The 461,373-nt window shown below is 58.8% G+C and carries 380 protein-coding genes, 1 tRNA gene and 1 pseudogene (1 of these 382 running past the window's edge); 159 read left to right on the top strand and 223 right to left on the bottom strand.

Features of this window, described 5'->3' with window-relative positions:
* Positions 1–28 precede the first annotated feature (28 nt).
* The 5 genes from RDA78_RS14795 (at position 29) to pcp (ending at position 3,844) form a co-directional block, all read left to right on the top strand.
* A complete protein-coding gene (locus RDA78_RS14795; RefSeq protein WP_434056060.1) occupies positions 29–670 on the top strand; it encodes a 50S ribosomal protein L25/general stress protein Ctc in 642 nt (213 codons plus the stop codon).
* Between the two features lie 103 nt (positions 671–773).
* A complete protein-coding gene (gene pth, locus RDA78_RS14790) occupies positions 774–1,514 on the top strand; it encodes an aminoacyl-tRNA hydrolase (RefSeq protein ID WP_434056059.1) in 741 nt (246 codons plus the stop codon).
* A gap of 136 nt (positions 1,515–1,650) precedes the next feature.
* Positions 1,651–1,866 (top strand): hypothetical protein, encoded by a 216-nt coding sequence (locus RDA78_RS14785; RefSeq protein ID WP_434056058.1) that lies wholly within the window; start codon positions 1,651–1,653, stop codon positions 1,864–1,866.
* A 140-nt stretch (positions 1,867–2,006) separates the two neighbouring features.
* On the top strand, positions 2,007–3,107 hold the full coding sequence (gene ychF, locus RDA78_RS14780) for a redox-regulated ATPase YchF (RefSeq protein ID WP_434056057.1): 1,101 nt from the start codon (positions 2,007–2,009) through the stop codon (positions 3,105–3,107).
* A gap of 68 nt (positions 3,108–3,175) precedes the next feature.
* On the top strand, positions 3,176–3,844 hold the full coding sequence (gene pcp / locus RDA78_RS14775; RefSeq protein WP_434056056.1) for a pyroglutamyl-peptidase I: 669 nt from the start codon (positions 3,176–3,178) through the stop codon (positions 3,842–3,844).
* A 266-nt stretch (positions 3,845–4,110) separates the two neighbouring features.
* On the opposite strand, the gene RDA78_RS14770 is transcribed toward pcp, so the two are convergent.
* Positions 4,111–4,275, bottom strand: coding sequence for a hypothetical protein (locus RDA78_RS14770; protein WP_434056055.1), 165 nt, complete (start codon positions 4,273–4,275; stop codon positions 4,111–4,113).
* A gap of 239 nt (positions 4,276–4,514) precedes the next feature.
* On the bottom strand, positions 4,515–4,682 hold the full coding sequence (locus RDA78_RS14765) for a hypothetical protein (RefSeq protein ID WP_434056054.1): 168 nt from the start codon (positions 4,680–4,682) through the stop codon (positions 4,515–4,517).
* Between the two features lie 151 nt (positions 4,683–4,833).
* On the opposite strand from RDA78_RS14765, the gene RDA78_RS14760 reads away from it, so the two are divergent.
* Complete coding sequence (locus RDA78_RS14760; RefSeq protein WP_434056053.1) at positions 4,834–6,615, top strand: SLC13 family permease; 1,782 nt, start codon at positions 4,834–4,836, stop codon at positions 6,613–6,615.
* A gap of 4 nt (positions 6,616–6,619) precedes the next feature.
* On the opposite strand, the gene RDA78_RS14755 is transcribed toward RDA78_RS14760, so the two are convergent.
* A complete protein-coding gene (locus RDA78_RS14755) occupies positions 6,620–7,519 on the bottom strand; it encodes an AraC family transcriptional regulator (RefSeq protein WP_434056052.1) in 900 nt (299 codons plus the stop codon).
* A gap of 245 nt (positions 7,520–7,764) precedes the next feature.
* On the opposite strand from RDA78_RS14755, the gene RDA78_RS14750 reads away from it, so the two are divergent.
* Positions 7,765–8,223: a MaoC family dehydratase gene (locus tag RDA78_RS14750; protein WP_434056051.1), complete on the top strand. Its 459-nt coding sequence runs from the start codon at positions 7,765–7,767 to the stop codon at positions 8,221–8,223.
* A complete protein-coding gene (locus RDA78_RS14745) occupies positions 8,220–8,708 on the top strand; it encodes a MaoC family dehydratase (RefSeq protein WP_434056050.1) in 489 nt (162 codons plus the stop codon). The genes RDA78_RS14750 and RDA78_RS14745 overlap by 4 nt, the downstream gene beginning before the upstream one ends.
* Positions 8,709–8,724: 16 nt before the next feature.
* Here RDA78_RS14745 and RDA78_RS14740 read toward each other — a convergent pair whose 3' ends face one another.
* The 13 genes from RDA78_RS14740 to RDA78_RS14680 all read right to left on the bottom strand — a co-directional run bounded on the left by RDA78_RS14740 (position 8,725) and on the right by RDA78_RS14680 (position 22,492).
* Positions 8,725–9,111 (bottom strand): hypothetical protein, encoded by a 387-nt coding sequence (locus RDA78_RS14740; protein WP_434056049.1) that lies wholly within the window; start codon positions 9,109–9,111, stop codon positions 8,725–8,727.
* Between the two features lie 123 nt (positions 9,112–9,234).
* Positions 9,235–9,714, bottom strand: a complete 480-nt coding sequence (locus RDA78_RS14735; protein WP_434056048.1) for a GNAT family N-acetyltransferase — start codon at positions 9,712–9,714, stop codon at positions 9,235–9,237.
* 10 nt (positions 9,715–9,724) lie between these two features.
* Complete coding sequence (bluB, locus tag RDA78_RS14730) at positions 9,725–10,420, bottom strand: 5,6-dimethylbenzimidazole synthase (RefSeq protein ID WP_434056047.1); 696 nt, start codon at positions 10,418–10,420, stop codon at positions 9,725–9,727.
* A complete protein-coding gene (locus tag RDA78_RS14725; RefSeq protein WP_434056046.1) occupies positions 10,380–10,928 on the bottom strand; it encodes an adenine phosphoribosyltransferase in 549 nt (182 codons plus the stop codon). Before RDA78_RS14725 ends, bluB begins: the two co-directional genes overlap by 41 nt.
* A 124-nt stretch (positions 10,929–11,052) precedes the next feature.
* Complete coding sequence (locus RDA78_RS14720; protein ID WP_434056045.1) at positions 11,053–11,934, bottom strand: S-methyl-5'-thioadenosine phosphorylase; 882 nt, start codon at positions 11,932–11,934, stop codon at positions 11,053–11,055.
* 461 nt (positions 11,935–12,395) lie between these two features.
* Positions 12,396–13,235, bottom strand: a complete 840-nt coding sequence (locus RDA78_RS14715) for a cytochrome c1 (protein WP_434056044.1) — start codon at positions 13,233–13,235, stop codon at positions 12,396–12,398.
* Positions 13,236–13,265: 30 nt separating this feature from the next.
* A complete protein-coding gene (locus tag RDA78_RS14710) occupies positions 13,266–14,531 on the bottom strand; it encodes a cytochrome b (protein WP_434056043.1) in 1,266 nt (421 codons plus the stop codon).
* Positions 14,532–14,556: 25 nt separating this feature from the next.
* Positions 14,557–15,120, bottom strand: a complete 564-nt coding sequence (gene petA, locus RDA78_RS14705; RefSeq protein WP_434056042.1) for a ubiquinol-cytochrome c reductase iron-sulfur subunit — start codon at positions 15,118–15,120, stop codon at positions 14,557–14,559.
* 304 nt (positions 15,121–15,424) lie between these two features.
* Positions 15,425–17,263, bottom strand: a complete 1,839-nt coding sequence (locus tag RDA78_RS14700; RefSeq protein WP_434056041.1) for an ABC transporter ATP-binding protein — start codon at positions 17,261–17,263, stop codon at positions 15,425–15,427.
* Between the two features lie 2 nt (positions 17,264–17,265).
* Positions 17,266–17,694: a hypothetical protein gene (locus RDA78_RS14695; protein ID WP_434056040.1), complete on the bottom strand. Its 429-nt coding sequence runs from the start codon at positions 17,692–17,694 to the stop codon at positions 17,266–17,268.
* Positions 17,695–18,085: 391 nt separating this feature from the next.
* On the bottom strand, positions 18,086–19,879 hold the full coding sequence (locus RDA78_RS14690; RefSeq protein WP_434056039.1) for a putative bifunctional diguanylate cyclase/phosphodiesterase: 1,794 nt from the start codon (positions 19,877–19,879) through the stop codon (positions 18,086–18,088).
* 284 nt (positions 19,880–20,163) lie between these two features.
* The gene (locus RDA78_RS14685) at positions 20,164–20,565 is read right to left on the bottom strand and encodes a DUF2177 family protein (RefSeq protein WP_434056038.1); all 402 of its coding nucleotides are present in this window, start codon (positions 20,563–20,565) and stop codon (positions 20,164–20,166) included.
* Positions 20,566–20,656: 91 nt separating this feature from the next.
* The gene (locus tag RDA78_RS14680) at positions 20,657–22,492 is read right to left on the bottom strand and encodes an ABC transporter ATP-binding protein (protein ID WP_434056147.1); all 1,836 of its coding nucleotides are present in this window, start codon (positions 22,490–22,492) and stop codon (positions 20,657–20,659) included.
* Between the two features lie 184 nt (positions 22,493–22,676).
* On the opposite strand from RDA78_RS14680, the gene RDA78_RS14675 reads away from it, so the two are divergent.
* Positions 22,677–23,147, top strand: a complete 471-nt coding sequence (locus tag RDA78_RS14675) for a tRNA (cytidine(34)-2'-O)-methyltransferase (protein ID WP_434056037.1) — start codon at positions 22,677–22,679, stop codon at positions 23,145–23,147.
* A 40-nt stretch (positions 23,148–23,187) separates the two neighbouring features.
* A complete protein-coding gene (gene hemF, locus RDA78_RS14670) occupies positions 23,188–24,117 on the top strand; it encodes an oxygen-dependent coproporphyrinogen oxidase (RefSeq protein WP_434056036.1) in 930 nt (309 codons plus the stop codon).
* A 15-nt stretch (positions 24,118–24,132) separates the two neighbouring features.
* On the opposite strand, the gene RDA78_RS14665 is transcribed toward hemF, so the two are convergent.
* The 5 genes from RDA78_RS14665 to RDA78_RS14645 all read right to left on the bottom strand — a co-directional run bounded on the left by RDA78_RS14665 (position 24,133) and on the right by RDA78_RS14645 (position 28,146).
* Complete coding sequence (locus RDA78_RS14665) at positions 24,133–25,227, bottom strand: HD-GYP domain-containing protein (protein ID WP_434056035.1); 1,095 nt, start codon at positions 25,225–25,227, stop codon at positions 24,133–24,135.
* 105 nt (positions 25,228–25,332) lie between these two features.
* Positions 25,333–26,577: a CCA tRNA nucleotidyltransferase gene (locus tag RDA78_RS14660; protein ID WP_434056034.1), complete on the bottom strand. Its 1,245-nt coding sequence runs from the start codon at positions 26,575–26,577 to the stop codon at positions 25,333–25,335.
* Between the two features lie 4 nt (positions 26,578–26,581).
* Positions 26,582–26,842: a DUF6111 family protein gene (locus tag RDA78_RS14655; protein ID WP_434056033.1), complete on the bottom strand. Its 261-nt coding sequence runs from the start codon at positions 26,840–26,842 to the stop codon at positions 26,582–26,584.
* Positions 26,842–27,477 carry a CoA pyrophosphatase gene (locus tag RDA78_RS14650; RefSeq protein WP_434056032.1) on the bottom strand — a complete coding sequence of 212 codons (636 nt, stop codon included), beginning with the start codon at positions 27,475–27,477 and terminating at the stop codon, positions 26,842–26,844. Before RDA78_RS14650 ends, RDA78_RS14655 begins: the two co-directional genes overlap by 1 nt.
* 69 nt (positions 27,478–27,546) lie before the next feature.
* A complete protein-coding gene (locus tag RDA78_RS14645) occupies positions 27,547–28,146 on the bottom strand; it encodes a DUF1285 domain-containing protein (protein WP_434056031.1) in 600 nt (199 codons plus the stop codon).
* Positions 28,147–28,419: 273 nt separating this feature from the next.
* Here RDA78_RS14645 and RDA78_RS14640 point away from each other — a divergent pair, with 273 nt between their 5' ends.
* Genes RDA78_RS14640 through RDA78_RS14625 form a run of 4 tightly spaced genes read left to right on the top strand, consistent with a single transcriptional unit; the run spans position 28,420 to position 35,302 of the window.
* Positions 28,420–29,439, top strand: coding sequence for an AAA family ATPase (locus tag RDA78_RS14640; RefSeq protein ID WP_434056030.1), 1,020 nt, complete (start codon positions 28,420–28,422; stop codon positions 29,437–29,439).
* 31 nt (positions 29,440–29,470) lie between these two features.
* The gene (locus tag RDA78_RS14635; RefSeq protein ID WP_434056029.1) at positions 29,471–30,394 is read left to right on the top strand and encodes a DUF58 domain-containing protein; all 924 of its coding nucleotides are present in this window, start codon (positions 29,471–29,473) and stop codon (positions 30,392–30,394) included.
* A 4-nt stretch (positions 30,395–30,398) separates the two neighbouring features.
* Positions 30,399–33,218: a DUF4159 domain-containing protein gene (locus RDA78_RS14630; RefSeq protein ID WP_434056028.1), complete on the top strand. Its 2,820-nt coding sequence runs from the start codon at positions 30,399–30,401 to the stop codon at positions 33,216–33,218.
* 8 nt (positions 33,219–33,226) lie between these two features.
* Positions 33,227–35,302 carry a hypothetical protein gene (locus tag RDA78_RS14625; RefSeq protein ID WP_434056027.1) on the top strand — a complete coding sequence of 692 codons (2,076 nt, stop codon included), beginning with the start codon at positions 33,227–33,229 and terminating at the stop codon, positions 35,300–35,302.
* 168 nt (positions 35,303–35,470) lie between these two features.
* Here RDA78_RS14625 and RDA78_RS14620 read toward each other — a convergent pair whose 3' ends face one another.
* From RDA78_RS14620 to RDA78_RS14610, 3 genes are all read right to left on the bottom strand, one after another.
* Positions 35,471–35,992, bottom strand: a complete 522-nt coding sequence (locus RDA78_RS14620; protein WP_434056026.1) for a hypothetical protein — start codon at positions 35,990–35,992, stop codon at positions 35,471–35,473.
* A 204-nt stretch (positions 35,993–36,196) separates the two neighbouring features.
* Positions 36,197–38,599 carry a putative bifunctional diguanylate cyclase/phosphodiesterase gene (locus RDA78_RS14615; protein ID WP_434056025.1) on the bottom strand — a complete coding sequence of 801 codons (2,403 nt, stop codon included), beginning with the start codon at positions 38,597–38,599 and terminating at the stop codon, positions 36,197–36,199.
* A gap of 243 nt (positions 38,600–38,842) precedes the next feature.
* The gene (locus RDA78_RS14610) at positions 38,843–39,343 is read right to left on the bottom strand and encodes a GNAT family N-acetyltransferase (protein ID WP_434056024.1); all 501 of its coding nucleotides are present in this window, start codon (positions 39,341–39,343) and stop codon (positions 38,843–38,845) included.
* A gap of 370 nt (positions 39,344–39,713) precedes the next feature.
* On the opposite strand from RDA78_RS14610, the gene RDA78_RS14605 reads away from it, so the two are divergent.
* Positions 39,714–40,688, top strand: a complete 975-nt coding sequence (locus RDA78_RS14605; RefSeq protein WP_434056023.1) for a glutathione S-transferase family protein — start codon at positions 39,714–39,716, stop codon at positions 40,686–40,688.
* 24 nt (positions 40,689–40,712) lie between these two features.
* Here RDA78_RS14605 and RDA78_RS14600 read toward each other — a convergent pair whose 3' ends face one another.
* Entirely contained in the window at positions 40,713–41,213 is a 501-nt protein-coding gene (locus tag RDA78_RS14600; protein ID WP_434056022.1) for an NUDIX domain-containing protein, read from the bottom strand.
* Positions 41,214–41,733: 520 nt separating this feature from the next.
* Here RDA78_RS14600 and RDA78_RS14595 point away from each other — a divergent pair.
* Positions 41,734–42,681, top strand: a complete 948-nt coding sequence (locus RDA78_RS14595; RefSeq protein WP_434056021.1) for a metallophosphoesterase family protein — start codon at positions 41,734–41,736, stop codon at positions 42,679–42,681.
* Positions 42,682–42,954: 273 nt separating this feature from the next.
* Here RDA78_RS14595 and RDA78_RS14590 read toward each other — a convergent pair whose 3' ends face one another.
* Positions 42,955–43,536: a hypothetical protein gene (locus tag RDA78_RS14590; protein ID WP_306141457.1), complete on the bottom strand. Its 582-nt coding sequence runs from the start codon at positions 43,534–43,536 to the stop codon at positions 42,955–42,957.
* Positions 43,537–43,777: 241 nt separating this feature from the next.
* Between RDA78_RS14590 and mtnA the strand changes: the two genes are divergently transcribed.
* Positions 43,778–44,884, top strand: a complete 1,107-nt coding sequence (mtnA, locus tag RDA78_RS14585; protein WP_434056020.1) for an S-methyl-5-thioribose-1-phosphate isomerase — start codon at positions 43,778–43,780, stop codon at positions 44,882–44,884.
* Positions 44,885–45,533: 649 nt separating this feature from the next.
* On the opposite strand, the gene RDA78_RS14580 is transcribed toward mtnA, so the two are convergent.
* A complete protein-coding gene (locus RDA78_RS14580) occupies positions 45,534–46,148 on the bottom strand; it encodes a GNAT family N-acetyltransferase (RefSeq protein ID WP_434056019.1) in 615 nt (204 codons plus the stop codon).
* A gap of 152 nt (positions 46,149–46,300) precedes the next feature.
* Here RDA78_RS14580 and RDA78_RS14575 point away from each other — a divergent pair, with 152 nt between their 5' ends.
* Positions 46,301–46,576 carry a flagellar biosynthesis protein gene (locus RDA78_RS14575; protein ID WP_434056018.1) on the top strand — a complete coding sequence of 92 codons (276 nt, stop codon included), beginning with the start codon at positions 46,301–46,303 and terminating at the stop codon, positions 46,574–46,576.
* Positions 46,577–46,585: 9 nt separating this feature from the next.
* Here RDA78_RS14575 and flhA read toward each other — a convergent pair whose 3' ends face one another.
* The 9 genes from flhA to RDA78_RS14530 form a co-directional block, all read right to left on the bottom strand.
* On the bottom strand, positions 46,586–48,766 hold the full coding sequence (flhA, locus tag RDA78_RS14570; protein ID WP_434056017.1) for a flagellar biosynthesis protein FlhA: 2,181 nt from the start codon (positions 48,764–48,766) through the stop codon (positions 46,586–46,588).
* An 83-nt stretch (positions 48,767–48,849) separates the two neighbouring features.
* The gene (gene flbD, locus RDA78_RS14565) at positions 48,850–50,202 is read right to left on the bottom strand and encodes a sigma-54-dependent transcriptional regulator FlbD (RefSeq protein ID WP_434056016.1); all 1,353 of its coding nucleotides are present in this window, start codon (positions 50,200–50,202) and stop codon (positions 48,850–48,852) included.
* A 10-nt stretch (positions 50,203–50,212) separates the two neighbouring features.
* Positions 50,213–50,548 carry a flagellar motor switch protein FliN gene (gene fliN, locus RDA78_RS14560; RefSeq protein WP_434056015.1) on the bottom strand — a complete coding sequence of 112 codons (336 nt, stop codon included), beginning with the start codon at positions 50,546–50,548 and terminating at the stop codon, positions 50,213–50,215.
* A complete protein-coding gene (locus RDA78_RS14555) occupies positions 50,545–51,237 on the bottom strand; it encodes a FliH/SctL family protein (protein WP_434056014.1) in 693 nt (230 codons plus the stop codon). The genes fliN and RDA78_RS14555 overlap by 4 nt, the downstream gene beginning before the upstream one ends.
* A gap of 44 nt (positions 51,238–51,281) precedes the next feature.
* Positions 51,282–52,331, bottom strand: coding sequence for a flagellar motor switch protein FliG (fliG, locus tag RDA78_RS14550; RefSeq protein ID WP_434056013.1), 1,050 nt, complete (start codon positions 52,329–52,331; stop codon positions 51,282–51,284).
* Positions 52,331–53,944 (bottom strand): flagellar basal-body MS-ring/collar protein FliF, encoded by a 1,614-nt coding sequence (gene fliF / locus RDA78_RS14545; RefSeq protein ID WP_434056012.1) that lies wholly within the window; start codon positions 53,942–53,944, stop codon positions 52,331–52,333. Before fliF ends, fliG begins: the two co-directional genes overlap by 1 nt.
* A 312-nt stretch (positions 53,945–54,256) precedes the next feature.
* A complete protein-coding gene (locus RDA78_RS14540) occupies positions 54,257–54,532 on the bottom strand; it encodes a DUF1153 domain-containing protein (protein ID WP_029065927.1) in 276 nt (91 codons plus the stop codon).
* 377 nt (positions 54,533–54,909) lie between these two features.
* Positions 54,910–55,569, bottom strand: coding sequence for a flagellar hook assembly protein FlgD (locus RDA78_RS14535; RefSeq protein ID WP_434056011.1), 660 nt, complete (start codon positions 55,567–55,569; stop codon positions 54,910–54,912).
* 34 nt (positions 55,570–55,603) lie between these two features.
* A complete protein-coding gene (locus RDA78_RS14530) occupies positions 55,604–57,784 on the bottom strand; it encodes a flagellar hook-length control protein FliK (protein ID WP_434056010.1) in 2,181 nt (726 codons plus the stop codon).
* A 359-nt stretch (positions 57,785–58,143) separates the two neighbouring features.
* Here RDA78_RS14530 and mnmA point away from each other — a divergent pair, with 359 nt between their 5' ends.
* Both mnmA and RDA78_RS14520 read left to right on the top strand, forming a co-directional pair.
* A complete protein-coding gene (mnmA, locus tag RDA78_RS14525) occupies positions 58,144–59,322 on the top strand; it encodes a tRNA 2-thiouridine(34) synthase MnmA (RefSeq protein ID WP_434056009.1) in 1,179 nt (392 codons plus the stop codon).
* A gap of 114 nt (positions 59,323–59,436) precedes the next feature.
* Positions 59,437–59,513 (top strand) — tRNA-Met (locus tag RDA78_RS14520).
* Positions 59,514–59,560: 47 nt separating this feature from the next.
* Here the strand turns inward: RDA78_RS14520 and RDA78_RS14515 are convergent.
* From RDA78_RS14515 to RDA78_RS14485, 7 genes are all read right to left on the bottom strand, one after another.
* Positions 59,561–60,871, bottom strand: a complete 1,311-nt coding sequence (locus tag RDA78_RS14515; protein ID WP_434056008.1) for a protoporphyrinogen/coproporphyrinogen oxidase — start codon at positions 60,869–60,871, stop codon at positions 59,561–59,563.
* A 94-nt stretch (positions 60,872–60,965) separates the two neighbouring features.
* A complete protein-coding gene (locus RDA78_RS14510) occupies positions 60,966–62,222 on the bottom strand; it encodes a capsular biosynthesis protein (RefSeq protein WP_434056007.1) in 1,257 nt (418 codons plus the stop codon).
* Positions 62,223–62,269: 47 nt separating this feature from the next.
* Positions 62,270–63,568, bottom strand: coding sequence for a capsule biosynthesis protein (locus RDA78_RS14505; protein ID WP_434056006.1), 1,299 nt, complete (start codon positions 63,566–63,568; stop codon positions 62,270–62,272).
* Positions 63,569–63,613: 45 nt separating this feature from the next.
* Complete coding sequence (locus RDA78_RS14500; RefSeq protein ID WP_434056146.1) at positions 63,614–64,270, bottom strand: ABC transporter ATP-binding protein; 657 nt, start codon at positions 64,268–64,270, stop codon at positions 63,614–63,616.
* Entirely contained in the window at positions 64,267–65,037 is a 771-nt protein-coding gene (locus RDA78_RS14495; protein ID WP_434056005.1) for an ABC transporter permease, read from the bottom strand. The genes RDA78_RS14500 and RDA78_RS14495 overlap by 4 nt, the downstream gene beginning before the upstream one ends.
* A gap of 46 nt (positions 65,038–65,083) precedes the next feature.
* Complete coding sequence (locus tag RDA78_RS14490) at positions 65,084–66,535, bottom strand: lipopolysaccharide biosynthesis protein (RefSeq protein ID WP_434056004.1); 1,452 nt, start codon at positions 66,533–66,535, stop codon at positions 65,084–65,086.
* Positions 66,536–66,741: 206 nt separating this feature from the next.
* Positions 66,742–67,893: a polysaccharide biosynthesis/export family protein gene (locus RDA78_RS14485; protein WP_434056003.1), complete on the bottom strand. Its 1,152-nt coding sequence runs from the start codon at positions 67,891–67,893 to the stop codon at positions 66,742–66,744.
* A gap of 63 nt (positions 67,894–67,956) precedes the next feature.
* Here RDA78_RS14485 and RDA78_RS14480 point away from each other — a divergent pair, with 63 nt between their 5' ends.
* A complete protein-coding gene (locus RDA78_RS14480) occupies positions 67,957–68,940 on the top strand; it encodes an SDR family NAD(P)-dependent oxidoreductase (protein WP_434056002.1) in 984 nt (327 codons plus the stop codon).
* 40 nt (positions 68,941–68,980) lie between these two features.
* Here RDA78_RS14480 and RDA78_RS14475 read toward each other — a convergent pair whose 3' ends face one another.
* Together RDA78_RS14475 and RDA78_RS14470 are read right to left on the bottom strand one after the other, a co-directional pair.
* Positions 68,981–70,318: an aminotransferase class I/II-fold pyridoxal phosphate-dependent enzyme gene (locus tag RDA78_RS14475; protein WP_434056001.1), complete on the bottom strand. Its 1,338-nt coding sequence runs from the start codon at positions 70,316–70,318 to the stop codon at positions 68,981–68,983.
* 23 nt (positions 70,319–70,341) lie between these two features.
* Entirely contained in the window at positions 70,342–77,958 is a 7,617-nt protein-coding gene (locus tag RDA78_RS14470) for an SDR family NAD(P)-dependent oxidoreductase (protein ID WP_434056000.1), read from the bottom strand.
* 920 nt (positions 77,959–78,878) lie between these two features.
* On the opposite strand from RDA78_RS14470, the gene RDA78_RS14465 reads away from it, so the two are divergent.
* The gene (locus RDA78_RS14465) at positions 78,879–79,961 is read left to right on the top strand and encodes a hypothetical protein (RefSeq protein WP_434055999.1); all 1,083 of its coding nucleotides are present in this window, start codon (positions 78,879–78,881) and stop codon (positions 79,959–79,961) included.
* An 11-nt stretch (positions 79,962–79,972) separates the two neighbouring features.
* Here the strand turns inward: RDA78_RS14465 and RDA78_RS14460 are convergent, their stop codons facing one another.
* The gene (locus RDA78_RS14460; RefSeq protein WP_434055998.1) at positions 79,973–80,926 is read right to left on the bottom strand and encodes a sulfotransferase family 2 domain-containing protein; all 954 of its coding nucleotides are present in this window, start codon (positions 80,924–80,926) and stop codon (positions 79,973–79,975) included.
* A 706-nt stretch (positions 80,927–81,632) separates the two neighbouring features.
* Between RDA78_RS14460 and RDA78_RS14455 the strand changes: the two genes are divergently transcribed.
* Entirely contained in the window at positions 81,633–83,846 is a 2,214-nt protein-coding gene (locus RDA78_RS14455; protein WP_434055997.1) for a glycosyltransferase family 2 protein, read from the top strand.
* A gap of 74 nt (positions 83,847–83,920) precedes the next feature.
* Here RDA78_RS14455 and RDA78_RS14450 read toward each other — a convergent pair whose 3' ends face one another.
* The 4 genes from RDA78_RS14450 to RDA78_RS14435 all read right to left on the bottom strand — a co-directional run bounded on the left by RDA78_RS14450 (position 83,921) and on the right by RDA78_RS14435 (position 91,549).
* Positions 83,921–87,058: a rhamnan synthesis F family protein gene (locus tag RDA78_RS14450; protein WP_434055996.1), complete on the bottom strand. Its 3,138-nt coding sequence runs from the start codon at positions 87,056–87,058 to the stop codon at positions 83,921–83,923.
* Between the two features lie 41 nt (positions 87,059–87,099).
* Positions 87,100–87,945, bottom strand: coding sequence for a glycosyltransferase (locus RDA78_RS14445; RefSeq protein ID WP_434055995.1), 846 nt, complete (start codon positions 87,943–87,945; stop codon positions 87,100–87,102).
* A 607-nt stretch (positions 87,946–88,552) separates the two neighbouring features.
* The gene (locus RDA78_RS14440; protein WP_434055994.1) at positions 88,553–89,323 is read right to left on the bottom strand and encodes an FkbM family methyltransferase; all 771 of its coding nucleotides are present in this window, start codon (positions 89,321–89,323) and stop codon (positions 88,553–88,555) included.
* Between the two features lie 354 nt (positions 89,324–89,677).
* Complete coding sequence (locus RDA78_RS14435; protein ID WP_434055993.1) at positions 89,678–91,549, bottom strand: class I SAM-dependent methyltransferase; 1,872 nt, start codon at positions 91,547–91,549, stop codon at positions 89,678–89,680.
* Between the two features lie 192 nt (positions 91,550–91,741).
* Between RDA78_RS14435 and RDA78_RS14430 the strand changes: the two genes are divergently transcribed.
* The gene (locus tag RDA78_RS14430; RefSeq protein ID WP_434055992.1) at positions 91,742–92,416 is read left to right on the top strand and encodes a class I SAM-dependent methyltransferase; all 675 of its coding nucleotides are present in this window, start codon (positions 91,742–91,744) and stop codon (positions 92,414–92,416) included.
* A gap of 138 nt (positions 92,417–92,554) precedes the next feature.
* Complete coding sequence (locus tag RDA78_RS14425; RefSeq protein WP_434055991.1) at positions 92,555–93,307, top strand: class I SAM-dependent methyltransferase; 753 nt, start codon at positions 92,555–92,557, stop codon at positions 93,305–93,307.
* Between the two features lie 50 nt (positions 93,308–93,357).
* Here RDA78_RS14425 and RDA78_RS14420 read toward each other — a convergent pair whose 3' ends face one another.
* Complete coding sequence (locus tag RDA78_RS14420; protein ID WP_434055990.1) at positions 93,358–95,844, bottom strand: M10 family metallopeptidase C-terminal domain-containing protein; 2,487 nt, start codon at positions 95,842–95,844, stop codon at positions 93,358–93,360.
* Positions 95,845–96,025: 181 nt separating this feature from the next.
* Here RDA78_RS14420 and RDA78_RS14415 point away from each other — a divergent pair, with 181 nt between their 5' ends.
* Positions 96,026–96,187: a hypothetical protein gene (locus tag RDA78_RS14415; protein ID WP_434055989.1), complete on the top strand. Its 162-nt coding sequence runs from the start codon at positions 96,026–96,028 to the stop codon at positions 96,185–96,187.
* 591 nt (positions 96,188–96,778) lie between these two features.
* Here the strand turns inward: RDA78_RS14415 and RDA78_RS14410 are convergent.
* The 3 genes from RDA78_RS14410 to RDA78_RS14400 all read right to left on the bottom strand — a co-directional run bounded on the left by RDA78_RS14410 (position 96,779) and on the right by RDA78_RS14400 (position 103,157).
* Entirely contained in the window at positions 96,779–99,661 is a 2,883-nt protein-coding gene (locus RDA78_RS14410) for a hypothetical protein (RefSeq protein WP_434055988.1), read from the bottom strand.
* Between the two features lie 80 nt (positions 99,662–99,741).
* Positions 99,742–100,239 (bottom strand): integrase core domain-containing protein, encoded by a 498-nt coding sequence (locus RDA78_RS14405; protein WP_434055987.1) that lies wholly within the window; start codon positions 100,237–100,239, stop codon positions 99,742–99,744.
* Positions 100,240–100,796: 557 nt separating this feature from the next.
* Positions 100,797–103,157, bottom strand: coding sequence for a M10 family metallopeptidase (locus RDA78_RS14400; RefSeq protein ID WP_434055986.1), 2,361 nt, complete (start codon positions 103,155–103,157; stop codon positions 100,797–100,799).
* A gap of 592 nt (positions 103,158–103,749) precedes the next feature.
* Between RDA78_RS14400 and ggt the strand changes: the two genes are divergently transcribed.
* The 3 genes from ggt to RDA78_RS14385 all read left to right on the top strand — a co-directional run bounded on the left by ggt (position 103,750) and on the right by RDA78_RS14385 (position 107,947).
* Positions 103,750–105,450: a gamma-glutamyltransferase gene (gene ggt, locus RDA78_RS14395; RefSeq protein ID WP_434055985.1), complete on the top strand. Its 1,701-nt coding sequence runs from the start codon at positions 103,750–103,752 to the stop codon at positions 105,448–105,450.
* Positions 105,447–106,406, top strand: coding sequence for a 2-hydroxyacid dehydrogenase (locus tag RDA78_RS14390; protein ID WP_434055984.1), 960 nt, complete (start codon positions 105,447–105,449; stop codon positions 106,404–106,406). Before ggt ends, RDA78_RS14390 begins: the two co-directional genes overlap by 4 nt.
* Positions 106,407–106,927: 521 nt before the next feature.
* Complete coding sequence (locus RDA78_RS14385) at positions 106,928–107,947, top strand: VPLPA-CTERM sorting domain-containing protein (RefSeq protein WP_434055983.1); 1,020 nt, start codon at positions 106,928–106,930, stop codon at positions 107,945–107,947.
* Positions 107,948–108,551: 604 nt separating this feature from the next.
* On the opposite strand, the gene RDA78_RS14380 is transcribed toward RDA78_RS14385, so the two are convergent.
* Both RDA78_RS14380 and RDA78_RS14375 read right to left on the bottom strand, forming a co-directional pair.
* A complete protein-coding gene (locus tag RDA78_RS14380) occupies positions 108,552–108,938 on the bottom strand; it encodes a hypothetical protein (RefSeq protein WP_434055982.1) in 387 nt (128 codons plus the stop codon).
* Positions 108,939–110,263: 1,325 nt separating this feature from the next.
* Positions 110,264–111,340: pseudogene (locus RDA78_RS14375) on the bottom strand (porin).
* On the opposite strand from RDA78_RS14375, the gene RDA78_RS14370 reads away from it, so the two are divergent.
* A complete protein-coding gene (locus RDA78_RS14370) occupies positions 111,318–111,791 on the top strand; it encodes an extracellular solute-binding protein (protein WP_434055981.1) in 474 nt (157 codons plus the stop codon). The pseudogene RDA78_RS14375 and the gene RDA78_RS14370 overlap by 23 nt on opposite strands.
* A 201-nt stretch (positions 111,792–111,992) precedes the next feature.
* Positions 111,993–113,999: an alkaline phosphatase family protein gene (locus tag RDA78_RS14365; protein WP_434055980.1), complete on the top strand. Its 2,007-nt coding sequence runs from the start codon at positions 111,993–111,995 to the stop codon at positions 113,997–113,999.
* A gap of 6 nt (positions 114,000–114,005) precedes the next feature.
* On the opposite strand, the gene RDA78_RS14360 is transcribed toward RDA78_RS14365, so the two are convergent.
* Both RDA78_RS14360 and RDA78_RS14355 read right to left on the bottom strand, forming a co-directional pair.
* The gene (locus RDA78_RS14360; RefSeq protein WP_434055979.1) at positions 114,006–116,387 is read right to left on the bottom strand and encodes a putative bifunctional diguanylate cyclase/phosphodiesterase; all 2,382 of its coding nucleotides are present in this window, start codon (positions 116,385–116,387) and stop codon (positions 114,006–114,008) included.
* Between the two features lie 728 nt (positions 116,388–117,115).
* Positions 117,116–117,517, bottom strand: a complete 402-nt coding sequence (locus RDA78_RS14355; RefSeq protein ID WP_434055978.1) for a rhodanese-like domain-containing protein — start codon at positions 117,515–117,517, stop codon at positions 117,116–117,118.
* A 116-nt stretch (positions 117,518–117,633) separates the two neighbouring features.
* On the opposite strand from RDA78_RS14355, the gene RDA78_RS14350 reads away from it, so the two are divergent.
* Positions 117,634–118,908 carry an NAD(P)/FAD-dependent oxidoreductase gene (locus RDA78_RS14350; protein WP_434055977.1) on the top strand — a complete coding sequence of 425 codons (1,275 nt, stop codon included), beginning with the start codon at positions 117,634–117,636 and terminating at the stop codon, positions 118,906–118,908.
* Between the two features lie 41 nt (positions 118,909–118,949).
* Here the strand turns inward: RDA78_RS14350 and RDA78_RS14345 are convergent, their stop codons facing one another.
* The 7 genes from RDA78_RS14345 to RDA78_RS14315 form a co-directional block, all read right to left on the bottom strand.
* Positions 118,950–120,338, bottom strand: coding sequence for an FGGY-family carbohydrate kinase (locus RDA78_RS14345; RefSeq protein ID WP_434055976.1), 1,389 nt, complete (start codon positions 120,336–120,338; stop codon positions 118,950–118,952).
* 3 nt (positions 120,339–120,341) lie between these two features.
* On the bottom strand, positions 120,342–120,656 hold the full coding sequence (gene rhaM / locus RDA78_RS14340; protein ID WP_434055975.1) for an L-rhamnose mutarotase: 315 nt from the start codon (positions 120,654–120,656) through the stop codon (positions 120,342–120,344).
* 4 nt (positions 120,657–120,660) lie between these two features.
* The gene (locus RDA78_RS14335; RefSeq protein ID WP_434055974.1) at positions 120,661–121,677 is read right to left on the bottom strand and encodes an ABC transporter permease; all 1,017 of its coding nucleotides are present in this window, start codon (positions 121,675–121,677) and stop codon (positions 120,661–120,663) included.
* Positions 121,674–122,657, bottom strand: coding sequence for an ABC transporter permease (locus tag RDA78_RS14330; protein WP_434055973.1), 984 nt, complete (start codon positions 122,655–122,657; stop codon positions 121,674–121,676). The genes RDA78_RS14335 and RDA78_RS14330 overlap by 4 nt, the downstream gene beginning before the upstream one ends.
* On the bottom strand, positions 122,654–124,207 hold the full coding sequence (locus tag RDA78_RS14325; RefSeq protein WP_434055972.1) for a sugar ABC transporter ATP-binding protein: 1,554 nt from the start codon (positions 124,205–124,207) through the stop codon (positions 122,654–122,656). Before RDA78_RS14325 ends, RDA78_RS14330 begins: the two co-directional genes overlap by 4 nt.
* An 84-nt stretch (positions 124,208–124,291) precedes the next feature.
* Positions 124,292–125,284 (bottom strand): rhamnose ABC transporter substrate-binding protein, encoded by a 993-nt coding sequence (gene rhaS, locus RDA78_RS14320; protein ID WP_434055971.1) that lies wholly within the window; start codon positions 125,282–125,284, stop codon positions 124,292–124,294.
* A gap of 53 nt (positions 125,285–125,337) precedes the next feature.
* Positions 125,338–126,144 (bottom strand): DeoR/GlpR family DNA-binding transcription regulator, encoded by an 807-nt coding sequence (locus RDA78_RS14315; RefSeq protein ID WP_434055970.1) that lies wholly within the window; start codon positions 126,142–126,144, stop codon positions 125,338–125,340.
* Between the two features lie 186 nt (positions 126,145–126,330).
* Between RDA78_RS14315 and RDA78_RS14310 the strand changes: the two genes are divergently transcribed.
* Both RDA78_RS14310 and rhaI read left to right on the top strand, forming a co-directional pair.
* The gene (locus tag RDA78_RS14310) at positions 126,331–128,433 is read left to right on the top strand and encodes a bifunctional rhamnulose-1-phosphate aldolase/short-chain dehydrogenase (RefSeq protein WP_434055969.1); all 2,103 of its coding nucleotides are present in this window, start codon (positions 126,331–126,333) and stop codon (positions 128,431–128,433) included.
* A 278-nt stretch (positions 128,434–128,711) separates the two neighbouring features.
* A complete protein-coding gene (rhaI, locus tag RDA78_RS14305) occupies positions 128,712–129,998 on the top strand; it encodes an L-rhamnose catabolism isomerase (RefSeq protein WP_434055968.1) in 1,287 nt (428 codons plus the stop codon).
* Between the two features lie 32 nt (positions 129,999–130,030).
* Here the strand turns inward: rhaI and RDA78_RS14300 are convergent, their stop codons facing one another.
* The 9 genes from RDA78_RS14300 to RDA78_RS14260 all read right to left on the bottom strand — a co-directional run bounded on the left by RDA78_RS14300 (position 130,031) and on the right by RDA78_RS14260 (position 138,862).
* Positions 130,031–130,414: a hypothetical protein gene (locus RDA78_RS14300; protein ID WP_434055967.1), complete on the bottom strand. Its 384-nt coding sequence runs from the start codon at positions 130,412–130,414 to the stop codon at positions 130,031–130,033.
* Between the two features lie 134 nt (positions 130,415–130,548).
* Entirely contained in the window at positions 130,549–131,664 is a 1,116-nt protein-coding gene (locus RDA78_RS14295; protein WP_434055966.1) for an ABC transporter ATP-binding protein, read from the bottom strand.
* 14 nt (positions 131,665–131,678) lie between these two features.
* Positions 131,679–132,404 (bottom strand): SDR family oxidoreductase, encoded by a 726-nt coding sequence (locus tag RDA78_RS14290; protein WP_434055965.1) that lies wholly within the window; start codon positions 132,402–132,404, stop codon positions 131,679–131,681.
* A gap of 71 nt (positions 132,405–132,475) precedes the next feature.
* Positions 132,476–133,981, bottom strand: coding sequence for an ABC transporter substrate-binding protein (locus tag RDA78_RS14285; protein ID WP_434055964.1), 1,506 nt, complete (start codon positions 133,979–133,981; stop codon positions 132,476–132,478).
* Between the two features lie 54 nt (positions 133,982–134,035).
* Entirely contained in the window at positions 134,036–134,878 is an 843-nt protein-coding gene (locus tag RDA78_RS14280; protein ID WP_319387701.1) for a carbohydrate ABC transporter permease, read from the bottom strand.
* Between the two features lie 32 nt (positions 134,879–134,910).
* Positions 134,911–135,807, bottom strand: a complete 897-nt coding sequence (locus RDA78_RS14275) for a carbohydrate ABC transporter permease (protein ID WP_434055963.1) — start codon at positions 135,805–135,807, stop codon at positions 134,911–134,913.
* A 27-nt stretch (positions 135,808–135,834) separates the two neighbouring features.
* Entirely contained in the window at positions 135,835–136,728 is an 894-nt protein-coding gene (locus RDA78_RS14270; protein WP_434055962.1) for a class II aldolase/adducin family protein, read from the bottom strand.
* On the bottom strand, positions 136,725–137,546 hold the full coding sequence (locus RDA78_RS14265; protein WP_434055961.1) for an HAD-IIB family hydrolase: 822 nt from the start codon (positions 137,544–137,546) through the stop codon (positions 136,725–136,727). The genes RDA78_RS14270 and RDA78_RS14265 overlap by 4 nt, the downstream gene beginning before the upstream one ends.
* Before the next feature lie 5 nt (positions 137,547–137,551).
* Positions 137,552–138,862 (bottom strand): sn-glycerol-1-phosphate dehydrogenase, encoded by a 1,311-nt coding sequence (locus RDA78_RS14260; protein ID WP_434055960.1) that lies wholly within the window; start codon positions 138,860–138,862, stop codon positions 137,552–137,554.
* A 156-nt stretch (positions 138,863–139,018) separates the two neighbouring features.
* On the opposite strand from RDA78_RS14260, the gene RDA78_RS14255 reads away from it, so the two are divergent.
* Together RDA78_RS14255 and RDA78_RS14250 are read left to right on the top strand one after the other, a co-directional pair.
* The gene (locus tag RDA78_RS14255; protein WP_434055959.1) at positions 139,019–140,008 is read left to right on the top strand and encodes a sugar-binding transcriptional regulator; all 990 of its coding nucleotides are present in this window, start codon (positions 139,019–139,021) and stop codon (positions 140,006–140,008) included.
* Positions 140,005–141,486 carry a xylulokinase gene (locus tag RDA78_RS14250; protein ID WP_434055958.1) on the top strand — a complete coding sequence of 494 codons (1,482 nt, stop codon included), beginning with the start codon at positions 140,005–140,007 and terminating at the stop codon, positions 141,484–141,486. Before RDA78_RS14255 ends, RDA78_RS14250 begins: the two co-directional genes overlap by 4 nt.
* A gap of 8 nt (positions 141,487–141,494) precedes the next feature.
* Here RDA78_RS14250 and RDA78_RS14245 read toward each other — a convergent pair whose 3' ends face one another.
* The 21 genes from RDA78_RS14245 to RDA78_RS14145 form a co-directional block, all read right to left on the bottom strand.
* Positions 141,495–142,313: a TIGR01459 family HAD-type hydrolase gene (locus RDA78_RS14245; RefSeq protein WP_434055957.1), complete on the bottom strand. Its 819-nt coding sequence runs from the start codon at positions 142,311–142,313 to the stop codon at positions 141,495–141,497.
* The gene (locus tag RDA78_RS14240; protein ID WP_434055956.1) at positions 142,310–143,569 is read right to left on the bottom strand and encodes an FGGY-family carbohydrate kinase; all 1,260 of its coding nucleotides are present in this window, start codon (positions 143,567–143,569) and stop codon (positions 142,310–142,312) included. The genes RDA78_RS14245 and RDA78_RS14240 overlap by 4 nt, the downstream gene beginning before the upstream one ends.
* A complete protein-coding gene (locus tag RDA78_RS14235; RefSeq protein WP_434055955.1) occupies positions 143,566–144,636 on the bottom strand; it encodes a class II aldolase/adducin family protein in 1,071 nt (356 codons plus the stop codon). Before RDA78_RS14235 ends, RDA78_RS14240 begins: the two co-directional genes overlap by 4 nt.
* Positions 144,608–146,200 (bottom strand): glycerol-3-phosphate dehydrogenase, encoded by a 1,593-nt coding sequence (locus tag RDA78_RS14230; RefSeq protein ID WP_434055954.1) that lies wholly within the window; start codon positions 146,198–146,200, stop codon positions 144,608–144,610. The genes RDA78_RS14235 and RDA78_RS14230 overlap by 29 nt, the downstream gene beginning before the upstream one ends.
* Positions 146,201–146,207: 7 nt before the next feature.
* Positions 146,208–147,245: a 2-hydroxyacid dehydrogenase gene (locus RDA78_RS14225; RefSeq protein ID WP_434055953.1), complete on the bottom strand. Its 1,038-nt coding sequence runs from the start codon at positions 147,243–147,245 to the stop codon at positions 146,208–146,210.
* Positions 147,242–148,807, bottom strand: coding sequence for an FGGY family carbohydrate kinase (locus RDA78_RS14220; protein ID WP_434055952.1), 1,566 nt, complete (start codon positions 148,805–148,807; stop codon positions 147,242–147,244). Before RDA78_RS14220 ends, RDA78_RS14225 begins: the two co-directional genes overlap by 4 nt.
* A complete protein-coding gene (locus tag RDA78_RS14215; RefSeq protein WP_434055951.1) occupies positions 148,804–149,928 on the bottom strand; it encodes an ABC transporter ATP-binding protein in 1,125 nt (374 codons plus the stop codon). Before RDA78_RS14215 ends, RDA78_RS14220 begins: the two co-directional genes overlap by 4 nt.
* A complete protein-coding gene (locus RDA78_RS14210; RefSeq protein ID WP_434055950.1) occupies positions 149,925–151,031 on the bottom strand; it encodes an ABC transporter ATP-binding protein in 1,107 nt (368 codons plus the stop codon). The genes RDA78_RS14215 and RDA78_RS14210 overlap by 4 nt, the downstream gene beginning before the upstream one ends.
* Before the next feature lie 5 nt (positions 151,032–151,036).
* Positions 151,037–151,894: a carbohydrate ABC transporter permease gene (locus RDA78_RS14205; protein WP_434055949.1), complete on the bottom strand. Its 858-nt coding sequence runs from the start codon at positions 151,892–151,894 to the stop codon at positions 151,037–151,039.
* A gap of 1 nt (position 151,895) precedes the next feature.
* Complete coding sequence (locus RDA78_RS14200) at positions 151,896–152,810, bottom strand: carbohydrate ABC transporter permease (protein ID WP_306141583.1); 915 nt, start codon at positions 152,808–152,810, stop codon at positions 151,896–151,898.
* 88 nt (positions 152,811–152,898) lie between these two features.
* Positions 152,899–154,338 (bottom strand): extracellular solute-binding protein, encoded by a 1,440-nt coding sequence (locus RDA78_RS14195; protein WP_434055948.1) that lies wholly within the window; start codon positions 154,336–154,338, stop codon positions 152,899–152,901.
* A gap of 36 nt (positions 154,339–154,374) precedes the next feature.
* Positions 154,375–155,334: a sugar-binding transcriptional regulator gene (locus RDA78_RS14190; protein ID WP_434055947.1), complete on the bottom strand. Its 960-nt coding sequence runs from the start codon at positions 155,332–155,334 to the stop codon at positions 154,375–154,377.
* A gap of 297 nt (positions 155,335–155,631) precedes the next feature.
* Positions 155,632–156,087, bottom strand: a complete 456-nt coding sequence (locus RDA78_RS14185) for a deoxycytidylate deaminase (protein WP_434055946.1) — start codon at positions 156,085–156,087, stop codon at positions 155,632–155,634.
* Between the two features lie 4 nt (positions 156,088–156,091).
* Positions 156,092–156,961: a dihydrodipicolinate synthase family protein gene (locus RDA78_RS14180; protein ID WP_434055945.1), complete on the bottom strand. Its 870-nt coding sequence runs from the start codon at positions 156,959–156,961 to the stop codon at positions 156,092–156,094.
* Positions 156,961–157,308, bottom strand: coding sequence for a 4Fe-4S dicluster domain-containing protein (locus RDA78_RS14175; RefSeq protein WP_434055944.1), 348 nt, complete (start codon positions 157,306–157,308; stop codon positions 156,961–156,963). The genes RDA78_RS14180 and RDA78_RS14175 overlap by 1 nt, the downstream gene beginning before the upstream one ends.
* Positions 157,309–157,312: 4 nt before the next feature.
* Positions 157,313–158,086: an enoyl-CoA hydratase-related protein gene (locus RDA78_RS14170; RefSeq protein WP_434055943.1), complete on the bottom strand. Its 774-nt coding sequence runs from the start codon at positions 158,084–158,086 to the stop codon at positions 157,313–157,315.
* Positions 158,083–159,249, bottom strand: coding sequence for a CaiB/BaiF CoA transferase family protein (locus tag RDA78_RS14165; RefSeq protein WP_434055942.1), 1,167 nt, complete (start codon positions 159,247–159,249; stop codon positions 158,083–158,085). Before RDA78_RS14165 ends, RDA78_RS14170 begins: the two co-directional genes overlap by 4 nt.
* Positions 159,250–159,260: 11 nt before the next feature.
* The gene (locus tag RDA78_RS14160; RefSeq protein ID WP_434055941.1) at positions 159,261–160,628 is read right to left on the bottom strand and encodes an FAD-dependent oxidoreductase; all 1,368 of its coding nucleotides are present in this window, start codon (positions 160,626–160,628) and stop codon (positions 159,261–159,263) included.
* A gap of 43 nt (positions 160,629–160,671) precedes the next feature.
* A complete protein-coding gene (locus tag RDA78_RS14155) occupies positions 160,672–161,475 on the bottom strand; it encodes an ABC transporter permease (RefSeq protein ID WP_434055940.1) in 804 nt (267 codons plus the stop codon).
* Positions 161,475–162,296: an ABC transporter ATP-binding protein gene (locus RDA78_RS14150; protein ID WP_434055939.1), complete on the bottom strand. Its 822-nt coding sequence runs from the start codon at positions 162,294–162,296 to the stop codon at positions 161,475–161,477. Before RDA78_RS14150 ends, RDA78_RS14155 begins: the two co-directional genes overlap by 1 nt.
* Positions 162,274–163,305 (bottom strand): ABC transporter substrate-binding protein, encoded by a 1,032-nt coding sequence (locus RDA78_RS14145; protein ID WP_434055938.1) that lies wholly within the window; start codon positions 163,303–163,305, stop codon positions 162,274–162,276. The genes RDA78_RS14150 and RDA78_RS14145 overlap by 23 nt, the downstream gene beginning before the upstream one ends.
* Before the next feature lie 135 nt (positions 163,306–163,440).
* Here RDA78_RS14145 and RDA78_RS14140 point away from each other — a divergent pair, with 135 nt between their 5' ends.
* Entirely contained in the window at positions 163,441–164,346 is a 906-nt protein-coding gene (locus tag RDA78_RS14140) for a LysR family transcriptional regulator (protein ID WP_434055937.1), read from the top strand.
* 29 nt (positions 164,347–164,375) lie between these two features.
* Here the strand turns inward: RDA78_RS14140 and RDA78_RS14135 are convergent, their stop codons facing one another.
* The gene (locus RDA78_RS14135; RefSeq protein WP_434055936.1) at positions 164,376–165,113 is read right to left on the bottom strand and encodes an SDR family NAD(P)-dependent oxidoreductase; all 738 of its coding nucleotides are present in this window, start codon (positions 165,111–165,113) and stop codon (positions 164,376–164,378) included.
* A gap of 337 nt (positions 165,114–165,450) precedes the next feature.
* Here RDA78_RS14135 and RDA78_RS14130 point away from each other — a divergent pair, with 337 nt between their 5' ends.
* From RDA78_RS14130 to RDA78_RS14115, 4 genes are read left to right on the top strand one after another with little or no spacing between them, the layout of a single operon-like run.
* Positions 165,451–167,061, top strand: coding sequence for an AMP-binding protein (locus tag RDA78_RS14130; protein WP_434055935.1), 1,611 nt, complete (start codon positions 165,451–165,453; stop codon positions 167,059–167,061).
* On the top strand, positions 167,058–168,233 hold the full coding sequence (locus RDA78_RS14125; RefSeq protein ID WP_434055934.1) for a thiolase family protein: 1,176 nt from the start codon (positions 167,058–167,060) through the stop codon (positions 168,231–168,233). Before RDA78_RS14130 ends, RDA78_RS14125 begins: the two co-directional genes overlap by 4 nt.
* A complete protein-coding gene (locus tag RDA78_RS14120) occupies positions 168,230–169,480 on the top strand; it encodes an SDR family oxidoreductase (RefSeq protein ID WP_434055933.1) in 1,251 nt (416 codons plus the stop codon). Before RDA78_RS14125 ends, RDA78_RS14120 begins: the two co-directional genes overlap by 4 nt.
* Positions 169,477–170,250, top strand: a complete 774-nt coding sequence (locus RDA78_RS14115; protein WP_434055932.1) for a cyclase family protein — start codon at positions 169,477–169,479, stop codon at positions 170,248–170,250. Before RDA78_RS14120 ends, RDA78_RS14115 begins: the two co-directional genes overlap by 4 nt.
* A 78-nt stretch (positions 170,251–170,328) precedes the next feature.
* On the opposite strand, the gene RDA78_RS14110 is transcribed toward RDA78_RS14115, so the two are convergent.
* Genes RDA78_RS14110 through RDA78_RS14095 form a run of 4 tightly spaced genes read right to left on the bottom strand, consistent with a single transcriptional unit; the run spans position 170,329 to position 176,269 of the window.
* Complete coding sequence (locus RDA78_RS14110; RefSeq protein WP_434055931.1) at positions 170,329–171,288, bottom strand: glycine betaine ABC transporter substrate-binding protein; 960 nt, start codon at positions 171,286–171,288, stop codon at positions 170,329–170,331.
* Positions 171,289–171,338: 50 nt separating this feature from the next.
* A complete protein-coding gene (locus tag RDA78_RS14105; RefSeq protein ID WP_434055930.1) occupies positions 171,339–172,883 on the bottom strand; it encodes an ABC transporter permease in 1,545 nt (514 codons plus the stop codon).
* Positions 172,884–172,889: 6 nt separating this feature from the next.
* Positions 172,890–173,951 carry a quaternary amine ABC transporter ATP-binding protein gene (locus RDA78_RS14100; protein WP_434055929.1) on the bottom strand — a complete coding sequence of 354 codons (1,062 nt, stop codon included), beginning with the start codon at positions 173,949–173,951 and terminating at the stop codon, positions 172,890–172,892.
* Positions 173,948–176,269: a DUF1989 domain-containing protein gene (locus tag RDA78_RS14095; protein ID WP_434055928.1), complete on the bottom strand. Its 2,322-nt coding sequence runs from the start codon at positions 176,267–176,269 to the stop codon at positions 173,948–173,950. The genes RDA78_RS14100 and RDA78_RS14095 overlap by 4 nt, the downstream gene beginning before the upstream one ends.
* Before the next feature lie 182 nt (positions 176,270–176,451).
* Here RDA78_RS14095 and RDA78_RS14090 point away from each other — a divergent pair, with 182 nt between their 5' ends.
* From RDA78_RS14090 to RDA78_RS14060, 7 genes are all read left to right on the top strand, one after another.
* The gene (locus tag RDA78_RS14090; RefSeq protein ID WP_434055927.1) at positions 176,452–177,450 is read left to right on the top strand and encodes a LacI family DNA-binding transcriptional regulator; all 999 of its coding nucleotides are present in this window, start codon (positions 176,452–176,454) and stop codon (positions 177,448–177,450) included.
* 312 nt (positions 177,451–177,762) lie between these two features.
* On the top strand, positions 177,763–178,305 hold the full coding sequence (locus tag RDA78_RS14085) for an arsinothricin resistance N-acetyltransferase ArsN1 family B (RefSeq protein ID WP_434055926.1): 543 nt from the start codon (positions 177,763–177,765) through the stop codon (positions 178,303–178,305).
* 513 nt (positions 178,306–178,818) lie between these two features.
* On the top strand, positions 178,819–180,405 hold the full coding sequence (locus RDA78_RS14080) for an ABC transporter substrate-binding protein (RefSeq protein WP_434055925.1): 1,587 nt from the start codon (positions 178,819–178,821) through the stop codon (positions 180,403–180,405).
* A 228-nt stretch (positions 180,406–180,633) separates the two neighbouring features.
* A complete protein-coding gene (locus RDA78_RS14075) occupies positions 180,634–181,605 on the top strand; it encodes an ABC transporter permease (protein WP_434055924.1) in 972 nt (323 codons plus the stop codon).
* Between the two features lie 13 nt (positions 181,606–181,618).
* Positions 181,619–182,593, top strand: coding sequence for an ABC transporter permease (locus RDA78_RS14070; RefSeq protein ID WP_421979333.1), 975 nt, complete (start codon positions 181,619–181,621; stop codon positions 182,591–182,593).
* 4 nt (positions 182,594–182,597) lie between these two features.
* Positions 182,598–183,608 carry an ABC transporter ATP-binding protein gene (locus tag RDA78_RS14065; protein WP_434055923.1) on the top strand — a complete coding sequence of 337 codons (1,011 nt, stop codon included), beginning with the start codon at positions 182,598–182,600 and terminating at the stop codon, positions 183,606–183,608.
* Positions 183,605–184,600, top strand: a complete 996-nt coding sequence (locus RDA78_RS14060) for an ABC transporter ATP-binding protein (protein WP_434055922.1) — start codon at positions 183,605–183,607, stop codon at positions 184,598–184,600. Before RDA78_RS14065 ends, RDA78_RS14060 begins: the two co-directional genes overlap by 4 nt.
* A gap of 86 nt (positions 184,601–184,686) precedes the next feature.
* On the opposite strand, the gene RDA78_RS14055 is transcribed toward RDA78_RS14060, so the two are convergent.
* The 4 genes from RDA78_RS14055 to RDA78_RS14040 all read right to left on the bottom strand — a co-directional run bounded on the left by RDA78_RS14055 (position 184,687) and on the right by RDA78_RS14040 (position 188,517).
* A complete protein-coding gene (locus RDA78_RS14055; protein WP_434055921.1) occupies positions 184,687–185,967 on the bottom strand; it encodes a TRAP transporter large permease in 1,281 nt (426 codons plus the stop codon).
* 1 nt (position 185,968) lies between these two features.
* A complete protein-coding gene (locus tag RDA78_RS14050) occupies positions 185,969–186,499 on the bottom strand; it encodes a TRAP transporter small permease (RefSeq protein ID WP_434055920.1) in 531 nt (176 codons plus the stop codon).
* Between the two features lie 58 nt (positions 186,500–186,557).
* Positions 186,558–187,556, bottom strand: coding sequence for a TRAP transporter substrate-binding protein (locus RDA78_RS14045; RefSeq protein ID WP_434055919.1), 999 nt, complete (start codon positions 187,554–187,556; stop codon positions 186,558–186,560).
* 214 nt (positions 187,557–187,770) lie between these two features.
* Positions 187,771–188,517: an SDR family NAD(P)-dependent oxidoreductase gene (locus RDA78_RS14040; RefSeq protein WP_434055918.1), complete on the bottom strand. Its 747-nt coding sequence runs from the start codon at positions 188,515–188,517 to the stop codon at positions 187,771–187,773.
* A 752-nt stretch (positions 188,518–189,269) separates the two neighbouring features.
* On the opposite strand from RDA78_RS14040, the gene RDA78_RS14035 reads away from it, so the two are divergent.
* The 3 genes from RDA78_RS14035 (at position 189,270) to RDA78_RS14025 (ending at position 191,619) form a co-directional block, all read left to right on the top strand.
* Positions 189,270–189,986, top strand: coding sequence for a ribonuclease activity regulator RraA (locus RDA78_RS14035; protein ID WP_434055917.1), 717 nt, complete (start codon positions 189,270–189,272; stop codon positions 189,984–189,986).
* A complete protein-coding gene (locus RDA78_RS14030; protein WP_434055916.1) occupies positions 189,962–190,696 on the top strand; it encodes a FadR/GntR family transcriptional regulator in 735 nt (244 codons plus the stop codon). Before RDA78_RS14035 ends, RDA78_RS14030 begins: the two co-directional genes overlap by 25 nt.
* A 140-nt stretch (positions 190,697–190,836) precedes the next feature.
* Positions 190,837–191,619, top strand: coding sequence for a DUF3750 domain-containing protein (locus RDA78_RS14025; RefSeq protein ID WP_434055915.1), 783 nt, complete (start codon positions 190,837–190,839; stop codon positions 191,617–191,619).
* A 12-nt stretch (positions 191,620–191,631) separates the two neighbouring features.
* Here the strand turns inward: RDA78_RS14025 and RDA78_RS14020 are convergent, their stop codons facing one another.
* From RDA78_RS14020 to RDA78_RS13940, 17 genes are all read right to left on the bottom strand, one after another.
* Complete coding sequence (locus RDA78_RS14020) at positions 191,632–192,759, bottom strand: siroheme synthase (RefSeq protein ID WP_434055914.1); 1,128 nt, start codon at positions 192,757–192,759, stop codon at positions 191,632–191,634.
* Positions 192,731–195,418 carry a nitrate reductase gene (locus RDA78_RS14015; protein ID WP_434055913.1) on the bottom strand — a complete coding sequence of 896 codons (2,688 nt, stop codon included), beginning with the start codon at positions 195,416–195,418 and terminating at the stop codon, positions 192,731–192,733. Before RDA78_RS14015 ends, RDA78_RS14020 begins: the two co-directional genes overlap by 29 nt.
* Positions 195,419–195,495: 77 nt before the next feature.
* Entirely contained in the window at positions 195,496–195,840 is a 345-nt protein-coding gene (gene nirD / locus RDA78_RS14010; protein ID WP_306141623.1) for a nitrite reductase small subunit NirD, read from the bottom strand.
* Positions 195,837–198,290, bottom strand: coding sequence for a nitrite reductase large subunit NirB (nirB, locus tag RDA78_RS14005; protein ID WP_434055912.1), 2,454 nt, complete (start codon positions 198,288–198,290; stop codon positions 195,837–195,839). The genes nirD and nirB overlap by 4 nt, the downstream gene beginning before the upstream one ends.
* A gap of 4 nt (positions 198,291–198,294) precedes the next feature.
* The gene (locus RDA78_RS14000) at positions 198,295–198,720 is read right to left on the bottom strand and encodes a globin family protein (protein WP_434055911.1); all 426 of its coding nucleotides are present in this window, start codon (positions 198,718–198,720) and stop codon (positions 198,295–198,297) included.
* 20 nt (positions 198,721–198,740) lie between these two features.
* A complete protein-coding gene (locus RDA78_RS13995; protein ID WP_434055910.1) occupies positions 198,741–200,501 on the bottom strand; it encodes an ABC transporter ATP-binding protein in 1,761 nt (586 codons plus the stop codon).
* A 10-nt stretch (positions 200,502–200,511) separates the two neighbouring features.
* Positions 200,512–201,594, bottom strand: a complete 1,083-nt coding sequence (locus RDA78_RS13990) for an ABC transporter permease (RefSeq protein WP_434055909.1) — start codon at positions 201,592–201,594, stop codon at positions 200,512–200,514.
* A gap of 77 nt (positions 201,595–201,671) precedes the next feature.
* Positions 201,672–203,024 (bottom strand): CmpA/NrtA family ABC transporter substrate-binding protein, encoded by a 1,353-nt coding sequence (locus RDA78_RS13985; RefSeq protein WP_434056145.1) that lies wholly within the window; start codon positions 203,022–203,024, stop codon positions 201,672–201,674.
* A 417-nt stretch (positions 203,025–203,441) separates the two neighbouring features.
* The gene (locus RDA78_RS13980) at positions 203,442–204,548 is read right to left on the bottom strand and encodes a CmpA/NrtA family ABC transporter substrate-binding protein (RefSeq protein WP_434055908.1); all 1,107 of its coding nucleotides are present in this window, start codon (positions 204,546–204,548) and stop codon (positions 203,442–203,444) included.
* Between the two features lie 61 nt (positions 204,549–204,609).
* Positions 204,610–205,197: an ANTAR domain-containing response regulator gene (locus RDA78_RS13975; protein WP_434055907.1), complete on the bottom strand. Its 588-nt coding sequence runs from the start codon at positions 205,195–205,197 to the stop codon at positions 204,610–204,612.
* A 157-nt stretch (positions 205,198–205,354) separates the two neighbouring features.
* Positions 205,355–206,983, bottom strand: a complete 1,629-nt coding sequence (locus RDA78_RS13970) for an alpha-D-glucose phosphate-specific phosphoglucomutase (protein ID WP_434055906.1) — start codon at positions 206,981–206,983, stop codon at positions 205,355–205,357.
* A 1-nt stretch (position 206,984) separates the two neighbouring features.
* Positions 206,985–208,991 carry a 4-alpha-glucanotransferase gene (gene malQ, locus RDA78_RS13965; RefSeq protein WP_434055905.1) on the bottom strand — a complete coding sequence of 669 codons (2,007 nt, stop codon included), beginning with the start codon at positions 208,989–208,991 and terminating at the stop codon, positions 206,985–206,987.
* Positions 208,988–211,087 (bottom strand): glycogen debranching protein GlgX, encoded by a 2,100-nt coding sequence (gene glgX, locus RDA78_RS13960; RefSeq protein ID WP_434055904.1) that lies wholly within the window; start codon positions 211,085–211,087, stop codon positions 208,988–208,990. The genes malQ and glgX overlap by 4 nt, the downstream gene beginning before the upstream one ends.
* On the bottom strand, positions 211,084–212,538 hold the full coding sequence (glgA, locus tag RDA78_RS13955; RefSeq protein ID WP_434055903.1) for a glycogen synthase GlgA: 1,455 nt from the start codon (positions 212,536–212,538) through the stop codon (positions 211,084–211,086). Before glgA ends, glgX begins: the two co-directional genes overlap by 4 nt.
* A 2-nt stretch (positions 212,539–212,540) precedes the next feature.
* A complete protein-coding gene (glgC, locus tag RDA78_RS13950) occupies positions 212,541–213,803 on the bottom strand; it encodes a glucose-1-phosphate adenylyltransferase (RefSeq protein ID WP_434055902.1) in 1,263 nt (420 codons plus the stop codon).
* A 28-nt stretch (positions 213,804–213,831) separates the two neighbouring features.
* Positions 213,832–216,030, bottom strand: coding sequence for a 1,4-alpha-glucan branching protein GlgB (gene glgB / locus RDA78_RS13945; protein ID WP_434055901.1), 2,199 nt, complete (start codon positions 216,028–216,030; stop codon positions 213,832–213,834).
* An 8-nt stretch (positions 216,031–216,038) separates the two neighbouring features.
* The gene (locus RDA78_RS13940) at positions 216,039–218,414 is read right to left on the bottom strand and encodes a glycogen/starch/alpha-glucan phosphorylase (RefSeq protein ID WP_434055900.1); all 2,376 of its coding nucleotides are present in this window, start codon (positions 218,412–218,414) and stop codon (positions 216,039–216,041) included.
* A 357-nt stretch (positions 218,415–218,771) separates the two neighbouring features.
* Between RDA78_RS13940 and RDA78_RS13935 the strand changes: the two genes are divergently transcribed.
* Both RDA78_RS13935 and RDA78_RS13930 read left to right on the top strand, forming a co-directional pair.
* Positions 218,772–219,827 carry a hypothetical protein gene (locus RDA78_RS13935; protein ID WP_434055899.1) on the top strand — a complete coding sequence of 352 codons (1,056 nt, stop codon included), beginning with the start codon at positions 218,772–218,774 and terminating at the stop codon, positions 219,825–219,827.
* Between the two features lies 1 nt (position 219,828).
* Positions 219,829–221,367 (top strand): hypothetical protein, encoded by a 1,539-nt coding sequence (locus RDA78_RS13930; protein WP_434055898.1) that lies wholly within the window; start codon positions 219,829–219,831, stop codon positions 221,365–221,367.
* A 63-nt stretch (positions 221,368–221,430) separates the two neighbouring features.
* On the opposite strand, the gene RDA78_RS13925 is transcribed toward RDA78_RS13930, so the two are convergent.
* Positions 221,431–222,858: a S8 family serine peptidase gene (locus RDA78_RS13925; RefSeq protein WP_434055897.1), complete on the bottom strand. Its 1,428-nt coding sequence runs from the start codon at positions 222,856–222,858 to the stop codon at positions 221,431–221,433.
* Positions 222,859–222,982: 124 nt separating this feature from the next.
* Between RDA78_RS13925 and RDA78_RS13920 the strand changes: the two genes are divergently transcribed.
* Together RDA78_RS13920 and RDA78_RS13915 are read left to right on the top strand one after the other, a co-directional pair.
* The gene (locus RDA78_RS13920) at positions 222,983–223,471 is read left to right on the top strand and encodes an RNA polymerase sigma factor (protein ID WP_434055896.1); all 489 of its coding nucleotides are present in this window, start codon (positions 222,983–222,985) and stop codon (positions 223,469–223,471) included.
* A gap of 33 nt (positions 223,472–223,504) precedes the next feature.
* Positions 223,505–224,266 (top strand): anti-sigma factor family protein, encoded by a 762-nt coding sequence (locus tag RDA78_RS13915; RefSeq protein ID WP_434055895.1) that lies wholly within the window; start codon positions 223,505–223,507, stop codon positions 224,264–224,266.
* Here the strand turns inward: RDA78_RS13915 and RDA78_RS13910 are convergent, their stop codons facing one another.
* Positions 224,267–225,274 (bottom strand): helix-turn-helix domain-containing protein, encoded by a 1,008-nt coding sequence (locus RDA78_RS13910; protein WP_434055894.1) that lies wholly within the window; start codon positions 225,272–225,274, stop codon positions 224,267–224,269.
* Between the two features lie 193 nt (positions 225,275–225,467).
* On the opposite strand from RDA78_RS13910, the gene RDA78_RS13905 reads away from it, so the two are divergent.
* The 4 genes from RDA78_RS13905 to RDA78_RS13890 all read left to right on the top strand — a co-directional run bounded on the left by RDA78_RS13905 (position 225,468) and on the right by RDA78_RS13890 (position 228,020).
* Positions 225,468–225,860 carry a hypothetical protein gene (locus tag RDA78_RS13905; protein ID WP_434055893.1) on the top strand — a complete coding sequence of 131 codons (393 nt, stop codon included), beginning with the start codon at positions 225,468–225,470 and terminating at the stop codon, positions 225,858–225,860.
* Positions 225,857–227,071: an HlyD family secretion protein gene (locus RDA78_RS13900; protein WP_434055892.1), complete on the top strand. Its 1,215-nt coding sequence runs from the start codon at positions 225,857–225,859 to the stop codon at positions 227,069–227,071. Before RDA78_RS13905 ends, RDA78_RS13900 begins: the two co-directional genes overlap by 4 nt.
* Positions 227,072–227,399: 328 nt before the next feature.
* Positions 227,400–227,624 carry a hypothetical protein gene (locus tag RDA78_RS13895; protein ID WP_434055891.1) on the top strand — a complete coding sequence of 75 codons (225 nt, stop codon included), beginning with the start codon at positions 227,400–227,402 and terminating at the stop codon, positions 227,622–227,624.
* 96 nt (positions 227,625–227,720) lie between these two features.
* Positions 227,721–228,020, top strand: coding sequence for a hypothetical protein (locus tag RDA78_RS13890; RefSeq protein WP_434055890.1), 300 nt, complete (start codon positions 227,721–227,723; stop codon positions 228,018–228,020).
* 131 nt (positions 228,021–228,151) lie between these two features.
* Here the strand turns inward: RDA78_RS13890 and RDA78_RS13885 are convergent, their stop codons facing one another.
* Positions 228,152–229,018, bottom strand: a complete 867-nt coding sequence (locus RDA78_RS13885; RefSeq protein ID WP_434055889.1) for a HalD/BesD family halogenase — start codon at positions 229,016–229,018, stop codon at positions 228,152–228,154.
* A gap of 96 nt (positions 229,019–229,114) precedes the next feature.
* On the opposite strand from RDA78_RS13885, the gene RDA78_RS13880 reads away from it, so the two are divergent.
* From RDA78_RS13880 to RDA78_RS13870, 3 genes are all read left to right on the top strand, one after another.
* Entirely contained in the window at positions 229,115–230,020 is a 906-nt protein-coding gene (locus RDA78_RS13880) for a LysR family transcriptional regulator (protein ID WP_434055888.1), read from the top strand.
* Positions 230,021–230,266: 246 nt separating this feature from the next.
* The gene (gene galE / locus RDA78_RS13875; RefSeq protein WP_434055887.1) at positions 230,267–231,298 is read left to right on the top strand and encodes a UDP-glucose 4-epimerase GalE; all 1,032 of its coding nucleotides are present in this window, start codon (positions 230,267–230,269) and stop codon (positions 231,296–231,298) included.
* Positions 231,247–232,572: a right-handed parallel beta-helix repeat-containing protein gene (locus RDA78_RS13870; RefSeq protein ID WP_434055886.1), complete on the top strand. Its 1,326-nt coding sequence runs from the start codon at positions 231,247–231,249 to the stop codon at positions 232,570–232,572. Before galE ends, RDA78_RS13870 begins: the two co-directional genes overlap by 52 nt.
* A 77-nt stretch (positions 232,573–232,649) precedes the next feature.
* Here the strand turns inward: RDA78_RS13870 and RDA78_RS13865 are convergent, their stop codons facing one another.
* From RDA78_RS13865 to RDA78_RS13805, 13 genes are all read right to left on the bottom strand, one after another.
* The gene (locus RDA78_RS13865) at positions 232,650–233,462 is read right to left on the bottom strand and encodes a glycoside hydrolase family 16 protein (RefSeq protein ID WP_434055885.1); all 813 of its coding nucleotides are present in this window, start codon (positions 233,460–233,462) and stop codon (positions 232,650–232,652) included.
* 8 nt (positions 233,463–233,470) lie between these two features.
* Entirely contained in the window at positions 233,471–234,814 is a 1,344-nt protein-coding gene (locus tag RDA78_RS13860) for a polysaccharide pyruvyl transferase family protein (RefSeq protein ID WP_434055884.1), read from the bottom strand.
* A gap of 43 nt (positions 234,815–234,857) precedes the next feature.
* On the bottom strand, positions 234,858–237,659 hold the full coding sequence (locus RDA78_RS13855; RefSeq protein WP_434055883.1) for a glycosyltransferase: 2,802 nt from the start codon (positions 237,657–237,659) through the stop codon (positions 234,858–234,860).
* A 4-nt stretch (positions 237,660–237,663) separates the two neighbouring features.
* On the bottom strand, positions 237,664–239,193 hold the full coding sequence (locus RDA78_RS13850) for a DUF6212 domain-containing protein (RefSeq protein WP_434055882.1): 1,530 nt from the start codon (positions 239,191–239,193) through the stop codon (positions 237,664–237,666).
* 444 nt (positions 239,194–239,637) lie between these two features.
* Positions 239,638–240,990, bottom strand: a complete 1,353-nt coding sequence (locus RDA78_RS13845) for a glycosyltransferase family 4 protein (protein WP_434055881.1) — start codon at positions 240,988–240,990, stop codon at positions 239,638–239,640.
* Complete coding sequence (locus RDA78_RS13840; protein WP_434055880.1) at positions 240,987–243,251, bottom strand: glycosyltransferase family 2 protein; 2,265 nt, start codon at positions 243,249–243,251, stop codon at positions 240,987–240,989. The genes RDA78_RS13845 and RDA78_RS13840 overlap by 4 nt, the downstream gene beginning before the upstream one ends.
* A gap of 5 nt (positions 243,252–243,256) precedes the next feature.
* Positions 243,257–244,021 carry a hypothetical protein gene (locus RDA78_RS13835; protein WP_434055879.1) on the bottom strand — a complete coding sequence of 255 codons (765 nt, stop codon included), beginning with the start codon at positions 244,019–244,021 and terminating at the stop codon, positions 243,257–243,259.
* A 10-nt stretch (positions 244,022–244,031) separates the two neighbouring features.
* Complete coding sequence (locus tag RDA78_RS13830; RefSeq protein ID WP_434055878.1) at positions 244,032–245,288, bottom strand: glycosyltransferase family 4 protein; 1,257 nt, start codon at positions 245,286–245,288, stop codon at positions 244,032–244,034.
* A complete protein-coding gene (locus RDA78_RS13825) occupies positions 245,285–246,136 on the bottom strand; it encodes a class I SAM-dependent methyltransferase (RefSeq protein WP_434055877.1) in 852 nt (283 codons plus the stop codon). Before RDA78_RS13825 ends, RDA78_RS13830 begins: the two co-directional genes overlap by 4 nt.
* Entirely contained in the window at positions 246,133–248,343 is a 2,211-nt protein-coding gene (locus RDA78_RS13820) for a glycosyltransferase family 2 protein (RefSeq protein WP_434055876.1), read from the bottom strand. The genes RDA78_RS13825 and RDA78_RS13820 overlap by 4 nt, the downstream gene beginning before the upstream one ends.
* A gap of 93 nt (positions 248,344–248,436) precedes the next feature.
* Complete coding sequence (locus RDA78_RS13815) at positions 248,437–249,039, bottom strand: calcium-binding protein (protein ID WP_434055875.1); 603 nt, start codon at positions 249,037–249,039, stop codon at positions 248,437–248,439.
* A 486-nt stretch (positions 249,040–249,525) separates the two neighbouring features.
* Positions 249,526–250,911, bottom strand: coding sequence for an HlyD family type I secretion periplasmic adaptor subunit (locus RDA78_RS13810; protein ID WP_434055874.1), 1,386 nt, complete (start codon positions 250,909–250,911; stop codon positions 249,526–249,528).
* Positions 250,908–252,656 carry a type I secretion system permease/ATPase gene (locus tag RDA78_RS13805; RefSeq protein ID WP_434055873.1) on the bottom strand — a complete coding sequence of 583 codons (1,749 nt, stop codon included), beginning with the start codon at positions 252,654–252,656 and terminating at the stop codon, positions 250,908–250,910. Before RDA78_RS13805 ends, RDA78_RS13810 begins: the two co-directional genes overlap by 4 nt.
* Before the next feature lie 375 nt (positions 252,657–253,031).
* Here RDA78_RS13805 and RDA78_RS13800 point away from each other — a divergent pair, with 375 nt between their 5' ends.
* Both RDA78_RS13800 and RDA78_RS13795 read left to right on the top strand, forming a co-directional pair.
* On the top strand, positions 253,032–253,532 hold the full coding sequence (locus tag RDA78_RS13800) for a MarR family winged helix-turn-helix transcriptional regulator (protein WP_434055872.1): 501 nt from the start codon (positions 253,032–253,034) through the stop codon (positions 253,530–253,532).
* A 15-nt stretch (positions 253,533–253,547) separates the two neighbouring features.
* Positions 253,548–254,807, top strand: a complete 1,260-nt coding sequence (locus RDA78_RS13795) for a glycosyltransferase (RefSeq protein WP_434055871.1) — start codon at positions 253,548–253,550, stop codon at positions 254,805–254,807.
* 55 nt (positions 254,808–254,862) lie between these two features.
* Here RDA78_RS13795 and RDA78_RS13790 read toward each other — a convergent pair whose 3' ends face one another.
* On the bottom strand, positions 254,863–256,341 hold the full coding sequence (locus RDA78_RS13790; protein WP_434055870.1) for a methyl-accepting chemotaxis protein: 1,479 nt from the start codon (positions 256,339–256,341) through the stop codon (positions 254,863–254,865).
* A 331-nt stretch (positions 256,342–256,672) separates the two neighbouring features.
* Positions 256,673–257,809, bottom strand: a complete 1,137-nt coding sequence (locus RDA78_RS13785) for an aromatic ring-hydroxylating oxygenase subunit alpha (protein ID WP_434055869.1) — start codon at positions 257,807–257,809, stop codon at positions 256,673–256,675.
* A gap of 90 nt (positions 257,810–257,899) precedes the next feature.
* On the opposite strand from RDA78_RS13785, the gene RDA78_RS13780 reads away from it, so the two are divergent.
* On the top strand, positions 257,900–258,484 hold the full coding sequence (locus RDA78_RS13780; protein WP_434055868.1) for a TetR/AcrR family transcriptional regulator: 585 nt from the start codon (positions 257,900–257,902) through the stop codon (positions 258,482–258,484).
* 57 nt (positions 258,485–258,541) lie between these two features.
* On the opposite strand, the gene RDA78_RS13775 is transcribed toward RDA78_RS13780, so the two are convergent.
* From RDA78_RS13775 to RDA78_RS13765, 3 genes are all read right to left on the bottom strand, one after another.
* Positions 258,542–260,518 (bottom strand): tyramine oxidase, encoded by a 1,977-nt coding sequence (locus tag RDA78_RS13775; RefSeq protein ID WP_434055867.1) that lies wholly within the window; start codon positions 260,516–260,518, stop codon positions 258,542–258,544.
* A 180-nt stretch (positions 260,519–260,698) separates the two neighbouring features.
* A complete protein-coding gene (locus RDA78_RS13770; RefSeq protein WP_434055866.1) occupies positions 260,699–261,670 on the bottom strand; it encodes a helix-turn-helix domain-containing protein in 972 nt (323 codons plus the stop codon).
* The gene (locus RDA78_RS13765; protein WP_434055865.1) at positions 261,667–261,864 is read right to left on the bottom strand and encodes a hypothetical protein; all 198 of its coding nucleotides are present in this window, start codon (positions 261,862–261,864) and stop codon (positions 261,667–261,669) included. Before RDA78_RS13765 ends, RDA78_RS13770 begins: the two co-directional genes overlap by 4 nt.
* A gap of 204 nt (positions 261,865–262,068) precedes the next feature.
* Here RDA78_RS13765 and paaG point away from each other — a divergent pair, with 204 nt between their 5' ends.
* The 5 genes from paaG (at position 262,069) to RDA78_RS13740 (ending at position 267,489) form a co-directional block, all read left to right on the top strand.
* On the top strand, positions 262,069–262,863 hold the full coding sequence (gene paaG / locus RDA78_RS13760) for a 2-(1,2-epoxy-1,2-dihydrophenyl)acetyl-CoA isomerase PaaG (RefSeq protein WP_434055864.1): 795 nt from the start codon (positions 262,069–262,071) through the stop codon (positions 262,861–262,863).
* A 1-nt stretch (position 262,864) separates the two neighbouring features.
* A complete protein-coding gene (gene paaI, locus RDA78_RS13755; RefSeq protein WP_434055863.1) occupies positions 262,865–263,308 on the top strand; it encodes a hydroxyphenylacetyl-CoA thioesterase PaaI in 444 nt (147 codons plus the stop codon).
* Between the two features lie 38 nt (positions 263,309–263,346).
* Positions 263,347–264,657 (top strand): phenylacetate--CoA ligase PaaK, encoded by a 1,311-nt coding sequence (gene paaK / locus RDA78_RS13750; protein ID WP_434055862.1) that lies wholly within the window; start codon positions 263,347–263,349, stop codon positions 264,655–264,657.
* Between the two features lie 200 nt (positions 264,658–264,857).
* Complete coding sequence (locus RDA78_RS13745; RefSeq protein ID WP_434055861.1) at positions 264,858–265,457, top strand: TetR/AcrR family transcriptional regulator; 600 nt, start codon at positions 264,858–264,860, stop codon at positions 265,455–265,457.
* Positions 265,458–265,683: 226 nt separating this feature from the next.
* Positions 265,684–267,489 carry a caspase family protein gene (locus RDA78_RS13740; protein WP_434055860.1) on the top strand — a complete coding sequence of 602 codons (1,806 nt, stop codon included), beginning with the start codon at positions 265,684–265,686 and terminating at the stop codon, positions 267,487–267,489.
* Between the two features lie 34 nt (positions 267,490–267,523).
* Here the strand turns inward: RDA78_RS13740 and RDA78_RS13735 are convergent, their stop codons facing one another.
* A complete protein-coding gene (locus RDA78_RS13735) occupies positions 267,524–269,086 on the bottom strand; it encodes a cation:proton antiporter domain-containing protein (RefSeq protein WP_434055859.1) in 1,563 nt (520 codons plus the stop codon).
* A gap of 439 nt (positions 269,087–269,525) precedes the next feature.
* Here RDA78_RS13735 and RDA78_RS13730 point away from each other — a divergent pair, with 439 nt between their 5' ends.
* Positions 269,526–271,373 (top strand): dihydroxy-acid dehydratase domain-containing protein, encoded by a 1,848-nt coding sequence (locus RDA78_RS13730; RefSeq protein WP_434055858.1) that lies wholly within the window; start codon positions 269,526–269,528, stop codon positions 271,371–271,373.
* Between the two features lie 82 nt (positions 271,374–271,455).
* Here the strand turns inward: RDA78_RS13730 and RDA78_RS13725 are convergent, their stop codons facing one another.
* The 4 genes from RDA78_RS13725 to RDA78_RS13710 all read right to left on the bottom strand — a co-directional run bounded on the left by RDA78_RS13725 (position 271,456) and on the right by RDA78_RS13710 (position 276,341).
* Positions 271,456–272,754: an amidase gene (locus tag RDA78_RS13725; protein ID WP_434055857.1), complete on the bottom strand. Its 1,299-nt coding sequence runs from the start codon at positions 272,752–272,754 to the stop codon at positions 271,456–271,458.
* Positions 272,755–272,904: 150 nt separating this feature from the next.
* On the bottom strand, positions 272,905–274,347 hold the full coding sequence (locus tag RDA78_RS13720) for a TRAP transporter large permease (protein WP_434055856.1): 1,443 nt from the start codon (positions 274,345–274,347) through the stop codon (positions 272,905–272,907).
* 9 nt (positions 274,348–274,356) lie between these two features.
* Positions 274,357–275,172 carry a TRAP transporter small permease subunit gene (locus RDA78_RS13715; RefSeq protein WP_434055855.1) on the bottom strand — a complete coding sequence of 272 codons (816 nt, stop codon included), beginning with the start codon at positions 275,170–275,172 and terminating at the stop codon, positions 274,357–274,359.
* A 119-nt stretch (positions 275,173–275,291) separates the two neighbouring features.
* On the bottom strand, positions 275,292–276,341 hold the full coding sequence (locus RDA78_RS13710; protein ID WP_434055854.1) for a TRAP transporter substrate-binding protein: 1,050 nt from the start codon (positions 276,339–276,341) through the stop codon (positions 275,292–275,294).
* A gap of 250 nt (positions 276,342–276,591) precedes the next feature.
* Between RDA78_RS13710 and RDA78_RS13705 the strand changes: the two genes are divergently transcribed.
* Complete coding sequence (locus tag RDA78_RS13705; protein ID WP_434055853.1) at positions 276,592–277,743, top strand: adenylate/guanylate cyclase domain-containing protein; 1,152 nt, start codon at positions 276,592–276,594, stop codon at positions 277,741–277,743.
* A gap of 23 nt (positions 277,744–277,766) precedes the next feature.
* Here the strand turns inward: RDA78_RS13705 and RDA78_RS13700 are convergent, their stop codons facing one another.
* The gene (locus tag RDA78_RS13700; RefSeq protein ID WP_434055852.1) at positions 277,767–278,222 is read right to left on the bottom strand and encodes a hypothetical protein; all 456 of its coding nucleotides are present in this window, start codon (positions 278,220–278,222) and stop codon (positions 277,767–277,769) included.
* 166 nt (positions 278,223–278,388) lie between these two features.
* Between RDA78_RS13700 and RDA78_RS13695 the strand changes: the two genes are divergently transcribed.
* From RDA78_RS13695 to RDA78_RS13685, 3 genes are all read left to right on the top strand, one after another.
* A complete protein-coding gene (locus RDA78_RS13695; protein ID WP_434055851.1) occupies positions 278,389–278,952 on the top strand; it encodes a GbsR/MarR family transcriptional regulator in 564 nt (187 codons plus the stop codon).
* Positions 278,953–279,018: 66 nt separating this feature from the next.
* Positions 279,019–279,672, top strand: a complete 654-nt coding sequence (locus RDA78_RS13690; protein WP_434055850.1) for a DUF4166 domain-containing protein — start codon at positions 279,019–279,021, stop codon at positions 279,670–279,672.
* Positions 279,669–281,168, top strand: coding sequence for a TIGR01777 family oxidoreductase (locus tag RDA78_RS13685; protein WP_434055849.1), 1,500 nt, complete (start codon positions 279,669–279,671; stop codon positions 281,166–281,168). The genes RDA78_RS13690 and RDA78_RS13685 overlap by 4 nt, the downstream gene beginning before the upstream one ends.
* A 60-nt stretch (positions 281,169–281,228) precedes the next feature.
* Here the strand turns inward: RDA78_RS13685 and RDA78_RS13680 are convergent, their stop codons facing one another.
* Positions 281,229–281,786 carry a hypothetical protein gene (locus tag RDA78_RS13680; RefSeq protein WP_434055848.1) on the bottom strand — a complete coding sequence of 186 codons (558 nt, stop codon included), beginning with the start codon at positions 281,784–281,786 and terminating at the stop codon, positions 281,229–281,231.
* 468 nt (positions 281,787–282,254) lie between these two features.
* Here RDA78_RS13680 and RDA78_RS13675 point away from each other — a divergent pair, with 468 nt between their 5' ends.
* Entirely contained in the window at positions 282,255–284,153 is a 1,899-nt protein-coding gene (locus tag RDA78_RS13675; protein WP_434055847.1) for a PhoX family protein, read from the top strand.
* A 111-nt stretch (positions 284,154–284,264) separates the two neighbouring features.
* Here the strand turns inward: RDA78_RS13675 and RDA78_RS13670 are convergent, their stop codons facing one another.
* The 11 genes from RDA78_RS13670 to RDA78_RS13620 form a co-directional block, all read right to left on the bottom strand.
* Positions 284,265–284,633 carry a VOC family protein gene (locus RDA78_RS13670; protein WP_434055846.1) on the bottom strand — a complete coding sequence of 123 codons (369 nt, stop codon included), beginning with the start codon at positions 284,631–284,633 and terminating at the stop codon, positions 284,265–284,267.
* 136 nt (positions 284,634–284,769) lie between these two features.
* Positions 284,770–286,833 (bottom strand): phenylacetic acid degradation bifunctional protein PaaZ, encoded by a 2,064-nt coding sequence (gene paaZ / locus RDA78_RS13665; protein WP_434055845.1) that lies wholly within the window; start codon positions 286,831–286,833, stop codon positions 284,770–284,772.
* 21 nt (positions 286,834–286,854) lie between these two features.
* On the bottom strand, positions 286,855–287,634 hold the full coding sequence (locus RDA78_RS13660) for a Phenylacetic acid catabolic protein (RefSeq protein WP_434055844.1): 780 nt from the start codon (positions 287,632–287,634) through the stop codon (positions 286,855–286,857).
* Complete coding sequence (gene paaE / locus RDA78_RS13655) at positions 287,624–288,700, bottom strand: 1,2-phenylacetyl-CoA epoxidase subunit PaaE (protein WP_434055843.1); 1,077 nt, start codon at positions 288,698–288,700, stop codon at positions 287,624–287,626. Before paaE ends, RDA78_RS13660 begins: the two co-directional genes overlap by 11 nt.
* A gap of 22 nt (positions 288,701–288,722) precedes the next feature.
* Positions 288,723–289,244, bottom strand: a complete 522-nt coding sequence (paaD, locus tag RDA78_RS13650; protein ID WP_434055842.1) for a 1,2-phenylacetyl-CoA epoxidase subunit PaaD — start codon at positions 289,242–289,244, stop codon at positions 288,723–288,725.
* 9 nt (positions 289,245–289,253) lie between these two features.
* Positions 289,254–290,075 (bottom strand): 1,2-phenylacetyl-CoA epoxidase subunit PaaC, encoded by an 822-nt coding sequence (gene paaC / locus RDA78_RS13645; protein ID WP_434055841.1) that lies wholly within the window; start codon positions 290,073–290,075, stop codon positions 289,254–289,256.
* On the bottom strand, positions 290,075–290,362 hold the full coding sequence (paaB, locus tag RDA78_RS13640; RefSeq protein WP_319383748.1) for a 1,2-phenylacetyl-CoA epoxidase subunit PaaB: 288 nt from the start codon (positions 290,360–290,362) through the stop codon (positions 290,075–290,077). The genes paaC and paaB overlap by 1 nt, the downstream gene beginning before the upstream one ends.
* A 27-nt stretch (positions 290,363–290,389) precedes the next feature.
* Entirely contained in the window at positions 290,390–291,388 is a 999-nt protein-coding gene (paaA, locus tag RDA78_RS13635; protein ID WP_434055840.1) for a 1,2-phenylacetyl-CoA epoxidase subunit PaaA, read from the bottom strand.
* A gap of 46 nt (positions 291,389–291,434) precedes the next feature.
* The gene (gene pcaF / locus RDA78_RS13630; protein WP_434055839.1) at positions 291,435–292,640 is read right to left on the bottom strand and encodes a 3-oxoadipyl-CoA thiolase; all 1,206 of its coding nucleotides are present in this window, start codon (positions 292,638–292,640) and stop codon (positions 291,435–291,437) included.
* Between the two features lie 142 nt (positions 292,641–292,782).
* Positions 292,783–293,658, bottom strand: a complete 876-nt coding sequence (locus RDA78_RS13625; RefSeq protein ID WP_434055838.1) for a PaaX family transcriptional regulator C-terminal domain-containing protein — start codon at positions 293,656–293,658, stop codon at positions 292,783–292,785.
* 7 nt (positions 293,659–293,665) lie between these two features.
* Positions 293,666–293,851 (bottom strand): hypothetical protein, encoded by a 186-nt coding sequence (locus tag RDA78_RS13620; protein ID WP_434055837.1) that lies wholly within the window; start codon positions 293,849–293,851, stop codon positions 293,666–293,668.
* 28 nt (positions 293,852–293,879) lie between these two features.
* Between RDA78_RS13620 and RDA78_RS13615 the strand changes: the two genes are divergently transcribed.
* Entirely contained in the window at positions 293,880–294,695 is an 816-nt protein-coding gene (locus tag RDA78_RS13615) for a metallophosphoesterase (RefSeq protein ID WP_434055836.1), read from the top strand.
* A gap of 63 nt (positions 294,696–294,758) precedes the next feature.
* On the opposite strand, the gene RDA78_RS13610 is transcribed toward RDA78_RS13615, so the two are convergent.
* From RDA78_RS13610 to RDA78_RS13580, 7 genes are all read right to left on the bottom strand, one after another.
* Positions 294,759–295,808, bottom strand: coding sequence for a 2-oxoacid:ferredoxin oxidoreductase subunit beta (locus tag RDA78_RS13610; RefSeq protein WP_434055835.1), 1,050 nt, complete (start codon positions 295,806–295,808; stop codon positions 294,759–294,761).
* Positions 295,808–297,688: a 2-oxoacid:acceptor oxidoreductase subunit alpha gene (locus tag RDA78_RS13605; RefSeq protein WP_434055834.1), complete on the bottom strand. Its 1,881-nt coding sequence runs from the start codon at positions 297,686–297,688 to the stop codon at positions 295,808–295,810. The genes RDA78_RS13610 and RDA78_RS13605 overlap by 1 nt, the downstream gene beginning before the upstream one ends.
* Positions 297,685–299,478 (bottom strand): FAD-dependent oxidoreductase, encoded by a 1,794-nt coding sequence (locus RDA78_RS13600; RefSeq protein WP_434055833.1) that lies wholly within the window; start codon positions 299,476–299,478, stop codon positions 297,685–297,687. The genes RDA78_RS13605 and RDA78_RS13600 overlap by 4 nt, the downstream gene beginning before the upstream one ends.
* Before the next feature lie 223 nt (positions 299,479–299,701).
* Positions 299,702–300,085 (bottom strand): hypothetical protein, encoded by a 384-nt coding sequence (locus RDA78_RS13595; RefSeq protein ID WP_434055832.1) that lies wholly within the window; start codon positions 300,083–300,085, stop codon positions 299,702–299,704.
* Positions 300,086–300,158: 73 nt separating this feature from the next.
* On the bottom strand, positions 300,159–301,007 hold the full coding sequence (locus tag RDA78_RS13590) for an MBL fold metallo-hydrolase (protein ID WP_434055831.1): 849 nt from the start codon (positions 301,005–301,007) through the stop codon (positions 300,159–300,161).
* On the bottom strand, positions 301,004–302,437 hold the full coding sequence (locus RDA78_RS13585; RefSeq protein WP_434055830.1) for a sulfatase-like hydrolase/transferase: 1,434 nt from the start codon (positions 302,435–302,437) through the stop codon (positions 301,004–301,006). Before RDA78_RS13585 ends, RDA78_RS13590 begins: the two co-directional genes overlap by 4 nt.
* Complete coding sequence (locus RDA78_RS13580) at positions 302,434–302,925, bottom strand: MarR family winged helix-turn-helix transcriptional regulator (RefSeq protein WP_434055829.1); 492 nt, start codon at positions 302,923–302,925, stop codon at positions 302,434–302,436. Before RDA78_RS13580 ends, RDA78_RS13585 begins: the two co-directional genes overlap by 4 nt.
* A gap of 93 nt (positions 302,926–303,018) precedes the next feature.
* Between RDA78_RS13580 and RDA78_RS13575 the strand changes: the two genes are divergently transcribed.
* From RDA78_RS13575 to RDA78_RS13540, 8 genes are all read left to right on the top strand, one after another.
* Positions 303,019–303,966, top strand: coding sequence for a Bug family tripartite tricarboxylate transporter substrate binding protein (locus RDA78_RS13575; protein ID WP_434055828.1), 948 nt, complete (start codon positions 303,019–303,021; stop codon positions 303,964–303,966).
* Positions 303,967–304,032: 66 nt separating this feature from the next.
* Entirely contained in the window at positions 304,033–304,578 is a 546-nt protein-coding gene (locus tag RDA78_RS13570) for a hypothetical protein (RefSeq protein ID WP_434055827.1), read from the top strand.
* A complete protein-coding gene (locus tag RDA78_RS13565; protein WP_434055826.1) occupies positions 304,578–306,176 on the top strand; it encodes a tripartite tricarboxylate transporter permease in 1,599 nt (532 codons plus the stop codon). The genes RDA78_RS13570 and RDA78_RS13565 overlap by 1 nt, the downstream gene beginning before the upstream one ends.
* Positions 306,173–307,699 carry a sulfatase-like hydrolase/transferase gene (locus RDA78_RS13560; RefSeq protein ID WP_434055825.1) on the top strand — a complete coding sequence of 509 codons (1,527 nt, stop codon included), beginning with the start codon at positions 306,173–306,175 and terminating at the stop codon, positions 307,697–307,699. The genes RDA78_RS13565 and RDA78_RS13560 overlap by 4 nt, the downstream gene beginning before the upstream one ends.
* 192 nt (positions 307,700–307,891) lie before the next feature.
* A complete protein-coding gene (locus RDA78_RS13555) occupies positions 307,892–309,295 on the top strand; it encodes an amidohydrolase family protein (protein WP_434055824.1) in 1,404 nt (467 codons plus the stop codon).
* A gap of 97 nt (positions 309,296–309,392) precedes the next feature.
* Positions 309,393–310,079: a DUF3299 domain-containing protein gene (locus RDA78_RS13550; RefSeq protein ID WP_434055823.1), complete on the top strand. Its 687-nt coding sequence runs from the start codon at positions 309,393–309,395 to the stop codon at positions 310,077–310,079.
* Positions 310,076–311,299 carry a carbohydrate porin gene (locus RDA78_RS13545; protein ID WP_434055822.1) on the top strand — a complete coding sequence of 408 codons (1,224 nt, stop codon included), beginning with the start codon at positions 310,076–310,078 and terminating at the stop codon, positions 311,297–311,299. Before RDA78_RS13550 ends, RDA78_RS13545 begins: the two co-directional genes overlap by 4 nt.
* Positions 311,296–312,384 (top strand): DUF389 domain-containing protein, encoded by a 1,089-nt coding sequence (locus tag RDA78_RS13540; protein WP_434055821.1) that lies wholly within the window; start codon positions 311,296–311,298, stop codon positions 312,382–312,384. Before RDA78_RS13545 ends, RDA78_RS13540 begins: the two co-directional genes overlap by 4 nt.
* Positions 312,385–312,395: 11 nt before the next feature.
* Here RDA78_RS13540 and RDA78_RS13535 read toward each other — a convergent pair whose 3' ends face one another.
* Positions 312,396–313,286 carry a LysR family transcriptional regulator gene (locus RDA78_RS13535; RefSeq protein WP_434055820.1) on the bottom strand — a complete coding sequence of 297 codons (891 nt, stop codon included), beginning with the start codon at positions 313,284–313,286 and terminating at the stop codon, positions 312,396–312,398.
* 197 nt (positions 313,287–313,483) lie between these two features.
* Between RDA78_RS13535 and pdxA the strand changes: the two genes are divergently transcribed.
* The 7 genes from pdxA to RDA78_RS13500 all read left to right on the top strand — a co-directional run bounded on the left by pdxA (position 313,484) and on the right by RDA78_RS13500 (position 320,167).
* Positions 313,484–314,455, top strand: a complete 972-nt coding sequence (gene pdxA, locus RDA78_RS13530; protein WP_434056144.1) for a 4-hydroxythreonine-4-phosphate dehydrogenase PdxA — start codon at positions 313,484–313,486, stop codon at positions 314,453–314,455.
* The gene (locus RDA78_RS13525; RefSeq protein WP_434055819.1) at positions 314,455–315,513 is read left to right on the top strand and encodes a cupin domain-containing protein; all 1,059 of its coding nucleotides are present in this window, start codon (positions 314,455–314,457) and stop codon (positions 315,511–315,513) included. Before pdxA ends, RDA78_RS13525 begins: the two co-directional genes overlap by 1 nt.
* A gap of 71 nt (positions 315,514–315,584) precedes the next feature.
* Positions 315,585–315,818, top strand: coding sequence for a hypothetical protein (locus RDA78_RS13520; RefSeq protein ID WP_434055818.1), 234 nt, complete (start codon positions 315,585–315,587; stop codon positions 315,816–315,818).
* 188 nt (positions 315,819–316,006) lie between these two features.
* A complete protein-coding gene (locus tag RDA78_RS13515) occupies positions 316,007–317,206 on the top strand; it encodes a winged helix-turn-helix domain-containing protein (protein ID WP_434055817.1) in 1,200 nt (399 codons plus the stop codon).
* A 112-nt stretch (positions 317,207–317,318) separates the two neighbouring features.
* Positions 317,319–317,978, top strand: a complete 660-nt coding sequence (locus RDA78_RS13510; protein ID WP_434055816.1) for a peroxiredoxin — start codon at positions 317,319–317,321, stop codon at positions 317,976–317,978.
* Between the two features lie 23 nt (positions 317,979–318,001).
* Positions 318,002–318,874: a sulfurtransferase gene (locus tag RDA78_RS13505; protein ID WP_434055815.1), complete on the top strand. Its 873-nt coding sequence runs from the start codon at positions 318,002–318,004 to the stop codon at positions 318,872–318,874.
* A gap of 246 nt (positions 318,875–319,120) precedes the next feature.
* Positions 319,121–320,167 carry a hypothetical protein gene (locus tag RDA78_RS13500; RefSeq protein WP_434055814.1) on the top strand — a complete coding sequence of 349 codons (1,047 nt, stop codon included), beginning with the start codon at positions 319,121–319,123 and terminating at the stop codon, positions 320,165–320,167.
* 75 nt (positions 320,168–320,242) lie between these two features.
* Here RDA78_RS13500 and RDA78_RS13495 read toward each other — a convergent pair whose 3' ends face one another.
* Together RDA78_RS13495 and RDA78_RS13490 are read right to left on the bottom strand one after the other, a co-directional pair.
* Positions 320,243–322,354 (bottom strand): putative bifunctional diguanylate cyclase/phosphodiesterase, encoded by a 2,112-nt coding sequence (locus RDA78_RS13495; RefSeq protein WP_434055813.1) that lies wholly within the window; start codon positions 322,352–322,354, stop codon positions 320,243–320,245.
* Positions 322,355–322,820: 466 nt separating this feature from the next.
* Positions 322,821–323,249, bottom strand: coding sequence for a MarR family winged helix-turn-helix transcriptional regulator (locus RDA78_RS13490; protein ID WP_434055812.1), 429 nt, complete (start codon positions 323,247–323,249; stop codon positions 322,821–322,823).
* Between the two features lie 105 nt (positions 323,250–323,354).
* On the opposite strand from RDA78_RS13490, the gene RDA78_RS13485 reads away from it, so the two are divergent.
* Positions 323,355–323,810 carry a hypothetical protein gene (locus RDA78_RS13485; protein ID WP_434055811.1) on the top strand — a complete coding sequence of 152 codons (456 nt, stop codon included), beginning with the start codon at positions 323,355–323,357 and terminating at the stop codon, positions 323,808–323,810.
* Between the two features lie 78 nt (positions 323,811–323,888).
* Here RDA78_RS13485 and RDA78_RS13480 read toward each other — a convergent pair whose 3' ends face one another.
* Positions 323,889–324,710, bottom strand: a complete 822-nt coding sequence (locus tag RDA78_RS13480; RefSeq protein ID WP_434055810.1) for a spondin domain-containing protein — start codon at positions 324,708–324,710, stop codon at positions 323,889–323,891.
* 384 nt (positions 324,711–325,094) lie between these two features.
* Between RDA78_RS13480 and RDA78_RS13475 the strand changes: the two genes are divergently transcribed.
* Together RDA78_RS13475 and RDA78_RS13470 are read left to right on the top strand one after the other, a co-directional pair.
* Positions 325,095–326,174, top strand: coding sequence for a tartrate dehydrogenase (locus RDA78_RS13475; RefSeq protein ID WP_434055809.1), 1,080 nt, complete (start codon positions 325,095–325,097; stop codon positions 326,172–326,174).
* On the top strand, positions 326,175–327,080 hold the full coding sequence (locus RDA78_RS13470; RefSeq protein ID WP_434055808.1) for an alpha/beta fold hydrolase: 906 nt from the start codon (positions 326,175–326,177) through the stop codon (positions 327,078–327,080).
* A gap of 217 nt (positions 327,081–327,297) precedes the next feature.
* Here RDA78_RS13470 and RDA78_RS13465 read toward each other — a convergent pair whose 3' ends face one another.
* Positions 327,298–328,197, bottom strand: coding sequence for a LysR family transcriptional regulator (locus RDA78_RS13465; RefSeq protein ID WP_434055807.1), 900 nt, complete (start codon positions 328,195–328,197; stop codon positions 327,298–327,300).
* A 144-nt stretch (positions 328,198–328,341) separates the two neighbouring features.
* On the opposite strand from RDA78_RS13465, the gene RDA78_RS13460 reads away from it, so the two are divergent.
* Complete coding sequence (locus tag RDA78_RS13460) at positions 328,342–329,190, top strand: TauD/TfdA dioxygenase family protein (protein WP_434055806.1); 849 nt, start codon at positions 328,342–328,344, stop codon at positions 329,188–329,190.
* Between the two features lie 150 nt (positions 329,191–329,340).
* Here RDA78_RS13460 and RDA78_RS13455 read toward each other — a convergent pair whose 3' ends face one another.
* Entirely contained in the window at positions 329,341–330,408 is a 1,068-nt protein-coding gene (locus tag RDA78_RS13455; RefSeq protein ID WP_434055805.1) for a metal-dependent hydrolase, read from the bottom strand.
* A 421-nt stretch (positions 330,409–330,829) separates the two neighbouring features.
* On the opposite strand from RDA78_RS13455, the gene RDA78_RS13450 reads away from it, so the two are divergent.
* The 6 genes from RDA78_RS13450 to RDA78_RS13425 all read left to right on the top strand — a co-directional run bounded on the left by RDA78_RS13450 (position 330,830) and on the right by RDA78_RS13425 (position 335,714).
* Positions 330,830–331,048, top strand: a complete 219-nt coding sequence (locus RDA78_RS13450) for a hypothetical protein (protein ID WP_434055804.1) — start codon at positions 330,830–330,832, stop codon at positions 331,046–331,048.
* A gap of 130 nt (positions 331,049–331,178) precedes the next feature.
* Positions 331,179–332,063 carry a hypothetical protein gene (locus tag RDA78_RS13445; protein ID WP_434055803.1) on the top strand — a complete coding sequence of 295 codons (885 nt, stop codon included), beginning with the start codon at positions 331,179–331,181 and terminating at the stop codon, positions 332,061–332,063.
* A gap of 254 nt (positions 332,064–332,317) precedes the next feature.
* Positions 332,318–332,626: an ArsR/SmtB family transcription factor gene (locus RDA78_RS13440; RefSeq protein ID WP_434052612.1), complete on the top strand. Its 309-nt coding sequence runs from the start codon at positions 332,318–332,320 to the stop codon at positions 332,624–332,626.
* Entirely contained in the window at positions 332,623–333,030 is a 408-nt protein-coding gene (locus RDA78_RS13435; RefSeq protein ID WP_434052611.1) for a VOC family protein, read from the top strand. Before RDA78_RS13440 ends, RDA78_RS13435 begins: the two co-directional genes overlap by 4 nt.
* Positions 333,031–333,126: 96 nt before the next feature.
* Positions 333,127–334,569 carry a D-alanyl-D-alanine carboxypeptidase/D-alanyl-D-alanine-endopeptidase gene (locus tag RDA78_RS13430; protein ID WP_434055802.1) on the top strand — a complete coding sequence of 481 codons (1,443 nt, stop codon included), beginning with the start codon at positions 333,127–333,129 and terminating at the stop codon, positions 334,567–334,569.
* Positions 334,570–334,796: 227 nt separating this feature from the next.
* Positions 334,797–335,714, top strand: coding sequence for a DMT family transporter (locus RDA78_RS13425; RefSeq protein WP_434055801.1), 918 nt, complete (start codon positions 334,797–334,799; stop codon positions 335,712–335,714).
* A gap of 63 nt (positions 335,715–335,777) precedes the next feature.
* Here the strand turns inward: RDA78_RS13425 and RDA78_RS13420 are convergent, their stop codons facing one another.
* From RDA78_RS13420 to RDA78_RS13405, 4 genes are all read right to left on the bottom strand, one after another.
* Positions 335,778–336,590 (bottom strand): 2-keto-4-pentenoate hydratase, encoded by an 813-nt coding sequence (locus RDA78_RS13420; RefSeq protein WP_434055800.1) that lies wholly within the window; start codon positions 336,588–336,590, stop codon positions 335,778–335,780.
* Positions 336,591–337,031: 441 nt separating this feature from the next.
* Positions 337,032–338,603, bottom strand: coding sequence for a sulfatase family protein (locus RDA78_RS13415; RefSeq protein WP_434055799.1), 1,572 nt, complete (start codon positions 338,601–338,603; stop codon positions 337,032–337,034).
* A complete protein-coding gene (locus RDA78_RS13410; RefSeq protein WP_434055798.1) occupies positions 338,600–340,507 on the bottom strand; it encodes a TRAP transporter permease in 1,908 nt (635 codons plus the stop codon). The genes RDA78_RS13415 and RDA78_RS13410 overlap by 4 nt, the downstream gene beginning before the upstream one ends.
* A 78-nt stretch (positions 340,508–340,585) precedes the next feature.
* Positions 340,586–341,593 carry a TAXI family TRAP transporter solute-binding subunit gene (locus RDA78_RS13405; RefSeq protein WP_434055797.1) on the bottom strand — a complete coding sequence of 336 codons (1,008 nt, stop codon included), beginning with the start codon at positions 341,591–341,593 and terminating at the stop codon, positions 340,586–340,588.
* An 89-nt stretch (positions 341,594–341,682) separates the two neighbouring features.
* Here RDA78_RS13405 and RDA78_RS13400 point away from each other — a divergent pair, with 89 nt between their 5' ends.
* The gene (locus RDA78_RS13400) at positions 341,683–342,594 is read left to right on the top strand and encodes a LysR family transcriptional regulator (protein WP_434055796.1); all 912 of its coding nucleotides are present in this window, start codon (positions 341,683–341,685) and stop codon (positions 342,592–342,594) included.
* Positions 342,595–343,022: 428 nt separating this feature from the next.
* Here the strand turns inward: RDA78_RS13400 and RDA78_RS13395 are convergent, their stop codons facing one another.
* The 8 genes from RDA78_RS13395 to RDA78_RS13360 form a co-directional block, all read right to left on the bottom strand.
* Positions 343,023–343,967 (bottom strand): aldo/keto reductase, encoded by a 945-nt coding sequence (locus RDA78_RS13395; RefSeq protein WP_434055795.1) that lies wholly within the window; start codon positions 343,965–343,967, stop codon positions 343,023–343,025.
* Between the two features lie 142 nt (positions 343,968–344,109).
* On the bottom strand, positions 344,110–344,739 hold the full coding sequence (locus RDA78_RS13390; protein ID WP_434055794.1) for a glutathione S-transferase family protein: 630 nt from the start codon (positions 344,737–344,739) through the stop codon (positions 344,110–344,112).
* A gap of 14 nt (positions 344,740–344,753) precedes the next feature.
* A complete protein-coding gene (locus RDA78_RS13385) occupies positions 344,754–345,104 on the bottom strand; it encodes an NIPSNAP family protein (RefSeq protein WP_434055793.1) in 351 nt (116 codons plus the stop codon).
* A 6-nt stretch (positions 345,105–345,110) separates the two neighbouring features.
* Entirely contained in the window at positions 345,111–346,823 is a 1,713-nt protein-coding gene (locus tag RDA78_RS13380) for a thiamine pyrophosphate-binding protein (protein ID WP_434055792.1), read from the bottom strand.
* Between the two features lie 3 nt (positions 346,824–346,826).
* A complete protein-coding gene (locus tag RDA78_RS13375; protein WP_434055791.1) occupies positions 346,827–347,612 on the bottom strand; it encodes an SDR family oxidoreductase in 786 nt (261 codons plus the stop codon).
* Positions 347,613–347,619: 7 nt separating this feature from the next.
* Positions 347,620–349,272: a tripartite tricarboxylate transporter permease gene (locus RDA78_RS13370; RefSeq protein WP_434055790.1), complete on the bottom strand. Its 1,653-nt coding sequence runs from the start codon at positions 349,270–349,272 to the stop codon at positions 347,620–347,622.
* Between the two features lie 2 nt (positions 349,273–349,274).
* Positions 349,275–349,754, bottom strand: coding sequence for a tripartite tricarboxylate transporter TctB family protein (locus RDA78_RS13365; protein WP_434055789.1), 480 nt, complete (start codon positions 349,752–349,754; stop codon positions 349,275–349,277).
* 59 nt (positions 349,755–349,813) lie between these two features.
* Positions 349,814–350,794, bottom strand: coding sequence for a Bug family tripartite tricarboxylate transporter substrate binding protein (locus tag RDA78_RS13360; RefSeq protein WP_434055788.1), 981 nt, complete (start codon positions 350,792–350,794; stop codon positions 349,814–349,816).
* A gap of 477 nt (positions 350,795–351,271) precedes the next feature.
* Here RDA78_RS13360 and RDA78_RS13355 point away from each other — a divergent pair, with 477 nt between their 5' ends.
* Positions 351,272–352,177, top strand: coding sequence for a tyrosine-type recombinase/integrase (locus tag RDA78_RS13355; RefSeq protein WP_434053053.1), 906 nt, complete (start codon positions 351,272–351,274; stop codon positions 352,175–352,177).
* 4 nt (positions 352,178–352,181) lie between these two features.
* Positions 352,182–353,372 (top strand): IS91 family transposase, encoded by a 1,191-nt coding sequence (locus tag RDA78_RS13350; protein WP_434053052.1) that lies wholly within the window; start codon positions 352,182–352,184, stop codon positions 353,370–353,372.
* A 746-nt stretch (positions 353,373–354,118) separates the two neighbouring features.
* On the opposite strand, the gene RDA78_RS13345 is transcribed toward RDA78_RS13350, so the two are convergent.
* The 5 genes from RDA78_RS13345 to RDA78_RS13325 form a co-directional block, all read right to left on the bottom strand.
* Positions 354,119–354,832 (bottom strand): N-acyl homoserine lactonase family protein, encoded by a 714-nt coding sequence (locus tag RDA78_RS13345; RefSeq protein ID WP_434055787.1) that lies wholly within the window; start codon positions 354,830–354,832, stop codon positions 354,119–354,121.
* 80 nt (positions 354,833–354,912) lie between these two features.
* A complete protein-coding gene (locus tag RDA78_RS13340; RefSeq protein WP_434055786.1) occupies positions 354,913–355,728 on the bottom strand; it encodes a helix-turn-helix domain-containing protein in 816 nt (271 codons plus the stop codon).
* 83 nt (positions 355,729–355,811) lie between these two features.
* Complete coding sequence (locus RDA78_RS13335; RefSeq protein WP_434055785.1) at positions 355,812–355,958, bottom strand: hypothetical protein; 147 nt, start codon at positions 355,956–355,958, stop codon at positions 355,812–355,814.
* 153 nt (positions 355,959–356,111) lie between these two features.
* On the bottom strand, positions 356,112–357,350 hold the full coding sequence (locus RDA78_RS13330; protein WP_434055784.1) for an adenylate/guanylate cyclase domain-containing protein: 1,239 nt from the start codon (positions 357,348–357,350) through the stop codon (positions 356,112–356,114).
* A gap of 831 nt (positions 357,351–358,181) precedes the next feature.
* Entirely contained in the window at positions 358,182–358,625 is a 444-nt protein-coding gene (locus tag RDA78_RS13325) for a hypothetical protein (protein WP_434055783.1), read from the bottom strand.
* Positions 358,626–358,823: 198 nt separating this feature from the next.
* On the opposite strand from RDA78_RS13325, the gene RDA78_RS13320 reads away from it, so the two are divergent.
* Positions 358,824–359,660: a transglutaminase-like domain-containing protein gene (locus RDA78_RS13320; RefSeq protein WP_434055782.1), complete on the top strand. Its 837-nt coding sequence runs from the start codon at positions 358,824–358,826 to the stop codon at positions 359,658–359,660.
* Positions 359,661–359,938: 278 nt separating this feature from the next.
* Positions 359,939–361,053, top strand: a protein-coding gene (locus tag RDA78_RS13315; RefSeq protein ID WP_434052603.1) for an IS3 family transposase whose coding sequence is annotated in 2 segments (ribosomal slippage) — positions 359,939–360,194 and positions 360,194–361,053 — 1,116 coding nt in all. Because the reading frame shifts where the segments join, the coding sequence is not laid out codon by codon here.
* Here the strand turns inward: RDA78_RS13315 and RDA78_RS13310 are convergent.
* The 5 genes from RDA78_RS13310 to RDA78_RS13290 all read right to left on the bottom strand — a co-directional run bounded on the left by RDA78_RS13310 (position 361,048) and on the right by RDA78_RS13290 (position 365,103).
* Positions 361,048–361,269 (bottom strand): DUF1488 family protein, encoded by a 222-nt coding sequence (locus RDA78_RS13310; protein ID WP_434055781.1) that lies wholly within the window; start codon positions 361,267–361,269, stop codon positions 361,048–361,050. The two genes, RDA78_RS13315 and RDA78_RS13310, sit on opposite strands and share 6 nt — an antisense overlap.
* 322 nt (positions 361,270–361,591) lie before the next feature.
* Positions 361,592–361,840 carry a 30S ribosomal protein S21 gene (gene rpsU / locus RDA78_RS13305; RefSeq protein WP_319386414.1) on the bottom strand — a complete coding sequence of 83 codons (249 nt, stop codon included), beginning with the start codon at positions 361,838–361,840 and terminating at the stop codon, positions 361,592–361,594.
* Between the two features lie 396 nt (positions 361,841–362,236).
* Complete coding sequence (locus RDA78_RS13300; protein ID WP_434055780.1) at positions 362,237–362,503, bottom strand: hypothetical protein; 267 nt, start codon at positions 362,501–362,503, stop codon at positions 362,237–362,239.
* A 1,498-nt stretch (positions 362,504–364,001) separates the two neighbouring features.
* Positions 364,002–364,436, bottom strand: coding sequence for a DUF805 domain-containing protein (locus RDA78_RS13295; RefSeq protein WP_434055779.1), 435 nt, complete (start codon positions 364,434–364,436; stop codon positions 364,002–364,004).
* A 13-nt stretch (positions 364,437–364,449) separates the two neighbouring features.
* Entirely contained in the window at positions 364,450–365,103 is a 654-nt protein-coding gene (locus tag RDA78_RS13290; RefSeq protein WP_434055778.1) for a hypothetical protein, read from the bottom strand.
* Positions 365,104–365,496: 393 nt separating this feature from the next.
* On the opposite strand from RDA78_RS13290, the gene RDA78_RS13285 reads away from it, so the two are divergent.
* Together RDA78_RS13285 and RDA78_RS13280 are read left to right on the top strand one after the other, a co-directional pair.
* Positions 365,497–366,402, top strand: coding sequence for a tyrosine-type recombinase/integrase (locus RDA78_RS13285; protein WP_434053053.1), 906 nt, complete (start codon positions 365,497–365,499; stop codon positions 366,400–366,402).
* Between the two features lie 4 nt (positions 366,403–366,406).
* Positions 366,407–367,597, top strand: coding sequence for an IS91 family transposase (locus RDA78_RS13280; RefSeq protein ID WP_434053052.1), 1,191 nt, complete (start codon positions 366,407–366,409; stop codon positions 367,595–367,597).
* Positions 367,598–368,044: 447 nt separating this feature from the next.
* On the opposite strand, the gene RDA78_RS13275 is transcribed toward RDA78_RS13280, so the two are convergent.
* The 6 genes from RDA78_RS13275 to RDA78_RS13250 all read right to left on the bottom strand — a co-directional run bounded on the left by RDA78_RS13275 (position 368,045) and on the right by RDA78_RS13250 (position 378,487).
* Positions 368,045–369,568: an argonaute/piwi family protein gene (locus tag RDA78_RS13275; RefSeq protein ID WP_434055777.1), complete on the bottom strand. Its 1,524-nt coding sequence runs from the start codon at positions 369,566–369,568 to the stop codon at positions 368,045–368,047.
* The gene (locus RDA78_RS13270) at positions 369,555–371,033 is read right to left on the bottom strand and encodes a toll/interleukin-1 receptor domain-containing protein (RefSeq protein WP_434055776.1); all 1,479 of its coding nucleotides are present in this window, start codon (positions 371,031–371,033) and stop codon (positions 369,555–369,557) included. The genes RDA78_RS13275 and RDA78_RS13270 overlap by 14 nt, the downstream gene beginning before the upstream one ends.
* 339 nt (positions 371,034–371,372) lie before the next feature.
* On the bottom strand, positions 371,373–372,806 hold the full coding sequence (locus tag RDA78_RS13265; RefSeq protein ID WP_434055775.1) for a glyceraldehyde-3-phosphate dehydrogenase: 1,434 nt from the start codon (positions 372,804–372,806) through the stop codon (positions 371,373–371,375).
* 623 nt (positions 372,807–373,429) lie between these two features.
* Positions 373,430–374,653, bottom strand: coding sequence for an FAD-dependent oxidoreductase (locus tag RDA78_RS13260; protein ID WP_434055774.1), 1,224 nt, complete (start codon positions 374,651–374,653; stop codon positions 373,430–373,432).
* Positions 374,654–374,801: 148 nt separating this feature from the next.
* Complete coding sequence (locus tag RDA78_RS13255) at positions 374,802–378,044, bottom strand: 2Fe-2S iron-sulfur cluster-binding protein (protein ID WP_434055773.1); 3,243 nt, start codon at positions 378,042–378,044, stop codon at positions 374,802–374,804.
* On the bottom strand, positions 378,041–378,487 hold the full coding sequence (locus RDA78_RS13250; RefSeq protein WP_434055772.1) for a MarR family winged helix-turn-helix transcriptional regulator: 447 nt from the start codon (positions 378,485–378,487) through the stop codon (positions 378,041–378,043). The genes RDA78_RS13255 and RDA78_RS13250 overlap by 4 nt, the downstream gene beginning before the upstream one ends.
* A gap of 264 nt (positions 378,488–378,751) precedes the next feature.
* Here RDA78_RS13250 and RDA78_RS13245 point away from each other — a divergent pair, with 264 nt between their 5' ends.
* Positions 378,752–379,867: an efflux RND transporter periplasmic adaptor subunit gene (locus RDA78_RS13245; protein ID WP_434055771.1), complete on the top strand. Its 1,116-nt coding sequence runs from the start codon at positions 378,752–378,754 to the stop codon at positions 379,865–379,867.
* Positions 379,868–382,924 (top strand): efflux RND transporter permease subunit, encoded by a 3,057-nt coding sequence (locus RDA78_RS13240; protein WP_434055770.1) that lies wholly within the window; start codon positions 379,868–379,870, stop codon positions 382,922–382,924. It abuts the gene before it with no gap.
* A gap of 20 nt (positions 382,925–382,944) precedes the next feature.
* Here the strand turns inward: RDA78_RS13240 and RDA78_RS13235 are convergent, their stop codons facing one another.
* Positions 382,945–383,826: a LysR family transcriptional regulator gene (locus RDA78_RS13235; RefSeq protein ID WP_434055769.1), complete on the bottom strand. Its 882-nt coding sequence runs from the start codon at positions 383,824–383,826 to the stop codon at positions 382,945–382,947.
* 226 nt (positions 383,827–384,052) lie between these two features.
* Here RDA78_RS13235 and RDA78_RS13230 point away from each other — a divergent pair, with 226 nt between their 5' ends.
* Positions 384,053–385,159, top strand: coding sequence for an alpha/beta hydrolase (locus RDA78_RS13230; RefSeq protein ID WP_434055768.1), 1,107 nt, complete (start codon positions 384,053–384,055; stop codon positions 385,157–385,159).
* 10 nt (positions 385,160–385,169) lie between these two features.
* On the opposite strand, the gene RDA78_RS13225 is transcribed toward RDA78_RS13230, so the two are convergent.
* Positions 385,170–385,376 carry a hypothetical protein gene (locus tag RDA78_RS13225; RefSeq protein ID WP_434055767.1) on the bottom strand — a complete coding sequence of 69 codons (207 nt, stop codon included), beginning with the start codon at positions 385,374–385,376 and terminating at the stop codon, positions 385,170–385,172.
* Between the two features lie 41 nt (positions 385,377–385,417).
* Here RDA78_RS13225 and RDA78_RS13220 point away from each other — a divergent pair, with 41 nt between their 5' ends.
* Positions 385,418–385,768, top strand: coding sequence for a hypothetical protein (locus RDA78_RS13220; RefSeq protein WP_434055766.1), 351 nt, complete (start codon positions 385,418–385,420; stop codon positions 385,766–385,768).
* 15 nt (positions 385,769–385,783) lie between these two features.
* On the opposite strand, the gene RDA78_RS13215 is transcribed toward RDA78_RS13220, so the two are convergent.
* The 3 genes from RDA78_RS13215 to RDA78_RS13205 all read right to left on the bottom strand — a co-directional run bounded on the left by RDA78_RS13215 (position 385,784) and on the right by RDA78_RS13205 (position 389,064).
* A complete protein-coding gene (locus tag RDA78_RS13215) occupies positions 385,784–386,638 on the bottom strand; it encodes a fumarylacetoacetate hydrolase family protein (RefSeq protein WP_434055765.1) in 855 nt (284 codons plus the stop codon).
* 165 nt (positions 386,639–386,803) lie between these two features.
* Positions 386,804–387,493 (bottom strand): SDR family oxidoreductase, encoded by a 690-nt coding sequence (locus RDA78_RS13210; protein ID WP_434056143.1) that lies wholly within the window; start codon positions 387,491–387,493, stop codon positions 386,804–386,806.
* 47 nt (positions 387,494–387,540) lie between these two features.
* Positions 387,541–389,064, bottom strand: coding sequence for a UxaA family hydrolase (locus tag RDA78_RS13205; protein WP_434055764.1), 1,524 nt, complete (start codon positions 389,062–389,064; stop codon positions 387,541–387,543).
* A gap of 112 nt (positions 389,065–389,176) precedes the next feature.
* Between RDA78_RS13205 and RDA78_RS13200 the strand changes: the two genes are divergently transcribed.
* Both RDA78_RS13200 and RDA78_RS13195 read left to right on the top strand, forming a co-directional pair.
* Complete coding sequence (locus tag RDA78_RS13200) at positions 389,177–389,887, top strand: GntR family transcriptional regulator (protein ID WP_434055763.1); 711 nt, start codon at positions 389,177–389,179, stop codon at positions 389,885–389,887.
* A 14-nt stretch (positions 389,888–389,901) separates the two neighbouring features.
* On the top strand, positions 389,902–390,942 hold the full coding sequence (locus RDA78_RS13195) for an aldo/keto reductase (protein ID WP_434055762.1): 1,041 nt from the start codon (positions 389,902–389,904) through the stop codon (positions 390,940–390,942).
* Positions 390,943–390,959: 17 nt separating this feature from the next.
* On the opposite strand, the gene RDA78_RS13190 is transcribed toward RDA78_RS13195, so the two are convergent.
* On the bottom strand, positions 390,960–391,655 hold the full coding sequence (locus RDA78_RS13190) for a winged helix-turn-helix transcriptional regulator (RefSeq protein ID WP_434055761.1): 696 nt from the start codon (positions 391,653–391,655) through the stop codon (positions 390,960–390,962).
* 162 nt (positions 391,656–391,817) lie between these two features.
* Here RDA78_RS13190 and mddA point away from each other — a divergent pair, with 162 nt between their 5' ends.
* Both mddA and RDA78_RS13180 read left to right on the top strand, forming a co-directional pair.
* The gene (gene mddA, locus RDA78_RS13185; RefSeq protein ID WP_434055760.1) at positions 391,818–392,570 is read left to right on the top strand and encodes a methanethiol S-methyltransferase; all 753 of its coding nucleotides are present in this window, start codon (positions 391,818–391,820) and stop codon (positions 392,568–392,570) included.
* A gap of 87 nt (positions 392,571–392,657) precedes the next feature.
* Positions 392,658–393,554 (top strand): class I SAM-dependent methyltransferase, encoded by an 897-nt coding sequence (locus tag RDA78_RS13180; protein WP_434055759.1) that lies wholly within the window; start codon positions 392,658–392,660, stop codon positions 393,552–393,554.
* A gap of 71 nt (positions 393,555–393,625) precedes the next feature.
* Here RDA78_RS13180 and RDA78_RS13175 read toward each other — a convergent pair whose 3' ends face one another.
* Positions 393,626–395,983 (bottom strand): transketolase-like TK C-terminal-containing protein, encoded by a 2,358-nt coding sequence (locus tag RDA78_RS13175; protein ID WP_434055758.1) that lies wholly within the window; start codon positions 395,981–395,983, stop codon positions 393,626–393,628.
* A gap of 122 nt (positions 395,984–396,105) precedes the next feature.
* On the opposite strand from RDA78_RS13175, the gene RDA78_RS13170 reads away from it, so the two are divergent.
* Positions 396,106–396,576, top strand: coding sequence for an Lrp/AsnC family transcriptional regulator (locus RDA78_RS13170; protein ID WP_434055757.1), 471 nt, complete (start codon positions 396,106–396,108; stop codon positions 396,574–396,576).
* Between the two features lie 457 nt (positions 396,577–397,033).
* Here the strand turns inward: RDA78_RS13170 and RDA78_RS13165 are convergent, their stop codons facing one another.
* Both RDA78_RS13165 and RDA78_RS13160 read right to left on the bottom strand, forming a co-directional pair.
* Positions 397,034–398,527: an aldehyde dehydrogenase family protein gene (locus RDA78_RS13165; RefSeq protein WP_434055756.1), complete on the bottom strand. Its 1,494-nt coding sequence runs from the start codon at positions 398,525–398,527 to the stop codon at positions 397,034–397,036.
* A 1-nt stretch (position 398,528) separates the two neighbouring features.
* On the bottom strand, positions 398,529–399,635 hold the full coding sequence (locus RDA78_RS13160) for a mandelate racemase/muconate lactonizing enzyme family protein (protein ID WP_434055755.1): 1,107 nt from the start codon (positions 399,633–399,635) through the stop codon (positions 398,529–398,531).
* Between the two features lie 130 nt (positions 399,636–399,765).
* Between RDA78_RS13160 and RDA78_RS13155 the strand changes: the two genes are divergently transcribed.
* The 9 genes from RDA78_RS13155 to RDA78_RS13115 all read left to right on the top strand — a co-directional run bounded on the left by RDA78_RS13155 (position 399,766) and on the right by RDA78_RS13115 (position 409,426).
* Entirely contained in the window at positions 399,766–401,265 is a 1,500-nt protein-coding gene (locus tag RDA78_RS13155; protein ID WP_434055754.1) for a PLP-dependent aminotransferase family protein, read from the top strand.
* A 104-nt stretch (positions 401,266–401,369) separates the two neighbouring features.
* On the top strand, positions 401,370–402,446 hold the full coding sequence (locus tag RDA78_RS13150) for an extracellular solute-binding protein (protein ID WP_434055753.1): 1,077 nt from the start codon (positions 401,370–401,372) through the stop codon (positions 402,444–402,446).
* A gap of 387 nt (positions 402,447–402,833) precedes the next feature.
* On the top strand, positions 402,834–403,955 hold the full coding sequence (locus RDA78_RS13145) for an ABC transporter ATP-binding protein (RefSeq protein ID WP_434055752.1): 1,122 nt from the start codon (positions 402,834–402,836) through the stop codon (positions 403,953–403,955).
* The gene (locus RDA78_RS13140) at positions 403,952–404,824 is read left to right on the top strand and encodes an ABC transporter permease (protein ID WP_434055751.1); all 873 of its coding nucleotides are present in this window, start codon (positions 403,952–403,954) and stop codon (positions 404,822–404,824) included. The genes RDA78_RS13145 and RDA78_RS13140 overlap by 4 nt, the downstream gene beginning before the upstream one ends.
* 11 nt (positions 404,825–404,835) lie before the next feature.
* Positions 404,836–405,696 carry an ABC transporter permease gene (locus tag RDA78_RS13135; RefSeq protein WP_422037023.1) on the top strand — a complete coding sequence of 287 codons (861 nt, stop codon included), beginning with the start codon at positions 404,836–404,838 and terminating at the stop codon, positions 405,694–405,696.
* Positions 405,697–405,723: 27 nt separating this feature from the next.
* The gene (locus tag RDA78_RS13130) at positions 405,724–407,346 is read left to right on the top strand and encodes a GMC family oxidoreductase (RefSeq protein ID WP_434055750.1); all 1,623 of its coding nucleotides are present in this window, start codon (positions 405,724–405,726) and stop codon (positions 407,344–407,346) included.
* Positions 407,347–407,355: 9 nt separating this feature from the next.
* On the top strand, positions 407,356–408,654 hold the full coding sequence (locus RDA78_RS13125; RefSeq protein WP_434055749.1) for an NAD(P)/FAD-dependent oxidoreductase: 1,299 nt from the start codon (positions 407,356–407,358) through the stop codon (positions 408,652–408,654).
* Positions 408,655–408,902: 248 nt separating this feature from the next.
* Positions 408,903–409,112 carry a cold-shock protein gene (locus RDA78_RS13120; protein ID WP_434055748.1) on the top strand — a complete coding sequence of 70 codons (210 nt, stop codon included), beginning with the start codon at positions 408,903–408,905 and terminating at the stop codon, positions 409,110–409,112.
* A 116-nt stretch (positions 409,113–409,228) separates the two neighbouring features.
* Entirely contained in the window at positions 409,229–409,426 is a 198-nt protein-coding gene (locus tag RDA78_RS13115; RefSeq protein WP_434055747.1) for a hypothetical protein, read from the top strand.
* A gap of 253 nt (positions 409,427–409,679) precedes the next feature.
* Here the strand turns inward: RDA78_RS13115 and RDA78_RS13110 are convergent, their stop codons facing one another.
* The 4 genes from RDA78_RS13110 to RDA78_RS13095 all read right to left on the bottom strand — a co-directional run bounded on the left by RDA78_RS13110 (position 409,680) and on the right by RDA78_RS13095 (position 415,400).
* Positions 409,680–410,624, bottom strand: a complete 945-nt coding sequence (locus RDA78_RS13110; protein WP_434055746.1) for a hypothetical protein — start codon at positions 410,622–410,624, stop codon at positions 409,680–409,682.
* A gap of 187 nt (positions 410,625–410,811) precedes the next feature.
* Positions 410,812–411,777 carry a GlxA family transcriptional regulator gene (locus tag RDA78_RS13105; RefSeq protein ID WP_434055745.1) on the bottom strand — a complete coding sequence of 322 codons (966 nt, stop codon included), beginning with the start codon at positions 411,775–411,777 and terminating at the stop codon, positions 410,812–410,814.
* Positions 411,778–411,805: 28 nt separating this feature from the next.
* Complete coding sequence (locus RDA78_RS13100) at positions 411,806–413,839, bottom strand: FAD-dependent oxidoreductase (protein ID WP_434055744.1); 2,034 nt, start codon at positions 413,837–413,839, stop codon at positions 411,806–411,808.
* Positions 413,840–413,846: 7 nt separating this feature from the next.
* Positions 413,847–415,400, bottom strand: coding sequence for a trimethylamine methyltransferase family protein (locus RDA78_RS13095; protein ID WP_434055743.1), 1,554 nt, complete (start codon positions 415,398–415,400; stop codon positions 413,847–413,849).
* Positions 415,401–416,003: 603 nt separating this feature from the next.
* On the opposite strand from RDA78_RS13095, the gene RDA78_RS13090 reads away from it, so the two are divergent.
* From RDA78_RS13090 to RDA78_RS13065, 6 genes are all read left to right on the top strand, one after another.
* On the top strand, positions 416,004–419,153 hold the full coding sequence (locus RDA78_RS13090) for an AAA family ATPase (RefSeq protein WP_434055742.1): 3,150 nt from the start codon (positions 416,004–416,006) through the stop codon (positions 419,151–419,153).
* Entirely contained in the window at positions 419,150–420,328 is a 1,179-nt protein-coding gene (locus tag RDA78_RS13085) for a YcaO-like family protein (RefSeq protein WP_434055741.1), read from the top strand. Before RDA78_RS13090 ends, RDA78_RS13085 begins: the two co-directional genes overlap by 4 nt.
* Positions 420,325–421,086 carry a TfuA-like protein gene (locus RDA78_RS13080; RefSeq protein WP_434055740.1) on the top strand — a complete coding sequence of 254 codons (762 nt, stop codon included), beginning with the start codon at positions 420,325–420,327 and terminating at the stop codon, positions 421,084–421,086. Before RDA78_RS13085 ends, RDA78_RS13080 begins: the two co-directional genes overlap by 4 nt.
* 157 nt (positions 421,087–421,243) lie before the next feature.
* On the top strand, positions 421,244–422,449 hold the full coding sequence (locus RDA78_RS13075; RefSeq protein ID WP_434055739.1) for a hypothetical protein: 1,206 nt from the start codon (positions 421,244–421,246) through the stop codon (positions 422,447–422,449).
* A gap of 36 nt (positions 422,450–422,485) precedes the next feature.
* The gene (locus RDA78_RS13070; protein ID WP_434055738.1) at positions 422,486–423,019 is read left to right on the top strand and encodes a hypothetical protein; all 534 of its coding nucleotides are present in this window, start codon (positions 422,486–422,488) and stop codon (positions 423,017–423,019) included.
* Between the two features lie 100 nt (positions 423,020–423,119).
* A complete protein-coding gene (locus tag RDA78_RS13065; RefSeq protein ID WP_434055737.1) occupies positions 423,120–423,542 on the top strand; it encodes a hypothetical protein in 423 nt (140 codons plus the stop codon).
* Between the two features lie 81 nt (positions 423,543–423,623).
* Here RDA78_RS13065 and amaB read toward each other — a convergent pair whose 3' ends face one another.
* Positions 423,624–425,123: an L-piperidine-6-carboxylate dehydrogenase gene (gene amaB / locus RDA78_RS13060; RefSeq protein WP_434055736.1), complete on the bottom strand. Its 1,500-nt coding sequence runs from the start codon at positions 425,121–425,123 to the stop codon at positions 423,624–423,626.
* Between the two features lie 21 nt (positions 425,124–425,144).
* Entirely contained in the window at positions 425,145–426,206 is a 1,062-nt protein-coding gene (locus RDA78_RS13055; protein ID WP_434055735.1) for a saccharopine dehydrogenase C-terminal domain-containing protein, read from the bottom strand.
* Between the two features lie 104 nt (positions 426,207–426,310).
* On the opposite strand from RDA78_RS13055, the gene RDA78_RS13050 reads away from it, so the two are divergent.
* The 14 genes from RDA78_RS13050 (at position 426,311) to RDA78_RS12985 (ending at position 440,101) form a co-directional block, all read left to right on the top strand.
* Positions 426,311–427,216 (top strand): LysR substrate-binding domain-containing protein, encoded by a 906-nt coding sequence (locus RDA78_RS13050; protein ID WP_434055734.1) that lies wholly within the window; start codon positions 426,311–426,313, stop codon positions 427,214–427,216.
* 139 nt (positions 427,217–427,355) lie between these two features.
* Positions 427,356–429,653: a bifunctional salicylyl-CoA 5-hydroxylase/oxidoreductase gene (locus RDA78_RS13045; protein WP_434055733.1), complete on the top strand. Its 2,298-nt coding sequence runs from the start codon at positions 427,356–427,358 to the stop codon at positions 429,651–429,653.
* Complete coding sequence (locus tag RDA78_RS13040; protein ID WP_434055732.1) at positions 429,650–430,393, top strand: SDR family NAD(P)-dependent oxidoreductase; 744 nt, start codon at positions 429,650–429,652, stop codon at positions 430,391–430,393. The genes RDA78_RS13045 and RDA78_RS13040 overlap by 4 nt, the downstream gene beginning before the upstream one ends.
* Positions 430,390–430,860: a MarR family winged helix-turn-helix transcriptional regulator gene (locus tag RDA78_RS13035; RefSeq protein ID WP_434055731.1), complete on the top strand. Its 471-nt coding sequence runs from the start codon at positions 430,390–430,392 to the stop codon at positions 430,858–430,860. Before RDA78_RS13040 ends, RDA78_RS13035 begins: the two co-directional genes overlap by 4 nt.
* Positions 430,853–431,653: an enoyl-CoA hydratase family protein gene (locus tag RDA78_RS13030; protein WP_434055730.1), complete on the top strand. Its 801-nt coding sequence runs from the start codon at positions 430,853–430,855 to the stop codon at positions 431,651–431,653. Before RDA78_RS13035 ends, RDA78_RS13030 begins: the two co-directional genes overlap by 8 nt.
* Positions 431,653–432,798, top strand: a complete 1,146-nt coding sequence (locus RDA78_RS13025) for an acyl-CoA dehydrogenase family protein (RefSeq protein WP_434055729.1) — start codon at positions 431,653–431,655, stop codon at positions 432,796–432,798. Before RDA78_RS13030 ends, RDA78_RS13025 begins: the two co-directional genes overlap by 1 nt.
* Positions 432,799–432,825: 27 nt before the next feature.
* Entirely contained in the window at positions 432,826–433,278 is a 453-nt protein-coding gene (locus RDA78_RS13020; RefSeq protein WP_434056142.1) for a cupin domain-containing protein, read from the top strand.
* 111 nt (positions 433,279–433,389) lie between these two features.
* Positions 433,390–435,018, top strand: a complete 1,629-nt coding sequence (locus RDA78_RS13015) for an AMP-binding protein (RefSeq protein WP_434055728.1) — start codon at positions 433,390–433,392, stop codon at positions 435,016–435,018.
* A gap of 141 nt (positions 435,019–435,159) precedes the next feature.
* A complete protein-coding gene (locus RDA78_RS13010; protein WP_434055727.1) occupies positions 435,160–436,296 on the top strand; it encodes an ABC transporter substrate-binding protein in 1,137 nt (378 codons plus the stop codon).
* 59 nt (positions 436,297–436,355) lie between these two features.
* Positions 436,356–437,276: a branched-chain amino acid ABC transporter permease gene (locus RDA78_RS13005; RefSeq protein ID WP_422037000.1), complete on the top strand. Its 921-nt coding sequence runs from the start codon at positions 436,356–436,358 to the stop codon at positions 437,274–437,276.
* On the top strand, positions 437,273–438,256 hold the full coding sequence (locus RDA78_RS13000) for a branched-chain amino acid ABC transporter permease (protein WP_434055726.1): 984 nt from the start codon (positions 437,273–437,275) through the stop codon (positions 438,254–438,256). The genes RDA78_RS13005 and RDA78_RS13000 overlap by 4 nt, the downstream gene beginning before the upstream one ends.
* Positions 438,249–438,998 carry an ABC transporter ATP-binding protein gene (locus RDA78_RS12995; protein WP_434055725.1) on the top strand — a complete coding sequence of 250 codons (750 nt, stop codon included), beginning with the start codon at positions 438,249–438,251 and terminating at the stop codon, positions 438,996–438,998. Before RDA78_RS13000 ends, RDA78_RS12995 begins: the two co-directional genes overlap by 8 nt.
* The gene (locus tag RDA78_RS12990) at positions 438,995–439,681 is read left to right on the top strand and encodes an ABC transporter ATP-binding protein (protein WP_434055724.1); all 687 of its coding nucleotides are present in this window, start codon (positions 438,995–438,997) and stop codon (positions 439,679–439,681) included. Before RDA78_RS12995 ends, RDA78_RS12990 begins: the two co-directional genes overlap by 4 nt.
* A gap of 24 nt (positions 439,682–439,705) precedes the next feature.
* The gene (locus RDA78_RS12985) at positions 439,706–440,101 is read left to right on the top strand and encodes a RidA family protein (RefSeq protein ID WP_434055723.1); all 396 of its coding nucleotides are present in this window, start codon (positions 439,706–439,708) and stop codon (positions 440,099–440,101) included.
* Positions 440,102–440,114: 13 nt separating this feature from the next.
* Here RDA78_RS12985 and RDA78_RS12980 read toward each other — a convergent pair whose 3' ends face one another.
* From RDA78_RS12980 to iolD, 4 genes are read right to left on the bottom strand one after another with little or no spacing between them, the layout of a single operon-like run.
* Positions 440,115–440,948 carry a class II fructose-bisphosphate aldolase gene (locus tag RDA78_RS12980; protein WP_434055722.1) on the bottom strand — a complete coding sequence of 278 codons (834 nt, stop codon included), beginning with the start codon at positions 440,946–440,948 and terminating at the stop codon, positions 440,115–440,117.
* On the bottom strand, positions 440,945–441,787 hold the full coding sequence (locus tag RDA78_RS12975) for a 5-deoxy-glucuronate isomerase (protein WP_434055721.1): 843 nt from the start codon (positions 441,785–441,787) through the stop codon (positions 440,945–440,947). Before RDA78_RS12975 ends, RDA78_RS12980 begins: the two co-directional genes overlap by 4 nt.
* Positions 441,788–441,799: 12 nt before the next feature.
* Complete coding sequence (gene iolC / locus RDA78_RS12970) at positions 441,800–442,720, bottom strand: 5-dehydro-2-deoxygluconokinase (RefSeq protein WP_434055720.1); 921 nt, start codon at positions 442,718–442,720, stop codon at positions 441,800–441,802.
* 56 nt (positions 442,721–442,776) lie between these two features.
* Positions 442,777–444,657, bottom strand: coding sequence for a 3D-(3,5/4)-trihydroxycyclohexane-1,2-dione acylhydrolase (decyclizing) (gene iolD, locus RDA78_RS12965; protein WP_434055719.1), 1,881 nt, complete (start codon positions 444,655–444,657; stop codon positions 442,777–442,779).
* 103 nt (positions 444,658–444,760) lie between these two features.
* Here iolD and RDA78_RS12960 point away from each other — a divergent pair, with 103 nt between their 5' ends.
* From RDA78_RS12960 to RDA78_RS12950, 3 genes are read left to right on the top strand one after another with little or no spacing between them, the layout of a single operon-like run.
* Positions 444,761–445,897, top strand: coding sequence for a Gfo/Idh/MocA family protein (locus RDA78_RS12960; protein WP_434055718.1), 1,137 nt, complete (start codon positions 444,761–444,763; stop codon positions 445,895–445,897).
* Positions 445,898–445,933: 36 nt separating this feature from the next.
* Positions 445,934–446,836 carry a TIM barrel protein gene (locus RDA78_RS12955; protein ID WP_434055717.1) on the top strand — a complete coding sequence of 301 codons (903 nt, stop codon included), beginning with the start codon at positions 445,934–445,936 and terminating at the stop codon, positions 446,834–446,836.
* On the top strand, positions 446,833–447,972 hold the full coding sequence (locus RDA78_RS12950) for a Gfo/Idh/MocA family protein (protein WP_434055716.1): 1,140 nt from the start codon (positions 446,833–446,835) through the stop codon (positions 447,970–447,972). Before RDA78_RS12955 ends, RDA78_RS12950 begins: the two co-directional genes overlap by 4 nt.
* A gap of 19 nt (positions 447,973–447,991) precedes the next feature.
* Here the strand turns inward: RDA78_RS12950 and RDA78_RS12945 are convergent, their stop codons facing one another.
* Positions 447,992–448,999: a LacI family DNA-binding transcriptional regulator gene (locus RDA78_RS12945; RefSeq protein ID WP_434055715.1), complete on the bottom strand. Its 1,008-nt coding sequence runs from the start codon at positions 448,997–448,999 to the stop codon at positions 447,992–447,994.
* A 172-nt stretch (positions 449,000–449,171) separates the two neighbouring features.
* Between RDA78_RS12945 and RDA78_RS12940 the strand changes: the two genes are divergently transcribed.
* The 3 genes from RDA78_RS12940 to RDA78_RS12930 all read left to right on the top strand — a co-directional run bounded on the left by RDA78_RS12940 (position 449,172) and on the right by RDA78_RS12930 (position 452,101).
* On the top strand, positions 449,172–450,092 hold the full coding sequence (locus RDA78_RS12940; protein ID WP_434055714.1) for a sugar ABC transporter substrate-binding protein: 921 nt from the start codon (positions 449,172–449,174) through the stop codon (positions 450,090–450,092).
* Between the two features lie 82 nt (positions 450,093–450,174).
* A complete protein-coding gene (locus tag RDA78_RS12935) occupies positions 450,175–451,281 on the top strand; it encodes an ABC transporter permease (protein ID WP_434055571.1) in 1,107 nt (368 codons plus the stop codon).
* A gap of 61 nt (positions 451,282–451,342) precedes the next feature.
* Positions 451,343–452,101 (top strand): ATP-binding cassette domain-containing protein, encoded by a 759-nt coding sequence (locus tag RDA78_RS12930; RefSeq protein ID WP_434056141.1) that lies wholly within the window; start codon positions 451,343–451,345, stop codon positions 452,099–452,101.
* A gap of 80 nt (positions 452,102–452,181) precedes the next feature.
* On the opposite strand, the gene RDA78_RS12925 is transcribed toward RDA78_RS12930, so the two are convergent.
* Positions 452,182–454,203, bottom strand: coding sequence for an ATP-binding protein (locus RDA78_RS12925; protein ID WP_434055713.1), 2,022 nt, complete (start codon positions 454,201–454,203; stop codon positions 452,182–452,184).
* Between the two features lie 60 nt (positions 454,204–454,263).
* Between RDA78_RS12925 and RDA78_RS12920 the strand changes: the two genes are divergently transcribed.
* From RDA78_RS12920 to RDA78_RS12910, 3 genes are all read left to right on the top strand, one after another.
* Positions 454,264–454,917 carry a response regulator gene (locus RDA78_RS12920; protein ID WP_434055712.1) on the top strand — a complete coding sequence of 218 codons (654 nt, stop codon included), beginning with the start codon at positions 454,264–454,266 and terminating at the stop codon, positions 454,915–454,917.
* A gap of 73 nt (positions 454,918–454,990) precedes the next feature.
* Positions 454,991–455,659: an SH3 domain-containing protein gene (locus RDA78_RS12915; protein WP_434055711.1), complete on the top strand. Its 669-nt coding sequence runs from the start codon at positions 454,991–454,993 to the stop codon at positions 455,657–455,659.
* A gap of 58 nt (positions 455,660–455,717) precedes the next feature.
* A complete protein-coding gene (locus RDA78_RS12910; protein ID WP_434055710.1) occupies positions 455,718–456,620 on the top strand; it encodes a hypothetical protein in 903 nt (300 codons plus the stop codon).
* A gap of 60 nt (positions 456,621–456,680) precedes the next feature.
* On the opposite strand, the gene RDA78_RS12905 is transcribed toward RDA78_RS12910, so the two are convergent.
* Positions 456,681–458,519 (bottom strand): vWA domain-containing protein, encoded by a 1,839-nt coding sequence (locus RDA78_RS12905; RefSeq protein ID WP_434055709.1) that lies wholly within the window; start codon positions 458,517–458,519, stop codon positions 456,681–456,683.
* Positions 458,520–459,072: 553 nt separating this feature from the next.
* Between RDA78_RS12905 and RDA78_RS12900 the strand changes: the two genes are divergently transcribed.
* The 3 genes in view from RDA78_RS12900 to RDA78_RS12890 are tightly spaced (at most 10 nt apart) and all read left to right on the top strand, a layout consistent with a single transcriptional unit that may run on beyond the window.
* Positions 459,073–460,149 carry a hypothetical protein gene (locus tag RDA78_RS12900; protein WP_434055708.1) on the top strand — a complete coding sequence of 359 codons (1,077 nt, stop codon included), beginning with the start codon at positions 459,073–459,075 and terminating at the stop codon, positions 460,147–460,149.
* A gap of 10 nt (positions 460,150–460,159) precedes the next feature.
* Positions 460,160–461,293: a hypothetical protein gene (locus tag RDA78_RS12895; RefSeq protein WP_434055707.1), complete on the top strand. Its 1,134-nt coding sequence runs from the start codon at positions 460,160–460,162 to the stop codon at positions 461,291–461,293.
* Between the two features lie 9 nt (positions 461,294–461,302).
* Positions 461,303–461,373 carry the start of an ATP-binding protein gene (locus tag RDA78_RS12890; protein WP_434055706.1) on the top strand. 1,879 nt of this gene lie beyond the right edge of the window, so only the first 71 of its 1,950 coding nucleotides appear in the window; the start codon lies at positions 461,303–461,305; its stop codon lies beyond the right edge, outside the window.

The following is a 461,373-nucleotide window of genomic DNA, read 5'->3' as shown; positions in this document are numbered from 1 at the left end:
CCGCTACCATACACTCAAGGAGTTTGCCATGGCTGCCAGCTATGAGCTGAAGGCGTCGGCACGGGACCGGGTGGGCAAGGGGGCCGCACGGGCGCTGCGTCGCGAAGGCCTTCTACCTGCCGTAATCTACGGCGACAAGAAACCTGCAATGCCGATCACCATTGCGGTGAAAGAAACCACCATCACCCTTCATAAGGGCGGTTTCACCGCACAGATCGGTATCATCAACGTCGACGGTGAAAAGCACCAGGTCATCGCAAAGGACTATCAGTTGCACCCGGTGCGCGACGATGTCCTCCACGTCGATTTCCTGCGCGTCGCAAAAGGTGCGACACTCACGGTCGAAATTCCGGTTCAGTTCCTCAATGAAGAAATCTGCCCGGGCCTCAAGAAGGGCGGCGTTCTGAACGTTGTCCGTCACACCGTTGAAATGACGGTTCCGGCTGACTCCATTCCGGAAGCGCTCGAACTTGACCTGGCCAATGCAGAGCCGGGTGACAGCCTGCACATTTCCGCGGTTACTCTCCCCGAGGGCTGCCAGCCGACAATCACCGATCGCGACTTCACCATCGCGACGATTGCTGCACCGGCAGGCATAAAGGAAGAAGAAGAAACCGACGGCGAAGCTTCGGAAGAAGAAGCCGCAACGGAAGAAGAAGCAAGCGAGTAATCCTCCGCTTCGATCGGATACGACGGGAGGCGGCCTCCGCCTCCCTGCCCGGCAGCCGTCTTCGGCTGCCTTTTCGTTTCAGCCATGATGGTGCAGGTGCGAGATGAAACTGATCGTCGGACTTGGAAATCCGGGAGCCAAATATGCCGGACACCGGCACAATATCGGTTTCATGGCCGTTGACGAGATCCATCGCCGCCATTCCGGCTTCCAGCCCTGGCGCGCGCGGTTTCAAGGCCAGATTTCCGAGGGCCGCCTTGGCTCGGAAAAGGTCCTGCTGCTGAAGCCGTCGACATACATGAATGAGTCCGGCCGCTCGATCGGCGAAGCCATGCGCTTCTACAAGATCGAGCCGGAAGACATTGTCGTCCTCTATGACGAACTCGACCTGCCACCTTCCAAATTCCGGATGAAGAAAGGCGGCGGCCATGGAGGCCACAACGGTCTGAGGTCCCTCACCGCTCATATTGGCGCGGACTATCGCAGGCTTCGGCTCGGCATTGGCCACCCGGGCGACAAGAAGCTCGTTTCGAACTACGTGCTCGGCGATTTCGCGAAGGCGGACAAGGATTGGCTCGAACCGCTCCTGTCAAACATCGCCGACCACGCGGACCTTCTTGCCGAAGGCAAGGACAGCCAGTTCGCCAACAAGCTCACTCTGGCGCTGGAGCCGGCAAAAGCCCAGCGGAAGGACAAGTCCGGCAAATCCTCGGCGGCGCCCACAAAGTCCGCGAAGCCCAAGGGACAAAGCCATATCAGACAGGCCCGCCAGGGAAAGCAGGTTGAACTCCCGAAATCGGGACCGATGGCTGAAATGCTCAAGAAGCTGCTTGGCGGCAGCTGATGTCCGCTTCAAAGAGCCGAATTCAGCACTTCAATACACAACTTTAACAAGAACAAAAAATGTGACTCGCGTCACAAAATAGGCACGACAGTCGTTCAAAGTCAGTGAGTTAACTGGCGCGACTCGGGGAGATGCCATGCTGAGAATGTTGATTTTCTCCTTGCTGTCACTTGCTTGTCTGAACCCCGCGCTGGCATTCGTGCAACTCGACGGGTGCTTCCTCGCCGAGAAAACTTGCGAAGCCTTTCAGAGCAAGAACAGGAAGACCAACCCCGGCGAAGTGATGCACGCGGCGGAACCGATGCGCATGGGCTGCAGGAGAGGCATTGTCGATCCTGCCGGACTGCAATAGGCGAAGGGCTGGTTCTGCCGCGTCAACTCCTGGCAATGCCTGGAAAAAGAGCCGTCCCGGGCGGCAAGTCTTGACCTGCCCGGTCCGCTCGGGCATGTAGCGCGGCGACAGTTTCACAAACGAACCGAAAGCGATCTCCCATGGGATTCCAGTGCGGCATTGTCGGACTGCCGAATGTCGGCAAGTCCACGCTTTTCAACGCGCTCACAAAAACCGCCGCGGCGCAGGCCGCCAACTATCCATTCTGCACCATCGAGCCGAACACTGGCGAGGTCGCCGTGCCGGACACGCGGCTCGATGCGATCCGTGAGATCGCCCAGTCGAAAGAAGTCATTCCGACGCGAATTACCTTCGTCGATATTGCCGGCCTGGTGCGCGGCGCGTCGAAGGGGGAAGGTCTGGGCAACCAGTTCCTGGCCAATATCCGGGAAGTCGACGCCATCGCGCATGTGTTGCGGTGTTTCGAAGATGACGACATCACCCATGTCGACGGTACGATTGATCCGCTTGCGGATGCCGAAACGGTTGAAACCGAACTCATGGTCGCCGACATGGAAAGCCTGGAACGCCGCATCGCGCCGCTGAAGAAAAAGGCAACCGGTGGCGACAAGGAAGCAAAGGCGGTCCTTCCAATCATGGAAGCCGCTCTTGCCCTTCTTCAGGAGGGCAAACCGGCCCGCGTGCTTGAAACTGCGGACGCGGAAGAAGCGAAGATGCTGAAGGGATTGAATCTCCTGTCATCGAAACCCGTTCTTTATGTCTGCAACGTCGACGAGGCTTCGGCTGCCGAAGGCAACGCGCTTTCGCAGAAGGTTGCCGAAAGAGCCGAACAGGAAGGCGCTGTTGCCGTTGTCATCTCTGCGGCGATCGAAGCGGAGATATCTCAGCTCGACAAGGAAGAACAAGACGAGTTCCTGGAGACCATCGGCCTGGAAGAACCCGGTCTCGACCGCATGATCCGCGCCGGCTACGACCTGCTCGGCCTGATCACCTATTTCACCGCCGGTCCGAAGGAAACACGCGCCTGGACAATCACCGAAGGCACGAAGGCGCCCGGGGCTGCAGGCGTGATACACACGGACTTCGAACGGGGCTTCATCCGCGCGCAGACAATCGCCTATGATGATTACGTGTCGCTTGGCGGAGAAAACGCGGCGAAGGAGGCCGGCAAGGCTCGCGACGAAGGCAAGGAATACATCGTCAAGGATGGCGACATTCTGCTCTTCAAGTTCAATACGTGATCGCGGACTCGCCCCCGCGATTTCGTTGGTGGCGTGAACGGCAAAACACGGGGGAGAGCGAGACCCGCATGAAAACGATCCTGCTAACCGGTTTCGAAGCCTTCGGGACGACACCGGTAAATCCGGCCGAGATGGTCGCCCGGCGCCTCGACGGAGAAACCGTCGAAGGCGCGCGGATCGTTTCCAGGGTCATCCCCAACACGTTCTTCGTCTGCATTGACGCAGTGAAGCAGGCAATGGTGGAAACCCGGGCCGACGCTGTCGTCATGATGGGTGAGTTTGGCGGCCGGGCCACGATCACGGTTGAACGGATCGCGCTGAATTTCAACGATTCATCGCGCTACGGACTGAGGGACAACGCAGGTGTCTCGCTGCAGGGCGAACCGACAGCGCCGGACGGACCGCTGGCGTATCAAAGTACTTTGCCTCTGCGGGCCATGGTCAAGGCCATGCGCGAAGGCGGTGTTCCCGCAGACATTTCGGATGCCGCGGGCACGTTCTGCTGCAACCATCTCTTTTACGGAATCCTACACCACCTTGCGCGGGCTGGCAGCGCTGTAGCGGCCGGCTGGGTTCACCTCCCTCACCTTCCCGAGGTCGCGGCAATGGAAAACAATCTTGGCGCGCCCAGCATGTCGGTTGAAACCGCGGCCGAAGGCCTGCGCCTTGCACTTGCCGCGCTTGTCACGCATCCAAAGGATACCGACGACCCGATCTCGGGCCGCCTGCAGGTCTAGGTGATAGACCCAATTCAGCCTATATCCAGGGCGAGGGGCACAGCGCGATGCGGTCAATCGAATAAGCTCCGCAACGCTGTAAGTGCGTTGAACTGGCCGCATGAGACGTCATCCTTAGCGGGACGCCACCCGGTGTCGGTACGGTACAACGCAGTTACGGGGTGGAAGTCACGGCCGATGCTTTTCCGGCCCTGTCGATCACGGTCGGTCGAAACGGGCCAATGCAGCAAAGAAAAACCCCGTTGGTTTGACAACGGGGTTTTTTCTCAGCTTCGGTCAAGTCCCATCATCATCAGCGGGTTCGGACCCTGCTGGTCCTGCCATTTGCGCCGCCTGTGATGGCCGGACCGTGAACTCCAGCCTGTTTTCGGTGCACCGTATTCCTGTGTCAGGCGGTGCGTTTGGTAGTTGGAACGAATGTTGTATTCCATGGTTTCACTCCCTTCCCGGTGCAAGAACCCTTTGTTCTTGCGTCTGTCAGAGATATGGGGAGCGTAAATGTCCAATATGTGAAGCACACATTACAGATAAAACACAAGATGCTAAATTATTGATTTAAAGAAGAAAATTTAGATAAAACACACTGTTGCAAGGCCAGCGCGCCGTCAAATGTTGGCAAAACCGGGGCCCGGACAACAAAACCCCCGCCGGTCATCCAGCGGGGGTTTTGTCAGCTGCGGTCCAGCCCCTGCATGGTCAGCGGGTTCGGACCTTTTTTGTCATGCCATTTGCCCTTGTTTTTTCCAAACCCGAAAAAGGATCCGAAAAACGCCTGCTGGCTCTGCGCCGCGCGGGCCATGACATCGACACTGTCGTAAGATTGACCTCTGTATTTCATTTTCCTCACTCCCTTCCTTGCAAGTGCACCATTGCCTTGCGTCTGAAAGAGATATGGCCATGGCAGATGTCCGATGAGTGGCCTTGAGATTAACATTCGGCCATGTTCAGCTTGGCCCCGTTGTCACTGTTTTTCTCCGGAGTCGTTTTTCGTGACCTTTGACCAAATCGCTTTGTTTGTGCTTTTCGGAATTGTGTTTGCGCTGCTTGTCTGGGGACGGATCAGGTTTGATCTCGTTGCCTTTGCGGCGCTGATCGTCGGCGCGTTTCTCGGGCTTGTTCCCTCAGATCAGATCTTCACCGGCTTCGGACATTCCGCAGTCATCATCATTGCGCTGGTCCTGATCGTCTCCAAGGGGCTGATGAATTCGGGTGCGGTCGAGCTCATTGCGAACCATCTTTTGTCGGCATCGAGGGGTCTTGCCCGCCACATCACGCTGATGTCGGTGGTCGGCGCGGGCCTCTCCGGCATCATCAACAACGTGGCGGCGCTTGCCTTGCTGATGCCTCTCGATCTGGAAGCTGCGAAAAAGGCAGGGCGTTCGCCCGGCCTGTCGCTGATGCCGCTGTCTTTCGCGACCATTCTCGGCGGCATGATCACACTGATCGGAACACCGCCCAATATCGTCATCGCAGAATACCGGTCCGATGCGCTCGGCAGCCCTTTCGCCATGTTCGATTTCGCACCGGTCGGGCTTACAGTGGCCGTATTCGGCATCGCGTTCGTCGCCCTGTTCGGCTGGCGCTTCCTGCCCGCTCATTTCAGGGAGAAGCCAAAGGACGAGGATTTCGCCGAAAGTCTCTACTCAGCCGAGTTGAAGATAAGCAAGGTCTCGGAGGACAAGCCGGTCGCGGTTGGCGATCTCTATCCGGTCGCGGAAGAAAAGGATGTCGTCATAATCGGCCTGATCCGGAACGGCCGGCGGATCAGGGGCTTTGCGCGCCGCGAACCGATCAAGAGCGGAGACTTTCTCGTGGTCGAGGGCGACCCGAAAGCAATCGAAGGCTTCATGGGAGCCGCCAAGCTGGACTTTGCAGGGTCGGAACAGCACAAGGGCGGCCTTGGCGGTTCCTCGCTGTCGCTCACCGAGGCAATAGCGCCCGACAGCGCGCGCATCACGGGCACGACCGCCTTCAAACTGCGGCTTCTTTACGGTCACGGCGTCACCCTGCTCGGTATTTCCCGGGAGGGACGCCGTATTCAGAAACGCGTCCGTCACGAGATCATCCGTCCTGGAGATGTGCTTTTGATGATCGGGACCCAGGAGAGGCTTGAAAACGCGTTTGGCTGGCTGGGCGTACTGCCTCTGGAAGGCCGCAGGACAGACATGATCCAGCGCAACAAGGCCTGGCTGGCGATTGCCGGCTTCATACTGGCCATCGCGGTGGCCGTGGCCGGTTTTGCCTATCTTCCGGTAGCGCTCGCTGCCTGTGTCGTCCTCTATGCCGCGACGGGCCTTGTCAGCGGCTCTGAAGTCTACAACGCTGTCGAATGGAAAGTGATCGTGCTGCTCGGGTCACTGATACCGCTTGGGCAGGCGTTCGAGAACTCGGGCAATGCACAGCTAATCGCCGACGGTATTGTCGCTCTGACGGCGGGCGCGCCGGCCTGGGTCACGCTCACGGTGCTGATGATCGTGACCATGACCCTGTCCGACTTTCTGAACAATGTCGCAACCTGCCTGATCGCGGCGCCCATTTCGGTGCAGATCGCCGGAAGCCTCGGCGTCAATCCCGATCCGTTTCTGATGGCCGTTGCGGTTGCCGCATCCTGCGCTTTCCTCACGCCGATAGGCCACAAGAACAACACCATCATCATGGGGCCGGGCGGCTACCGCTTCGGAGACTACTGGCGCATCGGCCTGCCTCTGGAGCTCCTTGTGCTTGCGATAGCGATCCCGGCAATCCTGGTCTTCTGGCCCCTGTCTGCCTGACCGCTCAGGCGTCCGGTTTCAGAGGCAGGCAGATATCGGTCAGAAGATCCGCCGGCGCAGTATCTCGCGGATTATTCAGGTAGACCTCCATGCAGGGTGCATCCGCAGGCTCGCGGCCCGACTGGGTAAGCCACTCGCCATAGAGCCATTCATAGGCCCACTTCATGTCCGCGTAAGGCCCCTTGTAGTGCAGGATGGCATAGTCACCGCCATAAGTTTCAACCGCTTCGAATGGCGCTTCAACGTCGAACCCGTCGGACACTGCCACTCCGGCGGCTGACCGCAATTCGTCTTCCGGGACATATGTCGGGTCGGAATAGTAGAGCCCTTTCATCGCGCCCACCTGTCCAAGCTGGTTACGGCTGGCAAGAACCCCGACGGCTTTTTCAAATGCCTTTCCGATCTCCATATAGGCGCCCTTGTGCGGAATGACGGCGAGCGTTTCGGTGGCAATGGACTTGATTTCGACCTGATGCATGAGAAGAGATCCTCTTGTTTTTGGAATGGGAGCGCCGCCATTGGCGGGCTGGAGACGGCCTTCGACACCGGCCTCCCGATAAGTCGAGGGAGACTGGCCGTAGACTTTCTTGAAACTGCGGCTGAACGCTTCCAGGCTGCTGTAGCCGGCGCGTGCAGCGATATCCGCAATTGGCATCTTGGAATAGGTCAGGTCCGCCGAGGCCCGGTGCAGCCTCAGCCGCTTGACGGTCGCGACGATGGATTCGCCATAGGCCGACTGCCACACCCGGTGCCAATGCCACGGAGACAGGGCTGCGACTTCGGCAAGCATGGCCAGGTCCGGATCTTCATCGAGATGCGCATAGATGTATTCGATGACCCGCGTGAAGCGCCTGAGATAGCCATCATCCTTCGGCGATATCTTTGGTTTTTCGTGCTGTGTCATTGGAAACGGCCTTTGCTTGATTTCGGAGACCCTAGCACCGGGCGATCTGACAAATCTTGCTGACTTGGTCAGAAGGAACGTCAGCTTTGGGCCATGGCCTTTTTTGAGCACGTACTCTTCTGTGAGCGCGTCTTTGTGTCCTGCCTATCGAAATTGCCTCCGCTCATGTGCTACGACAGAAAACATCAACGCCCTCCCGCCGCCTCCGTGACCGGCTCCGGTTCCAGACAACACAGCCCAACCAGATGACACATCCGCAATTTTTTGAAGACTTCGCACCCGGACAGGAAATCCCGCTGGGGTCGATCGAGGTCACCCGGGACGACATCATCGAGTTCGCCACCGAGTTCGACCCCCAGGACTTTCACATAAGCGAGGAAGGCGGCAAGGCGTCGATGCTCGGAGGACTGGCAGCGTCCGGCTGGCACACGGCCAGCATCGTCATGCGCCTCCTGGCGCTGAACCTCTTCAACAAGAGCACGGGCCGCGGATCACCAGGGGTGAGCAAGCTGAGATGGAAACACCCTGTCTTTGCCGGCGACATCCTGTCAGCGCATGCCGAAATCCTGGGAACGAAAGCCCTGCGGTCCAAACCCGGCCTCGGTCTCGTTTTCATCCGCATCCGCGCTGCCAATCAGAACGGCAAGGATGTGATCGACTGGGAGAACCCCGTCCTGTTTGAAAGGCGGGAGCCTGCCCGATGATCGATTTCTTTGAAGATATCCGTGAGGGCGACAGGCTGGAGCTCGGACGTCACACATTCCGGAAGGACGACATCATCCGCTTTGCGGAGAAATACGATCCTCAGCCCTTTCACCTGAGCGAGGAAGGGGCGGCAAAAACCCATTTCGGACGCCTGTGCGCGTCGGGCTGGCACACGGCTTCCGTCTTCATGAAGCTGTTCGTCGCAAAAATGAAGGCGATGCAGGCGGAGGCCCGCGAAGCCGGTACCCCGTTCGCCCGGATCGGCCCCTCGCCCGGTTTCGAGGATCTGAAATGGATCAAGCCGGTGTTCGTCGGCGACACCCTGACCTATACCCGGATCGTGACCGGCAGGACCGAAAGCCGAAGCAGGCCCGAATGGGGCCTCCTTCACTCCGACATGCTGGCGCACAATCAGGACGGAACGCTCGTATTCTCCTTCAAGGCAACCGTCTTTGTCGAACGGCTGGGTGCCCGGTCAGACTGACCATGACTATGGCCGCCTAAACATCGCGCGACGTGTCTTCCCGTTTCTCTCCGGAGACCGCCAGGGCACGCTGATGAAAGTAGCCGGAGGGCGGCGGGGGCACTTGAAAAAGAAAGAACACGAGGATCGCGACCAGCACCTTGTCCAATGCGCCTTTGGTTCGCACGGGCGAGAAACCGTCCAGGAGCGCGGAGGCTGTATCGGCCTGCGATGCCGGTACGCGTATTGAAACGCCACCCCAGGCGATCATCTTGTCCCAGGCGACCGACGCAATGGCCTGATCGAAGGTCCAGACGCGGATATTGGCACTCTCCAGAAACGATGCCGCCAGCGCCCACTCCATCGGACCGTACGCGCGCGCCACGGTGACCAGGTTTTCTTGCCGTCTCAACTGCTGGGCCATGCGCGTTCGATCCTCCGCAAATGGCATCGTCTGCCCTGAAGCATACAGGATTTGGCGTGACAAATCTCATCAGAGCGCAGGACACGAAATACGTCGCCTGCAAAGGATCGAAGTCGAATGCGCCTAAAGGGTCCGCGCGAACAGGATTTCGTCGCGGATCTCGATCCCGTAGTCTCCCCGCAGCGGAATGCCGGGCTTCTGTTCGCGCTCTTCGTCAATGACCCCCTGCCCGATCCGCTCGAAGCGGAAGCCGCGCCTTTGATAGAACCGGAAGGCATCCAGATTGTCATTGGATGTCCTGACGGTCAGCCGCGGTACGGACTGCGAGCGCGCCTCCGTGACGACGGCATCCAGCAACTGACTGCCGACACCGCCCCAGCGATTGATCGAATCCAGCGTCAGGATCTCCCACTCCCCGTCCCGCTTGATCAGCGTGACCAGACCCACCAGATCGTTTCCGTCGAAGGCGACATAGCCAGGCAGCCGTGACGCATCGACCATCTCGTTGTCCAGCATGATCTCCGGTGCGGTCCAGCGATCGGTCAGGAGCTGACGCACCGCGGGATAATCCCCCTCCTCCGTTTGGCGAATGACTACAGGCATTTGAACGCTCCTACCGCTGGGAAACCCTGCTTGAAAGTGGACTGCGCGCCTGCCATCGCGCTCGTTCCAGTTCCGGGTCAACATGTTCTTCTTCGGGATAACCAACACATAGATAAGCCACGAGCTGCCAGTTCTCGTCAACCTGAAGGATTTCGCAGACGGATGCCGGATCGAGGATCGAGACCCAGCCGACGCCTATTCCTTCGCATCTGGCGGCCAGCCAGAGAGTATGCACCATGCCGACCGTGGAATAGGCCAGCATTTCCGGCATGGTCGCGCGGCCAAGACCATGCCCCTGCTCCGGATCCTTGTCGCTGAAAACCGCCAGGTGAACCGGCGCCTCCTCCAGCCCGGCCAGCTTGAGCTGCCTGTACCGGCTTGCCTGGTCATCTTCGTACCCGGCAGCTGCGGCATTGTTTTCCGTTTCGAAACAGGCCGTTATCCCGTTACGTCTTTCCTGGTTCTCAACGACGACAATGCGCCAGGGCTGACTGTTGCCGACAGACGGCGCAAGATCTGCGAGGCGTAGCAGATGGTCGAGCATGCCGTCCGGCAACGGATCGGCGCGAAAACGGCGGACGTCCCGCCGCCATTTCAGCAGGGTTTCGAAATCTTGCCGGAACTGGTGGGAGAACTGCGGCACATCCGCTGGAGGAGGCATGAGGTCAGTGCCCGGGAAATTCCACCAGCGTGCGAACAGGCACATTCAGCGCTTCAAGCTTTGCGCGTCCACCGAGGTCCGGCAGATCGACGATAAAGCAGGCGGCCTCGATGTTGGCGCCCATCGACTTGAGCAGCTTGCAGGCCGCTTCCGCAGTTCCGCCGGTCGCGATCAGGTCGTCAACCAGGATCACCCGGTCACCTGGCTGGATGGCATCCTTGTGCATTTCCATTTCATCGAGACCGTATTCCAGCGAATAGGCGATCCGGACGGTCTCGTGCGGCAGCTTTCCCTTCTTGCGGATCGGAACGAAGCCCGCCGACAACTGGTGCGCCACCGCCCCTCCGAGAATGAAGCCGCGGGCCTCGATCCCGGCAATCTGGTCGACTTTCGAGCCGGCCCACGGCTGTACAAGCGCGTCGACGGCGCGCCGGAACGCCCGCGCGTTGCCCAGAAGCGTCGTGATGTCGCGAAACAGAATTCCTTCTTTCGGATAGTCCTTGATCGTGCGGATCGAGTCGACCAGTTCATCATGGATCGTCTGTTCGGTCATCGAGCTCTCTTTCTTCGGCTGATCGTTCCGGCACATGCCCCGACGGACGCTTATAACAAGTTTGCGTGATTTATCGAAGCGATTTCATCGGGTTGCATTGATTGCTGCAGTGGCTGCCTTGGATCTACCGGGCCTTGTTCAGGACACGTCCGGCCACCGCGTCGAGTTTCGCCACAAGCGCGGGGTCCCGTTTTTCGGGAGCCGTCATGAACGCGAACTCGAGCGCCGTGTCTGAGCCCGCCGGGCAGGATTGATGTTCCTTCGGCAGATCCCGCGCGACCCGGGCGACGAGACGCTGTGCGTTTTCGGCATTGTCGTGCAGAACCTTGATGATCGACTGGATGTCCACTTCGCCGTGATCGGGATGCCAGCTGTCGTAGTCGGTGACCATTGCAACTGTCGCGTAACAGATCTCCGCTTCGCGCGCGAGCTTGGCTTCCGGCATGTTGGTCATGCCGATAACATCGCATTCCCAGGACCGGTAGAGATGGCTCTCGGCGAGAGAGGAAAACTGCGGCCCTTCCATCGCCAGATAGGTTCCGCCCTTCGCATAGGCGAGGCCTTCGGCTTCCGCTGCCGCGGCAACAGCTTCGATCAGCTTCGGGCTGACCGGTGTTGCCATGGACACATGCGCGACACACCCGGTTCCGAAAAAGCTTTTCTCGCGCGCAATCGTCCGGTCTATGAACTGGTCCACCAGAACAAAGGTGCCCGGTGCATGTTCTTCCTTCAGCGATCCGCAGGCAGACACGGAGAGCAGATCCGTGACCCCGCAGCGTTTCATCACATCGATGTTCGCGTGGTAGTTGATCGTCGTCGGCGAATAGACGTGCCCCCTGCCATGGCGGGGAACAAACACGATTTTCAAGCCGTCGATCTCGCCGATCCGGACCTGATCGGAGGGCGTTCCCCAGGGGCTTTCAACGGTAATCCATTCGGCATTTTCCAACCCGGGGAGATCGTAAATGCCCGAACCGCCGATAATCCCAAGAACCGCATCAGCCATTGCCAAGTCTCCAGTTGAAACGAGAATCCAGTCCTGTCAGCTGATTAACAAGCGGCAGGAGACTTGAATAGGTCAAAATGCAAAAAAGCCGGACCGAATGCCTGTCGCGCTGCAACAACCCGAGCCTCGTCCTGGCGAGAACCGCAAGGGCTGTCTCAGAATCTGCCGCCCATCTTTCGAGGCTCCGCTACGCTCCGCACCTCAAGATGAGGGAGTAGTGGCGGAGCGTCTGAACCGGCAAATGCCGAGCCTAATGCTCTTCAGCGCCGCATCAAAAACGGCCTCATCCTGAGGAGGATCGCCAGATCCGTCTCGAAGGATGGCACAGCCGCACTGACCTCACTGCCCATTTTTCGAAGCTCCGTGCCTCAAGAACAAGTGGGCAGCGGGCTCAGGAGGCAAGTCGACGAAAAAGGCGGGCTCAAGGCCCGCCTTCCAGGTTCTGCCGGAGTTGTCCCGGATCAGTGTTCCGCGTTGCGCCAGAGCTGCTTCTTCGTGAAGTACAGCAGACCTGCAAACACGATCAGGAACACCATCACGCGAAAGCCGATCTTCTTGCGGTCTTCCAGATGCGGCTCTGCGGCCCACATCATGAATGCGGAAACGTCTTTCGCATACTGCTCGACCGTCATCGGCGTGCCGTCGGTGTATTCGACAGCCTCTTCGAACAGCGGCGGTGCCATCGAGATGAACTCGCCGGCCAGGAACGAGTGGTTGTAGTACTGGCCATCCGGCACGACGACACCCTCCGGCGCATCCACATACCCGGTCAGAAGCGAGTAGATGTAGTCAGGGCCGTTTTCCTGGTACTGCGTGAAGATGTCGAACACGAAGCCCGGGAAACCGCGCTGTGCTGCTCGTGCCTTCGCCAGCAGCGAGAAATCGGGCGGGTAAGCGCCGTTGTTCGCCGCACGGGCTGCCTGCTCATTCGGGAACGGCGACGGGAAACGGTCGGCCAGGATAGCCGGTCGGTCGTACATGTCGCCAAAATCGTCCGGACCGTCGACAACGGTGTATTCGGAAGCGATTGCCTTGGCCTGGTCTTCGCTGAAGCTCGGCCCGCCGTTTTCCGCCAGGTTTCTGAAGGCGACAAGCCTCAGGCCGTGACAGGCGGAACAGTTCTCGCGATAGACCTTGAAGCCGCGCTGCAACTGACCCCGGTCATAAAAGCCGAACGGACCTGCAAAGGACCAGTTCTGGTAGTCGATTTCCACATTGGCGCCCGCGCCAAGGGCGGGTGTCGCGATGGCAAGCGATGCCACCGCCACAAGGGAACGAACCATTTTGATCATGGTGCTCATTGTCTCAAATAACTCCTGATCCGGTTCGCGTCATTTCGTTTCCGGCGCGGCGGCTGCGCCGGCAGGTTGCCCTGATCCACCCTTCAGCACCGATTCAGAAATCGATGCAGGCAACGGACGCGGCTTCTCCAGGAAACCAAGCATCGGCAGGACGATCAGGAAGTGGGCGAAGTAGTAGGCGGTGAAGATGCGCGACAGCGTCACGTAAATTCCTTCAGCCGGCATCGCGCCCAGGTATCCGAGAGCAACGCATGTCAACGCGAAGATCCAGAAGAACTGCTTGAACAGCGGACGGTAGGTTCCGGAACGGACCTTCGACGTGTCAAGCCAGGGCAGGATGAACAGGACCGCGATGGCACCGAACATCAGCACGACACCGCCAAGCTTGTCGGGAACGGCACGCAGGATCGCATAGAACGGCAGGAAGTACCATTCGGGAACGATATGTGCCGGTGTGACAAGCGGGTTTGCCTCGATGTAGTTGTCCGCATGACCCAGATAGTTCGGCAGATAGAAAGCGAACCAGGAGAAGAAGATCATGAAAACGACAATCGCGAAAAGGTCCTTCACCGTGTAGTACGGGTGGAACGGCAGCGTGTCCTGCTTGGTCTTCGGCTGCACCCCTGTCGGGTTGTTGTTGCCCGTGGTGTGGAAGGCCCACACGTGCAGGATGACAACACCGAAAATCATGAACGGCAGCAGGTAGTGAAGCGAGAAGAACCGGTTCAGCGTCGGGTTATCGACGGCAAATCCGCCCCAGAGCCAGGTGACGATCGCTTCGCCCACGAGCGGGATCGCCGAGAACAGGTTGGTGATAACGGTCGCGCCCCAGAAGGACATCTGGCCCCAAGGCAGAACGTAACCCATGAAGGCCGTTCCCATCATGATCAGGAAGATGATCACGCCGAGGATCCACGAAATCTCGCGCGGAGCCTTGTAGGAACCGTAGTAGAGGCCGCGGAAAATATGGATATAGACCGCGATGAAGAACATCGACGCGCCGTTCGAATGGAGATACCGCAGCAGCCAGCCGAAATTCACGTCGCGCATGATGTGCTCGACACTGTCGAATGCGGCGTCGGTGCTGGGTGTGTAGTGCATGACCAGAACGATCCCGGTGAGGATCTGCGCGATCAGCACGAAGAACAGGATCCCGCCGAAGGTCCACCAGTAGTTCAGGTTTTTCGGCGTCGGGAAGTCCACGAAGGAACCGCGCATGAGCGAAATGACCGGCAGGCGGCTTTCCAGCCACTTGGCCGCAGCGCTCTGCGGTACGTAGTTTGAATGTCCAGCCATGGCTGTCTCCTAAAAATTTCTGCCGTTAACCGATCTTGATTGTCGTATCGCCGACAAACTCGAGCGGTGGGATGAGCAAATTCTCGGGAGCCGGGCCCTTACGAATGCGGCCGGCCGTATCATAGTGCGAACCGTGGCAGGGGCAGAACCACCCGCCGAACTCTCCGGCATCACCGATCGGCACACACCCAAGGTGCGTACAGATGCCGATCTGAACGAGCCAGTTTTCCTTGTCCTTTACGCCGCGGTTCGGATCGGTTGCCTCGGCGTCGACCGGAAGGTTTGCATTTCGGGCCAGCTTGTCAGGCAGATCCGCGATCGGCACATCCGTGGCCTCGGTCACTTCGGTTTCCGTGCGGTTTCGGATGAACACCGGCTTACCGCGCCATTTGACCGTGATTGACTGGCCTTCCTCCACGGCGGACACGTCCACCTCGATCGATGCCAGCGCGAGCGCTGACGCATCCGGGTTCATCTGATCAATAAACGGCCATACCAGCGCACCGGCGCCTACAACGCCCATTGCACCGGTCGCGATGTAGAGAAAATCACGGCGGTTCGGTTCTTCCGCATCCGTGTTGTGTGCCAAGGTCGCGTCCCCTCAAAAGTTCTACCTGTACCGATAGCCCGCATCATGTTCCACCGCTATCTTGGGAAGAAGGATAGTGGGAACCATGCCGGGCTCAACGGTGGACAGGTGCGGCAGTTTTCCGCACCGGCCAAGCGGCTTGTCTTTTTGCACCCTTCGATACGCTTGTCCAGACAAACAAACGCCTCAAAACGCATATGTCGCAGGCAAAAACACAGCCATGCCGCTTTTCTGCCCTTTTTTACCGAAAAAGCGCAAGACCGGAATTCGTATGAATCCCGATCTTGCTGTCTCATGCTGTGAATTATGCTGCCTGAACCGGCGCCAGGAAGCCACCCGACTGATGCTGCCAGAGCTGAGCATAAAGGCCGTTGGCATCGAGCAGTTCCTGGTGCGAGCCCTGCTCGATGATTCGGCCCTGATCCATGACGATCAATCGGTCGAGAGCCGCGATTGTCGACAGCCTGTGTGCGATCGCGATCACCGTCTTGCCCTTCATCAGCTCGAAGAGGCTCTCCTGGATGGCAAGCTCGACTTCTGAATCCAGCGCGGACGTCGCCTCGTCCAGAACCAGGATGGGGGCATCCTTGAGCAGAACCCGGGCAATCGCAATTCTCTGGCGCTGGCCGCCCGAGAGCTTGACCCCGCGTTCGCCGACATGGGCATCAAGACCGGTGCGGCCATTGAGATCGGTCAGGCCGCTGACGAACTCCATCGCGTGAGCCTTTTCCAGCGCTGCCTCGACTTCGTCCCGTTCGACATCCGGTTTGCCATAGGCGACGTTCTCGAAGATCGACCGGTGCAGAAGCGATGTATCCTGCGAAACGACGCCGACATTCGCCCTGATATCGTCCTGGTGCACACCTGCAATGTCCTGTCCATCAATCACGATGCGCCCGCGTTCCAGGTCATAAAAGCGAAGCAGCAGGTTGACGATGGTCGACTTGCCGGCGCCAGAACGGCCGATCAGTCCGATTTTCTCTCCCGGCGCTATTGTCAGGTCCAGGTCCTCGATCACACCGGATTTCTTGCCGTAGTGAAAGCCGATACCGTCGAAACGGATCTCGCCCTTCGGCACGGAAAGCGCCCGGGCATTGGGGACGTCCACCACATCCCGCTCACGCGAGATCGTGTTGATACCGTCCTGCACGGTGCCGATGTTTTCAAACAGGCCCGACACTTCCCACAGGATCCATTGCGACATGCCCTGGAACCGCAGGACGAGCGCAACCGCAACGGCGATCTCGCCGGTCGTCACCGTGCCCGCCTGCCAGAGCAAGATGGACATGGCTGCAACGGCGAACAGCAGCACCATGTTGAGGGTCGTCAGCGTGATGTTCATGCCGGTCACAAGGCGCATCTGCAGGAACACCGTCTTCAGGAACGACGTCATGGAAGACCTGGCATAGTCTTCTTCGCGCTCCGCGTGGGAAAACAGCTTTACCGTCGATATGTTGGTATAGGCATCCACCACGTGACCCGTCATGACGGAACGCGCATCGGCCTGCTCCCGTGACACGTCCTTGAGCCGCGGAATGAAAATGCGCATTGTGATCAGGTAACAGCCGAGCCAGGCCATGAACGGGATCGCGAAATAAATGCTGGCCTCCGCAACGACGAACAGCGCCGCGACGAAGTACACCACCACATAGACAAGGATATCCGCGATCCGCGTCACCACCTCACGCACCGCCAGAGCGGTCTGCATCAGCTTGTTGGCGATGCGGCCTGCGAAGTCGTTCTGGTAGAACGAAATACTCTGCCGCAGAAGGTAGCGGTGGACGCGCCACCGCACCGACATCGGGTATGTGCCCATCAGGCCCTGGTGAAACAGCATCTCCCAAATGGCGGCAATACCGGGCAGCAGAACCAGCACGACGAGCCCCATCCAGACAAGCTGCCCCCAGTTGTCCTGGAAGAACGTCTCCGAGTTTTCTGTGCTCAGCCAGGTAACCAGCTCGCCGAGAAACGTGAAGATGGTGACTTCCAGGACAGCGATAAGCGCTCCCAGGATTGAGACAACGAGCAGGATCGGCCAGACGGGCTTGGTGTAATACCAGCAGAACGCCCAGAACCCGCTTGGCGGAACGTCGAGCTCGGTCTTCTCGAAAGGATCCACGAGCTTTTCGAAACGGTCAAACATGACTACCTCTCAGAGCGGCTCAAACGTAACACGGTCAGATGCGCCATGGCATCCTGACTGTTCATCGTTTGGGACCGCGGACGAATGATTGTCATGGCCGTCATGAAGAACAGGCCGGACATTAAACTTGTAAAGGAGAGCGCAATGATCGCCGTGCCCCAGAAAAGGGCGCCCAGATCGTCAATGAAGACGGAAACGGGGATGTGTTGCCCGGAAACCTCCAGAGCCTCGATACGGCTCAGGTTGTAGGCAAGCACGGGCACGAACAAGACCACGGCGACAACGATCGTAACGCCCGCAAACGCGGCAGCGCGCAGCAATCCACGCACCAGCCGGCGTTTCGCACCTCTTTGAGCGGGAGGCGGCGGCGGCACTTCGACATCCGGACGGACCGTCAGCAAGGACGGGTCCTGTGGGTAGAACGAATTCATCGGAACGGCTCCGAAAACGGAAAAATGATCAATGGTGACGGCAGACACGTGAAGACAAACGCGCAGCACACTGACGGCTTAAGCCGGTCACCGCAGAACTAGGATGTGAGAAAGGAAGTGTTGGCGCCTATAGCTGCCTGACGACCACCTTGGTGCAGCCAGTGGGGACTGGAAATGCCTGGATCATATGACGATCTATCATGTAAGCCCTCCTGGTTGCGCGGCCAACGGCCACAAGGAAAATCAAGAGCCAACGACGTAAGGTTGACTGATCGTGTTGGTAACCGTTTTGAGCGAAAATGGAAAGGGGTAACTTGTCCATTCCTTGAGGAAACTGACACCTGTTGCCAATCGGACACATTGCGCGCGCCCACCGGGCGGGGTTGCAACATCAGTGCCCCTGAAAGACAAAGTCTCGTACGTGGATTTCAGCTTCCCGGGGCGGAACCCATGGTGAAATCAACCCGCCCTGAATGTGCCCGCACCTCATGTCCCGCAGAATTTTGGCCTGTTCGGGACGGTCAACACCAAGCGCAACAACCTGATAATCGAATTTCCGTGCAAGGTTGACGATGGCTTCGACGAGGTGCCTCCTGTCGATGCTTGTTTCAAGGTCAGCGATAAGCGAGGGGCTGATTTTCAAGAGGTTCGCCCCGCTTTCGATGAGTTGTCCCAATCCGCTCTGAAGGCTGCCGAAACTGTCGAGCGCAATACGGCAACCGTGTTTCTTGAGGGTCTCAAGGGTCTCTTTCAACCGGGCGCATTCCCCGAAGCGGATGATCTCCGGATCGAGTTCGATGGTCAGGTCGGACGGCGCAAACCCCGCGTCTTCGCAAAGCTGCACAAGAAGCACCCCGAATTCCGGGTCGCTCAGGCTTGCAGCGGTCAGGTCGACCGTAAGCCTTAGTTCTGTCCCGGACGCCTCGAGAAGTCGGCTCATTTCTGCAAGTCCTTGCTCCAGCGCAAATCTCTCGACCTGTGAAATGCGTTTCACGTCATCCTGATTGCTCAACAGCGTCCTCGGGTCGACAAGTCCTTCGGAAGGATGCAGCCATTGGGCGGATACCTCGTACCCGGTGATACGCCGTGCATTGAGATCGAACTGCGGTTGCATCAGCAGCGTCAGATTGCCGTTCTCCAGATCGTGATCGAGCTGCGCCATGCTCATGCGCCGGTGCCGGTGTGCCGTTCCGAGCGCTTCGGTATACCAGGAGAACCGTCCACGTCCCGACTTTTTCGCCGCGTAAAGGGCGATGTCGCCGCAGTTGATGAGTTCCTCGAGACCCACCTTTGCGCAATCGGCGAGCACGAGGCCGACGCTTCCTCCGATCTTGTGCCTCTGCTGCTCGATCAGGACCGGCTTGAGAAGTTCGTCAAGCAGGCGGCGGGTCAGCTGTTCAATGAAGACCCGTTCAACCGGCCGATAAAAGGCAACCATGAATTCATCGCCGCCGATTCTCGCGGCCAGTCCCTGATCCCCCAACACGGTTTTGAGGACGCTTGCGACATGCCGCAACACGGCATCGCCCGTGCTGTGACCGTGGCTGTCGTTGATATCCTTGAAATGATCCAGGTCCAGCAGCACCAGGCCGATCTGGTGCGCGTCTTCGCGGCCGGCCGACAGACGCTCCTGCAGGAATTCCGTGATCTTCTCCCGGGTCGCCAAACCGGTCAACTCGTCATGCTCCGCCTGGAACTTGAGCCGCTTTCGGGTTTCCTCCAGTTCCGCGAAACGTTCGACTTCGCGCGTCACATCCTGGCACAGGATGATCATGCGGGTATCGTCTTCGGTCTCGGCTTCGATCCGTGCAAATGTCAGCTGATTCCAGAAAAGTTCGCCGTTCTTTCGGCGGTTCTGGATCAGTTCCTTAAAGCCCGAAGAAAACTTATCCAGATCGAACTTGAAGTTTTCCAGTTCATCCTGCGGAAGCTGTTTGTTGGACGGAAGCACGAATTCCTGAGGGCGTCGCCCCCGGATTTCCTCCGCAGTGTAGCCGGTTATCCTGGTATAGGCGGGATTGGACCATTCGATCCGGCCGTAAACGTCCTGCAGGACGAGGCCTTCATGCGCATGCTCAACCACCGTTTTGAGGATTGCGGCATCATTGCCGAATTCCGAATTTCCCGGAGTGTGCGGACGAGCCGTGCGCTGCCGGCCGAAAACATATCCCGCGGAGAAGAACAAGGCTCCCGCTCCGGCACAAACAAACAGCAATATTGCAGGCCAATCGGCCGGAAGCGTTTCCATGCCAGTTCGTCGATAGCTCCACCCGTTGAAGACTATCCTGACAGAATAATTTGAAGGAAACGCTAAGCAGACGGCGCCTACGCAGTCGTATTATTGACAATAGACGCAACGAAGGATTGTAGAAGACGTGCGGAAATCAGCTGTAACTGGCCCCGATGCAAGCATACCTTACCGCAAGGCCTCGAAGTCACCGTATATCGGGTTGAAAATTTGAGCGAAGGCTACGAGACCATCCGTGTCAGCACGTAACCCATCCCCGCCGAAAATGCCGAAAGAACCGTTCCCCAGGCAACATCGACAACGGTGACGATCACCGGCCAGTTTCGCAGCGTTGCATAGTTCGTCACGTCATAGGTCGCATAGGTGAAGAATCCGAACATGGCTCCGTATATGATCGCAATTGCGAGACTTTCGGACTTCAGGGCCGGTGCAACCGCGAATATCACGATACCGACGACATAGATGATGTAGAAAGCGCCGGCCGCACCCATATTCGGTTTGTCCATGAGCAGATGTCCGATGCGGTCGAAATAGAACCGCGTTGCAATCTGCGACAGCCAGACATAGTCGACCGCGAGAAACACCAGTGCAGTCGCGAAATAGGCAGTGATGTATTGAACCATGAGACCCTCGGAAACAAGATAGGGCTGATACGTGTCCCGGTTTGGGTCGGATCATGTTTTTGCAACCCGGCTTTCCGCTTTGTTGGCTCGCTCAAGCCGTTTGAACGTCCGGCTTCAGGAAACCTCCCGACTGCCTTTGCCAGAGTTGCGCATAAAGCCCGCGACCATCTGCCAGAAGCGCATCGTGTGTTCCCTGTTGCACGATCTGCCCCTTGTCCATCACGATCAGCCGGTCCATGGCCGCGATCGTTGACAGCCGGTGCGCGATTGCGATCACGGTCTTTCCGGCCATCAGACTTTGCAGATTGTCCTGGATCGCGGCCTCGACTTCCGAATCGAGCGCCGACGTCGCCTCGTCGAGCACAAGGATCGGCGCGTCTTTCAGCAGGACGCGTGCAATCGCGATACGCTGCCGCTGGCCGCCTGAAAGCTTGACGCCGCGTTCGCCGACGAAGGCATCGAACCCGCTCCGCCCCTTTTTGTCTGCAAGCTGTTCGATAAACTCCAGCGCGTGTGCCTTGCGGGCGGCCTCGACAAGGTCTTCTTCGCTGGCACGCGTGCGTCCGTAGAGAATGTTTTCGCGGATCGATCTGTGCAGCAGAGAGGTGTCCTGCGTCACCATGCCGATCGATCGGCGCAGTGTTTCCTGGGCAACAAGCCGCACATCCTGACCGTCAATGAGAATGCGCCCGGTCTCCAGATCGAAGAAGCGGAGCAGCAGGCTGACCAGCGTCGTCTTCCCGGCTCCCGACGGTCCGACGAGGCCGACCCGTTCACCCGGCCGGATGGCAAGATTCAGATGGTCGATCACACCGCCATCCTTGCCGTAGTGGAAGCGGATGTTCTCGAACGCGATCGCGCCTGCATCGACCTTGAGGGCCGCTGCGCCTGGCGCGTCGGTGAGTGTTATGGGCCTCACGACCGTCTCCATGCTGTCCTGAAGCGATCCGAAGTGCCTGAACAGGCCATTGAGCTGATTGAACAGCCGGTTGAGGAGAATGTTGAGCCGCAGGATGAGGCTCAGCGCAAAGGCAACGTGGCCCGTGCTGATGCCGCCGTCCTGCCAGACAAGCAGCGATACGGCCGTGATCGATACGATCATCACGCCATTGATCAGCGACATGATCATCCTGATGGAGGTCAGGTAACGCGTGAAGCGCCTCAGTTTGAAAATGAAGCGTTCCACCGCTTCGCGCGCGCCGCTGTTTTCCTCCTCGGTAGACCCGAACAGCTTTACCGACTGAATGTTTGTGTAGGTGTCGACGAGGCGACCGGTCACGCCGGAATAGGTATTAGCAGTGTCCTTTGCCGCCAGCCGAATGCGCGGCACAAAGTAAGTCGCGGTAACGGTGAAACAGAGCAGCCACACGGCAACGATCGCCCCAAGCCGCAGATCGAGTTGCGTGACCAGAACGAGGGTCGTAACCGCGTAGACGATGATGAACCAGGCAACCTGCAACAGATTGACCATGAAATCGCCTGCGGACAGTCCCGATTGCAGAACCTTTTGCGCAAGACGCCCGGCAAGATCGTCCTGGAAATAGCTTAGGCTCTGTTTCATCACGCGCTGATGGCATTGCCACCTGACCAGGTTGAAGAAACCCGGAACGACTGTCTGCTCTTCAACGAGCGCCATGAGGGAATTGACGATCAGCCGCAAGACCAGAACCACGAACGCCATGCCTGCAAGCGTCCAGGCGTGGTCGGTGAAGAAACTGTCCTTTTTGCCTGTCTCCAGCAGGTCCACGATTCTGCCAAGGAAGTTGAAAATCGTGACTTCAACGAATGCCGAGAGGCCTCCAAGCACCAGCATGGCCACGAACGGCCAGCGGACCTGCCTCACGAAAAAGGCCAGGAAAGCGACCCCGTTCCGCGGCATGTCCTTTTTCGGCGGTTCTCCGAACGGATCGATCCATGTTTCAAACATGCGGAAGATTGGGGACACGTGCCGCCTCCGGAACTGGTGCGATTCTGATGACCATTCTACGCGTGGCAGGTGTCACCGGGCCAACAAATAAACTTTTGGGTCTTGCGAACGGGAATGACATTGACCGGCCAAGCTGATATCCAGCCCAGCCTGAAAGAACGTATTGAAAAGTGTTCCCCAAGCAATGCCCGACCTAGCTCTCTATCAACCCGACATTCCGCAGAACGCGGGAACGATCCTGCGTCTGTGCGCCTGCATGAATGTGACGGTACACCTGATCGAGCCGGCAGGCTTCCCGATTTCCGATAGTGCTCTCAAACGGGCAGGCATGGACTATCTGGAACGCGCTTCGATGCGCCGTCACCGGAGCTTCGCCGACTTCGAGCTGTTCAGGCTGACGCAGAACCGCCGCTTGATCCTGCTGACGACCAAATCGGATCAGGTCTACGCCGATTTTGAGTTTCGGACGGACGACATTCTGGTTATGGGCCGCGAGAGCACCGGCGTCCCGGAGAGCGTGCACAATCTGGTGGATGCGCGGCTGAAAATTCCGATGGCGGAGGGCCTGCGCTCGATCAATGTTGCCGTATCCGCCGGCATGGCGCTTGGTGAAGCCTTGCGGCAGACCGACACTTTTCCTAAGACTCCGGATTGAAAGCCACTCCGGCGCTCCTGTTGACTTCAAGGCTCATCACATGAATGCACCTGCTCCTGAAAATCGCGGTGGTCCGATCCCCGGCAATATCGAGGAAAAGAAGGAGGCGGCGCCCGTCTGGTTCGAGAGTCTGCGTGACAGGATCTGCAAGGCGTTCGAAGACCTTGAAGACGAGATCGGCACACGTGCCGGCCCCATGTCCGACCAGCCGGCGGGCCGGTTCGAGCGGACGCCCTGGGAACGCACCGACAGCAGCGGCGAAAAAGGCGGCGGCGGCGGCGTCATGTCCATGATGCACGGGCGTGTCTTCGAGAAAGTCGGCGTTCACGTCTCCACGGTGCACGGAGAATTTTCCCCCGAGTTCCGGGGACAGATCCCGGGCGCATCGGAGGATCCGCGGTTCTGGGCATCCGGGATCAGCCTGATCGCGCATTTGCACAATCCCCACGTGCCCGCAGTTCACATGAACACGCGCATGGTCGTAACGACCCGCCAGTGGTTCGGCGGCGGCGCGGATCTGACACCGGTGCTGGACGCCCGCCGGACGCAGGACGATCCGGACACGATCGCCTTCCACGAAGCCATGCGGGCGGCCTGCGCAGACCACACCGTCGCCGACTATGACGCCTACAAGGCATGGTGCGACGACTACTTTTTTCTCAAGCACCGGAATGAGGCACGCGGTATTGGCGGCATCTTCTACGACTATCTGCATAGTGGCGACTGGGATGCCGACTTCGCGTTCACAAAAGCTGTCGGCGAGGCTTTCCTGGGAATTTATCCCGAGCTCGTGAGGAAGAACTTCCAGAAGAGTTGGACCGATGGCGAGCGCGAAGAGCAACTGGTCAGGCGCGGCAGGTATGTGGAATACAATCTGCTGTACGATCGTGGAACCATCTTCGGACTGAAGACAGGCGGCAACGTCGCCTCGATCCTGTCTTCAATGCCGCCGGTCGTGAAATGGCCCTGAGACGGGACCAGCCGGTCAGGCCGCAGGCGCTTCCCGGGTGACAGCACCGAAGGCCCGGCCAAAGAGCATTTGCGACAGACTGGTCACGATCTTCTGATCCAGCTTCGGCCCCATGTCCTTGAGCATCTCCACGGCTGTGCGTGATGGCACACTTTCGCGATACGACCTCTGCTCCGTAAGCGCCACGAATATGTCGCAGACCGTAATCAGGCGAACCTTGGGGACCAGCTGCTCACCGCGCAATCCTTTCGGATAGCCGGATCCGTCCAGCAACTCATGGTGCTGAATCGCCATGCGCTTCACATCCGGCGACACCTCCAGCCTGGACTTCAGAATGTCCCTGCCGAAGACTGGATGCTTGTCAATGATGTCGCGCTCTTTTGGCGTGAGCTTTCCCGGCTTGTCGAGGATTGTCAGCGGAATGCGCATCTTGCCGATATCGTGCACGAGCCCGCCGGCAATGACTTGCTTGCAGTCTTCCTCGCTCCAGCCAATGTGTTTGGCAAGCATGCCGGCCAGGCCGGCCACCTGCAGGGAATGGCTGTATGTGGCGCTGTGATGGGATTCAACCGCGTTCAGCCAGCACGACAAACCATCCTTCTTGAGCGCGGTCAGCATTTCCTCGGCGCTCTCGTTCATCAGGCCTATGCGGATCTTGGCGCCCTCGACCGTGGACAGGCAAAGGCTTTCAAGGAACGTGTTGCTCGATTTATAGGCTCTTGCGGTGGTTTCCGGTGTCTTTTTCGGAAGCGCTTCAAGGATGTCGCTCTCCATGAGCGTCTTCAGCCGCTTCAAAAGAAGCGCAAACGGTGCGTCACGCTCAAGCGTCTCCGTCTTGCCGAGAGCGCCCGCCTGCATCACTTCCCTCCGGTTTTTCAATGACACGAGGCAGATGACAGGAATGGCGGCGATGCTGTCCCAGGAAGATTTCAGAGCGGTCAGCCCGGCATCGGTTGCACCGAGCAGCTCGACAACAGCGACCTTGCCTTCACCGACAGTATGCGGTGACACCATATCCATGTTTATGAGGCGGGCCGGAAAGAAAAACGGAAGTTTCCTGACCGGGGAATCCATCGGCAGTTGCCCGTCTGAGATGAGAACTATTTCCATCGATCGTCTCGTTCGCGCCCTCACAACATGTGAGACATGAAATACAGCTGTTTTCCCGAAGGGAAGTGCAACGATTATCTTGCAGAGATTACTTTTAAAATTTCGCTAAGACGCAGGGCCGCACCGTTTGAGAAGCTGTTCTTTTGTCAGCGTGAACTCGCTGTCAATCCACTCGACTTCCAGCCGCTTGAGCAGCGCACCGAGTTCGGGCCCGGCCTTGTGACCTAAGGTCATCAGATCGGCTCCCTTGAGCGGGAACTCGGCAATGACCTGTGATCCGATATCGGCCAGCATCTGCGTGAAACGCTGGTCGTCGCCCGTTTTCCCCGCGATTTGAGCAGACCGGACCGCCAGCAAACCGTCGGTCGCGCCTTCCCGCCCGAATGCATAAGTCATCGCTGCGGCGCTCGGGCGTGCTTCCGGGTTCAGCAGCATTTTCTTCGCAGCCCAGGCTGTTTCCATGCGCTTGCGTTCGCTGTTCGAAAGCCGGAACCTTTCGGAGATTCTGGCAAGGTCCTCGCGGACGAAACCCGCGAGCACCACAAGCCCGAGTTCCGGGTCGCGCGTGTTCGGGGCGAGTTCATCAAGCGAGCGCAGCGCCTCATAATCGTCAACACGCGCAAGACCGCCGGTCGCGATTTCCCAAAGACCGCAGTCATTCATCATCCGCAGTGCATAGGCTGCGCGCGGTGCGCGCATCAGCCGGCGCATTTCGTGCCCGATACGTTCCGCGGACAGCTGCCGCAATCCGTTTCTTTGCCGAAGGCACGCCGCGAGGCCCTCAGGATCCAGGTCGCCCTGCCCATAGGCCGCGTAGATCCGGAAAAACCTCAGAATGCGCAGATAATCTTCCTTGATGCGGCCATCCGCATCGCCAATGAAACGCACCCGGCGTGCCAGGCAGTCATCAAGGCCGCCAAGAGGATCGTGAAGATGCCCTTTCCGATCCACGTAAAGCGCATTCATGGTGAAGTCCCGGCGCCGCGCGTCCTTTTCCCAGTCGCGGCCGAAGACGACGCGGGCCTGGCGGCCGAATGTTTCGACGTCTTCTCTCAGGGTTGTGACTTCGTAAGGGAAATCATCGGCGACAACCGTCACCGTCCCATGCTCTAGGCCGGTTCCGATTGCTTTCAGGCCGGCGTCTTGCGCACGCGACATCACGACGTCCGGGCTTGCGGTTGTTGCAATATCGACGTCAGGCACCGGATGACCGAGCAAGGTATTGCGCACGGCCCCGCCGACGACCCGTGCCTCGTCTCCGTCGCGCTCGACAGCCGAGAACACGGCCTGGATGCCGCGCGCAGCAAGCCAGTCCGCTTTTGCAAGCTTTTCGTCCACGTCGAGGGTCATGCCTCTATTCGAAACCACCAGGCACGAAAACGCCATCTTTCATTTGCGTCGGGCGGTAGTCCGTCCCGTCTGGCCCGCGGTTCAATGTGGACATCACAACGAACCCCACGATCACCAGGACCAGACCCGATACGGTCAGCCATGCCAGCGGTCCCCGCGCCCAGCGGTCTGGATCTTTGCTTCTCTTCGTGAGCCATAGCCAGATCGCATAGCAGAGGAAAGGCAGCAGGAAGAGGAGCAGGTGGGTCAGTGCAACACGCAGCATCAGCGATAAACCGTCTCGTACAAGGATCTTATGATTCCGGCAGTCACGCCCCAGATATAGCGTTCGCCGAATGGCATGGCATAGAAGTAACGCCGTTTGCCCTGCCAGTCCCGGCTTTGTTTCTGGTGGTTCACCGGATCCATCAGGAAGTTGAGCGGAACTTCGAATACGTCATCGACTTCATCCGGATTGGGCTGAAACGGCCCAACGGTCTGCAGTCTGCCGACAACCGGAATGATCTTGTAACCCGAACCGGTAAGATAGGGAGCAAGTGTGCCGAGAGGTTCGACCTTGTCCGGCACAAGCCCGATTTCCTCGTCTGCTTCGCGCAGCGCTGCATCGACCGGCCCGGCATCGGTAGGGTCGATCTTGCCCCCGGGAAACGCGACCTGACCCGCATGTGAATTCAGATGTCCCGTGCGTTGGGTCAGGACCACGCTCAGCCCGCTGTCGCGCTCCAGAATGCCGATTAGCACCGCAGCATCTCTTGGCGGGCCCTGCCACCGCGCATAAGGCGGAAGATCTGGATTGAGAACATGATCGCCCGTTTCCAGCTGCGCGCCCCGTCGGGCGGCAACATCCAGGCGGTCCCGCAGGTCCTGCGACCACCGGTTCAATTCTAGTCTGGTTTCCACGACTGGAGCGCTCATCCGGCAAGGGGCTCTGATTTGGCTGTTGTCCGCACACTCAAATGGTTGTTCCGTTCATTTCAACAAGTGTTCACCGATGGCAAAAAAACGTCCGCCGCTCCATATCCCTGTGTGCTTGATCCCGTCTTCCGGCTGTTCCTCGATCAGATCGGCCAACTGATACATGAGCGCACGCGTAAAGAGGGCTTCGAGGCGCCCACGTACGAGAACATAGGGTTTCAGACCGCCGCTGTCCGTTTCTTTTTCAAATCGCAGCGGGTGTTCGGCATCCACTTTTACCAGTTCACCGAGATTTGTCCTGAGCGTCAGCTGCTGTTCCACACCGGCTCCCGTTGTGGCCATTTCGACAGCCAGAAACGGGGCGTCATCGACCGTGATACCAATTTTCTCAACAGGAGTGACGAGGTAATGCCTGCCGTCTTCGTCACGTCTCAGGACCGATGCGAACAACTTCACCAGTGGCTGGCGTCCGATGGGCGACCCCAGGTAAAACCATGTCCCGTCCCGGGCAATTCTGATGTCGAGATCCCCGCAAAACGGAGGATTCCAGTTCTCGACAGGAGGAAGCGACTTGTCTTTTCCATCCGCTCTGCTCATCAGGGCTTTCAACCCCTCCGGCATGCCTGCTGCGGCTAGATTGTCATTTTCTCGCATGTGTTTTTCAGCCCTAAAAGTGAAATTCCGGTCCCTACGGAAAATTGCCGAGACAGTAACTTACCTATCGATTGCAGGCCCATGATTGCCCCCGTTAGGCACAGCCTTTTCCCCAACACCTGTAAAGATTCTTGGTCCTTTCCACTGTATGGCGCACAATTGCGCCTTATCTACGCATTTATATGGTGTCAGACTGCATGAGTCGCAGCAACCGAAGACAATGCCCCGCGCCGTGCCATGGTCCGGGAAAAGACAAGACGGGAAAGGTGATTCATGAGCGTTGTTTCCCCCTCGAACCCCAGCGATGAAGATCTCGCCGCCGTAGCGGAAAACGCGGAGCGGGCCGTTTCGCGCATCACGGATGCGAAAACTGACATCGCCCGGATCATCTTCGGTCAGGAAACCGTCGTCGAGCAATCGCTCGTGACCATTCTGGCGGGAGGACACGGTCTGCTCGTGGGCGTTCCCGGGCTTGCGAAAACGAAGCTGGTTGAAACTCTCGGAACCGTTCTTGGCCTGGACGCGCGCAGGATCCAGTTCACACCGGACCTGATGCCCTCCGACATTCTCGGGGCCGAGGTCATGGAGCAATCGGCCGACGGCGGCCGTTCCTTCCGCTTCATCCCGGGACCCGTTTTTTCGCAGCTGCTGATGGCCGACGAAATCAACCGGGCCAGCCCGCGCACGCAGTCTGCGCTGCTGCAGGCTATGCAGGAGTATCATGTGACGGTTGCCGGGCATCCGCATGATGTGCCAAGACCTTTCCACGTTCTGGCGACGCAGAACCCGCTTGAGCAGGAAGGCACCTATCCGCTGCCTGAGGCACAGCTCGACCGGTTCCTTATGCAGATTGACGTTCATTATCCCGACCTCGATGCAGAGCGCCGGATCCTGCTGGAGACAACTGGCGCGGACCAGGCGGAAGCCCAGGTTGCCATGAACGCTGAAGAACTGATGGACTATCAGCAACTCGTGCGCCGGATGCCGGTCGGGGAATCGGTTGTCGAAGCCATACTGAAGCTGGTTCGCTCGGCGCGACCGGACGAGAGTTCGGCCGAAAGCGACGTGACCAAGCTGATTGCGTGGGGACCCGGTCCGCGGGCAAGCCAGGCGCTGATGCTGACCGTGCGTGCAAGAGCCCTGGTCGATGGACGTCTGGCCCCTTCCGTGGACGATGTGCTCGCTCTGGCAGAGCCCGTTCTTCAACACCGGATGGCGCTGACCTTTGCAGCCAGAGCCGATGGTCATACTGTGAGAGACGTCATACAGCGCGTCAAAGAGACAATCGCCTGAGACCCCGTCTTTCGCAGGAGCCCGAGACCATATGGACCCCCGGACAAACAAGGCAGGCATTGATCAGGACAAATGGCCCAGCGTTATTGGCGAGGCAAGATCCGTCGCCGATGCGCTGCCGGATCTTCTGGTCGAGGCGAGCCATGTCGCCAGCTCGATCATCGCCGGCTGGCACGGCCGGCGCAGAGCGGGACCGGGTGAAAGCTTCTGGCAGTTCAGGCCGTTCAACATGGGTGAACCGGCCAAGCGCATAGACTGGCGCCGCTCCGCGCGTGACGATCATCTCTACGTGCGCGAGCGGGAGTGGGAAGCTGCCCATACGGTCTGGCTGTGGTCCGACCTGTCGTCTTCGATGGTGTTCCAGTCACGCCTGTCGGAGGTCAGCAAAAGGGATCGGGCCATCGTCCTGATGCTGGCACTTGCCGATATGCTTGCCGAAACCGGTGAACGGATCGGACTTCCGGGCCTGACCCGGCCCTTCTCCGACCGACGCGCGGCAGAGCGGCTCGCCGATGCCCTCGCTCACCTTTCAAAGCCTGTCGCCTTTCCCGATACCACCTCGGTAAAACGCTTTGCCGACGTTGTTCTGGTCTCCGACTTTCTCGACCCGCTGGACGACATTGCCGAGTGGGTGGCGCGGGTTGCCAGCACAGGCGCAAAGGGCCATCTGGTGCAGGTTCTCGATCCGATCGAGGAAACGTTTCCCTTTGATGGCCGGATCGAATTCACCGATCCGGAGCGGGGGACCCGGCTTACGGCCGGCCGCGCGGAAAACTGGCGTGAAGACTACCACAACAAGCTGGAGGCGCACCGGGCCGAAGTCCGCGACATGGCCCGCCGCGCCGGCTGGACATATGTGCTCCACCATACCGACCGGCCGGCAGCAGAACCGCTTCTGGTCCTTCACAGCGCGCTTTCCGGTGCGCTTGATGTGATGAACAGGGGAGGTATCTGAGCCGATGTTTGCCGGTCTTCCCCTTACCTTCACTGCGCCCTGGATCCTCGCCGCGCTCGCGCTCCTGCCGGTCATCTGGTGGCTGCTGCGCCTGACACCGCCGCGTCCGCGGGAAATCGCGTTTCCGCCCACGCGCCTGCTCCTCGATATCGACCAGCACGAGGAAACGCCTCAGCGCAGCCCTTGGTGGCTTACGCTGCTGCGCCTGCTGCTGGCCGCGATCCTGATCATTGCCCTTGCCGGACCGGTCTGGCGCACGTCCGAACCTGTTGCGACGGGAGACGGTGTTCTCTGGTTGCTGGTCGACAATGGCTGGACCTCCGCAAAGAGTTGGGACGCACAGTTGAGCGCTGCCGAACAGATCCTCACGACAGCCGAACAGTCAGGACAGCCGGTTGTCTTCGTCGCGACTGCAGAAGGCCCGAACCAGAGTTTCACCCCGGAAGCTGCGAGCGCCGCCTTGGAAAAGCTGCGCGCACTGGAGCCGCGCCCCTATCCGCCGCAACGCAGTGACCTGAACATTGGCCTGCGCAAGGCTGTACAGGACGCCCTGCCCGGAGCGATTGTCTGGCTTTCCGACGACACGGAACTGGAAGGCCCGTTCATGACCGACCTTGCCGCGATGACCGGGAATGTGCCGGTGACGGTCTTGACTGGTCTCGACACGCCAATGGGCCTGAAAGACCTGCAAAATGATACCGATGCGCTGTCCGTGACCGTGGTCCGCCACGACGAACAGACCCTTGGGACGGCCAACGTCAGAGCCCTGGATCTGAAGGGACTGGTCCTTGGCGAGGTGCAAGCCAGTTTTGACTCCGGAAATACCGAAACGACCGCACGGTTTGAATTGCCAAGCGAATTGCGCAACGACATCGCCCGCGTTGAAATCTCCGGGGAAGCAGCTGCCGGCGCCGTCCAACTGGTCGATGACAGCTGGCGCCGCCGCACGATCGGCCTCATTTCCGGTCAGTCCGGAGACCTCGATCAGCCCCTGTTGTCGCCGGTCTACTACCTTGAGCGCGCGTTGTTGCCATTTTCGGACATCCGCCGTTCGAAGGACAGCGACATCGCCTCGGCGGTTCCCGAGTTGATCGACCAGGGGATCTCGGTTCTCGTTCTTGCCGATGTCGGACGTCTGCCGGACACCACGGCTGCCGAGTTGAGAGAATGGATCGAGAATGGCGGCACCCTCGTACGTTTCGCCGGCCCGCGCACGGCCGGCGGCAGCGACGACCTGATCCCTGTGCGCCTGCGCGCCGGAGATCGGTCGCTCGGCGGGTCTCTTTCCTGGAAGCAGCCGCAACACCTTGCCGACTTTCCCGACGATTCTCCCTTTTTCGGCCTGAAAGTGCCCGAAGAAGTGACGGTCAACCGGCAAGTGCTGGCGGAGCCGACCTCGGACCTGCCGGACAGGACCTGGGCGATGCTCGAGGATGGCACTCCCCTCGTCACCGCAGCGCCGATTGGCGCAGGCAGCGTGGTGCTCTTTCACGTGACGGCGGATTCGGCCTGGTCCAACCTGCCGCTTTCCGGTGTCTTCCTGAACATGCTGCGCAGGATCCTGGCTGTTTCAAATGTTGCCGCCGCTTCGGAGACGACGGATGACAGCACATCCGCGTCCAGCGTCCTTCCTCCCCTGCGTCTGCTGGACGGTTATGGGCGCTTCGGCGCGCCCCCGGTCGAGGTGACGCCCGTCAGCGCGGCGGACTTCAGGGAGGCGACTGCCAGCCGCCGCACGCCGCCGGGCCTTTACGGAACCGAAGACGGTTTCCGTGCGCTGAACCTCATGGGTGCGGATGACACATTGTCGACGCTCGACCTGACCCTTCTGGGGGACCGAGCGACAAGAACCGCTTACCCGGCTTCGGATCCGATCGATCTCAGGGCCCTTTTCTTCACGCTGGCCTTTCTGTTGCTCATGGCCGACGCAATCGCCGTGTTTCTGCTGGCCGGCGGTCTCAGCCGTATCGGTCTGCGCAGCCGTACTGCCGGGCTCGCAGGCCTGCTGGCCGTGTCTCTCGCAAGCGCAGCCTACCACGCCCCGTCGCCTGCCCTTGCGCAATCAACGTCCGACGAATTGCAGGCACTCGAGTCAACACTGGACACCCGCCTTGCCTATGTCATCACGGGCAACCCGGAGATTGACGACGCAAGTGCCGCCGGGCTCGCAGGCCTGACCCGTTTTCTTGCCGAAAGAACCGCGTTGGAGCCGGGCGCACCTGTTGCGATCGACATAGCAAGTGACGAACTCGCCTTTTATTCCTTGCTGTACTGGCCGATCGACCCGGTCGCAGACAAGCCGAATGACCAGACGATCGCCCGGATCGACACCTTCATGCGGAACGGGGGCACCATCCTTTTCGACACGCGCGATCATATCAATGCGTCCGCGACAGGCTTTTCGTCGACACCGGCAACCCTGAAGCTCCGGGAAATCCTTGAGGATCTGGACGTGCCCCCCTTGCAGCCGGTCCCGCCCGACCATGTCCTGACCAAGGCGTTCTATCTGCTCGACGCGTTCCCGGGACGGTATGCCGGAAGCCCGCTCTGGGTGGAAAGTCTTGAGGAAATCGCCGCGCGCGGCGACCGCCCGGTGCGGGCAGGCGACGGCGTCTCGCCGATCATGATCACAGGCAACGATTTCGCGTCGGCCTGGGCGATTACGGAAGAAGGTGAGTTCATGTATCCGACGGTGCCAAACAGCCCCGTGCAACGCGACTACGCCTTCAGATCAGGCGTCAACATCGTCATGTACAGCCTGACGGGCAACTACAAGGCCGATCAGGTTCACATACCCGCCCTGCTTGAGCGGCTTGGACAATAGGAGCGCTGATGGTCTGGTCACTTTCCTTCGACCCGCTGCTACCCCTCTGGGCCCTCACCGCCGGGGGCGTGATCGCCCTGTTTCTTGCGGCCGTGTCCGGTTACCTGAGTTTGCGCGGCTGGGTTTTGCGCTCCCTCACGATGGCCCTTTTGCTGTTTGCACTCGCCAACCCGGCGGTCGAGCGCGAGGACCGGGAACCGCTTTCCAGCGTGGTGGCACTTGTCGTCGACAAGAGCCAGAGCCAGCGGCTTGCCGACCGCGAGACGACCACCGACGAAACGGCCACGGAAATCCAGCGACGCGTGGCCGCGCTCAAGGGTTTCGATCTTCGTGTTCTGGAATCGCGCAATGCCGGAACAGGCAACGGCACCGAACTTTTCCAGACACTCTCCAACGGTTTGGCGGACGTACCGCCGGAACGCGTGGGCGGTGCCATCATCATATCCGATGGACAGATTCATGATGTCCCTGAAAACGCCGGCGCTCTTGGTTTTGATGCGCCCGTCCATGGCGTGATCACGGGCGCTCCGGAGGAGCGTGACCGACGCATCGTTCTCGACAAGGCCCCGAGATTCGGTCTTGTCGGCTCCGAACAGACCGTCAGCCTGACGGTGGTTGACCAGGGTCAGGGCACCGGGCCGGGAGATCTGGTTCAGCTAACTGTGAAACGCGATGGGAGCGTCGTCAGCGAGCGCACGGCGCGCACCGGCGAGAAGGTCGACATTCCGGTCGAAATCGCACACGGAGGCGACAATATCTTCGAGTTCGAGGCCGCGCCGCTTGAAGATGAACTGACGACTTTGAACAACCGCGCCGTCGTCACGATCGACGGCATCCGCGAGAACCTTCGGGTTCTCCTTGTCTCCGGTTCGCCGCACTCGGGCGAACGCACCTGGCGCAATCTGCTCAAGTCCGACGCCTCCGTCGACCTTGTCCACTTCACCATCCTGCGCCCGCCGGAAAAGCAGGACGGCACACCGATCAACCAGCTTTCGCTGATCGCCTTCCCGACGCGGGAACTCTTCTCCGTAAAGATCGATGAATTCGACCTGATCATCTTCGACCGCTACGTGCGCCGCGGCGTCTTGCCGATGCTCTATTTCGACAATATCGCCCGCTACGTTCAGGATGGCGGCGCGGTTCTGCTTGCAGGCGGTCCGGACTACGCCGAGGCGGGAAGCCTTTACCGGACCCCGCTCGCGCCGATCCTTCCGGCAAGCCCCACCGGCGGCATTCTGGAAGAACCGTTTCACGCAACGCTTGCGAGCCTCGGAGAACGGCATCCGGTCACCAGGGGCCTGCCTGGTTCTGAACAGGATCCCCCGGCCTGGAGCCGCTGGTTCCGTGCGGTCGATACCCAGCTTGACGCGGGACAGCAGCTGATGTCCGGCCCGAGCGACACACCGCTCCTGGTGCTCAATCGCGAAGGCGAAGGCCGGGTCGCGATGCTCCTGTCCGATCACGTGTGGCTTTGGGCACGCGGTTTTGAAGGCGGTGGACCCCATGTCCCCCTGCTTCGGCGGCTGGCACACTGGCTGATGCAGGAACCTGATCTTGAAGAAGAAGCGCTCAACGTATCAATCAGGGGATCCGACCTTGTCGTGGAGCGCCAGACCCTGGGAGACAGCGTTGGCGAAGTGACCGTTACCGCACCTGCGGGCGACACGACTCTGGTTGAAATGAGTGAGCGCGAACCCGGCCTCTGGCGCGGCGACATGGCGGCCGACCAGACCGGACTGTTCTCCGTGACGGACGGCACATTGAGCGCGCTCATCCATGTCGGCCCGCAAAATCCGAAGGAATACACGGACGTTCTGTCGACGACCGAAGTGTTGTCTGCGATCAGCGAGGCGACGGGCGGCAGCACGCAGAGGCTGAGAGACATTGGCGGCGATATCGACATCCCGCGCGTGGTTTCCATGCAGCCCTCTGCAAGCTATGCCGGCAATGGCTGGATCGGCCTGAAAGCAACGGAAGCCAGTGTCCTGAACGGCGTCGACCGGTATCCGTTGATGATCGGGCTTCTTGGCCTTGCATTGCTGCTCGGCATGCTGTCGCTGACGTGGTACCGCGAAGGGCGGTAGCCGACCGGCTGCCCGCACCAGACGAATTGCAAGGTTCTCGCCCGGATCGCAGTTCCACTTAGCAGCGATCCGGTATGATTGGGCACAACTTCAAAACTGAAAGGTCATTGCCCTGCCAAAGGGCGATGACGTTGTGCGCGCACAGGTTCCGGCAGGATCAACGCGGCACTATTCAAAACAGAAGTACCGGGTGTTCTCCGGATATTGAATGATGGTCTGCGAACGCCCGCGAATCTCTGCGACCACATCCTTCGCCTCTGCGATTGTCACCGGCTCCAAAGCGCTGCTGGAACTGTGACCGACCAGGGTTCCGGATCCCTGCATGACTTCTACCAGTCTCTTGTCTTCGGTGCTTTCCCCCGGCCTCGGCGCTCGACGTTTGACGGTTCTCCTTCGCGCGCTGTTTTCGGCCCCGAAGGTCTCGCAAAGCGCCTCGGCATATTTTTGTGCACCAACCTCATCGTAACCGTATTCTTCGCCAATTCTGTCCTGGATTGCGAGGATCGTGTCTTCATCGACATTGGCGAAGAAATAATGTGGTCGGGGAGAATGGTATCCGAGGTTGTTCGGATTCGAATAAATCTGCGTGAAGCGCGCTCCATTGGCAAAATAGACTGTCCAGCGTGGACGGCCTTTCGTCACCCCGATCACGTCGGAATATGTCAGGAAAGTCGGTAAGCTAAGTCGCATTCTTTGCCTCCAAGCCCGCGCAGAACACACCAGTGCCCGCACTGCACCCAAGGCTATACGATTTCAGATAGAACGCACGCCGGATGTCTTTGAATCTGGAAAACAAACCTTTAACGCGTCGGAAGCGTTGCCCTTGTCATGTTGCTGCCGGGCAAAATCGATCCCGGTTCAAATCCGTCCGTTTTTGAGCGAAGCAGTCCGCAGCTATGATCCGGATTCAAGCACCGGGGTCGACAAGGTTTCCATTTTGAGGAATGCGGACAGATCTTCCACGTTCATTGGTTCGGCAAGCGCAAATCCCTGGGCGAAATCGCAATTCAATTTGGCCAGGCGTTCGACAAGGTCCAGTGTGTCGGCCCCTTCCGCAATAACCGGAATATTCAATGAATGGCCCATCTCGACAATCGACCGCACCAACCGCTCGAATGCGTTGTCCGGTTCGATGCCGGAAACCAGGTTGCGATCGATCTTGATATGGGACGGTTCGATATTCATCAGACCCAGAACGGATGCATTGGCAATACCGAAATCATCGAGGTCCAGCCGGCACCCGGCCGCCCGGATCTGGTCAAGAACACCGGCTGTATACGCATCGAGATTGTCGAGCGCCATGGTCTCCACAAGTTCGAACCTCAGTTCAAACGGCAGGTCACGCACAAGCCGAAGCGCGTCCGGGAAATCTGGTGACATCAGCCTTTCTTCGGAAAGGTTGACGGCGAGCGCGGGAACATTGATGCCTTGAGTGTTGAGTTCTTTCAAAAGACCCACGGACTGTTCCAGCATCAACGCATCGATATCGCCGAGAAGGTTGAGGTCCTTTGCAGCACCCAGAAAATCATGCGGTGACAGGAGCCCGCGCTCAGGATGCTCCCATCTGACAAGCGCTTCGACGCCGGCGACGGTCCGCTCCGGTAACCGGAACTGGGGCTGGAAAAACGGCAGCAACTCGCCATTCTCCAGCCCGCTGAGAATTTCGGCCGTCAGTTTGCGCTCATTCTGAATCGCCGTCCTGAGCGCCGGCGAATACAGAACGAACCGGTCCTTGCCCGCTTTCTTGGCATCATACATCGCAAGGTCTGCAGCCTTCATCAGATCAGAGCGGTTCCCGGCGTGCTCGGGATAGCAGGCAAAACCGACGCTCACACCGATGCGTATTTGCGCGTCGTCCAGCACGATTGGTTCCTTGATGCACTCAACGATCTCACCGGCGTATTCCTCGATACGATTGGCGTGTTCGGACGGGATCCAGATCGCAAATTCATCACCGCCCAGCCGCGTCACCAGCGGGCCGCGGTATGCCTCCGGTGAGATCTGGCGTGTCTCCTCCGGCTCCAGGTCACGCAACCTCATGACACCCAGTACCCTGCACAAACGCGATCCGACGACTTCAAGGACCTTGTCGCCCACGTCGTGTCCATGCACGTCGTTCACGGCCTTGAACCCGTCGAGATCAATCAGCATGAGCGCCCCGGCGTGCTCGTCCGCGATGGCATTGTCCAACTGCTGATGAAGGTAGGTCCTGTTGCCCAGGCCAGTGACAAGATCCTGGTAGGCAAGCGCATTGATGGTCGACAGGTTTTCGCGCAGGCGCAGCACCATGTCCCGGAACCGCCGGCTCAGTTCATTGAACTCGACCGGCAAAAGACGGCTGGAGGCCTGAAGGTCCGGCAGGCCGAATTCCCCTCCCGCGATCTTGGAGGACGCCCGCGAGATCTGCTCGATCGGACGAACCACCCGCAGAGACACGACAAGCGCGAGTGCCAGGGCGGAGACGACCCCGATTGCAAGCACTATGACCCCGGATCGCCGCGCGATGTCGGCCTTCTGCTGCAATTCTGCGATCGGCTGCGGGATCATCACGCCCCACCCGACAGGATGAACGAAGGTGAACCCGGCAATCATGTCGCCCTTGAGCGCCGGGGAGTAGAACTTTTCGACGCCTGTCTGCCGGGCCAGCATGCGCTGCACCGCCGAGATCTTCGACATGTCCTTGCGCGCGGCAACCCAATCGGGAAGCGGATGCGACAAGGCCCGGCCCGTGTGATCGACAATCGCCGCGTGGCCGCGAACGCCGAAGGAAATCGCTTCGCCGAGTTCGCGGAAATAGGTCGTCCGCACGGCGCCGACGGCAATCCCGTCCTCCAGCGGGCGGACCATGTGAAGCACGTTTTCCCCGTCTGCTGTTTGCACGACAGGACCGAAGGTAACTTCACCCGGGATCGCGAGCGCCTTGAGCCGTTCAAGTTCAGTTTCGGGGATCACGTCGGGACAGGGTGCTGAGGCCGATGCAAGCGTCAATGTCACCTTTCCGGTGTCCCAGTCGGCTATACAGACGTGACGAAAGCTCAGATTGTCGAGCACACGGACCATTGACTTCGTCTCGGTCCAGACCTCGGGCGTGTCAAGCAGGAGGTCGAACGTTGTCACGAGGTCGCGGTAGTACCGTTCCAGGGCCGCTGCGAGGTTCCGAGCGAGCAGCAAGTGTCGCTCATGCACTTCGTCCAGTTCACCTTCCAATACGTCCGAATGCGGCCACGCCTGAAAAAGCAACAGCGGTGTCATCGACAGGAAAAGAAACAGCGTCAGCAGAAAATATCTGAGTTTCATGTTCCGGAATGCCTTGGCCAGGTGCTGTCGCAAGGCAGTTTATATGTCGAAACTCTTAACCCGAAACAAAAACAACAATAGGAAATATAATCAATGGCGCGATAAGGAGGACTTTCCGCTGCGTTCGCATGAGTGCGATCGGATCAATGGACACCGGCCACAAATTCGAGCAGCACGGACAGGCAGCCAGTCACGGAGACGGACTGCTTGAAACCCGGGCGCAGAAGCATCGCATTGGCTCGCTCACGCCTGGTGTCCGCCCTGAACGGCCCCTTCAGGCATGTCTGCCTCATTCAACAGCGCAACAAGAAGCCTTGCCGGATCGACCGGGCCCGGCAGGGTGATCCGCCCGAGCGGCACTTGCTGAAAACCGAAGGGACTGTAATAGGGTGCGTCGCCGACGAGGAGAACGACCTTGTCACCGGCCTGCGCGGCCGCATTCATGGCGGTCCGCATCAGCGCCTTGCCAAGGCCCCTGTTCTTGAAGTCCGGCGACACGGTCAGCGGCCCGAGCAGCAAGGCCTCGGTGTCACCGATAAGGATCGGCGACAGCCGGATCGACCCGGCGATCTGCGATCCCACGAGACCGACAAAGGAAAGATCTGCCCGAGGGCCCACATTTTCCCGGATACGGAACGCGGTCCGCGCGAACCGGCCCGGTCCGAACGCGTTTGCCTGAAGGTCTTCGATTGCTGTGGTGTCGGCGGAGTCTTCCGGCCGGATAACCCAGGTGGTCTGTTTCATGAGAGAGGTCCTGAACAAGCGATCTTAAAGCAAGCGCGCCTGCCATGAACCCGAAATGAAAAGATTGGTGGTCCGGGATGAGGTCAGCCGCGACGGAACGGACGAGACATGTCTCGTCGGTCGGTTCGTCGTCGGAGTGTCAGACCTGCGGTCATGGATCCCAGTCTCTTGATAGACCCCGTCAGTGAAAATGTGCACCGGCGGTTTTTTCGTGAGGGAAAGCGGTTATCACGCAACATCCTCCCGGTCCAGCGTTTTTTGGAAATCGTTCCGTGTGCGATTGTTCATGGATCTCGAACACAGCATTCAGTTGATTGATTTCCGGCAAAGGCGCACAACCTATTTCACGAGGAAAACGAAGGAGCGCGCAATGGGTTTGCTGGTGAACGGGGTCTGGACGGATCAATGGTACGACACGAAGTCGAGCGGCGGCCGTTTCGTCCGCAAGGACGCGGCGTTCCACAACTGGATTACGGCTGACGGATCGCCCGGAGCAAGCGGCCAGGGTGGTTTCAAGGCGGAAGCTGGGCGCTATCACCTGTTTGTTTCCTATGCCTGCCCCTGGGCGCACCGCACGATGATCTTCCGCAAGCTGAAGGGTCTCGAAGACGCGATTACGCTGTCTGCCGTCCAGCCGCTTATGCTGGAAAACGGCTGGGAATTTGCCGAAACGGAACCGCTTACCGGTGCCAAATACGCCTGGAACATCTATGCCAAAGCCGATCCGGAGTATACCGGGCGGGCGACGGTGCCGATCCTGTGGGACAAGAAGCAGCAAACCATTGTCAGCAACGAGTCGTCTGAAATCATCCGGATGTTCAATTCCGAGTTTGACGGATTGACCGGCTCCAACCTCGATTTCTACCCGCAGGACCTGCGCGGAAAGATCGATGCCATCAACGAGCGCATCTACCACACACTCAACAACGGCGTTTACAAGTCCGGCTTCGCGACCAGCCAGGAAGCCTATGAAGAAGCCGTCGCGGCGCTGTTTGAAACGCTGGATTTCCTGGAAGGCGTGCTCGGTGAAAACCGCTATCTGACGGGAGACCGGCTGACGGAGGCCGACTGGCGCCTGTTCACCACGCTCGTGCGCTTCGACGCGGTCTATGTCGGTCATTTCAAGTGCAACATCAGGCGGATCATCGATTATCCGAACCTGTCCAACTACCTTCTGGAACTCTACCAGGTACCCGGAGTGGCCGGGACCGTCGACATGACTACGATCAAGGAGCACTATTACGGCTCGCACGAAAGCGTCAATCCGACCAGGATCGTGCCGGTCGGACCGGCACTCGACTTCCTGAAGCCGCACGACAGGGACCGGCTTCCGGCAGCAGCTTGAACGGGTCGCGAACAGAAAGACGGCTCACCAGTAGGCGCCTGACGGAAAGGCCCTGTCCCTGAATTCGGAGAGACGCCGCGCCGTTGCCGGGCTCAGATTGTCCGGCAACATGTCGATCGGAAAGAAGCGCGCTTCCGCGATCTCCGAATTCGGCGCAAGGTAGGCCGGGGCCTCTTTCCACGCGCTCAGGTGAAACAGTCCGACATGATCCCGGCCGGTTGCCTCGCGGTTGAGATACATGCCGAGAAGGCGTGGAGCGCCTTCCGCCTCAATGCCGGCCTCCTCCAGCACTTCCCGGCTTGCCGCCTGTTCCAGCGTTTCGCCGCGATCGACGGCGCCACCGGGCAGATACCATCCTTCGAGATATGTGTGCCGCACCAGCAGCACCTGTCTGCTTGCGTCTTCGACGATCACCCTTACGCCGAGAATGTAGGGGTTTCTGATAAGGACAGCACTCTGGACGATGCGCTTGGTCACACCGCTCGGCAGGAAGGACAACAGCTTCAACATTCCGGCAGCTTGCACCCCCGTCCTCCAAAGGTAAACACAATTGACCCATGCAACCGCTGCAGGGCTGGTACGCGGGAATAGCTCTCCTCCCGGGTGAGCGGAATGCCTATATACCGTGCACAGTGATGAATTCGAAGGCAGGTGAGACTGCCGTGACCTTACGAAGGAACAGACAATGTTGAACGCAATCTTCGGCAAACGCCGCGCACGCCAGAACCACTACCAGTGGAAACCGGCTCTCGACCTCAGCAACCCGCGTGTTGTTGCTGCCCTGACCACGTTCCCGAGCAACTAAGCTTCGGACGAGCCTGCGGAGGCAGCAAAAATGCTCGGTTTTGTAAATGTCGTGAACGCGACGCTGCGCGAGACGACGCGCACCGCAAACACGTCCACCGGCAAGACTGCGAGGCCCGCTGCGGCCAAGTAGGCAGCAGCCTCGGGGTGGAATGCCCTTTTTTAAAAAACTGATGCTCAGCAACCGGAGCGCCGCGTTATTTTCTTGACGCGGCGCTTTTTGCTTTGAAGATGCGCCCCCATGTTCACGCTTGCGCATATCTCCGATCCTCATCTTGGTCCCCTGCCCGATCCCAAGCTTATCCAGCTGGTTTCAAAACGTATTCTGGGATACCTCAACTGGCAGCGAAACCGCTCCAAGATCATGGGTACGAGCTATCTCGACCAGCTCGTCGAGGACATGAAGGCAAAGTCTCCCGACCACATCGCCGTCACGGGAGATCTTGTGAACATCGCCCTTCCGCTTGAAATCACCGGTGCCCGAGATTGGCTCGGAGAGATCGGAGAACCCGGCAACGTGTCCGTCGTCCCGGGCAATCACGACGCGTATGTTCCCGGTGCCGTCTACAAGGCACGGGCTGCGTGGTGGCCCTACATGTGTCCTGACGACGCGGCTGCCAAACCGCCCGAAGGCACGCGCGTGGAGGCGACCTTTCCCTACGTCCGAATACGCAACGGCATCGCCCTGGTGGGTGTGACAACCGGGCGTGCCACCGCCCCCTGGTTCGCAACCGGCAGGGTCGGAGCCGAACAGGCGCGACGTTTGCGGGACGTATTGGAAGAACTCGGAAAGGAAGGCTACTTCCGCGTCGTGATGCTGCATCACCCGCCTTTCAGACACGCCACGAAATGGCACAAGCGGCTGTCGGATGCTTCGCGCGTGCGCGCTGCCATCAAACAGGCGGGTGCGGAACTCATCCTCCACGGACACACGCATATCGACAGTTTCGAGGATATCGAAGGCCCCTTTGGCCCCGTTCCCGTTGTCGGCGTGCCGTCGGCAACCAGCGCACCGGGCGGGCGGCACCCGGCTGCGCGCTACAACCTGTTCAGGATCGAAAACACCAATGACGGCTGGACCTGCCGCATGGAAGAACGCGGCTTCGACGCCCCGGATACACCGGTTAAGCTGCTTGCGCAGAGAGACGTCGACATTCCACAAACTGGTCTAAGCATCGAGGCTTCATAGTGTCAGACCGCGCATGTTGCGCAGGGGTCATTGCGAGGCTTGACGGAAAAGAGTGAAAGGCAAAGACCACCTCCCGTGCGAACGCGGAGAGCTGATGCGCACAATCCGAAGCGAGTTTTCCCTCTCCCGCTGGGAGAGGTGACCGGTGCCGCGCGACCAGATGGTCCGCTCGACCCCAGGCGAAAGCCTTCCGGTTATTTTCAACTCAGCGAACAAAGAATACTGGCGCCCGATCTTGCGGCTTGCACGTCACACCTGAACGACATCAGAGCGTCAAATCGGGTTGGCAAACCAGGCAAAGGCGATGAGGCCGACAACGCCCGCAGCGATGCCGATGCCGAACGCGCCGGCAACCGCCAGCCAGGAGGTTCTGCTCTCCCTCACTCTGACAACCTTGGAATCCTGCGCAACCTCTTTCAGACGGTTGTTCAGCCAGTCGCCTTCAAGCGCTTTTTCGCGTTCGATCACGCGTTCCGCGATGTATTCGGTCAAACAGTCGGCCATGTCGTCGATATTCGCCGTCTCCAGGATGACGACCCGGCCGAGGCGCGTGTCCTTGAGGAATCGATAGGTCTTGCGATCCCCTCCTACGGCGACGTGGCTGGTCGCATCGATCCACAGACGCGGCGTGGACCCGGAAATGATCTGCAGGGAAAACTGGTCGTCATCCTCCGGTATCTCCTTGAAGACGTCCTTCAGTTCGTCGGCCAGCATGTCGAGCCGCGCCCGTTCCGTGTCCTGCAATTCGACAACCACGTCCGATCTTTCGACTTCGCCCAGCTGCACCTTGCGGATGGCATCGCGCAAGGAGCGAATACGCGTGTGTGGGACAACGTTATCCTGCATTTCAGACATAAGGCGCCTGGCTCCGTTCTTCTGCCGTCTCTGACACCGAGTCTTAACCGACTCGCGCAGGGGCAGAACGGCGCTCCGCCGTCACCTGCCGCCTATCCACCGGCAATGATCTCAAAATGGTTAACAAAGCTTAGGGGAAAATTAACTGTAACGCCAGCAAGGCGGCGCTGGCTTCACTCCAAATCATGGGTTATGCAAAGTTAGAATGTTTGTCGTCCACCAGCCACGGGGAGACTGCGTCATGAATGTTGATGGCAAGAAATACCGCACGATCTGGCTCGCTCAGGACGGAGGCAGCGTCGAGATCATCGACCAGAGCAAGTTTCCCTACGCTTTTGAAATCATCAAGCTGCACACGATGGAAGACGCAGCCCATGCCATCCGGGTGATGCAGGTTCGCGGGGCACCGCTGATCGGAGCGACAGCCGCCTACGGCGTGGCCCTGGCGATGCGGGCAGACTCCTCCGATGAAGCTCTGCACGACGCCTGCTCCGCTCTATTGCAAACGCGTCCGACGGCCGTGAACCTTCACTGGGCACTGGATCGCGCCCGCAAGAGCCTCATCCAGGTGGCTCCCGCCCTGCGCGCCGCGGCCGCCTTCACGCTTGCCAACGAAATCTGCGACGAGGACATCGGCATCAACATGGCCATCGGCATGCATGGCATGGAACTGATCGCCGCCATTTCCGAAACCAAGCGCAAGGGTGAGCCGGTCAACATCCTCACTCATTGCAACGCCGGCTGGCTCGCCACGGTCGACTGGGGAACGGCGACTGCTCCGGTCTACATGTCCCACGACGGCGGCATCCCGGTTCACGTCTGGGTGGATGAAACCCGCCCCAGGAACCAGGGCGCATTCCTGACAGCATGGGAACTCGGCCATCACGGTGTGCCGCATACGGTTATCGTCGACAACGCCGGCGGGCACCTGATGCAGCATGGCCAGGTCGACATGGTGATCACCGGAACCGACCGGACGACGGCGACCGGCGATGTCTGCAACAAGATCGGGACCTACCTGAAGGCACTCGCCGCCAAGGACAATGGCGTCCCCTTCTATGTCGCCCTGCCCTCGCCGACAATCGACTTTGCCCTGTCCGACGGTGTCCGCGAAATTCCGATCGAGGAAAGGGCGGGAAGCGAAGTCAGCAAGATGACGGGACGGACAGATCGCGGCGATATCCAGACGATCAACATCGTCGCCGAGGGTTCCGATGTCGGCAACCCGGCGTTCGATGTCACCCCGGCCCGGCTCGTGACGGGCCTGATCACTGAGCGTGGCGTTCTGAAACCCAACCGCCAGGCGATCGCCGAAGCCTTCCCTGAACGGGTCAAGATGAGCGCCTGAGGCCGAAATCCGCTTAATCTTTTGCCTCAACGTCATCCTCGCCAGTCAGTCAGGACGAGTGAGGCACCGCCGAATGCTGATCCGGAAAAAAGTGGTCAACGTGAGCGCCGCGAACCCATGTCGTAGCTGCGCTTGTCTGGAAGGACGGTGTTTCCTTTGTTTTGGTCTTTCTGCACAAAGCTTGCGTGAATTGTTTCAAAAGAAAGCGCTCTGACAGCGCCGTCAAACATTGGTCAAGCCCTCACCCTCCGGCACCGCCGCTCTCCGTCGGTCATTCCGGACAAGTGAGGCACTGCCGAACGCCGATCCGGAAACCAGAGATCAGCGTGAGCGCAGCGAACCCAGGTCGTAGCTGGAATGGTTCAAACCGCGCCATCGGCACAATTTCTCACACCAAGGTCATCCCCGACTTGATCGGGGATCCAATCCAGATCTCGATAGCGACCGGCTTGATAGATTGGTGAATCGATTGCAGAGCCTTGCTGGCGCGCATCTTCGGCTCTGGATACGAGTGGATCCCCGATCAAGTCGGGGATGACCGCGGAAATTGCTCTGAAATGGACGATGCGAACTTATCCCGCTTCATCCCGAGGAGGGCCGACAGGCCGGTCTCGAAGGCTGGGCACTTTGCGCCATTGCCGCGTACCGCCTACCCCTTGATCACAGGTACATGCGGAGCCGTCTCGTGCGGGTAGAGCCCGAGAAGTCTCGGGTCGTCGTCGATCTCGATGGACCGCTTGTAGGGCTTGAAGCCGCAGGACGTATAGAACCTCATCGCCTGCGGGCTGTCACCAGTGCAGGTATGCAGCCAAAGGCGCTTGGTTTCCGGCCGCGACCAGGCGATGTCGACAGCCTGCGCCATCAGCCAGCGCCCGAGACCGCCGCCGATCGCGTCCGGAACAAGACCGAAATAGGAAAGCTCGGGTTCTTCAGGGTTGCCAAACTCCAGTTCCAGCGTTCCGATTGGCGTATCGCCTTGCATGGGCAGGTAGTTTTCGCGCACCGGGTCGGCCAGCATTTGACGAAGTTCTTCGTCCGTATGGGTCAACCTGCCGAACCAGATCCAGTCCTCGCCCACCTGCCGGAACAGGCGCCGATAGGCCTCAAGATCCGGCTCGTGCCACCTGACCAGTTCGAGATCATCACGCGCCGTCGCAAGCGGTTTCGCCGGCGCTTGCAGCATTTCCAGAAAGGTGACGACAAAGGCGATCTTGCCGTCAGGCACGTCCGTGTATCCGGTCAGGTTGAGCGTTTGGTCAGGCATGAGACGATCCTGGATCAGAAAAGAAAAAGCGCCCGATCGGCTTATCAGCTGGTCCGGTTTTGACCAAGTGCGCCAGTTGCGGTTTGCACGCCTTTAACGCTTCATTAACCACGTCCTGAGAGATTGAAACCGTATCCAGGAAAGATGCGCTGATGCCCAAGGTCGGAAATTACGTCCAGAGAGACTATCACAGCAAATTCCGGTCGCAGGGAAAGTCAACCTGGTCCGACTACAACCAGGCATGGTCCAAGCGACGCCAGGCATCCGCGCAGAAGATGCAGGAACTGCGCGCCCTCGCCAGCAACTTCAATGTCATCGGCACCCAGGCCTCCCAGGCCAACACCGCCTTCGTATTCCAGAACCGGAATCAGGCCGGCCCATACGCCAACGCGACAGCGGTCGCCGCGCGTGTGAACGTACTGGTTTAACTACTTCAGTCAGATCGACCCGACCGTCTTCAGCTTGATGCGTGGATGAACCTCGGCCTGGCTCATGATTGTCGTGTGCGCGCGGAAGCGCTCAACGATGGAGCGAACGAACGGCCGGGTTTGGGGCGACGTCAGGAGCACGGGAACTTCGCCCTGCTGGGCGGCTTCCTCGAATGCATCGCGGACCTTGCCGACGAAGTCCTGCAGCTTGCTCGGCTGCATGGCCAGCTGGCGGTCGTCGCCTTCGCCGACAATCGATTCCAGGAACGCCTGCTCCCACTGAGGCGACAGCGCGATCAGCGGCAGATAGCCGCCCGGAGACAGGTTGGAGGCGCAGATCTGCCGGCCGAGCCTGGAGCGCACATGTTCCGCGATCGTGTCGGTGTTCCGCGTCATCCCCGTCGCCTCGGAAACACCCTCCAGAATGGTGCCGAGATCGCGAATGGAGATCCGCTCGTCCAGAAGCGCCTGCAGGACACGCTGGAGACCGGAAACGGTGATCTGGGAGGGAACCAGGTCCTCCACCAGCTTGGCTTGCTCGCCTTTCAGTTCCTTGAGCAGCTTCTGGACATCGCCGTAGGTCAGGAGTTCGCTGACATTGGTCTTGATCGTCTCGGTCAGATGGGTCGAAAGCACGGTTGCCGGGTCGACGACCGTGTAACCGCGCAAGGACGCATCCTCGCGGTATTGCGCTTCCACCCAGGTTGCCGGAAGGCCGAAGGTCGGTTCCGTCGTGTGCGTGCCGGGCAGTTTTACCTGACCGCCCGCCGGGTCCATGACCATGTAGTGGTTCGGGTAGAGGATACCCCGGCCCGCCTCGACTTCCTTAACCTTGATAACGTAGTCGTTGGCGCCGAGCTGGATATTGTCGAGGATACGAACGGGCGGCATGATGACGCCCATGTCGCCGGCAACCTGGCGGCGCAGCGCCTTGATCTGCTCGGTCAATATGTCTCCGTCGCCCTGGGCCTTGCCGTTGATCAGCGGCAGCAGTGCATAGCCGAGTTCGATCCTGAGTTCGTCCATCTTGAGAGCGTCGGTGATCGGCGGTTCGGGGGGCGGCTTCGGCGCGGCCTCGATCGCCTTCTCCTGGGCAACCTTGACCTCCTCCTTCTTCTTGTTCGCACCGACCCGATAGGCGAGGTAGCCGGCAATCCCGGCAAGCCCCAGAAACGGCACCATCGGCATGCCCGGCAGAAGCGCCAGGATGACCATGACGGCCGCCGACATGCCGAGGGCTTTCGGATAGCCGGTGAACTGGCTGGACAGCGCCTTGTCGGCCGCACCATGTACGCCGGCCTTGGAGACAAGAAGACCCGCGGCGGTCGACACGATCAGTGCAGGGATCTGCGACACCAGACCGTCACCGATGGTCAGAAGCGTATAGTTGTTGGCGGCTTCGGAAAAGGTGAGCCCCATCTGGGCGACACCGATGAAGATCCCGCCGAGAATGTTGATGAACGTTATCAGAAGACCGGCGATGGCATCGCCGCGAACGAATTTCGAGGCACCGTCCATGGCACCGAAGAAGGAGCTTTCGTCCTCCAGCGCTTTCCGGCGCGCCTTCGCCTCGCCCTCATCGATCAGCCCTGCCGAAAGGTCGGCATCGATGGCCATCTGCTTGCCGGGCATGGCATCCAGGGTGAAGCGCGCGGCAACCTCCGCGATGCGGCCCGAACCTTTGGTGATGACGACGAAGTTGACGATCACCAGAATAGCGAAAACGATGATCCCGATGACGAAATTGCCGCCCATCACCAGGTTGCCGAAGGACTGGATGACGTTACCGGCCGCCGCGGTACCTTCGTGACCGTTCGACAGGATAAGCCGGGTCGAGGCGATGTTCAGACCCAGGCGGAGCATGGTCGCGATCAGGAGCACCGTCGGGAAGGACGAAAATTCGAGCGGCTTCTGGATGAACAGCCCCGTCATCAGGATCATGACGGAAAAGATGATCGACACGGCAAGAAACGTGTCGAGCATCATCGGTGGCATCGGCAGGATGAGCAGGGTCAGGATGACCAGGATGCCGGTCGCAAGGCCGACATCGCCCTTGCGCAGCGTATCGATCACTTCCTGAACGCCCGGCAGACCCGATACGCCACCACCCGGTTGCTTTGGTGCCGCCGCCGGTTGTTCGGGTGCGGGTTCAGGTGCCCCGCTCTGTCCGCCTGCTGCCGTATCCGACATTCTTGTTTCCGGTTCCTGACAGGCGATCGACTAGAAAACAACCACGCCGTAAAATGCTTGAACTACTGCTTGAACTGCTGCTTTCAGGGCCGCGCTTCGCCCGGAGCGGGCACGCTAATCCCTTCATCGGTATACTGATTCAGCTTGTTGCGCAGCGTGCGAATGGAGATTCCCAGAATTTTCGCCGCATGCGTCCGGTTGCCCAGGCAATGATCAAGCGTATCGAGAATGAGGTCGCGTTCCACATCTGCCACCGTGCGTCCGACGAAGGATCTGGTAACGGCTTCGGCTGTCTCGGCCGCCCGCTGCGCCGGTCCCCTTGAAACAGACAGGGGCGATCCGTCCGGCATGCGGATCGCCTCGACGCCGATCTCCGGGCCGGACGCCAGCAGAATGGCCCTGTGCATGGTGTTTTCAAGTTCGCGCACGTTGCCCTGCCAGGGATTGGACATCAGGGCCTGGCGCGCCTCCACGGAAAGCGGACGCGGCGGCACACCGTTGGCTTCGGCATAGTGCTTGATGAAGAACTGGGCGAGTTCCATGATATCCGCCGGGCGTTCACGCAGGGCCGGAAGCTTGAGATTGACGACATTCAGCCGGAACAGGAGATCCTCGCGGAACTGTCCCTGTCGGACGCTTTCGGCAAGATCCCGGTTCGAGGTCGCCAGGATCCTGATATTGACTGGCACCGGACGCGTGCCGCCGACACGGTCGATGACACGCTCCTGGAGTGCTCGCAGAAGCTTGGCCTGAAGACGGACATCCATCTCCGAGATTTCATCTAGAAGCAGTGTACCGCCGTCCGCTTCCTCGAACTTGCCGATGCGCCGTGCGACCGCGCCGGTAAAAGCGCCCTTCTCATGACCGAACAGTTCCGATTCAAGCAGATGCTCGGGGATGGCGGCGCAGTTGATTGAAATGAAGGGCTTCGAGGCACGGTTGGAGCACTTGTGCACGTGCCGCGCGATCACTTCCTTGCCCGTACCCGACTCGCCCGTGATCAGGACCGATGCTTCCGACGGCGCGACCTGCTCGGCCAGCTTGACGACATTTGCCATCGCCTCGTCGCGGTAGATGAGGTCGCCCCGCTCCTGCGCCACGGCATGAAGCACGGCGGCGATCATCTCCGGATCGGGTGGCAGAGGAATATACTCCTTGGCCCCGGCCCTGATTGCCGAAACCGCTGCCTGTGCATCGGTTTCCACGCCACAGGCCACCACGGGCACGTGGACCCGTTCGTCCTGAAGCTTGCCGATCAGCCCGGCAATATCGAGATGCACTTCGACCATCAGCAGGTCGGCGCCGCGGCCGGACCTGAGTACCTTGAGCGCGCCTTCCACGTCATCGGCGTGGGTAACCTGCGCGCCCCCCTGCATGGCGATCTTCGATGCCGTTGTGAGCTGACCGCCAAGTGTTCCGACAATGAGCAGACGCATCTGAGTTTTCCTATCGGTCGGTCTTGATGATTTCCGTCATGGTCACGCCCAGCTTGTCTTCAACAAGAACAACTTCACCGCGCGCGACCAGACGGTCATTGACGTAGATATCGATTGCCTCCCCGACCTTCCGGTCAAGTTCCAGAACGGTTCCGGAGGCGAGTTTCAAGAGTTCCGACACATGCATGCGCGAATGTCCGAGAACGGCCGATATCCTGACAGGAACATCGAAGACGGCTTCCAGATCCGCAGCGGATTCCGGTGACGGTACGTCTTCGTCCTCAAGACTGCGTTGCGGAGCTTCCAGTTCGTCAAGCGGGATATTGGTATCTTGCTCGTCGCTCATGCGTCAGTTTCCTTTTCCGCCGAAGGTGCGGATGAAATGCCTTTCGTGCCCGCGCCGCGCGCACGCAGATAGCCTCGAATGCTTGTGTCGATCTCGTTTTCGAGCGCCTTCCGGTCACGCTTGATCCCGCCGTCGGCCCACTCGATATGGCAGTCGCCCCGCCCGATTTCCGGTTCACCGAGGATCACGAGGCGGCCGTCGAAGCCTTTCTCGTGCACGATCGGATCCACTTCGGACTTGAGCCCTTCAACATCTTTCTCCGCGATCCGGATGACCAGGTGCGGTGCTTTCCTGAGCGGACCAAGACATTCTGACACCAGCGCAACGGTTTCCGCCAGCGGCTGGCGCGCAATGAGGTGTGCACAAAGACGCCTGGCCACAAGAAATGCGAGGCCAACGGCATCTTTTTCCTGCACTGCAAGGCCTTCATCGATCTGCTCGATCGCCTGACCGACAGCATCAACCAGCCGATTGACTTCCGCCGTCAGCAGCGTTTCCTGCTTGGTCTGAAGATCGCTGAGTGCCTGTACGCGCCCTTCCTCAAAAGCCCGGGCCTTCGCATCGGCAAGCAGCTTCTCATGGTCCGCAAGCGGTATGGACGGAATTTCCGGTTCGGGCGGCGCAACAACCTCCGGCTCCTCCGGCTCGGAGAAGTCCATGTTGAACAGAAATTTAGACGGGTTGGTCATGCTGCCCATTCTGTTTTCAGTGCCTGCCGGTCGCCCAAGTGCCATCAGTAGATAATTTCCTCATCGCCCTTCGACTTGGAAATCATGATTTCGCCTTTCGCGGCCAGATCCTTTGCCTTGTTCACCATGCCGGTCTGCGCCTCGTCGACGTCGCGCAGCCGCACGGGACCAAGCGCATCCATGTCGTCTTCGAGCAGCTTCGCCGCGCGCGAAGACATGTTTCCGAAGAAGAATTCGCGCGCCGTGTCGGTGGAACCCTTCAGGGCGATCGCCAGTTGGTCCTTCTCCACGTGGCGCAGCAGCGTCTGACAGCTCGCCGCATCCAGCTTGAGCAGGTCGTCGAAGGTGAACATCAGCGTCTTGATCCGGTCCGCCGCCTCGCGATTGTCCTCTTCGAGCGCCGCAAGGAACCGTGCCTCGGTCTGCCTGTCGAAATTGTTGAAGATGTCCGCCATCATCTCATGGCTGTCCCGGCGCGACGTGTTCGTCAGATTGGACATGAATTCCACCCGGAGCGTCTGCTCCACCTTTTCAAGAACTTCCTTCTGGACCGCGTCCATCCGAAGCATGCGGCTGACCACCTCAAGCGCGAGCTCTTCCGGCAGGATGCCCAGCACGCGCGCAGCGTGGTCGGAATTGATCTTGGATAGAACCACCGCGACGGTCTGCGGGTATTCGTTCTTCAGATAGTTCGCGAGGACATTCTCCTGAACGTTGGAGAGCTTTTCCCACATGTTACGTCCGGCCGGTCCGCGGATTTCCTCCATGATGACGGACACTTTTTCTCCGGGAAGAAAGTTGGCCAGAAGGCGTTCGGTTGCATCCACGTTGCCCGTCAATGAGCCTCTTGAGCTGACCCGGCGAACAAAATCCTTGAAAAGGTTCTCAAGCATGTTCGGCGTCACCGGCCCAAGATTTGCCATCGCGGCCGAGACCTGCCGCACTTCGATTTCGTCGAGCTTTTCCCAGATTGGCGAACCGTGCGATTCCCCCAGCGCAAGCAGCAGAACCGCCGCCCGCTCCGCACCTTTCAGTTCACGGTCTTCCTCGTCCGCGCTGATCGTGAGGTGTTGTTGAAGTTGATCGCTTACCATCAGGCCGCCTGCTCATCCAGCCAGCCGCGTACGATTGTGACGGCTTCGGTCGGATGATCCTTGATCATGTCACCCACTTTCGCGATCGAACTCGCCTGCATCGCCCCTTCCTGCTTTGCCTGCTCGAGCCATTCAATCACGAACTCGTCTTCCATATCCTCGTCCTGTGGCACGTCCGTCTCGACGACAAGCGTTCCGTCAGGGCCGATCATGAGTTCTTGCGGCTGTTTTTCTTCCGGCGTGACGATGCGGCGGAGCAGCGGCCGCACCACGAACAGCAGCAGCAGGATCGTGATAAGGAACAGAACTCCGAGTTCGGCGAACCGGATGATGTCGTCCCGCGTGAACTCGAACAATCCGTCGCCTTCAGCCAGAAGGTCGTCCTGGGGCGGGAGTGCGAACTGCAAATTGACGACTTCGACCAGATCACCGCGGTTTTCGTCGAAACCGACTGCCGAGCGCACCAGCACCGAGATACGGTCGAGGGTTTCCTGCGGGCGCGGGGTGTAAACCGAGTTGCCGTTCCCGTCCGGCTCATAGGTGCCGTCGACAAGAACAGCCACGGAAAGTCGCCTGACCTGCCCGGCCTCCACCACCTCTGTCCGCGTCGAGCGCGAAATCTCGTAATTGACGACTTCCTCCGTCAAGGAGGCTGTATCCCGCCCGCCTTCTTCCTGCTGCGCCTGCGCGTTCGGCAGCTCGTTTCCGACGGTAACCTGACCGTTGCGGCTGACCGAAGAGGTTGCCTCTTCCTTGGTCTGCGTAGACCGCACGACCTGCCCTTCCGGGTCGAAAGTCTCCGTGGTCTCCGTCAAGCGGTTGAAGTCCACTTCCGCGTTGACGCGCACACGCGCCCGTCCGGGCCCGACGATCGAGTTCAGAATTTCCTCGACCTGATTACGCAAGCGGCCCTCGATCGCGACGGTCCGCTCCTGAAGCGATGTGGACACCATGTCTTCGTCGCTGGCACCGGCACCGGATGCGAGCAGCCGGCCGCTTTCATCGACAATCGACACCCTGTCAGGGTCCAGACCATCGACAGCCGTTGCGACGAGATGCTGAACGGCGCGGATCTCGCCGGGGCCAAGTGCGCCGCGCACATTCAGAACGATTGACGCGGATGGCGGGCGGCGGTCCCGCTGAAACAGCTGGCGCTCGGGGATCACCAGGTGAACGCGCGCGGCCTTGATCCGGTCCAGCGAGCCGATCGTCCGCGAGAGCTCGCCTTCCATCGCTCTTAAGTGATTGATGTTCTGCACGAAGCTCGTCGCACCGAGCGTGTCGCTCCGGTCAAAGATCTCATATCCGATGGAACCACCGGTCGGCAGGCCCTCGGCGGCAAGCTGCATCCGCAGCCGTGCAACCTGATCTTTCGCAACGAGAATGGTCGCACCCTGGCGGGTGAGTTGAAACTGGATGTCCTGGCTTTCAAGCTGACTGACGATTGCGGCGGAATCCTCGAGAGTCAGCTCGTTGTAAAGGGTCGTCATCTGCGGAGCGGTGACCCGGAGAATGATAAAGGCGAACACACCCACAAGGATCGCCGCGACCGCCCCCATGGCAGCAATCCGCGCAGGACCCAAAGTCTTTATGAATTCAATTATACTGTTCACGAATGCCCGCCCGCATCTGAAACATGTCCAAGCCGTTATTGTTGGAGCCGGCTCGACACGCCACACCCTCGATGGGCAAAATTTGCCGCCCAGACGGTTAACAACTGGTTAACAGCTTCGGGCTCAATTTGGCGAAACGCCGGTTTTCCGGGATTTCGGGAATTGCAAATCGCGAGCGAGGTGGGGAAAAAATGCCCACTTCATTAACCTTTGGATAAAACCGGGATGAAACAGGGCAAATAAAAAAGGCCGGGAAACCCGACCTCTTCATTCGAGCCGTAACACGGCCCGTAATACGCTGATTGCGGAGGATCAGCCTCTGTATTGCTGGATGCGCGTGGCGCGCAAACCTGCAAGCCCGTGCTTTTCGATGGAACTCTGCCAGGAGAGGAATTCCTCCACTGTCAGGGTATATCTCTGGCACGCCTCTTCGAGCGACAGGAGACCCCCGCGAACTGCGGCGACAACTTCGGCCTTACGACGAATAACCCAACGCTTCGTCGATGTTGGTGGCAGATCCGCAATTGTGAGCGGGCTACCATCGGGGCCGATGACATATTTTACACGCGAACGAATTTGTTCGGTCATTGTACTCTCACACTAACCATGACCAAGGTGAGATGAGACTACAAGACGACGCTTAACAAACGCCTAAAGCAAAATTCTGTTTTTATTAACTATAAAATCTAAATTTAGTGAATGATATTTAGGAAGTGATAAAGAAAATACCTAAAGTTATTAACTGTATTGCATGGTTCTGTTAACCATGAATTTCTGCGCGTGCATTTTGCGAGGCATATCGAAGGAAACGGATAACCGGAGGTCGGCGTGGAAAATCGGCAGCCCGGAAAAAATCTGCCCGCCTTTCCGGTTTGCCGGCCGGACGGCGGCTCAAACCGGATATTTTCGCCGACTTTCCAGAAAAAGAGGCTCAGCCCGGCGAAAAACCGCACTGAACCCGCGCATCAGGAGGGAGCCGAGACGGACGTCACCGAAGAAATGGGAACGCTCTGCCCGCCGATATTCAGGACGACTTCCGACCCGGAAAGATCAACACTGTCGACGATGCCTTTCGTCTCCGTTCTGACCGTTTCACGGTTGCTGGCGGCGTCCCGCACATCGAAGGCGATGGTGTAAAGACCATCGGCAGCTTCGCCGCCTGCGGACAACTGGCCATTCCAGGTTACGGTCCCCGAACCGGCTCTGAGATCCGCGTCTCCGGTATAAACCACAACCCCGCTGGAATTGCGGACTTCATAGGTTCCGGTCGCGTCCTCGCCGATATCGTAGCTCCATGTTGCCTGGCCACCGGACAGCGTCGTGGTGGACGCGTCGGCCGTGACTTCGTTTCCGATATAGCCGACATAGCTCATGCTCATGTTGCTGCCGAGCATGGCGATGATTTCTTCCAGGTTCTTGTTCTGCTGGATCGACTGTTCGACACTCGAGTATTGCACCAGTTGGCTTGTGTATTCCGCGGAATCCATCGGATCGAGCGGGTCCTGGTTCTGGATCTGGGTCGTAAGAATACTCAGGAACAGCTCGTAGTTGGCCATGAGGCCCGATTGGCTGGCCGAGCTGGTGTCCTGCGAAGTGGTACTCGTACTGGAAGAAACGGTTGTCACGCTATGCTCCTTGGATGACCCGTCATCCCGTTCGTCAAATCTTCACGTCGAGGCCGCCGCGGCTCTCGGCAAGTGTCAGCCGGATGACCGCTTCGGCCTCCGGATCCATGTCGTCGCTCTCCGGCGTGCCCGCATCTTCCGTCAGCTGTGCGGCCTGGTCGTCCCCACCCTCACCTGACGCGAAATCACGTCCGCCATCCTGCCTCAGCGAAAACTGCAGGTTCTCGGAATTCGTGCTGAGCCCCGCAGCTTCCAGGGCCCGTTCCAGCCCGCGTTGATCGCGCAGGAACATGTCCAGGGTCTCCGGACGCTCCACGATAAGATGCGCATGCACACCGCCGTCAGCGCCGACGCGCATGTTGACATCAACGCGGCCGAGTTCCGGCGGATCGAACCGCATCTGGAAGCGGGTCTGACCGTTCTTGAGGTTTCTGGCGATCTCCGCGGCAACTTGCGTCGCAACCTGCCCGGACTGGGCCTGACTGGGTGCCTGCAGGCTTTCGGTTCTGACAGCCCCCTGCGTTTCGCCGCCGCGTATGGTCGCCGTGAAATCGCCGGTCGCAGACAGTTCAAACGGTATGATCACGCCCTCCGGATCCGCAAGCGGAAGCTGTGCCGCCGGCACAGCAGCAGCCAACGGCCCGCTTCGAGGACGCGCGTCAGCAGGGCTCTCCACCGTCGCCGGGGCGGAACTCGCACCGGTTTGAGGACTGCTGCTCGAAGCCGGGGTTTCCGAGATACCTCCCGGCGCCGGGGTCTTGGTCTCCTTCACCCCGGCCTCCGGTCTCAGGGAGACCGGCTCAAAGCCATCGGGCGCAGTTTCGGCGGAAGGCGCATTGGCGACTTGCGTTGTCAAAGGCTCAGCACCGGCACGTTGCGGCGCCGGCCCTGTTACCTGTGTCGGCGAAGCATTTTCCGATTGCGTGGCCACATTTGCGGGCCTTGCGGCAGGCGGCAGATCGGGCACATCCGCAATGTCATCCGCGAAAGGCTGCCTCACCCCCGCCGCGTTCTCGGGCAGGACAATTGGATTAGCCGCGCCTGTTGCCGGTACGCCCAGGGTTTGCGCCCCGGGTCCAGCCAGTGAACCTGCAGGTGCTGGCACCGGAACCTGGTCTCCGGCCGACACCGGAACGGCAGGCGCTTGCCTCGGCAGAACGATTTCCGCAGTCCTTTGGAATGCCGGAACCGGCGCGCGCAGTTCGCTCGGAAGCTCACTCTGCCAGCGGCGTCCGTTGGAAAGCGGAGATGCAGCCTGCGTCTCGGGTGCGAGCGGTATCACGCCCTGAGGCCGCTGCCGGGGCTCGGCAAGCACCGGCCTGCTGGTCGCCTGCGCTGGATCGGGCACTTCCGCGTTCGGCAGCGGAGACGCCTCCGTCTTCAGAGGAACCGGCTGAGTTGCCGGAGCTGTGCTCTGCAATGGCGCAGGTGCAGGCGAAGGAGCAGTTGCTTTCAAGGATGCCGCTGGCGCGGGAGCCGTGACCTGCAAGGGTGCTGCAGGCGTGGAAACTGTGGTTTGCAAGGGCGCCAGAGGCGCGGGCACCACGGTTTGCAAAGGTGCCGCAGCCGCGTTTGGCAAGCTGACCGCCTGGGCAGTGCGGCCGGCCTCTGATGATTGTGCAGGCAGGGGCTGCACGGCGGTGTCCGCGGGCCGTGCCTCTGGTCCACGAGGCAGAACACCGGGCGGCACAACCGGCAGCGGCACCCGGGCTGTCTCGCTGGCTGATGACGGCAAAACATCCGGCAGAACCGGCAAATCCTGCAGGTCCGGCGCGTCCGGCAAACCAGTTTCAGGCTGGCCCGCAGGCTGACCTGCCGCTTGGCCGGCAGAAGGAACAAAAGGCCGAGGCGAGGGAGCGGCCGCACCTGTCGGCAGCGGCGCTTCAGCAGCACTTTGATTGCCCCCGGGGGCCGGAGCGGGGGCCGGAGCAGGCACCGAACCGTCCGGCACGGCCACCTCGGGCACCGCACCGTCTGCCGCCGGGGCCGGCCCGGCTTCATCCGGATTGAAAAGGGCGGCAAAGACGAGCGGCAAGTCACCACCGGCGAACTCGGTACCGTCCTGCGGCGCGGGCACACCGTTCGTGGTGATGTCCGCGAACGCGCTCAGCTCTGTTTCGAAATCAGATTTCCCGATCGGTCCGCCAGCCGGTTTTGCCAAACCAGGAAGCGCACCCGTACCGGCAGCCAGAGCTCCGGCAGATACATCGGTCATCAGTCCAAATGGCAGCAAATTCGCCCCCGAAGTCTTCGCCCTGCACGCAAGGCACATTTCGTCGGCAAAAACAAAGCAAGCGGCAGGCCAAGTCATTGAACGAGGTAACGCATTGTTTAAAAATAATAATTTTTGGAGTCGAAGCTTTGCGGCGTTGTGGCAGGGCGGCAAGAGTTGCCGATCCGGCAAAGCATGCCTGCTGTGCTCTGCCTGCAATTGGCATCGCCTGATCCTATCTGTATAGTGCCGCCAACGATGAAATGGCCCTGGGTTGGCGCGCACAGATCGTCATTGAATGATCGGCGACCTGGTTGAACGGTCCGCCGCCGCCAAGGCCGACGCTTCTGGAAGTATGGAAAATGGGAAACAGTCTTGATCTGCCCGGTCGCCCGGAGGATACGCGGGTTGTCGTCGCCATGTCCGGCGGTGTTGACAGCTCGGTTGTCGCGGCGCTCATGAAGGCGGAAGGGTACGACGTCATCGGCGTCACCCTGCAACTCTACGATCACGGCGCAGCTGTCGCCAAGGCCAAGTCGTGCTGCGCTGGCGTCGACATTCATGACGCGCGCCGCGCGGCGGAAAAAATCGGCATTCCGCATTACGTGCTCGACTATGAAAGCCGTTTCAAGGAGCAGGTCATGGACCGGTTCGCCGACAGCTACATCGCCGGCGAGACCCCGATCCCCTGTGTGTCCTGCAACCAGACCGTCAAGTTCACCGACCTGCTGAAGACCGCACGCGACCTCGGTGCGGATGCCCTGGCAACGGGTCACTACGTGCGGTCGGCACAGAACGGCAACAAGCGCGCGCTCTTCAGGCCGGCGGACCTTGACCGGGACCAGAGTTACTTCCTGTTTGCGACCACGCAGGAGCAGCTGGATTTCATCCGGTTCCCGCTCGGAGGCATGCCCAAGTCGAAGGTTCGCGAACTTGCCACCGAGTTCGGCCTGTCGGTCGCGAGCAAGCCCGACAGCCAGGACATCTGCTTCGTTCCCAATGGCGACTATGCCGAGGTGATCCGCAAGCTGCGGCCCAATGCGGCCGAACCGGGCGAGATCGTCCACATGGACGGGCGTGTGCTCGGCACCCATGACGGCATCATTCATTTCACCATCGGCCAGCGCCGCGGCATCGGCGTTGCGACGGGCGAACCGCTTTACGTTGTCCGACTGGATGCCGACAGCCGCCAGGTGATTGTCGGCCCGCGCGAAGCGCTCGCAACCCGAACGATCCTCTTGCGCGAAATGAACTGGATCGGCGACCAGCCGCTCGATGAAGGTGATGAAGTCGAACTCTTCGCCAAGGTCCGCTCCACGCGCCCGCCTGCTCCGGCAACACTGCGCCTGCTTGGCGGCAAGGGCTTTGTCGAGCTCGCAAACGGGGAAACCGGCGTCGCGCCGGGCCAGGCCTGCGTCTTCTTCGACAGCGACAACGACACCGCCCGCGTGCTCGGCGGCGGATGGATCCACAAGACCGAGCGTTCGGTGTCCGCACCGGTCGATTTTCCACAAGCCGAGGCCCCGGTTTCGGCGGCCTGAAGCGTGAAAAAAGTGTTTGCGGTGAGGCACTCATTCTGCGCTTGACGCCTGCCCGCAGCCTCACTATAAGCACCCCACATCGCGCCGGCCTCGATTGACGCCGCGCGCCCGGTTGGCGGAGTAGCTCAGGTGGTTAGAGCAGCGGAATCATAATCCGCGTGTCGGGGGTTCAAGTCCCTCCTCCGCTACCAAATATTTCCCGTGCGATCCGGAGACGCTGGCCACAACCCCCGCTCCATCACGGCCCGGCGTTTCGTGACGATAGCACGTTCTTCACGGCTCTTTCTGCGCTCCAGAGCGCACATTCCATGTATCCGCCGGAAAGGTAGTCTCCGCAAAATTCAATGCCGCGCCGGCGATCCACCTGATCCAGAAAGTCCCGCGCCCTTGCGTTATGGCCCAAACCCATCTGGGGAATCGCGTGGGGAACCTTGTTGACATGGGTATGCAAAATGTCGCCGTCCAGGCGGCCGAACGTGTGCGTGAGTTCCCCGGTCACCATCTCCACGATTTCGGCTGCTGACAACGAGATCAGGTCCGCGCTCGCGGGATGGCAGATCCAGGCCTGCAACACGCCGCCGCCGCTCTTGGTCATAACCGGATTTTTTTGCGAAGCATCGACACAGAAGCTCACGAGCCGCCCGGGTTCCGGCCGGAAAACATAAGACCAGATCCGCTCTTCGAGTGGCCGGTCAAGAAAGAGCGTCACGACGATTGCCGGCGGCTGCCAAATTGCGGAAAGAAAGGCGCGTTCATGCTCCCACTCTTGCGGCAAGAGGATTGCGCTGGCGGCAGGCGGTGTCGCCAGAATGACATGGTCGGCATCCACTTCGGTCCCGTCTTCCAGCATCATCCCGCAAATGCCGGACCCGTCCTCCAGAACGCGCGCCGCAGCGGTTTGAAGTCGAACGGTCAGATCCTCGGCAAGCCTTTCATGAAGGGAGGCAATGCCGCCATCAAGGGTCAGGTAGTCGGTCAGCACGATGATGCGCATGAGGCGGACCACATGGAGAAGAGACTCCCGCCGGTCCTCCGGTTCAACCAGTGCTCCGGCCATGATGAGCGCGCGCGCGTTGTACTCCCATTCAAAAGGATCGCTGAAGGCATCGCGCGCCGATACGTCGTCAATCGAAACGCCCTGCAGGACCGCGAACGGATCTATCCAGTTCCGAAGCAAGCGCCAGGCACCGGCGAGGTTCATGCGCACGTTGGCGGCAACCGACCCGGACGCGATGTAGGGAAACCGGTGACCCGTGACGAAGGACCCTTGTTTTACACGATCATCGAAGAAGCGCGTCTTTCCTCTGATTTTGCGCAGGTTCTGCGCCAGACCGACGGAATCCATCAGTGCATGCGCACGCCGGTAATTGCTGTGAAAATACTGGGTTCCAACATCAACAAGTTCGTCCGTACCGGGCCGGCGGATCGTTTTCGCCCGTCCGCCTACGCGTGCGGACGCTTCGAATACCTCGACCTGATGGCCCGATCGCTTCAACCAGGTTCCGGCCGCAAGCCCGGCCAGACCTGCGCCGACGACGACAACTTTCAATCTTCCGAAACTCCCCGAATTCATTGTCGGTTCACGTACCCATTACCAGGCGCTTTCCATAGCAGAAACGTCTCCCGGGCGCTCGCGGAACCTTTCAGCCATGAGCGGTGGCATAGGTAACGCCCATGCGGGCCGCCTTTGCCAGTCTCGGCGGCTCGGAAACGAAAGCGCCATTGGCATTCAGGGTCCTGTCGGCAAGGTGTTCGGCCATCGCTCTTGCCGCGAATTTCAGGCCATCAGGATTGTAGAGCGATCCGCGCACCTGGATTGCACCGGCCAGGGCGCGGCGGAGATCCTCGAACAAGTGCGCATCCGGTGCCCGGGCATTGACCCAGAAGTCGTCGAGGTCCCCCTGGAAGGTCAGTCCAGCGATGTCGTAGATCGTCGGCATGACGGAGATAGACGGGCAGCCTGCAGCAAGAGCGTCAAACCCGGCGGAACTGTTGACCGTGACAAAGCCCAGGGCGCTCTTCGACAATTCGGTGAGATTGCCGGCGTCGATGAGAACAATTCGTCCGTCGAGATCAAATTCCTTTTCAACCGCTCTCACGCATTGTCGCAGTTGCCGATGCCGGTATTCGAGCGGATGGGACTTGAGCACCAACAGGCTTTTCCGGTCCGCATTGCGCGAAAAAGAGCGCGCCATGAAGCGCAGCGCATCGCCCGTGTCCGTGAAGGGGGAGTGTTCGCGAAGCTGAAAATCACCCGCCAACTGCAATGCCACAAGGTAGTAGGCAGCACCGCTGCGCCTCACTTCATCGATGAGACGCGCCGAACGGCGTTCCCGTTTTTTCTGGGTCAGCCTTGCCCATAGCCACCCGCAATAGACTTCAGCACGGCTTTCCGGCCGGTGATTGCGATAATGGGGAAACAGCGGCCACATCAGTGCGTTGAAGAGGGTGAAACGGAGCTCCTGCGCGACGAGGCGCCAGCCTTCACTCGGGAACCTGACACCTAGATCCGGGGGACCGTAATGTGCTGCGACCGCCCTGATCCGGTCCGGTTCGATCGGAAAATGCGAAAGCGTGGAGCATGCGCCCCGCTCCAGCGTCATCCAGTCCGGCCGGAGGTAACCCAGTTCGGTGGCGGCGACATCGACCCCGTGTGCTCGAGCAACCCGTGCGGCCACAACGTGGTAGTATCGGCGGTCGCCATGGAAGATGATGTCGGTTACGCCCCTTGTCTCTATCAGCCGCTGAAGGAAGGGTTCCCATCGGTCCGGCCGTTCGCGAAAATTGATTGCTTCGGAGTGTTTCCAGTCGACGGCGTCATTTCCGCAGAAATTGACCCGCAGGACCTGGTAACCAAGCGACTTCAGTTGAGCGGCAATTTCGGAATAGAAAGAAGACAACGGGCCTTGCAGGAACAAAAAACATCTTTCCCGCTTCGAGGCCGAGGTCATGACGCCCGGTGCCAATAGCTGTCTTCGGGGATCGATATGCCGACCCGCCTAGCCTTTTCAAGGCGCGGCGGCTCGTTGAGAAATGCGCCACATCCGTTCACGTCACCTTCGACAAGACGGCGAACGAATTCCGGGATCGCCACTTTCCGGCCTTTGCGAGAAAAGAAGTTGCCCTTCACCTGGATGCTGGCAGCAAGAAGCTTCACGAAGGCGTCGACCAGCGCACGGTCGGGTTTTGAGGGCGCTGCCCAGAACTCATCGAGTGATTTCTGACAGGTCATCTGTACAACGTCGTAAATGGAAACGCCGAGAACTTTTACGGGGATGCCCATCCTGAGAGCCGTCAGTCCCGCGGTGCTGTTCAGGACGACGACACCGGCCGCGTGCTTGAACAATTTCCCAAGGTCGCCGCCATCAATCACCACCACCTTGTCCGGGCACTGGAACGCCTGTGCCGTTTCGCGAATGACCTTGGGCCAGTTTTCGATGTTGTTGTCCAACGGATGGATCTTGAAAACCAGCATCTGATCCGGTTTGCATGAGCGCACAAACGACCCGATCACTTCGGTGACCATTTCGCTCAGGTGCCCGTAACCGGCATGGTTGCGAACCTGATAATCGTTTTGCATCTGCATCGGCACGACGAAATAGGGTCTCGTGCCTGCCGTCAGTGTCTCGACCGTGGCTTGCGCCTTGGTCTCACTGAATCGCCGCCTCAACAGCCGCGGCACGTAACTGGGATAATCGATAAACGGGTGGTAGTACCGGTCTCGTTGGTAGTGCCGGAAAAAGAACGGGAAACAGGCCGGAATAAAGTTATATGCGACTTCATTGGTCGCCTCGGCCAGAAACGTGTAGGGGTAATGTCCACCGGGCATGGCGCCCTTGAGTTGCGCAGCCAGTTCCCGAATGACAACGGGATCGTCCGGGAAATGGGAATAGGGACCCATTGCGCCGCGTTCCAGGGTGATCCAGTCCGGCCTGATATAGCCGAATTCGTAGGCGTAGGCGTTGATCTTCAGTTCCCGCGAAATGCTGTAGGCAATCCGGTTGTAGGGACGCTGATCGGAATAATAGACGATGTCGGTGATCTGTTCTTTTTCGACATAGGACCTCAGGTATTGAGGCCAGTCGGAAAGCTTCCCGCGGTAGTTGTCGGCGCCGAGGCCGAGACGATACCCCCAGTCTGCGAGAGAAAGATTGATTATCTTGCAGTCAATGCCCTGCGCCCGCATGTACCGGATGACTTGTCGCCCAAACAATGAGGGGTGGGACTGAAGGAAAAGAAATTTCATGCGGCCTTAGTTTCAAATTCTCACGTCGGTTTCGCCATTACACACTCAGACAGCCTGATTTTCTTCGTGTTGGCGTATAGCGTCTTCAACGTCGTCATACAAGGTCAACCTTCCGTTGTCTAAGACACATCCTGCATCACAGAATTTTCTGATGGTTCCAATTCCATGTGAAATCATGATGACTCTCGAGTGCACCAGCTTGTTTTCAAAAACTTCATCGCATTTCCGGCGAAACCGTGTGTCGCCCACAGCGGTGATCTCGTCGATAAGGTAGTAGGTGAAATCAATCGCCATGCTGACGCCGAACGCAAGCCTTGCCTTCATGCCGCTGGAATAAGTGCTCACCGGAAGCTTGAGGGATGCACCTAACTCGGAAAAGTCTTGCACGAAGTCGATGATTTCCTCCGTGTCCTCACCATACATTCGGGCAACGAACCGAATGTTCTCCATGCCGGTCATCTGTCCATTGAAACCACCGGAAAAACCCAACGGCCAGGATACTTTGGCATTGCGCTTTATGCGTCCCCGGTCCGGGAGTTCAGCACCCGCGATCAGCCTCATGACCGTCGATTTGCCCGCACCGTTCTGACCAAGTATCGCGACATTCTTGTCGGGCGGCAGTTTCAGGGACAGGCCGTCCAGGATGACCTTTCTGACGCCGCGCAAACGATACGCCTTGTGAACATCCATGAATTCGATCATCCGATGCGCTTCTTTCGATAGAGCCGCTCGCCCGCGAATCCGATCAGAAGCAACACGAACGCCACGGAAAGCACATATGGTTTGCTCAAGACACTGCTGTTGTAGTTCGGGTAGTATCCCTCCCGCATCCATTCAACCAGATGCAGCACAGGGTTCCACGAAAGCACCGAAACGATCTCGGTCGGAAAATTATCCGGTATGTAAAAAATTGCCGACATGAAGAACAGCGGACGGCTGTAGATTTCCTCGATCTGCTTCCAGGTTTTGAAAACGCTGTATATCACTGCGTTTGTCGTTCCCATACCGATCCCCAGCAATGACGTCGCGACAATAGCCTGGAACACCTGGTCCGGATGTGCGGGCAGACTTGCCAGATCCAGAATAATCAAGCCCGTGTAAAACAACACCATGACGAGGATGTAAGTTGCCACTATCAGCAAAGCACGCGCGATCAGAACGTCGGTGGCTTGCACAAGGGGAAACAACATCAAGGGCTTGTTGGCATCGAAAGACAGCATCAGCGACCCGGAGAGCTTCTTGTATAGCTCGAATGTCAGGAAGCCCGTTGCGAAGAAGAGCGCGAGGCTGGATCCGAAAGGAGGCGGGTGGCCAATCGTGGTGAAAATAGCCGTGAGAACCGCGATCCCGATCGCCGGGTTCAGAATCGCCCAAAGGTAACCAAGCTGCGATGCACCAAAAGTCGTTCGTGTCTCGCGCAAAATCAGAGCGCCAATAACGCGCCCCTGGGTTATCAGAACGTGCTCCATTTTAGCACCAAGTCGCTCTTCAGCCATCGTATCCAAACGGCCAGCTTTACCTAAGGTGATCGCGGACAGAATAAACGATCAGTGTTCCTATACTCCAAGCTACAAGCAGAGCGATGAAAAACAGGAAGATATTGAGAATTCGCCGCGGATAAATTGCGTCCTCAGGATAAGATGGTGTGCTGAAAACGGCAAGATAGCGTTGTTGACGATCCGCTTCCGCTCTTGCGCGTTCCAACGAGGCCAACGCCGTTACATACGCTTGCTGCGCGAATTCTGTTTCGACTTGGAGCGCTTCGTAGTCCGCCAGCAGCGACGACAAGGGAGTGCCAGCATTTACGCCAGCTGTCGCAGCCTGCGCTGCAGAGCCCCCAGCATCTGCCTCTGGTCCGCCGATTTCGCTTTGTTTTGCCACGATCTGTTCCAACAGCGCCGCTTCTTGCCGCTTGAGCTGCTGAACCGCTGGCGAATTGTCATCAATCGTTCCCTTCAGAACAGACAAGCGTGACCTGACCTCGATCAACTGTCGTTCCAGTCCAGCCATCAGCTCGATCTGAACTTCGGCGTTCTTGGACGGATCGATCGCGCTTTCCACTTCACGGAACTTTCTCAGCTGATCCCTGACGACCCGGAGACGAACTTCTGCCTTCGACACCTCTTGCGTTGAAAACTTCACCGCATCTCGTCTGGCTTCTTCGGACAGCCTGTTAATCAGCTCTGCGGCGTATTTCAATATCAGAGCGGCTATTCGCTGCGCGTCGTCCGGATCAAACGCCTCGACTTCAAACGTGACTATGCCGGAAGTGCTGTCGAAGCTCGGAGTAATCATCCATTCCCAATAGTCGACGACATCTTCAATCGGTGCATCAACATCCAGCCGATAGAGGAAATCTACCGAATCGCTGCCGTAGGCCGACCTGAATTCGTAATCGTCAATCAAGCGCTCGACCAATTCCCGGCTCTGCAAAAACTCCAGCAGAATATAGGCATCCGTAGTGGTGCTTCCGGTGCTGGCGAGACCGGTCAAGGCGCCAAGGAAATCCCCCCCGACCGACGCCACACCATCTACACCACGAACCGCAAACCCGGCACCGGCGACATACCGGTCGGACGCGATGAACGCGAAGTACAACCCCCCGAGGAAGCCAGGCAACAGAACAGCGAGAAAGAGTGAAGCAAATAGCAGTCTCCGTCGGACCTGTTGCGGACGGAGTATTCTGACGTTCGCTGCCGGGTTCGAAAGCGTGGCGCCCTTCACCGGCAAAGGAATAACCGGGGCGACCTTACCTACTTTCTCAGCAAGCTTTTTGGCACCCTGTTTCACGATTTCCGTCTGTTTGACAGCCGGCAGCTTTTCAGTGTGTTGACCAGGCGCAACCGGCAAGTTGTCTGCTGCCGTCCTGTCGGACTGCGGGTTTTCAGCGGCCGCGTCACCAGCAATTTCAGCATTTGCCGGTTTTTTGGCACTGTTTCCGGAATTTTCCTGAACACTACCTGCCACGCAACTCGCCACCTTCAAAAACCGGCACGCTCGTGCCAGACATACACTGCGCCCGCAGACACCGGGAACCCAGTTTCAGTCGAAAAACTAAAAACGGATTTAATTCACACATCACGCCGCACTTTTGATCTTTTCAGACCGATAGCACAATCTGAAGTCGATCCAAACGCCATTTCTATACGGTTACCCCTCTCAGGTAATCACGATCAAAATGTGACAACGCTCGTGGAAGATCGTCCGACGGCAAGGACATTGATCAGGATTCGAGTGAATTTGTTTAGCTCTGCGCCGTAAGCGTTTGAAACATAGATAACATCTTTGTCACGAACGTTGAACGACTGCGCATAAAAATAGGATGGCGCTGCTCGCATGTTAATCTGATAGATAACCGGAACCGGGCCTGATGACGCGATCTTGGCATCGGGCTTCATGCTACGGACAAGACTGGGACTCTCGTATCGGAAAACATACAACCCGACGGAATTCGCCCGTCCGTCCGCAAGGCCGCCAACCCGGCCAAGCGCCTCAATCAGCGAGACTTCACCGGCTTGAAGCGGATACTCACCAACCTTTGGAACTGCACCGAACGCGGTGAATGTCTGAGGCGTGTGTGCCAGATAGACCTGATCACCAGGTTGAACGTAGATGTTCTCTCCCTGGTTCTCGAACACTGTCTTCAGCAACTGACGGCCCTGTTTAGACCCCCTGATGAAGGTCACATAGGTCTCACTGGCCTTTTTCGCGTTTCCGCCTGCCTTGGCTATCACGTCAAGAAGCCGCTCGCCGCGCAGGGCCAGGGGATATTGACCAGGACTGTTCACGGCCCCGCTTACCAACACGAGACTGCTTGCATTGTCCGCGAGCGTAACGACGACCTGAGGATCAACGGCCTTGCCTCCAAGTGCAATCTGAATGGCCTCCTGGAGACGCTCTACCGACTTGCCTGCAGCGTGAACCTTCCCGACATAAGGCACGGTAATTGTTCCGCTCTGGTTGACCACAAACGGTCCCAATTCGGCCCGGCCACCGTTTTCAGCCCTCGAAAACAATCCTTCTTCGCCCGGTTCCCAGACAACCACCGAGACAGTGTCACCAATCCCGATGATGTGGCTCGGCGCCCATCGTTTGCCCGGAAAATACTTGCTGAACCCGGTTGGGTGATACCCTCTGAGCGCAGCGATTGACGAACCGTCAAGTGTTATGAGTTCAAAGCTCAGACCGCTCGACCTGGGACCCGACTGGGCCTCTATCTCCGCAGACGTCGGCCCGGATGCAGGAATAATCGAGCAAGCCGCCAATCCCGACATCACGCAAATCGTCAGAACCAGGTAAGCGCAGGCAGCAACTACGCGCTGCATCGCATTTTTTTGCCCGTGGGGTTTCGCCATCAATGAGTACCAGAACAAGCCGCTGTAGTTGCTGTGTTTTCACATTCCGATAGCTTATCGAACATCCGTTTACAATATCCGAACCCCAACCTATCGAACAAAAAAAACTGGCCCGTGACTGACAATTTTGACGATTTTCCTAGGTGCCGCATGGTAATGGGTTTGCCGTCGTCCTGGTGCAATTTTCATTCGGTGCCGATAATAGTTCAGACATCCCCCGCGATGGTGGTAAAAAAGAAACAAATGCAAAGAAATTCCGGCTCGAACATTCTCATCACGGGAGCAAGCTCCGGCATTGGTCGCGCACTCGCCATTCGGTTCGCTGAGCCGGGTGTCAGTTTGTATTTGTGCGCACGGAATCTGTCCGCACTTCAGAACACCAGCGATGCGTGCCGGAATGAGGGCGCAAACGTGGAAATCGCGCAGGTTGACGTGAGACAGAATGAGGCAGTCAAGGCTTGGATTGACCAGATTGCAGAGAAAACCCGTATTGATCTGGTGATCGCGAATGCAGGCGTTCTGGGCTCGCATGGCGAAGAACGGTGCTTTGAAGATACGGAAACGGCACAACTGCAGATTGCCACCAACCTTGGAGGAAGCGTCAACGTCGTGACGAGCGTTGTTCCCCACATGCAGAAGCAGAAAGGCGGACAGATTGCACTCATCAGTTCGCTTTCCAGCCTGCAACCGATTGCCGACATGCCAGCATATGCCGCCTCAAAGGCCGGCCTGAACGCATACGGCGAAGCGATCAGTTTCTTCCTTCATGCAGACGGGATCGACGTGAGCGTCATTTGTCCGGGCTTCATAAAATCGCCGATGGCGGAGAAATACGCCAGTTGGCGGCCACTTGAAATGACAGCCGACAAGGCGGCAGCCAGGATCAAGCGGGCAATCGCCAGGAAACGCGCGTTCTATGCATTCCCACTTGCTCTATACGCGGTTATTCTGCTCGGGAGACTGGTCCCCTGGCGTTTACGGCGCCTCACCACAAAGGGATTCAACTACCAGCGTTAACGCGGACGCGGGCCGCTCCGGTTTACCGATGAACACGCTCTCACAACGGAATCTGATCGAGCAAGACCGGGTCGCTGTCATATTCCCTGGACACCTTCGCCAGAGCTTCTATTGCAAGATCAAATTGCTCTTCGGTGTGCTCCGAGGTGATGAAGTAGCGCAGTCGTGCCGCTTTTTCAGGTACCGCTGGAAATATGATCGGGAGGACATTGACGCCTTCCCGTTCAAGACGGGCTGCCATAACGGTCGCCTTGATCGAATCTCCGATCATCGCGGGCACGATCGCATGGCCCTGGCTCACGCCTGTGTCGATCCCGGCCCGCTTTGCTGCATCTAGAAAATACCGGCCATTTCCTTGCACGCGACGGACACGTTCGGGATCCTGTGCCATAACATCCAGCGCTGCACTCGCTGAGGCGGCCAATACCGGCGAAAGCCCCACGCTGTAGACAAAACCGGATGCCGTGAACTTGAGGTAGTCGACAAGATCGCGTTTTCCCGCGATGTACCCCCCGCAGCTTGCGAGCGTTTTGGACAATGTGCCCATCCAGATATCGACCCTTTGCGGATCAATTCCAAAATGTTCCGCAATTCCGCCGCCGGTTTCACCCAGTATTCCGATGGAATGGGCTTCGTCCACCATCAGCCACGCGCCATATTTTTCTTTCAGGGCGATGATGGCGGGCAAATTGGCCGTATCGCCGTCCATCGAGTAAACACCTTCGACAACGATCAGCGTTTTCGCATGCCGATCTGCACGCTTTTTCAAGATGGTTTCGAGTGCATCGAGATCGTTGTGCGGGAAGACCTGGCGAACGGCTCCCGACAACTTCGCACCGGTGACGACGCTGTTGTGTATGTAGGCGTCGTGAACGATCAGGTCGTCGGACTGGAGGAGATGGCCTATGGTCGAAACATTTGTTGCATGCCCGCTCACGAAGGCCACAGCGTCCTGAGCACCATGAAGCGCTGCCAGTTTTTGTTCCAGTTCGCGATGAATGACCCGCTCGCCGGACACGACCCTGCTGGCGCTGGCCGACAGGCCGTAACGATCGATGGAGTCCCGTGCGGCGTTCAAGACATTCGGATGTCCATTCAACCCCAGGTAATCGTAGGATGCGAAGTTCAGCAGCTCTCGTCCATCGATGACCGCCTTGGCACCGGCACGTTTCTCATGGGCCCGGAAGAAAGGATTTTCGATCTGTAGGAGATCCGCAGCAGCTTTCTGAACCCGCATTTGCTGAAAGCCGGGCAGCGATGTGAAGGAGGGCGCTGCAGTTTTTGGCGGGGACGGATCAGCCTGGTTCGGAAACTCATCCGTTCGCTGCTTCGAGCGGCGCGCCCACTGAAGGGCGGTCTGCCGATCATGAGCACCCAAATGCCCCTTTCCCCCGGACGATGTCATTGTAGCAGTCCGCCGATCTTTTTCTGTTCGCTGTCGATAAGTCGACTAACAACCTTTTTCTGGTCTTCCGTCAAGTCGGTTCCAAGGTGTTGCGTTGCCAGATCATCTCTCAGGAGATCCGTCCCTGAAAGCTGATCGGCGTCTTCCATCTCCGGACCGAGCCTTTTCAGAATCTGTTCCGCGAAGTCTTCTATGCAGGTGCCTCCGGACAACGATACCAGTGGAATTTCCAGGTTGAACCTCTTCTGAATTCCCATGCGCAGCTCCAGTCCCATGAGCGAATCCATGCCAAATTCCGCCAGGGGGCGCTTGAACCCGATTTCCTCGGCGGGAAGCCGCAGAATTTCACCGAGCTCCCGGGCGAGCAATCCGCAGATGACCTGTTTTGCTTCGGCCTCGCTCTTTCCGGCTATCAACGCGGCGATGTCAAGAACACCTTGAGGTGCGGCGGAACCAGAAGACGCTTTGGCGAGATGCCCAAATGTGTCCTGCTTCAGCAGCGGCAATGTCTGGCTCATCGTCATCCAGTCGATGCGCCCGATAAAAAGGACCGCGTCCTCGACATCGCCCTGATCCCTCCTCAGGGCTTCGGCAAGAATGTCGAGACCTTCCCTTCCCTCGATCATGGCACTTCCGAGAACCTTGGAAATCTTGTCGGAGACCTCCGTATTGCGCGCAAGGAACCCGACGTCTTTGATGGCGCCCCAGCCGACCGCCAGGCCCGGCAGTCCTCTTTGCCTGCGCTCGCGCGCCAGACCCTCGAGAAAACCGTTTGCTGCGACGTAGTTCGCCTGGCCCGGGTTCCCGACAAGTGTCGCTATCGACGAAAACAGGATGAAGTGGTCAAGCGCGTCATTCGCGGTCAACTCATCCAGCAGGACTGCACCGGCAATCTTGGGTTCGAGCACCTTTTTGAAGCTGCCTGCATCCTGCGAAGTGATCCGTCCATCGGCCAGAACCATCGCGGCATGGATAATCCCCTTCAGGGGCGCTTCTGCACGAAGATCCTTCAGGATTGTCTCCAGGCTGTTGCGCTCCGTCACATCACAAGCGAACGCGCGAACCTCAACACCCCGTCCGGCCAGTTCATCTATCAATTCGGCGTGCTGGTCGCTCACAAGGCCGGAACGGCTTGTCAGAGCGATCCTTTGAGCTCCGTGGTCTGCAAGCCATCGCGCGACTTCGGCGCCAAAGCCGCCGAGACCGCCGACGACCACGTGAAATCCTTCTTTGTCGAAGGCAAGCGGCTCGGGACTGACAGGCTCCAGAACCTCCTTTGGCGAAGGAGGCGCAACCAGAATTTTTCCAATGTGACCGGAACGCTGCATCAATCGAAATGCATCGCGAACGTTCTGTCCCTTGTAAAGTCTGAAGGGCAGTAGCGAAAACTCGCCGCTGCGCAGGTGCTCGAACACCTGCCTGATCAGGTCGTTCGCACCTGCAAGATCGTGGGAAAGAAGCTGATCCACGTCGATGCCGAAATAGGAGACGTTTTTTCTGAACGGCCGAAGGCCAATCTTGGTGTTCTCGTAGAAGTCGCGTTTGCCCAATTCAAGAAAACGCCCGAACGGCCGCACGACTTCTATGCTTCGCTCCATAGCCTCCCCGGCAAGCGAATTGAGCACGGCGTCGACACCCTCGCCACCTGTCAGTGACAACACCTCTACAGAGAATTCGAGAGATCTGGAATCAAGCACATGATCAGCGCCAAGCAGGCCGAGAAGATCCCGCTTTTCCTTAGACCCTGCGGTCGCAATGACGCGGGCCCCGACACTCTTGGCAATCTGAAGCGCAGCGAGGCCGACACCACCGGCGCCACCGTGGATCAAAAGCCACTGATCCTGCTTCAATTCACCCAGTTTGATGAGGGAATAGTATGCCGTGAGAAAAGCAACAGGCACACTGGCTGCTCCAACCAGATCCTGGTTTTCATCGAGCTTTGCCACCGCGTAGCCGGGAACAGTGACGTGAGACGAGAACCCGCCCCGGGAGAAAGCGACAACCGGATCACCCGCCTTCAGATGTTCGACGTTCGCTCCGGCGCGGACAACCCGTCCAGAACACTCCAAACCAAGTGAAGGCCCACCATATCCGTCTTCCAGCGCCTCTTCCGGAAGCATACCGAGAGACCACATGACATCTCGGAAATTGAGACCCGTGGCGACGACCTCAATTTCAACCTGATCCGGTTCCGGGTCTCGCCGTTGTGTGCTCCGCCAGGTGAGGGCACTCAGTGATCCGGGCTGCTCGAAACCGAGGGTTACGGCAGACGGCGTTTCGGTGGCCGTCTTGCGGAAACCACGCACGACCCGCATGTTTCTCGTCGCTTCGTTTTCCCCGACGACATCGTTTTCCCCGGGATGACCGGAAAGTGCCTCCAGAACCGCTTCCGCAAAGGCTGAGGGTCCTTCATCCAGCGAGACATCCAGCCGGCGGACATCAAGATCCGGGAATTCGTTTTGCAGCACCCGGGAAAAGGACCACAATGCGCTCTGTTCGGCATGGTCTGGTGAAAGAAGGTCCCGCGCGCCGGAGCCGGACGGTGCGACAAGTGCAAGGGCGAAATTGCCTGCGTCGGCCGCCTTGGCGATGGAAACTGCGTTCAAACACTGGAGGGAAACCGCTCCAACGCTTGTTTGTGCCTTATCCCGTTGGCGGGGCAGGGAAACAATGATGCGCTGTGCCGCTTCAGAGAACTCACTCTTTTTGCACAAGCGGGCGAACGCTTCCGAAAAGCCCGCTTCCTCAATGTTGGAACCCGCAAACAGAGTCTCCGCATAATTCCCATTTTCGGAGATCTTCGTTGCCAGCGCCTCCGCATTCTCCCTTTCCTGCTGTCCTTCGCCAAACGCGATAACCCATGCGGTCGTCTTGTCTTGTTCTTTGGACGGTGCATCGAATTGGGGTGCGCTTCCCGCAAGATAACCAAGAACGAGACTTGCAGGGTGGCCGCGAACAACGGCGCGTTCGGCATCAACCTTGTCGAAACCCGCATCAATCTTGATCGCGGATACCCATTCTGCCCCTGATCTGAGATTGGAGATCGGAAACTGTTCACCGATCGCCGCTACGAGATTTCCTTCGTGCAGGCCCAATATCGCTTCGGCCAGCATTGACCGTTCAGGTTCGATCGCGGCAAACACCATGCTGCCCTGCCGCGCTTCCGCGAGATCCCTGAGCATCCCCCCGACACCTGAAAACTCGTGCAGACGGCCGGATGACAAAACAAGGTCAAAGGGCTTCGATCGAAGTATTTCCCGGTCACTCGATGCGTCCAGGACTTCAATGTAACTCGGCGCGTCGTTTTCGGTCACAAGCCTCGAAGCACTCGAAGGGTCGGGGTCCAGAACCGTGACGAATGCGGCACCGAACGGCCGCGCGCCGACAACGTGCCTGGCTATGTCCAGTCCCGATCCGGCCAGGTCCAAAACACGCAAAGGTCTGTCGTTTGGCCAGTTTTCAACGAAAGGAGCCAGCCAGTCCTTCAAGAGTTCAAGTCGTGCGAGCGCATCGGGAGAGGCAAACCTGAACTGATCGAGCATCGCGCTTGGCGGCTCATAGACCTCTTCACCACCGGACGCGATCGACATCGCTACGCTGCGGCACCGCGCAAGAAAAGCCACCGCGGCGATCTCCACCGGGCTCTCTCTCAATACGGTATTGATCAGAATATCAAACTCCGGAAAACTCTCCAGGTCCGTGAGTTCGTATGTGCCAGGATGCGTTTCGACGACGGCTTCCACATGCACCAGCCAATTGAGCAGCGCATTGAGATAGAGCCTCAGTCTTTCCGGAAAGTCTGTTTCCCGGATCGCACCATGCCTGGTCTTCAGAACACTCAGCACATCTATTGCCAGGCGTTGAGCAGCGGCTTCGAGCAACAAGCGGCTTTCGATCTCTTCGCTCGCGACAAGATCCCTGAAGTCGCCCGCTGCGAGATCCGGAAGGTATCGATCCGGCGCCGCAAGGTCCGCCGAGGTCTCGTCACTCAAGCATGCGTGCCCATCGAGCGGCTCGCTCCTGAAATGAAACACGAGATCCGAGGACCGTTCCCGCGCACCGAAACTGACCGCTCGAAAACGTCCGCCGCTGATCGTCGCGATGACTTCGCCGGATGTGTCAAACAGCACGAAGTCCGCCAGCACGGACCACTCGGAAACCCGGCGCACAGAAATTTCCGCGAAGGCAGGCGTTTGCCCGGGCGCAATCAACTGCAGCTTGTCGAAGTGCACCGGAACGTATGCCTTGGCATGGGCGAGCAATTCGGTCTTGTCTGCGAGGACGGCGAATATCCCGTGAAAACAGGCATCCAGTTCCGCAGGGTGCAGCCTGTAGACGTGGTTTGAATTTCCAGACACGAAATGGATGCGGTAGGAATTGGTCCCGGTCTTGTCGATGTGCGTTGCGCGTCGGAACTCTGCCCCGTAATTCAGACCAAACGATCGCGCCGCCCTGTATATGTCTGATGCGACATATCCGTGGCCAACGTTTTCTTTCGCGCCATTGGCAACTGGGAGATCCCTGTAAACCGCCTTGAAAACGCGCCCCCGCGCATTCAGCGCGAAATCGTCATCACTCAATCGACGCCTGCTCGATATTTCGAATGTTCCGGTTTCGGCAAAGAAACGCGTCTGTATTTCCGTCAGATAGCTGTCGCTCAGGAATATCGCTTGAACGATATCCAGATCGCGTATTTCAACCTTGTCGGCACCCAGCACCGTCTGAGCGGCGGCAAGGGCGATCTCTATGTATGCCGACCCGGGGAAAATAATCTGACCGTCAATCTCATGATCCGCAAGAAACGGAAGAACCTGGGTATCCACATGCGCGGTCCACTGGTTCAACGTGTCCTCTGAGCGCCACCCCAGGAGTGGATGTTCGTTTCCGCGCAGCAAGCCGGAGTTGCTCTCGGAGGTATTCTGGAACCGGAAGGCCTGGTTCTGCCAGGGATAGGATGGCAACTTGAGCGCAACTGCCGGATTGAGACCGAAAACCGCGGCCTCATCCACACGAACGCCGTGCACAAGCGCATCGGCGACGATTTCGACAATCGGGTCCGCATCCATTTCCTGCTTGGTCAGCAGCGACCCCAGGATCGCGACGTCCGTATCCTGCCCAAGAGCACATTGCCGGATGTAGCTTTGCAATATGGGTTTGGGTCCGATTTCGATGAAGCTTCGCACGCCTTGTGCTATCGCGCTGCCGATGGCGGCATCAAACTGCACAGGTTCGCGCAGATTGCGCCACCAGTATCCTGTATCCAGATCGGAACCGCGCATCTCCTCGCCCGACACGGTGGAGATGAAGACCGTTTCACTGTCCCTGCCCTCAATCTCTCCGAGTGCTTCCTTAAACGGGCGTTCCACGGTTTCCACCATTGAACTGTGAAACGGGTAGTTCAGGTCGATTTTCCGAAAGGCAAGATGGGATTGGCGCGCGAATTTGCCGAATTCCGACAGGTCCTCTTTGCGTCCCGACAAGGTAACCGACTTCGGGCTGTTCACCGCAGCAAGTTCGATTTGGCCGCAATCCGCCTTCTGAATAACCTCCAGGGCTTCGTCCCGCGGAAGGACAAGTGCCGCCATGGACCCTGCACCGGCGACCGCTTCCTGCTCTCTGGACCGGTGGTAGACCAGCTTCACTCCTTCAGCCAGTGTCATTTTTCCGCTGACAACGGCGGCAGCCGCCTCGCCGATGCTGTGCCCTATGACAACGTCCGGACGCAGGCCAAGCTCCGCCAAAGCGACACACAAGGACACCTGGATCGCAAAGAGGAGCGGCTGTGCGGTGCTGGTCAGATGCAGATCGTCTGCAAGCGCATCCGAAAACAGAAGTGTCGTCAGAGAGACGCCGCTCAGCGCTGCGAATTCGCGGTCTATCTCCTCGAATTTGTCCCTGAATTGAGCGTTGTTCAGGTGCGCGGCTCGACCCATTCCCGGCCATTGCGCTCCGTTGCCGGAGAAAACGAACGCGCACCGTCCATCGACCTGGGACTGTTTGCCGGCGACAACAGCTTCGGGTTTCTCTCCTCCGGCAAATGCCTCGAGTGCCTCGGCGACTGCGACCGGATCGTGGCCTTTGACAACCAGCTTCTCGTCGAAAAGGTTCTTGCGATACCAAGCGGCAGACTGGACAACTTTGAGATCGTCGGCATCAAGGCCCTCAAGTGTCAGTGAATATGTGCGCGCCAGTTCTGCAAGCGCTTCTTTCGATTTCGCAGAGAGAACGAGAAGACCGGCGGTCTCATGTTTCGCCTGAGCATCGTCCATGCTCGCACGAGAGCCACTTGGGTCACTCAAGAGCACATGCGCATTTGTGCCGCCAAAACCAAATGAATTGACGCCCGCATATCTTGGCGCACCGGTTCTTTCCAGTGGCACGGCATCATTCGCGAGTTTCAGATTGAGGCCGTCGAAATCTATGTCCGGATTTGGTTCTTCGCAGTGCAGGCTTGCAGGCAAGAGGTCGTGCTTCAACGCAAGGCATGCCTTCGCAATGCCGGCGAGGCCGGACGCCGGTTCGAGATGGCCGATGTTGGTCTTGACGGATCCGATCGGCAACGCGCTGTTGCGTGACTTCGCAAGCGTCAGTCCCACCGATCGCGCTTCCGCAGGATCACCGACGCGGGTGCCGGTCCCATGTGCTTCAATGAAGGCGAGATCATCCAGATCGATGCCGGCGCGCTCGTAAATCTCACCCAGCAGGCGGGCCTGATGCGTTTGCGATGGGAGCGACATGCCAACCGTTTTTCCATCGGCGTTGATGCCGATGTCGACAATGTCGGCAATCGCCTCCTGCCCGGGCCATGCGGCGGCTTCCTTTCGGCGCAACACAAATGCAAGGCAGCCTTCCGAGCGGACATAGCCAAGTCCGCGGGCATCGAACGCCCGGCACAGGCCCTCCGGCGAGAGCATCGTCGCTTGGGCAAATCCTATGAAGGGAAAAGGGCTTATGAGCGCATTCACGCCAGCGACGATTGCGGTATCGATCTCGCCGGACCTTAGTGCCCTTACGGCTTCATTCATGGCAACGAGCGATGAAGAGCAGGCGGTGTCGACCGTGAAACTCGGACCGTTCAGATCAAAAATGTAGGAAAGCCGATTTGAGATCACCGAAAGCGTGTTGCCGGTCATGAAGTGGCCGGTGACAATGCCTGGGTCAAAGAAACTTTCTATCGAATAGTCGAGGGTCGAGGCTCCCACATAGACGCCGACTGCTTGCCCGGCAAGCGACGAAGGAGCAATACCTGCGTCCTCGATCGCTTCCCATGTGACCTGCAGAAGCAAGCGTTGCTGTGGATCGAGCTGCTCCGCTTCGCGCGGGGAAATCCCGAATGCAGCCGGGTCAAACCCCCAAAGATCGTCCAGAACACCAGCCGCAAACGTATAACTTTTCCCGGGCTCCGTAACGCGCGGATGCCAGAACCGCGAACGAGACCAACGTTCCTCGGGAATTTGGGATACAGTGCACCTCTTCTGACGAAGAACCGACCAAAACTCTTCCTGAGTTGATGCCCCGGGGACGCGTATTCCCAATCCAACCAATTCAATCAATGATTTGTTCCGTAATTCTCCGGACAAGATCCCCCACGCCTCACTAGAGTTTATATGCATGGAGTACAACCCCTCACAAGCAATTCATTTCCGGCAGATGCCAGCTTTCAACAAGTCGAACAACAAGAATGTACCGGCATCAATCAGCTCCAGGGCCCCAATCAGCATAGAGAAAACGTTTTTTCGATAAGTAGATCATCCCAAAAACTTACAATCGTTGTTCACGCCCGCAGAAAATCCAAACAATTCAGTTCGCCGTGCCGAAAATGTACCACATTGAAAAAACTCATTGTTTTTTGTTAGTGTTAACATCCGGCCAGCTTTACAGTTTACACCATCTTCACGGGCTTCCTTGTGAAAAATCCAAACCTTCGACGCGACAAATGAAGACAGTCTACCTCCACATCGGATACGGGAAGACCGGCACGACAGCTCAACAGCATGCTTTGAATCTGGGCCGGCAGATCCTGGACAAAAACGGAGTGCATTATCTTCACGCCGACGACGAAGGCCGGGGGATTGGACACCAGGATCTGGCCAAGAGCTTCATTGTCGACCGGCCTGTCTATATGCGGCCGCAAAGCGCAAGCGACGTAAGACACTCTCGCTTCGGTCGATTGACATAAAGAACCTCAGTGATGAGCGGGCAATCGCGGCAGGAGGCGAGATCCCGTATCGCGGCTAGAGTATCCGTTTTGGTCAAGCAGGAATTTGTCTCCATTTTCTATCCTGCTTGACCAAAACGGATACTCTAGGTGTCTGGCTTCAACGTTCATGAAGACCAGATGATCGCTCTAACTCGAGTTTCTACATGCAGTGCCCGACTTTGCCGGAGTATATCCAGCATTTGTCAAAACCGGAAAATGTGCAAAAGAAGTGGTCTTGGAACACTGCTTCGCTAATCGTAGCACGCCGACTGCGCCGTGCTTACATCCGCTTGACTTGCATAGTTGCGGTAATTCTGAAATCAAGATTTCCAAATGGCACATCACGTCATTGGATTAGTCACCTTCAGGTCCTGCGCTGCCAACAAAATGATGCGGTTGAGAGAGTTTTCCATTCACGACTGGTTGGGACCGGCTTCGCGAACGCTTCCGACAACCGACCTCTATTTCCTGAATGCATGCCATCACTGGCTCGACAACTCCCCCTTCAAATCCGGGCCGATAAGAAGGATTGGAGCGAATTCGTTCGTCAGCGGTGACGTGACCATTGTCAGCCGCAAAGAAAGGAAAGCCATTGTTGATAAATTGCTGCGGAGAAAGGACAGGCGCCTCTTTTACATTATTGACGACAATCTTTGGGCAGCGGAAGAAGACGCGACACTTCCCGAAGACTATCGACGCCGTTTGATCGAGTTGCGCGACGGTCAACACCGGGCGCTTTGCAAACGAGCCGATACAATTATTGTCTCGACCAAACCGTTGGCTGATATCTACACCGCTCAGGGTCACAAGGTCGTGCAGCTAAGCCCCTACTGGTCAGACCCAATCGCTGACCACAGCCATTTCGAAGACTTGAACACAGGCGCACGCCTTGAAATCGGCTACCTTGGCAGCGGCACCCATGCAGCAGATCGAGCCTTCGTTGTCAGTGTATTTGAGAAGCTTTCGGCCCAAGGGTTAGACGCCCGGCTGACCATGATTGGAACAAGGGGTGTTCCGGACCGGATCGTGAACGACGCGCGTTTTAGATCGCTCAAAAACCTGCGTTGGCCCCTTTACCGCAAGCGTCTAGCAAAACTTCGCTTCCACTTCTTGCTCTATCCGATACTTCCCTCGATGTTCAACCAGTCACGTTCGATCAACAAGGTCATCGAGCACGCAATTGTCGGAGGCGTCGGTATCTACAGCGATTCCTGGTTCTGCGCGGAGGAAATCAGGGATAATGCGGCAGGAGTTGTACGAACGAATGATGCCGATTTGTGGACAGATACGATCATGGAACACAAAAACCTGATTGAAACCGGATTTCTAAGATCGGTTTCGGACTTTGCAAAATCGCAAAATCAACAAAACATGGAGAAGCAACTGCGGTTTTGGCAATCCGTGCTGAAGCTCTGATTGGTCCGGAGTCAGCCGGATTTTTCCCAAAGGACCTGACCTGTCTTCGCAACAACGCATTCCAGCAAATCACCGGACACCAGATGGGGCGTCCTGAACTGAAAACCAACAAAGCCGGCCCGAGGCGAATTGAAAGCAGCCAAGATAGGCCTGAAATCCTGCGCCTCCTTCGCATCGGTTATGACTGTTCCATTGACCCGAAGGATTACGGAAACCGGAGCTTCCGAGCCCTCGTAGAAGGCAAATCCACTCAACAGATTCTCGTCATTGTTCAAAATTGTGCCGTGAACAAATGGAAGCGATTTGTTGCGAATCGCAATTCTCGAATTGAGCAACTGCAGGGCTCGATCGTAGACAATCTGGTCTTCCACAGTACATTTTTTTGCAAGCTCAGTCATTTCAGTCGTTACGATGGTGTCTTCATTTTCCTGCTGCTCTGCCACGTTCATTCTGGTTGAATTTACCGATGTACTGTAAGTCGAGTTGAACAACTCAATACTTGCGTCATATCTCTCAGTAATTCCAACAAGCCCATAAGCCTCAAGTGGCACACAGCGCAACATGCGAGACTGCATCGAGTTGAAGACACTATTTGTTGCGAAGGATTCGAACGTTCCCGTAAAACCATACTCACGCTTGAAGTGACGAAAGTGCGAAATCAGCTGCTCAGACGGGTCACGCACAAAGGTTACAGTATGGCGGAGTCCAAACACAGGCAGGAACTTTGAGGAATTGACGTGACCGCCAAAGAACCTGACATCTGTATTCGAAATATGTTTCTTAAAATCGAAAATGCTATTTTTTTGATAGATTAGTTTTTTTACAATTTTCGAGGTCTCAACAGAGTTAGCTTCGTAATCATAAATAGTCTTTTTACTTGAGTAATATTTCTCTGCAGCTTTTCGAAAACTCGTCCCGCCAGTTTTGGGGATATGAACAAAAAATATTGGAGGCTTTTTTTTCATTGAACGTGCGATGCTACAGACAACTGCGAAAACATAGACTTCTGAGCTGTCTTTTGAAGAATTGACCTTGCTCTCGGAGACACCGCATACACATTTCAACACAGCCTGACAAGATACTGGCTTCTGCGCGCTCGGTCGGTCAACCCGCATACAATCATTGGGGCTCAAAAGGAAAACAGCGCGCGAGTTCGTGCTCACCTCACCGACTGTCCAAGACTGGAAGCGTTCGGACCCAAAAATCCCTGCCAGCGTTTAGAGGCCCTATCGCGTGGTCCGGGGCATCTGGCCCGGACTACGGGTTTGTTTCTTGTCTGCGTTCTGCGCGGTAGTCCGAGAACAACGCGCAACGGTGTCCGGAGCACCCGAAAACCGGGTATTTGGTCGACCAATTCAGCCCGACCAGGGCCTTGCGAATCCTAACCGATACATACCATCGCTCCATGCTTTGGATATGAGCTGGATTGGTTCCAGCAAATGCCTCCGTATCATTCAAACCGGCGCCGGCATTTGTCAAACCGCACATTTCTTTCCACCAACAACTGAATTGGTGCGTTTCAATAGTAAGTCACATGAGTCGATCAATTGGCTTGAACCATCACGCCAAAAAACGGCCGAAAGGCATCGACTGTTTGCATTTCAAAACCCATCGCATAGAACTTGCAAAACTTCCGGGAAACGATCGACTAACCAAAATCTGGAGAATGCAATGGAGCAACTTTCTGTATTGGGCAATGCTGATTGCATTCCCGTCGGATTAGGCCCCACAACACACGATGGTTTCTCTAGGCTTCAAACGTGGGAAATGAAGGGCGAAGACCCTCAAATTATCATTCGGTTTCCATTTGTCCGGCCTCGGTTCGTGTCGGTGGAGATAAAGTCCTTGGGAGCCCCCCTGGATCCAACGATCTACTTCCCTGTTCTTGGTAAGTTTCACGAAGATCACACATTGCAACTCGAAACGGCAAAAGCGCATTTTATTGCTCTCGACCTGCGGAACATTCGATTTGAACGCAAAATCCGGATTGATCCCGCGGAGCAACAAGGCGCGCTGACAACGCGGTTCAGCTTCTTCGACAGCATCGAAGACGTCGAAGCTCATCTCAAGAAATTCAGCCAGGAAAACGATTCCGGGTTGCCAAACGTCGTGAAAGTACCGCGAACAAATCTGTTTTCACTGGGTTTTTTGCTGGAAAAATTCAATCCCAGCTTAAAACTGTCTCGTCGCCTAGAGCGTGTTTACAGCTTGGCTTCAAATGCAGAACCAGTCCGCTCGCGAAATTCTCAGGATGAGGTCTGGTTGAGTCTCGTAACACCGGTCTACAATACTTTGCCTCGCTACCTGGACGACCTTTTGACCTCGTTTCGCGAACAAAACACCGCTGGCGTAGAGTTGATTTTCAGCGATGATGCTTCCGATTCAAAACAGACCGTTGATTGGTTACGAAACCATGTCGACGTACCAAATGTGAAAGTGGTTTGGAATGAGAACAATCGCGGAATATCAGCGGCCACAAACTCCGCGATCAGGGCAGCCGTGGGAACATGGATTGCACCCTTAGACCACGATGATGTCATTGCACCTCACACGCTGAAGATAATTCACAACACGCTGCTGCAAAATCCGCAAACACAATTCCTGTATACCGACGAAGTTGTTGTCTCAGAGAGCTTGAAGCCTCTTTGGCACATGGCTAAGCCTGCCTACGATCCGATCCTCCTGTCCGGCGTAAACTACATTAATCATTTTTCAGTTTACCGGCGTGCCCGACTTGATGAATTTGGCTTGTTCAATAGCAACTACGACGGCTCGCAAGATTACGAGCTTCTTCTGAGATATCTGAACGGATTGTCCGATGCCGAAGTGCTGCACCTTCCATATCCCGGCTATTGGTGGCGCAATACAAAAGGCAGCTATTCGAAATCGCAACTCGAAAGGGCTACCACAAGCGCCCGAAAAGCTCTCGGTATTCGATATGGTACGGATGTTGTTGAGGGACTGCACAAAGACCTGCATCGCGTGGACTTCAAACCGGGGGATGAAAATCTCCCGTTCATTTCGATGATAATCCCAAGTCGGGACTCCTATCAGTTGATCAGCAGGATCCTGAGTGACATTTACACAAAGACAGACTACCCAAACTTTGAAGTGATTGTGGTTGACAACGGAACAACGGATCCGAAGGTACTGTCTCTCTACGAAGCATATGGAGCTCGGTACCCGAATTTCGTCGCCAATATCGAAAATGAACCCTTCAACTTTTCCCGCGCCGTCAATCGCGGTTTCAAGCTCGCGAAAGGAGCGCACTACTTGCTTTTGAACAACGACATCGAAGTGATCGCCGAGGATTGGCTCAAAGAGATGGTGTCGTGCCTCAACTACCAGAACGCGGGGATCGTTGGAGCAAAACTCTTATACCCCGATGATACCATCCAGCACGCAGGCGTAATCGTCGGAGCGTCCGGTCTTGCAGGCCATTGGTACTACAAGAAACCGTCTATGTTCAAAGGCCCTTTGAAACGCCTTCTTGTGCGCAACGGTATGGTTTGTGTTACTGGCGCAGTTATGCTGATTAGCAAGGAATGCAAAGAAAAAGTAGGAGACTTCGACGAAGCAAATTTCGCGATTGCCTATAACGACGTCGACTTTTGCATTCGAGCCCACGCGGCCAATTTTCGAATCGTCTGGACCCCATTCGCGTGCCTCTATCATCACGAATCCGTCTCGCGGGGATCTGACAAACTCGCAAAAAACCAGGTACGTTTTCAAAGAGAGAAGCAGAACCTTAGACAGCTGCACTCGACACAGAACTTTGTCGACCCTGCCACTAATCCGTTTGAACGGCTCTACGGGAATGAGGCAAACGTATTTGGTGGCAAGAATCTGGCCTCCGGCAGAAGGTGGTTCGCGAGCAAAACCTAAGCTGGCTTGCAGCAATTTAGCCGGCCAGGGTGCGGACTAACCTCAAAACGAGGAACTTTCAGGGGAGCAGGTCACTATCCTGGAAGACCTGCCTGCAACCCTTTGGTGAAGATCTCATCCAACGAATCATCCGACGCTTGAGGGGAAAGAGTGACACTCGCGTCGCTCTCCTGCCCTATTGCGGCAAGACCGGTGTTGCTTCCACTTCCCAATTCGCCAAAGAGCCTTTCGACCAGATGCGCAACCTCACCGTGGCTCGCCCCGGTTTCAGGAGGGAACGCTTCCAACGAAGAAATTCTCCCCTGGACAAGAGGGGCCAAACAACTTGGGTTTGCCCAAAACATTGAGCCGGCGAAAAAGACCTTCTCGGTCACGTCCCTTTGGTCGCCAATCACAAATTCAGCCAACTGTCCGTGATCATGGTACGGATAACGATCTTGAGACGCCAACAGGGGTGTAGGCCCGATCATCAGCGGCCCGTCGGCACAATCCAGCGCCTTAATGATTTTTTCGATCTTGTCTCCATTTCCCAGAAGGCAATCGAACGCGATCTTTCGCCACAGATCTCCGTATTCAGGGAGGAACCGGCCAGACCTGAAGTAGCCCTTCTTTGACTGGATTTTCAGAAGGGATTTGTAGCCCTTTTGCATAACGATAGGTAAGAGGCCGACGAACGGGCCGATGTCCCTCCCTCTGTTTGGCGCACGGTAGAACTGAGCACTCGGGAACCTGGCAATCACCAGCTTCTCAATTGGACCGGCACCCCAAGTCGGCAAGGTGACCAACAAATCGAAATCTCTTGGTATCTCTTCCAACCTCTCAAGCATTTCTGGGACGAGATCTACATAAAACATATGCGCGACTACCGCGATCTCAGCTTTGCTATCCGCAAGCGATCTTCGAATATTTTCGAGCTGTTCTTCGCGTTGTTGTCGTTCAGCTTCGTCCAGGGGATAACGTCCCTCCAGGTCGAGCGGCGACATCTGCTCGGCTTCTGTAAGCAAGCTGTTTTGCAATTCTCCAGCGCTCATTCCGGGTATCCGGGCCGACGGTTGCCGCCCTTCGTGAAGGCCATGAAACGCAAAATGCCGATTAAAGTCCGTCCCTGAAGCCACGACGTCAGGGTTATTGCGAGCATAGAATGTCCGATCCACGACACGGCCTGCGACGACAAAACTCAGTAAGTTTTCCTTGTTCGACCAGTCTTTTCTCAGGAACTCGAGCAACTTCAGCTTCTCGTTCGTATTCAGATGTTTCATTATGTTCCGAAAAACGAACTTGAAGTCCTCAGATATGGGGGCCTCACAGACCGGATTCTCAATTCTCGGTTTTTCCTGCTTGGGTTCTTCGGGTTGTGGCACGCCTCGAATGCCTTGTGGCGTTCGTAGGGAACTAAACACGCCCGGAATAAACAGTTTCTTGCCTGGATGCTCCTCCCAACACCAGTTGACAGCAGAGATCCTCAGTTCGTCTACCTGCTCTTTGATTCTTGACCGGAGTTCTGTAGTTTCTGCAGTCGACTTGGCGAGAGAGCCCTTTTCAACAAACGCGAGAAACTCTTTGTCTTCTAAGCAGACCAAGAGTTTTCTGAAAAACTCGTGTGCAGAAAAAGAGCCAAAATCTCTTGATGGCTTGCGGTTTTCATTCAAGCCAAAATAGGTGAAATGACGAATTGGGTTAAAGTTTACCGCAGCAACATCGGGATACTCTTTGAGATAGAATTCGCTGTCCACGACATTTCCGGCGATCATTATTTCAAGTGCACCCTTTTGTGTGGGCCACAGGTTTTTCAACCAGCCGCGGAAAGCACTTACATCAGCGCAACCCGAATACAAATAAAGCTCTTTCGCCACGTCAATTGGGAACGCTTCAGTCGGCGGTTGCATCTTAAGGTTTTCGAGAGATCGGGACGCCTTTGTTGGCCGCTCAAAAACCGCCACCTCTTGTAGCTTGCCATCGCTAAAGCCTCGCATCGCCCGATACTGCGAGTTTTCACTATTGCGCTTGAAATATTCCTTCCAGAATGAGCAAGCATCTTCTGGATAGTTCTTCCACAAAACTTCAAAAGTATCACAGATCCTGGTGAATCTTGAAAAACTGCTTAGTGTATCGCGTGGAAATAGCAAAGATGAAAAGAAAAATCTCCTTAAGTACGAAATGTTCTCAAGGTATTCTTCTCTGTCAAACTGATCTGATGTTATTTCATCGAGCGTTGGGAACAAGTTCTTGGGTTTGTATATGGCGTCGCCCAACACACATACAACCTTGTCCTGGTACAGCGCTTCAAAACCAACCGAACTGTTCACGGTTACAACGAATTCAGATAGCGATATGAGTTGGCTGTTACCAACGTTGTTTGCTTCGTCTTCAAGCCAAACGACATCCTCGGACCACTGCCGAATTGCGTGCCGTGCCTTCGCGTTTTCCGAGATGCCGTTCTGTCTGTACTTGGCCGCCGGATGCGGCTTTATTATCGGACAAAACCCGTGTTCCACCAGTCTCGGCACAACTTCCAGCAAGAGTTCGCTGATGGAATCGTAGCTCGAGAATCTGATCAGATTTGCATCATCATACAACTGCAACGGAAAGAACACATATTTTCGATCCGAGCGCAGTTTGAGCAAATTGTCGGCGGAAATATTCTCGAAATAAAATTCAGCCGCTTCTGAATCAAAGTCTTTGGCAAACAGCAACGATGCAACGCTTGCCGGCATACCGTTGCCATCAACGATTTCCCTAATGTCTTCAACCGACATTCTCGGAACCGACGCTGCGCCGTTTGTGCCAAATGGATCCAAAACCAGGCTGCTCAGGAACGGAGGTCTTGTAGGGCCAAGCTCCATTGAAATCTTCGTCAAGTTACGATCTCTGGCAAACCTCGTGACCGCCCCGTTTTCACCCCAATGGACAATTAAATCAAACGGGTATTCGGCATAGATTCTAGCAAGAATTCGCTCGTAGCCCGCAGCTATCGGGCCACCTTCCATGAGCTCTTTCCATTTCGACAAGCTGTCGGCATCCCAATCGACAAAATGGCTCCTTATGAAAAGCGCTTCGTTGTCGGTCGGCAGGATTATCCTCCTGCGGATCCGAGGCTCCTGGATCTGCGCAGCCTGGGCAGCTTCCTGGGTAAGGAACATTCTGACATCGTATTCGTCATTTCCAGCCAATAACGGAAAATACTCCTTCGCCACGTCCACGAAGTGGGTCATCGTCCTCCGTATGGGATGGGGCTCGACGTAAATGAGAATTCTCATGCTAGATTTCCCAAAATCTCAAATCCCGAAACATCCTGACCCATCGCAATTCTATCAAAGTTCGTTTTCGCTTGAGGCCGAAAAGCTGCAAAAACCGGAGGCTCGGAAAGCGCCGAATACCAGTCATCGTGCGTGTCCGCTAAAATCAGGTGCGGTTCGCCAATCGCTTGCATATCCGGAATGGGACTGGAGACCAGTCGAACGCCCGTGAGTGCCGCCTCCAAAAACTTGACCCTCGACTTGCATCTGTTGAATGTCGAATTCTCAAGGGGCGCGATTGCTGTCGAGCACGCAGCCATCAAGCCCGGCAATTGCTGAAACGGCCTGACGCCGGTCACCGTCACGTTGGGTAGCGCGGACAGCGAGCGCGGCAACTTTACGGGTCCAACGACAATCAGATTCAATTCGGGATTTTCCATCAAAATTCGATGCAGAACAGGTTCCACAATCGGGAAATCGCGGTTGTGGCTGAGGGTTCCAGCAAAATACCCAATCGTATTGTTGTACCGAAACCTCTCGTGAAAGGAGAGTTCCTTGTGCAATGCAATCATCGAATTCGGCAAGAAATTCGGTGACACCTGCACGTCGGCATCCGGATTAAACAGACGCACCATGGATGCCAAAGGCTCTGTGGAAACCACAACCCGATCGAAAAGTTGCAACGCTTCCAGATTCGACTGGAACGCCTTAATTGCTTCATCAACCATCATCGTTTTGTTTTTGACGGCGGAAGACTCCATCGCGATTTCGGTGTTTCCGAAGATTAGGTCGTCATAATTTGCTATAATTATTTTGCGGTGTTGCTTTAAGAAGTCCAAATGATCCTTGAACATGGAACGCATTGTGTTGGGTCTGTGAAACACATACAAATCAAATTCGAAATTTGGATTTTCGTGAAATTCAGCGGCCGAAGTGACTGAACAAAAATGTCCCTTTGCAGACAGCTGTTCGGCTGGGTGAAAGCACCTGTATCGCACCGACGGGTCAAGGATAGGCCTCTCGACTCGTCGTGTTTCAGAAATAAAACAAATCCTCTTTCGATGAGTCGCCATTTTGTTTATCCAGAGTGAGGTGAATTCAGCAGAGCTACTGATTTCAGGTATTCACGTGATTTTTTTTCTTGATTCTCTTGATGCATTTTGGCCTTCATGCGCATAATTGAAAGTGTTTTAATTTGAAGGAAAATATAACTGCCATAATTTTATTTTGAATATGCCTCTTATTCTTATAGTCCATCAGAAGCTCAACTTTCAAATATCTTGGTAGCGTGACTTAGTTGCATATGCCGTCACCAAAAGGCAGCAATACAAGCAAGCCGGTGTCTTCCCACAACAGGATTTGGCACACAGTTTGTCTGCGCTCCGCACTTTGACCCTGGCTAAGTGTTGGGAAGCGTTGTCGCGCGCCGCACATAGCCATCTCCACAATTCCGCGAAAAAAGATCTGGTTCTAGCGCCTCTTCCAGACCAGGTTCGCATGCGAAGACGGCAGCGTTTCTATTGCCTCAAATGTTTTGTTCTTGGCATCGACTCTGTGCGGCTTAAGTCCAAGATGATCCATCATCTGCAAGAACTTCTCCAAGCCGTATAGTCTTTCGATGTCATGACCAACAAACTCGGCAATTATCGCGCAATTAGACTTGGTGATCGTCTCCTTGAGCCCCTCTATCACATACGGCTCTCGTCCTTCTACATCAATTTTTATAAGGCATACCCGTTCTTTGTCCTTGATTACATCGTCAATCCTTCTTCCCTTTACGGGGAACGACGTCGTTCCAGAAGAATTTCCGGCTGGGCTTTGTGAGCCTTGGAGTTTTATTGCGCCAACTCTATGAGCGTCGCTTGGGAAAGACAGCTCCAACTCGACATCCTGGTTCCAGGCCGCGATATTGTGGGTTGAGATGCGCTGCTGATAACCGTTGATGATAATCGATTTGGTCATCAAGCCGAAAAGTTCGGGGTTCGGCTCCACGGCTATCACGCATTCGGGCTTAGCAAGTTTCATAGCGGCCGAAAGCGAATGGATGCCCAGGTTTGCGCCCACATCAACGAAGACACCATCCTTTTCAAGGAGCGCCTCGATTGCGAACGACACGTCGGGTTCATAAACATCGGTTGAGACGAAATTTATGATCCCTATGTCTTCAACATCGAGCAGGATCCTTAATCCAGAACTCCGAACATGAAGCGCCTTCTTGTCGCCTAAGTAAAAGTATGCCAAGAAATCACCTCTTTCTTCTGTTTCCGGTCTCTTGTCTATCAGCTGATTGGTAATTTTCAACAAAAATCATCAGTAACGGCACTCAGAAAACCGAACCTGATGACCGATCGTTTATTTCACGGTCCAGTAACACGCCAATCAGTTCACGACATCCACAGTATTGAGCAAATCCGCCCTTGATACCTACAACTAAGGCAAGAAGTATGCGCATATGCAATTTCAAAAAGAGAGATCGTTTGCTTTCCTGCGTTGGTTCTCGCGAGGTCTATCCAGACTTTTGGCGGTGAAGGTCGGGTATCGATAAGGTGCAAGGGAACGGAGTGTTGTCGTTTTCGCTCTCAGGTGCGGGTAAATTCAGACGAGTTCGTGCCGTGCCCAACCGAATAGACTTCTTCTAACCAGCCCCGGTTCCGACGGTTCTGATCTGCGATGTATACCCCCGGTATCGGCAATAACGAGTGTCAGTTCGGGAACGTCAAATGCCCTGGGTGCTCCGGCTTCAAGGAAATCAAGGTCCGTATCCTCAATCCGCGGTGAGAGCGCAACATCTCCCATTTTCACGTTCATGGACTTGTGAAAAGCGTAGAGACTCAGCCAAAGCAATTTCTTCGCGGTCAAGACGTTGCTTCCCGGGTAATACATAAAGGGACCAAGCTCTTTTTTCACGCCCTTGAAAAAACTCCACCACTTGAACGTTGGATGAAACGTATCCATGTGCCAGAGCTTGTTTGAGTCCGTCGCGTTCGGATCGCCCCCGCCTTGGTGAACAAACTCAGCATAGGCTGGAATTGGTTTTATGGGATGACCACAAATGAGGGAAAACAGCGGCAGGAACTTTCGGCTGTTCAATATCGAGATTGCCTCTGGCGTTTCCTTGCTGTTCAGACCCTTTCGATACAGAAGCGTATCTCCATCCACTTTTGCCAGGTGTTCCTTTGTCATAAGCATGGAGTCAGACAATTCGTGAAAAAGGGCGTCTTTCGACGTTTTGGGTTCAACCGAAAGAGCAACAAACCCGTTTTGTTCAAAACTTTCGAGGTTGTCGAAGAATCGTTTCGTATCTGCCGAGGTTTGAGGACCCAAGCCGGTGTTCAAAATCTGCGAAACGGACTTGCGGCGATTTTCCCTAATTTGCCCATCAATGTAGTCCGCCCGAAAAGCAGACAACCCGATCGCGTTCAGAAGCTGGTCGTTCAGCACACTCATAACATTGTAGGACTGGCACGTTGAAAACACTTCGCGTTGTGCTTTTTCGTCCAGAGACCTGATCATTGAGCCGAAATCGGCAAAATAAAACTGCCGCAGGCTTGGCGTACTAAGTATTTCGGCAAGCTTTATTCTGGACGGAACGCCGCCTTCATACCAGCGCGTTAAGAATTGCCGGATATGTGGGTTAGGAATCTCCAAGCCACCAAAGTAGTTCTGAAGTGCAATGTCGAACGCTGAAGCGTCAGTTAGCAAATAGTCGGCCCAGTTCATATTTTCCAAAGGAAGCGGCGCGCGTGTTGCATGCACGGTCGACGGTCGGTGTGACGTGTCGGCGTCGTCTCCTCCGATCGCAACTTGAACATCCTTCGAACTAAACAGAACACCCTCGGTCCCATTCTCGGCAAAGTAGTCTCCACCCGCGTTGGGTTCGGACTTGGGACCGATCTGAATGCCAATTCGTTGAAGAGGATCAACCTGACCGAATTCATCATGAATCGCGCGGTCAACTGCGATGTTGCTTCTCTCCGGAGCTGTACCGCGCAGACTATAGTCATGAAATGCCCAGTAGCGCGTTTCGGGATTGCAGAGTTTCGCAGCCTGGATATCTTCGCGAACCGCACGGTAGGAGTGATCTGCGTCTATGAAGATGAGCAACGGCGGTTCGGCAAGATCATTCCCCGAGAAAAAATCCCGGGCTGTTCCCCGGAAGTAGGTCGTCGGGTCGACACGACAAACGCGACCAATGTTTCGCTTCGTGATTTGCAAAAACTCTTCTGAAATATCTACAACGAATAGTTTTCTGCCACTCAGCTCACATGCTTTTGCCAAGAATATCGAACTGCCGCCGGTGTAGCAGCCCACTTCGACAACGGGCCCGTTCTCGGGCGAAGTTGCGACCAGTTCGAAAAGGCTTCGCCTAAACCCCGAACTTGTCGCGAACGTCACAGTTTCGCTGGATTTTGCCGCAGTTTCGATTTCATCGAATTTTCTGTTGAGATCAAGTTCGATCGCCGTCATTGTGTCGTCCCTAGTGACTGCTGCCTCGTGTTAGCGATTAAGCCACTGTTGCTTGCTGTGCAAGCGGAGAATGTGCAGTTGTAAGCACCCTATCAACGCGTTACTTGTACGATGAGAATCAAGGGTTTATCCTTGACCACCACATGTTACTCTAATACCTGCCTTTTCGCTCATCCCGGGATAATAAAGTCGTTGGAAACCCGAAACACAGAAACTGCTCCAGAACATGACTTTTCATTCCGATCTGGTGAACGTCAAACGTCCGGCACTCTTTGTGGTATCAGGGCAGATCATCGCAACCGCTATGAATTTGGCATTAACGCACTGGCCCAAACCGGCTTTGGGCTGGACGTTTTTTGCGGCAATGGTTATGGCACATACATGATTGCCGAACAAGGTAACCAGGTCCTTGGAATCGACGGCTCCGCTGAAGCGATCACGTTTGCGAATCAGACCTATGCGACGGATGCGACTTTCTTTTCGCACAAGGTTTGGCCCTTCGCCTTTCCAGAGAATGCATTCGATTTTGTGTTCTGCCTGGAGAGCATTGAGCACATCGCCAATTATACTGATTTTTTGGAGTGCATCCGCAAGGCCTTGAAGAAGGGTGGGACGTTAGTTCTCTCAACGCCAAATGAAGAACTATTCCCTTTCCAACCGGATTTGCACCGGCACCACGTTAAGCACTTCACGCATTCAGAAGTACGGTCTCTCGTCGCCGAATTTCGCCTGGACCTTCTGGATTGGGGCGGACAAGACGTTTATGATTTTGTGGATGGTGCACAGAAGCAGCGAGCGGACGCAGACCAGTGCGTTCAGAGACGAAAAAATGGTCAATTTAATACGTTCATTTGCGAAGCAAAGTAATATACCAATGTCGCTCTAACGATCAGGTATGAAGGAACGTAGATTGCGCCTTACGATGTGTAGTCAACAACTTCTGCTTCGTGAAACTCGACAAAGTGTGCTTTGCATAAGCAATGCAAATGTTAGGAAAATTTGACCGTGACCACAAGGAATCAAGAGTTGCGCCGATTTGCGCACGACGCAAATCGTGCTTTGGAGATAGGCGCGCTTGCGTCTCCCGTGCTGCGCGATCTCGGGGCCCGCGTCAGATACATTGACCATTGTACAACTGAAGAACTAAGAAAAAAGTACGCTGGAGTTAGTAAAAATATTTGCGAAAACTTGGTAGATGTTGACTACGTTTGGGTGAGTGGCCCGATCGACCAAGTACTGACCGACTGGTCAGACGTCGACCTAATTGCAGCTTCACATGTGATCGAACACGTGCCAGACATCGTCGGGTGGTTGCGAGAACTCGGAAAAATCATGTCGGAAACGGGTCGTATTTCACTCGCAATTCCGGAAAAAACAAGAATATTCGATCTTGCCCGTGCGCCGTCGACCCTTGGAGACGTACTGGAGGCCTTTTACGCAAAGCGAAAAGAACCGTCGCTCAGACAGGTCATCGATCATCGTCGGTACGGCGGAAGGATAAACGGTCTGAATTTCTGGCAGCACGAAGCAAAACCGGAAGAGCTTGAACCGTTGATTTCGGATGTCAATCAGCTCTCAACCTTCATTGAACGTTACCATACCGGCGAATACATCGATACGCATTGCTGGGTTTTCACCATTGAGTCATTCAGATCAATCATCGAAGATTTAAACCGGCTCAAATATCTCGATTACAAAATCGAGGGAGTGCCACAAGTGTTTGGGCATGAGTTTATCGTTCACCTCAAAAGGCATTGAACTGCAATCACTCAAAGTGTGCGCTCAATCTACATTCAGTCTTCTTGCGTTTAACCAAACAAGTCTACTATCGAAATTCCGCTAAGGTCCGAAAGAACGATTGTATCACCGCTGTTCAAAGTCAGGATCGTATCGAGCTCAGAGCCGCCAAATACATTCGCTTCGTGAGAGCTCACCACGGAAAGGCCGGACGCGAAATACAGTTCGTCCTCTCCAACGCTGAAGTCACTTATCACGTCGTCGCCGTCGCCGAACCGAAACTCGAATGTGTCGGCGCCTGCACCGCCTGACAACAGATCGTTTCCTTCGCCGCCAACAATGTGATCGTCGCCGGCAGCTCCCCAGAGCCAGTTCCGACCGGAATCTCCCCTCAGGCTGTCGGAGTAGTTGCTGCCGTACAGATGTTCGATGCTGTCGTATGTGTCACCGGCTGCTTCACCCGTGTTGTTTGCCGAGTGGGCCAGATCCGCAGTCACCCCGGACGTTGCATCCGAATACTGGGCGCGGTCGTCTCCCGCGCCGCCGATCAGCGTGTCCGCGCCTTCCCCGCCAATCAGGACATCCGCACCTTCGCCGCCCTCCAGCCGGTCGTTTCCGCCCCAGCCCCGCAGCGTGTCGTTGCCAGAACCACCCCAGATCGAGTTCTCGACCGAGTTTCCCCGCAGGCTGTCGGAGTAGTTGCTGCCGTACAGATTTTCAATGCTGTCGTATGTGTCGCCGGCTGCTTCACCGGTATTGTTGGCCGAGTTTGACAGATCCGCGGTCACCCAGGACGTCGCGTCCGAATACTCAGCGCGGTCGTCTCCCGCGCCGCCGATCAGCGTGTCCGCGCCTTCACCGCCATTCAGGACATCCGCGCCTGCACCGCCGTCCAGCCGATCGTTTCCTTCGCGGCCATAAATGTGATCGTTGCCTGAATCACCCCAGATCCAGTTCCGACCGGAATCTCCCCGCAGGCTGTCAGAGTAACGGGTGCCGTACAGATGCTCAATGCTGTCGTATGTGTCGCCGGCTGCTTCACCCGTATTGTTGGCCGAGTTTGCCAGATCCGCAGTCACCCCGGACGTTGCGTCGGAGTACTGGGCGCGGTCGTCTCCCGCGCCGCCGATCAGAGTGTCGGCACCTTCCCCGCCAATCAGGACATCCGCGCCCTCGCCACCGTCCAGACGGTCGTTTCCGCCCCAGCCCCGCAGCGTGTCGTTGCCAAAAGCACCCCAGATCCAGTTTCCGACCGAGTTTCCCCGCAGGCTGTCGGAGTAGTTGCTGCCGTACAGATGTTCGATGCTGTCGTATGTGTCACCGGCTGCTTCACCGGTATTGTTGGCCGAGTTTGTCAGATCCGCGGTCACCCAGGACGTCGCGTCGGAGTACTGAGCTCGATCGTCTCCCGCGCCGCCGATCAGCGTGTCCGCACCCTCTCCGCCAAACAGAACGTCGGCACCCTCACCTCCGTTGATTACATCAGCGCCATCACCGCCACGCATGGTATTGGCGAGGGCATTCCCGATCAGCGTATCGTTCCCGCTGCCGGCAATCGCATTTTCGATCCAGGTATCGATCGCGATCCCGATATTGAAGGTCATCGTGCTGGTGGTACCGCCGGCCGATGAATAGTTTCCGGGTGTGAGATCAATGATCGACCGCAGTGCAAAGCCTGATAGGTTGAGCGTATCCATGCCGCCGGCATCGTAGATTGTAAGCACCGGATACCGGTTCAGGCTGAAATCAAACAGATCGTTTCCGGCATTGGAATTGAAACCGTAGACGGTGTTACCGGTCCGGGTCGTGGTATCGGCGCCATAGATGGACTGAATGGCGAGGATGTCGTGCACCATCGGCGTCTGCGAATACCGCCAGCCGGCTCCGCCGTCCCAGTCCGCGCCTGTGTAAGAAGCGTCGAAATAGGACATGACCGTCCATTGCTCGGTATCCCGTGCATATTCGGCGTGGGTTTCATAAGTGATCTTTTCGTCACCGTCGCCGGCATTGTAGGCACCGGGATGACTGAGGCCGAGCGCGTGACCTATCTCGTGCAGGTAGGTTGTCCGGTCATATTCGCCGGGATCGGGATCATAAAGTTCCGGATCATTTTCGGCGTTGTACCAGGTTTCTCCAGCATAAGGAAATGTCCCGGGATAGTAGGCGTGGGCATAGCCGATATTGCTCGTCGTGTTACCGAAGTTGATGTCGGCATATTCCGGATCCTCGGTGTCTTCGACCAGGGACGGGGCAATCAGATCATCCCAGAGCGCAAGGGTCAGCCTTGCGACGGCCTTCTGGGTATCCGTGAATTCCGAGAACCCTTCTGTCTCGTAGCCAATGTCCCAATCTGGGCCCGACAGTAAGAAACCGAAAGAGATGATCGTTGTGGACCAGTATCGGCCGGTATCCATCTGATCAATGACCTCGTCATTGTCCAGGACGGGCTTGTCCGCAATCGCTTCTGCATCCACCGGTTCGGCGACAAAGTCACCGTTGGAGTCACCACTGCAAATGGGACAGGCGCAAAATCCGAACTCTATATGTCGATCGTTCATCGGTTCCGAACCACCAAAGTTTTCCTCAGAGCCAGTCACGCCCGAAGGGTCAATCTGTTGAGCAAACTTGCAGAGCAGCGTGGATCTGAAGTCTTGTGCACACAGCCTGGTCATGGTCCTTCGCACCGCCGGAACCTGAGTGCCGGGGCGATACGCTGCGCATCCGGCGGAAGCTGTTTCCGTGAGCGGCATCGTCAGAATGACCAAGGCTCTGCAAACGGATTGCCACAATGAGCAAGAAGGCGTTATGCCGTTAGCGCAATGTCTGATTGCGGCCAAAGTCAAACGTCAGCCGGAACGAGCCAAAGCTGAAACGGAGACAGTGTTTTTGGATCGCGCTTAAGCTGGTCCCGGACACTTGCTTCGCAAGACGACAAAGTCCGTCTGACTTAAAAGCCGATGCTCGTCCGAATTATTTCGGCATCCAATGCCGAGGGGCGATGCGCAGCATCGTTGCGAGGGGCTTTGCGGGTTGGATGTAGTGCCAGTCGACACCAGTCTTCTGGGACCGACACTATTTGAGAACAGCGATGCTGTTCAATTCGGTTCCCTAGCACTGCCGGAAGATGGACTTGCAGCTTCGCCTTGCAATAGAGGTGTTCTCGGTATTCTGGTTCATTCGGACGGTCTCGACCCCGGTGATGAACTCATAACTGAAGTCAATTTGGTTTGGATCGTTTTGACCAACTGCGAGAAGCGAAAGCGCAGCAAATGTGGTTCGTTTTCAAGCCTTTCGCAACGCCGAGGAGGAGCAAGCCGGTCAAATCCGAAGGACATGGAAATGGCGTCACCCCGTGGCGTCAGCGTGCTTGAGCGGGCAAAAAGCCCGCTCCGCACACCCGTCCTGACGGGATTTCGCCATTTCGCATGACTTTTCAGTCTCGTTTAGGGATCCGTCACCTAAACTGCCGAGGTTCGGGGATCTCAGGCCAGTTTACCCAAACAAGTCCACCACGGAAATTCCACTGAGGTCCGAGAGAACAATCACATCCCCGCTGTTCAGCGTAAGAATGGTATCGAGCTCAGAGCCGCCAAATACATTCGCTTCGTGAGAGCTCGACACGGAAAGGCCGGACGTGAAATACAGTTCGTCCTCTCCAACGCTGAAGTCGCTGATCACGTCGCGACCGTCACCTGACCCAAACTCGAATGTGTCGGCGCCTTCACCGCCTGACAACAGATCGTTTCCTTCGCGGCCAACAATATGATCGTCGCCGGAAGCGCCCCAGAGCCAGTTCCCGCCGGAATCTCCCCGCAGGCTGTCGGAGTAGCTGGTGCCATACAGATGTTCAATGCTGTCGTATGTGTCGCCGGCTGCTTCACCGGTATTGTTGGCCGAGTTGGCCAGGTCCGCGGTCACCCCGGACGTTGCGTCGGAGTACTGGGCGCGATCGCCTCCCGCGCCGCCGATCAGCGTGTCCGCGCCCTCACCGCCAATCAGGACATCCGCGCCCTCGCCACCGTCCAGCCGGTCGTTTCCGCCCCAGCCCCGCAGCGTGTCGTTGCCGGAACCACCCCAGATCCAGTTCCCGACCGAGTTTCCCCGCAGGCTGTCGGAGTGGATGCTGCCGTACAAATGTTCAATGCTGTCGTATGTGTCGCCGGCTGCTTCACCGGTATTGTTGGCCGCGTTTGACAGATCCGCGGTCACCCAGGACGTCGCGTCGGAATACTGAACGCGATCGCCTCCCGCGCCGCCGATCAGCGTGTCCGCACCTTCCCCGCCAAACAGCACATCAGCCCCGTCGCCGCCGTCCAGCCGGTCGTTTCCGCCCCAGCCCCGCAGCGTGTCGTTGCCTGAATCACCCCAGATCCAGTTCCCGATGGAATTGCCCCTCAGGCTGTCGGAGTGGTTGCTGCCATACAGATGTTCAATGCTGTCGTATGTGTCACCGGCTGCTTCACCGGTATTGTTGGCCGCGTTTGACAGATCCGCGGTCACCCAGGACGTCGCATCCGAATACTGAACGCGGTCGCCTCCCGCGCCGCCGATCAGCGTGTCCGCACCTTCCCCGCCAAACAGAACGTCGGCACCCTCACCACCATCGATGTCATCGTCGCCATCACCGCCCCGAATGGTATCATTCCCAGTTCCCCCCGAGATATGGTTGGAATTGGAATTACCCCAAAAACGGTTGGAACCATCGGAAAGTTGGCTGATTTCCAGATCGTAGATCTTCCCATTAAATGCGTTGCCGTATGCAGACGAACCCGCATTACTGCTCCAGCCAAGCCCGCCTATCTGAGCATACTCGTTGTTGTCTTCGAAGTTGATATTGAGATCTTTGGAGCCAATCAGCGTGCCGTTCACGTAGGCCGCGACACCATTGTCCCCAAACTGCAGTTCCACAGCATAGAGTTGGCCAGTCTTGATGTTGCCAAGCGAAAACTTTGCCTCTTCACTATCGCTTTGGAAACGGGCATACAGCACGCTCCCTTCCAGCCACACGGCGATATGGTTCCCGCCGCCGCTGAACTGATTGGCGTCCTTGGAGAACAGTCCTTGGCGACCATTCAGATCGTTCGCCGAAAAGCCAAACGAAATGATACCGTTGCCGACCTCCCAGTCACTGCTGTGGGCGACATTTACGACGCTGTTACTGTTCCCGTTGAAGTTTGTTTCGCCTTCAAGAGCAAACACCACGGTTCCGTCCGCAGGAGTGTAACTCGAACTACCGTCTGAAGTGTCCGTCTCAGGCTCAGGTTGAGGCTGCGGGTCTGGCTGACCGGGCGAGTCAGGAGTGCTCGTTCCCGAAAGGGTTCTGGTCTCCACATTCCCGGAGAGAAGGTCGTTGAGGTAATCCAGCGCGCCGTAATGCTTGGCCAGGGATCCTTCGACCGGAAGATAATCCTGCCAGGTATCCCCATCCCCCTGGAAGAGTTTGCTTATGTCGTAATCGCGGCCGTAGAAATAGTTGTCACCGATATTGGATGACTTGGTTTCGTCGGTAAGGATCTTCGCGATATTGCCGGTAACCGTTGTGCCAGAGTTGTTGTTTCCGGATTTCTCGGCCAGAATGATACTGCCGCCGCCGTCTTCATTTGGGATCAGCGAGTTATTCCGGACAACGACGTTTTTCTGACCGCCATTTATGTAGATTGAGTTCGGTGATCCGACGCTGATGAGATTGTCTTCGATCAGGATATTCTGGTAACCGCCGCTGCTGGGGTCGGAGAGAAAGATACCTTGCGTGTAGATGGCACCGGTATCCCTGTCGTCAACGATCAGGTTCCGGCTTATCACGATGTCGTGGGGTGTCGAGCCGCCATAGGCGAAGAACTGGATCGCATCCGCATGGTCGACCGAGCCGTCGCTGTAACGCACCGGCATCGCATCAAACAGAATGTTGTTGTCGATCAGGCCGTCGTAGCTGTCGCCGGTGACGCGGAGCAGATCCGACTGCACGTGATGCACATAGTTGTTGGTCACCGAAAAGTGGCGGACATCATTCAGCGTGATGCCGTTGTAGCCGCCGTCTACTTCGTTGTTGTCGATATCCGCGTGGTAGACGTTGCTGAAATAAATCTTTGTGTGCGAATCCTTGATCGCGATGTGGCTTGAATCGTAGACCTTGAAATCGTTGGCATCTACGCCCTGAATGCTGATATTCTCTCCGTTGGTAATATTGATTTTACCGAAGTCCGCACCCAGGGTGTTCTCTGCAACTATCGTAACGGTACTGTTGTACTTCTCGTTAGAGATGTACAAGTCGCCATAGTAGCCGTCTTTGAGGACTATCGTTTCCCCGCCTGACGCATTCGAAAGAGCGTTTTTTAGCTCAGAGCTGTTCGAAACGGCGATAGCAGTTGTAGACATAAATTTCCTCTCAAAACCGCCAAGTTGATAGGAAACTAGCAAGCCGCTGTTGAGTGCGGGTTTAAAGTTAACGTCATTGTTTATGCAAATTTTATCCATTTGCGTAACCGTAGGAGCAACCTCTTCACTGCATTCCGCATCCTCCAGGGATTCGCCCGCGTTTTCAATAAATTGCCATCGATTTCAACCAGGTGTTTTAACGCTTGGGAAAAACGCGAAACATTCAAATTTCCCTCAGTATTTTTCGCATGCAGCAAAAATACCGTGCAAAACGCGGACACGACGAGAAGCAAAGGCGGAAAAAGCGAGGCTGACCCAGTTGCCTGATCCGGGCCATTCAAGCGTAGGATCCGTTCATGTTTCTTTCTGATGTTTGGTTTGGCGGTCAAGACCTGTTGAGCGGGGCAATTGCGTCGCTCACGCGAAGCAGGCCGGCTTGTAGTGAGATGCCTTGCATAGTCGGCCGGGGCAATCCCATCCAGGGATGTGTGTGGTCTTGTTGTGTTGTAGTCCTTCCTCCGGTTCTCGATGATGGTTCTCGCCTCGGCGGGCGACGAAACGGTGTTTCGTTGATGCATGTATCCCTGAAGCTAACGTCGAAACTTTCAACGAAACCGCTCGGCATCCAATGCCGAGGGGCGATGCGCAGCATCGTTGCGAGGGACTTTGCGGGTTGGATGTAGTGCCAGTCGACACCAGTCTTCTGGGACCGACACTATTTGAGAACGGCGATGCTGTTCAATTCGGTTCCCTAGCACTGCCGGAACATGGACTTGCAGCTTCGCCTCGCGATAGAGGTGCCTCGGTTTTCTGGTTCATTCGGACGGACCTGACACCAGGTGATGGACCCATAAATGAGACTGAAATGGCATGCGAAATGGCGAAATCCCGTTAGGAAGGGTGTGCGGAGCGGGCTTCCTGCCCGGTCAAGCACGCTGACGCCACGGGGTGACGCCATTTCCATGTCCTTCGGATTTGACCGGCTTGCTCCTCCTCGGCGTTGCGAAAGGCTTGAAAATGAGGGACATTTCCTGCGCTTCCGCGCCTTGACGAGAAGCAAGTCGCCTCAAACCATTTCAGTCTCGTTTAGAGGTCCGTCACCTAAACTGCCGAGGTTCGGGGATCTCAGGCCAGTTTACCCAAACAAGTCCACCACGGAAATTCCACTGAGGTCCGAGAGAACAATCACATCCCCGCTGTTCAGCGTAAGAATGGTATCGAGTTCAGAGCCGCCAAATACATTCGCTTCGTGAGAGCTCGACACGGAAAGGCCGGACGTGAAATACAGTTCGTCCTCTCCAACGCTGAAGTCGCTGATCACGTCGCGACCGTCACCTGACCCAAACTCGAATGTGTCGGCGCCTTCACCGCCTGACAACAGATCGTTTCCTTCGCGGCCAACAATATGATCGTCGCCGGAAGCGCCCCAGAGCCAGTTCCCGCCGGAATCTCCCCGCAGGCTGTCGGAGTAGCTGGTGCCATACAGATGTTCAATGCTGTCGTATGTGTCGCCGGCTGCTTCACCGGTATTGTTGGCCGAGTTGGCCAGGTCCGCGGTCACCCCGGACGTTGCGTCGGAGTACTGGGCGCGATCGCCTCCCGCGCCGCCGATCAGCGTGTCCGCGCCCTCACCGCCAATCAGGACATCCGCGCCCTCGCCACCGTCCAGCCGGTCGTTTCCGCCCCAGCCCCGCAGCGTGTCGTTGCCGGAACCACCCCAGATCCAGTTCCCGACCGAGTTTCCCCGCAGGCTGTCGGAGTGGATGCTGCCGTACAAATGTTCAATGCTGTCGTATGTGTCACCGGCTGCTTCACCGGTATTGTTGGCCGCGTTTGACAAATCCGCAGTCACCCAGGACGTCGCGTCGGAATACTGAACGCGATCGCCTCCCGCGCCGCCGATCAGCGTGTCCGCACCTTCCCCGCCAAACAGCACATCAGCCCCGTCGCCGCCGTCCAGCCGGTCGTTTCCGCCCCAGCCCCGCAGCGTGTCGTTGCCTGAATCACCCCAGATCCAGTTCCCGATGGAATTGCCCCTCAGGCTGTCGGAGTGGTTGCTGCCATACAGATGTTCAATGCTGTCGTATGTGTCACCGGCTGCTTCACCGGTATTGTTGGCCGCGTTTGACAGATCCGCGGTCACCCAGGACGTCGCATCCGAATACTGAACGCGGTCGCCTCCCGCGCCGCCGATCAGCGTGTCCGCACCTTCCCCGCCAAACAGAACGTCGGCACCCTCACCACCATCGATGTCATCGTCACCATCACCGCCCCGAATGGTATCATTCCCAGTTCCCCCCGAGATATGGTTGGAGTTGGAATTACCCCAAAGACGATCTGCGTAGCTCGACCCAATGACACCCTCGATGCTGTTGAATTGATCGCCGAAGGCGTCACCGGTGTTCAATTCAGTGTTTGCCAAGCTGACGGCAACCCCCGACAACGAGTTGGCATAGGACACGGTATCATTCCCGCCCTCACCGAAAAACGTATCCCTGCCGTCATTGCCGATGAATGTATTGGCAGCAGCATTTCCGATAAGCGTGTCGTCTCCGCGACCCCCGATCGCATTCTCGATCACCGTACCGCGGGCTATCTGGAGATTGCCTGTATGTCCACGCACATCCGAGATCGCTTCTTCGTTCAAGTCGATGCGCTGGTCGGAATTTTCAGACGAAAAATCGATCGTGTCGTCGCCGCCGTCATCTATGATCGTGAAGCTGATACGCTGGTCCAGGCTGCTTATCTGCTGCATCAGGTCGCCTGAATCGGCGTTGTCGCCATAGGTCGTGTCGCCGGTCCGGGTTGTTCCGGTGGTGCCGTAAAGGTTCCGGATCGCGATGACGTCCGCGACTTGAGGCGTCAGCGCATACGCATAACTGGCGTTGATGGCGGTGTTTTCGTACTGGCTGAAATAGGACATGACCGACGCCTGCCAGGAGTCGTTGGCATAGTGGTTGCTCGTCCCGTAGTTTGCAGAGCCGTTGTAATTTCCCGCATGCCCGAGACCAAGTGCATGCCCAATCTCGTGAATGTAGGTCTGAAGCGCGTAGGAATTGATGTTGGAACCGTAGTAGTCGACCCATCCCGTGCCGACGTTGACGAAGCTCGCGGTCAGGTTGGATCCGCTTCTGTAGGAGTAGTTGTAGGCGCTGTAGGCTTCCGTATCATCGAAGCTGATATTCGAGCTTCCCGAGGTGAAGGAAAAACTCAGTCCCGTCGCGTCGGACCACAATTCCAGCGCGTTGCGTGCCAGGGACTGGCCGTCTGACGTCAGCCCCGTGATGTTGACCGATATCGTTCCGCCGACACTCACGTTGAACGCGCGCGCGCTGCCGCCCCAGTAGCCGTTCGTCAGCTGATCGGCGATCTGGTCCGCAGAGAAAAACGGCGTTGAATTTGACGTCGTCGACGACCCGGTTTCGCCTGTATTGGCGACTTCGCTGCAGCTGAACCCTGCAACAACCTTAAAATCATTTTCGCGGCCGGTCGCCATGCAAAGATCACACATCGATCTTATGTAACCCCACTGAAAAATCTATCGTATCTGTTATGCCAGACTGTGACTGCAAGAGTGGGAGCGGGAATATCCGGCATTTTCCGGACTGGTGCCGCCTCCCACACGTCTTGCGTCACCGGTAAAATTACGGTCTCAAGTGTTAATTTATTTTGAGCGTGTTTAAGACGGCTTGAGGAATTGTTTAAAGTTTTAACAGTTTTCCGGCGTCGCTCGTGATCGGCGCGATCGAAGACGTTCTGCGTACGGCAGCCAGGCCGAAAACGTGCGGGTTGTTCCTCTGGACGAAGACATCGCAATCGTGACGACTGCAGTAGCCTGGCCGCACACGCGCATGCGCCCGTGACAGACCAGGCCGTCGACGTGTTGCGAAACCTGATGTCGCGCGATTGGCAGACGCGGGAACACACCGGAGGGTAGGAAGAGTTCGTCCCCTGAGCCAGACGGCAGAACAGTCATTCTTTGTCCGGGAGCCGGACAAGGTGTGCTCGGATCAAAGGTTATTTCCCGTGTGGCGAATCCCGCCACCTGCGGCTAACCTTGCTGCACACGTCCGGCGATTGGAACCTTGATGTCACGTCCCCTCCCTTTCTCTTGCGAAAAACGGCCGGCGACCGGTTCGATCGGCATGGTTGTCACCAATCATCCGCTCGGAAGCGCTGCGGGAACCGAGATGCTCAGTGCAGGTGGCAATGCAATCGATGCCGCCGTTTCAGCGCTGCTGACCCTGACGGTGGTCGAACCGATGATGGTCGGCATTGCGGGAGGCGGGCTCTCTCACGTCCGCCTTCAGGACGGCACACATGTGGTCATGGACGCGCTTTCCTGTGCGGCGAAGTCCATGCATGCCGGGATTTACGAACCTCTTTCCGATACCCCTCCGCACCATATGGACGTCAAGGACAAGCGCAACACGGTCGGGCCCTCAGCCGTGGCGGTTCCCGGCAATCTGGCAGGCTGGTGCCGTCTTCATGAGAAGTACGGCAAGCTGCCGTTTGCCGACCTCGTGGAGCCTGCCATTCGTGCGGCAAGCAAGGGTTTTGTGTCCACCCACTATCTCAGTGGCGCGGTCAATGAATTCAGGGAAGATCTCGGCAAAGATCCCGAATGCGCCAGGGTTCTGATGCCCGAAGGCCGGCCACCGCGTTTTGGTGAGCGGATCTTCATGCATGACTATGCCGACAGCCTCCGACTGATCGCCAGGGAAGGCGCTGCCGCGCTGCATGGCGGTGCGCTCGGCGCTGCACTGGCCGACCGCCTCGCAACCGGCGGACCGAATACCGGATGGGTGACGCAGGAAGATCTGAGGACCTACAGCCCGGTTGAGCGGAACGTCATCGTCGGGAACTATCGCGGTTTTGAAATTGTCGGTCCGCCACCGCCCGCCTCGTCAGGTGTGCACATCGTCCAGATGCTCAACATTCTGGAGGCATTTGACATTTCAGGGCTCGGGTTTGGCAGCATTGAGGCGCTGGACCTTCTGGCGCGCACGATCGCAATCGCTTTCGAGGACAGGCGGGCCGCCTCGGGAGATCCGGACTTTGTCGACGTGCCGGTCGCACGCCTGACATCCAAGGACTATGCAACCGATTGCCGCGAACGCCTGGGGGCAGGCCTACGATCGGCGCCTCATACGGAGAGCGCGGACACGACGCATGTCACCGTTGCCGATAGCGACGGCAACATTGTCACCGCCACGCACACGATCAACGGTCTGTTCGGCGCCCGCATCATGGTGCCGGGCACAGGGATCATTCCCAACAACTACATGATGAACTATGACCCGCACCCGGGCCGTGCCCTCTCCATCGAACCCGGCAAACGGGTACCGACCTCCATGGCGCCGATGATCGTCAGCAAGAACGGCACGCCCCGGTTTGCACTGGGTCTCCCAGGAGGGCTCAGGATCTTCCCATCCGCGATGCAGGCCATCGTCAACCTGATCGATCATGGCATGAGCCTGCAGGAAGCCGTCGAGGCACCGCGTATCTGGACCCAGGGGCAGGAAGTGGAGATCGAAAAACCCCTTGCTCCGGTTGCCGAAGGCCTCTCGCAAAAGGGACATGAGGTGAAGGTGGTCCCGCACATCGGCGGCGGCATGAATGCCATCAAGTTCGATGAGACCACTCTCACCGGTGCCGCCTGTTGGCGCGCGGACGGAACTGCAATGGGGATTGGCGGCGGCCTTGCTCGTCCAGGTGTCCGGTTCTGGCCGGACAAGGCACCTGAAGGTGACGAAGGTACAGGCAGCAGGAACGAGGCAAAGCTTTGATCCAGCTTGTCATTCTCGACCCCGTTTCCGAGGACCGGCTTGAACGCTTTGCCGGCTATCTGCCAGAGGGCTGGAACCTGGAAAATGCCGCGTCGCGCGCACGCGAGGATCAGTTCGCGGCCCTTGAAGGTACGGACTTTGCCATCACAGCGGATGTTCCGGTGACGGCGGACATGATGGCCGTACCAGGCCTGCGCGCCATCCACAAATGGGGCGTCGGTTATGACAATATCGACTGCGAAGCGGCAAAGGCCCACGGCGTGCGTGTCCTGCGCACCACGGGTTCCAACGCGCTATCGGTTGCAGAATCGGCTCTTGGCCTGATTCTCGCCCTCAACAGGAACCTCGTCCGCGGCCACACTGCCGTTCTGGCGGGACGCTGGCCAAAATCCGAGCTTGGTACCACATCACAGCGCCTGTCCGGAAAGACGGTCGGGATTATCGGGCTCGGATATGTCGGAAAGGCGCTTGCGGGTCTGCTCCGCGGCTTCGGCTGCGACATTCTTTACACCGGGCGCACGCGTCTGGACGCGGAGGCCGAAGCAGCGCTGGATGTCCGTTTTGCATCGCTGGAAGAGCTTCTGGCCCGCGCGGATGTCGTCAGCCTGAACTGTTCGCTCAACGAGGACACACGCGCGATGATCAACGCGCGCACGCTTGCCCTGATGAAACGAGGCGCGCTGCTGGTCAATGTCGCGCGCGGGGGCATTGTCGTGGAAGCCGATCTTGCAGAAGCGCTCAAGTCGGGTCATCTGCGCGGGGCGGCGAGCGATGTTTACATGGAGGAGCCGGTCACGGCGGACAATCCGCTGCTCGGACTGGAGACGGCGGTCAACACCCCGCACATTGCCGCCGTTTCGGCCGATACGTTCGAACCGACCGTGACGAGAATGATCCGAAATCTTCGCGCACTTGACGAAGGCCGCGAGCCCCCTGATCTGGATGTGCTGGTTTGACCTGGCGATCGTTACCTTCCCGCCCGCGCCAGCTGTCTCATCCAGGTTGTCGCTTGAACTAGTGCGGTGAATTTGAAGTTCGCATCATTGCTCCCGCAGTCTCCGAAGCGAACTTCAAATTCGTAAACCGCACTAGAAACATCGACTTGCTAGTCACCTTCTTGAATCTGAAGTTCGTTCGAAGACCGCTGCAAAATGAGTCGAACTTCAGATTCAGGTGACTAGGTGACGGACTCATAAATGAGGCCGTAATGGTTTGAGGCGGCGTGCTCTTCGTCAAGGCGCGGAAGCGCAGGATATGTCCCTCATTTTCAAGCCTGTCGCAACGCCGAGGAGGAGCAAGCCGGTCAAGTCCGAAGGACATGGAAATGGCGTCACCCCGTGGCGTCAGCGTGCTTGACCTGGCAGGAAGCCCGCTCCGCACACCCTTCCTGACGGGATTTCGCCATTTCTCATGCCATTTCAGTCTCATTTATGGGCTCATCACCTAGGGTAAGAATGATGGTTACACGGACCTCTTCATGTTGCCCAAAGTATTCAAATCGCTCCTGACCACTCAGAAAGATTTGCATAAATTCACTAAACCTGTTTTTATTGCGTTAACCATTTATTTATTTTTGCTTTGGGGGGAGCTAAAAATGCGTACTTTATTTCGACCCATTCTTTTGGCCGGAGCGCTGTCACTTTCTTCTGCTGGGGCGCTCGCAGCTCCATCGGTTACGACCTATACGCAATACACACTTGGTTCCACATGCAGCTTCAACAGCGCCGGCACCGGAGGTGTTTCGTCTTCTTGCGGGAATTACGGCGCTGGTGACGGTATTGATGCACGCGCAAGCTTTGGTGATATCGGAATAAGGACCAAGGCTGCGGGGCCGTCAGCAAGTCTGGATTCAACAATTCCAGAAAACAATGACTTCTGGCGTGGAGGTGCGGCCATGAACGATACGCTGTCGTTCTCGATCGACAGCGGCACATTCCGTTTGTTCACAGACATAGCAGTGGACATCATCGAAACGGTGACCGGCTCTTTTGGCGGCAGTTCGTTCCCGGCAGGAAGGAACGTTTTCTCGGTCCGCGTTCAAAACGACATTGTCTATCAAAGTCGCCATGAATATCAAAACGGCAGCAATGGACAGGCTGCCTTGCTGTTTACAGATGACTTCGGTTCAACCGGTACCGGTTTCGTGGATATTGGTTTCACAGGCGGCTCGCTCGACCTGCATGTCAGTCTGTATTCCGAGGCAACATGCGGCTCGATGCATACCGGCAACTTCTTTAACAAAACCGGCTCATGCTTGCTCGGAGCAGACGCGTTCAACAGCCTGCGCCTGATAGGATCAACCGTATTCGACACAAATGGAGGAGAGCTGGCCAACGGCTACCAGGGTTCTCAATCCGGCTTTGACTACACGGTTGGCGTTGCCCAACATGATACCGATACCACAACAGTGGTCCCTCTCCCTGCTTCGCTTCCCCTGTTAGCGACTGGCCTGGCCGCAATGGCGCTTGTTCGCAGAAAAAAGAGACAGGCGCATTAAGTCGCGATCGCAGAGAGGTAGTGCAGAGCGTCGACTGCCGGCCGACACCGGTCCTTTAAGATTTTATTCGAATGGCACGCGTTGACGTGGCACACAAACCATTCAATCGCTGCTGTTCAAACAAGTTGTCAGTTCGCGGGTGACCGGGGATGCGTCAACGGCTTCGAGCTCAGCATCACGAGAGCAAGAGGAAACGGTCGCAACCGTCACAAAGGCCATCGTACAGCGACAATGATGCGCCGGGTCGACGGGAGAGCTTGTAAATCAACGCTCGGCTGATTTGGCGCACATGGCTTTCACACATGATTGGAGCAGTTTCCGACCAATTTGGATCATTTGACCGAGCCCCTTTTTCGCACAGGCGAAACGGTTCACCCGCCGTGATGTTTCTCACCAAAAGGGTGGACCAGAGATGCCAGAGCGAAAAAGGGGCTCGGTCAATCTTGATGTTTGGCGCTTGAACGCGTTCCACAACGGGTGAGAATATCCAGCCCATCGGCTGCGTTGCGCCACATGCACCATGCACCGCATCGCGCTTCGTGACCCGCTTGGCCGAGTGAACCGGATATCCTCATCAAATGATCCACATGGGTGGGAAAAAGCTCTAGCAGGCGTGACGCGGTTCGAGGCTGTCTGAAAGCAGGTGTAAAACAATCACCTGACCACCGGCGGCCCTCCGCCTGAAGGTCTTTGACGAGTTGGCACGCGACCAGACACCGGCAGTATCGGGCGTGTAGGCATCGCATGTGTCGGCCAGGAAGACGATGTTTCGGCGCGCCACGAGCTGACCGGCCCGGTCCGTACCGGCCTCGGCTTCAAACCTGTAGGCGTCGAGGACGGATTGAAAGAAATACCCGTGCCGGTTCGAGCTTGCGGAATAGAACACGCCATCGCCGCTGACCGCCAGGATCGGTACCGATGCAGCGTAGGACGGCACCTCCGTTTTCTTCCAGGTGCCGGCCAATGGCATCGCCGGAACGAGAAGCAGCAAGCTAAGCACAAACGCAAGAAAGTGCGCACCTCGCGCAAAAGGGAATGAGGTCCGAAGATCCGTAAACGCCTTCCGTCGCAAGATCACGGACGTGTCTACGCCGGTACCCAAAACGCTTACCGGCAGGGCAAATCGGATTTCAGTCATCTGTGCTGGAAAGACAAAAAACGGCACTGTCATGGAGGTCTGGTGCGTTCTCGGATCTGAAAAAAGAAAAATGCAGTCAGCATTGTGGGTTGAAGCAATGCTGACTGCAGTTGTCTCGGCGCAGAGTGTGTTAGGTAGCCGAGCGATATGTCCGTTTCCGATTAGGGGACGACGGTTCCATGCTTGTTGTCCACCACCAGCTCTTCATGCATCCCGGACATTTCATGTCCGCGCTCAAATCACTGATGCGTTCGCGTCAAGGCAATGGTATCTGAGCAACACCTAATTGATACAAAGTTTAAGGATCGGGGTGTTATGCAGAAACCGAATGCATTTCAGTTTCCTTTCTGCTTCCCCTACGGTGCAAAAACGAAGATTCGGGGACTTAAATGCACGTTTAGCGCAACACACCAACAAAATCCGGACAAAAACGGTTCTGGAATTTGCTGGAAACGTGCGGATTTCGGCAGCGGGCTTGTCGGGGTCGCCCGTCCGGTTTGCGAAGCTTGAACCGCATCGCAGCCCGAAAGCCGGCTTCACCCTTTTGCCCGGATCAAGTGTCCACCGCATCTGAGATTTTGGCCGATGAGATTTCGACAGATGAGACTGCGGTTTAGGGCCTCGGATCAGACGCGCATGCTCTAGTGCGGTGAATTTGAAGTTCGCATCATTGTTTCAGCAGTCTCCGAAGCGAACTTCAAATTCGTAAACCGCACTCGAAACATAGACTTGCTAGTCACCTTCTTGAATCTGAAGTTCGTTCGAAGACCGCTGCAAAATGAGTCGAACTTCAGATTCAGGTGACTAGGGTCAAGACTCATCTGACAAATACGATCAGGCCAGGATTGCACACCACCAAGGCGCACATCACTCGGGCGCACAACAATCGTCAGCCTCATCGAAAACTGTCAGCCATACCGCTCAGCGTTCGATCAGCAAGGCAAGTCTTTAGCCGGCTAAACCTGTGACGATCTGTGCCGAGCAGTTTGTTGACATGGATTGAGAATTTAGCCGCTCCCAACCGCAGCGGCATAAAAAACACAAGTCTCGAACACGCCGTTATATCAATTTGCGCAACAAGTCCTGAAAAAGGGGGACGGCCCGGCAACTTGGAGAAAGCCGGGCCGCTGACTGACTGAAATTTTTGGAGGTCTCAGCCAGAACTTGTGATGCGGATCTTAGAAGGTCCGCTGCATACGAACGCCGAAGAGGAGCCAGTCCACATCTTCGTCCTCTATGCTCGCATTCGAGTAACCTGCATCCGCTGCTAGGACAAAACCGGACACCGGCTCCCATTGAACAGAACCATCGATTGCCCAGCGGTCGATCTCGTACGCGGTCTGATCTGTGTGTGCATAAGATCCGTCCAGCGCCAACCCGACAGTAGGCGTTGCTTGGATGTAAGCACCAGCTGACAGTGAGTATCCGGTATTGGTGTCATCACCGTAGTAGTCAGAAACAATGTCCACATCGTTGATCGAAAGACCCGTTATGCCGTTACCGATGTAGGACAGAGCTCCGTCTGCATAAAAGGCCTGGAAGTAGACATTGGACCCTGAGTTTGCGAACGGCAGGTTGATGTTGACGCCAGCACCGACTGCCCAGCCAATATTATCTTCACCTCCGAACGGATCGTTATTGGCAATATCGGGATAGACCTGATGCAATTCGCCCGAAATTTGAGCGGAACCCCAGCCCTGGGAGATACCAAGCGCACCAACGAGGTCCGGCACCCGCGTACCACCATAGTCGCCTACCTCGCGACCGCTGCGATCTTCAAGCGCAATCGTGGCGGAGAAGCCTTCGCCGAAGGCCGCAGTTTAGGCAACTTGGTTCATGGAAGCGTCAGACCAGTCACGCGTAACAACACCAACGGCCACCTGACCGGTATAGATATTGAAGTTGGACGCGAGATAACCAGCTGTCAGCCCGCCCCACTGGATATAGCCGGCATCAAGCTTGTAGCCACTCGCACCATTCTCGATCTGCATGCGCAGGGCCACATAGGCGCGCAAAGTGCCAAACTCGGTTGCGGTGCGGGCATCCAGGTAAGCATAACCTCGTGTCAGCCATGTGTACCCTTCAGCGTCTCGATCCTGCCAACCTGCAGTGGTTGCCACATTAATACCGTTGTCCAACACATTGTTTACAACAATTTGCGTCCGCAGACGACCGCCGACGCGCAGGCAGGTTACCGACAGTGCCGCTGACCTGGAAAAGGCGGAAGCCCTCTTGTCGTCCGTCAGACCGCACATCCGGCATTTCAGAACCGGTGCAATCATCAATGGTCTGGCTGACGGCGACCTGTGCCTTGTCCTGGGATGGAGCGGCGATGCCGGTTTGGCCTATGTGCGCGCTGAGGAAGCCGGCAACGGCATTGAAGTCGCCTACGCAATTCCTGAAGAAGGAACCGAAGTCTTCTTCGATTTCCTTTCAATCCCGGTGGACGCGCCCAACCCTGACAACGCGCACAGGTTCATTGATTTCTTGATGGAACCTGCAGCCATAGCCGAGGTCACCAATCAGTATTTCTATCCAAACGGCAACAAGGCTGCGTTTGAATACGTTGCCGACGAAGTCAGGAACGATCCCAATGTCTACCCGCCGGAAGAACTCATGCAGAAGCTGTTCCCCAACCTGCCCCGCGATCACAAGACGCTGAGCATGCTGACCAGAAGCTGGACGCGGTTCAAGACGGGCAGTTAGAAACGGCTGACGGGCTTTGACCGGCGGTTGTGAGACCTGGAGCCACACCCTGCCGCCCCGGGTGGGTCATGGCGGCTGCCTTTGAACCTGTCCGTCGGGACCGACTGTAACGGGAGACGACATTTGCGACAGTTCAGGGACTTGAAAGGAAGGCGCACGCACATAAGTCTCAACAACGATTGAACAAGGACTGCACCCTCGATGCAATTTGCGACCTCGGCTGAACGGCAGGTCCCGGCCGTTCTGGCGGGGCCGATCTTGCGCAAGACCCTGTCCGACCGTTTGTGCTTCTGGCTCGCGGTGCGCGCACCTGCAAGTGTCCGGCTGGAGTTTTTCCCGTCTGACGCTCCGGTGCAGTCCTACGAATTGCGGCCTCACACGGAAGAACTCGCCTGCCTCAGGGCCGGCGAGCAACTCTTTTACCTCATGATCGATCTGCGTCTGCGGACGGAGTTGCAGAAGGAAACGCTCATCGGGTACCGGCTGAGCCTTCAGCTCAGCGACGACCCCTCCGGCGCCTGGCAGGATCACGAGAGCTGGGCAGAAGATTTCTGTTATCCGGGATGGGAAACACCCTTTCTGCGCGTTCCCGACAAGGTGTCTTCGGTCATGCACGGTTCGTGTCGGAAGCCCCACAGCCAATGCAGAGATGGCCTGGTTGCGGCGGACCGTCTCGTTGCCGAATGCCTGACCGCCCCGGACGGTGGGGACCGCATTGCCAACACCCTGCCCGAAATGCTCGTTCTGAGCGGCGACCAGGTCTACGTCGACGACGTTGCCGGCCCGATGTTACAGGCGATCATGTTTCTTGCCGGAGCCCTCGGATTGCCCGACGAAAGCTTCGAGGGACCCGACCAGGGTTTACCCCACACGGGCGCCCAGCTCCGCGAAACCGGCGGATGCCTCTATCACCGGGATCGGCTGTTGCCGAAAATTGACCAGAAGAGCACCGTATTCGACGTACTGTTCGGGGGCACCAACAAGCCCGTCTTCACGTCGGCGCATGCGCGCAATCACCTGATCACGCTTGGCGAAATGCTGTCCATGTATCTTCTGGTATGGTCGCCGGCGGCCTGGAGCATGCTCCCCGAATTAACCGCACCCGAAAGCCTCGATGACGAGGACAGGGCCATGTATGCCCGGGAGCAGGACACCCTCCGCGACTTTGTCAAAGGCCTTGGCAATGTGCGCCGGCTCCTCGCTCACATTCCGACGGCAATGATCTTCGACGATCACGACGTCACGGATGACTGGAACCTGTCCCTTGCCTGGGAAGACGCCGCATATGCACATCCGCTGTCTCGTCGTGTCATCGGCAACGCACTGATCGCATACGGCATAAATCAAGGCTGGGGAAACCGGCCGGCAAAGATCCGCAAGGACCTCGGCAGCCTGTTTCAGACCGCGCTCGCACAAACCGGAACGGATGCGCACGATGAGGCGATCGACCACATCCTCGGCTACGAAAGCTGGGACTTCATTTGGCCGACGCAGCCGCCCCTCATCGCTTTGGACACGCGCACGCGTCGCTGGCGATCGGAAAAGAACGCTCGCTACCCATCCGGCCTTCTTGACTGGGAAGCGGCAACCGACCTGCAGACGAAGCTGAGGGGACAGGACGCCGTGCTGCTGGTGTCAGCGGCACCGATCTTCGGCGTCAAGCTGATCGAAGTGGTGCAGAGGTTCTTCACGCTGATCGGCAAACCCCTCATGGTCGACGCGGAATACTGGATGGCGCATCCGGGAACAGCGAGCGCCATTCTGAATATCTTTCAGCATCGCGACACGCCAAGACATTTCGTGATCCTGTCCGGCGACGTTCATTATTCCTTCGTGTATGACGTGGAGCTGCGCAACGGTCACTCTGCGCGTCATCGCACGACGCAGATTGACCCAAAAATCTGGCAGATCTGTTCCAGCGGCATCAAGAACAGGTGGCCCGACAGGCTGATTGCGGCACTCGATCACGGAAATCGCTGGGCCTTTTCACCCAGATCGCCGCTCAATTGGCTCACAAAGCGCCGAGGCATGCGGATCGTGCCGAGAAAACCGCAAGGAACGCCAGGAGGAAGAAGAATTTTGAACGCAGCTGGTATCGGCGTTGTGGAACTGGACGACCAGGGCGCGCCGACACGGATCCTCCAGCTTTCGGCTGAAGGGAGAAGCTACGCATTCGAACGCAGGGAAGCGGAAGCCCGCCTGGACTGAGAAGCATCACGGCCGTTGTGCCACGGCTCCGTTGACCGCCCTCGGGCCGTGCCCGGCACCACTGGGCGCCTGCTTCTGCGCAAAGGTTTCGTAGAACACATCGGCCGACATGGGACGCGCCAGACCATAGCCCTGCAGGATGTCGCAGCCAATTGCGGTCAGGGTCTTGATTTGCGACGGTGTCTCGGCACCTTCCGCAATCACCTCCACTTCCAGGGTGCGCGCGATGTCGATAATCGATTGCACCAGGCTCGTCATGGCCATGTCGGTGTCAACATTCGACACAAGGGTCTTGTCGATCTTCAAGCGCTTGGGCCGGATGTTCACCAGGCTGGCAATGGAGGCATAACCGCTCCCGAAGTCGTCGATCTCCATCTCGATGCCGAGATCCTGCAACTGGCTTAGCGTTTTTTTGACCTGCTCGCTCGTATCATCGAGGAACGTGGATTCGATCAATTCGAAAGAAAGGCTTGGGACGTTGTCTTCAAAGTTTTCAAGCGAAAACAGGAGACTTGGGTCGGCCAGGCGGTCGGATGAAACATTCACCGCCAGGCGCGGCAGGGCAAGCCCGGTTTCGTGCCACTCGTTGACAGTCGCAAGCGATTTCAGAAGCACCTGCCGGTCGATTTCGGCAACGCAGTTCATTTCCTCCGCATAGTGCAGAAACTCACCAGGCGACAAGATCCCACGCTTCGGATGGTGCCAGCGGACCAATGCTTCCGCACCCGCCAGTTCCAGACTGCCGGCATAAAACTGCGCCTGGAAAAAGGGAACGAATGAACCGCCGTCTTCGAGCGCAAACTGGATTTCTTCCTTTGTTTTCCGAATGTACGCTGCCTGCAGGCTCATTTGATGGTCATAGACCTTGTAGGTATTCTTCCCGGCGCGTTTTGCCTTGTACAGGGCCTGATCGGCATTTCTCAGCAGATCGGATGCATCGTTTGTAGGGCTTTCCGACAGCGCGATCCCAACGCTGGCTCCCACGGTGATCGAACGGCCCTCGATAAACATCGGTTTTTCCAGCTTCCCGATGAGTTGTTCGCTGAACCTTATGGACCTTTCCGCGCTGCTCTCGTCCTGAAGGATCGCAATGAACTCATCCCCGCCACTGCGGGCGATGAAATCCCCTTCGACGGACAATCCCTTCAGACACTCTGCGACCCGGCACAACACCTCGTCACCAGCAGCATGACCAAGCAGATCGTTCACTTCTTTGAAATTGTCGAGGTCAATATGCAGGAACGAAAGCGCCCTGTTTCCGCCTGGCTCACCGCGCGCCTTCCTGGCCGAAACAAGTTCCATGAACCGGCGATTTGGAAGATCGGTCAGGCTGTCATGCAGAGCAGCGTGTTCAACCTTCCTTTTGGCGAGCAGCAGTTCCTGGTTTCGTTTTTCAAGCTCGAGCTTTGTTTCGATCAGGTCGGTTACATCGGAGTTGGTTCCCACAATTCGAACCGGCTCGTAGTGGGTGTTTCGGATGACCATGCCGCGCGAACGCCACCAGCGCCAGGAGCCATCCTTGTGCCGCATGCGATAGGTTACGTCGTATGGACTGTCCTTCTGAAGCAGGTCTTGGTAGTACGCCCGGACACCATCGATATCTTCCGGGTGTACGCGTTGCTGCCACCAGTCGAATTCCGTCGGCGGATTGTCGTAGCTTTCTCCCAGCAGGTCGAAATTCTGATCCGAGAAATAAACTTGCCCGGTTTTGTAGTCGAGGTCCCAGACACCGTCATAAGCCGCCTTGATGGCAAGATCATACCGCTCGTTCGAGCTCGATGCACAATGGACGGGTGCCATCAAGTCGGTCTTTGCATGCGCTCCATGGGCAACGAACGGCAGATCTGTCTGCCGGTCAATCGAAGCGCCGAGAAGTTCGGCTATCGAAACAATGAACGCAATTTCACCCGAGGACCAGGACCTCTTTGCCTCCAGGGTTTCGGCGCAGACGATGCCGATGGGTTCAATGGCTGATCCGATCTTGGCGACCAGCATCGAAACGGCGGGACGCGATGTGCTGCAGGAAGATGAAAACTCGGACGTACGTTCGTCTCGGGCGGCATCAACGGTTCCGACGACACGTTCGGCCAGAACGGCTTCGAAAAAGCGCGGGCAATCCGTTGCGCGAATCCTGCGCTCCACAAAGTGCTCCAGGGAGCTGTGCGGGTGGCACACCGCACAAGCAAGACCTGTCTTGTCTGGCGGGAACAGCCAAACGCTCAGGCGGTCGACGTTGAGTTGATGACGCGCTTCCTCTGTAACCGTTCCGGAATTCACAAATCCGGTTGGGTCACTGACCGCGGCAAGGCGGCTGAGTTTATCGGCAGGCACACGGGGAAACATATCGGCTGCCAGGTCATGGCCCGGACTAGGCGGGTTTGTTTTCATTTTCTTTTCCCTTGCCAGTCTCAATACTGGTTGCAACCGATCTCTCGCCCCCAATTATGGGAGCGGCTGCTCCGCGTCCGGAACTTGCCCCCACCCATCCGGGCAACGCGGCAAGCATGACTGCGCAGGCGCACGGGGACAGCGCGTGACGGGATTGCAGAGGGTGGCAAACGAGATTGGTGGCGTCGGACCAGACACCGGTTCGCGTGTGAGTTGCACGTTTGGAAAAACGTATGGGGCGCGTAAAATTGCACGCGTATACCGACGCATTTTTCAGCTGGGGCTGAACACTGGAATTCGGCATCTTCGGACGTCTCGGTTCGGACGTCCCCCACACATGTTATTCCATATAACTGAGATGTATGAATGTAAAGTAAATTGTTACTCTAGGATATCTTCTCGCAGAAATCTTATTTTGCTGAACGTGGCGCGATGGAATAAAAACGCAAGATATTATATGAAATGACAAATCTGAAAAAAATTTGCAACACCCCAAAACATCTCTTTTACTTATAGATGCTTGAACACACGTGTGACCAAGACCCGAAACCAGCTGGTTTTTTGTACTTTTTGTTAAAAAAGGGTTTAATCTTGGCCGCATCACCGACCAACTCGCGCATTGCGGGCATGCAATATATCCTGTCGGCTCAAGTCTTCATTTCACTTACTTGCATCGTAACGCGGCAAGATCTTGATGTTTGTCTCCTAGACCCTCCGGTCGAGACCGGTCATTCGCTGCCTTCAGGCATCTCTACGGGGCCGCCGTTGTCGGCCCATTTGGAGAAACCTTCGCGCAGGTGTGCGGCTTCAAATCCCATATCCTGCAAGGCGGCAACGGTTAGAGCAGAGCGCCATCCCGAGGCGCAGTGAAAGACGAATTTCTTGTCTTGCCCGAAAACCTCTTTGAAATACGGGCTTTCGGGATCCACCCAGAATTCCACCATCCCTCTGGGGGCGTGGATACTCCCCGGAATGAACCCGGAGCGTTGACGTTCGCGAATATCGCGGATGTCAACGACCACGACTGACTCGTCGTCCAGTTGTCGGATCAGATCCTCGATCTCGACTTCTTCGATACGGCTCCTGGCCTCGGCAACCAGTGTTGCCGCATTCTTTTTGAGCTTCTTCATGATACCTGGTGTTTCGATGAGGGGTGCTTCATTTCCATGTTGACCGGCGTCGACGATACTTGCAAGTAACACTGCCTGAGCATTTGTGTGACTGATCAGGGACAGGAGACCCCGGCGTGGATCGAACACTGCCGATTTCCATATGGGATACGACAGCCGAAGAAATAGACCTTCAAGGCAGGTTACCCGTAGGCGAAAGCTTTGACGTTGTGATCGTGGGCGGCGGCTTCACCGGACTTTCAACCGCCCTTCACTGCGCGGAAGCGGGTCTTTCGGCCTGCGTCCTGGAGGCCGGCCAGATCGGTTTTGGAGGGTCGGGACGCAACGTCGGCCTTGTGAACGCAGGCATCTGGCTGCCTCCCAAACAAGTTCGCGCAAAACTCGGAGAGAACTACGGCCCGCGCTTTCTCAAGCGCTTCGGCGACGGGCCAGCGACTGTCTTCGACCTGATTGAAAAGCACCAGATCCGCTGCGAAGCGGCACGCGAGGGAACGATACATGCGGCGCACGCGCCCTCAGGCCTCAGGGATCTGGAAGCGCGATGCCAGGAGTGGAACGCGCTTGGCGAACCGGTCGAGTTGTTGTCTCGATCGGACGTCGCGGCCAAGACCGGAACGCACATGTTCCACGGTGGCCTGTGGGACCATCGCGCCGGCACGATAAACCCGATGGCCTATTGCCGCGGTCTTGCCCGCGCAGCAAAGGCGGCAGGTGCCAGGATCTGCACGGGAGTAAAGGCCGAGACACTCAGAAAGGACCGGAGCGGCTGGTCGGTTCAAACCGGCGAAGGCTCCCTGAGCGCGGCAACGGTTGTTCTTGGAACAAACGCTTACACGGACGCACTCTGGCCCGGTCTCGCAAAGACATATACTGCAATCCACTACTTTCAGCTTGCGACGGAACCTCTGGGAGACAAGGCGGACGCGATCCTCCCGCAAAGACAGGGGATCTGGGACACGGCCCCGATCATGTCCTCGCTGCGCAAGGACCGCGAGGGCCGGTTGGTCATCGGGTCCATGGGCAAACTGATCGGAACGAAATCAAATGGTTTGTCCCACCGTTGGGCGCAGAAACGTTTGTCCCGCATGTTTCCCGACCTTGGCCGTGTCCGCTTCGAGGAGGCCTGGCATGGCAAGATCGCCATGACCCCGGACCACATCCCGCGCATTCATGTCCTCGCTGACGGCCTTTACACGCCCATCGGTTACAATGGCCGCGGAATAACCACCGGCACCATATTCGGTGAAGCCATTGCCGGTCTGCTGAAAGGCATGAAACAGGAAGACCTGCCGCTGCCGGTGACAGAACCCGCCGCGGTCGCCTCTGCGCCGCTCATGGCGCGTTTCTACAACATCGCCTTCAGTGCAAACCAGTTCATCAAGGGTTTCTGATCGGCACGACAGGCCCGAAATCCATGCGCACCATGCAGCAATCAGCGCCGCCGGACCGTCTGGCGCCACGTCTGCGCATACGCGTCCAGAGCCGGATCAAGGACCGGCGTTTTTTGCGAATGTCTCTTCGTCCTGCCACGGCCGGCGCTTTCACTCCGCACGAGCAACGCCGCCCCGATGGCGGTCCCGGTCGCCGCAGCTTCCTGGACTTCGACCTGCCGCCCGGACGCGGCCCGCAGCATCACACGGAAACAGTCATTTTGCGCGAAGGGGCCTTCGACGATCGTCGGGCCTTGCGCGCCGATTTCGGTCAGCATTTCGGCGGTGACAAGCGCAAGGTAGTAGGAGACCGCAGCAAAACGCTCCCCATCGCTGAGCTGACTGTCGTCCACGCTCCAGCATGCCTGTCGTCCCTGAAAGGGACCTGACCGCGTTTCCACCGCTGGAAACAGCATGATGTTTCCGGCAAGCACCGTTTCGGCCTCACCTGGCTCGCATCCAGGCGCCCGACTGGCCATGACCTCTTCATACTCGCGGCCACCCATGAACCGGGCAGAAGGGACCGGGTCACCGAGCGCATTCACGTTCATCAGCGTATCCCGGCCAGGATCGAGTTCGACCCGGCGCCCGCCGATTGCAAAGGCAATGACCCAGGTACCGGTGGAAATCACCGAGAAGGGAGGCTCCCTGCGCAAGAGATGGGGCAGAAGCGACGCATTGGAGTCATGAATACCGCAAAAGACAGCCGTTCGAGGCGACAGACCCGTCCGCTGCGCAACCTCGGTCGTCACGGTACCGAGGCAGTCATTCGCTCGCCGGACCGGTGCCATCTTTCCCGACAATCCCAGTTCGCCGACAAGACTGGAATACCGTTGCTGACGAGGTTTCCAGAGGTCGGTATGACAGCCCAGGGAGGAGACCTCGTTGGCCTGGACACCCGTGAGCCGAAAGACCCAATACTGAGGATAGGTCAGGAACGCGGCGGCCCGGTCTGCAAGGCCGGGATCCGACCTGAATTGCCAGAACAGTTGCGCCCCGATATTGAGCCCCATGCCCAGCCGCGGCGAACCTGTTTCGGCAAAGTCCGGACGCATGTCATCGTACTCGGATGCCAGTTCGTCCGGACCGGAGAACTCGTAGTCCATAACCGGAGCGGCAAAGTCACCGCAGGCGTCCAGAAGCACGCCGGAAGCGCCGTGCGCCGTTACACAAAGCGCGTCGATGGGATGGGACGCGTTAAGCTGCCGCAGTGCATTGCAGATGAAGTCCCAGAGCGCTGCGGTATCGAAATGCGGATAGGATGGACCGGGCAAGACAACGTTGGGAGACGTCAGGACATCGACTTCGCACTCTGCCTGAAGATCAACGATGGCCACCTTGGCATCGGTTTTACCGATATCCAGGACACCGGCATATCGTCCGCCGTGCATGGGTCAGTCCATGTGAAAGACGGTTTCAAGTGCCGTCGCGACGGGTTCGTTGTCCCGCCTTGTTTCCATGATGTCGGCCATATGGGCCCACCAGCGCTGCATCACCGCATGTTTGGGCAGATCGTCCATGCGATGCGCATCGTCCCGCCACAGAACACCGAAAAGCGTTCCGGTTTCACGATCCAGATGAATTGAGTAATCCCGGATACCTGCCTCTTTCAGGAGGTCTGCCAGCTCCGGCCAGATCTCGTCATGGCGTTTTTTGTATTCCGCCTCCATCCCCGGATGGAGCTTCATCTTGAAGGCAAACTTTTCCATGGTCTCACCCTCTTCTTGCGGCGAGCATGCGCCTGGCAATCCGCGGCAGCGCAATCACCCCGATGAGGAGCAGGCCGATGAAGATCGACATGACGATCCCCGGAACGTTCAGCAGACCGAAGCCGAACGTGACCATGCCCATGACGAAGGCGGCGATGACAACCCCGGGTATTGTCCCCGATCCGCCCAGAATGTTGACACCTCCGAGGACCACCATCGTCACCACCTCAAGCTCCCAGCCGAACGCGATTGAAGGCCTTGTCGCTCCAAGCCTGGAGGTCAGGCAGATTGCTGCGACCCCGGACATGACGCCGGTCAGGAGAAACAGGGCGAATTTGACCCGCGGAACGCGAATACCCGAAAACAGGGCACCAACGGGGTTGTTGCCGATGACATAGACGGCACGGCCGAAACTGGTCTTATGCAACAGGACGCCGAATACCACCGCCATCAGCGCGAAGAGCACGAACTCGAAGGAAATCACCCACCAGACATACCCTTGCCCGAAGAAGGCGAAATCTGCCGGGTAGCCGGTATAGGCCTTGTCGCCCAGAACGATGTAGGAAATTCCGCGGAACAGGCTCATCGTGCCGATGGTCACGACAATCGACGGCAGGCCGAGACCGGTCACCAGCGCACCGTTGAAGGCACCGCACAACAGGCCAACGCCGAGCCCGACCAAGACCAGGGTCGGGGTATCGGCACCAAGCTGCACGGCGAATCCCATGGCGGTTGACGCGAGGGCGATGATCGAGGCGACAGACAGGTCGATTTCGCCAGACACAATCAGCAGCGCCATTGCAAAGGCGATCAGAGCCTTCTCGGTGAAGTTGAAGGTTGCGTCCGACAGGTTCCAGGGATCCAGGAAGTAAGGCGAGGCAAAGCTGTTCAGGATGAATACCACGACGGCCACGCCCAGAAGCAGGACCTCCCAACTCACCACAAGCCGCTGCACGGGGCTGCGCAACCGGTCCGGAACCTGCCGGAGGGGGGCTTTTTCGTCTGCCTGGAATACGCTCATTGCGCGTGCTCCGCTTTCTTGAGGATCACCCGGCCCTTGCTTCTGTTCGATGTCGCGTTGAAGGCGACCGCGATGATGATCGCGCTGCCGGAAATCGCCAGCTGCCAGAACGGAGAAATGTTGATGACCGGAAGGGCGTTCTTGACGATGCCGAGAAACAACGCTCCAAGCAGGGCGCCGCCGACAGACCCGATCCCGCCGGCAATTGAGATGCCGCCGATGACACAGGCCGCGACCACCTCAAGCTCGAAACCGCCGGCGATATCGACATAAGCCACTGCATACCGGGCAACCCAGAGATAGCCGGTCAGGCCGGCGAGCGCGCCGGACAGAACAAAGGCGGCGCATTGGGTTCGGCCCACGTTGATCCCTGTATAGACAGCCGCGTGCGGATTTCCGCCGACGGCATAAAACGCGCGGCCGAGCGCAGTCCGTCCGATCAGAACGGCAAAGCCGAGAACAGCAAGGATGGCGATCCAGGACAGCACGGGAAGCCCCAGAACAACCGCGCGCGGGAAGGCCTTGAAACTGTCGCTCATTTCGTGGGCATTGATCCAGGCTCCGTCGGAAATCAGGAAGATGATGCCCCTGTAGACAGTCATCGTGCCGAGCGTCACGACAATCGGTGGTATGTCGAGTTTCCAGACCAGCAGTCCGTTTGCCAGACCCATGATGGCCCCGAGCGCGATGGAAATCATCAGGATGATGGGGATTGGAAGGCCCGGATAAAACGTGTTCAGCATCGCAACGACCATTCCGGTCAACGCGAGGTTCGCCGCAACCGAAAGGTCGATGCAGCGCGTCAGGATCACGGCCATCTGTCCGAGCGCAAGCATGATCAGCGGTGCTGTATCGTTGAATACGTTGGCGAGGTTAGACGGCTGGATGAAGGCCGGAAATCGGCTCGCAATGGCCAGGAGCAAGGCGAGGATCGCCGCTCCAAGGACCAGTTCGCGAGATTTCAGAAACGACATCGTCATGACGCGCCTCCGGTAAGACCGGCCGCGGCCCGCACAAGGCGTTCCGGTGTCAGGGCTTCTCCCTCGAATTCGGCAGCGATACGCCCTTCCCGCATGACGATGACACGGTCGGACATGCCCAGTATTTCCGGGATTTCGGACGACACCATGATCACCGCGAGGCCCTGTGCAGCAAGCTCCGCCATGAATTCATGAACGGCTGCCTTGGAACCTATATCGATGCCCTTGGTCGGCTCGTCCAGGATGATGACCCTCGGCTGAGTCGCCAGCCATTTCGCGATGATCACCTTCTGCTGGTTACCGCCGGACAGTTCGCCGATATCCTGATCGAGCGCTGCGGCGCGCAAATCAAGCCGCCGGGTATAGTCGCGTGTCAGCGCGAATTCCTGTGCGAGGCGCAAGAAGCCATTGCGCGATGTCGATTTCAGAGACGGCAGGGACACGTTCTGGAAAATCGGCAGTCCTTTGATGGCCCCCTGTTTGCCGCGGTCTTCCGGCACATAGACGATGCCACGGTTGATCGCCTCATTGGGCGTACGGATTACGGCAACGGTGTCATCGATCCTTATCGCCCCCTTTGAGGGCTTGGTTATTCCGAAAAGCGCCTGCATCAATTCGCTGCGCCCGGCCCCGACCAGCCCGTAAAAGCCCAGAATCTCACCGCGTCTCAGCGTGAAGCCGATATCCTCGAACTCGGTTGGATGGCTGTATCCGACCACCCGCAGGATCTCTGGACCGAGTTCGGGTTGTCTTTTCGGGAACACCTGATCGACGGAACGCCCGACCATGAGCCGGACGAGATCGGGTTCCGAGACATCCGTTATCCTGCCCTCGCCAACCATCTCCCCGTCCCGGAAGACCGTGTAGCGGTCGGCGATGCGAAAAATCTCGTCGAACTTGTGGCTGATGAAGAGGATCGCCTTGCCCTCTGCCTTGAGCCTCTCGACCAGTTCATAGGTTTCCTCGATCTCCTTGTGTGACAGGGACGCCGTCGGTTCATCCATGATGACGATACCGGCATCGATCGACAGCGCCCGCGCGATGGCAACCAGATGCTTGTTCGCGATGCCGAGTTCCTTCAAGAGGACCGAAGGGTCTATCTGGGCACCGATCCGTCCAAGCAGATCCTTCGCCTGCCGGAGCATCGATGTCTTGTCGATCAGACCGAAGCGCGTCTTGGGGGCGTGGCCTATGAAAATGTTCTCGGCGACCGACAGGTCATCGAAGAGCACCGTTTCCTGGTGGATCGCCGTCACGCCCGCCGCGCCCGCGGCCTGGGCTGTCGGGAAGGAAACGGCAGCGCCGTTGATGGAAATCTCACCCGCGTCCGGCTGGTAGATCCCGGTCAGAACCTTGACGATGGTTGACTTGCCCGCACCGTTTTCACCGACAAGGGCCGTCACCTGGCCCGGAAAGAGTTCAAGCGAAACTCCGGAGAGAGCTTTGACGCCGGGAAAAGACTTTGAAATGCCCTTCAGCGACAGGACCGGCTTCTGATCAGTGGTAACAGACGGATGCACGTTGCCGATGCCCTGCGTGTTCGCAAGCATTCCCAGTCCCCCGGAATTTGGAATTGTTCTTGGGTCATGGGCCGGCCCGGTTATCCGGGCCGGCTTTTGCCTGGTTAGCGAAGCTTAGAAGATATCCTTGAAATCGTCGATGTTCGAGCTGTCGTACACGAACGGGTCGGCCATCGCGCCTTCGCTGTTATCATTCAAGGTCAAGGAGCCCATGCGCCCCATGGGGATTTCAGCGCCTGGCTTGGCTTCCGCATTGCCGGCGGCAAGATTGTAGGCGAGCATCGTGGCCGAGTAGCCGAGATCGATCGGGTTCCAGATCGCGAAGGACTTGGACGCGCCGGAGTCGATATGGCCGGCCATCTCAGACGGCAGTCCGAGACCGGTGACGTTCACCTGACCGGCTTTTTCAGCATCGGAGACAGCCTGCGCTGCGGCAACGATGCCGACGGAGGTCGGCGCGATGATCGCCTTCAGGTCAGGGTAGCTCTGCATGAGGCCCTGCGCTTCGCGATAGGACTTGTCGGCAAGGTCGTCGCCATAGACCGTCGCGACGACATTGATGCCCGGATAGTTGTCCTTGACCTTGTTCATCTCCTCGATCCAGGTGTTCTGGTTCGTCGCGGTCGCCGATGCGGACAAGACCGCGACATCACCGCCGTCGGGCAGATGATCCGCAGCAAGCTTGATGATCATGTTGCCGATCAGCGCATTGGAAGAGGGGTTGAGGTGCAATTGCCGGCCTTCCGGCGCAACACCGGAATCCCATGAAATCACGGTGATCCCGCGCTGCATCGCCTTTTTCAGGGCCGGAACGAGCGCATCCTGGTCATTGGCGGAGACGGCGATCGCGTCAACCTTCTGCGCGATCAGCGCATTGATGACTTCGATCTGGCCCTCCGCAGTCGTGTCTGTCGGACCGGTGTAGATGATTTCGACATCGCCGAGTTCCTTGGCGGCTTCTTCAGCGCCCTTTGCGGCTGCTTCAAAGAAGCCGATACCGAGAGCCTTGACGACCAGGGCGATCCGCTTTGTTTCCGCCTGCGCCGGCACAGCTATGCACATCGCGGCAACGGCTGTTGCTGCCAACAGTGACTTCAAGAGTTTCATGTTATTCCTCCCTAGATAGCTGCCGGTCCTCCCAGGTTCCGGCAGAACACCGGCTACCCGCTCGAGGTTGCCTTTGCTTGAGCGGCACTTGTTTGCGCCACGATTAATCTCACATCCGCCTGCTCCAGCATGTTGGCCGCATGGTCGGGAATTCCTTCGTCCGTCACGACGGTGGAAATGCGCTCAAGCGGACACAGGATCAACGAAGACCGGGCGCTGAATTTGGACGAATCCGCCAAAACGACGAGCTCGTCAGCTTGTCCGATCAGCTTCTGCTCGGCCTGGATCAGGAGTGGATCGGCCTCCATGAGCCCGAGTGCTCCGAGACCCTGCGCGCCCATGAACATGCGCTTGGCATAGAAGTTCCGCGTGACGTCATTGTCGAACGGACTGAGAATGATGTTCTGCTCACGGTAAATCGCACCGCCGGAAAGCATGATCGTGTTCTTGGAATTCTTGAGCAGATGCTCGGCGATCGGAAATGAATTGGTGAAAACCTGCATGCGCTTTGTCGCCAGCGGGTGCACCATCTGAAACGTTGTCGTGCCGCCATTGATGATGATCGGGTCGCCGTCCTCGCACAATTCGACCGCCTTTTGCGCGATTGCACGCTTTTGAGCGATGTTGATTGTTTCATTGACCGAAAACGGCCGGCCGGCGAGGCCCACGAACTGCGGCGGATGGATCGATTCCGCACCGCCGCGCACCCGGCGCAGCTTCTTCTGCACGTGCAGGGTCGCGATATCCCTGCGAATGGTCGCCTCGGACGACCCAGTCAACGCAACCAGTTCCTGGACCGTCACAACGGGCCGGTCCTGAACTGCGGACAGGATAATCCTCTGGCGTTCTTTCTCGTGCATTCCGTCCTCCCGTTACTCAAACGTTTTCATCAAAATCCGTCATTGTCAATCAATAAATGTCATAAATGATCATACCGCAGTGCAATATGATTGAATTTGATTGTTTTTGATTGACATGTGGATGCAATCGAGCGAGTTTCTAATCAAAGAGGCTTGCTCTGTCAGGCACATTTTCGGGAGGTATCGATGCTGAACTCTGCTGCGGGATCACGGCTGCAAAACTTATGGGATGATGGAACCGCGCAGCCGATGACGGAAGCTGAACTGCTGCTCTACCGGTCAAATCTCCTAGGCTCGGACAAACGCATCACCAACTATGGCGGCGGAAACACATCGGTCAAGGCGATGGAAACAGATCCGCTAACGGGCGAACAGACCGAAGTCCTCTGGGTCAAGGGTTCGGGCGGCGATGTCGGCACCATCAAAATGGATGGGTTCGCAACGCTTTACATGGACAAGCTGCGCGCCTTGAAGGGTCTCTATCGCGGCGTCGAACACGAAGACGAGATGGTGGGCTACCTGCCGCATTGCACTTTCAACCTCAACCCGCGCGCGGCCTCCATCGATACCCCTCTTCACGCCTACGTTCCCGCCACCCATGTCGACCACATGCACCCGGACGCGATCATTGCAATCGCCGCAGCAGCCGACAGCAAGGCGATGACGGCGGACATATTCGGTGACGATATCGGCTGGCTGCCATGGAAGCGCCCCGGCTACGAGCTCGGCCTGTGGCTCGAAAAGTTCTGCATGGAGAACCCCCGGGCAAAAGGTGTGGTACTGGAAAGTCACGGCCTGTTCACATGGGCCGACGACGCCAAAACCTGCTACGAGATCACGATCGACACAATCAACAAGGCGATCGACTGGTTCGAGCAGAAGACACTCGGCCACAGCGCATTCGGCGGCGCGAAATGCATCGCTCTGCCACCATCGGACCGCCGGAAGACCGCTGCCGCTCTGATGCCGGTCATTCGTGGCATGATCAGCGGCGACCAGCATATGGTCGGTCATTTCGATGACAGCGACACGGTTCTGGAGTTTGTGTGCTCCAACGAGTTGGAAGCGCTGGCCGAACTCGGAACAAGTTGTCCTGACCATTTCCTGCGCACAAAGATCCGTCCACTCGTCGTGGACTTCAATCCTCAGAACCCGGAGATCGAAAGGACGATTGCCGGACTGAGTGGCGCGGTTGCGCAATATCGCGACAACTACGCGGCCTATTACGAACGGTGCCGCCGTCCGGACAGCCCGGCGCTCAGAAATCCGAATGCTGTCGTCTATCTCGTTCCCGGTGTCGGAATGATCACCTTCGCCAAGGACAAGGCGACCGCCCGGATCTCGGCGGAATTTTACACCAACGCCATCAACGTCATGCGCGGTGCGTCGAGTGTCTCGACCTACCGGGGCCTTGATGAGCAGGAGGCATTCGATATCGAATACTGGCTCCTTGAAGAAGCCAAGCTTCAGCGGATGCCCAAACCGAAAAGTCTGGCGGGAAAGATCGCATTGGTCACCGGCGGCGCCGGGGGCATCGGCTCGGCGACTGCGGAACGGTTCCTGCGCGAAGGAGCCTGTGTGGTCCTGGCCGACATTGACGAAGACGCCTTGTCAAAGACCGTGGATGTGCTCTCAAAGCGGCACTCTGGAGATCTGGTTCGCTCGGTGGTTATGGATGTCACCAGCGAGGATGCTGTTGCCGACAGTTTCGCGCGGGCGTCGCTGGAATTCGGTGGCGTCGATGTTCTGGTTTCCAATGCGGGAATCGCCTCCTCGGCACCGATCGAAGAGACCACGCTGGACCTTTGGAACCACAATATGTCGATCCTCTCGACGGGCTATTTTCTGGTGTCCAGGTCCGCGTTCCAGCTTATGAAGACCCAGGGAAAGGGCGGAGCGATTGTCTTTATCGGATCGAAGAACGGCCTTGCCGCATCTCCGGGAGCCAGCGCCTATTGCACAGCCAAGGCCTCCGAACTTCATCTCGCCCGCTGCCTGGCGCTCGAAGGCGCGCCGGATGGTATCCGGGTCAACGTGGTCAATCCGGACGCCGTCCTGCGCGGATCGAAGATATGGTCGGGCGACTGGCTCAAGGAACGCGCGGAAGCCTATGGCAAGGACACGGCGGACCTTGAAGAACACTACCGGCAGCGCTCCTTGCTGAAACGATCCGTCCTCCCGGAAGACATCGCAGAGGCCGCCTACTTCTTCGCCTCCGACGTTTCATCCAAATCGACCGGCAACATTCTCAATGTCGATGCCGGCAACGTTCAGGCCTTCACGCGCTAGGTGATGGACCCATAAATGAGACTGAAATGGCATGCGAAATGGCGAAATCCCGTTAGGAAGGGTGTGCGGAGCGGGCTTCCTGCCCGGTCAAGCACGCTGACGCCACGGGGTGACGCCATTTCCATGTCCTTCGGATTTGACCGGCTTGCTCCTCCTCGGCGTTGCGAAAGGCTTGAAAATGAAGGACATTTCCTGCGCTTCCGCGCCTTGACGAGAAGCAAGCCGCCTCAAACCATTACGGCCTCATTTATGGGTCCATCACCTAGGGGAGACGGATCATGCCCATGATCGAACGCGCGGTGATCGCGCAGGAAAACGAGAAGCTCACCACGAACCTTCGCCGCGATTACGACGCCCTTGGCGAGCAGCTTGAACGGCGCGGTGTCGCCATTGACGGGATCAGGGAAAAAGTGTCCGCCTATGGCGTCGCCATTCCGTCCTGGGGCGTTGGAACCGGTGGAACTCGGTTCGCAAGGTTTCCAGGACCGGGAGAGCCCCGCAACATTTTCGACAAGCTCGAGGACTGCTCGGTCATCCACGAACTGACCGGGGCAACGCCGAGCGTTTCCCTGCACATACCCTGGGACAAGGCGGAACCGTCATTGCTGAGGAACAGGGCGGACGAACTCGGCCTGACCTTCGACGCAATGAACTCCAATACGTTTCAGGATCAGGAAGACCAGCGGCAGTCCTACAAGTTCGGCTCTCTCTCGCACACAGACCCGGCTGTTCGGCAACAGGCCATCGAACACAATCTGGAATGTATCGAGATCGGTGCTGCGATCGGCTCGAAAGCCCTGACCGTTTGGGTCGGCGACGGGTCGAACTTTCCGGGACAGACCCACTTTACCCGTCAGCTGGAACGGTATCTGGAAAGCGCGAAAACGATCTACGCCCGGCTCCCGGGCGACTGGCGGCTCTTTACCGAACACAAGATCTTCGAGCCCGCCTTCTACTCCACGGTCGTTCAGGACTGGGGCACGAATTACCTGATCGCCAAGGAACTCGGCGAACGGGCATACTGCCTGGTCGATCTCGGCCACCACGCTCCGAACGTGAATATCGAGATGATCGTCGCCAGGCTGATCCAGTTCGGCAAGCTCGGCGGGTTCCACTTCAACGACAGCAAGTACGGCGACGACGATCTGGATACCGGAAGCATCGACCCCTATCGCCTGTTTCTGGTCTTCAATGAACTGGTGGACGCAGAGGCCCGCAAGGCGCCCGGTTTCGACCCGGCTCACATGCTGGACCAGTCGCACAATGTCACCGACCCAATCGAGAGCCTGATGGTGTCGGCGATGGAAGTTCAGCGCGCTTATGCGCAGGCCCTGATCGTGGACCGGAGCACGCTGGAAGCATGTCAGGAAAGCAACGATGCACTGATGGCGACATCAACACTCAAACAGGCCTACCGCACCGATGTGGAACCGATCCTGGCGTTGGCACGTGCCGAAAAGGGCGGAGCAATTGATCCGGTTTCAGCTTACAGAACGTCCCGGTATCGGGAGACGATTGCCAGGACCCGTCCCGTTGTTTCCGGTGCGGGCGGCGGTATCGTCTGAGTGCTGCTCACCGTGGGTCGCAGGCTTGTGCGTCAGCAGCCGCAGGCGAGGGAATCGTCTCCTCCACCGGGGCAGATCAGTTCCTGCCGCGGAAAACCGATCCGGTGACGCTCGAACTCCGCGAAGAAGCCGCCATTTGCCCAGCACCATTTGCCCTCGCCCATCGTTGTGCTGGAGGCATCACACGAGCGTCCGAGATAAAGCGTTTCCCTTTCGCGCGTGACCGATGACGCTGCACCCGCTTCGAAAAAACGGGTCACAGGATATTGGGATTTCAGGACATACCCGGAAGCGTTGCAGCTGAGCGACCAGCTGTGATTGTCGCCGACATAACCGAACTGTTCCGACAAGGCCGCGCCGGAAACGAAGCTGAAGACGGCCATGAAGGCCAGAAGAACTTTCACACTTGAAATCATCTTGCGCGTTCCAATGAAATGACCACGGTGGAAACAGACACAATTGTATCAAGCACCTGCGCTCAGGGGCAGCCTGAAATCAAAGTGCAGCGCATTGTCTTCTGATCAAGGGAACGCCCACCGGGCACGGGAAGCTAAAGGCTCTCCACCTTTGGCAGACTTTGCTCTTCGACCGGGACCGTTTCAATCCGGTTTTCGGTCTTTGCGTCAAACAGATGCACGGCCCTTGGCGGGATCGTCAACTCGATGGGATCACCGGCCGCTGCACCATTGTCCCTCGCCATCGTCGCAACGAGACTTGCCGTCTCACTCAGGTCAACGTGGATGTTCACATCGGCTCCGGTCTTCTCCACCAGCTTGACGGTACCGGTTATTTCACCGTTCCCGGTGGTGATCAGATCTGAAGGCCTCAACCCGCAAATCACCTTTTGGCCCGGCTCGGCTTTCAGTCCGGCATCGAGAAGCAGATGAATGTGAGGTCCGACGAAGTGCGGGCTTCCGTTCTGAGCCGTGATTTCGCCCTCAATGAAATTCATCGAAGGCGACCCGATGAAATCGGCCGCGAAGCGTGTTGCCGGCCGGTCATAGAGATCGTCCGGCGTTCCCACCTGTTCGATCTTGCCACCTTTCATCAGGACGATCTTGTCGGCCATTGTCATTGCCTCGATCTGGTCGTGGGTCACGTAGATCGTGGTCGCCTTGAGGCGCTCGTGCAGCTGACGGATTTCAACGCGCATGTGCGCCCGAAGCTTCGCATCGAGATTGGAAAGGGGCTCATCGAACAGGAAAACCTTTGCGTCTCGAACCATGGCCCGGCCCATCGCCACGCGCTGTCTCTGTCCGCCTGACAGTTCCCTCGGATAGCGATCGAGATATTCGGTCAGGTTCAGAACGGCCGCCGCCTCGTTCACCTTCCGCTTGATCTCGTCCTTGCTGAGCCGCTTCACTTCCAGGCTGAAGGCAATGTTGTCAAACACCTTCATCGTCGGATAGAGCGCATAATTCTGGAAGACCATGGCGATGTCGCGATCACGCGGATGCACCTCGTTCATCACCTTGCCGTCGATGGTCAGTTCGCCGCCGGAAATGTTTTCAAGGCCTGCCGTCATCCGGAGCAGCGTTGTCTTGCCGCAACCGGATGCTCCGAGCAACACCGCGAACTCGCCGTCATGGATGGACAGCGACAGGTCGCGCATGACCTCGAAAGATCCGTATGACTTGCAGATATTATGATAGGCGACTTCTGCCATAAAAGCTGATTTCCTCAGTAGGTTTGCCGCGTCGGCGTCAGGCAGATTTCCTGGACCAGGGCCTTTTGCGGCAACTGATAGGCATTGAGGATCAGGTCGCCGACAATGTCCGCACCGATGCCTCCGCCCATCTTGACTTTGTTGTTCTTGTAGTTTGCAAGCGTTTCTTCATCCAGCACACCGGAGAGCACTTCCGTCTCGATCACGCCGGGAGACAGAACGATCACGCGCACATCATACGCGGAGAGATATTCGCGCAGACTTTCGGAGACAGCGTGCACGAAGTATTTCGTGCCGCAATAGACCGTGTGATCGGGGTAGACCTTGCGGCCCGCAATGGAACTCATCATCACGAGTGTCCCGCACTTGCGCTCCATCATTCCGTTCATTACCGCATGGACCGTATTCATCACACCCTTGGTGTTGATGTCGATCATCTCGTCCCATTCTTCAGGTGGCTGACGGCCGATATCGGCAAGGCGCGCAATGCCCGCATTGGCGAACATCATGTCGACCGGCCCGTAACGCTCCTCCGCGTCCCGAACGGCAGATGCGATCGCATCCCGGTCGCGCACATCCACTTGCCTGAGAACGGCATTCGGCAGTCCAAGGGCTTCCATGCGGTCCATCCGGCGGGCCATCAGCAGCACCGGATGTCCGGCGGCCGAGAAGGCGCGCGCGGTTGCTTCCCCGATCCCGGAGCTGGCGCCGGTGATTGCGACAAGAGGTTTGGTCTCCACTTGGGTCCTCCCTGACCTGAGTGCCGGGAAGGGTGTTGCCACCCTCCCCGGTTCTGGTTTGCGAAGATCGCTCAGCCCGACACGATCTTGTCGACGGAAACCGCAATGTCGTCCATTGCTTCCTTCGGCGAGCCGTAGTCACCGGCAAAGTACTTGCCGAGACGAACCGGGATCGTATCGTTGGAAAGTTCTGCCCATTGCGGCAGATCCGGCTCCGATCCCATGTCCATCGCGATCGTGTCGCGAACAACGTTGAGGTGCCGGGTTGTGCCCGGACCGACGCGGTTGTTGGCAATGATGCGCGGATCGTCGTAGACGCTTTGGCGTGTCGGTCCGGTGCCGCCGCCCAGAGCCGTGATCAGGACCTGCGTGTCGTAACTCGTCGCCCACTGCATGAAGATCCAGGCAGCATCCGGGTTCTTGGAGTTCTTCGAGACCGCGAGCGAGGATCCGCCCTGGTGTCCGACACCCGGGATCTCGCCGAAACCGGTCTGATCGACCGTGCGCAGCGCCCGCATCGGCGGCGGACAGCGGACGGCTTCCATGAGACCGGATACCTTCGTCGCCGACGGATCGTCGAAATAGGGGAAGAACTCGCCCCAGCTCATCATCGACGCGGCAACGCCCTGGGCGACGGATTGACCCTGGCCGTCCCAGGTCCAGCCCGTTACGCCCGGAGGCATGGTTTTCCAGAGCTTGGTCCAGTAGTCCATGGCTTCCAGGCCGTATTCGTCATTGCCCGCGAACTTTCCGTCCGCGTTGAAGATCGACCCGCCATGGCCCCAGAGCCATGCTGTCCAATCGCACTCAAGACTGTAGTGACCGGATTTCATCTGGCCGGTGGAACCGTAGAGGTCCGGCCCCTTGGCGTCAGTGATCGCCTTGGCCTGCTGGTAGTACTCTTCCAGGGACGACGGTGCTTTAAAGCCCATTTCCTCCCAGATGTCCTTCCGGTACATCATGATGAAGATCGGAATGTCGTAAGGCACACCAACCCAGCGGTCCTCGTACTTGGCGATGCCATCGACAAGCGCCGGCAGGAAGTCGTCGATATTGTAGTCCGGCATCGCGAGGTCGGGCTTGTTCTCGATCTGCTCGCGCGGATCGAAGACATCCTGGCTCACCGACGCGGCCCAGCTCTGATCGATGTAGTAGAGATCGTAAGTGCCGAGCTGCGAAGCGATGTCCAGGGTCATTTTCTGAAGCACCTGCTCAAGCGGCAGTACCTCGATTTCGACGGTCATGCCCGACGCTTCTTCGAAATACTGCTTGAGCTGGCTGTTGATCGCGTTTGACGGCGGTGTGGATTCGGTCGCGAGCTTGAGTGTCGTTCCCTTGAACGGTCCAGACACATCCTTCACCCATTTCAGAACCTCGTCGGATGGCCGAAGGTCGTCTGCGGCATTGGCCAGTGGCATCGAACCCAGACCGAAGGGCCGGCGCATGCCAGCGCCGAAGGCGGCCGCGCCCAATCCGAGCAAGCCGGCATTCCGCATGAAATCCCGTCGCCCCATGCGCCGGTTGACGAAGGCGTCCACCAGATTGGCGCGATATTGTTTCCTGTCTGTATCTCTCATGACTAACTCCTCCCGTGGTACGTGAAAGATGGTCTCCTAAAGACTGTGTTGCTCCTATTGCTTGAGGGAACCGAGTGTCAGCCCGCGGACCAGTTGCTTCTGGACCAGCAGGATGAAAAGGAACGCCGGAGCCATCGCAGCCACTCCCAAGGCCGCCATGTTGCCCCAGGCGGTGCCTGTGGATGTGACGAAGCTCGACGACACGACCGGCACGGTTTTCAGCCCGGTCTGCGTCAGGGTCAGAACGAAAATGAACTCCGTCCAGGAAAAGATGAAACACAGGACCGCGGTCGCCGCGATGCCGCCCTTGGCCATCGGCAGGATGATGCGGCGGAAGATCTTCCAGCGGCTCGCGCCGTCGACAATGGCGCTCTCGTCGATCTCCCTTGGAATGTCGTCGAAGAAACTCTTCAGCAGAAGCACTGCAAGCGGCAGGTTCATCAGCGCGTGGATCAGGATGATCCCGGTGTAAGAATCCATCAGGCCGATATCCTTGTAGATGAAGAACATCGGGATCGCGACAGCGACCGGCGGCATCATCCGGGTCGACAGGACCCAGGCGACAAAGTGGTGCCGGCCCCGGAAATCCATCCGGCTGAGCGCATAGGCGGCGAAAGTTGAAATCGCGATCGCAAGCGCCGTGGAGAATACGGCAACAACGATGGAGTCCCAAAGGCGCGGCGCCATGTAGAAATTGCCGCCGCCGGGCAGAACTTCCTGCTGGCGCAGGAAGCCGAAGGAAATGCCGAACACCTCCTCGAAGTTCCGGAGCGTTGGTGTGAACGACCAAACCGTCGGCGGAACCGAAAAGATCTCCTTGGCTTGCTTGAAGGCCGTCGTGCCCCAGTAATAGAGCGGGAACACGAACAGCGCGGTAATGAACCACGCGGCAGCCATGCGCGAATAGCGCCGATATTTGCTCTCGACAATCACCAGCGCACCTTCGCAATCCAGATAAACAGGTTGGCGATCACGAGGATCAGCACGAGGCTGACTAGACTCAGCGTTGCGCCGTACCCCCACTTGATGAAGCTGAAGGTCTGCTGCCAGGCATAGAGCGACAGCGTGTAGGTTGACGTTCCGGGGCCGCCGGAGGTCATCACGAACATGTAGTCGAAGGCCCGGAACAGATCGATGCCCCGGATCAGAACGGCAACCGCGATAACCTTGGACATCATGGGAAGCGTGATCCGGCGGAACGTCTGGAATGCGGACGCGCCGTCCAGCATGGCAGCTTCATAGGGTTCCTGGGGCAGCGATCTCAAGCCGGCCAGGAAGATCAGCACCATGAACGGCGTCCACTGCCAGATGTCGGCAAGCATTACACCCGCCAGCGCCGTCGAACTTGTTGCAAGGATCGGGTCCTGACCGCTCAGGATCCCCATGGATTCCAGAAGGTAGGTCAGAACGCCGAACTCCGGATCTTCCATGAGAAGGAACATCATGCCCGTGATTGCAGGCGGGATCACCAGCGTGAGGGTGAGAAGGCCGCGCAGCAATCCGAAGCCCGGTTCGTCGGAATCCAAGAGCAGCGCGATGATCATTCCGAGCACGACCTGGATCGCAAGCAGCACGAAGAAATAGGTGAAGGTCACGGACAGCGCTTCCCAGAAACGCGGATCGTTGACCAGGGTGCTCCAGTTCTCCGTGCCCACGTAGACGAGTTGGCGCTTGAACGGCGCATATTCGTGGAACGAAAGCCAGATGTTGTAGAAAAGCGGATAGATCGTGAAGACCACGAGCATGGCGACCAGCGGCGCAAGCCACGGCACCGGGCTGTCACCGGTGATGCAACCTTGCAATCCTCTGGTTCTTACGAACGCCATGCCGATCCTCCCGTGAACATGGCCCTGCTATTTCTTTCTGGCCGGTGGCTTCTTTGCCGCCGCCGACTTTGCCGCAGGCTTTCTGGCCGCTGCAGTCTTTGCCGCAGGTTTCTTCGCTGTCGCTGCCTTTGCAGCCGGTTTTGAAGCCGCCGCAGTCTTCGCCGCAGGTTTCCTGGTCGCCGTCGCCTTTGATGCGGGCTTCTTTGCTGCTGCTGTCTTTGCTGCCGGTTTTTTGGCAGCACGAGGCTTGGGCTTCTCTTTTCCGGCATCGTCCTGAAGGCCGTAGCCGGCAAACCCGCGATGCGTGTCATCGATGGCTGCGTCGCTCAAAAGCACCGGACCGCCGATCGCAAGGCTGAGGTAGTACTGCTTTGCGATCGTCTCCAGCTCGATCGCACGCCACATCGCCTTGGCCAGGTTCTCGCCGATGGTGATCATGCCGTGGTTTGCAAGCAGGCACGCCGTCCTGTCGGTCATCGCGTCGATAGCGAGTTCGGACAGTTCTTCCGAGCCGAACGTCGCATAGCCGGCGCACCGCACGTTGTTTCCCCCGAACGCCGCAATCATGTAGTGGCAGGAGGGGATCTCCTTGCGCGCAATGGCGAGCGTCGTGCAGTAGGTCGGATGCGCGTGAACCACCGCGCCCGCATCAGGGCGGCCGCGCAACAGCTTCTGGTGAAAGCGCCATTCGGTCGACGGTTTCAGCGGGCCTTGATAGCGCCCGCTGGTGTCTTCTAGACCGACCGATGCGACCATCTCAGGCGTCATCTGGTCATAGGGCGTTGCCGATGGAGAGATCAGCATCCTGTCTTCAAACCGGACCGAGATGTTCCCGGAGGTTCCCTGGTTGATGCCGCTGGAATTCATCTCCCGGCAACGGGTAATGATCTCCTCGCGCAGTGCCAGTTCGGCCTTCTTCATGCGCTCATTCTCCTGTCTGAAATGTTTTTTGCCGCAATCAGAGCCTTCGCAAGCTCTGCAAATCCTTCACCGCCCCGCGCGGTTGTAATCCAGCCGGGTTCCGCGTCGATCCTGCCCTTGAAATCCAGGACGTTCGCCACCCCGCAGGCATTCGGGAAGAAACCGAACATCGGCGCGTCATTGGGACTGTCGCCGCAAAAGACGATCCGGTCCTTCTCACCGTCCAGGTCCAGGTCCAGAACCTCGGTCGCGAACCTGCGTGTCATGGTAAGCTTGTCGTAGCTGCCGTACCACCCGTTCACGTGGATCGAGGACACTTTTGCAACCGCGCCCTCCTCCTCGAAAATCGCCTTGATGCGATCAACCTCCGCGCGTTCAAGCGCAGGCACATCTTCACAGAAATCGATGGCAAGATCCGCCTCTCGAAACGCCTGATCCGCCGACACCGCCGCGCCAGGCACTTCGCTCAGGATACGCGCCGCGATCTGCTCGTAGCGCAGCTTGTTGTTCCGCCTGACGACATCATTTGCCGAAAAGACCCGACGCATCTTTCGCGCAGCGTTGTCATAGGCGTAGTAGAACGCACCGTTCTCACCGACCACGCCGTCGACCGGCCAGAAACGGGCGATCATGTCGCACCATCCCGCAGGCCGGCCCGTGATCGCGGCGACCCTGAAGCCCGCCTCCCTGAGGCTCTCCAGAGCGGAGTAGGCACTCGCGGGAAGACGGCCGTCGCTTGTCAGCGTGTCATCGATATCGGCCATCACAGTGTGGATCGAAGCTGCGGTATCCCGGGGCATGGAGGCGAGCGGTTTCATCACAGTCACACCTCCCTGCTTGCAAAATCGTCAAGCAGGCCCGCGTCGCAGGCAAGATCCGCAAAGGAAAACCGGTTCCGCATCTCGTGCGCGTGCCGAACGGCTTCGCGGTAGAAGTCGGACGGCAAACCGAGCTCCCGTCCGCTCGTGGCGCCACCGACCTCTTTCAGCTTCGAAATCATGCTGTCGACGGGGTCAACCAGCTTGCGGCAATCGGCGCGCAATTGCGGCCAGATCTCCTGCAGGCGTTCGTTCAGCCGCGCCGCACCATCCTCATCAAGCGCTTTCTTCCGGTACTCCGCTTCGCACTGGGTGGCAATCTCCGGTCCCATGCGGCGTGCCATATCCTCCCCGTCTACGCGGGTCGGCCGGATCTCCGGCGGCCGTTCCTGATCCAGGAACCAATCTTGAATGCGGCCCATGGTCAAGGTCGCGACCCCAACCTGCTCGCCATGCAGCGTTCCCGCGTGCCGGTCGCCCGCGAAACAGTCGATGTAGTGGGAAATCTGATGCTCGCCCATCGAGCCGTGGTTCGAGACCTTGGTAAAGGCAACTCCGAGGCCGGACAGGACCAGCGCCCGGACAAGATAGCCGACCGCCGTGACCTCTCCTTCCTTCAGACCGGCCGCATGCGTCTCCAGCATGCCCTCATCGGGTTCGCTGATCAGATAGGGCTCCATCCAGAAGCGGCTTCCGAGCAGCTTGTGCGACATCCACCAGTCGATCCGTGCAACGCTGTTGCACAGACAATCACCGAAACCCGCCGCGGCCATCCGGCTCGGTGCGGCCGATATGACCCCGAGATCAAGGAAAACGCCTTTGGGCGCGTGAGCCGGCAGCGAGATCTTCAATCCGCTCGGCAATCCCATCGACGCCGTCGTCGATGCATACCCGTCCATCGAGGCCGCCGTGCCGAAGACACAGTAGGGACGGCCATCCTTCGCTGTGACGTATTTGGTCAGGTCGTTCACTGTGCCGGACCCCACCGCGATAACGGATGAAAAGTCCTGCAACCGCGCCGCCAGCTCATCGGCGGCGTGGACCGTCGCGTGCGGTTTACCCTCAAGCAGGATTTCGCTGACCGTCATGCCCGCGCTTTTCAGATTGCTCGCGATCCGTGAACCTGCGGCATCCCAAGTGTTGGCATCGGCGACCATCGCGGTTGAATCGCCGATGCCCACGGAGCTCACGAGGTCTGCCTCGGCTCCGTCAATCGATTCGGAAATCAGGATTTTGTCGACCGGGGCCCTGGGTCCGGTCTCGCCGGTGTCCGGGTTGACCCACCGACCCAGATACACGTCCTCAATATGCTCCATCCAACCGTTTTCCGGCCGCTCTGGTAAAGAGGGAGTCTGTTGACTTATTGAGGGCATACAAAACCTTTCAGCTCATGAATGACAAATGACAGCATCTATTGACATTTGTCAAATCGAATTTCAAACTTCACGGATCGCAAAGGCGAAAGCGAAACAATGTCAGACAAGCAAAGCGACGGTTCAGGCGGGGAGAATGTCAGGTTTGTCGAGGACACGACGGCCTGGGCAACATGGCTCTACTACGCGGAGTCACGCACCCAGGCTGAGGTCGCCAAGGCTTTGGGCGTGTCGCGCGCATCGGTCGCCAACTATCTCGCGGATGCGCGCAGGCGCGGGCTTGTCACGATCAGCCTTGCGCCCGGTCTCCTCGAACAGGCCGAACTCAGCAAGCGCCTTGCCGCCCGTTTCAAGTTGAAAGGCGCTTTCATCGCTCCGGAAATCAGCGAAGAAGACAGCGATCCGACCCAGCTTCGAAAACGCCTTGGCATAGCCGGAGCACAGATACTCCTGTCGCGCTTGCGCAGTGACATGACAATCGGCGTCGCATGGGGCCGCACGATGCTGGAGCTGGCAAACGCGTTGCCGGAGAGAAGCCAGGAAAGCCTGCGCGTTGTTCAAGTATCGGGCAGCTCGCTTGGGGACGACGTCACCTCGCCGGAAGCCTGTACCCTCTTCATCGCAAACCGTCTCGGAGCAAAGTGCCACAACTTCCATGCACCCGCCGTCGTCACCACCTCGGACCTGCGCACCGCGCTGTTACGCGAACCGTCCCTGAAACGGCATTTCGAACGGGTTCACAGCTGCACCACAGTGGTTTTCGGCGTCGGTGAACTCAATGACGAGACCAGGTGGGCGGACGGCAACAATCTCATCCAGCCCTCCGCCGAGGACTACATGAAGGCCGGCGCGGCAGGTATCGTCATCGGCCGGTTCATCGATGCGCAGGGCAAAGCGCTGGAAGGGCCGCTGTCAGGACGTCAGATTGGAATGGAACTCCAGGATCTGAAAGCCGTTCCCGAGCGCATCTGCGTTGCCGGTGGCAATGAAAAACTGCAGGCGCTGCATGCCTGCCTGACCGGCGGATACGTCACCGACCTTGTGACGGACAGGTCAACGGCCGAAGCGTTGCTGAGGGAGAACACATGACGAAAGACCTGGTGATCGGGCTCGACAGCTCCACGCAATCGACAAAGGCCGTCGCCTGGACAGGAAACGGAACGCCGGTGGCCGAAGGCCGTGCCTCCATCCCCCTGTCCCAGCCGCAGCCCGGCTGGGTGGAACAGGATGTCGAGGACTGGTGGTCTGCCGCGTGCATGGCATTGCAGGACCTTGCGGGAAAAATAGACATGTCCCGCGTCGCCGCGCTTGCGATCTCCAACCAGCGGGAAACGGTTGCCTTTCTCGATGCTGACGGACAAGCGGTCCGCCCCGCCGTGTTGTGGCTGGATGAACGCGCCCGCGACGAGGTCGAGCTTCTGAGTCGCGAGATCGGAGCCGAGAGACTTCATCGCGTTTCCGGCAAGCCGATCGACATCACGCCCGTGATCTACACGCTGTCATGGTTCCGCCGGAACCAGCCGGACATTCTGGAACGGGCTGCGAAGATAACCGATGTTCACAGTTTCCTGACCGGGCGCATCACCGGCAATTGGGCATCCAGTTGGACGAGTGCCGACCCGTTCGGCCTACTCGATATCGAAACCATGACATGGTCCAAGGAGTTTCTCGCTCACCTGGGCATCCACGCCGATCAACTGGGATTGCTCGCACGTCCTGGCACGGTGACCGGAACCGTCACGGCTGAAGCTTCAGCCAGCACCGGTCTGCCGGAAGGTCTGCCCCTGGTCGCCGCGGGCGGCGATGGTCAATGCGCGGGGCTCGGCGTCAACGCGGCCAGGGAGGGTGTCGTCTATCTCAATCTCGGAACCGCACTCATCACCGGTGCCTGGGCACCCGATCCGATGATCAGCCTCAATTGGCGCACCATGACCTCGCCGACCGGGAACGGCTACTTCCTGGAAGGATGTCAGCGTGCCGGTGCCTTCCTGATCAACTGGTTCGTCGACACCTTCGCGGGTGGGCGCGACGACCCGTCTGTCTTCTCAAAACTGGAAGCGGAAGCCGAGGGTATTCCGGTCGGCTCCGAAGGTGTCACGGTTTGCCCCTATCTCACCGGCAGCATGGACCCTCACTGGGACACAGGTGCACGCGCCAGTTTCAACGGCCTGTCGTCAAACCATGGTCTTGGCCATCTCTACCGGGCGGTCCTGGAAGCCATGACGCTGGAAAGCGCGCGCGCCATCACGGCCATGAACGAAAACGGCCTGAAGATCGAAAAAATCATCGCTGTCGGCGGCGGCGGCAACAGTCCTTTGTGGACACGGATGTTTGCCGATGCAACCGGACTGCCGGTCCACATCTCGCAAAGCCTGGAAGCGTCCTCGCTCGGGGCAGCCATGAGCGCGGCCTATGGCGCGGGATGGTACGAAACGCTGGACGCCGCAGCGGCGGCCATGAGCGAGGAAGGGGAAACAGTCATTCCCGATCCGTCAGCGCGGGATGCCTGGCGCGCCCTTTCTGCACGGCAATTTGCAAGTTATCGGCCCGAATACACAGGCGCTTGATCGTTATTTCAAAAGCGAAGCGTTTCGAGGGAATAATCGGGCAGGACACCCTCCGCTGCAGACAGCGCCTGGACACCGCCGGCAATCAGCAGCGTCCGGCAGCCGAGCGCGGCAGCACCTGCAATATCATGGTGATGGCTGTCGCCGATCATGAGCACGCGCCCGGGATCGGGATCACCGAGGACCGCCAGTGACCTTCGAAAAATCTCCGGCCCCGGCTTTCCGGCATAGGTGACGCCGCCGCCTTCGTCTTCATAGTCCTGTGCCACACGTCCCGGACCGAATGCCGCTTTACCGTCGGCATAGACCACGTGATCCGGGTTGGCGCAGATCGCGGGGATACCGGCTCTTGCCAGCGGGCTCAGCATCTGGCGATAGGTTTCACGCGTAATCTCTTCCGGGCTCAAACCCGAAATAAGCACAAGACGGATCGAGTCGGCGGGATCGTCAGATGGCAAAAGTCCAGATCCGTCCAGCACGGTCGTGTCGTTCTCGCGGGTGAGATTCAGCACCTTGTCTCCGGGCACAAGATCCCCGGCCGCAAGCATGTCCGTGATCCGGGCGCGGGCAACCATGCCGGAGGTGATCACCTCCCCGATCAGGTCTTCCGTGAAGCCGAACCGGTTCAAACGCTGTCTGTTCGGGCCCTTCATCCGTCCAGAATTTGTAATCGCGACGACCGGCAGTCCGACCCCGGCGATCTTCCGAAGACAGGGCAAGGCCTCTGCGAAAACCGTTTTGCCGTCGTGGAGCACACCGAACTGATCGATAAGGATGCCAACGAAGTGATCGATGATCTCTCCCAATCCCGAAATGTGTTTGGTCATGCGCGATCCTTTAGAAAGCCCCAGGCAATGCGAGCCGAGCCGGCAGCCGCCTCACCGGAAGCGACCGGGGCTTCGGATGTCTTGAGCAGTCGGGTGCGCATGCGCGTCCATGTCGGGTTGCCCGCACCGCCGCCGACGGTCCGGATGGATGTCAGTTTCGGGCCGCCCAGGTCGGCCAGCCGTTCAAACCCGAGTCTCTCGATTGCCGCAATGCCTTCCAGGAGGCCTTTCAGGAACTCTTCCCGTGTTTCGGGACGCGGATCAACGCGCGACTGAAGATCCGGATCGTTGACCGGGAACCGCTCGCCAACCCGTGGCAGCGGGTAGTAATCGAGACCGGTGGATATCTCGGGGTCGATCAACTTGCTCAAAGCAACGATCTCATCGGGTGCAAAATGCGCTGCAAGCGCCTCGCCGCCACTGTTGGAGGCGCCGCCCGCAAGCCACTGGTCACCGATGCGGTGACTGTAGATCCCGTATTCCGGCGCAAAAATCGGTTTGTCTGAGAGCAGTTTCAACGTGACTGTTGTTCCAAGCGCGGTCACACCATCTCCGGGCGTCGAGGCACCGGTGGCCAGAAAGGACGCGCAGCCGTCAGATACACCGGCGACGATAGGGATGCCCTTAGGCAGTCCGAATGCTCCGCTCGTGACGCCGGTCATGGTCCCCGTGGCGACGACATCCGGCAATAGCCTGGTGTCCATCCCAGTCTGGGACATCCAGTCCGGCCAGTGTCTCGCAACCGGGTCGTAGCCTGTCTTGAGCGCGTTGCTCTCATCGCTCGGCACGGGTTTCCCGGCCAGCTGTTCCGCGATCCAGTCCGCCTGGTGGGCAATCCTTGCAACGCCGGATCTGGTCTGCAGGCGGATTGAGCGTGCGAGCGCGGAACTGGCCCCGTGCGCCGCGCTCTGACGCGGTGCGACGGACGCGATGGCCTCGGCGATTGCCGGATCGTCGACAGCATCGTTATACATCAGCGCGTGCCCGACAGGCTCTGCGGCTGCATCGAGCGCGAGCACCGTGCCGGAAGTTCCGTCGACGCAGATTGCCTCTATACCGCTTGTATCCACGGCTTGAACAATCCCGGAAAGCGCTTCTGACAGCGCGCCAAGCCAGACGGAGGGATCATTTCTGGGTCCCCTGGAAAGATCCATGGACGCTTTCGTCACCGAGATGACCGTGAAGTCCTCTTTGAGCGCGGCCGCCCGAACACCCGATGTGCCGACATCGATCCCCAGAGCAAGACGGTGTGTCATGACGTTGCGTCTTCACTCGTGTTGAGGGCCTGGCGCAGCTTTTCTGCATCCCAATTGATCAACTCGTCCTCCTGTTGATCGGTGAGGCGCGTCACATCGGAACCCGGCGCAACGCGCACCAGCACGTCGCCAAAGGCGCGCACCAATGTCAGTGTTGCAGCGTTCGCGTCTTCGGGGATGGCGACGCCATTGCCCGGACTAATCACGAGCTTGCGGTCAGACCGCCCCTCCGAACCGCGCCGCGCCGCTTCGACAATCGTTTCCCCTTCCCTCGCGACCACGCAGCCGGGACCGAGAAACACAACATGATCCGGATAGAGCGAGTTTCCATCCGCGATCTCTAGCATTCCGTCGTCGAACGCGACCGCCTGCGTTGTTTCGAAAGGAGCCGGCACCCATCCTGTTCCTTCCAGCGACCGCGCCCATGCCGCCTGGGCTTCGCCGGCATATTCAACGGCAGCAGGCTCCAACCGCCGGGAGACCTCGAACAGCCGTTTCATGGCCTCGTCCGCGCTCTGCCCGGTGGCGACAAGGCCGTGATTGCCGAGGATCAGAACCTTGGTGCTCCCGCTCGCCCGCGCCATGATGGCGCGCGCGAGATCAAGACCGGGTTTGGCATAAGGGATGAACACCGCATCGAGACCGGCGAGCCTGTGCCGGACGATGTCTTCGGCATCGGAGCGGATGGCAATCGCGATCGTCGCGACACAATGGGTGTGCAGCACGACCGGACTGTCGAGCAGCGCATGAACAGATGTCTCGATTGACGAATGAAGTTCCGGTGCGCCGTCCACGTCGGCAAGGAACCGGGCCGTTTCGCCCGCACGCTCATCTCCGGATTTCAACGCCTCGACAAAGCGGCCGGAATACACCGGCACCATGATGTCGCGCGTTTCCGCCTCGGCCAGCCAGGTGCCCGAGGCCTTGATCCACATCTGTCCGTCCCGCTTGAGCGAGGTGTTGCCGCCCGGTCCCTGAACCTGCAACGGATCTTTGCCCAGTTCGGCTGAGATCGATCGAAGTTTTTCGAACTCGGCATCATTCCGCAAGTCTAGAAACGGGTTCATCTATCGTCGGCCTCTTTTGCAACCAGGTTTCAAAATCCGACTTTTCCTCCCGCGTCAGGAACAGCCCGTGCTTCGTGCGGCGCAGCAATATGTCTTCAGCACTCACCGCCCATTCGTTCTCGATCAGCCAGACCGCTTCACGCTCAAAGAAACAGTGCCCGAAATGGTGCCCGAGATCGGACAAGGCGTTGACGCCATCAAGCAGTCGCACGGCATCGGTTCCGTAACAATGCCCCAGATGGCGCAACAACACCTCGGGCAGGAACCCGTACCGCCTGGTGAACCCGGCGAACCAGGCCTCGAACTGCTTGTCCGGCAAGTCCCCGCCCGGAAGTGGGGTGTCCGCTGTCCACGGTCCTGCCATATCGGGAAAGTAGGGAGACAGCATCTGCAATGCGTGCTCGGAAAGCTTCCGGTAGGTCGTCAACTTGCCGCCGAAAGCGGAAAGAAGCGGCGGCGATTTTGCCTCTGGCTCCAGTGATCCGTCGAGTTCGAACTGATAGTCGCGCGTGACGGCAGAGGCGCTTTTGCTGGCATCATCGTCAAAGAGCGGCCGGACGCCCGAATAGTCGAACAGAACATCCTCGGCCTGGAACGCATGATCGAAGTAGTTTCCGAGAATCCCGAGCAGATAGTCGACTTCCGACTTGTCGATCGCAACGTCTTCCGCCTTGCCGTCGAAGGGAATGTCCGTTGTTCCGATCAGCGCCATGTCGTCAAAATAGGGATTGACGAAGATCAGGCGTTTGTCGGGCGCCTGCAGGACATAGCCGTGATCGCCCTGCCACCACTTGGGCAGAACGATGTGGCTGCCCTTGACCAGGCGCACGCGCATGCGCGAATTCACGCCCGCGACCTCGCCGATGACCTTTTCGACCCAGGGGCCGGCTGCGTTGAAAATGGCTTTCGCGTAGACGGTAGACGGCGAGCCGGACTGGCCCTTGAGTTCCGCGCGCCAGACATCCCCTTCCCTCCTGGCGGATACGCACGGGGTTCTGGTGAACACTTCGGCACCGCGGCGGGCGGCATCGACCGCATTCAGAACAACCAGGCGCGCATCATCGATCCAGACGTCCCAGTAGCTGAACCCCTTCTTGTACCTGTCCTTTAGCCTTTCGCCGGCAATGTCGTGCCTGAGATCGAGAGCTGAGGAGCGCGGAACCCTCTTCCGGCCTCCCAGGTTGTCATAGAGAAACAGTCCGAGGTGAATAAGCCATCGCGGCCGCTGCTCCGGGCTGTGCGGCAACACGAGCTGCAATGGCCAGGAAAGATGCGGTGCGGCTTCCAGCACGACTTCACGTTCGTTGAGCGCCTCGCGCACGAGCCTGAATTCGTAATATTCAAGGTAGCGCAAACCACCGTGTATGTACTTTCCGGATCTGGAGGATGTGCCCTCGCCAAGATCACCCTTTTCGCACAGGATGACGGACAAGCCGCGCCCCGCGGCATCCCGCGCAACCCCCACACCGTTGATCCCCCCGCCGACGACCAGCAGGTCCACGGGACGATCCGCGGATCGTCCCTGTGGCTCGTATCTGGCATGGTCAGGCGTCACAAGGTTCATTCAGACCTCAACACGGACTGAGCGGCGGCTCGTTTGAAATCCAGCGCCGCACTTCTTCGGCAATCCTCTGCGCGGCAATCTTCACGGTCTTGCGGGACGCACCCGCAATATGCGGTGTCAGCGTCACGTTGGGCAGTTGCAACAGCGGATCATCGGGGCGGGTCGGTTCCACTGAAAACGTCTCCAGCATCGCACCGCCCAGATGCCCGCTCGACAGGGCCGCGAACAGCGCGTCATAGTCCATCAGCGGACCCCGGGCCGTATTGACAATGACTGCCCCCGGTTTCATCGCCGCGAACGCCTCTGCACCTATCATTCCCGTGGTTTCTTTTGTCACGCGCGGGTGCAGCGTCACGACATCGGATTCTTGCAAAAGCGTTTCAAGGGAGACCTGTTCGACACCGTCCCGGCTGTCCTCGACAGACAGTTGCACGTAAGGATCGGCAACGAGCACGCGGGTTCCGAACGCGCGCAGCAGCTTCACCACGCGGGTGCCGACATTGCCGTAGCCGATGACGCCGACGCACATATCGGACAATTCGTTTCCGGCGATGTCCGCACGGTAGAGATCGCCCCGGTAGTCACCCTTGCGCAAGGCATCGTGGCCCTTGGTGATGTTGCGCGTTTCGGTGATGATCGCGCCGATGGTGAACTCGGCCACGGCAGAGGCGTTCCGCCCCGGCGTGTTGACGACAAGAACGCCTCTTTCACGCGCGTCGTCCATGGCGATGTTGACCGGGCCGCCCCGGGAAACCCCGACAAGCTTGAGGTTGGGCGCTGCTTCCAGCACGCCTGCGGACACGGGGGCCAGATGCGTGACCAGAACCTGCGCGTCCTGCACATGCTCAAGGACCATTTCCGGTGTTCCCATGTATTCCTTCAGTCCTTCCAGGCCGGGAGACTCATATCCGTGTTCCATGGGCTCGTCCGGCCATGCCAAATCGAGGCACTTGCAGCTGACGCGGTCACCGCACAACGCCAGGATTTCCTTCTCGAAGACCGCGGACTCCATGAACCGGTCGCCTATGATAGCCACAGTCGTCATCGTGTCAGCTCCCGTCTCGTCTGAGCCTGCCTGTCCCAGACTTTCGGCAGGACAAGCCTTGTTTCCAGATAGCTTTCGAAAAGGGTGTTGTAGAGATCGGCCAGTTCGTCATCGGGAAGAATCGCGTCGTGCAGCAACGGGGTGACCCAGCTGTCCACCGCACCGGCAACGTCTTTGAACAGTCCCTGCTGAACTGCAGCGATCATGGCCGCGCCTGCGGCCCCTGCCTCCGGCTGCGCGATGGTGCGGACGGGCGCGTTCAGACAGGCGGACAGAAGCGACCGGCAGGCTTTTGACTTGGCGGCACCTCCCGTCATGCGGATCTCACCGGGTACCTGGCCCATGGTCTGGTAGCAATCCCTGGCCGCAAGAACGAGACCGTCGAACACGGCCCTCAGCATGTCCGCCCACGTCGTCCCCTGGTCGAGACCGGTCCAGCTCGCCCGTGCATCGGGATTGGTGAACGGCCCGCGCTCACCGGCAGAGGAGATGTAAGGGTGAAAGAACGCTACGCCCGGCGTTGCGCCAAGAACAAGGTCGTCCATGGAAACCAGAAACTGTTCCGGATCTACGCTCAGGTTCTGTGATTGAAACACCTGCACGGCAAGACCAAGTGCCCAGTCTATGTTCAAGGTGGCCGCCATGTTCGTCTGCATTTGCGCGAAGGCGCCGCCGGGAAACGGCATCGTGTAACCGCACATGTCATCGTTCAGAACCACCGCGTCGGCATCGCGCACGAAACGCATGTGCATGCCGGTGGATCCGAGGATCGTGAGCCCTGGAGAGACCGCCGGATCGTAGAGACCAGCCCCGAGCGCGCTGCACATGACATCGACCAGTCCGAGTGAGACCGGTGTTCCGGCATTCAGTCCGCATTGCTCCGCTGCCTCCATGGTCAGCCCGTGTGAGACGGCCGTTCCATCAATAATCGGCGGCAGCAGATCCTTATGCTCAGCCAGACCCAGGCTTTCAATCACCTCAGGCGAATAGTCACGCGTCCTGTAGTCACCGAACGTGAAGACGCCCTCAGAGATATCGGACGCCAACTCGCCGGTGAGCTTAAAATAGAGCCAGTCCTTGCAATGGAGGGCACTGGCGCTTTTCCTCAGGAGTTCGGGTGCATGTTCCTTCATCCAGCACAGATGCGTGCGCATCTGGCAGACGTTGATACCGGTCGCCGTACGCTCGTAAATCACGCGGCTTTCGGGCATTTCGGCCAGCCGTCGCGACGTATCCGCCGCGCGGGCATCGAGCCAGAGCCAGCCGTCATGAGCCGGTTCGCCATCCCGGTCTAAGAGCCAGGTGCCGTCGCCTTGCCCGGTGACGCCGATAGCCGCGCAACGTTCCGCGCAATTCGGGATTTGCTCGACGAGGTGTGCAAGCACTTGAGCGGTGTCGGCCCAGGTGCGGTTCATGTCCTGCTCCACCCCTCCGTCCGGCAGGCTCACGTATTCATTTCTGCGGCTGGCCAGTGCAATCTGCTGCCCGTCCAGTCCAAAGGCGACGGCCTTGATCACGGACGTTCCGGCATCGATCCCGATGAGGAGATCCCGCTCGCTCATGCCAGCTGACCTCCGTGACTGAGTGCCTCGCCGGACCTGGTATCGAAGATGTGCAGATCATCCGCAGATATCGCGATCTTGATGTGATCACCAGGTTTCGGAAGTGCCAGATCGTGCACGACCGAAACGATGCTTCCGCCCGCGAAACGCGCGGCGATGTGGGTCTGGTCGCCAAGCCACTGGTTTGCGAACACTTCGGCGGGCAGTCCTTCCTCGGTCAGCTGAACAGAATGCGGCCGGATGCCGATCATGACCCCGTGATCCTGCTGGATGCGGTTCTGAAGGTCTTCGGAGAAGGACGAAGACGGGTAGGACAAACTGACATCCGGCGACAAGCGCAGCTCAACACTGCCGGAGCCCACTTCCGCGACAGCTTCAAACAGGTTCATGGGCGGTTCGCCTATGAAAGCACCGGTAAAGATGTTCGCCGGCCGGTTCTTGAGGTTCTCGGGCGTATCGAACTGCTGCAGCACGCCACCTTCCATTACGGCAATGCGGTCGGCGAGCGCGTTGGCCTCCGTCTGGTCGTGGGTGACAAGGATTGCCGTCAGCTCGTGTTCCTTGATGTAGTGCTTGATGCGGCCGCGCAGGATTGCCCGGAGTTGCGGTTCGAGCTGCCCCATCGGCTCATCCAGGACGTGCAGATCCGCACGGCGTATGAGCGCCCGCCCGAGACTGACCCTTTGCTGCTGTCCGCCGGAGATCGCATTGGGATACTTGTCGAGGATGTCATCAATTTCCAGGAGTGCGGCAATCTGCTCGACCCGCATGTTGACTTCCGCCTGGGGCAGTTTCTCAGACTTGAGCGCAAACGCGATGTTTTCGCGGATCGAAAGCGGCGGATAGAGCGAATAGCCCTCGAAGGCCATCGCAACCCCGCGTTTGGCGGGCGCGAGGCGGTCGATCCTGCGTCCATCGATTTCGACCTCGCCGGACGTCACCTCCTCGAATCCCGCAATCATGCGCAGCGTCGATGTCTTGCCGCAGCCCGACGATCCCAGCAGGGCGACAATCTCACCGCGCCGGACCTCCAGATCGAGATCCTGCACGGCGTGCACTTCGTGCGCGGTGCCCGGATTGTACTTCTTGTTGACGGATTTCAGATGGAGTTGCCCGCTCATGCTGCTTCCTCCACACGGTTTCCGTCCGGTTCAGGGGCAATCCTGTCTCCGGTGGCGCGATCAAACAGGATCGCGTCCTGCGCCGCGATCCTTAAGTTGACTTCAGGCCCCGTCGGAACCGCATCCTGTGCCGGTTGCGACAGAAGAATTTCCCGGCCGCGCAAGGTCGTGGCCAGGGTGACCGTCTTTTCGTTGAACGGGGTCACCGCTTCGATCGTGACCGGAAAACCGCCCGTTTCGGTGAAGGAAAGGGCCTCGGGTCTCAAACCCACGATGCAGTCCCGGCCCGCGACGCCCGGAAAGCGGCCGTGAAAGTCGACCCTTTCGTCGGATATGAACGCATGCAGGCCCCGCTCGTCCTCCTTGGGAACAATATCGAGAAGATTGATCGTGGGATCGCCGAAAAGCTGGGCGATCTGCGTGTTGGCAGGCCGCCGGTAGATGTCGGCCGGCGACCCGATCTGGACGATCTTGCCCTGATCGAGAACTGCGATCCGGTCGCCGAGGGCCATGGCTTCCTTGTAATCCTGTGTAACGTAGATGATCGTCGCGCCGCGATCTGCCAGAAGGCGGGGCAACTCCAGCCGCATCTCGAAACGAAGCTTTGCATCCACATTGCGCAACGGATCGTCGAGCAAAAGGACCCTGGGTTCGGAAACGAGTGCACGGGCCAGGGCGGTGCGTTGCTTCTGACCATTTGAGAGCGCCCTGGGCGCATGCGAGAGTACGTGCTCGATTTTCAGAAGCTGCGCAACCGCGTCCACCTTCGTTCGGATTTGGGATGCGGACATGCGCTTGGAGGTCAGTGAACTGGCGATGTTGTCATACGCGCTCATATGGGGAAACAGGGCAAAGTTCTGAAACGCCATGCCGATCCCGCGGTATTCGGGAGGAACCTCCGTGACATCCTCACCTCCGATGAGGATGGTACCGCTGTCCGGTTCGATCGCCCCGGCGACGCTGCGCAGCAACACGGTCTTGCCGGCGCCCGACTTGCCGAACAGCACCAGCGTCCCGCCTTCCGGCACGCTGAGCGACACGCCGTCGAGAACGGTTTCCGTGCCGAAGGCTTTTGTCAGTGATGTGAGTTCAAGAAATCCCATTCAGATCAGCCCTTCACCGCGCCGAGGGAAAGCCCTTCGACAAGATACCGCTGTGCCCAGAGAGCCAGGGCCAGGGTTGGCGCAATCGACAGCACGATGGCAGCCGCAATCTGTCCGTACTGGATACCCGACGCCGTCACGAATGCAAGGGCGCCGACCGTCACCGGCTGCTTGTCTGCCGAGGCAAGAACCAGCGCGAAGATGAAATTGTTCCACGCAAAGATGAAAGCAAGCAGTCCGGCCGCTGCGATGCCCGGACCGGCAAGCGGCAGCGCGATCTTCCGGAAGGTCGAAAACCAGCTGTGACCCGCGATCCGGTAGGCGTATTCGATGTCCGGGGAAATGTCCTCGAAATACCCCCTCACGATCCAGAGAATCAGCGGAAGACAGATCAGCTGATAGACCCAGACAAGCCCGAGATAGGTGTCGGCAAGACCGATCTCCTGGAAATAGAGGGTGAGCGGCAGCAGAACCAGCAGCGGCGGGGCGAAGCGGAAGGACAGCAGGGTGAAGGCGATGTCCTCCGACCCTTTGAACTTGTGCCGCGCAAAGGCGTAGGCCGCAGGAACCCCCAGCGCCAGTGCGACCGCCACCGAGCAGACGGACAGGATGATCGAATTCATGAGGTTGTTGACGAAGTCGATGCCCATGCTGGCAACGTTTGAATCCAGCCGCCCGGCCAGGATCGCCATGTAGTTGTCGAGCGTCGGCGCGAACGACATGGACGGCGGCGACCTCAGGATCGTTTCGTTCGTCTGCAGGCTCATGAGCACGATCCAGAAGATCGGGAACATGAAGAAAATGATGATGACGGTGAGCGCCACGCGCCGGAACCAGCGTTCCAGGAAAGAAGTATGATCCATCTCACGCGCCCCCTTTCGCGCGCTCACGCAAGCGGAGCCAGTTCTTGACGAATATGTTGGACAGCACGTAGGTGATTGCCCACAGGATCAGAAGCAGCGCCGCCGATCTTCCGACATTCGTCGACTGGAAGAAATTCAGATAGGCCTCGACCTGGAACACCATGAGGGTGTCCCCCGGTCCGCCCTGGGTCATGGCATAGATGATATCGAACTGCTGGATGGAATCGAGCAGGCGGAACAGGGCTGCCGTCAGAATGTAGGGCATTAGCATAGGCAGCGTGATCCGCCAGAACTGTTCCAGCTGCGGCACGCCGTCCAGGGCCGCCGCCTCAAACGGCTGGGTCGGCAAGGATCGCAACCCGGCAAGCAGCAGGATCATCATGAAGGGCGTATAGACCCAGATGTCGACCAGGATCACCGTGAACAGGGCCGTGTCGGGCGAGGAACCCCAGCGGAAGTCCTCGAAGCCGATCACCTGCATGAAATAGCTCAGGATCCCGAAATTGGGATTGGTCATCAGCTTGAACATCAAGGCTGCGAGCGCCGGCGCGGTCATGAGCGGCAGCAGCAGCATGATGGAAATGAAATTGTTGACGGTGCTTCGCTTCTTCAGAAGCAACGCGATCGCAAGACCGAGCAGAAGCTCCAGGACCACCGTGGAGCCGGCATAGACCAGCGACACTTTCAACGTGTTCCAGAAATCGGAGTCGGTGAGAAACTTGACGTAGTTCTCGCCCCAGTTCATGCCCCGGTTCCAGGGCTGGGACATCCGGTAGCGCTGCAGCGAATAGTAGATCGCCGTCACGAAAGGGATCAGGATCCCGATGCAGACGAGGAGCGCTGGAAGGCTCAGCACATAGGGGAGTGCCCTGGGCGAAATCAGCTGACGCCGCCGGGTCGTCAAGGTGTCGGTCATGGAAACACCGGGTCTGGGATTTCTTCTTTGATTGGCTCAAGGGACGGCATGTGCGGCGTTGGGAACCGCACATGCCGCAGGCTGCGGCCTATCTCAAGCCAGCTTCAGTGAGCTGGGAGTTCATGCTCTCAGCGAGCTGATCTAGGCCTTCATCGACCGGAACCTCTTTGGCAACCATGCGCTGCAGTGTGGCTGCCCATTCCGTGGTCAGGTCGAAGAACAGGGGCTGCGCCGTGAACTTGATCGATGCGCCGGGTGCGGACACATCGTGCATTTCCACGTATCCCGGATAGTTCTTGTTCAGCCGCTCGCGGAAGACGTCGCTGTCCCAGACCGACTTGCGGACTGGATTGACGAAGTCCATTTCCGTTGCACCAAACAGCCCGTGCTCCGGTCCGGATGCCCACTGCATGAAGTACCAGGTGGCATCGAGGTCCTTGGAGAACTTCGACATCGCCAGCGACCAGATCCAGATGTTGGGTGTCGGGGCCGATGCTTCCGGGTTCGCCGCGAAAGGTGCGAAGGCCAGTTGGCCTGCCATTGCATTCTCGCCGCCGTTCATGAAGTAGCCGAGAATATCCGCGTCGAAGATCATCGCGGACTTGCCGGCGCCCAGATCGGTTCCGACCTGGTACCAGGTATGTGTCGACCAGTCGCTTGCACCGCTTTCCTGGATCATCTTGACCCACTTGGCATGGAATTCCTTCGACCCGGCCGTGTTCATCGCAGCGCTCAGCTTGCCGCCGTCATTGCTCAGATCGGCCTCGCCGAAGTTGGCATAGGCGGACAGGAAGCCCGGGTGAATGGTCGCCCAGGACCGTGATCCGCGCACACCGACGCCGTATACGCCATCGTTGCCGGCCTGAACCGCGGCGGCTGCTTCCAGCATTTCGTCGAGATTGGTCGGCACCTTGACGCCGGCCTTCTCGAACATGGCCGCATTGAACGTGAGGTTGTTCTGCTCATACCCCCAGGGGATGCACCATTGCTTGGCGTCGGCGGAGCCGAGTTCACCGCCGGGAACACCGTTCCAGGCACAGGACTTGCGCACGCCTTCCAGCATGTCGGCCCAATTGTAGTTGGGATTGGTTTTCGAAGCGTCGTTCAGCCACTCGTTGTGATCGACGATCCAGCCCGCGGGACCGTATGTCCATGTCATGTAGGCGCCGGTCATGAACGCGTCATACTCGGTGGAACGCGAAGACAGCGCCGCCGTGACCTTGTCGAAGTAGACGTCCTCCGGGAAGATGTCATAGGAGACATCCATGCCGGTCAGGTCCTTGAAAGCAGGCAGGTTCGCGATCATCGCATCCGTATACGGGTGCTTGTTCAAAAGCAGCTTGACGCTCTTGCCCTTGTGCTTCTGCCAATCGAAATCGGCGGCGAGCGCGCTGGTCGCCATCATGTTGTAGAGCGTGCCCGCAGAGGCTGCGGTCATGCCAAGTCCGCCTAGACGTCGAATAAGCGCTCTGCGATCCATCTCGCCGCGAAGGAACGCTCCTATGGCATCTTTTTCCTTATCGTACATCTGTATTTCCTCCCTAGTGAATTCAGGCTCGTCGTGTCATTCGTGATCTTCTACAAGCGCCTTTGCTGTATCCTCGTCAGTTAAAAGACCGGTCAGATGACCGTTCTTGAGTGCAGCCGTGATCGCTTTGACCTTGTTTGCTCCTCCGGCAATCGCGGTCACCTCGCGTCCTTTCAGGCTTTCGATCGGCGGCGCCATGACCCGTTGGTCGAACTCCGTTTCGATCGGCTGCCCGTCAATGTCGAAGAACTGGCCGAGCAGTTCCGCGACGGCTCCGCTTTCGCGAAGTTCTCTCGTCCTGTTGGGATCGTCGATCGCCGTATCGATGATGCTCCCAGAACCCGGATCGAGACTTCCGACTCCGAGCACAACGAGCGACGCTTCGTCGATCAGGGACATCGTGTCGGCGATCCCGAACTGCTTCATCATCACGGCCTTGTCCTCCGCCGTGTTCGCGTAGAGCGGCGCTGGCAGCAGGTGAGCCTCTGCGCCGGTTTTCTGAGCCAGGCGATAAATGACATCGTAGGGATTGGCGGCAAATGAGCGGGTGAGCCCGCCGAGGACGGAAACGAATTGCTTTCCGACGACCGGATCCCGGCCCATTGCATTGACCGAAGCCGTAAGTGTCCGGCCATTGCCGAGCCCGATCGTCTTGTGCCGGCTGCCGCCGGACACCTCCATCAGGTACTGCGCGCCGACGGTCGCGAGCGAGCGCAGCGGCATGGGTCCGCTTTCGGGAATTTCCATCGCCACCCGGCAGAACTTCAGCCCGAAGCGCTCCATCAGCTGCCGTTCCAGCATCACGCATTCGGTCGCTTCAACGTCGACGAAAATCTGCACCAATCCGTCGGCCTGCGCCCGCGCGATCAACCGGTGCGCCCGGGTGTTCGTGACATTCAGATGGCGCGCGACCTCACCTTGTGTGAGCCCGCCAACGAAATGCAGCCACGCTGCACGTGCCGCGACATCCGGATTGGTTTTTGCGTCGATCGCCATTCCACCACTCGAAGACTGCAAAAAAATGCGTTGATGAAAAATATTGCAGAATGAGAACAGCAGGTCAAGCGTTCAAAAGCACCGGCCAGGAAAGAGACGACCGGAAACAGGTCTGGGTCTGCGGTCAAATGATCACGACACACGGATCCACACTTACGGCATCAAAGACTTGCGCCGAGTCGCGGTTTTTTTGTTGTGCAGGGAGTAATCGGATGTTGGTTGCGCGCATGACGGTCGATGAAACGGCACTCTGTCCAAGGAGTCCGTTTGAGGGCCTGTCACATCATCGGCGAAAACCTACTTGAACTCGTCCACCGAGACACCGGCCTCACGCAGCATCTGCCGGGAGACCTTGAAACTGTAGTCAAGCGCCCCGTCCGCTTCGGGTATCGGTGGCGCGATGAGTTTCCGGATACCGGATTGAATGATGGCACGCCCGCAATCGGCGCACGGAAACCGGTTGACGTAAAGCGTGCACCCTTCCAGTTGCACCCCGGCGCGCGCGGCGTTGAAGATCGCATTGCGTTCCGCGTGCTCGAACCAGAAGAACTTTTCACCACTGGGCCGGTCGAACCGCGCCGGGTCGGAAGCGGACACGCCCCGCGCCAGCCCATTGTACCCCGTCGATCTGATCTCGTGCCCCTCAGGCGAGACGATGACGCAACCAACCTGGAAGTCGCGATCCTCGGACCACGAAGAGATATGGTCGCACAGCGCCATGAAACGTTTGGTCCAGATCGCTTCTTCCGCCATTGGGTCAGTCCTGCGCCAGCTTCTGCTTCAAGACCGAACCGGCGTCTTCGGGAAGCGAAAGGAAAGGCGGCAACACGCGTCGCCATTCGGTGTTTCCCGATCTTTCTCCGACAAGAAACTTGATGCCCGAGATCAAAGCCGGTCCCGCCAGAATGCCGCGCTGCCGCGCTATTTCCTCACACGCGGCCTTCGGCGGCGCATCACGGTTGGACCAGATCTCGGCAGCGAGCGACGCGGTGAGGTTCAAAGTGGCGGAAATACAACCGGCGAACCCGTCCTTCGCAGCCGTTTGCAAAGCGGTTTCAGAACTCGGAAAAACGCTGAGCGCCGGAGACGCGGCAACAATCGATCTGCAATAGTCCAGATCACCTGAGGAATCCTTGATCCCGACGAAACGGTCAGGCGCGATGGAAGCGAGGTCGGAAATCACCTCGACCGGGATGGTGATCCCGGTCATCTGCGGGAAGTTGTAGAAATAGATCTTGATGCCGCGCGTCCCCAGGGCATCGTGCAGCGCAAGATACCAGCTTTTCAGGCCGGAAGGCGTCGCGGGCTTGTAGTAGTAGGGCGGCAGCACGAGCGCGACCGGGTAACCCAGATCATCCGCGTGTTCGGTCAGCGCAATCGTTTCCTTGAGCGACGGCGTCCCGGTCCCGACCATCAGTTTTTCTTTAGGAAAAGACGTCGCCGCCCAGGTCATCACATCCCGCCGGGCCGCGGAATCAAGGGAATTGGCTTCACCGGTCGAGCCCAGGACATTGATCCCGTCACAGCCATTTGTCAGCACCCAGTCGCTGTGCTCAAGGAAAAGATCCTTGATGGGAGTGTAAGACCGGTCGACCGGGGTTGGAACGGCTGCAATGACGCCTTTCATCAGCGCGTGCCCTTTCTGAGATATCGTTCGGCCAGCTTCGTCAGGCCGGGTGGGTCCTTGAGCGGTTCGTCGCCTTTCGTCCACCCGCCCGGTTCCAGAAGGGTATTGGCATCGTCACGAAACGCCGCATCGTTTATGGCAAGAAAGGCGTGCTGCGCCTCCTCGACCTCGTCGGCATACCGTATCGCATCAACCGGGCAAATGCTCTCGCACATGCCGCATTCGATGCATTCGGTCGGGTGGATGTAGAACATCCGCTCGCCCTCATAAATACAGTCGACCGGACACACCGTTGTGCATATGCCGTCCTTGACGTCAATACAGGTGCTCGTAATGACGAGTGTCATCGGATCAGCGCCCCGTCCAGACCGGAGCCCTTTTTTCCCGGAAGGCGGCAACACCTTCGTCGGCATCCTGCGAGCACAGCGCTGCTTCGAGTTCATCTGCCGGATACTGAAACGCCTCTTGCACGGGCAGATGCGCAGTCTGACGGGAAATGGCCTTGATCGCCCGCAGGCTGAGCGGAGCGCAACTCAGAAGGTCCGCGACCCAGCGGTCCGTTTCATCGTCCAGATCGTCAGGCGGAACGATTGCGTTGATCAGTCCATGACGCTCGAGTTCTGACGCCGCCAGCAGCCGTCCGGTCATCATCATGCCCATCGCGATGTTTCTGGGAACCAGACGGGGAAGCAGCACCATGCCGCCGTCGAGCGGCACCCGCCCGACCTTTGCTTCCGGAAGCCCGAAGCGCGCGGTTTCAGACGCGATGACAATGTCGCATCCGAGAACCATTTCAAGCCCGCCGCCAAGGGCAAGCCCGTTGACGCGCGCGATCACGGGGGTCGACATTTGCCGCATGGCGATGCCCGTGAAGCCGGACTCGCTGATGTTTTTCCAGTAGTCCACTCCGCTCAGTCCGGAGTCTTCCTTCAGATCCGCGCCCGCACAAAAGGCTTTCGCTCCCGCACCTGTGAGAACGGCGCATCTTATGCCCGGGTTCTCTTCGACTTCTTTCCAGATCTCGGCCAGCCGCAAATGCGCCGCCGTATCAACCGCGTTCAGGCGGTCGGGCCTGTTGATGGTGACACGCGCGAAGTGACCGGAAATGTCAAAGTCAACGCTCATTCGGCCGCCTCGTTGCTCAGGAGCGCGGCCAGTTCCTGCAGCACGTCTTCAGTATGTTCACCCAGCCTCGGGGGGACATGACGGACCACCAGCGGCGCATCGCTCAGATGAACGGGCGATCCCGCAAGCGTGATGTCACCGAGAACCGGATGGTCGATGGCTTGAAGCATGCCGTTTATCTGTGTCTGCGGATCCGCCAGCGCTTCCCCGAGCGATCTGACAGGTGCGCACAGAAGATCCTGAGCTTCCAGCCGCTCCAGCCAATAGGCGGACGTGTTCCCTGAAATCGCCTCCCTGAAACGCTGCTGCAGGAACGGCTTGTGCTTGCGCTGAACGTCAAGTGTCGGATAATCGGGCGACAGGTCCTCAATCTCCAGCGCGTTGCAGATATCCTGCAAAGGGTTCGCCTTAAAGGCACCGACGATCACGATCGCCCCGTCGGTGGTATCGAAGACGCCGGTCAGGGGCATGGCAGCCCAGTTCAGCACTTCCCTGTGCCTGGACCATTGCGCTGCTTCCTGCATCTGCATCGCGATCATGCTGTCATAGAGCGAGACTTCGACTTTCTGGCCCCGGCCCGTCTTGTCGCGCATCAGGAGAGCCGCCAGGATGCCCTGCACCAGATGCATTCCGGCCGAATAGTCGCAAAGCGTTGTCGGATAGATCGATTTTGGAATGGATGGATCCTGTGTCTTCTCCATCACCCCGGTCATCGCCTGGGCCAGCACATCCTGACCGCCTTTGTGGGCGTAAGGGCCGGACGAGCCGAACCCGGTGCCGGACGCGCAGATGACCCTCGGATTGATTTTCGAAAGCGCGTCATAGCCGAAACCCAGCCGATCCATGACCCCGGCCCGGAAATTGTCGACGACTATGTCGGCCGTTTTCACCAGGTCGAGCACCTGCTGGCGTCCCGTCTCGGACTTGGTGTCGATCTCGATCGACCGCTTGTTTCGGTTCAGCGACGCAAAGACGGCATTGTTCAGCGCTTCTTCGGTGCGCTCACCGTAAAACCCTCGGCTGAGATCCCCTGAACCCGGCCGTTCGATCTTGATCACGTCGGCGCCGAAGTCACCCAGCATCTGGGTCGCGCAGGGCCCCAGCATGACTTGCGTGAAGTCAATCACCCGAATGCCATCGAGTGGCATGATTTTCTCTGACATGTGTGCCTCTGCTATTCCGCCGCGATGTGGTCTTCGATGAGAGCATTCGGCGACGGTTTGTCTCCCGGATCAGCGCCCTGAGCGCGCATTTGTTTCTGGATGGCCTTGTAGTCGACCATGCGGAGCGGCTGATTTCCGTCGAGCGCCAGGGCGGCCGCAACGCCCGCGGCCTCGCCCTGCGCCATGCAGGGCGGGATTTCGCGTGACAATTTCTGCGCATCGCTTTCCACCGAATAGTGGCGTCCGGCCACGATCAGGTTATCGATACCCTTGGGAAGCAACGCACGATACGGGGTGTAGTAATCCCGGCCCCGGCAAACGGTATCGGCGAAGTAACGCCGGGACTTCACGTCGTCCTTGTTGACGACATATTCCCCCTTCAACAACCGCGTCTGGCGGATGCCCATTTGCTCCGCAGCCCCCAGCATCGTGGCGTTTTCGAAGCCCGGAATGTTTTCCTTCGCAAACGCGTGCAGTTTCATCATGCGCTCGCGGCCCTCGATTTCCGAGGCGACCATGTCTTCAACGGACAGCCCATCATACCCCGGCATATGCGGGCAATTGCACCAGACCACGCCCGGGATCGGCGTCTTGAGCCACCACATGCCCCAGGCGCCGCCGATCCTGCGACGCGCTTCCCGGTCGAGTTTCTTGTATTGCTCCGGCTCCGCGAACTCGAAGGCGACGGCCTTGTCGGTATCCACGTTCGCAAGCCGGAAAACGGTCGTGACGATATACTGGCCGTCAATATAGTCCGCACCCGCCGCGACACCGACATCGAGATCGCCGGTGGCGTCGACGACATAGCGTGCACGAATGGCCTGCCGCCCCAGCTTGGTCTGGGCAATGACGCCGCTGATCCGGCCGTTCTCCATCAGGACATCCGAAAACCAGCTATGCGTGCGCAGGTTCACCTTGGCTTCAACCACCATGTCAAGGCTGACCCGCTTCCAGCCGTCCGGATCGAAGGCAACCGCATGAATGATCGGCTGCGGCATCATCGCCTTGTGGAAATCGATGCATCCCCAGCGCGACCATTTCTGCCACATCTGCCAGTTGGTCTGGCAATCCTCGGGCGGCGGATAGACGGCGGCATCCTGCCGCTCCAGACGGTCGACGAACTCGCTGACGATCCCGGTGGTGACGATCTCGTTGCCTTCATTGACCATGTCGTCGAGGACGAGCACCATCCCGCCGGACGCCATGCCGCCGAGGTGATGATAGCGCTCGAGCAACGTCACCGAGGCGCCGTTGCGCGCGGCCGATACCGCGGCGGCGTGACCGGCAGGTCCTGCGCCGATCACGACCACATCACAGTCCGCAACAACGGGAACCTGTGCCCCTTCGACCTGAACAATTGTCGTGTGACGTTCTGCCATTGTCCTTGATCCTTTTCCTAAAATTCAGAAGCTGGCGGCAGCGCTACCAGCGCACAACAAGCCTTTCGGCAACCGAAACGGCCGTGAACAGGAGAACAGACAGGCCGGAGGAGACGAAAACGGTCGCGTAGAGAAGCGGTGAGCGGAAATTGAATGTGCTGTCGATAATCAGCGCCCCAAGCCCGACATCAGCACCGATCCATTCGCCGACAATCGCGCCGATCACGCAGGTGGTTGCCGCGATCTTCAGCGCCGAGAACAGGAACGGCAGCGAAGACGGCAGGCGGATCTTCCAGAAGATTTCCGACTTGGAGGCCGACAGTATGCGTGCCAGTTCCAAGGTTTGCGGCGACACCGATTGGAGCCCCCGCACCATGTTCACAAGGGTCGGGAAGAAACATATAAGCGCGGCGATCACCACTTTAGCCGTCATTCCGGCACCGAAAATCAGGACGAGGATCGGAGCGATGGCCAGGATCGGGATCGTGTTGATGAAGACCGCGATCGGAAAGAACGCCTTTTCGACCGTCCGGCTATGCACGAATGCGACTGCGATCAGGATCGCGGCCAGATTGCCGACGGCAAAGCCTGAAAGACTTTCGATCAGAGTGGGCCAGAAGTTCCTGAGCAGCAGCGCGTAATCATTCGCGAAAACGGCGAGAACATCGGTCGGCGCGGGCGCGATGTAGGTCGGTACTTCGAAAAGCCGCACACCGATCTGCCAGATCAGCAATAGCGAGATGGCCGTTCCGAGAGGGATCGCAATGTGCCCGGCCCTGAGCCTTGCCTGCTCGAACACGCCCGGTTTGGCGTTATCGACGTCGGGTGAAACCTGGGTCAGAGACATCAGCATTCCTCCAGCAACTGTCGGAGCCGACCGCAATACCGGTTGAACTCCGGCGTTTCCCTCAGGGCGATTTTCCGGTGCGGCGGCAGGTCAATATCGACCACGTCCTTCACCCGTCCCGGATTGGCGCGCAGCATGAGCACCTTCTGGCCGAGGAACACCGCTTCGGAAATCGAATGAGTGACGAACAGGATCGTGACGCCCGTTTCCTGCCAGATCTCGCGCAGCTTCAGGTTCAGAAGGTCACGTTTCATTTCGTCAAGTGCTCCGAACGGTTCATCCATCAGCAGCAGCTTCGGCTTGCACACCAGCGCTCGTGCGATCGCAACCCGCTGGCGCATGCCGCCGGAAAGTTCATGCGGCAAGGCGTTCTCACGTCCCTTCAGTCCCACGAGTTCCAGGAGTTCCTGCGGACTTCGATCTGAGGCCGGGATTTGCAGGCCTCGCTTGCGTCCCATCTCCAGAGGAAGTTCCACGTTCTTCAAAGCGCTGCGCCATGGCAACAGGGTCGCGTCCTGGAAAACGAACGCGAACTCGCGTGCAAGCCGCGCTGCTTCGGTCGACTTGTCGAGGATAGTGACATCTCCCTCCGCTGCGGGAACGAGGTCGGACACCAGCCGCAGCATGGTCGACTTGCCGCAGCCCGACGGACCAAGGATGGTCCAGAATTCACCTTCGCCAATCTCCAGGCTGATATTTTCAAGAGCGGTGAAGCGACCGAATTTCACCGAAGCTCCGGACAGGCGGGCCGCAACCTTGCGGCCTGCCGGTTCCTGATCGGGACTCTCGTCCGCGAAATCAGCCAAAGGTTGGACGGACATCTTTGGTGGCTTCGAGAATGTCCAGCGTCATGATGTCGGCCACGTTCGGCGCGCCGTTGGTGAACTGCTCGAGACTGTTATACGTGTCGATCTGTTCCTGCCAGTTGTCGGCTGTCATGATGCCCCAGCCGCCGGCCTTGGTCTTGTCGTTGAACGAGAAACCGAGAACCAGATCGACCGCTTTCATCTCGCTGTCCTTGTCCAGGTTCGGGTAGCGCTCGACAAGCGCGTCGACGCCGGCCTCCGGATTTTCGTAGACAGCGCCCCAGCCACGCGAGATCGCGCGGATCGCAGCGGTGATCTTGTCACTGTTTTCCTGAAGCACATCGTCCGTCGTGTAATAGGGATTGGCATAGAGCTGGATGCCTGCATCCCACAGCTTCATGTCGACCCGCTCGTCGCCAAGCACCGAAAGCGCGCCGACATTGGTCTGCCAGCCGGTCGCGACATCAACCTGCCCCACTTTGAGTGGCGCCATGTCCCCGCCCATGACCGAAACCTCGACCTGGCTTTCATCGATGCCGTTCTTTGCAAGGAGCGCGCGCAGCAGGATCCGTGCTGTTCCCTGCGTCGCAACTTTCTTGCCGACGAGATCCTCCGGTTTGCGCACCGGGTTGGCTTCCATGGAAAAATAGGTGAACGGGTGTTGCTGATACCCGGCTGCGATACACTTGATCGGCAGTCCCGCGGAGCGGGCCAGCATCAGCGAGGGAGAGGACGAGATAGACCCGAAATTGTTGGCACCTGAAGCAACGGATGCCACCCCGTCAATGTTCGGTCCGCCAGGGATGATGTCCAGTTCCAGACCCTCTTCGGCGAAATAGCCGAGCTTGTCGGCCATGACCTCGCCGAGGATACCGTTGGACGCCAGCCAGCCAAGCTGCATCCTGATCTTGAAATCTGCGGCCGCCGAGGGTCCGACGGAAAGGAAAGTTCCGGTTGTCGCCAATCCGGCCGCCGCTCCGAGCCCTTGCAGAACGTGCCGGCGATTGAGTCCCCTGTGTGTCATCTGAACGATCTCCTGGTAGGTGTTTTGTCCGTGTCTCCCTTTTTTCTTTAGAGTAGACGCCTGCCTGGCGTTGCCGATAGAATTTAGTTTGGCGCATAGCGATGCCTTTTTTGCATCGCCTGAGGGTGAGATCACATGCACAGCAAGTTTCTGAACTACTTTGACGAGGTCGCTCGGCAGGGCTCCATTCGCCGCGCTGCAGCTGTCTTGCACGTATCGTCGTCTTCCGTGAATAGGAAGATTCTCGATATCGAGCAGCGTCTCGGTGTAAAGCTATTCGACCGGCATGCGGAAGGTGTGGAGCTCACAGCAGCAGGAGCGGTTGTCCTGGAACACTGCCGCAAGACAATCTTCGACTACGAGAAGATCCTTCATCTTGTTGCAGATATCAGGGAATTGCGCGCAGGACACATCGACATCGCGTCACTCGACTCCGTCGCACTGAGCCTTCTGCCATCGGCGATTGATCAGTTTGCCCGCGAATACCCTGATATCACCTACTCGATACAGACCGCACAGCCGGATGACATTGTAAGAGCCGTTGCCGAAGGTGAGGCCGGGATCGGAATTTCCTTTTGCAACGACCTCCACCCCGGCGTGCGCGTGCGCACGGAAAAATCCGCACCCATCGGCGCGATCCTGACGGAGAGCCATCCGCTGGCGGAACGGGACGCGCTGGACATCGAGGACCTGACGCCGTTTCCGCTCATCAGGTCCTACGACGCGCTCGCCGAGCGCTCCCTCGTCAACCTTGCCCTTGCCGACAACAACATCCCGCTGAAGACCGCCTGCTTCACCAACTCGCTGCCGCTCGCCCGTTCGATGATCATGAGCGGCCGCGGCATCGGGCTCTATTCGAAAATCGGTTTCCTGGAGGAAATCGAAGCCGGAAAGTTGCGCTATATTTCTCTGAAGTCCAGTTTTCTCAAGGATCTGCGGATCGGTCTGCTGATCCCGTCAAGGAGCAACCAGACACCGGTTGAAAACGCCCTGTGCCGCATCCTTTCAAAATCCCTCAGGCAGCTTCGCCTCGATTCCTGATCGAACACCTGCCGGGCCAGGGACCAGGCCTAGAGCGCTGTCAGGGATCCGAGGCTGGCGCCGCCACAAACGAAGAGCGTCTGTCCCGTTACCCAGCTGTTGTCCGGATCGGTGAAAAACAGCGTCGCACGCGCGACATCGTCGGCAGTCCCGAGACGTCCCGTGGGCAGGGACGCGGCCAGCTTTTTGAACATCTCGCTTTCTTCGGGAATATCGGCGGTCAGCATGTCGGTCACGACCGGTCCGGGCGCGACGGCGTTCACGGTGATGCCGTGGCTTCCGAGCTCAAGCGCCCATGTCCGCGTCATCGAGATCAGGGCCGCCTTCGTACCGGCATAAACCGTCCGTTTCGACAGACCAACAACTGCACGCGACGACATGTTGACGATGCGTCCGAAATTCTGCGCCTTCATGTGTGGCAGGACAGCCTGTACAAGTGCAATCGCGGACCGAAGGTGAAGGTTTTGAAGTGTGTCGAACTCTTCGTCAGTGATGTCTTCCACCGGCGTGTTGCGCACCACCCCTGCATTGTTGACGAGGATGTCGACCTTGTGCTTCTCGCGGATGAGATCTGCGCAGTCCCGGACCGCCTGCGAATCGCTGAGATCGGCGCAGACAGACGTCACCCTGTCAGATGCAAGCTCCAAGGGCCGTCTCGAAACGGATATCACCTTGCAGCCACGCTGCAGTAGATGTTCGGCAATCGCCTTTCCGATCCCCGTGCTTGCTCCGGTGACGAGTGCCGTCCGATCGTCGTATCCGCTCATGCTCTTCTCCCTTTTGAGCAGGCTTTGACAGCACTGCCCGAACAACCCGTTCCTGTTTGGCACTCGATCGGCCGGAAATCAAAATATATGAAAATTCATCTAAATCATAGTCACTCCGAATTGGACAATGAGAAAGGATACCTGTTCTGCGCACGAGACAAATAAGCCCAATAATCAGATACTAAGCAGGGTGACTGCATGCTTTCAAATGGCAATCCCCGGGTCCCCGGGAAATTCTCTTTGACACAAAAGAAGACAATTAATATGTTTTTTCATATAAATATCGCGCCGCGATCTGCGGTTGCTTTCGAGGGAGGACGAGACTTTGGGAAGTGGTTTGACGACCGTATACGACTACTTCGCAAGGGCTCACGCGCGCTGGCCCGACCGTCCAATGTTGAACGTGCTGCCAGAGACGGCAGAGGCTTATGCGATCCCGGCCGGCGACATCAGCTACGCCGAGGCGATGGGCCGTGTGGACGATTTCGCCAACCGCTTTCAGAAGGCCGGGATAGGCGAAGGCATGCGCGTTGCCTTGCTTCTGGAAAACCGTCCTGATTACTTTCTTGTCTGGCTCGCGCTCAACCAGCTCAGAGCATCCGTGGTGCCGATCAATCCCGATCTGCGCGCCAGCGAACTTGAATACCTGATCGGCCACGCGGAGCCGGCACTCATCATCACGATACCAGGTCGGATCGACGCACTCTGGTCCGCGGTCGAGGCGAGCGGCGTTGAGGCGGGTGTCGTCGCTGTGGACGGGGTATTTCCCACCCCGCGCAGGGACGCCGTCACGGCACGCCTTTCTGAAAAAGGCGATGCCCGGGAAGCGGCGGTTCTTTATACATCCGGCACCACGGGCAAGCCGAAGGGTTGCGTCCTCGACAATTCCTATTTCTCGGAAGTCGCGGAGTTTTACGCGGGGCTGGGAGGGATCGCGAAGCTATCCGAAGAGGGTGAGCGCATGATTACACCCCTGCCGATCTTTCATATGAACGCGATGGCCTATTCCTTCATGGCAATGCTGCGCGTTGGCGGATGCCTGACGGCCCTGGACCGGTTCCACCCCAGGACCTGGTGGCAGAGTGTTCACGACAGCGGCGCGACGTGCCTGCACTACCTCGGCGTGATGCCGTCCATCCTGATGGAACTGCGGCCGGGCGAAAACGACAGGGCCCACAAGGTGCGCTTCGGTTTTGGCGCAGGTGTTGATCCCAAGCTTCATGCTCCGTTTGAAGACCGTTTCGGTTTCCCCTTGAGCGAAGGTTGGGCGATGACGGAAACCGGCGCCGGAGCCGTCATCGCGAACAACCAGCCGGACCGGCTGATCGGCAAGGCTGCGCTCGGCCGTCTGCCGGACTGGCTTGAAATCCGTCTTCTTGACGAGACTGGAGAGGATGTGCCGGAAGGCGAACCGGGTGAGTTGCTGGTGCGGCGATCGGGACCTGAACCAAGGCTCGGGTTCTTCCGCGAGTATTACAAGGATCCGGCTGCAACCGAAGCCGCCTGGAAGGACGGCTGGTTTCATACCGGCGATGTCGTTCGCCAGGAGAGGAACGGCTTCCTTTTCTTCGTCGACCGCCGAAAGAACGTCATCCGCCGATCCGGCGAAAACATCGCCGCCTTAGAGGTCGAGAGCGTCCTCATGCTGCATCCTGAGGTCACGGCCGCAGGCGTCGCGCCTGTGCCTGATCCCCTTCGCGGTGACGAGGTTTTTGCCTGTCTGACGGTCTCTGACCCGACACCAGAAAAGGCGGAAAAGATAGCCCGTTGGGCGCTCGACAACATGGCGTATTACAAGGTGCCAGGGTATGTTGCCTTCGTGGACAGTCTGCCTTTGACGTCAACACAGAAGATCCAGCGCGCGGAGCTGAAGGCGCTTGCTTTGCATCACCTGGAAAAATCATCGACAATCAGTCTGGTGCATCTCAAGAAAAGACAGGTTTCATGAGCCGGACGCGCCTTGGCTACGAAGGGGTTGCCATCGTCTCCCCCGCGAGCGTTCCCTACCAGCGCTTTTCCGTTGAAACAGCGCATTGGTGGATCGCGCGCGCGCTCAAGAAAAGCCTCGATCAGGCAGGACTGAGACCGGTTGATATCGACGGGTTCGCTGTCTCCAGTTTTACCCTGTTTCCCGACAATGCGGTCGGGCTGACGCAGCATCTGGGTCTTTGTCCCCGGTGGCTCGATCACATTCCTATGGGAGGCGCCTCCGGCATCGTGGCGCTTCGGCGTGCAGCAAGAGCTGTTCAGGCAGGAGATGCCGATATCGTCGCCTGTGTTGCCGGTGACACCAACCACATCGACTCGTTCCGCAATCTTCTGTCGAGCTTCAGCCGGTTTTCGCAGGACGCCTCTTATCCCTATGGGTTTGGCGGACCCAATGCCAATTTCGCGCTCCTGACGGACCGCTACATGAAGGACTACGGGGCAACCCGGGAGGATTTCGGCCGGATCTGTGTCGCGCAGCGCGAGAACGCCCTGCGCAACCCCGATGCGCTCATGAAAAAGCCGCTCACGCTGCAGCAGTATCTGGACGCCCGGCTGATCTCCGATCCGATTGCGCTGTTTGACTGTGTCATGCCCTGCGCCGGTTCGGAGGCCTTCCTCGTCATGACGGTCGAGGAAGCAAAGCGGCGGGATCTGCCATTCGCGGTGATCGCGGGCACGATCGAACGGCACAACGCCTTCGCCGACGACCCGATCCAGCTTCGCGGTGGCTGGGCTATGGATATCGACGAGCTTTACGACATGGCGCACTGTGGTCCCTCCGATATCGACCTGTTGCAGACCTATGACGATTATCCGGTCATTTCGATGATGCAGTTCGAGGACCTGGGGTTCTGCGGCAAGGGCGAAGGCAGCCGGCTCGTGCGGGACCGCGACCTGACGATTACGGGGGATTTCCCGCATAACACCTCCGGTGGTCAGCTTTCCGCCGGACAGGCCGGGGCCGCGGGCGGCTACATCGGCCTTGTCGAGGCCATACGGCAGGTGACAGGCACTGCGGGATCGACACAGGTGAAGAGCGCAGCCCGCGCCATGGTCTCCGGCTTCGGCGTCATCAACTATGACCGCGGCGTCTGTTCCGGCGCGGCAATCATCGAGGGAGGACACGCGTGAGCGAACCGATCGCCCCTCCGGAAAAGAAGAACCCGCAACGGCGGACCGACATACCCAAGACCCCGCCGCAGCAGCGCAGCAGGGCGGCACTGGGCCTGGCCGCAGCCGCTGCGGAAGGACGTTTCATGCTGCAGATCTGCGGTGACTGCGGCGCTGTTCAGTATCCGCCGCGTGATGCCTGTTCCAGATGTCTGTCCGTCGATCTCAATTGGCGGGATATTTCTCCGGCCGGAAAGCTGATCGCAGAGACGCAAGTGCGCGCAACGACGGATCTCTATTTTCGCGAACAGATCCCGGTGCGCGTCGGAACGGTAAAACTCGACGTCGGCCCATCCGTCATATGTCACGTACACGGCGATGCCGGTGCCGGCGAGAATGTCAGGATGGTGATCAAACTGGATCGGGCGGGCCAGGGTGTCATGATGGCACTGCCGGTAGAGGAGACACCTTTTATGCAAGATGATCCGCGGCTCCGTGAAATGAGCTGTACGCCCAAACACCGCCGGGTCCTTTTGACCGACGCCCGTAACCCGAACGCACCAGCGATCGTGAACGCCTTGAAGTCGGCAGGTGCGGAAAAAGTCTTCGTCGGCCTCTCGGAAGACTGGCGGCCAAATCGCTACCACGACGATATCATGGCGATCTCCGGGGTCGAGATGCTCCCCCTCGATGTCACCGACGGCAAGTCGGTTGAAGAATTGGCGGCGGAACTCGGCGGCAAGACGGACATCCTGATCAACAACGCCAGATACGTGCGGCCCGGCGGTCTGATGACGCGGAGCGATACCGTTTTTGCGCAGAGCGAGATGGACGTGAACTACCTGGGCCTGATGCGCCTTGCGCAGTCTTTCGGTCCGGCCATGTGCGCACGCACCGCCGACGGCACCAACTCTGCAGTCGCCTGGGTGAACATTCTCTCCGCATATGCCATCGCGAATTTCCCGGATTATGGCTGCTTCTCGGCCTCGAATGCAGCAGCGCTTTCGCTCAGCCAGAACATGCGTGCCGACTTCCGGACATCCGGGCTCCGCGTCCTGAATGTGTTTGTCGGCCCGACGGAGGACGACTGGCACCAGGAACTGCCGCCGCCGAAAGTGCCTGCAAAGACGCTTGCCGGAAGCGTCGTGCAGGGCCTCGTCGACGGTCTGGAGGACGTTTATTGCGGCGACGTCGCCAAGGACATGATCGAGCGCTTCCGCGCGTCGCCGAAAGTACAGGAACGGGAAATGACGGGATTCCGCTCATGACGCTACTGGAGAGCCTGGCGAATGCCCTTGCTGGCGGATCGATCGAGATTGTCGATCTGACCCACACCCTTGATCCGGACTTCCCCGTGATCGTACTGCCGCCCGAATTCGGACAATGCGCGCGCTTTCGTATGGAAGAAGTCAGCCGTTACGACCACAGGGGGCCCGCATGGAAGTGGCATAACATTTCCATGTCGGAGCACACCGGAACGCATTTTGATGCGCCCAGCCATTGGGTCAGTGGCCGCGATGTTGCCAACGGCTCCGTCGATGAAATTCCTGCCGGAAACCTGATGGCACCGGCCGTCGTGATCGATTGCTCCGCTGGGGCTGCTGAAAACGACGACTTCGAGCTCACGCCGGACATTCTCATCGAGTGGGAGCGCACCCATGGCCGCATCCCGGAAGGCTGCTGGGTCCTCATGCGAACCGACTGGTCCCACCGCAGCGGGGCGGCCTACCTGAACATGCGCGACGATGGCCCCCATTCACCGGGCCCAACACCGGAAGCAGTCCGCTTCCTGGTCGATGAACGCGACATTCTCGGTTTCGGTACGGAGACGATCGGCACGGATGCCGGCCAGGGGTCACACTACACGCCGCCCTATCCGGCGCACTTTTACCTGCATGGCGCAGGCAAATACGGATTGCAGTGCCTTTGCAATCTCAACAGGCTTCCTGCCACCGGCGCAATGCTGGTGACCCCTCCCCTGAAAATCAGGAACGGAACAGGCAGCCCCTTGCGCGTACTGGCACTGAAGGAAGTCTGATCAGGCCACTCGCCTGATCGTGGCAGGTCACGAAGCGGCGTCACTCGCCGCTTCGCCTGATGTTATCTCAAGTCCGGTTCATTCGATCCAGGAATTGACGACATCCATGTTGTTGGCGACCCAGTCTTCGGCAACGTCGCGCGGATCCATTTTGTCGCGGCCGATCTTCAGGATCCATTCATTGACCACGGCCGGGTCCAGTGCCATCTGGCTCAGGAACTTGGCAACCGGAGGATTGCGCGTTTCCAGCGACTTGGAATAGGCGACGTAGATGCTTGCATCTTCACTGGCGCAGGCAAAGGACGAGGCCTCGAGCCAGTCTTCCTTGTCGAGATTGACATTCTCGCAGCCTTCCGTGCGCGCCGGCTCGTCAAGTGGCGTGATGTCGTAGGCAGCGTGCACCCACTCCGGCGTCCAGTAGTAGAACAGGATGGGCTGTTCGCGCTGCATCGCGGTTTTCAGCTGCGCCTTGAAAGTTGCATCCGGAAGAATTTCCGGCTCCCAGAGTTCGTCGAGGCCGTAGCTCTTGAACTTGACCTGCCACATCCGGGTCGATTTCCAGCCGGCGTCGCCGGACCAGTATTCGCCCTTGCCGTTGCCGTCCTTGTCGAACATGGCCGCGATCTCGGGATCCTTGAGATCTTCAACAGAACTGACCTTGTCCGCCATGAAGGACGGGACGTACATTTTCTGGGTGCCCTTGTAGGGTTCGTTGTGACCGACGGTCTTGGCGCCGTCGATATACTTGTCCCAGATGGCGGCGCGGTTCGGCATCCACAGATCCGTATAGACGTCCGCGGATCCATCGCCCTTGTCCATGCCGGCGGCAATGATCGACCCGTCGGAAAGCCCTTCGACGATGACCGCCTCGGAGTCGAGCGGGCCGTTGATCACGGCCTGAATGACATGGCCAATGGCCTTTGCACCGGTCCAGGTCAGGTCGCCGATCTTTACCGTCGCATCGTCGGCGGCCAGTGCGGAGTTTGCGGCGATGAGGGAAAACGCCGTTCCAAACAGAAGATTCCTAGCAAGTTTCATGTTGGTCCCCTTCAAGAAGGTTACAGGGCCCGTGGCCCCGGCTTATGCTTTTATTGGCGATTTGCATTCGCCTTTTGCACCACCCGGTCGATCATCATGGCCAACAGGGCAATTCCCACGCCGGCGAGAACGCCGCGTCCGGTCTCGGTATTTTCAAGCGCCTCGGTGACCACGTAGCCCATGCCGCCCGCGCCGATAAGCGCGGCAATGACGACCATCGAGAGGCTCATCATCACGACCTGGTTGATCCCGGCCATGATGGATGGAAGCGCCAGCGGCAACTCGACCTTGAGAAGCAGTTGCCTTGGGTTTGCGCCGAATGCGAGTGCGGCTTCCCGGGTATTCTCCGCCACCTGCCGGAGCCCGAGCGCCGTCAGCCGCACCATCGGCGGCATGGCAAAGATCACGGTCGCAAGGATCGCGGGCGGTTTGCCGATCGAGAAAAAGGCGATCGCTGGAAGCAGGTAGACGAAGGACGGGATCGTCTGCATGACATCGAGGATCGGCGTAATGATGGTCTGTCCCCGGCTCGATTTGCCGACCCAGATCCCGAGCGGCAGCCCGACAACGACGCAGATGATCGAGGCCGCCACCACCAGGGACAACGTGTCCATGGCGGTCTGCCAGAACCCGAACAGCGCCAGGTAGATCAGCGAGGCTCCGACGAATATTGCCGTTCGTGTTCCTGCCATCTTGTAGGCGACGAAGAGAAGAACGCACATCGTCACCGGCCAGGGTGTGCCGACGAAGACGGACGTGATCGCACTCAGCATGCCTCGCAGGAACCGCGTGATCCCGTCGAAAAACGCGCCGTGGAAAACGGTCAGGTAACCGATCCCGTCATCAATGGTCTGGGATGTATAGGTATTGAGATTGACCGGGGGCGCATCCTCGGCAGGCGGTGTTCGCAACACAATCCGGTTGCCGTTGTCGTCCCGCGGATACGAAACTTCGTCAGGCCGCTGGATCCAGAAAAGCGTCGGGAATTCACCGATAATCAGGCAGTCGAATTTCTGCTTGAAGCCGACCTCTTCACCTTGCGCGATCGCCCGGTCCTGCCGGATGCAAGCGCGTTCGTCCGGTGCGAACTGCGTGCTCCGGTAAAGCATGATCGGCAGGACGAGCACGGAAATCAGAAGCGCGATCATCAGCCGGGACGGCAGGAAGTTGCTATTGACCGCGTGCGATACGCGCCATCTGTCGTATTGCCTGGCATAGAGCCGGTCAGCCAGCCAGCCGAAGAAAAGCCGTCCGAGAACGAAGACGACGATCGCCCCGATCAGATGGGTCTGCGACCAGCCTTCATACCGCTCCACGAGATAGGCCTTGTCCGCATTGTCGGCGGCGGCCTGAGTGTATTTGTAGACCAGCGCAAGATTGATGAGCGCAACGAGATCGACGACAAACCCGATTGTGAACAACAGCCAGTTGCCCCGCAGCGCAGCCCAGATGAAGCTGCCCACGAGCGCCGCCCGGTTTATGTGAAACCTCGGCAGTTTCGCTTTCTGGATTTCCAGGAAGACGTCTGCGTAATAGTCGCCATTCGGCCCGGCAAACTCGGTGATCGGCTTTCGGAAATCTGTTTCATCGGTCATGGCGTCTCAGACCTCCCCCTGCATGCCGCGAAGCAAGTCGTCCTTGGTGACGACGCCCACCGGTTTGTCGTCGCTGATGATGACGATCGGATTGTCCTGGCCGACTGATCGCGCGATGAGGACGTCCAGATCGTCGTCCGGGGTCGCCTGCGGACAGGCATCGAGACCGGGCAACGGCGCTCCGCTCGCCTCGTATTGCGCAACCGGCCGCATGACCGTGTGCGCGAAAATCAGCTTCAGCTTGGAAATGCCCGCCACAAAGTCGGCGACGTAGTCGTCGGCGGGCTTGGTGACGATTTCCTCCGGCGTTCCGGTCTGGACAATCTCGCCATCCTTCATGATCGCGATCCGGTTCCCCATCCTGATCGCCTCGTCCAGGTCGTGGGTGATGAAGAGAGTGGTTTTCTTCATCGTCCTGGAGAGATCCAGAAACTCGTCCTGGAGCCCGCGACGGATGAGTGGATCGAGGGCGGAAAACGGCTCATCCATCAACAGGATATCCGGATCGGCTGCCATGGCACGTGCAAGCCCGACGCGCTGCTGCATGCCGCCGGACAATTCACTCGGCATCCGGTCGCCGTAGCCCTGGAGACTGACCAGCTCGATGACCCGATCCGCAACCTGACGGCGTGTGAACGCATCGACATTCCTGAGTTCAAGGGCAAAGGCGATGTTGTCGCGCACCGACCGGTGCGGAAGCAGCGCCATGTTCTGGAACACCATGCCGATCTTGTCCGCCCGCATGATCCGCAGATCTTCCGCGTTGAGGTCGCCGACATTGACGCCGTTGATCAGGATATCGCCGCCGGTGGGCTCGATCAGCCGGTTGATATGGCGCACCAGCGTGGACTTTCCCGACCCGGAAAGCCCCATGATGCAGAAGATCTCGCCTTCGCCGACCGAAATGGACACATCCTTGACGCCGACGACGGCCTGATACCGTTCCAGGACCTCGGCTTTCGACAGGTTTTCGCGTCTGACGGCTTCCATCGCGTCCTGGGCGCGCGGGCCGAAGATCTTCCAGACATTCTGCGTGACGACCACGCCTTCTTTAGCTGTACCAGTCACGCGCGCGCCTTCTCCCGTTTCGGATCAAGGAACGGCAGGTCGACCACGGTGCACGGCAACCGCTTCATGTGCCCGTCAAGTTTGCCTGCCTCAAGAGTGTCACCGGCCACAGCGTTTTCGACCGCTATCCTGGCCATGGCGATCGCGTATCCCAGCTCCGGCGAATAGGTTCCGCTTGTGACGACCCCAACCTGTTCCCGGCCGGCAAAGATCCGGTCGCCATGATGCGGCGCCTCGCTTCCCGGGAATGTCAGACCGACCAGCTTGCGGCGCGGGGCCGTGGCATTGCGCTCAAGCGCGGCCCGGCCGATGAAGTCCTTCTTCTTGAAATCGACGGCGAAACCCAGGCCGGATTCAAACGCGTCACTGTCCGGGCCGAATTCCGCCCCGGCAACCATGAGACCGGCCTCGATCCGCAGCATGGCCAGCGCTTCGGAGCCCATCGGCACCAGCCCATGCGGCGCGCCGGCCTCCATCACGAGGTCCCAGACCGTTAGCGCGTCATCCTGGTCGCAGAAGATTTCGTACCCGAGCTCCCCGGTAAAACCGGATCGGCTCACCATGACCGACGGACCGTTTGGCTCCGAAAGACGTCCGATGGTGAAGCCGAACCATTTCAGGACGTCAAGGGCTGGGCGTGTGGCTTGCGTTACCACAAGGTCGCGCAGGATGTCCCGGGATTTGGGCCCCTGGATCGCGAGATTGACGAGCCTGTTGCCCGGCGACAGCACCCTTGCATTCAGCGACAAGGCTTCAGCTTGCTCGCGCAGATGCAGCGCGGAGTTTTCCGAACCGCAACACCAGCGGAAAGCGTGCTGCTCAATGCGGAACAGCGTGCCGTCATCCAGAACGCTGCCGCGTTCATCACAGACAAGGGCGTAGAAGCCGCGATGCAGAGACAGTTTTGACACGTCGCGGGTCAGACAGGCCTGCAGCAGCGCCTCCGCGTCGGGTCCGACAATGTCGAACTTGTAAAGACCCGACATGTCCTGGAGCGTCGCCGCGTTCTTGCAGGCCCAGTACTCTTCCACAGCACCGGAACCATCGAACCGCGCGGGCATCCAGAGGTCCCTGGAGGCAACAAAGCGGCTGGTCAGTGCCGACGTGCGCGGATGAAAGGCGGACTGACGGGTGAGTTTCCCGCTGTCCTCGGGCTGAGAGCGCCATGATACCGAGTGTGAGATCGAGGTATCCTCCTCGTAAATCCTGACGTGAACATCCGTCGGGTTCCAGCCGTTGATCGGATCGATGTCATCCGGACAGGCCGTTGAAACACAGACAAGATCGGTCAACGCCTGCATGGCCACATGGTCGCCGGGCCGCGACCAGGCCTCGTCGCTGACGAGTCCGTGCTCCGACCAGTTGATCCAGGAGTTGAAGAAAAAATTGATCGCCGGCCAGGCCGCGCGTTTGCCGATCCCGAAGGGAGAAAAGACAGCGCTGATGTTGTCCGAACAGTTCAGGTGACCGGGAAAGCCCCGCTCTTCGTAGCCGTTGGCCGTGCAGGCAAGCGCGAATGTGTCGTGCCTGCCAACGGTGTCCTGACGAACGGACAGGAGCGGATTGATGTCCTGATCGTAGAATTTGTCGAACAGGCCCGGAAGCGGATAGGCGCTGTGCGTTTTCGTGCGCGACACCGTTGAATCGATATAGCGCTCCCGGCCGGCCTCGAGATTTCTGCTACACATGGCCATGAAGTCGGAGCACTGCTGGCCCTCGACATCTATGATCTGGATGAACTGGCCCTTCTTGACTTCATAGGCCTTCGCGGAGCCTCTTCCCACACGCCACTCGTCGCGGACCTTGCCCAGCGGCGGTGGCAGCCAACTGTCCGTCGAACGTCCTTCTGGCGGTTTGATCCTCACCGTGAAACTGGAACCGCCTCCTCCGGCGACATACCCCGCGTCCATGGGAGCAATGACGTAGAGGCTCGTGTCTTCCAGCGCGCGGGTCACGAACTGGTCGCCGGGCTGCGAGTTGCCGTCGAAGATCGAATGGTACCTGGCAAGATCGAGACTGCTGCCTCGCGCGGCGGCCAGCGACGACAGCATGTCACGGTCAAACAGACCCGGATCTTCCGGAGCATCGTCCGGGGCGGGCACGTCGAGTGGCCGGGTGGTGAAGTGCCTGTCTTCAGGTCCGCGCGCTGTAAGAAGCAGCCGTCCGCCGCCATCCACATTGGTCACGGAAATCAGGGCCCCTGACGGAACATCGACGGTCCCGACACCGCCCCAGTCAACTTGAAGCTGGAAAAACGCCGGCTCTTTCAGGCCACGGTAGACCTGGCGGATAGCGCTATGGTCAGTTTCGGCTCTCATTCCCTGCGACCTTCTCCCTCGAAGTCGTCCGGTCCCGGCACAACAGTGTAACCGGTTTCATCGCAGCCAATCAAAAAGAGGCCTTCGCCCCGCAGATCTCAATGAAACCGGTTACATCAAACAACTTGAATCCAGATATTGTCAAGGCTAACTTTTCATCACGTGACGGGGTGGAGCTGCGCTTGGAAAAGAGAATCGGCAAGATACGGGATGTTGCGCGGGAAACCGGGCTTTCGATCGCGACCATTTCCAGAGTGATGAACGGGTCGGCGAAGGTCACCGAAGAAACCCGCCACCGCGTTGAAGCCGCCTGCAAGAAACTGAACTACTTTCCGAATGCAGCGGCGCGCTCTCTTTCGACAAACAAGACGAAAACGATCGCGACGATCATTCCGAACATCGAGCACTCGATCTACGCCAAATTCATATCGGCAATCGAACAGACACTGTCTGAGAGACAATACTCTCTCGTTCTTGCAATTTCGAATGGTGACGAGGAGATAGAATTCAAGGAGGCGCGCAAGCTCCTCGGGATGGGATCCGAAGCCTTCATTCTCAGCGGCGCCAGGCACAGTCCGGAGCTTTATGACCTTCTTGAAGGCAGAAACATCCCTTACGTGTTCACGTCCGTCTGGGACCCCGCATTACCTACGCCCATGATCGGCTACGACAATTCAGGACTCGCCCGCGCCGCGCTGACCTATCTGAAATCGAAGGGGCACTCCGAGATTGCGGTAGTCCATGGTCCGGTCGATTCGAGCGACAGGATCTCAGCGCGCGTCGCGGGTGCCCGCCAGGCTTGCGGCAAAACCATGAATGTCACGTTCTTCGAGACCAGTCTTGACGCCTCCGGAGGCAAACATGCCGTTCAGGCGCTTCTGGAACGGGCGACAAACGTCACCGCAATCCTCTGCCTGAGCGACGTCTTGGCACTCGGTGTCTATTTCGGCCTCGCCGCTGCCGGCCTTTCCGTTCCCGATGATATGTCGGTGATGGGGTTCGACAATCTGGACTGGTCGACCGAGATCGTGCCTCCGCTGACGACCACAAATCTGCCCGCCAGGAAAATGGGGCGCTCGGTCGCGCTGCAGCTCATGGATCTTCTGGACATAAACAAAGACCTCGAACCGACCCTGCTTGAAGGACAGATCATAGAAAGAGGTTCCGTTCTCAGCGTCTGAAGAATAAGTCTAGGTGATGGACCCATAAATGAGGCCGTAATGGTTTGAGGCGGCTTGCTTCTCATCAAGGCGCGGAAGCGCAGGAAATGTCCCTCATTTTCAAGCCTTTCGCAACGCCGAGGAGGAGCAAGCCGGTCAAATCCGAAGGACATGGAAATGGCTTCACCCCGTGGCGTCAGCGTGCTTGACCGGGCAAAAAGCCCGCTCCGCACACCCTTCCTAACGGGATTTCGCCATTTCGCATGCCATTTCAGTCTCATTTATGGGTCCATCACCTAGTCACCTGAATCTGAAGGTCGAGACAGCCTCAACATGCCAATTCGCACTGCAACTCCAGACGATGGTCAAGTCCTCGCTGAAATCTATGCGCCCTATGTCAGGGACACCTTCATCTCCTTCGAGACGGAATGCCCGACGGCTGAGGAAATGGCCCGCCGGATCACGACGACCCTGGAAACGTTCCCCTGGCTTGTCTACGAGGAAGACGGAGAAATACTGGGATATGCCTATGCCAGCAAACACCGGCAGCGTGCGGCCTATCAATGGTCCTGTGACGTGACAATATACCTTGCGCCCGGAGCAAAGCGCCGCGGCATCGGACGCCGCCTCTACAAAGCCCTCTTCGGCATCCTCGTACGGCAGGGTTTTATCACCGCATATGCCGGAATAACGCTCCCGAACGAAGCCAGCGTCGGTATCCACGAAGCGATGGGTTTCCGTCCGGTTGGTATCTACGAACGTGTCGGTTTCAAGAACGGTCAATGGTGCGATGTCGGCTGGTGGCATCTTGCGCTGCAGGAGCCGGCAACCCCGCCTGAAGATCCGATCCCGTTTTCCGAATTCGACAGTGTCTGAGGGAAAGTCAGGCCGAATGAACGCGACAGCACATCAGCGAACCTGGCAGCCTTGCCTAAATTGGATGCCGCCGGGGTGCATCTGTTTGTACGTAACCACCTAAATAAAAACGAAAATTCACCAGTTTTTTTCTCCGCTTTCGTTCACTGGCGAGAAGCGGGCGTGCTCGTTTTCGGGTCGGATTCGGTACATCCGGAAAAGCCGTCCAATCGTTGAACGCCTTTGTGAACGCGAAGTCACCCAAAACCTGAACCCGCAGGCGGTGGCTCAATCCGCGCCAAAGTACCGGAATTGCTGCCGTAACGACACCTTTTTGGAACCGGAGCGGGTTTTCCAGATACCCCTTGACTCCGGTAGGCCGGAGCGGTCTGTTACCGGTCGGGATGGCGTAGCTTGGGTTGCATTCTGCTTCACTCCAGCAGGTGCGGCTGCGCATATGTCCTTAAGATCTAGCTGGGGATCACGATAAGATCGCGCCGGACAACCGGCCCCGGTTCAACAAAGGGGAACATTATGACAAAAACATTCCTGAAGCTGACGGCTGCAAGCCTGGCGCTATGCGCCGGCCTCAGCGCAGCAAATGCTGAAACACTTCGCTGGGCGCGCGCGGGCGACTCTCTGACGCTCGATCCGCACGCCCAGAATGAAGGTCCGACCCACGCACTTGCGCACCAGATGTACGAGCCGCTCCTGCAGCGCGACATGGAAGCGAAGATCATCCCGGCACTCGCCACGAGCTGGGAGCCGACCGAAGACCCGAATGTCTGGGAATTCAAGCTGCGTGAGGGCGTCAAGTTCCATGGCGGTCAGGACTTCACCGCCGATGATGTCGTCTTCTCGCTCAAGCGTGCGATGATGCCGACCTCCGCGATGAAAGAGCTGCTGGCGTCCGTCAAGGACGTGCGCAAGGTTGACGACCTCACGGTGCAGATCGAGACCACCGGTCCGAACCCTCTGCTGCCGAACAACCTGACCAACCTCTTCATCATGGATTCGGACTGGACGGTCGAAAACGGTTGCGAAGCACCGCAGGATATTGCCAATGGCGGCGACAATCCGTGCGTGCGCACCGTCAACGGTACCGGTGCCTTCGTGCTGGAGAGCCGCAAGCAGGATTCCAAAACGGTCCTGAAACAGAACGAAAACTACTGGGGCAAGGGTGAGTTCCCGATGGAAGTCACCGAAATCGTTTATACGCCCATCCAGGAAGGCGCGACCCGCGTGGCGGCACTGCTGTCCGGTGAAGTTGATCTCATTCAGGACGTTCCCGTGCAGGACCTGGCGCGCGTTGGAGAAACCGACGGCCTCAAGCTGAACACGGCGCCGCAGAACCGGACGATCTTTTTCGGCATGAATCTCGGTGCCGATGACCTGGCAAGCGATAACGTGGACGGCAAGAACCCGCTCGCCGACAAGCGCGTGCGTGAAGCGATGAACATCGCCATCAACCGCGATGCCATCAAGAAGGTGGTGATGCGCGAGCAATCTGCTCCGACAGGCGTGATCATGCCTCCCTTCGTCAACGGCTGGACCGAAGCGCTCGACGCTTATCCGGACTATGACGTTGCGAAGGCAAAGGCCCTGATGGAAGAAGCCGGTTACGGCGATGGTTTCGGTCTGACGCTGAATTGCCCGAATGACCGCTACATCAACGATGAGGCGATCTGTCAGGCCGCTGTCGGCATGCTCGGTCAGATCGGCATCAAGGTGAACCTTGACGCCAAGCCGAAAGCGCAGCACTTCCCGCTGATCACGAACCGGGAAACCGACTTCTACATGCTCGGTTGGGGCGTTCCGACATTCGACTCCGAATACATCTTCAACTTCCTGGTCCACACGACCACCGACAAGTACGGCTCGTGGAACGGGACGGGCTATTCCGATGCCGGCATAGACGCCAAGATCCAAAGCCTGGCCTCGGAAACGGATGCGGAAGTCCGCAACGCCACGATCGGCGAAATCTGGGATACCGCGAAGGCGGAAACCCTTTACCTGCCGATCCATAACCAGGTGCTGAACTGGGGCATGAAGGACAACGTTGACTTCCCGGTGCAGCCGGAAGATCAGCCGCACTTCAAGTTCCTGACATTCAGCAACTAGGTCGACTGACACTCGCAATTGTGCCGGCTGAAACGTCAGCCGGCACATCTGCGGTGCCGGTCGAAGGTCTCGGTCACCGGTTTCTATCGGTGCCGTTGACGCCAATGATGTCGGAAAACGCGCTCATACCTGAAAACCAAATGGCCGGTCGCTTAGTTAAACGCGTCCACCGGCGGCGGTTTCTGGTAGACTGCCGCTGACGGCGCTGTCACACACCTGGCTTAGAAAATGCTCGCTTTCATTATCCGTCGCCTTGGACAGGCCCTGCTTGTCCTGATGGCAGTTGGTTTCATTTCATTCGCCATGTTCAAATTCATGGGCGACCCTGTCGAGAACATGCTGGGGCAGGAAGCGACCCTTGCCGACAAGGCCGAACTGGAAGAGCGGCTTGGCTTGAACGATCCGATCATCGTTCAGTATTTCCGTTTTTTGCAGCGTGCGCTTTCCGGAGACTTCGGCGTGTCCTACCGGGCTGGACTTCCGGTTGGAGAGCTGATCCTCGACCGTCTGCCGGCTACCCTTGAACTGGCGCTCCTGTCCGGCGTGATCGCCATATCCCTCGGATTTGTGCTGGGCGTCTACACCGCGATCCGGCGGGACGGGGTCGTCGCCAACTTCATCATGACGGCATCTTTGGTCGGAGTGTCCCTGCCGACATTCCTGATCGGCGTTTTTCTGATCTGGCTCTTTGCGGTCAATCTCGGCTGGTTGCCCGCGTTCGGGCGCGGCGAAACACGAAGTCTTTTTGGCGTTGATTTGGCTATCCTGACCTGGAACGGCTTCAAGTCGATGATCCTGCCCGCCGTCACGCTCGGGCTTTACCAGATGACGCTGATCATGCGTCTCGTGCGGTCGGAAATGCTCGAGGTCCTCAGAACGGACTACATCCGCTTCGCGCGGGCCCGTGGCCTCAGTCAGAAAACCGTCAATTTCGGCCACGCCATGAAAAACACGCTCGTCCCCGTGATCACGGTAACGGGCCTGCAATTCGGATCGATCGTCGCCTTCGCGATCATCACCGAAAGCGTGTTCCAGTGGCCTGGCGTCGGGCTCCTGTTCATCAACGCCGTCAGCTTCGTCGATATTCCGGTCATGTCGGCCTATCTGCTTCTCGTCGCCGTGATCTTCGTGACCATCAATCTAATCGTCGACCTGCTCTATTTCACGATCGATCCGCGCCTGAGCGTGAGCAAGAACTGAGGACAAGACGCTCATGGACATCCAGACCCCCAAAGGAGCCTCGGCCCGGCCCGAATTCAACGAAGCGGCCGCCACATCCACGTGGCAGCGCTGGATGAACTCGGACATTTGGCATTCCTACAAATCCTCGCCGGTCATCATCGTGTCGTCGCTGACCTTTCTGCTGCTCGTGCTGGGCGCGGTTCTCTCTCCACTCATCTCACCCTACACGCCCTTCGACCCGGCCAGTCTCAACCTGATGAACGGGTTCACCAAGCCCATGTCGGCGAACGAGTTCACCGGGGACTATTTTCTCCTGGGGACCGACGACCAGGGCCGTGACGTGCTCTCGACGATCCTGTTCGGTCTGCGCATCTCCCTGTTCGTCGGGGTCGTTGCCGTCCTGTTCGCCATGACCCTCGGCGTGGTTCTGGGTCTCCTGTCCGGGTATGCCGGCGGCTGGCTGGACGGCATCATCATGCGCATCGCCGACATCCAGATGACCTTCCCGTCCATCATGGTGGCGATGCTGCTCTACGGGATCGGCAAGGGCCTGATACCGCCCGACCTCCGGGATGAAATGGCTATCTGGGTGCTGATCATCTCGATCGGCCTGTCCGAATGGGTCCAGTTCGCGCGTACCGTACGCGGCGCAACCATGGTCGAGCGCCAGAAGGAATACGTGCAGGCAGGCAACCTGATCGGACTGACCCGCTGGAGCATCATGCTCCGCCACATTCTGCCGAACGTGACCGGCCCGATCCTCGTGATCGCCACGATCAGTCTTGCGCTGGCCATCATCGCGGAAGCTACACTCAGTTTCCTGGGTGTGGGCGCACCAAAGACCGAACCGTCTCTCGGCACGCTGATCAATGTCGGCCGTCAGTACATCCTGTCCGGCGAATGGTGGATCCTGCTGTTTCCCTCGCTCACCCTTCTGGCACTGGCTCTGTCCGTCAACCTCTTCGGCGACTGGCTGCGTGACATCCTGAACCCAAAACTGCGATAGACCCGTGTCCGATACTCCCCTTCTCAAAGTTTCAGATCTGATTGTCGAGTTTCCGACCCGCAGTGGCATGCTCCGGCCCGTGGACCGGGTCGGGTTTGAAGTCCGGGCCGGCGAAATTCTCGGCCTGGTCGGTGAATCCGGTGCCGGCAAGTCCATGTGCGGATCCGCGATCATCGGCCTGATCGATCGCCCGGGGCGCATCAGCGGCGGCGAAGTTGCCCTCGACGGCGAACGGATCGACAATCTTCCCGAAGACCGCTTGCGCCGGATCCGCGGCAAGCGGATCGCCATGGTCTTTCAGGATCCGCTCACCAGCCTCAACCCGCTCATGACCGTCGGACAGCAGCTGATCCAGACGATCCGGACACACCTTCCCGTGTCAACCGGAGAAGCGCGCGATCGTGCCATTGCGCTGCTGGAAGAAGTCGGAATACCCGCAGCCGCGACCCGCATCGACGCCTACCCGCACCAGTTCTCCGGAGGGATGCGTCAGCGCGTCGTCATTTCCCTTGCGCTTGCGGCCGAGCCTGAACTGATCATCGCAGACGAACCGACCACCGCGCTCGATGTGTCCGTTCAGGCCCAGATCATGGCTTTGCTCAAGAAGCTCTGCCGTGAACGCGGGACGGCCGTCATCCTGATCACCCACGACATGGGCGTCATCGCGGAAGCGACGGATCGTGTCGCTGTTCTCTACGCTGGACGGATTGCCGAAATCGGGCCGACGCGCAACGTGCTGAGCACCCCGTCGCATCCCTATACCAAGGGGCTCATGGCATCCACGCCCTCAACGACAGGCACCATGCACGCGCTCAGCCAGATCCCCGGATCTATGCCGAACCTGCGCGCGATCCCTAAAGGCTGTGCCTTCAATCCCCGGTGCGAAAAGGCCTTCTCCGTGTGCTTCAAGGATATCCCGATCCTTGAACCGGTCGATGGCAGCGAGGTCGCCTGCTGGCTCTACGACCCGGCCGTCAATCCAGAAACAAAAGAGATTTCCGGAGTTTCCGAATGACCGGTGAAACACCCTTGATCAGCGCACGGCAGCTCGGCGCGGTTTTTGACGTGTCCAGGCCGTGGCTCAACAGGGTGCTTGCGCTTGAGGCGAAGCAATACCTGACGGCCGTCGACACGGTCGACTTCGACATTCCGAAAGGCAAGACCTTCGCGCTCGTGGGCGAAAGCGGCTCTGGAAAGTCCACCATCGGACGCATGATCGTCGGTCTGCAGAAGCCGACAAGCGGCCAGGTGCTGATCGACGGCGAGGATTTTTTCGCCATCTCCAGCGAAAAGAAGAAAATGGCGATGCGCCGGCGCATCCAGATGATCTTCCAGAGCCCCTATGCATCGCTGAACCCGCGCTGGCGCGTCAGGCATATCATCGGCGAACCGATCCGCGCATTCGACCTGATGCCGGCATCCGATGTGGACGGGCGTGTCACGGAACTGCTCGATCAGGTTGGCCTTGCAAAGTCGGATGGCGAAAAATTCCCGCACGAATTTTCCGGCGGCCAGCGCCAGCGTATCGCGATTGCGCGCGCCCTCGCCTCCAATCCGGAATTCATTGTCTGCGACGAACCGACTTCGGCACTTGATGTGTCCGTGCAGAGCCAGGTGCTGAACCTGATGAAGGCCCTGCAGCGCGAACTTGGGCTCACATACCTGTTCATCAGTCACGACCTCTCTGTCATCCGCTACATGGCGGACGAAATCGGCGTGCTCTACCTTGGACGCCTCGTCGAGGTGGCCGACAGGGATACGCTTTTTGACAAGCCCCGCCACCCCTATACGCGCATGCTCATGGATGCCGCACCCCATATCGACGCGTTCGGCCGCACCGCCGAGATCGTGAAAGGCGAGATCCCCGACCCAATCAACAAGCCGAGCGGCTGCAGCTTCCATCCCCGATGCACGTTGACGGAAGATATCTGCCGTCGGGACCGCCCGGAAGTCAGGGAATTCGGTATCGAAAAAGCCAGGGTCGCCTGTCACCTGTGCGCCGACTAGGCGCACAGGTCAACCGCTTGAACGCTCGGGAAGATTGACCTCAAGACTCCGGCATTGACATGTCGAAGCTCGCGTTTAGGCCGTCTCTACTCGAACAACGACGGCAGGAACATGGAGATCGCCGGCACGTAGGTGACCAGCACCAGCGCTGCCAGAAGCGCGAGATAGAAGGGCCAGATCGACTTGAGGGCTTCCTCGATCCTGATCTTGCCAACCGCGCACCCGACAAAGAGGCATGTCCCGACCGGTGGCGTGCATAAACCGAGGCCGAGATTGACCAGCAGCATGATGCCGAACTGCACGGGGTCCATTCCGAGTTCGCGTGCGATCGGCAGGAAGATCGGCGTACAGATCAGGATCAGTGCGGCCATGTCCATGATCATGCCGAGTGCGAGCAGCATCAGGTTGATCATGAGAAGAATGACGATCTTCTGTTCCGAGATGCCGAGCAGGAAATCGCTAAGTTTGGTCGGGACCTGATAGAGCGCCAGAAGGTAAGCGAACGAACTGGCGAACCCGATCAGGATCATTACCATGGCCGTGGTCCGCAAGGCGGAGGTGACGGAGACAACGAATTCGTTCCAGCCAAGCGTCCGGTAGGCCACCGCGGTCAGAACCAGCGCATAGATCGCTCCGAAAGCACCCGATTCCGTCACTGTGAACACGCCCGACAGTACACCGCCGACAATAATCACGGCCGTGATCAGCCCGGGGATTGCGCCGACGGCCGTTTGAACGACCACGCTCCAGCCGGGAAAGGGTTCTGATCCGTAATTGTGTTTCAAAGCCACGAAATAGGCCGCGACCGCAAGGCACAGGCACATCAGTATTCCGGGAATGACGCCCGCCAGGAACAGCTTCGAGATCGAAATTCCGCCCCCTGCTGCCACCACGAAGATGATCATGTTGTGGCTTGGCGGAATGACGATGCCCGCGATGGACGATGTCACGGTCACGTTGACGGCATAGTCCGGCCGGTAGCCCTTTTCCTTCATGACCGGGATCAGCAGCGACCCCAGCGCGGAAATGTCGGCGATGGCCGAACCGGATATCCCGCCGAAAAGCATGCTGGAGAAGATGTTGACCGAGGCAAGACCTCCCCGGACATGCCCGACAAGGGAGGACGCAAAGCGCACGAGGCGGACGGCAATACCTCCATGCAGCATCAACTCACCGGCAAACACGAAGAAGGGAATGGCAAGAAGGGAAAACGGCGTGATGCCGGAGATCGTGCGCTGAAACGTGATCAGCAGGGGAAAGCCTTCGTACCAGAAGGCGGCGGCTGCGGAAATACCCATTGCAAAGGCAACGGGAACACCCAGAAGAACGCTGACGCCGAAGACCCCCAGCAGGATTGCAAGACCCATCTCAGATTACCTTTTCGTTTTCATAGATCTCGCCGCGCAGGGCCGAGCGCCCCCGCAAGATGAATCTTGCGCCTGCAAATATGACCATCAGTCCGCCGCAGGCGACGGCGGAAGCGGTGCGAATGCTTTCGGGGATGTTGAGCATCGGCAGCAGCGTCGACCAGCCGAACTGGAAGAGTTCCAGACTGGCCACCAGCATCACACCGCCGAATACGGCAAGGCAGAGATCTGTCATGAGCAGAAGCAGCTGGCGCAGTTTCGGCGGCAGGGCATCGCGCACCAGTGTGACACCGAGATGGGTTTGCTCGTGGATGCCGACGGCTGCGCCGAGAAAGGTGATGTAACAGATCAGAACCAGCGCAAGCTGCTCCACCCATGTGGGTGTTTCGTTCAGGACGTAGCGTCCGAACACCAGCCAGCCGAAAGTGGCCACGAGGACCACGAGTGCGAGCGAACCCACAAGCACGCAGAGGCGCTTCAACCAGAACAGAGACAGCTCCAGCCGCGCCAGAAATTTCTCGCCCTGCGGCATTGTTTCCCCCCGGGATTTTGCGGGCCGCGCGTGGCGCGGCCCGCAGTGCACAGCGTTGTTAGTTTGCGTTTCTGAAGATTTCGACGAGTTCGCTCAGCTCAGGGTTCTGCGACAGGAACTGATCGTAGACCGGTGCCATAGCTTCCTGGAAAGCGGCCTTGTCGGCGATCTCGTTCACAGTCACGCCGCCCTCGGCAACCTTGGCCATGCTGGCCGCTTCACGCTCCTGCCAGAGCTTGCGCTGCAGCTCGGTGCTGTTGCGGCCGGCTTCCTTCACGATCGCCTGTTGTTCGGGCGTGAGGCTATCGAAGGTCTTCTTGCTCATGCACAGGCACTCTGGAATGATCAGGTGCTGTGTCAGCGAGTAGTATTGCGCGACTTCGAAGTGGTTGGTGGACTCGTAGCTCGGCGGGTTGTTCTCCGCGCCATCGACAACACCGGTCTTGATCGCCTGGTAAACCTCGGCAAATGCCATCGGGGTCGCATTGCCTCCGAGAGAATCGACCATTCCGACGAACAGGTCGTTGTTCATGACGCGGATCTTCATGCCGCCGACATCGGCAGGCTCGTTGATCGCCTTGACGGACGTGTAGAACGAACGTGCGCCGGCGTCATAGAAACCGAGCGCCACGAGGCCCTTTGCTTCCAGCCCCTTGCTCAGGGCGGCACCGGCTTCGCCGTCCATCAGTTCGTACATCTGCGGGATGCTCTTGAAGATGAACGGAAGCGAGACAACGTTTGCCTCCGGCACGACCTGCCCCATCGGGCCAAGGCTGAAAACGCCGAAATCGATGACGCCAAGACGCGTCTGCTCGATTGCGTCCGGCTGCGAGCCGAGAACGCCACTGTGATAGACCTTGCCGGAAATCTCGCCGCCGGTCTTCTCACTGACTTCCTTCAGAAACGATTCCATGCCGTGCGACACGGGATAGTCCTCGACGTGAATGTTCCATCCACGAAGATCACGCGCCTCTGCGGTAACGGCGGTCACTGCAAGAACGGCCGCCAGAACGGAGCCGCGCGTGAGACCTGCTTTGATTGACTTGAAACGGATCATTGGTACCTCCCTGTTGATCTGGTTTCACGATATTTATTTTACAAATTTTTACAAGTACAAAAATCAATTAAACAAATTTTTGATTTTTTTCATTTCAACTGTCTGAAATTTATAAAGAAAACGAGATATCGATTTGTAAGACCTGTCCGAAATCTGTCGCAAAAACCCCGCCTCGAGTTACCTGAAGGCGGGGCGCGCCGGTCTGAGGACAGTGTCAGGAGAACAGGAGTCCGCCATTGATATCGACACAGGCACCGGTCATGAACGCGGCCTGGTCCGACGCCAGGAAGACGGCCAGATTGGCAACTTCTTGCGAGGTTCCTTCGCGCTTCAGGGGCGTGACGCCGGCGACGTGCTTGCGCACATCCGGCTTGGTGAAGACATTGTGGAAGTCGGTGTCGATCATGCCCGGGCAAAGGGAATTGACCCGGATATCAGGAGCAAGCTCCTTGGCGAGCCCACGGGTCATGGTCAGAACGGCACCCTTGGCCGCTGCGTAGGCAAGCGCGCCAGGTCCGCCGCCGTCACGGGCAGCCTGCGATGCCATTGTCACGATCGCGCCGCCGGGCTTCATGTGCGGCAGGGACGCCTGCACCAGCAGAAAAGCGGACGAGACGTTGAGATCAAAGACGTTCTGCCAATGCTCCGCAGTAATTTCAGACACTTTCTTTCGTGCGATCAAACCGCCCGAAACCGGCATGACGATATCTAACCCACCGAATTCACTGACCGTTTTTTCGACAAGCGCCTGAATTTCATCCGGCTTTGTCATGTCGCCCCTCAAAGCGAAAGCCTTACCGCCCTTGGCGGTGATTTCATCAACCGCGCTGTCCGCACCGCTGCTACTGCTGAAGTAGTTGATGGCAACGTTTGCCCCCGCCTCGGCAAGGGCGAGAACGCAAGCCCGCCCGATGTCACGTCCACCACCTGTGACGATTGCTGTTTTTCCAGTTAAATCCATCTTCATTCGCTCCTGTAGTGTCATTGAAAGTCGTCTGTTACAGACTGTTCAGCTGCCGAGGCTCCAATCGATCGGGCAAGGCGTTCAAAATTGGGATATGCGCCAGAGCGCTCATTGATTGCATGCGCTTTGCCAGGTGTGATTCATCCCTCGTCTCCGGTCACAAGCTTGGGACATCGCCCCACACGAGCCGTCAACCATCGCAACAATGGGAGTAGGCCGTGTTTACAAATCAGATCAATTTTCCCGGCGAATGGAGAAAGCGCAACTTCGGCCACAAGCACTCCAGGGGGCCGGACATTCTGAAATCGGCCGATTTTGCATCCTTTTCGCAGGCTGGATCTTTGTTCCGCTCATCCATTCCACTTGAACCTTTAGAGCGTGGATTCACGTCTCAAACTTGGGTTCTTCACCAACTGCAATCGGTATCTTAAACAACTGGAACAAATCAACACAAATTTTTACAAATAATCCGAATAGACAAATTTCAGGCCCGCAATTCGGTGCGAAGGCACGAAAAATTCCACTCCCGGCTGGGGCATGAATTTGCACCAAGTAGCGTGCGATTCTGCAGACTGTCTCAAAAAGGGATTTACTTCAGACGCTTATGCAAGAGTGCTCCTTGTGCATCCGTTCGCAGTGAAAATTTCCGAATTTGTATTTTACAAATAATTGACAAGTTTTGCTCGCGGGCTTAATCATCTCCAAGACGGAACGCGTGCTTGTTTGCACTGAAGCGGTGGGGAGAACCGATGGCGGGTCTGGACGATCAGACGAAATTGAAGTTCATGAATGTCAGCACGGCAACGCTCACAACGGTGATGTTCAAGCGGGGTTTGCGTAACATTTTCCTGCAAGGCATCCATCGGCTGCGTCCCGGTCCGAACATGGTCGGGATCGCCTACACGCTGAGATACATCCCGGCCCGGGAAGATCTTGACCATCTGGAATCATTTGCAGATCCGGCCAACGCCCAGCGCAAGGGGGTTGAAGAGTGTCCTTCCGGAGCCGTTTTCATGATCGATTCCCGTGGCGATGCATCTGCGGCCTCTGCCGGTTGCATCCTGGCGGCCCGCCTGCAGGCGCGCGGCTGCCGGGGCATCGTGACGGACGGAGGATTCCGGGACACGCCCGAGATCGCGCAACTGGAGATGCCCGGCTATCACGCCCGGCCAAGCGCACCGACGAACCTGACAAAACACCACGCAGTCGCCGTGAATGACCCGATTGCCTGCGGCGGTGTTTCTGTTTTCCCCGGCGATATCGTTGTCGGCGACAACGAAGGTGTTGTTTGCGTGCCGCGACATATGGCAAATGAAGTTGCGGACGAGGCTACCGAAATGACGGTGTTCGAAGACTTCGTGATGGAGATGGTCAAACAGGGCGCATCGACTTTCGGGCTCTACCCCCCGACCGATCCGTCTACTCTGAACAGGTTCAAATCGTGGCGACAGGAAAACGGCAGATAAGGGAAACCTTGGCGCCGGACCGTCAGGTCCGGGACAGAACGCTCTCCGACAAGGTTTACGAGAGCATCTTGGCCAAGATCATGGACGGGGACATTCCGGTCGGCGGGAAACTGCCGACCGAACAGGTGTTGTCCGACGAGTTCGGAGTTTCGCGGCCGATTCTGCGTCAGGCGCTCAAGCAACTGCGGGAAGACGACGTGGTCGTTTCGCGCCAGGGGTCCGGCTCCTACGTCAAGCGGCGGCCTGAAGGGGCAGTGCTCGACTTCGCTCCGGTAGGGTCCATTGCCGACATCCAGCGGACATTTGAATTCAGGGCGGCAGTGGAGGGCGAGGCCGCCTACCTTGCCGCCGAGCGGCGAACCGATGCCGACCTTAAGGCACTGCAGGACTCGCTGAAGGAACTCGACCGCTGCATCGCGGAAGGAGAACTCGGCGTTGCAGCGGATGAAATCTTTCATGTCGCCGTCTGCAACGCGGCGGACAACAAGTATTTCGTCGCCGCGCGCTCGTCGATGAAGTCCAATATCCTGACCGGCATGAACCTGACCCGCAACCTGTCGCTGACAAAGCCCCAGGATCGGATGAAGCTGGTGCAATCCGAGCATTACGATATCTTCAATGCGATCGAAGCGCGCGACCGGGAATCAGCACGGCAGGCAATGCGCGACCATGTCGAAAACGCTCGAAAACGAATTTTTGAAGGCGGTTGAACGTCCTCCCTCTCATTGCCAAAAAGTTCACACATTCATTGTGTTAGATTTCCTTGCGTCAGTTGGCCGAAACGTCGGCCTGTATCGAGAGGAAAGACGCAACGGTCTGGTGTGAGCGCCTGCAAGGTGAAGGGTCTGCAATGTCGAAAACTGCAAGTCTGACGCTGCGATATGCCAGAAGAACCTTTCTCTTCCTGTTTGCGGTATTCATTCTTCCTGCACTTTTGCACCTTGGCGTCTGGAGCCTGAAGGACCGCCCGCAGGGCTGGCGCTATGCGACTTGGGCGAGCGCTGGAATCTTGCCGGAAAAACCACCCGTTGATCAGGCGGAAATATACGTTCTGACCGCGCGCACGGGAGGGATGAAGGGGGCATTCGCGACGCACTCCTGGCTGGTGCTCAAACCCAGGGGCGCGGAGCGATATGACCGGTATGATGTCGTCGGCTGGGGCACACCCGTCAGGAAGAATGCCTATGACGCCGACGGACACTGGTATTCCAACAGGCCGGTCATCAACTACCGTCTGGTTGGAGCCAGGGCGGAAGAGCTGTTGCCAAGAATTGAAACCGCTATCGAGGGGTATAGATGGCGCGAGCGCGGTGACTACACGATCTGGCCGGGCCCCAATTCGAATACGTTTGTCGAAACTGTCCTCCAGCAGGTCCCGGCTCTTGCCGCGTCAACGCCCAGTACCGCAATCGGACGGGACTTCCCGGCAGATGGGAGATGGGTCGGATACCGGGATGACGGTGCCTTCTTTGCGACGGCGGGTGGCTATTTCGGGCTTGTCATCGGCAGCAAGGTCGGACTGGAGCTCAACTTCCTGGGTCTCGTCGCCGGGATCAATCCGGCCGCGGCGAGAATCTCGATCCCGGCTTTCGGCGCGCTCGATTTCACACCGCTAAGCAGTCCATCCCTGTGAAACTCAAGGCGATCAGCCGAGCGCGGACTGTGCCCGTGTTTGAGCGGCCTGTTCATCCTTGGACGCTCGCGGCGCGCCGGAAACACCTGGTACCAGGCTCACCGGGATACCGGCATCGTCAAGACGCTTCAGGTCGTTTTGCGTATCTTCACACGAGACCGGGTCGCCGGACTTGAGGCGCACGACATGCTTTCCCTGCCGTGCAAGCATTACCATGCGGTCCCTGACATTTTCGTCGGTGGTCCCGGGCTCTGAATCGCGACCGACAAGCATGCGCTTGGCCTCCCGGCGTGCCAGCTCCAGAACAGTGTCGTCAACCCGATCATCGAACAGAATGACATCGGCAGATTGAAGCGTTCTCATGGCCTTCAATGTCAGGTGTTCCGCGTCTCCCGGCCCAGCGCCGACAATCGTCACGCGCCCCGGCGAGGCAGCCCCTGCCTTGTCCAGCAGCGCGTCGATCGCACCTGCGTTCTCTTCGTCCGGAACGGACCGCGCGGAGAAGGCCAGATCGGTGAATCCTTCCCAGAACCTGCGGCGTTCGGGTCCGGCTGAGAGCGTGGCCAGCACATTTGCACGCACACGTCCGGCGAGCGCGGCCCAGTCACGCAGACTGATCGGCAGAAGGGTTTCGACACGGCGGCGAATGGCTTGCCCGAGTATGGGCGCAACACCGTTGGTCGAAATCCCGATCACCACGGGAGAGCGATTGACGATCGAGCCGAACTGAAATTCGCAAAAGGCCGGCCTGTCGATCACGTTGACGGGCACTCCGGCAGCCCGGACGGCACAGAAAAAAGCCTGCGCCTCACCCTCACTTGCTGCGTCGCAGATAGCCAGCGCAGCGCCGTCAAATGAATTCGCGCTCCAGATCCGCTGATGATACACGAAGCTCCCCTTGACGCTGCCACTCGACAAAAGGACAGCAAAAGTTTCATCGAGGCTTGTCGCGTACACGTGTACCTCTGCTCCGGCAGCACCGAGAAGTTCCGCCTTCCAGGCGGCAGCGTCCGTGCCACCCGCGAGCACGACTTTGCGCCCCTTCAATGGAAAGAACAGCGGCAGGCTCGCGAGCGCTTCCACACGAGCCGAACGCCGGCGTTTGGGGGCCTTAACCGGCGCGTGCAATTTGGGCCGCATCGGAGGTCTCCTTGAAATTCTGGTCGAGAATGGACTGGATTTCGGATCGGCAGGACCCGCAATTGGTGCCCGCTTTCAGGCATTCGCCGACAGCCCTGACGGTCGTTGCACCCTCTGCGGCCGCGGCTGCGATTTCCTGGCATCCAACCTGAAAGCACGAGCAGACGATGGCGCCCTTGTCTGGCATGTCGGCGGGAGGACGCCCGGCGAGGACATCAAGCCGCTTGTGGCGCTCGGTGACGGGGGCATCCAAAAGCCCGCAGGCCCATTGCCGCGAGACGGAAACAGGTTCCGTCCCGAAGAAAAAAGCACCGGCAAGCGTGTCACCGGTCCAACCGGCAATGCGCTGAAGCCCGAGGCCAGCATCTTCGAAACGGAGCAACTCAGCGTCGTCGCCCAACAGTGACTGAACGAGGCCGCCGATGTCTTCCTGTTTCCAGCCGGCGAGTTCCACGCGCCATCCGCCAAGTGCGGGTGCGATCGCCCAGTACCCGGTTTGAAAACCGGCCCGCTTTTCGCGCAGGACGGCAAAACCGTACCAGTCGAAACGAAGTTTGCGCAGAGCGACCGGAGTGAATTTCGAGCCCGGCTGGCCGGAAAGCGGATCAACATCGGACGAAACCACCGTATCGATCCGTCCGTCGGACGCGAACTGGTCTGTCCAGTGCATGGGTACGAAAACCGAACCCTTGCGGGCGCGGTCGCTCACCTGGGCGCGGACAACGACAGCACCATGCGAGCTTTTCACTTCCACGAGATCCGCAGCCGAGATACCGGTTGTGGCCGCATCCTCGGGATGCAGTTCTGCGAACGGCTCTGCAATATGAGACGAAAGCCGCGGTGTTTTGCCTGTGCGTGTCATTGTGTGCCAATGATCGCGGACCCTGCCGGTATTCAGAACAAAGGGATAGCGCCTTGCGAGAACAGCCGGAGCGGCCTGTCTGACCGAAACAAAGGCGGCCTTGCGGTCGGCAGTAAAGAACCCGCCTGTCGCGAAGAAACGTGTTGTCCTGTTCCCCTCGCCTTGTCTTTGCGGCCATTGAAACGGCAGCATCATGTCGAACTCGCGTTGGGACAGGTCGCTGCGGGCGCTGATATCAAAGTCTCGGGAACCGCCATTTTGATAGCCTGAGAGCGCCGCATGCTCGCGGAAAATCGATGCCGGACCGTCATAGTCAAACGCCCGCTCGAATCCCATCCGGCGCGCGACTTCGCAGATCTGCCACCAATCCGGTTTGGCATCGCCGGGCGGTGCCAGGAAGGATGTCTGCCTGGATATCCTGCGCTCCGAATTGGTGACCGTGCCGTCCTTTTCACCCCATGCAGCTGCGGGAAGAAGCACGTCGGCGTAGGTGACCGTGTCGGCGGCGTGGGTAACATCCGAAACAACCACGAAGGGACAGGCCTCGAGCGCTGCGGCGACCGCATCCGCATCCGGCAGGCTGTCCACCGGGTTGGTCGACATGATCCAGATCGCCTTGATCCTGCCGTCCCGTACCGCCTTGAACATATCGACGGCTTTCAGCCCCTGATTCTCGGCGATCACAGGGCTCTTCCAGAAGGATTGCACAAGCGCGCGATGGTCCGGATTTTCGATGGCCATATGAGCCGCCAGCATGTTGGCAAGCCCGCCGACCTCTCGTCCACCCATGGCATTGGGCTGTCCCGTTGCCGAGAACGGCCCCATACCGGGACAGCCGATGCGCCCCGTCGCCAGATGGGTGTTGATGATCGCGTTGACCTTGTCCGTTCCGTTGACCGACTGATTGACGCCCTGGCTATAGACGGTGACCGTTTTCGGCGTGCGGGCCACCATCGTGTAGAACGTGGCCAGATCGTGCGGGGAAAGGCCGGTTTCGTCCGCTATCCGGTTGATTTCACACGGCCCGGCCGCGGCCAGCGCGGCGTCGAAGCCGTTTGTGTGCCTTTCGATGTAGGACCGGTCAAGCGCGTCCGTATCTGCTAGAAAGGCCAGCAGGCCATTGAAGAGCGAAACATCCGTATCCGGTTTCAGCGCAAGGTGAAGGTCGGCGATGGCGCAGGTCGCGGTTTCGCGAGGATCAACCACGACCACCCGCATTTGCGGATTCTCCGCCTTGGCCGCCTCAACCCTTTGAAACAGCACCGGATGACACCAGGCCAGATTGGACCCGACCAGGACGAGCAGGTCGCAGGTCTCAAGGTCTTCGTAGGTTCCGGGCACGGTATCACTGCCGAATGCGCGCCTGTGTCCGGCAACCGAAGACGCCATGCAAAGGCGTGAATTCGTGTCGATATTCGCCGAACCGATGAACCCTTTCATCAGTTTGTTGGCGACATAGTAGTCTTCCGTGAGGATCTGGCCTGAAACATAAAAGGCGACGCTGTCTGGACCATGATCCCGGATGGCGCGCGAGAACGTTTCAGCCACAAGATCAAGCGCGGCTGGCCAATCCGCTGTTTTCCCTCCGACTTGCGGATGAAGGATCCTGTCGTCCAGCGACAACGTTTCACCGAGAGCCGAGCCCTTGGAACAGAGCCGGCCGAAGTTTGCCGGATGCTCCGGATCCCCCTTGATTTCAACGGATCCGTCAGCTTGAGGTGTCGCAAGGACACCGCAGCCGACACCGCAATAGGGGCAGGTGGTCTTGACCGTTTTTGTGTTTGTGAAAGCGGTCACCCTGCCCTCCCCGTTCTTTCCTCTCCAGACCCGGACGTCTCGTTGTTTTGCTCAAACGCCATCTTCCGGTCTTTCATTCATCCGGCCCGTCGCGCCAGATCATCGGCGGCAAGCAGCACTTTGCCGTTCTCCACACGTGCGGCGGTCACCGGAACGGAGCCTTCGTCAGCGCCGCGTGCGAGGCCGGTGGCAAGATCGAATACCCAGTTGTGCAGCGGACAGGTAACGGAGGAGCCGTGCACGATGCCCTGGCTGAGGGGACCACCCTTGTGCGGACAGCGGTCATCGAGAGCAAAGACCTCATCATCCACGGTGCGGAACACGGCAATGCATCCGCGGTCGGTCTTCACCACGCGTGCCCCTTCCCGCGGAATGTCGGCAAGATCCCCGATCGCCACCCAGTTTCTCGTTTCCGCGTTCATTCGGCCGCCTCCGCCTGCAGGATCGCCATCGGTTTGAATTCATGCTTGTCCTTGCCGGACACGCGCTCCGACCACGGATCGACCTGGGCGAATTTCTGGCTGAAGACAAAACGCTCGAAATAGGCCTTCCGCTTGTCTTCGTCGTCCATGATCTGGCTTCGGATTTCGTCGTAGCCGATGCGTTTCGCCCACTTGTAGATCCGTTCCAGATAGTGCCCCTGCTCGCGGTACATCTGGGTAAGAGCAACGATATGCTCGAGCGCCTCTTCCTCGGTCTCGACAAGGCCGAGAACCTCGGTACCCTTGATGTCGAGGCCGGCCGCACCGGCGAAATGGATCTCGTAGCCGCTGTCGACGCAGACGACACCGATATCCTTGCAGGTGGCTTCCGCGCAGTTCCGGGGACATCCGGAGACGGCAAGCTTGAGCTTGGCGGGCGTCCAGGACCCCCACATGAACTTTTCGATCTTGATGCCGAGACCGGTGGAATCCTGTGTACCGAAACGGCACCAGTCCGTTCCAACGCAGGTCTTCACCGTCCGCAAGCCTTTTGCATAAGCCTGGCCAGAAACGAAACCGGCCTTGCCAAGATCCGCCCACACGGCCGGCAGGTCTTCCTTCTTGATCCCGAGCATGTCGATACGCTGACCGCCGGTGCACTTCACGGCCGGAATATTGAACTTGTCGACCACGTCGGCGATCGCCCGCAGTTCCTTGGACGAGGTCATGCCGCCCCACATGCGCGGCACGACGGAATAGGTCCCGTCCTTCTGGATGTTGGCGTGAACACGTTCGTTGATGAACCTGGACTGGTAGTCATCGGCGTATTCGTCCGGCCAATCGCTGACCAGGTAGTAGTTGAGTGCCGGACGGCATTTCGCGCAGCCGCCGGAGGACGTCCATTCCAGTTCCTGCATGACTGCGGGAATGGTTTTCAGTTGTTTGGACTTGATCAGCCGGCGCACCTCGCTGTGCCCGAGATGGGTACAGCCGCACATGGGCGTCACCGCTGCCGGGTTGTAGGCGTCGCCGAGCGTCACCTGCATCAGTTGTTCGACAAGTCCCGTGCAGGTACCGCAGGACGCGGACGCCTTGGTGTGCGCCCTCACATCGTCGAGCGATGTCAGTCCCTTCTCGGTGATCGAGCCGACGATCTTGCCCTTGCATACGCCGTTGCAGCCGCAGATTTCCGCATCATCCGGCAAGGCTGCAACGGCCGCCGTAGGGTCCAGGGGGGCGCCCCCCTGATACGCCTGGCCGAAGATCAGTGTCTCTCGCATCTCGGAGACATCGGACTGTTTTTTCAACAGATCGAAGAACCAGGGACCGTCGGAGGTTTCGCCATAGAGAACGGCACCGATGATCCTGTTGTCCTTCAGGACGAGCCGCTTGTAGACCCCGGCAGAAGCATCGCGCAGAACAATTTCCTCGCGATCCTCGCCCTCGGCAAAATCACCGGCGGAATAAAGATCGACACCGGTCACCTTCAGCTTGGTCGCGGTCACGGACCCGGTATATTCAGACGTACCCCCCAGCAGATTGTCCGCAATGATTTCCGCCATTTCATAGAGCGGGGCAACCAGTCCGTAACACATGCCGCGATGTTCGACGCATTCGCCGAGGGCAAAAATGTCCGGGTCGCTGGTACGCATGTCGTCGCCGACCTGAACACCGCGCCCGACGTCGAGCTCGACAGATTTGGCAAGGTCGGAGGACGGACGGATGCCGACCGCCATGACGACAATCGACGCATCGATCTCAGTGCCGTCGTCAAGGCGGATGCCCTTCACCCGCCCGGCCCCGTCATCGAGGATCTCGTGGCTGTTCGCCTTTGTGCGAACCTCGATTCCGCGGCGCTTGAATTCCTCTTCCAGAAGAAAACCGGCGGCCGGGTCAAGCTGACGTTCCATCAAGGTGGGCATCAGGTGCAGCACGGTGACATCCATGCCCTGCATCTTCAGACCGGCAGCCGCTTCCAGCCCGAGAAGGCCGCCACCGATCACGATCGCGCGTCCGCCGCCCTTGGCCGCTTCCAGCATCTTTTCCACGTCGTCCAGATCCCGGTAGGTCAGAACCCCGTCAAGGTCATTGCCCGGAAGCGGGATGATGAACGGATTCGATCCCGTCGCGATCACCAGCTTGTCGTAGTGTGCACTGACACCGTTTTCGGCAGTCACCGTCCTGGCAGTTCGGTCGATTTCCGAAACCCGGGCAGACTTGTGCAGAGTGACCCCGTTCTCGCCATACCAGTCATCGCCATGGGTGATGATATCTTCATAGGCCTTCTCGCCGGAAAGCACCGGCGACAACATGAGCCGGTTGTAGTTCACCCTCGGTTCGGCGTTGAAGATGGTGACGTGATAAGCGTCCCTGCCCTTTTCGAACAGGTATTCCAGCATCCGGCCGGGGGCCATCCCGTTTCCGATGATGACAAGTTTTTTCTTTTCCATCGCTCTACTCCGCAGCCTCCGCGTTTGAATAGGCTGCTTCGATCATCACGTTCGAGAGCGCGGCGTACGCCGCGCTCCAAGCGGTCCGAGTTGCATCGTCGAAGGCGTCTCCGAGACCCTGTTCGAGGGTCCAGATCAGGGCCGCGCCAACCGGCGGATAGTGGGAAGGTTCCACGCCGTATTCCACATGTCTGACCGCAAGTGTCTTCGCAGCCGGCAGGACCGCATCGAAGTCGGACAGCCCGTTCACGACCACGCCCAGGGTGGTCATCAGCTTGCGGCCCTGTTCCTCGATGTCGGATTTGAAGAGCGACCGGATTCCCGGAGCAATCTCGAAAAGCCTGCCGTAGAAAAGCTCGGCCGCCTTGTCGGATATCGGAACGACCTTCTGGAACGAGGCCTGCACGAGCTGGATCTGATCTGGCGTCATGGTTGCTTTCACTCCTGCATTCACTCGGCTGCTTCGACAGCCGCCTTCTGGCGGGCCATGCGCGCTGCGCGTTTTTCCTGGATGGACTTGAGTTGCTCTTCACTGGGGTCCGCGCCGCCTTCATAGGCTTCCAGGAAGTCCAGCAACTCTTCGCGATAAGCGTAATAGTCCGGGTGAGCGAGCAGTTCCTTGCGCGAGCGCGGACGCGGCAGATCGACATCCATGATGTTGCCGATCCGCGCATTCGGCCCGTTCGACATCATGACAACCCGGTCTGCGAGCAGGATCGCCTCGTCGACATCATGGGTGACGCAGATGGCCGTTACCTGTGTCCGCTTCCAGACATCCATCAGGACGTCCTGAAGCTCCCAGCGCGTCAGGCTGTCGAGCATCCCGAAAGGTTCGTCCAGAAGCAGGAGCTTCGGCGAGAGCGCGAACGCACGCGCGATGCCGACGCGCTGTTTCATGCCGTTGGACAGGTCTGCCGCCGCCTTTTGCATGGCATCGGCGAGACCCACCTTCGACAGGTAGTATTCGATGACGTCCCGCTTTTCGGACTTCGACGCATCGGGATAGACCTTGTCGACACCGAGCGCGACATTCTCGTAAGCGGTCAGCCAGGGCATGAGGCTGGGGGCCTGGAACACGACCGCCCGGTCTGGTCCTGCCTGGGTGATATGCGTTCCGTCGAGGATGATCGCACCTTCCGTGATCGGATTGAGTCCCGCGACCATGGAAAGAACCGTCGACTTGCCGCAGCCGGAGTGGCCGATCAGCGTGATGAACTCGCCCTTGTTCATTTTCAGGTCGAAACCGTCGACAACCGTGAGCGGCCCCTTCGGGGTCGGATAGACCTTCTTGAGCTGCGAGAACTCGAGGAAACGATCGTCTTTGACGCTTTCGGCGGCGCGTTCATATGCGGACGGCAGCTTGTCGCCCTTGGGCATCCGCTGCGTGATCGGCACGATGTTCGGCAGGACAATGTCACGTTCCATATCCGCGCCGCGCTCCGCACCGACAGCCATCAGATATTCCGTGATATCGGCTCTCAGCTTGATGAAGTCGTCATCGTGGTTGAGTTCGCCGCGGTCCCGCGGACGCTTGAACGGCACTGCGAATTCCGGTCCGAGCGTCGCCTTGGTGCCGGGCTTCAACGGGATGATGCGGTCGGCAAGCAGGATGGCCTCATCGACATCGTTGGTGATCAGGACAATCGTCTTCTTTTCCTGTTCGCAGATCGCCGCAAATTCGTCCTGAAGCTTGGATCGTGTAAGTGCATCGAGAGCGGACAGCGGTTCGTCGAGCAGGAGAAGTTCAGGCTGCATGGCAAGAGCGCGCGCAACGGCGACGCGCTGCCGCATGCCACCGGAGAGTTCCGCCGGTTTGCGGTCCCTTGCATGGGCAAGGCCGACCATCTCGATATACTTGTCGCAGATGGCCTTGCGTTCCTTGGCGGACTTCTTCTTGAAGACCGTGTCGACGGCAAGCGCGACGTTGCCGGTCACGGAAAGCCAGGGCATCAGGGAATAGGACTGGAACACGACGCCCCGGTCAGGGCTCGGTCCGTCGATCTCTTTTCCCTTGAAGATCACCCCACCCTGATCGGCCTCGATCAGGCCGGCCAGCAGGGAAATCAGCGTGGTCTTGCCCGTGCCGGAGAACCCGACAATGGCAATGAACTCGCCCTCTTCGACCTTCAGATTGATGTCGTCCAGCACATCCGTACGGTTCGCACCTTCGCCGTAGGACTTGGAGACACCGGATATTTCCAGAAAGGACATAAATGTCTCCTTAGCGGTTGGCGCTGAACGTGAATGCGCGCTGCAGGGCGAACATCAGGCGGTCGAGCATGAAACCGATGAGACCGATTGTCAGGACGGCAACCATGATCTTGGCGAGCGACTGGGAAGAGCCATTCTGGAATTCATCCCAGACGAACTTGCCGAGGCCCGGGTTCTGCGCCAGCATTTCCGCTGCGATCAGCACCATCCAGCCCACACCGAGCGACAGGCGCAGACCGGTGAAGATCAGCGGCAGGGACGATGGCAGAACGAGTTTGGTGATGGTTTTCCAGGTCGGCAGCTGGAGAACGCGTCCGACATTCATCAGGTCCTTGTCCACCGAGGCCACACCCAGCGCGGTGTTGATCAGAGTCGGCCACATGGAGCACAGCGTCACGGTCACGGCCGAAATCAGCAGCGACTTCGACAGCCAGTCGTAAGGGTTTGCGTAGGTGGCCGACACGATCATCGTGACGATCGGCAGCCACGCGAGCGGAGAGACCGGCTTGAATATCTGGATAAGCGGATTGATTGCACCGTTGAACGATCTGGACAGGCCGGAGGCGATCCCAAGCGGCACAGCGATAATCGTCGCGATCAGGAAGCCCAGGCCGACGGTCTTGAGCGACGTACCGATCTGGTCGATATAGGTCGGCTTGCCGGTGTAATTCCGCCACTTGATCTTGTCCGTCTTGCCTTCCACCTCGAATTTGGCGTTGCGCGTGTCCTGCCGCTCGTAGAAGGCGTCCGCTTTCTCGCGTTCACGCACGTGGTCGTCCCACAGGTTGACCGCCTGGCTCCAGACCGCTGCAGGTCCGGGCACGGCACCAAGGGAAGTCTGCACCTGCGGTGCGAGCGTCCCCCACAGAACAAGGAAAGCCGCGATGCCGAGAAGCGGGATCAGGAGAACACGCTTGAGTTCACCCAGCTGTTCCTTCGGGCTGTCGCCTGCTGCGATTTTCATCAGCGGCACGAGCCAGGAGAACCCGAGCGCATCCAGCCATCCGCCGGTCTTGTTGATCCAGGTGAACAGTTTTTCTTTCCGGGCGGCCCGGGCGAGATCCTGAGATCCGGCGGTGTCGGCATTGGCCATGGGGTGCGTCCATTATTTTGAATTGAAATTTCAGAAGCGAAGCAGCGGACGGATGCCCGCTGCTTCCTGTGTCAGGTTTAGCCGCCGACGACTTCGCTGCCGTCGACGATCTGCTTGCCTTTCAGGCCGATCGGCAGGCTGTCGATATAGGCGTTCGGCTGCTTGCCGTCGTAGGGAATGCCGTCGATGATGTCGGCTGCCGGGGTCGGTGCGCGGTAGCCGTCGGAATCCCACGGGAAGTCCGCTTCCGCCACATGTCCTTCCTCGACGAGAAGGCGCGCGGCTTTCAGATAGGTTTCCGGCAGATAGACGGACTTGGCGACTTCGTCATACCAGCTGTCCGGCTTGTGCTCCGTGATCTGGCCCCAGCGGCGCATCTGCGTCAGATACCAGACCGCGTCGGAGTAGTAAGGGTAGGTTGCGTAGTAGCGGTAGAAAACGTTGAAGTCCGGGATCTCGCGCTTGTCGCCTTTTTCGAATTCGAACGTCCCGGTCATGGAGTTCGCGATCACCTCGGCATCGGCGCCGACATATTCGGACCGTGCAAGCATTTCCACGGCTTCCATGCGGTTTGCATTGTCGTTTTCATCGAGCCACTTGGCGGCGCGGATCAGCGCTTTGGTTATGGCAAGCGTGGTGTTCGGGTTCTCTTCGGTAAACTCCTTGGTCAGACCGAAAACCTTCTCCGGATTGTTCTTCCAGATCTGGTAGTCCGTGATGACCGGCACCCCGATCCCCTTGAAGACCGCCTGCTGGTTCCACGGTTCACCGACGCAATAACCATAGATCGTGCCCGCTTCGAGCGTTGCCGGCATTTGCGGTGGCGGCGTCACGGAAAGCAGGGCTTCGCCTTGAATCTGACCTGAAATATCGGTCTTGGAGTAAAAGCCTGGGTGAATGTCCCCGGAAGCCAGCCAGTAGCGCAGCTCGTAATTGTGGGTCGAGACCGGGAAAACCATGCCCATGTTGAAAGGCTTGCCTTCGTCGATAAACTGATCGACCACCGGCTTCAGGGCCGATGCCTTGATCGGGTGGACGGGCTTGCCGTCATCCTGCATTTCGATATGCGGCTTCATCATTTCCCAGATTTCGTTGGAAACGGTGATGCCATTGCCGTTGAGGTCCATGGAAAACGGCGTCACGATGTGAGCCTTGGTGCCGAAACCGATCGTCGCGGCAAGCGGCTGTCCCGCAAGCATGTGGGCGCCGTCCAGCTCACCGGTGATGACCCGGTCCAGGAGCACTTTCCAGTTGGCTTGAGGCTCAAGCGTAACGAACAGACCTTCTTCCTCGAAATAGCCAAGCTCGTAGGCGACTGCCAGCGGTGCCATGTCGGTCAGCTTGATGAAGCCGAAAGTCAGTTCGTCTTTCTCGACATCGAGCATTTCCGCGAACGCAGACGATGCCGGAACGCAGGCCGTTGCGGCCATCAGGGCCCCCAACGCCAACCGGCGGGTCATCTGGAATTTCTTCGTGTTTGTCACGTCCTGTTCCCTCTTGTCTTCTGCGCCCTTTTGCGGACGCTGGCTCAAAATGAAAAAGCCGCCGTCTTGGTCTGCGAAAGGGAGGAGAGGTGCAGACCAGAACGGCGGCTTTGCCTGAGCGTCCGTCTATGGACGCAATATGATTTAGGCCAGCGTCGGCCACGGGACATTGATAGCACGAACCGTGCCAACTCAGCCGAAACACCATTCCTTCTTGTTTTTAAGCACGTTACGCATCCGCCCAAATTTGCATCACGGCACCAGATGCACGAATTGTTGGCTGCGATTTGAGGCAAGTGACGGTTTTTTGTGCAGCGCACACACCTGAAAGCGCCCTCATCGGAAGCAGTCCGCATGCGCCTGTCATGCCGGGGCACTATCGAAAAGCAGGATCGATTGTTCCGCCGGCACCGCGCCAATCTGCAGGGCTTCCCGGTAGAGCGCGGGGGAAAATATGTTCAGGACATCGGCTTCGCCTGACGCGGAATAGTCCGCCTGTCCCCATCTGACCATCTGATCGTAAAACCATTTGCCATGCACCGGAGACGGAGCTGCAGCCAAACCGCCGGAAAACTTCAGGAAATCGGGACGCGCAACCGATGTGGTGGCTCCGAAGCGCACATTGCCGCTAAGTGCCGGCCGGCAGAGATCGGGCGCACAAGCCAGATAGTCCGGCCCTGAAAGCAAGTCCGTCAGATGATCCACATTCGCCGGATCGGCACACCAGTCGGCCGCGCGTGACATCGCGCGCATCAGGGCCGCCAGAGTCTCGGGACTTGATTGCGCCCATTTGCGCGTTACGCCCAGCACCTTCTCGGGGCTGTCCGGCCAGATGGCCTGCTTGTAAGTGACAATGCGGCCGGTCCCGGCGACGACGGCGGCCGTGTTCCAGGGTTCGCCGACGCAGTACCCGTCCAGTTGCCCGGCGGCGAGCGCATCTGCCATCAGTTGCGGTGGCAGAACCGTGATCTCGACATCCGCGTCCGGGTCGATATCCGCTGCGGCAAGCCAGTAGCGCAATTCATAAGCGTGACCGGAAAACGGGTGCACGACCCCGAACCGCAAAGAGGGTTCGGCACGCTCGCCGCGCCGAACAACCGCTTTCGCAAGGGCCTTACCCGTCGAGGCCGGATCGCCGTTCCTGTCGGAACCGACATCCGCCATTTCCCGCCACAACGCAGTTGATACGGTTATGGCATTGCCGCCGAGCCCCAGGATCATCGGGGCGAGCATGGGCACCGCGAGGCTGGTCAGGTTCAAGCTCGCTGCGATCGGCATGGGCGCAAGCATGTGTGCGACGTCGAAGTGACCGACGGCGACACGGTCACGAATGTTTGCCCAGGAGGATTCGCGCACGAGCTTAAGGGCTATGCCTTCTTCCTCGGCGAAACCCATCTCCCTGGCAGCGACAAGAACTGCGCTGTCCAGAAGCGGAATAAAGCCTGCAAATACGGGTGTCAGCTGCCCCACGACGTTCCTCCGATTTCCGATTTGGCCGCCTCTCCCCGGCAGAAATTCTGTTTTGACATGTTCAGTCTCCCAGCAAGCCGCTGGCGATGACGAGGCTTTGCGCCACATCGATGATCTTCCGGCTCTGGTTCATCGCGGTGCGCCGCAGAAGATCGTAAGCCGCCTGTTCGGACAGCCCTTTCGATTTCATGAGAATACCTTTCGCGCGGTCGATGGTTTTCCGGTCTGCCAGCTCTGTGCGCGCATCCTCAAGCTCTTTGGAAAGCTTGGAAAACGCGTTGAAGCGGCTGACGGCCATATCCAGGATGGGTTTGACACGTTCACGTTTGAGACCGTCGACCACATAAGCAGACACACCCGCGTCCACGGCTGCTTCGATCGATTGGCTGTCCGCCTTGTCCACGAACATGGCCACCGGTCTTCTGACCGCCCTGGAGACCTGAAACATGTGCTCCAGTTGATCGCGATTGGGATTTTCCAGATCGATTACGATCACGTCCGGATTGATTTCCGAGATCTGTCGGACAAGCCCGTCCATGTTGTGAACGAGAATGACCTCATCATGTCCGGCATCGCGCAGCCCCTCTTCGATGATGGACGCCCGGATCTTGTTATCATCGATGACGAGGATCGAAATTCCGCTACTCATGCCCGCATTATGCGCAGAGCCATTTTTTGTGCAATAATTTTGTTGCACTGCAAAAGAATTTCGGGCTCGCAATCAACAGGGCAGCGCGCCCGCCCCGGTTTGGGGCAGGCTCAAGGGACGACCAAAACGTCCCTTGGATGTGAAAACATGGAGGCCGTCAGGTAATGACGTCGGGACCCGGCCGGTTGAGTTGATCAATTCCGGCGATTTCATGTGCAGCGGCGATCACCGGCGCGAGCGCCGTCTGGACGTCCTGGTCCAGCTTGTCCGGATCGGTCTCCAGTTGTTCGATATAGAGCCGCAAGGTTGCTCCCTCGGTTCCCGTTCCCGAAAGCCTGAAGACGGCCCGTGCGCCGTTGGTAAAGCGGATACGCAGTCCCTGATTGATGCTTTTAGATCCGTCAATCGGGTCTTCATAAGCGAAGCTGTCGGCGGCTTCGACAGTCAGTCCCGCAATCGATTGCCCGGCGAGAGAGGTCAATTGACCGGTCACACGGTCCATCAATGCAGACGCATCCGCCGTCGGGAGCGCTTCGAAATCATGCCGGGAGTAATAGTTCCGGCCAAATTTTTTCCAGTGATCCTGAACCAGTTCGGCAACGGAGCACTTCCTGGCTGCCAGGATGTTCAGCCACAACAGCACCGCCCAGAGACCATCCTTTTCGCGCACGTGATTGGATCCGGTTCCAAAGCTTTCCTCACCGCAGATCGTCGCCCGCCCGGCATCAAGCAGATTGCCGAAGAATTTCCACCCGGTCGGCGTTTCGAAGCATTCGATGCCGAGATCCTCGGCGACCCGGTCCGCAGCGCCGCTCGTCGGCATGGATCGGGCGACACCGGCAATGCCTTTCGCATATCCGGGCGCCAGGTGCGCATTCGCCGTCAGGACGGCAAGGCTGTCGGAAGGCGAGACATAGAAGTTCCGGCCAAGGATCATGTTCCGGTCGCCGTCGCCGTCCGAGGCCGCACCGAAATCGGGGCCCGCATCGCTCATCAGTTCAGCCATCAGTTCCTTGGCCCAGGCCGGATTCGGGTCCGGATGTCCTCCGCCGAAATCGACCGACGGCACGGCGTTGATCGCGCTTCCTTCCGGAGCACCGAGAGAGCCTTCGAGGATCGCCTTTGCATAGGGGCCCGTGATCGCGTGCATCGCGTCGAAACGGACGCGGAACCCGCACCCGATCAGCGTGCGGATTGCGTCGAAATCGAAGAGCTCCTTCATGAGTGCCTCGTAGTCCGTCACCGGATCGACGATCGTGAGGATCATGCCGCCGATATTCTGGTTTCCAAGGCGTTCAAGATCTGCATCGGGCGTCTCTGCCGTGACATATTGCGAGATCGTCTTCGTCGCCTCGAAAATGGCTTCGGTCACACCCTCGGGCGCCGGCCCCCCGTTGGGGATATTGAACTTGAGGCCGAAATCCTCGTCGATGCCGCCGGGATTGTGGCTCGCGGAAAGGATCAGTCCGCCATCCGTCGAGTTTTTGCGGATCAGATGAGACGCGGCCGGCGTCGACAAAAGCCCGCCCCGCCCGGCAATGACCCTTTCCGCGCCGTTCGCGGCCGCCATGCGCAGGATTGTCTGGATCGCTTCGGCGTTGAAGTACCGGCCATCGCCGCCGACCACGAACGTCTTGCCTGCCGCGCCGCCGATCGCCTCGAACACGGACTGGACGAAATTCTCAAGATAGTGCGGTTCCATGAAGACACGGGTCTTTTTGCGCAAACCGGACGTTCCGGGCTTCTGTCCGTCGATCGGTTTTGTTGCAACCACTTTGATATCCATGTCAGTCGTCTCCGTCCGGATAAGTATTCGCGCGTCCGGCAGCGTGCATGAGCGCCGCCGTATCGTTGAGCTCTGGAACCGTGCCAAGCGTTTCCAGCGGTGCCACATAGATGCGACGCCAGTTTGAATGTTCGTCGATCGTCCCCGGCAAATTCTGCGCCTCTTCCTCCTTGAGTATGTCGTCGAGCTGAACCGAAGCCATGGCAACGGGCGCGTGAGCCAGCCGCGCATGAATGGCCGTGCCGGGCTCGACGCCTTCCGGAACAAGGGCCGCAACCGCAGATCGGCGGTCTTCGCGCAAGTGTGCTGCGCCTTCTGCATCGACCCAGCCGAGCCTTTGCCACCAGTCGATGTCGCGTCCCGCACAGTAGCCATAAAGCGTCGGCGTATCATGCGTTGCAAAACACGCCAGACTGTCGGGGCGCAAATGCGCCGGGTCGCGGAAAGACCCGTCGGCTTCCCTTTCGTATTGCAGAACGGAATAACTGTAGAAGCCGCGTGCACCGAGAGCATCGCGAAACCCGTCAGGAACCAGTCCGAGGTCCTCACCGACCACAATGCAGCCCGCTTGATGCGCCTCGATCCCGACCAGTGCTAGCAGTGTCTCGAAGGGCTGCTGGATATAGGCTCCGGGACTGCCGTCATCAGGGATCCAGAAACTCCGATTGAGGCCGAGCACGTGATCGATGCGGATGACACCTGCGGACCGCATGGTCTGCCGGAGCACACTGCGCAGATTGTGATGGTGCGCTTTTGCGCTCAGCGAGGGTGCGAAGGCGGCCAGCTGCCAGTTCTGGCCTTCGGGGCTGAGATGATCGGGCGGTGCACCGAGCGAGACCCCCTGAGCCAGACTGTCCTGGCCCATCCAGGCCTCGGCCCCGTCACGGCGCGCGCCCACGGCAAGATCCAGGTAAAGTCCGAGCGGCATGGCATGCGCACTCGAGATACGCTCCAGTTGCACATTCGCTATCCATTGCAGCCACTTGTGAAAGTCTGTCTCCTGTGGATCTGCGTTCGATTGCGACGCCGTTTTCGGGTCCTTGATCCTCTCGGGCCAGAGCTGCCAGTTTTCACCATGCGTGACGGCAAGCGTTTCGTAAACGGCAAACAGCTGCAGATCATCCCCGCCGGCCGCAACGAAATCTCGGAACTGTGACCGTGCGCCTTCGTCCGCATCCTGCGTGAACAGGGCGAAAAGGTCTCTCAACAAGGGCTGCAGCCGCGCACGGTATTTCTGGTAGTCTATCGCGCGAGCGTCCCGGTCGGCAGCGTCGCGGACCAGGCCCACAAGCTCGCGCGCCCGTTCGTGATCTTCAAGGCCGGGAATGCCGTCAGCAGCGATATGCAGCGTATTCAGAAATCCGCGGTGCGACGGCGAATAGGGACTGGCAATGTCGGTTGTCGACCAGCCCCAGTCATGGATCGGATTGATGCCTAGAAAACCGGCACCCCTTTCCCCAAGCGTGCCGGCAAGGGTTGCGACATCGGAATAGTCGCCAAGACCAAGATTGCGCCCGGACGTCAAACCGTAGAAAGCAGCGGTGACGCCCCAGATCCGCTCGGTTCCGAGGATAGACGCAAGGGACGGCGTCCGTTCGGGTGCGGCTGGAACGAAGGCATCCTGAGTGCGGTCACCGGCGGCGACGGTCAGGTGATAGACCGCCACCTCCAACGCGGGCAGATCCACATGATGCTCGGCGAAGCCCTCCGCGATCTTCCGGCCGCTTTCATCGCACAGCGACCAGTCACAGGACTGCCTGACTGGAATGAGTGCACCATGTCCGGCCGTCACAACGTATTCGGGCGGCACGATGCGGGCATCCTGCTCCGATCTCAGAAGGTCCAGGGAGTGTTCCGCGTCGCTGTCGGTTTCAGCGTCGATGCGCATCGCGCGGAGCATCGCGCGCTTTGTGTCGTCGCTCGTCCGGTGCTCGTTGCCGTCAAGATCATGAAAGGCCGGGAGCACGCCGCAGAGCTGTGCAAGTTCGTGTAACCTTGTCCCGCTCATATGCGTTCACCCGAAGCCGTGAGAGCAAGCACCACGACCGATTGCCCGTGGACGAAAACGATCTCTTTACCTGCATCGGATTTCGGAAAGGCGTCTTCGGCCGAGGTGTCGAGTTCCAAGCACCAGAAGAAGCCTTTGGGACAATCCGGCAGTCGCGCCTCAAGATCGTCATTGTCGCGGTTGAACAAGAGCAGCAGCGTGTCGTGAACCTGGGCTTCTCTCGGACACTCGCCCGATCCCCTGAGGATCAGGGCGAAAGACGACAGCCCCGGATCCCGCCAGTCGAGCGGCCTGCAGTTGAAGTCGAGCCACTCGACATCGGGCAATTCGTCCAGCGCCCGCGTCGCACCGTGCAGAAACCGGGTTTGCCTCAGGCTGGAATGGTCTTTCCGGAGCGCCGCAAGCCCTGCGACGAAATCGGCAAGCGCATCGTCCCGGTTTTCCCAGTCGATCCACCCGATCGGGTTGTCCTGGCAATAGGCATTGTTGTTGCCGCTCTGACTGTTGCCGATTTCATCCCCTGCAAGCAGCATCGGCGTGCCCTGCGACAGGAAAAGCGTCGCAAGCAGATTGCGCTGACGGCGTGATCTGTTTGCTTTAATCACTGGATCGTCGCTGTCGCCCTCGACACCGAAATTGTCGCTGAAATTTGCGTTGTGGCCGTCCCTGCCATCTTCGCCGTTGGCCAGGTTATGGCGCCGCGAATAGCGGGTAACATCGGCCAGCGTGAAGCCGTCATGCGCGGTGATCAGGTTGACCGACGACGAGGCCCGGCGGCTGTCACGGTCGAATTGGCTTGCCGAACCCAGTACACAGCCCGCCAGTTCCTGTGTGCTGTGATCATCACCGCGCCAGTAACGCCGGCTGGTGTCGCGGAAACGGTCGTTCCACTCGCCGAATTCAGGCGGGAACTGGCCGAGTTGATAGCCGCCCGGACCGATATCCCAGGGCTCTGCGATGAGATGCACATCGGCAAGCACCGGGTCCTGCCGCAGAGCGTCGAAAAAACCGCCATTCGGGTCGAAGCCATGCGCTTCGCGGCCGAGTGTTGTTGCCAGGTCGAACCGGAAGCCGTCGACGCCCATGACCTCGACCCAGTAGCGCAGGCTGTCGAGGATCATGCGCAGCACGAAGGGATGCGACGCATTGACGGTGTTGCCGGTCCCCGTATCGTTGACATAGTAGCGGGACTGCCCCTGTATCAGCCGGTAGTACGACGCATTGTCGATCCCGCGGAAACCGAGTGTCGGCCCCCTGTGATCTCCTTCCGCAGTGTGATTATAGACCACGTCCAGGATGACCTCGATACCCGCTGCGTGGAACCGCTGCACCATGGCGCGGAACCCGGCTCGTCCTGCCGGACCGTGATATCGCGGTTCCGGCACGAAAAATCCGATCGTGTTGTAACCCCAGTAGTTCCGAAGACCTTTCCTGGCCAGAAAGGCATCATCGACAAAGGCATGAACAGGAAGAAGCTCGATGGACGTGACACCAAGCTTTTGCAGATGTTCCAGCACCGGCCCCGATGCAAGTCCTTCATAGGTCCCGCGCAGTTCTTCCGGAACGTCCGTGAATTGTTTCGTCAGTCCCTTCACATGGGTCTCGTAGATCAGCATCTCGTCCGACCGGCAATGCGGCCGTTCCACCTCCGGGACAAGTGCCTCCGGCGCGCTCACCACGGATTTCGGAACATATGGCGCACTGTCAAGCGTGCTGAAGGAGAGATCGCCGGCAGGGTCTGAAGGGGTGAAACCGAGCAAGGCCTCGTGTTGACCAAACGCCCCCCTCAATTCGCGTGCATAGGGATCAAGAAGCAGCTTGTTCGGATTGAACCGGTGTCCGTGCTCGGGGGCATAAGGTCCGTGCACCCGGTACCCGTAGAGGGATCCGGGTTGAATGCCCTGCAGATAGCCATGCCAGACCGGGCCGCTGCGCTCCGGCAGGGTGATACGTGCCGTTTCGCTGACGCCGTCGTCGGAAAAGAGACACAGGTCCACCTTCTGCGCATTGGCCGAAAAGAGCGCAAAATTCGCACCTTCGCCATCGAAGAGGGCACCCAGCCGGTTTGGTGAACCCGGCAGCATGATTGTGCTCATCCAGCACCCTCGCTACGGCTGTCGAAAAGGGACTGAAACAGGGCCTTGTAATCGGTGGCCGAGCTGTCCCAGCCGACCGGGTGACGCATCGCGTTGCGCATGAGCGATGTCCAGCGCTTGCGGTCCGAAAACAGCGTGCAGGCGCGGTCGATGGCATCGGTGAGAGCATTTGCGGTCACGGGCGCAAACTGAAAACCGGTCGCGCATCCGGCCTTGAGCGCGGCATCACTGGCATCAATCACCGTGTCCGCAAGACCGCCGGTGCGCGACACGACCGGCAGGGTCCCGTAGCGAAGTCCGTAGAGTTGCGTGAGACCGCAGGGTTCGAAACGCGACGGGATCAGGATCGCGTCCGCGCCGGCCTGCATCAGATGGGAGAGCTTTTCGTCGTAACCGATGATCGCACCGACGCTTCCGGCATGCTCGACAGCAGCCTTGCGAAAGGCGCCCTCAAGCTGACTGCCGCCACTGCCAAGCAGCGCCAGCCGGCCGCCCCTGCCCACCAGCGTCGGCAAGGCATCCAGCAGCAGGTCGAGACCTTTCTGTTCGGTTAGCCGGCTGATGACGCAAAAGAGCGGAGCGTCCGGATTGCTGGAAAGACTGAACCGCTTTTCGAGCGCCGTCCGATTGACCGTCTTCCGCTTGAGCGCTCGCGCCGTGTAGTTCTCGGCAATCGCCGGATCCGTCTCCGGGTCCCAGACCTCAAGATCGATCCCGTTGAGAATCCCGGCAAGGTCGGCCTTGCGCGCCTGCAACAATCCCTCAAAGCCCATGCCGAATTCCGGCGACATTAATTCGCGCGCGTAAGTCGGGCTCACCGTGGTGATACGCCGTGAGGCGACAACGCCCGCTTTCAGGAAACTTATCTGTCCGTAATATTCGTAGCCTTCGGGAGAAAAACCGTCCGCATCGAGGTTGAGTTCGTCCATCAAGTCTGAAGGAAACAGACCCTGGAAGGCGATGTTGTGAATGGTCAGCACGCAGGAAATGTCAGACCCTTGCTGGCGCAGGTGCCAGGGAGCAAGTCCTGCCTGCCAGTCATGAGCGTGCAGGATATCGGGCCGCCAGCCCGCGATCCCGTTGAGCGCGACATGAACGGCGGCTTCGCACAGCGCTGCGAAGCGCTGCGCGTTGTCGGGCCAGTCTTCCCCGCTCTCATCGAGATAGATGCCCGCGCCCCGATCGAACAGACCGGGTGCATCCAGCAGGATGAGCGAGATCCCTTCCGCTTCGACACAAACGAGACGCGCGGGACTGCCCTGCAGAACGCCAAGGTCATGCTCGACCTTGGCCTTGCCGGCAAGGCCTTTCAATGCCGGGTAAAGCGGCAGGATTACCCGGCTCTTGATCCCGTGCGGTTCAAGCGCTTTCGGCAACGCGCCGACGACATCGGCCAGTCCTCCGGTTTTTACGAATGGCGCGCATTCGGAAGCAACAAGGAGGACGTTCATCTTCAGGCCTCTAGTTTGTCGATCATGTTCTGCGTGATCAGGCAGATACCGTTTTCGGTCCGGCGAAACCGCTTGGCGTCCATTTCCGGATCTTCGCCCACAACGAGGTCCTGAGGGATCTGGACACCCCTGTCAATGACGACATTTGTGAGCCTGGCGTTCCGGCCGATATCGACATGCGGCATCGCCACCACGCCTTCCAGGCGCGAATAGGAGTTGCAGCGCACGCCCGTGAACATCAGGCATCTGAGCAGGCTGGAACCGGAAATGATACAGCCGCCGGACACCATGGAGGAAATGGCCTGGCCGCGCCGGCCTTCCTCGTTGTGTATGAATTTCGCCGGCGGGTTCAGTTCCTGATACGTCCAGATCGGCCACTCGGTATCGTAGATGTCGAGGCTGGGCGTGAAATCGGTCAGGTCCAGGTTCGCCTGCCAGAAGGCATCGATTGTTCCCACATCGCGCCAGTACGGTTCTTTTTCAAGGCCGCTCTGAACACAGGAGCGGCTGAAGGGATGCGCGAACGCCTTCCCGTTCTTGACCAGTTTCGGAATGATGTCCTTGCCGAAATCGTGGCTGGATTTTGGATCCGCAGCGTCTTCCCGCAGGATATCGAACAGGAACTTTGTCTCGAAAACGTAGATGCCCATGCTGCAAAGCGCCAGGTCCGGATTGCCCGGCATTGACGGCGGGTCGGCTGGTTTCTCGACAAAGTCGGTGATCAGGTCGTTTTCGTCGACGGCCATGACACCGAAGCCTTTGGCCTCTTCCAGAGTCGCCTCGATGCAGCCAACCGTGACCTCCGCACCGGAATTCACATGCTGCTCCAGCATCTTGGAGTAGTCCTGCTTGTAAATGTGATCTCCGGCCAGCACGATCATGTATTTGGGCGCATAGCTTTCGATGATGTCGATGTTCTGGTAGACGGCATCCGCGGTTCCCAGATACCAGCTCTCTTCGTTGACCCTTTGGGACGCCGGCAGGATATCCATGGATTCATTTCGTTCCGGACGGAAGAACCCCCAGCCGCGATGCAGATGGCGAATAAGGCTGTGCGCCTTGTACTGCGTGGCCACACTGATGCGCCGGATCCCGGAGTTGATGGAGTTGGAGAGAGCGAAATCGATGATGCGCGTCTTGCCGCCGAAAAAGACGGCCGGTTTCGCGCGCCGGTCGGTCAGTTCCTTCAGCCGGCTGCCCCGTCCGCCCGCAAGGACAAATGCCATCGCCTGCCGCGCGAGACTGCGTTGATCCTGCATCGACATCCCAGTTCCTCCCCTGTTGCCAGCCCGGTCATGTTGCCGGTGCTTCACATTCGAAGAACAGAGTACATAAAGGCGGAAGCGTAAGGCAAAGCGAAAATGGCTGTCCGGACCAGGCAACTTCGTCGGCAGACACGCCCCCCAGGTTTCCGGCCCCGCCTCCGCCATAAACTTCGGCATCCGTATTGACGCGTTCCACCCACTTTCCCCGTTGCGGAACGCCGATACGGCGGCCTGTGCGCATCACAGGCGTGAAATTGCTCACCACGAGCACAGTCGGCGTGCCGGGCTTGCCGCGCCTCACCCAGGCGAAGACGGAATCATCGGCATTCGATTCCATCCACTCAAACCCTTCCGCCTTGCTGTCGAGTTCGTAAAGCGCAGGTGTTTGCGCATAGAGCCGGTTGAGATCGCGCACAAGGTTCTGGACGCCTTTGTGCAGATCGTTGTCCAGAAGATGCCAGCCGAGGCTTTCGTTGTGGTTCCACTCCCATCCTTGCCCGAACTCACATCCCATGAAGAGCAGCTTCTTGCCGGGGTGTCCCCACATGAACCCGTAATAGGCCCGAAGGTTTGCGAACTTGTCGGGGCCGTCGCCTGGCATCCGGTCGAGAATCGATCCCTTGCCGTGCACCACTTCATCGTGGCTCAGGGGAAGAACGAAATTCTCCGAAAAAGCATAATGCAGCCCGAACTCGATCTTGTTGTGATGGTACTTCCGATGAACCGGATCCTGCTGCATGTAGGAGAGCGTGTCGTTCATCCACCCCATGTTCCACTTGAAGCCGAACCCCAGCCCCCCGGCATCCACGGGCGCGCTGACACCCGGAAAAGCGGTGCTTTCCTCGGCGATCGTCATCACCCCATCCGTGTCGGCATAGACAAGCGTGTTGGCGCGTTTCAGAAAGTCGATCGCCTCAAGGTTCTCGCGACCGCCGAAGGCGTTCGGAACCCATTCACCCTCGTTGCGCGAGTAATCCCGGTAGAGCATCGACGCGACCGCATCGACCCTGAGCCCGTCGACATGGTGTTCACGCATCCAGTAGAGCGCATTGGCGATCAGGAAGTTCTGAACTTCCGTTCGGCCGTAGTTGTAAATGTAGGTTCGCCAGTCGGGATGCCAGCCTTCCTTGGGATCGGCATGTTCATAAAGCGGCGTGCCGTCAAACCGTCCAAGACCGTGCTCGTCTTCGGGAAAATGTCCGGGAACCCAGTCGATGATCAGACCCAGTTCAGCTTCGTGGCACGCATCCACGAAGGCTCGGAACTCGTCGAGCGTGCCATAGCGGATCGTCGGGGCGAACAGGCCGATGGGCTGATAGCCCCATGACCCGTCGAAGGGGTGTTCCGAGATCGGCAGCAGTTCGATATGAGTGAATCCCATGTCCCTTGCATAGGCAACGAGTTCGCGGGCGTGCTCCAGATAGGAGAGTGGCCGGTTCCCGTCTTCCGGGATCCGCCGCCAGGACCCGAGATGCACCTCGTAGATCGAGATTGGCTGATCGATACGCTGTTTTTCGCCACGCACCGACATCCAGCGGTCATCATTCCAGGTGTAGCGGTCAAGGTCCCGCACCACCGACGCCGTCTTCGGAGGATGTTCCGCACCAAACCCGAACGGGTCGGCTTTTTCTGGAAGAAGAGTGCCGCCGCCATCCGTCAGTTCGAACTTGTAGACGGTTCCGTCCTCCAGCTCCGGCATAAAGATTTCCCAAACGCCCGTGCCGCCACATTTGCGCATGACATTCCGGCGGCCATCCCAGGCGTTGAAATTACCGACGAGCGAAACGCGCCTGGCATTGGGAGCCCACACGGCGAAATGCGTGCCGCGAACGCCCTCATGCTCCATCACGTGCGCACCCAGTTTTTCCCAAAGGCGCAAATGCGAACCTTCGCCGATCAGGTATTCATCAAGCTCCCCGAGAACCGGACCGAACCGGTAGGCATCACCCGCTTCCCAGGTATCGCCGCCGCGTTTGAAGCGGAGACGGTAGTCAAAGCGGTCCGAGCTGTCGGTGACTGCTTGAAAAACCCCGGCTGCCCCGTGGGGAGCAAGAACGGCAATGCGCGCACCGGTGTCGGCATCGATCGCCTCGACTTCATCGGCATCCGGGTGGAAGACGGTCAGGCTCTGCTTGCCGCCGGTCTCATGCAATCCCAGAACAGAGAAGGGATCGTCAAAGCGGCCTTCGCTGATCTGCTCAAAGGGGCTGTGACCGGCCACGCTCATGTCCTACCTCACGTTCTGTCCAGAAGGGACGATGTATTCCAGATATCCTCAGCATACCCCCTTATGGTCCGGTCCGAAGAGAACCATCCCGAGCGGGCCGTGTTCAGGGCAGCCATTCTCGCCCAGCGCGTATGGTCGACAAAGGCGGTGTCGACCTGACGCTGAGTATCGAAATAGTCGTCGAAGTCACAGGTCACGAGAAAATAGTCGTGCTCATGCAACAAACGTACAAGGCCATGATAACGCCCGGGATCGCCGGGTGAAAACAGTCCGTCGGCAATTTGGTTGAGCACTCGTGTCAGACGCGGGCTCGCGGCGATGGCGGCACGCGAATAGTCATGCTGGTTCCGGCGCTCGACCACCTCTTCGGCCGTCAGCCCGAACAGGAAGAAATTTTCCGTTCCAACCCGCTCGCGGATTTCCACATTCGCGCCATCGAGCGTCCCGATCGTCAGCGCCCCGTTGAGTGCAAACTTCATGTTGCCCGTGCCGGACGCTTCCTTTCCGGCCGTGGAGATCTGCTCGGACAGGTCGGCAGCCGGTATGAGGATCTCCGCCATGGACACGTTGTAATTCGGCGGGTAGACGACCTTGAGCCGATCCCGGGTGACCGGATCGACATTGATCACCCTTGCAACATCGTTGATCAGGTGAATGATCTCCTTTGCAACCACATATCCCGGTGCCGCCTTTCCGCCGAAAATCTTCAGTCTTGGGGTCCAGTCGCCGTTGGGATTTTCCCTGATCTCGTTCCAGTGCGCGATGGTCTCCAGAATATTCATGAACTGGCGCTTGTATTCATGGATCCGCTTGATCTGCACGTCGAACATGGCGGACGGATCGATCTGCAGATCGCTCTTCTCGGCGAACCACCTGGAAAGCCGCTCCTTGTTCGCCCGTTTCGCGGCCATGAACGCATCCAGAAAACCGGTGTCGGCAATGTGGGGTTCCAGCTGGCTGAGCTGCTCCAGATCGTCGACCCAGCCTTCGCCGATCGTCTTGCTGATCAGGGTGCGCAGCGGCGGATTGCAGCTGTAGAGCCAGCGGCGCGGCGTAACACCATTGGTCTGGTTGATGATCCGGTCCGGATAGGTCTGGTTCAGATCGTGAAACACGGTTTTCTTCACCAGCTCCGAATGCAGGGCAGACACGCCGTTGACCCGGTGCGCCATCACGAAGGCAAGCTCGCCCATCTTGACCGCGTGGTCCTCAATGATCCGAACATGACTGCTGGTGGCGGCAAGATGCTCTTCCTCGATCACCTCGATGATCTGAAGGTGCCGTGGCAAGGTTCGCGCAAAAAGGCCCAGATCCCAACGTTCAAGCGCTTCCGGCAGCAAGGTGTGGTTGGTGTAGGCAAGACAGGCCTTCGCGATTTCGATGGCCTTCTTCATCTCGACGCCACTCTCGTCCACCAGCAGCCGCACGAGTTCGGGCCCGGCTATTGCCGGGTGCGTGTCATTGAGCTGGATGGCGACATGATCGGGAAGGGTCTCGATATCAAACCCTTCCGACTTGAAGCGGCGGACAATGTCCTGCAGCGAAGCGGAGGTGAAAAAATACTCCTGCTTCAGGCGCAGTTCCTTGCCGGCTTCAGTGGTGTCATCGGGATAAAGAACCCTTGAAATCGCACGGGCAAGCGCTTCAGGAACCACGGCACCCACGAGGTCACCACGGTTGAAGCTGCCCAGATCGAACAGAACGGTGGGTTTTGCGGACCAAAGCCGCAGCGTGTTGGCCCACCGCGCCTTCCAGCCAAGGATGGGCGTGTCATATGCATTGGCAATGACCGTTTCGGCGGGGTCCCAGGTTCCGTTGGCATGCCCGCCGAAGCCGACCGGATAGTTGACCTCCGGCCGCTCGAACTCCCAGGTATGGCGCTGTGACAGCCACCCCTCTGCCACCTCGATCTGACGCCCGTTCTCGAAATGCTGTTCGAACAGACCGTGCTCGTACCGGATACCGTAACCGTAGGCCGGAATGCCAAGTGTTGAAAGACTGTCGAGAAAGCAGGCGGCGAGCCGCCCCAGACCACCGTTGCCGAGCGCGGCATCCGGTTCGTCATGGACGACTTCGTCATAATCGAGACCAAGGCTCTCCAGGGCCGCGCGCGATGCGCTTTCGGCGCCGAGATTGACAGCGACATCTTCAAGCAGACGGCCGATCAGGAATTCCATGGAAAGGTAATAGACCCGCTTTCCGGCAGCTTCGTAAGTTTCCCTCGTGGACTGAAACCACGGATCGACGACGAGGTCGCGCAAGGCCAGAGACAGGGACGTGCGCCAATCATACAGGGTCGCATTTGCCGTATCCTTGCCGAGCGACTTCTTCAGATGGCGCAAAATGTTGAATTGCAGATCTTCAGAGGCAATCGTCTTCGTCAACTTGGTCTCGCTTTCCTTACCGGTTTTTGGAAGCGCCTTCGATCCTGAACAGCTTCCGGTTTCCCGACGTCTTTTTCATTTCAAAAGCCCACGGGCGCTCCCGCTGGACCTCGATATCACAACTCGGTGCAAATCACCGCATATTCGCCTTTTCCGGGTCCCCGGCTTGCAAGGGTCCCGGACAATAGACCGAATTCATGGCTCAAGCATTTTTTCCGGCCGTGTGCAACAGCGCGCGCATCATGCCGGAATTTATCCCTTTCAAAAAATTCAAGTTCCCCGGAATTTTTCCGATGCAGGTCCGTTTCTTCACTGACCGCGGCGTTGCGGTCGCAGCAAACGTTGAGAGAGACAGACATGGAACCGATTGCTCCCACCCGGCTGACAGCCGCCAAACAGTCTTACGCGGTGCGCCGCATGAATTTTGCCGAATGCAGCCACCTTGCAACGAAAGCCTTCAAACCGGAACCCGGAGACATTGTTCTGGCGCGCATTCAGACGCTTGGCTCACACAAGCGGATCGAGCTGCCGAACGGCCGGAAGGCCGCCCTGCACAGAGGCGACGAAGTTCTTCTCGCCTTCGGAAACAGATATGCTCCCGACCAGTACGAGGCCTATGTCCCTGAAAACCTTGGTCCGTGCCACATGGTGGCCGCAGGCGGCATTGCGGCAAAGGCAGCCTCCTGGCACGACAAACTGTCCGGACCCACGATCATCGAACCGGTTGGCGTCTTGTGCAGGCATGACGGCCGGGCCGTGAACCTGTCCGACTACGCGCTTCCGACCGTCGCCTGTTCGATGCCATCAACGGTATTCGGCGTGTTCGGCACGTCCATGAATGCCGGCAAGACTGCCACCGCGGCCTCTCTGGTCCGAGGCTTTGCAAAAAGCGGTTACAAGGTCGGGGCGCTGAAGGTCACCGGCACAGCCGCAGGCGGCGATCCCTGGCTGATGCACGACTCCGGCGCGGCGGAAGTCCTTGACTTCACCGATGGCGGCCTTGCAACAACATTCAGAACCCCACTCGACAAGATCGTGGGCACCACCCGGAACCTGCTGCGGACGCTCTACAGATCAAATTGCGATGTCGCGATCGTCGAAATCGCCGACGGACTGTTCCAGGAGGAGACCCGTCAGATCGCGGCCAGCCCCTTGATGCATTCGCTTTTTGACGGTGTCGTTTTCGCGGCGGGAGATGCCCTCGGTGCCGTTGCCGGCGTAAACAGCCTGGAACGTCTCGACTATCGGGTTCTCGGAGTGTCCGGCGCGGTCATGCAGTCACCGCTGGCGGTGCGCGAAGTCATCACGAATGTCGACGTCCCGGCATTTTCCCTGGCTGACCTGCAAAACCCGGCCACGGTCTCCTGCATCATGGACGAAGTACTCTCCGGGCAACTCGCGGTGGCACAGTGACATGAGCCACCGGCCCTCGAAGCCGGGCCTTCCAGCAATCTGGAACGCCCGGCGCGGCCTCGTCTGTGCCTGGCTGGTCCTGACCGGGTTCGCGCAGACGTTGGGCGCCATTGCATTGTCGACCGGTTCGGCAGCTCTTCTGGCCGGCCGGCCCGACGTCCACGGTTTCCCGGTTCTGGTGGTTCTTCTTGCGTCCGCGCTGGTCGCACTTGGTGCTTTCGTTCTCCAGACCCGTGGGGCAGAACGGTTTGCGCTCTCATATGTACACGACGTGAGACTGGCCTATGCCCGCCACGTTCTCCTGGTACCCTTTGACGCCAAGTCGCCTGCGACCGGCCTGTCCCTGACCAGGCTTGTCAATGATCTGGGCGCCGTGAAGCTGTGGCTCTCGAAAGGATTGCTCGCGCTGGTGACGCTGGCGGCAACATTGATCACGCTTGCAGGCTGGATTGTGGCGGCCAGCCCCTCCTACTTGGTTCCATTGGCCATGTGCCTCGGTGTTTGGGGTGTGGGGACCGCAGTGGCAATGCCCGGTCTGCGCAAGAGCATCCGGAAATCGCGGCAACGGCGTGGTGATATTGCAATACTTCTCGGCAAAGTCCTGCCCGAGCGCCTGCCTCTTCTGCTTCACGGAAAACTGGCGCCGGTTCTCGGAAAGCTCTCCAGAAAGAGCCAGGACGTCTGTTCTCTGCTCGTTGACCGCGCGACGTGGTCCGGAACGATGCGGGCCATCAGTCGGGTAACGTTTCCCGCCGCAGTGACCGCTTACGCCCTGTCCGGGAGCATTGACGCAGACACGATTGCTCAGTTCCTTTTGATTTTTGCCTTCCTGGCAACTCAGCTCGAAACCGGAGCGGCCGGTCTGGAATACCTTGAGGCCAACAGGGTCGCGCGTGAGAAGCTGAACCGGGTGTTCAGCACCACGCCTCTTGGCCCGCTGGAGGCAGGCCAGGCAAAAGGCCCCGATTGGGGCAAGCCGATTGAAATCTCGGGTCTGAAACTCCCGTCAGGCGATCTGTTGTCGATTGCGATCAGGCCCGCTGCCTGCACGTGGCTGATGCTGGAAGAGCCTCGCGACCGGCACCACGTCGCCTTGAGCCTGTGCGGCCTGGCGCAGGCACAGTCACAGGAAGCCATCAGGTTAGATGATTGCTCCTTCGCAGACATCGGTAGAAAGGCGCTCTGGCGCAACATAACGCTTGTTTCACCCGTCAACGGCATTCCCGTCTATCAGAAAGACAGGCCGGCCGTCGTGCTTGGCTCCCGGACCAAAAGCGCGAGCGAGGAAGCTGACATTTTCGGAGAGTTTCCGGGGCTTGTTCCGGCAAACACCGCCGACGTTTCGCGGGTTCAGTCCGACAGGGACCAGATCCGCCTCCGGATCGCGCGCGCCCTCCTCAGACGGCCGCGCGTCATCGTGGTCCAGGACGACGGTTTGATCGGCCAAAAGGATCTGCTTGCGAACCTTCAGGAACAGGCGGCGGCGCGCGGCACGACGCTGGTCCTGATTGCACTCAAACATCAAGTTGAAGCTGCCTGAAACCGTCAGGGCGAAAGGCAGGACTTCGTCAGAACCGGACCAAAGCACCTGCCCGCGGAACCCTCAGCACAAACCATCTGCCTGCAGCAAACCATGGCCATAGACAGGATCGTGGCCCGCATCCCCCAGATCTAACGCATTGCTGCGCAGCAGGTCATAGATCTCCCCGGGTGTCCTTTGCGGATGTTCAGCCCGCGCGATTGCCGCGGCGGCCGAAACGAAGGGTACCGCGAACGAAGTGCCGCTCCTCCACTTGGCCCCCTTTATCGACGCTGCGGTCCATATGTTGACCCCCGGAGCAGCCAGATCGACGTAGTCACCGCGATTGGCCCGGCGGTAAACGCGCTTGTTACGGTCCACGGCGGTCACCGCGAGAACCGCGTCATAAGCAGCGGGATAAACCGGATCCGCGGCAGGACCTCCATTGCCGGCAGCTGCGGCAAACGCAATTCCCTGATTGCCGAAGAGATCCTGGATCGCCGCTTCAACCACACTGTTCTGAGGCCCTGCGAGACTGAGATTGATCACCGTCACGTTCTCTGCCGACAACGCATAGAGTGCTTCGACAAGCGTGAATGCGTCGGCGCGTTCATCGCGGCCGGCCCTGTGGAAGGCGTCGACCGCGACCAGCCGGGCACCGGGCAGCAGGCCGCGCACACGCGTCTCCGGCTGTCCGACCAGCAACGCGGCAACGGCGGTTCCGTGGCTGGCTTTCGAAGCTGGAAGCGCTTCGTCCGCCAGACGCAGAACCGTCATGTCCGATCCGCTGAAAACCGGGTGGCGGTCATTGATGCCGGTATCGATTACGCCAATGGCGCCGGCATTCGGGCACGTCTTTTCCATTTGCAGGGAAGTGCTTGGCCAGCCCACAAGCTCGAAGGCGGGACAGGATTCACCCTCACACCCGGCCTCTCCCCGTTCCGGCCTGTAGTAATGGTTGAAGTCTGTATTCTGACCCGATGGCAAGGCCCGGACGGCGTCGCGTGCATCGGGCAGCGCAAGACCTTCAGGAACAGCGAGACGATAGTAGGTTTGTCCACCCGCTGCCGATCGCTGTTCAAGCACACGATATCCCTCGTTCAGAAGACTTTGCAGATCCGTGGAAGTGATGTTCAGAACGATGATCTCGCCGGCAACAAACAGAACCGGCGGCGCAGCTGGTCTTGCCGGTGTGCGTGTCGGCTGCTCCCGTTCACCGAACAAACGCCTGAGAGGAGCGAAGATACGCCCTGCGCCAGCACCGCTCGACCCGGCTGCGTTGGACCCGGAACGGCCTTGCGTGCCAGGGCCGCCACCTTGTCGGCCTCCCGGATCGCTGTCATTGTCGTCGTCATCGCTGTCGTCGGACCCGTCATTGTCGCTGTCACTGTCACCGTCACCATCCTCATCGTCTGCGTATGCCGCGATTGGAGACGGTCCGTCCGGCGGCCATTGAACAACCGACGGCAGAACAAGAAAAAGGGCGAAACCAAGGGTGATCAGTCGGATCATGTCAGGTCCTTTCAGGCACGCACTTTTTTCGGGAATAATCCGGTGCGTCAATCGTATTCGTTTCAATTACGTTTCAGCCGCCTGAAAATTCCATCGGGTGCCTGATTTCCGAAAAGGTCATCGAATGCCGGATTGTTTTCATACTGCCCTGACCGAGAAATTGCCCAACTTGAGACGATTTGCCTTATCGCTTTGCCGGTCGGCACATGTGGCCGATGATCTTGTTCAGATCACGGTTGAGCGGGCGTTGGTTGCGAGAAATAGCTTTAACCCGTCATCCCGTATCGAGTTCTGGCTCTTCCGAATCCTCAGGAACGCCTGGATCGACATGACCCGGAAACAGAAGGTGCGCGGACAGGAACTGGACATACACGATGCGCCTGATCTTGGCGGCACGGACAACCACATGGGCGAAACCCGGCTCATGATCGCCAACGTTCTTGAGGCCGTGGAACACCTCCCGCTCGAACAGCGGGAAGTGATTGTTCTGGTCTGCTTCGAGGAGCTGAGCTACGCGGAAGCGGCTGACATATTGGGCATTCCGAAAGGCACGATCATGAGCCGCCTGTCCCGGGCACGCACGGCGATTGCGGCAAGGACCGGAATAAAATGAGCTTTGCAACGTTTCCCGCACAGGACGAAAAAAATGATGGATGAAACGAAGATGACCGACGAAATCATCATGGCCTATGCGGACGGCCACCTGCCGGAAACCGAAGCGCTCAAGGTTGAAGAGGCGGCACGGGCGGACCCGGCGATACGGGACAAGATCCGTGTGTTCCAGGAAACCGCACGGCAGCTCAAGACTGCTGCGACGGAACTGCCAGCGGTGCCCGATGCGCTGGCGCAGAGGGTATCCACGATCCTGGAACAGGACGCCGGACGATCAGATCAACAGGACCGGGACAATGTTGTGCCGCTCCCTCGAAGAAGCTGGGTGAGCCATTGGCCGGCGGCACTCGCGGCATCCATCACACTCGCAATCGGAGTTGCCGCCGGTGCGGCGCTCGGACCGTTCGGTGCACCGGAAACCAACCCGCCTTTCGGGCTGGTGGCTCTGGCAGACCCGGACATTGCCGTTACCCTTTCCAGTGCCGCGTCCGGCAGCAGTTCGGTGCTCGGCTCGGGTGCGACGCTGAACGTGATCGCCTCTTTTGTCGACGCGGACAACACACTTTGCCGGGAGTTCGATTATGAGGCAGTGAACGGCGCGTCCATCGTTTCGGTTGCCTGCCGCGTGAACGACACCTGGCGTCCGAAGATCGCGATCGCCGCACGCCACGATCAGGCAGGCACCTTTGCTCCGGCCTCTTCGCTGGACGCGCTTGAAACCTGGCTCGGCACATCAGGCTTCGGCGCACCACTTGAAGCGCAGGAAGAAACGCAGCGGCTTTCCGAGCTGAATTGATCACATGCTCGCGCGTTTGAACTGCGCGGGCGTAGTTCCCGTCCAGCGTTTGAACGCAACCGAGAAAGCCGCCTGGTCCGAGAAGTCGAGCAGAAAAGCGACTTGCGCAATGCTGCTCTGGCCTTTCAGGAGGCTTTTTGCCAGATCGCACCTCGCAGCTTCCGCAAGCGCCTTGTAGCTGGTTCCTTCCGCGCCAAGGCGGCGTGTGAGCGTACGCCGTGTCATGAACAGCTGTTCGGCGACCTCGTCTCCGCTCGGCAGGTGGCCGGGCAACTGCCGGCGCACCAGTGCGACGACCTTTTCCGAAAGGCTGGCATTTTCCTTCGGCATCTGCTCCAGCCGTGCATCACCATGGGCCTGCAGGTGATTGAGCAGGGCGGAATCGAAGGTCGGGATCGGGTGTTGCAGCCCTCCGGCGGGCAGTTGCACGCCGCTCATGGGCTGCCCATGAACAACCTCGCAATCGACAAGTTCCGACAACTTGCGGCAATGCTCCGCGTCATTGCTGTCCAGGTAAATCGTCAGCGGACCGAAATCCGGACCGGCGATCTGGGTGATCCTCTTGTACATTCCGAACACCAGAAGTTCGCGGTGACGAGGCGCCTGATGCCCGGAAAGCACCGCGGTTTCGAGCGCAACAATCGGCCCGGTCTCGCTGCTGACCAGCCGGAATGTCAGGTGCGGGTCTTCAAGTGCATAATACTTCTGAGCGAATTCGAGCACTTGCCCGACGGTCGCGCTCGCATTCGCCAGATAGGCCAGAAGCGTCTTGGCTCCCGGTGTCGCAAGTCCGGTCCGTGCGGCAAAGGTCTGATCCCCGTGTGCATTGCACGCAAGAGTTACAACCGCCGCCTCGACCGAGAGTTCCACCCTGGCTTCCGGATCAGTCAGGATCGCGGGGTCAACACCCAGGTCAGTCAACAGGTCCTCGAAAGGCCTCGAGGTTCCAGGTTCCTGCGAATAGACCCGGGCCACGTGCTTGAGCCGGTATGCGCTTAACTTCGGCATCGTACCGAAACACCCTTCTCTTTGTTCGTGCTGTTTCGCTGGCATTCGGATGCTGCCCGATTGTCCAGAAAAAGGAAACACGTGGCCAGAGGACAAAAGAACGACCCACGGCTTTTCACCATCTGAGCAACGTGAACGGAACATGCTGCCCTTGGGGGGTGGCTTTTAACCGAAAAAGCAAAGGACACATATCGTGAAAAAGCTCGTACTGCCGGCGCTTCTTGCCCTCGGCGCAATGACAACATCCGCCGCTGCCGCCAGCGGCGAACCGAGATGGTGGGTGCCGCCGGGAGAAACAGACACCTACACCTGGGTCGGACTGATCGTCTTCCTGCTCGCGATCTTTCTGCTGATACACCTTTACTCGCAGTTCGATCACTACGCTGAGCATCGCGCCAAGGGAACGCCTTTGCGCACAACCATACCGACAATGCTGACGGTTGCTCTCGCCTACGAAATCATGCCGGCGCTCGACCATTTCAGCATCCTGCTTCCCGCAACCCTCATCATGACAGCGATCGCGCGGGACTTCATGCTCTGGTGGCGTCCTGAAGAAGAAGCAGCCGTTGAGGAGACAGCAAAATGATCGAGATTCTCGTCACGTCATTCCCGTTCGTCCTTCGAGTCATGTATCTGCGCTGGCGCGGCATGCCCGTCACGCTTTACAACGTCCACCGGGCCCTGTTTCTTTGGTTCGTCATGGCCCTGATCGTTTTTTTTGCGGTCTTCTACTACTACCCCAAATCCTACACGGGTCTGGTCCCCTACCGCACGGTTCCGGTCGTCGCCGAAACAGGGGGGACAGTCACCGAGGTCTTCGTAAAGGGTGGTGATCATGTGAAGGTCGGTGACCCTCTCTTTTCCATCGAAAACAGCTCTGAGCTCGCGAAAGTGGAATACAGCCGACGCAAGGTGGAGGAAGTCGAAGCAGCCATTGTGGCAGCACACATGGATGTGGAAACCGCCGAGGCATCGCTCGCCGCAACAAGATCCGCACTGAAACAGGCCGAACTGACCCTTGCCGATCACCTCGAACTCCAGGCGCGCGGGTCCGCAGCTTACCAGCACAGCCAGATGGAGCGTGCGACATCGCAACGCGATACGCGCAAAGCGGAAGTCGATGCGGCCGAAAGCAAACTGGCCACGGCAAAGATCCATGCGAACAACATCCTGCCGGCACAGCTGGAAAGCGCGAAGGCGTCCCTGAAGCAGGCTGAAGTGGACCTGAACAAGACGCGTGTATACAGCTTTGTCGATGGCACCGTGGAACAGCTGACCTTGAGTGTCGGTGCCCGTGCAGCGCAGGCCGCCATCAGCCCCGCCATGATGATCGTTCCGGACCGCACGTCCAGGCAGAAGGGACGGATCGTTGCCGGCTTCTCGCAAGTTTCCCGCACCGAGCTCTATGAAGGCATGGCTGCTGAAATCGCCTGTGAAAGCAATTTCAACATCGCGATGACCAACACTGTTCTTCCGGCTCGCATCACACGGATACAGGAACCGATTGCGTCGGGCCAGATGGCACCGGCCAACCGCCTGATGGAACCGGCCGAACGGGTCAAGCGCGGTCAGATCGTGGCCCATCTTGACCTTGTCCACCCGGAGCACCGGGACCTGCTTGTCCCTGGCAGCGGCTGCCTTGTCCAGACCTATACAACGCACCTGGAAGGTCCGCTTGAGGGCAGCGTCACGGCTCACGTGATCGAAGCCCTCGGCATCATCAAGGCGGTCGGTTTGCGCATCAGGGCCTGGCTCGGCCTGGCATCCGGCATCGGTCTTGCCGGCTCCGGCCACTGATCAAGTCCAAGCCATTTCAAAGTCGAACAAAGGCGCCCGTCAATTGCCGGGCGCCTTTGTTCGTTTGTGCGTGCAGCGTCACGCTGCCAGGCAGATCACGACCCGGAAGAACGTAGTAAAGATCTGAAAGTATTAATTTCTTTGTCTTCTTTCCGGCCTGCACTCACGATGTTCCATTCATTTTGGAAAAGCAGCGCGCAGTTTGGCCAGAACGAATAAACACATGGCCAGACGCCTAAAGAAGCACCCCGTTCTTTCAACCATATTCGGCTTGTCAACAAACGAACTGCCCTTTTGGGGGGCGGTTTAACAGCCAAGGAGCAGGAATATGAAACTGAAAGCACTCACCCTCGCAGCGATCGCCTTCTCGATCGGTTACGTCAGCGAAGTCAACATGTCCTCCATCGCGACCGGTGGACCGGTCACGCTGCAGATGAGCGAAGCCAATGCACAGACCGCCTCGCAGAATGCGGCACGCCGCACATCCCGGCGCACCTCAAGACGCGTGAACCGCCGGCACGAGGCAGCAGAAGACGCCTACGAAAACAACTGATTTCGAGATTCACCAAGCCAACAAGAAACAAACACCAATCAGCTGCAGCCGGAAAAGTGAAGAACGGCGCGGCACCCAGATCAAAGGAAAATTGAAATGAACGCGAAAGCACTCACACTCGCAGCAGCCGCCTTTTCCATCGGTTACGTCGGCAACGTCGATCTGCCGACCCCCCAATCCACCGGGTCCCTCTCGTTCAAGGTCGGCGAAGCAAGTGCCCAAACAGCGTCACAGAATGCGGCCCGCCGGACAGCCCGCAGAACATCCCGTCGGGTGAACCGCCGCCACAACATCTCCGGCTGCACGCCCTACAATGCCTACTACAATTGCGGCGGCGTCTACTATCAGGCCGTCACGCAAGACGGAACGACGGTCTACATTGTTGTAAATCCATAACAACAAACGACACAAAACGTCGACTGATCTGCCGGAACCGGGACACCGTTTCCGGCAGCAGTCGTTTTCACGATTGACAACCACTCATCCGGCACCGGCTCCGTGACAGGCAGAACCGGTCGCCATCAAGGTCAGTCCGCGAGCCCGTCATTGCGCGCTTGCTTTTCTGCATCGATATGGGCCTGGGTGACACGATTGTGGACCTTCCGGGTTCGCTCGACCCGCCCGATGAATCCGGGTTCCTTTGCATAGCCGAAAATGACGGTATGGCGCTCGCCCTTTCCCTTGACGACCCGGTGCAGGGAAAACCGGCCCTTGAAAATCTGAAGATCGCCCAGTTCGAGCGAGAGCCTGCGCACGCGATCGGACTTGCCGTCCAACACCTTTTCAACCTCGTCGTAACACTCATCGCTGGGTTGGCGGAGGTCCGGCACATACTCAAATGCGCCGCCCTCATGCGGTTTCCGGGTCAGCAGACTGACGATGAACTCGTTGGTGTCGTAATGCCAGGCAAGCTGCTGCCCCTCCTTCATGACATTGACAACGACGCCTGCGAGCGGATCGTCAAAGGTGAACAGCGTCTCTTCTTCCAGACAATCGGCGATGAAACGTTGAAACGCCGGACTTCTGTAGAGTGACAGGCTCAGTCCGTTGGGCGGAAGGCGGTCCATTGCAACGAAACCATTGGTATTTTCCGAATAGCGCCGCCGCGGATGACTAGCCGGCAGATCCGGATCGTCCGGCGCGAAATAGGGATTGATTGACGAGGTCGAAAAATGTGCGCTTGGCGCAACGTCCTTCACCTCTTCGCCAAAGGCCTGCCGGCAGTCTGACCGGATGAAGCCGTCAATCCGCGCGCATCCGACCTCCTGCAGATCCTTGCGCACTTCGGCGAGCTTGAGGGCATAGTTCCGACCGTCAGGTTCGTGGATCGGCCAGGCGTCCAGATCGACGCAGGCCAGTGCGCCGAGAGCCACCGTGGTGTTGTCGTGCTTCATCTGTGCTTCCCGCTCAAAAATCAGACTTGAAAATAGATGACAGCACGAAACGCGCGAGTAAAATGGGTTCTCGAGCCAAATACATTAGAGCTGCTTATGCAATTACTGGATATCGCCCACTGGTCTCTGATCTGCGCGCTCAAGGACCGGGAGACACTGTCTGCGGCAGCCGCGTCCTTGGGGATCACCCAGTCTGCGGCGACGCAGAGGCTCCGCGAAGCCGAGAGGCGCCTCGGCGTCGCGCTTGCCCGCAAGACCGGGCGCAGTCTGGAATTGACGGAGGCCGGACGGACGGTCGCGACAGCAGGACAGGCAACCCTGCCCGTGCTGCGCCTGGCAGAGAGCGATGCCATTTGGCACGGCAAGCGCAATGCCCGACAGCTTACCCTTGCGCTCGGTCTGTTCGATCCGGCAAGGCTTTCGATGCGCGTAATCACTGAGTGTCAAGAAGCTTTGCCGGACGTTTCGGTTCAATGGGCAAGGGTACCGAATGAACACATGGTCGCTGCGGTCGCCGGCGGAAGCGCTGATCTTGCGTTCATCCCCGGTGCACCCGCCAATCCTGACGTCCCTCGCCGCCTGGCGGTCAGGGACAGGCTGGTCGCCGTCTTTGCGGAGGGAAATGGCCCACCGGCAGGCGCAACGGTGACAACCCATCACTTTGCCGGCAAAACATTTCTAACCTACGGGCTCAGGCCGGAACCGGGTTGGGAGTATGATCTGTTCTTTGAACGCGGCAAATCTTTTCCCGGCGAAGCAGTCAAGATCGAATCCACGGAACTGATCTGTCAGATGGTGGCACGCGGAATGGGGGCGTCCATTCTTCCCAGTGCGTGTGTTGAGGCATCTGCCTTTTCTTCACACATTGATATTGCTGAATTCGGCTCCGACAAAATCCGGTTCGACTGGTTTGTCATTCACACGCGCTCCACACCGGACGCTGCAATCGAAGCCATCCGGCGCGCGATCGTTCCCTTGCCGGAAATGGACGTGAGCAGCTGATATTCCAAACGTAATGTGCCATTCGCCCCGCCTTGTGCCGGCCGCACCATGCTTTGCCGTGCCCAGACCGGACGGCAAAGGTCGGCGTCCGCCAAGAAATCAAGAAACAGATTCAAACAACGAAATTAAGTATAAAATTGAAGCATTTAAATATTTACGCATCATATTTTAGACAAAGGACCGATTTTAAAAAACCTTCATCAGTTTTACGGTATATAACTGATTCAGTGACCATACGGGGATCATATGACAGTACTCATTACCGGCGGCGCCGGCTACATCGGTTCGCACTGCAGCGTCGCATTTCTGGAAGCCGGTTACGACATTGTCGTTGTTGATAATTTGTCGAATGCGAGCGACGTCAGCCTGCAACGGATAGAGGCGATCACGGGTCGCAAGGTTGTAAGTGAAATTGCCGATATTCGAGACCAGAACAAGCTTGAAGAAATACTTGAAAAGCACAAGTGTCATGCCGTGGTCCATTTTGCCGGACTGAAGGCGGTCGGCGAGTCGGCCAAGATGCCGCTGGCGTATTACGAGAACAATGTGGTCGGCACCCACAGGCTGCTTTCTGCGATGTCAAACTGCGGCGTGAAACAGCTAATCTTCTCGTCGTCGGCGACGGTCTATGGCGAACCGCAGTTTCTCCCGCTGACCGAGGATCACCCGACAAGCGCCGTCAACCCCTATGGCCGCACCAAGCTCATGATCGAAGAAATGCTGAGCGACGTTGCCGCCAGCGATCCGGCCTGGCGGTTCGGCATCTTGCGCTATTTCAATCCCGTTGGCGCGCATCTCAGCGGACAGATCGGCGAAAACCCGCTCGGCATTCCGAACAATCTCATGCCGTTCATCACCCAGGTCGCTGATGGCCGCCGGGAGCAATTGTCCGTTTTCGGCAACGACTATGACACCCGCGACGGCACGGGCGTGCGCGATTACATCCACGTCACCGACCTTGTCGAAGGTCACTTGCGCGCGCATGAAGTTCTGGCCTCCGGCTCCGCGCCATCAAACTGCTTCGCCGTCAATCTCGGCACTGGCAACGGCTATAGCGTTCTTGAGATGGTGCGTGCGTTCGAGCGGGCCTCCAACAAGGAGATCCGTTACGCATTCGCGCCCCGCCGCGATGGCGATGTTGCGGAGTGCTACGCCAATACGGAACTTGCGGAAAAGGTCCTGGATTGGAAGGCGGAACGCGATCTTGACGCCATGTGCCGCGATACATGGAACTGGGTCTGCAAGAACCCGCGCGGATACGAAGCGCCGACATCCTGAAGCTCTGCGCAAGGCATGACTTTTACCGGTATGAGGTCCGCTCGAGCCTCACGCGACTGGACGGCGAAAAATGCGAACCGGCAAGGTTTCATGTTCTGTGTCTGGCGCGCATCCTGCTGCAGCAGACACCGTTACCCAAATGTGCAGACGAGGCATGTGTGCGACACACTTTGATAATTGCGTTGGCGTTTTTCCTTTCCGGCTTCAGCGCCGCTCTTGCGACCGAGTACCAGGTTCCGGCGACACCGGGCAATCTCCAGAAACTGATTGATTCAGTCAGCCTGACAGGCGGTGACCGTTTGGTTCTGGCGCCGGGCTATCATGGCACGCTTGTCATCAGGGGGCTTCAATTCGAAGAACCACTCACCATCACCGCGGCAGGCGGTGGTGCACCAAATCTGGATCAACTGATTGTGGACGCCAGCTCTGGAATCCGGATCCGAAAAATCTCCGTCATTCCGGTATCAAAGCCGGCGCCGGACGAAGCCCTCGTGAGCGTTGACGAAAGCAAGGCAATCGAACTGGAACACCTGACGGTGGCCTCCGCATTCAGTTCACAAGACTGGTCCGCGCCACAATGGCGTGAGAACGTGCGCAATGGCGTTTTCCTGTCCGGGCAGGATATCTCCTTGACAGACAGCCTTGTCTTCAATGTCCGGCACGGTATTTCCACCGTCGCGGACGGAGCCAAAATCGAAAGGAACATCATCGAGAATTTTGCCGGTGACGGCATTCGTGGAATTGGTGACAACTCCAGCTATGTCGAGAACACCATCGACACCTGCATCGATATTGATGACAACCACGACGACGGTTTTCAATCCTGGTCCCTGGATGAGGATGGGCGACCCGGCAAGGGCGTTGTCCGGAATGTCCGCGTCGAACGCAATCGGATTTCAAACGGCGACCATCGCTTTACCTGCCACTTGCAGGGCATTGGCCTCTTCGACGGGATCTACGAGAACTGGGTCATCAGCGGCAACACGATCACCGTGGATCATTGGCACGGCATTACGGTCATGGGCGCACGAAACGTCGTTGTTTCGGACAACTTCGTCACGGATTTCCGGCCTGGAAAGCCAGGTGCGCCATCCGTCACCATCATGGCTCACAAGGACGGAAGGCAGGCCGAGAACAGCTCTGTTGAAAGGAACGTAACCCAACCTTGGCTTGGGGGCGCCGGTTCACCGTTCAACCAGGCTCATCCGGGCGTCACGCTGATTGAAAATCGTGTCCTCGAAACCACACGAAGCGGAACGATTCCCGCCAAGTGAAAAAATCTGACTTGAAACCGGACTGCGATTGAACGCGGTGGGTTGCTGCTTCCCCGAGATTGACACCAGCGTGAGCACTATGCGCTGATATCCTTGAAGACGCGCACGTTCTGGATCGTCGTGGCTGCGCCTTCGACATCGCCGTCATTCTTGCCTGCGAAGGGGGCCACGGCATTGCTGAACAGCAGCATCGCCGGCGTATGGGCAAACCTGTTTTCAACGTCGAAGACATCGACATCATCAACGAAGAAACGGAATTCGTCTTCCGTCCAGAGCATCGCGTAGTGGTGGAAGGACTGGTCCAATTGCAGATCCGTGCGATAGGTTGCTGCCAAAACAATCTTCTCCGGTTTCCACCTCCTGGCAGAGACCTGGACTATGTTCGGGTACTTCACTTCGGCGACGTCGAGTTCGAACTGCGTGTCACCCTGCAAGGACCGGTCGGATACCATCCAGAACGCATTGTTGACCCCCGGTTCGCTCGCAATGCGCATTTCGCACTCGAAGTAGCCGTAGGTCTGCCTGAAGGAACGAGTACGGATGTATCCTCCCGTGAAGGGACGTTTCGGATCGTCCTGATGGCCCAGTTCCAGGTCGAGCTCACCGTCCTCGACCAGAACGTTGCGCGGGTAGCGCATGGTCAAATGCTTGTGGCCGCCCCGTTTCAGCGATTCCCAGGTGGACTGAAACGCAACCGGATCGTCGAAATCGTCCTCGAACGTGAGCTTCCAGTCGCCCTTGGCCCGCGCAAGCGGAGCCGGCAGGCCTCCACCGGAAAGGGCTGCTGCTGGCTTCGGCACCGCCGCAACGCTCAGCGCTGCGATCCCGCCTGCCGCCGCTTTCAAAAAACGGCGGCGATCCGGTGAAGGGAGTTCCCGCATGTAGGTCATCTTCGGCGTCAGCTTGCCAGCTTGGCCTTGGGGTCCGGAGTTCTGACCTCACGAAGCGCCAGTTCCAGCTTCCAGGCCCGGTCACGCAAGGTCTGGATTTCGCCCGTCATGTAGCCGACTTCGTCCTGGAACCACTCGGTCACTTCACCCAGGTTCTGGTCTGTCTGCACCAGGTTGGGCTTTTCGAGCGCTTTCTTGGGCGGCGCCGCCACCGGTTGGACCAGCACATGGTTCAGCCCGTTCTCTGTCAGGAAGCGGTGATACTCTGCATAGTTCAGCCGGTAGACATGCTGGACCTTTGAGAAATCCGCCTTCTCGAAAATATTCGAGAGATTGATCGGCATGTAGTCTTCGACTTCGACCGAAGGAATGGCGAACAGTGTCGACAGCTCCCGAATGCGGGAATCGTAGGTGAAGAAGACCGCCGGAATACCCTGGTGAAGGCCGATCACGTTGCCGTGCAGCCTGAACCCGACAAGAACGTCGACATTCTTCTTCGCATCCGCAGCCCACTCGTCAACATCGAAAAAGGCCTGCATGCGGTCGCTGACCAGCGTCTCCACATCCTTGTCGCCCTGAAGACTGTACTTTTCGAGGATGGAGCGGATGTGTTTCTGCTTGGCCTCACCCTCCTCGAAGATGGCAAGCGTTTCCTCGCGCTCACCCTGTGAGTAGAGGCGATTTTCGGAGCGCTTGGCAACGGCCTGGATGAGAGCGCGCTGCATCCGGTTGGTTTTGGTCGCATTGGACGCATAATCGGCCGACAGGTACCTGTTGAGCGTCAGGCCGACACGTGCATTGGCCGGGTCAATCGGCTTGATTTCGATGGAGGGACGCAGGTTCCGGTAGAAACTCGGACAGCCGATGATCCGGATATTCTTGATGCCTATGTCGTTGAAGACCTCGGCGCTGTAGACACCGCGCACGCCGATCGTTTCGCATTTGTCGGCAATGATTTTCCAGGCCTCGACGCTGCCTTTCGGCAGTTCCAGCTTCTTGTACTTGGCAGCCTGGGCACCAACGCCGATCGGTACGATTGGACCTTTCAGTTTCTTCAGCAGGGGAACGACATTGCCGATATCGACGGTCTCGGTGAGGTAGTTCGAGCCCCGGATGACGGTCGCATCGTACTCCTCTTTCGGCCAGAGTTTCTCGTCGCCCGCATGGGCGAACTGGAGATTCTTGATCTGGTCATACGCCAGCGCCTTCAGCATGGCGTCGTAAACGAGCACGTCGCCAGTATTGATGCCGCCGCGCGCAAAGGCCGACAGCGGGTCATCGATTTTTAAAAATGCCGATTTGTTGCCTGGCTTGACGGCAGCGCCGCCATTTAAAACGAAGAGCTTTTTCATGCGATCTGCACCTTCCAGTGTTCGGGCCAAATGCGCCCTTCAGTTATTGTGCGGAGGATTGACGGACTGAATTTTTCCAAACGGCATCATCGCCGCCGTCTTTCCTGACTTCGGGTGTTTCCTGTGAGTTTTCGGACTGCGGGAGCGCGACCTTGGTGCGCCGGATACTCTTAAAGCGTTCTGGGAACCAGGTGTGCAATTGCCTCAGAAAAGGCTGCAGGCTCTTGTCCCAGTTCCGGTCGGCCGCCTGCTGAGCGGCACGCGCAGAAAGCCCGGTCAAAACCTGAGGCGATTTCGCAATGGCTTCAAGCGCGACTGTCAGATCATGGGTAACCACGCCATCGTCGGTCGACCGCAACAGGATCCCGTCCTTCTTGTGTTCGATGAGTTCCGACACGGCTCCCACATTTGTGGCGATGGGAACACAGCCGAGACGCTGCGCCTCGATGATCGTAAGCGGTGCGCCTTCCCAGCGGGACGGGAGCACGAAGACATCGGCCCAGGCGAGCAGCTTGCTCAGAAGACGGCTGTCATAAACCGGTGGTTCGACGCGAATGCCCACGTCTGCAAACCGTTCACGCCAGGAACCGCCCGCACCACTGTCCATGACGTCGGACCCGACAATGCGCCAGTCGATCGGAATACCGCGTCTCTTGAGCGTGCGTGCCGCCGCATAGATGCGTTCAATTCCCTTCTGCCGGTCCAGGCGCCCCAGAAAGAGCGCCTTGAGCGGTCCCTCGTGCGTCTGGCTTCTGGCTGCTGTCAGCCGTGCCACGTTCTCGTTCGAAAGCGGGTACCCTGCAGCATTGGGAATATGCAGCAGCTTCGCGCTTGGGACGCCCATGCCATGCAGCCACTCGGCCATATCGCGCGAACAGGTCAGGATGCTGTCGTAGATGTGCTCATAGGCAAGAGCCAGATAGGGATGACCCGCCGCGCGGCCCATCTCCGATGAATCCAGCACATGAATGTAGTTGACGATTTTCACGCCACGGCGCCTGAGTTCACCAAAGACCGCATTGGCGGGTGCGAGCTGATTGTTCACGACGACATCAAGGCCGGACAGGAAACCGATAATTTCCCGGGCCTTCGCATTCTCGTCATGTCCCATGAGGATATCATGTCCGGAGAACATGTTCGGACCGCCCCAGAGCGGGTAGTCGTCGGCGAGAAAGTTGATGCTGTCGAACAGGCCGTCATTGTCTGGAATCCGATGGTAAACCGGTTTCCCGAACACAAACAGATGCACTTCGCATCCCGCTTTCTTCAGGACGTGCGCGGCTGCATAGGCGACTTTTTCAACGCCGCCGAAAGTGGCGATCGGCAACAGCAGGCCGACGCGCAGCGGACCGTCCTCTGTGGCCAGTCTCGGCATCAAAGGCGCGGCCCCGAGCGAGTGACGAAGCAACTCGTGATACTTGCTTCTGTCCGGGAAATAGGCGGATCTCCAGATCCACCTCTTGTTCGGGCCGTTCCTGTAACCGGAATCCCGCAGCGCCCCGAGCGTCGCCAGCAAAGAGTTGGTCGCGGACAGGGCCGTTCCCTGAATATCGTCGGCGGAGAACGGTCCCCTGACGACAATCTCGGCAATTTTGGGTGACGGCTGGGTTTTTCTGAGTGTGCGCACCCAGTCGTCCGATTTGTCCTCAACGCATTGCTGAACAATACCGAGCGAACACATCCAGCCAAGCGGCCGCTTGGTCAGTTCCCTGCCCTCCCCGAGCGTCGTGACTTCGACGCCCAGCCTGTCCTTGTCGCTTTCGAAGCGGATGGCGACAAAATTGTGCGACTGCGACATGCGTTCGCCAAGCCAGAGCACATTGTGCAGCAGCCCGAAACCGTTGAGGGCGTCGCGATGGGCCGGCGACATCCAGAGCCAGAAGGGCGGAACGCCGAATGTCTCGGGTTCCGTGCGTGCAGCCCAGAACATCTTGACGAATTCCTCGAAGCCCCGCCTTTCATGTGCAACGATCGGATCCGTGAACAGGTCGACGAGAAAGGAATCGGTCCCGAAAGAAACATAGCGGGGAGTTTCCTCGTGCTCCCAACGCAGAAGCGTATCTGCGGAAAACAGCTTTTTGTGCTTGGTCCTGATGTATCCGAGAATGCTCTCCCGCGTCCGGTTGGAATCGCGCAGCATGCTTTCGGCACGTTGGCGGTATTCGAAACCGAAAAACGGATGGTTGGCGCCCTTGAACCCAAGGGAAAGCGCCTGCAGCCAGAACTCCCAGTCTTCAAAGCCGGATTTCATGGTTTCATCGAAACGCACGCCGGCATCAAGGATGTTCCTTGAGACCAGGCTCCCGGCTTCGCAGATATTGTCGAAGACGACATGCAGAAGCCTGGAATACTGGGCGGTATAGTTACCGTTCCACTCGATCCCGAACTTGTCGATATTCGGGTATATCCAGTCGATCCCCTTGTTCGCCCGCATGTAGTCCAGAAGCACCCGCATTGCCGTCGGGGTGATGCGATTGTCCGCGTCCAGGAAATAGACCGCCTCAAGGTCGCTGAAGGTGCGAAGGGCGAAATCGATACCGTAATTGCGGGCCGAACTCAGACCGCCATTCGGCTTCCTCAGGTAGTAGACGTTTTCGTTCGCCAGCGCGTAGGCCTGACCGACCTGCGCCGTTTCGGGATAGGGGCAGCCGTCGTCGACGATTACCACCGCGATGTTGAACGGCGCTTCCTGACAGAGCGCAGCATCCACCGCTTCCGTCAACAGAACGGAGTGCTTGTAGACCGGGATGAGAATGGCGATGGTCGCCGAAGGTTTTTCGCAACCGCCGAACTGTGCGTAGCGCACATTCGGATGATCCTGCTCGTTTGCAGTTTGACGCAACATCCGGTTATCCGCTCACGACTGCGCGGAAATTCGTGAACTTCGCCCAGGCGAAATCGTTGCTGCCCTGTTCGCTCATCCGCGTTGCGAAATAGACGTTCTGCCAGGCACCGACCTGTTCGCTGGCAAAGGCGCTCAAATGGGCGCTTTCGCCGAAGGAAACGGGCTTCCAGCCCGAATAGGCCTCGCCAACCGTTTGTTCCCTTTCTTCCCGGAAGAGGGCGCGTGCTGCGTCAAGATTGCCCGCAACCGCGATCGCAAAGTCGATGTCGGCGGCGCGGCTGTTGTCGATGAAGGCCTTAGCAGACATGCGAATGATCTGTGGCGGACACGCGGCGGGTAGTTCGCCGATTGTCATGCCTTCGGCAGGCGGGTGACACCCGATCGCCCGTTCTGCGGGCAACGGCATGATCGCCTCGAAATCGAATTCGACTTCATCGGAGTTCGCAAGACTCGCGAGTTCCAGAATGCCCGGTGCGATCGGCATGTCCCGGAACCCTTCGCCCTGAGAGAGCTGTTGGGACTGGGCCGGAATGTAGTTGGCAGAAGACGGCATGGAGACACCGGGAATACCGCCCCAGACCTGCAGCGCCAGGCTGTTCTTGAGGACCGGCATACCGTTGGAGGCGTCCCTCACCTGGAACATTTCGATCGGCTGCAGGCTGCCGAGTGACAGGCGCGGCGTATCCTCGTCCGCCTCTTCGATCTGAAGCCGGAACTCCAGCGTGCGGTTGAGCCCGGCGGTCGATTTGGACAGGCCGAAGATGTTCCAGCCGCTGGCCAGGTCTCCGCTGGAAATCTGCCAGCTGTCGACAATGCGCAAGTCCTCGAGCGTGACCAGTTGCGCGCGCAGTTTCAGATCCTGGCGCGCGCCGGGCTGATCCACGTGCACGGACACGCCGCTGACCCCTGAACTCGGTACGGGCAGGATCTGGCTGATCCCGTCCTGCGATGCGCTGGCAAGCACATTGGCATTGAGCGGGTTCTCGGCAGGTTCATTGCTGAAAACCAGATCGAGCGGTTGCAGGCCGTTCCGGTTCAGGAAAGATTCGATCGCGGCGAACCTGTTCTGCAGGTCGTCATTCATGCTGCGAAGGGTTCTGAGTTCCCGGTTCGACAAAACCAGCCGCCGGGCGGCCGATTTCACGTGTTCTGCCACGAGAGCCAGGACCGATGAAATCGCTTCGTTTTCCTGACCCCGGCTCCAGCCGACGACGGAAGGCAGCTGCACGACACCGTGCCTTTGCAGCCATTTGAAGAGGGTGTCGACATCCGCCGAAGTCCCCGGCTCAGCCAGAACCGCGAATGCCATGGCCGGCGCTTCGATGACCTGGAACACCGCTCCGTTTTGATCGGAAAACAGGACCTGACCGTCTGCAATTCCCTCAAACCAGACGGTTTGCACCGCACCCAAAAGGGCATTTGGCAACTCTTGCCGCCCGACGCCGACCACCATGAGGGTTAGATCTTTGAGGAGCCTTTCCTCGATTGCCGGTTTCTCAACTGGAAATGCCTCTTGCGTGGCCACGACTGTCATTGGAGCCCCCAAACTTCGCACACTACGGGCATTTTTCCACAAAAAGCCCATACTCGATCATCAAGTACACTATCAGAAATTTGCGTCAGTTTATGACGATAATGCGGCGCAGCATAGTAAAATTACTGTTTTTTTATGTATTTAATTACTTCTAGAGAATTTTTATTGAAATTACCTCAGAAATAAACAGATAATATTCTGAAATGTAATTCGAAACTCGAATTAATATTGTAAATTTGCGACATCATCCGCAACCTTCGATTCAACGCCAGGTGCGAATTTACGGACCTTTTTCCTTGTTTACTTACATCATGAATTGATTGTGCAACGCAAACTAACCCGTCTCTTCAAAGCAACCCGCTCCGAGGCTGAAAATTTTCATCACGCAGTGCCGGACTTGCGGTTGATTGGTCATGTTGCGCACCGGTCCGACGGAAAAACCTCCTACGCACTTTGCTTCAGGTTGCCGGTTATCGCTGGTGCTCCTTTGTGGCGCTCCGCAAGGACCGATCGATAGAAATTGAGATGCTCCCTCGCACAGTCCTGGTAGGTGTTCGGTTCCATGATTCCCGCCCGAAGTGAATGCCACAGATCCTTGTTCTGCAGCGCCTCGCTCATCGTGTCGGCGAGGTCTTCAGGACTGCCGGCAAGAAAATGCAGTCCGTCAACCCGGTCCTTCACCTTTTCGGCCATTCCGCCGATGCCACTGCAGATCAGCGGCCTTCCGTGATGGAACGCTTCCTGGATGATGACGGGTGAGTTCTCCCACCAGACAGATGGCAGAAGAACCCAGTCGACCTGGCGCATCAGCGAAGGCATGTCCCGGTTCTGATAGGAACCGGCAAAACGGACACGGTTTTCGGTTTTCTCGATCAGGCCGGCGATCTTGGTCCGGAACGCTTCCGGTTGCCTGTCCAGGTTGCCGCCGAAAATCGTCAGGGACGCATCGTCTTTCCAGATGCTGTCGGGGATGCGTTGCACCGCATCCAGCAAGACATCGACGCCCTTGTAAGGTGTCATCTGCCCGAAGAATGCAAATCGCGAGCGTCTGTCGCCGGCATCCCTGAGCCGTCTCGCGTCGGCCTTTTCGGGAACGTTCAGACCGTTTTCGATCACCGAAACACGCTCGCCGGGAAGACCCCACTGTTCATATCTTTCGGCAAGAAACCTGCTGGGTGCGACGAAACCATCCGCAAGACCCAGCATCGATTGGACGAAGTGTCTCCGGCGCAGGAACTCTCCGGGTGAAATCTCTGGAAAGCAACCGTGACAGGCGATCGGAGACGACATCCGGCAAAGCGCGTGCGTCCCCGTCTTCACCATCTGCCCGTGGTGGTGACAAATCGCGAGGAACTCGTGCAACGTGACGATGATGGATGCATTGGGAAGCGCGCTGCGCACGACGTGCAGCGCCTCGAGACCAAGCCCGATAAAATGATGGAAATGAACCACATCCGGATTGAGGGAGCGAACGAAGCGCCGCAGGTCGGACTGCAGATCGCCCGTGTTGCGGTTGGAAATCAGGAAATGATCGTATTCGTCCGCGTGATAGAGCAACTCGTCTTCGGCATTCGAAACGCCCATCAGCGCCGACCGGCCGTGCCTTGGATAGTCGTCGCCGACGCGTGCAAGAAAGAACGACTGCGATCCCGTCGCCGACTTCAGACCTAGGTGAAGATTGTAGGACGCGACTTCGGCACCGCCGAGTGACAGCACGGGGTGGCCGTGGGAAATGACCAGCACACGAAGGGTTTCATCTGTGGCTGCATCCCGCTTTGCCGGTGACGTGCCCGTCATTGCAATCCCTCCTTCAGCGCACCAAGCCGCCCGCCCCACGAATGGTTGAACTGTTGCCGATCGTGCTGACCCACAAGCTTGTGCCAGAGGCGTTCGCTTCCCTGCCCGCTTTCGGGATGAACCACCTCGACTTGCGGCACCCAGAAGGACTTCAACCCTGCCGCCCTGAGTTTCAGGGTCGCATCGAGCCCCTTCTCGTCGGTGCCGAGGTAATTCCGGGCAAAGCCTCCGGATGTCAGGAATACGGTTTTCGGCAACACGCAGCAGTCGAATGTGGCTGCCACGATCTCGCTGGTTTCAGCACCCATGAGCGTTCGCCGCGGATACCCGACATAATGCTGCTTCAGAACATGCGCATCACCGTCCCGGTCGATCCATGTACCGGCCCAGCGGATCGTATCGTCTTCGTAGAGCACGGTTGGCATCACCAGGCATGCCTCGTTGTGCTTCTGGAACTCCGCCACCAGCGTGTCCAGCCACCCGGAACCGAGAGGCAACACGCCTGCGCCAAGGCAGACCACCGTTTCGGATGGCGCAGCCTGAAGACCGGCCTGAATCGCATCGAGTGTGTCTTCCACTCCCCCAGCCCGCACGATCCTGAGAGAAAGGCCGTAGAATGATCCCAGACGAGCTATCTCCTGAAACTGCTCGTCGATCGCGTTCTCGGACGCTGAAACGACAATCGGCGTCCCCCTCAGGAACGGATCAAGCGCCAGAACCGGCAAGAGAGTTCTGAGCGTGTTGATAGAGCCATCAGACCCGATCACGATGGATCTCTGCGCTGCATCCGGCATAGGACCGATGTCCTTTATGTCCTCCACGGTCGGTTGCGACAGGGGAGCGCCGGCGAGCAAAGGAAGAAACTGCCGCTCGATAATGTCGGTGGCCGAAGCAATCGTCGGATCAAGTCCGGCAACAAGACGGCGCAATGCGGACCGCAATGACGTACGCCCCAGGGCAATCGGCGCATAGGCCGACCGTCCGTCTCTGAGTATGACCTCGAGATAGGGTTTGTCTTCGAGACAACCGCCGATCTCGGGAATAAACGCGAGAAAGCCGTGCCGGTTACTTCCCCTTGCCGCGCCCAGGAAGGGTGACAGGTCTTCAAAAGTCTCTGTGACGTCCGGCCTTTCCTGTGTTGTCCAGGTCTTGTCCAGCCTCGACGAACGCTCCCCGGCGCGCAGAAAGACAGCCTCGGCATGATCTTCCGGGTCGAGGAGCCAACCGGAAATCACAACGCTTCCGCAATGCGTCGCAGCACAAAAGTCGACGCCGATCCGCACCGGCACATCCAGTTCGCTGACCGACTCCCGCCCGTCAAACCGCAGCGAGGCCCGTTCAAGTTTCTCACGGGCTCCGCCGGACATGTTGAGCCGCGGCAAAAGTGCTCTCAGGTGTCCCGGCAGCGCCCGCGCGGGTGAAACCGTGCTTTTCTCGTGGACATCGACCTTGTTCCACCCGCTGCGGCCGCGAAAGAACAGACTCCGGATCGCAGGCGCGTCGACACCTTCCGCATTGTCCAGAATACCGGCGAAACCGGGGGCCTTGCCGCCCGTGTCCTTTCTTTCGAACACACAACAGGAAAGATCCGCGACACGGAGCGACCCGTCAAAAACAAACACCCGGTTGCGGCCGACCGGGGGTTCTTTCGACCAGCCCTGAATGTAGTAGTCACCCTCATCGAACTGCCCGAGCATTTCGACATACCCGTCCCTGCGCGCGACATGCATGACAAGTTTGGCGGCAACCGCCTGGCTCTTGACCTCCGAGTTCGCGGCGATCAGCGCGTCGATCAGCACCTCGACAACACTCGCTTCCTTCTGCGAAACGGCGTCGCCGACAAGACGCACGAAAAGATCGAACGCAACCGGCCCATATTTGACCGCGTAGGGATGAGAGTGTCCCTTGCTGCGGATCGACACCCTTTGAAGCCTTGGCACCGCGACGGAATCCAGCGACAGGATCGCAATGAAGGGCGTGCGCGTTCGATCCCGGTTGGACTTGGACAAAAGCGACACGATCATGCAGGGAACCGCGGTTTTAGGATCTTCGTTGAGCACGGCCTGAAGATTGCGTGCGAAGTTTTCTCCGACACCTGCAATCAGGATCGTGTCACGGTCCACCACGGAGCAAAGGACGCTGCGGCCGTCGACTGGCAGAACCGCATCGGGCGGGTCTTTTGCCTCGCCCGTAAGCGCCTTGTGCTCGGCAGACGTATCCGACAGCCTTTTTGCGCCTTCAAGCGTGACCACCGGCTCCATCGCGATCAACTCCACAAACCACCAGCGGCGGCAAAGACCATCCCACCGACAAACCCGACCAGAATCGCAAGCAACAGCATGTGAACCTTGAGGCTGTTGCGGTTGCGGTCGCCAAGGGCCACCAACCGGTCGTCAAAGCTTTTCAGCGTCGTGTCGAAGCGCAGGAGAAACACTTCAAGTTCCTTGATCCGCTGCGCAAGATCGCCCTGCCCGTTTTTCAGGATAGCCAGCGCCTCGCCAAGCTCTCCCTCCGTCGATGCGAGCGTATCGATCCGGCTGGTCGTCTCTTTCAGAAGCTCTGTCGCATCCCGCTGTCCGAGAGTGCTCTGCCCCTGTATCGCAATCACCCGGTCCAGTTTTTTCATGACGATCGAGAGCGGCAGCGCAATGGCGGCTTCCGCGGCGCGTTCTTCGGCGCTCGGCCGAGGCAGCTTGGTTTGCACCCCGTCCCGCGGGGATTCGGCGATCACGGACAACCCCTCAGGCGCCGATGCGGCGGCCTGCGGAAGCTGCAGGTCAAAGGCATAGGCGCCATCACCAATCCCGTTGCGCTGCAGATCGATCCGTTTCGTATCCGCCAGCTTGCTCATCACGCGATCGCCGTCGTGAAGAACGTGTATCGTCATGCGGTCATCGGGGTTGGCAGCATCCCAGGCCCACCCGAGAAGGCGCCCGTTTTCGAAAGCATCGACGCGCCCCTGGATCTTCGGGACTTCGCGTTTGTCCTCATCCACGGCTTCTGCTTTTTCTTCAAGTTTTGCTGCAGTCATTGTGCTCTCGTCAGGCTGCGGGGTCGTCTGCGAACCGGCTTTGGTCTTCAAACAGCTGGATATACTGCTCCGCGACACTGGAAACGGTTGGGGGCTGTTGCGTGTTCTCCGCCAGTTCCCGATACCTTTTCGGATCCGCGGCTGCTTTTGCCATCACGGTTGCCAAACCCGATGGATCGTTCCTGCGCACGTGCAGTCCGTCGACGCCGTTTTGAACAGCTTCCGCCATGCCACCGACGCCGGTAGTGATCACGGGACGCCTGTGCTGCTGCGCTTCGGCAATCACCAACGGCGCGTTTTCCCACCAGAGCGAAGGTACGATCACCCAATCGACCGGTTCGATGAGCTCTGCAACATCATGCGGCTTGTAGGGGCCGAGCCGTATGACATGCGGGCTGGTGTCTTCAAAGAGCGTTTCGATCCGCTCGACGAAGTTTGGGTCCTGAAAAGGCGAGCCGCCATGCACGCGCAATTCAAAATCGACCTCGCGTTCGATCAGAAGCCTTGCCGCCTGGAGCAGAACCTCGATTCCTTTCCAGGGCGTCATGTTTCCAAAGAACCCGAAAACAGGTTTTGGATCTTCATTCCCGGCTCTGCTTTCGGCCGGCTCTGTCTCGGGCCGGCCATTCCGGATGACTGAAATCTTGTCTGCCGGCAGCCCCCAGCGGATATAGACATCCCGAAGGAAGGCGCTTGGTGAGACGAACTGATCGACGGCTTGAAGATGGGATTTGATGAAACGCTCGCGCAGCCGCATATCATTCGGCTTTGCTGCCTCGACGCAGCGGCACAACCCGCCCGGTCCGAGCGCTGCGCAAGGTTCATCGGGACTTTGCATCAGGACGCCGTCATTTGCACAGATCGCGTAGTAGTCATGCAGGGTCATGACGATGCGAACGTTAGGGAGAATGCGGCGGATCAGAAGCGGCAGTTCGACGCCAAACAGGATCAGATGGTGAATATGGACGATGTCCGGCCGGAAACTCTCCAGCAAGGCCGTCATATCGGGGACGAACGCTCGCAAGTCGATTTGGCTCATGTTGAAGCGGTCGAAGTGACCCGCCCACATCAGCAATTCATCGCCGCTGTCGCTGATCGCCTGAAAGCTGGTGCCCGGGTGTGGTTCACGATGCAACTGGTTGGTAGCACCGACAAACAGCGACTGATGTCCGGCTTCCCGGTAGGCCCGGGACAGTTCAAGCGCAACTGTCTCCGTGCCCCCGGGATGGAGATCCGGATGATTGTGCGCAAAAACCAGGATCCTCATGAACCCTGTCCCCGCGACGACTTAACAGCGACAAAAAAGTCCTGGTAGTGCTGGCTGCCCGTCTGCCCACGCCAGTGGCCGAGCTTTTTCAGGGCGATGTCAAAACCGGTTGCATGCAGCATGGTGTCCAGGAACCCGTCGTCGAAGGCGACGGCGGCCAGCAGCGCCGTTTTGTCCGCATGCCAGGACGGTCCTTCGGAAGTTCGGTGAAACCGTATCCTGGGGCCCGGTTCCACCGTGCCGCGCTGGCTTTCGGGGCCCATGACGAAGGCGGACAGGAAAAGCCTCCCGCCGGGTTCAAGAAACCTGGAGATTTCACGAAAGTAGGGTTCGATCTCGTTAGCCGGCAAATGCGTGACGACAGACGTCATGATCGCAAAGTCAAACGCGTTGCTCTCGAAGGGAAGCGACAGGTTGGTGCCCCTGATGCTGCCGTTCGGATTGTAGAGCTCGTTCGCGATATCCAGGTGCATGAAGCGGAAATTGGGATAGGCGGATCCGATATGCTGCGTGCTCCAGCGTATGCCGGCAGGTGCCGGATCGAGCCCGGTATACTGGCCTTCATCGGGATCGAGATATTGCGTCAACGGCACCGCCATCCGCCCGATGCCGCATCCGATATCAAGGACACGCTCATCTTCACGCAATCCGCCGAGTTCAACGAAATGCCCCAGAAACTCCGTTCCGATCGCGAGGTAGTCACCATCGCCGACAAAGTTTTCTTCCTGTGGCGGCACGGGCAGAAAACGGTTCCGTTCGATCGTTTTCTGAAGCAGGGCCAGTCTGTCGCCGCTGAGCGGTGCTGACTTCAAACGGACATGGTCCTGGATGACGACGGGTGAGTTCATCCGGCCAGCACCCCGTCCCTTGCCCCGATTGACGACATTACATCCATAATCTCTTGTTCCCATCTGAGTTGCTGAAGCCATCGATTGTACTGAGACGCAACTCCCCTTGTGTAATCGCCGTTTTTCTTTATTGAGATACGCTCGAAGTGATAGAGCTCGACATCGCCCAAGTAGTAGATCTTCTTGTTACTGGCCCTCAACTTGAGGCAAAGGTCGCTGTCTTCGTAGTCTCCGATGATGAAATCAGTGGTGTATCCACCGGCCTGTTCGAAGTCGGACCGAGATATGACAAGGCAGGCACCGGTTACGCCCGGGACCTCCCGCGACAGGCTGGCCTGGGCATAGTTTCGTGGAAAGCCTTTGAAGTAGTGATGGTTGAACCAGCGCTTTTTTTCATCGTGAATGAACTTCAGGCCGGCATGCTGAATGGCGTTGTCCGCATAAAGCAGTTTCGCGCCGACCGCGCCCACCTGTTCATCCATCATCAGGCAGGCACAGAGCTGCTCAAGCCAGCCGCTTTCCGTGGGCACGACGTCGGAATTGATCATGGCGAGATAACGGCCTTGCGCACGCGCCGCCCCGGCATTACAGGCCAGTGCGTAGCCGCCATTCTGCTCCATGACGACGAGCCGAAGCGGCAGGCCGTAAAGAAGATGAAATCCGATCATCAGATCCTCGACATGCGTCGCCTGCTCCGGGGAATCGAGCACGAAGATGATTTCAGCATTTTCGGCCAGCCACTTGTCGGCTGCAAACGCGGCGAGTTGCGGTTTGATGAATTCGTAAACCTTGTAAAGGGGAACAACGATGGAAACGGTCGGCGACTTGACCCGGGTCCCGATCGAGATTTCGCTCGGGGATCCGACTTGATTTCTGAATTGGTCCTGCAAATCGGCGAACGGTTGCGCCAGGCATTGCGAGATCACCTCGTCCGTCGCGTGCCTGGGCGGCACGACGCCGAGCGCGCTCGCCCTGCTGTCCGCCGCGTCGCTCGGCTGCGGCGGGGGCACGAGAGGAGCGCGTTCACCGGATGCGAGCCTGAGTTCAAATCGCGGCTGGATGTGATGCTGCATCTTCGCGCCCGCCGGCGCAAACGCAACGAATTTCCGGATCGCGTACCCGCCCTGGGATTCCGGGAGGACACCGTCAAACGTGTGCAGTTCGAGAGATTGCGGCTCAAGTCCGGGCACAAGAAGATCGAGACCCGCATAGGATCTGCCGGGATCACGCATCCAGCCGCCTGCAAGCACACCGCTCTCGACGGTCAAAGCCGTTTCCACGGCACAGAATGCGGCCGTTTCGCCGAGCGCGCCATGGCGCCTGGCAGGCATCGGTTCAGCCAGTTGAAGATCCCGCACCGCCGCCCGTGTTTCCGCGCTCTTGCCACCGAACCTGGTTATGAGATGATCGCGCAGTTCCGGCAGTTTGCGTGCATAGGCGGCCCACCAGGTGCCGAGCGAGCGTGGTTCTGCACCCGCTTCGATCCGCCGGATGGCAAGCCCCCAGGGGCCGGACAGCATAAGGAAGCTCTTCGACGGCGGCTTGGTGCAGGAGACCGTTCCGACAAACAGCCGGTTCTTGCCGCGTTTGTAAATTGCGTTGAATGGCTCGGGGTCGAGCCGCCTGATCCCGTCGCCGCCGATCAGCACCGCGGAGGAGACGTCCGCACACTCGCTGTTCAGCAGCGTTTCGACAATCCGGGTTTCACCGACGCATGCGACACACTCGCCGACAGGCGGGGTATCATTCACGGAATGAAGCAGCTTTTTCGAAAATCCGAGAAAGCTTCGCGAACGCGAAAGCCGGAACATTCCCGACCATGTATTGAGGATTGTCGTGACGAGAACGGCACAAGCGTTCTGTGTCAGTCCGTTGGTAAGCGCGAATGGGTCCGCAGCAGCCGCGCCTTTCTCAGGATTGAAAATCACATCGGCACCGGACCCGACGGTTCCGGCGGTAAGCTTCAATTGCAGTGGTGTCTGCTCCTTGACCCCAAGCGCCCAGACGATCCGTGAGCGGCCGTCGAGCAGCGCAAGGCGGACACTTGCAAGAGCGGAGAATTTCCTGCCGGACGCCTCCTCAAGCTGTGGCGGCGCGTTGACCGTGTGGGCTGGGTCCCAGGCGACCAGATAAACTTCAGGCGTTAACTGCAGAAACTGCGGGGCATCGAAAGGCGATTCCGCGTATGTGCCGAGAGTTTCGAGCATCTTTTGACTTCAATACGTATCGATACGCCGATCCGGCTGACGGAAGATAACGGCCCCGGGGTGTCCGAAGATCGAACACCCGGGACAGTCACGTTATGTCACGACGACGAAGCCTTCAGGGTTATCCTTCAGGTCGTCTGCATCGATGTTGTTGAGCGTGACGGTGTCGCCGTTGCCCAGATCGATGACCGTATTGTTGCCGACCTGGGTCGCGCGATCCGCGACATCCGCCGCAGAGCCAATACCGGTGTTGTTGATGTTCGCGGAAATCTGGACGAGATCGCCAACCTGGAAGTCCATGATGATGTCGTTGCCACCACCACCGGTGAAAACGAACACATCGTGGTTTCCGCCACCGAACATCAGATCGTTTCCGGCACCACCGTCGATGATGTCGGTTCCCTCTCCGCCGAGGATGATGTCGCCACCATCGCCGCCTTCGATGTAGTCGGAACCGGAACCACCGAAAATGGTATCAGCATCAGCGCCGCCAAGAATGACGTCGTTGCCGCTTTCGCCGAAAATCTTGTCGGCGCCTTCGCCGCCGACGATCAGATCGCCGCCTTTGCCACCGAACAGAAAGTCATCGCCTTCATTGCCCACGACAACATCCGCTTCGCCCAGCCCGAAAATGAAATCCTGGGCACTTGTACCCGATAGGAAATCCTGGAAAGCACTGCCTTCAATTGTGGCCATAGCTTACTCCTGAAGTTTACCTCACTTACACAATGCCCCGGAACCCGTGACATCCCGCACCGCACAAAACTTGTTTTCTTGCGGCACGAAATCACAATACACATTTATAACTATAAGCAAAGAGATGAATAGTGAAAAAAGTAAGGCAATATTTTGAATGTGGAGTATTTTATACAATATTACTCGAAGGATACGTCAATTTTACCAGACTAATATGAGTTTATTACATCGACTTTCAAAATTATTTGAGTCGATTCAAAGCCTGACTTTCGGCTGTAATCAATTTTCCTGTTTGTTTTTCAGAAACTTAAATCAGGAAAAATAAATTTTCGAACTAAACCCGCATACACGCATCGGTTAGTAGAACTAAAGAAAAATCTCTGAAACGCCGTTCGCACGACACGAATCTATGCTGCAGCGCAAAAACAAACGGCAGCTCAACAATGAGCTGCCGTCATCATTAATTTTCACGAGGATTGACTGCGATCAGTCTTCGCGGAAAGCACGGTTCCAACTGTCCGAAATCGGCTCCACGAGATATTCTATCGCCTTGCGCGCACGGCGCACGATCAGCACTTCGGCAGGCATGCCAGGATAAAGAGCGACGACGGGATTGTTGGCAAGCTCCGTCTGGTCGACTTCCGCACGCACCACGTAGAATGCCTCCTGCGTCTGCTGGTCGACACTCTGGTCAGCTGCCACAAACGACACCGCTCCCTCCAGTGGGCGTACGTTCCGCCGGTCATAAGCCGTCAGCCTGATCCGTGCCTCCGAACCGACCCGGACATGATCGATGTCCTTCAGGTTCATGCGCACTTCGACGAGCATTTTCTCGTCCTGCGGGACAATATCCATGATTGCCTTGCTGGGTTCGACAACACTGCCGGGCGTGCGCATTTCAATGTCATAGACGATACCGCTTTGCGGCGCATGAACCACCAGCCGGTCCAGAATGTCCTTGGACGATATGATCTGCTCGTTCGTGGTGTTGAGCTCCAGCTGCGCTGTCAGGATTTCACTCGCGATTTCGCTCTGCAGTTCCTGCTCAGCCTGCAGAAGCGCAACCTCCGCCCCCTGCCGGGCCTTTTCCAGTTTTGCCTTGTCTGCCGCAAATTGACCGCCATCGCCGATCAGCTCGCTGAGTTCAAGCTGCTCATCGCTCAGGATCGCCTTCGATGCAAAACCCTTCTTTTCGAGCAAGGTAAGGGCTTCGACCCTTTCCTGCAGCAAGACCTGCCGGTTCGTGTTCGCTTCGATCTGCGCTTCCGTTGCTTTGATCTGGGCCTCGAACTGCTCGATCTCCTTCTGCTGGAAGGCAACCTTGCCTTCATAGACCTTGCGCCGTTTTTCGAAGAAACGCTGCTCTGCCGCAATCACGTCCGCAACCGCGATAGCGTCGCTTTTCGTCAGTTCGGGAGGCATCTCTATGTCGTTTTTCAAATCCCGTTCCGCGCGCAGGCGCGCAAGCGTCGCCATGAGGCTTATCCGTTTGGCACGCAACTGGGCGAGTTCCGCGCGCGCGCGGGTGTCGTCCAGTTCGACCAGCGGCTGGCCTGCCTTCACGAAATCCCCTTCCTGAACGAGCAGCCGGCGGAGAATTCCCCCTTCAAGATGCGTGATTGTCTTCCGCTGGCTGTCGACGACAACCTTTCCTGTCGCGACGGCCGCACTGTCGAGATCCGCCGTGAATCCCCACAGCAGAAAACCTCCAAAGCCGATGATGACGGCAATGGACGAGGCAATCAGCGGGCCGCGAAGGCTTGTGGGTTTTTCGGCGTCCAGGCTATCGGCTGGCTGCCAGAACGGTTTCTGCGGGGTGTCGGGTAACTGCTGAGCCGTTTTGGCGACCTGGTTTTCCGGGTCCGTTTTCATGCGACCTCTCCATTCGGCGGAAGAGCGGGTGTCGGTTTTGGTGCAGGTAGGCGCTGGGAGATATTGCTCACGACCTCGGTCCTGTCACCAAACTGGCTGATCCGGCCGTCTTCGAGCACCAGGATCTTGTCCGCGGCTTCCATGATGGCCGGACGGTGCGCAATCACCACCACGATGGCGCCATCCTCCTTGGCGCTCGAAATCGCCCGCAAGAGCGCGACCTCTCCTTCGGTATCGAGGTTCGCGTTGGGCTCATCCAGAACGAGCAGCCGGGGCTGCCCGAAGAGGGCACGTGCGAGTGCAACACGCTGTTTCTGCCCCCCGGACAATGTGTACTTGTTGTCACCGACGGGCGTATCGTAGCCGAGCGGCATGCGGCCAATCATTTCATGAACGCCCGCAGAGCGTGCCGCATCGATGACCATCTGCGGGTCCGCCTCATACATGCGCGAGATGTTTTCGCGCACGGTACCGTCCAGAAGAGAAACCGACTGGGGCAAATAGCCGATCATCGCGCCAAATGATGCCCGCTCCCAAAGATAGACATTGTGCCCGTCAAGAAACACGCCGCCTGTCGTTGGCTGGAGCGCCCCGACAAGAAGACGCGCCAGGGTGGATTTGCCGGCCGCGGACGGTCCGACGACACCTAGGACATCGCCCGGCTCAAGCGTGAAGGAAATGCCCTTGATCACCGGAACGGGCGTGTTCGGTGCGACAAAGACAAGCTTGTCGACTTTGAGCGGACCCTGGCTGGGCGGCGTTGCGATGGTTTGCCGGATGGATGCGTGGTTTTCGAGAACGTCGCGAACCCTGCCCCAGGCGGTAAACGCGAAGACCCACTGTCTCCAGTTCTCGGTCATGTTGTCGAAAGGCATCAGCAGGCGTCCGGTGATGATGCTGGCGGCAATCATCGTCCCGGCCGTCACCTCACCCTTGATAACCAGATCGGCACCAAGCGCGAGCACGCCGATCTGCATGCCCATGCGCAGGCTCCGTGTCATTGCATGGATCGCCTTGCCGCGCCTGCTGCCGTAGGCCATCAGCTCGCTCGCATGCAGCTGTCTCTTTTGCCAGCGCCGCGCGAGCGCCGGCATCAGTCCCATTGCTTCGATGGTCTCCGCATGACGCAACGTGGAGCCCATCTTCGCAACGTTTTCGACATTTGCCGAGTTGGCCTCGTTCAGCAAGGATCGGGTCGCCATGTCCGAAATGAGATTGAGGCCGATCAGAACGAAGGCGGATATGATGGCCAGCAGACCGTATAGGGGGTGCAAGATGAACAGGACCGCCAGGAACATGGGCACCCAGAGAGCCTCGAGCGGGGCGCTGATGGCATTGCTGGTGATGAAGCTCCTGAGGTCACTCAAATCGCGGAGCACTTCGGAGGCAAGACTGCCCCCCTTTTCCAGAGACGATTTCACACCTGCTTCGATGGCAGTGTGGTTCAGCCGCCGCACCAATTCGGTCCCCATCACCTGGAATATCTGGCTTCGGATGAACTCCAGGATCCCGTAAAGGGTCAGTGCACCGGCTGCGATAACAACGAGCATTCCAAGCGTGTCGAGGCTCTGGCTGTTCAGAACCCGATCGTGAACCTGCAGCATGAAGAGCGGCGCCGTGAGCTGCAGGAGCGTGATGAAGCCGCTCAAAAAAGCGGCAGCGATTAATCCAGTTGCAAAAGTCTTCCGGGCCTCTCGAACCAGCAAGGACGGGTCGTTTGCCGCTGGTTTCACCTGCTCAGCCATTCACAAATCTCCAAACATTCAACTCAAAGACGAGTTCGCACGTGCGAAAAAATTCAGTATTTGCCTAGAAATCGACACATCTTTTCCCTATAAATGATGAAAGGTTGTAGACTAACTTGAGAGAAATTTGGGATTTAATTGTGGCACGCAATTGATTCTCATGCAAAAGATAAAATTATAAATAAAAACGACCAATAACTGCGAAGACGAGGAGCAACACGGTAATGAAATTATTTCGACTTTAGTTCGAAATTTGGTGGGAGTTAGGGGCGCATGCACAAAATATTCACTGATGCACCACAACAGATAAATGGCCGGATCAACATCCCAAAACCACAGGTTGAAGAAAATACATACAAAATAGCGGAGTCGGACATGAGGGCCGAAATGAACCCCTACTCTCACGCGAACCACTTCGAGCTAGTTCGCGTTATCGAGAGAATGTACCGGCGTTACCTGGATCGTCTTCGCGTCGATCTGATCCGCATCGGGGCGGATGACATCTCGCCGTCCCATGCAATGCTTCTGTTCACGATCGGCGACGACGACCTGTCGGTTCGCGACCTGATGGACAGAGGGCACTATCTTGGATCCAATGCCTCCTACAGCCTGAAGCAACTGGTTCAGTCCGGTTATGTCGACCGCACCGCATCTGCACGCGACAGGCGCTCGGCCAGGATCCGATTGACGGAGAAGGGCAGGACTCTCTGTCAGGCCATAAAATCGGCAGACGAGGTGAACCAGGAGCAGATCGTGCGCAATGAGCGCGACCGGATGGCACTGGAAGAGACCTTCGCCCTGCTGCGGAAACTCGAAGTCATATGGGCGACCGACCTCCAGCAGCGCAACGGCCGGATGGGCGTCAGCGGGTTCTGATCAAAGGCGCTGCCAATGCATGTTGTTTTTGTGCACCGGCACGGCCCCGGGCAATTTGTACACATTGCCCGGCGTCTTATCCTTGACGGGTGGACGGTCACGCTGGTGTGCGAAAGCACCGACAGGCCCGTTCCCGGGCTTCGCGTGTTGCGATACGGAAACGCGCAGACCGGCGCACCCGCGGGTCGGGCGTCGGAGGAAGCATCTGTTCCCTATATTGAGGCCGGGCGGCGTGTGGCCGATATTCTGAGCCGGCTGTCACATCATGGCAGGGCTCCGGATCTTGTTGTCGGGCACATCGCCTGGGGCGGAATGATGTTCGTCAAGGATGCGCTCCCGGACACACCCGTGGTCGGGTTTTGCGAGTACTACTTCCAAACCGAGGGCGGGGATGCCGGATTTGCCCCTTCGGACAAGGTCAGCCTGGAGCGGAAGCAGACGATGCGTCTGCGCAATGCCGTGCAATTGGCAACGCTCGACCAGATGGACTACGGGCTCAGCCCGACGAAATGGCAAAAAAGCAGATACCCCGCAGTTTACCGCAACAAAATCGTCGCCCAGCACGAGGGCATCGATACATCCCGCGCGAGGCCGGATCCGCTTGCCTCCTTCCGATTGCCGGATGGAACGCTTCTGAGCGCGGGTGACCCGGTTGTCACCTTCGCGGCCCGCGATCTCGAACCCTATCGCGGCTTTCCGCAATTCATGCGCGCCGCTGCAGCAGTCGGCACGCGAAACCGGGACGTTCGCTTCGTGATCGCAGGCGGAGACGGCATCAGCTATGGAAGCGGGCCCCAGGGTGGCGACAGCTGGCGCAAACAGCTTCTGGACGAAACCGGGCTTTCACCGGACAGGGTTCATTTTCTGGGGCAAATCCCCCATCGCGATCTCCTGCGTCTGTTCCAGGTATCTGCTGCTCACGTCTACCTCACGTATCCCTTCGTACTCTCCTGGTCATTCCTTGAAGCAATGTCATGCGGGGCACCGGTCATTGCATCCGCCACGCCGCCGGTGCGCGAGGTGGTCAGCGACGGCGTGAATGGCCGGCTGGTGGATTTCTTCGATACAGATGCTTTCGCGGACGCAATTGCAGAAGCCCTGTCAGCTCCTGACGCGTTCCGTGCAATGCGGGCCGAGGCGAGACGAACAATCGTCTCGCGCTATGACCTCAATGATTGCAGCGCACGGCTTCACCGGTTCATCACTCAAGTGGCAACCACCTATGACAGGTCGCAACTAGGCCGTCCGGAACCAGCCTTGCCGGTCAACGCCTGACGGCCCGAGCCGGCAAGCGGCGCGTCAATTGGTGGTCCGCCAAAATCCACCAAAGCTACATGAGGGACTGCGAGGCCTCGCGAACGGTGCTTGTAGACCCTTCCAGCTGCGTGGCGGCGGACGAAATCGTCTGAAGATTGGATGTCACCAGTTCGACGCCCTGCGCCGCCGATTGCATGTTGGAGGAAATGTCGTTGGTGACAGCGGTCTGTTCCTCCACCGCCGTCGAGATGCTGGTGGCGATCTCGGCGATGTTCTTGATCACGCCCATGATGGACTCAATGGCTTCCACCGCCCGCTCGGTTGTTTCCTGGACGGAATTTACCTGCGTGGAGATTTCCTCCGTCGCCTTGCTCGTCTGGGAGGCGAGACTTTTCACCTCGGAGGCAACCACCGCAAAACCCTTGCCTGCCTCGCCCGCGCGCGCCGCTTCGATGGTCGCGTTGAGCGCCAACAGATTGGTCTGGTCGGCGATCCCGTCGATAAGCTCGATCACCGATCCGATCGTCTTCGCATCTTCGGATAGACCGGACATGATCTCGCTGGACCGCTCAGCCTCGCCCTGAGCATTTCCGGAGACCTCCAGCGCCACCTGTACCTGCCGGCTGATTTCCTGAATGGAGGCAACAAGCTCCTCCGAAGCAGCCGCCACCGTTTGCACGCTTGAAGACGTCTGTTCCGCAGCAGACGCGGATTCGCTGGCCTGATGTGCCGTTTCTGAAATCGACTGAGACATCTCCGAGAGGTCCGCATCGATCTGTTGCTGCACCGACCTGCGGCGCTGGCGCTCCAGAACCTGCTCGGTAATGTCGGATGCGAATTTCACGACCTTGAACGGACGGCCCGAGGCATCCATGATCGGATTGTAGGTGGCCTGGATCCAGATTTCTCGCCCGCCCCTGGCAACGCGTTTGAATTCATCCGCCTTGAAGTGGCCGTCTGCGAGTTCTTCCCAGAACCGTCGATATGCGTCGCTTTGACCGTAATCCGCCTCCACGAACATTCTATGGTGCTGACCACGGATCTCGTCGATCGAGTACCCCATGGCGCCGAGAAAGTTTTCGTTGGCGTCGAGAATCGTGCCATCGAGCTCGAAGTGAATCACCGCCTGCGAGCGATTGAGCGCATCAACCTGCCCCTCGAAATCGGCGCTGCGTATCTTCTGCGCAGTAATGTCCGACGCGATCTTGACGACCTTGACCACCTTGCCGGCTGCATTCACGACCGGATTGTAGGAGGCCTGGATCCACACCTCGTTTCCGGCCTTGTCGAACCGCAGGAACTCTTCAGCCTTGAATTCGCCGGACGCAAGCTCCTGCCAGAACTCGTTGTATTCCTGGCTATCGCCGTAGTCCGGATCGACGAACATCCGGTGGTGCTGGCCCTTGATCTCATCAAGCGTGTAGCCCATTGCACCAAGGAAATTCGGATTGGCGTGCAGGATGTGTCCATCTGGCGTGAATTCGATCATCGCCTGCGAGCGGCTGAAGGCTTCGATTGTTGCCTTTGCGGCGTTCCCGAAAACAAACGTCATGGTGTGTCCCTTCGGACTCAAAGTTTCCATTAACGCTGAGTTACGCACTGGTAGGTAAAAAAAATATTGATCCAAAATGCTTTTGGACTCGTAAGAGTGCCTTTTTGACTTAAGAGCGAAGAATTCGCGATTCAACCATAAGTATAATATCGCAACTATTCTTCGTTTCGTTTATCAGTATAAATGCCAATAATCGCTTATCGAGACGCGCCAGAGCGTCTGAAATGCAAATGACTGCAAACCAAGGTTGAACCTGAAAAGGCAGTCTAAGAGCCTTGGAGGCGGGAAAAATCTTTGCTTTTTGTCTGAGCTTGAGCCGCTGTTCAGATCGTCACACCAGGTATTTCTCGATCTCTTCATTGAATCTGTGAAGCGCACCTTCGTAGCGCCCGAAGGTCAAGGCCGTGTTGGCGCCACTCTCCAGCCCGCTCTGAACCGCTTCATTGAGAGCGAAATCCTCCGCAAGTGTCAGCGACGTGATCTTGTGGTTTCGATGCCAGTGGTCCGTCTGCCGGTCCGTTATGGCCGATGCCGGCGCGAGAGTCGTGACTTGAACCTCTGTCCGGCCGGCTGAGAGCGGATGGAGCTTCACCCATGCGACATGATCCTGCATGAGCAGGAACTGGCTCGACGGAAACACGCTGTAGAGGACATTGGCATGATCACGAATGGACCAACCCTCTTCACCCACGGCCGGCATCGCCGCAATCGATGTACGCGGCAGGATCGACCGGATGTGCGATCCGAGCATCTCGTAGCTTGAGAGATTGTCCACAAAATGCGGACCGATCGTCTCCTTGTGCGCAACCTTGAAATGATATGCCTCAAGCCCGCCTTCAACGAGCAGCTTCCAGTTCGCGGACAGAGTGAACGTATCGCTGGCAGCGATCCTGAGCCTGTCCATCCCAACCCACACAAGATCCTCGGCGATCGGGTCGAGAAACGCATCGAAGTCAGGCCTCGCGTCCGGATCGGTCACCATCCAGACAAGCCCGAAACGTTCCGTTGCGGGCAAGCGCTTCAGGGCAAAGGCGTCCCGGTCGAGATCCGGAAAACCGGGCTTTTCGTGAGGAACACCGCGAAGCTCGCCTGAACTGTTCCATGTCCAGGCATGGTAGGGACAACTGAAGCTGTGCCTGCAGCCTTTTTCGTCGCCGACGAGACGCGCGCCGCGGTGGCGGCATACATTGACGAACGCATGCACCGTGCCGCTCCGATCCCGCGTGAGCAAAACCGGAAGACCCCCAAGCTGCCGTGTCAAGAAGCATCCCTTTTCCGGCAATTCACTTGCATGCGCTGCGATCAGGGGAAGAGACCGGAAAATCCTGTCGCTCTCGCGCTCGAACCTTTCGGCGGACAGGTAACGTGCGACCGGAGAGAACTGAACGCCGTCATCAAGGAAGAGAAGACCGTTTTCCTTCAATCCCTTGAGTTCCTGCAGCAGCGAGATTTCCAGCTCTCGGTTCATCTTCGTTCTCTACGCATGTCATGCAACTTACCAATTGGTAAGTTTTACTTTACAACTGGTAAGTTGTCAATCGAGTGCTATGATTGCCCCATGACCGGTCAAATCGATTCTCCGAAGAAGAAGTTCATCGACACAGCGCTGCGCCTGTTCTCGGAACGTGGCTTTTACGGCGCCTCCCTGGCTGATGTCGCGGACGAACTGGGCCTGACAAAGCAGTCGATCCTCTATCACTTCAAGACAAAGGAAGCACTGTATGGCGCAGTTCTGGCAGACGTCTCCCGCCGCTTCGACGCGATCATCGAGGACGTCACGGCGCGGGATCAGGGTGCGGAGAAAAAGCTTCGCTTCTTTCTTGAAAGACTGATGGAGCATGCACGAGACGCGCCGAATGACGGCCGGCTGATTGCGAGGGAACTGCTCGACAATCTGGACCGCGTGGAAACCAGCCGGAAGTGGTACCTGAAAACATTTTTGGACAAGAGCGTCGATCTTCTCACCGACCTGCCGAAATGGCGCTACCGCTCCGAGGCTGAACGCACAGCAGCGGCTTATCAGCTTATCGGTGCGGTCAGCTATTTTGCCATGTCCGAGCCCACGCTCGAAGCGATCTGGGGGCACGGCAAACTGGAAGAGACGAAGGACGTCTTCCTGTCCACGCTGCTCTTGCGTCTTTGAGGCGGCGTTTCCTGCTGCCAGGAAGTGACCGGGGCGCTGACGGCCCCGGCTACAGCCCTATTTCCGCAGTGTCATTGCCGGATTATGCGCGAAGAAATTGAACGGCATAATGTGAACAGTCTTCCATTCTGTCGACATGACCGGCCAGTCCTCCATTCGCGGAACGTGATGGAAGCCGGCCGTGAACCATGACACCACATCCTGACCCATGAGCGGCCTGTCCGCCTTGACCCATTCGGCGAGCGTATCCGTACCGTCGCTCTGCATGGCGTATTTTCCGCCGGCATACCGTTGCTCAGGGTCATGGACTGTTGTCCAGGAGGAGTACTCGATATAGGCGTTCCGCTTGAACGGCGGATCGTTCTCGAAATCGAACGGCCCGTACGCGATCGACCCGTGATGGATCATCCAGCCTGGCGTCTGGCCCAGATATCCCTCTCGTGCCGGATTGGTGATGTGCACGTGTTTCGGCTTTGAAGCGCTGAAGCGATAGCGCGCGTCCAGTTCACTGTCAGGCATCTCGTGCTTCCAGGTCCACATGGATTTGCGCGGATGCTTCGGATCCAGTTCTGCGGGCACGATCTCCATGGTGCCCATGTGGTTGACCGGCTGATCGATGTCGAAATCGATGCGGAAGTTGAAATAGTGATCGTGATTGGCGGCCACCAGGTTCGGCGCGATCAGCGTTCCGTATTTCGTATCCTCTGCCGCCGTTGCATCGTTCATCGACGTGGACGCAACTCCCTTGACGGCGTCAAGGCCGGTCGCCCCGATCTTGATGAAGATCTGCCCATCCTGTTTCAGGCGGTAGTCGATCAGGTAGTCATAGTTGCCGACTTCCGATGCGGTACGCACAACGAGTTCGGTTTCCGGACGCCCTTCGGCCGGCGTGAACTGGTCGGGTCCCTGCGCGAAGATTTCGAAATGGCGCCAGGCCGGGTCGCCAATGTTGCGCTCGAAAATGCAGATCGCGTCCGGTATCTCCAGCGGAGCACCGCTGTCATCCGTGATCAGGGCGGGCAGGAATGTTGCATAATCGGGGCAGTCGATGCCGGCCCGCAACGGCGTCAGAAAAAGACCGAACCCGTATTCGCCGCTGTCCATGTAAGTCCGCCAGTACCAGCCCTCGGTCGGATCCATGTAAGGCACGAACACCTCGGACAGATGCATCTGGTAGATCACGGATCGCCACGTGCCCTGATCATTTGCGTCGAGATTGGATATGACCAGTCCGGGCCGCTTGTCCACACGGTAGTTGAAGCGCCAGATGTCCCACTCCACATGGCTGCTGTCGATCTTGTAGTTCGGGCCGCCCTCCTGCTTCAAAAGGACCCGGTTGGTCTCCGGGCGAAGCGGTGCGCGTTCGGCGATTTCCTCTTCGGTGTAGCCCCACGGATCCTGGGGTATCGGCACCACGCCGGTATCGACCACCTCGATGACTTCCTTCTTGCCGACGTCGAACAGCGTGAACAGTCCCTCGATGGGTTTGGCATAGAAATTCGAGCCGGTCGGGTTCTGGTAGCAGGGGATCTTCATCAGGCGCGAGTTCTCGAACTCCGGCGTGAAGAAATTGCCGGCCGTCAATGGCAGGCAAAAGGCGTCTTCGGGCGTCAATCCGCGCGCTTCCAGACCGGCAATCATGTCCGGATGCGTCAGCCCGCCTTCGAGCGCGGTCATGAACTCGGCAAACAGGATCATGGGCTGTCCTGAGTCCGGGATCGCCGCGTTGCTCTCCACGGTGCCTTGCGTGATGTTGACGACGGCTTCGCTGAACCCGTCCGCGGTCGTGAACTGGACCATGGCCTTGCGGTCGAGCGCGTCGCCTTCGCTCCACGCGAGGACATCCGCCTTTGGCGGTTCTTTCAGTTCGATCAACGGAAACAGGGTTTGATCCGTAACGGTCCCGCTGTCTTTCAGGATCTGGTTGATCTTCTGATATTCTTCAGCTGTCAGTCCGTCCAGCGGATGCGCCAGCGCGCTTGTGGCCATGCCGGCCAGAACCGCGCTTGAGGCCAGGATCTGCTTGATTTTCATGAACCCTCTCCGGTTTCTCAATTGAGACCGGAACCGGAACGTCGAACATCGCACAAGGCTCGGATCAAGAGCGTCCTCCCGGCTCATGATCCAATGCGTGCTCTCTTGGACCGGCTCCCTCACGATAACGATACCCGGGCAAACGCAACAGTCTTGGGCGAGGACGCCAAAGGCTTTGGTTCAGAGCGACACTTTCTTCCTGAGATCTCCGGGCGGCATCCCGAACCTGTCGCGGAATGCCCGGTAGAAATAGGAGAGATCGTTGAAGCCGCTTTCATAGGCGACATCCGCGATTGTGTTGCGCCCCGGACCGTCGTTCCCTGCGTTCAGCCGCGCCCGCGCTGTTTCGAGACGAACCGCGAGCAATCGCTTGCCGACAGGTTCGCCGAGCACCCCGAATTGCCTCTGCAGTGTGCGCGGCGAAACCTGGAGAAGTTCGGCCAGTTTCTGCGGCCCGAAATCCGGGTCCATCGCATGCCTGTCGATCAGCGACAATGCGCGCGACAACACGCCCTTCGACGTGCGGTCCTGCAGCGCTTCCTGGTGCTCCACACTGCGGAAGTAAGCACCCAGAATGCTGAGGAAGGCTTCTCCGTGATGCGGTGCAACGCTCGCGTCGTCGGAAAAGATTTTCGTCAGAACCGCACGCATTGCAACAAAGAGGGGGTCTGAGCGGTCAATTGCGATACCTCCGGTGCAGATCGCGCCGAACCGGTGCAGCATTTCCGACCGGGGAAGATGGATCGACACCTGCCGCGCATCGACACCGTTATAGACAAACTCCGAACAGTGCGCGCTGTCGACGAGGTACATATCGCCCGGCGCAAGATGAACGGATGTGTCGTTCTGGTGGATCCAGCAGTTCCCCTTGTCCTGGATCACGAGAAAAAGATGCTCGCCCGGATCTCTCTTGATCATGCGCTTGTCCCTGAGGACCCGCTTCGCATTCAGGGACACGATCGCCGTTTCGAACCGAGAAACGCTCATGGTGGAAACGTCGCCCTTCACGCGCCCGCTTGCGGGATCCGGCGGTTCGATTTCAAAATCGCCGCACACGTTACGGATATTTCCGGTCAATTCCTCGACCGGTTGCGAACGGGCACGCGTTGGTGCCAACGGGGTTATGGCAAGATCGATGTTGTCAGGTATCATTCGATCAACCTGTTCGCTGCAGGAGATGTGGAGTGGGCACGCTCTCGATCATTCAACAGTAGACCGAGCGGCGCTCCCTGGTAAAGGGAAGACGGGACATCGCTTGCAGGAGAGATATGCGCATCCTGGAATCCGTCCCTGGCGATGCCACCCGCCGGTCCCGGCGGCGGAACGGATTCATGCGATTCGACCATTGGCACCTCCCCATTGGGCAATCAGTCCGAACCGCCTCTTGCGACACCCGGCTCAAGTGGGCACCATGCGAAACAAGGGGGTTCGGCATCGCTCCGCACACGCATCACATACAAGATACAAGCAATACTATAATTGATCGACCGGACGGTTTATGCAATAAGGGAATTGCGGACCCGGGGAGCGAGCGGTCCAGGGAGTGAAACATGACGCAAAGCCAAACCGTTGTCTCGACCCTTGAGAACGGCGTTCTGAAAGTAACGCTGAACCGTCCGGACAAGCTCAACGCGTTCAACGAGGACATGCATCTTGCTCTGCGCGCAGCCTTTGAGCAGGCGACGAAAGTGGACGCAGTCCGTGCGGTTCTCCTGACCGGAGCCGGCCGGGGGTTTAGTGCTGGCCAGGACCTTGGCGACCGCGACCCGCGCAAGAGCACTGAAAAACCCGATCTCGGCCACACGCTCGACACCTTCTACAATCCGACGCTGCGTTTGATGAGGTCGCTGGAAAAACCCATCATTTGCGCAGTCAACGGTGTTGCTGCGGGCGCGGGGGCGAATATCGCGCTTGCCTGCGACATTGTTCTGGCGGCACGTTCGGCAAAGTTCATCCAGGCCTTTTCCAGGATCGGTCTTATTCCCGATGCCGGCGGCAGCTGGTCCTTGACCCGGATTTTGGGAGAACCCCGTGCCAAGGCGCTTGCCCTCCTCGCGGAACCGTTAATGGCCGAACAGGCGCAGGATTGGGGTCTCATCTGGAAGGCCGTCGACGACGAAATCCTGCTGGAAGAGGCAGGCGCGATCGCGGAGCGGCTTGCCGCCGGACCGACCGTTGGCCTGGGTCTCACGAAACGGCTGATACAGGCAGCACCAACGCAGGACCTTGACACCCACCTGGACATGGAACGGGACTGCCAGCGAACAGCCGGATTTACGGACGACTATGCGGAGGGCGTGACCGCATTCCTCGAAAAACGCCCGGCCGTTTTCAAGGGGCGCTAGCATGAATACCTCCTCCGAAATGACCGCTCAGGAACTGGCTGAAACCTGCGCAAGGATCATGTGGGACGACGACAATGCCTCGCAGGAACTCGGCATGGAACTGTTGCGCGTTGCCCCGGGCGAAGCGGACATCCGCATGACAGTGACGAAGGCCATGACGAACGGTCATGGCAACATGCATGGCGGCTATCTTTTCACCCTCGCGGACAGCGCCTTCGCCTTTGCCTGCAACACCTATAACCAGGTGACTGTCGCGCAGCACTGCACGATCACCTATGTCAAACCGGGTGCGCTCGGCGACGTTTTGACCGCCCGGGCCCGCGAGGTCTCCAGGGAGGGACGATCGGGCATTTATGACATCAGGCTCACACGTGAAGACGGCACGGTGATCGCGGAGTTTCGCGGCCATTCCCGCACCATCAACCGCACTTTCTTGACCGAATAACCAGAAACGGCGCACTCAGCGTCCCGGGAGGACACTCGATGATCGATCTTACCCCTGAGCGTGACAGTCTCGACCCGATCGAGATCGCCAGCCGCGACGAGATTTCGGAGCTGCAGCAAAAACGCCTCGCCTGGACACTTGGCCACGCTTACCGGAACTCACCGTTCTTCAAGCAGCAATTCGATAAGCACGGTGTCCATCCGGACGATTTCAAATCGCTGGACGACCTTGCCAAATTCCCGTTCACGGTGAAGCAGGACCTGCGCGACACCTATCCGTTCGGCATGTTCGCGACACCGAGGGAAGAGCTCGTCCGCATTCATGGCTCCTCCGGCACGACAGGCAAACCCACAGTGGTCGGCTATACGGCAAACGACATTTCCAACTGGGCCGACCTCGTCGCACGGTCGATCCGCGCGGCCGGCGGGCGCAAGGGTGACATTCTCCACAACGCTTATGGCTACGGCCTCTTCACCGGAGGTCTTGGCGCCCACTACGGCGCCGAAAAGCTCGGCTGCACGGTTGTCCCGATCTCCGGAGGCATGACCGAACGCCAGGTCACGCTGATCGAGGATTTCCGCCCGGACGTGATCACCGTGACGCCGTCCTACATGCTGTCGATCCTGGACGAATACCGCCGCCTCGGCCTCGACCCGCGCCTGTCTTCGCTGAAGGTCGGCATCTTCGGGGCCGAGCCGTGGACGAACGCCATGCGTTCGGAAATCGAGGAGGCGTTCGTCATGCACGCCGTCGACATCTACGGACTGTCGGAGATCATGGGCCCCGGCGTTGCCCAGGAATGCGTGGAGACCAAGGACGGTCTGCACGTCTGGGAAGATCATTTCTATCCGGAAATCATAGATCCGGTCAGCGAGGAAGTCCTGCCGGACGGTCAGACCGGCGAACTGGTTTTCACCACGCTCACGAAGGAAGGCCTGCCAATGGTGCGCTACCGCACGCGCGACCTCACCCGCATCCTTCCCGGCACGGCCCGCTCCATGCGGCGGATCGAAAAGATCACCGGGCGCAGCGACGACATGATCATCCTGCGTGGCGTTAACGTCTTCCCCACCCAGGTCGAGGAACAGATCCTGAAATGCGACGGCCTGACCGCGCATTTCCAGATCGAACTGATCCGCGAGGGACGCATGGACGCGATGATCATTCATGCCGAGGCGACCCCTGCACAAAGCAGCAGCGACGCGCGTGAAGCGTCGGCCAAGGAACTGGCCCACCATGTGAAGTCGACAATCGGGGTCTCCTCGAAGGTTCAAATCCACGAGCCGCACGGCGTTGCCCGCTCGCAAGGCAAGGCACAGCGCGTGGTCGACAACCGTCCGAAGGAATGAGCGGATCGTCCCGGCTTTGAGCGACATGCGGCGAGCCGGGTCTGACCAGACGGTCAGCCGGTCCACCGTTAATTGACGGACCGGCTGGTCAATCCAGGCAACGCAGGCTAAAACCCCAATGAAGGCGCAACCTTAGGTCATACCAGTGCCGTCAGTTTTGTGAGGGCAAGACCTGGTTTCGAAAATGGAGGCCGGAACACATGGCGAGAACCCGCGCCAGTGACTTTGAAGAAAAACAGCACGGTCTGTTGCTGACGGCAGCCAATGTGTTTGCGACCCAGGGCATGGAAAAGGCGTCCATGTCGCAGATCGCGCAGGAGGCAGGTGTCTCCAAGTCGCTGCTTTACCACTACTACCCGTCCAAGGGCGTGCTGATTTTCGCGATCATTCAGTCGCATCTGGCTATTCTGGACGCTGCGCTGGAAGAGGCCGACGACCCGTCGCTGCCCGCGGAAAAGAGGCTGCGCAAGCTTGTCCTGACGGTTCTCGACAGCTATCGCGGCGCTGATGATCAGCACAAGGTTCAGCTGAATGCCGGACCTGCCCTTTCCGACGAACAGAAGGCGGAAATCGTTGCCATCGAGCGCCGGATCGTGCGGCACTTCTCCAGTGTGCTGAAGGACATCCATCCGGATCTCGCGAACCCGGACCGGCCACTTCTGATGCCCGTCACCATGTCCCTCTTCGGCATGATGAACTGGGTCTACATGTGGTTCAAGGAAGGCGGCCCGATCTCCCGCGAGGACTACGCCAACGTCGCCACGACGCTGATCCTGGAAGGCATCAAGAAGGTTCGATAGGGACAAGCGGTAAGCAGGTGGCGGGTGGCAAGAAGCTGGCGCTCCGCGATGATGCGCGTTTCTGCAGGATGCATTCGACACATGCGTCGGATCGCCAATCAACGCGCAGGACCGTTTGTTGCGAAAGGACTTGTCGTTAGGTTAGTCTTTGTCGAGCAGTGCTCGACAACGCGCATTTTGAACGTTGAAGCGATGCACTGCTTCTCGCAACAGCGAGGAGAAAAGAATGCTTAGGTCATTGCTTTGCGCATTGTTCATGCTTGTTACATTGTCAGCCCAAGCCGACGATGAAAGACGCTTCGCACTCGTGATCGGAAATGCGACATACGAAAATGTCGCAACGCTTGAGAACCCGATCCATGACGCCACTGACTTGGCCGCGACGCTTACAAAAATCGGGTTTGAGGTTCGTCTGGGACTGGATCTGAATCGCGAACAATTGCAGAGCGCAATCGCCGATTTCGCCAACACGGCCAAGAATGCGGACCTGTCCCTGATTTATTTTGCGGGTCACGGCATCGAACTCGACCAGACCAATTTTCTGATCCCTGTCGACGCGAAACTCGAAAAAGACAATGACGCGGAAGACGAGACGGTGGCCCTCGATAGTCTGATGGCTTCCGTCGCCGAAATGCGGGGCATCAAACTGGTTCTTATCGACGCATGCCGGACCAATCCGTTCGCCGAACGGCTCAGGCAAAACCAACCAACCCGATCCATTGGAACAGGGCTGGTTCGCGTCGACCCGCGCGGCGGCGCATTGCCTGACGGTGTGCTCATCGGTTACGCCGCGAAGGAAGGAACCGTGGCGTTTGACGGATTGGGAAGAAACAGTCCCTATGCCAACGGGCTCCTTCAACACATGGAAGAACCGGGCCTGGAAATCGGCAAACTCTTCCGAAAAGTGCGAGACAGCGTATTCAAACAGACGCAGGGAGCACAGCAGCCGTTTACCTATGGCTCGTTGCCAAGCACAGACATTTTTCTCGTCCCTGCCTTGGACGATCCCGAAGCAGAAACCTCTCATGACCGGGACAACGTTACGAAACTGAGCGCTGCTTTTGTCCGCGCTGATCGGCTAAACACCGTCATCAACTGGGAAAACTTCATCAACAAGCACGCAGATGAACATGCTGACAACGTGCTATTGAAATCGGCGCAACGTAGACTAGAACTGCTGCGCAAAAATGCCAATCGTCAGGAATCAGGCCCGTGGCTCGAGACAACCTATGACGATTCCGGGGAAGCGATCCTGACCGCAGAGCAAACCGAATTGCTTCAGGCATCTCTGGTCTTTTCCGGCTTCGACCCAGGACCCTCGGATGGCAGTCTTGGACCGAGGACACGTCGCGCCGTCTTTGCGGCAAGAGCTCGCTACGGGTTGTCAATCGGTGACTCGATTGACGAAAAGCTCTTGCGCTCGCTCGTCGACCCGCGTCCGGTATTGCAATTGCAGTCCGATGTCAGTCGACAGTACACGCCCCGCAATATCCCCGAAGGTTTGGAACCCAGGCTCAAACGCGTCATGGAAACGCTATCGCGTTATCACTACGTATTCGGATACTTCGAAGGTCGCTTGTATGTCGTGGTGCGCAACGACAACAGCTCGCCCTCGCTCAAGATGAGCTGGGAGATGGCGAGCCAGTTGGCCCAGGCAGCCGGCGGCTATTTGGCAACTGTGTCGACTTCTGAAGAAAACGACTTCATATACGGGCTGTTTAGCACGGACCCGAAGTTCGTTCGGGAGAGGCAAGGCAATGTGCACGGCCCGGGGTTTGGCCTCATTCAGATCACTCGCTCCTCCGAGCCGTTTGGCGGATGGAGCTGGATCAACGGGGAAGAGTTGAGTTTCACCAACTGGGCTCCGGGGCAACCGAACAACGAAAACGGCGAAGAACACTATGGCGAATACTTCGCCGCCGGGCGCCAGACATCGGGGCAATCAGGGCCGAAATACTGGAATGACGTTTCTGTCGGTGCCCAGCGGGGGCTCTATGCACGGATCAGCGGTTTTGTTTTTGAATTCGACTAGGGTCAGGACCTGAAAGAGCCTTCAAACGCCATTGCTATGCCTCCCGCGCAACAACCGGCTCGACGGCGTGTGTCGCCAGGCTTTCGCCGGCCTCCTGCATGGTCAGATAGGTCTGGTCAGCACCGGCTTCGGCGATCTGCTCCACATGGTCCGCATGCAGCGCATGACTGACGATCGTTCCTGAAAAACCGTTTGCGCGCAGCATCCTCGCGGCAATCAGCTTGGCTTCGAGATCGTCCATTGCCAGGACGGCGGCCGAAATGCCGGTCAACTCCACGCCGCGCCAGAAATTGCTGTCTTCCGCATCGGCGAAAATCACGTTGCGTCCGGCTTCCGCGTGCCCCTCCACCTTGTACATATCCGCATCCAGCCCAACCGGGCGATGCCCCTTGCCGATCAGAGCCGCATAGGCAGCGGTACCGGTTCTGCCCATGCCGAAGACCATGACATCTGCGTCGCCGAGATCTGTCGGTTGCTCGTCCGGGTGCCGGGTCGTCAACTCGAACCGTTGCAATTGCGTCTCGAAACGCTCGAAGATCGAATGCGCAAACCGGTTGAGCGGCGCCGCGATCAGGAACGATACCGACACGGCAATGGCCAGCGGCACGAGATATTCCTGCGCGGCGGGAATGCCGGCAGCCACGATCAGACCGAATTCGCTGTAGGCGGTCAACGACAGGGCGGTCACGAAAGACGTGCGCGCCCTCAGCTTGAACGCAAGCAATATCAAGAAAAACAGAATGCCCTTGAGCGGCAGCAGAAGCCCCAGCACAAGCGCAAACATGAGAGCGTTCCAATCGGGTAGACCGGACATTCCGATCGACAGGAAGAAACCGATCAGGAAGACTTCCTTGAGAGCCCAGAGCGAATTTGACAATTCACCGGCGCGCGGATGACCGGACAGCAGGAGCCCCATCACAAGCGCGCCGATCTCGCCCTTCAGACCGATGAGTTCAAAACCGACTCCGCCGATGACGAGGCTGAGCATCATGCCTGTCAGCAACAGGACCTCGTCGTGTCCGGCCAGGTCCAGCAGGCGGAACAGCAGCGGCCTGAGCAGGGGTGTGGCGAAGATCAGCAGCGCCCACGGACCGGGCAGTTTGCCGGCGAAGATTGCCAGCACGACAAGCGCGATGATGTCCTGAACGATCAGGATGCCGATGGCCGTCCTGCCGTGAAACGTGCCCAGTTCCCGTTTCGCTTCCAGGATCTTTGCCGAAAGCACCGTGGACGAAAAGGCAAGGGCGATGCCGATGAGTACGGCACTCAACCAGTCGGACGTGAACAGCAGCCGCACGATGGGTGTGAACAATGCGACGGAAACAGCGAAGTGGATCAGCGCGCCGCCAATCACCTGGGGTTCGGCAATTTGGCGCAGCTTCAGCTTCAGCCCGATGGTGAAAAGCAGGATCAGAACGCCAAGTTCCGCGATATATTCCAGAATTGGCCCTGTTTCGACCGGCATTCCGAAGCCCGGCCCGATGAAATTGATAAAAAAACCGGCAGCAAGGAATCCGACCAGGGGCGGCAGGCCGATTTGCCGCACCAAAAGTCCGAACACGAAGGCAGTTCCGATAGCAAAGACTTCAAAATGCATTCTGGTCTCACCCACTCTCTCGTGCCCGGCGGCAAATCAGCGACGTTTGGAAACCTGTCTGGGACGCATCACTCGCAATTGTTCCTATCCTGTGACTGTCATCCCAACAGAATTCCTTGCGCGGGATCAATGTATTTCGCCGCAGGAACGGGGTATTCCACCAGGAACCGGCATCAGGAGAACCCAATTCCGCCAGATCGATGTGGCATGATGCATCCGGTACACATTTCTTCGTGACGCAGGCACCGCTTGAAGCTTCCCGTCGGCGCCTGTCATCTCCGGGTCTGCGTCAAACGTTCAAACCGTACTGGAATCGCCGAATCGCCGGTTGAAATTGCGCCCACGTCGATTACAAGCTTATCAACCCCGCGGCTTTCCAGGGATCGGGACCATGACCGGGAAACGCGCGCGGCATGCACAGCTGAACAAGAAGTGACACATGACGAAATCCAGAATTGTCCTGATTGACCGCCACCCCGGCCGGTCCGCACAAACGATTGGCATGGCCAATGAACTTGGCACCGATCCGGAGCTTATCCACGAGCCCTCTGTCGGCGTCGTCGGAACCAAGGGCGACAGCCAGTGTTACCTGGGCGTTGCGCGCAAGGTCGATGCCATTCACGAGCACCTGAAATCGCGCATCGGCAAAGGCGAGGACCAACTGAAATACCGGCTTGTGCAGCCGGAATACACCATCGCCACGTCGGATGGCATTCGCAACGGCACGCGTGAAATGCGTTATTCACTGATCGGCCGCGAAGTCACCCATGATGCACTGTGTGAACATCTGGAAGCGTCCGGACTGGCCGGAACCATTGCCGTGGTCGCATGCGACAAGCCTCCGGTGGGGACAATGGCCGCGGTTCTGGAACACAACGAACCGGCCATCATCATGTCTGACGGAACCATCAGGCCCGGCAAGGATCCGGAAACGGGCGAGATGCTGGACATTGTCAGCGCCTACCAGGTCGCCGGTCACCAGGACGCGGCCGTTCGCCACCGTATTGCCTGCCACGCATGCCCGGGCATCGGAAGTTGCGGCGGCATGTTCACCTACAACACCATGCAGACATTTATCGGTGTGGTCGGTCTTCAGCCGTTGCATATGGTCGCTCCGCCCTCGGACGACCCGCGCCGCCTCGAGGAATTCCCGCAGCAGCTTGTGTCCTATCTCGCAGCCATGATGGAAAAGGGCCTGAAGCCCCGCGATATCGTCAAGCGCGATTCCATTCGCAACGCCGTGATCGTCGCCATGGCGATCGGCGGTTCGACAAACGCCGTGTTGCACGTTCCCGAAATTGCCCGCGCAGCCGGTTACGAGCATTTCTGGCGGGATGTTATGACGCCGGAGGAATTCAACCACCTCTCCCGCGATGTTGTTCCCGTCCTGACAAATGCCCGGCCATACGGCAAGTATTCGATGCTGGATATCGATCGTGTCGGCGGCGTCCAGGTCATCGTGAAGGAACTTCTGGATGCCGGTCTCCTCAATGGTGACATGATGACCTGTACCGGCCGCACGCTTGCCGAACAGGTCGCGGATCTCAATGCGGCCGCACCGGACGGGGACGTGATCCGCTCGGTTGCGGAACCGTTCAAGCCGACTGGTGGTCTCCGGATGCTCGGCGGCAACCTGTCACCGGACTTCTCGGCGATCCTGAAGCTTGCCGGTGTCGAAGGCGGCCTGGAAGACAATCTCTTCAAGGGCCGTGCCCGGGTGTTTGAGGGCGAAGCCGGCCTGATCAAGGCGCTTGACGAGGCTCCGGACAGCTTTCAGGACCAGGATATGGTCATTGTCCGTTACGACGGTCCAAGCGGCGGTCCGGGCATGCCGGAAATGCTTGATCCAACGTCACGCATCACGACGCTCTGCCGGGAACGGGATATCGTGGTCGCGCTCATGACCGACGCACGCTTCTCCGGCGGCTCGGTCGGTCTGGTCATTGGTCATGTCGGCCCCGAGGCGGCTCTTGGCGGTCCGATCGCATTTGTTGAGGACGGTGACGAGATCATCGTCGACCTCAACACAAACACTCTGAATTGCCCGGCGCTGGATGATCCGGCGACCTTGGCCGCACGGAAAGCGATTTGGGACAAGGCCGTTGCCGACAATGGCGGTATGCATCCGAATTGCGGGGTCGCAGACACCCGGCTTCTTCATCGGGCGCGCCACACGGCGGTTCCGGCGGTGCGCGGCGGCGGATTGCATCCGAACCGCGAGGTATGGGTTCGCGACATGAGACCTGCGGAAGAAACCGGATTTGTGCCGACGAACCGCCATCGCTGAACAAGAGCGCGGCACCGGCGTGGATTGACGTCAGAGAGCCGGCTGACCGGAAACGTCCGAAGGGCGGCGCACTGCGCCGCCTTTAGCGTTCGTTTTCCTTGCTCCAGTCCCAGAACCAATGCGCAACCGAGACAAGCGCTTTGTCGTCCCCACGCGCCGCGACGAGCTGAGCACCCATGGGCAGGCCGCCGGGTGTCTCCAGCAACGGCAGGGTGATTGCCGGCGTGCCTGCCATCGTCCAGAGCCCGTTGAAGATCGAGTCGCCCGTCGAGGTCAATCCGGCAGGAGCAGGTCCCGGCGCTGCCGGGCACAGGATCGCATCGCAGCGCTCGAACAGCGGCGCCAGCAGCACGTCCATATCATCCTGGAATGCCTTGGCGGCGAGGTAATCGACCGCCTTTAGTTGCAGGCCCGCCTCGATCGTGTCGCGCGTCGGCGGACCAAGCTTGTCTGCACCGCGATCCAGATAGTGCTCGAAATAGTGCCCCATCTCCACAGTGTTGATCACGGCCCGCAGGCGAACCGCATCGTTGAACGCCTCCGGCAGGGAAAGGTCGATGACCTTGTCTCCAAGCGCCGCAAGCAAGCGGTCAAAAGCGGCGTGCAGCGCCGGGTCCGCCTGATCCCAGCCGGGAGGCGCAACGAAACCGAGAACGGGCGCACCGGCAGGTTCCGGAACATCCCCCGCGTTGCCGCTCAGAACATCAGCCAGGAGTACGGCTCCGGCCGGATCATTTGCAAAGACGCCGAGCGTGTCCAGCGAATGGGACTGAAGCAAAGTGCCCTTTCGCGGGATCGCGTTGAAACTGGGTTTCAGCCCGACAATGCCGCAAAAGGAGGCTGGGCGCACGACGGAACCGCCGGTCTGCGTGCCGATGGCAAGCGGCACCATTGCGTCGGCCACTGCCGCAGCCGAACCCGACGAGGAACCGCCCGGCGTGTGGCCCTGGTTAATCGGATTGCGCGTCTTGTTGGGGTGAAGAAAGGCAAGTTCGGTCGTGACCGTCTTGCCGAACATGATGGCCCCGGCCTGTTTGAGCCGTTTTACCGCCTCTGCATCCTCCTGCGGCACACGACCGGCATCGACGGGACAGCCGTTTTCGGTCGGAATGCCAGCCGTGTCGATCACGTCCTTGACGCCAATGGGCAAACCGTGAAGGGCGCCCAGCGGCGCGCCGCTTGCCTTGAGCGCATCCAGACGCTCCGCCTCGGCCAGGACCGCCACCGGATCGAACCATGTCCAGGCCCGCACCTCGTCCTCGCGCGCCTCGATCCGCGCGATGCAGGCCTTCGTCAGGTCAACGGCGGCGAGGCTGCCATTGGCGAGCCGGTCGCGCAGCTCAACCGCACTCAGCTTGAGTAAAGCCTGGTTTTCACTCATGGATGCCTCCGCGTTCCGGCCTTCCGCGATGATGCGCCGGGAGTAGATACGTCACTGGTTTTTGATCCGAATATCGCAGCCCTGCCCGCACTTCCGTTGTGCGCGCAAGGCAGATGGTGTCAGCCGGTCTGTTTGTTCCGCTTAGCCCCGCTAATTTCCGTAGGCGACCGACGGCAACCAGGTCGTGAGCGCCGGGAAATAGAACACGATCAGCAATCCGATCAGCTGCAGGATCACGAAAGGCACCACACCCCGGTAGATATGCCCAAGCGTTACGCCGGGCGGACAGACACCTTTCAGATAGAACAGCGCAAACCCGACGGGCGGCGTCAGGAACGAGGTCTGCAGCGTCACCGCCACCAGGATCGCGAACCAGACGACCGACGGATCCCGGACCTGGTCGAAGCCCGGCACGGCCAACTCAAGCCCGACGATGATCGGCAGCATCAGGGGCATGATGATGATCGTGATCTCGATCCAATCGAGCAGGAAACCCAGGAGGAAGACAATCAGCAGGATGAACCCGACAGTCAGATAAGGGTCTTCGAACACCGAGAGAACCAGGTGCTGAACGATCTCGTCGCCGCCGTAGCGCCTGAGTACGAACGCGAAGAAGTTGGCGGCAAGGAAGATCCCGACAATATAGCCGGTCGTGTTCAGCGTCGACCGGCTCACATCCCTCAACACTTTCCAGTTGAGCTTTCGGTTGGCCAGCGCCAGAAGCGTCGCTCCCATCGCCCCGAGACCGGAGGCTTCGGTCGGCGTCGCGATACCGGCAAAGATCGACCCCAGCACGAGCAGGATCAGGAACATGGGCGGCACGACCGCGAGGAGAACTTCTTTCACATCTTGCCATTGGACTTTTTCGGGTTTTTCGGGCGCCGGCATCGCGTTCGGATTGATCAGCCCGTAGATGACGATGAAGACAATGTACAGCGCGCCAAGGATCAGGCCCGGAAACAGCGCACCCATGAAGAGATCGCCAAGGCTGATCGCAAGCTGATCCGACATGATGACCAGCATGATCGACGGCGGGATCAGGATCCCGAGCGTTCCGGCGGATGCGATCGTTCCCGTTGCGATAGGTTTCGAATAATCCTGCTTCATCATCGCCGGGAGCGCCATGACGCCCAGGAGCGTGACCGATGCGCCGATGACGCCCGTGGAAGCTGCCAGGATGATGCCGATCAGCATGACGGTCAGGGACAGGCCGCCGCGCAGCGAGCCGAACAGCTTCTGCATCGAGTGCATCATGCGCTGCGCGACACCCGACTGATCCAGCATCAGTCCCATGAAGATGAACATCGGCAGGGCGACAAGAACCGGGTTCTTGACGATGCCGCCGAACAAGCGGCCGGAAAGCGCCTGCATGCGCTGATAGCTTATGCCGGTCCGGTCGAATTCGATGATATCGCGAAAAAACGAGCGGTTCGGGTCAAGCAGGAACTCTGCGAGCAGCACGAAGACAAGACTGACCCCGACAAGTGCCATGGCAACCGGAATGCCGCGAAACAGCATCCAGATGAAGGTGATGAACATCACCATCACTGCGATTTCGTTCAGCGTGAGAAACTGGCCAATGAATTCAAGCATCTATCTGTCTCACGCCGTCTTGTTGCGGCTGAAGAGCCTGGCTGCGCCGATCACCAAGAAGGTTAGAACCAGGGTGATCATGATCGTGTATTTGATGTCGTAGTTGCCGACCTCGACCTCGTCGAAAATCACGTGCCGACTGATATCGCGCGCCGTTGCGTCCGGCGGACTGATGATCCATACGATCCACCAGAGCGCGTAGTACGTAGCGAGGTTCACCGCGAACATTGTCGAGGGAAACGCATAGAGCAGTTGCTTCCAGAGGACAGGTCTTGTCATCTTGGACAGGAGACGCACATAGATCGACCAGGCCGCCAACGCCATCAGGATGAAGGACAGGTTCATCAGCGTCTTGAGGATCCAGAGGTTATGCAGCCCGTTCGGACTGTCCGAGCCTTCGTCGGCCTTGATGGAAGACAGCGTGTAATGAAGCGTGACGTCCCAGCTCAGGATGATGAAGGGCAGGAAAAGCCAGGTCAGGGCGATGATGTCCGTCCTGAGCTTCTTCTCTCTGGAGAAGCCGTCATAAAGGATATCAACGCGCACGTGGCTGTTCGTGGTTACAGCATAGGCGATGCCGACCAGCACCGCCGACCCGTAGAGCCACCACTGGAAATCATCGAGCCAGGCCTGGTTCATACCGGCACCGCGCAGAAGCACCTGGGCGCAGATGGCGACCATCAGGAACGGGAATAGCCATGCAAAGATATTGGAAATGAAGACGACGAACCGGTCGCCGCGATTTTGTTCCTCGGCCCCGACAGCGCCTGGATCCGTGATCGCGACACTGCCGTCGGCTGAAATGACTTCTTCAGGCTTGTCCATATGCTCCCCGCCTTGCCTGCGATGTGCCGGACGCCTCCACACCCAGCAGAATACCGGGGCGATGACGCCCCGGTATTCATTGTGTCGCCCGAGATTTCGGACGGATCAGTAGAGCCCGCTTAGTTGCGCGGACGCGGCAGGTAGATGTTGTCGTTCCAGACCTTGTAGCCGGCACGGAACTCCTGGAGATTGTCCCAGACTTCCTTGAAGAACGCATCTTCAGCAGCCAGTTCAGCGGCAACTTCGACCCACGCCGTCTCGAAAGCAGCAAGCATCTCCGGGGACCATTGCTTGATGGTCACACCGTTCTTCTCGACGTTTTCCTGCATCGCATCGAAGTTGGTTGCTTCACCTTCAGCGAAGTTGTCGGTGATGTTCGCCATGCAGGCGATCTGGATCTGGTTCTGGGCAACTTCGTCGAGATCGTCCCAGCGGTCCTTGTTGATCAGGAGTTCGAACATCGTTGCCGGCTGGTGCCAGCCCGGGAAGTAGTTGTACTTCGCGATGTTGTGGAACCCGAGACGCGCATCGATCCGCGGCATAGAGAATTCGGTCGCATCGATCGCACCGCGCTCCAGTGCCGGGAAGATGTCGCCGCCGGCAAGCAGTGACGTGGACACGCCGAGTTTCTGCATCACTTCAGCACCGAGGCCGAAGAAACGCATGTTCAGACCTTCCAGATCCTCAAGGCCGTTGATCTCGTTCTTGAACCAGCCGGAGGTTTCCGGGGCAATGATGCCGCAGGGAATGACGTGAACGTTGTAGCCGTTTTCGTCATACATGCGCTGGAACAGCTCGGCACCGTCGCCATAGAGCATCCATGCAAGGAACTCACCGGCTTCCGGACCGAACGGCACGGCGGCAAACAGGGAGGCGGCCGGGATCTTGCCCTGCCAGTACCCGGATGTCGTGTAGGCGGCGTCCACCGACCCGCTGGAAACGGCGTCGAGCGCTTCAAGCGCGGGAACCAGCTCGCCCGGATCGAAGTGTTCGAATTCGACGTCGTTGGAAATGGAATTGATTTTTTCGGTAAAGCCGACGGCGGCCGTGCCAAGGATCGGCAGGTTTTTGCCGAATGCCGAGGTCATTTCGAAGGCTTCCTGAGCGGCAGCCGGTGCCGTCAATGCAAGGCTAGTCGCCGCAGCAATGGCGAGAGTACGGATCGTCATATGTTTCCCCCTGGGTTTTTTGTGGACCTTGACCGGTCCTTTGGAAAAAGAAACGTACGCAACCTACTTAGCGCAGTCAGCCAAAAGTGTTAATCCCCGGCTTTCGTATAAAGCGGGTTTGCGATGCCCTAAGTCTTTTTCTTTTCGTGAAAATCAGTTTTTCAGCTGCATTTTTGCGCGCAAGGCGAAAACGGTTTTATTGTTCCAGCTGGAACCTCTCCGGATTCATTCGATGCGATCAGATTGAGCGATGACCAAAGACGGGACGATATCGAGTGATGAGATCATCCGCTGGCTGATGATCGAAGGGCCCCGCCTGGAAGCCCCCTCGTCGCTCTTGAACGGCTACAGCCTGAAACTGCGCGAAGCCGGTCTCCAAGTGGACCGGTCAACACTCGGTGCCCCGATCCTCCACCCGATCGCAAAGTCTTCCTTTGTCTTCTGGGACCGGAAAACCGGCCCCGAACAACGCTGGTTCGTCTATACGCCGGATCAGCTGGAAATCCTCAAGGCAAGCCCGATCCACAGGATCTACACGCGCGGAGAGCCGACGTCTCTGCGGCTCGATCGCCCGGCCGACAGGGCCCGCTACCCGATCGGGGATGATCTTTGGGCAGAAGGTTACCATCAGTACGAAGCCATACCCCTGGAGTTTGCCGACGGCACCTTCAAGGTCCTGACCCTTGCAACGCAGTCGCCCGACGGTTTCGCCGAGACTGACAGGGCCTTGATCGATGCGACGCTGCCTGCACTGACGCTCGTGTTCGAGGGTTTTATCGCGCGCAACACAGCAAGGACGCTCATGGAGACTTATGTCGGCACCAGGGCCGGGCTCCGGGTGCTGGATGGCGAGATTGCCCGCGGGGACGGCAGTACCATTGACGCTGTGATCTGGTTTTCCGATCTGCGCGGCTTCACCTCCCTCGCGCAATCGCGCAGCGAAGACGATCTGCTGAAACTTCTGAACGATTATTTTGGGACGCTGACGGACGCGATCGAGGCAAATTCCGGTGAAGTCCTCAAATTCATCGGGGACGCATTGCTGGCGGTTTTTCCGCACCAGAATGATGTCGGAACAGCAATTGCAAGGGCCGAAGCTGCGGCGTTTCAGGTCATCGGAGAAGACAGGTCGCAGCACGACTACTCCTTTGGCATCGGCCTGCACCCCGGCTCCGTCTTTTATGGAAATGTCGGTGGCGGCAACCGGCTCGATTTCACCGTCATCGGCTCTTCCGTCAACATCGCCAGCCGCATCGAAGGTCTTTGCGGTGTGCTTGGCGAAACCGTTCTGGCGTCCGGCGACTTTGCGGCAAAGTCGAACAAGCGCTGGCGGTCTGTTGGACACCATGAGCTGAAAGGTGTTGCTGCTCCGCTTGAGATCTATGCCCCGGCGCCGGCCTGAGCAGAAGCCGCGGCCCAGCCGGCTCAGGTGATCCGGTCCGGAAGGCCGCGCCCGTTGTTCCACCACCGGTGCGGATTGTCGCTTTTAGGATCGTAGGCGGCCCTGCTGGCCCAGTCTTCACGCAAGAAGATCACCGGCTCTTCGTAATGATGGACGTGAAGGATCGCATCCATCACCTTTTCGAGGACGCCTGGGTCCCGTTCGATGGAGATCTTGAGCTCGACCATCGGATAGGTTTCCGTCGATCCGGCCTCGAATCCTTCCACATGTGTCGTGGTCGTGGAGCCCGGCTCCGGTTGGGCGGTTTCCTTGCCGACAGCGGATATGCTCGCGTTGCGCTGATAGCGGCCGAAACTCAGGGGGTGGACCTTCAGCACTTCGTCGAGAATACGGTCGGTGTCCTCCGGCAAGGTCTGTATCTCTAGGGTCCAGACCGGCACGAAGGTGCCCGATTTCGCCGTGTAGCCATCCAGATGCAATTGAAACTCCGCTTTGAAGATGTCGGAAGTTCTTATTTTGTTCTAAATCGCTGACAAGGTCAACAATGCAAAGGCAATCGGCCTGGCACACTGTCGCGCGCATCCGGACTCAACGCGCTGACAGACGGCTATTGACTCTCGCTCACAATTGACAGATGTTTCTGTCATGACAGAAATTACCGACAAAGATAAAGCATCCTCGAAATCGCAGTTCATCCTCTATTGGGGGGACATGGGAAGCCAATGGGGTGTGAACAGGTCCGTCGCGCAGATCCATGCCCTCTTGTATCTCAGCACAAGTCCGCTCAACGCGGAGCAGATCTCCGAGGAACTTGGGATCGCGCGCTCGAACGTCTCCAACTCCCTGAAGGAGCTTGTCGGCTGGAAGCTCATTCAACGTGTTCCCGTCGCTGGTGACCGGCGTGAACATTTCGTTGCCGAGACCGATGTCTGGGAAATGGCGTTGCTTATCGCCAGGGGCCGCAAGGAGCGCGAGATCGACCCGGCGATCCGGGCGATCGACATGTGCGTGACCCAGGCGGAGAGCGAGACCCGCCTCGATCCCGAAGTGCTCGGGCGCATGCATGCCATGCAGGATTTCCTGGCCACGGCCGACAACTGGTCGGCCCAGATGCTGAGTGTGCCGAAGTCCAATCTCGCCGCCTTGATGAAGATGGGCAACAAGGTGCTCACGCTTCTGAAGATCGGCGGAGGCAAGAAGGCCAGATAGTCAAAATTTTTTGCCAAGTAATTTCTCTTTTTACAGAAACAACGAATAAAACAGGAAGGAGTGGAAATGCTGGATCAGACTGACGGCCTTCACGGCGCCACGCTCCCCGATCACCGGTTCCACCGATTGCTCGGCGAGTCGGCCTGGAAGGCTCTGCCTCCACCCGTTCGCCGCCGTTTTGGCAAGCGCCTGAAAGGCGGCTCAAGCGTGGTTTATCAGGGCATCGTGGTCGCGATGCGCCGGAATATTGCCGGATACATTTTTTCACATCTGGCACGGCTCGTGGGCGCACCGCTGCCCTACGACATGACATCCGTGCACCAGCCGGCCGTGGTCACTGTGACGGAAGACTGCGCGGGGGACGGACAGTTCTGGATACGGCAATACGGCCGGGAAGCCGGCTTTCCTCAGGTGATCCACAGCTCGAAACGCTTTGCCGGTCCGACCGGCATCGAGGAATACATCGGGTCCGGGATCGGCATGGCGCTTCGCGTCGGTGTTGAAGACGACGGCCTGAGCTTCAGGAGCGACCACTACTTCCTGCAATTCGGGTCATGGCGGCTGCGGTTGCCCGGCTGGTGCAGTCCCGGCGCACTCACCATCACCCACCGGGACCTCGGCGGAACCCGGTTCCTGTTCTCCCTCACCCTTGAAAGCCGTTTCTTCGGCGAACTCGTCCACCAGGACGCACTGTTTCATGACATGGAGGTTCAACCATGACCGATCCCTTTCTCTGGACACTGATTTCCGTTCAGATCGCCATGGGTCTGTTCGATACGCTGTTTCATCATGAACTGACTGAACGTCTTGCATGGCGTGCCTCTCAGAAACTCGAACTGCGTTTGCACGGCATCCGTAATTTCTTTTACGGGCTGATTTTCCTGTCCTTTGCCTGGGTTGAGCCGCACGGTCTTTTTGCGGCAGCCCTGGCCCTCGTGCTCGTGTTTGAGGTCATGATCACGCTCTGGGACTTCGTTGAAGAAGACCTTTCCCGCAAACTGCCCTGGACCGAGCGGATCAATCACACGCTGCTTACTCTGAACTATGGTGCGATCCTGGCTCTTCTGGCTCCGATCCTGTGGCAATGGATCCAGCAGCCAACGTCGGCAAGCCTTGTCGATTACGGTTGGTGGAGCGTGATGGCGAGCATCGCCGCATTCGGCGTCGCGGTTTTCGCAGCGCGGGATCTGCTGGCGGCAGCACGCAGTGAAAGGCTGTCGGGTGGAAATCCGGCCGAACTCGTTACGGCATTACCGCCGCACCGCCATGTTCTTGTAACCGGTGGCACCGGGTTTGTGGGATCACGCCTGGTCGACGCTCTCGTTTCGGCGGGCCACTACATGACCGTGCTGACACGTGACGCGCGGAAAGCGGACAGCCTCCGTCATCCGGTACGCGTGATCACCAATCTGGACCAGATCAGGAACCACGAACGCTTTGATGCGCTCGTGAACCTCGCCGGTGATCCAATCGCAAATGGTCTTTGGACCGCGAAGAAACGGGCACGGATCATCCAGTCGCGCGTTGAAACGACCGCGGCACTGGAGGCTCTGGTCACGCGCCTCGAGCACAAACCGGACTGCCTAATCAGCGGGTCTGCCATCGGCTGGTACGGCCCGCGCGGCGATGAGGTGCTCACGGAACAATCGGACCCGGCAGCAGCCTTCACACAAGAGGTCTGCGCGCGCTGGGAGCAGGCGGCTGCAAAAATCGAACGGTTCAGCATCCGTGTCGTCCGGCTGCGCATGGGTCTGGTGCTCGGAGTGGACGGCGGTATGCTGGCGCAACTGCTGGCACCGTTCGAATTCGGCGGTGGTACCAAACTGGGTAGTGGGCGCCAATGGATGTCCTGGATCGAACGGGACGACCTCATTCGCATCATCGCGCATGCGATTGCGGATGATACCCTGCGCGGACCGGTCAACGCGACAACTCCGTGCCCGGTGCGCAATGACACCTTCACGCAGGCGCTCGGAAGGGCCCTGAAGAGACCGGCAATCCTGCGCATTCCGGCGTGGGCACTGACATGGGTCCTTGGTGACATGGCGCGCGAAACCATGCTGGTCAGCCAGCGCGTCATTCCGAAGAAGCTCACCGATCACGGATTTGAATTCCGGCATGCCGAGATCGGACCCATGTTGCAAAAAATCACCGGTGCGAAGTCGAAATCTTCCGCCGATGCACCAGGGGCGGAAACCGCCGTCGCGAAAACCTGAACCGGCAGGCGCTCCAATCCGGATCGGACGGGGACGGTCTTACCAGCCGCCCCCAACCGGTCACTCGATCACAAGGCCCGGTAGCCAGTGGCTCTCCGGGTATCCCTCTTCAAGATCAACGCCGCGAATGGGCCGGAGATTGCCGGCTTCAGGCGGCACACCCAGCTTGTCCATATCCATCTCATGCAGAGTTCCAACCAGCTTGCCGTCTTCACTCTCAAGCTCGTAGTAAACGCCATTCCAGAGGTTTATGCCGTATTCGGTGGCTCCCTTCCAGACAAACAGAAGATCATACTCAAGGTCGGTCAAATCGTCTTCGGAAACCACCCGCCTGATTTCATAAGGGTAAGGCACCCGGCACCAGTGTTTGTCCGCGCCCTCCAGGCATTTGAACGGACGCATTGACAGAAAGTGGTCGGTGAAGACATCGTCCCGCCACTCGATCGTGTAGTTACTTCCGGTTTCCGCCGGGGCGAAGACCACTGTTGCGACGGGGTGAAGACCACCCTGCTGGTCCACAAGGCTGACCGTCTTCTTTCCCTCCAGGGCGAAAGCGTGTGCGTCGGCTGCGGTAAACACGACAGCCGGCAACAACCAGAAAAAACGAAGTCCTTTCATCGAGCCCCCGGCGGTTGAGGCGGCACATGCCTCCAGGTCACACCATAGCCCGTCATTTTAGATGCGAGCCTGGTGTGCGGCCAGTGCACTTTAGGACACCCTCCACAACCCGGACAACAGCCGGAACGAGAAGATGAGTTCCACTTTTACCATCCGTTCAAAAGAACTATTTGAAAGAACGCAAGAATTGGCTCCATTCAGACAGGTTCTGGTGTCACGCGAAAAAAGGTGATTAACTTAGCCGGAAAAATAAAGACAAATATTGAAATTCCGGCGGCGTCATTAAAGTTAAAAAAAAGACACGTAAGACCCTATCACCTCTGTGATACGTTTCATCTGCCGGACGGGCGCGGGGTTATGTTGTTGCGAGATTTCGGGACGGTATTTGCGCTTTTGACGGGGTCTGGAAACGGTGTTGCGACATTGCAAGAGCCAGCTAGTGTTTATGCGAGCCAGTAGGATAAACTCATGAAAGATAACGAGAATCACACACTTACCTTCGACGAGTTCGACGAGATGGTAAACCCGCGCCCGGAAGAGTGTGACTTTGACAGGATCGTCGAGTCGGCCCTTAGCCGCCGCGGCTTCCTCGGTGGCGTCATGGCCTTCGGCAGCTTTGCAGCCCTTGGCGGCAGCCTGACATCCGCAGAAGCAGCATCCGGCCGCTTCGCGTTCGACCAGATCGGCACGTCCACGGCCGATGAAGTCATCGTACCCAGCGGTTACAAGGTTGACGTGATGATGCGCTGGGGCGACCCCATGTGGTCCGACGGAGCAGAGTTCGACGATGCGACGCGCGGCACGGCAGCGAGCCAGGAACGCGCATTCGGCGACAACACGGACGGCATGGACGTGTTCCCGCATGACGGCAAGCTTCTGCTCGTCGTCAATAACGAATACACCAACCGCTCGATTATTTCGGCCAATGCGGAAGACGGCCGTCTTGTCGGCGAGGACGACATCGCCAAGGGCATGATGGCGCACGGCGTTTCCGTCGTCGAAATTGCCTTCGTCAACGGCAAGTGGCAAATGGTCAAGGACAGCCCCTACAACCGCCGCATCACGCCGAATACCGAAATGGACCTGACCGGTCCGGCTGCCGGCCACGACCTGCTCAAGACCGATGCGGATCCGACGGGCACAAAAACGCTCGGCACCTGGAACAACTGCGGCAACGGCACCACACCCTGGGGCACCTATCTTGCCTGCGAGGAAAACTTCAACGGGTACTTCTCCTCCAGCGAAGACGTCAAGGACGACAATCCGAAGTCGATCACCCCGGCCATGAAGCGCTACGGCGTCAACACGGAAGACTGGGGCTATGGCTGGGCCGAAATCGACGAGCGTTTCGACGTTGCAAAGCACCCGAATGAGCCGAACCGTGCCGGATACGTTGTCGAAATCGATCCGACTGACCCGGCCTCGACGCCAAAGAAGCGCACTTCTCTCGGACGCTTCAAGCACGAAAACGCCGCAACCGTTGTCAACAATGATGGCCGCGTTGTGGTTTACATGGGTGACGACGAGCGCGGTGAATTCGTTTACCGTTACGTCTCCAACGGTGTTTACGCACCAGGCGCTCCGACCGATAACCTGCTGAGCGACGGCGTTCTCTATGTCGCCAAGTTCTCCGACAACGGCACTGGTGCTTGGGTGGCTCTGACACCTGAGACGACCGGCATGGATCACGCCGACATCCACATCCACACGCGCCAGGCTGCTTCCGCTGTCGGGGCGACCACGATGGACCGCCCGGAATGGGTTGCGGCCAATCCGAAAGCACCGGAAGTCTATTGCTGCCTGACCAACAACAAGAACCGCGGCGTAAAGCCGAATGCCGGGGGTGACGACACCGCCGTCAATGGGCCGAACCCGCGCGAGGAGAACAACTACGGTCAGATCGTTCGCTGGCGCCCGGATAGCGGCGACCACACGGCACCGGGCTTCACCTGGGACCTCTACGTTCTCGCCGGCAATCCGACGGTTCACTCCGACGCCTATGCCGGATCCTCGAACGTCAACGCCGACAACATGTTCAACTCGCCGGACGGACTGGCCTTCGATTCCAACGGGCTTGTCTGGATCCAGACGGACGGCAGTTACAAGAACGAAGGCGATTTTGCCGGTCAGGGTAACAACCAGATGCTTGCGGGCGATCCGGTCACGGGTGAGATCCGCCGGTTCATGGTTGGTCCGAACGAGTGCGAGATCACCGGCCTGACCTGGAGCCCGGATCGCCGCACGATGTTTGTTGGCATCCAGCACCCGGGCGAACGCGGCAACAGCCACTGGCCGGGAGGCGGCGAGAGCGTTCCGCGGTCCGCAATCATCGCGGTGACCCGTGAAGACGGCGGTCTCGTCGGCTAAACGCGGCAAGTCTTGAAAATCAGATCGGCCGGTCCCTGACCGGCCGGTTCTTTTGCGCGACTGCCGGTTTCGCCTGTGGACCTGGAAGGCGCCGGCAAAAGTCCGTTCCGGTCAATCAACCTTGCTGTGGTCGTACCAGACGGCCTCGATATTGTGGCCGTCGGGGTCCAGAACGAACGCCGCGTAGTAGCCGGGCCAGTAGTGCGGGCGATAGCCTGGACCACCATTATCGGTCGCCCCTTCCTGCAGCGCCACCTCGTAAAAGGCATGCACGTCTTCCCTGCTTTTGGCTTCAAAGGCGATATGGGTCGGCACGACGGGATCGTTCACCACCCAGAGATCCGTGTTCTTTCCGTCGAAGAATCCGGCAGCATCCCCGACCTCCATGGAAATCGAGTAGCCCAGCGGCGCAAGCACCTTCAAATAGAACGCCTTCGACCTTTCGTAGTCACTGACATGAAGATGTGTGTGGGCGATCAATTCGCTCCCCCCCTGGTTCGGCACGCGGCAACGGATCGACAGCCTAGCACATGCATTTTGGGACATGCGCCTCAATCGGTCGTTCATGCCAGCGCGCCGATCAGGCACGGACCGCCTGCCAGTTCGAGACGTTGGGTCAGGCAGCGGCAGGCCACTCCTTGGCGACCATCGTCAGGACGTCATATTGCGCAACGATCTCGTCCTTCTGATTGGTCACCTGGCAGTCCCAGCGAACCTCGCCGTGCTCGGTGTTTTCCCGCGGATTGATCTCCTTGCACGTGAGCCGGACCTTCAGACTGTCACCGAAATAGACCGGGGTGAGGAATCGCAGGTTGTCGACGCCGTAGTTGGCCAGCACCGGACCGGGTTCAGGATCGACGAACAATCCGGCGGCAAAGGAAGCGATCAGGTATCCGTGCGCCACGCGATCGTCAAAGAACGGGTTTGCTTTCGCAGCCGCGCTGTCCATGTGAGCGTAGAACGTGTCGCCGGTGAACTCGGCAAAGTGTTCGACATCTTCCAGCGTGACTTCACGCGCCTTGGTGATGATCTGATCGCCGATCCTCAGGTGGGCCAGGGATTTGCGGAACGGATGGATATCGCTATGCGCATCGGCCCCTTCGGTCCATTGCCCCGTGACAGCGGACAGAAGCTCGGGTGTTCCCTGGATCGCGCTGCGCTGCATGAAGTGCTTCACACCGCGCATGCCGCCCATTTCTTCACCGCCACCTGCCCGGCCCGGACCGCCATGCACCAGGGGCGCCAGCGGTGATCCGTGCCCTGTCGAGCTTTTGGCAGACCGGCGGTTTCCGATCAGGACGCGTCCATGGAAAGGCGCAAGACCCGTGACGATCTCGCGGGCGACCGTGCTGTCATCTGTAAAGAGGGAGGAGACCAGAGAGCCACGTCCTTTTTGCGACAGCGCGACCGCTTCGTCATTGTCCGTATAGGCCATGACTGTCGCCACGGGGCCGAATGCTTCAACGGAATGAACCGCATCCGCGCCCGCAGGATCAGCGCAGCGAAGCAATATCGGCGACAGGAAAGCACCCTTTTCGGCATCGCCGGACGAAAGCGCGACGTCGTCGAGCGAACCGGAGACGATCTCAGCTTCTTTCGCCAGAAGGCCGACCTTGGTTTTCACATCCTCCCGGTCCTTCAGCGAGACCAGCGCACCCATGCGGGTGTTTTCGGCGTTGGGCAATCCGATCGCAGTTGACGCCAGACGTGCCGACAGCGCCTCGACAACCGCATCTTCGTGTTTTTGCGGCACGATGACACGCCGGATCGCCGTGCATTTCTGCCCGGCCTTGACGGTCATTTCACGCGCGACCTCCTTGATGAAAAGGCTGAATTCGTCGGTGCCTGGTCCGGCATCGCTGCCGAGGATCGACGCGTTCAGGCTGTCGGCCTCCATAGTGAACCGCACGGAATTCTGAAGGATCGCCGTACCGGATTTCAGTTTCTGCCCGGTGGATGCGGAACCGGTGAAGGTCACGACGTCCTGTTCGTTGACATGGTCAAGAAGATCGCCCGCCGATCCGGTCACGATCTGAAGCGCGCCGTCGGGCAGGATCCCCGTTTCGAGGATCCGGCGCACCACCAGTTCGGCCAGGTAGGCGGTTTGGGAGGCTGGTTTCACCACGCAAGGCATACCGGCGATCAGCGTTGGTGCGATTTTCTCAAGCATGCCCCAGACGGGAAAGTTGAACGCGTTGATATGAACGGCAACGCCCTGCAGCGGCGTCAGAATGTGCTGCGCGGAAAAGGTCCCGTCACGCGACAGCGGTTCGACCGGGCCTTCGGTGAGAACCTTGGTGTTCGGCAACTCGCGCCTTGCCTTGGAGGCGAAGGTGAGCAGCGTGCCGATCCCGCCTTCGATGTCGATCCAGCCGTCGGCGCGCGTTGCACCGGTCGCGAAGTTTTCCAGGTAGAACTCTTCTTTCTGGTCCATGAGGCTCAAGCCGACGGCCTTGAGCATCAGGGCGCGCTCGTGAATGGTCATGGCCCGCAGCGCCGGACCTCCGACCGCGCGCGCCCACTCAAGCGCCGCCTTGAAATCCAGCCCGGCAGTCCCGATCAGCGCGTGGATCTCGCCCGTGGCCGCGTTCAGGACCGGTACGCCGTCACCTTCGCCCGCACGCCACGCCCCCTCGACATAGCTCTTCAGTCGGCGCGCAGCCGTCCCTGTCCCGGTCATGGATCGTCCTTTCTAGAATGTTCAGGCAAGTTCGAGATTTGCCAGGCGTGCCTCGGCATCTTCTGTCCACGCGCGCCGCAAGGTCTCGTTGTCGGTGTGCCGCAGGCCCATCTTCTTCAGCCGGTCGAATCGCGTGGAGTGCGCCGGACCGAATGTCTCGGCGACTTTCGGCATCCAGTAGGCAATCGATGCAAGAGCATCGGCGCGCAAGGCCGGTGTTTTCGACACCTGCGCAAGCCCCTCCTGCCCCAGTTCCATGTGCCGGTTTTCCTTCGGAAGGATCGCCCGGAATTCTTCGCTGAGCGGCTGATAGGATGTCCGCACCTGTTCCTGGAGCTGGTGCACCGTCGCAAGCCCCATGAGGAAATTCATGACAACTGCATCAGTCCAGCCTTGCAGCGGATAGTGGAACACGGACAGGCGCATGTCTCCGCCTTGCCGTTTCGGATCGACCTGCGCATCCCGGTCCCGGCGAGACGACCAGGAATGCGACTTGTTGTAGAGCGCCTTGTCGGTTCCGAAATCGCCCATCAGGTCGAGGATGCGTTCGGCATGATCCACCTTTTCCAGCGTGATCCGGCACGCGGCAATGCGCTCTTTAAGTCCGGGTGCCCAGTTGATCGCATCGGCGAAGCCGGCGGATCCGGCAAGCTCGCTGTCGACAAAGGACGACATTAGCCGCAGCAACTCGCCCCGGTAGCGCGGCGGCACATTTTCCGGCGACGTCAGCTTGCCGCCTTTTTCCAGATAATCGGAAAGCGTCATCGCGTCCTCATCGGGAAGCATTGCCTCATTCGTCATAGCTGATCACCACCTTGTCGGAAACGGGAATGCACTGGCAGGAAAGGACGTAGCCGGCGCGGACCTCGTAGTCTTCAAGCGCATGGTTCACTTCCATTTCCACCTCGCCTTCCAGCACCTTGGCTCGGCATGTGGAGCAGACCCCGGCCTTGCAGGAAAATGGCGCGTCCATCGAATTGGCAACCGCCGCCTCCAGAACGGATGTTCCGTCCTTTGGCATCTGGATGTTTCGCGTCGTTCCGTCGAGCGTAACTGAGAGTTCGCATGTGCCCGCGGCGGCGCCTGCGGCTTTCGATGCCGGTCTTGCCTTTGCCCGTCCCGGCTGCGAAGAGGCAAAAAGCTCGAACCGGATCTGCTCATCGCTCAGACCGTGCTTGCGCAGGCTTTCGGCAATCGTCAGCATCATCGGCTCAGGACCGCAGATAAAGGCCGTGTCAACCTCGTCGGCGTCGATCCAGAGCTTGAACAGGAGATCCATTTTCTCCGCATCGATCCGTCCGGTGAACAGATCGATCTCCTGGGTTTCCGTTTCCAGGATATGGATCAGCGACAACCGCCCGAGATACTGGTTTTTCAGATCCTCAAGTTCCTCGCGGAACATGATCGAACTGGTCTGCCTGTTGGCATAGATCAGTGTGAACGTGCTTTCCGGTTCCCGCGCAAGAACTGTCTTGATGATGGACAGCACCGGTGTAATGCCGGACCCGCCGGCAAAGCCGAGATAGCCTTTTGCCGCCGCCGGCTCCAGCTCGGTATGGAACCGTCCCATCGGCGTCATCGCATCGAGATGGTCACCCACCTTCAGTTCCTCGTTCGCCCAGGTCGAAAAGGCACCGCCATCCACTCGCTTGATGCCTACCCTCAGACATCCCTCGTCGAGGCCTGCGCAGATCGAATAGGACCGTCGCAGTTCCTCTCCGTCAAAGTCGCGGCGAAATGTCAGGTACTGTCCCTGGATAAAGCTGAACGCATCCGCATCAGGCTCATCCGGTTTCAGCGTGACCACAACGGCATCGCGGGTGTCGCGGCGAATGTCGATCACTTCGAGCGAATGGAATCGTGCCATTGGCGCAGCCCTTTTCCTGTCTCTAGATACATTTGAAATAATCGAACGGTTCCAGGCAGGCCCGGCAGCGCCATGCGGCCTTGCAGGGTGTCGAGCCATACTGACTGACCCGCTCCGTATCGGTGCTGCCGCAGCGCGGGCAGGCAACGTCCGGCCCGCTGGACCCCGACAGCCGCGCTGCCCGTGAGGTCATCCCGTCGCTTGCGGTGCCGTCGACGGGCGGTGCAATCCCGAAGGATTTCAGTTTGTCCCTCGCATCCTGCGTCACCCAGTCCGTGGTCCACGGCGGAGAAAGCCGCCGTTCCAGGCGCAGATTCCCGACCCCCTTTTCGCGAAGCTTTTCTTCGATCATCAGGTCGATCACAGCCGTTGCCGGACATCCCGAATAGGTCGGTGTGACCGCAACGACGAGTTGGTCGCCCTCGTATGCAACGTCCCGGATGATGCCAAGTTCCGTGACCGAAACCACGGGAATTTCAGGGTCGGGAACCTCCGCGAGCCAGGCCCAGATCTCGTCGATTGCGGGAAGGAGCGTTGTCGACATGGCAGCGCCTCACCAACTCGCGCCCGGATAGGCGCGCTGCAGAAACTGCATTTCGGCAAGTATGAAACCAAGATGTTCCGTATGCCGTCCCTGTTTGCCACCCAGATGTGCATAGCCGCCGGGTTCCGGCGCCTTGAGCGTCGCCTCTTCCAGGATGGACCGGACATTTTTATCCCAAAGCCCTTGCAAACCGGCGAGCTCGGGTGCGATGCCGGCTTCACTCAACGCCGCATCGACATCGTCACCAGCGAACATTTCGCCCGTGTATGGCCACAGCAGATCGAGGGCCTCCTGCATCCGCCGATGGCTCTCCTGCGTTCCGTCGCCAAGCCGAACCACGATGTCCGACGCGCGATCAACATGGTAGCTGACTTCCTTGAGCGCCTTTGCCGCGATCTCCGCGACGCGCGGGCTTTTCGAATGTTCGGCGAGCCACCCCAGCAGGAGGTGATGATAGGCGTCAAACAGGAATTCACGCATGATCGTCACCGCCATGTCGCCCTTCGGCAACTCCACCAGCAAGAGGTTGTGGAACTTCATGGCATCGCGCAGGTAGGCAAGGTCATCCGCATCACGGCCTTTACCTTCAACTTCACCAGCAAGCCCCAGCCACATCTGCGTGTGCCCGATCAGGTCGAGCGCCGTGTTGGCAAGCGCGATGTCTTCTTCCAGGACCGGTCCGTGACCGCACCACTCGGATGTCCTGTGTCCCAGAATGAGTGCGTTGTCGCCCATTCGGCAGAGCCACTCGAAAAACGCGGACCGGATGGCATCGTCATACAGAAAAGGGTCCGCCTTCCCATCTGCCGCGGTCGTCTCTGCTGCGGACATCACATTTTCCCCACTTCGTCGGGAATGTCGAAAAAGGTCGGATGGCGGTAGGTCTTGCTCTCGGCAGGGTCAAACAGCGGGCCCTTCTCCGACGGGCTCGATGCAGTGATTTCCTTTGACGGCACCACCCAGATCGAGACCCCTTCGCGGCGGCGCGTATAAACGTCGCGTGCGTGGTTGATCGCCATTTCGGCATCCGGTGCGTGAAGGCTGCCGACGTGCCGGTGGTTCAGGCCGTGTTGCCCCCTGATGAATACTTCCCAGAGAGGCCATTCTTTCTTGGACATGGCAGTTCTTCCCTCCCCTCGTCTCGACTATTCCGCCGCGACCGCCGCCGCCTTGCGGCGGTCGGCGGCCTTCTCGGCATAGGCATTCAGACCGTCACGGAACCAAGCGCCGTCGTCCCAGGCCTTGACCCGGGCCTCGAGGCGCTCGCGGTTGCACGGACCATTGCCCTTGATGACTTCAAAGAACTCGGACCAGTCCGGCTCGGAGAAGTCATAGCCTTGCTTGTCCTCGTTCCAGGCAAGCTTTTCGTCCGGCACCTTGAGGCCGAGATAGTCGGCCTGTGGCACGGTTTCATTGACGAACTTCTGGCGCAGTTCGTCATTGGTGTTCATCTTGATCTTCCAGGCCATCGATTGCGCCGAATGAACGGAGTCCTTGTCGGACGGCCCGAACATCATCAGCGAGGGAAACCAGAACCGGTTCAGCGCATCCTGGGCCATGTGCTTCTGTTCCGGTGTCCCGGTGGCCATTTTCATCATGATCGCGTAGCCCTGGCGCTGGTGGAAGCTCTCTTCCTTGCAGATGCGGATCATGGCCCGGCTGTAGGGTCCGTAGGATGTCCGCTGCAGCGGCACCTGGTTCATGATCGCCGCTCCGTCGACAAGCCAGCCGACCGCACCGATATCTGCCCAGTTGAGTGTGGGATAATTGAAGATCGAGCTGTATTTCATCTTGCCCGAGTGCAGTTTTTCCAGAAGCTCGTCCCGGGAAACACCGAGAGTTTCGGCCGCAGAATACAGATAAAGGCCGTGCCCGGCTTCATCCTGGACCTTTGCCAGCAGGATCGCCTTGCGTTCCAGGGTCGGCGCACGGGTGATCCAGTTGCCCTCAGGCAGCTGGCCGACGATTTCCGAATGAGCGTGCTGGCCGATCTGGCGGATCAGCGTCTTGCGATAGCCATCCGGCATCCAGTCCTTCGGTTCGATCTTCTCGCCGTTGTCGACCCGGTCCTGGAAGTCTCGCTCTTCAGGCGACATGTCTTCACGTGCCTTGAGACCTTCTGATTTCACGAGCTGCGCATACATCGCAATTCCTCCAAAAACACCTGTTCAGGCCTTGTGCATTCCAATTCTACACCCGCTCCAGCACCAGTGCGATGCCTTGTCCCACACCCACGCACATCGTGCACAGCGCGTAGGTGCCTCCGGTGCGCTGCAATTGATAGGCCGCGTGCAGAACCAGCCGTGCTCCGGACATGCCGAGCGGATGGCCAAGCGCAATCGCTCCGCCGTTTGCATTGACATGCCCGGCATCGTCCGGCAGCCCAAGCTCCCTCAGAACAGCCAGCGACTGCGAAGCGAACGCTTCGTTGAGTTCGATCACATCCATCTCTTCAAGGGTAAGGCTCGCGATATCGAGAACCTTTCGGGTCGCTGGCCCCGGCCCGATCCCCATGATCCGCGGCGGCACGCCCGCTGCCGCCATGGCCACGACCCGCGCCTTCGGAACAAGTCCGTTTGCATTCACTGCCGCTTCCGAGGCAACGATCACCCCGGCCGCCCCATCATTGACACCGGAGGCGTTCCCCGCCGTCACGGTTAGGTCCGGCCCGTTGACGCCGCGCAGTTTTGCCAGCGCCTCCGCGCTGGTCCCCGGGCGTGGATGCTCGTCGGCATCGACGACGACCGGCTTTCCCTTGCGCTGCGGGATTGTGACGGGAACGATCTCGTCCTTGAACACGCCTGCCCTTTGCGCAGCCTCCCAGCGGCGCTGGCTCTCAGCCGCAAACCTGTCCTGGTCGGCCCGAGAAATCGCAAAGTCCTCGGCGACATTGTCGGCCGTTTCGGGCATGGAGTGTGTACCGAACGCACTCTCCAGGCTCTTGTTCTTGAAGCGCCAGCCGATGGTCGTATCGTACATTTCCGCGTTGCGGGAGAAGGCGGCACCTGCCTTGGCGACGACAAATGGCGCCCGGCTCATGCTTTCTACACCGCCGGCAAGCATCAGATTTGCGTCACCAGCGCGGATCGTGCGGGCAGCCAGTCCGATCGCATCCATACCGGACCCGCACAGCCGGTTGACGGTCGTCCCTGGAACGGAGACGGGCAGACCGGACAGGAGAACGGCCATGCGCGCGACATTCCGGTTGTCTTCCCCGGCCTGATTGGCACATCCCAGGATAACATCGTCGACCGCGTCCCAGTCGACGTCCGGATTACGCTCCTTCAGGGCCGCAAGTGGAATCGCAGCCAGATCGTCTGCGCGCACCGATGACAGGGCGCCGCCATACCGCCCGATCGGAGTACGGACTGCATCGCAGACATAGGCTTCCGGCATTGCTCTCTCCCGCTGGAAATCTGAGGCCAACTAAATTCATCGACCGAACGGTCAACGTTATAACATCAAAACATCACACATGAAACCCTAAATCAAAAGAAAGTGTGATCCTTTGATACGAACCTCTCGGAAGTTGACGCGCTTAGCCTGTGAACGAGACCGCCTCGCGCCCCAGCCTGTCCAGCCTCAGCGCCGTTGCCTCTGTCGCAGATGGCAGCAAACCCAGGGAATCGCTGAAGGATTGCCCGATGAACCCGTCCGCCACTGACGCGAGCGCCATGTAGGCATTGACAAACAGCCGCCGCGCTTCAGGCCCCGGCCAGTCTTCGGGCCACGCTTCGCGCGGCAAACGCGGATCTTTGAGTGCGGCCAGCCGGTAGTGATGAATGAGCTGCAAGCGCAACGTCAGAGCAGTTTTTCCGTCAACATCGTTCAGGCTCCGGACACGCAGCATCTCTTCAAGCGCATCATAGCGTTCCAGAAACGACCGGTACCTCTCACCGACAACGTCCAGATCCCACAGATCAGCGGCAAGTTCCGGCCAGTCCTTGCGCTCGCCGATCGCCTCGCCGGTGACAAGAGCGCCGGAAGGCCGGACAATATCGGAGCGATTTGGCGCAAGAGCGACACCACTCCCCAGCGAAACCCAACCGTCCGGAAGCGTTTCACGGGTCTTCAAGGAGAGCAACCAGCCGCGCGCCACGGGCGGGGGCGTGTAGAGCACCTTGGACGCCAACCTGAATTCCGCCTGCGCCTGTTCAGTCAGTCTGTAGAAACTTCGTCGCCCGATCCGTTCGCCCAGAAGCTTGCCGGCCGCGACAAGCCTGGACACCGCGGTCCTGACCAGGCTTTCGCTGATCCCCTGCTCTGCGCAGCAAGTGACGAGATCTCCCATCCACAACGTCCCGCCGCGCGGCTCGATCGCATCGCCGTAAAGCGTGACAATGAAAGCCGGAGCACGCGGAATGTCTGTGCTACGCGGGGACGAGATGAGTGTGCCGATTTCTTTTGTGGTCATGCAGGTCTCACAAACGGTATGCGATGATCATAGCACGAAAACCGGAAACATTTTCAAAAACTGTGATGTTTATATCCTCTCGGCATATCAAAAACAAACGATCCTCCGTGCCAGACAGCCGACGCAAATGTTGGCGCTGCTCCACCGCACATTTCGCCGATTGACTTTGGGCGCAAACTGCGAAATCAGTCATCGATCACACCTGACGCGGAGCCCTCGCCTTGAAGATCGTTCACATCTCGGACACCCATATTCAGGATGATCCCATCATGGGATCGGTCCCCGCGGACAACTTCCGGGCCTGCGTCGAACACGTATTGGACCACTGCTCCGATGCGGACATGGTTGTCATTTCCGGAGACCTGGCGCATCACGGCACAGCGGACAATTACGCGTTTCTGACTGCGCTCTTGCAGGAAACCAAACTTATTTCGATGAACCCGCGCCTGATGATCGGCAATCACGACGACCGGGCGGTCTTTCTCGCTGCATTCCCGCAGACACCTGTCGACGAAAACGGCTTCGTCCAGTGGATGGAGGAGACACCTCGCGGGCATATTCTGTTCCTGGACACAAACGAACCCGGCACCCATGCAGGCCACTATTGCGACAAACGCCAGGCCTGGCTGCGCTCCGCACTCGACGAAGTCGTCCGCCGGGACTCAAGCGCCTATGTCTTCCTGCACCACAACCCGATGACCGTCCACGTCGCCAACGCGGACCAGATCGGGATCGTCCAGGCGGACGCGTTTCAGGATATTCTGGAAGACTACAAAACCATCATCCGGCATATCTTTTTCGGTCATTGCCACTTCAGCCTGTCCGGGTCCGTCTGCGGAATTCCGCTCTCAGCCCCGCGCTCGACCAGCCACCCGAACTGGCCGGACTTTTCCGGCAACAGGGATCGGGTCGGATATGGCGGCATGGCCCAGAACTACAACGTTGCGTTTCTGGACGCGCGCAGCACGGTTATCCATTCCATGGATTTTCTCGATGAGCGAAATGCGACCTGGGTCGAAACCGAGGCCGATGGCTAGCTGTCAGAAGACAACATCTGATCACGTCGGTGCCGGCAATCAAATCGGCCAGATCGAGCGCCGCTACCGCAAACCCTCGTTGATGCTCTTCAGCACGCGGCTTCCCGGACAGAGTTCGTCCTTGCCCATACTGTTCAGCGGTTGGCTGGCAAGCTCCATCGTATGATTGAGATCCTGTGACGTCGGATCGAGATAGAGCAGCCCGGTCAGAACCTTTCCTGAGCGATCCGCGGCCTGAAGGGCCATCAGGGCATCTTCGCGGTTGTCTGCCTTGTAGTCCTTGCTGGCCTTGTGCAGATGAATGATCGACCCGTCATGCAGCGTGACGGTCTGGCTCGAGCCTTCCTTGTACTGCGTCCGGATTTCCTCGCGCATCGGGACAAAGTCGACAGGCATGGCTTCCAGGTTGTCGCGCGTGGCCGCGTAGCTCTTGGTTGACCCGGCGTTGTTGGCAAAGGTCACGCAGGGCGACACCACATCGATGAAGGCAAAACCCCTGTGGGCCATGGCTGCGCGGATCAGCGGCTCCAGCTGCTCTTTGTCACCGGAAAAACTGCGCGCAACGAAACTTGCGCCCTGAAGCACCGACAGGCTTGCCAGGTCGATGCCCTCGAAGGGGTTTTGAGTTCCGTACTTGCCCACCGAGCCGAGATCGGCGGTCGCGCTGTCCTGGCCCTTCGTCAGGCCGTAGCAGCCGTTATTCGCGACGATATAGGTCATGTTGACGTTCCGCCGGATCAGGTGAACGAACTGACCCATGCCGATGGAGGCGGTGTCGCCATCGCCGGAGACACCCAGGTAGATCAGATCCCGATTGGCGACGCTTGCCCCGGTCGCAACGGACGGCATCCGGCCGTGCACGGAATTGAAGCCGTGGCTTCGTCCGAGAAAATAGGTCGGCATTTTCGAGGAGCAGCCGATGCCCGAAAGCTTGGCGATGCGGTGCGGCGGAATGGATGACAGGAAACAGGCGTTGCGGATCGCCGCCGAAATACTGTCATGCCCGCATCCCGCGCACAGCGTCGAAATCGATCCGTCATAGTCGGCAACCGTGTATCCGAGGGCGTTTTTCGGCAGCTTCGGGTGCTGGAATTTCGGCTTGTAGTAGGACATCAGGCAGTCTCCGGATGCAGCTTGACGACGTCGGCACTGGTGGCGTTGAGCGCGCGCCGGATTTGACGGGCGATCGTCCGCGCGGTGATCGGCGTGCCGGAATAGTTCAGGACCGAGGTCAGCTTGTCCGGCGCGATATGGCACTCGTTCATGATCAACTGACGCATTTGCCCGTCACGGTTCTGTTCGATGACGAAGACAATGTCGTGCTCGTGCACGAAGGCATCGAGACTTTCGTGAAAGGGGAAGGCCCGAATGCGCATGACATCGATCGGGTAACCTTCCTCGGCCAGGATCTCGACCGCCTCGTATGATGGTGAGGCGGAGGTCCCGAAAAACAGCGCGCCGAGCTTCTGCTTGGTTTTCGGTTTCTTGACCGGGATCGGATCATGCACCTTGGGAACAGGAACGTAGGATTTGGCGGTCTCGAACTTGCGCAGGAGCCGGTCGACGTTCTCCACGTAGTCGTCGCCCTTCTCGGAGTAGATCGCCATGTCGTTTTTCGACGACCCCCGGGTAAAGAACGCCCCCTTGTCGGGATGCGTACCCGGCAGGGTGCGGTAGCAGATGCCGTCGCCGTCCACGTCGACGTAGCGCCCCCAGGTCTCCGCCTCGTCCAGCGCGTCCTTGTCCAGCACCTTGCCCCGGTTCATCTCGTAGTCGTCGTCCCACTCCAACGGCGGTGACATCCAGTCATTCATGCCCAGATCGAGGTCCGACATCATGATCACCGGGGTTTGGAGCTGCTCCGCAAGATCGAAGGCCTGCACGGTCATGTCGAAACACTCCCGCGGCGTCGCCGGGAACAGAAGGACATGCTTGGTATCGCCGTGACTGGCATAGGCCGCTGCCAGAATATCCGACTGCTGGCTTCGGGTTGGCATCCCTGTTGACGGCCCGGATCGTTGCACGTCGATCAGCACGACAGGCACCTCGGCGAAATAGGCCAAGCCCAAAAACTCACTCATCAGCGACAGCCCAGGGCCGGATGTTGCCGTGAACGCACGGGCACCATTCCAGCTGGCCCCGACAACAATGCCCATGGCCGCCAGTTCATCCTCCGCCTGCAGGATCGCAAAGTTCCGTTTGCCCGTGCCCGCGTCGATCCGCATCCGCTCCGCATATTTGGAAAAGGCATCGACCACCGATGTTGACGGCGTGATCGGGTACCAGGCCGCGACTGTCGCACCGCCATAGATGGCGCCGAGAGCTGCAGCCGTGTTGCCGTTCATCAGGATATGCTGGCTCTCGCGGATATGCGGCGCGTCGATGACACTCGAGTCCAGGCGGATCGGCAGAGGACAGGAAAAGTTCTCCTTGGCGAACTGATACCCCATTTCGAGCGCATGAACGTTGGGCGAAATCAGCTTTTCCTTGCCCTTGAACTGATCGCTCAAAAGGTCCTTGAGGATCGAAAAGTCGATATCGAGCAAGGCCGCGAGCGCACCCACATAGACCACGTTCTTCAGGAGTTGCTGCAGCCGCGCAACCTTGAATTCGCGCATGCACATCTCTGTCAGAGGAATACCGAAATAGCTGATGTCGTCGCGCTTGAGATGCGGTGCCAGAGGCCGGGTGGAATCGTAGACGAAGTACCCGCCAGGGCCGACGCTGGCGATATCATCCTCCATCGTCTGCGGGTTGACGCAAAGCATCAGGTCCACGCCGCCCCGCCGGCCGAGATAGCCCTTGGCACTGACCCGCACCTCGTACCAGGTCGGCAGACCCTGGATATTCGACGGAAAGATGTTGCGCGGACTGACCGGCACGCCCATCCGGAAGATTGCCTTGGCAAACAGATGGTTGGCCGATGCGGACCCGGTCCCGTTCACATTGGCGAACTTGACCACGAAATCGTTGACGCCCTCGAGCTGTTTCATTTGACATCCACCAGGTTGGGCGACGCTTTCGCAACATTGTAAAAGAACATCTGCATGTCCCATGCAGCCGTCGGACACCGCTCGGCGCACAGGCCGCAGTGCAGGCAGACATCTTCGTCCTTCACCATGACCCGCCCCGTCGTGAGCTTTCCGGAGACATAAAGGTCCTGCTCGGCGTTCTCCGCCGGGACCATGAGCTTGCCACGCAATTCCTTTTCGGGTGCATTCTGGGTGAAGGTGATGCAACTCGTGGGACAGATGTCCGCGCAGGCGTCGCACTCGATACAGTTGGAATCGGTGAACACCGTCTGCGCATCACAGTTCAGACACCGCTCCGCCTCGATGAACGCCGTTTCCGGATCGAAACCCAGCTCCACTTCCACCATGCGGTCGCTCAGGGATTTCTTGAGATCTTCCAGCGGAACGATTTTGCGCTCGTCGGTGATCGGAATGGAATCGTAGCTCCATTCATGGATGCCCATCTTTTGCCCCACCAGGGTGACATCCGGCGGCGGCCGCTTGGAAAGGTCCTTCCCGTGGCAGTAGAGGTCGATGGAGACGGCCGCCTTGTGGCCATGTGCCACCGCAGTGATGATGTTCGATGGTCCGAAGGCGGAATCGCCGCCGAAAAAGACTTCCTTGCGCGTGGACTGGAACGTCTCGTCATCATTGATGATCGGTGTGCCCCAGCTGGTGAAGCGGATGCCCGTCTCCTTTTCAATCCAGGGAAAGGCGTTCTCCTGGCCGATGGCGACAAGCACGTCATCGCACGGAAAGAATTCGGGTTCTTCGCCGGTCGGAACGAGTTCGCGGCGGCCATCCCTGTGATAGACCGCTTTGACCTTTCCGAAGGTCATGCCGACGAGCTTGCCGTCCTCGACCACGAATTCGCGCGGCACGTGGTTGTCGATGATGGGGATGCCTTCGTGCATGGCGTCTTCCTTTTCCCAGGGAGACGCCTTCATGTCCTCGAAGGGGCTGCGGACAATCACCTTCACGTCCTCGCCGCCAAGACGGCGCGACGTACGGCAGCAATCCATGGCAGTGTTGCCGCCGCCAAGCACGATCACGCGCTTGCCGATTTCCTTGATGTGTTCGAAGGCGACGTTCGCGAGCCAGTTGATGCCGATATGAATGTTCGCATCGGCTTCCTTGCGGCCCGGGAGCTTCGGCAGGTCGCGCCCCTTGGGAGCCCCGGACCCGACAAAGACCGCGTCATAGCCCTTGGTGAGCATGTCGGCCATGCTGTCGACATAGGTGTTGAACACCGTCGTGATGCCCATATCGAGGATATAGCCGATTTCCTCATCAAGTACGCTTTCCGGCAATCGGAACGAAGGGATCTGGCTGCGCATGAAGCCGCCGCCCTTGGCCTGTTCGTCATAAAGGTGCAACTCGTAACCAAGCGGCGCAAGATCACGTGCAACCGTCAGCGATGCCGGACCGGCCCCGATGAGGGCAACCTTCTTGCCGTTGGGCGGCCCTGCCTTCGGCAAAAGGCCCGCCACTTCGTCCTTGAAGTCGGCGGCGACACGCTTCAGCCGGCAGATCGCTACGGGTTCCTCCTCGACGCGGCCACGCCTGCAGGCAGGCTCACACGGCCGGTCGCATGTACGACCGAGCACGCCGGGAAACACGTTGCTTTCCCAGTTGATCAGGTAGGCATCGGTATACCGTTGCTGCGCGATCAGGCGAATATAGGCAGGCACCGGCGTGTGCGCCGGGCAGGCATACTGGCAGTCGACGACCTTGTGAAAATATTCAGGATTCGTCGTATCGGTGGCTCGCACGTCCTTTTCCCCCTCCCATGAGTCCAAGACATATGGCTGCTTCAAATTAAAGCGTGCCGTAATCACCCGTGTAAAGACTACACCATCAGATCGGAGAAGATATTTGACTTTCGAATACTTGCCCGAGAGCTTGCGGACGCCGGAATGCAGCGGAACCGGGCCTGGAGGAAGAGCGGTTTCAATTCATCGCGAACGGACTTGTTGCGACAATCCGGATCCGGCTTCATGATGCCGGGCAACGCCTCAGGGGGCCGTTGGAATGGGGAAAATCCCAACGCAGCGTCAGTTCGTCACCGGTCAGCCGCAGCCCGAGGAAATACCCGCGCACACTGTCCTCGCCGCATTGAGCCGTCGCAGCCGTGAAGGCCCCATCGTCCATTGTCTCGACGGGACCCCAGTCGAGGCTGCACCAGAGCTGTCCCTGTTTCATCCAGACCCGTCCAATCTCGAAAGGCGCGGCAAGCACGGTCCCGCCCGGTTTGATTGGCGCGCGGGCACATTGTTCCGCCGTTCCCCACGTGCCGAGGAACCGGTCATGGTCACCCGCATTGGCCGGACTGACGAACAGTGCCATCAGGAGAAGAAGAAGCGGTGGTTGTTTGTCCATACAGCGAGGATGCGTCAGATCTATCGGCACGCAAAGACGGCCATCGATCACGTCACCGCAATCCGGCGTGACCTCAGATCTCGTATGTGTCCAGATCCTCGACGACTGTTGCCTTGTCATGAAATAGCGAGCGCAAGGCGTTCTGAGCGGACGCCATCTTGTCCGGGCTGTCCATGTGTACCCTGAAATGGGTCAGAAGCAGTCGCCTCACCCCCGCCGATTTCGCGAACTCCGCTATTTCGGTGGGCGTCGGGGTCATTCGCGCCATCAAGGGCTGCGCGGGTTCTCCGTCCAGCCGATAGCACCAGTGCAACAAGAGATCCGCATCGCGGACAAGCGCACTCAGGTCATCGCACAGACCGGCGTCTCCCGAATAGACAAACGTCTTCTGCCCGCACTCAAGACGAAACGCCATGCAGGTCAGATGCGGCTGCGCATGCGGAACGCTACAGGATGAAAGACACCACCGCCCGGCATCAAGCTCGAAGCCTGGTTCAATCTCGGTTATCTCGGGCGACGGCCAGGGACGCGGCACCTCGCCGCCACGCGCACGCCAGACTTCCTGGCTGGGGGCAAAGTCGATCCGGGCATGCAGGTCATGCGCAAACGCGCCGTCCGGTCCGAACAGGCGGTCATGAATATGCTGCAAGGGACGCGGTCCAAACACCTTGAGACGCTTTCCGCCGATCTCCCAGGCCGCGTGCACAAGCCGGGCATAGTCCATCATGTGATCGGAATGCAGATGGCTGAAAAAGACCCAGTCGATATCGGCCGGACTGTGCCCCGCCTCGATCAACCGGCTCACCACCCCGCCGCCGCAATCGAACAGGATTTTTTCGCCACCAGCTTCAACCAGGTACCCGGACGAAGCGCGCCGCGCGTAAGGTTCTGGCGAACCGGACCCGAGAACCGTCAGTTTCATCCCGGCAGCTCAGGCGGCGGTGTTGCGGCGGGCGCACCGAGCTTCATCGCTTTCTCCCTGCCACCGTATCCCTCGACCATTGCAGCCTGGTCGGCAAAGGCTTGTTCGTTCGCAGCATCAACATCCATGAGACCGCGCAGTTCACCCTCCAGATACCTTACCGTTTCCCTGTAAGCGGGATCGGAGGCAAGGTCGGTCAGTTCCTCCGGGTCGGACTTCAGATCGAACAATTCGGGTGGATAATCCACATACCAGTTCAGCTTCCAGCGCCCCTTGCGGAGCATGAACGCGCCCGAAACCGCACCGACTGCGTGATACTGGCTGAGAATGGGACGCTCCGGATCAGCCGGCCTTGCAGCAATCTCCTGAAGCGGCTGCCCCTCGCAATCAAACTCGGAGCCGAAATGCGCGGGGATCGACGCCGAAAGATCCAGAAGGCTGACAGGTGTGTCACAGGTCGCCGGAGCAATGCCGGGCCCGGCCATGATCATCGGAATCGAGACGCTTTCCTGATACAGGTTCGACTTGCCCCACAAACCACGTGCACCGACATTGTCACCGTGATCGGAGGTATAGACGACCAGAGTGTCGTCTCCAAAACCGGCCGCCTCGAGACCGTTCAGGATCCGGCCGACATTGTGGTCCATCCACGTGGTGAGCCCATAATAGGCCGACATTGCGCACAGACGCTCGGCCTCGTCCCGGAACTTACTCTCCGAGTCTGCCATCGCGTTCTGCTTCTCCACCCAGGGATGGCGCACGTAGCCTGTCCTCGGATGGAGCTTCACCTCCGGCAAGCGATCGGCAGGATAAAGGCCGAGATAGTCCTCCGGAACCACGAAGGGAAAATGCGGTGCGACAAGGCCAACATAAAGACACCAGGGACGCGCGTCCTTCAAAAGCGCTCTTTCTTTGAACCAGCGTTGCGATCTCTCAACAACGGCTTCGTCGTAGTCGGTGTAATTGCTGGTCCCCGGACCAATGTAATCACCGAGCATTCTGCCCGGCATATGCACCCGCTCCTCCTCCTGCCGGATCGACGCCCAGACCATGCCGACGCCCCCGGCAACCTGCATCGCGATGTGTTCTGTGTCGAAACCCGCGGGATCTTCGTCATGCCGGTAATGCAGCTTGCCGATGCTCTCGACGGGGACGCCGGTCCGCTGCAATGCGTGCCCCCATCCGGACGGCGACCCGGTATAGGGCATGGCATTATCCCAGAGCCGGTTCTGATGAACATGTCTTCCGGTCGCGAAGGCCGCGCGCGCCGGAACGCAGATCGGCGACGGTGTATAGGCATCGGTGAAACGGATACCCCTTGCCGCAAGGGCATCGAGATGCGGCGTTTGAACAAACGGATGACCGGCACAGCCCATGGCGCGGGCCTGGTGTTCGTCCGACATGATGACGAGGAGATTCGGCTGCGTCATATGTCCAGGTCATCCCTTTCTGCTGCGATCTCGAGTTTGTCGAGAGCACTGTGCAAGGTATCGAGTTCCGATTTTGTCATGCTGGACCGCAGGGCGCGCTGCCGTGCACGCATGATCGGCAGGACTTTCTGGTAAAGCGCATGCCCGTCTCCGGTCAGGGACAGGATGGCGATGCGATGGTCTGCCTTGTCCTCCCGGCTCGTGACCATCCCCCGCTTCATCAGGGTTTTGAGGTTGCGGCTGAACAGGCCCTTGTCGAGCGCTGCGCGCCGCGTGAGCTCGCCCGCATGACTGTCCCCGGACGAGCCGATCAACGCGATGATGCGCCACTGGATCAGTGAGATATCGGCCGCCTCGGACAGTATCCTCTGCGCCTGGGTGTTCAGCTTCGCCTGAACGCGCGACAGGCGGTAGGTCAGAAACTGGTGCAGCGGCTGGGCAAAGAACGTGTCGCTGTCTTCCGCCTGCTGGTTTGGGCTCTTGATCATGGCATCAGTTTCGCCTGCATTGGTTGACCCGTCAACTTTAATGTTGACCAGTCAACTAATTTATGGCTCTCTTGATGAAACAGGGAGGACAAAATGAAAAGAATGCTCAAAGCCGTAATGGCAGCCGCATTCCTCACCGCTACGGGAGGATCTGCCTACGCTGCCGATTGGACACCGCCTGGCCCCATCAAAATGATCATAGCCTTCGCCGCAGGCGGCGGAGCCGACACCCAGGCGCGGCTCATCGCCGAGGAACTGGAAGCCCGTCATGGCTGGAAAGTCATACCGGAGCAAGTCACCGGCAAAGGTGGGCTGAACGCGGTCAAGGCACTGAAAGATGCCCCCGCCGACGGCACCACGATCGGCATGATCGTCTCCGAAACGCTCGGCTACAACATGGCGTCTGCGAAAGCAGGCAAACCAACCGATGTCACGCCAATCACGACGACAGCCGGCACTCAGATGGCCGTCGTCGCACTGACATCCAAGGGCTACAAGTCCTTTGCCGACGTTATCGAAGCGGCTAAGGGCGGCGAGGAAATCCGCTTCGGCGTCATGACGGGACTGCTGGGCGACATCGCCTACCTTGCCGGCAAGAGAAACGGCGTCGATTTCAACATCATCTCGGTCCGCGGTGGCAAGGCAGTCATGAATGGACTCAACGCCGGTGACATGGATATCGGTTTCGGCGCCGGCATCCAGGCAAAGGCTGTCGCGGCCGGCGACATGGTCGAGCTTGCTTCTGCAAGGGGTGAACCGCTGATCAATTCGCCGGATGCGCCGCTTCTCAAGGATTTCGGCGTTGAATTTGTCAACGAAACCACCTTCCTTTTTGCCGGTCCGCCCGACGTGGACCCGGCGGCCCGCGACGCGATTGCAAAGGCGATCGGCGAAATCGTCACCAGCGATGGCGGCAAGGCCAATGCCTTCATTACCAAGGGCTTCGGTGGCCCGGTTGTCATTTCGGGCGAGGATCTGGAAGCCAGTCTCCAGCAAAGCTTCGACGCGTCCGGAGCATTGATCTCCGCGGTCAACGAATAAGCCGTTACCCCTTGTCGCGGGCAGATTTCCCCTGCCCGCGGCGACCCTTACCCCGGGGGCCGGAACATGCAGAAACTTTCGACCAATCTTGTTCTGGGCCTTACCTGCATTGTCATCGCGCTTTTTGTTGTCTTTGTCTGGATCCCCCTCGATACGGATACCTGGCTGGTTGAACGCTCGCGCGGAAAATACATCGTCGGCGACAGCCTCGCACCCGCGCTGGCGGCAGCGTTCATTCTCATTGCCGGCCTGATGCTGCTGATCGAAAAGCGAACGGAAGACCAGCGCCCGGGCCTGGATAATCTGAAGTTCATTGGCGCGATGATTGCCTTGGGGATCGTTTCGATCCTTGTCATGCGTTGGGCAGGTCCCGCCGCGGTTGCCCTTTTTCAGGACGGCAACGAGTACAGGCTCCTGCGCGACTCAGCGCCCTGGAAGTATATCGGTTTTGCGCTTGGCGGCAGTCTCATGGTCTTTTCGATGATCGCCTTTGTGGAAGGCAAACCCTCGCTGCGCGCGGGGCTGATCGCGATCATCGCGGTCGCCGGGATCATCATGCTGTACGACCTGCCGTTTGACGACGTTCTTCTGCCTCCAAACGGAGACGTCTGATGTCGGACCTCGGCGCGCTCGACTATATCTGGATGGGAGCACTGGCGGTTTTCCAGGGGCCGGAACTGTTTTCGGTGTTCGGCCTCACCATCTCCGTCACGCTGGCGATGGTCACTTTCGGCCTGATCCTCGGGATCGTGGTCGGCGCAACACCCGGGCTCGGCGGTGTCATTGCAATGGCAATCTCCCTGCCGATCCTGATTTCCGTCTTCGGTTTCAACGCGGACGCCCTGCTCCCGGTCATGGGCTTTCTGATCGGTGTCATGAAAGGCTCAACGGTGGGCGGCGCCGTGCCTGCGATCCTTTTCAACACGCCCGGAACACCGGACGCCTTCATGACCACGCTTGACGGCTACCCGATGGCCCGGTCCGGAAAAGCCCGGAAAGCTCTGAAAATCTCGCATTTCTCCTCCGCTTCGGGCGACACGTTTTCCGATCTTGTCTTGATCGTTTGCGCCCCCTTTCTGGCGATCCTGGTCGAGGCCTACCTGGATCTTCCGGAAAAGACCGCGCTCATCATTTTGTCGCTCAGCTTCATCGCGGCCGTTGTCGGCGGTTCCCCGGCCAAGGGCCTGCTGAGCTGCGGCCTCGGTCTGCTGGCCGTGTTCATCGGCACCGGCGAGGACTTCTACCCGCGCCTCAGCTTCGGAACCTACGCCCTGTCGGACGGCATTCCGATCACGGCAGCCGTCATCGGCATTCTGGTTCTGGGGGCGATCTTCACCGAACTCGAAACCCTTTGGCACCAGTCCCGCCGCAGCGGTGCGATCGAGATGGTCAAGGACGAAGGCGACCAGCGCCTGCACTGGAAGGACATCAAGCGTATCCTGCCGTTCGTCGCGCGGTCTTCGGTTATCGGAACGGCGATCGGAGCGCTTCCGGGGATCGGCTCCACGCTGGCAGCGACAATCGGTTATGCCACCGGGCAACGATTCTATAACAAGCGCAAAGGCACCGAGGATCCCGAATTCGGCGAAGGTGCGCCTGAGGGGATTGCGTCAACCGAAGCCGCCAATTCCTCCGTCTCCGGCGCCAATCTGATTCCGGTGCTGTCACTCGGCATCCCCGGCAACACGGCGGCGGTGTTCCTGATCCTGGCGGCCGAGAGCATCGGCGGCTTCAATCCCGGCCCGGCCGTCTTCAAGTTCTCGACCGATCTCAACCCGGAACTCGTGATCGTCTTCGGCCTCTTCACGACGATGATCATCGCCAACATCCTGAACTGGACCGTCGGCGGCGTTTTCATGCGTTCGCTCGGCGTGCTGTCGCAGATCCCGAAACAGCTGCTTCTGCCGGTCGTCTTCCTGCTCACACTCGCCTCGCTCTACGTTCAGGAAACGGCAATGAGCGCGGTCTGGTTCGCCTTCGGTTTCGGTGTCCTTGGCTATTTCATGCGGCGCTTCGGAATTTCTCCGCTCCCCTTCGTGATCGCCTTTGTTCTGGGGAGCCGCCTTGAGGAAACCGCGCGTCAGGCCTTTTCCGCAACCGGCGGCGACCCTTTCTTTCTTCTGAAAAGCCCCGTCGCCGCCGTCTTCATCCTGGCCGCGGTGGCAATCGTCTTTTTCTCCATTCGCAGCCCTAAGGTTTCAGGCAAATGACCCGTCCCAACATCCTGCTGATTTCAGCTGACCAGCAACGCGCCGACTGCTTCGGCTTCATGGGGCGCAAGGTCAAGACCCCTCATCTCGACCAGCTTGCAAGCGAAGGCACGCATTTCACGGCCTGCATCACACCGTCCGTGGTATGCCAGCCCGCGCGGGCCTCGATCCTCACGGGTCAGCTCTGCCGGACTCATGGTGTCCACGACAACGGCATCGACCTTGACCGGGAGATCGGCGAAAAAGGCTGGGCCGGCACCATGGCTGCCGCCGGTTACCAGACCAGCTATTTCGGCAAGGCCCATTTCTCGACCTACCACACCTATGAGCCGACCGGTTCACCGGAGTGCCTGCGCTCTTCCGCAAACTACCCGGCAGACTGGAACGGTCCCTATATGGGCTTTCAGCATCTTGAATTGATGCTTGTCGGGCACAATTGGTGGGCACCGGAAAAGCCGCCCGCCGGACAGCATTACGAACGCTACTTTCACATGGACGGAAGGGGTGACGAGAAGATCAGGCTGATGTGGGAAAATGCCGGCGACACCAAGGATGCAGCGCAGACCTGGCATTCGAAACTGCCAACCGCCTGGCACAACACCCCGTGGACCGCCGACAGGGCCATTGAATGGCTCAAGCATGGACGCGACACGGAAAAGCCCTTCAGCACCTGGATCAGCTTCCCCGATCCGCATCACCCCTTCGACTGCCCCGAGCCCTGGTCCTGGCTTCATAAGCCGGAGGAAGTCGATCTACCCGAAAACCGCACCCGCCATTACGACGGCAAACCCTGGTGGCACAGGGCCGCTATGGAAAATGATCCGGCGGATCCCAAATTCGCGGATATCCGCAAGCAGTACAGCCGCATCGCCCCCCAGACGGACGAGCAGTTGCGTGAGATCATCGCCAACACCTACGGTCAGCTGGCTTTCATCGACCACCAGGTTGGTCGCCTGATGATTGCATTGCAGGAAGCCGGCATCGCTGACAACACCATCGTGATCTATATCTCCGATCATGGCGACTGGCTGGGCGATCACGGCCTGATCCTGAAAGGTCCGATGCACTACGAGGGTCTGCTGCGTGTTCCCATGATCGCAAGGGGCCCAGGCATCCGGGCCGGTGCAGCGGTCGACCAGCCCGTCTCGACGCTTGATCTCGGCCCGACCTTTTTCGACTACGGAAGCGCTGACCCACTACTGACCCAGCATGGACAAAGTCTGCGCCCGCTCCTGGAAACGGCAGACGCAACCCGCGACTTCGCACTCAACGAATGGGGCCTGCTTCCCGGACGGGTCGGAGTTGCGCTCGAACTGCGCACCGTGCGCACGCGCACGCACAAGCTGACGATCGATGAAAACTCAGGCGCAGGCGAACTCTACGACCTGACGGCGGATCCGTTTGAACAAAACAATCTCTTCGACGATCCGGCAGTGGCCGGAACACGCCGGAAACTGGAGGGTTACATCGCCACCCGTCCGGACGACCTCCAGCCTCACAATACGCCGGTTGGCACGGCGTAACGTGGTGCAAGTCAAAGATCACAAAGTTACTCAAATATCCCATTGTCAGATTAGCAAAGTAATAAAATAACATATTACTTCACGTTTGACAGAACAACATAAATTGTTTGCAATAAAATCACCTGAAAAAACGCCTGCGCTGAATCTGAACAGTACAGGTGAAAAACGACGTAAGAACAGGGTGGGATTCGAATGCCGCAGATTTCAAGCTTAACCAGTTTATCACTGATCATGACCGGTCTTGTTTGCTTACAAAGCAGCAGTGGCATTGCCCAGGAGAACGCTCCACCGAAACAGATCCTGTTCACGAATGTCCATGTTTTCGACGGGGTCAACGAACAGCGTATCGAGAATGCCAGCGTGCTGGTCGAAGGAAACTTGATCAAGTCGGTTTCCACCGAAGCAATCAATGCGCCGGACGCCGAATCCATAGACGGTGGCGGCCGAACGCTGACGCCCGGGTTCATCGAGACCCACGCCCACCTCATGCTCATGGGACCAAGCCTGCCGCTGATGGAATCCAATACCACCTGGGAAGACTTCGGCATTCATGGAACCAGAATGGCCGAAATGTATCTGATGCAGGGTTTCACCACCGTGCGCGATGCCGGCGGCGGCAACGGTGGCCTGCGCCGGGCCATCGATGCGGGCAAGATCCCCGGTCCGCGATACTACCCGTCGGCAGCCTTTCTCGGCACCCGCGGCGGCCACGCCGATTTCGCCAATTTCACCGCACCTCCGGGATCGGAAACCAACTTCAGCCGTCTCAACATGGCCCAGGAAGTCGACAGCGTCGCCGATGTTCACAAATACGGGCGCAATAATTTTCGAATGGGTGCCACCCAGCTCAAATACATGCAATCCGGAGGTGTTGTGTCCGCTTTCGACCCGTGGCAACTGCTTGCCGGATCGAAGGCGGAAATCGAGGCGGCTGTCCAGGTCGCGAACGAATACGGCAGCTACGTGATGGCGCATTCCTATCGCAAGGAAGCCATCCTGAACGCGCTCGAGGCAGGCGTGAAATCAATCGAACACGGGTTCTCGTTCGACTGCGAAATCGCCGAGGTGATGACCGAGAAGGGAGCCTATATCACCACGAACCTAACGGCCTTCGACCCGGGCCTGCTCGATATTCCCGCAGTCGCCAGCGTGCCGTCGAGTCTCGCCAAGGCGAAGTCGGCCTCGGCGACGTTCGCTGGCTACATCGACAACATGAAAAAATGCCCGGTGAAACGCGGCTTCCAGACGGATTGTGTCGGGTCGGTGGAAGCCTGCAACATCCAGATCGCCTATGAGAAACATCTGAACAATGATTTCTTCGGCCCCTACACCTCGATGGTCACGCTGACCTCGACCGGCGGAGAGATTGTTGCCCTTTCGGGAGACTTCATGAACCCGTATCTGGACGGCAAGTTGGGCGTGATCGAGGAAGGCGCCTACGCGGACATTCTCCTGATCGACGGCAATCCGCTGGAGGACTTCAGCGTGGTTGGAACCGGTGATCAATGGTTCGGAGCCGATCCGCGTCCCGAAAGTCCCGAAACGATCCGCCTGATCATGAAGGACGGCGTGATCTACAAGAACACGCTGAACTGATCCGGAGCCGGAAATGATGACTTTCCTCTCGCTTCGATCAGCGAAGACGTGCGTCCTCGCGGGATTAGCCGCAAGCTTTCTGTTTGCACTCGCTCAAGTGGGTTCTGCAGATGCATCGGAGGTCACCTGGAGCGACCTTCCCGACCGCGCTGCCCAGACCTTCGAGGATCCCTACCGCAACCTGAGCACGGCGCAACTCGATGCGCTTCTGAGGGTTGTGCGCATGCGTGAGCAGCTGGAAGACCCGGACCTTGCCGGTAACCTGCGCTCTGAACTGGAGCAAAACCTCGCCGACGCGGTTGATGAACTGGAGCGAGCCGGCATCGAACCGGACTGGCTCATATCGCAGCGCTGGGTCGTTGCCGAACGGCGCGAGCGCGCGGCAACCGCAGGTAATCCCGCCCTCGACGGGTCACAGGCAACGCTGTCGGGCTTCGTCATCCCGGCACCGCCGGACGCCGAGGGCCGGTTCACGGCATATCTCGTGCCGGAGCGCGGCATGTGCAGCCATGTGCCGCCGCCACCGCCCAATCAGCTTCTGAGGCTGGTGTTCGAGGAGGCATGGTACCCCCAGTTCATCTATGAACCGGTCAGGGTCAGCGGCCGTCTTGAAATCGACCCTTCCCAAAGGGTCATGCGCGTGGTGGACGGTCCGGTGAAGATGGCCTCAACTTTCACCATTGATGTCGCCAGCGTGGAAGCGCTGGTGCCCGGGAATGCCGTGAAACGATGGCCACTCCGGCCTCCGTCCACTGGAAAGGGCGGGCAGGCGGATCGCAAATGACTGTTTGCTCCCCGACATCGGTGCTTTCACTCTGTCCTGTCACCGGCATGGCAGCGGCGGCAGGGTCCGCATGGGCAGAAACCATTGAGGCGCCGGGCCTCGGCGGACCAAGTTCCGTCCGCGCAGAGCTTACCGGCGGCGACGGATTGACGGACCCGCAGTTCAGGTCCCGTTTCCTGCAGGCAAACCTGCCCGCATGGTTCGCCTTCAAGGACGCTCTGAGGGAAAACGCGAATATCGACTTCAAGATCGACTATCTCAGCCTTGGGCAATGGTCGAACGCGGATGTCGGCCAGGGTCACGCCGCCGGCGGCATCGCCAGGATCTACGGCACCTGGCAGGCTTTTGAGAATGGCGGCCTCACCGCCAAGGTGGAGCACAGAACCGCCTATACCAATGTCGCGCCGCAGTTTTTCGGGTTTGACAGCGGCGCCCAGTCGATCACCGGAACCGCCTTCAACGACATCCAACTGGCCCTGACAAATCTGTTCTGGACGCAGCGCGCGGAAAATCGTGCCTGGACGCTGCAGGCTGGCCAGATCGACGTAACCGACTTTGTCGATGTTTACGGTCTCGTCAGCCCCTATAGCGCTTTCCAGAACCTGGCCTTCAACACCAACCCGACGATCAACGCCCCCAACCCCGGTCTCGCCATTGCCGGCGGTGTCCGCCTGCACGAAAACATCTACGCGATCGCCAGCATCGCCGATGCCAACGGCAATCCCGCCGAACCGAACTTCGATGTGTTCAAGACCGGCGAAACCTTCAAGAGTTTCGAAATCGGCTACATGAGCAGCCAGGACCGGATCTATTTCGACAACATCCACTTGACGTTCTGGCAAAGCGACGGCGCGGACGACGGCTCGCGCCGGGATGACTGGGGTGTTGCGGGGTCGGCGGCCTGGTTCTTCGACAATCGCTGGATGCCATTCCTGCGTGCCGGGTTTTCTCAAGGCGAAGCAGCCCTCTACAAGACAACAGTTTCCGCCGGCCTCGGGCTTTACACGCGCCAGACCGACCTCCTCGGCGTCGGGCTGAACTGGTCCGATCCGGGTGACGCGTTTGATGAGGACCAGTACACGGCGGAAATATTCTATCGCCTGACCGTTTCGCCGAACCTGGCGATCACGCCGAGCGTCCAGCTGATCGCGAACCCGGCTTTGAACCCGGCTGAAGACAGCCTCGCCATATTCGGGCTTCGCGGACGGATCGCGCTATGAAGCGCTGGTGGGACCCTTTCCGGGCCAGGCTGTTCGACAACCGGCTCCATAACGAGCTGACAAGCAGGGAAGATCTCGCCGATCGCATGGACCGCACTTCGCGGGCAACGGTCCCGTTTTTTCTGATGCTCTCGCTCAGCGCCGTACTGGCGACGCTTGGTCTCATCGCCAACAGCACGGCGACAGTGATCGGCGCCATGATCGTGGCTCCGCTGATGTCACCGATCATGAGCACGGCTTTCGGGATCGCGACCTTCGACATAAGACTTGTCGCGCGCGCGCTCGCGACAGCGGTTCTGGGGTCATGTTGCGTGGTGGCAGTCGGCTATTGTGGCGTTCTCCTGGTTGGCGCGCGCGTCGTCGGCCCGGAAATCCTGGCGCGCACCAGTCCGTCCATGCTTGATCTCGTTGTTGCACTTGCCGCCGGCTGCGCCGGGGCCTATGCACAAACGCGGCCACGCATTGCCGATTCAATCGCCGGCGTCGCGATCGCCGTTGCCCTTGTCCCACCGCTTGCAGTGACCGGGATCGGGCTCGCCCTTGGCGACAAGGCGAGTTCGGCGCTCGGGGTCGGCATGGAAGACCTGGGGCTCAGCGATGCAGGTCTTGATATTGCCGCCGGCGGGTTCCTGCTGTTCCTGACCAACTTCGTCGGCATCGTCATCATCGCGGGCCTCGTCTTCATCGTCCAGAATTATGGCGATTGGAAAAAGGGCCTCGCCACGCTGATGGTGATGATGCTCGGAAGCTATGCGCTTATGCCGCCCCTGCAGACCGCACTTTACGAAATCTACGTGAAGAACCGCCTGCTCAGGATCGTCAACAAGAACCTCGATCTCGACAAGGCCATGAATGAAGACCACAAGGTTGGCCGGATCCATTCCGTCAGTGTGGACTATCGTCACGGCCGGGTCCTTGTCTCCGTTGTCATGACGGCGGACCGTGCAGAGCTCGAAAGCGCTCAGGCCGGTCTAGACCGGTTCGTGGCCCAACTCTCGCGCGACATCAAGCAGGAGGTCTTGATCCAGGTGGATATCGAAGCCGTCGACATCCACCGTTTCACCGCTCGTGGCGATGAACAGTAGTTGACTTGGCCTCAGCCAGATTGATCCCGGAGAGGGTTGCAGGCGGACTGCATCCAGTCCGCCAACAGCTGCGCCTCCGAAGACAATGCCATGCCGGAGCGGTGCACAAGGCCATAATCGGATCCGTCGGGTGAAAAGCCAAACGGGGAGACAAGACGCTTGCCGGCGACATCGTCAGCTGCGATGACAAACGGAGACAAGCCCACGCCGAGACCGGCGCACGCCGCCTCCGTCATCAGAAAATGATGATCCATCCCTCGGCGCTCCCGCGGCCGTGGCGCATCGGGGTTTGAGGCGAGCCACCGATCCCAGGCTTCCGGCCGGGTTTTGGTGACAAGAGCGACATAATCACCAGCCTCGAAACGCACCCGCATGCCATCGGCCATGACGGGCCCCACGCGTTCAGGAAACAGGGGTAGGATCGTCCACGTTTCGTCCAGCGCAAAATCCAGCCTGCGAAGCGCAAGAAACGCTCCGTTGCCCTGCTCCTCGATGGGCCCGCCGCCAACCGAGAGATGAACCTTCACATCCGGATGCTCATCCTGAAACCGGCTCAGGCGCGGGATCAGCCAGCGCATGGCGACAGAGCGCTCGCAGGAGAGAACAACAGCGCGATCTGCCAGACCTTGTGCGTTGCGAACGGTTGTAATCGTACGCAGCAGATCATCAAAACTGCGCCGGCACGCATCGCGCAGGCTCTCCCCTGCGCGCGTGAGTGCAAGACCGCGCCCGGCCTTCCGAAACAGCGGGACACCAACCGCGTCCGCCAGGCGCGAAAGCCGCCGGCTCACCGCTGCGTGGGTAAGCGCAAGCTCGTCCGCAGCTGCGCGCACAGAGCCCCTTCGCGCGGTTGCCTCAAAGGCACGCAGATCGTCCAGATACGGCAAATCGGATCGCTTCATTGGTAACTTATTATCACCAATACCGGTGAAATACCATTGCTTGTCATTGACAGGAAACGCGCCAGATTCAGGCTCATGAAATCAACATGTGCATCGAAGGGCTCGCCGCATTCGAAAAGCCCAGCCGATCACAATATCATTCATTGTTCCAAGGGGCGTACTTCGTGACCGAGATCGTTTTACCGCTTGTCATTTCCATGGGCGATCCGTCCGGCATTGGTCCGGAAATCATCGTCAAGGCGTTCGCGAACGGTAAAGCGGGCCACTGTGTCGTGACAGGGTGCCCAAGCGTCCTTCAAGGCACCGCCAAAGCACTTGGCTTCGACGTCCGTGTCCGGGAAATCGCCGCGATCGAGGAGGCTGCCCCAACTGTCGGGATCATCGACGTTCTTCGCACATCGCATGAACAGGCCTTTCCAACGGGAACTGTCTCGTCCGCAAGCGGACGTGCCGCCTTCGAGGCGATCGCTGAAGGTATCAGGCTGTCAAAGTCGGGCCGGGCATCCGGCCTCGTCACGGCGCCGGTTCACAAGGAGGCTCTTGCCAGGGCGGGTATCGATTACCCGGGCCACACGGAAATCCTGGCTGACCTGGGCGGTGCCGGCCACGTCGCGATGATGCTCGCGAATGACGATATCCGAACCGTCCTCGTGACGATCCACCTGAGTCTGCGGGACGCCATCGAAAGGGCGGATTTCGAGGCACAGATGGCGGCGATCCGCTTGGCGAACCAGGCCTGCCTTGATCTTGGCATTTCCAGGCCGCGCGTTGCCGTTGCCGGTCTGAACCCACATGCGGGCGAAGGAGGTCTCTTTGGCCGCGAGGAAATCGACGTCATTGCACCTGCGATCAGGGCGGCACGGAAGGAGGCGATTGACGTATCGGGGCCCTGGCCCGGCGACACCGTCTTCATGGCCGCACGCAAGGGCGAATACGATGTCGTTGTCGCGCAGTATCACGATCAGGGCCTTATTCCGGTGAAATATCTGGGAGTGGAAAAAGGGGTCAACGTCACCCTGGGCTTGCCCTTTGTGCGCACATCGCCCGATCATGGCACAGCTTTCGACATTGCCGGCAAGGGCATCGCGGACACGGGAAGTCTTGTCACGGCTATTGAATATGCGCGTCGGCTCTCCGCAACGCGCCAACACAACGAGGAGGCCGCCTGATGGGGCTGCGTTTCATCTTCATGCTCACCCGGAACGACCGCACGGTGGCCGAGGCCGCAGAGCATCTTGAAATCGCTCTTTCACTGGGCGTCCGCCATATCGGCTTCAAGGATGTCGGCCTGCCGATTGAAGAATTGAAGGCGCTCAATTCCAAGATAAGGGCCAAGGGCGCGACGTCCTACCTGGAAGTGGTCAGCCTCGACCGCGACAGTGAAGTGGCCTCGGCGCAGGCTGCCGTTCGGATCGGCGTCGATATCCTGCTGGGAGGCACGCGAGTGGACGATGTCCTGCCGGTCGTGAAAGGCACCCCCATCGAATATTACCCGTTCCCCGGCGAGATCGTCGGACACCCGAGCGTTCTGGAAGGCAGCCGGGACGACATCGTCGAAAGCGCCCGGGAAATGGCGGCCCGCGAAGGAGTTCACGGCCTTGACCTTCTGGCCTACCGCTCGCCGCTGGACGACATATCCGGGTTGATAGCCGCTGTCTGCGAAGCGGCCCAAAAGCCGGTGATTGTTGCCGGCTCAATCGCCGATCCGGAACGGATCGCGGCAGTGAAGGAGGCCGGGGCCGCCGGCTTTACCATCGGAACCGCCGCACTCGATGGCGACTACCCAAGCGACGGCGAAGGTCTGGAAGCCCAGCTCTCGGCAATCATTCGCGATGTGGCCGAACTCAACGGTCATCTGTCTCCCTTCGCAAAGAAGAATCTTGACCGTGCCTTCAGCACCTTTGACGACCACTGGGCCCCGCGCGTTGCCGGGCGGATCAACAACATGCTGATCAAGCTCGCCAAGTTCGAGGGAGACTTCACCTGGCACTTTCACGAGACGGAGGACGAACTCTTTCTGGTCCATCGCGGGCGGCTCCTGATGCGCTTCCGGGACCGGGAGGAGATCATCCAGGAAGGCGAATTCATCGTGGTGCCCCACGGGGTCGAACATTGTCCCGTCGCGCTGACGGAGACTTGCGAAGTCATTCTTCTGGAACCCGCCACCACCATCAACACCGGCACCGCGCAGGACAACCGCCGCAAGGAAGACCTCGCGATGGTCTAGGGGATGGACCCCGCTGCCATCTGCACTACTTTCATCTTCAAGACCGAGCGATGAAAACGGGACGCGTGTCGATGCTGCAGGAAAAACGTCACGATCTGGACGCCGAGAAGCGCAAGCAGCTGGTGCAGCGGCTTGTTGCCGAGTTGAGCCGGCTTGGCGGCGATCTCTATTACCAGCCGACGAGCCAGATTGCGTTGCAGATCAGGAATTACGCCGCTGGCGATGCGAAGCTCACTGCCGAGGAAAAAGCGCTGCTCGCCCCGCTCAGCCAGCGCGACATCGAAGTGCTGCTGAGCCTGCACTGATTGCGGCTTGCGAAGTGCATGCAGACAACCTCCGGCGCGGCAATTGTGAGCCGATGCTGTTTGTTCCAAAAGCCGGTCGGTGACGTCCACACAAACGTTCACATTCACGTGCGCTTGCAGATTCTGCATGGAAACAATTTCAGGTCGCGTTTAGTGTCGCCGGAATTTTTTTCTCCTGGTTTGCGCACATGAAAATTATCATCGACGGCTGGTGTATCGACAGCGATACGCGTCAGGCAACAAAGGAAGGCACTGTTGCGTCCTTGTCACCGCGCGCACTCAGGCTTTTGCTTGTACTTGCAGAAGCAGAGGGGCGGGTCTTGCAGCGGGGAAATCTCCTCGATCTTGTCTGGCCGAATGTTACCGTAAGTGACGAAAGCCTTTCGCAGGTCATTTCGGAGCTTCGCCGGAAGCTCCGCGACAGGGGCCTGATTGAGACAATTGCAAGGACCGGCTACCGGCTCACGAGACCCGTGATGCGCCCGCTCGAGATCGGGGTTCCGGCAGCAGCGGCGATCTGCGAGGGTGACTTCAATCTGGAAGCGCACGCACTTTGCCTCGAAGCCCGGAGTGAAATGGTCCGGTGTGGCGAAGGCTCACTTGAACGCGCTGAATACCTGACCGCAGAAGCCGTCGAGATCGCACCTGATTGCTCTTCCGTTCGCGCGGAACGCTCGATCGCGCTCGCACGCGCACATACCTACTGGTCGGAAGGCAGACACATTCTGAACGAGGCATGTGCGGAGGCCGAACTTGCGGTTTCGCTTGACCCCGGCTCGGCACTGGCACAGTCGGCGTTGGGATACGTGCATGCCCTGTTCGGCCGCTGGCAGGCTGCCGAACGTGGACATGCGCTCGCCCTCTCGGGAAACCCGCGCGACCCTTTGATCCTGCATAACGCGGCCTGGCACCTCATGTCCTGCGGCAAGCGGCGCGCTGCGCTATCCTATTTTGAACAGGTTGGAGACCTGGAGCCGCACAATATCAAGGGCTACCTGATTGCTGCACAGCTGTCGTCGTCTGACGATCCGTCCCGGTCCCGCCGCAATGCGGAACGCGCCCTGAAGCGAGCGCGGGCGCGCATAGAGGAAGATCCGACAGATCCGCGTGCGCTCACCGCCGCGGCCGTCCTGATGGCCCTGCTGGGCGAACGCCAGGCGGCTTATGCCTCGATGGACGATATTGATGTGCGCGGAAGCAGCCAGGCGATCTATCACGCCTCCGCCATGGCCCTGATCGGTGAGAGCGACGAGGCGATCCTGTTGCTGGAGGAGTTGTTCGACCATGGCTGGCGTGATGTATTCTGGCTTGACGCCGATCCCGGCCTCACAGGACTGAGGCAGGACCGGCGGTTCCGCCGCATGCGGCATGCCCTGGCCGCGGCCTGACGCCACTTTCAGAAATCTTTCACAAGTCGTTCAGGATCGCACCGGAGACAGGAGTTAGGAAAACGGCATTGAGCGCGCCATGACGGCGTGACATCCAGCAAAGGATTGCGATATGCCACTTTCCATCAATTCAGCGGCACCGGATTTCAAGGCCCACACGACCGAGGGAATGATCCAGTTTCACGACTGGCTCGGCGACAGCTGGTGCGTCCTGTTTTCCCATCCGAAAGACTTCACCCCGGTTTGCACGACCGAGATCGGGGCCGTCGCAAAGGTGAAGGACGAATTCGACCGCCGCGGTGTGAAGCTCATCGGGCTCTCCGTCGATCCGGTTTCAGAACATATGCGTTGGGCCGGGGACATTCTCACGGCCACCGGCCAGAGCCCGAACTTCCCGATGATCGGCGACCCGGATCTTCGCATCGCAAAGCTGTTCAAGATGCTGCCGGAAGACGCAGCAGGTGACAGCTCTTCCCGCACCGCCATGGACAACGCAACGGCACGAACCCTGTTCATTATCGGGCCGGACAAGAAGATCAAGCTGACGGTCTCCTACCCGATGACAACCGGCCGGAACTTCGACGAAGTGCTTCGTGTCATCGACAGTCTGCAACTCACCGCCAGACATCAGCTCGCCACCCCGGCAAACTGGATGGCGGGTGAAGACGTCGTGATCGTTCCATCCGTTAGCGACGATGTCGCCAGGGAACGCTTCCCGCGTGGCTGGGAAAGCCCGGTTCCCTACCTGAGACTGGTCGGGATGCCATCCTGACGCCGACTTTGGAGACGCAAGACATGTCACTTGAATTCACACGCCGCGGCTTCAGCCTCATGAGCCTGTCCTTGAGCCTCCTGGCTTTGCCGGGCACCGGACTTGCAGCCAAACCCGGCTATGCAAATCCCGGTCTGCTGGTTGGCCCGGAAGATATTGAAGGTCGGGACGATCTTGTCCTGATCGACGTGCGCAAGTCCGAAGAGTACGCAAGCGGACACATTCCTGGCGCCATGCAACTGGACCCCGATGCCGTCGCATCCGGCCACAGTCCGGTGACGGGTGCCCTCAGGCAGGTCACCGAGATCGAGCAGCTTCTGGGCAGGTTTGGGGTCACGGCCGCAAAACGTGTCGTCTTTTATGACGACCGTGGCGGTTTCCACGCGGCGCGCATGTTCTGGCTCCTCGAGTATCTGGGGCATCGCAATGTCGCCGTTCTTAACGGTGGTCTCAAGGCCTGGCGCGAGGCAGGTCTCCCGCTGTCCACCGAACCGGCAACCAACCCGGAAACGGTTTTCGCGGCTGCCCTCAGCCCCCGGCGCATCGCCACGGCGGAAGACGTGCTGCAGCGCCGCTCGGATCCGGGAAGCATCCTGATCGATGTCCGGCCGGAAAAACTCTACTTCAAGGGTCATATCCCCTGGGCGATGAACATTCCCTGGGCGCGCAATCTGGACCCGGACGGGAAGTTCCTGCCGGCTTCTGATCTGAGATCCCACTTCGCGGCATTCGGCGTGACGGAGGACCGGAAGATCATCATGCATTGCCAGACGGGTCTGGCCTCGTCCCACAGCTACGCGGCACTTCGGCTGCTCGGCTTTCCGAGGGTACAGGTCTATCACCGCTCGTGGGCCGAATGGGGAAGCGATCCGGATCTGCCGACGACAATCGGTTGACACGCAACGGGCGCGGGCCTTGTTCGGCCCGCGCTATGCTTGCGCCTTCTTTCTACGCAACCCAGTAAAATCTCGCCTGCATTGTCACAAAGGACCAGCATTCGATAATTTCTTGGCTGAAACAGGCGTTTTCCAGATTGTACCCATAGCTTTTTTTCGTATGATGCGGTCACTGACATAAGAAATAACTGGTATTCATTTCGCCCTCGGAGCGGCAATACTACCCGGAAGCTATTGGTCGAACCGATGATGCGTATTTTCGCTCTGCTCTTTTTACTTGCTCTTACGTCAATCGCACACTCCCAGACCCGGCAGGAAACTGCATCTGCATCAGACCACCGCACCTGCGCCGTCCCGGACTTGCGCACGCATATCAGACCTGATCCGGAGGGCGTGCCAACCGTCATATTGACGGGTGTCCGGGTCATCGACATTCGCGAAATCAACGATGTCGACCAGACGATCACGATCGATCTTGCGATCCGCCGCATGTGGCAGGACGACCGGCTCGCGGGCCTGGAAGGCTGCAAACTGGATGTTGCATCCGTCTGGTTCCCGGAGTTGGTTCTGCTGAACTCGGGACGGCTATTCGAACGCTGGCCGGAAACGGTGACGATCGGTCCGGGTGGAGCGGTCACATATCTTCAGCGTATTTCAGGCACCCTTGCCAGTTATCACGCGCTGCGCGACTTCCCGTTCGATTCTCAGGCGATCGATCTGAGCTTCATTCTACTGGACTATGAACCGGAGGAAGCCCTCATAGAACTCGATGCGGAGTTCGTCGGGATCTACGACATTCTCAACATTTCCGACTGGCGCATCAAGGGCGTGGCGGCGCAGATCGATAACGGCTTCGTCGCTGATGCATTCGACGAAGTCCGGACGAAACTGGATCTGACGATCGAGGCCGAACGCATCCGCGCGTTCTATGTCTGGAAGATCATTTTGCCGATCTCGCTCATCGTCTTCATGTCATGGAGCGTTTTCTGGATCGACCCGGCGCAATACGGCCCTCAAATCGGCCTGTCGGCGACCTCCATGCTGACGATCATCGCGTTCATCTTTGCGGCAACCAACATGCTGCCGCCGCTCGGATACTTCACGCTGATGGATTTCTTCATCGGCGGCGCGACCATATTCGTGTTTCTGGCGCTTCTCGTCTCGCTCACGACGACGTATCTGAACACGATCCAGTTCCGCGAGAGTGCGAAGATCCTCGACAAGGCCTGCCGCTTCGTCTTCCCGCTCGCCTATGCGGCCTTCAACTGGTTCGTTTTCCGCAGCGTGTTTTGAGGAGGAAGGAGAGAGCACTTGCAGATCAACCGAGGCTGGCTCCGTAACCGATGGACCAGGCGTTTGACAATGGTTTCAAGCCACTGTTTTGGAAGCGGCCAAGACTACCGCAGTCCCCGTATACTCTTCAATGAGGGCCTGCAAGTCGCCGCGGGGGATTGGATGGCTCAGCAGAAACCCTTGCACGAAGTCGCAGTTCAGCTCCTTGATGACAGCCATCTGTTCATCCGTTTCCACGCCTTCGGCAGTTGTCGTAATGCCCAGTGTCGCGCTCAGGCTGACGATCGAGTTCAAGATAGCTTGTGATTTCCGGGTTTTCTGTCCGGTTTCGCTTACGAACGAACGGTCGATTTTCAGGTTGTCGAACGGAAAGCGCCAGAGATAGTTCAAACTCGAGAATCCGGTCCCGAAATCGTCCAGCGACAGTCTCACGCCGGCAGTATGCAAGTCTTGCAACTGGGTCAGCACGCTTTCGGGAATGTCAACCAGAACGCTTTCGGTTACTTCCAGCTGCAGTTTTCCGGTCGCCAGATCCCCGCGCTCAAGAGCGTCTGCAACGATGGTGTGAAGACGTCCGCTGGCGAACTGAACAGTCGAGAGATTCACCGAGACGATCAGATCATGTGGCCAGTTCGCCGCTTCCAGACAGGCTTCCTTCAGGATCCACTCGCCGATCTCATCCATCATGCCCATCTCTTCGGCGATCGGAATGAAGACGTCAGGAGGAAGGAACTGCCCGTTTCGGGACAGCAGGCGCAAAAGCGCTTCAAATCCTACCAGTGTACGGTCTTTGGTCTGATAGATGGGCTGATAGTGGAGCTCGAACCTGTCCTTGCGCGCAAGCGCGTAGCGCAATTCCTCCTCGAGTTTGAGCCTTTCGCGGCGGGCCTCCCGCATCGACGGACAAAATCCGACGGTGAGGCGTCTGCCGCGGTTCTTGGCGACATACATCGCCATGTCCGCGCTGCGCACGAGTTCGTCAAGACCGTTGCCGTCCCTGCCGGAAATCGCATAACCGACACATGCCCCGATATTCAGGTCGTGGCCGGAAACCTGGAATGGCCGGGACAGGTCCGCGACGATCCGGTCACCCAGCCGCTGAACACGTTTTTCGCTGAAGTTGCGAATGGCGACGAGAAACTCGTCGCCGCCATACCGGCATACCAACCCGCTTTGCCCGGCGATTTCGCTCAATCGCTCTGCAACGGCGACGAGAAGATCATCGCCGACTTCATGCCCCAGAAGATCGTTGATGTTCTTGAACTTGTCGAGATCAACGAACAGCACCGACACTGTCGCACCTGACCTGATAAGCGAGGTCACCTCGTTTCCGAAGGACTCGCGATTCAGGAGCCCGGTCAGGGCATCATGTGTGCGGACGTGACCGAGCGTTGAAGAAACAGTGTCCTTTTCCTTCTTCAAGGCGTGGATGATGACCGCCGACGGCAGGACGAGGGCAGCCAGCGCGAAGGTCAGCAAGACATACATCATGTGGTCCAGCGATTTTTCCAGCTGCTGAAACTGGGCTGTATGGTCGATTTCGAGGTAGAGAAATCCCTTTAGATCACCGTCAAGTTCGATCGGGACGACGGCCTTTGAGTGATGCGCGCCGGTTGTGGACGTGTTCCCGTCATCCAGCATAAGAACGATGCCCGTTTGTCCGTTGAGGATGGGCGCGACCAACCCCTGCGACATCGTTACATCGTTTTTACCTTGACGGCTCGCATCATCTTGCATGCCGGAGAGCTGAGCATGCTGTGGGCTGCCTCCAGCCGAAACCTCTTCATCTTCGGCGTTGGAATGCTGGTGATTGTGGTGTGCGTGCGCATGACCCGCATCATCGGGCTGCGCCGCTCCTGTTCGGGCGGAAACGCCATTCGAATCGTAAAGCAGCTCCAGCTCTTTGTCATAAAGCTTGGTCCTGAAAACACCGTCCCCGTCGGACTTCCTCACATCAAGCATGTGATAGCTGTGCGGTGACGCTTGTCCGCCGCCCAGGATCACATCCAGCTCCGGCGTCGACTCCGTCAGATAGCTGGCCCATTGCAGAGCAGTCAGCTCGGAGGCGGATTTCAGGGACTTTGTAACGAAATTCGAAGCCATGTAGGGACCGACGACGGCAACAAGCACGAACCCGAGCGCGATTGCGAAGTATCCAATCCCGACCGAGTTCCTGAAGCTCTTCATGTCCCATCCACACTGATTGCGACTGCGCGCGGGTTCCGGCTTCGAAAGCGCGGTATCAAACGGACGTCCGGCGATGCAGCCCGGAAGAATTTCGTTCTCAAAATCGCATCCGCCGACATCTCGACCCGGTTGACCGCTGTGTGACCGCCTGCTGTTCCTTTGAACCTCTGCCGGAACTGGCGAAACGTAAGTTTCTCTAAGTTAGATCAAAGCATAACTATGCCCAATACGGGCATGATCGGGCAAATTATATTCATCATGTAAAAATACTATTATTTTTTCGAAATCAATTTATCACGCGCAAAAGTTTTATATTAAATGTCTTCAATAAGTATTATTGACAAATCTGACAGCAGCACATTCATCACATATTTCGCTACGTAATCCGTATTGAAGTGCTTGAATGGCGAGACGTCTCAAGCCGACAACGTCTCGTGGATGAGACAACTCAAGTGCGGCCCGCGCATCAGCCGGACTGTTCCATCAAGGCACGTTCAAGCAATCCTCGCAGCACCTCTTCTTCCTGTTTGGAAATCGGCGCAAGGATCTCTCCGATCGTTTCCGCGACAGCTTTGCGGAGTTCATCGACCACTGTTTCCCCCTCCCTCGTGAGATAAACCAGGCTCACGCGCGCGTCTTCCGGGGACGCCTTGCGCGCAACCAGGCCTTTCGTTTCCAGCGAGCGGATCGTGCGTGTCATCTGTGACTTGTCGCGCGCGACGCGGCGCGTCAGCTCGTTCAGTCCGGGACAGCCCATGTCGGCGAGCGTCAAGAGAACAATGCCACCTCCCGGGCCAACCCGTTCCCTGTCAAACGCATGCGACTTGGATTGAAGGCCGAAGTGAATTTTCCGCATGAAGCGGTCGATAAGAAGTGCCAGTTCAGTGTTTTGCATAGCCACAATAATGTTGACTTTATCCACTAAGTCAGAATAGTGGATAAAGTCCACTTATTTAACTCCGCTTCGGCGGTCAGACCGACTCGGATCAGGAGATGTTCAATGACCGGCAATCATAGGCATGCACTCAAGGCGGCGGCAATCCTCTGGGTCATCTGGGGACTTGTTCACATGTTCGCTGGTATCATGACAATCGGTCAGGAGACATCCGCAGCCGTGGCGGGAGTTGCTGATGCTGTCGATCCTGCGCTGCTGGCAAGCGATTATCACGCAGCCGTCGGCGCACTCATAAACCAGCACGGTTTCAACCTGCTGTGGATCGGGGCCTTTACGGTGGTTGGCGGTGTCTTTGTCTGGCGCGGGTCGGTTACCGCAATCTTCATGACCGCCATTGTCGGCTGGGTGACCGATGTCGGTTATTTCATTTTCATGGACCTTGGTGGCTACGTGCACTTCGTGCCGGGCACGGTCATGACGATCGTGTCCACCGCCGCTGTCGCACTCAGTTTCTGGACCTATGCCACAGGTCTCCGGCAACAGGCGGGTCCAGTGAATTGAATGGCAAAGGCCGTTGAAGGACGGTCTGGCTCTGCGGGGATCATCCGGGCGCATTTGCACGCCCGGATGGCAATCTGCTCAGGCCTTTTTGGCGCGGCGGCGGGCGATGAAACCCATGGCACCAAGACCGCCAAGCAGCAGTGCACCACCTGCCGGCAGCGGCACCGGCGTCGGTGACGCTTCGATATCGATCGTAAAGAGAACGGTATCCGATGTGATCAGACCCGCATCGGCGACCCCGAACAGGGCTTCAAGCGCACTGAAACCGTTGCCACCCTGACCGTCGTCAATGTCGAGGAGACGCTGGATGACACCGCCTTCAGCGACACCGTCCTGGATATCCTGGCCGGGAAAGGCCGCGCCGAGCAACTGGTTCACCTCGGTTCCGGCATCCCAGATGGAGCTTCCCGTGATCTCGATCGTCTGTTCGATCAGGTTGCCCGCGCCATCGAAGATTTCGTAGGCGAATGGATCGTCATTGCCGAAAAACGTATCATTCGACGGCACGAACATCGACAGGAACGTCGCGTAGCGGTTCGTCGTCGGATCGGCGACATCGATGGTCAGCGTGCCTGATTCCCCATCCTGGATCGGTCCGCCCGGACCGAAGATGAAACCACCCTGCGAATTGGGCTCAACGGCAAGGCGCTCGCCGGCGATAAGGTTTGGCGGATTGGGTGGAACCGGCACTTCCGCGATTTGTTCAATGCCGGCGCTTGCCGCAGAACCTGCATCGAACGCGTCGAAACTACCGGAATGGAGACCCGTGTAAACAGGCGTCACCAAAAATCCGAACCCGTTGGAATTGTTGAAAGTAATGTCAATCGTGGCGGCCTGCGCCGTGCCTGCCATGAGCAGGCCCATCACGCCTGCCCCAAGCAGCGTTTTCAATGTTTTCATGTTGCCCTCCTGGTCAACCCGTTGGAAAGGCACCCGCGATTGGGTGCAGGCAGACCTTACGGGAACAGATCCCCGTTTCAGCTCACTTCGCTACACGTCCCGCACACATTCGCGCGAGACCCGACTTCCCTCAAGCTATTGTGAATGTTATTAAATTCTGGATCACTCGCTGTAATTTGATTTGATGGAAACAAGGCGTGAACCAGGGCGTTGAACGGACCTTGCGCGCCCTTTCGCAGAAACCTGATCGGTCTGGAATGAGGAAGCGCGCGCCTCACTTGCAAGCGAGTTTTTCCCAAGACCCGGCAACCCGTTTTTCCTTGCGCACCGTTTGCGCGAAGTGCGACGCTGACCGTCAATCAAACAGACAGGAAGCAAAAGAAAATGGTGCAGAACAGCTGGAACATCGCGGTCATTCCCGGCGACGGCATCGGCAAGGAAACCGTTCCCGAGGGCCTGCGTGTCCTGAACGCGGCACAGAAGCGCTTCGACCTCGGGTTTGAGTTCACCGGGCATGATTTCGCCTCCGCCGACTATTACGTGAAGCATGGTGAGATGATGCCACCCGACTGGAAGGAGCGACTGGGGGCGAGCGACGCACTCTTCTTCGGAGCGGTCGGATGGCCGGACATCGTTCCCGACCATGTTTCGCTCTGGGGCTCGCTGATCCAGTTCAGGCGGGAGTTCGATCAGTATGTCAGCCTGCGCCCGGCCCGTGCCATGCCCGGCGTGCCGCTGCCGCTGGCCAACCGCGAGCCCGGTGACATCGACATGATGATCGTGCGCGAGAACACCGAGGGCGAATATTCCTCGATCGGCGGCAAGATGTTCCCCGGCACCGAGCGCGAGATCGTCATGCAGGAAACCGTGATGAGCCGCACCGGCGTCGACAGGATCCTGAAATATGCCTTCGACCTGGCAGCACAGCGCGGCGGGCATCTGACATCGGCGACCAAATCGAACGGCATTTCGATCACCATGCCCTATTGGGACGAGCGGGTCGCAGAAATGGCGACACACTATCCGGATGTGAAGGTGGACAAGTATCACATCGACATCCTGACCGCCCAGTTCGTGCTGCATCCGGACTGGTTCGACGTCGTGGTCGCCTCGAATCTCTTCGGAGACATCCTGTCCGACCTCGGCCCTGCCTGCACGGGCACGATCGGTATCGCGCCGTCGGGCAACATCAACCCGGAAGGTAAATATCCCTCGCTCTTCGAACCGGTTCACGGCTCCGCTCCCGACATTGCCGGCAAGGGGATCGCCAACCCGGTTGGCCAGATCTGGGCGGCAGCGATGATGCTCGATCATCTGGGAGCGGCGGAGGCAAGCCGGGCGATTGTCACCGCGATCGAGCAGGTCCTGTCCGAACAGGCCCTCAGGACACCCGATCTCGGTGGCGCTGCGGACACGAAGACCTGCGGGGCGGCGATTGCCGACGCGGTCCTGGAGACTTCCTAGATGGCCTTGTCGCCATTCATGCAGGGCTTCACGCTTGAAACGGCGGCCGTGTCCGGCGTCGACATCAATTATGCCCGTGCTGGCGAGGGACCGCCTGTCCTGCTGCTTCACGGTCACCCGCAGACGCATATCGTCTGGCGCAAGGTCGCACCCCAACTCACCTCCGCCGGATACACGGTGGTCGCACCCGACCTGCGCGGATATGGCGACAGCGGTAAGCCGGAGAGCGATACCGAGAATCGGCCCTATTCCAAGCGGGTGATGGCTCGGGACCAGATCGCCCTGATGGCGAAGCTCGGCCACGACCGGTTTTCCGTCGTCGGCCATGATCGCGGCGGCCGTGTGGCGCACCGTCTGGCGCTGGATTTTCCGGACGCGGTGGAGCGCCTCGCCGTCCTCGACATCGCACCGACGCGCACGATGTACGCGCAGACAAACAAGGAATTCGCAACACGGTACTTCTGGTGGTTCTTCCTGATCCAGCCGTTTGACTTTCCGGAAAGGATGATCGGTGCCGACCCGGAATACTTCCTGCGGAGGCACATTTCCGGCCAGGTCAGGACCGAGGGCGCGGTTGGCGAGGACGCCATTGCCGAATATCTCAGAACCTATCGCAACCCGGAGACAATCCACGCAATCTGCGAGGACTACCGCGCCTCGGCGGGGATCGACCTGGAACACGATGAAGCCGACGCCCACCGGCGCGTTTCCGCACCGCTTCTTGCACTCTGGGGCGCAAAAAGCGTCGTCGGCGACCTTTACGACGTCCTGGCAACCTGGAAAGAAAAGGCCCCCAACGTGACCGGCTGCCCCCTCCCCTGCGGCCACGCCATCCCCGAGGAAGCGCCCGATGCGTTGACGGCAAAGCTGCTGGAGTTCCTGTCCGATCCCGAGGCGCGTGCCTGATCCGCTGCCGTCCGGATCGGAAAGCGCGATGAAAGAGACAACCACATCCTGAGGGAGGCCACAGGCCTGTCTCGAAGGATGGACAACCGGGCAATACCGTGCGACCCATCTTTCGGGACAACGCTGACGCGCGTCCGTAGCATGAGGAAAAATCAGCGGGCTGCGCGCCGGTTCGCGCTACCCAATCAGTGAGCTGATGACAGATCCGGGAACTCCGTCACCGGGCCGTCGGGATCGAGAATTCACCGATCGCAACGGCCTCCAGAAGAGCAGCTTCCGCAGCGCTGACGAGGCTTGTCCTGGGCGATCCTTCCCGGCTCGCAAGGCCCAGAACCCGGCTCGGGCTGTTATCGCCAAGAGACAGCATCTTCAATGGCAGGCGGCCGCTTTCGCGAATGCAGCGCTGCGGCACGATGGATATCCCGAGTTCTGCGGCGACCATGCTGGAGATCGCTTCAAGGCTTTCCAGCTCCATAGCATCGTTGACCGGGATGCCGTTGTTCTGCAGCCAGGTCTCGATCTGCCTGCCGACAACCGCGTCCCGGTTGAAGCGGATGAACGGGCGGGACCGCAAAAGCTCCACCGGGGCGAGATACTGCGTATTCTGCGAGACCAGAAGAACCAGCACTTCCTCGGCAAGCCTTGAAAAGCGCGTGGTTCTGGAGAGCATGTCCGGGCGCGAGATCACGGCCGCATGTATCTGGCCGCGATCAATCCCGGAAAGCAGTTGGTTCGACAGCCCGGGGACAATCCGCACACGTATGCCTGGATGACGTTTCTTCAGTTCCGACAGCGCAAGCGGCACAAGTCCGGTGAGGGTTGTTGGAACGGCACCCAGGATAAGCTCTCCGGAGATTTCGTCTTTCGGCGCCACCCGGTCGGCAAGGCTGTCATAGGCGGCGATGACAGCTTCCGCTTCGCCAACCAGCGCAAGTCCGGTCTCCGTCAGCTTCGGTGTCCGCTGGGACCGTTCGAACAAGGTCAGGTCCCAGCTCTCTTCCAGAGTGCGCATCTGCAGGCTGACCGCAGACGGCGTCAGGTTCTCCGCTTCTGCCGCGGCCCGGAAGCTGCCAAGCCGATGGATCGAAAGAAGCGTGCGCAGGGCGCGAATGCTCATGAACGGTCTCCCAGCGGACGGACTGCCTTGCCTTGGTTAAAATTTTCTCGTGTTTTGATAAAGAAATACTCGTTTTTATCAACTTGATTTTATGATTATGGTCACAGCCACTCACAAACATGCCGGATATTGACGAGGCTCCCAATGGTCGCTCCAAGGACAAACGATTATCGACTGATCACCGCAAAACCATTTGCACCGAACCTCGGTGCAGAGATCTACGGGGTGGATCTGAGCGAGCCTGTGCCGGACGACCAGTTCAATGAAATCCGTGATGCCTTCTTCCGCTACCAGGTTCTGTTCTTCAAGGAACAGAAGGAAATCCCGCCCGCACGGCACATCGCATTCGGCAAGCGCTTCGGCCCGCTGCACGCGCACCCGGCCGCGCCGACTATGGAAGGGTATCCGGAAATCTTCGAAATCCACGCCACAAAGGACTCCAAGGTGGCGAACGGAGAGTTCTGGCACTCCGACGTTTCCTGCGACGAGACGCCTCCGCTCGGCACCATGCTGCAAATCAACATCCTGCCGCCCTGCGGCGGTGACACCATGTTCAGCGATATGTACGCCGCCTACGACGATCTGTCCGAGCCCATGAAAAAGATGCTCGGCGGGCTCTCCGCACTTCACAGTTCCGAGCACATTTACAAAGGCCGCTACAGCGATCGGGGCCGCAAGGACGCCGACATCGAATGCCCTGAAGCAGTCCATCCGATCGTGCGCACGCACCCGGAGACGGGCCGCAAGTCGCTCTTCGTCAACAGAACCTTCACCACCCGGATCATGGGCCTCTCGGACCAGGAAAGCGACGCAATCCTGGAAATGCTCTTCGAGCACGCGGAACACATCAACTACCAGATCCGCTTCCGCTGGTCCCTCAATGACATGGCCTTCTGGGACAATCGCTGCTGCATGCATCGCGCGATCTGGGACTATTGGCCGGAGGAGCGCAAGGGCCGGCGTGTCACCGTCAAGGGCGAACGGCCGGTCTGACCGGCAAGGCCCCTGCCAGGAACATGCACGTCGGCGGAAAACCGTCGCGGCACCATTGCGCACAATTGAATCCGGATAACCTAGTGCGGTGAATTTGAAGTTCGCATCATTGCTTCTGCAGACTCCCAAGCGAACTTCAAATTCAGGCGACTAGCAGCCCTCAGCATTGGTCGCATCCTGTCCTTCCAGAAGCTCTTGCTCAGACACCCTTATCATTGGCTGACCTGACATCCGGCTTCCAAGCCAGCCGAACTCTGTGCCCGCGTTTTCTATGCTGGGCACGATCGGTTCGGGTGGGATCTTCCTGGAGACGCCATTTTCGTATTCTGCAATTGCAAACCGGAAGATGTAGGTTGGGGACAGGCCGAGGCGATAGTCCGAGGCGACGATTCTGCCGTCGATCAGATCGGTTCTGACGAAGCCGTCACTGAACCAGATCATCTTCTGATACTCCGGATCATCTTCAACGCACGAGACAAGCGAAGCGTCATAGCTGTGCGTATAGACAACCGCATCTTCGTCGTTGTCGAACAGCGACACATAGAGATTGTGGTATTGACCGTCCGCCTGACCGATCACGCGCCACAGGAGCGTGTTGAAGGGCGTGACCACGGTCTGCACGTTGTTGACGTCTATGCCTTTCTTGGCAAAAACGGCTTTTCCCCGGGCGTGGATGTGATGCTGGACGGCGAGGCCCCAGATCAGGTAGCCGAAGCTGAATGTGAGCGTCACGGCCAGAACCTTCTTGAGACCATCAGACCATTTCGAGCTGGCGATTGCCCACGCGACGGCGGCAAGCAACGGAACGGTAAAAACGGGATCAATAATGAAGATGGACCCTGTCCCGACCGGATCGGGATGAAAGGGCCAGAAAACACGCGCGCCGTAGGCATTCATTGAATCAAGGAGCGCATGGGTTGTCAGACACAGGAAGACGGTCGCCCAGACTCGTTTGCGGTGATTCCTCAGGGATTTGAAACACCGGACGAGCAGCTCACCGATGACCGGCGTTGCAATGATGTGAATGAAGAAAGAGTGCGACCAGCCCCGATGATAGACAAATTGGTCAATCCGCGTCTCGAACGGGATCAGCACATCCAGGTCAGGCAGCGTCGCGATCAGTCCCCCGACCAGCACTGCTTTCCGCGGTCCCATTTTTGACCCGAGACACGCAGCGGAAATGGCTGCACCGAGTGTAAACTGTGTCAGCGAATCCATACTCTGCGCGCGCTCCGGAAGGGTGGATTGAAAGGCGGAAACACCGTCGTCCTTTCAAGGGCGATACGAGCCGCGCAGGTTATCATCCTGCATCGTCGGGCCGCACGCCCAAAAGACTGGTTCGCGCACCAGATAATATTTCTTTTCGTCTGGATAATCCAAGAACAGGCGGAAACACTATTCCGAAAAAACAAATAATATCGCACAGACCCAAAACTCTGGCTCTGACGAACTTCGGCGCTTGGAGCCTGAGATGTGCGTGCCAGTGGGCAGGCTGTTCCGTCCGCTTCGGCCCATCAGGCCGCGGCGATGGGTGCGAGCCGTCGAATGTGCGCGGTTATCCTTGTCACAGCGAAGCGATGGCATCCCGGATGCCCTTCAGATGCCGGCAGGGCGAACCACCGTCGGTTGACCGGGAACGATGTCCCACACCTCCCGGATCCGGCCCGCCACGACACGCCACACGACCACGACGTCCACCGTGATAGCCCTCTCCTCCAGTGTCAGGGTGTTGCGGGACTGGACGACGACCAGTTCCGGTCCGACGGGCGTCGCCGAAACCGGCTCGATCAGGCGGAGATGTCGAGATGATCCCTACGTTGTCAAACCCGGCAATTCCGGCACTGTGGCATCGGAATGATCGCACCGCCTTGATCTCGGTCACGCATGCTCCGTCCTCCGCAATGCGAAGTTCTATGGGCAGCGCTTTTTTTAAACGGCAGGGAGTTACCGCCAATGCGCAGATGACATATATTGCTTTGGAAGGACGAGTGATCATAACGAGACCGGAGACTGATGTGTCACCAGGCAAGAACCGCGTTGAAAGACTGATTGATGCGATCGGCGCAGAGTTCCAGTCTCATCTCATCGACTTGTGGAACACCTCCACGGTCTTTGATATTCAGGACGGCGCCGTTCAAAAGATGATCTCGCGCGAAGCGCCCTTTGGTGTCATTGGGATCAAGGTCCTAACGCGCAATCCGGGGGAGATAAATCGTCTTTTTGAGCACCAATGGAATTTCAGCATTGGCATCACCGGATGTGAATTCACGCTTTTGGATGTCGATTACCAGAACGACGTTTGGGTCGGTGATGCGAATTCGGCCGAGTTCGCCGGGCACGAGCACATTGCCTACAAATCCGTTGAACACATGATTGCCTTTCACGGTGACGATTTCGGCGTCGGAAAAGTCTTCATCGAGAAAATTGGGGCTCTCTGCCCCAGCCTGCTGGAAAAGCCGCCCTTGTTCTTTCGACTGCCGCGCAGGGCACCTCCCGCCTACAGATACACGGAAGCACCCAAGCCCGTTCGCGAGGCGCTGGGCCTTTCATCTGATAACCGCATGTTCCTGATTGAGGCGATGATCAAAGAACACGGGATTGACCCCTATGCGATCCTTCTGTCCTTCCATTCTGACGAAAACTTCTGGCTGGTTGATCTCCCCGAAGGACTTGTCGACCGCTACCAGCATGGCCTGATTGACCCGAGCCTTGGAGAACACCATTCAAATCTTGAGGTTGGGGCCTCCATTACAGCGGAGGCCTTGAGGAACAGGGTCCGGAAGCAGCCAAACAGCACCGAGCGCGATAGCGGCGTCTTTTTCTCCATGTCCGGAAGCGGGTCTGCGTCAGGTTTTTTGAACGGACTGAACTGACTTTACGTTGGCCGGGGTCGGCTTTTATGCTGCGGGTGTTCTGAACGACAATTTTGCGCAGCCGTTTTGGTCGGTCGCTGCTTCAACTCCTGCCGTTAAAAACAGACCTTCAAAACGCTGGAGGCAAATGACCGGGATACGGACCAAGCAGCCGGTCGTTCCTCCATTGGGGAGGTCCGTTTTCGTACGAGGATTGATATGCAGTAAATTTACTGCACTTTACATGCTGTAATTTTGCTGCATATCTGCTTCTGATGACGGATGACCAACTCGACCTTGTTTTTAAGGCTCTTTCTGACAGCACGCGTCGCCGCATCATCGAGCATCTGAGCAAACAACCTGCTCAATCATTGTTCGAAGTGTGCGCCGCGTCGGTTGCCGAAGATGGTATCGCCTTGTCCCGTCAAACAGTTTCCCAGCACCTCGCTGTTTTGGAGAGGGCTGGACTAATCAAGACTTCTTGGAAAGGGCGGACGAAAGCACATTCGTTGAGCATCCAAGAATGGCACATCGTGGCTGCGTCATGGCTCACACGATACAAACAGAACGGAGGAGAAACATGAAAATCTATGTGACAAACATCTTTGTCGATAACCAGGACAAAGCAGAAAAGTTTTATACCGACGTGCTCGGCTTCGCGGTGAAGAACAACATCTCCCTTGGCGAAAGTCGTTGGCTTACGGTTGTGTCTCCCGAAGAACCCGGAGGTACAGAGTTGTTACTTGAGCCAAGCGACCATCCGGCAGTGAAGCCCTACAAAGATGCACTCGTCGCTGACGGCATTCCCGCGCACTCCTTTCAGGTCCAGGACCTTGATGCGGAGCGGAAACGGTTAGGCGATTTGGGCGTTGAGTTTTCTGTGGAGCCCGTGGATGCAGGGCCTGTCCGCATGGCTGTTTTCGATGACACCTGTGGAAACCTGGTTCAATTGATCCAAATGATGGAAACAAACCAGTCACCAACGTGACGAAGACGGAGTATTCTCGACCTGAACCTTGACAGCAGTCGTTCGGTCGCAACGCAGCATCGGTTATTCCGGGCTCTGAGCGGAACTTCGCTGCTCATGGTACCAGCAACCGCTTTGCGCGCCCATTCCGGTCGTTCAACAATCCGGAAGCCTGTTCCGAAGCTGACATTTGTTCCGGATGCGGCAAATACGCTGGATGTACGGGAAGAGGGCATTCGCCGCAGTCATCACAAACCGCTCAGATTCGACATGTTTTGCATGGAGTATTCACAAGCCGACGAAGTTCCGGTTGAATTGCGGCACCGTCCCCTCGTCTACCAGCCGCTGGAACAGCGGCTGACTGGAGCCTTCATGCGCCTTCTTGCCTTCTCCGTTTCCGTTGCCCTTCTTTGTGCGCCCGCCTTGGCCGGCATCAAGGAAAAGGTCGCCGGCGTTGCACCGTCGGGTGTCGTGCTGGTGCTGGATGGCGGGGGCAATGAACTGGTGGCGCAAAACGCGGGGAAGTCCTTTGTCCCTGCGTCCGTCGCCAAGATCGTCACCGCATGGCTGGCGATGGAGGTTCTGGGCAGAGACCACCGGTTCCAGACCCGGTTTTACCTGGACAGCGACAGGGTGCTTTACGTGCGTGGCGGCGGTGATCCCTTCCTTGTCTCCGAAGAGCTTGCGCTGCTCGCGCCCGAGCTAGTCGCGGCAACCGGCAAGGAGCCATTCACAGGTATGGTTCTTGACGCAAGTTATTACCCTCAAGAGCTGCGCATCCCCGGCATCGAGGACACCGGCAGGGCGTATGACGCCCTCAACTCGGCGCTTGCGGTCAACTTCAACACGATCCATGCGGTAAAGAAGGGAAAGTCCGTCCGCTCCGCGGAACAGCAAACCCCGATCACGCCCCTGGCGGTGAGCCAGTTCCTGAAACGCGGTCCAAAGGGACGCGGCCGCATCAGCCTTGCCCAGGAAGACCCTTCCGTCGGCGTGCGCTACGCCGGCGAGCTTCTCGCCGTCTTTATCGAAAAAGCCGGCGGCAGCGTTGAAGGCGAAATATCGATCGGATCCATCCCCGAGGGACTTGAGCCCGTCTACGTGCACCGCCAGTCCCGTGCCCTGCCGGAGATCCTGACCCAGATGCTGCTGGGGTCGAACAACTATGTCGCCAACCAGATATTCCTGGAGGTGGGCGCACACCGTCTCGGCGGACCGGTCAGCCTTGCAAAGTCGCATAAAGTCGCGCAGGCGATCCTTGCCGAACATGGCATCACCGAGGGCATCGACCTCAAGGAGGGCTCGGGCATCAGCACCCGGAACCGCTTCTCGACCCAGGGCCTTGCAAGGGTGCTGGCAGAGTTTGCGCCGAACGCCGAGTTGCTCCCCAGGACTAAGGCCGGATCGCGCTACAAGACAGGCACGATCCCCGGTGTGAAAGCCTTGGCAGGATACGTGAACACCACCAAATACGGCCTGGTGCCCTTCGTGATCTCGCTCGGCGGCAAGACGGGAAAGACCCGGTTCCGCCTGCTCAGGGCCCTCGAGCTCGGCCTCTAGGGTACGGCGTCCTACCCTATGCATATCCTCCTGAAAACAAAGTCATGTCGTGCACGGTGCGTTGATGGTATCCAGGTTCATGCCGTCGGTCCGGGTCTGTTGAAGAGGCACCGCCACGCAAACAGTTGCAACGCGGTCTGCGCGAGGCCGATTGCCATGTACCCGGAAACCAGCGTCATCTTCAGGCCGGTTGAGTTCCGGCAGGTATAGGACGAGAGTAGTCAACTGTGAACCCCTTCCATCCTGGAGGCTTTGCGGGGCTTGGCGCCTCCTGGAAGAGCCAGTCGCCGGTCATTCGGGGTGTGGTGATGATGTGTGCCTCGACCGTCGCCTTTGCGGTCATGCACTTTTCTGTCCGGGTCGCGTCCAGCGAACTTCATCCCTTTCAGATCGCCTTCTTTCGCAACCTGTTCGGCCTCGCCTTTCTTGTGCCCTTGCTGATCGGGCCGGGATTTGTGCAGATGCGGACAAGCCGGTTCGGCCTTCATGCGCTGCGCGGGGTCGTGAACATAGCGGCGATGTTCCTGTTTTTCACTGCATTGGCCATAACGCCGCTCGCAAAGGTCACCGCGCTTGGTTTCACAGCTCCGATCTTTACCTCGGTCCTGAGCGTCCTGATCTTCAAGGAAAAGATCCGGCTGAGAAGATGGACCGCGATCGGCCTCGGCTTCGTCGGCATGCTGATCATCCTGCGGCCGGGCCTGGCCGTCGTGGAAACCGGATCCCTGCTGGTCATCGCCGCGGCGCTGCTGTGGTCGCTTGCCCTGATCATCGTCAAGAGCCTGTCGCGCACGGAGAGCAGCGTCGCCATTGTCGCCTGGATGGGGATCTTCCTGTCGGTTTTTTCGGTCGGTCCGGCCCTTTGGGTCTGGAAGGACCCGACCCTTTGGGCTTGGGGCTGGCTGCTGTTCATCGGTTTTGCCGGATCGGTCGCGCAGGTCTGCCTGAGCCAGGCCTTGAAGGAAACGGAGCCAACCGCAGTCATGCCCTTCGACTTCCTGAAGCTGATCTGGGCGGCGCTGCTGGCGTTCTGGTTCCTGGGAGAAATCCCCGACGAGATGACATTTATCGGAGCTGCGGTGATATTCTGCTCTGGCCTTTATGTTGCGCAGCGGGAACGGGCTGCCGCCAGGGCCGGCAAATAGTCGGGCAGCATGCCGAATGAACCACTTTCGTCATCAAATGATGCGTTGTTTGGAAGATGCACCCTAGATAAAGCTGATCGTTGCGCCCGGCAGATCGATGCCGTCGAGCCGGGTGGTCCAGTGGTCACCTGGCAAGATCGGCGCGGCATCAGTCAGGGTGCCGGTGGTAACGATTTCTCCCGCGCTCAGCTGCGGTGCATCGGTGTCTGCTGCCAGTGTGTCCAGGAGATGACCAAGCGCCGTGAGCGGACTGTCCAGAACGTCCGCGCCGCAGCCCGTAAGCCGCTCGCCGCGCGACCCCTCAAGCACCACGCGAAAGCGCGGCAGTTGTTCGATAACTGGTCGCGTCAGCGGCAGTCTCGGGCCGAGATAGAGCGCGCCATGCAAGCCAAAAGCGGCGGCACAGTCTGCGTCGGAAAAGCGCCAGCCGGGGAAAGATGAAAATACGACCTCAAACCCGTGTGACACCCAGTCGATGCACCCGGCAAGCTCGGTCTCGCTCATCCCCGCCCGGGGCGCGGACTTCAGGCCAAAGACAATCTCGGGCTCAAGCCGCGGCTCAGGCAGTATTGGTAATCTGTGCGGCCCTTCACCGATATCATGCAGGGTCGTATCCCAAACCGGCCCCCACATCGGGCCCGTGACGTCGTAGAGCGGCCAGATCGTGCGGTTTGTGAAACCGATCTTGCGGCCCACCCTCCGCTCTCCCCGGGCCTCGCGCAGTGCGGTGACCCTGTGGGCGATGCAATACGCCGTTTCCGCGTCAAAAGCCGGGTCGCGAACGGTAAAAGGCGTAATCTGGCGGCCCGTGTCATAGGCCTCAAGCAGTTTGGCGGCAAAGGCCTCAATCGTGGCATGTTCCATCGTAGCCGACATCCAGTTAACTCCTTCCAGTGCCATGCGAGACGGTCGCCGCTTTGCCCGCTCTTTTCAACTCCGCGGCGGCCAGGCATTTGTCGCTTGGTGCTCTGCCCGGGCCTTGACGGCACTCCGTTCCAATGACCGCCAATGGTCGCGAGTCGCCAAACACGTCGTTCAATCGAATGTCCACTATCGCCGTTTTCCGGCATTGGCAAACATTCTCCTCCCGGTCTCTTTCCAGTTACTCGGGCAAGTGTCAGTGGGTACCAATATTCTCCCGGTCTTCGAGCTCTTCACCGACGATAAAGATCTGCGTTCGCCTGCGGCACCGGTGTGTCGATGGACAAAACGATAGCCACTGCTCCAGCTCCTGAAATCACCAGAGCACTACTGTCAGTTGATCAGGCCCAAACGATCGCCCGTCCCCACCCAAGCCCAGACAAGCACACCTTCCAATCAAGCCCGGTACGCCGGCAAAGGCGCCCGGTCCTGGAGGTCGATCATCCGGCGCAGCATGGTTTCCGTGACCGAGTGGCGGATAGCGGCGGCGGTGGGGGCTTCGTAGAGATTGGTGAGTTCGTGCGGGTCGCTCTCAAGGTCGTAGAGCTCGTTCCAGTCCTCGCCTTCGCGCAGCGACATACGGTAGCGGTCCGTGACGACCGTGCGCACGCGCTGGGGGCGATCGAAGCCGGTCATGGTGCGCTGGCTGTCTTCTTCCACCACGATCGCCTCCGGCGCCTGCGTGGTGATCAGATCCCGGCCCTGGAGGCCATTGAAGGGCTGGATGCCGGCCCGGGCCAGGATGGTGGCGGCAATGTCGATGGACGAGGCCAGCCCCGTGTCGACCGGGCGATGGGCCGGGCTTGCCGGATCGTACCAGAGGAACGGCACCCGGATGATCCCCTGGTAGTGCAGCAGCAGTTTCAGCATCAGGCCATGATCGCCCATGTAGTCGCCGTGATCGGAGGTGAAGACGACCACCGTATCCTCTGCCAGCCCCAAGGTTTCGAGGCGCTTTAGCACCCGCCCGATGGCGTCGTCGATCATGGTGATCATGCCGTAGGTGAGAGCGATGATCGCCCGCGCCTCGTCCTCGGTCACGGCGAACGGGTTCTGGTTGTCTCTCGGGTCGGTGCCCTTCTCCATTGCCTCCTGCATCGCCCGGATCGGCGGCAGATCGCCCTTTCCGAACGAGACCGGCAACTCCATTCCGGCGGGATCATACATGTCCCAGTAGCGCCCCGGCGGCGTGAACGGGTGATGCGGGTCCGGGAAGGACATCTGCAGGAAGAACGGCGCGTCCGCTCCGGCCTGCGCCTTGAGCCAGGCTTCCGACCGGTCGGCGATCCAGGAGGTGGAGTATAGTTCCTCGGGCACGGCCGTGCGCCAGGCCTGCGGTGCTGTGATGCGATTATCGGGCAGCGCGTTTTCCGGGCCGGTCAGAGCGTCGAAATCCGGGGTCTGCGCACGCGCCCACAACAGGTAGTCGCCCGAGGCCTGATCACCATGGTCGGCGGCGACCTCGACGTGGCCGAAGCCGTAGAAGTCCCCTTTCAGCCGCTCGGCCAGGGGCGTGTCCCAGTTGGGCGCGACCTCGAGATCGTAGTCGGGTGAATGGCGGTTGTTCTTGTAAGCATCGCGCAGATGTGCCGACGGGGAGGTCAAGCCTTCCCGCGCCTCGAAACGGTTGGTGGCGGGCAGACCGGTAAAGCTCTGCAGGTGGGATTTCCCGATCAGGCCGGTGCTGTATCCGGCATCGCGGAGGAGCTCGACAAAGGTGGTGTGATCCTTCGACAGGGGAATGCCGTTGTGGCGCGCGCCATGCACCGAGCACATGCGCCCGGTCATGATCGAGGCCCGGTTGGGCATGCAGATCGGGTTGGCGACGTAAAAGCGCTCCCACCTTGTGCCGCCGGCCGCGATGCTGTCGATATTGGGCGTTTTCACCACCTTGTTGCCGTAACAGCCGAGGTGATCAGCCCGATGCTGATCGGTGATGATGAACAGGAAATTGGGTCTCTTGGTCATTCGGACGCCTCGGAAGTCGCGGCTTTCGCCCGGCCGGCATGGATATCGAACGCGATCAGCGCAAGTCCGATGGCGATGGCGGGCAGGTGGATCATCGGATCGGTGGCAAGGCAGGCGAAAGCCGCCACGAAGCGGACAACGATCTCCGGCACTGTCAGCCTGCGCCGGTCGAAGCCGGACAGGGCCGAGGAGAACAGCCAGATGCAGAAGCAGGTGCGGGCCACGATCCACAAGAACGGCAACAGGCTGAATTCCTCGATGATCAGGATTGTCGGGTAGAAGGCGAAGATGAACGGAATGATGAATTTCGCCATACCCAGCCGGAACGACATGAACGCGGTCAGCAGCGGGTTGGCCCGGGCGATCGGGGCCGCCGCATACGCGGCAATCGCAACCGGTGGGGTGAGCGACGAGGCGACACCGTAGTAGAAGACAAACATGTGCGCGGTCAGCATCGAGACGCCGAGTTCCTGAATGGCCGGCCCCATCACCAGGATGATGATCAGGTAGGCGGGCAGCGTCGGCATGCCCATGCCGAGGATCAGCGCCCCGGCCATGGCGACGAGCAGTGCGGAAAACAGGCTTTCGCCCCGGATACTGGCGATGACATTGGCGAGTTTCAGTCCGAGGCCGGTGCTGTCGAGTGAGCCCACGAGGATGCCGATGGCGGCAATCGCGATCAGCAGTGTCGCCCCGGATTCGGCCCCCTTCAGAAAGGACTTCCAGAGACGGGCCGGATCGCTGCGCACTTCCGGGTTGATGACCGACAGCACCAGCAGCACCACGACGGCGTAGAAGCCGGCGGCGGAGGTGGAGAGCCCGGCCACCAGCGATCCGATGACCACGAGGATCGGCCCGATGAAAAGCACGGAGTTGACCAGATCGGTCCGGGTGATCTCATCGTCGACGGTCATTTCCTGAACCTCGATACCCTGGCGGCGGGCCTCGACCGTCACGGCGGCGAACAGGCTGAAATAGTAGAACAGAGCAGGAAGCAGGGCAGCGACAATGATGTTGAGATACCCGGCACCCGTGAGGTCGGCCATGACCAGGGCCGCGGCCCCCATGATCGGTGGCATGATTTGACCGCCGGATGATGCCGTTGCCTCGATCCCGGCGGCGAAGGTGGGTGAAAAGCCGCGCTTCTTGATCATCGGGATGGTGAAAGTGCCGGTGCCGACGATATTGGCCACGGTCGAACCCGACATGGTGCCAAACATGGACGAGGCCAGGATGGCGGCATGTGCCGGACCGCCCCGGGTGCGGCGGGTGGCGAGGAAGGCGAATTTCAGCAGGGTGTCGCCCGCCCCGGTGCCTTCCAGCAGCACACCGAAGATGATGAAAATGAAAACCGTGCTGAGCACGATGTTGGTGATCGAGCCGAACACACCCTTGTTGGTGTTGTACCAGAGCGCCTCGGCGACCTCCTTCAGCGAAAAGCCCGAATGGGCCAGGATGCCGGGCAGGTCCTGCCCGAAGAGAAGATAGACCACTCCGAACGTGCCGACACAGAAGAGGCCCCATCCCCACAGCCGGCGGCAGAGTTCCAGGAACACGACCAGACCGGCCAGCGCGGGCCAGGCATCGCGGTTGGTCACGTCATAGAGCGCAGTCTCCATTTCGGTCTGGACGAAATAGAACGACCAGATCGACCAGAGCCCGGCGACGATCAGCCCGACGTCAAGAACGAGGTGAAGGGGTGTGGTCCCCCCTCGCCGCTTCTGCGAAACCGAGACGGCGACGATCAGCGCAAGCCCGAAACCGGCGGCCCGGTGCAGCTTGGGGTCGATCAGGCCGACACCTGAACTGTAGAGCGTAATCAGACCCAGGGCGCAGCAGGACAGGGCCGCTGCAAAGCCGAACAGGCGGGTCGTGACGCCGGCAAAGGGAGCCGCATCGGTCATGGCGAAGCATCGCTTTTCAATGGAGTTCGGAGGTGCTGCCGGGTAACAGGTGACCCGCCGCCCGGCAGTCACGAGCGGTCAAGGGCGCAAGGCATCCGGTATCGCGATGCCTGCCTCGTCATAATAACGGACGGCACCTGGATGCAGCGGCACATTGACAGACGTGAAGGCGGTGTCCTTGGTCACGTCCTTGAGGAAGAACGCGGTGTTGTGGACCTCGTTCAGGTTCTCCCAGAACGCCTTCGTTGCTTCGTAGACGACGTCATCGTCGACACCGGCATGGGTACCGACGAATTGTGTGAAGCCGAGCGCCGTGATCTCGCCTTCGGTCAGCTGGCCCTTGTAGACGTCACCCTCGAACTGCAGCATGCCGCGGCCCGGCCGGCCGAACAGGGCCTGCATCTCTTCGCTTTCAACCTTGTCTTCGGGGATCGACAGCACCCGGAACTCACCGCTGAGGCCAAACCGTTCGATATTGGCCGAGCCGATTTCGGCAGGACGCACCATCATGTCGATCTTGCCGTCGGCAAGCGCAGCGTAGCCCTCACCCCAGCTCAGCCGAACGGCAGTGTAGTCCTCTCCGGCCACGTAGCCGGTGATGATCTTGATCAGCGCTTCCGACGTGGCGGAGGCCGACCCGGCGGGCGGTCCGGTGAACACGGTCTTGCCCTTGATGTCTTCCCAGCTTTCGATCCCGGACCCGGCCAGCGTCACCGGGTGATAGGCACCGGCCTTGAAACCGAGAATGGCGCGGATATTCTTGGCGAGTTCCGGTGCGCCTTCGATTTTTTCGTACATCCGCTTCTGGCCAGCCATCAGGTTGACCAGCGACGGCACCGTCGAAAAGAAATCAATGTCACCCTTCGCACCCTTGAGCATGGACTTGGTCAGGGTCTGACCCGCATTGACCTGGATCTCCACGCCCGACTTGCCCGCCTGGTTGGCGAACGCCACGAACATGGTGTGGACCGGGTCGCCGACACCGGCGGTTTCTCCCTTGAAGATCTGCGCGGACACGGCCCCTTGCATCGCCAGCACAAGGGTTGCGCCCAGGATTGCCCGGCCGAGTGACTTGAAATGAAACATGCTATCCTCCCATAGACGTTTCGCTGACGTTACCAAGTCCGATTGATATGGAATAATCAAACTTTTGGGCTTATACATACCAGTCAGTTATGAAACTCGATCCCAAGCATCTGGCCCAACTCTCGGTTGTTGTCGAAGCGGGCTCCTTCCAGTCCGCCGCCAATCGGCTCGGCACGACACAGCCTGCGCTCAGCCGGAACATGAAGGCCCTGGAGGCACGGCTGGGAGCACCCCTGTTCCAGCGCGAGGGGCGCCGGTCGATCCCCAACAACCTGGCCCTGCGACTGGCGCGGAACGGTCTGGCCATCCGGCTGGCCGAGGAACAGGCCGGGATCGTTGCCGACCAGTCGGCAAAGGGCTCGGTCGGAGAACTGCGCATCGGCGCACCGCCGATCGTCTCGGGCCGGTTCCTGAGCAACGCACTGACGCAGTTCATCAAGGCCAATCCCAATTGCAGTGTCGAAATCCGCACCGGGCTGGTTCATGAACTCAGGACCATGCTGGAACGCGGACAGGTCGATCTCGTCTTCGGCCCGGAAAGTCTGGCCGAACCGGTCGACGGGCTGGTGTTCGAAGAACTGATCGACGACGGCGTCGGCGTGATGTGCCGGTCGAGCCATCCGCTGGCCACGCGCAAGCGCATCATGGCGTCGGATCTGGAAGCGCAGGTCTGGCTTGCCCATTCCCGCGGCAGCCTTCTGCGTCAGCAGACCGAAGCCGCCATGATCGCGTCCGGCGTCCGCTCAATGCAGATCGGTTGCGAGACGGATTCCATCCGCTCGGTTCTGGAGATCGTTTCCGAAACCGACCTGATCACGACCATGCCGAAGGCCACCACCGCTTCCTATCTGGAGAACCGCCTGGTGTTTCTGCCCTTCGACCACCCACAATTTCACCGCCCCCTCGGGGCGATCCGCCGGACGAACGCAAAGTCCAGCCCGATCGAGGACCGGTTCCTGAAGGTGCTGAAACAGAAGATTGCCCGCGATCAGCACCTGTGAATTCCGTTTCACTGGGCTCAGGAAGATCAGACGCGCACGGTTCACACCTGCTTTCAGGTTTCCGTGCGTGCCTCAGTCCTGTGTCTCCTTGCGCCCTAGGGTATGGACCCAATAATTTAGATGAATTGGTAGGGATGAATTTGTTCGGATACGAGGCGCAAAGCTGCGGGAAACCGTCCGGTTTCCAAAGTTTTGCAACGACGTTGCCGGGCAAATCCACCCTATCCCTACGGGCCGCAAAACGGCTTCGGTCTGCTTCGTCAAACCACTCAACCGGGCAGTAAGCCCGCTTGTCGCGCTTTTCCTTGCAACTCATCGCCGTTCGCTGCACCAATTCAACCAAATTGATGGGCCCTGACCCTAATGCGGTGAATTTGAAGTTCGTTCGAAGACCGCTGCAAAATGAGTCGAACTTCAGATTCAGGTGACTAGTTTCCCGAAACGCTGTCGACGTTCCCGAAAATGCCCTCCAGTCGCTCCAGCACGCTGGAGGGCAGGGCAGGCTGCGCCAGCGCGTCAAGGTTTTCGCGGAGATGGTCTCGGGATCCTGTTCCGGTCAGGACGACGTCCAAACCGGGTTCATGGCGGCAGAACCGGTAAGCAGCCTCGATAATGGTTGAAGAAACAGCAGGGGTCAGCAGAAACCCCAGCGGATTTTCGAGATCCACAGTGTCCGGGTCGATTTCACCGGTCGCTATCAACGCGCGCACAATTTCTTCAGCGGCAGCATGACTGCCAAGCGCGCGACGGACGGCGAACATCACCAGCGTGCCAACCCGCTTTTCCTGGGCCATCGGCAAAACAGATTTGCGGGCTGATGGGTTGAGGAAATTGAAACCGGTCATCACGACGTCCCAGTGATCGTCCTGAAGCGCGGTCTGCAGCATCTCGTGGCGCGTGTCGTGAATGAACCGCTCCGTGAGACCCAGAAAACGTATCTTGCCCTGCTCCCGGAGCTTCAAAAGAGCAGGTACCAGTTCCGATCTGCAATAGGCGTACTGACCCGGCATAACGCCGTGCAGGTGCAGGATATCGATGCGGTCTGTCTTCAGTCGTCTCAAGCAGTTTTCAACCAGCCGGACAAAGTCTTCCCCTCCGAGATAGTCTGTTCCCAAGGGAGACGTGCCCGGGGTCACGATCCCGAGTTTGGTCGACAGGACAATCTCGTCACGGCAGCTGGAAACGGCCTCGCCGACGATCTCCTCCGTGCCATAGGCTGCCGCTGTGTCGATCAGGGTCACACCCGCATCGATCGCTGTCCTGACCAGGGCGACCGACTGATCGAAACTCTGACCATAGGACTGGCCCAGACGGGAGTGTCCGCCGCAGCCGAGACCCGCCACGCCGACTTCAAGTCCGGTTCGGCCCAACACCACAATTTCCAGCTTGATTTCCTCCGATCAGATGATTGCAACGGGTGCGGAATGTCCGGTCACCGATCCTTTGTCGGGGTCCGCCGGACCGGCAGGACCCGGGACGTTGATGTCGTAAGTTCCAGGACATCCCCAAACAGGCTCAACCTGCCGGAATCTCGCCCATGACTTTGGGAACATGATAGCCTTTTTGCACGGCGTCGCGCGCCAACAGGCGCTGGTACCAGGATCTGACGTTGGGATACTTCGTCAGATCGACCTGCTGCCATTCGTATCTGGAAATCCAGGGCCAGCAGGCCATGTCCGCAATCGAATAGTCGCCGACGATATAGTCCTGACCGGCCAACTGGTTGTCGAGCACGCCATAAAGCCGCTGGACTTCGGCTGCATACCGCTCTTCGGCATATTCCGCCTTGCCCTGATTGAAATGAAGGAAGTGGTGAGCCTGACCCGCCATCGGTCCGAGGCCACCCATCTGCCACATCAGCCATTCCATGACCTTGATCTTCTCCAGAGGCTCTGACGGGAGAAATTTTCCATATTTTTCAGCGAGGTACCACATGATCGCACCGGATTCCATCAGGGACACGCCGGTCTCGCGATCCACAATCGCGGGGATCTTGTTGTTTGGGCTGATTTTCAGAAAGTCGGGCGCTTTCTGGTCGCCCTGTCCAATGTTGATCGGGTGAACTTCATAGTCGACACCCAACTCTTCAAGGAGAATGGAAACCTTGCGCCCGTTGGGCGTTGTCCATGTGTAAAGATCTATCATGATTGCAGGGTCCGTTATGTTTTTGCGGCAAGATCGAGCGAAGGGTCGTCCGTCGCCCAGGGGCTGAAGGGGGCAGGTATCAGGATCTTGTTTTCCTGGCTGATCTGGAGCGGACGCGTCTTCTTGACGTATTCCTTCCAGCGCGGGTCGGCTGTCAGGCGCGCGCGCCGGTCTGTTCGCTCGCTCATGTCCTTGTAGGCCCACATGTGAACAATCTGGTGCAGGGCGCCGATTTCGGTCGAAAAATAGCCGACCATGCGACCGAGGATCGGACGCTGGATCGCGAGTCCTTCTTCTTCATAGAGTTTCAGATACTCGGGCACTGCGCCGATCTGCAGTGAGTAGGTGCGTTGTTCAATGATCATGGTATGTCAGCCTTTGGGTGTCGCTTCACCCTGTTTGCGAGCAGCAGACAGGGACTGGGTGGGTGTCAAGGCTTCCGGATCGACCTTGAGCTCGATCAGATATCCGGTTTCGGACTGACGGGCACGGCCGAGCGCCTCACCAAACTGGTCCGTGCGCGTGATGACCTCGCCGGGAACGCCGAATGCCTTGGCATAGGTGACGAAATCGGGATTGGTCAGATCGGTCGACATCACCCGTCCAGGGTGCGTGCGCTCCTGGTGCATGCGGATCGTGCCATACATCCCGTTATTGACCACCAGATAAATGATGCGCAGGCCATAGCGTGCCGCCGTCGCCATTTCCTGTGCCGTCATCAGAAAACATCCGTCACCGGCGAGGCACACAACAGTGCGGTCCCGGTGCACCAGTTTGGCGGCGATTGCCGCAGGTACTGCATAGCCCATGGATCCGCTTGTCGGTGCCAACTGAGTGCGGTACTTGAGGTGATTATGGAACCGGTGCAGCCAGACCGTGTAGTTGCCCGCCCCGTTGGTGTAGATCGTATCGACCGGCAATGCCGTCGAAGCATGGCGGATGATTTCCGCCATGTTCAGTTCACCGGGCACATCCGTCGGAACGAGAAAGTCCTCATAGTCGGCCCGGAAACCTGCTGTCCAGTCTGACCACCGGCCTTTCCCGGCAGGAAGTTGCAGCATTGCCTGCAAAAATGTCTCCGGATCCGAGACGATCGGAAGATCCGGCGCATAAACGTGCCCCAGTTCGTCCGGACCGGGATGGACATGAACAAATGCCATCTGCGGGACTGGGGCGTCGATCAGCGAATAGCCCTGGGTTGTCATCTCCCCGAACCGGCTGCCGATCGTGATCAGGAGATCGACGTCCTCCCTTATCTTCTTGCGCAAGGCAGGATTGGGAGCGATTCCAACGACACCCCCGTAATTGGGATGTGAGTTGTCGATGTAGTCCTGGCAGCGGAACGACGTGACAACCGGCAAGTCAAGCTGCGAGGATACCCGTGCAGCCAGTGCGGCGGCGTCCGCGCTCCAGCCCGGACCACCCAGAACCAGCAGCGGACGGTGCGCCTGTTCAAGCAGTTCTCCGAATTGGGCCATTTCAGCAGCATTCGGCGCGCTGCGGACTGGTTGCGCCGGGCGGGCATCACGGACGCTGGCATGATCGGACAGAACATCTTCGGGAAGTGCAAGAACGACGGGGCCGGGTCTTCCCGAGGTCGCCACATGCCATGCCCGCGACAGATATTCGGGGATCCGGGAAGCATCTTCGATCTGGGCAACCCATTTTGCCATTTCTCCGAACATGCGCCGGTAGTCCATTTCCTGAAAAGCTTCTCGGTCCATCATCGTGCGGGCAACCTGCCCGATGAGTACGATCATCGGAGAGCTGTCCTGAAATGCCGTGTGCACGCCATTGCAGGCATTTGTCGCGCCCGGGCCACGCGTCACCGCGCAAATGCCGGGCCTGCCGGTCAGCTTCGCGTAGGCATCGGCCATGTTGGATGCGCCGCTTTCATGACGGCAGGTGATCACCTCGATCTGGTCCCGATGATCATACAATCCATCCAGAAGCTCCAGAAAGCTCTCGCCCGGAACACAAAAGAGTTTTTCCGCACCCAGTATCGCAAGCTGGTCCGCCAGGATGCGGCCGCCATGCCGCTCCCGGGGAGACGCAACGCCTGATTTCGGATCGTGGTTCGACATGGTTCAGATGCTCCGGATCATTCCGCCGTCAACGCGGGTCATCTGGCCGGTTACGTAGCCAGCCGGTTCGGAAAGAAGGAAAGCGGCAACTGCGGCGAATTCTTCCGGTTTGCCATAGCGCTTTATCGGTAGCGAGGCCGCGATCTCTGAGCGGACCTGTTCCAGTGTCTTTCCTTCACGCCCTGCGCGCGCCGTGTCCAACTGGCCAACGCGTGCGGTGTCGATCTTTCCAGGCAGGATCATGTTGACCGTGATGCCGCTGCCCGCGACCTCGGCGGACAGGGTCTTGCAGAACCCTGCGACCGCTCCGCGAATGGTGTTGGAAACGGCAAGGTTCGGAATGGGCTGGATCACACCGCTCGATCCGATCGCGAGGATCCGCCCCCAACCTTTCGCTTTCATGGGCTCCGCGGCAGCCTCAATGACCTGGATGATCGAAAAGAGCAGCATCTGGGCAGACTTTTGCCACACCTCCGGAGCGACGCCTGTCGACACGGACGGGGGCGGACCGCCCGCATTGGCGACGTGCATGTCCGGCTGGAATTCATTGCGCACACGCGCGGCAAACGTCGCAACGGCAGCGGGATCGGAAAGATCGACGGAAACGGCGGTGGCTTTGGTTCCGAACTCTCGCGACAGGTTTTGGGCGTTGGCCTGGAGTGCCTCCTCGTTTCTGGCCGCCAGAACGAGATCTGCGCCCTCTTCAGCGAGTTTCCGTGCGATGGCTTCTCCCAATCCCTGGGAGGCGCCCAGCACAAGGGCTGTCTTCCCTTTGATACCAAGATCCATTGAATTCCTATTTGGTTGTTTGCGGCGCGCGGCCGCGACGCAGTTGAAGAACGGCCAGTCCAATTCCGGCCAAGATCATCCCGACGGCAAGCACTGGCCGGATTGTGCCCGGCATCAAGAAGACCGGGTAGGCCATGATCACGAGCAGCAGCGACGGGTAATACCGGGTCCATGCCGCCTTACCGCGATGCTTCTGATAGAGCGGAAAGAAAACCGAGAAACAGGCGAGCAAAAGGAAAAACAGCGACCAGGGCCGGCTCAGAAACACCATTACGTCATCGGAGCGCGCGAAAACCTGCGAAAGCCTGGCTTCGGCGATCCCGCCGAGTACCACGCCAAGCACCAGCGGAACGATCGGAAATCCGAGTGCGCGCATCAGGAAGCCGACAATGCCGAAAAAGAAGAGCGTCCACATGTCCCAAGTGACGTTGTTCAAGGCGAACATGCCGAGGGCGCAGTAGAACAGGATCACTGCCGACAGCATGTAGAGCTTGACCTTTGTAATCAAGACGAAGCCGCGTACGGTTACCGATTGCAGCGCAAGCATCATGAAATTGGCGACAAAAAACGCCAGGAAAATCGCGTATGCGATTGTCGGTTCGTCGGTGATGAAGGACGGGCTGGGGATGACATCGTGGATCAACAGCGCTCCCAGCATGATCGCCGTCATAATATCGCCCGGCAGTCCGAGGGCCATCATCACGATCAGGGCACCGCCGGCCGTCGCGTTATTTGCAGCTTCGGGCGCGATGATACCGTCGATCGCTCCCTTGCCGAACTGGTCGTGTTCCTTTGACGTCTTCTTGGACTGGTCGTAGGCAAGGACATTAGAGATCGTGCTCCCCGCCGCCGGAAGCACTCCGACGAAGACACCTATGGCCGACGAACGAAGCACGTTGCCCCATCGGCGCAGGACTTCGCGCGCCGCGCCGAGGTAGTCGATATGGACCGCATGCGCTTCACCGCCCAGTGGCTGGTGCGCCTTTTCACGGCTCTTCACGTCCCCCAGAAGGCGTCCGAACGCAAAAATGCCAACCAGCACCGGCAAGAAGGCGAAACCCTGCTCAGCGGCATCAATTCCGAAGGTAAACCGGGGCTGACCGAACACGACGTCCGAACCGACGGTCGCGACAAGCAGGCCCAGGAGACCGGACATCAGTCCCTTGACCATCTGGTCGCCTGCCAGGCTTGCCGTCACGGTCAGTGCAAAAATGATCAGCGAAAAGTAGTCGACCGGCTGAAACTCAAGTCCGATGAGCGCCAACTGCGGGGCCACCAGCATGAGAACGATCGCCGCGAACACACCCCCGAAAAAACTGGACCAGATGCCGATACCGAGAGCCAGGCCCGGTTTGCCCGATCGGGCAAGCGGATACCCGTCAAAGGTCGTGGCAACGGAAGACGGCGTGCCGGGTATTCCCGTCAGGATCCCGGACATCAGACCGCCCGACAGGCCGCCGACATAGACCGCGATCATGGTCGCAAGACCTTGTACGGGTGACATGGAAAACGTGAAGGGCAGCACCAAGACGACGGCCATGGCAATCGTGAAACCGGGGACGGCACCTGCAAGAAGACCGGCGAACGTGCCCGCCATCATCAGCATCATCGTTGTCAGCGTGAACAGCTCGGGAGCCGCGAGTGCAATGTTCTCGAACATGATCAGTAGACCCTAAGGATGGTGCCCTCGGGCAGAACAACACCCAGCGCAAGTGAGAATATCGACCACATGCCAACCACGAAAACGGCGGAGATCGCGATATGCAACACCATCTGGCGCGGTTGCCATCCTCCCAGGACGCACAACGTCAGGAATACATAGAGCAACCCGCCCAACAGCATGCCGAGAAGCGGCATCAGATAAAGGAACCCGAAGAACAGCACGAAGCAAAGAAAAGGGTTGGTGTTGTCCCTGAGCCAGCCTTTGAGGTCTGAAAACGTCGCTGCTTCGAGACCGGACGTCTGAGACTGGATCAGCAACACAAGCGACAGAATCCCGAGCGGTATCAGGATCACCCTCGGCCAGGTCCAGGAAGCCAACTGATTGAACATCGGTTCAGGCAGCGAGTAGCTCGCCGCATACATCACGACGACAAGCACGAGGAAAAAAACCGCAACGAAAAAATCGCGATTCAAGGTCATGAAAGCCCCCAACGCCAGGAAGAGTGCCCGCGCCGTGACGGCGCGGGCGTTGACCGGTTCTATTGAAAGCGTCCGACTTTCAGCTCTTTTGCCGCGTCAAGAAATTCGCCTTCCGTGTCTTTCCACCAGGCGGCGTATTCCTCCGGACCGAGATACAGAACCTCTGTTCCCTTGGCAGCTTGCTCGGCCACGAAATCCGCGTCCTCGGTCGGTCCCTTGAACACTCCGGCCCAGTAGTCGACGAACTCCTGCGGGGTGCCTTTCGGCAGCATGATACCCCGCGTCAGGGAGTAGGTCATGTCAACGCCCAGTTCCTTCAGCGTCGGCACGTCCGGGATCAGGTCGCTGCGTTCGTCGGCGGCAATGGCGAAGGCTTTCAGCGCGCCGTCATCGCGCTGGGTGCGCGCGGCGGCCATGTTAATGCCGCCCAGGTCGATCGATCCGTTCAAGAGACCGGTGATACGGCCGGCGGTGCCGCCCTGGAACGGGACGTACTGATAGTCCGTGCCGGTCTTCGAACCGAGCATGATCCAGAGGAAATGGCTTGTCGCACCCATGGACACACCTGTCGGAATGCCGCCCGGATTTGCTTTTGCCGCAGCCAGCATGTCTTCAAGGCTGTCGTACTCGACGTGTCCGCCCGCCCCGATGATCTCCGGCGTATCGGTTAGCATGGCGACCGGCTCGAACCCGTCCCAGCTGAAATCGGTCACCCCGTTGATGTAGTTGACCACCAGGTGCTGGTGGATCGCAAACAGGGTGCATCCGTCCGGCTTGGCCGCGTGCGCTTCCTTGGCGCCGGCTCCCCCACCCTGGCCCGGAATTGTCACTACCTTGATTTTGACGGGTGAAGCGGAGGCCTCGATCGCCTTCTCGAAAATACCGAAAATCACGGCAGTACCGCCACCTGGACCCCAGGGCACGATCAGCTTGGCGGTCGAGCACGGCAGATCTGCGGCCTGCACGGGCGAGGTTGAAACCGCGAGAGTCGCAGCAAATGCAACAGCGGTCGCCCTCAGATGAGTCAGATTTAACTTCATGGTGAACCTCCCATTTTACCTCTCCATAAATAACGGACATTTGAGCAAATGGAAGCTTTTATCGATTTTTTTTGACAAACACATGTTTTATCGCTTTCGCTTCACCCGGTGCCCGGCAGCACCAGCAGCCAGCGGGCCGAAAGTTTTTGAGGAGACGCACGACTCCCTGATGCGCAAGATCCGCTACGCACTCAACAATCCGGAAGCGAGCGCGGCCCGGCACCGCTTGCCTTCCTTGTCACGTTCTTGCCGGGATCAGGGACAGCGGGATGTTCGCTCACGCCGCAGCGAAGTGCGGCTACCGGCCCAATGCTGCCATTGAAGCTTCTGTCGAGAAATTTCCGCTTCGCGCCGCCAAGCACGAACCCGCTTCGCGGGAGGGTGCACGTGGCGCGGTTTGGTGGATTTCTCTGAGGCTCTGGGCAGGTAGAGGCAAAGGTCCGAGCATGGAGTTCCTTTCAACCGGAGGAACTCAACATGACGACCTTTCAGACCGAAGCCCCGATCACACAGCTACGCCAGCGCATGCAGCAAGACATGGTGATGCGGGGCCTGGGCTCCCATACACAGCAGGATTACGTTCGCCACGTCCGGAACTTCGCCGCTTTCCTCGGGCGTCCTCCCGACACCGCGACCACGGAGGACATCCGGCACTACCAGTTGCACCAGCATGAGACCGGCGTAGGTCCGGCGACGATCAACAGCACGGTTTCGGCGCTGCGCTTCCTGTTCACAGTAACGCTGAACCGACGGGATCTGTCGCGAACTCTGGTGATCACCCGCAACCCGCGCAAGCTGCCCGAGGTGTTGAGTGTGGAGGAAGCCGCTCAACTGCTCGAGGCGGCACCGGGCATCAAATACAAGGCAGCGCTCGGTGTTGCCTATGGCGCGGGCCTGCGCGTCTCCGAGGTCGCGCATCTCAAGGTCGACGATATCGACTCGACCCGCATGCTGATCCGCGTCGAACAGGGCAAGGGACGCAAGGACCGCAACGCCATGCTCTCACCGCAACTCCTGGAGCTTTTGCGTGTATGGTGGCGCGAAGGAAAGCGGCGCGGCGTGATGCTGCCCCATGGCTGGCTGTTTCCGGGACGCAGTTGCACCGATCCGATCTCGTCACGGCAATTGCATCGCGCAGTGCAGGAAGCGGCCGAGGTCGCCGGCCTCCGCAAACGTGTCAGCCCGCATACATTACGGCACAGCTTCGCCACACACCTTCTGGAGGACGGCACCGATATCAGGGTCATCCAGGTTCTGCTTGGACACAGCAAGCTTGAGACAACCGCCCTTTACGCCAAGGTCTCGACCCGAACGATCCACGCGGTTGCGGGGCCTCTCGATCGGCTGATGGCGCTGATGGAAGGCAAGACGCCGCCCGAGTGAACAAGTGCGCACCTCAATCGAGGTCGCTGACATCTTCCGCGCTGCCGGTCCCGCCTACCGGGCAACCCATGAAGGACACCTGAGCCTTGCCCAGCTCAAGGTGATGTCGGCGGTCGAACAGTGCCGCACAGCTGCCTTGGGCGGACATGTCGAGGCCTGCGAGGACTGCGGGCATTGGCGCATCGCCTATAACAGCTGCCGCAACCGGCACTGCCCCAAGTGCCAGGGTGCCACCGCGCGCGCTTGGCTCGCCGAGCGGGAGGCCGACCTCTTGCCGGTCGGCTACTTCCACGTCGTCTTCACGTTGCCCGCCGAGATCGCCTCCATCGCCTTCCAGAACAAGGCGTTGGTCTACGACCTGTTGTTCCGGGCTGCCTCAGAGACGATGCTGACAATCGCCGCCGACCCGAAGCACCTCAGCGCCCGCATCGGCATCACAGCGGTGCTCCACACTTGGGGATCGGCGATGACCCACCATCCCCATGTGCACATGATTGTGCCGGGCGGCGGCATCTCCCTCGACGGAACGCGCTGGATATCGTCACGCCCCGCATTCCTCCTGCCGGTGCGCGCCCTGGGCAAGTTGTTCCGTCGCCTGTTCCTGACCCGGCTGATCGCGCTCCACGATGCCGGCCGGCTCGCCTTCTTCGGATCTATGGCCCATTTGGCGGACCGCGGCGTCTTTCTGCGTCACCTGAAGCCTGTGCGCAGCAAACGCTGGATCGTCTACGCCAAGCCGCCCTTCGCCGGACCGGAAGCGGTACTCGCCTATCTGGCGCGCTACACCCACAGGGTCGCCATCTCGAACCGCCGCCTCATCGGCTTCGACGAGAACAAGGTCACCTTCCGCTACAAGGATTACCGCCGTGGCGGCACCGACCGGCAGCAGGTCATGACCCTCGCCACCGACGAGTTCATCCGACGCTTCCTGCTCCATGTCCTGCCGCGCGGCTTCCACCGTATTCGCCATTACGGCCTCCTTGCCGGCACCTCTCGCAAGGCCAGTCTCGATCGTGCACGCGCATTGCTGAGCGTCGCTACAGTACCCGAAGACGACGCGCCAGAGGTGTCCGATACTCGGCCACCATGCCCTTGCTGTGGTGGACGCATGATCATCATCGAGACCTTCGCCCGCTGGCAACAGCCCCGCGCACCCCCGCACTGTGCCGCGTCAACCCGGGAGACTGCGCCATGACCCGGCATGGCCTGTTCGATCAACCGGCCGCCCTGCAACGGCATCAGCCGATGAGACGGCTTGCGCTCTGCGAAAACAGGACGGCTCTCAGCCGCGCAAACCCGCAACAGGCCAATGCGACAAGCGCTGCTCTAACGCCGGAAAGGCCATTGCGCACCCCGATCTGCCCACCAATTGTTGCTGATCGTAACTGCCCCAGACCTGCCGAAAAAAACAAAACCCCATAGCCTGCAATGCGCGGACCGCGGGTTCCTGCATGAGAGGTTTTCGTACGCCTAACGGCACCCGAAAACCTTAGCCATTTCGGTCGTCTGCCGGTTTTCGTTTGACACTCCAAAGCTGACATTCGTCGCAAATGTTGTGAAATTGTAAGTTGGGCGACAAGGGTGCATTTGCTGCGGAAATGACGACCGTCCTCTCATGGCAAGAGCGGGGCATTTCAGACCCCGCTCATTCGCTTTGTCACTCGACGAGAGTGATTTCTCCCGGGATGTAGTTGCCGTCGAGCCACTAGAAAGCTTATTCGGAATTTCAAACGGGCCTTTGTTGCCATCGACGAAAACGACGCGGCTTTGCGAAAGTTTAAACGAAACCCTGCTGACGTTGGAAACAAAGTCCGGTCAGCTCCCAGGTCGGTCATTCGTCGCATCGCCGCCCGATTCCAAACCAAATCGGCTTCATTTATGAGTCCGTACCCCAAAGTGGCAGCTCTTTACGAGTTGGTCGACCGGGGCATTGGCAAACGACTATTCATAGAAAGATGGAGAGTGGCGCAGCGTTGGCCATTGCTGGGGGTCATGCCCGTACACAACGAGCGCGTCTTCCCTGTGTGCAACATCCGATATCTTCCGAGTACTTAAGCGAATGGTCGGCTCGTCGTCCATATCAGTGACGAAAATAATGCGTGTTTCAGCATCAGACATCGAACTGTGCATGACGGCATCTGCGGCGAGCAAAACATTGCCCGAAACTGGAAGACGCAAAAGCACGGATTGATGGCCAGGGACATGCCCGCTGGTTTCCAGCAACTCCACGCCAGGAACCAACTCATAATCGCCGTCAATGAGCTGATACTTGAGCGAGGGGTGGTCCCAGGAAGCTCGATTTGCAGCAAACCGGGGATGGCCGCTTTTCGCCAGTTCATAGTGTTGCCGTTGGATGACAACTTCGGCGTTCGGGAACAAATCGTGGTTACCCGAATGATCGTCATCAAGATGAGTGCACACAAGGTAGCGAATGTCTGACGGTTGGAGGCCAATTTCCTTGAGACGGGCAAGCACGGTGTCTTCCGGTCGGATCTCGATCGACAGACCCGGCGGGTTTTGTGGATCGTCAACGGCAGACAAAGGCCATCCTGTATCGACCAGGATATTTGTGCCGTCATCTGTTTGAATGAGATAACCTGGCACAGGTATGTCACCAGGCTGCATGGTGCCGAGATGAAGAAAATAAAGACGCATATTGAACCCATTTCCATTCCAGAAATGCGAGCTTTGCCTCAAGTGGCTACGTCCGTATTGAAGAAATGGGACAAATGACGTCAAAAATAATAGGCGATGCCAGACAACGGATTTTTGGTGCCGAAATGTTCGGTCAGCTGTGTTCGGGCCGCCCGCGAATAGGCTCCCGGCGTCACGCCCAACCGCTCTCGCCAACTTCTTATCTGATGAGCCTGGTCACTATATCCCTTTTCGGAATCGCCCATTCCGGCCTGAACACTCTGCAAGCTTGAATGCAGCCGTTCCAGGCTCGCGAATTCCTTTGGACCAATTCCGAGATGTCTCCGGAAGAGGCGGTTGAGGTGCCTGCGATCTGTTCCGGCGAGCTTTGCTGCCGTCTCGACAGTGTCCCCGCGCTGCAAAGTGTGGAGGGCGATGGCCATCTGCTTGCTCTCTGGAACAGCTTGCGAGTTCCCAAGTCGGGACATTAACCACAGATCCAGAACCTCAGCGATCCGGCGAGGCTCGAGGGCGGAGCCAACATTGTTTTTCAGGGATATCGCCGGAGCATCACCCGTGACCGCGCCAAGTTCAAGCAACCTGTCGGCACTGGACGGCCCCGTATGCGGAAACAACCGTACAAGGCCCGGCATGGTCAGCATTACCATGACGAAGTACGTGTCTGACCATGAGCGCCAAACACGGTTTTGAGATTGCAGTCCCAGCAATGATACGCCCGGAACCAGTCGTCCGTTTTCCTCCGCGTTGGGTCTCCCTAAGTTGACTGACAAAACGGCATAGGGAACTGGGCTGGTTCGGATATCGGACCCAGCATGTTCTCCGGGCAGATCTTCGACAAACCAGTAGCCCTGAACGAGCGTGGCAAGGCCCCGGGCAGGAGGAAGAATTGTGAACATCAAACCTCTGCTTTGTTCTGCGGCTTCAGAAGAATTTCTCTCCTACACAGTTGGAAATCAGAGCTTCATTTGCAACCTGAACCTTAAAGCGGCTGCTCAAACATCGCTTCTGCCAGAAAACTGTCCTTTGTCTGGATCGAGTGGCTTTTCATCGCGATGAAGGAAAGAGCCCGCTTCGCGCCCCTATTCGGCCGTTCGATTGCGATCCCGATTTTGCCGAAAGCGGCCATTCGGCGGGATCAGAGCAAATGGCAGGAATGCGGACCTTTTGGACCTTGGCCGAATGGCAACCGCGACTCGAAACGGACATTCAACCTTGCTGCGGAATTGGACTGATTTTGCCCCCAAACGGACTTATGATCCAAGCCCGTGCGTGACGTCATCTATGCCAAGCTGTAGATGTCTACAGGCTCGCTGATGCCCCGTACATCGACCTGGCTGACTTTTGAGAGATCACTCACATTGGCCCCTTCAGCTGTTGTCCCGGAAACCAGGATCGACGTTCCTTGCTCCTTGTTTAACGCCTCAAGGCGCGATGCGAGATTGACCGGTTCCCCATAAACTGTATAGACAGCCCGCCCTCCACCACCGACATTGCCAGCAATCACGGGACCCGTGCTTACACCCACCCGGATCTCCAACTTCTCGCCTGCAAAGGTGGTCGATTGCACCAGTTTCAATAGATCGGTCGCAGCATCGATTCCACGTTGCCTGTGCTCCGGGTCTTCTGCTGGTACGTTGAAGGTGGCAAGCACGGCATCGCCGATAAACTGGGTCACAACCCCGTTGTGTGTGCCGATTATTTCTGAGGCGGCTTCAAAGTAGGCGTTGAAAGTATCAACAATTGCCTGCGCTCCTTTGGTCTCGGTCAGCGCCGTGAAATCCACCACGTCCGCAACCAGGACAGTTGCTTCCCGTTCCACCGGGGCTAGTGCTCCTTCATGCCGGATCATGGAATCGGCAACCGCTTTGGGGACAAAACGGCCGAACAACTGCGAAATCGACGCAACGGCCCGGTCCGCCTCCAATTGGCGACGAACAACATCACGTGCCCGTCGCATGACGATGGCAATGAGCGTTGCAACGACGAAATAGATCGTAGCCTCCTGCATCCGCGTGCCCGAGGCCGCGAAATCGACGTCCAGAAAGACGGCGAGAAACTCTTCCGGCGTTGGGTTCACCGGGACATCACCCCATTCCAGAATCCGCTCCATACCCGAGCGAATGTAGAGAAAGGCCGCCATCCATCCGGCCGCGCCCGCCACACCCGACCAGAAAACAAGGCCCGGTGAGAAACTGAAAGCGGCAACGGCCAGTATGAGAAAGTAGAAGAGAAACACCTGAAACCGGAAGATCATCACCTGCGGAACCTGACTTACCGGCTCGGCGGGCAGGAATGCCACTGCCGCACTCAGCAAGAAAATGTCGATGGTGATGAAGGCGTATTTCACCCAGGGCCGGTCAATGGACGATCCGATGATGCGGAAATGAAGCAGCCCGAGCGCTATGAATAGCGAACCGCCCAGGATGAAGTCCGGCGCTCGTTCAGCACCACGGGTGAGTGCCATAAAGGCCACAACGAACACGACCGTAATGATCCTGCCCTTGATGGCCAGCTTCAATCCCGCCTGCTCGGCAGCGTAGAACATCTGGTCGGATTCTGTCTTTGTGGTGTCGCTGTTCATGGTCCGGAGCCTGACCGTTGTAAACCAAATTTCAAATCCCAAAGTGACTGAGTCATTTCAGCGTGTTTCGCATATGCCGAGTTGGCTTGCCATTCGTTAAATTCGGGGTTCATCCCACACCCAAGTACCGTTTTGAAATCCGGACCAAGCAGGCTGCGAAAGATAACACCTCGAGGGTCGACTGCGATGTGAACCAACCGCTTGCGAGGCTCGACGGGCTCACAGCTCATGAATTTGCAAGCAAGTCCGACGAAAACCACACCGCGACCAGAGCTAAGTCATCAATGCGGACAATCTAGTCACCTGAATCTGAAGTTCGACTCATTTTGCAGCGGTCTTCAAACGAACTTCAGATTCAAGAAGGTGACGAGCAAGTCTATGTTTCTAGTGCGGTTTACGAATTTGAAGTTCGCTTCGGAGTCTGCAGAAGCAATGATGCGAACTTCAAATTCACCGCACTAGGGAGAAGGTCAGTTGAACCGGTCAACAAGTCTCTCCAAGAGATGCCAGAGTACACGACCGGCACAACTTTTTTGGTTGCGGCTTGTGCTGTCTTTCGGTGACACTGTTTGCGGTCATCTTGTTCCCAATATGGTAGTCCGCGTGAAACAAGTTCATTTTGCCCTAATCGCCATCTCCTGCATGCTAGCCGCGTGCAACACGACTTCGACATCGCCGGGCGGCGCTCCTTTGGGCAGCGACGGGCCCCCAGCCGTGGAGCGCGGCATCGTAGGAGAATGGAACTTCAAGGCGACAGACAGCGTGTTGTCATGCCGACTTAAAGTTTCCGGCAAGAACGATAACCGAGAAGGAAACGCGACAGGCTTCGGGTGTATAGGGCTCGACGAATTTTTGATGGTCAACAAGTGGAAACGGGAACGGGGCACGGTAGAGTTCTTCCGTTTGGGTGACGATCGTCCAGTCGCGGCTGTCTATCGGGTCAGCCGGGACAAGTTTCGGGGTGAGCTTTTGCCATCCGGTCGTGAAGTTGTCATGACGCGGCGTTGACCTTGGAGAGTGCCTTGGCAAGGCCGACGCATCCGGAGCGAAGTCAAACAGTAAAATTGAGCGCCTGGATGGAGAACTGAAATCGAAACAGGCGCATTCATCGCTCGGAACTTTGAAGCCGAGCGACTTTGCAGCCAACTGACTGAAGCCCGAAAAGTTGCATGAAACCCAGACCAGAATCTGGGTGAATTCAATCCCGGCCATTCACTGACAATCATCATGGACCACACGCGGGGGGTGATCGGTCGAAGGTTAATCCAAAACGTGACTGCACGCTGAGAGGTTTCTTTCACCTATCGTTTCACGCAGATTCGTGATTTGATCTAAGGATCGGGCATGCTCCCACAGATTTTTTCTTGGCCCCTTGGTCGATGAAATGTTGCGAAAGTCAGGTACAGAGTAATGCGTATGCGACTTGGATGCCGGCTTACTTTCCAACTCCCCGCACCGACACCAATGATCCTGTTGCTCAATGTGCACTATTCGCGAGCAAGCGATCTCGAACAGCCTGATCTTCTGGTGACGGATCCATCGGTTGCAATCGAGGCATACCGTGACGATTTTGGAAATTGGTGCAACCGTGTCAAAGCGCCTGTCGGCCGTTTTGTCGTTTCCACAGAAGGTTTGATTCGAGACACCGGTCTCTCAGACCCTGTCGATGAAGCCGCTGAACAGCACCCGGTCGAGCAGTTGCCAGGCAACGTGCTCACTTACCTCCTTCCAAGCCGCTATTGCGAGAGCGATGTGCTCTCCGACTTCGCGTGGAAACACTTTAGCGAGGTCCCTCCAGGCTGGCAGCGGGCACAGGCTGTCTGCGACTTCGTTCATAAGCATGTGCGTTTCGGATACGAGCATTCGCGGGCAACCCGAACTGCGGTTGAAACGTTGAACGAAGGAATTGGAGTTTGCCGAGACTACACTCATCTGGCGATTGCTTTGTGCCGATGTCTCAACATACCAGCGAGATACAGCACCGGTTATGTCAGCGATATCGGGCAGCAGCCACCTTATGCTCCGATGGATTTCGCTGCCTGGATGGAAGTTTATCTTGGCGGCAAATGGTGGGTTTTTGACCCGCGCAACAACGACACCCGTTTCGGACGGGTGCTTATTGCCCGCGGCCGTGACGCCGCAGACGTTCCGTTAACACACAGCTTTGGGCACCATGAGCTGTGTGGGTTTGAAGTCTGGATAGACAAGATCGAGGAAGCAGCAGAACCATCGCGTGGACAAAATTAGGACACGGCGAAGGCCTATATGCGCAGAATCTGAACGCATTGGACATCAAACTCTTATGTATTTATCGCACCTCCGACTGCCCAGGTCATGCACCATGAACAACGCGAATTTCTGCTACGGGTAGTCTGGAACCTATTTGACATCGGTCGTTGTGAGCACAACGGTGGCTCTCGGCTTGCGGGAGTAAGTCTTACGGGTTGATTGTTCAATTTCTGACCTGCTCCCCTGAAATTTCCTCGTTTTGAGGTTAGTCTGTTCCCAATTGAAGGAAACAGACGATGAAGCGATCCAGGTTCTCTGAAGAACAGATCATTGGCATTTTGAAAGAGCATCAGGCGGGTATCTCAGCCGCCGAGCTATGCCGCAAGTATGGCGTCAGCGATGCGACGTTTTACAAGTGGCGCTCAAAGTACGGCGGCATGGAGGTGTCTGAGGCCAAACGTCTGAAGACCCTCGAAGAAGAGAACACGAAACTTAAGAAGCTGCTCGCGGAGTCGATGATGGATGTATCGACGCTTCGTGAGATGCTCGGAAAAAACTTCTGACGCCTGGCTTGAGGAGGAATGCCGTGAGCTGGGCAATCGAGACCAAGGGATATTCGCAACGCCGCGCCTGCGGGCTGGTCGGTATCGACCCGCGCGTGTACCGCTATCGGTCCACGAGATCCGACGATGCTGACCTGCGCCAAAGGCTCAGGGAACTGGCATCAGAGCGCAGGCGGTTTGGTTATCGTCGGCTGCACATGCTGCTGAAGCGCGAAGGCATCGAGGCCAACTGGAAGAAGGTCTACCGGATCTACCGGGAAGAGCGTCTCACGGTGCGCAAGCGTGGAGGCCGGAAACGAGCCCTTGGAACGCGGGTGCCGATGGCTGTGCCGCAAGCCGCCAATCAGCGGTGGTCGCTTGACTTTGTCTCCGATGCCCTGATTGACGGACGCCGGTTCCGTATCCTGTGTGTCATAGACGACTTCAGCCGGGAATGTCTGGCAACTGTCGTCGACAACTCGATCTCCGGAACCCGGGTATCGCGGGAACTGGACATGATCGCGGAGCGCCGTGGTCGCTATCCCTTGATGGTGGTCAGCGACAACGGTACTGAGCTGACGTCAAACGCCATGCTCAAATGGCAACAGGATCGCAGCGTGGAATGGCACTACATCGCCCCACGCAAACCCATGCAGAACGGCTTTGTCGAGAGCTTCAATGGACGCTTGAGAGACGAATGTCTCAACGAGCACCTGTTCCAAAGCTATCGTTATGCTCGTGAGATCATCGAAAACTGGAGGATAGACTACAATCTGAACCGACCGCATACGAGCCTCGACGGGCTCACACCATACGAATTTGCAAAACAGTCCATGACGGATCACAACGTGAACAGCGCTAACTTATGAATGCGGACAATCAGGGGAGCAGGTCATTTCGGTTCGCATTCGATCGAACACGGCGAGATACTGAGCTTCGTCCGATATCCTCTCTTTCGTTGCTGCCTTGAGAATTGCGACATCAACAAAAACGGAAACTTCAAACACCCCGTCGTATCCAGTGAACCGAATTGATTGTCTCCCCGGGTCGTAGCTTCTGCTTTGATTGGGAAAGCTCAATGCCATCGTTTCTGCTCCGTCAACGACCGGGATTTATTTGATTCTATGGACACAAGGCCCCCCGGCTTTTGGGAGATAGTGCGGGTCTCAGTTATCAATGGCGAAGGTATGGTCTTAAGATCTGAGCAGCTCTTTGGTGCGCATGTCATCTAAGTTCCTTGGGTGATATTGTGCTTCCAGCTGTCACCGATCAGATGACTGTCGCCTGCCTCCCGTACATGCTTTACCTGCGCAATGGTAAGTCCATGCTCGACATTGCGTAAGCCAACTTCTCGCAAGCGTTCCAGATCCGCCAACACTCCGTAAGCTTCGTGACGCGAGATAGCTGTCAGCCTCGTCCGCGACCAGCAGGGGCTTCCCGTTTCTTCATCGGAAGCAGACCTTCGCGCTGAGCGAGCTTGCGCGCCGCCTTGCGGTTTCGACGGATGGCTTCACCCTTTTCGCGAGCGCGTTTTTCAGATGGCTTTTCATAGGCCCGTTTGGCCTTCATTTCCCGAAAAAGTCCTTCCCGTTGTAGCTTCTTTTTAAGGACCCGAAGCGCTTTGTCCACGTCATTGTTACGTACAAAAACTTGCAATTGATTTCCAATTCTTACTGGTGGATTCGTTTGGTTCTCGCGACTGCCATCTCATGTTCTTCAAATACTCAATAAAGGTTTGCTATTCGCCCTTCGCGGGGCTTTCAACTTCTCCCTCATCCTGCGGTCCAGTCTTGCGAGCCTCCGCTTTTTCAGTTTTGGCTTTAAGGCGTTCTGCCTTCTTGGCGGCTTTCAACTTGACCCGCTCGGACCGCTCAAAACTGTAGTTGGGCTTCCGTGGCATGATTGACCTATCCTTTTGCCCTCTTACCCGAGGGTTTTCTGGTTTTGCTCTCGCGTGAACTTGCGAAGCATGCTTGCACAATCTCTAGCGGCACCTTTTAACGATCGCGACGCGGAACTTGACACACCGGCCATAGGTGGGTTTGGGCTCTCTCAGAAATCGGGATCACCAGCTCGCGCGTCAGCGCCAAGAGCTGTGCCCAGAACCGATCGCCTTCCTTCCAGATTGTCCGAGAACGGCAGAGGGAAAGCCGTGATCCTGGCGGTTTCCATCCGACCAATGCTCTGCGGATCTGCACCATCAAGCGATTCGGGAATGGCTATGGCCTGATTTAGCGTTGGTATGGTGTAGTTTGCCTCACGCAAAGCGCGCAGCTGCCGCCCGGACAGGCCGAGGTCGGCGATAGTGCTTACAGCCAAATTCAATTTTCCTTATTCACCGGCCGCTCGGAAATGGACTCCGACAGGATTGTTATCCGCAGCGTCATCCACGCGCTTCTGGAACTGACGGATTGACTTCCGATTCCTCAAACGATCTCGCCGCATGACTGGGAACGAAACGAGATCCCCTTTAAGGCCAAACCCATTGTGGACCTTCCCCCTGAATATGCAAGGAAATTGTGGGAGTATAGAAACCAGATCAACAGATAGAACAGTCAGTATTTTTGAGTTCGGCAGAATCAAAAGACTAAATAATTCCAATATTAATTGCCACTCGGCGAGCAATTCCCCAACAAACATTTTAAGAATTGCTTCGAAAAAAGAAAATTTGAACAGCGAACAGCAAGGAACGTATCAATTACGCCCACACGTCGCTTCGGGCCACCGCCCACCAGCGTCGGAAGACATCTGCCAGAAGCGCCACAGCACATTGGTCCTCACCCTTTGAAAGGGTCCGAATTGAAAGCGAGTTTTCGTCACATTTCTGATGAAAGAAGAGCTTCCCGATGCCGAAGTAAGGGGTTTCAGATGAGAAGATCGCGTTTGCGTTGAGGCAAGCGGAAACCGGCACAACGTTTGGCGAAACTTGTCGGAAGACGTGTGTTGCCGAGGTGACTTTCTATCATTGAAAGAAAGTCTATGCCGGAATGGGCGTTGCGGAGACATGGCGGCTTAGGCCGCTCGAGTACAAGAATCATAAAGTCAGTATTTGACCCTCGAGTTGCTATCCGTCCTCTTCTTCCGCGTGTTCCCTGTTTTGGCAAGCAGCGAATTTTTTTCCAACGCAAGTCGGGCAGCCTTGAGCCTCTCGGTCTTGAGACGTCGCTGTTCGACCTCTGATTGTGCGATCTCTGATGAAATTCGTCTGGTCAATTCGGCTTTGGTGTCAGCGTTCATTCGCTGCGTCTTGCCAAGTTTGCTGCGTTTGTTCGCGGAGGTCATTGTTTTCGCTTCTTCAAGTGTTCGGAATGCAAAAAAGGCCGGGATTTGCCCGGCCTTTCCACCTATCCTTCACAGTTCGTGCCAGTACATCCGTGGTCAGGGACCGGGGACAAGAATCAGGCTTCTCGCAAATTGTCTGCGGAAGACTTGCCTAACATGGCATCACCGAGGGCATCGACCTCAAGGAGGGCTCGGGCATCAGCACCCGGAACCGCTTCTCGACCCAGGGCCTTGGCAGGATACGTGAACACCACCAAACACGGCCTGGTGCCCTTCGTGATCTCGCTCGGCGGCAAGACGGGAAAGACCCGGTTCCGCCTGCTCAGGGCCCTTGAGCTCGGCCTCTAGTGCGGTGAATTTGTAGTTCGCATCAGTGTTTCAGCAAACTCCGAAGCGAACTTCAAACTCGTAAACCGCACTGGGTGTTGGACCCACAAATGAGGCCGCAATGGCATGCGAAATGGCGGAATGCCGTTAGGAAGGGTGTGCGGAGCGAGCTTCCTGCCCGGTCAAGCACGCTGCCGCCAAATCGGCTTCAGTTATGAGTCCGTGCCCTCAGAAAACCCAGATCGACAATCGCCACAACGAAGGCGAAAAAGGCCAGAAAGACCAGCGTGCCGCCGAGCGCGGTCGGGCTTGAAACCGTCAGCCCGCCGATCTCTTCGCGGGTAAAGCCGATGCCGGCCGTCTGCGCGAAATTCACCAGCGTGCCCGGTGCGAAATAGGCAAGGAGCCACAGCCTGATGTTCGCGCGCCCGCGATCCCGGAGCCGTTTCATGGAAAGCGCGACGGCCGGGTAAAGGAACAGCAGCAGGATCCCGAACCCGATCCACTGACCCAGTTGTCCCATGGCAAGTACAAGCCCCGTGACCAACAGGGATAACAGAACACCGGCAACGAACAAGACCCCGAACCCGACCCAGAACCGGCCGCGCCCGATCTTTCCCGCCGTACTGAACAGGAGGCTCATGAAGCGCTCCTTTCTACTGCGTGAACGTGAAGGTAAGCGTGCTCGATTGGCCTTCGCCGATGGTCACGGACTGCGTGTGGGTCTCGCCCGTGTCCTCGTTCTTCAGTGTCACGTCGTAGATGCCCGGCGTCACGTAATTGGCACCTCTCTGGTTGCGCCAGCCGGTCCGGCCGATCTCGCTGCCGCCGGCACCGCCGCCCTTGCCGTGAAAGCCGAGTTCCATCAGAGCATCATCCGCCAGCCCCTCGGCTTCCAGAACCAGCCGGCCCTGGCCGGTGATCTCCAGTTCGAGCAACTGGTTGCCGTCCTCGGCAGCTGGCAGCGCGACGATTTCGCGGTGATCATGCCCCTTGAACGTCAGTTCAACGCCGATCTCGCCGTCACTGAGCGGGTAAACGCCGTCAACGCCAAGAGGGTCGAACCGCTCCGCCCAGTTGATCCAGAAGATCGACCCGTCCGTGCCCCTGTCAACACTCTCCACCTTGCCGACCTTGCTGAAAGCCCATTCGACATCCGCGCTGACATCGGTGCGCCCGGTCCCGAATACCGGCACGATTTTCAAGCCCTTGACGGCCTCACCCTGCCCGCTCCCCGCGTCCTCGCCGTTACACCCCGCCAGCCCGAGCGCCAGCACAAGAAAAAGAGGAAATCTGATGCGCGTGAACACGGGACTTGCTCCGGTTTTGAAAAATCTGAAAGCCGCGCAGACCCGGCGGAGGCGGCAAAAATGAACTCAGTCAATGCATCGCCGGTCGAAGGCCGGACTGCGCGAGAAAACCACAGAGGCAGCAAAGCGGATAGTTATGGAAATCCTTAGGGGGGCGGGAAGTTTGGGTTGGGATGTGCGGTGCTGATTGGCGTTCTTGCGTTTGTGGCGCGGGTGTTCTCCCTCGTTGACACCAGTAATGAAATCAGAATGTTCTTCCGCTTTGCGCCCTCGAGCACGAACCCGCTTCGCGGGAGGGTGCACGTGGCGCGGTTTGGTGGATTTCTCTGAGGCTCTGGGCAGGTAGAGGCAAAGGTCCGAGCATGGAGTTCCTTTCAACCGGAGGAACTCAACATGACGACCTTTCAGACCGAAGCCCCGATCACACAGCTACGCCAGCGCATGCAGCAAGACATGGTGATGCGGGGCCTGGGCTCCCATACACAGCAGGATTACGTTCGCCACGTCCGGAACTTCGCCGCTTTCCTCGGGCGTCCTCCCGACACCGCGACCACGGAGGACATCCGGCACTACCAGTTGCACCAGCATGAGACCGGCGTAGGTCCGGCGACGATCAACAGCACGGTTTCGGCGCTGCGCTTCCTGTTCACAGTAACGCTGAACCGACGGGATCTGTCGCGAACTCTGGTGATCACCCGCAACCCGCGCAAGCTGCCCGAGGTGTTGAGTGTGGAGGAAGCCGCTCAACTGCTCGAGGCGGCACCGGGCATCAAATACAAGGCAGCGCTCGGTGTTGCCTATGGCGCGGGCCTGCGCGTCTCCGAGGTCGCGCATCTCAAGGTCGACGATATCGACTCGACCCGCATGCTGATCCGCGTCGAACAGGGCAAGGGACGCAAGGACCGCAACGCCATGCTCTCACCGCAACTCCTGGAGCTTTTGCGTGTATGGTGGCGCGAAGGAAAGCGGCGCGGCGTGATGCTGCCCCATGGCTGGCTGTTTCCGGGACGCAGTTGCACCGATCCGATCTCGTCACGGCAATTGCATCGCGCAGTGCAGGAAGCGGCCGAGGTCGCCGGCCTCCGCAAACGTGTCAGCCCGCATACATTACGGCACAGCTTCGCCACACACCTTCTGGAGGACGGCACCGATATCAGGGTCATCCAGGTTCTGCTTGGACACAGCAAGCTTGAGACAACCGCCCTTTACGCCAAGGTCTCGACCCGAACGATCCACGCGGTTGCGGGGCCTCTCGATCGGCTGATGGCGCTGATGGAAGGCAAGACGCCGCCCGAGTGAACAAGTGCGCACCTCAATCGAGGTCGCTGACATCTTCCGCGCTGCCGGTCCCGCCTACCGGGCAACCCATGAAGGACACCTGAGCCTTGCCCAGCTCAAGGTGATGTCGGCGGTCGAACAGTGCCGCACAGCTGCCTTGGGCGGACATGTCGAGGCCTGCGAGGACTGCGGGCATTGGCGCATCGCCTATAACAGCTGCCGCAACCGGCACTGCCCCAAGTGCCAGGGTGCCACCGCGCGCGCTTGGCTCGCCGAGCGGGAGGCCGACCTCTTGCCGGTCGGCTACTTCCACGTCGTCTTCACGTTGCCCGCCGAGATCGCCTCCATCGCCTTCCAGAACAAGGCGTTGGTCTACGACCTGTTGTTCCGGGCTGCCTCAGAGACGATGCTGACAATCGCCGCCGACCCGAAGCACCTCAGCGCCCGCATCGGCATCACAGCGGTGCTCCACACTTGGGGATCGGCGATGACCCACCATCCCCATGTGCACATGATTGTGCCGGGCGGCGGCATCTCCCTCGACGGAACGCGCTGGATATCGTCACGCCCCGCATTCCTCCTGCCGGTGCGCGCCCTGGGCAAGTTGTTCCGTCGCCTGTTCCTGACCCGGCTGATCGCGCTCCACGATGCCGGCCGGCTCGCCTTCTTCGGATCTATGGCCCATTTGGCGGACCGCGGCGTCTTTCTGCGTCACCTGAAGCCTGTGCGCAGCAAACGCTGGATCGTCTACGCCAAGCCGCCCTTCGCCGGACCGGAAGCGGTACTCGCCTATCTGGCGCGCTACACCCACAGGGTCGCCATCTCGAACCGCCGCCTCATCGGCTTCGACGAGAACAAGGTCACCTTCCGCTACAAGGATTACCGCCGTGGCGGCACCGACCGGCAGCAGGTCATGACCCTCGCCACCGACGAGTTCATCCGACGCTTCCTGCTCCATGTCCTGCCGCGCGGCTTCCACCGTATTCGCCATTACGGCCTCCTTGCCGGCACCTCTCGCAAGGCCAGTCTCGATCGTGCACGCGCATTGCTGAGCGTCGCTACAGTACCCGAAGACGACGCGCCAGAGGTGTCCGATACTCGGCCACCATGCCCTTGCTGTGGTGGACGCATGATCATCATCGAGACCTTCGCCCGCTGGCAACAGCCCCGCGCACCCCCGCACTGTGCCGCGTCAACCCGGGAGACTGCGCCATGACCCGGCATGGCCTGTTCGATCAACCGGCCGCCCTGCAACGGCATCAGCCGATGAGACGGCTTGCGCTCTGCGAAAACAGGACGGCTCTCAGCCGCGCAAACCCGCAACAGGCCAATGCGACAAGCGCTGCTCTAACGCCGGAAAGGCCATTGCGCACCCCGATCTGCCCACCAATTGTTGCTGATCGTAACTGCCCCAGACCTGCCGAAAAAAACAAAACCCCATAGCCTGCAATGCGCGGACCGCGGGTTCCTGCATGAGAGGTTTTCGTACGCCTAACGGCACCCGAAAACCTTAGCCATATTGGTCGTTCACCGCATTGAAGACTGTGCCCGAAAGCAGAATGTCGGCTTTTGATGTTTGCGATGGCAGAAATCACTATTTTCAACACAGGCTAAGATATCGCGCCTTGCGCATGGACTTGAGCTAAATCGCTTCTGTGGATAATCAGATATAGTACTTGAAGGGTTGTGGCGCGTCTTCAAGTTCGGGTGCTGCGGTCAAAATTTCGCCAATCGCATTCGCGAATTTCAAAGTCACAGGCAGTCCATCTGAAAAACTGCATCCGTTAAAATTCACCTTGGTCAGCGCCATTATGTCAGCGAGTACCTGCTCAATCGGCGCATTGCCCCAATCAAGATTAATCGCAAGCGGATTGGGAACTTCGAATCCCGGATATGTGCCAAAGCGCGGAACATATCCTTTCGTCCACAAATAGGCCATGCGTTCATGAATCTCGAGATAGGAACCGCGAATAGGAGGCTGCTTTGCAAGTCGGTAAAGCTTTAGTTCATCAGTCGGCCTGATCCGGATCGCAACCACATTGGTTTGATTGGTGACCGCTGACAGAAAGCCGTCCCATTCACTTTTTTCAAAGCGCGTTCGTCCGTGAATGAACACTTCATCAGGCGGTGCTCCATGAATGTCTTCATAGGCTTTGACAGCAAGCTGCATCAGTTCCGCAGCCTTTTCCTGCGAAAGGTGAAACTGTTTGAGTTCCTTCGAGTACCACGGGCCAACCGCACCCCTGAAAACCAGCCCCTCCCCGGAACGTAAAAACAGCTGTGCACCGCAACAGGCATTTCCGGAGTTGGGATCTGACGGATCCAATTTGAAAACAATGCCTATGTAGCAAACACCTGGCCGGATATCCTTCAGCCTCCAAGGCGGACCCGCGCACTTATAGTAGGATGTAGTGCACAAATTCCACGCGATAGTGGCGGGATCCTGTGTCTTCCTCCTGACATTATCCATATCAAGGTCGGAGGCTTCCCGGAGCGTCGTTTCCTTCACAATCTGAATGACCGCTTTGCTGAGCAGTCTTGCTTTAAGTTGATTGTGAAAATTCAAGTCATAGAGCTGCAACTCGGCCTGCCAGTTGTCACCCTCAAAAAATGAGGGTGCATTCAGGAACTGTCGCGCATCCTTTTTGCTCATATCGGCTTTGCCCGCCACGCGCTCTGAAACCGGCGGTGCCTTCTTTGGACGCCCCCACAAATACACCTCGTCCGGTATCACGACATACCAGAAGTCAGGGGTAACATCGCTTTCTTCCCGCAGATATTTGGAAATCGCGTCCGCAAATATGTCTGTTGTGGCCTTGATTGCCTCATGGCGGTTTTGAAGCCGAATGGCCTTATCGATATCCACGGATTTAACTTCCACACAGGCAATCGGACTGTCGGGCCATTCGAGGCCAAAAGCCGCTTCAAAGCCCGGAAAGCCTGAATGGTGCGCGACATTTTCACGGAACGGTGGAATGTATCCCCGGACTGTCTCGACCCAGCTGTCAAATAGCGCAATACCAGTCTTCGTGCCGATAACGCCGAAACTAAGGGAGCCTTTTTTTGACGCCGCATCAGCAGGCCCGTACAGCATCAATCCGTCCTTGGGGTGCTCTTCGCACTGGTTGTTGGCAAATTGCAGCAGCGGCTCCGGGAGAAGCTTTATTTTCTTTTCAGCCGTCGACATCGTTGTCCTCATTTTCATCGAGGGAACGGAACGCCGGGTCGTTAAGACGTTCATGCGTTTCAGAGGCTTCAAAGCTGGCAAGCTCTTCATCGTCGGTTTCCAGATTGACAGGATCAGCAGTAATCCCGAAATCGGCATCGAAAGTCATCGGGACTTTTCTGAGCCTGATGGCTTCGCTGGCAGATACGGCCAGTTTGATTTCATCTTCGGAGTCGGCAAGCCAGTTCGCGAAGCCCAATATTAGTCCGCGCCATCTTTCGTTGAACCACATGCTGGTGACTGAGCGCCTTACTGAATTCAGGCGTGTCTTGTTTGCAAGAGGTGCTTGCCCGTCTTCGGAAATAATTATCCGGGGCTGGATGGCAATATATGGTACCTCGGTGGAGTAGGGTTTGGCCGTGAAACCCAAATGCCAATAATATCTCGGGATAACGGTATCGTCTGGGCCATCTTTCTTTCCCCGTGTTCCGCGAACGGCACGTTTACGGGGCTTACCGTTGAAATCCGTGTAACGAAGCTGCTCATCTTCGACCAAGCCCTCAGGAAACCACCAAGCAAGTTTCTGGTTCGCCATTTCGTAGGGTGTCAGGCCTTTTGCCCGCAATGTGTTATCCCATGCCTGCCTGAACAATGAAGAGATTTTGTTCTTCGCGTCCCGGGGTGCAATGCCAAGAATGTCGCCGGTTTCGCCGATAAGAAAGTCATCGGTTTTCAGGGTGCCCCGTGATGATATCGGGACAGACGGCCCCAGTGCGGTTTGAAGTTCGGTCAAATCTACAAATGATACGAGCAACCGGCCATGATCAGAGCACGGCAACGCGCACTCAGATGCAATGGACCGCAATTCGTTTTGCTTTAGCTCGCGCTGAACTTCATAAAAGCGGAGTGTTTCGGGAACTGCTGTGACCGCAAGCCAGTTTGTCTGGAGCTTCTCGCGGACGCTTGAGATAGTTTTGGAAAGTTCCTGATGAACATCTCGCCAACCTGAAATGGATGGGTGGGGGTCGCGGCTTCGGGCCACATCATCGCGCTCCAGAACCTTGATGATCCTGTGCAGACCATCCGCCCAGTTATGCTGGCAATCGATGCCATTCAGGCGGATAAAATCGATGGGAAAATTGCTGAAGCTGGTTTGATCGATTCGAACCGGGACCAGAAAATATTGGTCTGAAAGACTCTTTTTCATAATGTCTGCCAAGGCAACTTCTTTAGCAATCCCGTCTCTCAAAAGCCCTTCTGCGTCAAAGGCATTTTTTGAAACGACAAGAATCATCTTTGCAGCTTGGTTTCTGATGACCCTTTCGATGTCTTTCCAGAAATCTTCGCCCCCAAGCAGCTTCTCCTGATCACACCAGACATTATAACCGGCAAGCGCCAGCCTTGAGGCCAGCCAGACGGAGAACGCATTGTCACCAGGGGTTGCGTGACTAATGAATACGGCATCTCTTTGTTGTTGGGTTTCCAACTATTTCGAGTTCTTTGCTGATGAGAATCGCTCATACATTAAACGAGGTAACAATCGAAAACACAACCGAGAGTTGAAGCATTTCTTTTCGAGATTTCAAATGTGGACAATTAGGCGGCGAGCTGTTTATTCGGGTTGATATCCCTTAGCAATTTTTAGGTGGGTGCTGGGTTAAGTCGTCCTTGAGATAGGCTCATGCTCAATGGCTGCTAACTCACTCTCGGCGCCCAAACCCGCCAGTCCCCTCCCGGCCCTTTCCAGCCACTCTGGCGGGTCACGGCGCGGATCAGTAATCTCCACCACGCACCGTCAGCCGCTCAGCCACGCTTTCCCCCCCCCTCACTCAGGCACCGACGGATATTTCATGCCCGCGACTTCCTGCATCAGGCGGATCACCTGGGTGCTGTAGCCGGCCTCGTTGTCGTACCAGACATAGAGAACGAGACGGTTGCCGTCGACGATGGTGGCCTGGCTGTCGACGACGCCGGCATGGGTTGAGCCGACGAGATCCGAGGAGACCAGTTCCGTGGACGCCGTGTAGTCGATCTGGTCTTGAAGGGAGGACTGGACGGAGACGCCGCGTAGGTAGTCGTTCATCTCCGCGTCTATCGTTTCGCGCCCGAGATTCAAATTCAGGATCGCCATGGAGACATTGGGAACCGGTACGCGAACCGCGTTGCCGGTCAGCTTGCCCTTCATTTCAGGCAGGCATTTTGCGACGGCGCTGGCCGCGCCCGTGCTCGTCAGCACCATGTTGAGCGGTGCGGCGCGGCCGCGGCGGTCGCCCTTGTGGTAGTTGTCGATCAGATTCTGGTCATTGGTGAAGGCATGGATGGTTTCGACATGGCCATTGTCGATGCCGAATTCGTCATTAATCACCTTCAGCACTGGCGTGATCGCGTTGGTGGTGCACGAGGCCGCGCTCAGGATGGTGTCGTCTTCGGTGATGTCGCCATGGTTCACGCCATAGACAACGTTCTTGATCGAGCCCTTGCCCGGTGCGGTCAGGATGACCTTTGACGCACCCGGACAATTCAGGTGCTGGCCAAGCCCGTCCTCGTCGCGCCAGATGCCGGTGTTGTCGACCACCAGTGCGTTGTGAATGCCGTATTTGGTGTAGTCGACCTCGGCGGGCGAATTGGCGTAGATCACCTGGATGGTGTTGCCGTTGGCGATGATGGCGTTCCGTTCCTCGTCAACGGTGATCGAACCGCTGAACGCGCCGTGAACGGAGTCCCGCCGCAGGAGACTGGAGCGTTTTTTCAGGTCTTCGCCCTTGCCTCCGCGCACGACGATGGCCCGCAGGCGCATCTTGTTGCCCGCACCGACACGCTCGATCAGCATGCGCGCAAGCAGTCGGCCGATCCGCCCGAAGCCGTAAAGAACAACATCCTGAGGCTCCTGCAGGATCGAGGTTCGGCCGGTGTTGATGCTGGCGAGCTGTTCTTTGACGAATGTCGAGGCATCGCCACCCTCCGCCATGAAACGGTGGCACAGCTTGCCGAGATCGACGCGGGACGCGGCAAGGTCCATCTCCAGCATGGCCTTGACGATCTCAAGGCTCTTGGAGACTTCCAGCTCCTGCCCGGTAATCTGCAGCGCATAGCGGTGCGCCTTGATGATCTCGATGGCCGAGTTGTTCAGGAGCCGGCGCCCGAAGATCCGGATGTTGATGCCATAGTCGCGGTAGAGGTGACCGACCAGCGGGATCATCTGCTCGGCGGCGTATTGTTGTTCTTTCCAGTTGTCGAAGTGATGATCCGTCGTCGCCATGTCGAATGATGTCCTCAGCGCAGTTCCAGCAAGTGTTCGGCAGGTCTCCGGGGTCAGGGCCCCGGCCCGCGCCCGCTGTCTAGCGCCTGTACAAAGCCGATGTCCAGTGGCCGTTCGAAGCTTAATCGATTGAAATTGCAGGAAGAGTTGCCCGCCGCGTTCCAGGGGCAGGAAACCCGGTCTCAGGAGCGGTGCCATGGTCTGGAAATCGGCACGCAGCGGCCCGGCCAGAGCGCGCTGCTGACCGGTTTGATCTGCAATCGATCTTGCAAGGCGATTTCCTGTCCATGGACTTGTCATTCCAGCTGACGCGCAGCGGATAGCCGCGAATGACCGCTACCGCAATCCGTGCGAATGACAGCTAGGTGATGGACCCATAAATGAGACTGAAATGGCATGCGAAATGGCGAAATCCCGTTAGGAAGGGTGTGCGGAGCGGGCTCCCCGCCCGGTCAAGCACGCTGACGCCACGGGGTGACGCCATTTCCATGTCCTTCGGATTTGACCGGCTTGCGCCTCCTCCGCGTTGCGAAAGGCTTGAATATGAGGGACATTTCCTGCGCTTCCGCGCCTTGATGAGAAGCAAGCCGCTTCAAACCATTCCGGCCTCATTTGTGGGTCCATCACCTGGGGTAGGCACCCTCCAGTGCCTGACGCGCCCGTCGCACGAGTTCAGCATCGGGCAGTGCGGCCAGGTCCCGGGCAGGTTCAGCCCCGTTGAAGGCCACGATCACCGGCTCACCGGTATAGCGATGAAGGTTTAGCCACTGATTGAACTGACCTGTCGGCAGGCCGTTTTCCGGCGTTGCAATCCACGTGACATCCGCATCCCAGAAGGCATCAGCATAACGCAGGTAAACTTTGTCGAGCGTGCCCATACCCAGTCTCGCAATGGCATCCGTTTTCCAGCGCGGCAGGCGGGGAAAAAAGGTGATGGAACCTTTTTTCAGGACACCCAGCGGGACGGTGATAATGACAGCATCAAACGAGGCTTCCGTGCCTTCGCTGTCCCGCAAATGAACACCATCTTCGTCGATGCCGACACGTGTCACAACATGTCCGAACCGGATGTCCAGGCCAGCCGGCATCCCGGTCAGAAGCTGGTCATAGCCGCCGGGCAGGATCACCTCTTCGCCGCCATAATCGGTATCCGCCCGATAAGCCGAACCGTTCACCTCTTTTGAATCGGCTCCCAGGCTGTGCTGCACCTCCAGGACATTTTCCAGCCAGGCCGGCGTTTCGGCATCGGACATGTCCCGGCCATCACCGCCGCGAATGACATAGGTTTCGTCAGTGGCTCGCGTGCCGAGGCCCTTTGTCACGGCAAGATCCGACAGCGGATTGCCATCGATGCCATGGATCCAACTGGCTCCAAGATCAAGCGGCAACCCGAGGCTCCGATCCGTCAGGATCCGTCCCCCGGCACGCTGGCGCGCCTCCAGGACGGAGACGTCATAACCTTCATCCGTCAACCAGGCCGCTGCCGCGAGGCCACTCATGCCTGCACCGACGACGGCGACCGCCCCCGCATCCGTGTTGTCATAAACGGCCTCTGCGGCAATCAACCCGGACTCAAAGGCTGCATGAACCGTGCTGTTGTAATCCGGATGCGTTGCCTCACCCGCAAAGAAGAGCCGATCCCCGACTGGTTTTCCGAGGGCCGCGTGATCGCGCCGCTGCGCACCTGCGGCCACAAAGGAATAGGAGCCGAGACAAAAAGGATCGCGGCTCCAGTTCGTCCTGAGATACCCTGTCGGACCGCGCTTGCCTTGCGCGGAACCGGACACCGGAATGAAACCGGCTGCCATGGCAGAGAGTGCAGTTCTCAGGAATGTCCTGCGTTTCATTGACGGTTCGTTGTGTTTGAGCAGACGCGGTTTGAGAAGTCGATGATCCCACTCCTGTCAAACCAAACGCAGGATAGTAAAGCGTGGGGTCGAATGAAACCGATCACTAAGCCAGACCACTGCAAGCTGAAATTCCGCCTCACCTGTCTCACAAATCCACCACCACCACGCCTCCGGCCTCCGCAGCCCGTGACTGGCACAGGATCACCGCATCTTTCCGCTGCTTCTTCGACAGCACGAAGTCCCGGTGTTCGACCTCGCCCGAGACAAGTCCGCATTTGCAGACCCCGCAGATGCCGTCGGAGCATTTGATATCAATGGCAATGCCGTTTTCGGTCAGGACATCAGTGGCGGATTTTTCTGCCGGTATCTCCAGGTTGCGCCCGGAGCGTGCGAGCTTGAGCGTGAAGGGGTGGTTCACGTAGTCGGGAACCTCCGGCACGTTGAAATATTCGACATGGCGTTCGTCCTCGGTGAAACCGGCGCGTTCCGCCGCCTCCATGACGGAGGTCATGTAGCGGTCCGGGCCGCAGGCATAGACGTGGCTGCCTTTGTTGTATCCGCCGAGAACAACGTCGAGATCGGCGCGTGTTCCCTGATCGCTGAAGTAGAGCTGCACGCGGTCCTGCCAGGCGAACGCTGCCAGATCGTCAAGGAACCCGGCATCCGCCTTGCGGCTGCAGGAGTAATGCAGCTCGAAGTCCGCGCCTTGCCTGTGAAGCTCATGTGCCATCGCGATCATCGGCGTGACGCCGATACCGCCGCCCATCAGGAAGGTTTTTGTCGCGCCAGTGGCGAGCGGGAAATGGTTGATCGGTTTGGAGATGAAGATCTTGCGGCCTTGCGTGAAAATCCGGTGGAGCAGCTTCGAACCGCCCCGGCCCTCGTCTTCTCGCAAAACCGCGATCTGGTAGCGGCTGCAGTCGGCTGGGTCGCCGGAAAGCGAATACTGGCGCAGGAACTCCGGCGCCACCACGATGTCGAGATGCGCACCTGCCTGCCACTCCGGCAACGGTGCATCGTCCAGCGCGGCGAACTCGTACTTGGTGATGCCGCCGCTCATCTGCTCGGCCTTGACGATCTCCACCCGGATGACAGGGGCATCGCCCGAGATGGTGTATTCATGGGCCAGCCCCTCGGTCTCGCCCCGTTCAAGCCGCGCCTTGTATTCCTTCGCCGTGATCAGCGCCTGGTAGGCCTCGATGCCCTTTTCCCGGTCCATCGGGAACGGAAACGGCCAGGGATGCGGCGCAAGGTTCGCCGGGTAAACGGCCAGTGTCTGGTCCTCGTATTTCAGGTCGAGATCCTTTTGAAGACCGCGCTCGTTGACCGGCTGTTTCGCCGCCCGGTAGGCGCCGTCCGCGTCAAGCTCAATGTCCCACCACCATTTCTTGACCGGGTTGCGCTCGCCGTGCCCCGCCATGTCGTCGAGCTTCGCCAGGAGTGGCGCGGCCTTCGGCACATGCATCGCCGTCCAGCGGAAGGGCGCCTCGGCGAAGATGCCTTCAAGGTTCCAGGGGCAGGTCTTCATGCAGCGCCCGCACATGGCGCCGCCCTCGTTGGTGATCCGGTAGGTCGTGCATTTCTGGCTGTCCGATTTCCAGATCTCGTAGCCGTTGAACATCAGCTTCGGTCCGGCTGTGATGGCCCCGGCCGGACATTCGCGCGCGCACTTGTTGCAGGCTTCGCAGAAGGCTTGCAGGCCGAAGGAAATCGGTTTGTCGTGGGCAAGCGGTATCGTCGTCGTAACGGCGCCGGACTTGAGGCGCGGGCCCAGAAACGGGTTGAGGATCACCTCGCCGATACGGCTGACCTCGCCGAGACCGGAAAGCAGCAGCAGCGGTGGCTGCAGCACCTCACCATCCAGAACCGTATGTGCCTTTGCCCGGTAGCCGAGGTTGCGGATCTGTTTCGCGACGATGCTGCCCAGAATGGCAAAGCGCAGATAAGCCCGCATCGACTGCGAGACGGCGATCCAGTCATCGCCGGAAGCCCCTTCCATGGTCTCGAAGCCCTGGTCAACCACCATGGAAATCGCCTGGTCATGCGGCGGGTCGAGCGGTGCGCCGGTGGCATCGTGGGAATACCAGGCCCAGTCCGGGCAGCGCGACATGCCGGCAGCATCGATGCCGAGGAAATAGGACATGGCCTTGAGGTTGTCCGCATTTCGCTGCGGGTCGGAGGTCGTGGCGGCTATTTCCGGTTCCGGCTCACCGTCCTGTAAGAGGACGAAGGCCCCGAGCGCGCGCCGCTGCGCCATCGACGGGGCGGATTTGCGCGCATAGTAGCCGTTCGTGGCCGCCTGCTGGTTCTTTTTGCCCATGTCGCCGAACTGCGAACGGGCGAACATGTCGGTGCGTTTGGGAACGCGGGCAATTCGCTCTTCGTCGAAATAGGTGGTCGGCGTCTCGACCCGTTTCAATTTCTCGAAAGGGTGCGGTCCATCGACGAAACGTCGGTTCTGATACGGATCGAGGGTTTGCGCACTCTTGGCCGTGCGGTAGCCGAAACGCCAGGCAAGGCCGTGCGTAACGGAGCGCGGCTGTTCGGCAAGCGGCACAAGGGGCCGGTCATGGGAGATCTCGAATTCCGTCGTAATCGTGGCCAGCGAAAATCCGGTTCCGATGTAAGGATTGGTCAGCCCCCCTTCCTCGGCCGTCGCAAGTCCGGCGGCCGCCGCGAGACGGTTCAGGTCGACATCGGAGGAGGAATGACCGTGTGCGCGGGCGTCGTACCCGAGCAGACGGATATACTGCGCAATGACGACGGCGATCTCCATCGCGCGCAGGGCAGAGCGATGAGCACCCGCTCCTGTCAGCCAGTCCTCTCCCGGCTCTCCGAGCCGGACAGTGCGCGGGCTCTCAACGGCGAACACCAGCGCATGCCGGTGGCCTTCTATGCCCTTGGGCGGCGCGTTCATGGCATCACGCAGATCGGCCATGATCATGTCGATCCCCGAGGCCAGTGTCTTGGTCTGGGTCGTGCGCAGCTTTTCCGCGAGCCGGTCTATGTCCGGGTTCCGGAACGGGTCCGCCAGCATCGCTTCAGACGTAAGCGCGCAGGTTCCGATCATGGCAGCGTCGGAGAAATAGCCAAAGCCCTTCAGGTGGTTCGCGCGCTCCTCCGGGTCTGCCGGAATGTCGGCCCGTGCCGGATTGACGATACCATCGCGGATCGCGTCGAGCATCGCCTGCGACTCGCTCATCGCATTGATGATGTTTTCCGGATTGGTATGCTCGAACGTCATTTGCCTGAAGACCGGAACGGCGGCAAAGTCCGGCAGGCTCGCGCGACGCGCAAAGCGCTCCAGCGGGAAAGGCCCCAGATGCGCGGGACGCGACTTGTCGGAAAACAGCTTCACGGCACGTGCCCCCTTGCCTTGCGCGCTCACAGGCGCATCAGTTGAACCTTTTCGCCTTCTGTCAGCGCGTCGATGGTCTCCAGGAAATTCTCATAAAGACCCTGATCTATTTTGCCGGCAAAATGGTTGTTGAGATCGTGCACGAGCACGTGGCATGTCTTCAGCTTTTCAAGGCCAAGCGCCGTCAACGCAAGTTCGGTATAGCGCTTGTCGTCATCGGGCGAGGTACGCGCGACAAGGCCCTTCTCTTCCATGGTCTTCAGGAGACGGGAGATTGCCGGACGGGCAATGCCGATATGCTCAGCCAGCGTGGATGGCGTCTTGACGTCCTCCAGCCCGATCCCGCTCAGCACACACCACATCAGCCGCGTAATGCCGTGCCTGGAGAGCCCCTTTTCCAGGCGCGCCTCCATGATCCGCGCGAGCCGCGTCACTTTGAACCCGATCCGGCCATGCAGTCGATATGTCTCCACCCTCGCCCTCCCTGCCAGCGACAGCCGGTCAGAACTGAACAAGCTTAAATCATACAGTTAACAATGATAATTAATCAAGTTAATTATCTTCGTCGCTCCCGCCGATGAACCCGCTGCCGGGCAAAAAGCCCGGCATGTGCGCTCTGATGCGCACCGGGTGTACGACCATGAGGCATTCTCTTCGGCCCGGTGGAATGCAAACGTCTAGCTGCGGAAGCTCCGTGCACATGCGTTCCAGCCAAACCGGGTCAATGAGGTCAATTCATGCGCGTTTTCATGCTGTCGGTGTTTGCCCTGGCGGGACTCACCGCCTGCACTCCCGAAGAGCAGGAAATCACTCCAGCCGACCCGCCTGTCAGGGGACTGCTCACCCAATTGATCGAGGAGACATCAGAGAGCACGGAGCGCAAGTATCCCGGCGTCCTTGAACCCTCCGAAATCACCTCCCTGTCCTTTGAGGTCGGCGGCAAGCTGAGCACTGTCGACCTGGCCGTCGGGCAGCGTGTCGACAAAGACGAGCAGCTTGCAGTTCTCGACGACACGCAGTTCGTTGTTTCGATCGAAAACGCCCAGGCGTCCGTCAACGAGGCCGAGGCACTGCTGAAGCAGGCCGAGGACGATCTTGGCCGGCAGGAAACGTTGTTTGAACGCGGTGTCGTCTCCAAGGTGACGGTCGATGACGCGCGAACCGACGTGCAGACCCGCCAGGCCCAGCTCGTTCAGGCACAAAAGAGCCTGAGGTCCGCGGAAGAGGATCTGGCCGATACGATCATCGTCGCCCCGTTTGACGGCATCATCAACAGCGTCGACGCGGATTCCTTTGCTACCGTGGCGTCCGGAACCGTGATCACCTCGCTCTATGATGCAACAAGCTACGAGGTTTCCTTCTCGGTCAATTTCGACACGGTCGCGCAGCTAGTCGTCGGAACACCCGCAAAGGTCCGGCTGGCGGATGATCCGTCCATTGTCCTGGACGCGGTGGTCAACGAACTTGGCGAGCGTGCCGACACCGTGTCGTCATTCCCGGTGATCGTCGAACTGCGCGGCAGCCATGACCTGATCCGGGCCGGCATGGCCGTCGAGGTGTCCTTCGAATTCGCCCTTCCCGCGGACCAGGGCTACCTGATCCCGATGACCGCCGCGATCAACGAAGGCCAGATACCGGAAGACGCCGGTCCGGGCAGCGTCGTCCCGGTGCCCGTCTTCGTCTTTGACCCCGGCACCGAAACGGTCCGGAAGCGCGAAGTCCTCATGGCCGGCATCAGGGAGAACAAGCTGCTGATCATCGATGGGCTCGAACCCGGCGAGCGTATCGCGATTGCCGGTGTTTCCTTCCTGCGCGAAGGCATGAAGGTCAAGCTGATCGAAGCGGAGGACTGAATGGATTTCCTGACCCGCTTCGGACTGGAAAAATCGCGCATGACCTATCTGGTCATGACCCTCATCCTGATCATGGGCGCGACCTCCTATCTCAACCTGCCCAAACGCGCCGATCCCGCCATCACGATCCGCACAGCCGCAATCCAGGCAACTTTCGAAGGCATGGCACCGACACGGATCGAAGACCTGATTGCGATTCCGATCGAGCGCAAGATCCGTGAAATCGGAGAGGTCGAAGACATCGAGACCATCATCACCAACGGTCAGGTGCTCTTCTACGCAACGCTCTATGACACGGTCGACGGCGGAGAAATCGAAGGTGCCTGGGAAGATCTGCGCAACAAGATGGACGACGTCACCGCCGACCTGCCGGACGGAACCAGCGGCCCGTTCGTCAACACCGACTATGGCGACGTTGCCATTGCGACCGTCGCGCTGACAGGCGACGGCTTCGAACTGGCCTATCTGGAGGACGTTGCCGAGGATCTGAGAAAGGACCTCTACCGCGTCCCCGGCATCACCAAGGTCACGTTTTACGGCGAGCAGGACGAGCGCATCTGGCTGGATCTCGACACGCGCAAACTCGCCTCGATCGGCGTTCAGCTGAACCAGCTGCTTGAGGACCTGCAGGCGCAGAATGTCATCTTGCCGGCCGGTGAAATCGATGCAGGCGGCACAAGCATTGTTCTTGAAGCCAACGGCGACCTGAGTTCGGTTGACGAAATCCGGGGCGTTCTCACCAAGGTCAGCGGTCTTTCTGGCTATGTCCGCCTTGCCGACCTTGTCGACGTCAGGCGCGGATATGCCGATCCGAAGGAAGCACCGGTTTTCTTCAACGGTGTTCCCGCGGTTCTGCTGAGCCTTGAAATGGCGGATGCCACGGACATTCAGATCCTCGGCGCGGAACTGGCGCAGCGCCTTGCGGACTTCGAGGCGACGCAGCCGATCGGGATATCGGTCAATGTCTCCACCTTTCAGGAAACCAATGTCACCGCGGCAGTGTCAAATGCGCTGTCGAATGTCGCCCAGACATTCGCTGTCGTCTTCCTGGCCATGCTCCTGTTCCTTGGGTTTCGCGCAGCCGTTGTCATCGCGAGCATCGTACCCTTCACCATCGGTTTCGCCTTGACAGGAATGGGTCTGATCGGCGTTGACGTGGAACAGGTCTCGATCGCCGCCGTCATCATTTCGCTTGGCCTTCTGGTCGACAACGGTCTGGTCGTGGTCGAGGACATAGAAGGACGCATCAATGCCGGTGAGAGCCCGACCGAAGCCGCGATCGACGCCGGCGGCCAATATGTCATTCCGCTCGCAGCCGCCTCGATCACAACGGTTTCGGCTTTCATTCCGATGCTGCTGATGGACGGCATCGAGGGGGAATTCGCCTTTTCGCTCGGCGCCGTTGTTTCCTCGATGCTGCTCGGCTCCTGGCTGACGGCACTCTACATTCTTCCCTTCCTGAGCGTGCGTCTGCTGAAACGGCAGAAAAAGAAGAAGGCCGAAAAATCGGCGCTGCTGCGCCTCTATGGCGGCCTGACACAGCGTCTTCTGCCCTTCGGCATCCCGATCATCGTCCTGACCTATGCGGCCGTCGGCTTCAGCGCCAGTCAGTTCTCCCTGGTGAAGTCTGAAATGTTTCCGCTGACAGAACGCGCGGATTTTCTCATCTACATGGATATGCCCAAGGAGGCAGCCATTTCCGAAACCGAACGCCAGGCGCTTGCCGTGAACCGCTGGCTCATGAACGAGACGATCAACCCCGGGGTCGTCTCAACGACGACTTTCGTGGGCGAAGGCGGTCCGAGATTCTATCTCTCCCTGAACCCGGCCGACCCGGATCCGGCCAGCGCGTTTTTTGTCGTCAACACGTCGACATTCGAAGAGGCCAAGGAGGTCTCGGAACGTGCGCGCCGTGTTTTCATCGAACAGTTTCCCGCCGCCCGGTTTCGGGTGACGCGGCTGTCCAATGGCGGCGGCGAAGCCGGCCTCGTGGACGTCGAGATCAGCGGCCCCGACGCGGACACGCTCCTGGCCGCCGGTGCGGACGTCCAGGCTGCCTTTGCCGCAGCGCCCGATATGATCAAGAATGAAACCGACTGGGGCAACAAGGTTCTGAAAGTCGTTGTCGATATCGCCCAGGACAAGGCGCGCGAGTTCGGAGTGACATCGAAGGAAATTTCCGGCGTGATGGCGTCCTATTTCTCCGGAACAGTCTATTCGACATTCCGCGAAGGTGACGAACAGATCCCCATCGTGCTGAGGGCATCCAGGAACAATCGCGACAGTGTCGAAGACCTCGCGAACCTGTCCATCTCGGCCAACGGGGAACTGATTTCGATCGACCAGGTTGCCGATTTCCGTCCGCAGCTTGAGTATTCGGAAATCCGACGAGAAAATCAGGTCCGGCAGATCATCATCTCTGCAAAAAGTGACAGCCTGGCGGCGGATCAGCTCCTGGAACGGATACAGCCAACCCTCGACAACCTGGATCTGGACGCGGACTATTCGATCAGGATTGGCGGCGAGCTCGAGGACACGGCCGACGTGAACAGCCAGTTGGGTGGAAACCTGCCCTATGCGCTCGGCGTCATGATCCTGGCACTTGTCTTCCAGTTCAATTCGATCCGCCGCACACTGATTACTTTCATGACGATCCCGATCATCCTGATCGGTGCTCCATTCGCCCTGATGCTGACCGACCGGCCGATGTCCTTCTTCGCCATGCTCGGTCTCATGTCGCTGATGGGGATCATCATCAACAATGCGATCGTTCTCATCAACCAGATCGACATCAACCTGGAAACGATGAATGTGGCAGACGCCATCGTCAGGGCGTCCGAGCAGCGGGCAAAACCCGTTATCCTGACGTCTCTGACAACGGTCGGCGGTCTGATACCGATGGCAATCAGCGGCGGTGCGCTGTTTGAACCGATGGCAACAATCATGATAGGCGGACTGATCGTCGCCTCGCCACTGACCCTGATCTTCGTTCCAAGCGTCTGTTACCTCCTCATGCGAAACGAGAAGCCGGCTGCCGGAGCATCTGTCCCGGCATGAAGTGACCTAGGCGATGGACCCTAATAGTCCACGGTGTCGACGGGATGTTCCTTCAGATACTCCAGAAAGGTCTGGACCTTGGCACTTCTGTGCCGGTCGACATGGGTCACCAGCCAGAGCTTCAGACACCAGTCCGGGTCCGACCGTGCAATCTGTTTGAGACGCGGCTGACGCGCCGCCCGCTCGCGTGGCAGAAACCCCAGTCCGACACCCGCCTCGATGGCATGAAACACACCAACCGGATCGTTGCTCAGGAAGGCGACGTTTTCTTCCGGCACCTGATCGCGCAGCCAGGCATAAAACTCCGGCAGGTAGACCTGATTGTCCGCAAGCGCCCATCTGTTCGCGGCAAAGAGATCTTCCTTCACCACATCGCCGTGGTTCTGAACGTACGTCTGGCTGCAATAAAGTCCGAACCGGATTGTCTTGAAAGGCTGAACCACGTTGTCCGGCTCATCTGGTTCCTTGCCCAGCCTGATGGCGACATGCGCTTCACCATAGTCCAGCCGCAGCACGCGGCGTTCTGCGATGAACCGGACCGTGATTTGAGGATGGCTCTTCTGAAACTCCCGGATTGTCGGCAGCAGAAACATCAAAAGAGGCCCGTCCGCCGTCAGGATGATGTCCCCGGTCAGCCCCGCCTCGCCGGACTTGGCACGCGTTGCAAACTGCCTGAACCGCTCATCGGCCTGAGCCGCGACGTCCAGCAGCTCCACGCCGACTTCCGTCGCTACGTATCCTTTTGCGCTTCGAATGAAGAGCTTTTCACCCAGGAGCGCCTCAAGGGCATCGATGTGTCGAATGACTGTTGCCCGGTGAATGTTCAGGACATCCGCCGTCCCGCTCACGGTTCCGCATCTGAGAAGCTCGTAGGCCGTGCGGATCTCATTCCAGTTTTCCATGGCTTCCTTCGTTTTTTTGAGCACCGTATCTAGTCGAGCGGGAAAATCTGTCACGGTCGCATTTTCGCGCATGCCATGTGCATTTGGGAACATTTACGCACAAGGCACGCCTTGTAAAATCCTGCAAGCACGAAGTCAGCAACAGGCAGGCAGTCGACTTGATCAATCAAAAGCAACCGTCCGGCTCATGACGCCCGGTTCAGCTGAAACCGACGGGCGCGACTGCTTGAGCGCACGGTTTGCCAAGATCACGAGCCGTTGTCTTGCGTTCGGAATGGCCCTCTTTCTGGCAGGGTGCGCCGGGACACCCGCCCAGTTCGAACTCATCGATGATCTGCAGTCCGAAGGAACGACCGTTCCGATCTTCGCCGTGACGCCCCGCAAACCCATCGATGATCCGAAAATCAGGTTTGGCGGTGGACGAAGCTCGGAACTTTCCTACGCCGAAATCGATGTCTGGGTGCCGGAAGACCGGAAGCCGGGTACGATAAAAGTCCCGTCGCGCAATCCCGATCCCGCAACCGAGTTCGGGGTCACGGGAATGCGCGAAACCGGGTCTGCGGCGGAACAGCTGGCGCTGATCAACGCACAATTGCGCCGTCTGAAGCCATCGGACCGGATCGTGATGATTTTCATCCACGGCTACAACGTGTCTTATGTCTCCGGGATCTATCGGCAGGCCCAGCTCATCCACGACTTCAACCAGCCGGTGGTCGGCATCCACTACTCGTGGCCATCGGCGGGCAAGACCAGCGCCTACCTTTATGATCGCGACAGTGTCCAGTTTGCGAGGGATGGTCTTCAGAGAACCATCGAACTGGCGGCCAGGAGCGAGGCGAAGTCGGTGGCCGTTGTTGCCCACTCCATGGGAACCTTGCTGACGATGGAGGCCGTGCGCCAGCTCTCCCTTGCCAACAAGAAATCCGTTCTCAGGAAGATCAGCCCGCTTGTCTTGGCATCCCCCGATATCGATGAGGACGTGTTTGCCTCGCAAGTCGCAGTGATTGATCCCAAGCCCGATCCGTTTCTGGTTCTTGCATCGCGCAAGGACAAGGCACTGAAGATTTCGCGCGACTTGCGCGGCGGCACAGCGCGCGTCGGTCAGGGAGGCGATATCGAATCTCTTCAGGAGCTCGGCATCACGGTTCTCGACCTTTCCGAAATTGACGATGGCCAGGACGGCGCTTCGCACGCCACATTCGCCAATTCACCCACGCTTATCGGAATGATTCAATCCGGCGCGATATCACCCGTCTCGCTGCCTGAGAACCGAGAGGCGTTTGCGCAAAGGGTTGGAGACAGCGTTGCCGACATGCTGTTCCTCGGCAACTGATCGCGCACACTTATCGGGCGACGAAATAACCCGCTCTTGAAGCGACCGCGACAACCTTGTCGTTTTTCAGAGAACTGAGAGGCACTGCGGCACGAAAGCGGTTGTCGAGAACCAGCGCTTGATCTGATTGGGCAACCAGGAGCGTCATGTGGCCTTCTCCTTCCGGCGTTTCCAGGACAAGAAGCGGCACCTCTTCATCGCTGTATCCGGCAGCCATCAGCACTGCTGCGCGTCGCGACCGGACAAAATGCTTTTGCGGTGAAAAGCAACGAAGCGGGAATCGACTCGGTCGTGGTTGGCGGCGTTGAAGTCGATCTCATCCGGGTCAAGGGAAAGCAGGAACCTGAACGCATTTTCTGTCTGCTGGGAGATGTCGACCTGGCACTGAACAGGACTTTTGTGGCCAGCAAGGCGGCATATGACGACATGCTGCGCCACTACCGCAATCAGGACTGGGATGTTGCACTGGCGCGTTGCATGGACATAGCCGAGACCGAATACGGCGAACTGGTAAAGCTCGCCGCGACGTTTCGTGCGAGGATCGAAACTTTCAAGAAAACGCCGCCCCCTGCGAACTGGGACGGCGTCTATGTTGCCGAGACGAAGTAGTGCTGAGATCCGAAATCAGGCGTTTTTCACGTTCTGTGTCTGGATGCCGAGTTTTTCGATGCCAAGGCGCATGACCTCGCCGCCCTTCAGATAAACCGGTGGCTTCTGTCCCATGCCGACGCCCGGAGGCGTTCCGGTGGAAATCACATCGCCCGGCTGCAGGCTCATGAAGCGGCTGCAATAGCTGATCAGGTGGGGGACCTTGTAAACCATGGTCGATGTCGAGCCGTTCTGATAGCGATGGCCATCAACTTCGAGCCACATGGCAAGCTGATCGAAATCCCCGACCTCATCCGGTGTCACCAGCCAGGGCCCGAGCGGTCCGAAGGTGTCGCTCCCCTTGCCCTTGTCCCAGGTTCCTGCACGGTTCAGCTGAAAATCCCGTTCGGACACGTCGTTGATGACGCAGAAACCGGCAACATGCTGAAGCGCGTCTGCTTCCTCGATGTATTTGCCGCCCTTGCCGATCACGACGCCAAGCTCGACTTCCCAGTCCGTTTTTTCCGAACCGCGCGGGATTTCGACATCATCATCCGGTCCGACAATCGCGGACGTCCATTTTCCGAAGACCACGGGTTCCGGCGGAACATCCAATCCGGATTCAGCAGCATGGTCGGCATAGTTGAGGCCGATGCAGATGAACTTGCCGACATTGCCGACACACGGACCCAGCCTGAGATCCTCCTGAGGCTGGCCCGGAACGACGGGAAGGCTGCTCGCATCCAGGCCCTGCAGCTGCGCCACCTTTTCCGGAAGCAGGCTGTCGCCGGATATGTCGGACACATGTGCGGACAGATCGCGCACACGCCCATTGTCATCGAGCAGTCCGGGTTTTTCTTGCCCTGCCGGGCCGTAACGCAGCAATTTCATGTGTCAGTTCTCTCGTTTAGCCAGTGGTCTGCCGATCAACCGCAACGGTCGGCTGTAAGCGCTGGGTCATTCATATGGGATGCGCCTTTTCAGAAGAAGCCCGCATCGCCGGAATTCGGTACGTCCCTGCACCGGAGCGGCTCTGCATCTTGACGGACGATGCCGTCAGATCGTGACGCCGCCGTCAACCGCAAGCGCCTGTCCGGTAATGAATTGGCTTTCGTCGGACAGAAGATAGACCGCCATGGGCGTGATGTCCGCAACTTGCGCCAGACGCCGCATCGGCTGCCTGGCGACAAAGTCCTTTTTCGCCTGCACCGGATCCGGAGCGGAGGCAATGCGTCCGCGAAGAGACGGTGTATCGACCGTTCCCGGGCAAATCGCATTGCAGCGGATGCCTCTGGTGACGAAATCTGCGGCAATGCCCTTGGTCAGACCGATCACGGCGGCTTTCGAAGCCCCGTAAAGTGTCCTGTTCGGAAAACCCTTTGTGGAACTCGCCATGGACGACATGTTGACGATCGAGACCGATCCGGTCTTTTCCGCCTGCCGCAGCATGCCCGGCAGGCAGGCGCGCGTCAGTTTCATCATCGATGTCACATTCAGATCAAACCCGCGTTCCCAGTCCTCGTCGGTCACATCCAGCAAGGTTCCGTGATGCACCATGCCAGCGACATTGAACAGGCCGTCAAGATCGGGCAGCGAGGCGACGAATTGGCTGATTGCCGTGCCGTCGGTCACATCGAGCCCGTGGGTCTCGATCCCCTCGAGGCCGTCCAGAAGGTCAGTGTTCTTGTCGGTCGCAATGACTTTCGCACCTTCCGCTGCACAGGCAATCGCGCTTGCCCGCCCCATGCCCTGACCCGCTGCCGTGATCAGGATGGTTTTCCCTTCAAGACGCCTCACATCACCGCTCCAATCTGCCAGGGAACGAACTCGACACCGCCAAAGCCCAGTTCTTCGCTTTTCGTATGTTCGCCAGATGCGACGCGGAGCAGCAGTTCAAACAGCTCCTCGCCCTTTTGCTCGATGGTGACACCGTCCGTGACGATGTCGCCGCAGTTGAGATCCATGTCTTCTGACATGCGCCGGTACATTTCCGAGTTCGTCGCCAGCTTGATGCACGGGGTCGGCTTGTAGCCGGAGACGGATCCCCGGCCGGTGGTGAACACGACCAGGTTTGACCCTGAGGCCACCTGCCCCGTCACCGAACACGGGTCGAAACCGGGGCTGTCCATGAACACAAAGCCCTTGCGGTCGACTTGTTCCGCAAACTCATAAACACCGGCGAGCGGCGCGGTCCCGCCCTTGGCGACAGCTCCCAGGGATTTTTCCAGGATCGTCGTCAAACCGCCGCGCTTGTTCCCCGGGCTCGGATTGTTGTCCATCTCACCGCCATGCCGGGTTGTGTACTCCTCCCACCAGCGGATACGCTCCAGCAGTTTTTCGCCGATGTCCCTGGATTGCGCCCGGCGGGTCAACAGGTGCTCCGCACCGTAGATCTCGGGCGTCTCGGACAGGATTGTGGTTCCGCCGTGACGCACGATGAGGTCCGAGGCATATCCAAGCGCGGGATTTGCCGTGATGCCCGAATAGCCGTCGGAGCCGCCGCATTGCATGCCTATGGTGATGTCGCTGATCGGGGCCGGGCTTCGCGCGACCTCGTTTGCGATATGCGCAATGCCCTCAAGCTCCTCAAGCCCTTTTTCAATGGTCCTGCGCGTGCCGCCCTCATGTTGGATGGTCATGTAGCGCAGGGCTCCGTCCGCCCTGATCGGGCGGCCACCGACAAGGTCGGAAATCTGCATCACCTCGCAGCCCAGGCCGATGAGAAGGATGCCGCCGAAATTCGGGTGCTGCGCGTAGCCTGACAGCGTCCGGAAAAGCGCCGCGTATCCTTCGTTTTCGCCTGACATGCCACAGCCGGTGCCGTGCACGATCGGCACGACGCCATCCACGTTCGGGAACCGGTAGAGCAGCCCGTTCCTCTCCGCTGCCTCGGCGATGAACTGGGCGACCGACCCTGAGCAATTCACCGATGTGAGTATGCCGAGATAGTTGCGTGTGCCGGTACGCCCGTCGGCGCGCCTGTATCCAAGGAAGGTTCTCGAGTGATCAATCTCGGGCAACGGCGTGTTGTGAGACGCGAACTCATGATCCTGCAGGCTGTGGTCCTGCATACCCAGATTATGCGAATGCACATGTTCTCCGGGCTGGATGTCCGTTTTCGCCTGCCCGATGACCTGGCCGTAACGATAAACATTGTCGCCCCTGGAGATTGCCGAAGAGGCGATCTTGTGGCCCGGCTGGATCTGGCCGCTTAACGCCCGGGACACACCATCAAGTTCCGTGCCTGCAGGAAGCGGTCGCAAGGCGATAACGACATTGTCGTCCGATCTGAGCTTGATGAATCCGCTTCCGATCATACCGCGCCTCTCCCGCATCAATCGTCTTCAAGATTGTGGTCAATATTCTTCCCTCGACCTATCTTGACTTGCCAACCTTGTCAACTAACATGTTAGTCAGCAAGAGGCGATTATGACGAACACCGACATCGATGCGGCACGGCTTCAGGACATCAGCGCGTTCGAGGGCTCGCTTGCCCAGAAGGTCTACCTGGCCCTTCAGGAAGCGATACTTTCGCTTCAGTTCAGACCGGGAGAGGTGTTACGCAAGGCACCGATCTGCGAAAAACTCGGCGTTTCCCGTTCTCCCGTGGCGGAAGCGATCGCACGGCTTGCAAACGAGGGCCTTGTCGATGTCATTCCGCAGTCCGGAACGCGCGTCGCCTATTTTTCCATGGATGACATTCGTGAGGGCTCGTTCCTGCGGCAGGCGCTGGAACTGGCAAGCATCGCAAAGGTCGCGGTTGACCGGACCGAGGACCAGTTTGCCCAGATCAACCGGAACATGCGGCTCCAGACACTTCTCATCGAGGACGACGACATCCTTGGATTTTATCAGGCCGATGAAGAGTTTCACGAGCTCTTCATGCTGTTTACAGGCTACCCGAGGCTGAAGGCAGTCGCGCGGCTGGTGTCCTTGCAGGTGACGCGCGCACGTATGCTGCTCCTTCCCACCCCTGGCAGGGCAGTCGAGACGCTGGAGGAACACAAGGCCGTCGTCGACGCCATCCAGAACCGCGACGCGGACGCCGCGCAGGCCGCGCTGCGTCACCATCTCGGACAATTGATGCCGCGCATCGAAGCGCTCGCAGAAACCCGCCCTGAACTTTTCCAGTCCCGCTGATACAGGACCCGCGCATGAAAGTAACCGACACCACCTTGTTGAGCGGCCGCACGAACAGGCCTGTTCCGTTAACAAATATGGGCTTTGGTGGCGCCCCTCTCGGCAATCTCTATCGGGAAGTATCCGAAGAAAATGCACAGGCGGCGCTGCAGGCGGCCTTCGACGCCGGGATCCGCTATTTCGACACGGCTCCTCAATACGGTCTCGGGATTTCGGAACAAAGGTTCGGCAAGGCTCTGGCAAGGTTCGGCAGGGATAACGTCCAGCTTTCCACGAAAATCGGCCGGCTTCTTCTGGATTGCGAACCCCATGAAGTTACCCCGGAAGCCTTCGTCAACGTGCCGCAGAAGCGGATCGTGTTCGACTACACCTACGATGGTGTCATGCGCAGCTACGAAGCCAGCCGCGAACGGTTGGCGGTCGCCAATGCCGACATCCTGCTTGTGCACGACGTCTGTGTCTTTTCGCAAGGGTCGCAGGAGCAGAGCGACGCCAAGGTCAGAGAGCTGTTCGACGGTGGCGGCTACAGAGCCCTGTGCGAACTGAAGGACGCCGGAGACGTTGCAGCCATCGGTGCGGGCGTGAACGAGTGGCAGGTCTGCGAGAAATTGCTCGGCCTCGGCGATTTTGACGGGTTTCTCCTGGCCGGCCGCTACACGCTGCTGGAACAGGAAGCGCTGGAGAGTTTTCTGCCGCTCTGCGAAAAGCGCGATGTCGGCATTATCCTGGGCGGCCCGTATAATTCCGGCATTCTGGCAACGGGCCCCGTCGAGGGCGCCAAGTACAATTACGCGGAAGCGCCACCGGAGATCCTCGAGCGCGTGCACAGGATAGAGGCCGTGTGCAAATCGCACGGTACGCCACTGATCGCTGCCGCGCTTCAATTCGTGCTCGGCCACCCCTGCGTCAAGACGGTCATCCCCGGTGCCGTAAGTGCTGCGGAGGTCAAAGCCAATGTCGAAGTTCTGGAAACTGCGATCCCTCCAGGCCTCTGGTCGGACCTGAAGGCCGAAAAGCTGGTACGTCCCGATTGTCCTTTGCCCTCGGAGGCATAGCCAGATCGCGCGTCCGGCTAGAAGCGTTCCGTTTCGGTCGGTCGCGGTATCGCCGCGGCCTCCGAAAGCGGAAACCACTTTGCGAACCGCGCGCAAACGGCGCTTTCGCCCACCAGGCTTATTTCGTCAGCTTTTAGGGCTGCGGGAAGAGGACGGTCTCCCATCCAGACCTCCATCATGGTCCGGGACCGCGAGGTGACGTACGCATTCACGTCCTTGCCCGGATCCTGGTAGCAAAGATCGACGTCGCTCCTGGTGCAAATCAGCCACCAGGTCCCGAACTCATTCAAATCGGGAAACTGGAAACAGATGACCGTTTCGCCGTCCGGCAGCTGGTCGAGCGCGAGATTCCGCTGAATGTCGAACATCAGGAAGGTGACATCGAGATCGTCATCATCCATTTCGTCCCGGGCCCAGCGCATTCCCCACACGGCCAGGGCCTGAATAACGGAGGACAGCTCCTTGCCCGAAGGCGTCAATCGATAGTCATGTCCACGCTGCCCGCTGATCGGACGCTTCACGATGACACCGGAAGCCTCCAGTTCCTTCAGGCGCTTGTTCAGGATGGTCGGAGAAATCCGGGGCAGGCCGCGCTGCAGGCTGGAAAACCGGCTGGATCCGAGCAGGAGTTCGCGGACGATCAGCATCGACCAGGGGTCACCCAGTATCTCGCTCGCCTTTGCCACGGGACAGAACTGGCCATATTTTTTCATGCAGACCCTCCTGAATACGCTCTAGAACACGTGGGCCAACTACGCAATACGTAGTTCGTTGCTACGCCTGCAGAAGTATCGCGCAGCACGGCCAGTCCGTAACTGAAGTCTCATCAAGAAGCGGTTGCCGCAACGGCGGCACAAGGCAGATGGAGACTTTCGATGAGACGCCCCGGACTGATGCTCTACGGCATTCTTTGCTATATTTTTTTCAACATCACATTCCTTTACATGGCCGGATTCCTGCTCGACATCGCGGTCCCGAAGGCGATCAACGACGGCGCTCCGGCCAACGTGCCGGTATCACTCGCAATCAACGCCTTGCTTGTCTTCCTGTTCGGCCTTTTTCACTCCCTGATGGCCCGCCAATGGTTCAAGGACCGGTGGACAAGGCTCATCTCCGTTGAGGCGGAACGCAGTACCTATGTGCTTCAGGCAGCCACCTTCCTTTCACTTCTCATGCTGTTCTGGAAACCTATGCCTTCCGCGATCTGGTCGGTCGACGGTGTTTGGGCTCTGGTGGTCTACGCCGTTTTTCTCGCCGGCCTCGCCATGGTGCTTCTGTCCACCTTCCTGATCGATCACTGGGAACTTTTCGGCTTGCGCCAGATCTGGGCAAACAATGTCGGCGCAGCGGTACCGCGACCCGTTTTCAAGACACCGATGCTTTACAGGATCGTGCGTCATCCAATGCAACTGGGCGTGATCCTGGTCTTCTTCGCAACACCAGTCATGACCGCCGGGCACTTGTTTTTCGCTGCCTCGATGACGGCCTATGTCCTCATCGGCCTGTATTTCGAGGAACGCTCTCTGGTGCGCGAGTTCGGAGCGACCTACCGGGACTATCAAAGGCGTGTGCCGATGCTGTGTCCAAACCCCTTCCGCATGCTGCCGCGGCGCGCGCAGTCTGCCTGACCTTCAAGTATCCCCTTCCCCGTCCCGAAAGACTGCGTCCAGGCCCGGAACAGGGACGAAGCGCGCTTATCTTCCAAAGGAAAAACCATGACCGCACCCGCCTTGCAGACCCCTCACATGACGCCCGACACCGAGACGTCACCAATCGTGGATTTCTGGATTGACGTCATGGCTCCGAAGTTTCTGAAATACAGGCACATCCTTGTGGGCGGCCTGCGCCACCACAGCGCGGCGATCATCCCCGGGCTACCCATCCGCAGGGGAGACCGGGCGCTGGATGTTGGCTGCGGTTTCGGCGATACCGCCATTGCACTGGCGGGTCGCACAGGAGACAGGGGCTCGGTTCTGGGCATCGATTGTGTTCCGGCCTTTGTCGCACAATCCTGGCACGCCGCCGAGCAGATGTTGATCGACAATGTCAGCTTCGCGTGCCGCGACGCCGAAAGGTCCCTGCCCAGAGGCGAGTTCGACTACGTGTTCGCACGTTTCGGAACGATGTTCTTTTCCAATCCCGTTGCGGGCTTGCGCAACATGCGCAAGGCACTGAAGCCCGGAGGCCGCATGACGCATGTCGTTTGGCGTGACCGGGAAGCAAACCCCTGGCTTTCCGCTGCACGGGAAGTCCTCTTGACCCATCTGCCCCGGCCGGATGCAACCGCACCTTCCTGCGGTCCGGGTCCGTTTTCCATGGCCGATAAAACCGCGACGCGCGCGATCATGGAAGCGGCCGGTTTCAGGAACATACGCTTTGGTAGGATCGATGCGAAGGTTCTTGTTGGCCGGACCGCGGAGGAGGCGATCGCCTTCCAGCTCGCCCTTGGACCGGCAGGGGAAATTTTCAGGTTGGCAGGCGGCGAAGCGCAGGCAAAGAGAGCCGCGATAGAAAAGGATCTTCATCATCTCTTTGACGCTGTTCCCAAAGATGAAAGCGGACTTTGGATGGACAGTTCGTCATGGGTGATCCACGCAGATGCAGCGGATTGATTGCTGCATCTGTTTTTGCGCGATGCCCGGGCGGCAATTTCAAGCGCCGCCCGGGTCACCATTGCACCGCCTCAGATCCGGCGGCCCGCGGTCAGTCCGTTGACCTTCTCGATGATGGAAGCCGCATCGATCCCGAAATGCCGGTAGAGGTTGCCGATCGTACCGGTCTGTCCGAAATGCTCGACGCCGAGCGGGATCGTCTGATGACCGGCGACACTGCCGAGCCAGGCAAGCGTCGCTGGATGCCCGTCGATGACGGTGATCAGTTTGCAATGCTGCGGCAGCGTCTCCGTCAGCCGTTCGATATGCGATCTTGCCGCTGCATGTCCGCGTGATCTTGCCCGCTGCGCAGCGGTCCAGCCGGCATTCAGCCGGTCGGCGGAAGTGACCGCCAGAACGCCGACATCGCGCCGGTTCCCGGCAAGCAGGCCGGCTGCCTTTATCGCTTCGGGCGCGACAACACCCTGATAGGCGATCACGACCTCGCAGTTCGGCCCCGGCTTTCGCAGCCAGTAGGCGCCGTCAATGGCGCCCTGCCGGAAGTCCTCGTCGACGCGCTTGACGGGTTGCTCGATCGGGTTGGTTGACAGGCGCAGATACACCGAGCCGCCGGTCTCGTCACGCAACCAGGTCCGCTCGTCCTGATCGCCTTCCCCTTCCCGTTGGAGATAGTCGAAAGACCATTCCATGATGACGGCAAGCTCGTCGGCGAAGGCGGGCTCGAAGGCCGCAAGACCATCCTGGCTCATGCCGATCAGCGGTGTTCCGACAGACTGGTGCGCCCCGCCTTCAGGCGCGAGCGTCGCCCCGGACGGCGTCCCGACGATCATGAACCTGGCATCCTGATAACAGGCATAGTTGAGCGCATCGAGGCCGCGACAGACAAAGGGATCGTAGACCGTCCCGATCGGGATGAGACGCCGGCCGAAAAGCGAGTGCGACAACCCGGCTGCCCCGAGCAGCAGAAACAGGTTCATTTCCGCAATCCCCAACTCGATGTGCTGACCGTCCGGCGTGAATTCCCATTTTGCCGTCGACGGAATGCGATGTTCGATGAAAGCATCGGCCATGACATGGCGGGCGAACAGCTTTCGTCTGTTGACCCACGGACCGAGATTGGTCGTCCCAGTCACATCGGGCGAAGTCGTGACGATCCGTTCGGCAAGTTTGCTTTCTCCCTTGGAAAGATCATCGAGCACCTTGCCGAAAGCCATCTGCGTGGAGATCTCTCCTCCCGGCTGCAGCGCGATTTGCGGAACGTCGATCCGGCTATCGGAATACCGCCGCATCCCCTTTGCAAAGAACGGAACCTCATCGAGAAAAGCGGTCAGGGCCGGAACGTCCGCCACTGTTGCAAACGGGTCCCATTCCTCTCCCTCGGGCACACCCATATGCGCCTGCCAGTCGCGCATCTGGGCCTTGTTCATCAAGCCGCCATGGTTGTCCTTGTGACCGGCAATGGGGGTGCCCCATCCCTTGACCGTATAGGCAAGAAAGCAGGTCGGTCTGTCGTGGTCGATCGCAGCAAACGCCTCGGCCATCGTCTGTGTGCAGTTGCCGCCCAGGTTTTCCATCAGGTCGGCAAGCTCCGCATCGCTGCGCCGGTCGATCAGCGCGGTGACGTCGCCCTGATCGCCGAGATCGTCCATCAGCCTCTGACGCCAGACCGCACCGCCCATGAAGGTCAATGCCGAGTAGTCCTGGTTGGAACAGGCATCGATCCATTCCCGCAACCGCGCACCACCCGGCTCGGCAAAGGCAGCCCGCTGCAATGCCCCGTATTTCACCCGCACGACATCCCATCCGAAAGCATCGAACGTTTTCTCGACCCTGTCGAACAGGCCCTCGCGAACGATGCCGTCCAGCGACTGCCGGTTATAGTCGATGATCCACCAGCAGTTTCTGAGGTCGTTTTTCCAGCCTTCCTGAAGGGCTTCATAGACATTGCCCTCATCAAGTTCCGCATCCCCGACAAGCGCAATCATCCGGCCAGGCGGGCGGTCCGGTGACCAGGACTTGGCGTTGATGTAGTCCTGCACCAGTGAGGCAAAGGACGTGATCGCAACGCCAAGACCGACCGAGCCCGTGGAGAAATCCACGTCGTCGATGTCCTTGGTACGCGAGGGGTAGGATTGCACGCCTCCGAAACCGCGGAAATTTTCCATCTTCTTGCGGCTCTGGTTGCCCATCAGATACTGGATCGCGTGAAAGACGGGCGACGCATGCGGTTTGACGGCAACGCGGTCCTCGGGCCTGAGCGCGGAAAAATAGAGCGCCGTCATGATCGACACCATCGAAGCCGAACTCGCCTGGTGACCGCCCACCTTGATCCCGTCCACCTTCGGCCGGATGTGGTTCGCGTGGTGGATCATCCAGTGTGACAGCCACAGCAGCCGCCGTTCGATGGTCTTGAGATGCTCGATGTGCATTGCCCGGTTCCCGACAGGATTGGAATTCGCGTCACTCTAGCGTCGGCGCGCGGCGGGATTCTTGCTATTTCATAACTCCTTCGGCTAGATATTGGCATTATTCGCCAAAAAGGAGAGATCTTGTGGCGAAATCCACCAATCTGGACGCATTCGATATCCAGATTCTGCGCGAACTTCGTCGGGACGGCAGAATCTCCCTCCAGGACCTGTCGGAACGCGTCGGCCTCAGCGCGACGCCGGTCGCGCGCCGGCTGCGTCAGTTGGAGGATGGCGGGATCGTGACCGGCTACTGCGCCCTCATCGACGAGGTCGCGCTTGGCTATGAAGTCTCCGTCTTCGTTTCGGTACAGCTGGACAAGCAGGTTGATGTCAACCTGGACCAGTTCGAAAACGCGATCCAGACCTTTCCCGAAGTCGTGGACTGCTGGCTGATGACCGGCAACCGCGACTATCTGCTGCGCGTCGCGACAACCGGGCTCGCGGCCTTCGAAACCTTTCTGACAGGGAAACTCACCCGGGTTCCGGGCGTCGCCAACATCGAAAGTTCGATCCCGCTGCGGCGTGTGAAATCGGGTATCGCCCGCACGCCTTAAAAGATGCGCCGGTACGCGTAATTTGATCGCAGATGCGAACAGGGGGTGAAAAGTTCCGTGCCGTGCCGCCCGCCCATCCTTCGAGACAGCGCGTCGCGCTTCCTCAGGATGAGGGATCAAGCCTTGAAGACCGAGGCAAGGAGGAACTGACAAGAAGTTCCATACAACGACCTCATCCTGAGGAGCCGCATCTGCGGCGTCTCGCAGGATGACGGGAACACGCGGTGGCGGTATAAGCGCAGAGTAACCGACCAGGTCTTCAATATGATGACTTCATCCTGAGGAGCCGCATCTGCGGCGTCTCGAAGGATGGGCCGCCAGCACCACAGTTCCGCGTTCTCGTCACTTACGCTGATGTCCGGAAAACGGAGTCGGCTGCCGCATGCGAACGAAAAAAGGCCGGCTTCCGGGGACCCTGAAGCCGGCCAGGGCAAGCAGAACGAGCTGATGTGGGACGTCAGCTGATCCTGGCTGCGATGCTCTTTGTCTTGCAGTAGCTGATCAGGCCTTCCAGGCCCTTCTCGCGGCCGAAGCCGGATTTCTTGTTTCCTCCGAACGGCACTTCGATGCCGCCGGCGAAATACTCGTTGATGTAGATTTGCCCGGCATCGATCTTGCGGGCGAGCTGATGCGCCTTGGCAAAATCCGAGGTGTAGATGCCGGCGACCAGACCGTACTGACAGTCATTGGCAAGCGCCAAAGCGTGGTCTGCGTCGTCGGCGATCTGCACGGTCAACACCGGCCCGAAGATTTCCTCGCGCGCCAGTTCATTGTCCGCGGCGACCGCATCGACGATGGTCGGTTCGAAAAACCAGCCCCGCCCCGTTTCCGGATCCTCGGCAACCGAACCACCGGCGACAATCCGCGCCCCGTCGGCCTTGGCCCGGTCGAGAAAACCGGCGATCTTGGCAAGATGTTCGGACGAATTCACCGGACCCACATCCGGATTGCCGAGGCCATGCCCCAGTTTCAAGGCTTTGGTCCGCGCCACCAATTCTCCGACAAACGCGTCGTGAATGCTCTTTTCGATCACCAGGCGTGACCCCGCGGAACAGATCTGTCCCGCATTCTCGTAAATCGCGCCGAGTACTCCGGAAAGCGCCTGCTCGCGGTCGCAATCGGCAAGGACGACCACGGGAGACTTGCCGCCGAGTTCCAGAACCACGCGGGTGATATCTTCTGCTGCCGCCTTCATCACGGTGCGGCCGGTCTGAACCGAACCGGTGAAGGTGATGTGATCGACGTCGGGATGCGCAGTCAGCGGCGTGCCGGTTTCCGCTCCCGTACCGGTGACAACATTGCAGACGCCCGCCGGCAACCCGGCCTTGAAGAGGAGATCCGCCAGCAGCAACGCGGTAAACGGCGTCTGCTCCGCCGGTTTGGCAACGACGGTGCATCCGGCCGCAAGTGCGGGCGCAAAGCCGCGTGCGGCCGTTGAAATCGGAAAATTCCATGGAATGATGTGGGCGGTCACACCGACCGGCTCATGGATCGTGTAACCGACATAGTCCGGGCCGAGTGGGAAGCTGTCGCCCTGCAGCTTGTCGCAGGCCCCGGCATAATATTCGAACGCCCTGGCCGCACCACGGACATCCCCCATCGCTTCCTGCAAGGCCTTGCCGCTGTCGAGTGTTTCCACCACGGCGAGCAGATCCAGGTTTTCAAGGATAAGCGCGGATGCCCGCTGCAGGATCCTTGCGCGTTCAACGGGGGACATATCGCGCCACGTCGTGTCGAAAGCCCGGCGCGACGAGGCAATGGCCAAGTCGACGTCCGCGGTCGTGCCCGCCGTGAAACGGGCGAAAGGCATTCCCGAGCCCGGGTCGAAACTCTCCATGGTCCGGTTATGCGCCGGCTGCGAGAAAGCCCCGTCAATGAAGTGCCCGGCCGGCAGCACACCAAGTGTCCCGGTGTTGCGGTATTCGGCGATCAGCTCGTTTGCATTGGCCATCTCAGTGCTCCCGGGAACTGATCTTGTAGGTGGACTTCGCAAGCCACTCCGGATTGATCTCGACACCCCAACCGGGCGCGTCCGTCACCGTGGCGTGGCCGTCCTTGATCGAGTAGGGCGACGATACGTAGAGATCGGTCTGCCAGGGATAATAGTCTTCCTGCTCGATCGAGAATTCGAGATACTTGCCGGCGTTCGGGATGGCCCTGAGCAAGTGCATTGTGAAGAGGGTCACAAGCGACAGGTTGGCTGCATGCGGCGTGCACGGGATGCCCGCCTGATCAGCCATCTCGGCCACCTGCATGGTGCGCAGCATGCCACCGAGATAACAGACATCCGGCTGGATGATGTCGACGACCCGCTGATCGATCATCCGTTGCCAATCGACCAGCGAGCAATCCTGCTCCCCGCCGGTAACGTCAATATCCAGTGCTTCGGTTACCTGTTTCGTCTGGTCGTAATGCCAGTACGGGCACGGTTCCTCGTAATGCGAAATTCCGTTGTCCTGCAGGAAATGCCCGATCTCAATCGCCTTTTGCGGCGAGTAGCAGGAATTGGCATCGACCAGAAGCGCCGTGTCATCGGAAAAGGCCCCGCGCATTGTCGGAACGATCTCTTCGGTCCGGCCCGGCCACTCGTCCTGATCCCGGCCGCACTCCGCACCGATCCGGAACTTGAAGGCCGTGAAACCGAATTCGTCCTGCTGTCTCTTCAACCGGTCGGCCTCGTCCTGCGCGGAGATGTCCCGTTTCATTGACGAGCCATAGGCCCGTACCCTGCCCGGCGTGCCGCCGAGAAGCGCGCACACCGGTTTGTCTTCCAGTTTGCCTTTGAGGTCGAACAGGGCGGTGTCGAGCCCGCCCATGGCACGGCGCAGATAGGAGCCCGGAAACTTGTGCTCCCTGTCCGGAATGATGTCCATCAGATGCGCGATGTCGAACGCATCTTCACCCAGCGCATATGGAGCGACCTGGCGATGCACCACCTCGGCGGTGATATCGGCATAGTACGGTGCGACCTGCCCCCACCCGGTGGCACCACTGTCCGCTGTCACCCGGACAAAACAGACGAATTCGTCTGTAAACGTTTCTATCGATTGGATTTTCATAGTCGTATCAGGCTCTTGCGGAAGATGTCTCCGCGGGAAAAAATTGGGTCTCGTCAAGCTAACCTACGTATAATTGGACTTGATTTAAGGTCCGTTTTGCTGAAAGTCTCATACCAATTGGGAGGAAAGCATGAAACGGCACGCGGGCGCGGTCCTGTCATCGATCAAGATCGACAAGTCTGCGGAAAAGAAAATCTCGATCCAACTCTACATGTCCCTGCGCGACTTGCTTCTTGCCGGGGCCCTCACACCGGGCGAACGATTGCCGGCCACACGCACACTGGCCCAGGAGATCGGTGTCTCGCGCACCACCGTGATCGACGCCATCGACAGGCTGATATCGGAAGGCCTTCTGGAGGCGCGGGTCGGGTCAGGAACGTTTGTCAGCGAAGCGCTCAATGCCCGGCTTGCGCCCAAACCGAGCACCATTGCCGACAACATCGTGCCAGTCGTCCCGCACCTGTCACATGCATCCCGGCATGCGATCCCCGATTTCGCGCCGCGCGCGCGCCTGCCACACAGATCCGAAGCCTTCGTGACGGCCCTTCCGGCGCTCGACGCCTTTCCCATGGCTCAATGGGCGAAGCTGTCGGCGCGCCACTGGCGCAAGGATCGCGATCACGTGACCGGCTACGGTGAACCATCCGGGTATCCCGGCCTCAGGAACGCGATCGCGCGCCAGCTCAATGCGTCACGCGGCATCAAATGCACACCGGAACAGATCTTCATCACCAACGGTGCCCAGCGCGCCTTTTCACTTGTCGGCGGCATGCTCGTCAATCCGGGCGAACCGATCTGGTTCGAGAATCCGGGTGCGATCGGCGCGCGCAACGCCTTCGTCGCGATTGGCGCGTCGCCGGTTCCGGTCAAGGTCGACGAGAACGGTCTGTGCATAGACGACGGCTTGTCAAAAGCGCCGCACTTCCGTCTCGCTTTCGTTACCCCGTCCCACCAGCAGCCGCTCGGTCATGTCATGAGCCTGTCTCGCAGGCTCGCGCTGTTGAAGGCTGCGAACGATGCCGACGCGATGATCGTGGAAGACGACTATGACGGCGAATTCTACTACGGCGATCAGCCGCCGCCGACGCTCAAGAGTATCGACACGCACGGGCGGGTCATCTATGTCGGCACCTTCTCCAAATCGCTGTTTCCCGCACTCAGGCTCGGCTTCGTACTCGTTCCCGAATCTCTCGTGGAGAGCTTCGAGCGCGTCTGCCAGACCTGGCTCGCCGGTGTCCCGACCGTCACCCAGGCGATCGTTGCCGACTTCATGGACGAGGGCATGTTCGCCACGCATATCCGAACCATGCGTCAACTCTACCGGGCGCGTCACGATGCCCTGATGGAGGAAGCCCGAAGGCTGGCGGGTCGGATCGACCTTCAGCCGACAAGGAGCGGATTTCACGCGGTCGGGCTCGTGAACCCCGCCCTCGATGAAAACCTGATCGTCGCAAAGGCTGCGGAAGAGGGAATCACCACGGTGCCGCTCTCCCGCTACGCCCTTGCCCCGATATCACAACGTGGTCTTGTGCTCGGCTTCGGCAGCACCAATCCGGACGAAATCCGAAAAGGCATCGACATACTTGAGAAAATTGTCGCGACCGGCCATTGTGAAAGACTGTCGGCTTGATCAATTGGACTGCTAAATTATCCGTAATGGCTATATTTAACAGGCCAATCCACTTTTAACGTTTGTTTCCGCTTTTTTTGCTGTGCGCAGTCATGGAGGAAGTCATGCATTTCAAATCAACTCTAGCAGGCCTTTTGGCGGCAACCATGCTTGCCGGTGCCGGTTCGGCGCAGGCCGAGACACTACGCCTTTTGACCTGGGGCTCCTATGCGCCGGACGAACTGATTGAAAAGTTCGAGGCGGAATATCCGGATATCGACGTCGAGGTGACCTTTTCCAACAACGAGGAAATGATCGCCAAGCTGCGCGCCACCGGCGGTGCCGGTTTCGACCTTGCTCAGCCGAGCCACGACCGCATTTATGCCGCTCAGCTGGAATACGACATCTACAAGCCGCTCGACCTTTCCAAGATCGACACATCCGTGATGGAGGCAAAGCTCCTGGACGGCGTGAAGGAAAACACCACGATCGAGGGCGAAGTCTACGCTGTGCCGCACCAGTGGGGCACGTCGGGCCTCATGGCAGACAAGACCAAGGCTCCCGGCCTGAAGAGCTGGGCGGATCTCTGCAATCCGGAATACAAGGGCAAGACCTCCATGCGCCTGAAGCGCACGATCCTGCTCGGCACGGCCTTCTCCATGGGTGAAGATCCGTTTGCGGCCTATTCCGATCTCGAAAAGTACCAGGGCATTCTCGACAAGGTCGCGGACAAGCTGATCGAGTGCAAGGATAACATCAAGGCTTACTGGAAAGGTGGCGACGACCTTTCCGCAATGATGCTGTCGGGTGAAATCGTCGGATCGGAAACCTGGGATTCCACCGCGTACAAGCTGTTCGACCAGAACGAAAACATCGTTTTCGTGCCGCCCGCGGAAGGCGCTCTTGCCTGGATCGACACCTTCGCGCTGCCGCGCAAGGCCAAGGCGGATGATGCCGCCTACAAGTGGATCAATTTCGTGCTTCGCCCGGAAAACGTCACGCTGATGTCCGCCAGCACTGGTGCCATCGCTGCCGTCCAAGGCGGCCAGGACCTTTTGCCGGAAGACAAGAAGGCAGCCGTGAACGCGGCCTTCACCAAAGAAGACATCGACAACCTGAAATTCTTCGCCAACATTCCTCCGGGAGTGGAAGACATGGAAGGCAAGACGCTTGAAAAGATCAAGGCGGCAACAGGCGGCTGATGATCGAAGGGCGGTCCCGTCTGCCCGTCAATGAAAATGAGCTAGGGTCAGGACTCACTAATTTGGTTGAATTGGCGCAGCAAACGGCAATGAGCTGCAAGGAAAAGCGCGACAAGCGGGCTTCCTGCCCGGTTGAGCGGTTTGACGAAGCAGACCGAAGCCGTTTATGCGTCCCGCAGGGATAGAGTGAGTTTGCCCGGCAACGTCGTTGCAAATCTTTGGAAACCGGACGGTTTCCTGCAGCTTTGCGCCTCGTATCCGAACAAATTCATCCCTACCAATTCATCCAAATTAATGGGTCCTGACCCTAAAGGCTCAACACAAAAGGGGGATATCGCGCAAAACCGGTATCCCCCTGCTTTCTGACTTTGCAGCTGGCGTGCCCTGATGACAGATACTCCCCCTTACGATCTTGAAGCCCTCGGCGTCTCCAAGAACTTCGGCTTTTTCACTGCGGTGAAGGAGGTCTCGTTCGACATTCCGAGCGGATCTTTCTTTTCCATCCTGGGGCCGTCCGGCTGCGGCAAGACAACCCTCATGCGGATGATCGCAGGCTTCGAGGATCCGAGTGGTGGCGACATCAGGATCAAGGGCAAATCGGTTCTGGGCACACCGCCGAACAGGCGCAACGTCAAGATGGTGTTTCAGCACCTCGCTCTGTTTCCGATGATGAATGTCTACGAGAACATCGCCTACGGCCTCAGGTGCAACGGGGTGGGTGCTGCCGAGATCAAGCGCAAGGTTCACGACGTCCTGGAACGCATCGCGCTGCCCGATGTCGGCGAGCGCGAAATACACCAGCTGTCAGGCGGCCAGAAGCAGCGCATCGCCATCGCGCGCTGCATGGTTCTCGACCCCGACGTTCTCTTGCTCGACGAGCCTCTCGGCGCGCTCGACCTGAAGCTGCGCGAGGCCATGAAGATCGAACTGAAACTGCTGCAGCACCAGTTCAACACCACATTCGTCTACATCACGCACGACCAGTCCGAGGCCCTGGTGATGTCGGACAATGTCGCCATCATGAACCAGGGCGAGTTCGAACAGATCGGCACGCCGCAGGAGCTCTATCACCACCCGAAGACCGCGTTTGTTGCAGGCTTTGTCGGCGACAGCAACCGGTGGTCCGGCGTCGTTAAGGCAAGCGACGGGACCGGCGGCAAAGTGGAAACCGAACAGGGTCTGCCGATGAGCTTTTCGTCCGCCGGCGAAGCCGCCATTCAGGAAGGCTCGAAGGTCAACATCTTCGTACGGCCGGAGTTCATCAAGACGGTTCGCGCAGGCGCTGCCGGTCAGCAGGCGGAGAGCGGTGACAACAGGATGGACGGCATTGTCGACAGCCTGCTCTTCAATGGCGCCAACAGCCGCATCCTGGTGCGGACGGGAACGGGAGAACTGGTCGAGGCGGACGTGACCCTGACCGGCGACAATGATCTGAAACCGGGAGAAGATGTCCACCTGGTCTGGTCCGCGAAGCAGGCAATGTGCTTTGCTGAGCAGGAGAGCGCATGATGCAGAACAAGGACATCAAGCGGCTGTCGCTGATCCTGCTGTTTGCCCCCTTCGCACTCTGGATCATCCTATTGATCATGCTGCCGCATATCGGCATGGTCATCCTGTCGCTGAAGGAAAAAGTGGCACCGCGTGTCTATCAGTACAGCTTTGCCAACTACCTGGAATTCATCAACGAGCCGATCTACTGGAACACGCTTCTGCGGACCGGCTCGATGTCGTTGCTGGTGACGGCGCTGGCTCTGATTATCGGTTTCCCGATCGCCTACTACATCGCAAAGATCGCCGGGCCGCGGTCTCGCGGCGGCCTGTTTCTCCTCTGCCTCATTCCGCTGTGGGTCAGCGACCTGATCCGTGCCTTCGGCTGGATCCTTCTCCTGCGCGAGACGGGCGTCATTTCGAATTTCCTGCTCTGGACAGGCCTTGTCGGCGCCCCGGTCGAGTTTCTCTACAACGATGTCGCGGTCATTATCGGCCTGACCTACACGGTGATCCTGTTCATGATCGTGCCGCTGGTCTCCACGCTGGACGGCATGGACAATTCGATGATCGAGGCGGGTTACAATCTCGGCGGCAACGGCTTCACGGTGCTGCGCCGGATCATCATTCCCTACGCCATGCCGGGCATCGTTGCGGGCTGCATCGTGACCTTCATGCTCACGGCCGGGTCGTACCTGACGCCCATCCTGCTCGGCGGCAAGAATTCGAGCTGGTTCACCGAGCAGATCTACAACCAGTTCATCACCCGCTTCAACTGGGAAGGCGGTGCCGCCTTCGGCATGCTGCTCCTGCTGTTCACGTCTTTCGTCATCTGGCTCGGCCTGAAACTCAGCGGGCAGACACTGGCCAACACCGTTGCCAAGAGCTGAGGAGGACGATCATGCTTGCGCAGAACAAGACCACGCCCTTCCTGCTCGGTTACCGGCTTTATGTCGTCGCCTTCTTCATTTTTCTTGCAGCGCCGCTGATCTCCGCCGGCGCGTTCGCCTTCAATGACAGCCTGTTCCCGGCCCTGCCCTGGCAGGGCTTCACGCTCGATTGGTTCTTCGGCGACACGGAACCTAAACTGGGCATGTTCCACGACAGGCGTCTCCTGCAGGGGCTCTATTATTCCTTCGTGATCGCGATCTTCGTTGCCGCACTCTCCGTTTTCGTCGGCACGACCAACGCCTTCCTGTTCGTCAGGGGAGAGTTTCCGGGCAAGAACTTCTTCTACATCATGATGGTCGTGCCCCTGGTGATCCCGGGCGTTATCCTCGGCATTTCCATTCTCGTTCTGGCCAGCGACACCGCCAATCTATTCGAGGATCGCTTTGATCTGGAACTGGAGTTCCTGCGGCCCGGACTTCTGCTCGTGGTTCTCGGGCAATTCTCCTTCATTGCCACGATCACCTCCCTGGTCATTACCGCGAGGCTGAAGAAGTTCGACGACACGATGGAGGAAGCCGCCTTCAACCTGGGGGCCTCCCGCGCCCGCGTCCTGCGCACCATCACGCTGCCGTTCCTGCGTCCGGCGATGATCGCCGCCGGGATCGTCGCTTTCCTTGTGTCGTTCGAGAACTTCAACACCACGCTGTTTCTCGTGGGCTCCGAAGCGCCGCTGACCATCACCATGTATGACCGGATGGCAAAGGTCGGTTCGACGCCGGTGCTGAACGCGGTGTCCTTCTTCCTGATGGTGGGCTCCGGATTGCTGGCCCTCCTGTCGATCGTGGTTCAGCGCGACAAGTCGGCCCGGTAGGGTCCCGGAACTGGTTTGAGCACAGACATGAGCGAATTCGACTTTGTCATTGTTGGAGCAGGGTCTGGGGGATCGGTCGTTGCGAACCGTCTTTCGGCCAACGGAAAATACTCCGTCTGCGTCCTGGAGGCAGGCGGGTCCGACCTGAACTTCTGGATCTGGATGCCGATCGGCTACGGCAAGGCGTTCTATAACCGGCACATTAACTGGATGTACCGGACGGAGGCCGATCCGGGCCTGAACGATCGTTCTGGCTACTGGCCCCGGGGCAAGGTCCTCGGCGGCTCCAGTTCCATCAACGCGATGGTCTACATCCGTGGTCAACATGCCGATTTCGAGGACTGGAAGGCGATGGGCAATCCCGGCTGGGGCTGGGATGATGTGCTCCCCCTTTTCCGGCGCTCCGAGACCAATGACGCAGGCGCCTGTGATTATCGCGGCGGCGATGGGCCCCTCCATGTTTCCAGTACGGCCCGGGATGTCCATCCCCTTTGCGCGAACTTTCTCGCCGCAGCCGAAGAAGCCGGGTTCAATCGCAATCCCGATTTCAACGGTGCCGACCAGGAGGGGATCGGGCTTTACCAGATAACGGCGAAGGACGGGTTTCGGATGTCGACCGCGCGCGCCTTCCTGTCGCCGGCACGCAAGCGCCCGAATGTTGAAGTCATCACCCGAGCCCATACCAAGCGGCTCCTTGTAGCCGACGGCAGAGTGACGGGTGTCGTCTATGACCATAACGGTTCTGATGTCACCGTGAAGGCGCGGCGCGAGGTCATCCTCAGCGCGGGCGCGGTCAATTCGCCGCAAATCCTGATGCTGTCCGGGATCGGTGACGGAGCCGAGTTGCAGTCGAAAGGCATCGAAACGCTGCTGCACCGGCCTGCCGTCGGAAAAAACCTTCAGGACCATCTCGGACACGACTATCTCTACCGGTCCAAACTCCCGACCCTCAACCAGCAGCTCCATCCCTGGTGGGGCAAGCTGTTGCAGGGCATCCGCTACGTTCTGACCAGGCGCGGCCCGCTGTCGCTCAGCGTCAACCAGGCAGGCGGTTTCGTGAAAAGCAACGCGGATACGCTCCGCCCGAACATGCAGCTTTACTTCTCGCCGGTAAGCTACACCAAGGCCCCGAAGGGCAAGCGCCCGCTGATGAACCCGGACCCGTTTCCGGGCTTTCTGCTCGGCATGCAGCCAACCCGGCCCACAAGCCGGGGCCATATCACGCTTCGCTCCGGCGATCCCTTCGACGCACCGGAAATTCACCCGAATTCCCTCAGCACCAACCACGATCTTACCGAAATGATCGAAGGGTGCAGGCTCATGCGTCAGATTGCGGAAAGTCCCGCTTTGCGAGAAATCATCGAAGAGGAGATCAGCCCGGGTCCCGGTGTTCAGTCGGACGCGGAAATGCTCGAAGATGTCCGCAATCGTTGCTCCACGGTTTTCCATCCGGTCAGCACCTGCCGCATGGGTTCTGACGAAACTCAAAACGTGGTCGATCACAGGCTTAAGGTCTACGGCATCGACGGCCTCCGCATTGTCGATGCCTCGATCTTTCCGACCGTCACCTCCGGCAACACCAATGCGCCCGCGATCATGGTCGGTGAAAAGGGATCGGACATGATCCTGGAAGACACGCAGGTGGCATAGCGGGGCAAGATGCGATCAGACCTCTTCACGGACGACTACAAGACGACACCGTACTGGCAGGATATTGCGCCGCAGGTCGAGCTTCCTGAGATCCGGTTGCCGGGCGAAGTGGACGTTCTCGTGGTTGGCGCGGGTTACACCGGTCTCAACGCTGCGCTACAAACCGCCAGGGAGGGACTTGGCACTGTTGTGATTGATGCCGAACAGCCTGGCTGGGGTTGTTCCATGCGCAATGGCGGCCAGCTGTCGACGAGCCTCAAACCGTCTTTCTCCGCCCTTTCGAAAAAATACGGCCGTGACCTCGCGACGGCCCTTTGCCGGGAAGGGCAGGCGTCGCTCGACTATATGCACGAACTGTCGGCGGATAGCGAACTTGACCTGGGCCTGAAGGAAGTCGGCCGCTTTCACGGGGCGCACAAGCCTCACCTTTATGAGGCACTTGCGCGCGATTGCGAAGCGGGGCACCCGGTCTGGAAAACCGATGCGTTCATGGTGCCCGAAAAAGAACTGGCGTCCGAACTCGGAACCGATGCCTATCACGGTGGCATGGTTCTTCCCCGGCATTGCAGCATCGACGTTTCGACGTATCTGCCATCGCTTTTGCGGAAGGTTGTGGCTGCAGGTGCCGGTGTCAAAGGCGGATGCCGCGCACTGTCGCTGGAGCGGGACGGCAACGGGTTCAGGGTCACAACCTCTGAAGGGGTCTACAAGGCCGGCAAGGTCATCCTGGCGACAAACGGCTACTCGGGGCCACTGTCCCCCTGGCATCAGCGCAGGGTGATCCCGATCGGGTCCTATGTCATCGCGACGGAAGAAATCCCGGCGGACTTGGTCGACCGGCTGTTTCCAACAGACCGGATACTCTCCGACACGCGCAAGCTCGTCTATTACTACCGCCTGTCACCGGACCGCAAACGCGTGATTTTCGGCGGACGGGTCTCCTTGAGCGAAACCGATCCGCTGCAGAGCGCCGCAAAGCTGCATCGGGATATGGCCGACCTTTTCCCGGAGCTGGCACCGATCCGTGTCAGCCACGCGTGGATGGGCTTTGTCGGATACACGTTCGACACGCTTGCTCACTGTGGGGAAGACAACGGTCTTTACTTCGCGGCCGGCTATTGCGGGTCAGGCGTCGGCATGGCCAGCTATCTCGGCATGCGAATGGGCCGCAAGGCCGCCGGTCTTGAAACGTCACTCTCTGCATTCGAACGCATCCCCTACCCGACGCGACCGCTTTACTCCGGAAATCCCTGGTTCCTGGCCCCCTCGGTTCTGGTTTATCGCTTCAGGGACCGGCTGGGGATCTGACGCCTTGTTGTCCCACATCGCGACGGATTAACGATCTGGAGCTTCTTCCGACCAATTTATTATGTTCGTTCTGTCTTGTTTTGAGACCCGTTTCCGACTATGTAATGCTCATCGATTTTGCTTGACGAACTTTGTCTATGCGCACACGGCGCCTCGAACGATCTTCCCTCTCAACGTCGACCTATTCGCAGCGGTGCACATCAATGAGTGCCGCGCAAGTTCTCATGACCGATTGAAAGGAAGTCGTAATGACCATCGGAACCGTGAAATTCTTTAACACAACCAAAGGCTATGGATTTATCCAGCCGGAAGACGGCGCTTCGGACGTTTTTGTGCACATTTCAGCTGTTGAACGCGCCGGCATGCCGCCGCTTGTCGAAGGCCAGAAAGTAAGCTTCGACGTGGTTCAGGACAGCCGCTCAGGCAAATCTTCCGCAGACAATCTGCAGGACGCCTGATTCTTGTCCCCGGTCCTTGACCACGGATGTACTGGCACGGACCGTTAAAGACCAGTGGAAAGGCCGGGAACTTCCCGGCCTTTTTTGCGTTCTGAACTCCCGAGGAAGCGAAGCTGATGACCTCCACGCACAAACCCGGCAAACTTGGCAAGACGCAGCGGATGAACGCTGAGTCCAAGGCCGAGGTGACCAGACGAATTTCATCGGAGATCGCACATACTGAAGCCGAACAACGTCGTATCAAGACCGAGAAACTCAGGGCTCAGAGGCTTGCGCTGGAAGCAAAGGCACCGCTTCGCAAAAGACGAGGCTGAACACGACCCTTCGCTTCTGAGTGTTTTTTTGGCACCTACCGGCCGGAAGCCGGCATGTCTTGCTTGGGCGGAAAGCTGAATTACGGTGCGTCGAGCGCCAAAGTCAGCGCTGCGGATTAAACGAATTTCCCGCCTTAGGAATCTGCGGCTACGCTCCGGAATTCAAGTGGACGCATTCAGGTAACGACAGATCAAACCTGTAACCGAAAGTTCTGGTTGCGTGCCGCAATGAAACGAGATCACGGGGGGAAGGTTATTCTATCGTCTTGCGCAACAGAACAAGATTGTCGAGGACGAGGTTTGAGGACCAGATAAAATCTGCATCCGCACCCGGCGTATCGAAGACATCTTCGAAATTCGTAAAGGCTTTTTTGTTTTTCACGCCAACCGTGTCGTTGGTGAATGTCACGGCATTTGGCCAGTCGGTATCATCGAAAGCCGGCATCATCCAGTCTGATGGAACAACCCAATGCGCTGCTGAATAGCCCCGTGCATCATCTACGCCTTCCACGCTGCACGCGGAACTGTCACGGGACTGCCCACTGAAAACGATGCAACCACGATCGTTCAAAGGGGACGTGTAAAATGTTTGCGCGCGCCAACTGTCATCCGTGATTGCAACAGTCGCACCGTTGGCATCCTGAATGTGCGCGACCAAGCCGCCATCGCCCGGATGGAAGGCTTTTCCACGATTGTCTTCTGAACCAAGACCGAGGTTCTCTTCCCAGTCGACCATCATCACCGCCAGCGTCACCGGCCGCGCCGCCTTGAAGCGAACCACGTTCGAGTTGAACTTAGTAAACGGGACCTCATCCACGGCAATCAGTCTGCCATTCACATGTAGTTCGAAGTAGTTGTCGGCGAAGATATACGCGATGAATTCCTCATCCCCACCCGCATCCAGCACGGGTACGCTGTTCAGATCCAGCTCTTCCAGGGACCCAAGCTGGTTACCTCCGCATTCATTGAAGAGATCGGAGGCAAATGGAACCAGTCCGTAGTTCGTTGCGGCGGGCACCGTCCAGACCGTGCCGTCGTCGGATGTGATTTCCCCAACCGCACTCGTGCGCGATTTGGGGCCGCAATCAAACAGACCCGGATTGATTTCTGTGGCAAGCCCGGTTGTGAAAGTGGCCTCTTGGGCTGATGCTCCGATTGAGACCGTCGCCAAAAGGGCGCCTGCGAGAACATACTTCATGGTTGCACACCCTTTGGGATCCTCGTCCTGAAAACACAACTTGCCGCGCGTAAACTTTCAAGTCAATGTCCAGTGTGGGAGAAGGCCTATTTTTAGCGTAGAGCGGACGTTCGCTGCAGATCGAACGAATGGCCGCATGGCGGACAAAGCGTTCATCAACCAAATGGCCGCTTTGCGCTTTGTACGACTACTCGATCTTGTTCTTTTGGTCCTTCGGCGAAACGCCGAAGTGAGCTCGGTAGGTCTTTGAGAAATGTGTTGGCGAGTTAAACCCGGTCGCGAAAGCGATTTCGGTTACCGACATGTCCGTCTGCACAAGGAGTCGTTGAGCCTTTTGCAATCGTAGATCAAGGTAGAACTTCTTGGGTGAGCAACTCAGGTATCGCCCGAACAATCGCTCCAACTGTCTTCCCGATACTCCTATTTCATGTGCTATTACCGAGGGTGGCGATGGGTCGTCGATGTTGTCTTTCATCCATTGGATTGCGCGGGCCAGGTGTTCGTTACGGATTCCATGACGTGATTGCAGCGAAACACGCTGCGACGCATCGGCATTTCGCACCGCGTTGTAGACCATCTGATCCGCGACTTCGGTGGCCAGCTCTTGCCCGTGGGTTTGGCCGATCAAGAACAGCATCAGGTCCGCCGTTGCAGTTCCTCCGGACGCGGTGATGATCGGCGCCTCGGCGACGAAAACGCTGCGGCTGAGGCCAACCTGCGGAAACTCCTCCATGAAGCTGTCGTGGTAATCCCAATGGATCGCTGCCTTTTGGCCGTCGAGCATTCCGGCCTCGGCCAGAATATAGGCACCGGAACACAAGGCTCCGATCCGGGCCCCGTGCGCGCGACCCCGCCGGATGGCGGCAAGCAGATTGGACGTTGCGGCAGATTGAACACCCAGGCCAGAAAGGACGAAAATCGTATCCGCATCGCATGCATCCGCAAACGTATGCGCAACCCTGGTCTCGGATCCGTTCGAGGCGCGCGCAAACTCTCCGTTTTCGGAAGCAAAGCACCAACGGTACAACTCTTGTTTGGACACTAGGTTGGCGATGCGCAGCGGTTCGACAGCGCAGGAAAACGCAAGATGGGAAAAGTTCTCGACCAGCAGGAACTGGAAGTGTTCCGGCGTAGAGTGGTGAGTGCCGTTCACACGACTTCCCTGATTTTGTGTGTTCAGATTAGAAATCCTTGCAGATCCTCAGCGCATCATAAAGGGCTGCGTGAATGTTTCGCCCCGCAACCGCATCCCCGAGCCTTGCGAGCAAATACGTCCCGCCGTCCCCCGAGGCCTGCAACGGGTTTTGCCCCGCGACCATTGATGCCTGATCGATCTGCCCGCGGTTATGTGCGCCTGCCTTAAGATCGTGATAAAGCGCATCCATCGGTGTAATGCCATGCTCGATCACGACGTGATCGACAATGTGCTTGCGGGATGCTCCGGTCAGGACATGGCGGAGCGTGACCTCTTTGCGGTTGCCGGCTTGCGCTACGGTTTCGATCTCCTGAAAACACTCGAAGGTAACAGCCTGTCTTGCCAGATCGCGCAGCACCACGGCCGAGTTCGTGGGGCCAAGATCCTGTGCCGTGGCGCGATCCGGCGTGACATGAGTGACGCCGCATCCCGCACGCGCCAGCGCATCGGCGCAAACAAGTGCTGCATGATCCCCCACTTCGTCAAAGAGCAGAACATCGCCCTTAACGCGCGCCTCGCCTGACAGGACATCCCAGCTGGAAATTGTCAAACCGGCGCCGTCAATCGAAGGCGGGGCGGGCCAGCCCCCGGTTGCGACGATCACCAGATCGGGCGTTTCACCCAGCACTTCATCGGCTTCGACATAGCTGTTCAGACGGATATCGACGCCAAGGCGGGTGACTTCGCCGATCAGCCAATCTGCGACGCCCCAAATCTGGCGGCGGGTCATGGCGACGCTTGCCAATTTCAACTGCCCGCCGAGCTTGTCGCTGGCTTCGAACAAGATGACGTCGTGCCCGCGTTCAGCACTGATCCGGGCAGCTTCCAAACCGGCGGGCCCGCCGCCGACAACGACTACTTTCTTGGCGATCTTCGCCCTGGTGAACAGGTGCGGCATCGTCGCTTCACGCCCCGTCGCCACATTGTGGCCGCAGACCGCCGCCTTGCCCTGGTTCACACGATCCACACAATAGCCCAGGCCGACACAGGGGCGGATACGGTCCTCTTCCCCACGCGCGAGCTTGGCGACCAAATATGGGTCCGCAATCTGTGCCCGTGTCATCCCGATCAGATCAACATGCCCCTCTGCCACTGCATGACGGGCTGTGGCGATATCAGCCACGCCGCCCGCGTGAAAGACAGGTAGGTCTACCGCGGCGCGAATGCGCCCCGCAACGGTCAGGTGCGGAGCAGAGGGCATCCCCATCGGCGGCACCCAGCCCGCAAGACCAAGATCGTCATAGGGGGCGCCCGCAAGAATGTTGAGAAAATCCACCGCTCCGGTTGCAGCGATCTTTTGCGCGATCTCTACGCATTCATCCGCGTCCAATCCGCCCTTTGTCAGTTCGTCCCCCGTCACCCGCATACCGAGGACCAGATCTGGCCCCACGGCCTCGCGCACGGCCTCAAGCACCTGCATGCTGAGACGGAACCGGTTATCGAGCGAGCCTCCATAGCTGTCGTCGCGCTTGTTGATCAGCGGCGACAGAAATTGCCCCAGCAGATGCGAATGCGACAATAGCTCGATCCCGTCAAATCCGCCCTGTTGGCAGCGCCGCGCGGCATCGGCGAATTGTGCGATGATGCGGTTGATGTCCTCGATTTCCATGGCCTTGGGGAACGAGCGGTGCGCCCTTTCGCGCGTCCCGCTCGGCCCGGCAACAGGCAGCCAGTGCCCGTCATCCCACGCCGTGCGCCGCCCCATATGGGTGATCTGGCACATGACAGCGGCACCGTGTGAGCGGACCCCGTCGGTCAGCTTTTCGAACCACGGGATGATGCTGTCGTCGCCGGCATAAAGCTGCCCGAACACCGACGGGCTGTCAGGCGCAATATTGGTAGACCCGCCGATGATCGTCAGGCCAACCCCGCCCTTTGCCTTCTCCTCGTGATACAAACGGTAGCGATCACGCGGGTGCCCCCCTTCTTCGTAGGACGGGGCATGCGCAGTGCTCATGATGCGGTTGGGCAGTGTCAGGTGACGCAATTGAAAGGGCGCAAGCAGCGGGTCGTTCTTCATGGCGGGCTCAATAGTCTTGGTTCAAAGCTTCGGCTTCCGGAATTTCACGTTCACGTTTCGCGATATAGGCAAGCAAGGCCTCATCGGTTGCTTCATCCAACTTGGGTTCCTGGTATTCGCTCAGCAATTTGCGCGCACGTTTCAAGGCCCGTTCGGTGATTTCAACGCTACCTTCGGCCTGCCATTGTTCGATCGAATTGTTATCGAACATGTCTGGCATAAAGAACGCACGTTGGAAATTCTCCAACGTGTGCGGGTGCCCCAGATAATGCCCGCCGGGCCCAACTTCCGAAATCGCCGCGATGCCTTCGTCGAAATCGTCCCATCGTGGCCCTTCCGCCATGCGATAGGCCATCGCACATTGCTCAGCATCCACGATGAACTTGGCCGTAGAACAATGCATCCCGGCCTCGTTCCAACCCGCCGAATGCCAGATGTAATTCGCCCCCGAATGCATTACCGCAGACAGTGTCGTCGCACTTTCATATCCCGCCTGCGCGTCAAAGGTCTTCGCGCCCCCAAGAGTGTTCGATGTCCGCCACGGCACATCATAAAACCGCGCCATCTGACCGATCATGAAGTTCATCAGGCTGATTTCCGGCGTGCCCGCCATCGGGGCACCGGATTTCATCGAAACGGTTGCCAGATAGTGACCATAGATCGCAGGGCAGCCTTTGCGGATGACTTGGGTATAGGCCAGCGCGCTGAGCGCCTCTGCGTTCAACTGCGCCACCGTCGGCGCGACGGACGCAGGCGTGTTGGCACCGCCCAGAACGAAGGGCGAGCACAGGACCGGTTGGTTGCGCCTGTTGAACGCCCGCATGGCGCCCAACATCGTTTCGTCCCAGAGTAAAGGAGAGTTGGCGTTGCAGTTGCCCGTGACAACCGGGTTCCGGTCGATAAACTCCGCCCCGAACAGGATCGCACACATATCCAGCACGTCTTCGGCATTCTTGGGGCTGGTGGTCATGCCCATGAACGTCTTGTCGGAATATTTCATCGACGAATAGGTGATGCGCAGATGGCGATGACTGATCGCATGATCATAGGGTTCAACGATATGATGCGCCGAGGAATGCAGCGCGGGCATCATATGCGCCAGCTTGTGAAACATCGCCAGATCGTCCAGCGTCGGGTTTCGGCGAACATCATCAAGGTCACGCAGATACGGCGCGCCCGTCATCGGGACGAACATGGAATGCTTGCCGCCCAACCGAACGTTCCGGCTGGGGTTGCGGGCATGATAGGTGAAATCGCTTGGGATGGTCTTGATCAACTCACGCACAAGTCCGCGATCCAGGCGCACCAATTCACCGTCGACATCCGCGCCCGCCTTGCGCCAGTCCTCAAGCGCTATGGGGTCACGAAAGACAATGCCTACGTTTTCGAGAATCGACATCGAGGCGTCATCAATCCGGCGTACCTGCTCTTCGTCCATGACCTCACAGACCGGCAAGGACCGGGTGAGCCCAGGCAACATGCTAAAGTCAGTTGCTTCTCGCGTGGCGCGGCGGGCGCTTCGTCCGCCGGAACGACTGGTTCGTTGAGTGTTTTCTTGCATTTCTTGTCCCCTGCCTTTGGCTTCCAGAGACAATTGAACAGGTTTCGACGCCTATGAATTAGCGACATGGAGCGTGGATTCAGCGACACCCTTGATTGTCGAGTGGCAGCAAAAGAATCAAACCGAGGCACTTTGATATCGGTTGGATTTAAAGTCTGAAAGACATGTAGGTCTCGGCTATTCGACTCTAAGCCGTCACTCGCTGCGATGCCGAATTCCGCAATTACGGGCTCGGAGCCGACGTTTGCTGCGCGTTTTTGCAATGTCGCCTATGCGCCGGAAATGATCATCGCGAAACCGCCGCCGCTCGGCTGCACACACAATTCCAACCTGACATTTTTACGAAGCCCTCTCGCCGCGAAGTGCGGCAGCGCGCGCATGGTCTTGGACACGCCGTAGCGGAACTGGGCTCAAATCAACGATAATCGCATATCTAACAAAGTGTTATGTTTTGGTTTCAGATCCGTCTGCTAAACTGTCCGTTAGGGCATCTTTTTATACTTTGCGACCGGGGTCGGGCTTGGCTCAGCCGATACTGGTGTGTGAAGTATCGGGAATACAGGCTGAAACGCACCGCAAAGGTGACCCGGATCGAAGTTGGGAATGACACGGGACATGCCGATAGACCGCGATATCGAGAAAGGTGAACGCCGCCAGATCACGGCGCTGTTTTACGACATGGTCGGCTCGACAACCATGGTCAACAACATGGATGTGGAGGATTTCCGGGAAATCCAGCAGGCGGTTCACCAGGCGGCGCACCGCGCGATTGCCGCCAATGGCGGTCATCTTGACCTTCTGATGGGCGACGGCGGATCCGCCTATTTCGGTTATCCCGTGGCCAGCGAGGACGCACCGTTGCAGGCCGTTCTGGCCGGACTGGCGATCCTGACTGAATGCGCCAAGGCCGCGGAAGACTTTGACGAACCGGTCAGGATCAGGGTCGGGATTGCCACCGGTTCTGCGGTTGCCGGTCAGGCCGGCAGCGGCGCACTGGCCACGCGGGACGAGATCATCGGCATTGCACCGACGCTGGCCGCCAGGATCCAGGGTCAAGCGAATGTCGGCACGGTGGCCGTCTCGAACGCGACCTACAAGGCCACGCGCAGACTGTTTCACTATGAAAGTCTCGGCGCCCACGAACTGAAGGGATTCAACGAACCGCACGCCCTCTGGCAGCCGCTTGGCCGCCGCAAGACGGTCGACCGCTTCGAGACCTTGCGCAACAACGAACAGCCGTTCGTGGCGCGGCGGAAGGAGCTTGCCGGAGCACAGGAGCAATGGCAGCAGGCGCTGGGGGGAAACGGCCAGTTCCTCTTCATCCACGGCGAGCCAGGCATCGGCAAGTCGCGGCTGTGCCACCAGGTCGTTGAAACCGGCCGGGCGGATCAGGTCCACGTGCTTGATTTTCAATGCGAGCCGACGAGCCAGGAGACGCCCTACTACCCGATCGTGCGAAGCCTGCGCGCCGTCCTGCAAAAACATGACGCTGCATTCGACTTCGACGCGCCGTCGGCCACGGCAATCAAAAGCGCCCTGTCGCTTCCGGGCGATCATCCCGACGCGTTCTTTGAAGAGCTTGCGTTTCTGATCGCGCCCTTCTCACCGGGGCAGCAGAACCGGGAAGCAGAAGGTCCCGGCGACGCGCATTCCGCCGTTGAAACGCTTGTGAATGCGGTCATGGCGATCGCGAGCGCAAAACCGTGCGTGATGAAAATCGAGGACCTGCACTGGGCAGACAGCCAGACGCTCGAGGTCGTTGCACAATTGGTCGAGCGGATAAGGGATGCGTCCATCTTCGTCATCGTTACGTCGCGAAATGCACCCGCTGACGACTGGATGGCTGCAGGCAACTTTTGCGCCCTGGGACTGACCCGCCTCGGCTCCGAAAGCATCGTTGAACTGATCGAAAATCTCGCCGGCGCAACGCATCTGCCGAAAAAGCTTATCGACGCCATTGTTGCCCGCTGTGACGGCGTCCCGCTCTTTGCCGAGGAACTGACCCGTTTTGTCCTGGACCGGAACGCGGATGACGCACTCGACGAAGGCCTCTGGGAGAAACTGTTCGAGTCCGACGAAACCGCCAGTCTGCAGGACCTGCTCGCGGCCCGTCTCGCAGCGCTTGGCCCCTCGAAGTTTGTTGCCCAGGCCGCAAGCGTGATCGGCCGCAGTTTCAACGTTCTCACGCTTGTCGCGCTTCTGTCGACAACGGGCAACCCGGCCAGTGCCGAGGAAAGCCTGGACGAGCTTGTTGCCGGCGGCTTCATCGAACAGCAGGCAAGCGAATTCGAAACGTCGTACCGCTTCCGGCATGTCCTGGTGCAGCAGGCCGCCTATTCCGGCCTGCTGCGTTCAAACAAACGCACGCTTCACTCTGCGCTTTACAAGATCGTCACCGAGGACACGGAGCTCGGTGAGACATTCACGAGTGCGGAGCTTGCAGCCCATGCCGAGCAGGCTCAATTGCGCACCGAGGCGGTCGGCCACTACATCGACGCAGCACGGTCGGCGTCTTCGAAATCGGCCATCAAGGAAGCCCGCACGCTCCTGACTCGCGCCGGTGAACTCACGGCCGACTTGAAGGACAAGTCGGCGGCCAGCACGCTTGAACTCGAGATCGTGAAGCTGCTGGGACCGGTCGTCGCGATGCTGGACGGCGCCGGTTCGCCGGAAGCCTCCAAGCTCTATCAGCGCGGTGTAGAGCTTTTGCATGACAATCCGGACACAGACAGGTCCAGCGGTTTTCCGCTCTATTGGGGCTGGTGGTTCACAGCGCCGAATTTCCAGGCGCAGCGGGAACGCGCTGAACTGCTGCTTGCGGACCTGGCCGGTTCCAACAACAAGGAAGTCGAACTGCAGGCCCTTCACTGCCGGTGGGCAACGGCCTTCAACACGGGTCAGCATGCCGACTGCATACACGCAATTACCAAGGGTCTCGAGCTCTATAGCGAGGACGAGGCGCTCGATCACCGCACCCGCTATGGCGGCCACGACGCCAAGGTGTGCGGGCTTGGCGAAAAAGCCCTGTCCTCCTGGTTCATGGGCCAGACCGAAACCGCGCTTCAGCACATGGATGCGGCGGAAGACTGGGCAAGGCACATCGATCACGTAGGCAGCACCTGCCATGCGCTCGATATCGGCATCATGCTGCATCGCTACAGGGGGGACATCGACCAGGTCGCACGGTTCGCGCGCAATATGCGCGATACAGCCACCGAGCACGATCTCAAGTCCCTGGAAGCGAAAAGCCTGATTTTCGGTGGCTGGGCAAACGGCATGGCGGGCGATCCGGCCAAGGGCAGGGAAATCCTCGCTCAGGGTCTTTCGATCCAGCAGGAAATCGGCACGGAGGAAGACTTTCCCGTTTACCTGGAAATGGCCGCCGAACTCGATGGCCAGCTCGGGCGCCATGCCGACGGCATCGCCCTTGTCAGTTCCGCAATCGAACGCGCCGAGACCGCCGGACATGCGTTCTGGCTGGCCGAACTCTATCGGCGCCGGGCAAGGCTGCGCAGCGCGTCCGATTTCAAGGAACAGCAGGTTGGACTTGATCTCGCAAGGGCGGAAGAAATCGCTGGCCAGCAGAACGCAACCGTGCTGCTGCTTAGGACCCTGACCGATCGGGCCGTGCTGCTTCCCGATCATGGCAAGGGACCGGAACTTGGAAACCGGCTCGGCGATCTTCTGGCCGACCTGGAAAGTGGACTTGAGCGGGACCGTGCACTCAGCTTGCTCGCAGGCCTGCTGAAGTGACCGATCCGACGGTCTCTCATTCCCGGAATTCTTTGGGTGCTCATGCTGAAAATTCAGTCCGTCTCTACCGGGCCGATACCTATCTGACCCGTTTGCAGGGACATCTGGCGTCCTTCGGCATTACCCGGCTGGCCGACATAACCGGGCTCGATCGGCTCGGCATTCCCGTTGTTCAGGCCATACGCCCCCTGGCGAGATCGAACGCCGTCAATCAGGGGAAAGGTCTGACAATCGAGGAAGCCGCAGTTTCTGCAGCCGTGGAGGCGCTCGAAACGGCAGCAGCAGAAACGGTGCCGTCAGAGGCTGAAGAGCTTGTCTCTCCCGCAGCGGTCTACGGGTCTGAGGCGGTGGAAAAACTCGCTCACCATCTCTTGCCGGATGCGCGGCAGGGCTGGACTGAAACACCCCTTCCCTTTCTCACCGGAACAGACCCCGCCACGGGTGAAACTGCGCGCGTTCCCGCAGCTCTTGTCAGCACCGACTTCACGCCCGGCTCACCCCACGCAGCCTCCCCGTTCATCAGAACGACGACCGGGCTCGGAGGCGGCGCAACGCGCCAGGAAGCGCTCGTTCAGGGTCTGCTCGAGACACTGGAAAGACTGGGCACGTCCCGGGCGATGACAATTCACGGCTTCTTTGAAAAACACCGGCTGGCTGCCGAAACGCTGGCGAACGGGAAACTGAACGGCCTTCTCGACCAGTTGCAGGCCTCCGGCCTCCTCTGTGCGATTTACGATTGCCCGCGCGCCGGCGGCTTGCCGGTTATCTGGGCACGGTTGCTGGATGAAGGGAACTCATCGACGTCGCTGCCGTTTCACGCGGACGGCTTTGCATGCCGCACAACCTATGCCGAGGCCGCCATCGCGGCGCTTCTGGAGGCCATCCAGACGAGAGCGTCTGTTATCGCGGGAGGCCGCGAAGATATCACGCGGCAGTTTTATCCGAGGCGGATTGACCAGGAACTGGTTGACTTTGAACGCGCGCAATTGCGGAAGGTGCCCGGCATGGCCGCGCCTGAAATCGATACGCCGCCGGAGGCAAACCCGGAAGAGCTTGCCAGACGACTGCGGATTGAAGGTTTCCAGGCGATTGCGATACCCCTTCTTGCCGACGCCGACATCCCGCTTCATATCGCCCGCATCGTCACGCTTGCCCGCAAGGAGGCAGACGCATGAGCCGCTCGACGCTGCCTGTGATCGTCTTTGCCGGACCGAGTGTCGATCCGGCTGATATTCCCGAAGATTTCAGGGCACATCTGTCAGGACCCGCGTCACAGGGGGACATCGTCGCAGCGGTAGAGCAGCACGGACCCTGTGTCATCGCTCTGATTGACGGGCTCTTTCAGGGCGTGCCGGCCGTCCGGCACAAGGAAATTCTCTGGGCCATGTCCCGGGGTGCAATCGTCTTTGGCGCTGCAAGCATGGGGGCCCTGAGGGCTGCGGAGCTCTGGAGCTGCGGCATGCAGGGCCGTGGATTGATCTATCGCTGGCTTCGACGCTTTCCCCTTCTTCCGGACGACGCGGTCGCCGTCCTTCACGCGCCACCGGAACTTGGTGCCGGGTCGCTCACCGAAGCGCTTGTCGATCTCAGGCAGGGGATCAAACGCGCCCGCCGGCAAGGCCTTCTTTCTCAGGAAGCGGCGGCTGCATTGCTGCAAAGAGCCCAGCAGCTTCACTACACCGACCGCACTTTCGCGAACCTGACCGCAGATCTCCCGCCGCAAGACCGCCCGGCTGTCCTTGCGAGCGTTCGCCGTCCTGGCTGGTCTCAAAAGAAAAAGGACGCGTTTAACCTGCTCCGTGAGTTACGCGCGCGCCAGCTGCATGACAACTGGCCTGCGCCGCCGGCGTCTGCAGGATTTATCTGCACGGACGCGTTCCTCCATGATCTGGCAGAAAGCGGATTTCCGGTACACACGCTCGACGTTCATTGACAGCCTATAAAAATTACCTAGAGTAAAAAGTCGTCGCTGACGTGAAATCGAAAATAGTCCTGTCGTTCCAAGGAAATAAAAGCAACACCCTACGCAATTCGCACCTGATTGCACCGCTGCAACCGGATGGGTTTACAACCGTCATATCGAGGTCGATTTGAGTATCTATGTGGACCAGCAGTCAGTCTCGCCCAAGACGGGAAGTCTGGGAACGCGGTTTCTGATCTATCCTCAGGTGCCACACGTCACCGGCTACGAAAAACCCGAAACGGTCTGGATCAGCACACCGCCGGGCGAGATCAAGGCCGGGCCCGCCGACCGGCGCATGTATGTCGTCGATCCGCTTTTCGAAAAGCCCGTCTATGAGTATCCCTACCAGCCACCCTTTGTCGGCGACAGTTTCCCACCGGCCGAGGCAGGACCTGACGGCCATTTCGATCATCTCGATCCGCAAAGCCGTCAATTCATCTGTGCACATGTCTTTGCCACGCTCAGGCGTGTGCTCGACATCTGGGAGAGCTATCTCGGTCACGAGATCATCTGGCATTTCGCCCAGACCTACGAGCGCCTGGAGATCATTCCGCAGGTCAACTGGCACAACGCCCAGTCCGGATACGGCTACATCGAGTTGGGTATCGAGCGCGGCGACCGGGAAAGCGCCTACCCCTATGCCCTAAACTTCGATGTGATTGCTCATGAGTTCGGCCATGCTCTCATCTTCGCCGAAATGGGCACGCCGACAAGCGCGGCCAGCAGGCAATATTTCGGCTATCATGAGAGCGTCTCCGATCTGATCGCCCTGATCTCTCTGCTGCATTTCGACAGCGTTCTGGATCGCCTTCTCAGATCGACGAACGGCAACCTCCTGACGATGAACGAACTCAACCGGATCGCGGAACTGGCGGGCGACAAACAGATCCGCACGGCCAGCAATGACCGCAAGATGAGCACTGTCAGCGACGCGGTGCACGATCTTTCAAAGCCGTTCACCGGAGCGATCTTCGATACGCTTGTGGAGCTTTATCACCGCGATGCGGTGGAGCGGGGCCTGGTCGACCTTCCACGGGAAGTCAGTCATGACCGGCTCTTTGAGCTTGATCATCACGAAATAGAACTGATCGGCAGCCGCTTCGCGGAAGCCTACGCCGCCCGGTCCTTCCTTTTGAAGTCGACACTGGAAAACGCACGTGACCTTCTGGGCTCGGCGATCGCAAGATCCTGGGGCACCCTGGACCCGAACACGCTGAATTATGCGGTCGCAGGCGCGGCGATTGCAGATCAATTCGATGAGATGGGCGCACCGGAAGCCGGTGACATCCTTATGGAAAACCTGGAATGGCGCGAAATCGTCTTTCGACGTTAATTGCGTGAAACTCCAATTCAAACGGGGGAACTACAAATGACAGACCATCCTTCAGGCGGCGATTTGCCGGCCATTCTGCCTCAAGCACCATATGATCCTGCCGAGATCATTCTGATAGGGATGTATATCTCGGAATATGCCGGTGTATCGACGGCTGCCGACGTTGCGATCAAGGGGCAGGAAGTTGCAACCGAGGTCGTGGACGATGGAAGCGGTGGCCAAAAATGTGTCCCCAAGAGCGGTGTGAAACCCAAGATCAATATTCAGCTGGTTCACACAACGAACAAATCCATCGCGTTGATCCAGGCCTACATATTCGAAGGAAGCTACTACGAACTTCCGAAACCGAAGATAATGGTCGTTTCCGGGGCCGCGAAACCTGTGCCTGGAAAATCGGACGCCTTGCAGTACTGGCGCATGAACAAACTGGATCGCACAACGGAGATTTCGGTTGAAGACGGCTTGCTCGAAACGCTTATTCTTGAAGCCAATTTGCCGGGCCGGCGCTCACCGAACTCCTATGCGGCGAATATGCAAATGGCGCACAGGTCGGGAAGATTGAATTCCTAGCGCCATCGCCTGATGGCAACCGTCAACGAAGGCTCGTCGAATGTCCTGAAGCTTTGTGTTTGCTCAGGGGCAGTCCTGAGCACCGGCAGGGTAGAGAACGATGACCGAACCACAGCAGGAAAGCGCACCAATGTGTGAGAAAGTTCCCCAAGCAGACACCGGTAAACCGCCCATTTTCTCGGAAATTCCGATCGCCGCCATGAATGAGGATCAGACTGGAAATGCTGTCGTTCCCCAGATTGAAGCCGCTTTCTTGGAATTTGACTATATTCCCGAGGTCCAGGACAGCAGCTGCACCTATGTGGAAGTCGAACATTTCACGGTTTTTGACGACAACGCACACAGCCGAAAAGTCGTGGACGATCTGAAGCTGGAGTTGGATGGCGACAAGTACACCGCCATTTGCAAGCTTGAATCGCCTATCGAAATCAAGGGCAACCTGATACTGGCGATCGAACTCGACCCGGAAAAAGACGGAACGGTTGCCGGCGGAAAGGTCCTGGTGAAGTGCTACTACTACTAGCACCAGCAGGTCTGTTTTGAAGACTTTTCCCCCAGTTCAATGAAACCGTTCAGGCCCGCCTTTTGGCGGGCCTGTCTCTTCTCAAAAATCGAACTTCACGCCCTGCGCCAGCGGCAACTCTGCGGAGTAGTTTACCGTCGAGGTCTGGCGGCGCATGTATCCCTTCCAGGCATCCGACCCGGACTCGCGCCCGCCGCCCGTTTCCTTCTCGCCGCCGAATGCGCCGCCGATCTCGGCCCCTGACGGACCGATATTGACATTGGCAATGCCACAGTCCGAACCGGTTGCCGACAGGAAGGTCTCGGCTTCCCGCATGTTGAGCGTGAATATGCACGAGGAAAGACCCTGCGGGACATCATTTTGCAGCGCGATCGCGTCTTCCAGATTCTCGTACTCCATCACATAAAGGATCGGCGCGAAGGTCTCTGTTTTCACTGTCTCGGTCTGGCCCGGCATTTCCACCAGCGCGGGCGCGGCGTAAGCACCGCCCGGCACGCCTGCGGAAACCGGCGCTCCGCCATGCACCTTGCCGCCTTCCGCGCGTGCCTGGTCAAGCGCTGCCTGCATTGCCTCAAGCGAAGCCCCATCGATCAGGGGACCGATGAGCGTTCCCTCAACACGCGGATCTCCAATCGGCAGGCTGCCATAGGCCTTCACGAGCCTTGCGACGAGATCGTCCTTGATCGATGTGTGCACGATCAGGCGGCGCAGCGACGTGCAGCGCTGACCGGCGGTGCCGACTGCCGAAAAGACGATGGCGCGGACAGCCATTTCCAGGTCCGCCGACGGCGCAACGATCATGGCGTTGTTGCCGCCCAGTTCAAGGATGGGACGGCCCCAGCGCGCGGCGACCTTCGGCCCGACAATACTGCCCATCCGCGTGGAGCCCGTGGCGGACAGGATCGGCACATCCCTTGACGTCACGAGCGCTTCGCCGATGGCGGACCCGCCGATGACAACCTGCATCAGATCTTCCGGCGCATCGTCGCCGAACCTGGCGACCGCCCTTTCGAAGATGCGCTTGCAGGCGAGCGCCGTCAGCGGCGACTTTTCGGAAGGTTTCCAGATGACCGGATTGCCGCAAATGAGTGCTAGCGCCGTGTTCCATGACCAGACGGCGACGGGGAAGTTAAACGCTGTGATCACCCCGCACGGCCCCATCGGATGCCAGGTTTCCGACATCTTGTGACCCGGTCTTTCCGACGCAATTGTAAGGCCGTACAGCTGACGCGACAGACCGACAGCGAAATCGCAGATGTCGATCATCTCCTGTACTTCACCGAGACCTTCGGACTTGATCTTGCCTGCTTCCAGGGTGACCAGCGCGCCGAGATCTTCTTTCGACGCGCGCAGTTCCTCGCCCAGAAGGCGCACCAGTTCGCCGCGGCGCGGTGCCGGAAGAGCCCGCCAGATTTTGAAAGCGGATTGCGACCGTGAGATCACCGCGTCCATGTCTTCAACCGGCGTTTCCACAATCGCGGCAACAAGGGCACCATCGATGGGTGAGGTGACCGTCAGGCTGCCGCCCGCGAGATCACGCTCGGCAAAGCCGAGCGCGCGCAGAACCTCTGCGTGCTCCATGACTGTTTCTCCTATTCGGCGCTAGCTGCTGTAGCGCGCACCATTCTTTGTTTTGAGGAAAGCATCCAGCGGGATGTCTTCCTGTTTGAGGAAGCCCTTTGAAGGCAGTGCGCCCTCTCTCACCATCTCGATGATGGCAACGACGGAAGACGCCGTTGTCCACGCGATGGCGGTCCTCTCCCGGCCTGCGATTTCCATCGGCTTCAAGCTCCTGACGAACTCCTCCCGCCGGGTTCGTCCATTCTGCTCGCCTTCAGCGGCAACGTGGATATAGACGATGTCATCACTCACCGGCGGTTTTGCATTCACCAGGATCTCGCCTGCCTCCTTGCGACGGTCGCGCATCAGAAGTTCGTGGAAGAAGAAGTTCATCAGCTGCACGTGGCCCGGATAGCGCATGGTCTTGTAGTCCATGTTCGGCACGCGCGACTTGTAGGTCTCGCACATGGTTCCAAGGCCTCCGGACGTGGTGAAGGCCTCCAGTTCGATGCCGCCAATGACGATCTTCTCGATCCATTCCATCGGCGAAACCCATTTGATCTCGCCGTCCTCCAGAACCTCGCAATCGTTGAGATACTCGTTGACCACGCCTTCCGGCGACCAGTTGAAGGAATACCCCATCAGCCCGGTCGGGTTCTGCGGCAGCGCACCGACACGCATCCGGCAGGACCGGCAGGTGTCGAATTCCTCGATCAGGCTGGCACCGACGATCCCGACGAAACCGGGTGCCAATCCGCATTGCGGCGCCATGAGCCCTTTCGAGGACTTGGCGAGTTCCATGATCGCCTTTGTCGTTGGAACATCTTCGGTCAGGTCGAAGTAATGAAGACCGAGTTCGTGGGCCGTGCTGGCAACGCCGACATTCAGGAAATAGGGCAGACAGGAAAGCACGGCATGCGACCCGAAAAGGGCTTCACGAAGCGCATCGAGGTTGCTGACGTCGACATGCCGGGTCGCGAACGGCAGATCGGGATTGGCGTGTGTATCAAAGCCGGTCACGTCGAAACCGCTGTCATGAAGAAGCTCACCTGCCAGCGCGCCGACCTTGCCCAGGCCCAGAACAGCTATCTTGTCCATCTGCAAATTCCCCCGAGAGTGACGAGTCAGAGGATACCCGTCCTTGACCTGCACAATAACACCTGAAAAATAGTTATATTCATGACTATAACTCATAGATTGGCAGCGCCATGGAACGCGACTTTCCCATCCCCAGCATCTCGGTTCTGCGCTGCTTCGAGTCTGCGGCAAAGCATCAGAGTTTCACGGCCGCAGCAGAAGAGCTTGGCCTCACGCAAAGCGGTGTCAGCCGTCAGGTCAAGGAACTGGAGGACCAGATCGGCGCACCGCTTTTTCGCAGGGAAGGACGCGGCATCCGGCTGACCCAGGCGGGCAAATCGCTTGCCGAGGGTGTCTTTTCAGACCTGTCGCGGCTCAGGCGGACCATAAGTCAGGCCGTCGCAGCGGGAGGAACCCAAGAACTTTTGACCATCGCGGCGCTGCCGTCATTCGCAACACGCTGGCTTGTGCCCCGGTTGAAGCACTTCAAGGAACTGCGCCCGAACCTCGACCTGATGGTCCACAGCCGCTCCGAACCCTTCGACCTTGTCGAGGAAGGCATCGACGTTGCAATCCACTTCGGTGCCAATGACTGGCCCGGCGCCAAACTCAGTCCCCTGTGTCCGGAAGATCTGATCGTGGTGGCGGCTCCGGCGCTGCTCGAGAGCAATCCCGTCAGGCAGAGATCCGACATCTTGAACCTTCCGCTCCTGCACATGACATCGCGCTCGCATCTGTGGAAAGTATTTCAGCAGTCAGTTCCCGGCACCGCTGCCCATGTCCAGGTCGGCAGCTATTTCGACAGGTTCTCACTGGTGATTGCCGCCGCTGCGAGCGGTATGGGCGCGGCGATCCTCCCAACCTACCTGATAGAGGCCGAGCTTGCGTCGGGAGCGCTCATGAACCTGGCATCGGTAAAGGACAATTCCGAACACAATTACTATCTGGCAACCCCTCCGGGAAGGATAAGCCCGCCCACCGCCGAGTTCCTGACCTGGATCCGGGGCCAGGTGAGCCGCAGGGTCAAACCCGTCTGAACCGCAACTGCAAGTCGGACCCATAACGAGGTCAGACGGAAATCAATATATTTTAAGTTTGAAATTTTAGACTTGAAGTAAATTTCGAAACGTGGTTCGCTGGGGGAACTGATGGGGCTCGCGTCATGTGGAGGATCTGATGAAGATTGCGTGTTTGGGCGGTGGGCCGGCCGGTCTCTATTTCGCGATATCCATGAAACTGCGCGATCCGTCGCACGACGTCGTCGTGCTGGAGCGGAACCGCGCGAACGATACATTCGGATGGGGTGTCGTACTATCCGACGATGCCCTCAGCCGGATGGAAGGAAACGACCCCGTCAGCACACAGGCGATCCGCGATCACTTCGCCTACTGGGACGATATCGCCGTGGAACACAACGGCGTTCGCACCGTCTCCGGCGGCCATGGCTTTGCCGGGATAGGCCGCAAGCAGATGCTCATTCTGCTCCAGGAACGGGCCCGCGAACTCGGCGTGGAGATGCGTTTCGAAACGGAATTCGAAGACGCGGAAACCTTTCGGCAGGACTATGATCTCGTTGTCGCCTGCGACGGCATCAACTCCAGGGTCCGCAATGAATACGAGGATGTCTTCAAACCGGACATCGACACGCGACTTTGCAAATTCATCTGGCTGGGTACGCACCAGAAATTCGACGACGCCTTCACCTTCATCTTCGAAAAGACCGAACACGGCTGGATCTGGGCGCATGTCTACCAGTTCGACGACAACACGGCGACCTTCATCGTGGAGTGTCTTCAGCCGACCTGGGACGGTTGGGGCTTTGCCGACATGTCGAAGGAAGAGACGGTTGAAACCTGCCGCAGGATCTTCGAGAAATATCTCGGTGGCCATGATCTCATGTCCAACGCTGCCCATTTGCGCGGTTCCGCTGTCTGGATGAACTTCCCGCGTGTGATCTGCGAGAAGTGGTATCACAAGAACATCGTCCTGATGGGCGACGCCGCCGCGACCGGACACTTTTCGATCGGCTCCGGGTCACGGCTTGCATTCGACAGCGCGATCGCGCTTGCCGACTATCTTCATAGCGAAGCGGACATGGAAACGGCCTTCGAGCGATATCAGGAAGAACGGCGGCTGGAGGTTCTGAGGCTGCAATCGGCAGCGAGGAACTCCCTTGAATGGTTCGAGAACGTGGAACGCTATCTCGATCAGGATCCCGTCCAGTTCAACTACAACCTGCTCACCCGGTCTCAGCGCATCAGCCATGAGAACCTTCGCCTGCGCGACCCCAAGTGGCTTGAAACAGCGGAAAGATGGTTCATGGACCGGTCCGGCGCTTCGCCGAACGCGCCCGTGCGCGCGCCCATGTTCGCACCGTTCAAGCTTCGCGACATGCCGTTGAAGAACCGGATCGTGGTCTCGCCGATGGCACAGTATAAAGCGGTCGACGGTGCCCCGACAGACTGGCACCTGATCCACTATGGCGAGCGGGCGAAAGGCGGAGCAGGTCTGGTCTATGTCGAAATGACCTGCGTCAGCGCAGAGGGCCGCATCACGCCCGGCTGTCCGGGTCTCTACGCGCCCGAGCACGAAACCGCCTGGAAACGCCTGACCGATTTCGTCCATGACGAGACGGACGCGAAGATCTGCTGTCAGATCGGTCACTCCGGGCGCAAGGGGTCGACCCAGCTCGGCTGGCAGGAAATGGACGCTCCACTTTCCGATGGCAACTGGGACCTGGTCTCCGCCTCGGCGATCCCCTGGTCTGCGAACAACGCAGTGCCGCGCGAGATCACCCAGGCTGAAATGGCGGAAATCAAAAACGAGTTCGTCCGCGCCGCCGAGATGGCCGATCGTGCGGGCTTCGACATGATCGAGCTACACACCGCGCACGGGTATCTGCTGTCCTCCTTCATCTCACCGGTGTCGAACGTCCGCACGGATGAATATGGCGGTTCGCTGGAAAACCGCATGCGCTGGCCTCTGGAGGTCTTCAGGGCCATGCGGGCGGTTTGGCCCGAGGAAAAACCCATGTCTGTGCGCATCTCCGCAAATGACTGGATTGGCAGCGAAGGCGTGACGCCCGAAGATGCGGTCGAAATCGCCAGGATGTTCCGTGCTGCCGGCGCGGACCTGATCGACGTTTCCGCCGGTCAGACGACCCCGGACGCCAAGCCGGTCTATGGCCGCATGTTCCAGACACCGTTTTCCGACCAGATCAAGAACGAGGGCGGTCTCCAGACCATGGCCGTGGGCAATATCTACGAGGCCGATCACGCCAACTCCATCCTGATGGCGGGGCGCGCGGATCTTGTCGCCGTGGGGCGCCCGCACCTCGCTGATCCCTACTGGACCCTGCATGAGGCCAGCCGCATCGGCGACAGGCATGCCACCGACTGGCCCCTGCCCTATCTGGCAGGCCGTGACCAGTCATGGAGGCTGGCCGACCGCGACGCGGAGACCCTGCGGGCATGAGCGTGACCGGCCGCCATATCGTCATCACTGGCGGCGGCAGCGGTGTCGGCGCTGCCTGCGCCATGCTCCTGGCGCAAAAGGGGGCAACCGTCACCATATTCGGACGGACAGAGGCGACCCTCGCAGCGCAATCGCTTCCCTACCAGGTTTGCGATGTCACCGATCCCCGCGCTGTGCAAGCTGCCTTCGAAAGGGCAAGGAACAAAGCTGGACCGGTGGACGTCGTCATCGCCAATGCCGGGGCTGCTGAAAGCATGCCGTTTTCAAGGACCACTCCGGACCTTCTGCAAAACATGCTCTCCGTCAACCTGATCGGTGTCGCCAATGTCTGGCAAGCGGCACTGGCCGACATGAAAGCTTCCGGATGGGGACGGATGATTGCAGTCGCCTCAACGGCCGGGCTCAGGGGCTACCCATATGTGAGCGCCTATTGCGCGGCAAAACATGCAGTTGTCGGTCTGACGCGTTCTCTTGCGAAAGAACTCGCCCGAACCGGCATCACGGTCAACGCGATCTGTCCGGGTTTCGTCGAAACGCCGATGCTTGAGCGTTCGGTCGGCAACATCATGGAAAAGACCGGGCTCGACCGCGAACAGGCGGAAGCGACATTGAAGGCCGACAATCCTCAAGGCCGTTTCATCCAGCCCGACGAAATTGCGGAAATGGCATTCTGGCTCTGTTCCGAAGGTGCACGGTCGGTCAACGGCCAGGCCCTGAGCCTGTCGGGAGGCGAGTTATGACCGGTCAGTCCGAGACATTGTCCAAGGCGCGCCTGCGTGTCTGGCTGAAGCTTCTGAAAGCTTCAAACGGGATAGAGGCCGAAATCAGGCGCAGGCTGCGCGATGGACATAACACGACGCTGCCGCGCTTTGACGTCATGTCGGCGCTGGCAAGGTTTCCAGAGGGCTTGAAGATGAGCGAGCTCTCCACGTTCCTCAGGGTGTCCAACGGCAACGTGACCGGCATCGTCGACAAGCTCACCGAAGAGGGCCTGGCACAGCGTGTTGCGGTTCCAGGAGACAAGCGCGCCCAGGTTGCGCGACTGACGAAAAAAGGCGAGGCGGAATTTGAAAGCCTCGCCAACCGCCACGAAAGCTGGATAAATTCGATGCTCGACGGTTTGACGAACGAGGACCTGGAAACGCTCTCCGACAAATTGGAAAGGGTGCTGGCCCAAAGCAGCGAACAGGAGCGAGCGGATGCGTAGCGACGTGCAACATTTCCGATGCGAGATTGCGGACGGTATCGCAAGGATCGCGCTGGACCGCCCGGAGCGGAAGAACCCGCTCACATTCGAAAGCTATGCCGAACTGCGCGACTGGTTCCGGGACTTGCACTATGCAGACGATGTCCACGCAGTCGTCATCCTGCCCAAAGGCGGCAATTTCAGCTCGGGCGGCGACGTCCATGACATTATCGGTCCACTCACCCGCATGAACATGAAGGAACTCCTGGCGTTCACGCGCATGACAGGCGATCTGGTCAAGGCGATGCTCGGATGCGGCAAACCTGTCATTGCCGCTGTCGACGGAAGCTGCGCCGGTGCGGGCGCCATCATGGCGATGGCCTCCGACCTGCGCATTGCAACGCCCGAAGCGAAGGTGGCTTTCCTGTTCAACCGGGTTGGCCTGGCCGGCTGCGACATGGGTGCATGCGCCATGCTGCCGAGGATCATCGGCCAGGGCCGCGCAGCGGAACTGTTGTACCTTGGACGTTCCATGAAAGCGGAAGAAGGACATGCCTGGGGGTTCTTCAATTCGGTTGTCGAGCCCGAAGAGCTTGAGGGCACTGCCATCGATCTCGCGGCGCGGATCGCCGCCGGCCCGACTTTTGCCAATGCCATGACCAAGACGATGCTCGCGCAGGAGTGGTCGATGAGCCTGGATCAGGCGATCGAGGCCGAAGCCCAGGCGCAGGCCATCTGCATGCAGGGCAACGATTTCCGCAGGGCCTACGAGGCATTTGCGGCCAGGGAAAAACCGGTGTTTGAGGGCGACTGATGGCAGACCGGACATTCCTCACCTGGCCCTTCTTTGATGATCGCCACCGTGCCTTGGCCGAAGAGCTGGAAACGTGGGCCGCTGCCAATCTCGGTGAACTCGATCACCACGACACGGACGCCGTCTGCCGGAAACTGGTCGCCGATCTGGGCGAAGCGGGATTCCTGAGGCACACGGGATCGCCTGAAGGCTTGCTTGATGTGCGCAGCCTCTGCCTGATCCGCGAAACGCTTGCTCGCCATGACGGGCTGGCTGATTTCGCTTTCGCGATGCAAGGGCTCGGCACGGGTGCGATTTCGCTGTTTGGCACCGATGCGCAAAAAGCACACTGGCTGCCGCAATCGCGCGGTGGCAAGGCGATTTCCGCCTTCGCATTGACGGAGCCGCAGTCGGGCTCGGACGTCGCCAACTCGACGATGACAGCGACGGCAGACGGAAACGACTATGTTCTCAACGGGGAAAAGACCTGGATCTCCAACGGGGGGATCGCCGATGTCTATACGCTCTTTGCCAGGACCGGCGAAGCGCCCGGCGCGAAGGGTCTGTCCGCGTTCATCGTAACCCCGGATGCGGGTGGCTTCGAAGTTGTCGAGCGCCTGGAAACGATCGCTCCGCATCCGCTGGCAACGCTGCGCTTCACAGATTGCAGGGTGCCGAAATCCAGCATGATCGGTGCCCCGGGTACGGGCTTCAAGGTTGCCATGTCGGTGCTCGATATCTTCCGCTCGACAGTCGCCGCGGCCGCTCTGGGCTTTGCAAGGCGCGCGCTCGACGAGGCCTTGCAACGGGTCACGACACGGAAGATCCAGGGTGCGCCCCTGTTCGACCTGCAACTGGTGCAGGGTCACATTGCCGACATGGCCCTCGACATCGACGCAGCCGCGCTTCTCATCTATCGCGCCGCCTGGGCGAAAGACAGCGGAGCCCCTCGTGTCACGCGCGAAGCCGCCATGGCCAAACTGTTCTCCACGGATCAGGCGCAGCAGGTGATCGACAAGGCCGTGCAGCTTCACGGCGGCGACGGTGTGCGCAGCGGCACGACGGTTGAAAAACTCTACCGCGAAATCCGTGCCTTGCGCATCTATGAAGGGGCATCCGACGTTCAGAAAATCATCATCGCACGCCAGACGCTGCAAAGCCTCTGACGGCCAATCAGAAGGGAAGGAATGAGCATGACCAAGGACCTTGACGGCGGCATCACCCGGAGCGGCAAAGGCTTTGACGGCGTGGAACTCAACATTCTGGGGCAGACCTACTATCCCAAGGCCTGGTGCGAATCGACATTTGCTTTCGAGACCAATTCCGAGCCGGGACAGTTTGTTCCCGTGCATGTTCATCCGACCCAGGACGAATTCATTCTGGTGCAAGAAGGCGAACTCGACCTCAAGCTGGATGGCGAATGGGTCAAGGCAAAGGCCGGCGATCTCGTGCGGATGCCCATGGGCGTCCCCCACGGCTATTTCAACAAATCAGACAGTCCCTGCCGTGCGCTCTTCTGGGTGTCACCTGCCGGAAAACTCAAGGAACTGTTCGACGAACTGCACGAGATGACCGACGTGGAAGCGGTGGTGCGCGTCTCGGCGGAGCACGATGTCGATTTCCTGCCGCCGGAAGCAAATGAATAGGCCTGACGGCAAATAACTATTTTTTTCAAGAGCGTTAGAGAATCTTGACTGCAACACAAAGACGTCGGAATGCTCTGCGGTCCGTTTAACGAAATGGGGAAGATGTCGATCATGGCCGGTACACTCTCGCCCTCTGCGCATGTGGACACCTTTGCACGCGACAATCTTCCGCCTGCGGACCAGTGGCCGGACTTCCTGCTGGACGGGTTCGACTATCCGCAGACCCTCAACGCCGCTGTCGAACTGACGGACAGGATGGTTGAGAAAGGGTTAGGAGACCACATCGCCCTGATCGGAAACGGCCGCCGCCGGACCTACAAGGAACTTGCCGACTGGACCAATCGTCTTGCCCATGCGCTGACGGAGGATCTCGGCGTGAAACCCGGCAACCGGGTCCTGATCCGCTCCGCCAACAACCCGGCGATGGTCGCCTGCTGGCTGGCTGCAACCAAGGCAGGCGCTGTTGTTGTAAACACCATGCCGATGCTGCGCGCGGGCGAGCTTTCCAAGATCGTCGACAAGGCCGAAGTCGAGTTCGCACTATGTGACACGCGGCTGATGGACGAGCTTGTCGCCTGTGCCAAAACGTCCGCCTTTCTGAAGAAGGTGATCGGCTTTGACGGCACCTCCAACCATGACGCCGAACTGGACAGGCTCGCCCTCGAAAAACCGGTGCTGTACGACGCGGTTGAGACTGGACGTGACGACGTCGCCCTGCTCGGCTTCACCTCCGGCTCCACCGGGACACCGAAAGCAACGATGCATTTCCACCGGGATCTGCTGATCATTGCCGACGGTTATGCCAGCGAAGTGCTCGGTGTGACGCCCGACGATATCTTCGTCGGCTCGCCGCCGCTTGCTTTCACATTCGGCCTTGGCGGGCTGGCGGTGTTCCCGCTCAGGTTCGGCGCGGCGGCGACGCTCCTGGAAAGCGCAACGCCGCCGAACATGATCGAGATCATCCAGAAATACAAAGCAACGGTCTGTTTCACCGCGCCAACAGCCTACCGCGTCATGCTTCAGGCGATGGAGGAAGGCGCGGACCTGTCCTCGCTTCGCGCGGCGGTGTCAGCGGGCGAGACACTCCCGGCACCCGTCTATGACGCCTGGATGCAAAAGACCGGCAAGCCGATGCTGGACGGGATCGGCGCAACGGAAATGCTGCACATATTCGTCTCAAATCGCTTCGACGATCACAAGCCCGCCTGCACCGGCAAGCCAGTCACGGGGTACGAAGTCAAGGTGATCGGGGCGGACGGCGAACCGGTCGCTCCCGGCGACGTCGGACGCCTCGCCGTGCGCGGCCCGACCGGCTGCCGTTACCTGGCCGATGACCGCCAGCGCGACTATGTCCAGGACGGCTGGAACATCACCGGGGACAGCTTCACCATGAGCGGAGACGGCCACCTGCATTTCGCCGCCCGCAACGACGACATGATCATTTCATCCGGTTACAACATCGCCGGTCCGGAAGTGGAGGCCGCATTGCTCGCGCACCCGCAGGTTCAGGAATGCGCCGTCATCGGTGTGCCGGATTCCGAACGCGGTGCCATTGTCGAGGCTCATGTCGTGTTGACCGCAGGGACGGATCCGGACGATACGACGAGGAAATCCCTGCAGGACCACGTAAAGGCAACGATCGCGCCTTACAAGTATCCGCGCTCGGTCGTCTTCACCGACACGTTGCCGAAAACGGAAACGGGAAAAATTCAGCGCTTCCGCTTGCGGCAGGAACCGTAGGTGCAACTGTTCATCCGCCAATGGGGTGCGCGGACGAAACAAAAAACAAAAAATGCCCCAACCTTCGACGCCCTATCGAAAAGTGATCGAAGAACCAGAAACTAAGGGTAACAGAAGTCGAAAGACCAACAGGAGCAAGCAATGAAAATGGTAACTTTGGCGGCCGCCGCCGCTCTCGCCATCGGAATGACCGCGGCTCAGGCCGAGCCGGTAAAGGTCGGCATGATCACAACCCTGTCCGGGGGTGGTGCCGGGCTTGGCATCGACGTTCGCGACGGCTTCCTGCTCGCGGTGAAACAGGCCGGCAATCCGGATCTCGAGGTCATCGTCGAGGATGACCAGCGCAAACCGGACATTGCCGTCCAGCTCGCAGACAAGATGGTTCAGTCGGAAAAGGTTGACGTTCTTACCGGCATCATCTGGTCGAACCTCGCCATGGCCGTTGTCCCGTCCGTAACCGCCCAGGGCAAGTTCTACCTCTCACCCAATGCTGGACCGTCCGCGCTCGCCGGCAAGGGATGTCATCCGAACTATTTCAATGTCGCCTGGCAGAACGACAACCTGCACGAGGCAGCCGGTGCCTACGCCAAGGACACGGGCTACAAGAACAGCTTCATTCTCGCGCCCAACTATCCGGCGGGCAAGGATGCACTGACTGGTTACAAGCGCTTCTACGATGGCGAACTTGCCGGTGAACTCTACACCAAGCTCGGCCAGACCGACTATGCAGCAGAACTGGCCCAGATCCGGGCGTCCGGTGCGGACAGCGTCTTCTTCTTCCTGCCCGGCGGCATGGGGATCTCCTTCCTCAAGCAATATGCGGACAGCGGCATCGACCTTCCGGTCGTCGGCCCGGCATTCTCGTTTGACCAGGGCATTCTTCAGGCCGTCGGTGACGCCGCGCTTGGCGTGAAGAACACCAGCCAGTGGAACAAGGACATCGATAACCCGACCAACAAGGCGTTCGTCGAGGCGTTCCAGGCCGAGTATGGCCGCCTGCCGTCCCTCTACGCCTCTCAAGGCTTCGACACGGCGAACCTGTTGCTCTCGGCCATGGCCAAGGCTGACGTCAAGGACGCGGACGCCTTCCGTGCAGCACTGAAGGAAGCCGACTTCGATTCCACACGTGGCGACTTCAAGTTCGGACCGAACCACCACCCGGTCCAGGACATTTATGTCCGCGAGGTCATCAAGGAAGGCGACGTCTTCACCAACAAGATCCTCGCAGCCGCACTCACCGATCATGCCGACGCCTATGCAGGCGATTGCAGTATGTAAGTGATCTCCAACAATGCCGTCCCGGCCGATCGCCGGGGCGGTATGGGGGCTGAATTTTCATGTCATTTCTATTGCTCATAGAGCAGGTTCTCAACGGCCTGCAATTCGGCATCATGCTCTTTTTGATGGCTGCCGGCCTGACCCTGATCTTCGGTGTCATGGGCCTGATCAATCTTGCGCATGGCTCGCTCTACATGATCGGCGCCTTCTGTGCCGCAGCCGTCGCCGCCGCAACCGGGTCGTTTCTGCTCGGTCTCGTTGCCGCGCTGGCCGGTGCCGCCGCCGCCGGCGCGCTGGTGGAGCTTGTGGTCATTCGAAGACTTTACGACAAGGACCATCTCGACCAGGTGCTCGCAACCTTCGCCCTGATCCTGATTTTTTCCGAAGGCACGAGATGGATCTTCGGATCGTTCCCCCTGTTCCTCGATGTGCCGGACTTTCTCTCCGGCCCTGTGACACTGCCGGGCGGCATCGAGTATCCGCTGTACCGGCTGACTCTGATCGTCATCGGCCTGCTTGTTGCGCTCGGTCTTTACATGCTGATTTCCCGGACGCGTCTCGGCATCCAGATCAGGGCAGGCGAAAACGACCGGGAAATGATCGCCGCGCTCGGCATCGATATCGCCAAGCTCTACACCATCGTCTTCGCGCTCGGCGCGGCGCTGGCTGGGCTCGCCGGAGCGCTGGTCGGCGCCATCCAGTCGGTGCAGGTGGGCATGGGCGAGCCGGTGCTCATCCTCGCCTTCGTCGTCATCGTCATCGGCGGCATCGGTTCGATCAAGGGCGCGCTCGTCGGAGCCATTCTGGTCGGTCTGACCGATACGCTCGGAGGGATTTTCCTGCCCGAAGCGCTGAAACTCTTTCTCGATCCCTCGACGGCGACATCCGTTGGTTCATCTCTTGCCTCCATGGCGATCTACATTCTCATGGCGGCGGTCCTGATCCTGCGCCCTGCAGGCCTGTTCGGAGCGCGCGCATGATCCGGGAAACCTATCTGAACGCCCTGACGCTCGGGCTCTTTATTCTCATCCCCGCATGGGCGCTGTTTGCCGACGAGCCCTTCACCATCACGCTTATGACCCGCGCCGCGATCTTCGCGATCGCCGCGATCGGGCTCAATATTGCGCTTGGTATCGGTGGCCTCGTCAGCCTTGGTCATGCGGTATTCTTTGGTATCGGCGGCTACGCGATGGGTATTCTCGCCTACCATGCGCAGACCTACACCCCCTTGAGCGAATGGCCGTTCATGATCGACGGTACGAAATCCATGCCGGTCATCTGGCTGGTCGCGATCCTTGTCTCCTCGCTCGCGGCCCTGGTGATCGGTGCCCTGTCGCTCAGAACGGCCGGCGTCTATTTCATCATGATCACGCTGGCCTTCGGGCAGATGTTCTTCTTCTTCACCATCTCCTGGGCGGAATATGGCGGCGAAGACGGGTTGTCGATCTATGTCCGTAACGGCTTCCCGGGCCTGAACACGCTCGCGCCGATCCAGTTCTACGGTCTTTGTTTTGGCATTCTGTGCCTCGTGCTGCTGTTTACCTGGAGATTGTCGAAATCCCCGTTCGGGCTTGCGCTCAATGCCGCTCGGCAGGCCCCTGTCCGCGTGGAAACGGTGGGGCTCGATCCGACCCGGCTTAAACTCGTTGCGTTCGTCCTATCCGGTGCCATCACTGGCCTCGCCGGCGCCCTTTTCGCCGATCTCAACCGATTCGTCAGTCCGACCATGTTCAGCTGGCAGACCAGCGGCGAAATCATGATCTTCCTGATCCTGGGCGGTGTCGGCCGTCTCTACGGGCCGGTCGTCGGTGCACTTGCCTTCGTCGCGCTCGAACACTGGCTCGGCGGGCTCAGCGACTACTGGCACATCTATCTCGGCATCCTGCTGCTGCTTATCGTGCTCTTCGGCCGGGGCGGTCTCATCGGGCTCGCATCGGGCAAGGAGGCGGTTCATGACTGACCTCGTTCTCGAAACCCGCGATATCTCCAAGAGCTTCGGCGCCCTGCGCGCCAGCAAAAACATATCGCTTGACCTGAAAGCGGGCGAAATCCACGCCATCATCGGCCCGAACGGGGCCGGCAAAACCACCCTGATCGGTCAGATCTGCGGAACGCTGAAACCGGATTCCGGCGCTGTTCGCCTGCTTGGTGAAGATGTCACCGGACTGGCGACCCGGGAGCGCGCGCAAAGGGGTCTCGGCAGGACGTTCCAGATTTCCGCGCTGGCGATGGAAGACACGGTGCTGCAGAACGCGGTTCTCGGCGCGCTTGGCGCAACAGGAAATCCCTGGCGCTTCTGGGGCGATGTCCTGAAGGACAAAGACCTGCGCGACAGGGCCGAGGAGGCGCTGCATCGTGTCGGCCTGCAGGATCATGCGCTCACCCGCACAGCCGAGCTCAGTCATGGCCAGCGACGGCAGCTGGAAGTCGCCGTGGCCTTCACGAAACAGCCAAGGGCCTTTGTCATGGACGAACCGATGGCCGGCATGGGCTCGGAAGGATCAAAACGACTGACCGGATTTCTGGATGAGCTGCGCGCCGAAGCGCCCATCCTTCTGGTCGAACACGACATGGATGCGGTTTTCGCCCTCGCCGACAGGATCAGCGTGCTCGTCTATGGCGAAGTCATCGCGACGGGGACAGTCGACGACATACGGGCTGATGCCGCCGTTCGGGAAGCCTATCTCGGAGAAGACGCATGAGCCTTTTGACCGCTTCCAACGTCACCGCCTCCTATGGCGCCAGCCAGGCTCTTTTCGGCGTCGACCTGACGATCGACGAAGGCGAAGTCCGCGCGCTCCTCGGACGGAACGGCATGGGCAAGAGCACCACGGTGAAGTGCATCTGCCGCATGCTTGCGGCGAGCGGCACGCTCACCTTCAACGGCGCGGATCTGACACGGCTTCCGAGCCATCGCGCCGCCCGCCTGGGGCTCGGCCTCGTTCCCGAAGGCCGCCGCTGCTTCGGAAACCTGTCGGTTCATGAAAACCTGATTGCGGCCGCCCGGCCGGGCGACTGGACCTTCGAACGGGTCGTGGACATGTTTCCGAGGCTTGGCGAGCGGCGCAACCAGAACGCTTCCTCGCTTTCCGGCGGCGAACAGCAGATGCTCGCCATCGGCCGGGCCCTGATGACCAATCCGAAACTGCTCATCCTGGACGAGGCAACAGAGGGACTGGCCCCGATCATCCGGCAGGAAATCTGGTCCGTGATCCGCAAGCTCAAGGCGGAAACCGGTCTTTCGATCCTCGTCATCGACAAGTCGATCCGCGAACTGCGCGACGTCTGCGACAGCGCAACCATACTGGAACGGGGCAAGTCCGTCTGGGCCGGCACGATCAGTGAACTCACCGACGACATAACAACAACCTATATCGGCGTCTGAAACATCCAAGGAAAGTCTGAAGCCATGCCATCGAAACACATTCAGCCAGAGGGTTGGGCACCTGCCAAGGGATACGCAAATGGTATGCTGACCAAGGGCCGGACGTTGCATATCGGCGGTCAGATCGGCTGGAACAAGGACCAGGTGTTCGAGTCCCATGATTTCATCGGACAGATGGAGCAGACGCTGACAAACATCGCGGATATCGTCACCGAGGCAGGCGGCGAAGTGACGGACATAGTGCGCCTGACATGGTTCATCACCGACAAGCGCGAATACCTGGCGCGCCAGAAAGAAGTCGGCCAGGCCTACAGGCGTGTTTTCGGACGGCACTTTCCGGCTATGTCCGTCGTGATTGTCGCGGGTCTGATCGAGGATGACGCCCTGATCGAGATCGAGGCGACCGCCCAGCTCGACTGAATGGAGCCGATGCTCAATCCTTGAGCGTGATCGTTTTCAGAATATCGGAAACACTCTCCCGCAGTGCCGGCATGGTTGATTTCAGGATTGCCAGCCGGTCGAACATCTCCGGCTGTTCCGCAAGCGTCTGACGAAGCGTCCGGCCGAAGGTCTGCCGCAGTTCGGTTCCCAGATTGAACTTGCAGACCCGTGTCCCGTGCGCGAGCCGCTGTCGGATCTCGGGCGGAATTCCACTTCCGCCATGCAGGACAAGCGGTTTCGACGTCACGTCTTCAATCGCCTCGACGGCGTCAAAGTCGATCCCGTCGGTTTTCTCAGTCTGCAAATGCACATTGCCGACCGAGACGGCAATGGCGTCCGCACCGCTCTCCCGGTCGAACCGCGCCGCTTCCGCCGGATCGGTGAAAGCCGACGCCGCGCCATGCGCATACCCGACATAGCCGACTTCGCCTTCGACCGACACGTTGGCCGCATGCGCTTCGCGAACGAGCGATGCCGTCAGCTCGATATTTTCCGAAATCGGCAGCTTGGACCCGTCGAACATCACGGAGGTAAACCCGTGATCAATCCCCGCCCGGCATTCGTCGACCGTGTATCCGTGATCGAGGTGGCAAACCACCGGAACGCTCGCCTGATCGGCAAGGTGGCGCATCATCTTGCCGATCACCGGTACCGGCGTATGTGCGCGGCATCCGGGACCTGCCTGCAGAATAACCGGAGATCCGGCCTCTTCGGCGGCTTCGACAAAGGCGACTGCGTCTTCCCATCCAAGCACGACGAGCCCGGCAAGCGCGTAACCCTCGCTGAGTGCAGGTTCCAGGACCTCGCCAAGCGTCGCGGCTGTCATTTGAACTTCGCGATCATGTCCTTGATGCCGGGAATCGTCTCGATCTGCCAGGCGTGATCGGGCTGGAAGAACTGAATCAGGGAGCGCTGCGACAGACCGCCGAGAATGGTGAAGTAATACATCTCGTAGCCCGGTGCGACGACGCAGGGGTGGTAACCCTTGTCGAGCACGATCGTCGAACCGTCGACAATGTGGTAGGCATCGCCCACTTCCCCGTCCTCGCGCTGAACGAGCTGCATACCGAAGCCTTTTTTCGGTCGGAAGCGGAAATTGTAGGTCTCATCGTGCCGGCTCTCTTCCGGTATCCGGTCCGTGTCGTGCTTATGCGGCGGAAAACCGGACCATCCGCCCTGCCCGACCGTGAACAGCTCGGAAACCAGAAGGCGTCCAACCCTGTCGTGATACTTGGTTCCGAGGATGTGCTTGATCTTGCGGTGCGTCTTGGTGTCGTCCGATCCGTACTGGACCAGGTCGATATCGCTTGCGCGCACGTCGAAGGGATCCAGCACCTTGTCGTATTTGGCGCCGGCAATGAACACTTCCGCTTCATCGCTCACGCACACCATGCGTGCCTTGGCGCCGCTTGGCACATAGGCACCTTCCGGCTCCCCGTCCCAGACGTCTTCGCCCCGGTTTCCGAGCGCGGCAAAGGCAACGCCCTCGACATCGACGTCGACACTGCCGGTCGCCGGTACGATCGCAGTCTCGTAACCGGGCACGGCATATTCAAAAGCCTGCCCCCGGCTCAGCTTGACGATGTTGAAGTAGTTGAGCGGAACCCGGCTGTCAGCGACATCGATAATGGCCTTGTTCTCATTGTCATAGGGAGGAAAGTGCATGGAGTTATCTCCTCAGGACTGTGGGGCTGAGTGATGGGAAAGAAAGGTTTCGAGCTCGGAGGGCGTCGGCATGGCGGGCGCGCAGCCGAATTTCGACACGACCATCGCTGCGGCGGCCGAGCCTCTCAGAACGGACTCATTCAGCGAATGCCCGGTGGCAAGCGAGGCCATGAGCGAGGCCATGAAGGCATCGCCCGCACCCATCGGCTTGATGGCCTCCACGGGAAAAATGCCCGTCTCGAAGCTCCCCTCAGTGGAGTAGACCATGGAACCGCGTTCGCCGAGCTTGTAGATAATCACCTTGTCGCCCGATCCGAGCTCTTTCGCGAGCCTGTGTCCGTCCTCATGGGTGCCGTTGGCAACCACTGCAAACTCGTCATCGTTTCCGACAACAAAATCCGCGGTTTCGATCGCGGCACGATAGATCTCGGCGGCCTCAAGCGCGCTCGGCCAGGAGTAAGGTCTGTAGTCGAGATCGATCACGACAAGCGCGCCGACCCGGCGTGCATGTTCCATCGCCCGCAAGGTCGCCTCGCGCGACGGATTGCCGGCAAGTGCCGTGCCTGTCACGATCAGCGCTTCATAATCGGCGAAGGGAACGGCAAGCACCTGATCGACGCTCATCAGAAGGTCGGACGCATTGTTGCGGTAGAGCGTGTTCTGCGTGTTTTCGATCCGGGTTTCGGTAACCGCCAGAGAGGTTCGCGACTCGCCGCTCAGGACACGCACATGATCTGTTCCGATGCCGTAATGCCGCAGCTGGTTCAGAACAAACCGTCCGACGGAATCGTCGGAAACACAAGTCAGCAGATCGACAGAAAGTCCATGACGCGCGATCCCGGCGGCAATGTTGCCGGACGAACCGCCAAGCGCAGTGGTGAACTGCGTGGCATTCTCGGCTTCCGTGCCCGGCGGATCGGCATAAAAATCCATACCCGCGCGCCCGAGCACCAGAAATCTTGACTTCAAGTTCAGGTACGCAGACACGGTCAGACGCCTTTTCTCTGTGGCGCGCGCCCCGCTTCCCAGTCCTCGTGTGCCTTGCGTACCCGTTCACTGTTGGAGACTTCGGGCGTGCCGACCTCCCACCAGGTATGACCTTCCTGCGTCCAGCCCTCGAAGGCGTCGACCTTCAGCGAGATGACGTAGGTCCGGTTCGATTGCTTGGCCCGACCGAAGGCTTCCTTGAGTTCACCGATCGAATGAACCGTTTCAGCATTCGCTCCCATCGCGCGCGCATGCGCCTCGAAGTCGACGGCAAACGGTTCGACCGCCAGTTTACAGTCGGCAATGAGGTTGTTGTAGGACTCGTTGCCGGTGTTGTTCTGCAGCTTGTTGATCACTGCAAAGCCGCCATTGTCGCAGACGACAACGATCATCTTCGCACCGGACAGGACCGAGGAATAGATGTCGGAATTGAGCAGCATGTAGGACCCGTCGCCGACAAAGATGATCGTATCCTTGTCAGGGTGGTCTTCCATGTGACCGAGCCTTGCCCCCCAGCCGCCGGAGATCTCGTAGCCCATGCAGGAGAACCCGAATTCGACGTCGACGCTGCCGATCGACTTGGTGCGCCAGTTGGCGGTGACTTCCGCGGGCAGTCCGCCTGCCGCCGCGACAACGCGGTCGTCCGGATCGCAAACGTCATTGACCGCGCCGATCACCTGGGCATAGGACATCGGCCGGTTGCTGCCGTCCTTTGTCACCGGCGAGGTATTTTCATCGACATAGGCCGCCCAGTCCGACCGCTCTCTAGCGGCCCGCTCGACCCACGCGCCTGGTGCCGCGAAGGAACCGAGCGCGTTGGAGAGGACCGGAAGCGTCAGCTTCGCGTCACCCACCACGGGCAGTGACATGTGTTTGGCCGCATCATGCCGTCCGACATTGACCGAAATGATCCGGGCGTCTTCGGCAAACGCCGTCCACGAACCAGTGGTGAAGTCCTGCAGGCGCGTGCCGACGGCAAGGATGACATCGGCTTCCTTGGCAAGATTGTTGGCGGAATTTGACCCGGTGACGCCGACCGGGCCGCAGTTCAGCGCGTCGTCATGAACGAAGTTGGCCCGTCCGGCGATGGTCTCCACGACCGGAATTTGGTGCTTGCGCGCAAAGTCCTGCATTTCCGCCGTTGCCAGGGAATACTGCACGCCGCCACCTGCAATGATCAGCGGTCGCTCAGCGGTCTTGAGCAGCTCTGCCGCGGCGTTGAGTTCCCGTGTGTCGGGAAGCTGCCGTCTGAGATGGTGTATCTTTTCCTCGAAGAACTTTTCCGGGTAGTCATAGGCCCAGCCCTGAACATCCTGCGGCAACCCGAGGAAAACCGGACCGCAATCGGCCGGGTCGATGAGCGTGTTGATCGCCGCCGGAAGTGACTGCATCAGCTGCGCCGGATGCGTGATCCGGTCCCAGAAACGGGTAACGCTCTTGAAGGCATCGTTGACCGACAGGCCCGGATTGGACGGATGCTCCACCTGTTGCAGCACCGGGTCCGGCAGGCGCGTTAAAAACGCATCTCCGGCCAGCATCAGCAGCGGCAGGCGGTTGGTATGCGCGATCCCGGCGGAGGTCAAAAGGTTGGTGGTTCCCGGCCCGGCCGAGGAGGTTGCGAACATGAAACGGCGGCGCAACTGCTGCTTGGCATACCCGACCGCGGCCATCGCCATGGATTGCTCGTTCTGGCCGCGCCACAGCGGCAATTCAGCCTTGTGTTCGTAAAGGGCTTCGCCGAGGCAGGTCACGTTGCCGTGCCCGAAAATTCCGAACCCCCCGGCACAGAACCGCAGCTTTTGCCCGTCGATTTCGACATATTGGGCTGCCAGATAGCGAACAAGGGCCTGCGCCATCGTCAGGCGCACCGTTTTCTGGACCATGGGCCTCTTTAACCTCCCGAAACGGATTTTTTGTCTGCGCCCCGAGGGGCTCTTGACTGTGAAAGCTAATGGGTGTTTAGCTGTTTTGCAAGCGGTTGCAAAAATGGATCAAAAACGAATGGAAACGCGCGAGATTGGCATTGGCATCATCGGGGGCGGTTACATGGGGAAAGCCCATGCCGTCGCCATGCATGCCGTCGGCGCCGTGTTCGACACGCGGCTGCGGCCCGTCCTTGAAATGGTCTGCACGACCACGCCGGACGGCGCTGCCGACAAGGCGCGCGAACTGGGGTTCAAACGATCGACTGCCGATTGGCGTGCGCTGGTTCAGGACCCGAAGGTCGAAGCGATCGTGATCGCCTCTCCGCAGAAAACGCATCTTGAGATCGCAACGGCGGCGTTCGAGCTTGGCAAGCCGGTCTTTTGCGAAAAACCGCTGGGTGAAAACCTGCAGCAGAGCCGCGACATGACGGCTGCTGCCAGGGTGTCGGGCTGCGTCAACATGGTCGGCTTCAACTATATCAGAACCCCGGCCTCTCAGCTTGCGCGCGAGATCATCGAAGCCGGTGAGATCGGCGACGTCACCTATCTTCGCGGTGAACACACGGAAGACTTCTTCGCCGACCCGGATCTGCCGGGGACCTGGCGTGCACAAGGACGCGCCAACGGCAACATGGGCGATCTCGCGCCCCACATCATCAACGGCTCCCAGGCCCTTGCCGGTCCGATGGATCGCCTGCTCGCCGAGATCGACACCGTGGTGAAGGAGCGTCCATCGGAGAGCGGCATGGTGCCGGTTACCAATGACGATCAGGCCCAGATCATGTGCCGCTTCGCTTCCGGTGCGCTCGGCTCGCTCTATATCAGCCGCACCGCCTGGGGACGCAAGATGGGATATGCCTACGAGATTTTCGGAACCAGAGGTGCGATCCGCTTCGACCAGGAAGATCAGAACGCGCTTTGGCTCTATGAAGGCGGCCAGAACCCGTCCCGGGAAGGGTTCCGCAAGATCCTGACCGGTCCGCATCATCCCGACTATGTCAATTTCTGCCTGGGAGCCGGACACGGAACCGGCTATCAGGACCAGATCATCATCGAGGCCAAGGATTTCCTGTCGGCCATTGAAACAGGACAGAAAATCTGGCCCTCCTTCGAGGACGGTCTTTATGTAAATCAGGTTGTTGAGGCAGCCTGGCAATCGCACGAATCCAAGAGCTGGATCAAACTCGACAACGTCTAGGTCACAAGACCGGACTGTCATTTCTGGATGCATCACATGACAATCAAGATCGGAAACGCGCCCTGTTCCTGGGGCGTAGAATTCGCAGATGATCCGCGCAATCCGTCCTGGCTGACGGTGCTCGATCAGTGCCGGGACGCCGGATACAAGGGAATCGAACTCGGCCCGGTCGGCTTCATGCCCGAAGACCCCGCCGAACTTGGAGACGCGCTTGCCGGGCGTGATCTGGAACTGATCGGCGGCGTTGTTTTCCGCCCTTTCCACGACCCCGCCAAATGGGACGGCGTGAAGGACGGCTCCGTGCGCACCTGCGAGGCGCTGAAAGCCCATGGCGCCAGGCACCTGGTGCTGATTGACAGCATCTCGCCGCGCCGCGCACCGACCGCGGGCCGTCCTGCCGAAGCCGAGCAGATGTCCGCCTCCGAATGGAGTGGCTACTGCGCCAAGATCAGGGACATCGCCAAGATGGGCACGGAAGAATACGGCCTGATCACGGCCATTCATCCGCATGCCGGTGGCTTCATGGACTTCGAGGACGAGGTCGAGCGCCTGCTTGAAGAAGTCGACGAAAGCCTGTTGAAGATCTGCCTCGACACCGGCCACAGCATTTATGCCGACTTCGATCCGCTGACCTTCATGGATCGCCACATGGACCGGATTTCCTATATGCATTTCAAGGATATTGACCCCGAAGTCCGGGCACGAACCGTCGCCAACCGAACGGATTTCTACGAAGCCTGCGGCGATGGCATCTTCTGCAACCTCGGCCAGGGGTCAGTCGATTTTCCTGCGGTCAAGGCCAGGCTGGAAGCAGCCGGGTTCGAAGGCTGGTGCACGGTGGAACAGGACTGCGATCCGGAAAAAGCCCAATCGCCGCTGGACGACGCCCGTGAAAACCGTACGTTCCTGCAGTCCATAGGATTTGAGGTCGCAGCATGAGCAAACTCGGATGGGGCATGATCGGCGGCGGCCAGGGCTCGCAGATCGGCCCGGCACACCGCATCAGCGCAGCGCTCGACGGGCATTTTCACCTGACGGCCGGTGCTCTGGACATCGATCCGGCACGCGGCAAGGCATTCGCGACGGAACTGGGCATTGCCGAGGATCGGGCTTACGGCAACTGGCAGGAAATGCTTGAAGCCGAAAGCGCACGGCCGGATCGGCTCGATCTGGTCACGGTTGCAACGCCCAATGCAACGCACTACGAAATCTCGCGCGCCTTTCTGGAAGCCGGATTTCACGTCTTGTGTGAAAAACCGCTGACAATGACCGCCGCAGAAGCCGAACACATCGTCGCGGTGTCGAAGGAAACCGGCAAGTTCTGCGCGGTCAATTACGGTTACAGCGGCTATCCGCTCGTGCGCCAGATGAAGGCCATGATCGCCGGTGGCGAACTCGGCAAGGTTAGGCTCATCAAGGCGGAGTTCGCCCATGGCTTTCACGCCGATGCGGACGAGGCCGACAATCCGCGGATCCGCTGGCGTTACGACCCGGAGCAGGCCGGAACATCGGCCGTGTTCGCGGATGCCGGAATTCACGCCTTCCACATGGCCTGCTTCGTCTCAGGACAGACACCGGCTGAGCTTTCGGCGGATTTCGCTTCCATGGTCGGGGACAGGCAACTGGAAGACGACGCCATGATCAACATACGTCTGTCCGACGGCGCGCTCTGCCGCCTTTGGACGAGCGCGATCGCGGTCGGGCGCATGCACGGCCTGACCATCCAGGTGTTTGGCGAAAAGGGCGGCCTCTCCTGGCAGCAGCAGCATCCCGAGCAGTTGCACTGGACCCCGCTCAACGGCCGCACCCAGGTTCTGGAACGCGGGGACGCTTCCCTGTCGCCCCAGGCCGTCCGCGCCTCCCGGATCCCGATCGGACACGCGGAAGGCATGCCGGTGGCGTTCGCCAACATCTATCACGATCTCGCCGATGTCTTGCGCGCGGAAAAACGCGGCCTGGACCCGGACCCGCTCGCACTGGATTTCCCGACGGCGACAGACGGATTGTGGTCGATGCGGGCGATCGAAGCCGCCGCACAGTCAGCAAGGTCGAAGGGGGCCTGGGTCGGACTGTGACCGGGCTGTTTTGGTGCGGCTAGCCGGTTTCCGGGATCGGCCGCAAGGAGTCGCGCTCAACGACAGAGCAGGGAAAGAGACGGATTTCCGGGCTCCGGTCCGGATTTTCCACCATGCCGACAACAAGCTCGACCGAACTCATGATGATGTCGCGGATCGGCTGCCGGATGGTGGTAAGCGCGTAGGCATCCCAGCCGGCCATGCCGATATCGTTGAAGCCCAGGAAGCCGATATCCTCCGGTATGGATTTGCCCGCATCGCGCGCGGCATCCATGGCGCCCATGCAAATGAGATCGTCACCGCAGAAAACCGCCTCGATATCCGGGTCTTCAAGCACGTTTCGCATCGCGTCACGGCCGGCCTTGTAGGTGTAGTTCTCCGCGAAACAGACCTTGGCGACATTCAGGCCGAGTTCGCAGGCGGTGCGCTGGAACCCGGCGGCACGGTCCTGCGTCGACGTGGCCGTCTCAGGCCCGCCGAGCAAGGCGACGGTTCGGTATCCGCGCTCTGAAAACGTCCGCGCCGCCATGGCTCCGCAATAATCATTGTCGATACCGACAACATGGACGTTGGCATTCGCCTGGAACTTGCCGAACGTGTGGATGACGGGAATGCCGGCCATCTGAAACGCGATTGCGAAACTGGTCGGCAGGGTGGACGTGGCGACAATAACGCCGTCGACGCTGTATTGCCGCAGCAGTTCGACGACCTTTTTCGGCGAGGTCTCTGCCGACAGGTTGACGAGCAGCGGCCTGAGCTCGCGTTTCTGCAACTCGCTTGTAAAAAGGTCAAATACGTCAAGGAAGGCGGGGTTCTGAAAGTTATTCGCAACGAGGCCGATCAGCTTGGTCCTGTTCGTCGCAAGGCTTCGGGCAATCAGGGACGGTTTGTAGCCAAGTGTCTTTGCCGCCTTCTCCACTTTCTCCCGTGTTCGCGCCGACACGCTGGCGCCGTCCGTAAACGTTCGCGATACAGCAGAACGGGAAACCCCCGCCAGTTCCGCGACTTCCTTGAGTGTTACCGCCAAGCCCTTTGTCCAACCAGATCGTTCATCTGGGCATCGAACCTACACGAATGTCCTTACGCGTCAATTTTTTTGCAACCGGTTGCAAAGTTTTTGAGATTGTGATTGTTTGACAACAGGCACGTCTCACTTTGAAGAAAGTGTGATGTCGAGCCGAAAACTTGGGAGGAATTACATGAAGAATATCGTGAAAAGTGTCCTCGTGGCAGGTGCACTGGCAGTGTCTTCGCCCGCATTTGCGACGGACATCATTGTTGTTTCGCATGGTCAGGCGAATGATGCGTTCTGGTCTGTTGTGAAGAACGGCGTTTCCCTTGCGGCCGAGCACACGGGTGCGAATGTGGATTACCGGGCTCCGGAGACCTTCGACATGGTCGCCATGAGCCAGTTGATCGATGCTGCGGTGAACCAGGAGCCGGACGGGCTGGTTGTGTCCATTCCGGACGGGGATGCGCTCGGGCCGTCGATCCAGCGTGCGGTCGAGGCCGGCATTCCGGTGATCTCGATGAACTCCGGGTCCGATGTCGCCCCGGGTCTTGGCGTGACCCTTCACGTTGGCCAGTCCGAGTATGACGCGGGCGAGGCGGCCGGCAAGAAGCTCGCCGAGATGGGCGGCAAGAAGGCCGTGTGCGTGAACCACGAAGTCGGCAACGTCGCCCTTGACCTGCGCTGCGAAGGCTTCACCAAGGGCTTCGGCGGCGAGGTTTCCGTTCTGCCGACCTCCAACGATCCGGCAGAGATCGAAGCCAAGGTGTCTGCGGCCCTGTCGTCCGATGAAGATGTCGACACGGTCATGGCGCTGGGTGCCAGCACTGCCGGCGAGCCGACCGTTGCCGCTGCCAAGGCTTCGGGCCGTGACCTCAACGTGGCCTCCTTCGACCTGTCCGCGAACTTCCTGCAGTCCATCGTCGACGGCGATGCCGCCTTTGCGATCGACCAGCAGCAGTTCCTGCAGGGTTATCTCCCGGTTGTGTTCCTGGCCAACAATGCCGCCTACGGCCTGATGCCGGGCGGCAACGTTCCCTCCGGTCCGAACCTCGTCACCAAGGACAAGGCGGCCCAGGTGATCGATCTGTCCGCCAAGGGCATCCGCTAGGCGCTTGCCGCACGGCCAATAGCACCACCGAACAAGGGGGCGGCGCGCCCGTGCGCCGTCCCTCCATAACAGGGAGGCAACAATGAGCGACGCCGCTCCGACAGATACAGACGAACGGGTCAAGAAGGAATCGTTCTTCTCCAAACTCATGAAGAAGCCGGAACTCGGCGCGATTGCGGGCGTGATCCTCGTCACCCTGTTTTTCCTGGCAACCGCGGACGAGGCCATGTTCAGCCTGTCCGGCATCATGAACTTCATGACGCCTGCCGCCCAGCTCGGCATTCTGGCCATCGGCGCCGCCATGCTGATGATCGGCGGCGAGTTCGACCTGTCCATCGGCTCCATGGTCGCCTTTGCCGGCCTGTTCTTCGCCGCCTGCGTCGTCACCTGGGGGCTGCCCCTGGTTCTGGCCATTCCCCTCACCTTTGTCTTTTCCGCCTGTGTCGGCGCCATCAACGGCACCATCGTGATCCGCTCGGGCCTGCCCTCCTTCATCGTCACCCTGGCCTTCCTGTTCATCCTGCGCGGGCTGTCTCTCGTCGGCCTGAAGTGGGTCACCGGCGGGGCCACCCAGCTGCGCGGTGTCCGCGATGCGGTCGAGGGCGACTGGCTTGCCCCGTTCTTTTCCGGCGACGCCTTCGGCGGCCTCTTCAACTGGCTCGCCACCAACGGCTTCGTCGACACCTTCAAGAGCGGCGCGCCCAAGGTTCCCGGCATTCCGGTCGAGATCCTCTGGTTCATCCTCATCGCGCTGATCGCGACCTATGTTCTTCTGCGCACGCCTGTCGGCAACTGGATCTTCGCTGCCGGCGGCGACAAGACCGCGGCCTCCAATTCCGGTGTTCCGGTGAACCGGGTCAAGATCTCCCTGTTCATGCTGACCGCCTGCTGCGCCGCCATGGTGGCCATCATCACCGTCATGGACGCCGGTTCCACCGACGCCCGCCGCGGCTTCCAGAAGGAGTTCGAGGCCATCATCGCGGCCGTGATCGGCGGCTGTCTCCTGACCGGGGGCTACGGCTCGGCCATCGGCGCCTTCTTCGGCTCCATCATTTTCGGCATGGTCGTCATCGGCCTGACCTACACCGATTTCGACCAGGACTGGTTCCAGGTCTTCCTCGGCTCCATGCTGCTCATCGCCGTTCTATTCAACAACGCGATCCGCAAGCGCGTCACGGGGGAGCGCTGACATGACCCAGGACAGCAAGTTCCATCACGGCGATGCGCCGGAGTTAGAACCCATCATTCACATGGTCGACATCGAGAAGCACTTCGGCAACATCATCGCCCTGGCCGGCGTCAGCTTCGACGTCAGGCCCGGCGAGTGCCACTGCCTGCTCGGCGACAACGGCGCGGGCAAGTCGACCTTCATCAAGACCATGTCCGGCGTGCACCGGCCCACCAAGGGCGAGATCTACTTCGAGGGCAAGCCGCTCAGCTTCGCCACCCCGCGCGATGCCATGGAGGCCGGCATTGCCACCGTGTTCCAGGATCTGGCCATGATCCCGCTGATGAGCGTGACCCGCAACTTCTTCATGGGGCGCGAGCCGACCAAGGGCCGCGGCCTGGCCAAGCGCTTCGACGTCACCCGTGCCAACGAGGTCACCATGGAGGAGATGCGCAAGATGGGCATCAACCTGCGTGGCCCCGACCAGGCGGTCGGAACCCTGTCGGGCGGCGAGCGCCAGACGGTCGCCATCGCCCGCGCGGTTTATTTCGGGGCAAGGGTCCTCATCCTCGACGAGCCAACCTCCGCCCTCGGCGTGCGCCAGACCTCCAACGTGCTGGCCACCATCGACAAGGTCCGCAAGCAGGGCGTCGGCGTCGTCTTCATCAGCCACAACGTCCGCCATGCCCTGGCCGTCGGCGACCGCTTCACCGTCCTCAACCGCGGAAAGACACTCGGGACCGCAAAACGCGGCGAGATAACACCCGAACAGCTCCAGGAACTCATGGCCGGCGGACAGGAAATGGCGCAACTCGAAGGATCCCTCGGAGGAACCGTGTAGAGTATCCGTTTTGATCAAGCTGGATGCGCGCGGGTCCAGGCCATACCTGCATCCGGCGTTCCAGCTGATCGGAACAGGTCTTACGCGGCTTCGAGGTGTTCCAGCACGGGAATGGACAGGATGAATACCGTGCCTTCTCCCCTCTTTGACGCACAGGAAAGCTCCAGGCCGTTTTCGCGGGCGAGCTCATAACAGACCGAAAGTCCGAGACCATGACCATCGGATTGCGCGCCCTTACGATAGGCTTCGGCAAAGTCGGCGATTTCCTCTGCACTCATGCCCGCACCCGTATCAAGGACGCAAAGCTTGAGCTGATCTCCGCGTGACAGGACACCGAAGAGCACCTTTCCTTCATTGGTGTATTTGACCGCGTTCGACACAAGATTGCTGACAATGCGCATGATGATCAGGGGCGGAACCGAGACGTTTTTGCTCGACAGAACCCGCCTGAGTTCGATCCCCTTGGAAACGGCCTCTTCCTGGAACATCTGATAGACCGTGTCGAGCACAAGCGACAATTCGTAGATTTCCGCCTCGGCGTCAGTGGCCGGTTCGCTGTTCCCCTCTCCGGTTTCTGTGGTGTCTTCCGGCTCTTCCCCTGTCGGTGCCTGGGTATCGCCGGGTGTCGTCTGGCGAAGATAATCGTTGGAGAGCGCCTCGATATAGTCGAAGGCTTCCTTCAGGCGGCTTCTGACTTCCGGTTCGAGGTCTGCGGCCAGACTGTCGACATTCATCCGCAACGACATGATCGGCTGCTTCAGATCGTGGGAAGCGGTGGCGAGCTGTCTTTGCCGCAGGCTGGCCAGTTCGCGCGCCCGCGAATAGTTACGTTCGGCGACCAGCAGTTCCTGGCTGCGCCTGGCTTCGGCCTCAAGCGCGGACAGTTCCGCCTGCACCGCCTTGGAATGCTGCCGGCGCAGATTGATGATATGCGCGGTGAGCCCGGTCATGGTCGCGACCAGCAGAACGGAGAATACACCCTTCACGGCTGTCGATACCGGGATGATCTCCGCCCGGCTCCCTGCCACCAGCAAAGCGACAAGCCCGGCACCAAGCACAAATCCGGTCAAGGCGATCAGGGTGCCGGCCAGATGGATCTCTCCCTGATTTCTGCGCCAGACACCGCTGGAAACCACCATCGCCACGAACATCAGGACCAGAAGCACATAGCTGAACAGCGCCGAATAGGGCCCGGGCGAATAGAGCGAGGCAATAAAGCCCGCCACAGAAAGGAGGCTCAGAGCGGAGAGTCCCACAGACAATCGGGTTTCTCCGTTTTCTCCCCTCAGCGATCGTCCCGAAATCAGGAAACCCGTACCCGACAGCGCATAAAGGAGGAAAAAGCCGATCGCGGATTGAAGGTCCGGCCGGTCGGGATAGAAGAAGCGAAACCACAGGCCGTCTATATAGGCGATCAGGGCAAGGCCGACGGTAAACTGGATCGCGTAGAGCATGCCGATCCCGTTCTTCATCGCCAGGTGAAAGCCGAAAAAGAACACGAGGCTGGAAATGCAGAAGGCATAAAACGCCGTGTGGGTGATCCCCGAGGCAAACGCCGAGGCTTCCAGTTCGGACGGGGTTTCGAGCGCCATCCGGAACGACTGGAACGGACCGAATTTGAAGTTCACCAAAAGGGTCACCTGCTCCTGCGGTGCGATCTCCAGGACCGGCGTCCGCAAACGGGTTACGGAGTGATCGTCTGCCTTGAACGGTTCGAAGATCGAATAGTCGATCAGAGCTTCGGTGAACCCGCTCTCCCGGATCACGTAGACGCCGACTTCACTGACGAGCGGAAGGTCGACCACGAGCACGTACGGATCGGAACCGCGACCGTCGTCGATCGTGTCGTTGAAGATCTCCACGCCGGCCCACGCCTCCGGCGCGTAGTTCCACTCCAGCATGGTTGTCTGCAAATCCGGGTCGAACGCCCCCGCACGGTAGAGCTTCAGGACGTCGCCGAGCGATTTCGACGGATCGCTGTAATAGGTGAGCTGTTCCTTGAGATCGGCAACACCTTGTCCCGGCGCGAGAAATACGGTCTCCGCGCGCGCAAGGCCAAGCGCGGAAAGAGCAAAAAACAGTGACAAAACAATGCGGAGCAAACTGGTCATTTCCGGAAAGGCATGTCAGGGTTATCCGTGTTTCTAAAAGGATATTGGGCCGTGAACGAACAAAAATACAACGCCATCATCGCTGATGATCATGCAATTGTTCGGGCCGGACTTAAAGATGCTCTCGAAAAGCCGGGATTGATCGAACCGGACGGTATTCGTGTCGTCGCAGAGGCGGGAGACGGTCTCAGCGCCATCGCGGAAGTCCGAAAACACCGACCTGACCTGCTGCTGCTGGACGTCTCCATGCCCATGGCAGGCGGCGTGGAGGTTCTTGTGGAAGCCCGGCGCTGGTCGAAAGAGACAAGAGTTGTCGTGCTCACCGGCATCTCCGGGGTTGGGCTGGTCTCCGACCTCGTCGAGGCCGGTGTCGATGGCCTCTTCTCCAAGGCGTCCGACAACACGGAGTTTTACGAGAAACTGCCCGGGATTTTGCGCGGTCAAAGACACATTTCGGAGTATTTCCTGCAAATTCTGCAGGAGACGCCGAAGCCGCCGGTCCTGACGGACAGGGAGCGCCAGACGCTGAACATGATCCTTGCTGGCAGATCCAACAAGGAAATCGCCGAAGGGTTCGGCATCAGCATCAAGACCGTCGACAAGCACCGCACCAGCCTGATGCAGAAGCTGAAGGTCCACTCCGTGCCGCAACTCATTGCCCGGGCACTCAAGGAAGGGCTGATCGACCCATCCAGGGAACTTTAGGGTATGGACCCCATGGTTCCGGAGGCCGGAATGCGGGATCGTTCCTGAAACCGACGGACAAAGGATAATCGCCATGCCGCACACGAACCGAATGACCTTGTCGATTGCCGGCAGCGCTGTGCTCATCGCATTGCTTTTTACTCTCCTGTCGATGCGAGAGGCACTGGCGGACGAAGGTGATGGCTTCCGGGACATTCGGGTCGCGCCCGGCGTCGCCGTTGCGGATGACATGATCAACGTGGTCCTGCCATTTCTAAAGGGGCATCCTGAACGGGACGAGGGCGGAGGCGGCATGCAACTCGGCATCCGCAAGGAGGATGGCGGCTATCTCGTCAATATCGTGCTGACGGGCTACCTCGATGACAGCCTTTACGGTGAGCATTATCGCGGGTTCATCATCCCCCTCCCGAATGACCGCTGGGAACTTGCGGCCATGTCCGTCAAGCCGCTTTGCGCACGGGGGCAGATTACTGACGGTTATTGCGGCAGCACGCCCGCAAATCAACGCATCCTGGCACCGGACGTCGCCCCCGTCGGACCGAAGATGTGCGTGAACGTCGCCAACGATGACACACTCAATCTGCGGGCAGGACCTGGAACGCGCCACCGCGTCATCGGCGCGATTGCGAGCGGCAATTGCTCGGTCGAACTATTTGACATCTGTGAGGGCAACTGGTGCCAGGTCAGGTGGGGCCAGGTGTCCGGATGGACAAATACCCGTTATCTTGGCGCGCCCGACTAGTCTATGGTGCTGCCGGGTCTTATCTGAATTCAATGAAACGAGAACGACAGTCCGCCTGATGTCCCAAAGAGGCTCGCAAACGACCGGTTTCTTTTCTCCAGGTCTTCTGGCCGGAAGCCTTGTGGTCTTTGTCTCCGCATGCCTTGCCTTCGCACAGGAGGCTCCCAAACCGACTTTCCTTGAAAGTGGCGACAACGACCTTATCCGCTTCCAGATGGGCGGTGTGCCGAACCCCTCTCTTGCGGGTACGCGCGCGCCATCAACCACCGTCAACGAGGCTGTTCCCGTGATCAGTCCGGCTGCGGCACCGGAGGCCTTGAAAGAAGAAGGCGTTGCCCGGCAAGGATTGCAGGCAAAGGCGCACCGCCGCGCCGAGTTGGCCAAGCGCGCTGACAGATCGTCAACCGAGACCGTCAGGACACTTGCTGTGGCGCCACCGTCAGGTGTTGTTGCAGAACCGGAGGCAACCGGTCAGCCCGCTGCGCCGGCACCAAAACCGCTTCCCGCACCCGGCCGGACCCGGCAGAGCTCAGTCGAGGTGGGATCGTCGGCGCCCCTTTTCGACCACGCCGCACCGGATGTATCGGGACTGGCGCCGTCGAGCGACCGGGAAGTGGAGAGCAGATCCTATGCGAACACAGTCCGCGCGGCACCTCGGGAGGTTGCCGAGCCGCAGCCAGTCCTGCCGGACGCGGTCAGCGCGCGCCTCGTCACCATTTGCCTGAACAACCCGGACGATGCCAATGGTGCCAAGGCCTTCGACATCCGCCGGGAAGGACCTCCGCGCTATGTGGCTGGTATCGGAGCCTCGGCCTGTGCACGGTTCGAACCGACGCGGCATACGCTCTATCTCTGGAAGACAAACGACATCGGCGCGCTTTCGCTGATCGTCTCCAACCGGCTGGACCTGAACGGCGAGGACGGCACCCAGGTGACCCTGGACTGGCTGCGGGACCAGTAATTTGCCAACAAAATACCCGGCGGATCAGGCAATCCGCCAGGCAGGATTTCAAGTTACTTTTCAGCGTTGCGCCACATCCGCGAGCCGGACCAGGCTCAGAAATTCTGACCTGTAACCGAACGGGTCTGCGCCACGATTGTCCCGGGCCAACTGCTCGACATCGTCAAATGTCCAGTCTTCCAGATGGTCGCTGCCCTTGAGCAATTGACCGAACCCGGCAACCGATGCGGCAAAAAGCGTTTCCGCTTCGGGAATGTCCTGCGTCTCGGTCGTGACAGGCGTCGTCACCAGTTTGCTTCTCTCCGCTCCCGGCGCTTTGTAGCGCAATTTCACAAAAGCGAGCTCACCATCAAGGGACTGGGAAACGGGCTTTGCAGAGGGCACTTCGTTGCCGTAGCGCCGGTCTGCGAATTTTCGCGCAGGTGACCCGACCGGTGTGACCTCGTAAAGCGCGGTTACACGATGCCCGGCTCCGATGTCACCGGCGTCGACCTTGTCGTTCCTGAAATCCTCGGTGTTCAGGGCGCGGGTTTCATAGCCGATCAGACGGTATTCGCTGACAGTCGCCGGATTGAATTCGACCTGGATTTTGACGTCCTGCGCGATCATCGAGATGGAACTGACCACCTGGTCCACGAGCACCTTGCGTGCCTCTGACAACGTGTCGATATAGGCGGCCACGCCCTGGCCGTTTTGCGCAAGCGCCTGCATCAGTTCGTCATTGTAGTTGCCGCGTCCGAAACCGAGCACCGAGAGCGCCGTTCCTTTTTTGCGTTGCTCGGAAATGTAGCGTTTCAGGCTCTGCGTATCGGCAAGACCGACATTGAAATCCCCGTCGGTGGCAAGAATGACGCGTGTCTGTTCCCCATCGCCGCTCATCTGTTCCGCAAGCGCATAGGCACCTTTCAGCCCCTCGTGACCGGCAGTCGAGCCGCGGGATGTCAATGCATTGATCTTTTGCAGGATCAGCGACTTGTTGGAGGCCTTTGTCGGCTCCAGAAGAACCCCCGCGCTGCCCGCATAAGTCACGATCGCGACCTCGTCCTGATCGCGCAGGGACGACAACAGCAGGCGGAAGGACTGTTGCAGCAGCGGCAGCTTGTTGGCATCCGCCATGGAGCCGGATGTATCGATCAAAAAAACCAGGTTCTGAGGCGGAAGATCAGACAGGGGCACCTTGTATCCCTGGATGCCGATCTGCATCAGCCTGGTGTGTTCGTTCCAGGGTGTCTCCACCACGGAGACGCTCGTCTGGAAGGGAACCTCGCGGCTTTCGGGAACCGCATAATCATAGCTGAAATAGTTGATCATCTCCTCGACACGAACCGCATCCGGGATCGGCAGGCGGCCGCCGTTCAAACTGGACCTGACAAAGGAATAGGAAGCCGTGTCAACGTCAATCGAAAACGTCGACACCGGATCTTCACCGACCCACTTCAGCGGATTCGATTCCGCGCTCGCGAACCGCTCCCGGTCCGGCAGCTGAAGGACGGGCCGGGACCTGTCATGAGACATGAGAGCCCGTTGACCGGGCGCTTCATGCGCGACGGCAGCCTGTTGGTTCATGCGAACATTGCCCTGACCTGAGTAGCTCTGGGTCAGCAGCTTCCCGTTTGGTTGAGGCGCCAGTGTCCTGATCTCGGCGGGCTTGGAAACCGGTGCAGGTGTCGGTTCAGGTATCCTGTTTTCGCTATCGTTCAGTTGCGCGGCTGTTTCAGACCGGCCAGGGCCCGGTTGAACCACTTCAGCCGGGTTCAGTCCGGTCACGACCGGCTTGGTCCGTTCGCCGAAAAAATCTTTCACGTCGACCGATTGGCTGGCCAGGGCGATCAGGGCCAGTGTGATGATCGATGCCGAACCGATCAGAACGGCCTTGGGGAGATGTCTGTTACGTGTCATGGGAGCAGTTCCTCGGGCGGGTAAAGGCCTGCTGCGAAAAACGCAGTCCTCCCGCCGGTTGATTGGAGAAAACAAAATTGACGGATGCACCGCCCCCCAGCCCATGAACACCATGGTTTTGGCGATACCGGCACAGCTGATGTGCCGTTTTTCACTGCAAATTGCGTTCCGGCAGCCACAGAGCGCCGGATGCGCAGGTGCGTCTTGATCTAGCGTGGTTACGGACCTTCCTTTCCTGTGCTGCGTTTTGCCCGCAGGCATGCGTCGATCGACCCGGGAAAGGTGGCTTGCTCGGATTTGGCGCGGTATGGGGTCAATACCCCATTTTTGTGTGAAACCGTTGAAACCGGCTGCCGGGACCTGCTATTTTTCGCAAGGCTTGATGGAGCAGGCTGTCCGGTCGGGTTCACGTGGATTTCTGCCGAAAACCGGCAGATTTGGTAAACAATATCTTCCGCGTGTACTTGTCATTACACCGTGCTTTGTAATTGTATTTCTACAAACAGTCGCTACATAGAGGCCGTTACATTGTTTGATATTCGGGAAGGGGCACATGGCGGATTTCAGCGCGAAAATTGAAAAATCCAAACAGGAAGTCGCTGCGGCAAAGGCAAAGATCAGCGAACTGACTTCCAAGATCGAAACGGCAAGATCCAAGCTGGATTCCGGCCAGGATATTTCAATCGACATCGAGAACGCGACGCTGGACGATGTGCATTCTCATACCGAACTCATGGGCGCGAATATCGCCGAGCTCATCATGGGTCTTGATGACGTGACCGCGAACTTCTCCAAGGATTTCGACGCCATGCGCTCGAAAACCGGTTGGGAAAGCTTCATCGGCATCTTCTCCAAGGCGCGGTCCGACAGCATTCGCCAGGAACGCATGCGCAGCGCCAGCATCGATGACAAGCTGCAGGACCTGATCTCCAAGTCGAATGTCATCGGCCAGTTGCTGCAGGATCAGCTCAACACGCTGAACGAACACAGCAAGCGCGTTGAAGGCAATCTCAGTGAAACGCTCAGCCAGCGCGAACAGACCGTTTCCGGCCTTGAAAGCATCAAGGAGCAACTCGTGGCGATGGATCCGAAGATCATCGCCCTTGAGAACAAGATTTCGGTCGAAACCGATGCAGCGGCGCGTACCAAGCTTGAATCCGAGCTTGCGGAGCTGAACTCCGAGTACAACCGGCTGGCCCAGGAAGAGCAGGTCAAGCTTGCCGAAAGCCAGACGCTCGAGCGCTACATCGAGAAAGGCAAGACCTGGGTCGATAGCCTGCAGAACCAGGCCGCAACCCAGATGGTGTTGATCAACAAGCTACAGACGGACACCAAACAGCGCGTCGTGCTCTATGACGCACTGGTGAAATCTCTGAAGACGGCACAGCAGCAGGACGTTGCGCACAAGATCAACGAGATCGGCGTTGCGACGGACAAGGAAGCGCAATCCGCGATGGCGGCCATCGGATCGGCGACGAACCAGCGCATGGCCGACATGATGGAAGCTCATGAAGATCATATGGTCTTCGCGCGCAAGGTTCTGGAAGAGAAAGCGAAATCGGATGAGCGTTTCGCCCGCCGCTTCCAGCAGATTGTCGACAAGCACGACAAGAACGCCTACGGAGCCTGAGGGCTGAACGTTGGATCTGACCCTCGATCACAGAACCCTGGAAGAGGCGCATGAAACACGGCGCTACTTCGCCAAGTTCGAGCGCATCATCTCGCACTTGCAGGGCGTTGCGGACAGCGTCGTGTCGGAAGACACGGCACTCTACTCCGAAATCCCGATCCTCAAGGAATATCTTCAGGCACTTGCGGGCACCTTCACGGCGCTCTCCTACAAGTATCTGCTTGCCGGGCGGGTTTCGGACAAGTTGCCCAATCTCCTGAGCATAGACCGGCAGGACAGCGGCTTCCCGATTTACCAGGAACTGCTGGAGATGGCCAATGACGCCATGCAGGCGGACAATCATCTGAGGTCCCTGCCGGCGATGCGCGATCTCAAGATCGCGATGGTGAACCATATCCTTCGGGAGCAGTCGTCGCCGGTCAATCTCCAGTTTGCCGCATCCGAGCGACAGTACTACGAGCAGCTGACGGGCTCCCCCCTCTTCTGGGCTCGCAACGATCCGCGGATCGCATGGACTGGCAATGTCAGCGAAAAGCGCCGGAAGTACCGTGTCCACTGGGGGGTTTACGACAGTCAGCAGAACATACCGCTGATCTATGTCATGGATCTTGAGGACAGCGGCAGACGACCCCTGGCAAAGGACGAACGGCGCTGGCCCCGCGTCCAGGGACACTTGACGTCCCAGTCGTCGGCGGGCCTGAAGCTCCTGACGATTGCGCGCGGTTTTGACCACGACTTCGATGATCTGCATCCCAAGCGGCTGCGCCGCTTCTATGTCGGGCCGATGTACAGCCACACGTTCACGCAGCAATCCGGTCCGCTCCGGGACGTCCTGGCGCAGGCCGGTCAGAAACCGGGGGAGGACTGGGCGCTTGCCTGGACCACCGAGACGCTGATCGCCTCGGGCACCGAAATGGAATCCACCGGCTTCTTTTCTTCCGTCGAACGTCAGGTCTACGATCTGGATCCGTTTTCGGCCACGGGGGATGGCGCCCAGGATGCTGCCGGGCACACCAGCAGGCGGCGTTCCCTCATACTCCCCCAGCGCCCCTACCAGGTTCTGGAAGAGTTGAACCCGTCGGGCTTCAACAACATTCGCAAATACGCCGTCAGTCCAAGCGGCAAAATTCTCAGCTACAAATAGGTTTCCATCGTGACCGTTTCCAACGACCTTATGGAACTGAAGGAAGAAAAGATCCTCGAGAAATACGCTGCTGCCGAAGC

The organism is Roseibium sp. (genome assembly GCF_051016195.1).
Classification (GTDB): domain Bacteria; phylum Pseudomonadota; class Alphaproteobacteria; order Rhizobiales; family Stappiaceae; genus Roseibium.
The sequence above is the reverse complement of the archived record's forward strand: the minus strand, read 5'-3'. Positions and strand labels throughout refer to the sequence as shown.

Bases quoted from the DNA above. Each gene is read 5' to 3' on its own strand.
- mtnA (WP_434056020.1), top strand. From the start codon at position 43,778: ATGAATGTTGATGGCAAGAAATACCGCACGATCTGGCTCGCTCAGGAC.
- RDA78_RS13195 (WP_434055762.1), top strand. From the start codon at position 389,902: ATGAAAGTAACCGACACCACCTTGTTGAGCGGCCGCACGAACAGGCCT.
- RDA78_RS13660 (WP_434055844.1), bottom strand. From the start codon at position 287,634: ATGACGAATGAGGCAATGCTTCCCGATGAGGACGCGATGACGCTTTCC.
- RDA78_RS13020 (WP_434056142.1), top strand. From the start codon at position 432,826: ATGACCAAGGACCTTGACGGCGGCATCACCCGGAGCGGCAAAGGCTTT.
- RDA78_RS14300 (WP_434055967.1), bottom strand. From the start codon at position 130,414: ATGATTTCAAGTGTGAAAGTTCTTCTGGCCTTCATGGCCGTCTTCAGC.
- flhA (WP_434056017.1), bottom strand. From the start codon at position 48,766: ATGTCGGATACGGCAGCAGGCGGACAGAGCGGGGCACCTGAACCCGCA.
- RDA78_RS13355 (WP_434053053.1), top strand. From the start codon at position 351,272: ATGACGACCTTTCAGACCGAAGCCCCGATCACACAGCTACGCCAGCGC.
- RDA78_RS14060 (WP_434055922.1), top strand. From the start codon at position 183,605: ATGACCGGTGAAACACCCTTGATCAGCGCACGGCAGCTCGGCGCGGTT.
- RDA78_RS13815 (WP_434055875.1), bottom strand. From the start codon at position 249,039: ATGGCCACAATTGAAGGCAGTGCTTTCCAGGATTTCCTATCGGGTACA.
- paaB (WP_319383748.1), bottom strand. From the start codon at position 290,362: ATGTCCAAGAAAGAATGGCCTCTCTGGGAAGTATTCATCAGGGGGCAA.
- RDA78_RS14605 (WP_434056023.1), top strand. From the start codon at position 39,714: ATGGGTTTGCTGGTGAACGGGGTCTGGACGGATCAATGGTACGACACG.
- RDA78_RS14710 (WP_434056043.1), bottom strand. From the start codon at position 14,531: ATGGCTGGACATTCAAACTACGTACCGCAGAGCGCTGCGGCCAAGTGG.
- RDA78_RS14220 (WP_434055952.1), bottom strand. From the start codon at position 148,807: ATGAGCGAGCGGGATCTCCTCATCGGGATCGATGCCGGAACGTCCGTG.
- RDA78_RS13400 (WP_434055796.1), top strand. From the start codon at position 341,683: ATGAAACTCGATCCCAAGCATCTGGCCCAACTCTCGGTTGTTGTCGAA.
- RDA78_RS14355 (WP_434055978.1), bottom strand. From the start codon at position 117,517: ATGAAGAAGCTCAAAAAGAATGCGGCAACACTGGTTGCCGAGGCCAGG.
- RDA78_RS13480 (WP_434055810.1), bottom strand. From the start codon at position 324,710: ATGAAAACATTGAAAACGCTGCTTGGGGCAGGCGTGATGGGCCTGCTC.
- RDA78_RS14750 (WP_434056051.1), top strand. From the start codon at position 7,765: ATGACACATCCGCAATTTTTTGAAGACTTCGCACCCGGACAGGAAATC.
- RDA78_RS14725 (WP_434056046.1), bottom strand. From the start codon at position 10,928: ATGACCGAACAGACGATCCATGATGAACTGGTCGACTCGATCCGCACG.
- RDA78_RS13820 (WP_434055876.1), bottom strand. From the start codon at position 248,343: ATGCTCGAAACTCTCGGCACATACGCGGAATCGCCTTTCGATGCCCCG.
- paaA (WP_434055840.1), bottom strand. From the start codon at position 291,388: ATGTATGCGCAGCTCGTGAAATCAGAAGGTCTCAAGGCACGTGAAGAC.
- RDA78_RS13365 (WP_434055789.1), bottom strand. From the start codon at position 349,754: ATGACCTTGAATCGCGATTTTTTCGTTGCGGTTTTTTTCCTCGTGCTT.
- RDA78_RS14170 (WP_434055943.1), bottom strand. From the start codon at position 158,086: ATGAGCGTTGACTTTGACATTTCCGGTCACTTCGCGCGTGTCACCATC.
- RDA78_RS14715 (WP_434056044.1), bottom strand. From the start codon at position 13,235: ATGAGCACCATGATCAAAATGGTTCGTTCCCTTGTGGCGGTGGCATCG.
- RDA78_RS14045 (WP_434055919.1), bottom strand. From the start codon at position 187,556: ATGATCCGTTTCAAGTCAATCAAAGCAGGTCTCACGCGCGGCTCCGTT.
- RDA78_RS14275 (WP_434055963.1), bottom strand. From the start codon at position 135,807: ATGGCGTTCGTAAGAACCAGAGGATTGCAAGGTTGCATCACCGGTGAC.
- RDA78_RS12950 (WP_434055716.1), top strand. From the start codon at position 446,833: ATGAGCAAACTCGGATGGGGCATGATCGGCGGCGGCCAGGGCTCGCAG.
- RDA78_RS13320 (WP_434055782.1), top strand. From the start codon at position 358,824: ATGCGTATGCGACTTGGATGCCGGCTTACTTTCCAACTCCCCGCACCG.
- RDA78_RS13040 (WP_434055732.1), top strand. From the start codon at position 429,650: ATGAGCGTGACCGGCCGCCATATCGTCATCACTGGCGGCGGCAGCGGT.
- pcaF (WP_434055839.1), bottom strand. From the start codon at position 292,640: ATGCCGGAAGCCTATGTCTGCGATGCAGTCCGTACTCCGATCGGGCGG.
- RDA78_RS13130 (WP_434055750.1), top strand. From the start codon at position 405,724: ATGAGCGAATTCGACTTTGTCATTGTTGGAGCAGGGTCTGGGGGATCG.
- RDA78_RS14315 (WP_434055970.1), bottom strand. From the start codon at position 126,144: ATGCACGAGAAAGAACGCCAGAGGATTATCCTGTCCGCAGTTCAGGAC.
- RDA78_RS12905 (WP_434055709.1), bottom strand. From the start codon at position 458,519: ATGACACGTAACAGACATCTCCCCAAGGCCGTTCTGATCGGTTCGGCA.
- RDA78_RS13410 (WP_434055798.1), bottom strand. From the start codon at position 340,507: ATGACCGATGCGGCTCCCTTTGCCGGCGTCACGACCCGCCTGTTCGGC.
- RDA78_RS13035 (WP_434055731.1), top strand. From the start codon at position 430,390: ATGACCGGTCAGTCCGAGACATTGTCCAAGGCGCGCCTGCGTGTCTGG.
- RDA78_RS13275 (WP_434055777.1), bottom strand. From the start codon at position 369,568: ATGTCGACGGCTGAAAAGAAAATAAAGCTTCTCCCGGAGCCGCTGCTG.
- RDA78_RS14285 (WP_434055964.1), bottom strand. From the start codon at position 133,981: ATGAGAGATACAGACAGGAAACAATATCGCGCCAATCTGGTGGACGCC.
- RDA78_RS13575 (WP_434055828.1), top strand. From the start codon at position 303,019: ATGAAAAGAATGCTCAAAGCCGTAATGGCAGCCGCATTCCTCACCGCT.
- glgA (WP_434055903.1), bottom strand. From the start codon at position 212,538: ATGAACGTCCTCCTTGTTGCTTCCGAATGCGCGCCATTCGTAAAAACC.
- RDA78_RS14325 (WP_434055972.1), bottom strand. From the start codon at position 124,207: ATGCTTGCGAACACGCAGGGCATCGGCAACGTGCATCCGTCTGTTACC.
- RDA78_RS14655 (WP_434056033.1), bottom strand. From the start codon at position 26,842: ATGCTGCGTGTTGCACTGACCCACCTGCTCCTCTTCCTGCTGCCTTTC.
- RDA78_RS13010 (WP_434055727.1), top strand. From the start codon at position 435,160: ATGAAAATGGTAACTTTGGCGGCCGCCGCCGCTCTCGCCATCGGAATG.
- RDA78_RS14040 (WP_434055918.1), bottom strand. From the start codon at position 188,517: ATGGATTTAACTGGAAAAACAGCAATCGTCACAGGTGGTGGACGTGAC.
- RDA78_RS14465 (WP_434055999.1), top strand. From the start codon at position 78,879: ATGGCACATCACGTCATTGGATTAGTCACCTTCAGGTCCTGCGCTGCC.
- RDA78_RS14700 (WP_434056041.1), bottom strand. From the start codon at position 17,263: ATGTTTGACCGTTTCGAAAAGCTCGTGGATCCTTTCGAGAAGACCGAG.
- RDA78_RS13095 (WP_434055743.1), bottom strand. From the start codon at position 415,400: ATGCAAGAAAACACTCAACGAACCAGTCGTTCCGGCGGACGAAGCGCC.
- RDA78_RS14770 (WP_434056055.1), bottom strand. From the start codon at position 4,275: ATGGAATACAACATTCGTTCCAACTACCAAACGCACCGCCTGACACAG.
- RDA78_RS13970 (WP_434055906.1), bottom strand. From the start codon at position 206,983: ATGGATATCAAAGTGGTTGCAACAAAACCGATCGACGGACAGAAGCCC.
- RDA78_RS14260 (WP_434055960.1), bottom strand. From the start codon at position 138,862: ATGGAGCATATTGAGGACGTGTATCTGGGTCGGTGGGTCAACCCGGAC.
- RDA78_RS14150 (WP_434055939.1), bottom strand. From the start codon at position 162,296: ATGTCCGTCCAACCTTTGGCTGATTTCGCGGACGAGAGTCCCGATCAG.
- RDA78_RS13145 (WP_434055752.1), top strand. From the start codon at position 402,834: ATGACAGATACTCCCCCTTACGATCTTGAAGCCCTCGGCGTCTCCAAG.
- RDA78_RS13730 (WP_434055858.1), top strand. From the start codon at position 269,526: ATGACGAAATCCAGAATTGTCCTGATTGACCGCCACCCCGGCCGGTCC.
- RDA78_RS13560 (WP_434055825.1), top strand. From the start codon at position 306,173: ATGACCCGTCCCAACATCCTGCTGATTTCAGCTGACCAGCAACGCGCC.
- RDA78_RS13245 (WP_434055771.1), top strand. From the start codon at position 378,752: ATGCGCGTTTTCATGCTGTCGGTGTTTGCCCTGGCGGGACTCACCGCC.
- RDA78_RS12910 (WP_434055710.1), top strand. From the start codon at position 455,718: ATGTCCCAAAGAGGCTCGCAAACGACCGGTTTCTTTTCTCCAGGTCTT.
- RDA78_RS13915 (WP_434055895.1), top strand. From the start codon at position 223,505: ATGATGGATGAAACGAAGATGACCGACGAAATCATCATGGCCTATGCG.
- RDA78_RS13370 (WP_434055790.1), bottom strand. From the start codon at position 349,272: ATGTTCGAGAACATTGCACTCGCGGCTCCCGAGCTGTTCACGCTGACA.
- RDA78_RS14110 (WP_434055931.1), bottom strand. From the start codon at position 171,288: ATGAAACTTGCTAGGAATCTTCTGTTTGGAACGGCGTTTTCCCTCATC.
- RDA78_RS14250 (WP_434055958.1), top strand. From the start codon at position 140,005: ATGACGAAAGACCTGGTGATCGGGCTCGACAGCTCCACGCAATCGACA.
- pdxA (WP_434056144.1), top strand. From the start codon at position 313,484: ATGGGCGATCCGTCCGGCATTGGTCCGGAAATCATCGTCAAGGCGTTC.
- RDA78_RS13705 (WP_434055853.1), top strand. From the start codon at position 276,592: ATGACCAAAGACGGGACGATATCGAGTGATGAGATCATCCGCTGGCTG.
- fliN (WP_434056015.1), bottom strand. From the start codon at position 50,548: ATGAGCGACGAGCAAGATACCAATATCCCGCTTGACGAACTGGAAGCT.
- RDA78_RS14155 (WP_434055940.1), bottom strand. From the start codon at position 161,475: ATGTCTCTGACCCAGGTTTCACCCGACGTCGATAACGCCAAACCGGGC.
- RDA78_RS13840 (WP_434055880.1), bottom strand. From the start codon at position 243,251: ATGGAGCCGGTGGTCACGCTTGAAGGCGCAAAAAGGCTGTCGGATACG.
- RDA78_RS14245 (WP_434055957.1), bottom strand. From the start codon at position 142,313: ATGACCAAACACATTTCGGGATTGGGAGAGATCATCGATCACTTCGTT.
- RDA78_RS13375 (WP_434055791.1), bottom strand. From the start codon at position 347,612: ATGGATCTTGGTATCAAAGGGAAGACAGCCCTTGTGCTGGGCGCCTCC.
- RDA78_RS12975 (WP_434055721.1), bottom strand. From the start codon at position 441,787: ATGCACTTTCCTCCCTATGACAATGAGAACAAGGCCATTATCGATGTC.
- RDA78_RS13625 (WP_434055838.1), bottom strand. From the start codon at position 293,658: ATGACCACAAAAGAAATCGGCACACTCATCTCGTCCCCGCGTAGCACA.
- RDA78_RS13835 (WP_434055879.1), bottom strand. From the start codon at position 244,021: ATGACTGCAGCAAAACTTGAAGAAAAAGCAGAAGCCGTGGATGAGGAC.
- RDA78_RS14675 (WP_434056037.1), top strand. From the start codon at position 22,677: ATGCCCGACCTAGCTCTCTATCAACCCGACATTCCGCAGAACGCGGGA.
- RDA78_RS13720 (WP_434055856.1), bottom strand. From the start codon at position 274,347: ATGCTTGAATTCATTGGCCAGTTTCTCACGCTGAACGAAATCGCAGTG.
- RDA78_RS14200 (WP_306141583.1), bottom strand. From the start codon at position 152,810: ATGACCGACACCTTGACGACCCGGCGGCGTCAGCTGATTTCGCCCAGG.
- RDA78_RS14405 (WP_434055987.1), bottom strand. From the start codon at position 100,239: ATGCATCAACGAAACACCGTTTCGTCGCCCGCCGAGGCGAGAACCATC.
- RDA78_RS14635 (WP_434056029.1), top strand. From the start codon at position 29,471: ATGGACCCCCGGACAAACAAGGCAGGCATTGATCAGGACAAATGGCCC.
- RDA78_RS13845 (WP_434055881.1), bottom strand. From the start codon at position 240,990: ATGACGGGCACGTCACCGGCAAAGCGGGATGCAGCCACAGATGAAACC.
- RDA78_RS13770 (WP_434055866.1), bottom strand. From the start codon at position 261,670: ATGATACCTGACAACATCGATCTTGCCATAACCCCGTTGGCACCAACG.
- RDA78_RS14270 (WP_434055962.1), bottom strand. From the start codon at position 136,728: ATGAAGAAGGCCGAACTGGCACTGCGCGAGGAGATCATTACCCGTTGC.
- flbD (WP_434056016.1), bottom strand. From the start codon at position 50,202: ATGCGTCTGCTCATTGTCGGAACACTTGGCGGTCAGCTCACAACGGCA.
- RDA78_RS13830 (WP_434055878.1), bottom strand. From the start codon at position 245,288: ATGAGGATCCTGGTTTTTGCGCACAATCATCCGGATCTCCATCCCGGG.
- RDA78_RS14460 (WP_434055998.1), bottom strand. From the start codon at position 80,926: ATGAAAAAAAAGCCTCCAATATTTTTTGTTCATATCCCCAAAACTGGC.
- RDA78_RS13735 (WP_434055859.1), bottom strand. From the start codon at position 269,086: ATGCATTTTGAAGTCTTTGCTATCGGAACTGCCTTCGTGTTCGGACTT.
- RDA78_RS13890 (WP_434055890.1), top strand. From the start codon at position 227,721: ATGAACGCGAAAGCACTCACACTCGCAGCAGCCGCCTTTTCCATCGGT.
- RDA78_RS13160 (WP_434055755.1), bottom strand. From the start codon at position 399,635: ATGAAAATCCAATCGATAGAAACGTTTACAGACGAATTCGTCTGTTTT.
- RDA78_RS14365 (WP_434055980.1), top strand. From the start codon at position 111,993: ATGCAATTTGCGACCTCGGCTGAACGGCAGGTCCCGGCCGTTCTGGCG.
- paaG (WP_434055864.1), top strand. From the start codon at position 262,069: ATGACGCAAAGCCAAACCGTTGTCTCGACCCTTGAGAACGGCGTTCTG.
- RDA78_RS13745 (WP_434055861.1), top strand. From the start codon at position 264,858: ATGGCGAGAACCCGCGCCAGTGACTTTGAAGAAAAACAGCACGGTCTG.
- RDA78_RS13525 (WP_434055819.1), top strand. From the start codon at position 314,455: ATGGGGCTGCGTTTCATCTTCATGCTCACCCGGAACGACCGCACGGTG.
- RDA78_RS13930 (WP_434055898.1), top strand. From the start codon at position 219,829: ATGAGCCACCGGCCCTCGAAGCCGGGCCTTCCAGCAATCTGGAACGCC.
- RDA78_RS14210 (WP_434055950.1), bottom strand. From the start codon at position 151,031: ATGGGATTTCTTGAACTCACATCACTGACAAAAGCCTTCGGCACGGAA.
- RDA78_RS13790 (WP_434055870.1), bottom strand. From the start codon at position 256,341: ATGACGTTTGTTTTCGGGAACGCCGCAAAGGCAACAATCGAAGCCTTC.
- RDA78_RS14625 (WP_434056027.1), top strand. From the start codon at position 33,227: ATGGTCTGGTCACTTTCCTTCGACCCGCTGCTACCCCTCTGGGCCCTC.
- RDA78_RS14385 (WP_434055983.1), top strand. From the start codon at position 106,928: ATGTTGCCCAAAGTATTCAAATCGCTCCTGACCACTCAGAAAGATTTG.
- RDA78_RS14135 (WP_434055936.1), bottom strand. From the start codon at position 165,113: ATGAGCGGATACGACGATCGGACGGCACTCGTCACCGGAGCAAGCACG.
- bluB (WP_434056047.1), bottom strand. From the start codon at position 10,420: ATGTGCCTGTTCGCACGCTGGTGGAATTTCCCGGGCACTGACCTCATG.
- RDA78_RS14080 (WP_434055925.1), top strand. From the start codon at position 178,819: ATGACAAAAACATTCCTGAAGCTGACGGCTGCAAGCCTGGCGCTATGC.
- RDA78_RS14505 (WP_434056006.1), bottom strand. From the start codon at position 63,568: ATGAAATTTCTTTTCCTTCAGTCCCACCCCTCATTGTTTGGGCGACAA.
- RDA78_RS13080 (WP_434055740.1), top strand. From the start codon at position 420,325: ATGAGCCGCTCGACGCTGCCTGTGATCGTCTTTGCCGGACCGAGTGTC.
- RDA78_RS13805 (WP_434055873.1), bottom strand. From the start codon at position 252,656: ATGGCTGAGCAGGTGAAACCAGCGGCAAACGACCCGTCCTTGCTGGTT.
- RDA78_RS13540 (WP_434055821.1), top strand. From the start codon at position 311,296: ATGAAGCGCTGGTGGGACCCTTTCCGGGCCAGGCTGTTCGACAACCGG.
- RDA78_RS14620 (WP_434056026.1), bottom strand. From the start codon at position 35,992: ATGCGACTTAGCTTACCGACTTTCCTGACATATTCCGACGTGATCGGG.
- RDA78_RS13570 (WP_434055827.1), top strand. From the start codon at position 304,033: ATGCAGAAACTTTCGACCAATCTTGTTCTGGGCCTTACCTGCATTGTC.
- RDA78_RS14255 (WP_434055959.1), top strand. From the start codon at position 139,019: ATGTCAGACAAGCAAAGCGACGGTTCAGGCGGGGAGAATGTCAGGTTT.
- RDA78_RS13240 (WP_434055770.1), top strand. From the start codon at position 379,868: ATGGATTTCCTGACCCGCTTCGGACTGGAAAAATCGCGCATGACCTAT.
- RDA78_RS13710 (WP_434055854.1), bottom strand. From the start codon at position 276,341: ATGACGATCCGTACTCTCGCCATTGCTGCGGCGACTAGCCTTGCATTG.
- RDA78_RS13340 (WP_434055786.1), bottom strand. From the start codon at position 355,728: ATGTTCACAATTCTTCCTCCTGCCCGGGGCCTTGCCACGCTCGTTCAG.
- RDA78_RS13140 (WP_434055751.1), top strand. From the start codon at position 403,952: ATGATGCAGAACAAGGACATCAAGCGGCTGTCGCTGATCCTGCTGTTT.
- RDA78_RS13485 (WP_434055811.1), top strand. From the start codon at position 323,355: ATGACCGGCAATCATAGGCATGCACTCAAGGCGGCGGCAATCCTCTGG.
- RDA78_RS13545 (WP_434055822.1), top strand. From the start codon at position 310,076: ATGACTGTTTGCTCCCCGACATCGGTGCTTTCACTCTGTCCTGTCACC.
- RDA78_RS14685 (WP_434056038.1), bottom strand. From the start codon at position 20,565: ATGGTTCAATACATCACTGCCTATTTCGCGACTGCACTGGTGTTTCTC.
- RDA78_RS14610 (WP_434056024.1), bottom strand. From the start codon at position 39,343: ATGAAACAGACCACCTGGGTTATCCGGCCGGAAGACTCCGCCGACACC.
- RDA78_RS13125 (WP_434055749.1), top strand. From the start codon at position 407,356: ATGCGATCAGACCTCTTCACGGACGACTACAAGACGACACCGTACTGG.
- RDA78_RS14455 (WP_434055997.1), top strand. From the start codon at position 81,633: ATGGAGCAACTTTCTGTATTGGGCAATGCTGATTGCATTCCCGTCGGA.
- RDA78_RS14450 (WP_434055996.1), bottom strand. From the start codon at position 87,058: ATGACCCACTTCGTGGACGTGGCGAAGGAGTATTTTCCGTTATTGGCT.
- RDA78_RS14175 (WP_434055944.1), bottom strand. From the start codon at position 157,308: ATGACACTCGTCATTACGAGCACCTGTATTGACGTCAAGGACGGCATA.
- RDA78_RS13030 (WP_434055730.1), top strand. From the start codon at position 430,853: ATGCGTAGCGACGTGCAACATTTCCGATGCGAGATTGCGGACGGTATC.
- RDA78_RS13215 (WP_434055765.1), bottom strand. From the start codon at position 386,638: ATGAAATTGCTGCGTTACGGCCCGGCAGGGCAAGAAAAACCCGGACTG.
- RDA78_RS13605 (WP_434055834.1), bottom strand. From the start codon at position 297,688: ATGAAACAGCTCGAGGGCGTCAACGATTTCGTGGTCAAGTTCGCCAAT.
- RDA78_RS14125 (WP_434055934.1), top strand. From the start codon at position 167,058: ATGAGCCGGACGCGCCTTGGCTACGAAGGGGTTGCCATCGTCTCCCCC.
- RDA78_RS14215 (WP_434055951.1), bottom strand. From the start codon at position 149,928: ATGAGCGGGCAACTCCATCTGAAATCCGTCAACAAGAAGTACAATCCG.
- RDA78_RS12935 (WP_434055571.1), top strand. From the start codon at position 450,175: ATGAGCGACGCCGCTCCGACAGATACAGACGAACGGGTCAAGAAGGAA.
- ggt (WP_434055985.1), top strand. From the start codon at position 103,750: ATGTCACGTCCCCTCCCTTTCTCTTGCGAAAAACGGCCGGCGACCGGT.
- RDA78_RS13620 (WP_434055837.1), bottom strand. From the start codon at position 293,851: ATGACTGATTTCGCAGTTTGCGCCCAAAGTCAATCGGCGAAATGTGCG.
- RDA78_RS12980 (WP_434055722.1), bottom strand. From the start codon at position 440,948: ATGACAGCCGCGACGCTTGGCGAGGTCCTGGAACCTGCACTCAGCGAG.
- RDA78_RS14115 (WP_434055932.1), top strand. From the start codon at position 169,477: ATGACGCTACTGGAGAGCCTGGCGAATGCCCTTGCTGGCGGATCGATC.
- RDA78_RS14345 (WP_434055976.1), bottom strand. From the start codon at position 120,338: ATGCACGGCGGACGATATGCCGGTGTCCTGGATATCGGTAAAACCGAT.
- RDA78_RS14485 (WP_434056003.1), bottom strand. From the start codon at position 67,893: ATGCAGCGCGTAGTTGCTGCCTGCGCTTACCTGGTTCTGACGATTTGC.
- RDA78_RS14590 (WP_306141457.1), bottom strand. From the start codon at position 43,536: ATGTCTGAAATGCAGGATAACGTTGTCCCACACACGCGTATTCGCTCC.
- RDA78_RS13405 (WP_434055797.1), bottom strand. From the start codon at position 341,593: ATGTTTCATTTCAAGTCACTCGGCCGGGCAATCCTGGGCGCAACCCTT.
- RDA78_RS13110 (WP_434055746.1), bottom strand. From the start codon at position 410,624: ATGAAGTATGTTCTCGCAGGCGCCCTTTTGGCGACGGTCTCAATCGGA.
- mnmA (WP_434056009.1), top strand. From the start codon at position 58,144: ATGGGAAACAGTCTTGATCTGCCCGGTCGCCCGGAGGATACGCGGGTT.
- RDA78_RS14330 (WP_434055973.1), bottom strand. From the start codon at position 122,657: ATGACGATGTCGTTTCTGAAATCTCGCGAACTGGTCCTTGGAGCGGCG.
- RDA78_RS14400 (WP_434055986.1), bottom strand. From the start codon at position 103,157: ATGGCGACCGGCCGCGAAAATGATTTTAAGGTTGTTGCAGGGTTCAGC.
- RDA78_RS13520 (WP_434055818.1), top strand. From the start codon at position 315,585: ATGCTGCAGGAAAAACGTCACGATCTGGACGCCGAGAAGCGCAAGCAG.
- RDA78_RS14410 (WP_434055988.1), bottom strand. From the start codon at position 99,661: ATGTCTACAACTGCTATCGCCGTTTCGAACAGCTCTGAGCTAAAAAAC.
- RDA78_RS14495 (WP_434056005.1), bottom strand. From the start codon at position 65,037: ATGGAGCACGTTCTGATAACCCAGGGGCGCGTTATTGGCGCTCTGATT.
- RDA78_RS13465 (WP_434055807.1), bottom strand. From the start codon at position 328,197: ATGAGCATTCGCGCCCTGCGCACGCTTCTTTCGATCCATCGGCTTGGC.
- RDA78_RS13995 (WP_434055910.1), bottom strand. From the start codon at position 200,501: ATGTCCTTTCTGGAAATATCCGGTGTCTCCAAGTCCTACGGCGAAGGT.
- RDA78_RS13535 (WP_434055820.1), bottom strand. From the start codon at position 313,286: ATGAAGCGATCCGATTTGCCGTATCTGGACGATCTGCGTGCCTTTGAG.
- RDA78_RS13590 (WP_434055831.1), bottom strand. From the start codon at position 301,007: ATGAAACTGACGGTTCTCGGGTCCGGTTCGCCAGAACCTTACGCGCGG.
- RDA78_RS13310 (WP_434055781.1), bottom strand. From the start codon at position 361,269: ATGGCATTGAGCTTTCCCAATCAAAGCAGAAGCTACGACCCGGGGAGA.
- RDA78_RS13985 (WP_434056145.1), bottom strand. From the start codon at position 203,024: ATGGCCGCAACGGCCTGCGTTCCGGCATCGTCTGCGTTCGCGGAAATG.
- malQ (WP_434055905.1), bottom strand. From the start codon at position 208,991: ATGAGCGGGACAAGGTTACACGAACTTGCACAGCTCTGCGGCGTGCTC.
- paaZ (WP_434055845.1), bottom strand. From the start codon at position 286,833: ATGACCGGGACAGGGACGGCTGCGCGCCGACTGAAGAGCTATGTCGAG.
- RDA78_RS13200 (WP_434055763.1), top strand. From the start codon at position 389,177: ATGACGAACACCGACATCGATGCGGCACGGCTTCAGGACATCAGCGCG.
- RDA78_RS14070 (WP_421979333.1), top strand. From the start codon at position 181,619: ATGGACATCCAGACCCCCAAAGGAGCCTCGGCCCGGCCCGAATTCAAC.
- paaI (WP_434055863.1), top strand. From the start codon at position 262,865: ATGAATACCTCCTCCGAAATGACCGCTCAGGAACTGGCTGAAACCTGC.
- RDA78_RS13685 (WP_434055849.1), top strand. From the start codon at position 279,669: ATGACCGATCCCTTTCTCTGGACACTGATTTCCGTTCAGATCGCCATG.
- nirB (WP_434055912.1), bottom strand. From the start codon at position 198,290: ATGGAAAAGAAAAAACTTGTCATCATCGGAAACGGGATGGCCCCCGGC.
- RDA78_RS14295 (WP_434055966.1), bottom strand. From the start codon at position 131,664: ATGGCAGAAGTCGCCTATCATAATATCTGCAAGTCATACGGATCTTTC.
- RDA78_RS13210 (WP_434056143.1), bottom strand. From the start codon at position 387,493: ATGGGGCGGGCAAGCGCGATTGCCTGTGCAGCGGAAGGTGCGAAAGTC.
- RDA78_RS13260 (WP_434055774.1), bottom strand. From the start codon at position 374,653: ATGAAACGCAGGACATTCCTGAGAACTGCACTCTCTGCCATGGCAGCC.
- RDA78_RS13595 (WP_434055832.1), bottom strand. From the start codon at position 300,085: ATGGACAAACAACCACCGCTTCTTCTTCTCCTGATGGCACTGTTCGTC.
- RDA78_RS14740 (WP_434056049.1), bottom strand. From the start codon at position 9,111: ATGGCCCAGCAGTTGAGACGGCAAGAAAACCTGGTCACCGTGGCGCGC.
- RDA78_RS13825 (WP_434055877.1), bottom strand. From the start codon at position 246,136: ATGAACTCACCCGTCGTCATCCAGGACCATGTCCGTTTGAAGTCAGCA.
- RDA78_RS12995 (WP_434055725.1), top strand. From the start codon at position 438,249: ATGACTGACCTCGTTCTCGAAACCCGCGATATCTCCAAGAGCTTCGGC.
- RDA78_RS12955 (WP_434055717.1), top strand. From the start codon at position 445,934: ATGACAATCAAGATCGGAAACGCGCCCTGTTCCTGGGGCGTAGAATTC.
- RDA78_RS14185 (WP_434055946.1), bottom strand. From the start codon at position 156,087: ATGGCGGAAGAAGCGATCTGGACCAAACGTTTCATGGCGCTGTGCGAC.
- RDA78_RS13775 (WP_434055867.1), bottom strand. From the start codon at position 260,518: ATGAAAATCAAGCAGATCCTGGCCTCAAGCGCGGTTCTGGCCGGCATG.
- RDA78_RS13150 (WP_434055753.1), top strand. From the start codon at position 401,370: ATGCATTTCAAATCAACTCTAGCAGGCCTTTTGGCGGCAACCATGCTT.
- RDA78_RS13225 (WP_434055767.1), bottom strand. From the start codon at position 385,376: ATGGCTGCCGGATACAGCGATGAAGAGGTGCCGCTTCTTGTCCTGGAA.
- RDA78_RS13490 (WP_434055812.1), bottom strand. From the start codon at position 323,249: ATGCAAAACACTGAACTGGCACTTCTTATCGACCGCTTCATGCGGAAA.
- pth (WP_434056059.1), top strand. From the start codon at position 774: ATGAAACTGATCGTCGGACTTGGAAATCCGGGAGCCAAATATGCCGGA.
- RDA78_RS13515 (WP_434055817.1), top strand. From the start codon at position 316,007: ATGAAAATTATCATCGACGGCTGGTGTATCGACAGCGATACGCGTCAG.
- RDA78_RS13325 (WP_434055783.1), bottom strand. From the start codon at position 358,625: ATGGCCGGGATTGAATTCACCCAGATTCTGGTCTGGGTTTCATGCAAC.
- RDA78_RS13990 (WP_434055909.1), bottom strand. From the start codon at position 201,594: ATGGCCAATGCCGACACCGCCGGATCTCAGGATCTCGCCCGGGCCGCC.
- rhaM (WP_434055975.1), bottom strand. From the start codon at position 120,656: ATGGAAAAGTTTGCCTTCAAGATGAAGCTCCATCCGGGGATGGAGGCG.
- RDA78_RS14240 (WP_434055956.1), bottom strand. From the start codon at position 143,569: ATGACACACCGTCTTGCTCTGGGGATCGATGTCGGCACATCGGGTGTT.
- RDA78_RS13975 (WP_434055907.1), bottom strand. From the start codon at position 205,197: ATGAGTAGCGGAATTTCGATCCTCGTCATCGATGATAACAAGATCCGG.
- RDA78_RS13850 (WP_434055882.1), bottom strand. From the start codon at position 239,193: ATGACAGTCGTGGCCACGCAAGAGGCATTTCCAGTTGAGAAACCGGCA.
- RDA78_RS13065 (WP_434055737.1), top strand. From the start codon at position 423,120: ATGACCGAACCACAGCAGGAAAGCGCACCAATGTGTGAGAAAGTTCCC.
- RDA78_RS13680 (WP_434055848.1), bottom strand. From the start codon at position 281,786: ATGAAAGGACTTCGTTTTTTCTGGTTGTTGCCGGCTGTCGTGTTTACC.
- RDA78_RS13715 (WP_434055855.1), bottom strand. From the start codon at position 275,172: ATGGACAAGCCTGAAGAAGTCATTTCAGCCGACGGCAGTGTCGCGATC.
- RDA78_RS14615 (WP_434056025.1), bottom strand. From the start codon at position 38,599: ATGAAACTCAGATATTTTCTGCTGACGCTGTTTCTTTTCCTGTCGATG.
- RDA78_RS14755 (WP_434056052.1), bottom strand. From the start codon at position 7,519: ATGACACAGCACGAAAAACCAAAGATATCGCCGAAGGATGATGGCTAT.
- RDA78_RS13675 (WP_434055847.1), top strand. From the start codon at position 282,255: ATGAAAGATAACGAGAATCACACACTTACCTTCGACGAGTTCGACGAG.
- glgC (WP_434055902.1), bottom strand. From the start codon at position 213,803: ATGTCGATGCAGGATCAACGCAGTCTCGCGCGGCAGGCGATGGCATTT.
- RDA78_RS13025 (WP_434055729.1), top strand. From the start codon at position 431,653: ATGGCAGACCGGACATTCCTCACCTGGCCCTTCTTTGATGATCGCCAC.
- rhaS (WP_434055971.1), bottom strand. From the start codon at position 125,284: ATGAAACTCTTGAAGTCACTGTTGGCAGCAACAGCCGTTGCCGCGATG.
- RDA78_RS13610 (WP_434055835.1), bottom strand. From the start codon at position 295,808: ATGTCCTACTACAAGCCGAAATTCCAGCACCCGAAGCTGCCGAAAAAC.
- RDA78_RS13050 (WP_434055734.1), top strand. From the start codon at position 426,311: ATGGAACGCGACTTTCCCATCCCCAGCATCTCGGTTCTGCGCTGCTTC.
- RDA78_RS12960 (WP_434055718.1), top strand. From the start codon at position 444,761: ATGGATCAAAAACGAATGGAAACGCGCGAGATTGGCATTGGCATCATC.
- paaK (WP_434055862.1), top strand. From the start codon at position 263,347: ATGATCGATCTTACCCCTGAGCGTGACAGTCTCGACCCGATCGAGATC.
- amaB (WP_434055736.1), bottom strand. From the start codon at position 425,123: ATGGAGCACGCAGAGGTTCTGCGCGCGCTCGGCTTTGCCGAGCGTGAT.
- RDA78_RS13470 (WP_434055808.1), top strand. From the start codon at position 326,175: ATGGCCTTGTCGCCATTCATGCAGGGCTTCACGCTTGAAACGGCGGCC.
- RDA78_RS14665 (WP_434056035.1), bottom strand. From the start codon at position 25,227: ATGGAAATAGTTCTCATCTCAGACGGGCAACTGCCGATGGATTCCCCG.
- RDA78_RS14795 (WP_434056060.1), top strand. From the start codon at position 29: ATGGCTGCCAGCTATGAGCTGAAGGCGTCGGCACGGGACCGGGTGGGC.
- RDA78_RS14680 (WP_434056147.1), bottom strand. From the start codon at position 22,492: ATGTTTGAAACATGGATCGATCCGTTCGGAGAACCGCCGAAAAAGGAC.
- RDA78_RS13235 (WP_434055769.1), bottom strand. From the start codon at position 383,826: ATGGAAAACTGGAATGAGATCCGCACGGCCTACGAGCTTCTCAGATGC.
- RDA78_RS13920 (WP_434055896.1), top strand. From the start codon at position 222,983: ATGCCGGATTGTTTTCATACTGCCCTGACCGAGAAATTGCCCAACTTG.
- RDA78_RS13510 (WP_434055816.1), top strand. From the start codon at position 317,319: ATGCCACTTTCCATCAATTCAGCGGCACCGGATTTCAAGGCCCACACG.
- RDA78_RS13785 (WP_434055869.1), bottom strand. From the start codon at position 257,809: ATGAACCGAGAGCTGGAAATCTCGCTGCTGCAGGAACTCAAGGGATTG.
- RDA78_RS13910 (WP_434055894.1), bottom strand. From the start codon at position 225,274: ATGCCGAAGTTAAGCGCATACCGGCTCAAGCACGTGGCCCGGGTCTAT.
- paaC (WP_434055841.1), bottom strand. From the start codon at position 290,075: ATGTCCGCAGCAGAGACGACCGCGGCAGATGGGAAGGCGGACCCTTTT.
- RDA78_RS14145 (WP_434055938.1), bottom strand. From the start codon at position 163,305: ATGACACACAGGGGACTCAATCGCCGGCACGTTCTGCAAGGGCTCGGA.
- RDA78_RS13175 (WP_434055758.1), bottom strand. From the start codon at position 395,983: ATGCACATCGAGCATCTCAAGACCATCGAACGGCGGCTGCTGTGGCTG.
- galE (WP_434055887.1), top strand. From the start codon at position 230,267: ATGACAGTACTCATTACCGGCGGCGCCGGCTACATCGGTTCGCACTGC.
- RDA78_RS14580 (WP_434056019.1), bottom strand. From the start codon at position 46,148: ATGCCTGACCAAACGCTCAACCTGACCGGATACACGGACGTGCCTGAC.
- RDA78_RS13935 (WP_434055899.1), top strand. From the start codon at position 218,772: ATGGAACCGATTGCTCCCACCCGGCTGACAGCCGCCAAACAGTCTTAC.
- RDA78_RS14075 (WP_434055924.1), top strand. From the start codon at position 180,634: ATGCTCGCTTTCATTATCCGTCGCCTTGGACAGGCCCTGCTTGTCCTG.
- RDA78_RS14000 (WP_434055911.1), bottom strand. From the start codon at position 198,720: ATGACGCCAGATCAGATCCAGCTCGTGCAGGCCTCGTTCCAGAAGGTC.
- RDA78_RS13505 (WP_434055815.1), top strand. From the start codon at position 318,002: ATGTCACTTGAATTCACACGCCGCGGCTTCAGCCTCATGAGCCTGTCC.
- RDA78_RS13265 (WP_434055775.1), bottom strand. From the start codon at position 372,806: ATGGCGACGACGGATCATCACTTCGACAACTGGAAAGAACAACAATAC.
- RDA78_RS13155 (WP_434055754.1), top strand. From the start codon at position 399,766: ATGAAACGGCACGCGGGCGCGGTCCTGTCATCGATCAAGATCGACAAG.
- RDA78_RS13100 (WP_434055744.1), bottom strand. From the start codon at position 413,839: ATGAAGAACGACCCGCTGCTTGCGCCCTTTCAATTGCGTCACCTGACA.
- RDA78_RS13475 (WP_434055809.1), top strand. From the start codon at position 325,095: ATGGTGCAGAACAGCTGGAACATCGCGGTCATTCCCGGCGACGGCATC.
- RDA78_RS14190 (WP_434055947.1), bottom strand. From the start codon at position 155,334: ATGGCGATCGACGCAAAAACCAATCCGGATGTCGCGGCACGTGCAGCG.
- paaD (WP_434055842.1), bottom strand. From the start codon at position 289,244: ATGTCGACAACGCTCCTTCCCGCAATCGACGAGATCTGGGCCTGGCTC.
- RDA78_RS14445 (WP_434055995.1), bottom strand. From the start codon at position 87,945: ATGCGTTCCATGTTCAAGGATCATTTGGACTTCTTAAAGCAACACCGC.
- fliG (WP_434056013.1), bottom strand. From the start codon at position 52,331: ATGGTAAGCGATCAACTTCAACAACACCTCACGATCAGCGCGGACGAG.
- RDA78_RS12990 (WP_434055724.1), top strand. From the start codon at position 438,995: ATGAGCCTTTTGACCGCTTCCAACGTCACCGCCTCCTATGGCGCCAGC.
- glgB (WP_434055901.1), bottom strand. From the start codon at position 216,030: ATGAGCGTGGCCGGTCACAGCCCCTTTGAGCAGATCAGCGAAGGCCGC.
- RDA78_RS13205 (WP_434055764.1), bottom strand. From the start codon at position 389,064: ATGATCGGAAGCGGATTCATCAAGCTCAGATCGGACGACAATGTCGTT.
- RDA78_RS13190 (WP_434055761.1), bottom strand. From the start codon at position 391,655: ATGAAAAAATATGGCCAGTTCTGTCCCGTGGCAAAGGCGAGCGAGATA.
- RDA78_RS14160 (WP_434055941.1), bottom strand. From the start codon at position 160,628: ATGGCAGAACGTCACACGACAATTGTTCAGGTCGAAGGGGCACAGGTT.
- RDA78_RS14555 (WP_434056014.1), bottom strand. From the start codon at position 51,237: ATGACCAACCCGTCTAAATTTCTGTTCAACATGGACTTCTCCGAGCCG.
- RDA78_RS13765 (WP_434055865.1), bottom strand. From the start codon at position 261,864: ATGGTCGAATCGCATGAATCCGTTCCGCCGCCGGGACCGGCGGGTGGC.
- RDA78_RS14335 (WP_434055974.1), bottom strand. From the start codon at position 121,677: ATGAGCGTATTCCAGGCAGACGAAAAAGCCCCCCTCCGGCAGGTTCCG.
- RDA78_RS13725 (WP_434055857.1), bottom strand. From the start codon at position 272,754: ATGAGTGAAAACCAGGCTTTACTCAAGCTGAGTGCGGTTGAGCTGCGC.
- RDA78_RS14765 (WP_434056054.1), bottom strand. From the start codon at position 4,682: ATGAAATACAGAGGTCAATCTTACGACAGTGTCGATGTCATGGCCCGC.
- RDA78_RS13360 (WP_434055788.1), bottom strand. From the start codon at position 350,794: ATGAAGTTAAATCTGACTCATCTGAGGGCGACCGCTGTTGCATTTGCT.
- RDA78_RS14640 (WP_434056030.1), top strand. From the start codon at position 28,420: ATGAGCGTTGTTTCCCCCTCGAACCCCAGCGATGAAGATCTCGCCGCC.
- RDA78_RS13810 (WP_434055874.1), bottom strand. From the start codon at position 250,911: ATGAAAACGGACCCGGAAAACCAGGTCGCCAAAACGGCTCAGCAGTTA.
- RDA78_RS14630 (WP_434056028.1), top strand. From the start codon at position 30,399: ATGTTTGCCGGTCTTCCCCTTACCTTCACTGCGCCCTGGATCCTCGCC.
- RDA78_RS13780 (WP_434055868.1), top strand. From the start codon at position 257,900: ATGACCGGTCAAATCGATTCTCCGAAGAAGAAGTTCATCGACACAGCG.
- RDA78_RS13795 (WP_434055871.1), top strand. From the start codon at position 253,548: ATGCATGTTGTTTTTGTGCACCGGCACGGCCCCGGGCAATTTGTACAC.
- RDA78_RS14230 (WP_434055954.1), bottom strand. From the start codon at position 146,200: ATGAACCTTGTGACGCCTGACCATGCCAGATACGAGCCACAGGGACGA.
- RDA78_RS13180 (WP_434055759.1), top strand. From the start codon at position 392,658: ATGACCGCACCCGCCTTGCAGACCCCTCACATGACGCCCGACACCGAG.
- RDA78_RS13390 (WP_434055794.1), bottom strand. From the start codon at position 344,739: ATGATAGATCTTTACACATGGACAACGCCCAACGGGCGCAAGGTTTCC.
- RDA78_RS12900 (WP_434055708.1), top strand. From the start codon at position 459,073: ATGGCGGATTTCAGCGCGAAAATTGAAAAATCCAAACAGGAAGTCGCT.
- RDA78_RS14595 (WP_434056021.1), top strand. From the start codon at position 41,734: ATGTTCACGCTTGCGCATATCTCCGATCCTCATCTTGGTCCCCTGCCC.
- RDA78_RS14575 (WP_434056018.1), top strand. From the start codon at position 46,301: ATGCCCAAGGTCGGAAATTACGTCCAGAGAGACTATCACAGCAAATTC.
- RDA78_RS13455 (WP_434055805.1), bottom strand. From the start codon at position 330,408: ATGGATTCGCTGACACAGTTTACACTCGGTGCAGCCATTTCCGCTGCG.
- RDA78_RS14435 (WP_434055993.1), bottom strand. From the start codon at position 91,549: ATGACGGCGATCGAACTTGATCTCAACAGAAAATTCGATGAAATCGAA.
- RDA78_RS14645 (WP_434056031.1), bottom strand. From the start codon at position 28,146: ATGCGAGAAAATGACAATCTAGCCGCAGCAGGCATGCCGGAGGGGTTG.
- RDA78_RS13005 (WP_422037000.1), top strand. From the start codon at position 436,356: ATGTCATTTCTATTGCTCATAGAGCAGGTTCTCAACGGCCTGCAATTC.
- RDA78_RS12930 (WP_434056141.1), top strand. From the start codon at position 451,343: ATGGTCGACATCGAGAAGCACTTCGGCAACATCATCGCCCTGGCCGGC.
- RDA78_RS13285 (WP_434053053.1), top strand. From the start codon at position 365,497: ATGACGACCTTTCAGACCGAAGCCCCGATCACACAGCTACGCCAGCGC.
- RDA78_RS14360 (WP_434055979.1), bottom strand. From the start codon at position 116,387: ATGAAAACAAACCCGCCTAGTCCGGGCCATGACCTGGCAGCCGATATG.
- RDA78_RS13865 (WP_434055885.1), bottom strand. From the start codon at position 233,462: ATGACCTACATGCGGGAACTCCCTTCACCGGATCGCCGCCGTTTTTTG.
- RDA78_RS13435 (WP_434052611.1), top strand. From the start codon at position 332,623: ATGAAAATCTATGTGACAAACATCTTTGTCGATAACCAGGACAAAGCA.
- RDA78_RS13415 (WP_434055799.1), bottom strand. From the start codon at position 338,603: ATGACCAAGAGACCCAATTTCCTGTTCATCATCACCGATCAGCATCGG.
- RDA78_RS13585 (WP_434055830.1), bottom strand. From the start codon at position 302,437: ATGACGCAGCCGAATCTCCTCGTCATCATGTCGGACGAACACCAGGCC.
- RDA78_RS14745 (WP_434056050.1), top strand. From the start codon at position 8,220: ATGATCGATTTCTTTGAAGATATCCGTGAGGGCGACAGGCTGGAGCTC.
- RDA78_RS14540 (WP_029065927.1), bottom strand. From the start codon at position 54,532: ATGACCGAACAAATTCGTTCGCGTGTAAAATATGTCATCGGCCCCGAT.
- RDA78_RS14095 (WP_434055928.1), bottom strand. From the start codon at position 176,269: ATGAGAGCCGAAACTGACCATAGCGCTATCCGCCAGGTCTACCGTGGC.
- RDA78_RS14055 (WP_434055921.1), bottom strand. From the start codon at position 185,967: ATGGGTCTTGCAATCCTGCTGGGGGTCTTCGGCGTCAGCGTTCTTCTG.
- RDA78_RS13440 (WP_434052612.1), top strand. From the start codon at position 332,318: ATGACGGATGACCAACTCGACCTTGTTTTTAAGGCTCTTTCTGACAGC.
- ychF (WP_434056057.1), top strand. From the start codon at position 2,007: ATGGGATTCCAGTGCGGCATTGTCGGACTGCCGAATGTCGGCAAGTCC.
- RDA78_RS14105 (WP_434055930.1), bottom strand. From the start codon at position 172,883: ATGACCGATGAAACAGATTTCCGAAAGCCGATCACCGAGTTTGCCGGG.
- RDA78_RS14695 (WP_434056040.1), bottom strand. From the start codon at position 17,694: ATGAATTCGTTCTACCCACAGGACCCGTCCTTGCTGACGGTCCGTCCG.
- RDA78_RS14420 (WP_434055990.1), bottom strand. From the start codon at position 95,844: ATGAACGATCGACATATAGAGTTCGGATTTTGCGCCTGTCCCATTTGC.
- iolC (WP_434055720.1), bottom strand. From the start codon at position 442,720: ATGGATTTTTATGCCGATCCGCCGGGCACGGAAGCCGAGAATGCCACG.
- RDA78_RS13135 (WP_422037023.1), top strand. From the start codon at position 404,836: ATGCTTGCGCAGAACAAGACCACGCCCTTCCTGCTCGGTTACCGGCTT.
- RDA78_RS13860 (WP_434055884.1), bottom strand. From the start codon at position 234,814: ATGAAAAAGCTCTTCGTTTTAAATGGCGGCGCTGCCGTCAAGCCAGGC.
- RDA78_RS14660 (WP_434056034.1), bottom strand. From the start codon at position 26,577: ATGACCCTCGACGTGGACGAAAAGCTTGCAAAAGCGGACTGGCTTGCT.
- RDA78_RS13295 (WP_434055779.1), bottom strand. From the start codon at position 364,436: ATGAGCCTCCTGTTCAGTACGGCGGGAAAGATCGGGCGCGGCCGGTTC.
- RDA78_RS14500 (WP_434056146.1), bottom strand. From the start codon at position 64,270: ATGATCGAATTCATGGATGTTCACAAGGCGTATCGTTTGCGCGGCGTC.
- RDA78_RS14530 (WP_434056010.1), bottom strand. From the start codon at position 57,784: ATGACCGATGTATCTGCCGGAGCTCTGGCTGCCGGTACGGGTGCGCTT.
- RDA78_RS14025 (WP_434055915.1), top strand. From the start codon at position 190,837: ATGTCGAAAACTGCAAGTCTGACGCTGCGATATGCCAGAAGAACCTTT.
- RDA78_RS14265 (WP_434055961.1), bottom strand. From the start codon at position 137,546: ATGAAACCGCTCGCCTCCATGCCCCGGGATACCGCAGCTTCGATCCAC.
- RDA78_RS14020 (WP_434055914.1), bottom strand. From the start codon at position 192,759: ATGCGGCCCAAATTGCACGCGCCGGTTAAGGCCCCCAAACGCCGGCGT.
- RDA78_RS13500 (WP_434055814.1), top strand. From the start codon at position 319,121: ATGATGCGTATTTTCGCTCTGCTCTTTTTACTTGCTCTTACGTCAATC.
- RDA78_RS14225 (WP_434055953.1), bottom strand. From the start codon at position 147,245: ATGACGACTGTGGCTATCATAGGCGACCGGTTCATGGAGTCCGCGGTC.
- RDA78_RS14785 (WP_434056058.1), top strand. From the start codon at position 1,651: ATGCTGAGAATGTTGATTTTCTCCTTGCTGTCACTTGCTTGTCTGAAC.
- RDA78_RS13855 (WP_434055883.1), bottom strand. From the start codon at position 237,659: ATGTTGCGTCAAACTGCAAACGAGCAGGATCATCCGAATGTGCGCTAC.
- RDA78_RS13740 (WP_434055860.1), top strand. From the start codon at position 265,684: ATGCTTAGGTCATTGCTTTGCGCATTGTTCATGCTTGTTACATTGTCA.
- glgX (WP_434055904.1), bottom strand. From the start codon at position 211,087: ATGAGCACAATCATGCTGCCGGGTTCACCAAACCGGCTGGGTGCCCTC.
- RDA78_RS13460 (WP_434055806.1), top strand. From the start codon at position 328,342: ATGGTCGCTCCAAGGACAAACGATTATCGACTGATCACCGCAAAACCA.
- RDA78_RS13335 (WP_434055785.1), bottom strand. From the start codon at position 355,958: ATGGCCGCTTTCGGCAAAATCGGGATCGCAATCGAACGGCCGAATAGG.
- RDA78_RS13115 (WP_434055747.1), top strand. From the start codon at position 409,229: ATGACCTCCACGCACAAACCCGGCAAACTTGGCAAGACGCAGCGGATG.
- RDA78_RS14280 (WP_319387701.1), bottom strand. From the start codon at position 134,878: ATGGCTGCCGCGTGGTTCATTACCGCGCTGTTCGTGTTCCCGCTCTAT.
- RDA78_RS13165 (WP_434055756.1), bottom strand. From the start codon at position 398,527: ATGGCCAATGCAAACGAGCTGATCGCCGAATACCGCAACACCGGGACA.
- RDA78_RS13870 (WP_434055886.1), top strand. From the start codon at position 231,247: ATGGAACTGGGTCTGCAAGAACCCGCGCGGATACGAAGCGCCGACATC.
- RDA78_RS14720 (WP_434056045.1), bottom strand. From the start codon at position 11,934: ATGGCTGATGCGGTTCTTGGGATTATCGGCGGTTCGGGCATTTACGAT.
- RDA78_RS12940 (WP_434055714.1), top strand. From the start codon at position 449,172: ATGAAGAATATCGTGAAAAGTGTCCTCGTGGCAGGTGCACTGGCAGTG.
- rhaI (WP_434055968.1), top strand. From the start codon at position 128,712: ATGCCCATGATCGAACGCGCGGTGATCGCGCAGGAAAACGAGAAGCTC.
- RDA78_RS13090 (WP_434055742.1), top strand. From the start codon at position 416,004: ATGACACGGGACATGCCGATAGACCGCGATATCGAGAAAGGTGAACGC.
- RDA78_RS13420 (WP_434055800.1), bottom strand. From the start codon at position 336,590: ATGTCGGCTACGATGGAACATGCCACGATTGAGGCCTTTGCCGCCAAA.
- RDA78_RS14035 (WP_434055917.1), top strand. From the start codon at position 189,270: ATGGCGGGTCTGGACGATCAGACGAAATTGAAGTTCATGAATGTCAGC.
- RDA78_RS14205 (WP_434055949.1), bottom strand. From the start codon at position 151,894: ATGGATCATACTTCTTTCCTGGAACGCTGGTTCCGGCGCGTGGCGCTC.
- RDA78_RS13000 (WP_434055726.1), top strand. From the start codon at position 437,273: ATGATCCGGGAAACCTATCTGAACGCCCTGACGCTCGGGCTCTTTATT.
- RDA78_RS13925 (WP_434055897.1), bottom strand. From the start codon at position 222,858: ATGATCCGACTGATCACCCTTGGTTTCGCCCTTTTTCTTGTTCTGCCG.
- RDA78_RS13345 (WP_434055787.1), bottom strand. From the start codon at position 354,832: ATGCGTCTTTATTTTCTTCATCTCGGCACCATGCAGCCTGGTGACATA.
- RDA78_RS13380 (WP_434055792.1), bottom strand. From the start codon at position 346,823: ATGTCGAACCACGATCCGAAATCAGGCGTTGCGTCTCCCCGGGAGCGG.
- RDA78_RS13690 (WP_434055850.1), top strand. From the start codon at position 279,019: ATGCTGGATCAGACTGACGGCCTTCACGGCGCCACGCTCCCCGATCAC.
- RDA78_RS14310 (WP_434055969.1), top strand. From the start codon at position 126,331: ATGCTGAACTCTGCTGCGGGATCACGGCTGCAAAACTTATGGGATGAT.
- RDA78_RS14735 (WP_434056048.1), bottom strand. From the start codon at position 9,714: ATGCCTGTAGTCATTCGCCAAACGGAGGAGGGGGATTATCCCGCGGTG.
- RDA78_RS13495 (WP_434055813.1), bottom strand. From the start codon at position 322,354: ATGAAGAGCTTCAGGAACTCGGTCGGGATTGGATACTTCGCAATCGCG.
- RDA78_RS14165 (WP_434055942.1), bottom strand. From the start codon at position 159,249: ATGTCAGAGAAAATCATGCCACTCGATGGCATTCGGGTGATTGACTTC.
- RDA78_RS14140 (WP_434055937.1), top strand. From the start codon at position 163,441: ATGCACAGCAAGTTTCTGAACTACTTTGACGAGGTCGCTCGGCAGGGC.
- RDA78_RS13580 (WP_434055829.1), bottom strand. From the start codon at position 302,925: ATGATCAAGAGCCCAAACCAGCAGGCGGAAGACAGCGACACGTTCTTT.
- RDA78_RS14050 (WP_434055920.1), bottom strand. From the start codon at position 186,499: ATGCCGCAGGGCGAGAAATTTCTGGCGCGGCTGGAGCTGTCTCTGTTC.
- RDA78_RS13800 (WP_434055872.1), top strand. From the start codon at position 253,032: ATGAGGGCCGAAATGAACCCCTACTCTCACGCGAACCACTTCGAGCTA.
- RDA78_RS13120 (WP_434055748.1), top strand. From the start codon at position 408,903: ATGACCATCGGAACCGTGAAATTCTTTAACACAACCAAAGGCTATGGA.
- RDA78_RS13565 (WP_434055826.1), top strand. From the start codon at position 304,578: ATGTCGGACCTCGGCGCGCTCGACTATATCTGGATGGGAGCACTGGCG.
- RDA78_RS13880 (WP_434055888.1), top strand. From the start codon at position 229,115: ATGCAATTACTGGATATCGCCCACTGGTCTCTGATCTGCGCGCTCAAG.
- RDA78_RS13900 (WP_434055892.1), top strand. From the start codon at position 225,857: ATGATCGAGATTCTCGTCACGTCATTCCCGTTCGTCCTTCGAGTCATG.
- RDA78_RS13695 (WP_434055851.1), top strand. From the start codon at position 278,389: ATGACAGAAATTACCGACAAAGATAAAGCATCCTCGAAATCGCAGTTC.
- RDA78_RS14470 (WP_434056000.1), bottom strand. From the start codon at position 77,958: ATGCATATAAACTCTAGTGAGGCGTGGGGGATCTTGTCCGGAGAATTA.
- RDA78_RS13385 (WP_434055793.1), bottom strand. From the start codon at position 345,104: ATGATCATTGAACAACGCACCTACTCACTGCAGATCGGCGCAGTGCCC.
- RDA78_RS14195 (WP_434055948.1), bottom strand. From the start codon at position 154,338: ATGTACGATAAGGAAAAAGATGCCATAGGAGCGTTCCTTCGCGGCGAG.
- RDA78_RS13450 (WP_434055804.1), top strand. From the start codon at position 330,830: ATGTCCCACACCTCCCGGATCCGGCCCGCCACGACACGCCACACGACC.
- RDA78_RS12985 (WP_434055723.1), top strand. From the start codon at position 439,706: ATGCCATCGAAACACATTCAGCCAGAGGGTTGGGCACCTGCCAAGGGA.
- RDA78_RS14180 (WP_434055945.1), bottom strand. From the start codon at position 156,961: ATGAAAGGCGTCATTGCAGCCGTTCCAACCCCGGTCGACCGGTCTTAC.
- RDA78_RS13555 (WP_434055824.1), top strand. From the start codon at position 307,892: ATGCCGCAGATTTCAAGCTTAACCAGTTTATCACTGATCATGACCGGT.
- RDA78_RS13430 (WP_434055802.1), top strand. From the start codon at position 333,127: ATGGTACCAGCAACCGCTTTGCGCGCCCATTCCGGTCGTTCAACAATC.
- RDA78_RS13895 (WP_434055891.1), top strand. From the start codon at position 227,400: ATGAAACTGAAAGCACTCACCCTCGCAGCGATCGCCTTCTCGATCGGT.
- RDA78_RS13045 (WP_434055733.1), top strand. From the start codon at position 427,356: ATGAAGATTGCGTGTTTGGGCGGTGGGCCGGCCGGTCTCTATTTCGCG.
- RDA78_RS13885 (WP_434055889.1), bottom strand. From the start codon at position 229,018: ATGAAGCACGACAACACCACGGTGGCTCTCGGCGCACTGGCCTGCGTC.
- RDA78_RS13015 (WP_434055728.1), top strand. From the start codon at position 433,390: ATGGCCGGTACACTCTCGCCCTCTGCGCATGTGGACACCTTTGCACGC.
- nirD (WP_306141623.1), bottom strand. From the start codon at position 195,840: ATGAACGCGGAAACGAGAAACTGGGTGGCGATCGGGGATCTTGCCGAC.
- RDA78_RS12915 (WP_434055711.1), top strand. From the start codon at position 454,991: ATGCCGCACACGAACCGAATGACCTTGTCGATTGCCGGCAGCGCTGTG.
- iolD (WP_434055719.1), bottom strand. From the start codon at position 444,657: ATGGTCCAGAAAACGGTGCGCCTGACGATGGCGCAGGCCCTTGTTCGC.
- paaE (WP_434055843.1), bottom strand. From the start codon at position 288,700: ATGGCACGATTCCATTCGCTCGAAGTGATCGACATTCGCCGCGACACC.
- RDA78_RS14085 (WP_434055926.1), top strand. From the start codon at position 177,763: ATGCCAATTCGCACTGCAACTCCAGACGATGGTCAAGTCCTCGCTGAA.
- pcp (WP_434056056.1), top strand. From the start codon at position 3,176: ATGAAAACGATCCTGCTAACCGGTTTCGAAGCCTTCGGGACGACACCG.
- RDA78_RS14235 (WP_434055955.1), bottom strand. From the start codon at position 144,636: ATGAACCCGTTTCTAGACTTGCGGAATGATGCCGAGTTCGAAAAACTT.
- mddA (WP_434055760.1), top strand. From the start codon at position 391,818: ATGAGACGCCCCGGACTGATGCTCTACGGCATTCTTTGCTATATTTTT.
- hemF (WP_434056036.1), top strand. From the start codon at position 23,188: ATGAATGCACCTGCTCCTGAAAATCGCGGTGGTCCGATCCCCGGCAAT.
- RDA78_RS13070 (WP_434055738.1), top strand. From the start codon at position 422,486: ATGACAGACCATCCTTCAGGCGGCGATTTGCCGGCCATTCTGCCTCAA.